Raw genomic sequence first — 457,664 nt, 5'->3', positions numbered from 1 at the left:
ACCGGATATTTCGACGAGCGGGAACCCTACTCGGTGATCCAGGCGCAGGTGGATGCCACTGAGCCCCTGATCGGCCAAGACGTGGATCTGCTGGTGTGGCCAGAGGGCGGACTGGATTACGATCCGTTTCAGGATGCGTCGCTCGCGCGCAGGATGACGATGCTCACCACGCGTATCGACGCGCCTCTGCTGGCGAATGCGGCGACAGCGCGCGGGGATGAGTACTTCAACACCTCGATGCTGTGGACGCAGGACGGCACTGCCGAGCAGACGCACGACAAGCGATACCCGGTGCCGTTCGGTGAGTATGTGCCGGACCGCGCGTTCTACAACGCGATTGTGCCCGACCTGATCGGCCTGATCGGGCGGGAGTACACCCACGGTACGAACCCGCCGTTGATCGATGTCGATGGGGTGCTGGTGGGGCTGGCGATCTGCTTCGACGTCATCTATGACGACGTCATCGCGGAAGGCGTGCACGGGGGCGCTCAAGTGCTGGTGTTCCAGACGAACAACGCCGACTTCCGCGGAACCGACGAGAATCTTCAACAACTTGCGTTCGCTCGCATGCGGGCGATCGAAACGGGCCGGAGCGTCGTCAACATCTCCACCGTCGGCACGAGTCAGATCATCCAACCGGATGGGACGACGGTTTCGTCCCTGAACGCCGATGAGGCCGGAGCCATGCTCGAGGATGTCGAGCTTCGCTCCGGCCTCACGGCGGGGGTTGTCCTTGGTCCCTGGCTGCAGCAGCTGCTGCTGTGGGGAGGACTGGGCGCGCTCCTTTTCGGGTGGTGGCGCGCCCGTCGTCGACGCTAGACGCCGACCTTCGCGCCACCGGCTCCGCGACGCGCGCGGATAAACGCCAGGCGCTCTTCGAGGAGCTCCTCCAGTTCATCGCGGCTGCGACGCTCGAGGAGCATGTCCCAGTGGGTGCGTGGAATCTTCACGTCAGTGGCATCCGGAGTGATGGTCTTGCCATCGACAACGAGTACTGCCTCAGCGTTGCAAGTGCGGCATTCCCATTTCTGCGGCGGCTCAGCGTCGGCTGCGAACATCAGCGTGGTCACTTGACCACACTCGTCGCACTTATATGTGGTCTCGCGGCGTTCCATGAAAACGACGCCCTCTTCGCTCTGTAGGCTTTGGGCGCCGAGTCGGATGCCGCGCAGGCTGCGATCTGCCATTTTGTGGTCCTCTCGTCGCTGTCAGGTATACCGGTCTCGTCTGTGCGCCCGCTCAACGTGCGCGGATTCCCGGCGGTATTCACAGGCGAATCCCAGTCCTGCATGCTTTCGCGTCATAACAGTGCTTTCACGGCGATGTCCGCGCGGTCTGTGACGATGCCATCAACGCCCAACGCGATGAGTCTGCGCATGTCGTCGGTCTCGTTGACTGTCCAGACATGAACCTCGACTTTGTGGTGGTGCGCAGCCTGCAGCAAACGAGGTGTCAGAACCTTCAGCCGCCCATACTGCTCGGGAATCTGCAGCGCGTCAATGCCTCGCAGCGCCCGAGCGGGGGAGAGGCGCAGGGCGGTAAGCATGCGTACCCAGGCGGTGCTCGATTGCCCCGCCGAGGTCGCCGGTCGAAGTACGGCGCCGGCGGCCATCACGGCCTCGACAGTGCGCGCACGACGGGCATCCGAGAAGCTGGTCAGAAGCACCCGATGCGAATGCGGGGCGATGATCGCGCCCAGAGGAGATACCGCGTCATCCGTCTTGACGTCGATGTTGAAGCGCGTCTCCGGGAACATGTCGAGCATTTCGGCGACGGTCAGTAGGCCGCCATGAGGGGCGAGGAGTTCGGCAAGCTCGGCGGAGCGCACACTGGAGACTGCGCGGTCATCATCGAGCAGACGGCTCAAGGTCTCGTCGTGAAACAGCACGACGTCGCCATCGGCCGTTACCCGGCAATCCGTCTCGACGTACTCGACGCCGCACGCATGCGCGGCAGCGAAGGCGCCTGCGGTGTTCTCCCACACGGCGGAGTCCCCGCCCACAGCGGGTGTTAGACCGCGATGAGCGAGGACTCGGGGATGCCGTGATCTGGAGAAATACGGGTGCGTCACGCGCCCGGATTGCCTGTGGGCGGCTGGTCTGCGCCGGGGCGAGGCGTGAACGCGCTGCCGATGCCCTTGAGCGCCTCGGTGAGTTCGCTCGGGATAATCCACAGCTTGCTCGATTCGCTGTCCGCGATCTTCGGGAGCATCTGCAGGTACTGGTAGGCGAGGAGCTTGTCGTCCGGTGCACCCTGGTGAATGGCGCTGAAGACGTTCTGGATGGCCTCGGCCTCACCCTGTGCACGGAGCACAGCGGCCTGCTTGTCACCTTCAGCGCGGAGGATCTCGGCCTGGCGAGCACCTTCGGCTTCGAGAATCGCGGACTGCTTGGTTCCCTCGGCGGTCAGGATCGCGGCGCGGCGGTCACGCTCAGCGCGCATCTGCTTCTCCATGGAGTCCTGGATCGACAGGGGCGGGTCGATCGCCTTCAACTCGACGCGTCCGACACGGATGCCCCACTTGCCGGTTGCCTCATCGAGGACGACGCGGAGCTGCCCGTTGATGTTGTCGCGGCTGGTCAGCGCCTCTTCGAGGTTCAGCCCACCGACCACGTTACGAAGAGTGGTCGTGGTCAGCTGCTCGACAGCGCCCAGGTAGTTGGCGATCTCGTACGTTGCCGCGCGAGCGTCGGTCACCTGGAAATACACGACCGTGTCGATGGATACGACGAGGTTGTCCTCGGTGATCACCGGCTGTGGCGGGAACGACACAACCTGCTCGCGCATGTCGATGAGAGGACGGAGCCGGTCGATGAAGGGGACCAGGATGTTCAGACCAGGCATGAGGGTCTTGTGATAGCGGCCGAGTCGCTCAACGACTCCGGCTGAGGCCTGCGGAATGATCCGGATGGATCGCGCGACGGTCACCACCACGAAGATGATGACGGCGATCGCAAGGATCCATCCGATCGCGGTGGGGATGAACGAGGAGTCGTTCACTGATTCTCCTAGTCGTTAACGAGACGGACGATGGCGGTGGCGCCACTGATCGCGGAGATCGCGACCGGGGCGCCCTGAGGAATGGGGACTGGCGTCTCGGTTCGGGCGGTCCACGTGTCGCCGTTGCTGACCTTCACCTGACCCGAGACCTGAGTGATGTCAGCAAGAGCCGTGCCACGGAGTCCGATCAGCGCATCGACGTTTGATTTCGTCGGATCTTCACCGCGATGAAGACGTCGAAGCAGCGGCGGACGGATGACGAGGATGAACAGCGCCGCAGCCGCGGCGGCCACGATGAGCTGCCCCCAGACCGGCAAGCCGACAAGCCCGGTCAGGAGGCCGACTGCGCTGCCGAGGCCGAGCATGAGGAACGTGAAATCGAGCGTGAGCATCTCAATCACCAGGAAAACGGCGATGAGAACAAGCCAGCCGATCCACGCCCATTCGGTGACCAGTTCGAAGAAGACAGAAGCGTCGTCCATGGGCCCTCCTTTGCCGTCAACTTACCACGATGTGGTGGCGCAACCGGGGGAGTCAGAGGGCATTGCTAAAGTGATGGTGCCGCGCATTCCGTGGCGTTCCCCGCATCACAAGGAGTCACCGTGTCCGACGTTTTACCTGCAGGTTCTCTCGCCGGAAAGGTCGCTCTTGTGACCGGCTCCTCTCGCGGTATCGGTGCGGACACCGTCCGCTACCTCGCTGAGGCTGGTGCGGACGTCGTCATCAACTTCCGCAACAAGGCTCCGCGGGCACAAAAGCTGGCGACTCAGCTTCGCGAGCTCGGTGGTCGTGCTCTCGTCGTGGGCGCAGATCTGACCGATCCGGCCTCCGTTGCGGAGATGTTTGCACAGGTCAAGGCGGAGTACGGCCGGCTCGACGTACTCGTGCTCAATGCTTCCGGAGGCATGGAAGCCGGAATGGCAGAGGACTACGCCCTCACCCTCAATCGCGACGCGCAGCTCAGCGTTCTAGGCGCCGCAGTGCCACTGCTCGGCGAGGGCTCACGCGTCGTGTTCGTAACTAGCCACCAGGCGCACTTCATTCGCACCACACCGACGATGCCGGAGTACGAGCCCGTCGCGCTGTCGAAGCGTGCAGGTGAAGACGCACTGCGCGAGCTGATCCCTTCGCTCGCAGACAAGGGCATCGGATTCACTGTCGTCTCTGGCGACATGATCGAGGGCACGATCACCGCGACGCTGCTGGAGCGCGCGAACCCCGGTGCGATCGCCGGACGCCGCGAGTCCGCCGGCAAGCTCTACAACGTGTCGGAGTTTGCCGCAGAGATCGCGCACGCCGCGATCGATCCAGTGCCGGCCGACAACACCCGACTGGTCGGCGACACCAGCGACTTCATCGCTGAGTAGCGCGGACTCACAGAGGGCCCCACCGATCTATGAATTCAAGAGATCGGTGGGGCCCTCTGTCGAGTGCGGGACTACTCCGTAGGACTGACGTTCGCCGCGAGGAAGGTTTCGACCTGCTTCTCGTCGCGGCCGAGCGTGATGGCGCGGACGATTTGGATGAGACCGAGCACGATGAGGCTGATTCCGAGGACCCACCACAGTGCCACTGCCGCGAGGAGCGGCGAGAAGATCACGATGATGCCGGCAACGATGCCGATGATCGCGTAGATGATGGTCCAGGCTCGCGATCCGTCCTTGTTCAGGAGCGTGAGTGCAACGATGCCATCGATAATCCAACTGATTCCGATGAAGATGACCGTGATGAATGCCAGAGTGATCGTGGCAGATGTGAGATTCAAGAACGCGATGACGCCGGCCGCGATGTAAAGGAGGCCGAGAACGATGTGACCGATTCGCGCCCAGCCTGACTTCTTGCCGGAGAAGATTCCCAGTCCCACGTAGACGATGCCCGCGATGATCAGGTAGGAAGCGATGATGGCGGTCACAATCACCGCAGTCTTCAGTGGCCATACCAACAGGACGATTCCTGCGATTAACGCAAGGACGCCTGCGAGGGCGAGAGCCAGTCGGATGGATTTGAAGACAGACTTTACCTCTGTGAGCGATTCAGACATGAGAACAGCCTCTCTGTGAAGGTCCTATGGCGGACGTGCTCAGCGTAGCGTCCGGGGGTTCGCGTTGTCGGAGGCTCGTGGCAGGATCGAAATGTGGCGAAACGAGCGGTCGATGAAGAACGCCTGCGCGAGCTGGTGGTGATGCGTCGCGTGCGCGATCGCATCGATCGCGATTATGCCAGGCCCCTCGACGTCGAAGCCCTCGGGCGAGGAGTGCATATGTCCGCAGGGCATTTGAGCCGCAAGTTCAAGGCAACCTACGGTGAATCGCCGTACTCCTACTTGATGACGCGCCGGGTAGAAAGAGCTATGGCACTGTTACGGCGTGGCGATCGGAGTGTGACTGAGATCTGCTTCGAAGTCGGCTCATCTTCGCTCGGTACATTCAGCACGCGGTTTACTGAGCTCGTCGGCGTGCCGCCGAGTGTCTACCGCGAACGGGCGGCTGATGTTTCTGGCATCCCGAATTTTCAGATCAAGCAGGTCACCAGACCGATCAGGAATCAAGAAGCGCCCCGTACCGCTGCGAACCTAACCTGGGCATCATGAACATCACCATTCATTACGCGTTCCTCCCGCACACCGACGCTGAGGCAGCACTCGGCTTCTATCGCGACACTCTCGGTTTCGAGGTGCGCAAAGACGTCGGCTACGACGGTCTGCGCTGGCTGACGGTCGGACCTTCCGGCCAGCCGGGTACCTCGATCGTGCTGCATCCGCCGGCAACGGACCCCGGACTCAGTGACGACGAGCGACAGACGATTCTCGAGCTGATCGCGAAGGGGAGCTACGGCGCGCTCACGCTCGCGAGCGACGATCTCGATGCGCTGTTCGATCAGCTCGTCGCACGCGGCGCCGATGTTGTGCAAGAACCGATGGACCAGCCCTATGGAGAACGGGACTGCGCCGTGCGTGACCCGGCCGGCAATCTGCTTCGTATCAACCAAGCCGCTTAACAGATCAACACGAAGGACGACGATGGCTAACGCTTCGCATCTCGCAGACAATCACGACCTGATCCGTGTGCAAGGCGCACGGGAGAACAACCTCAAAGATGTCAGCGTAGAGATTCCGAAACGTCGACTGACAGTGTTCACCGGTGTGTCCGGCTCTGGCAAGAGCTCACTGGTCTTCGACACGATCGCTGCGGAGTCGCGGCGCATGATCGATGAAACGTACAGCGCCTTCGTGCAGGGGTTCATGCCGTCGGTTCCGCGACCAGACGTCGACGTGCTGGAAGGGCTAACGACCGCCATCATCGTGGACCAGGAGCGCCTCGGGGCGAATCCGCGTTCGACCGTCGGCACGGTGACGGATGCCAATGCGATGCTGCGGATACTCTTCAGCAAGTTGGGTGAGCCCTACATCGGAGGACCGACGGCGTTTTCCTTCAACATCCCGACGCAGAAGGCCAGCGGCGTGATGACAGGCCCCAGCGGCGAGAAGAAGATCGTGAAAGATGCGATCTATCTGGGCGGCATGTGTCCGCGCTGCGAGGGCAGGGGAGCGGTGTCCGATCTTGACCTGTCGCAAATCGTCGATGAGTCGAAGTCGCTCGATGAGGGCGCCATCATGGTGCCGGGGTACACGGCTGATGGCTGGATGGTGAAGGGGTTCTCACAGTCGGGGTTCTACCCGGCCGACAAACCGATCGAGGATTTCACTGAGAAGCAGCGACACCTCTTCCTCTATGGGGAGGTCACCAAGGTCAAGATCAGCGGGATCAACATGACCTATGAGGGGTTGATTCCGAAGATCACGAAGTCGATGCTTTCGAAGGATCTTGACGCCTTGCAGCCTCATATCCGGTCGTTCGTGGAACGCGCGGCGACGTTCGCAACGTGCCCCGAGTGTGATGGCAGTCGTCTCACGGAGGGAGCGCGTTCCTCGAAGATCAACGGCGTGAGTATCGCGGATGCGTGCCGTATGCAGGTCACTGATCTCGCCGCGTGGGTGCGCGCTCTGGAGCTACCGGGTGCGGCTCCGCTGCTTGATGCCCTCAGCTCGAATCTCAATGCTTTCGTCACCCTGGGACTCGGCTACCTCAGTCTGGAACGGCCGTCAGGGACGCTTTCCGGGGGAGAGGCCCAGCGCATCAAGATGCTGCGTCACCTCGGATCCTCGCTCACCGATGTGACCTATGTCTTTGACGAGCCGACGATCGGGCTGCACCCCCACGATATCCAGCGGATGAACGAGCTGTTGCTGCAGTTGCGAGACAAGGGCAACACTGTGCTCGTCGTCGAGCACAAGCCGGAGACGATCGTGATCGGTGACCACGTCGTGGATCTCGGTCCCGGCGCTGGCAGCGCGGGCGGAGAAATCTGCTTCGAGGGATCCGTGGAAGGTCTGAAAGCCAGCGGCACGCTGACTGGTGAACATCTGGACGACCGGGCAACGCTCAAATCTGAGGTGAGGCTGCGCAAGGGCGCGATCGAGGTCCGCGGCGCCAACGAGAACAATCTCCAGGACGTCGATGTTGACATTCCGACGGGTGTACTGACGGTCATCACGGGCGTGGCTGGCTCCGGCAAGAGCTCTCTTGTGCACGGATCGGTGACACGGCGCGAGGGTGTGGTAACAATCGATCAGGGCGCGATCAAAGGGTCTCGCCGCAGCAACCCGGCAACCTACACCGGGATGCTCGAGCCGATCCGTAAGGCGTTCGCGAAGGCGAATGGCGTCAAGCCGGCGTTGTTCAGCGCAAACTCTGAGGGCGCCTGCCCTTCGTGCAAGGGTTCCGGCGTGATCGTGACGCAGCTTGGATTCATGGACACGATCGAGACACCCTGCGAGGACTGCGGCGGCAAGCGGTTCCAAGCGAGCGTGCTCGAATACAAGCTCGCGGGCAAAGACATCACCGAGGTTCTGGATCTTTCAGTCAGTGCCGCTCGCGAATTCTTCGCCTCCGCTGAGTCGAAGATCCCGGCCGTCGTCGCGATTCTCGGGCGCCTGGACGATGTGGGTCTCGGTTATCTGTCACTCGGCCAGCCTCTCTCGACGCTGTCCGGCGGCGAACGTCAGCGCGTAAAGCTCGCGATCCAGATGGGGGAGAAAGGTGATGTCTACGTGCTGGACGAACCCACCACCGGTCTACACCTCGCGGACGTCGACAAGATCCTGGGGCTGCTCGATCGCCTGGTGGATGCAGGAAAGACCGTCATCGTGATCGAGCACCACCAGGCGGTCATGGCGCATGCAGATTGGATCATCGACATCGGTCCTGGCGCCGGCCACGATGGCGGCCGTGTGGTGTTCGAGGGTGCGCCGGCAGACTTGGTCGCGGCGAAGTCGACGGTGACGGGGGAGTACCTCGCGCGGTACGTCGGCGCGTGATGTGAGCGAACCAACAGTGGTGCTTGTGTCGAGCCAGACGGTTGAATGGCTGCAGCGCTACGAATCGATGAAGCGCCGTCTGCAGGAGCTGTTGGCTGCTGCACGCATTGAACACATCGGGTCGACCGCCGTCGACGACATCGCGGCGAAAGCGGACGTCGTGCGCGAGATCCTCTCGAGATGGGGCTGAGCCTGCGATCTTTGCTTGCGTGATTTCCCTAATATGGCTATTATTTATGGAAAATTATCGCCACAAATGGGGGAGTAGTCATGAACGTGGGAGTGCGGGAACTGCGTGACGGGCTGAGTCGGCACCTTGCTGCGGTGCGCGATGGCCAGGAGATTACAGTCACCGACCACGGCAAGCCCATCGCCAGGATCGTGCCTATCAACCAGGAAAGCCCACTGGAGCGACTGATCGCCGAAGGCTTGGTGACGCCAGCGGCGAGGCCGAGCGGCGGTGTCCTTCCGGATCCGATCAAACTACGGCCAGGTGTGACGGTGAGCGATCTGATCGCCGAACAGCGTCGATGATCCTCTACGTGGATACGTCCGCTCTTGTTCCACTCCTGTTCGACGAGCCCACGAGTGCTCGTTGCCAACGACTGTGGGCTACGGCGAGCACACGGGTCACGGCGCGCGCGACATTCGTTGAGGCTTCGGCGGCCGTCGCCGCCGCGGAACGCGGTGATCGAATCGTTGCCGCCGAAGCAGAGAGCGCTCGCGCGGTGCTTGAGCAAGCATGGCGGGACATTGTTGTCGTCGAATTCGAAGAAGGGCTGATGCGCGCCGCCGCTGCGTGCGCGCGCGAGTATCGGCTGCGCGGGTACGACACGATTCATTGCGCCAGCGCCATGCGGGTGGCTGGTATCGATGTGCTCGCTGCGAGCGGTGATCAAGCGTTACTGTCGGCGTGGCAGCAGGTCGGGCTCGCTGTCGCAGATACCGCTTCTGCTTGAATTCCACGTTAGCCGATAATGCACATTATGTCAGTATGCACCGACTCCGGCACTCTCCTGCCGCACGCACGTTGTCCGGTCTCACTAGACATGTCAGTTGTCTCATTCGACATGTCAGCCTCCGGAAAAGCGATCTAAATCTCATTCAACGTGTCAGTAATGGTCGCTTCGCTGGGCGGAGACCAATCTGCTCTTGCGCGTCGCTCTCCAGAGGCACATGATTCTCCCATCGACCTCGCAGCCGATCCGGACGGTGATAACGATGAGTTCAGTGGTGAACCTGATGACACAACCGCGCGTGGTGTGCCAATCACGAACGCATCGAGCCCGCGCAAATCTGTCCACATCGGATTCAGATCACTCGTGGAACGCGATGTGCTCATGATGATCGAATTTGGCGGGGCGCGGCAGCGATTGTGCGCGATCCTTGCGTCGTGCTGCCGGTGCGCAATGCACCGGCACTCCCCCGCCCCTGGCTGTTGGTAGAACAGCAGGATCATTCACACCTTCTGCTCGTGAAAAAGGCTGAGCTCGCGCGCTGATACGGCGTCAACAGAGCGACCATCGAGCCATGGTTGCGCGATGCGGAGGCATTTGATCGCCCCTTCGAAAATGGTGCGCACATGCCTGGCAACGCCTCACCATGCCGACCAAGTCAATTCATTCATCTTGTGAAGAGAAGAATCACCAGGCCCATAATCATCGCGAAGATGGGGAAGAGCCAGTTGGTTACCATCACGAATGCCCGCATGCCGCGTGCACGACCCGATGGCACTTCGGCCATGGGGTCCGTGATGTCATCAATAGTGCCGCGTCGAAGTGTTCGGATCGTGTTCCAGATCGACAAGAGGATCATCGCCACCCCGCTACCCAGAAGCCAGGGAAGAGGGTCGAGAGCGAGCCAAGCTTCGGCTGGCGTTGCCGGTGCTACGGCAGCCCCAAGGTACCAGAGTGCTCCGCCGACAAATACCAGGAGGACGAGCAGCCATAGCCGCCGGATCGCGGCCCGAAAGTAGAGCGGTAAGAAGGCGATGAAGAGCACGGGAGTGGCCATGAGGGCTAGCTGGGCGGGAGAGGTCAGAATGGCTTCACCTTGCGCCCAAGCAGTTCCTGCTTGAATGAACAGCAAGAAGGCAATGAGCCCGAGTAGCGATGGCCCCAGCCCCCTAGATGCCCAGCTTTTTCCTGACTCTCGAGGTAACTCGAGTGCGGCGGCGTAGAGGCGCGCGGGGCCGAACGCTTCCGTTGCGCTTTGGCCTGAGTCCGCGAGAAGTTCACGGGCACTCGCTACCGCGTCGCCAATCGAGCTTCCGAGCACATCGCGCAAACGAAGCTCCACGATGAACTCATCGAACCATTTCTTGTCTGAAGTGGTGGTAGTCATGCGATGTTCTCCTTGCGGGGACGTGTGGCTCCCAGGTAGTTGTTGCTTATCTCGGTGAAGCGCGCCCAATCGTGGCGCAGCCGCTCAAGTTCAGTGCCACCGAGCTCGGTGAGCGCAAAGTACTTTCGACCCGGTCCCGCTTCGCCCGGACGCCATTCCGTGACGACCATCCCTGCGGCTTCGTATCGGGTGAGCAACGGGTAAAGAGTGCCGCCTTTGATCGTGCCAAGGCCGTGTTGCTCAAGCTGCCCAATGATTGCGTAGCCATATGAAGGGCCCGCTTCCAGCGCGCGCAACACGAAAAGCCCGAGTGTTGCGCGCAGCCAATCGCTCGGCCATTCACCGCCTGCCGGTTCAGAGGTATCGTGCGTTGTTGCGCTCATGACTATATTGTCTCCCTAAGTAGTTAGAGTGTCAATTTCAGCGGAGGAGAGCCTCCAGGCGGCGAACCAACACAAGTTGCCAGGGGCCGCGTTGCTTCAGTCGAGGGACGATCAGCGGGCACTCCGCTGCCATTTCGGCACTCGCCCCATCATCCAGCGCCGGTGTCGCAGCTGCCCCGCCCGGAATTAAGCCCGATGACCGGGTGCCAAACGCACGAGGTGAGGTACCAAAATGTGCTCACTCACCGTCAGATGTTCCGCCAGAGCGCCAAGGCGCGAGGTCTCTGCTCGGTACAAATGACAGATATAATTAGAGACTTTTCCGAGATTCTGTCTCATCGGACCTGTCACACCCGCGAATTGGCGCGGGTAGCGATGACAAATCGGATGAGAACGGACACACTCGAGTTCTAAGCTGGTTGGTCTCCCGGCTCGGTGGACGTCTGGTCTACACCGCACAGCTGCACGAGTTGTTCGAGCAGAGCGAAGAATACGTCGACGCGATCTCCATCGCGGTCGACCTGCACTTGACTCGTCCGTGCATCCGACGCATGGACGCACCGATTGGACGAGGTCTACGAGGTCCATATCGTGCCAGCCGTAGCGATGGCAGTGCTCCGTCAGAAGAGGTTGACAGAATTGCGCTGGAGCGGGCCGTCGGTGCCATCGGGCATCATTGACGCATGGGTGCTGACTACCTCCGCGTGCAAGCGCGCTATCGCGGTCGACTCGGCGTAGAAGTGGGAATCTTCGTCGCGGTCGACCACCTCCGGCGAGCCGGAGTGCTGTCGGCAGAACAGGAGGCCCAGTACTTCGACATCGACGACTGGTTCCAGGCGCACCTGCCGAATCCCCCGTTCTATGCCGACGGAAACACCGTTGGGGCCGTAACGTGGTTCAAGATTCCGGTGCCGACGGAGATGTCGACGAGGATCGACACGCTACGAAGCATCCTCGTCGCACACGGTGTCGAGCATGATCTTGTCACCACCGTGGATCCAGGCGAGCAGATCTACGAAGACGAGTTCCAGATCGGCGTCGTTCCAGGCGTTCGGCACGAGCCGTCGGCCATGCCGGAAGGGCTCGTGCTGGGAGCGACGAATGCCGGCTCGAAGAGGCAGTTCGCACAGCACGGATGAGCACTCTCCTCCCCCGCGTGTCTGGCCCTTGCGTGTCTGGCCCTTGCGCCTGACACGCGGGGTGTGATCGTCTGTGGGCATGAACTTCTTTCCCCCTGATCCTGAGATGCCGGATGCCGAGGACGAGGCATCCGAATCGACTCAGCCGCCGTGGTGGGCGCCACCCGAGGACGAGTTGCCAGCGCTGCTCGCCGCGACCGAGATCATCGCAACGACTGCGCACATCGCCGTCGCACTCATTGGAGTCGGCGTCTACCAGGAGGGCGTCGAGTTCCGGCTCGAACGTCGTCTTCGGCGGAACGGTCTCACGAATAAAGAGTGGAACGAGTGGACTTCCACGTTCATGGAGAACTGGAGCCCGGCATCGAGCCCCGCGGACCGGATGCGCTTCGGGCTTGTCCTCGGCGACGGCGAACGGGTCTTCGCCGACTACACCTTCGCAGGCGGCACGGATCCACATGTGGAACCGGCCGGGCACACGCTGGCCCGGCGCGGTGGTGCGGGCGGCGGCGGTAGCGGCGTCTTCGCTGCTCAGGACAGCCTCTGGCTGTGGCCCGCACCACCAGAGGGTCCCATCGAGCTCGTGATGCAGTGGCCAGAGTTCGGCATCGACGAGCGCCGGATCTTCCTCGACGGTTCAGCAATCCGCGCGCTCGCGTCGCAGGCCCGGCCGCTCTGGGACTGAGAACGCGACCACTTGTGTCAGCGGCTCGCTATTATCAACGTTTATGAGCGACCTACTCGACGCGTCAGCGCAGTGCGTGTTCTGCGGGATTGTCGCAGGGACGATCCCCTGCGCGAAGGTGACGGAGGATGCGACGACGTTCGCCTTCATGGACATCGATCCGGGCTCGGACGGCCACCTGCTGGTCGTCCCGAAGCGGCACAGTGCCGACCTTGTCGAGATATTGCCTGAGGATCTAACGGCCACCACTCTGGCTGCCCAACGCATCGCAAAGGCGGCGCTATCCGAACTGGGTGCTGACGGGATCAACCTGCTCAACTGCTGCGGGACCGAAGCGTGGCAGACCATCTTCCACTTCCACCTGCACGTGATTCCGCGCTATCGCGATAGAGGTAAGGATCGGATGGAACTGCCGTTCGAGCCCGGCATGCCGGGCGATGCTGAAGCAATTGCTGAGAGCGCGCGGATGTTGGCCGCCGTGCTCTAGACCAGTTGCGCTCTCAGAGCACGTGAAGACGGAGCCAATCGGATCACCCGTCGCAACGATGGAGAACCGTGCCCCGGTCTAGAATCATCGCGATGAAACTACCCGCGGATAGTCATGTCCACAGCGAATGGTCCTGGGACACCGGCGGCCCCACTTCGGTGGCCGCCGGACGGATGCGCGCGACCTGTGTACAGGCCATCCGAATCGGCCTGCCTGCTTTGACTTTCACGGAACATCTCGACTTTCCCGGCACTTGGCGATCGCGCTCCGAGGATCTGATGTCCCACCAACGCGGCTTTCTCTCCTCCGCAGGGGGTGTCGAGCACCCGCTGTTCGATGCCGACGGCTACTTCGAGGCCATCGACCGTTTGCGGCCCGAGTTCCCGGAGCTCGACATCCGAACGGGCGTCGAGTTCGGTCAGCCCCACCTCTTCGCGGACGATGCTGCTGCCCTCACTGATCTGGCGGCGCTCGATCTCGTGCTTGGCTCGCTTCATACTCTCGACATGGGTAGCGGCCTCCGCGCCGAGCCGGTGACCCTGTACGCGGAGCATCCAGCATCGGATGTCATGTGGGCCTATCTCGAGGAAGTGCCGCGCATGGTCGACGGGTCCGACAGCTTCGCCGTGTTCACACACATCGACTACGCGGCCCGCACATGGCCGTCGTGGGAGGTCGGCCCGTTCGAGCCCAGAGTGTTCGAGGAAGGATTTCGCGGAGCGATGCGGTCGATCGCTGCCAGCGGTCGCGCACTCGAGATGAACACCGGCCGTCTGTGGTCATGGATACCCCAGTGGTGGGCAGAGGAAGGGGGTCGTGCCGTCACCTTTGGTAGCGACGCCCACACTCCGGATGCGGTAGCCCGAAACTTCCCCGAAGCCACCGCAATGCTCGAGCACTACGGGTTCCGGGCCGGTGCGAATTCCTGGGATCTCTGGACTCGTTGACGGGCCCCGGGTTCCTCCCGAATGGCTAGCAGTGATCCATGGCGCTCGCGACTGCCCGAGGATCCTTGCTATGTTGTGCGGATGTCTCGACGCGCCGTACTGCCGCGCTCGACGCCGAGAGCTTCGGGAATCTCGTCTCAGGCCATCACTTTGTTGTTGGACCGGCTCGAAGAGAAGTCCATCGAGTGCCACTCGCTCATGATCGTGCGTCACGGCCACATTGTTGCCGAAGGATGGTGGGCGCCGTACACGGCTGAACGTCCGCACCTTCTCTACTCGTTGACGAAGTCGTTCACCTCGATCGCTGTGGGGTTGGCGATTGATGACGGGCTGCTCTCACTCGACGATCGAGTAGCGGATGTGCTGCCCGAGCATGTCCCGATTGATGTGTCAGAGCAAGCGCGGCTGATCAACGTCCACCATCTACTGTCCATGACGGCTGGACATCGCGCCGACACTCTTGCAGAAGCATGGCAGCTCGAGCCGAGTGATCTAGTGAAGGGTTTTCTGAGCCTGCCGTTGGCCGAGATTGCGGGAACAAGGCACACTTACGACAACTCGACGACCTTCATTCTCGCCCGGATGGTGGAACGCGTAAGCGGAGTCGGCCTTCCAGAGTTCCTCGGTAAGCGCATCTTCGAACCGATGGGGATCAACCATGCCGAATGGGATCGAGTAGGAAGCGGAGCAGCATTCGGATTCCACGGGCTTCATCTCCAAACTGAAGCGGTGGCCGCTTTTGGTGAATTGCTGTTGCGCGGCGGCGTATGGAACGACCAGCAGCTGGTGTCCCGCGAGTGGGTAGAGCTCGCTGCTCGCAAACAGGTCGACAGCAGTCACTATGCGGCGGGCGCGGATGGAGCCGACTTCCTGTGCGGTTACGGGTATCAGTTCTGGATGTCACGCCACGGGTTCCACGGTAACGGCGCATTCGGCCAGCACTGCGTCATCATCCCGGAACACAATCTCGTGGTGGTTGTGACGTCGGCGCAACGAGAGGTTCAACAAGCTCAAGACGTGCTCGACGCCATTTGGGATCTCCTGCTTCCCGGGATGGATCGCGCGGAAAGTGCAGTTGAGGACCAGGCGCTGTCCGACCGTCTGCAAAGCCTCTCGCTCCCTCTGCTGCCGGAGACAGTGGGATCGGACCATTCGGTTGTCGCCGTGCTCGATGCATCACCCGAAGGCTCGGCTTTGCCCCATGCCACTGTGGTGAGCATCGTTTCCGTCGATGGTGGATGGCGCGTGCATTTCGGATCGCTACTCGACGTCGAAGTTGGCTGCGGTCGATGGGCTGAAAGTGCCTGGCTCGGCCGCCCGGTATGCGCGATCGGCGCGTGGCGCAGCGGATTCTTCGTCGCCGATATCTATGTCATTACCGGCCCGCACCATTTAAGGCTGAATGTCGATGTAGAAGCGGGAACCGCCACTCTGACGTGGAACACGGTACCTCTCACCAGCTCTGACTTGCAGTTGCATCTGCGAGCACCGCTGATTACCCGACCAGACGGCGCGTAATCACCCCGGTTGGTCGAGTGGGTCCCGTCTGAAAAGCGTGCACGGAGCGGCGATAGAAATGATGAAAATTCTGGTGAGACCGGAATCCCACCTCGCTGGCCAGCCTGCTCCTGGAGCAGTGAGAGACTGAACTGTGCTTGAGCGACCTGAGATTGTCTGCATCTGCGGGTCAGCCCGGTTCGTTGAAGAGATGCGTAGGGCGAACCGTGATCTGACCTTCGCGGGTGTCATCGTCGTCGCACCGGGCGAGGCCGACGTGACGGGAGAATTGATCTCCAACGAGCAGAAGGCCGTCCTGGACGCGCTCCACTTGCGCAAGATCGACTTGGCTGATCGGGTTCTGATCGTCAACCCCGGCGGGTATATCGGCGAGTCCACGAGTAAGGAGATTGCGTATGCCCACGCCACTGGCAAACCAGTCTCGTTCACCGATCCCGTCTGATCGATCAGCGCTTCATCGCCACGATTAGCGGAAGATCGGATGCCCCATTTACTGGTACTTCCGCTCCGCGGTGAGCAGACGCCTCTCCCCTATCGGGTTACCCTCGGTGGCGCCAGCGGTTGATGCTGACCCCGATGAGCGTGGCCGTCACGCCGATGAGTAGAACGGGAGCCTGGAACACGAATGCCGCTGATGTACCGGCCAACGCTGAGAGTAACAGCGCGTCCAGAGCCCACGCCATTCGGATCGCCGCGCCGACATCGCCCATCGGCGTCGGAATCGGGGCAAGCAGGACAGGCGGGAGCGGGCCCTTCAGTGCGTTGCACACGCGGGCGACGAGCGCGAGCATCCCAAGTATAAGAGAGCTGAGGATCGGCGCGGCGGCTCCGATACCAGCGATGACCGCGCATACGACAACGGCAACGACCAACACGATGACGACGACAGACAATGGAAAGAGCAGGTGATTGGCAAGGAGGTGTTCGTCACTGATCCCGTAGAGGGGGAAGTCACTCGCCACGCTCGCAGCGTACCGGAGCCCGTCGGTGACGGGACCCAAACCGGCGAAGACGACCAAGCCAGCGGCGGCTGCGAGCAGCCAGCCAGGATTGCCCGGCGCGAACGCGAACGCGATCAACACCGCACCCGCGGTGAGAGCGAGAACACCGACGATGAGTCTGCCCGGCGTCCGAACCGCACCGATCGCGTCTCGGATAAAGAATGTCCCCGACAACCGTCTCATCGGTCGGACAGCGCGGATGCCGCGACCGCGGTGCGGCCTTCCCTGGTAGAGGGCGGCTGCTGTACTGAAATCCATGCCCGCGGCGTAGACAGTCGCTGAGTCCCAGCGCGCTGCCTGCGTGGCGAGCTCTGCATGGCCGAGTCGGTTCATTAACACTGGCGCCGCGGCGACGAGCGCGACGGTCACAGCGAGCAACTCGGCAAGGATATGCGGCGAACCGTTGCCAGGGTAGGCGATTCCGACCCAACCCCAGGGTGTGAACGGTTGTATGACCGGGACGAGCGCCGTGATCGTCCCGAGCACGATCACGCCGAGCGCGCCCGGAGCTGCAGCGCGAGGAAACACTTGACCGGCGAGCCAGGCCACGGTCGTGATGACGCCGACCATCGCACCGACCAGTGTGAAGGTCACGACGCTGAACAGGTCAGCGAGGCCTTGGCTCATCAGACTGCCGGCGACCAGTCCAGCGACGATCGTGATCAACACGGTCACAAGTGCGCCGGCACGCAGCACAGGCCCGCGGAATGTGTCAGAGCGGGGCAGGTCGCTTGCAGCGAGGGCGTGGGTCAGGAACGGTGGGAGCAGCGCAGGGCCACGGTCACGGCCCAACACCAGAGCACCAGACCAGAGCCCCGCGACGACGAGGACCGTTACCCCCGGCGCAGCAGGAGACATAAATAGTGCGAGACCTTCCACGCTGGTTGCGCTGAGCCACACTGCACGAGCGACTGGTGCCACCGCCACCAGTGTAACCATAAGCACCATGTAGGCCAGGTACCCGCGGTCACCGACCGTGCGGGGGTTGCGTGCGCGCCAGACCCCGGACGCAGCTCTGGATCGGATGCTCATGCCACTGCATCCAAATGGAGGGTGCGATCAGCCAACCCGTCCGCGAGCACTGGACTGTGAGTAGCGACCACCAGCGTCGCCCCATCATCGCGCCGAGAGCGTAGGACGCGGATCACTGACTCGACATGCTCCGGGTCGAGCCGCTGCTCCGGCTCATCGAGGATCAGAACCTCGAACGGGCGTGCAAGCACCAGCGCGAGACCAAACAACTGTGTCTGCCCGGACGACAGCTCATGCGGGAACCGCTCCCCCAACGCGTCCAGGTCTAACTCAGCGAGCACACTGCGCGCGAGCTCCGCTGCCGCGGCCGGGTCATTCATCCACGTCGTCGCGACCAGCAGGACATGATCGAAAACCGTGAGGTCAGGCGCCATCGGTGGCAGGCCGATCATCGCGGCGACCCGTCGCCGGAAATCACGGTTACGCTCGATCACGCCAACGCCACCGATCCGTACCGTCCCGCTCGACGGCTTCTGGGCACCGGCCAGTACTCGCAGAAAGGTGGACTTGCCCGTCCCGTTTCGACCGCGCACGATCAGCACCTCGCCCCGTTGCGCAGTCACCGAGACGGCGGCAAGGAGCGTCACGTCACCCGCAGTCACGCCAACCTCATCCACCTCGATCATGCGACCATCCTCCCAGATCGCGGAAGTCTCGAAATTTTCGAGGAAAGTCCCGGACCCGCAGGATGACGGACCGTATCCGCGGGGGGACGATGCTGTCGAGCTAGTCAGATCTGGAGATGTTGAACTGCGTGCTCGCGGCTTTGGCGACGCGTAGATCAGGCACTACTTGAACACTTACCCATATGAGTATATGTTTGCTCGCATGGCACGAGCGGCGACCACCTCAGACGTCTTCAACGCCATCGCCGAGCCGCAGCGCCGCGACATCTTGGTACTGCTTCGGGCAGGTGAGCGGCCGGTCACAGAGGTTGCTGAAGCGCTGGGAATCACGCAGCCCGGGGCATCCAAACACCTGAGGGTGCTCCGCGAAGTCGGCCTCGTGCAGGACCATCGGGCAGGTAAGCAGCGCCTCTACGCTCTCGATGCCCGTGGGCTGCGGACGATTCACGCGTGGACAGGTGGATTCGAACAATTCTGGAACGAGAGTTTCGACCGGCTGGATGCGTACGTGCAGGACCTCAAGCAGGAAGACAGGAGCAATAGCTGATGAGCGAGATGAAACGACACACAGTCGAGCGATCCTCGGCCGACCGCGAGATCGTGATCTCCCGGGTGATCGACGCCCGACGGGAGTTAGTGTTTGCGGCGTTCACCGAGGTACGGCACCTTTCGCAGTGGTGGGGACCGGAGGGGTTCACCACGACCACGCGGGCGTTCGAGTTCCGCGTCGGTGGCGCGTGGGAATTCGTGATGCACGGGCCTGACGGCACCGATTACAGCGATTGGATCACCTGGACTGAGATTATCCCACCGGCGCGGATCACCATGCTCCATGGCGAGTACCGTGATGATCCAAATGCGTTCGAGTCTGTCCTCACCTTCGCGCCTGATGGGGAAACGACGCGGATCGAGATGCTCACGGTGTTTCCCACCAAGGAACTACGCGACGAAGCGATCGAGAAGTTTGGCGCGATCGAGGGCGGTCAGCAGACCCTGGCAAGCCTCGCTGGCTACGTTACAGAGATGGCTTCGAAAGGCTCGGACAGCTGATGCCTCAGAAAGTGTTCTTCAGCGTGTCGATGTCGCTCGACGGATTCATCGCACCCGAGTCCCCCGATGAGCTGATGGGACAGCAATGGATGGAGCTGCAGCGGTGGGTTTTCCGACAGCGGTTCTTCCGAGAGAACTTGAAACTCGGCGAGGGCGGCGAGGAAGGGCGCGACAACGAGATCGTGCGGCAGACGTTCGAGCGCACCGGCGCGAGCGTGCTGGGAAAACGTATGTTCGACGCCGGTGAAGGTGCGTGGCCAGAGGATCCGCCGTTCCACACCCCAGTATTCGTCGTGACACACGAGGAGCGCGCCCCGTGGGAGCGGCAGGGTGGAACCACATTTCACTTCGTGAACGACGGGATCGAGTCCGCGCTCGAGCGCGCCCGTGAGGCGGCAGGTGCGCGAGATGTCCGTATTTCGGGTGGCGGAGAGACGATCGTGCAGTATCTCAATGCCGGTTTGATCGACGAGTTCCATGTGGCGCTATCCCCTGTGCTGTTCGGATCGGGAGTCCGTTTATTCGAGGGCGTGGATGCGAGCAGAGTGGCTCTGGCCCTTGTCCGTGCAGAGCCTTCTCCGGAGACGACGCACCTCAGTTACACCGTGCATCCGCGGTAAGCACGCTCGCGAATCAGTCGTATCGTGAGTTCATGACGAGTCATATCGATATCGAGATCCGTCGCGGGCGTCGTGAAGAGTTCGAGCAGGTGGTTCGACTTCGTTGGGTCTGGACCATCGAACGAGGCGAAGCCCCAGAGATCGATGAAGAGACATTCGTCGTCGGCGCGGCGGGATGGGCGCGCGCGCACGCTGACACCCACATTCCGCATGTCGCAGTGACCGAGGACGGCAGCATCATTGGAATGGCGTGGCTCGCGCTGACACCGCGCGTCGCGACCACCCGCAGCCTCGACCGCTGGTCAGGCGATCTCCAGTCCTGTTATGTACTGCCCGAGTACCGGAGTCACGGGATCGGTGGACGTCTGGTGCGTGCGGTGCTCGACACCGCGGCCGAGCGAGGAGCCGAACATGTCACGGTCCACACGTCGGTGGATTCTCGCGGCATGTACACACGCAACGGGTTCCGCTCCAACCCACGGCTGCTGTTCGCCGACTCAGCGATCGCGGAGGGCTGAGCGCAAAACGTCGCGAGCGGCTTCCGGGACTCCCCCAGTTCTACACTCGGTCGGAGACGGCTCGTGAGGGCCTATCGGCTGTCTTCCCGCACGGTCAGCAGGCTCCGACCGTGGACGGTTTCAGGATTCTCTTTGCCTGAGTCGCGGAACCCGAGCTTTTCTAGCACCCTCCGAGACGCGATATTCCAGTCCCACACGGACGCCCACAGCCGTCGATACCCTGCCTCGCTAGCCCAGGTGATCACGGCCTGTGCCGCCTCGGTCGCGTAGCCGCGGTTGTGAACTGCGCGTAGCAACTCAAAAGCCAGCTCGGGCTCGTCAGGCGCCCCGTTGCCGTGGAAGACCAATCCGCAGTACCCGATGACATCAGCCGTCCCTTTCCGTTCCACCGCCAGGAGCCTCGGCCAGTCACTTCCCTGACCTTGACGGATATTGGTGACGATGTCTTCGACAGTCGGGTGTCCCTCGAGATCGATCCGACGGTGTGGAGGCACGCGTTCATCGCGTTCCGTCCACAACTGACGATAGATCGCTGCGTCATGTGCCCTCTGGCGCCGGAGGGTGAGGCGAACGGTCTCGAGCGTCTTCACTTCTGGCTCCGATGACATGCTGGCATTCTCTCAGCCGGTGCGTCCGCAAGGATTCGCTCAGATGGACAGATCGAAGATCCACTCATTCATGGAGAGCTCAGCCCTTCGAAACGTCTCGAATCTGTTCCCCACGAGAGCGAATCCGGCCTTGCGGCACACGGCGTTTGACGGCCCGTTTCGTTTGTCGGGGAGTGCGGTGAGCAGTCGGCGCCCCTCCGCACGGGCGCGGGCATCGTCGATCAGAAGTACAAGGGCAATGGATGCCACTCCTCTCCCCTGTGCCTCGGGAACCACGAACCAGCCGGCTTCGAAGGCGTCTTCCTTGTGCCACGTGGTCTTCCAGTAGCAGATCGCGCCCACGGAGTCCGCGCCGTCGACCATGGTGAAGCTCCGTGCTTCGTCATTCTCCCAGAACCGCAGATACCGCTCATGACGTGCAATGACCTGCGTTTCCGTTTCGGGGCCACCCAGATGCGTGGTCATATCCGCCGTATTGCCGCGCCGCAGCAAATCAAGATCTCCACCGGACCATGGCCGCAAAAGAATCTCACTCATGCGCACAGCATCGCATGCACCACAGACCCCGATTACCCGGCCACCGCCACGCGCGGCACACCCGCGTAGGCAGGGCGCGTGAACCACGACGGCAGCGCCTGTCGGAGATGGCGCGGCCCGATCGTCGTGGCATCCCCGGTCAGTAAAAGCGTCGCCCATTCGATGTCACCCCGCCAGAATCGAGTCATCGCCCGCAGGGAACATTGCACCTCTACGGACACCTCGTATCCGGGATCCGCATCGCAGACATCCGCATCGCCATCCTGGATGACGAGCCACCACCGCCGTTGCGCCGGGTGTGCATCGGGGAAAAGCAACGCAATGACGGTGCGCGCAGCGGGCACCGTCAGATGGTCAATGTTGCGGTGCATGTCCCAGAGCAGCAGCTTGGGATCGAGATCGGCGTCGCCGAGTTCACCGATCCACCGGATGCCCCACATGGAGAGCTGTTCGACGACCGGACGCAGCTCGAATCCTGCTTGCGTCAGCACATAACGAACGTCGGTTCCCTGGCGAACCCTGTCGATGAGACCGGCCCGCTGCAACTGGTCCAGCCGGTGTGAAAGTAACGTCGGCGACATTCGTGGTAGTCCTCGACGCAGATCGTTGAAGTGCTCGGTGCCGGCCAGCATCTCGCGCAACAGGAGCATCGTCCAGCGCTCGTCCAACAGCTCCATCGCCTTGGCGACGGGGCAAAACTGGTAATACGGGGCGCCCACGAAACAAACGATAGACCTGGTACAGATCGGATACTAGAGCTCGTTCAACGTCACTCGTAGCGTGAGGAGAGTCACAACAAGGAGGACATCATGGACATCACAACCACAAACCCTCAGGCCGAAGCAGATCGCGCGCTGAAGGCAAAGCACAGGGCAGTCTGGGCTCTCGGAGACTATGCCGCCGTGGCCCGAGAAGTGATCCCCGAGCTCGGGCGGCTGCTCGTGGCTGCGGCTCAGATCAAGCCCGGAGACCGCGTGCTCGACGTTGCCGCCGGAACGGGCAACGCAGCCATCCAGGCCGCGCGCACGGGCGCATCCGTCGTCGCCAGTGACCTGACACCCGAGCTACTCGAGATCGCCCGTCGCGACGCTGCGGCCGACGGCATCAATCTCGAGTTCGACGAGGCGGATGCCGAAGCCCTCCCCTATGCCGACGACTCTTTCGACGTCGTGCTCTCCTGCGTGGGAGTCATGTTCGCTCCGCACCATGATCAGGCGGCACATGAGCTGACACGCGTGCTTCGGCCGTCTGGACGGCTGGCTCTGATCAATTGGACGCCTGAGGGTTTCGTCGGCGAGCTCTTCGCGACCATGCGGCCGTTCATGCCCGCTCCCCCTGCAGGAGTCCAGCCTCCCCCTCTGTGGGGCGACGAAGCACACGTACGAGATCTGTTGAACGACACAGTGACAGACCTCGCGATGGAGCGGCGGCAGCTGGAAGTCGATCGATTCGCCACGGGCGAGGAATTCCGTGACTTCTTCCGAGACTTCTATGGTCCGACCGCCGCGGCCTACCGGTCACTTGCAGAAGACATGGCACGGCTGGCAGCCCTTGATGCCGCGATCGTCGCCCTCGCCGAGCGCCATCTCAACGACGGAGTGATGAACTGGGAGTACCTGCTGATCACCGCGCATGCAGTCTGACCGCACTCGAGTCATCCATTACGCGATGATGGGGCGATGCCGTCTTTTCACAACCCGGTCCTCATTGTGACGCCCGGTGTGCGTCTCACCTCCCTCGCCTCATCCGACGCGGATGCACTGGTCGAGTGCTTCCGCGACTCGGAGGTCAGACGGTGGCTACCGCTCCCCGATCCCTATACGAAGGAGATCGCAGAGGACTGGTGCACCCACACGTCGGAGGAGCTGCGCGCATCCGGTCGCGGACTTGTGGTCGCCATTCGCAGCGATACTGATCTGCTCGGGAGCCTCGACGCAAAACGGGTCGACTGGCGCGCGCAAACGCTGGAGCTCAGCTATTGGACGGCGCCGGCACATCGAGGCCAAGGGATCATGACCGCCGCCGTTCGGACCCTTGCGACGTGGTTGCTCAGCACCCTGGAGTTTCAGCGCATCGAGTTGCGAATCTCCCCCGAAAACACTGCATCGCAGAGGGTTGCGGAACGCGCAGGCTTCACCCGCGAAGGAACCGCACGCAACGCCGGTTTCACAGACGCGGGCCGCACCGACCTCGTGATTCATTCACTAGTTCCCCAGGACCTCTGGTGACCGGCCACCGCGTCGCCGCATGGGACGGAAGCAACGCGCAACTTGAGTCTGCTGCGCAGCTTTACGCCCGGACGTTCACGGAGCCTCCATACAATGACGACGTCGAAGCGAGCCGAACCAGCTTCATCGAACGTGTGCACCGTCACCGCGCGACCAAGCCGCAATTCCGTCTCATCCTTACGTGGGAAGGCGTCGACCTCACCGGCCTTGTAATGGGGACGGGCATTGACGCTGGCGACTGGTGGCGTGACCACATCGTCGATCTCCTCACTCCCGACGCGCAGGTCACTTGGCTGCGAGACGAGTGCTTCGCCGTCGTCGAACTTGCCGTTTCTCCCGCCCAGCGACGCACTGGGCTGGCCCGCATGCTCATGGATGCTGTGCTGAAAGATCTGCCCTACGAGACCGCAGTGCTCGGATGCTACTCTGCAGCTCTTCCCGCGCGGAGATTCTATGCATCTCAGGGATGGGTAGAGGTCGTCGCCGATGCGCACATCGACAACTCCCCCATTTTCTGCGTCCTCGGTCGACGCCTGCGCGGACCGACACCCGCCGGGCAGCCCAGAGGGGCCGCCGGCCAGGAGTAGCGTAGAGACGTGACCACCGTTTCCCACCCTCCCCTCTCTACGCCGGGATGGCGGGCATGGCTGATCTGGTCAGTCGGCGTCGCTGCATACGTACTTGCAATCACCAACCGCACCTCGCTCGGCGCCGTCGGTGTGGATGCTGCGGAGCGCTTTCACGCAGATGCTTCAACGCTGTCGTTGTTCGCCGTCGTCCAGCTCGCCGTCTACGGCGGAATGCAGATCCCGATCGGCGTATTCCTGGACAAATACGGTGCACGCCCGATCATCACGATCGGTATGGTTCTGATGGCCGCAGGACAGCTCGTCATGGCGATCTCCCCCAGCATCGGCGTCGCAATTCTCGCCCGCATTCTTCTCGGTGCAGGTGACGCCGCCGTCTTCCCTGCTGTGTTGCGTCTCGTGGCGACCTGGTTCCCCGCCCAACGAGGGCCCGTCATGGTGCAGTTCACCGGGATCATCGGGCAGACCGGCCAGCTGATCGCGCTGATTCCGCTCGCCGCGCTCTTGCACGCGACAAGCTGGACGATCACATTCGGGAGCATCGCCGGGCTCGGGATCCTTTTTGCGATTCTCGTATTCCTGATCATCCGAAACCACCCACCAGAGCGCACCGCGGATGTCTCTGTGAACACAGACACTGGTGTCGTACGTGTCGTCACTTCCGCAATCGACACCGGCGTCGGCATCCGCGCAGCCTGGGCGCACCCCGGTACCCGGCTGGCGTTCTGGTCGCACTTCACCACCCCGTTCGCGGGAACCGCTTTCGTGCTGCTCTGGGGGATGCCGTTCCTCACCGCAGGCCAGGGACTCTCAACCGCGCATGCTGCGGCGCTCGTATCTGTATATGTCGTTGCAGGCATGATTCTCGGCCCGATCACCGGAACACTGTCGCAGCGCAATCCGAATCAGCGAACTACCGCGCTCGTTCTCCCCGCAATCGCCATCCAGTTCGTCGCCTGGCTGGTCATCATCGCCCTGCCCGGTCCCGCGCCGACATGGCTTCTGTATGTGCTCGCAATCGCTCTCGCCACAGGGGGCCCGGCTTCCATGATCGCGTTCGACCATGCCCGCACCCACAACCCATCGCACCGTCTGAGCACCGCGACCGGCGTGACGAATGCCGGCGGGTTCATCGCCGCCCTTATCGCCATCTTCCTCATCGGTCTCATGCTTGACCTTCAGGGAGCAGGGACACCCGACACCTACTCGCTGGATGCCTTCCGCATGGCCTTCCTCACGCAGGTTCCACTGTGGCTGATCGGAGCGACGTTCATCATCATCGAACGGAAGCGCACGCGCATCCGTATTGGCATGGATCCGGAGCGGCGGAAGCGATGACCGACATAATCCTCGTGCATGGGCTCTGGCATCAGGGTACGCACATGGGCCGACTTGCGGGCGTGCTTCGCGAGCGCGGACATCGTGTTCATACGCCAGATCTGCATCGAGGCTCGCTGGCGGCCGACACCGCGTACGTGCAGCTGATCGTTGATCAATGCGCCACACCCCCGCTCGTCCTCGGACACAGCTACGGCGGTGCGGTGATCATCGGTCTCAGCGGCGTCGGCACACTCATCTATCTCGCGGCGTACGTTCCCGATGAGGGCGAGAGCTGTGCGTCCCTCGGCGGAGCACTGATTAACGAGATGCTTCAGCGTCACCTGGACGGCGGTACATTCATGTCGCCTGAAGCCGCGCGCGACGCGCTCTATTCCGACAGTGATGCAGACACTGCGGCGTGGGCCACCGCACTTCTCGTGCGTCAGGCGTCCGGACACGGCCGCGGCATACCGCAGAAGGTCGCGTGGCACCATGTCCCCAGTATGTATGTCGTCTGCGGCATGGATCGAGCAGTGGATCCTGAAGTTCAGCGGTCGATGTCACGCCGCTGCACGCGAAGCGTCGAGATCGCCACAGATCACTCGCCCTATGTGTCGGATTCGGCGATGATCGCGAACATCGTCGAGGGATCTCTGAAAGAACTCAGAAGCTCGCTGCCCTGACTCTGCCTGGTCAGAGCCCGGCGGCGTCGTCCGTCGACGACGTCGTGCCCCGCGTCGTCTGCTGTCCGGAGTTCGGGTCGATCGACGTATGTGTGACGGTATTCGTCTTCCGACGGCGCGCTAGCAAGATCAGCCCGATCACGAAGACGAGCGCCCCTGCCCCCATGAAGATGTAGCCGACGAGATCAAGATTCACCCAGTCGATTTCCACATTCACGGCGAAGGCGAGGATGGCGCCGATGACAAACAGGGCTATTCCGGTACCGATGCTCATAGGAATTCCTCCCGGTGCCGACAGTCGACACCCTCCAGCGGTTATTGTCCGATGATTCTCCGATCATGACAGTCCGAGCGCATCTGGACAACGGGTTGACATTCACCGTCCGCGAGGTGTCCATCCTGATGGCAACGATCCATCCACGAATGCCCGATCGAGATCCGCCGCAGCCGACCACCCCTGTGCCGCATCCACGGAGTCGAACCCACCGCGGGCGAGCCGTAGCCCCACGTCCTCATGGTGCATGCGCGGCGCTCCCCCGCGCCTGACCGATGCGCGCACACTCCACGCATCATCCGCGTACCCGCCGCCGCGGAACACGCGATACTCGTCATACCGCGCGGGATCCAGCAAATCCCAGCACCACTCCCAGACGTTGCCGAGTGTGTCGAACATCCCGTTCAGATTCGGAAGTTTACCGCCGACATTCTGCGGTGACCGTACGCCGTCCGCGGCAGTCCAGGCGATATCGGCGAGCAGCCCATAGTGTGGCGTGGTCGAGCCGGCACGGCACGCGTACTCCCACTCGGCCTCGGTAGGCAGGCGGTAGCCGTCGCTGTCGACGTGCCAGGTGACGACTTCGCCGTCGAATGTGTAGGCCGGGTCCAGTCCTTCCCATTCGGATGCCGCATTGCAGAGCCGCACTGCACGCAGCCAGCTCAGGTGAATCGCCGGACGGCGCGGATGCCGAGAAGCGATGCCCAGCACTTCTGCCATCTGCTCCTCCGTAACGGCGAACGAACCGATCTCGAAGGATTCCAGCGCTACCGTCCGATGTGTCTTCCGCCGTGCATCGTGCAGCGTGACCGAACCGGCAGGGATACGCGACATCTCAAAGTCGTTCACGCTGCGACATCCTCCTGCGGACGCTCCTCGATGCGTACAGCGAAGATTCGCATGAAGTATTGACAGAGCGGACCGACGAGCACCGCAAACGCCAGCGTGCCGATGCCGACATTGCCACCGAGTGACCAGCCGATGACCACGACGATGATCTCAAGCCCGGTGCGCACGATCCAGATCGGCAAGCCGGTGCGATTGTGTAGACCGGTCATCAGCCCGTCGCGAGGCCCCGGACCAAAGTGCGCGCCGATGTAGAGACCTGTTGCGGCGGCAAGCACCAGCAGCCCGATCACAAAAAAGCCGACACGCAACCACAGCGCCTGCCCAGCCGGAATGAGAAAGAGCCCGATGTCTGCGGATGGCCCTACGAGCAAAGCGTTCAGCAGCGTGCCGATGCCGTATCGCTGACGCAGCGGCAACCAGAACAGGAGCACGACGATACTCGTCAGAATAGTGATCACGCCGAAGCTCAGCGGTACGTGGCGTGCGATTCCCTGTGACAGCACATCCCATGGCGCCGCCCCGATCTCGCCGCGCACCATGAACGCGATACCCATTCCGTAGAGGAACAGCCCGACCATTAGCTGAGCGGAACGCCGTGGAATGCGCCGCGCCCGCCACCGGCTCACTGTGGCACTCGCTCTGCCCACGTCGGATACTTTGCCATGCGGCCGTCACCGGATGAAGTGCGCGTCAGACGGCGCTTGACCCATGGTCCGACGTGCTGCCGGTAATAGGCCATTCCGGACGGTCCGCCGAGCGCGCTCTCCTGGGGCGCCCACCACTCCGCTGGCGGTTCAAAGCCCAAACCGTGCAGCACACGAGCGGCGACACGGTGGTGTCCTGCAGTGTTCATGTGCAACCGATCCTCTGACCAATACGCACTCGACGACAGCTCGCGATCGGGCCAATTGAGCGCGCGGATGACGTCGGGACGGTTCGCGACTCGTCGCAGCACTGCGGCCGACAGCTCATCGCCGCGCCGCTGGATGAGGGAGCCCAACGGCAGTTGGCTGGCAGGATTCGCCCCCGACAGCATGATGAGTGTGACGCCCTGCTCATCGCACCGTCTCAGTACACGCGAAAACGTATCCGCAATGTGCTCCATATCGGTCCGCGGGCGCAGCATGTCGTTGCCACCCCCGTTGAACGAAAGGTGCGTGGGGTTCAGGGCGAGCGCAGGCTCGAGCTGTTCTTGGATGATGGGCCATGCCAACTTTCCACGAATTGCAAAGTTCGCATACTGAATCGGATGCCCGGCAGCATTCGCCCACCCCTGGGCGGCGATGTCGGCCCACCCACGCACTCGACCGTCTGGCAGCTCATCGCCGACGCCCTCAGTGAACGAGTCGCCAATAGCTACGAATCTCACACCTGTCACTGCCCCAGCCTATGCCCGTCCCAGCTCGAGAAGCTCATCGGTCGTCGAGTGCCTGACCACGTCTATCCACGAGTCCCCAGGCGGCAGCAGCAGCGACAACGAAGAAGACCGCAAATATGACGAACAGCAGGGGCGCTCCCCCTGCTGCGAGCAGCACCGGAACCAGTAACGGAGCGATGATTGACGCGATTCGGCCGACACCAGCCGCCCACCCAGACCCGGTACCGCGCAGCGAGGTGGGGTAGATCTCGGGCGTCACCGCATACAGCGCGCCCCACGCTCCGAGATTGAAGAATGACAGCGCCATACCGGAACCGATGATCGCGGCGTCGCCGCTGGCAGTGCCGAACAGGACCGCGGATACTGCCGACCCCACCAGGAAGACCGAGAGGGTCAACCGTCTGCCCCACACTTCGATGAGCCAGGCGGCAACGGCATACCCGGGAAGCTGGGCGAGCGTGATCACCAGTGTGAAGCCGAAAGAGCGCACCAGGTCGTAGCCGGCATCGACCAGAATGCTCGGAATCCAGATGAATGCGCCGTAGTAGGCGAAGTTCACGCAGAACCAGACCACCCAGATACACAGCGTGCGCACTCGAAACTCAGGCGACCAGAGCGCTTTCATTCGTGCGGCCGTTGTGACTGCGATCGCGCGAGATGCCGGCTCCTTTCGGATCGCTCGACCGCTGACGATCCCTGCGTCCGCTTCGAACTTGCCGACGATCCGCTCGGCTTCCGCGATGCGACCGCGAGAAGCGAGCCAACGCGGTGACTCCGGCAATCCCCAGCGCACGATGAGTGCGTAAACCGCGGGCACGGCGCCGAGAGCGAATGCCCACCGCCAGCCGTCATCGGATGCGGGGATCACGAAGTATCCGATGAGCGCCGCGGCCGTCCATCCGACAGCCCAGAAGGCTTCGAGAATGACGATGAGGCGACCGCGAATGCGTGCCGGCGCGAACTCGCTCACATAGGTCGATGCGACCGGAAGCTCTGCACCCAGCCCGAGGCCGACGAAGAATCGCAGCACCAACAGGATCGCGACACCGCCAGCCAGGGCGCTCGCACCCGTGGCGAGCCCGTAAATCAAAAGGGTCAACGCGAAAACCTGACGCCTGCCGAAACGGTCGGCGAGCAATCCACCGAGACTTGCTCCGAGCGCCATCCCGATGAACCCTACCGAGGCAATCCACCCACTCTCCGTCTTCGTCAGATCCCACTGCTGTGCCAGCGCCGCGAGGATGAACGAGATGAGCCCGACATCCATCGCATCCAGAGCCCAGCCGAGCCCCGATCCGGTGAGCAAACGTGCGTGCCTGCGTGTGAACGGCAGATCATCGAGGCGTGCAGCCAACGAAGATCGGCTCGGGATGGCATCGGTCATGCGAGCAGCGCCCTCACTCTCGGAATGACCTCGGTGCCGTACAGCTCAATGCTGCGCATCATTTGTTCATGCCCCAGCGTTCCGGTTGCGTACTTCAGATCGAATCGGCCGATACCCAGCACGCGCACGGTGTCAGCGATCTTCTGTGCTACGCGCTCTGGAGACCCGGAGTAGATTGCGCCGGCGGGACCGACATCGTTTTGGAATCGCGCGCGACTGTATACAGGCCAGCCACGCTCTTTCCCGATTGTGTTGTTCATCGCTTCGAATCCGGAGTATGCGGCGTCCCAGGCTTCCTCATCGGTGGAGGCGATATGACCCGGTGAGTGCACGGCGATCGGATGCTCCGCAGTCCCGAACGTCGCGATCGAGCGGTGATAGAGCTCCACGAAAGGCTTGAATCGTGCAGCCGGACCACCGATGATCGCCAGCATGAGCCCGAGCCCGTGCCGAGCCACGCGCACGACAGACTCGGGGCTGCCGCCGACGCCGACCCAGGTACGCAGCCCGTTCTCCGTCTTCGGGAACACGTCAGCGTCCGCCAGTGCGGGCCGCATCGTGCCCGACCAGGTCACGGGCTTCTCCTTGAGCAGCTCGACGAACAGCTCCAGCTTCTCCTCGAAAAGCGCTTCGTAGTCGCGCAGGTCGTAGCCGAACAGCGGGAATGATTCGGTGAAGGATCCGCGGCCGAGTACGACCTCGGCGCGACCGCGGGACACGGCATCCAAGGTTGCGAAGCGCTCGTATACGCGCACCGGGTCATCCGACGAAAGCACCGTGACCGCGGTGCCGAGCCGGATGCGATTGGTGCGTGACGCGATCGCTGCCAGCACCATCTCGGGCGCGGACACAGCGAACTCGACGCGGTGATGTTCCCCGACTCCAAAGAAGTCGATCCCCACACTGTCGGCTAGCTCTGCTTGCTCGACGATGTTGCGAATCGTCTGGGACGCCGTGATCAAATCGCCGGCGGCATCCCTGGTGATGTCTCCGAAGGTGTCGAGTCCGAACTCGATATTCATGTGTCCTACTTCGTCAGGAGGGCTGTGCGCAGGGTGTCGAGTCCGACCCCGCCGAGGTCGAGTGCGCGCTTGTGGAACTGCTTGATGTCGAAGGTGTCGCCCTGCTGCGCCTGATACGAGTCACGCACTTGCTCCCAGATGCGCTGTCCTACTTTGTAGGAGGGCGCCTGCCCAGGCCAGCCGAGATAGCGATTGACCTCGAACTGCACGAACTCATCCGACATGTTGACGTTCTGACGCATGAATTCGAGCGCATAGTCGGCATCCCAGACGCCGGTGCCGTCGAGGCGTGGCTTTCCGAGGTGCACCCCGATGTCGAGTACGACTCGAGCGGCTCGCATGCGCTGGCCATCAAGCATGCCGAGGCGGTCGGCCGGATCATCGAGGTAGCCAAGCTGCTGCATGAGACGCTCGGCATAGAGGGCCCAGCCCTCGGCGTGACCGGAAGTACCGGCGAGCAGACGGCGCCAGGAGTTCAGCTCGGCACGGTTGTACACCGCCTGACCAATCTGCAGGTGATGACCGGGAATGCCCTCGTGGTAGACGGTGGTGAGCTCGCGCCAGGTGTCGAACTCCGTGACGCCCTCTGGCACCGACCACCACATGCGTCCAGGACGCGAGAAGTCATCGGTCGGGCCGGTGTAGTAGATCCCACCCTCCTGCGTGGGTGCGATCATGCATTCCAGCGTGCGAATCTGCTCGGGAATGTCGAAGTGCGTGGCGCCGAGTTCAGCGACCGCACGGTCACTGGTCTCCTGCATCCAGCGTTGAAGTTCTGCGGTGCCGTGCAACTTGCGTGAAGGGTCAGCCTCGAGGTGTGCGACCGCCTCTTCGACGGTGGAGCCGGGAAGGATCTCATTCGCGATCGAGGTTTGCTCAGCGACCATGCGCGCGAGCTCTTCGCGACCCCACTCGTACGTCTCATCGAGGTCGATCTCAGCGCCGAGGAATCGTCGGGAGTTCAGGGCGTAAAGTTCACGGCCGACAGCGTCGACATCGGATGCTGCCGGTGCGAGCGTTCCGGTGAGGAAGTTGCGCAACTCGTCATAGGCGACCCTGGCAGCGTTCGAGTTGTCGGCCAGATCACGTGCGAGGGATGCCGGAAGCTCACCCTCCTCGAGCGCCGCTCCCGCGACGAAAGAGGCAAAAAACCCGTCGTCTGCGGTGTACCGGACGATCTGGTCGGCGACCTCAGCGACCTGGCGCCGCGCAGGCACAACGCCCCGGTTGATGCCCTCCCTCAACGTCGCGGTGTAGCCACGCAGCGCATCGGGGACGGCGGAGAGTCGCTTCGCGATCACTGACCAGTCGTCAACCGTCGAGGTCGGCATGAGGTCGTACACCTGCCGGATGTCTTGCACGGCAGATTCAATGACGTTGATGTCACGCAGATGCCACCGCGCCTCATGGAACTCAAGATCCAGCTTCAGCTCACTGCCCAGATCTGCCTTGGTGACTTCGTCTGTAGCGTCGACCGGGGCCGCTGCCTGCAGAGACGTGAGAGTCTTCTGCACCTCGTCGGCATAGTGCTGCTGTCCGTCCGGGCTGAGATCGCCGTAGCGATCATTGACCTCGTTGCGGCCGATGTATGTACCAAGCGTCGGAGCGAGAACCGAGAGCGTGTCGACCCACTCTTCTGCGATCTTGTCGATCGCGGTGGGCGTGCGAGGGGTAGTCGTCATGCCCTTCAGCGTAGCGTCGCTCGCGCCCCGCGTGCCCTTAGTGCGCTGCCTCGTTCCAGTCGCGTCCGCGGCCGACCTGCACGTCAAGCGGCACCGACAGCTCGGCGGCATCCGCCATGCGAGTGCGAACGATCTGTTCGGTCTGATCCCACTCCCCTGGTGCGACTTCGACGACGAGCTCGTCGTGGATCTGAAGCAGCACACGGGAGCGTAGCTCGGCATCGCGCAGATCGCGGTGGATGCGGAACAGCGCGATCTTCATAATGTCGGCGGCGCTGCCTTGAATCGGCGCGTTCAGCGCCGCGCGCTCGGCATTTTCACGCAGAACACGGTTCGGGCTGCTGAGGTCGGGGAACGGGCGTCGGCGTCCGAAGATCGTTTCGGTGTAGCCGTCCTCCTTCGCCTTCACGACAGAAGCGCGCAGATAGTCGCGCACGGCACCGAACCGCGCGAAGTACTCCAGCATCAGCCGCTTGGCTTCGGACTGTTCGATACGCAGTTGCTTCGACAAGCCGAATGCGCTGAGGCCGTAGACGAGACCGTACGACATCGCCTTGACCTTGGTACGCATCGCGGAGGTGACCTCGGCTGGCTCAACGCCGAACACCTTGGCGCCGACGAACCGGTGGAGGTCTTCTCCGGAGTTGAAGGCCTCGATCAAGCCTTCGTCGCCGGAGAGGTGCGCCATGATCCGCATCTCGATCTGCGAGTAGTCCGCGGTGAGTAGCGTCTCGTAGCCTTCGCCCATTTGGAAAGCGCTACGGATACGACGCGATTCTTCAGTGCGAACCGGAATATTCTGCAGGTTCGGGTCGGTGCTGGAAAGACGCCCGGTCTGGCTGCCCGTCTGCACGTAGGTCGTGTGGACGCGGTCATCATCGCGGATCGCACTATCGAGCGACTCGATGATCTGTCGCAGCTTTGTCGCTTCGCGGTGTTGCAGCAGCAGGTCGAGGAAGGGATGCGGGTTCGTTTCCTGCAGATCAGCGAGCACTGCGGCATCCGTTGAGTAGCCGGTCTTGGTCTTGCGCGTCTTGGGCAGCTGCAAATCTTCGAACAGCACCTCTTGCAGTTGTTTCGGCGAGCCAAGGTTGAACTCGCGGCCGACGAGCGTGAACGCCTCGGTCGCGACACTCTCGGTGCGGCTGGCGAGCTCACCAGAGAAGGACGAGAGCACTTCGTGCGAAACGGCGACGCCCGACTCTTCCATGTCGGCGAGGGCGAGGAGCGTCGGCAACTCGATGTCAGTAAGCACAGTCGCCACGGGATCCGGTAGATCGTCGCGCAATGCCGCCGCCGTGCGCAGCGTGAACCACGCCTCCTGTGATGGTGTTGCGCCGTCTGTCTCGGGCACTAGCTGAGAAGGATCAGCCTCGGGAAGCTTCTCACCGAGGTAGCGATCGACGAGATGAGCGAGGGTCTTGTCGGGGAAACTCGGGCGCAGCAACCACCCAGCAAGAAGCGTGTCGTAGGTCAGACCACCGAGTCGGATGCCAGTGCGAAGCAGCGCCTTCACCTGGGGCTTCGCCTCGTTGAGGACCTTTGATTTATCGGATTCGAACCATGTACGCAACGCGTCGGCTGTGCCGTCATTCCAGTCGCTCTCACGCAGTTCCGTCAGACTCGCTACACCGATTCGAGAAATCACACCCGCGCTCGTGACGAGTGTGATGCCCAGCTCCTCGTTCTGCGTGTCGAGCCATTGAGCCAAGCCTGTCGCGTCTGTTTCGATCGGCGCAGGCATCTCAACTGAGGGCTCGTCGTGTACTGCCTCATCGCCGGTGCCGACTGCGTCGAACACACGCGGTAGCAGGGTGCGAAACTCCAGGCGCGCAAAGATGTCGCGGACGGCCTGCGCATCGATGGGGGCGACCGCGAGGTCAGCCGGTGCGAGTGGGAGTTCGACGTCGGTGAGCAGGCGGTTCAGTCTGCGGTTTCGGCGCACATCGTCCATGTGCTCGCGCAGGTTGCCGCCGACCACGCCCTTGATCTCTTCGGCGCGCTCCAGCAACTCATCGAGACTGCCGAACTGGTTGAGCCACTTTACGGCAGTCTTTTCCCCCACCTTCGGCACTCCGGGAAGGTTATCGCTGGTCTCGCCAACGAGGGCTGCGATGTCGGGGTACTGCTCGGGGCGCACGCCGTAACGTTCCTGCACGGTTAGCGGGTCGTAGCGCTTAAGCTGCGAGACGCCCTGTACCGACGGGTAGAGGAGGGTGACCTTGTCATTGACGAGCTGGATCGTGTCACGGTCGCCAGAGACGACGAGAACGTCGTAGCCTTGCTCAGCGCCCTGCACGGAGAGCGTGGCGAGGATGTCATCGGCTTCGATGCCCTCTTTGGTCAGCACCGGGATCGACATCGCTGCAAGGACGTCCTGCAGGATCGGAACCTGCCCACGGAACTCCTGCGGTGACTCGGAGCGAGTCGCCTTGTACTCGGGATACTCATCGGTGCGGAACGAGTGCCGTGACGTGTCGAACGCGATCGCCATGTGGGTGGGCTGCTCGGCCTTGATCAGGTTCACGAGCATCGACAGGAAGCCATAGATGGCGTTGGTGTGTTGGTTGTCCTTCGTGGTGAAGTTCTCGACCGGCAGTGCGAAGAAGGCACGGTAGGCGAGCGAGTGGCCGTCAACGACCATGAGGGTAGGCTTTGCGGAGTCCGTCACACTGCCAGCCTAACGAGGACGACGGACACCCGCTGAGGAGGATGCGTGAACGAGACGGTCGAGACCCCTGGGATGCAGTGGGCAATGCAGCGCGGGATCGGCGCACTGGCCGAGAAGATGGGGATGGTCTTCACGGAGTTCACCATTGATCGGTCGGTCGCAACGATGCCAGTCGAGGGCAACACGCAACCAGTGGGGCTTCTGCACGGCGGCGCCTATGTGGTGCTCGGTGAGTCGTTGGGATCGATGGCGGCAAACCTGCATGCCGGTCCTGGTCGACTCGCTGTGGGCGTCGACATCAATGCCACGCACACGCGTTCCGCGACGTCAGGACTCGTCACCGGTGTCTGTACGCCGATTCATTTAGGTCGCAGCGTTGCAGTGCACGAGATCGTCGTCTCAGATGATCAGGGGCGTCGCTGCTCGACGATCCGCATCACAAACATGATCAAGGATCTGCCCGCCTGATCAGTGCTTCGTGTAGTCCTCGCTATCGGCGATCAACGCTCCGTCAGGATGTCAATGACGGTGTCTAGCTTGACCACGATGCCATCGAGACGCTCGTCTACGCCGTCGAAGCGTTTGTCAACGCCGTCGAAGCGTTTGTCAACGCCATCGAGGCGTTTGTCGATGCCGTCGAGGCGTTTGTCGATGCCGTCGAAACGCTTGTCGACGGCGTCGAAGCGCAACGTATGTGCCTTGAGAATGCCGTAGATCTCCACCGTGTCGTTCGTGTTCTGCTCGACACGACGCTGAAGTTCCGCGTTGCTCATCACCATGTATTCGAGATTACGCCGCCAGCTACACCGGCGTCACCGCGGAAACAGGAACTGTGGACAACCACCGTCGCGGCGCGATCGGTGCAGAAGAAGTGGCTAATCAGAGAATCCGCTGGAACAGCAGATGGTCCTGCCACTCCCCCGCAATCCGCAGGTATTTGGGCGCCATCCCGATCGGTTCGAACCCGTGGCGTTCGAGCACGCGCTGCGACGCCGCATTGTCGAGCAATGTGCTGGCTTGCAAGCGGTGAAGACCGAGCTCGGTCTGGGCATAAGAAATCAGTGCCGCGACCGTCTTGCTCATGAGTCCCCGACCGGCGAGTGAGGCATCGATCCAGTAGCCGAGATCGGCGCTCTCGAACGCGCCATGCACGATGTTGGAGATATTCGCAATGCCCATCACGCGGCTGTCCTCGTGGCACAACACGAAACGCGCTGCACGGCCGTCCGTACGATCGCGAAGGGCGTGTGCGACGACGCCCTCTTGCCACTCGGCGGTGTAAAAAGCCGCATCCCGCAACGGATCCCAACGCGAAAGGTGCGCGCGGTTCGCGTCATACGCTGCCGCTAGCGCGGCGCCGTCGCCTGATTCCAGGGCTCGGAGATGTATGCCGTCTCCGAGGCCGATCACGCCTTCTTGGGCGCGAGCTGCTCGATGATCGCCTTGGCGACATCCTGCATCGTCAGACGACGATCCATTGATGCCTTCTGGATCCAGCGGAACGCCTCCGGCTCGCTGAGGCCCATCTTCTCGTTGAGCAGGCCCTTGGCCCGATCGACGAGCTTGCGGGTCTCGAAGCGCTCGACCATATCGGCGACCTCAGCCTCAAGCGTGATGATCTGCTCGTGGCGTGCCAGAGCAATCTCGATCGCGGGAAGAAGGTCGTTCGGCGTGAACGGCTTCACGACGTACGCCAACGCGCCAGCCTCGCTCGCGCGTTCGACGAGTTCCTTCTGGCTGAATGCCGTAAGAAGCACGACCGGGGCGATGTTGGCCTTGTGCAGACGCTCTGCGGCGCTAATGCCATCGAGTAGCGGCATCTTGACGTCCATGATGACCAGGTCGGGGCGCAGTTCAGTGGCCAGGGCCACTGCAGTTTCACCGTCACCAGCTTCACCGACGACATCGAAGCCGTTGTCGCGGAGGATTTCGACGATGTCGAGTCGGATCAGCGATTCGTCCTCGGCAACGACGACGCGTCGCGGGGCGGATACGGTGGGCTGCTCAGACAATTCTTGCTCGGTCACGGTTCTATTCTAGTGGGCAGTGGGTGTGCGCCTGCCCCAGGAACCCGCCGAACGCGCAAGACCTACCTTCAGTCTGCGCTAAAGTCGTAGACGCAACACGCTCGCCGGCGTGGCGGAATGGTAGACGCGGAGCACTCAAAATGCTTTGTTCGAAAGGACGTGTGGGTTCGAGTCCCACCGCCGGCACACTGAAACGTATCCAACTGCACTGAATCGTAACCGTTCAGAGCAGTTGAATACGGCTTGATACATCGCTTCTGTGTTTTCGTGTACCCGGGTGTGGGGTCCGAACACGGTTCAATTGACCACGCCCTGTCCACGGCGCGCATAGGGCTCCTGTGGAGTGTCGGGCCTGGTGCATGGCGTTCCGTTCGCGTGCTGATGCGCACGCGCGGGAGATGGCACCCAGTGCCATCTCCCGCGTACCGGCGGCAACGGGGCAATCAACGCCCACTGCGCGTCCGTCAACCGACGAGTGCGAGTCGAGAACAGAAGTCACCCATCCAGAATCGCGCGCCAATCACCAGCCATATGGGAACACCCTAGACGCGACGAGTTCGTCTTGCAGCGACCAAGAGTCCAAGCCCGAGCAAGAGCACCGCGCCGCCGCCAGCGAGAAGGCCGGCGACGCTGGAAGCACCGGTCGTGGCGAGCTTGTCATCGGCCGGAATATCCGTTTCACTCGGTGTGACGACCTTCGTGACAGGAACATCGGCAGCTGGCGCCTCCGGAGCAGTTGGCGCCTCCGGAGCAGTTGGCGCCTCCGGAGCAACGGGGGCTTCCGGAGCAACGGGGGCTTCCGGAGCAACCGGGGTCTCGGGAACAATCGGGGTCTCGGGAACAATCGGGGTCTCGGGAACTACAGGTACCTCAGGTGCCACCGGATCCTCAGGGACTTCGGGAACTTCGGGGACCTCAGGAACCTCGGGGACCTCAGGAACTTCAGGGACCTCAGGAACTTCCGGGACCTCGGGAACCTCAGGGACCTCAGGAATTTCGGGAACCTCAGGAACAACCGCACAGGAGGTGCCCGCTACGGTGATCTGCACTTCAGCGCTGTTTCCCGTGTCGCCGTCCACCAGGGCGAGTGAGATCGTACCAGCGGCGGTGTCCGCGGGAATAGTCGCCGTGTACAACACCATGCCGGTTGCGCTTGCTGTAACTCGATCGAGGAGTAGGTCGCCAAGCGTGACGGCGATCGCACCCGACGGTGTGAACTTCGTACCAATGATTGTCACCTGACCACAGGTGGCGACGGTGGTCACTGACACTACGGCGGTCGGCATTTCCGGAACAATCACACAAGACGAACCAGCAACAGTGACTTCAACATTGGCAGTGTTGCCCGTTGATCCAAGTTCCATGAGGGTCAACGTATAGGTGCCCTCTGCCGTTCCAGCGGGGATCGTTGCAGTGAACGTCAACACACCGGCCGCGGACGCTGTGGACGACCCCAAAGGCATGGCCGGGCTCAACGAGACGTTCACCTGTGCGCCCGGGGTGAAGTTCACACCGGTCACCGTGAACGCATCACAGGTGGCGGTCGTTGTCGCCGACACCGTCACCGACGGCGGATCTGGAATAACCGCACAGGATGAACCAGCAACAGTGACCGAAACATCGATACTGTTTCCTGTGGCCTGGTCCCTGATGGTGAGCGTGTGGGCACCTTCAGTCGTTCCGGTGGGAATTGATGTCGTGAACGTGACTACGCCGAGCTCATTTGCCGTTGCCCGTGCGGTTGCCGGGTCCAACGAGGTCGCCCCGCTCAAAGAGAGGGTCACGGTGCCATTCGCGGTGAAGTTCGCACCGGTCACCGTGAACTCACCGCAGGTAGCAACTGTTGAGGCTGACAGCGTCGCCGACAGAGCAGGGGGTGTCACAAAGTGGATGGTTTTGGCATTCGTTGTAACCCGGCCAACTTGGGATGCAGATATTGCCGGGGTGGAGACGTTGTAGCTCCAGAGATGCGTGCTGGATCCGTCCTCATACGTGTTTATCCACAGCTCACCATTGCTGTCGAAGTCTGCAGTCAATACGACATTGTCGCGAGTCGTGAAGAGGTCGCCGACCTTGTCCGCGCGCATTCCCCCCGCAGAGGCCGTGAGCGTGTAGATGCTGTAAGAATCCGTCACGAACAGTGCACCAGTGGGGCTAGATGCCAATGCGGCGAGACTGCCATCAAAGCCGCTGTCGACAGGAGCCGAGATCACGCCGAGCGGGATGACCTCACCGGTTGTCAGGTTGACCGTCGCAATGGATTCGACGCCCGAATCGCGGTCACGGATGAGCACCCGGGCGACGCCAGAAGCGTCTATGTCTAGGTCAGAGTAGATGGGTTCAGAAGTCCAGCCCGCTGGCCATTCCAGCGGTGTGGTCGATTGAATCGCTTCGCTCAGCGCATCCAATACCACGATCTCAGACGACTCTTGGTTGTCCTCATTGGTGGTGATGAGGTGCTCAAGCCGCAACGTTGAATCAAAGTCGCTTCCCGTGACGTCTCGTAAACTGAGTGCGGGAAGAGTGACGGGATTGATCGCTTGCCCGGTGGACGGGTTGATGTCCATCCGAGATTCCGTCGGACCGCCATATTGGTTAGTCGTCATGCGAAGCACCTCCCCCGCCGCCGGTGCTGCCGTGGCGGGTGTCGCCGCGACAATAGGAACGGTCAACGCAAGGGCAAGTATGCCCACCAGTGTTGCTGATCTCTTTTTGAGGGTCAAGATTCTTCTCCAGAACAGGCAGCGGCAGTCGACGAGACGACAAAACTGAGAGAGGCAACGAGCACGAAAAATGCCGCCAAATATGAGCGGCATCAACACATTAAGGTGAGTGCGTCCGCGCACACAGTGGACTTAGGTCCCCAGTTCGGACTTTCTCAGCGTGGAACGAAGGTTGCCCGTCAACTCAAAAGGAAGCGCGTGCTCCATCGGGTGGAAGTAGCGCGCCACGTCGCCAATTCCGCCAGGATGGGTGACATGGCAGACGGTTACAACCCTGAGTTCCTGGCAACGCCGCTCCCTCTCCCCCGCCCCGCACGCGATGTTCAGACACTTCCCTACCCGCGGTTCTCCGTGCTGCTGGATTCGGAGCGCAAGCTCGCGGCAGTCACGGCCGTGAACATCGACGGCGCGACCCTGCGCGAAGTCCCCCGCACGGGCCAGTGGCGCCTCGATCCCCGAGTCGACAATGACGCACAAGCCGGCCCTGATGTCTACGCACGAAATGATCTTGACCGTGGCCATCTCGTGCGCAGACGCGACCCCGGCTGGGGTACCGCCAACGAAGCACGCGAGGCGACAGAGGCAACCTTCTTCTACCCGAATGCTGCGCCCCAAGCGGCCGGGTTCAATCAATCAAAGAAACTGTGGCTCGGCCTCGAAGACCATGTCCTCGCCTACGCAGAGGCAACCGACCAACGCCTCTCTGTCTTCACCGCCCCGGTACTCCAGGACGAGGATCCGGCCTATCGCGGCATCCGGATACCCCGTCTCTTTTGGAAGATCGCGGCTTGGCAGGGGCCAAGTGGTCTCGAAGCGGCGGGATTCCTTCTCGATCAATCCGAGCTCATTGACATCCGCGACGAAGTACGCACAATCCCACCATTAGCGGCGTTCCGCACCTTCCAGGTATCGGTCGCGGTCATTGCGGACATCACCGGCATCGAGTTCGGTCCCTTGCCAGATGCAGACGTGTTCCCCGAGCAAAAAGTGGGCGCGCGAACCTGGAGCGCACTGCAGACAACTCGGGACATCGTCCTCTGAAAGTGTGGAATCTGACGCACCGTGCCGGTGAAGTCATCGAGATCCGCGGCTCCGAGGAACACCCGCTGCTGGTGATTCGCTACGACGACGGACAGGAAACGATCCTCTCCCCTGGCAGCGACACAGAGATCCGGCATTCCGCCTGAGCGGACGGAAGGCGCTGCCCAACGGGATGTCAAAGGTGGACCCCGACTCGTCCAGCGTGCCCCGGGTACAACGATGGGGCGGAGCCGAAGCCCCGCCCCATCGAATGACGGCTGTCAGGCGCCAGCCTTGTAGATCGGCGCTGCACCGTTCACGGCGTCCCCGACCTTGTGGACGCGGATGTCGTTCGTGGAGCCGACAATTCCGGGAGGGGAACCGGAGATCACGACGACCTTGTCCCCTTCCTTAGCCAGGCCGTTCTTGAGCAGGTGGTCATCCACCTGCAGGAACATCAGGTCGGTGTGCGCAACGACATCCACCAGGTACGGGCGGATGCCCCAGGTGAGCGCCATACGGCGACGGATGCCGGGCTCCGGCGTGAACGCGATCATCGGGATGCGCGAGCGAAGCCGCGACAGGCGACGAGCGGAGTCACCGGACTGAGTGAAGACGCAGAGGAACTTCGCGTCGACGAACTCGGCGACCTCGAGAGCAGCAAGAGTGATTGCTCCACCCTGGGTGCGCGGCTTGTTCGTGAGCGGCGCGATGCGCTCCAGACCGTGCTCTTCCGTCGACTCGATGATGCGTGCCATCGTCTCGACGACGACGACCGGGTACTCGCCCACGCTCGTCTCGCCCGAGAGCATGACTGCATCCGCACCGTCGAGCACCGCGTTCGCGACGTCCGACGTCTCGGCGCGCGTCGGAACCGGGCTGGAGATCATCGATTCGAGCATTTGCGTCGCCACGATCACCGGCTTGGCGTTCTGGCGCGCAAGCTCCACAGCACGCTTCTGGACGATCGGAACCGCCTCCAGAGGCAGCTCGACGCCGAGGTCGCCGCGGGCGACCATGATGGCGTCGAAAGCGGCGACGATGCCTTCCAGCGCTTCGACAGCCTGGGGCTTCTCGATCTTGGCGATGACGGGAACTTTAACGCCCTCTTCCGCCATGATCTCGTGCACGCGAGTGATGTCCGACGCGTCACGCACGAACGACAGCGCGATGAGGTCAGCACCAATGCGCAGCCCCCAACGGAGGTCGTCTTCGTCCTTCTGGCTCAGCGCCGGGACGTTGACTGCGACGCCGGGCAGGTTGATGCCCTTGTTGTTCGAGACGGCGCCGGCGACGATCACACGGGTGGTGACGACAGTGCCGTCGGTCTCGACGACCTCGACGCGAACCTTGCCGTCATCGATGAGGAGGAAATCACCCGGGTTCACGTCCTGGGGCAGGCCCTTGAAGGTCGTGCCGCAGATCTCGCGGTTTCCGATGATGTCTTCCGTGGTGATCTTGAAGATGTCACCTTCGGCGAGCTCGTAGGGGCCGTCCTCGAACTTGCCGAGACGGATCTTCGGTCCCTGCAAGTCGACGAGCACGGCGACGGCCTTGCCCGCGTCATCCGCGGCACGGCGTACGTTGGCGTAGTTCGCGTCGTGAACCGTGTAGTCACCGTGGCTGAGGTTCAGCCGGGCGACATCGACGCCCGCTTCGATGATGGCTCGAACGTTCTCGTAACTCGAAGTGGCCGGGCCCAGCGTGGCGACAATTTTCGCGCGTCTCAACTAATTCTCCAGGGTAAGAGTGGGGGAAACAGAACTGGCGACATTGCCGCTTCCAGCCTACGCGGGCAACAGGCCGATCGCGACATCGTTGGGGCGAACTGGTGCAGGAAGCACCGATTCGCCCATCAGGAAGCGGTCGACGCTCGCTGCAGCCGCACGGCCTTCCGCGATTGCCCACACAATCAGCGACTGTCCACGACCCGCGTCACCCGCCACGAAAACGCCAGAGATCGTCGACTCGTATGCGTCATCGCGCTGGAAAGCACCACGGTCGGTCACCTGCGGAAGCGTGTCAGCCGTGAAACCGTCTTGCTCAGGCCCGGTGAAGCCCATCGCGATAAGAATCAGATCGGCCGGGATCTCGCGTTCTGTACCGCTCTTTGGCACACGGCGTCCATCGACGTACTCGGTCTCGGCGACACGCAATGCACGCACCTCGCCCGCGTCGTTGGAGAGGAACTCGACAGTGGATGCCAGGTAGTGACGCTCCCCGCCCTCTTCATGAGCAGATGACACCTCAAACAGCGTCGGCATCATCGGCCACGGCTGGTGCTCTGGCCGGTCGGTACCCGGCTGCGTGCCGATCGCGAGGTTCGTCACACTCAGAGCACCCTGACGGTGTGCGGTGCCGATGCAGTCGGCACCGGTGTCGCCACCACCGATGACGATCACATGCTTGCCCTCAGCGGTGATTTGGTTGTGCACGGCGTCGCCGGCAACAGCATGGTTCGATTCGACGAGGTACTCCATGGCGAAGTGCACGCCGTCCAGGTCACGCCCGGGGATCGCCAGGTCACGAGGCACCGTGGAACCAGTAGCGATCACGACGGCGTCATATCGCGCGCGCAAGTCCGCCCAACTGATGTCCTTGCCGATCTCGACTCCGGCACGGAAACGCGTGCCTTCCTCCTGCATCTGGCGCAACCGCGACTCCACGTGCGTCTTTTCCATCTTGAAGTCCGGGATGCCGTAGCGAAGCAGTCCACCGATGCGGTCGTCGCGCTCGAAGACAGCGACGGTGTGCCCTGCCCGGGTGAGCTGCTGAGCGGCGGCGAGCCCGGCGGGGCCGGAGCCGACGACGGCAACGGTCTTGCCGGTGAGCCGCTCGGGCGGTTGCGGTTCGACCCAGCCCTTCGAGAATGCCTCGTCGATGATCGAGACCTCGACCTGCTTGATTGTCACAGCCGGCTGGTTGATGCCCAGCACACAGGCACTCTCACACGGTGCCGGGCACAGCCGTCCGGTGAACTCCGGGAAGTTGTTCGTCGCATGCAGACGCTCGATCGCAGAGCGATCCTCGCCGCGCCAGGTCAGATCATTCCATTCCGGAATCAGGTTTCCGAGCGGGCAGCCAGAGTGGCAGAACGGCACGCCACAGTCCATGCACCGGCCGGCCTGACGGCGCAGCACTGCCTTGTCGCCCGGCTCGTAGACCTCTTTCCAGTCCATGATGCGAACCGGCACCGGACGGCGAGCGGGGAGCTCACGCTCCGTCACCTTCAGAAAGCCCTTGGGATCAGCCACCGGTAACCTCCAGGATTCGGTTCCAGACGACATCGCCATCCGGGTCGATGCCGGCTGCCTCTGCCTCCTGACGCATTGCCTGCACTGCCGCGAAATCACGCGGCAGTATCTTCACGAATTCGGATGCCACGGTGTCGAAGTCCGCCAGCATCCGGGTGGCCAACGGAGAATCGGTGCGCTCCGCATGCTCGATGAGCAGGCTGCGCAGCACCTCGAGATCCGCGCGATCCAAAGTCTCCAGTCGCAGCTCACCGCTCTCGCGGGACTGCAGGTTGACCTTCTCGGTTGACAGAGCGTGCACGTAGGCGACGCCCCCGGACATCCCGGCGCCGACGTTGCGGCCGGTCGCTCCGAGAATGACCGCCATGCCGCCCGTCATGTACTCCAGGGCGTGGTCTCCCACGCCTTCCACAACTGCCGTGGCCCCGGAGTTGCGGACCAGGAATCGTTCGCCGACGACACCGGAGATGAACATCGAGCCCGATGTCGCACCGTACCCGATGACGTTGCCTGCGATGACGTTCTCGTGGGGAGCGATGTGTGCGCCGCGTGATGGGCGCACAACTATGTCGCCACCGGACAACCCCTTGCCGACATAGTCGTTGGCGTCGCCCTCGAGCCGCAGCGAGATCCCCGACGGCATAAACGCACCGAGGGATTGCCCCGCCGTGCCGTGAAGGCTCACATCGATCGTCCCGCGAGCGAGTCCCTCCGCGCCGAAGCGCACGGTGACCTCGTGGCCGAGCATGGTGCCCACCGCACGCTCCGTATTGCGGATCGGCAGTTCGATGACAGTGGGGGCTCCGTCGGTCAGCGACTCCTGGGCCATCTCGATGAGCTGCACATCGAAATGCTTGTCGAGTTCGTGTTCCTGGGCGCGGCCGCTCCGACGAGGCTCAGATGCGGGAAACACCGGCCCTTCGAGCACGGGTGACAGGTCCAGCCCGTCAGCCTTCCAATGTTCGATCGCGGCGTTCGCCTCGATGAGGTCGGTACGACCGATGATCTCATCGAGCGTCCGGAACCCGAGCTCCGCGAGGATCTCACGTACCTCCTCCGCGATGAACTCCATGAAGTTGACGACGAACTCAGGCTTCCCGGTGAAACGCTCGCGCAGCGCCGGATTCTGCGTGGCTACGCCGACTGGACAGGTGTCCAGATGACACACGCGCATCATGATGCAACCGCTGACAACGAGCGGAGCGGTGGCGAAACCGAACTCCTCCGCACCGAGCAGGGCGCCGATGATCACGTCACGGCCGGTCTTGAGCTGCCCGTCGACCTGCACTACGACGCGATCGCGCATGCCATTGAGCATGAGCGTCTGCTGCGTCTCAGCAAGTCCGAGCTCCCACGGCGTTCCCGCGTGCTTGAGCGAGTTCAGCGGGCTGGCGCCGGTGCCACCATCGTGGCCGGAAACCAGGATGACGTCGCTGAGCGCCTTCGCGACTCCTGCGGACACTGCACCGATACCGGACTGGCTCACCAGCTTCGTGTGAATGCGAGCCTGCGGGTTGGCCCGCTTCAGATCGAAGATGAGCTGCTTGAGGTCTTCGATCGAGTAGATGTCGTGGTGTGGGGGCGGCGAGATGAGCCCCACGCCGGCAGTCGCGTGGCGCGTGCGCGCCACCCATGGATACACCTTGGTCGGCGGCAGCTGGCCGCCCTCGCCGGGTTTGGCTCCCTGGGCGAGCTTGATCTGGATGTCATCAGACTGGGTGAGATAAAGGCTCGTGACGCCGAAACGACCGGATGCCACCTGCTTGATCGAGCTGCGACGCTCGGGATCCAGCAGACGATCGACATCCTCGCCGCCCTCCCCCGTATTCGACTTGCCGCCGATCCGGTTCATCGCGATCGCCAGAGTCTCGTGCGCCTCACGGGAGATCGAGCCATAGCTCATTGCCCCGGTCGAGAAGCGCTTCACGATCGAGCTCACCGATTCGACCTCGCCCAATGGCACCGGCGGTCGATCCTGCGTACGGAATTTGAACAGCCCGCGCAGCGTCTTCAACTCGGATGCCTGATCATCGACGAGCTTGGTGTACTCGCGGAAGATGTCATAGCGACGGTTGCGCGTCGAATGCTGCAGCTTGAACACCGTCTCGGGGTTGAACAGGTGCGGCGCACTGTCACGTCGCCACTGGTACTCGCCACCGGTCCACAGCCGCTCGTGTGCGCGCGCCGCAGAATCTTCTGGGTAGGCGTAGTCGTGACGCGCCTGGTTCTCGGCGAACACGTGTTCAATGCCAATGCCGCCGAGCTTGGTCTCGGTGCCAGTGAAATAGGTGTCGATAAGTTCTTGGCTGAGACCGACAGCCTCGAACACCTGGGCTCCCGCATACGAGGACACCGTCGAGATCCCCATCTTCGACATGATCTTCAGCACGCCCTTACCCAGCGCGTAGATCAGATTGCGCACGGCCGTCTCCGGTGAGATCTCGGTGATGAATCCGGTGCGCACCAGATGCTCCACCGTTTCCATCGCGAGATAGGGGTTCACCGCGGACGCACCGTAACCGATCAGCGTGGCCACGTGGTGGACCTCGCGCACGTCGCCGGCCTCGATGATCAGTCCGACCTTCAACCGGTTCTCACGACGGATCAGGTGGTGATGGATCGCAGAGACCATGAGCAGCGACGGAATCGGCACCAGGTCTTTGTTGGAGTCGCGATCCGACAGGATGATGAACTCGGCGCCGTTCTCGATCGCCTCGTCCACCTCAATGCACATCTCGTCCAGGCGTTCCTGCATCGTATGCGCACCGGCATCGAAGTGATACAGGCCGCCGATCGTCACCGCAGAGCGTCCAGCCAACGCGCGGTCGATGTAGCGGATCTTTGCCAGCTCATCGTTGTCGATCACCGGGAAGTCGAGAGTGACGGTGCGCGTGTGCTCCGGTCCCCAGCTGAGCAGGTTCCGCTCTGGTCCGAGGCCCAGCCTCATGCTCGTGACGACCTCTTCGCGGATCGAATCCAGCGGAGGGTTCGTCACCTGGGCGAACTGCTGCGTGAAGTAGTCGAAAAGCAGGCGCGGACGTTTGCTGAGCACCGCGATCGGTGTGTCAGAGCCCATGGCGCCCAGCGGTTCGACGCCGTTCTGTCCCATCGGCGTCAGAAGAATGCGCACCTCTTCTTCGGTGTAGCCGAAGGTGCGCTGACGGCGCGTGATGGATGCCGGCGGATGCACAATGTGCTCGCGCTCTGGTAGATCGGCCAGACGCACTGCGCCCTCGTCGAGCCACTGCTGCCACGGGTGCATAGTGGCGAGGTCCTGCTTGATCTCATCGTCTTCGACGATGCGGCCAGCCGCTGTGTCGACCAGGAACATCTTGCCAGGCTGCAGCCGTCCACGACGCTTGATACGTTCAGCGTCAAACTCCAACACGCCGGTCTCAGACCCGATGACAACCAGACCGTCGGTGGTCTCCGTCCAACGTCCGGGGCGCAGACCATTGCGGTCGAGAGTGGCGCCGACGAGAGTTCCGTCGGTGAAGATGAGAGCGGCAGGGCCGTCCCACGGCTCCATGTGGTTCGAGTGGTACTCGTAGAACGCGCGAAGCTCCGTCGAAATGTCGGTCTGCTTCTCGTATGCCTCAGGAACCATCATCATGATGGCGTGCGGCAGGCTGCGACCGGTGAGCGTCAACAACTCGAGCACCTCATCGAACGATGCGGAGTCACTCGCGCCCGGCGTGCAGATCGGCAGCAGCGGGCGCACATCGCCCAGCAGTTCTGACTCGAGCTGCGACTGACGTGCCCGCATCCAGTTGCGGTTGCCGCCGACGGTGTTGATCTCGCCGTTATGCGCCAGCATGCGCAGCGGCTGCGCCAGCGGCCACGACGGGAAGGTGTTGGTGGAGTAACGCGAGTGCACGACCGCGAGTTCAGATGTGAAGCGCTCATCCTGCAGATCAGGGTAGAACGGCTCCAGCTGAAGAGTCGTGACCATGCCCTTGTACCCGAGCGTGCGGCTGGAGAGCGAAACGAAGTAGGCACCGAGCTCGTGACCTGCGCGCTTGCGCAGGCGGTACGCCACGCGATCCAAGGCGATGCCGGACACACGCGCATTGTCGCCCGGAACAGGAGCTGGAGCGGATGCCACGAAGATCTGCTCGAACGCGGGTCGTGCTTCATCGGCGAGCTTGCCGAGATTCTGGTTAGCGGTGGGGACCACTCGCCAACCGAGGACTGTCAGGCCCTCTTCGCGTGCGATCTTCTCAACGCCTGCCTTCTGGGCGCGCCGTTCACCGGCCTGCAACGGCAGGAAGGCGAGTCCGGCGGCGTATTCGCCAGCAGCGGGAAGATCGAAGTCAGTGACTTCGCGGAGGAATTCGTCTGGCATCTGAGTGAGGATGCCTGCACCGTCGCCCGTTCCGGAGTCGGAACCGATAGCGCCTCGGTGCTCGAGGTTGCGCAGCGCTTGCAGGGCAAGCTGGATGATGTCGTGCCCCGCGGTGCCGCGGAGCGTTGCGACCATCGCGAGGCCGCAGGCATCCTTTTCGAATGCCGGGTTATACATTCCCTGCTTCGGGGGGTAAGCGCCGGATGCGCCGTAGGGAGGTTGGAAGTACACGAGTACCGTCCTCAGATAATCAAGTGACACCGGGGACGACGTCGGCCCGCTCGTTCAGTGCAATGGTTTCCTTACTCGGCGAGTGAGGCTTTTACCGGGGGCTGTCTTCGCCCGTGGGAGCGGTGCTTTTGGCGGTAGCTCCAGCGATGACGTCGACCGGAGGCTCGCTCACGTCGACGAAATCATCGAGATTGTCCTGCGATTCTACAACAGCGTCGGTATCTTTCCGCGCGCGCCCGGGAGCGTACGGTGTCGCTTCGCGGCCAGTGTGACGGCGTGTCTGCACGACGAGGATCACGATGCCGACAACAACGCCGATGATCGCGGCCCACACGTTGCTGCGCAGGCCAAGAATGATCTCGCTGGGATCGATGCGGATCGACTCCCAGACGATGCGGCCCGCGCTGTACCAGATCAGGTAGATCGCGAAGACCTTGCCCCACTGCAGGCTCAGGCGATGCCCGATCCAGAGCAGGAAGAAAACGCCGAGCACGTTCCAGACGACCTCATAGAGGAAGGTGGGGTGAAAGAGGGTGCCTTCGGCAAGCCCTGGGGGGAACGCGACGTTGTCGGATTCGATCTCCAGGCCCCACGGCAGGTCTGTCGGCAGGCCGAAGAGTTCGTGGTTGAACCAGTTGCCGAACCGGCCCATCGCCTGTGCGAGCAGGAGACCGGGGGCGAGAGCGTCAGCGAAGGTCCAGAATCGGATGCCGGTCCACTTGCATCCAAGATATGCACCGACTGCACCACCGAGAAGTGCGCCGAAGATCGCAATGCCACCCTCCCAGATTGCCCAGACGGATCCGGGTTCAAAGGGGTTCCAGGTGTTCTTGCCCTCGCCGAAATAGAAGTTCGGGTGCGTCAGAACGTGGAAGATGCGTGCGCCGATGATGGCGAGCGGCACCGCGAGAATGGCGATGTCGATGACAACCCACGGCTCGGCTCCGCGCTTCGTGAGACGACTGTTCGTCATCAGCGTGGCGACGATGATCCCCGCGATGATGCAGAGCGCGTAGAAGTGGATACGCAGCGGTCCGAGGTCGATGTAGCTGACCTCGGGACTCGGGATGCTGGTGAGCACGCCAGTGAGGGCAGTGTGGAACGCGAGTGACATGAGTGCGATTCTAGTTCTCGTGTGAGGTGACTGCGGACGGTGTGCCCGCAGCAAGGGATTTGGTGACGTCCGCGAGAGCCTCAAGGCCGCCATCGCGGAGGGCTCGTACCAGTGCGGTGCCGACGATGGCGCCGTCAGCGTATTCGACGACACCGGCGATCTGTTCGGCAGTTGAGATGCCGATACCGACGCAGGCGCGGGTGGCGCCGTGTGCGCGAAGGCGTGCAACCAGCGTGCGCGCTGCCTGGTCGAGTTCGGCGCGCTCGCCCGTAATGCCCATGGTCGACACCGTGTAGATGAAACCGGTGGACGATTTCACGACGAGATCGAGACGCTCATCGGTCGAGGTCGGTGCGGCGAGGAAGATGCGATCGAGGCCGGTGCGCTCGCTTGCGGCGATCCACTCCCCTGCGGCTTCCGGTGTGATGTCAGGGGTGATGAGACCTGCTCCGCCGGCGGCAAGCAGATCGTCGGCGTAACGATCGACGCCATACTGCAGCACCGGGTTCCAGTAGCTCATCACGACAACGGGAACGTCGGTCTCTGCGCTGATCGCAGCGATCGCGGTGAAGAGATCCCGTGTCTTGAAGCCGGCTGCGAGAGCGGTCTGTGTGGCTTCCTGGATGACCAGACCGTCCATCACCGGGTCACTGTATGGCGGCCCGAGTTCGATGACGTCAACACCATTGCGCGCAAGCGTGAGTGCAGCCTGGATGCTGGTGTCCAAATCAGGAAATCCGACCGGAAGGTATCCGATGAAGGCACCCCGCCCGGCATCGTGAGCCTTCTGAATGGCTGCTTCGACGCGGCTCATCGCGAAGTCTCCTCATCCGCGGCTGCCGCGTCGGCAGCGTCCTTGTCGTACAGCTCGAAGTAGCGTGCCGCGGTGTCCATATCCTTGTCACCACGGCCGGACAGGCAGACAGCGATGATGGCATCTGAACCCAGTTCCTGGCCGATGCGCAATGCGCCAGCCAGGGCGTGCGCGGACTCGATCGCGGGGATGATGCCTTCGGTGCGACTCAGCAGGCGCAGTGCCTGCATCGCCTCGTCATCGGTGGCGGGGATGTATTCTGCACGACCGATGTCAGCGAGCCAGGAGTGCTCCGGACCCACGCCCGGGTAGTCGAGGCCGGCAGAGATCGAGTGCGACTCGACAGTCTGGCCGTCTTCGTCCTGCAGCACATACGTGCGTGCGCCGTGCAGCACACCGGGGCGTCCTCGTTCGATGGATGCCGCGTGCTTGTCCGTGTCGACGCCGTCGCCGGCCGCCTCCACACCGTAGAGCTTGACGCCTGGGTCATCGAGGAAGGCATCGAACATGCCGATCGCGTTGGAGCCGCCACCGACACATGCCACGACGGAATCCGGCAGGCGCCCGGTTTCGTCGAGCAGCTGCTGGCGTGCCTCTTCGCCGATGATCTTCTGGAAGTCGCGGACCATCGCCGGGAACGGATGCGGGCCTGCCGCGGTTCCGAAGATGTAGTTGGTCGTCTCTACCGTGGCGACCCAGTCGCGATACGCCTCGTTGATCGCATCCTTCAGGGTGCGGGAGCCAGTGGTGACCGGAATCACCTCGGCACCCAGCAGACGCATGCGAGCGACGTTGAGTGCCTGCCGCTCGGTGTCGACCTCGCCCATGTAGATGGTGCAGTCCAAGCCGAACAGCGCGGCCGCCGTCGCCGTGGCGACGCCATGCTGACCGGCGCCGGTCTCCGCGATCACGCGGGTCTTTCCGAGTCGCTGTGTGAGCAGCGCCTGGCCGAGGACGTTGTTGATCTTGTGGCTGCCGGTGTGGTTGAGGTCCTCGCGCTTGAGGAATATGCGGGCTCCCCCCGCGTGCGCCGCGAATCGCTTCACTTCGGTGAGCGCAGACGGACGCCCGGCGTAGGAACTGAGCAGGCGTGCGAGTTCAGCGCGGAATGCGGGATCAACGATGGCCTGTTCGTAGGCCTCGGTAAGCTCGTCGATCGCCGCGATCAACGACTCCGGCATGAATCTTCCGCCGAATTCGCCGAAGAACGGCCCCGGTTGGTCGCGCAGGCTCATCCCACCTCCAAGAAGCTCTTCAGCGTGGCGACCGGATCACCGGTGACCAGCGCTTCGCCGATCAACACGACATCTGCACCCGCCGAGCGGTAGCGCGCGACGTCGGCTGATGTGAGCACAGCGGACTCCGCGATCTTCACGGCATCCGCGGGAATCCGATCAACCAGTGTGCTGAACAGATCGCGATCAAGCTCAAGGGTCTTCAGGTTGCGCGCGTTGACACCGATGAGAGACGCTCCGAGATCGATTGCGGCTTCCAGCTCGTCGGCCGAGTGTGTCTCGACCAACGGCGTCATACCCAGATCGGTGATCAGCGCGAAGAGATCGTGCAGAACCTTCGGCTCAAGCCCCGCGACGATCAGCAGTGCGAGGTCGGCGCCAGCGGCGCGCGCCTCTAACACCTGATACGGCGTGGCGATGAAGTCCTTGCGCAGCACGGGCAGAGACACACGTGCAGTAACCGCCTCGAGATCGGCCAGGCTGCCGCCGAATCGCCGCTCCTCGGTCAGCACGCTGATCGCGGATGCGCCGCCGGTCTCATAAAGCGACGCCTGGTACGCGGGATCGGGAATATCAGCGAGCGCGCCGCGAGATGGACTGGCACGCTTCACTTCGGCGATGATCTTCACCTGTGCGGCAGGCGCCAGTGCTGCGCGTGCGTCTTTGGCTGCCGGGCGCGCGAGGGCTGCCTGTTCGACCGCTGCGAGCGGACGAGTGAGCGCGCGACGCTCGGCATCCGCGACTGCGCCGGCCGTCAGGTCGGCGAGGACCACTAGTGCCCCTTAGGGGAATACTTGTGGCCGTTCACTCCCCAACCAGCTTTGGCCAGGATCACGCCCAGAAGCATGCCGACGACAACGATGCCGACGGAGATCCAGACGAAAAGAGGCTGGTCAAGGCAGTAGGCGACCGTGCCGGCCGCTACGCCAATGAGCATGACCACCACAGCGGTCCATGCCGCCGGCGAGTGTCCGTGGCCGGGGTCAGCGATCGGGTTGGTCATGTTCTCCTCCGAGGCGGTCGTGCGGGTATTACGTTCAGTCTATCCGGGTCACCGAGTGGGGTCAGTGCCACGCGACAGGTCATCCCAAGAATCGATCGCGTCGACGGTGCTGTCGGCATCTTCATGGGAGTGAGTATCGGTGCGGAAACGCTTGCCACCGGTCTTCCATCGACTCGCAGTGACGAGCACGAACACCGACGTCACAATCAGCAGGACCCAGCCGATCAGGGCGAGCAATGGCCAGGACGAGGGCGTGATCGACGCGATCAGGTCAGAGACGGCTGTCCCTCCGGCAAGCCCCGTCGTCTCGGTCACAGTCGGCGCCACCGCTGTCTCCGGGGCGCTGAAGAGGATCTCGGCCGTCCACCAGGAAAGCAAGACCCCGGCGAGAAGCGCAAGGGTCGCAAAGACGTAGCGCAACGCCGGGCCGACGATCGCGATCGCGGCGCCGAGTGCGAGCACCGCGAGGCTCAGCGGGGCCAGCAGTGCGACAGCATCTGCACCGGGGACGAGGATCGACTCACCGGCATCCGCTCGATCTACCGTCAACCAGGTCTGCGTGGACGAGATGATGCCGATCCCGCCGGCGAGCAGAAGCCCGATGACGGAGGTGCTGCGGCCGCGGCGGACGAAACTCATTCGGCGTCGCCTGATTCCGTCCGCTCGGCAGACAATCCGTCGACGGCTTCGAGATCGGCCGCGTCAAAGCACGTACGCGTGCCGGTGTGACATGCAGGACCACTCTGATCGACGAGCAGCAGGATGGCGTCACCGTCGCAGTCGAGTCGCGCCTCGTGAATGTGCTGCACGTTGCCCGAGGTGTCGCCCTTCCGCCAGTACTCCTGGCGCGAGCGCGACCAGTAGGTGACGCGGCCGCTGGTCAGTGTGCGGCGCAGCGCCTCCGCATCCACCCAGGCGAGCATCAGCACCTCACGGGTGTCCCACTGCTGCACGATCGCCGGAACAAGCCCATCGGCGTTCCAATCGACCTGAGCGATCCGAGCTTCGAGGTCGCTCATCGAACCAGTATCCCTTCGGCGCGCATGGCGTCCTTCACGTCTCCCACCGTCAACGCACCGGAGTGGAACACGCTCGCGGCGAGCACGGCATCCGCTCCGGCCTTGATCGCGGGTGCGAAGTCGGTGGCTGCGCCCGCGCCGCCGGAGGCGATCACTGGCACAGATGACACCTCACGCATGAGGCGAACCAGTTCCAGATCGAAACCGTCACGAGTGCCATCCGCGTCAATCGAGTTGACCAGGAGCTCTCCAGCGCCGCGCTCGATTGCTTCGCGTGCCCACGACAGCGCGTCCAGAGTGGTCGCCGTGCGGCCGCCGTGCGTGGTCACCATGAAGCCGGATGGCGTCGTGGATGCGCGCTTGATATCCAGAGAGAGGACGAGGACCTGTGCACCGAAGCGGTCGGCGATTTCGCCGATCAGATCAGGACGAGCGATTGCGGCCGAGTTCACTCCGACCTTGTCCGCGCCAACGCCCTGCAATCGTGCGACGTCTTCGACACTGCGCACGCCTCCGCCGACGGTGAGCGGCACGAATACCTGTTCGGCGGTGCGCTGCACGACGTCGTAGGTGGTGGCACGTTCGTCGACCGTGGCGGTGACGTCGAGGAAAGTGATCTCGTCGGCACCCTGCGCGGCGTAGTGTGCGGCCAGCTCGACGGGGTCGCCCATATCGCGCAGATTCTCAAAGTTCACGCCCTTGACGACGCGACCAGCGGCCACATCAAGGCACGGGATGACGCGACTGGTGAGCGTCATCAGAGTCTCGCAGCGTGGATGGCCGTAACCAGCAGCGCCCGAGCGCCGAGCGCGTAGAGGTCATCCATCACCTGGTTGATTCCCTTGCGCGGCAGCATCACGCGCACGGCGATCCACTTCGGGTCCTGCAACGGTGAAACAGTCGGCGACTCACGACCGGAGGCGATTGCCGCAGCCTGGTCGAGCAGCTCGGCTGGCAGATCGTAGTCGAGCAACACATAGCGACGCGCAACGATCACTCCGCGCAGGCGCCGCAGCAGCCTCTCGGTGCCCTCAGCATCGCCGGGACGGCTGATGAGCACGGCCTCTGACTCGATGATGACGGGGCCGAAGATCTCCAAGCCCGCCTGACGGAGCGTGGTTCCGGTTTCGACGACATCTGCGATCGCATCGGCGACGCCGAGCTGCACAGCCGATTCGACCGCGCCGTCGAGCGGCACGAGGGTTGCCTCGACGCCGTGCTCACGCAGGAATGTGTCGACGAGGCCGGGGTAAGCGGATGCGATGCGCACGCCAGCCAGATCCTCAATCGAGGAGAACTTTCCGGCCGGGGCGGCAAAGCGGAACGTGGAGTGCGCGAAACCGAGCGCCTGAATCTCACGGGCCTGCTGAGGAACATCACGCAGCAGGTCACGCCCCGTGATGCCGACGTCAAGCGCGCCGGATTCCACGTAAGTGGCGATGTCGCGTGGCCGAAGGAAGAAGAACTCGACGTCGTTCGGCGCGTCGACGACGTGCAGGGTCTTGGAGTCTCGACGACCGGAGTAACCGGCTTCGGCGAGCATCTCGGCGGCGGTCTCGGCGAGCGAGCCCTTGTTAGGAACAGCAATACGCAGCATGGGGAGAACTTTCAGATCAGAGGAAGGGGGCGGCACACATCAGAGATGTCGGTAGACATCTTCGAGGCTCAGCCCCTTCGCGATCATCATCACCTGCACGTGATACAGCAGCTGAGAGATCTCTTCAGCAGCCTCGGCGTCAGATTCGTACTCGGATGCCATCCATACCTCGGCGGCTTCCTCGACGATCTTCTTGCCGATCGTGTGCACTCCGCCGTCGAGTTCGGCGACGGTGCCGGAACCGGCAGGGCGGGTCTCGGCCTTGACGCTGAGCTCAGCGAACAGCTCGTCGAAAGTCTTCACGCTTCAAGGCTAGCGGCTCGCGCGCGCTCTCGGAGCCCGCTGATGGCCGCTTCGATGTTCACAGCACCGTATACGGCAGATCCGGCGACAAATGTGTCGGCGCCCGCCTCGGCGGCCTGAGCGATCGTGTCGTCGGAGATACCACCATCCACCTGGAACCAGACACTGGATCCACGCCGTCGTGCCTCGGCGACCAGCGCGCTCAACTTCGGCATCGCCTGGGTCATGAATCCCTGGCCCCCGAAGCCGGGTTCCACCGTCATCACGAGGATCTGGTCGAACTCGTCGAGGATCTCGTACAGGCTGTCGCCGGACGTGCCTGGCTTGATCGCGATACCGGCACGGGAACCGATATCGCGGAGTCGCCGTGCGAGCGTGACGGGTTCGGCTGCGGCTTCGAGGTGGAATGTGACGCTGGCCGCGCCCAGCTCCGCGTAACCGGGCGCCCAGCGATCTGGATCAGAGATCATCAGATGCACATCGAGAGGTACGGGACTTGTGGCCTGGATGCGTTCCACCATCTGCGGGCCAAACGTCAGGTTCGGCACGAAGTGGTTGTCCATCACGTCGACATGCACAAAGTCGGCGGTGGCGATGCGGGCGAGATCTGCCTGCATGTTGACGAAGTCAGCGGAGAGGATGCTGGGATTGATACGCGGAGCGCTGGGAAGGCTCATCTGGTCATTCTCCGTTCTCGGTGTTCTTTGACTGATCTGTTCTCGGCTGTTCAGTGCGTTGCAGCAGCGCGAGGAACATCGCGTCGGTGTTGTGTCGGTGCGGCCACAGCTGTACCTGACCGGATTCGTTCGTGCCCAGATCGATGGGGCTCTGTGCGAGCTGGGTCAGTACCGCCCTGGCATCCAACTCAACGATGTCGTTGCGGGTGCGCAGCACTTCAGCGACGACGCCTGAAGTCTCAGCGAGGTGGGGCGAGCACGTCACATAGGCGACGATGCCACCCGGAGCGAGGGCGTCGAGGGCGCCAGCCAGCAGCTGTTCCTGCAGCGGCACAAGCGCTGCGACATCGGCCGGGGTCTTGCGCCATCGCGCCTCGGGTCGCCGACGGAGGGCGCCGAGGCCAGTGCACGGCGCGTCCACGAGGATACGGTCGTATCGACCAGGGTTCGCCGCGGTGAGCTCACGCCCATCCTGTTCATGGACGACGACATCGCCCGGCACAGCCTTCAACGCTCTGCGCACGAGTCCGGCGCGGGCATGGATGACCTCATTGGCCTCGAGCGTCACTTCGTGCTGGCGCGCGATCGCGGCCAGCAGTGCGGTCTTGCCGCCGGGGCCCGCGCAGAGATCCAGCCACTGCTCCCCCGCCGCGATCGGCTTGGCCGAAGTGAGCGCCAGCGCGACCAGTTGGGATCCCTCATCCTGAACGCGTACCGTGCCACCCGCAGCGGCCATAATCTTCTGCGGATCCCCACCTGGCGAGCCGAAGGCGGTCACCGCGTAGGGCTTGGCCGGTTCGCCACGCTCGGCGAGGCCGGGAAGCGCGACCAGCGTGACCTCTGGCGAGACGTTGTCGGCGTCCAGCAGAGACTCCAGCTCATCGGCGCGACCCTGCGCGGCGAGGGCACGGCGCAGTGCACGGATGATCCATACCGGATGCGCAGTGCGCAGCCCTAGTCGCTCATCGTCCGAGCGGGCCTCTTGTTCGATGCGCTCTTCCCACTGCTCTGGTGTGTCGCGGGAGATCTTCCTCAGTACCGCATTCGTAAAGCTGGACGGACCACGACCGAGGTTCGACGCGACAAGATTCACCGATTCGTTCACGGCTGCGTGGGTGGCAACGCGCGTGGCCAGCAGCTGGTGCGTCGCAAGACGCAATGCGTCGAGCACGGCGCCATCGATCTCCTCGGTGGGACGGCCGGCGGCAGAAGCGATGATCGCGTCATAGGTGCCGCGACGCCGCAGAGTGCCGTAGGTCAGCTCGGTGGCGAGGGCGGCATCCTGCGTGTTCAGACCTGCGTCTGTGATCGCTGACGGCAGGAGCAGGTTCGCATAGGCGTCAGATTCGCTGACTGCTCTCAGCACGTCGTAGGCGACGCGTCGGGCGGGTTGCACGTGGCGATTCTGTGCGGGGCGGTCCGGGCGATTCTGTGCCGGGCGCCGCTGCTCACCGCTCATGCGCCGGCTCGCAGAGTGTCGTCGCTGCGAAAGCCGCGCCACCAGTCTGTGGCGTTCATGGCTCCTTTTCCTGCGGGCTGTACTCGAGTGACCTCGAGCGGCGTTGTCGCCGTGCCGATCAACAGCGAGTGTTTCGTCGCCGCGATAACGCCGGGCGCAAGCGCACCTGCCTCAGACACATCCACACCGTCGGCAGGAGACGCCCCGAGAATCTTGACGCGAAGATCACCCACGGTCGTGTGTGCTCCTGGTTCAGGCGTGACGCCGCGGAATCGCGCGTAGATCTCGTCCACCGGAAGAGTCCAGTCCAACTGCCCGTCGTTGAGCGTGAGCTTCGGCGCCACCGTGACTTCACCCTCCTGCGGGAGAGCTGTCGCGGTGCCGTCCGCGATACCTGCCACGACCTCGGCGGTGAGATCCGCGCCATCATGGGCGAGCACGTCGAGCGCAGAATCGGCGTTGGCATCAGATGGCAGCGGCACAGTGCGCGCGGCGAAGACGTCGCCAGCATCCAGCGCAGCGACGAGCTGGAAAACGCTCACCCCTACCTCGGCATCTCCGGCAATCAGCGCACGCTGCAGCGGTGCCGCACCACGCCACTGCGGCAGCAATGAAAAGTGCAGGTTTATCCAACCGTGGGTCGGCGTCGAAAGCAGCGGCTCACGAACCAGCCCTCCGTACGCGACGATCACACCGAGCTCTGGACGCAGCGCACTGATCCGCCCGGTCGCATCATCATCGAGACGGGCCGCCTTGATGATCGGCAGTCCCATTTCCGCGGCAGCCTGCGCGACCGCGGAGGGAGTCAGCACGCGCTTGCGCCCGAGCGGCGCATCAGGGCGTGTGACAACCGCGACGATCTCGTGTGAGAGCGCAAGCGTGCGCAGAGTGGGGACGGCAGCGGCGGGTGTGCCGGCGAAGACGAGTCGCATAAAGGTTCTCCGGAAGGAATGGGTTAGAGCTCTGGATCGAGGATATCGAGCCGCAATGAAAGCGGGATGCGCGTATTGTTCTGCCCTCGCCGGCGGCGTCGCTTAACAGCCTCTGCCACCACTACAGCGCGAAGAGCCGTGGAAACGACACTGCCGGCGCCGTATTCGAAACGGACCAGCGCGCGCACGCGCCCTTCGTCCGTCTCGATCGGCACCGGCCCGAGGACCGCATCCGATGGCAATGGCAACTCTCGCAGCGCGTCGAGGGCGCGCTCAACGGAGTCGGGTACCCCTTCGACAAGGGCAACTCGAGTCGTGGGTGGCATGTGCAGCGGGGCGCGCTCTTCCAGTTCGGAGCGCGCATAGCCGGCTTGATTCCAGGTGGCCAGTGCTCGTCCGACTGCACCGTCCACGCCAACCAGATGAACCGGAGCGCCTGGCGCGGCAAGGGCTGCGGCATTGGACCACCAGCGCAGGCAGGACTCACCGATACGGAGGTCAGGCGCCTGCAGCATCCGCGAGCCGTCCAACAGCACGACCGCGCGGTAGCCCCCATCTGCCAGTGGTTCTGCGCCACGCGTTGCGACCACCAGTGCCGGCGCGGCAGAGACCAATTCGACGGGGTGTGCACCGTCGGCGACGATCACGCGCACCCCGGGAAACGCACGGCCGAGCTCGTCGGCGGTGCGTTCGCTCCCCGATGACGCCAGTCGCAGCTGTGTAGACGAACATGACGGGCAGCTCCACGCCCGCGCCGATATACCGCACCAGGCGCACACCGGCACAGCGCCTCTGTGGCGTGCCCCGAGAGGGCCTCCACAGGGCGCGCAGCGGGCGGGGGCACGGCACTCGGCGCACACCAGGCTTGGCGAGAAGCCAGGCCGCGACACCTGCACCAGTACTGGGCCGTGCTCTGTGGCCTTTCGTGCCGCGGCGAACGCGCTGGAGTGCACGCGCTGGGAGGGTGCTTCCATCTCATGAGTCGTGCTCAGCACGACCTTCGGCAGTACTCGCCGCACCGCGCGGACATCCTTCAGCCAGCCTCTGAGTACGAGGCGTTCGGCATCAGACGTGCGGGTATGCCCGGCGAGCATCAGCGCAGAACCCTCCTGCTCCTGACGCAGAAGTGCGGCATCTCTCGCGTGCACGTAGGGCGCGAGCTGTTCACCGAGCAAGGGGTCGCCGTCATCCCAGATCATGACCAGGTCAGCGCGGACCGGCGAGTAAACGGCCGAGCGGTTGCCGACGACGACGCAGGGCGCATCTTCCAGCGTGCGCAGGAACCCGCGATAGCGGTCGGGGTTCGTCTGTCGCGAGTCATGTCGCACGATGGCTTCGGGCGGCAAAAACTCCCCCAGCGTGGCGAGCAACCGGTCGAGGTCACGATGATCGGGTACCACCAGAATCGAGGAGGACCCGGATGCGAGCATCCGGGACGCTGCAGCCGCGAACAGCTCGGTCCAGCGCAGCACGCCGTCTCGGACTCCCGGAATAGCCTCGACGGCGCCGCGCTGTCGTTCCTCCAGCAGCGTGGCGAGTCCGTCGTACTCCTCGAGCACAGCGTCCGCGCGTTCGACCGATTCCGCCGTGAGCACGGGTGGCGCGGCATCCGCCTTCCACGCCTTCTCGACACGCACCTGTCGCTTGGGAATGACCAGGCGAAGGATGTCGGAAGCGGAGCCCGCAGCGCGGTCTGCTGTACGGCGGGCAAGGCGGTAAAGGCGTTCAGGCAGCACTGGCACTGCCGAGACGATCGCCTCCACCGCGGACAGCGGACGCTCAGCGTCGTCTTCTGCAGCAACCTCGATGACGTAGGCGTCGACGAGCCGCCCGGCGGTGCGCAGCGGCACACGCACGCGCACGCCGACCTGGACATCACCGAGTTCGTCCGGAAGTGCGTAATCGAACAGTCGGTCCAGCTGGGGCAGCGGAGACTCCAGCTGCACCCGCGCGATGCGCCGGCTCATCGCCGGGCTCCGCGCGTGCGCATCACAGCCCCGCGGCGCGGCGCAGCTCGTCGGCGCGGTCTGTGCGCTCCCAGGTGAACTCTTCCAGCTCGCGGCCGAAGTGGCCGTACGCGGCCGTCTGACGATAGATCGGGCGCAGCAGATCAAGTTCTTCGATGATCGCCTGCGGTCGAAGGTCGAAGACCTTGCGGATCGCTTCCGTGATCACCTCGTCGGAGACCTTCCCGGTACCGAAGCTCTCGACGTACAGACCGACGGGGCGTGCCACGCCGATCGCGTAGGCGACCTGAACTTCGAGGCGTTCTGCGAGGCCGGCGGCGACGGCGTTCTTCGCTACCCAGCGCATGGCGTAGGCGCCCGAACGGTCGACCTTCGACGGATCCTTGCCGCTGAAGGCACCGCCACCGTGGCGGGCTGCGCCACCGTAGGTGTCGATGATGATCTTGCGCCCGGTGAGCCCGGCGTCGCCCTTGGGTCCTCCAGTGACGAAGGGCCCTGCAGGATTGATGAAGTAGCGATCGTTCGCCGGCATCGCAAGACCGGTGCTCTCCAGAACCGGATCGATGACGAGGCGGCGCACCTGCTCCTTGAGATCATCCTGAGAGATATCAGGGTGATGCTGCGTGGACAGGACGACGGCGTCGATCGTCTTGGGTGTGAAGCCCTCGTAGCCGAGGGTGACCTGCGTCTTGCCGTCTGGTCGTAGGAACGCAAGTTCGCCGGAGCGGCGCACTGCGGCCAGGCGCTCTGCGATGCGATGTGCGGTGTGCCCTGCCATCGGCATGAACTCGGGAGTTTCGACCGTGGCGAAACCGAACATGATGCCTTGGTCGCCTGCGCCCAGACCGTCGAGCGCGTCAACGGAGCTGCCGTCGCGCTGTTCCTGCGCCTGATCGACGCCGTGGGCGATGTCGCTGGACTGCTCCCCCACGGAAATGCTCACGCCGCAGGAATCGCCGTCGAAGCCGGTCTCGCTGGAGGTGTAGCCGATGCTGTTGACAACCTCGCGGACGATCGTCGGAATGTCGACGTATGCCTCGGTGCGGATCTCTCCTGCGACGTGCACGAGTCCCGTGGTGACAAGAGTCTCCACAGCAACTCGTGAGCCGGGATCTTTGGCGATCAGAGCGTCGAGGATGCTGTCAGAGATCTGGTCGCAGATCTTGTCAGGGTGTCCCTCGGTGACGGACTCAGATGTGAAAAGGCGCAGTGCGCTCATCGAGGACGCAGCCCTCACTCAGCGTGGCGAATGCGGAGCTTGTCCTCGTTGATCTCGTGGAGCGCGATGGTGAGCGGCTTGTCCTCGACGGACGAGTCGACCAGGGGCCCTACGTTGTCGAACAGGTTGCCCTCGTGGAGATCTGCGTAGTAGTCGTTGATCTGGCGTGCGCGCTTGGACGCGTAGATGACCAGTTCATACTTCGAGTCGACGCGGGAGAGCAGGTTGTCGATGGGGGGATCGATAATGCCCTTGGTGTGATGACCGGCCATGGTGGACCTCCAGATCAGGCGACGGGTTCGTCGCAAAGTCGAATCGGCGGGCGCGCGAAATCGCTCAGCGCGCAGTCGCCTCAGACAATCCTACGACCTCGCGCGCTGCTGCGGCGACGTCTTCGTTCACAATCCGGTAATCGAACTCATTCTGCGCGGCCAATTCGACCTTCGCAGAGCGCAGTCGACGAGTACGTTCTTCCTCGTTTTCGGTGCCGCGGCCGACCAGCCTGTGCACCAGCTCGTCCCAGGACGGAGGCAGCAGGAAAATGAGCGTTGCCGATGGCTCCGCCGCACGCACTTGGCGGGCGCCCTGCAGATCGATCTCCAGCAGAACCGTCTTGCCCTCTGCGAGAGCAGCATCGATCGGTTGCCGCGGCGTGCCGTATCGGGAACGATTGTGGACGACCGCGTGCTCGAGCAGCGCACCCTCGTCGATCAGCCGATCGAACTCGGTGTCGTCGACGAAGAAGTAGTGCACACCGTCGATCTCGCCAGGGCGCGCCGTACGCGTCGTCGCCGAGACGGAGAGGTGGATCTCGGGATTGTGCTCACGGATGTGAGCGGCGACCGTGCCCTTACCCACTGCTGTGGGGCCGGCCAGCACCAGCAACCGGCTGCGACCGGAGCGGGGGCCCTGCTCCGGGAATCGCGAGTCGAGCCACTGCGTCAGGCTGACGCGCTGACGCACTCCGAGTCCGCCCAGACGCTTGACGGGAGAGATGTCCAGGTCGAGCAGGATCCGGTCGCGCTTGCCGATGCCGATGGCGGGCAGCGCCAGGAGGAAGTCCGTGATGCGCATCGAGCCCGCGACTGAGTCTGCATCCTCGAAGGCCTCCCGCGCGATGGACTGTGGGGCAACGACGCGCATGGTCAGCGAGCGCTTCACCGCGGCCCGCGCACGACGGCGCTCCACAGCTCGGCGTGCCGCGGCAGCCCGATCGACTTCGGGAACGGTGCGCTCAGCCATTCAGAGCCTCCTGGTACGCCACAACACGAGAATTGATTGCGTCGACGAGACCATCAGGTCCCGCCGACAGGATGCTGCGGCTCTCGGCCGCGATAACCATCGGTGCCGCTGCCCCGAAACGACCGATGAGGTCGGCAGGACCCGCTCCCTGAGCCCCGAAACCAGGACCGAGGATGGGCGCGGCCGGAGAGAACGCCGAAATACCGGCATCCGTCCAGTCGACCGTCGCACCGATGACGAAGCCGAGGCTCCCCCACTCACCATCGGCCGTCACCCGCGCGTTGCGGATGCTGACCTGCTCGATGATCGATGCAGCGACCGTCTGCGTTCCCGTCGCAACAGAACGCGCCCGCTGCACCGTTGCGGCCTCAGGGTTGCTCGTCGCCGCAAGCACGAAAACGCCCTTGCTGTTCGACTCTGCGAGTTCGAATGTGCTCTCCAGCGCGCCGATTCCGAGATACGGATTCACCGTGAGCGCATCCGCTTCAAGTGGGGACCCCGGCGTCAGCCAGGCGGCGGCATAGGCATCCATCGTGGTGCCGATGTCACCGCGCTTGGCGTCAGCGATCACGAGAAGCTCCGCCTCACGCGCTGCACGCAGCACATCCTCCAGCGCGGCGAATCCGGCGGAGCCGAAGCGCTCGAAAAACGACACCTGCGGCTTGACCAGGCCGACTCGGCCCGCGGCCGCGGCCGCGTCCACCGTACGCAGCCCGAAGTCCCTGACACCCGCAGCGGAGTCTGGGAGCCCCCAGGAGGCGAGCAGCGACTGATGCGGGTCAATTCCTACGCACAGCGGTCCGCGCGCGGTGAGAACCGCACGGACCCGCTCTCCGAACCGTTCGGTCACAGGGCAGCCTGCCGGTCGATCGCATACTCCTGGAGGCTCTTGACGCTGAAGCCCTGATCCGCAGCATCCATCGCGCTGACAGCTGCGCCAAGGACGGCGATCGTGGTGAACAATGCCTTGTCGGCAGCCACGGCAGCGGCGCGGATCTCATAGCCGTCTGCGCGCGCAGCACCACCGGAAGGAGTGTTCACAATGATGTCGATCTCGCCGTTGTTGATCAGATCAACGATGTTCTGCTCACCGGCATCAATGCTCTCGCTGTACTTGGCGACAACGGTGACGGCGATGCCGTTACGGGACAGGATCTCAGCCGTGCCCTCAGTGGCAACCAGGTTAAAGCCCAGTTGCTGCAGGCGGTGGGCAGGCAGGATCACGGCACGCTTGTCGGCGTCGGCCACGGAGATGAACACCGTGCCGGAGGTCGGCATGCCGCCGTACGCTGCGGCCTGGCTCTTCGCGAACGCGGTCGGGAAGTCCTTGTCGATGCCCATGACCTCACCGGTGGAGCGCATCTCCGGGCCGAGTACGGAATCGACGATCTTGCCAGTCTTGGTGCGGAACCGTTTGAAGGGCAGCACCGCCTCTTTGACGGACACCGGTGCATCCATCGGCACCCTGGAGCCATCTGACAGCGGGAGCATTCCCTCGGTCTTGAGCTCGGCGATCGTCGCGCCAACCATAATGCGGCTGGCCGCCTTCGCCAGCGGAATGCCCAGCGACTTCGCCACGAACGGCACCGTGCGGCTGGCACGGGGGTTCGCCTCGATGACGTAGAGCACTCCGGCGCTGATCGCGAACTGCACGTTCAGCAGGCCACGCACGCCTACGCCCTCGGCAATCGCAAGCGTGGCAATGCGCACGCGGTCGATGTCACTCCGGCCGAGCGAGATCGGTGGCAGCGTACAGCTGGAATCTCCGGAGTGGATACCGGCCTCTTCGAGGTGCTCCATGACGCCGCCGATGTACAGCTCGGCACCGTCGTAGAGCGCGTCCACGTCGATCTCGATGGCGTCATCCAGGAAGCGGTCCACGAGCAGCGGCGTGCCAGGACCGACAATGACCTCGCCCGCCGTACGGACGAAGTAGTCGCGCAGGCTGGGGGTGTCGTAGACGATCTCCATGCCGCGGCCACCGAGCACGAAGCTCGGACGAACCAGCACGGGGTAGCCGATGTCTTCGGCGATCACGACAGCGCCGTCTGCGTCAATCGCCGTGCCGTGACGCGGCGCGATGAGGCCCGCAGTGTCGAGCAACTGTGAGAACAACTCACGTTCCTCGGCAATATCGATGGCCTCGGGGCTGGTGCCCAAAACGGTGTAGCCGGCGGCCTGGATGCCCTTAGCAAGACCGAGCGGAGTCTGCCCGCCGAGCTGGCAGACGACACCGAGGATGGTGCCGCTGGCCGCTTCCGCGTCCAGGACTTCCAGTACATCCTCCAGCGTCAACGGCTCGAAGTAGAGCCGGTCGGAGGTGTCGTAGTCGGTCGAGACAGTCTCAGGGTTGCAGTTGACCATGATGGTCTCGAAGCCGGCATCCGACAGCGCGAAGGAGGCGTGCACGCAGGAATAGTCGAACTCGATGCCCTGGCCGATACGGTTCGGGCCAGAGCCGATGATGACGACCTTCGTACGCTCCGACGGCACAATTTCCGTCTCAAAGTCGTAGCTCGAGTAGTGGTATGGCGTGAGAGCCGGGAACTCGCCGGCGCAGGTGTCCACCGTCTTGAAGACCGGGCGGACACCGAACCCCTGACGCAGGCCACGAACTGCCGCCTCATCGAGGCCGCGAATCTCGGCCAGTTGGGCGTCGGAGAAGCCGTGCTCCTTCGCGTAGCGAATGGTTTCCGCGTCGAGTTCAGTGGCAGTGCGCACGGTGTCGGCGACCTCGTTGATCAGCACGATCTGGTCGATGAACCAGGGATCGATTGCAGTGGCCGCGAACGCCTGCTCAACGGTCGCGCCCTTGCGCAGCGCCTGCTGCAGCACGACAATGCGACCGTCGGTCGGCGTCTGGGAGATCTCTAGGAGTTCCTCGAGGCTGCGCGGCTCATCGCCCCAGTGGAAGCTCGATCCACGCTTCTCCAGCGAGCGAAGCGCCTTCTGCAGCGCTGTTGCGTAGTTGCGACCGAACGCCATCGCCTCGCCCACCGACTTCATGGTGGTCGTCAACGTGGCATCCGCCGCCGGGAACTTCTCGAACGCGAAGCGCGGCACCTTGACTACGACGTAGTCAAGGGTCGGCTCAAAACTCGCCGGAGTCACACCGGTGATGTCGTTCGGGATCTCATCGAGTCGGTAGCCGAGCGCGAGCTTCGCCGCGAGTTTCGCGATCGGGAAGCCGGTCGCCTTCGACGCCAATGCGCTCGAGCGAGAGACACGTGGGTTCATCTCGATCACGATGATGCGACCGTTCGAGGGGTCGACCGCGAACTGGATGTTGCATCCACCGGTATCGACGCCAACGGCACGAATGATATCGATGCCGATGTCGCGCATGTGCTGATACTCACGGTCGGTGAGGGTCAGCGCGGGCGCCACGGTGATCGAGTCGCCGGTGTGCACACCGACCGGGTCGACGTTCTCGATCGAGCAGACTACGACCGTGTTATCGGCCGTGTCGCGCATGAGCTCAAGCTCGTACTCCTTCCAGCCGAGGATCGACTCCTCTAGGAGCACCTCGTTGGTCGGTGAGTCGTGCAGACCTGCGCCGGCGATGCGGCGAAGATCGGTCTCGTCATACGCAAAGCCAGAGCCCAGACCGCCCATGGTGAAACTCGGGCGCACGACCAGCGGGTAGCCGAGTTCCGCCGCACCGGCGAGCACCTCGTCCATGGTGTGGGCGATACGAGAGTCGGCGACCTCAGCACCGGCGTCGAGGACTAGCTGCTTGAAGATCTGACGATCTTCGCCCTTGTTGATGGCCTCGAAGCTCGCGCCGATGAGCTCGACATCGTACTTCTCGAGGATGCCGTGGTTGTGCAACTCGATCGCTGCGTTGAGCGCTGTCTGCCCGCCAAGGGTCGGCAGAATTGCATCTGGACGCTCCTTCGCGATGATCGTTTCGAGGACCTGCCATGTGATCGGCTCGATGTACGTGGCATCGGCGAAGTCCGGATCGGTCATGATCGTGGCGGGGTTGGAGTTCACGAGGATGACGCGCACGCCTTCCTCGCGCAACACACGGCACGCCTGTGTTCCGGAGTAGTCGAACTCAGCGGCCTGACCGATCACGATCGGGCCGGAGCCGATGACGAGGACGGAGTTGATGTCGTCGCGCTTTGGCATTACTTGGCGTCCTTCTGGGCAATGTCGGCCACAACCAGATCACGGAAGCGGTCGAAGAGGTAGTTTGCGTCGTGCGGGCCGGCAGCGGCTTCGGGATGGTACTGCACCGAGAACGCGGGAATGTCGAGGGCGCGCAGGCCCTCCACGACGTTGTCGTTCAGGCCGATGTGGCTGACCTCGACCTGGCCGTAGCCATTCGGGCTCTCGAAGGTGCCTTCAAGAGGGGCCTCGACCGCGAACCCGTGGTTGTGGGCCGTGATCTCGATCTTGCCGGTGGACTTGTCGAGCACCGGCTGGTTGATGCCGCGGTGACCGAACGGCAGCTTGTAGGTGCCGAGGCCGAGTGCACGGCCGAGCAGCTGATTCCCGAAGCAGATACCGAAGAAGGGAAGCCCATCGTCGAGCACGCTGCGCAGGAGAGCGACGTGATCGCCCGATGCGGCCGGGTCACCGGGTCCGTTCGAGTAGAACACGGCGACCGGGTTCACCGCACGGATCTCCTCGATCGTCGCGCTCTGCGGCAGAACGTGCACCTCGAAGCCGCGAGCGGCGAGATTGTCGATCGTGGCCTGCTTCACACCGAGGTCGAGCACAGCGAGGTTTCCGAGTCGCTCCCCCAGTGCAGTCGTCACGGTGACGACATCCACCGAGACCTGGGCCGACAGATTCTGTCCGCTCATCTCTGGTGCCTGCCGCACGATCCGTACCTGCTCCTCTGGGTCAAGCGCAGCATCCGCACCGGAGAAGATGCCTCCACGCATGGAGCCGGCCGACCGGATATGACGCGTGATGGAGCGCGTATCGATTCCGCTGATCCCGATGATGTCGTCGCGAACGAGGATCTCATCGAGAGAGGCGTTGGCGCGCCAGTTGGACACCACGCGTGAGGGATCGCGCACGATGTAGCCGGCGACCCAGATGCGTCGAGACTCCGAGTCTTCGTCGTTCATCCCGGTGTTGCCGATGTGCGGCGCTGTCTGCAGGACGATCTGTCCGGCGTAGGACGGGTCGGTGAGTGTCTCCTGGTAACCGCTCATACCCGTAGCGAAGACGACTTCGCCGAGAGTGGTTCCTTGGGCGCCATAGGCGCGACCCGTGTGACGTGTGCCGTCTTCCAAGACGAGGACGGCGGGATCAGGCAGTGTCATGACGTGGCTCCTGAGTTATCGGCGGGGATGAGCCGCTGCAGTTCTGAGATGAGGTTGTTGGGGTCGCCCGCGCTGGCACGCAGGTACGAGTCGACGATCGTTGCGTCATCGACCTTCCATGCCAGCCGCACAAGTCCCCCGGGTTCGACGACCCGGTCGATCGTGACGGTTGCGCGATCCACAGCGACGATCTTCGCCGAGGCGAGGAACACTGTGGGCGATCCGTCCAGGCAGAGCGCGGCGCCGCGATCGGTGATGGCGAGCTCTCCCCGCGCACGGTAGGCCAGCGGCGTGATTGCCAGTCGTTCCAGCGGCTCGCCGTGACGGGTGGTTGATACGTAGAGAACCTCGTGGCGCGTGAGGACCTCTGCGTGTTCGGGAACACCCAGCGGCGCGGAATACACCGCGTCACGTCGAAGACGTCGTCGCCACGAAAGGAACATCGTCAGCAGGATCAGCAGCGCGACCCCGATGGTGATGGCGATTGCAATATCACGCATGCTCACGCGTTAAGCTCCTCGACGACGGTGCCAGCCTCGACGGTGACAAGACCGTGGTGGATGGTGTACTCGACACGACCGGGCAGGTCCCGACCGAGATACGGAGAGTTCTCGCTCCGACCATGCAGGTCAGCACTGGTGAACGTGCCGGAGATGCTGGGGTCGTAGAGCGTGATCTGGGCGGGCTGTCCGGCCTGCAGCGGCGTGCCGTGGCCTTCCAGCTGTCCGATGCGAGCGGGGGTCGCACTCATGACGCGGGCGACGTCTTCCCAGCCGATGAGGCCGGTCTGCACCATCGACTGGTGCACGACGCGTAGGGCGCTCTCCAGGCCCACCATGCCGTTGGCCGCAGCCTGCCATTCGCACGCCTTCGCCTCGCTCGGGTGCGGAGCGTGGTCGGTGGCGACGATGTCGATCGTGCCGTCGGCGAGACCTTCGCGCACGGCGAGGACATCCTCCTCGCGGCGCAGCGGCGGATTGACCTTGTATCGTGCGTCGTAGCCGCGCACCAGCTCGTCTGTCAGCAGCAAGTGATGCGGGGTGACCTCAGCGGTGACGTTGATGCCGCGCTTCTTCGCCCAACGGATGATATCGACCGATCCTGCGGTCGACAGGTGGCAGACGTGCAGCCGCGATCCGACATGTTCGGCGAGCAGCACATCGCGGGCGATGATCGACTCTTCGGCGACGGCGGGCCAGCCGGTGAGTCCCAGCTCGGCCGAGACGACGCCCTCGTTCATCTGGGCGCCCTCGGTGAGACGCGGATCTTGCGCGTGCTGCGCGATGACGCCGCCGAACGATTTCACGTACTCCAGCGCACGGCGCATGATGAGCGGATCGAACACGCAGAAGCCATCGTCGCTGAAGACACGGACCTTCGCGCGTGAAGTCGCCATCGCACCGAGTTCAGCGAGTCGCTCGCCCTTCTGCCCGATGGTGACGGCGCCGATGGGCTGCACCGTGGCGTAGCGTGCGGCCTCCCCCAGCGCGAGCTCCTGCTCGACCACACCGGCGGAGTCTGCGACTGGCGAGGTGTTCGGCATCGCGAAGACCGCGGTGAATCCGCCTGCTGCAGCGGCCTTCGTGCCGGTCAGGATCGTTTCGGATGCTTCGTAGCCCGGCTCGCGAAGGTGCGTGTGCAGGTCGACGAGGCCAGGCAGTGCGATGAGGCCGGATGCATCGATGACGCGGGCGCCGGAGCGGCTGAGGCCGGATCCGATCTCGGCGATGATTCCGTTTTCCACCATGATGTCGGCGCGGTCGGCGCCGAGCAGCTGAGCTCCGGTGATCACGAGGGTCTCGGTCACTTGTCTTCCCCTCGTTCGTCGTTTCGTTCTCCTGCCAGCAGCAGGTAAAGCACAGCCATGCGTACGGACACCCCGTTGGTGACCTGTTCCAGCACAGTGGATCGTGGAGAGTCTGCGGCTGCGGAGGAGATCTCCAGGCCGCGATTCATGGGTCCGGGGTGCATGACAATGCTATCGCTCGGAAGCGATGCTGCGCGCACAGCATCCAATCCCCAGCGCCTGGAATACTCCCGCTCACTCGGGAAATATGCCGCGTTCATACGCTCGAGCTGGATGCGAAGCATCATGACCGCATCCGGTCCCTCAGCGAGGGCCTCGTCAAGGTCATAGAGAACGCGCACCGGCCAGTGCGACACGTTCTGGGGAAGGAGGGTCGGCGCCGACACCAGAGTGATCTTGGCACCGAGCGTGGCGAGCAACCAGACGTTGGAGCGAGCGACCCGCGAGTGCAGCACGTCACCGACGATGACGACCTTTACCCCGGCAAGATCGCGACCACGGCTGTCGAGGCCGAATCGCCGTTTGCGAATGGTGAAGGCATCCAACAGCGCCTGAGTGGGGTGCTCATGGGTGCCGTCGCCGGCGTTCACGATGCCAGCCGAGATCCAGCCGCTCGTGGCGAGCGTGCGCGGGGCGCCGGATGCCGGATGGCGGATGACGACGGCATCCGCGCCCATCGCCTGCAGAGTCTGTGCGGTGTCCTTGAGGCTTTCGCCCTTGGAAACGCTGGAGCCCTTCGCCGCGAAGTTGATGACGTCGGCGGAAAGACGTTTGGCTGCTGCTTCGAAGGAGATGCGAGTACGGGTGGAATCTTCGAAGAACAGGTTGACCACGGTCTTGCCGCGCAGCGTCGGAAGCTTCTTGACCTCGCGAGACTGCGTGTCTGACATGTCTTCGGCAACGTCAAGGATGCGCAGGGCCGTCTCGCGGTCGAGCGTCTGAGTGTCGAGGAGGTGCCTCATACTTCGATCGTCACCTCCTCGGCGCCGTCATACTCGCGCAGTCGCACGTTGACGCGCTCGGAGCGGGCGGACGGGATGTTCTTGCCGACGAAGTCGGGGCGGATCGGGAGTTCCCGGTGTCCGCGGTCGACGAGGATAGCGAGCCGGACGACGGATGGCCGTCCGATCGACTGGATCGCGTCGAGGGCGGCACGGATGCTTCGACCGGAGAAGAGCACATCGTCGACGAGGACGACGGTCTTGCCCTCGATGCCGCCGGCAGGGATATCGGTCGGGCGCGGTGACCGCGTCGGATGCTGGGCGAGATCATCACGGAACAGCGTGACATCCAGAGACCCGACCGGAATGTCGGTCTGCGCGATCTCGCTGATCAGTGCGCCGAGACGCTGTGCGAGGGCGACGCCTCGAGTGGGAATGCCCAGCAGCACCAGATCGGCTGCGCCCCGGTTGGATTCGAGGATTTCATGGGCGATACGGGTCAATGCCCGTGAGATATCGGCTTCTTGCAGCACGGTGCGCGCGCTCATTTGCCGCTCCCTTCTCCGCCTCTCTGGACGGTGTTAAAGGTTGCTTGTGCGTTCAGTCTAGCGCGTCGGCGCTCTCCCGAAATCAGGAACTCGTCCCGAGATCAGGAGGAATCTGCAGCATCCTCCTGATCTGGGGCTGTCGTCCTGTTTTGGGCAGGTGCCTCAGGATGCCGCGCCGGCGGACTGCGTCGCGCGGATGTCGTGGCCGGTGGTGCTGAGGCACTTGCCGGTCTTAAGATCCCACTTCCAGTCGTGCATGCTGCAGGTCAGCACGCCGTCCTCATCGACCTTGCCAGTCTTGGTGAGATCTGCACGCAGGTGCGGGCAGCGGCGCTGAACGACCCAGTCGCCGATCTCGGCATCCTCGGTCTGGTCGGTCTGTTCCGAGTACCAGTTCTCGACGTACTCGATGCGATCCACTGACAGGCATTTGAGGAACGTGGTCAGGAACTCGTTGAACTTGCCGCTGCGGCCAACCGAGAACTGCATGGAGAGGAAGATCGAGTTCGACCAGTCGATCTCGTGGTCGGCGATGTTCGTCGACACGAGATCGGCGGGGATCGTGTACCAGTAGATGCACTCCTCCCCCGCGTATTCGCGAACCTTCGCCTTGGGGAAGTCGACCACCATGTCGAGCTCTCCAATGCGGAACCGGACGTTGCCGCCGACACCGAGCCGGATGGTGCGGGACTTCTTCAGCAGTGGCTCCCACCACGCCTTGATCGCTGCGAGCATCTCATCGGGCGGCAGAACCTCGGCACGGGTGGCTTCCTCGTCGCGGATCTCCTGCTGACGGCTCACGCGCTGAGATTCGAGGTAGTCCCACTTCTCATCGAAGATGTGCGCGATCTCGGCATCTGTGTAGAGCGACTGCGACATCGTGAGGTCGCTGCCTTGCAGTTCGACGACGGTGCCCGGGACAAACAGCTGACCGTTGTACTGCGGTGCCAGCTCCTTCATGTGAGCGATGAACTGCTTCTGGTCGGTGAAGATCGAGTCGTTGTCTTTGCCAAACCCGTTGTACTTGAACAGTTCGTCGCGCAGGAACATCGGCGGACCAGCCATCGGGAAGACGTGCGGTGCGTCGACCTTCTCGATGTAGAACATGGCCCGCTTGTTCTGCGAGTCACGCTTGAGGCGTGCGAAGTTCTGCTTGGCTTCCTGAGGCAGGTCGTAGACCATGGGCCACCAGATAGCTCCGGACGTCTGTGTGAAGTAGGCGTCCGGTTTGCCGAAGCTCAGCAATGTGTCCAGGTCCAGCGGATGCGAGTCGTTCTGGTTCAGCACTGAAGCGGTGCCGTCGTCGACGCTGAGAGATGAGTCACCGATGGGTCCGTCGCTGGGCGCGCGCAGCGGCGTGATCATGATCTTCAGATCGCCGCGCTGGATGACCTCGCCCGCCGGCGCGTAGGTGATGTTGTTGTAGCCCAGCCCACGGAGGTCCTGCTCGAGATCATCGATGGGATAGTCCGGGAGGAGCACCTCGATGTCCTTGCGGATGTAGCGCTCCAGCAGCGCCTTATCGAAGTGATCACGGTGGCGGTGTGAGATGTACAGGAAGTCTGCTTCTCGGCCAAACTTCGCCCAATCGAGCCCGCGGTTGTCGGGGAATGGGAACCAGGATCCGTAGAACGACGGTCCGAGAACGGGGTCGCAGATGATGTTTCCGCCGACCGTCTCGATGAACATCCCGGCGTGGCCGAGTCCCGTAATCCGCATTGCACTCCTTCTGACATGAACCCCGCAATTCTACCCGGGGTGCTCTGCACGATCCCTGCGATAGGCCGGGGATAATTCGCGAATCAGGCTTCGAAGAGACCGCGGATGTCATCCGCAGTCAGCGACTGGGAGAACAACGCCTCGTCATCCATCACCGCGGTGAACAAACGAGCCTTGCGCTGCTGCAGCGCCAGCACCTTCTCCTCGATGGTGCCCGCAGAAATCATGCGATACACGAACACCTGCTTGTCCTGGCCGATACGGTGTGCCCGATCGACGGCCTGAGCTTCGGCCGCCGGGTTCCACCAGGGATCAAGCATGAAGACGTAGTCAGCTTCGGTGAGAGTGAGTCCGAAGCCGCCGGATTTGAGACTGATCAGGAAAACCGGCTGCTCCCCCGTGCGGAACTCCCGAATGACGTCCTGCCGCTTACGCGTCGACCCGTCCAGATACACGTACGGAATTCCCGCTCGCTCCAGACGCGCCGCCGCCATCTTCAGGAATGACGTGAACTGGCTGAAGACGAGCGCGCGGTGATGTTCGGCGTGCAGTTCGATGACCCGCTCGACCAGCGTGTCCAGCTTGCGCGATCCGATCTTCGCATCGGTCTCGTCCACCAACCCAGGTGCCAGGCTCAGCATCCGCAGCATCGTCAGCGAACGGAAGACGATGAACCGGTTGCGATCGAGATCCTTCAGAAGCCCGAGCACCTTCTGCCGTTCCCGCTGCAGCACCGTGTCGTAGAGCGCTCGGTGCGCGGGACTCAGCTCGACGTGCAGCAGCTGTTCCTGCTTCTCCGGAAGGTCGCTGGCCACGAGCTCTTTGGTACGGCGCAGCATCAGTGGTCGAATGCGTCGACGCAGACGCTCCAACCTCCGCTGACGGTACTCGCCGCCCTCCTCGTTTTCCGGCACCTTGCCCTTCTCGATCGGCTGGATGTAGTCCTGGCGAAACTTCCGCGCCGACGGGAAAAGCCCGGGTGCGGCGAGTTTCAGCAACGCCCAGATGTCGCTGAGGCTGTTCTCCATCGGTGTACCGGTCACCGCGAACGTCACGTCGGCGCGGATGGATGCCACTGCACGATGCTGCTTCGTCGAGGCGTTCTTCACGAACTGTGCCTCATCGAGAATGAGCCCTGCCCACTCGAGCGCTTCGTATTCGTCGGCGTCCAGCCTGGCCAGTGTGTACGAGGTGACGACGAGGTCGGTATCCTTCGCGATATCCGCAATCGAGGATGCCCGTCTGCTGCTGGTCCCGTCGATGATCTGAACGCGCAGGGCCGGGGCGAATCGTGCCGCTTCGTCCTGCCACGTCGACAGCACGGACGTCGGCGCGATGACGAGGAACGGCCGCGTTTCGCCCGATTCGCGTGCATGCAGGATGAGCGTCAGAAGCTGCAGGGTTTTTCCGAGTCCCATGTCATCTGCGAGGATCCCCCCGAGGCGATGCGACCAGAGGAATGCGAGCCAGTCGAATCCTGTCTTCTGATAGGGACGCAGCTCAGCTTGCAACCCCTTCGGCACCTCGGCCGGTGGTACTCCGGTCGCGGCCCGCAGGCCGTCAGCGGTGGCCCGCCAGCTCGTCGCGGGCAGCGCTTCATCAGCGAGATCCTCGAACTCTTCCCAGAGATCGGTCTGATACTTGCTGATGCGGGGCCCAGTCTCCCACTCCGACAACTCGGTGGCCTCGTCGATGAGTTCACGCAGTGTGTCCAATGCCGGATGCGCGAGAGAGAAGTAGCTGCCGTCGGCGAGAAGGAGCTTCGTTCGGCGCATACTCAGCGCGCGAAACAGCGGAGTGAAGGGGATCGTCCGCCCGTCGATCTTGACCAGGACACCGAGATCGAACCAGTCTGAGTCAGTGCTCTCGACCGTGGAGACGGTGATCTCCGGTATTCCGCTGAGCTCCTGATAGGACTTGCGCTTTCCGGATATGACGACCTTGATCCCGTGCCCTTCGAGCACGGGAACGACATGAGTGATGAACTCCGCCGCCTCGACATCTTGGAACGCACCGCTGTCTTCGAAGCGTATGCCGGTCGCGTCGCTCCATTGCACCTCGACGATTGATCGTTGCTGTGCCTCAGCGTCCTCATCGCGAACCGCGTCCGAAGTCGCAGTGAAAGGGAATCGCCCGAAGCCCCGATAGGTCCATCCGAATAGATATCGAACCGTGTCGCCGGGAAGGTGCGAGATCGTCAGCGTCGGCACAGGTACCGGAATGGTCGGCAGCTCGACCTTTCCCACCGCACGCACTTCCACCCGGCGCGCCAGTATCGGATACGCGTCACGCAGGAACACCGCTTCTTCTTCGGCAGGGACATCCAACGGCACACCTGCATCGAGCAGCGCACGCACGGGCGCGCTCAACGGCACTTCGGCCAGCGTTACGGAGACTCTGGCTCCGAGAGGCGTGACCGCGAAGATGCCGGAATGACCGATCGCATGAATACGACTTTCATTCATGCTCCGACCATCGAGAGCGACTTCGGCGCTCACCGACAAATCGCCGTTCTCGGCCCGGACGACCTGAGCCGTGACGGAGCCCTCCTCCGCCATCGAGAAGGTGAAGCTCTTCTGCGTCGACACGAGCGGTATGCCGAGGATTGCTCCGGCGCGCAGGTGGGCCCAGAGCAGGTTCGATTCGACATGATCCAGCACGAGCCAATCGCCCGCAGTGCCGGACAACAGCGAATCGCGCGAGATGCTGAGCAGGTCAGCGAACCACCGAACGCGGTCTTTTCCGAACTGCGTCCCTGAGCGCCGCACAGAGTCCCATGACACCGTGCCATGTATCCAGGAACCGGTCGTCGCGCTGCGCATGAGCGGGCGGATGCCGACGAGCAGTTCTCCGTCGCCGCGCGCGACATCACGTGCAGTAGCGGGCCGCATCGGCCGCGGTGCCCACTGATGAACACCGCGGGCGGACCGATGTCGAAGTTCGATACCCAACGCCAGCGCGGTCGGCGTCTTCGCGGATGCGGAACCGTCCAGCAGCGTGCGCCATCCTGGGCGTGCAGGCTCTGCTGCCGCGGCAGTGGCGTCTGCGGCAGCGCCCCTCTCAGCGTTACTCGCGAGCAGGGCCGCGACGACATGCTTGCAGGTGCGCGGAACCGGACATGAGCAGGTGGCCACCGTGATCTGCGCGGTTTCGGGCTTCATTCGCACGGCACACCGGTAGACGGCGGTCCCCGAACCACGAACACGGGCGGTCAGGGTGTCCGACGCTGCGTCCCAATGCAGTTCAGAAACCATCCCGTCGAGGAAGTACGCGCGGCCACGCTCGTAGCTTCCGCGATCGATCATCCGCGAAAGATCGGATTCATCAACATGCGGAGCAGACATGCCGGCATCCTCTCCCCGACGACGGACATCACGGTGACATCGACAAGATCGACATCACCGCGAAGTCGCCGTCATTCTGATTGACGGTGAGGGTTAGCGCGCGCGATCCACCCGAGCAAGAACTCCGTGCACGAATGCGCCGGAATCGTCAGTGGAGAACTCTTTGGCCAGTTCCACTGCCTCATCAATGGCCACCGCGGTGGGAACCTCGTCGTTGTAGACGATCTCCCACACGCCGATGCGCAGTAGTGCACGGTCAACGGCCGGCATGCGTTCGAGCTTCCAATCACGGCTGTGCGTGATGATGCTTTCATCGATCTCGTCGCGGTGATCAGCGATCCCGTCGACGATCTCACGGGCGTACAGCCACGAGGCCTCACGAGCGGGCTCACTGGCCGCGCGCTTTGCTTCCGCCGCAAGAGTTACGGCGAGGTCATCTCCACGGACGTCCGAGGAGAAGAGAATGTCGAGAGCGCGCTTGCGCGCCTTCGTCCGGGCACCCACGCCTTACTTCTCGCGACCGAGGTACTCACCCGTGCGGGTGTCGACCTTGATCTTCGTGCCGGTCTCCACGAACAGCGGAACCTGCATCTCGTAGCCGGTCTCGACTGTGGCGGGCTTGGTTCCTGCCGAGGAGCGGTCGCCCTGCAGGCCAGGCTCGGTGTAGGTCACCTCGAGTGTGACGGATGCCGGAAGGTCAAGGTACAGCGGGTTGCCGTTGTTCAGCGCGATGGTGACCTGCTGGTTCTCCAGGAGAAAGTTCTTCGCGTCGCCGACGGTTGCTGCGCCAACGGTGATCTGGTCGTAGTCGGCGATGTCCATGAACACGAAGCCGTCACCGTCTGCGTACAGGTAGGTGAAATCACGACGATCGACGTTCTCGATCTCGATCTTCGCGCCGGCGTTGTAGGTGCGGTCGACGGTCTTGCCTGAGACGACGTTCTTCAGCTTGGTGCGGACGAACGCGCCACCCTTACCGGGCTTGACGTGCTGGAACTCGATGACGTTCCAGAGCTGTCCGTCGATGCTGAGGACGACGCCGTTCTTGATGTCTGCGGTGGATGCCATGCGTTCTGAATTCCGTTTCCGTGAGAGAGAGGCCGTGCACTGCCCTTCGACTGGCGAAGTGGGCAGTTAGGTAGGGGCCGACAGTCGATTCTACGGGATCAGCGCTGTGAGCTGACGAACAGCGTTCGCGTAGCCGTCTGCTCCCTCGCCGATCACGCGTACAGCAGCGACGTCGTGGAGGTACGAGAAGCGCCTGAACTCTTCGCGGGCATTCACATCGGAGATGTGAACTTCAGCGAACGGCAGCAACACGCCGGTCAGCGCGTCGCGAAGGGCGACGGAGGTATGAGTGAGGCCGCCGGGGTTGATCACGATGCCCAGGCAGTCTTCGCGTGCCGCGTGAATCGCGTCGATCAGTACGCCCTCGTGATTGCTCTGGATGCTGCGCACCTCGAAGCCCGCCGCCGCCGCGGCATCCGTCGTGATCCGTTCGACATCAGCCAGGGTTGCGGTGCCGTAGATGGCCGGGTCTCGGGTTCCGAGCAGGTTCAGGTTCGGGCCGTTGACGAGAAGGATGCGGCGAGTCATGCGCCGACCTCCTGGTAGGCGGCGAACAGCAGCGATTCGTCCGGGGCACGAAGCACGGTGGGCTTGGCGATGTCGTCGAGGACGATGAAGCGCAGCATCCCGCCGCGGCTCTTCTTGTCGCGTTGCATGCTTGCCAGCAGAGTCGCCCAGGCGCCGGCGCGGTAGCTGGTGGGAAGCCCCAGCGACTCCAGTACCGTGCGGTGGCGATCCGCGCTCTCGTCCGAAAGTCGACCGGCAAGACGCGAGATCTCGGCGGCGAAGATCATGCCGACGGAGATCGCTGCGCCGTGACGCCAGCGGTAGCGCTCTGCGTGCTCGATCGCGTGGCCGAGCGTGTGTCCGTAGTTGAGAATCTCGCGCTGACCTGTCTCGCGGAAGTCCTCCGAGACGACACGCGCCTTCATATCAATCGCGAGCTCGATGGCGCGGCGGAACTCTGGCGTGGTGGTATCGACGGCGCGCGCAGGATCAGCCTCGATGATGTCGAGAATCTCCGGTGCCCAGATGAATCCCGCCTTGACGACCTCGGCGAAGCCGGCAGTCGCCTCATGCGCACTGAGGCTGGCGAGCTCATCCAGGTCGCCGATAACGGCACGCGGTGGCCAGAATGCGCCGACGAGGTTCTTCCCCTCGGCGGTGTTCACGCCTGTCTTGCCGCCGACGGAGGCGTCGACGAGGCTCAGCACGGTTGTCGGGACCTGGATCACCTGTACGCCGCGCAACCATGTGGCAGCGACGAATCCGGCAAGGTCGGTCACAGCTCCGCCGCCATACCCGACCACCGCGTCTGTGCGTGTGAAGTCGGACTGGCCCATGACCTGCCAGCAGAATGCCGCGACCTCGATGCGCTTGCCCTGCTCGGCATCGGGTATCTCGGCCAGCAGCACCTCGCGCGGACCGTTGGTGGTGTCGGCAAGCAGACGGTCACGCAACTCCGCTGCACGGGCACCGAGCGTCGGCGGATGCACGACCAGCACCTTGCGCACGGCGGGGTCCAGCGCGGCAGAGACCTGATCGAGGATGCCGCGTCCGATCGTGATTTCGTACTCTGCCTGCCCGGTCACACTGATCGTGGTCGTGCTCATGTCAGGTTCTTCCTCCAGGCGGCGATCTCGTCGGCAATGCGCTGCATTGGCCGTCGAGAAGTGTCGAATGTCACGGTCGCGACCTCGTCGTACCAGCCGCGACGCTGTTCGTAGATAGTCTTCCACCGTTCCAGTGGATCTTCGTCCCCCGCCAGCATCGGCCGGCCGCCAGTGCGGATGCGCCCGGCTACCGCTTCCGCCGTGACGGCAAGGAAGACGACCGGATGCTGACGCAGCAGTTCACGCGTCTGCGTTGAGGTGACGGCGCCGCCTCCGACGGAGATGACTCCGCCTTGACCAAGCGAATCCGCAACAGCCGCGCGTTCGAGGGCGCGGAAGTGCTCCTCACCGTGCTGCGCGAAGATCTCGGGTATTGGCCCGTGCGCTGCCACGATGCACTTGTCAGTGTCGATGAAGCCGACTCCGAGGCGCTTGGCGACCTGTCTGCCGACGCTCGTCTTGCCCGCGCCCATCGGGCCGACCAGTACGAGTGTCAGCTGTTCAGGACTGCTCATCGTGGGCGATCAAGGCGGCCTCGGAAGCGGGTGCGGTACGCAACTCTGCCGGGATCGCCGCGAGGTAGCTCTCGACATTGCGGCGTGTCTCGCGGATGCTGTCGCCACCGAACTTCTCCAGCACGGCGTTGGCGAGCTCAACAGCCACCATCGCCTCGGCGACGACGCCGGCGGCAGGAACAGCGCAGACGTCAGAGCGCTGGTGGTGCGCCGTTGCTGCCTCGCCTGTTGCCGTGTCGATCGTGCGCAGGGAGTGCGGAACCGTGGCGATCGGCTTCATGCCGGCGCGCACGCGCAGCACGGTGCCAGTGGACATACCGCCCTCGGTGCCACCGGCGCGGTCGGAGGATCGGGTGATCCCAGCCTCCGCAGCGAAGAGCTCGTCGTGCGCGGCGGAGCCACGACGGCGAGTCGTCTCGAAGCCGTCTCCGACCTCGACACCCTTGATCGCCTGGATGCTCATGAGCGCTTTTGCAAGGCGGGCGTCCAGTCTGCGGTCCCAGTGCACGTGCGAGCCGAGCCCCGGCGGAAGGCCGTAGGCCAGCACCTCGACGATGCCGCCGAGGGTGTCGCCCTCCTTGCGGGCGTCGTCGACTTCGGCGACCATCAGCGCAGAGGTGGCGGCGTCGAAGCACCGCAGCGGATCAGCATCCAGCGCATCGACGTCATCCGCAGTAGGCAATGCGGCGTTTTCCGGGACACGTACCGGGCCGATCGAGAGCGTGTGGCTGACGAGCCGGATGCCCAGCTCACCAAGGAACGAACGCGCAACGGCTCCGAGAGCCACGCGTGCAGCGGTCTCACGGGCGCTGGCGCGCTCGAGGATCGGGCGGGCTTCATCGAAGTCGTACTTCTGCATGCCGACGAGGTCAGCGTGACCTGGGCGTGGACGGGTGAGCGGTGCCGAGCGGCCCCGCGACTTGTCAGTGAGCTCGACCGGCTCGGGGTTCATGACCTCGATCCACTTCGGCCATTCGGTGTTGCCGATGCGCAGCGCGATCGGGCTGCCGAGGCTCTTGCCGTGGCGCACACCGCCGGAGATGGTGAGCTCGTCCTGTTCGAACTTCATCCGCGAGCCGCGACCATAGCCGAGCTTGCGCCTGGCAAGGTCAGCCTGGATCGCCTCGGAGGAGATCGGGACGCCAGAGGGCAGCCCTTCCATGACGGCAATGAGTTCTGGGCCGTGCGATTCGCCGGCCGTGAGCACGCGGAGCATTGCTCTAGTCTCCCACGAGAGCCAACCGCATTTCGTCACGCACGCGACCTTCGTTGCCAAGCTCGTGCAGCGGATCGCCGTGCACGAAGATGCGTACCTGGCGCACGGCCTGATGAAGCAGCATCTCGAGCCCACAGATCACGCGTTCGTCCTGCCACGCCGCAGCCAGAGCAGACGGCCACGGGGCGTATGCCGCGTCGAGCAGCATGCCGCCGCTGGCGGCAAGAGACGTCGAGACCGGTTCGTCGAGCACGGTGCCGCCCGGCAGCGTTGCGACGGTGACATCAACCGATTCTGACGGGGCGTCAAAACCCTGCACCGTCACTGCGATGCCGAGTCTGTCTCCCACCGTGCGCAGCCCCTCGGCGCGATCTGGACGGCGTGCACGCACGTCGATGCGCTGCACACCGATCTCCGCGGCCGCGACCATCGCTGATGAGGCCGTGGCTCCAGCACCGAGGATGCGCGCACTGTCAGCCGCACTCACACCGCCGCCAGCCAACGCGTCGATGATCCCCCCGACGTCTGTGTTGAAGCCGGCTGGTGCCTGCCCGAGAAGCAGGGTGTTCACCGCGCCGGTCAGTTCGGCATGGCGGTCATGGGTCGCCGCGGTCCGGAACGCCTGCTCCTTGAGGGGCATCGTCACCGAAAGCCCTCGCCACGAACTGTCCAATGAGCTCAACGCTGCGGCGAAGCCCACGGCATCCACCTGGCGTCGACCGTACTCCCAGTCCAGGCCCAGCACACGGTACGCTGCGGCGTGCAGCGCCGGTGACATGCTGTGGGCGATCGGATCGCCCCAGACGGCGAGGCGATGCCCCGTCATGCCTTCAGCATCCCTGATCGGGGTTGGCCCGGCACCACTCGTGCCAGACCTCGATCCCGGCCTGGTGCTCCGCATAGGTCGTCGAGAACACCGTCTCACCGCTCTGCGGGTTGATGGTCACGAAATAGAACCACGGGCCGTCAACCGGATGCATCGCGGCATCGATCGCCGCATGGCTCGGGTTGGCGATCGGGCCGATGGGGAGTCCCTCGATCACATAGGTGTTGTACGCGTTTTCGTCGAACTGGGCTTCCTCAGAGGTACTCACGACACCTGCATGCAGTTCGCCATAGCCGTACTGCGCGGTCGAGTCCATTTGCAGCATCATGCCGTCGTCGAGGCGGTTCTGGATGACGCGTGAAACTTTGGCGAAGTCGCCTGTGCGTCCCTCCCGCTCGATGATGGACGCGATCGTGAGAACCCGATTCTCGTCACCCGCAGGCACGCCCGCCTCTGCCAGTGACTGCCGAGTGCGATCCACCATCCGCTGGATGACCTGCGTCGCGGTGACCTCAGGGTCGAAAGTGTAGGTAGCAGGGAACAGCCACCCCTCGAGGGTGGCGGCGGTGACGCCGTACGCACTCGGGTCTTTGACGGCAGCCTGCAGGTCTTCGATCGGGATGCCGATGGCCTCGCTGATCAGCGGCAGCGAGGATTCGATCGTGCCACCCTCGACGGTGGCGACCGTATTCTCCAGCTTGTTGGCGGGATCGTTCAGCGCCTCCAGCGCGGCGGCGGCCGTCATCTTCTCCTGGAGCGTGTAGAGACCCGGGTACACCGTGAAGTCGACGTTCTCGTCTACGAGGTAGTCGTAGAACACGTCCTCGGTCTTGGTGACGCCGGCTTCGAACAGCGCGGTGGAGACCGGTCCGCCGGTGTCGCCCTCACGGATCGTGACGGTGACCTCGCCAGTGGCAAGCCCCGGCTCCCAATCCGTTGGTTCGCCCCAGCCCATGACCTCGTTGATCTTGTCGCCGTAGTTGCTCATGGCCCAGAACCCGCCGTAGACCGCTCCGCCGATCAGCACGAGAATGATGATGAGCGCGACGAGACAGCCGGTGCGGCGCTTCTTCTTTCGTGGAGCACGATGAGATTCGTCGTGCTCTGGCTGGAACAGATCATCCAGCGTCGAGGGCGCAGGCTTCGCCTGGCCGCGCTCGGTAGCCAGTGACGCGGACTCTGCACCACTGGTGGGCACGTCTGCGCCCGATGCCTCGTCTGGGACTCCGGATGTCGATGCTTCTCGCCGTGCGCGGCGGGATCCGGGCACTGGGCCTACCGAATCGGATACCGGGGCGCGGTGCGAAGGCGCGGGGAGATTTGCGAACAGATCATCGGAAACAGAGTTCGAGCCGGGGTCTGCAGTGTCACGTTCGGGCATGCTCAGGCGGCTCCTCATCAAGCGGGACAGCAACACCGGCCGGGGTACCGGTGCTCTTCTCCGTGTCGATCGCGTGCTGCAGCAGCACTACTGCCGCGACCTGATCGACAATGCTACGAGAGTTTCGCTGATTTCTCCCCGAAGAGCGCAGCGCAGCGTGTGCGGTGACCGTACTCAGCCGCTCATCCATCATGCGTACGGACACCCCGGTGAGCCGTTGCAGCGCTGCGGCGAACTCGCGCGCATCCGTGGTTGACGGGGTATCCGCACCCTGCATGTTGACCGGAAGGCCGACAACGAACTCGAGTGGCTCGTACTCGGTCGCAATCTCTGCGATCCGCACGAGCGAGGTATCCGAGCGTGGCACCGTCTCCACGGGAACGGCCAGCATGCCGTCGGGGTCGCAGCGTGCGACCCCGACCCGAGCTTTACCGACATCGATGCCGATTCGCACGCCGCGACGGAAGCCACTCACGCGCCGCGAAGCTCCTGAGTCACGGCTTCGAGCGCAGCGCCGAGTGCCGAGGCATCCGCACCGCCACCCTGAGCCACGTCATCGCGGCCGCCGCCGCCGCCACCGAGAACACCGGCGGCGCGCTTTGCGAGCACACCAGCCTTTGCTCCGGCAGAGCGTGCTGCTTCGTTCGTGGCGACCACGACGATCGGCCGGCCCGCGGCGACACCACCGAGAACGACAACCGCGGCGTCCGATCCGAGACGCTCGCGCACGCTCAAGGCGAGGCCACGAATGTCGTCAGCCGAAGCAACCTCGCCGAGCGAGAGCGCTGCCACGCGGTAGGCGCCGATGCGTTCTGCCGCTTCAGCGATCGCGGGAACCTGTCCCGCGCGCTCCTTCGCCTCGAACTGCGCGATGCGCTTCTCCGCCGTCTTCAGGTTTGCAGCGATCTCTGCGATGCGCTCTGGAAGATGCTCGCGTGGAGTCTTCAGAGCTGCGGTGAGCTGCGAGACGATCGCACGTTCGGCAGCCAGTTCGCGGAATGCGTCCTGACCCACGAGTGCTTCGATACGACGGTTGGAGGCGCCGACCGACGACTCCCCCACGATGCTGACGAGACCGATCTCAGCGCTGGAGTTCACATGTGTGCCCGCACAGAGCTCGCGCGACCACGGACCACCGATGTCGACCATGCGCACGACGTCGCCGTACTTCTCGCCGAACAACGCCATGGCGCCGGCTTCCTTGGCCTCATCGAGTGAGACGATGCGCGTCGTCACTTCGAGTGCATCCTGCACAGCACGGTTGGTGATGTCCTCGATCTCGGTGCGAGTGTCGGCAGACAGTGCCTGCGACCACGAGAAGTCGAATCGCATGTAGCCGGCACGGTTCAGCGACCCGGCCTGCGTCGCAGTCGATCCCAGCGTGTCGCGAAGCGCCGCGTGCACGAGGTGCGTCGCCGAGTGCGCCTGGCGTGCGGCACGGCGGTTCTTGGCATCCACGAGCGCAGTGGCGCGATCATCGACAGCGACCGTTCCGCTCGCGACCTGCACGGTGTGGCTGATGAGGCCGGCAACAGGCTTCTGCACATCGAGGACGTCGAGTTCGAATCCGGCGCCGACGATCGTGCCCTTGTCGGAGACCTGACCACCGGACTCCGCATACAGCGTCGTCTCGGCGAGAATGATCTCGGCGACCTGACCTTCACTCGCCGTTGTTGCCGGCTGGCCGTCAACAAGAATGCCGAGCACACGAGACTCGATGTCGAGATCGGTGTAACCGGCGAAACCGGTCTCGCCGAGCGCACGGAACTCGCGATAGACGGAAACATCAGCGAGCTGTCGACGACGACTCTTGGCATCGGCCTTCGCGCGTGTCCGCTGCGCGAGCATCAATTCATCGAACGCTGTGCGATCGACGTTGAGACCCGCTTCTTCAGCGATCTCGAGCGTGAGATCGATCGGGAAGCCGTACGTGTCGTGCAGCAGGAAGGCCTCGGGGCCTGCAAGCGTCTGCTTGCCTGCCTTCTTGGTGGTGTCAAGGGCGAGATCAAGAATCGTCGACCCCTGTGAGAGGGTGCGCAGGAACGTCTCTTCCTCCGCGTTGGCGAGGCCGGAGAGGCGGTCCCACTCGGTCGACAGCACCGGGTACGCCGACTTCATCGCATCGCGGGATGCGCTGAACAGCTCCGGGAAGACCGGTGCGTCGACGCCGAGCAGACGCATGGAGCGGACGGTACGGCGCATCAGGCGCCGCAGGATGTATCCGCGACCCTCGTTGGCAGGCTTCACACCATCAGAGAGCAGCATGAGAGAAGAACGCACGTGGTCCGCGATGACGCGGAAACGGACGTCATCCTCATGGTCCACGCCATACTTGCGGCCGGAAATCTCAATCGCACGGTCGAGCACCGGACGCACCTGATCGGTCTCGTACATGTTCTCGACGCCCTGCTTGAACATCGCGACGCGCTCGAGGCCCATGCCGGTGTCGATGTTCTTCTTCGGCAGCGGTCCAGAGATGTCGAAATCGACCTTTGTACGCACGTCCGAGAGAAGTTCCTGCATGAACACGAGGTTCCAGATCTCGGTGAAGCGGTTGTCGTCGACAATCGGTCCACCTTCACGGCCGTACGCGGGGCCACGGTCGATGTAGATCTCTGAGCAGGGGCCTGCGGGGCCGGGCTGGCCGGTGTGCCAGTAGTTGTCTTCTTTACCCATGCGCTGAATGCGTTCGGCGGGAAGTCCTGCGATCTTCTGCCAGAGCAGTGCAGCCTCGTCATCGGTCTCGTAGACAGTGACCCAGATGTCCTTCTCGGCAAACCCGAGACCGCCATCGGGCTCTGAGGTCGTCAGCAGCTCCCACGCATACGTGATTGCGCCTTCTTTGAAGTAGTCACCGAAGGACCAGTTGCCCAGCATCTGGAAGAACGTGCCGTGGCGCGCGGTCTTGCCGACCTCTTCGATGTCGTTGGTGCGAATGCACTTCTGCAGGTCAGCCGCGCGCGAGAACGGCGCGGGAATCAACCCCGTCAGATACGGCACGAACGGCACCATGCCCGCGATGGTGAACATCACCGTCGGGTCGTCGCTCACGAGCGACGCGGAAGGCACGATCGTGTGGTCGTTCTTCTCGAAGAAGTTGAGGTAACGCTGCGCGATGTCCGCAGTTTTCATAGGAGTACGGCTGTCCTTGTGTGAGACGAATGGGCACCACGCCGATCGTGGTGACCGGCGCTGATGATCAGCGGTCGAGCGGGTCGACCAGTCGCGCTTGCTGCTCGCGGTACGAGTCGCCGAGAATCGCGGTGAACTCTGTGATGCGAGCGTCGACATCGGACAAAAGATCGTGTCCGCGCGGATCCTTGTTCATGAAGTGTGCAGCGATAAACCCGCCGATCACACCGATCAGGAACCACAGCAGAGTCTTCATGTCGTCTTCCTCGCCCTTGGACCGCGAAGCGCGGTCTCTCCATCGTATGCGGAAACCACAAGAGGCGTCGGGAGAACCCCGACGCCTCTTGCTCAGAAACTCTCTGAGAGAGCTTTAGCGAGCTGCGTAGTACTCGACGACGAGCTGCACTTCACAGGTCACGGGGACCTCAGCGCGCTTCGGACGACGAACCAGGCGTGCCTGAAGCTTGTCGAGCTCAACCTCGAGGTAGCCCGGAACGGGAGGAAGCACCTCGGCGTGACCGCCGGCTGCTGCCACCTGGAAGGGCTCGGTGCCCTCGCTCTTGGGCTTGACGTGGATGACCTGACCCGGCTTCACGCGGAAGGACGGGCGGTCGACGAGCTGGCCGTCAACCATGATGTGACGGTGCACGACCATCTGGCGAGCCTGCGCGGTGGTGCGGGCGAAGCCCGAACGCACGACGAGGGCGTCGAGACGCATTTCGAGGAGCTCGACCAGGTTCTCACCGGTCAGGCCGTCAACGCGACGAGCCTCGTTGAACGCGATGCGAAGCTGCTTCTCGCGGATGCCGTACTGCTCACGCAGACGCTGCTTCTCACGCAGGCGGACGGCGTAGTCGCTGTCGGTCTTGCGCTTGGTGCGGCCGTGCTCACCCGGAGCGTAGGGACGCTTCTCGAGGTAGCGGGCAGCCTTCGGCGTCAGCGGGATGCCGAGCGCACGGGACAGGCGGACCTTGCGGCGGTCCTGGGACTTCGTAACCACGAAGTATTCCTTCCGATGACGTGGACGTGACTTTCACGTCTCACGGACGTATCTCCGGCGTTCTGCCTTCACGCGCACGCCGGGGCGCAGAGAAGGTGGGGATGAACGAAGGGATGCCCGAAAACTGTGTTTCGAACCGCTCAAGTCTAACAGACCGCGACTCGCGCCCGTTCAGCGGGCGTCGAGGATGCGCCGGATGCGTTCGAGCCGCGCGGAGATGTCACGCTCAGCCCCCAAACCCTTCGGCTGGTAGTACCGACGGCCATCAAGCTCATCGGGAAGATACTGCTGCGGCACGACGCCATGCTCACTGTCGTGCGGATACACGTAGCCTTTGCCATGTCCGAGGCGCTTAGCGCCGGGATAGTGCGCGTCGCGCAGGTGCGGCGGTACTCGGCCGAAACTGCCTGCGCGCACGTCAGCGATGGCCGCATTGATCCCGAGGTAGGCCGCGTTCGACTTCGCCGTCGTCGCAAGGTAGACCGTCGCCTCGGCGAGAGGGATTCGTCCTTCCGGCATCCCGATGAATGCGACTGCGTCAGAAGCGGCAACCGCGATGACGAGGCCCTGCGGGTCGGCCAAGCCGATGTCTTCGGATGCGGAGATCACCAGACGCCGCGCGATGAAGCGCGGGTCCTCCCCCGCTTCGATCATGCGTGCGAGGTAGTGCAGCGCGGCATCCGGGTCCGAGCCGCGGATCGACTTGATGAACGCACTGATGACGTCGTAGTGCTCGTCGCCCTGGCGGTCGTAGCGCAGCAGAGCCCGGTCGACGGCCTGCGCAACGTCCTCGTCCGTGATTGCTGGTATTCCAGAACCGGGGCCGGAGTCGTCGTCTGTTACAGAGACTGATGACTGCGCCACGGCCGCCGCGGCTTCCAAGCCGGTCAGCGCACGGCGCGCGTCACCCGACGCCAGTCGCACGAGCGCGCTGCGCGCAGCATCCTCAATCGACACGGTGCCGTTCAGGCCACGCGCATCGGAGATGGCCCGGTCGAGAAGCAGGGCGATGTCATCATCCGTGAGCGGCTGCAGCGTCAGCAGCAATGAGCGCGACATCAGGGGCGAGATCACCGAAAAAGAGGGATTCTCGGTCGTCGCAGCGATGAGGATCACCCAGCCGTTCTCGACTCCGGGAAGCAGTGCGTCCTGCTGGGCCTTCGTGAAGCGGTGGATCTCATCGAGGAACAAGATGGTGGTCTGTCCGTAAAGGTCGCGCTGTGTGATCGCTTCCTGCATCACCTCGCGCACATCTTTCACACCCGCGGTGATCGCGGAGAGTTCAACGAATCGGCGCCCGGAGGATCGCGCGATCGACTGTGCAAGCGTCGTCTTGCCTGTGCCCGGAGGCCCCCAGAGGATGATTGAGACCGCACCCGGTGAGGCGGCTTCAGGGTCAGCCAACGCAACGATGGGAGACCCAGGACGCAGCAGATGCTGTTGACCTGCGACCTCGGCGAGCGAAACAGGACGCATCCGCACAGCAAGGGGCGTCTGTCCCGAGAGCAATGGCGCGGAAGTCATGGATCCAGGCTAATGCGCACGGCAGACACCGGCGCACCTCCGCGGTGACGGTAGGCTCGCAGACGGCGCCCAGGCGAGGCGTCGCAGGAAGGAACTTGATGGCTGGCCGTGGACCGAAAAACATCCAGCGCTCACGCGCAGACACCGAGCGCGCCCGGCTGTACGCGGCGCGCACGGCCTGGCACGATGGCCAGATCAGCCGTCGCGTGCGTGACAACCTGATCGCGGGCATCGCGGGTGGACTGATCATCGCTGGCGCAATCGCCAGTCAGTCCGTACACGCGGCTGTTACCGCCCCCGAGCCGGAGCCGACCAAGACCTCGACGCCCACGCCGCTCGAGAATCCCTTCACCGATCTGCTCTCGACGGACATCCCCGCCGAATAGGCTCCTGCACTTCGCGCGCACGTCACTTCACACACGCGCACTTCACGATGTGAGAGTTTCGCTCCACAGCCGTAACGATCGACGCCTCTGCCGGAAACCGCGGTGAGTCACGCTGAGTTCAAGCTCAGCTCCTGTGCTCATCCGATACATCCGTGGAGGTCGCCCGTGTCCTATATCAAGCCCGCCGAACTCGTCACCCGTATGGTGGACGCCGGCGCCTACAAGATGCAACTGTCCGTTCGCGACACACTCATCCGCGCCTTCATGGGTGCCGCTCTTCTCACGATCGCCGCAGCTTTCGCGGTCACCGTCTCGACGAACACCGGGCAGCCCTTGTTGGGCGCGGTACTGTTCCCCGTCGGCTTCGTGATCCTCTATCTGTTCGGTTTCGACCTGCTCACCGGGGTCTTCACACTCGGGCCGCTCGCCGTGCTCGCCAAGCGGCCAGGCGCCACTGTCGGTGCTATGTTTCGCAACTGGGGCCTCGTTTTCCTCGGCAACTTCGGCGGCGCGTTCATGGTCGCGATCTTGATGGCGATCTACTTCACTTATGGCTTCTCCACGGAGCCGAGCGCGGTTGGGCTGGCAATCAGCGAGATCGGCCACGGTCGAACGGTCGGTTACGCCGATCATGGCGCCGCGGGGATGCTGACACTGTTCATCCGCGGAGTGCTCTGCAACTGGATGGTCTCCACCGGAGTCGTCCTGTCGATGGTCTCGGACAACGTGGTCGCCAAGATCCTGGCGATGTGGCTGCCGGTGATGCTGTTCTTCTACATGGGCTTCGAGCACTCGATCGTCAACATGTTCCTCTTCCCGTCGGGGCTGCTCCTCGGCGCAGATTTCACGATCATGGATTACCTGATCTGGAACGAGATCCCCACCGTGTTCGGCAACCTTGTCGGCGGGCTGCTCTTCGTGGGGCTCCCGCTGTACATCACCCACGGCCGTCCCACTGCGCGCCGCGTTCGCGCCCACAAGCGTGGTGACACGGCCGTCAGTACTTCAGACGCGGACCGCCTTGACCCGGTGGCGCAGCCGGCCGCCGCGACAACCCGTGAGGCTGAGCGCACACCAGAGCCCGTCAGCGTCGGCTGACAGAAGAACAGAATGTCCCGGTGAGTCCGAAGCTCACCGGGACATTCTCGTGTGCGTCAGGCCGTCGCAGAGCCGGCGAGGTACCGATCTACGATCACCTGTGCGATGCGTGCATCGGGAGCGAGCGGAAGACTGACGACATCCGCGCCGGCACCTCCGATAACCCCGGCGAAGAATCCGGGAGCCAGTAGGTGACTGGCGGCGATCACTCGTCTAGCGCCACTCGCGCGCGCCGCCGCCACCGCATCGCCGATGCGAGGAACCGATGCCGACGCATATCCGACCGTGACTGGTACAGGAATGTGGGCGCGCAGTCGGATTGCGACTTCCTCGACATCTGCCATTGCACCAGGATTACTGGATCCCGCGGCGGCGAGCACCACATGATCACCCGGCAACCAGCCTCCCGGCACCGCGGCCGCAAGCCGATCGACGAGAACCTCAGCGATCAACGGATGCGTCCCGAGCGGCTCAGCCTGGCGTGCGCCGGTATGCCGCGCCACCGCTTGGGAGATGTCGACAGCGGTGTGGTAACCGATCGAGAGCAACAGCGGAACCACGATCAAATCATCTACCGGCGCCAGGCTCGCGAGAACCTCTTCGAGCTGCGGCTGCTCGACATCGACGACGGCCGCGACGACTGTCACATCGGGCAGCAGCCCCTGAACCGACTCGATCAGTGTGCGAATCGCTCGCTGCCCGGCAGGATCGCCGGTCCCATGCGAGCAGGCGATGAGCGTCGTCATTCAGTCTCCTTCACGGCGAGGCGATAGCCCCGCTTCACCACGGTCTTGACGACGTCGACGTCGCCGAGCGCTTCCCGCACACGTGCCACCGCCATCTCCACTGCGTGAGAATTCTGCCCCGCGCGTGGCAGTGCCTGCGCGATCTGCTCGCGCGACAGTACGCGCCCTGCACTGTCGAAAAGGGCGCCGAGTATGCGCGCTCCTGCCGGCGACAGGGCGATGAACTCGCCGGCGATGACCGCTCCACCACTGCGCATCGACAGCACGCCTGCAGTAGTCGACAGTCTCGGTGCCGCGCCGCCCTCACCGAAGTATCCGATCACGCAGCGCGCGAGGGAGCCGAGGCGTCCACGGTCAGCGATAGTTGCGTGAAAACCGCCGTTATTCAGTGGCTTCGCGGTGACAGGGCCGACGGCCGCGAGCAGCAACCTCCCGGATGCTGCACGGCGCCGAACCGCGTCCGAAGCCTGCAGCCGATCGGCCGAGCGGATCCATTCCGCGGCCCCTGGAGCAGAGGTGAACAGCACCGCATCGACTTCCCCTGACGCGGCCTGCAAGACCGACCGTTCGACCAGCTGTGGCTCGGCCGGCGGCCCCCAGCGATAGACCGTGAGACTCACGACATCGGCGCCTGCAGCGGCAAGAAGCTCGTCGAGGCCGTCTGCGCCCGCACCGTGATGCTGAACCGCGACACGCTTACCCACGAGGTGTGTGGACAGCAGATACTCCCCCACTTCAGCAGCTGTCTCGGACTCCGCGACCCAGTCTGCGGTGAAGCCCGCCTGCTGAATAGCACCGTGTGCTTTCGGGCCTCTGGCGACAAACTGGGTGTGCTGCAGCGCGTCAGTGAGTCCTTCGGCCAGATCATGCTCGTGCGCCGCGTCGATCCAGCCGCGGAACCCGACACCGGTCGTCACGACGACGATGTCCGGCGGGCTCGCGACCAGTTCGCGAGTGCGTCTGATGAGTTCATCGTCGTCCGCATTGCGAACGACGCTCAACGCGGGAGCACGATGCACCTGCGCACCGCGCCGCTCCAGGGCGCTTGCGAGGTCGCCCGCACGTCGGTCAGCGGCGATGACGATCGTGCAGCCGACGAGGGCGGCATCCAAAAGCCTGCGAGAGGTCACGTATGGATTTTCCCCACCTGCGCAGGTTCAGGCATGAGCAACCCGGCCCGAGCCACCTCACCGAACACGATCACCGCTGGATTGGTGACCCCCACGGCCGCGGCATCGGCCACCACCGCGCCCAGCGTGCTGCGGGTCGTCCTCTGAGTGGGCGTATGTCCGTTCTCCACGATCGCCATCGGAAGGTCGTCTCTGATGCCGTAGGCGCGTGCGGCATGCACCGCCCTGGGCAGCGCGGCCACGCCCATCAGCATCACCGTCGTCACCTCGGCGTCTGCCAACGACCGCAACGTCGTTTCGGACACCTCGCCTTGGCCGTTCACCATATGGACAGCGGATGCCGTTCCTCGATGCGTGACGGGGATACCGGCGGCCTGCGGCACCGAGATGGCGCTGGACAGTCCAGGAGTCACCTCTACCGGGATGCCCGCCTGCTGGCAGGCAATGACTTCTTCTCCCCCGCGCCCGTAAACGAAAGGATCACCGCCCTTGAGTCGTACGACCCGCTTTCCGGCGGTCGCATGTTCGACCAGGAGGGCGTTGATCTGCTCCTGCGGCACAGGATGATGATGCGGTCGCTTGCCCACGTCGATCACGAGGACGTCCGGGTCGAGTTCTGCGAGCACCGCACTGGTCGGTCCCAGGCGGTCGGCGATCACCACATCCGCTTCGGCGAGCAGTCGCCGTGCGCGCACCGTCATGAGGTCGACGGGACCAGGACCACCGCCGATGAGATCCACTCGTCCGGCGCGGGCCGCACGGCGTCGTCGCAGCGGAAGTCGCCCCGATTCAAGCAGTCCATCGATCGCGTCACGCACACCGGCCGTCCGTCGTGGATCGGCACCCACTGCGCTGGCGACGCCGATGATGACATCGCCCGACGTCGTCTGAGCGGTCATCCGTGCGCTGCCATGAGCGCCATCTGACGCATTGATGCAGAACACCCGCCGCTGCTCACACAGCGCGGCGACCTCACGATCGATCGCAGTGTCGCCGGTCGCGGTGTGCACGAGCCACACATCTTCGACATCATTGGCGTCGAAGCCGCGCTCCACCCAATCGACGCCATGTTCGTCCACGAGAGCCTGTGTCTGCGGCGCGAGCTGCGGGGCGACCAGTCGCACTACGGCGCCGTCGGCGAGGAAACGACCGAGTCGGCGGGCCGCAACAGCTCCACCGCCGACCAGCAGCACCTGACGTCCGCTCAATGACACTCCGAGAATCGTGGTCATGTCAGCCTTCCTCGCTCGGCGGGGTGAGGGGAGCCTGAAGATAGAGGTCGTCGCCGACTCGCCGCACCGGCCAGACGGCGAGATGAACGGGCGTCTTACCCTGGCTCTCCAGACATTCGCCGGTTCGCAGATCGAACACCTGCTTGTGCATGGGCGAGGCGATTGTCGGCACATCACCTCTGGTTCCGACGATTCCTCGCGAAATCACATGCGCGCCGCTGTAGGGGTCGAAATTCGACACCGCATGAACGTTGCCATCACGCAGCAGGAACAGGGCGATCTGGTCCAGGCCGAGCAGCGCTGCGCGACCGCGTTCCACTTCGAGATCCTGGATCGCGCATACTCGGACCGCGATCGTCTGATCAATCAAAAGCGTCATCGACGCACCTCCAGGGTCGTTCCTGCGATCATCACGCCGCCGCGCTCGCGCTCTTGGGCAGTGGCGGGCCGCATCTGGCCGCGGGTCGCCACATAGGCAAGTGAGGGATCCGGCGTTTCCGCCGCGTTCACGAACGATTGGAACCGCTGCAGCTTCTGCGGATCCCGCAGCGTCGCCGCCCACTCGTCTTCGTAGTTGTCGACGTGCCGGGCCATAGCCGCATCCAGATCTGCGCAGATGCCGAGGGAGTCCTCGAGGATGACCTCCTTGAGCCCTGCGAGTCCTCCCTCGAGCTCCTGGCACCACGGCGCCGTGCGCTGCAGGCGATCGGCGGTACGGATGTAGTACATGAAGAACCGGTCGATGGCCTGGATCAGCTGCTCGTCGGAGAGGTCAGTGGCGAACAGTTCGGCGTGCCGTGGCGTGAAGCCGCCATTACCGCCGACGTACATGTTCCAGCCCGTCTCCGTTGCGATGACGCCGACATCTTTCCCTCGCGCCTCTGCGCACTCCCGCGCGCACCCCGAGACTCCGATCTTCAGCTTGTGTGGGGCCCTCAAGCCGCGGTACCGCAGTTCGAGACGCACAGCCATCCCCACTGAATCGAGCACGCCGTAACGGCACCACGTGGAGCCGACGCAGGACTTCACGGTGCGCAGTGACTTGCCGTACGCCTGCCCCGATTCGAAACCGGCGTCGACGAGGCGCTGCCAGATCTGCGGCAACTGCTCCAGGCGCGCACCGAACATGTCGATGCGCTGGCCTCCGGTGAGCTTCGTGTAGAGCCCGAAATCCTCGGCGACCTGTCCGATCACGACCAGGCCGGCGGGCGTCACCTCGCCGCCGGGCATCCGCGGCACCACAGAATAGGTGCCGTCCTTTTGCATGTTGGCCATGACGTGATCGTTGGTGTCCTGCAGCGTCGCGTTCTCGCCGTCGAGGACGTGCGCACCCACCAGCACGGAGAGGATGCTTGCGAGCGCCGGCTTGCAGATATCGCAGCCACGGCCGCGCCCGAAGCGTTCGATCACGGCGCTGAACGTGGTCAGCTCTGTCACGCGCACCGCGTCGAAAAGCTGCCGGCGCGACATGTCAAAGTGTTCGCAGAGCGCGTTGGACACCGTCTGGCCGAGTTTGGTCAGCTCCTGCGCGACCACCTTCTTGACCATGAGCACGCACGAGCCGCAGGTGGCTCCGGCCTTGGTGCAACTCTTGACCGCGGCTGCGTCCATGCAGCCTTCTTCATGCACCGCCTGACGGATCCGCCCGGCTGTGACGTTCGAGCAGGAGCATACGACCGCCGCATCCGGAAGCTCGCCGCTCGGCGCCTCCACCCCGCCTTCTGGCATGAGATACGCCACCGGGTCGGCCCCGAGACGTGCCCCGACCAGCGGCCGCAATGAACCATATGCCGAGGCGTCACCGACAAGGATGCCACCCAGCAGCGTCTGCGCGTCATCCGACAACACCAGCTTCTTGTACACGCCAGCCACCGGGTCGGCGTAGACCACGTCGAGCGCATCCGGAGTCTGAGCGAGTGCATCGCCGAAGCTGGCGACATCGACGCCGGAGAGTTTGAGCTTGGCAGACTCGTCGTAGCCGGGGAAGGTCGCATCATCGCCGAGCAGACGGGTCGCAGCTACCTCTGCCATCGCGTATCCAGGTGCAACGAGGCCGACACTGCGGCCGTCGAAGTTCGCGACTTCGCCAATCGCCAGAATCGCGGGATCGCTGGTTCGGCAACGATCGTCGATCAGCACACCGCCCCGAGCATGCACCTCGAGTTGCGCATTTCGAGCGAGTTCATCGCGCGGACGCACGCCGACGGTGAAGATCACGACATCGGCACGGTGGAAGCTGCCGTCTTGGAATTCCAGCGCGGTGACGGCGCCGGATTCGTCTGGATCGAGTCGGGTGGTGCGCGATTCGGTGCGCACCGAGATTCCCCGGGCCTCGATCAGACGTCGCAGCATGCTGCCGCCGGCGAGATCGAGCTGCGCAGACATGAGGCGGTCAGATGACTGCACCACGGTGCATTCGACGTCGAGGCCCTGCAACGCACCTGCGGCCTCGAGCCCCAGTAGTCCGCCTCCGATCACGGCGCCCCGCAGTGGACGTGCGAGCTCAGCGCTGCGCTGCTGCACGAATCGACGTAGCGATTGCACGTCGTCCAGCGTGCGATAGACGAAGCATCCTGGTAGGTCTGCTCCGTCGACCGCGACGCGCGCAGCGTACGAGCCGGTGGCGAGCACCAGTGTGTCGTAGCCGATCACTCTCTGGGCACGTGTGTGCACGGTCTGCGCGCGCCGATCGATCCGTGTCACTCGTTCGCCGGGGATGAGCGTGACGCGCTCGTCATCGAACACCGATCGATCCAGAGTCAGATCATCGGGGCTGGCACCGGAAAAGTAGCTGGTCAGTGCCACGCGATCGTAGGGATCACGAGACTCGTCGCCAACGACAGTGATGTGGATTCCGTCTTCGGCGCGGCTGAGCAGGCTCTCAACGAAGCGATGCGCGACCATCCCTGCGCCGACGACGAGAATCTGGATCTCGGTCTTCTCATTCATGGCGGCTCCTGAACGTCGGGGATGTCCAGACACTACGTTCACGGTGTTTCGCGAACCGAGCGGCTCCCGTTACGCGCATCGAACGTTCTCCTCACAAATCGGTAACGGCCGTGTGAGCGGGTGAGGCCTCATCGCGCATGGCTCTGCGCGTACTAGGCTGAACAACGTCCCTTCCCCCCTCACGCGGGTTGACCGCGCAAGGAGCACATTGTGTCTGCCACCGAACCTTCGACACCGACTCCACCGGTACCGTCCCCTCCGCGCATCCCGATGCCACAGCGTCCGACTGCGCCTGCAGCCGCCGCCGCACCGGTCGCGCCCGTCGCCTCGGCTGATTCCGCGAACTTTGGTCGCGTGGCTGAAGACGGCACTGTAGAGGTGCGAGAGGGCGACGACTGGCGTGTTGTCGGCCAGTATCCCGATGGCACCTCGGATGAGGCCTTGGCCTATTACATCCGCAAGTTCGACGATCTCGCATTCAAGGTGCACACGCTCGAGCAGCGCCACCAGAGTGGCGGGGCATCGGCCAGCGAGCTGACCACACAGGCGAAGCGTCTTGTCGACGAGGTAACCGGCGCCGCAGCAGTCGGAGATCTGGCGTCACTGCGTGCACGTCTGGATGCCCTCACCGCCACGTTGGCCGAAGCAAGTGAAGCTGAGGCACAGCAGGCCAAAGAGCTCGTAGACAAGGGCATCGCCGAGCGCACCGTTCTGGTCGATGGCATCGAGGCGATCGCTGCACGCGACCTTTCGAAGGTGCAGTGGAAGCAAGTCACCGAAGAAGTCACCACTCTCTTCGATGCATGGCAGGCCCAGCAGCAGAGCGGTCCGCGCCTCCCGAAGGGCATCTCTCAGCAGCTGTGGAAGCGATTCCGTGACGCGCGTTCGGTCATCGACAAGAGCCGCCGCACCTTCTATGCGGATCTGGATGAGACGCACAAGTCCGCACGCAACCAGAAGAGCCAGCTGATCGAGCGTGCCGAAGCGCTGGCATCCAAGGGCGTCGACGGCATCCCTGCCTACCGCAATCTGTTGGACGAGTGGAAGGCTTCGGGCCGTGCCGGACGCAAGGCCGATGACGCACTGTGGGCACGTTTCAAGGCCGCCGGAGATGCTCTCTACTCAGCACGTGCCGAGCAGTCCGCCGCAGAGGAAGCCGAGTCGGCTCCGAAGATCGAGGCCAAGAAGGCTCTTATCGAAGAGGCGAAGGCTGTCGCTGACGAGTCCAACATCAAGCAGGCGCGTGCCCTGCTGACGCGTATTCAGACTCAGTGGGATGAAATCGGACGTGTCCTCCCACGTGACACGGACCGCACACTCGATGACAAGCTCCGCGTCATCGAGCAGGCGCTGAAGTCGCGCGAAGAGGTCGACTGGAAGCGCAACAACCCCGAAACCAAGGCCCGTGCCAACGACATGAGCCAGAAGCTCCTCGACGCGATCGAGAAGCTCGAGACAGAGAAGGCCGCAGCAGAGAAGGCCGGCGACAAGCGGGCCGCAAAGGAAGCTGCCGACGCACTCGACGCACGCAAGGCATGGTTGAACGCCCTCGAGGGCTGAACGTTATCCACAGCCGCCCCGGGACCGGGTTCAGCACGGCACACTGAAAGTGTGTATCCGTCGCTGTTCTACCGTCCCGGGGCGTTGTTGTCCCCGTCAGAGCTGAGCGCGGCACGCCTGGACGGTCTCCTCTTCGAGGTCGGTGATGGTTATATACACGCGGACCTCCCTGAGGATGCGGCCGCCCGCGTCGCCTCGCTCGCGTCGGTGCTCGCCCCCGGATACGCGGCGAGCGGCGCTACCGCAGCCTGGGTGCACGGCTTCGGTGACGCAGCCCCGCTTTGTCACCATATTCAGCGCGCGACGCCACGGCGCCAGCGCGTGACGCCCCAGCGCAATGTCGTCGTGCATGAGATCCAGCTGGCGCCGACTGATGTGGTGACTATCGCCGGCGCACAAGTCACCACGCTCCCCCGTACGCTGACCGATCTCGCCCTCCGCGCAGATCGCGACGCTGAGGGCGAGAGATGGTTGCGAGCGCTCGGAGCCGCGCGGCCCGACCTTCTGCTGCCGGTACGGCAGCAGATAGCGTCACGCAAGCGCATGCCGGGCAAGAGAGCAGCAGTTACCGCGCTCAATCTACTGCGGGAAGCGTATTGTCAGGATGTCGTCACTCGGTAGACGTCGTAGACGGCATCGATCCGGCGCACGGCGTTTAGCACGCGATCCAGATGCACTGAGTCACCCATCTCGAACACGAACCGGCTGATGGCAAGGCGATCGTCGTTCGTGTTGACCGTGGCAGAGAGAATGTTCACGTGGTGCTCGCTGAGCACTCGAGTGACATCGGAGAGAAGCGCTGAGCGGTCCAACGCTTCGACCTGGATCTGCACACGGAAGACGCTCTTTGTGGTCGGCGCCCACTCTACGTCGACGAACCGCTCCTGTTCGGCGCTGAGCGCCTTCACATTGGTGCAGTCCGTGCGGTGCACCGAGACGCCGCTTCCCCTGGTGACGAATCCGACGATCGTGTCCCCCGGCACCGGTGTGCAGCACTTAGCGAGCTTGACGAGAATGTCGTCCGCTCCACGCACCAGAATGCCGGAGTCACCAGAACGAGGTTCACGCGAGGGTGGCTTGCCGGGGAGATCGATGGCGCCGGTGCTGGTGTCGTTCGCCGCGATGATCGCGGTGACCTTCTCCAGTACGGACTGCGTGGAGACGTGTCCTTCGCCTACGGCCGCGTACAGCGCGGAAACATCTTCGTAGTGCAATTGCTGGGCGACCTCGGCGAAAGAGCTCTGATTCATCAGTCGCTGCAGCGGCAGGTTCTGTTTGCGCATCGCCCTGGCGATGGATTCTTTGCCCTGCTCGATGGCCTCTTCGCGGCGTTCCTTCGTGAACCAGCCGCGGATCTTGTTGCGCGCGCGGGTGCTCTTGACGAAGTTAAGCCAGTCCTGGCTCGGACCTGAATCCGGGTTCTTCGAGGTGAACACCTCGATCACGTCGCCGCTCTTGACCTCGGTCTCCAAAGGCACCAAACGCCCGTTGACCTTCGCACCCATTGTGCGGTGCCCGATCTCGGTGTGCACGGCGTAGGCGAAGTCGACCGGAGTCGCTCCTGCTGGCAGACCGACAACGCGCCCCTTGGGCGTGAAGACGTAGACCTCCTTGGCGCCGATCTCGAAGCGTAGCGAGTCGAGGAACTCACTGGGGTCTGCGGTCTCTGCCTGCCAGTCGGAGATGTGCGCGAGCCACGTCATATCCGTGTCGCTCGGAAGGGACCCTGGCTTGCCGCCGTTCATCCGTTCCTTGTACATCCAGTGCGCGGCGACACCGAACTCCGCCTGCTGATGCATCTCGTGCGTGCGGATCTGAATCTCAACGGTGCGTCCGCTGGGACCGATCACGGTCGTGTGCAGAGACTGGTACAGGTTGAACTTCGGGGTTGCGATGTAGTCCTTGAAGCGGCCAGGCAACGGCGTCCACCTGGCGTGGATCGCGCCGAGGACGGCGTAGCAGTCGCGTACCGAACCCACGAGCACGCGGATGCCAAGGAGATCGTAGATGTCGTCGAACTCACGGCCCCGGATGACCATCTTCTGGTAAACCGAATAGAGCTGTTTGGGTCGCCCCGCCACCTTGCCGCGGATGCGAAGGTCGTGCAGATCTTCGTTGATCGACTCGATGACCTGCTTCAGGTACTTCTCGCGCTGCGGCGTGCGCTGAGCGATCAGGCTGTTGATCTCCACGTAAATCTTGGGATGAAGCACAGCGAACGATAGATCTTCAAGCTCAGACTTGATCGCCTGGATACCGAGGCGGTTCGCCAGCGGTGCGTAGATCTCGAGGGTCTCTCTGGCTTTCTTCTCCGCTTTCTCCGGCGGAACGAAGCCCCAGGTCCGCGCATTGTGCAGACGGTCCGCGAGTTTGATCAGCAGCACGCGGAGGTCCTTGGACATCGCGACGATCATCTTGCGGACGGTCTCTGCCTGAGCGCTTTCGCCGTACTTGACCTTGTCGAGCTTCGTGACCCCGTCGACGAGCATGGCGACTTCGTCGCCAAAGGTCTCCGTCAGTTCCGACAGCGCATAGCCGGTGTCCTCGACCGTGTCGTGCAACAGCGCTGCCGCGATTGCACGGGGGCCGAGACCCATCTCTGCGAGGATCTGCGCCACGGCGAGCGGATGCGTGATGTACGGCTCGCCACTCTGACGCTTCTGACCCTCGTGCTTCTCCTTCGCAACGCTGTAGGCGCGCGCGATGATCGCAAGATCACCCTTGGGATGGTTCACCCGCACCGAGCGAATCAGGTTGTCGAGGTCGTTTACCCGGGGCGCGCGCGAGAAGATGCGGGGCACAAGTCGTCTCAGACTCGATCCCTGCGACGGCGCATTCGCTTCCGCCATCACTTCACCTCCGGGTCAGAACATTCTACGCGGGCCTGGCGTTAGCCAGCCCCGCGCAGAGAACGAGATCAGGCGTCAGCAGTGGCGCGAGCACGGAGCTCAAGCACGCGCTTGTCTCGCTCGACGATGTCCGGCTCTTTCTCGCGGAACAGCGAGTACAGCGGCGCAGCTACGAACAGCGTGGAGTACGTCGCCACAATGATGCCGACAAAAATCGACAGCGAAATGTCGGTGAGCGTTTCCGCACCCAGCCAGAACGCACCGATGAACAGGATCGCGCCGACTGGCAGTGCCGCAACGATCGAGGTGTTGATCGAACGCACCAGAGTCTGGTTGACGGCAAGGTTCACTGACTCACCGAAGGTACGAGATGAGTTCTCGCCGTCCTCGGTGGTGTTCTCTCTGATCTTGTCGAAAACCACCGTGGTGTCGTACAACGAGTACGAAAGAATTGTCAGGAAGCCGATCACCGCCGCAGGTGAGATCTCGAAGCCGGCAAGCGCATACACACCGACCGTGATCACGAGCACGTCAAGCAGACCGATGATCGCTGCGGCAGACATCTTCCAGGTACGGAAGTAGATCGCGAGGATCAGGAACGTCAGCGCAAGGAAGATCGCGAGGCCCCAGAGCGACTGGCGGGTGACGTTTTCGCCCCAGGCCGGGCCGATGTAGGAGGATGTGACCTCTTGCGGATCGACCTCGAATACCTCAGCGAGGGCGTTTGCTACGGCAAGCGTCTCGCTCTGAGTCATCTGGTCGGTCTGCACACGCACATCAGTTTCGCCGACGATGGCGACCTTGGTGGCCGCATTTGGAACGATCGACTGCACCGCGTCGGTTGCCGTCTGCTGGTCAGTAGATGCCGGCGCGACCACCGTGAACTGCGAGCCGCCCGTGAACTCAATCGAGAACTGCACTGGGCGCAGGAGCGGCACCAGAGCGGATGCTGCCACCAGGACGACGGCGATGATGAACCACAGACGCCGCCTGCCGACGAACGGGAAAGAAGTCTTTCCCGTATACAGGTTGTTACCGAACTCATTCATAGAGGCCATCAGCGCTCTCCCTCGCTTCCGGCGTTGGTCGTTCTATCGCCGACGAGGGCTTCTGCGCGCTTGCGCTCAGCGATCGTCTGACGGCGTTCCGCTTCACCACGTGATCGGTTGGTCTTCGCACCACGGCTGTTCTTGCCGGGCTCGACCCGTCGATACTGCGTGCGGGTGTGATAGACCGCTCCGAGCGCGTCGGGGTCAAGGCCGGACAGTTTGTGGCCACCACCGAAGAATCTCGTACGGGCCAGGATCTGCATCACCGGGTGCGTGAAGATGACGAAGATGAAGATGTCGATGATCGTTGTGAGTCCGAGGGTGAAGGCAAAGCCCTTCACCGTGGAGTCAGCCAGAATGTACAGCACGACTGCGGCCAGGATGTTGATCGACTTGGAGATGTAAATCGTACGCTTGGCGCGTCCCCAGCCGTCCTCCACCGCATTCGTGATGGATTTGCCGTCGCGCAGCTCATCTCGTATTCGTTCGAAGTAGACGATGAACGAGTCGGCGACGAAACCGATCGACACGATCAGACCTGCCACGCCGGCGAGCGACAGGCGGAAGCCGAGTCGCCAGGCCAGGATGCAGACGATGATGTAGGTCAACACGCCCATGACCGCGATGGATGCGATGATCACTGCGCCCAGTGCCCGGTAACTGAGCAATGAGTACACGGCGACCAGCGCGAGACCGATGAGGCCGGCGATCAGGCCGATCATCAATTGCTGGGTGCCGAGTGTCGCCGAGATACTCGCAGCGCTCTCGGTCGTGAAGCTCAGCGGCAGCGCGCCGTACTTGAGCTGGTCTGCCAGCGTCTCAGCGGACTCCTGGGTGAAGGAACCGGAAATGCTGGGCTTGCCATTGAGGATGACGCCGTTCATCTGCGGAGCAGAGATCACCGCGCCGTCCAGCACGAACGCGAACTGGTCACGGGGAGTGAGCCCGGCGAGCTTGTTCTGGTAGAGGCGCTGGCTGATCTCGCCGAAGACCTCGGTGCCGTGATTGTCGAGCGTCAGCTGGACGGTCCAGGCGCCGTTGGTCGGATCGCGGCCGCTGGTCGCGTCATCAATCGAGTCGCCGGTCAGTTCCATCGGGCCGAGGATGTACTTGATCGAGTTGAACGGGTCACATGTGATCAAAGGCTCATCGGCGGGCGCGTTCGCCGCGTCGTTCGCAGGATTCAAGCAGTCATAGGCGAGGAACTCTGCCTGGAGCTTCTCCGTGACCCAGGCCAGATCGCTGCCGTCGGTCGGGTCCGGTGTCGGAATCGCGTTGGCAGTCGCATCAGGCGTCGGGTAGGGCGTCGCAAGGCCGTCTTCTCCAACAAACTCGGTAGCAGGGCTCCCGGTGAAGATCACCGCACGGAACTCAAGCTGCGCACTCGCCTCGATGCGTGCGCGAGTCTCTTCATCAGCGATTCCAGGGATCTGGACGACGATGTTGCGCCCACCCTCGGTGGTGATGTCGGACTCGGCCACACCTGCAGCATCCACACGCTGGCGAATGATCGCCGCCGCCTGAGCAAGCTGCTCCTGCGTGGGGTCGGCGCCGTCCTCGGTGACCGCGCTGAGCACGATCTGGGTGCCGCCTTGGAGGTCGAGCGCGAGTTCAGGCGACCAAGAGCTCTTCTCGAGCCCCACACCGACCGCATTGATGCCGAACAGCGCAGCCGTCACGATGACGAGGCTGAGAAGAACCTTCCAGGCATGACGAACTGGAGAAGAAGAAGCCACGTATGTTCAGCTTTCTAAGATGCCGGGTGAGCGGAGGGGTTACTTGCCGTCGGAGTCCCGATCCAGGCGGGCGCGGGTCTCCTCGGGGGTCTCGACATTGAGGTTGGCCTCGACGACGTCGTCAGCATCCGTGGCGTCGTCGTTCTCGGTGTTCTCGTCGTTCTCATCGATTTCGTCGATGGCGTCCTTCGGCTCCACGATGCGCAGAATCGCCTGGCTGTGCACCTCGATGATGGTGCCGGGGGCGATCTCGACGAGCGCGGGCGAATCGAGGTCCTCGGGGTCGTACGCGACGATGGTGCCGTACAGGCCGCCCTGCAGCAGCACCTTGACGCCGGGGACGGTCTTCGTCGCCTTCTCCTCCTGCTCAGCCTTCTGAGCCTTCTGTCGCTTGCGCGTGTTGAAGAACATGAAAACGAGGAGAACAGCCAGGAGGCCGAAGAGGACGATTTCCATCAGGCAGTGCCTTTCAAAGTGCGCACGCCAACGGTGGACGCGCAGAAGATTAGGGGGGAAGTCTTCAGTGATTATAGGTCATTGAGCAATGGCGCCGTCTCGGGATGCTGCAACCCGAGATGCTGATACGCCTCGGGCATGGCGACGCGGCCCCGCGGCGTGCGTCCCAGGAACCCAATACGCACCAGGAAGGGTTCAACCACGCTCTCGACGGTCTCTGCTTCCTCACCGACCGCCACAGCCAGGGTGCTGAGCCCCACTGGACCGCCACGGAAACGCCGAACCAACGTCTCCAACACAGCGCGGTCGAGCCGGTCGAGGCCGATTGGGTCGACGTCGTAGAGTTCGAGAGCGGCGTTGACGTCGGCGATCGTTGCGGCGCCGTGTTCGCCGTGCACGAGCGCGTAATCACGCACGCGCCGTAGTAGGCGGTTCGCGATACGCGGGGTTCCTCTGGAGCGTCGAGCGATCTCGTTCAACGCATCGGCGGGCATGCCGACGCCCAGCACATTTGAGGACCGCGCGATAACCTTTTCGAGGTCGCTGTCGTCATAGAACTCGAGATGGCCGGTGAACCCGAATCGGTCGCGCAGCGGGTTGGGCAGCAGCCCGGAACGGGTGGTCGCACCGACAAGGGTGAACGGTGCAAGATCCAGCGGGATACTGGTGGCGCCGGCCCCCTTGCCGACCATGATGTCGATGCGGAAGTCTTCCATCGCGAGATACAGCATCTCTTCTGCGGATCGCGCCATGCGGTGAATCTCATCGATGAAGAGGACTTCGCCCGGAACCAGGCTCGACAGCAGTGCCGCCAGGTCGCCCGCGTGCTGAATCGCGGGTCCGCTGGAGAGCCGCAGCGGACGCTCGCTCTCATAGGCCACGATCATCGCAAGAGTCGTTTTGCCGAGGCCAGGAGGGCCAGCGAGCAGGATGTGATCCGGTGGCCGATTCTGGATGCGCGCGGCGTCCAGCAACAATTGAAGCTGACCGCGCACCTTCGGCTGTCCGACGAACTCACCCAGACTGCCAGGGCGAAGCGCACCTTCGATTGCGAGTTCTACCTCGTCAATCGGTTCTGCGGCATCCCGGCCTTCCGACTCTCTGCCGTCAACCACGCGTTACTCCAGTCTTGGCCGGGCCGAGTGCTGCGAGTGCGTGACGCAGCAGTGCAGAAACCGAGTCCCGATCGGAGTCACTGGCGGCTTCTGCGGTCTCACTGGCGGCTTCGACGGCGACCTTCTCCGACCAGCCGAGACCAACCAATGCCGTCGCAACCTGCGCGACGATATCGCCGGCGCCGGAAGAGCGGGCGGCAGCATTGGCGGCCGGCCGCTGCAGCTTGCCGGCCAGTTGCACGACGATCAGCTTCGCCGTCTTCGGGCCGATTCCGGAAACACGGCGGAACGGAGCGTCATCGTCATCAGCGACAGCTGTGGCGATCTGATCGACGCTCAGGTGTCCGAGCACTCCCAACGCAGACTTCGGGCCGACGCCTGTCACGCTCAGCAGCAGTGAGAAGACCTCGAGCTGTGTGGAATCGGCAAAGCCGAACAGGGTGAGTGCATCTTCACGCACGATGAGGCTGGTGTGCAGTCGCATTTGCTCAGCCACTCGCGCGGTGTGCGCGACGTCTCCAGGGACGAATACGAAAAAGCCGACACCACCGACTTCGATCACGACATGATCGACGCCGACGGAGAGCACGGTCCCGTGCAGTGAGGAGATCATCCTCTCAGCCTACGAGCCGGATCGTATGTATGTTCGAGCGACACGCTCAGCATCGGCCCATGCTCGTTGCGCGGGCGTCAGCGTTTCCGCCGCGCCAGGGGCTGCGCCACCACGACGCCACGCATGACACAGCGCAATAGCCAGCGCATCCGCGGCGTCAGCAGGTTGCGGGGGTGCATCCAGGCGGAGGATGCGTGCAATCATCGCCTGCACCTGCTTCTTGTCGGCAGAGCCGTAGCCGGTGACGGCGGCTTTCACTTCACTGGGCGTGTGCGTCGCAGCCGGCAGGCCGGCTTCCGCGGCGATCAGCAACGCCACACCACTTGCCTGCGCGGTACCCATGACGGTGTGGCTGTTGTGCTGCGCAAAGACTCGCTCGACAGCGACGGCATCGGGTTGGTGTTCTTCGAGAACCGCGCGGATGCCAGCGGCCACTGCCGCCAGACGTTCGCCGATCGGCGCATCCGGTGGCGTGCGGATCACACCGACGTGCACGAGCGTCCCCTTCCGGGCACGATCGACATCGACGACACCGACACCGCACCGGGTCAGGCCGGGGTCGATGCCCAGCACACGCAAAGAAGAAGCCGCCACTCCCCCAGGTTATGTGCCAGGAGACCGGCGGCTTCGACGGCGCGCCTTAGTCGTCTGAGTCGTCGCTTTCGAGTTCGGCCTGCACCTCGGCGGTCAGGTCGAAGTTGCTGTAGATGTTCTGCACATCTTCGCTGTCTTCTAGCGCGTCGATGAGGCGGAAGACCTTGCGGGCCGTGTCTGCATCGATCTCGACCTTGAGGTTCGGCACGAACTCAATATCGGCAGACGCGTACTCGAGACCCGCATCAACCAGCGCAGTGCGAACCGCGACCAGATCGGCGGGCTCGGTGGTGACCTCGAAGCCCTCGGCGTGAGGTTCGATCTCCTCGGCGCCAGCTTCCAGAGCCGCCATCATGACATCATCCTCAGTCGCACCCTCGGCACTGACCACGATGATGCCCTTGCGTGTGAAGTTGTACGCAACGCTGCCTGGATCGGCGAGAGTGCCGCCGTTCCTGCTGAGCGTGGTGCGTACTTCAGCGGCCGCACGGTTCTTGTTGTCGGTCAGACACTCGATCATGATTGCGACACCGTTCGGGCCGTAGCCCTCATACATGATCGAGGTGTACTCGATGGCCTGGCCGCCGATACCGGCGCCGCGCTTCACTGCACGATCGATGTTGTCCTTAGGGACCGACATCTTCTTGGCCTTGAGCACAGCATCGAACAGCGTCGGGTTGCCCTGCATGTCTGCGCCGCCAAGCTTCGCAGCCACTTCGATGTTCTTGATGAGCTTCGCCCACGACTTCGCGCGCCTGGAGTCGGTGACGGCCTTCTTGTGCTTCGTCGTCGCCCACTTGGAATGCCCGGACATATGCCTCCGCTCGTAGTTCAGCCCCGGAGTTGCCTCCAAGGCATCGACCAGTCTAGCGAACGCAGCGGCACGCACCGAGAAATGGTCTTGTTCGCCGTGGAGCCTGGTGCGAGACTCAGGCACATGGATGAGCGAGAGCGTGCTCTCGACACCGCACACCGCCGTGCGACAGAGTTCCTGGGGACTTTGGATGACCGACCGGTGTGGCCGCGTGCGAGTCTGGACGAAATGCTGGAGGTATTTAGCAGGCCGCTGCCCGAACACGGCATGGACGCTGCTGCTGTCGTCGAGGAGATGGCTCTGTATGCGGGCCCAGGGCTCGTCGCCATCCCGGGCGGACGCTTCTTCGGATTCGTCATCGGCGGAACTCATCCGGCCGCCCTCGCTGCAGATTGGCTCGTCTCGGCGTGGGATCAGAACTCGGGATCGTCGATGCTGACTCCGGCGACGGTGGCGATGGAGCGTGTTGCAGGACAGTGGATGCTGGAGCTGTTCGGACTCCCCGAGTCGGCGAGCGTCGGGTTCGTCACCGGTGGGCAACTCGCGAACTACACATGCCTGGCAACCGCCCGCACCGCAGTCTTGGCGCGGGCAGGATGGGATCTGGCCGAGCAGGGGCTGCGTTCCGCGCCACAGGTCCGGTTCGTCGTCGGCGCTGACCGCCACGGCTCCGTCGATCGCGCTGCGCGCTTCCTCGGGATCGGCCGCACAGAATTCACCGTCATCGATTCCGATGACCAGGGCCGGATGCGCGCGGACGCGCTGGAACAGGCACTCGACGCAGAGGACGGCCCGCTGATCGTGTGTCTGCAGGCCGGTGAGGTGCACACTGGTGCGTTCGACGATTTCAACACCCTGATCCCGATCGCCCGGCGCCACGATGCCTGGGTGCACATCGACGGCGCGTTCGGGCTGTGGGCTGCGGCATCCGCATCGCTTCGCCACCTGACGGCAGGCATCGAAGGCGCCAATTCATGGGCGACGGATGCGCATAAGACGCTGAACGTGCCGTACGACTGTGGAATGGCGATCGTGCGTGACCCGGCGGACTCGATCGCAGCCTTCCGTACCGGCGGTGACTATCTGATCTATTCCGGCCTGGACCCGTGGGATGTCACTCCGGAGCTCTCCCGACGCGCACGCGGTGTTCCAGCCTGGGCGGCGATGCGTGCGCTCGGACGGGATGGGATCGCCGGGCTGATTGAAGGTCTGCATGCGAACGCGGTCGCGATGGCAGCGGGGTTGTCATTTATCGACGGCGTCGAGGTGCTCAATGATGTCGACTACACACAGGTCATGTTCTGCCTCGGCTCAGATGAGGCCACCCGCGCATTGGGCGAAGCGATCCTCGCCGACGGCACCGCCGCCGTGACCGGAGCGCAGTGGAGGGGTCGCACTGCGCTGCGTTGCTCGATGTCGTCCTGGGCGACCACCGGCGACGACATCGATCGCACGCTGGCGGCGTTCCGCCGCCTCATCGAGGCGTAGCGTCCGGTCTCAGGGCGTGGGACGCGTACCTGTCAGCCCTCGAGGCTGGTGCGCCCGGATCTCAGGCGCGCGGCGTCCATGTCCGCATTGACCGGCAGCGCCACCGGCACGTCCATCGCCGCGTCTGGTGCCCACACATCCCAGCCCTCGTCGAGTGGCCAGCCGCCCGAAGCGACGAGCTCCTGCCCGGCGTGATCGGCGAGCGAGCGCACGGCCTCCGCCTGCTCTGCGGAGAACCGCCCTTGCTCGACAGCGGCGACCAGTTCGTCGGCATCCTTCAACCAGATGTCCTCTGACCCTGGATGCTCGGCATCAATCCACAGATCCAGGACGAGGTCGCGGGAGACGATTCCGCCGGGGTCACCGGCCACGCGCCGGTGCGGCAGCTCCAGGTTTACATACGCACCAGCCGGAGTGCCATCTATTTGACGGAAGAACCAGACCGACCATGGCCTGCCAGTCGGGGCGACGCGCACCACACCGGGCCCTGTCCACGTGGACTCCCTGGTCACCCATGGGACGCTGAAGCGCTCCTCCAACGGCACGTCACGGGTTCGACGGCCATCAGCCGGCACTGATTCCAGTCGCGCCGAGCCGGACGGTATCCAGACGACCAGGCCCCGTGCGTCGTCACGAATCACGCGCGCTGTCTCGATGTAGCGTCCGTAGCGCCAGAGAATCCCCTCTCCTGGTGCGAATCGCGGAGAGTCAACGCTGGCGGACGGCACCGCATCCTGCCGCACGGAATCGACGTGCGCGCCGTCGTGATTACCGGTGTCGAGGAGCGCGATCGCCGCGGCCAGAGTCATTTCACTGTCGGATATGCGTTTCCAGCCCTCACCGCATCGACCGATGAGTTCGGCGTTTCCGCCACTGGCGCTGACATCCGTTGATCCGATCGGCAATCGCATTCCGCCACGCTACAGCGTGGTCGCGGCGCGTTCTGCGGCGAGAGCCAGCAGCCGCTCGTGGAAGCGGGTCTCCCCAGTAATCTCCGGATGAAAGCTCAGACCGATCAGGTTCCCCTGCGAGGCGGCAACGACCCTGCCGTCCTCCAGTGCCGCCATCACGGTCGCACCGGCTCCCACCGATTCCACGACCGGACCGCGGATGAAGGCGGCTCGCACTGGCACCGGGCCGAGCGCAGGCACATCCAGTTCTGCTTCGAACGATTCGACCTGGCGACCGAACGCGTTGCGCCTGACGACCACATCGAGCCCACCGAACGACTCCTGCCCGTCGATGGCATCCACCACGGTGTCGGCGAGCATGATGAGTCCGGCGCAGGTGCCGAGTACCGGCATCCCGTCGGCGATCGCATCGCGAATCGGCTGCTGCAGACCGAACAGCCGCGACAGCTTGTCGATCACGGATGACTCGCCACCGGGAATCACGAGAGCGTCCACCAGCGCGAGGTCCTCGGCGCGGCGCACACGCAGAACATCCGCGCCGAGGGACGACAGCACCTGCTCGTGCTCGCGCACATCGCCCTGCAGGGCGAGCACCCCGATGCGCGGTCGGTTACCAGCCACGCTCGGCAAGTCGGTGCGGTGCGGGCAGATCCGACACGTTGATGCCGACCATCGCTTCGCCCAGACCGCGAGAGACCTCGGCGACGACCTTGGCGTCATCGTAGAAGGTGGTGGCCTTCACGATCGCCGCGGCCCGTTCGGCCGGGTTTCCCGACTTGAAGATGCCGGATCCGACGAATACGCCGTCAGCGCCGAGCTGCATCATCATCGCCGCGTCTGCGGGGGTGGCCACGCCACCGGCGACGAACAGCACGACCGGCAGCTTGCCGGTGGCCGCAATCTCGGCGACGAGGTCATAAGGCGCCTGCAGTTCCTTTGCCGCAACGTAGAGCTCGTCCTTCGTCTTCGAGCGCAGAACGTTGATCTCGCTGGTGATCGTACGGATGTGCTTCGTCGCTTCAGAGACGTCGCCGGTGCCTGCCTCGCCCTTGGAGCGGATCATCGCCGCGCCCTCATTGATCCGGCGCAGCGCCTCACCGAGGTTGGTCGCACCGCAGACGAAGGGAACGGTGTAGCCCCACTTGTCGATGTGGTTCACATAGTCGGCGGGCGACAGGACCTCGGATTCGTCGATGTAGTCGACTCCGAGCTCTTGGAGGATCTGAGCTTCGACGAAGTGTCCGATGCGCGCCTTCGCCATCACCGGGATCGACACCGTGTTGATGATGCTGTCGATCATGTCGGGGTCGCTCATCCGCGAGACGCCACCCTGCGCGCGAATGTCTGCGGGCACCCGCTCCAGTGCCATGACGGCGACAGCGCCGGCATCCTCGGCAATCTTGGCCTGCTCCGCAGTGACGACGTCCATGATCACGCCGCCCTTGAGCATCTCGGCAAAACCGCGCTTGACGCGAGCCGATCCTGTGGTGGGATTCTGGTCTGCAGCCATGAGCTGATCCTTTCGGGTATCCAAACATCAACTTTGATCTATGCCAAAAGATAGCACTACGCGCAAGCGCTCTAGACTCAGATGTCGAGAGGTGACATGAACGACGAGATCACAGGCACGACAGCCGCCGATATTGCGATGAGCGTGCGAGCGCTACGCGAGCGCGGTGTCTTGCGCCCCGGTACCGTTCTGCCGCCGGTACGCGAACTCGCCACACGTCTGGGCGTCAACCGCAACACCACCGTCGCCGCGTACCGTCAACTCGCTCAAGCGGGGCTTGTGGTCAGCCGGGGACGCGCCGGCACCATGCTCGTCGAACACGACTCGGTCGCCCAGGAGGGCTACGCCGCCGACACCGTTCTGCGCGATGTCGGCACCGGTAACCCCGATCCGCGTCTCATCCCCGATCCATCCCCTGTGCTGGCGAGCGTCACGGGTCGCCCCGTGCTCTACGGTGAGCCCGTAATCGACAGGGCTTTGGATGCTTGGGCACGTGAGTGGGTCGCCCCAGATCTCCCCTCGGCGGATTTCCGCATCACGATTACCAGCGGGGCGGTGGATGCCGTCGAGCGTCTGCTGGCGCAGGCGCTGACCCGAGATGACGCCGTGGCGCTCGAGGATCCGTGCTTCCTCGCCAGCATCCACACCGTGCGTCTCGGTGGATATCGAGCGGTGCCGGTGCCGGTCGATGCGGAGGGGATGACGGTCGCTGGATTGCGCGCGGCATTGGCTGCCGGCGTACGCGCCGTCATCTGCACCCCGCGCGCGCAGAACCCGACAGGTGCGAGCCTCTCCCCCGAACGGGCCGTCGCATTGCGCGCCGTACTGGCCGAGCATCCGTACGTATTGATCATCGAAGACGATCATTTCTCGATGCTGTCCGCCCAGCCATACGAGAGCCTGATTGGCCCTGGGCACAAGAGATTCGCGCTGCTGCGTTCCGTGTCGAAGTTCTTGGGCCCTGACATGTGTCTCGCTATCGCGGCGACCGACCCCGAGACCGCAGAACGCCTCGCGATGCGGCTCAGCCCCGGGACGACCTGGGTGAGCCATCTGTTGCAGCGCCTGGCGCTGGGCTTGTTGAGCGACAGCGAGGTGCGCGCGTCGATTCGCACGGCTGGCGAGCATTACGCCGAGCGCAATTCCGCCTTCGCCGCGCGTCTCAGGGCACACGGGATCAGCACCCATTACGCCGACGGCATGAACCTCTGGGTCGAGTTGCCGATTCGCGCGCATACGGTGTCGGAGCGGCTCATGCGGCGCGGCTGGTTGGTGCGCACGGGCGACGGATTCTCGCTGTCGGCGCGGGACGCACCATCGCACCATCTCAGGCTCACCGTGCATGATCTATCTCCGGAGGATGCCGAGCAACTGATCTCTGATATTGCCTCCGCCGTACGGTGATGTGCACGAGCGCAGCCCTCAGCAGTGAGAAGATCGAGGGATGAAGATCCTCTCGATCCAGTCAGCTGTCGCCTACGGCCACGTGGGCAACTCCGCAGCGGTGTTCCCACTGCAGCGCATCGGTGTCGATGTGATCCCCGTGAACACGGTGAACTTCTCTAACCACACCGGTTACGGCTCGTGGCGCGGACCACTGATCGCACCCGCCGACGTCGCGGATGTCATCACCGGCATCGAAGAGCGCGGCATGTTCGGCGAGGTCGACGCGATTCTCTCCGGCTACCAGGGTGGCGAAGGCATCGGAGACGTGATCATTGACGCCGTTGCGCGTGTCAAAGCCGCGAACCCGAAGGCGCTATATGCGTGCGATCCGGTGATGGGCAATGCGAAGTCCGGATGCTTCGTCGCGCCCGCGATTCCACTGCTGTTGCGCGAGCGCGTCGTGCCGGTGGCCGACATCATCACTCCCAATCAGTTCGAACTGGGCTTCCTCACCGACACCGAACCCGACACTCTCGAGTCGACACTCGCTTCTGTCGATGTGGCACGCGCGATGGGGCCGAACACCGTGCTCGTCACGAGCGTGGAGCGCCCCGACCGCGAAGAGGGCACGATCGAGATGCTTGCAGCCGACAGTGCCGGCGCATGGATCGTGCAGACGCCGTACCTGCCGATGAAGGCCAACGGCTCCGGCGATGTCACTGCGGCGCTGTTCACGGCACATTACGTCGAAACCGGCAGCGCCAAGATCGCGCTGGAGCGCACGGCGTCGAGTGTTTTCGATCTGCTGAAGCTCACGCTGGACTCCGGCGACCGTGAACTGAAGCTGATCGAGGCGCAGGAATCCTACGCACACCCGAAGCTGCAGTTCACCGCGCGCCAGGTTCGCTAGGCCCGGCCTAGCCAGCGGAAGGCGTCGGCCAGGCGTTCGCGACGGCCTCACGCACCTCACCGAGCAGCTGCGGGAGCGCCTTCGTCTTGGCGATGATCGGGAAGAAGTTCGCATCGGACTGCCACCGCGGCACGATGTGCTGGTGCAGGTGCCCGTCGACGCCCGCTCCGGCAACCGCACCCTGGTTCATGCCCAAGTTGAAACCATCACAGTTCGAGACCTCGCGGAGCACACGCATCCCAATCTGGGTGAGCTCGCCGATCTCGGCGACCTCCTGCGGCGTCGCCTGGTCGTAGGTCGCGATGTGGCGATACGGGCACACCAGCAGGTGTCCGGAGTTGTATGGGAACAGGTTCAGCAGCACATAGGCAGTCTCGCCGCGCGCGACGATGAGCCGCTCGGCGTCAGGATGCTTCGGTGCCTCGCAGAACGGGCACTCTTCGCGCAGCGGCTCCGGCCCCGCCTGGATATACGCCATCCGGTGCGGAGTCCACAGTCTCTGAAAATCGTCAGGGACGCCAGCAAGGTGCGCGGCATCCTCGACAGCATCCCCGTCGGTCACGCCAGATCCTCCGCAGTGTGCACGAGAGCATGCGAGTCGATCGCCGCACGGATGCGCGCCACAGCATCCGCAATCGGCACACCGTTCTGCTGGGTGCCGTCACGGAAACGGAACGAGACGGTGCCAGCTTCCTTGTCCTGCTCGCCGGCGATGAGGATCAGCGGCACCTTCGAGGTGGTGTGGTTGCGGATCTTCTTCTGCATGCGGTCGTCGGAGTGGTCGACCTCCGCGCGTACGTCGCTTCCACGCAATTGCGCGATGACGCCGTCCAGGTACTCGCCGTACTGTTCTGCGACGGGCACACCGACGACCTGCATCGGGGCGAGCCAGACGGGGAAGTCACCCGCGTAGTGCTCGAGCAGGATCGCGAAGAACCGCTCCACAGAGCCCAGCAGCGCACGGTGGATCATGACGGGCCGGTGCTTCTGTCCGTCGGATCCGGTGTATTCCAGGTCGAAGCGCTCTGGCTGGTTGAAGTCCAGCTGGATCGTCGACATCTGCCAGGTACGGCCGATGGCGTCGCGCGCCTGCACAGAGATCTTCGGGCCGTAGAAGGCCGCGCCACCCGGATCGGAGACGAGCTCGAGTCCGGATGCCACAGCGACCTCACGCAGCGACTCGATGGCGCTGGTCCACTGCTCTGGCTCGCCAAGGAACTTCGGGTTGCCCACCTCATTGGTGGACAGCTCGAGGTAGAAGTCGTTCAGCCCGTAATCGCGCAGCAGATCGAGCACAAGATTGAGGTTCGTGGTGAGCTCTTCTTGCACCTGATCCTGGGCGACGTAGATGTGCGCGTCATCCTGGGTCAGGCCACGCACACGAGTCAGGCCCGACAGCGTTCCGCTCTTCTCGTAGCGGTAGACGGTTCCGAACTCGGCCAGACGCAGCGGCAGCTCACGGTACGAGCGTCCGCGGGAGCGGTAGATGAGGTTGTGGAACGGGCAGTTCATCGGCTTCAGGTAGTAGTCCTGGCCCTGGCGGGTGATGTTGCCATCCTCGTCGGTGACCTCATCGAGGTGCATCGGCGGGAACATGCCGTCCGCGTAGGTCTGCAGGTGACCGGAGGTCTCGAACAGATCCTTCTTGGTGATGTGTGGGCTGTTGACGACGTCGTAGCCGTTACGCAGCAGGTGACGGCGCAGATTCTCTTCGATCTCGTAGCGGATGATTCCACCCTTGGGGTGGAAGACCGCGAGGCCCGATCCGATCTCGTCGGGGAAGGAGAAGAGGTCCATCTCGACGCCGAGCTTGCGGTGATCGCGACGCTCGGCCTCGGCGATGCGCTCCTTATAGGCGCGCATCTCATCCTTCGTGGGCCAGGCAGTGCCGTAGATGCGCTGCAGCTGCGGGTTCTTCTCACTGCCGCGCCAGTAGGCCGCGGCAATGCGGGTGAGGTCCCAGCCGTTGCCGATCATGCGGGTGCTGGGTAGATGCGGGCCGCGGCAAAGATCCTTCCAGATGACCTCGCCGCCCTTGTTCACGTTGTCGTAGATCGTCAGCTCGCCGGCGCCGACCTCGACGGAGGCGCCTTCAGCGGCTTCGCTGCTGCCGCCCTTGAGTCCGATGAGTTCGAGTTTGAAGGGCTCGTCGGCAAGCTCTGCCCGTGCCTCGTCGTCGGTGACGACGCGACGAGTGAAGCGCTGACCCTCGCGGACGATGCGCTGCATCTCTTTCGAGATCGCCTTGACGTCTTCCGGCGTGAACGGAGTATCGACGCCGAAGTCATAGTAGAAGCCGTCGGTGATCGGCGGGCCGATGCCGAGGTTGGCCTGCGGGTTGATCCGCTGTACTGCCTGAGCGAGAACATGGGCCGTGGAGTGACGCAGGATCGCGAGTCCGTCTTCGCTCTCGATCGTGACAGGTTCGACCTGATCGGTCGCGGTCACGGTGGCCGCGAGATCCTTCAGTTCGCCGTTGACGCGCATGGCGACGACGGATCGGTCAGAGAACAAGGCGAAGCCGTCACTCGGCTGGGCATTTTCAGGCACAGATCACTCCATTAGGTCACCACCCAGATTACTCGCCTGAGCAGTGGGGACATGCATCCGCCGGGGATCTGCGCTTCACTGCGCCCATCAGCGAGGGGATCACCCTGTTAACGAAAGTGCTCCCGAAGGGTGGAAGCCCCCGGGAGCGGCGATCACGTTCGTCTAGAAGGGACGACGCGTGAACTCATCAATCATCTCACACATCCTGACGTTGCCTCGCGCCGTCAATGCCATCGGCCAACCAGCGTGCTGAGTGCTCGGCGTGCTGGTTGGCCGCGATCTCGTCGCCAGCTCAGCCGATATATGGCTTTTTTGAACGATTGTGCAGCCGTGCGGCACCGAACACTGCCAACCCGGTCATGAGCAGAAGTCCTGCCAGCCCCAATGGCAGCGCAGGGTCCGAACCAGTCGCGGCCAACGATGGATCAGCTGGCGTAGCCGCCGGCTTCACCGGGGCGGGTGCAACAGGTGTGGGAGTCGGTGTCGGCAGCGGGGGCGACGGCACTACCGGTGCGGGCACAACGGGAGCCGGTGTCGGTTCCGGTGTTGGCACCGGTGTGGGTTCCGGTGTGGGTTCCGGTGTCGGTACCACCGGGACAGGCACAACGGGAGCAGGCGTTGGTTCCGGTGTCGGCACTACCGGGATAGGCACTACCGGAGGTACCACCAGCGTCACGGGCTCGGATGCCGCAGAAGCCGCACCCGTGCCGGCGCTGTTCGTTGCAGTGACCGTGAACGTGTAACTGTCCCCGTTCGTCAGACCCATTACGGCCAGCGGGGAAGCAGCACCGGTCGCGGTCTGTCCACCATCATCCGGATTCGCCGTGTTCGTCGCGGTGACCGTGTACTCCGTGATGGCCGCTCCCCCGTCATCGCTCGGTGCGGTGAAAGCCACAGACGCCTGCCTGTCACCGGCGGTCGCCGACACCCCCGTCGGGGCACCGGGTACCGTCACCGGGGCGGAGGGAGTGACTGGATCGGATGCCGCGGAGGCAGCACCGGTGCCACTGCTGTTCGTTGCGGTGACCGTGAACGTGTAGCTGTCGCCGTTGGTCAGACCTGTCACAGTCAGTGGGGAGGCAGCACCGATCGCGGTTCGTCCGCCAGCGCCCGGATTCGTCGTGTTCGTTGCGGTGACCGTGTACTCGGTGATCGCGGACCCGCCGCCGGCGGTCGGTGCGGCGAAGATCACAGACGCCTGCCCGTCGCCAGCTGTCGCCACGACATCCGTCGGGGCGCCCGGCACGGTCATCGGGGTGATTACCGACACCGTGTCGCCGTAAAAGTTGGCCACATACGCGGCGTTCGTGTTCACATTCACCGCCACCCCGCCCGCACCGCTACCAGTAGGCACGGTGGCAGTCACCGTGTTGGTGGCCCCGTCGATCACCGATACCGTGTCGTCGCTCTGGCTGGTGACATAGACGGTGTTCGTGTTCGCATTCACCGCCACCTCGGGCGGCTGATCACCGACCGACACGGTGGTGATCACCGAGTTAGTGGCCCCGTTGATCACCGACACCGTGCCATCGATCGCGTTGACCACATACGCGGTGTTCGTATTCGCATTCACCGCGACACTTGACGGAAAGGCGCCGACGAGCACGGTAGCCGTCACGGCGTTAGTACCCCCGTCGAGCACCGATACCATGCCGCCAAAAAGGGTGGTCACGTACACAGTGTTCGTGGTCGCATTCACTGCTACCCCGAACGGAGCACCGTCGACGGCCACGGTAGTGGTCACCGCGTTAGTGGCCCCGTTGATCACCGATATCGTACTGTCGTCAACGTTGGTCACGTACACGGTGTTCGTGGTCGCATTCACCGCTACCCCGAACGGAGAACGGCCGACGGCCACAGTGGTGGTCACCGTATTGGTGGCCCCGTCGATCACCGACACCGTGCCCGCGTTGCCGTCGGTCACGTACACGGTGTTCGTGATCGCATTCACCGCCACTGCGCGCGGGTTGCCGTCGACGCGCACGATCGAGGTCACCGTGTTCGTGTCCCCATCAATCACCGACACCGTGCCGCTAGCGAGGTTGGGCACATAAACGGTGTTCGTACTCGCATTCACCGCCACCCCACTCGGGTTGACGCCGACTTGCACGGTGGCAGTCACCGGGTAACTGGTAGCAGCCGAAGCGGATGCGACTGGGCCGGCCACAATGCCGGCGAAGCCGAGCGTGACGGCAAGCCCGGCCGCGATAATGGGCGAGCGGGCTTTCCTGACGAGACGGCGTTCAGGCGCGCGAAAAGGGTACATATGCTCAATACTGGCAGACTGGCCGAGCCGCACTGTAGGGAGCTAGGTCCCCAAAAGCCATGGACCGTGTTCCAGTGAGGTGGTGCTGGGCGCGGACGAAACATGCTGTCGCCGGCTGATTACTGAATTCGCGCGCGTACTACGGTTGCAGGCCGGCAATCGCTGGTTTGAAGCCGAGCCGGGGATTCTCACAGCAGCCCGGACGACACACGTCGAACCACGGCCCGATGTTCGTGGCGTTGGCACGCTGCTGAGCGGGGCGCCCAGAGCATCTTTCCTGCACGAGGTCGACGAGCGCCTGCACAAAATCGGGGTTCGTGCCAGGGGTGGGGGTGCGCGTGACCCACAGTCCGAGGCGCCCCGCCGTTTCGCGAGCCTCGGTGTCGAGATCCCACATGACCTCCATGTGGTCGCTGATGAACCCCACGGGGACGATCAACACCGCGGTGCGTCCTTGGAGCGCTTCGAGCGCATCGTTGATGTCGGGCTCGAGCCAGGGCTGCGATGGCGGGCCGGATCGCGACTGGTAGACGAGTTGCCATGAGATTCCCGGCGCGGCTTTGGCGATGACGTCCTCAGCGACTGCGAGGTGTTGCGCGGCGTAGCCTCCCCCATCGACGTCGGCGAAAAGGCCGGCGCCGGATCGAGCTGCATCGTCTGTCGGAATGCTGTGCGTGGAGAACAGCACCTCGATTCGCGAGAATTCGTGACCCTCCTTCACTGCTTCTGCCACGCCTTCGCGCACCCCATCGATGAAGGGCTGGATGAAGCCCGGGTGTGAGAAGAACTGCCGAACCTTGTCGATCTGGAGCGTCCGTTGCAGCCCTGTGGCTTCCAAGGCATCAGCCCAGTCCTCACGGTATTGACGACACGACGAGTACGACGAGTACGCGCTTGTCGGAATCGCGATCATCGTCCGGACGCCGTCCCGCGCAGCTTGCGCGAGTGCCTCGTCGAGATACGGAGCCCAGTTTCGGTTGCCCCAGTACACAGGCAGGTCGAGGCCTGCCTGTGAAAGCGCATCCTGGAGCGCCCGCTTGAGTTGGCGGTTTTGCTCGTTGATGGGGCTGACCCCGCCGAACTGCCGATAGTGGTGCGCGACTTCTTCGAGCCGCTCATCGGGGATACCTCGCCCGCGAGTGACGTTCCGCAGGAACGGCAGAACGTCATCTTGCCCTTCGGGGCCACCGAACCCTGAGAGGAGGACCGCGTCGTAGTTTATCGGCCGGGTGGCGTGTTCTGGACCGCTTTGCGCCGCCTCCGTGGCGCCCGGAACGACAGAACCGTCTTCCAGATGCACGCCCGAAGCGGCGGGCGGTTTCATGTCGCGGCGGTCAGGTGTGCTGCTCATGGTGATGATTCCTCCAGATCGCTGGCGTTTCTCAGACTGAGAGACTCCCCCGTGGTGGGGCGCGCATCGACTTTCTCCCAGTCTGCGATTGGTCCGTCGACGACGATGAAACTCGGATGCGGGTCGGGGAACGCGATGCTGTCCCAGCGTTCCCATACGTTGGGGCTGCGTAGTTGCAGCTTGGTGAGAAGATGCGTCCACTCGTACGCGAGCTGCGCGTCGTTGACTGTCAGCCGTGCTTCAGCACCCACAGTTCGAATCTTTCCGCTGGCGAAGTGATAACCGCGCGCGTCTGCTTCGTCGACGATGGCGCCGAGGTAGTCGCCGATCGCCGCTCGCGGATTCTCCATCTGCTGAAAGCGCCGCAGTTGAGGATGGCGAGAGTAGCCTCGACCGGGTTCCGTGATCACCGCTTGGGCGAGGAGTCCCTCGCGCCAGCACGCTGTAAGCGCTTGGCGGTCGAAGTACCGAGGATGCATCGACCACAGCCTCATGTTGCATCCACCATCGCCTGCTCGGCGTCACGCAGGATGCTGGCGGCCATGCCGTTGAAGATGATGCCGTGGAACGGTAGAAGGACGGCCCAGTACAACCGGCCGGTGAGCCCCTTCGGGAAGTAGACGGCGCGCTGGCGGTAGCGACTTCCGTTCTCGGTCGGCTCCACTCCCAGCTCGAGCCATCCGCGACCAGGCATCCGCATCTCGGCCCGCAGACGCAGCATGCGTCCCCGATTGATCGACTCAACCCGCCACACATCGATTACGTCACCGCTGTTCACTCGCGATGGATGTCGTCTGCCACGTCGCATACCGACTCCACCGACGATCCGGTCGATCCACCCGCGTGCCGCCCATGCCAGCGGGAATGAATGCCATCCCTTCTCGCCGCCGATCGCCTCGATCACGTCCCACACAGCGCCTGTGGATGCAGTGCTCTCACGCTCGCGCAGGTCAGTGAAGACGGTGTGGCCCGCCCAATCCGGATCACTCGGCAATGGATCACTCGGTGCTCCAGGGACGGTAGCGCTCTGCCAGCTCGTTTCGACTTGCCCCTCAGCCTCACGAGTGAGTGCCAGCCGGACTGATGTCCGATATGGGATGAGTCCTTCCTCAGGCAACGCGATGTATCTGTCGATGTCGGTCTCTTCTACGACACAGTCGTTCTGAAGGGATGCGATGATCGGCACAGCGATCTGGCGAGGAACAGGGCTCACCAGGCTCACCCACTGAGATGCGAGCCACGGCGTGAGCACGGGTAGCGCTGCGATGTGTCGTTGAGGAAGCCCGGCTTCGACTGCATAGCCATTCATCATCTGCCCGTAGCGCAGGGTGTCTGGGCCGCCGATATCGAAGGTTCGGTTGAGCTCTTCTTCGATAGAGACGGCCTGCACCAGGTAGCGGAGCACGTCGCGGATGGCTATGGGCTGCACGTGGTTGCGCACCCAGCGCGGCGCGGGCATGTACGGAAGAACCTCGGTGAGATGGCGAATCATCTCAAACGACGCCGAACCAGATCCGATCACGATTCCCGCTTGGAACACGATTGCTGGCACAACGCATCCTAGAAAGACCTGCCCCACTGCCGCCCGTGACGAGAGATGCTTCGAGAGCTTGGCGTTGTCGGGGTGCAGACCGCCGAGGTAGACGATTCTCCCCACTTCCGCAGCGGAAGCAGCTTCGGCGAAGGTCTGCGCGGCCTCTTCCTCTGCGCTCACGAAGTCACGCCCGGCACTCATCGAGTGCACGAGGTAGAACGCCACGTCCACGCCGTTCAGTGCGCGACGGGTCGCAACTGGGTCTGAAAGGTCTCCTTTGAACACGCTTACCCGTTCTCGCCACGGGACATCTCGCAGCTTCCACGGGGCACGAACGTACACGCTCACCTCGTAGCCGGCGTCAAGCAGCTGGGGAACCAGACGTCCACCGATATACCCGGTCGCGCCGGTGACGAGCAAATGGGTCATGAGAAAAGTCCTTCCATCGTGCAGACGATGAGCAGCAAGGTGATTGCGAATCCCACTGCGTAGTTGATGCCGAGAAAGCGGCGCCAGGCGCGGTTCGCAGTGCCTGAGTTCGCATCCTCTACGCGCAAATATGGTGCGGCGCTGATGATGTAAGGCAGCGCGGCCAGCACGGCCAGGATCGCCGGCCATGGGGTGAAGAGCATGAGGATTCCGGCGGCCGCCCACAGCACCACCGCGATTCTGACGGTCGTCATGGCGCCGAGGGCTGTGGCGATGGAGCCGATGCCTGCCTCGCGGTCAGGCACGATGTCCTGCACAGCGCCGAACGCATGACTTGCCATGCCCCAACAGAAGAACGCGAGCATGGTCACGACAATCGCGGGGGTGATCGTCGTCCCCGCGAGGGCGAGCGCGTAAAGCGCCGGTGTGACGAAGTGGGTACTCGAGGTGATCGAGTCGAGCACCGGGATTTCCTTGAATCGCAGTCCGGGCACCGAGTACGCAAGGACAGCGAAGAGACTTACGGCCAAGATGAGCCAGGAGATCGGTCGATCAGAACCGAGGACCACGAGAGTGATGACAAATGGCACAACGAGCACCGAGGAAGCCAAGAGAGTCGCCCGGTGTAGTCGGGGTGGCAGCTTCGCGCCCTCAGCGCCGCCTTTTCGGGGATTCGCCAGGTCGGACTCATAGTCGAACACGTCATTCACGCCGTACATCGCCAGGTTGTACGGCACGAGGAAGAAGATGGTGCCGACCACCAACGACACGTCGATGCTCCCGGTCGTCAGAAAGTAGACGGCGGCGAATGGGTACGCCGTGTTGATCCAGCTCAGCGGCCGTGAGGCGGTGAGCAACGTGCGAATCGTGGACGAGCCTTCAGACATCGGTGCCAGCTCTCCTCTCTTGTGCTCCGCCGAACAGCTGCCACACTCCGGCAATCAGCAGAGCGCCGGCAATCGGATAGAGAAAGTCCTCTACAGGCATCAGACCGAACCGGATGCCGGAGATCTCATCGGCGCCGTAATCGAAGAATCCGGCCGCCATCATCACGTTGTCGAACACGGCAGTCAGCACCATGAGCGCGGCCGTCGTCACCGCCCAGGAGGAGAAGTAGCGCCCCACGGTTCCTCGCCGCCCCGCATGAGCGACACCGACAGTGAAGACGATGAATGCTGCGCCGACGAACGGCAGTGACATGACCAGGTATGTCATCGGTTGTCCTCCCTCTCTCGCCAGCGTTGCCAGCCGCTCAGCAGAATGAGCGTGAGGTAGCAGAGGAACCCCAGGAAAAGGAGTTCTTCGACCGGGAACTCCGGCGCCAGAAGAATGCCAGTCGCCCATCGTGAATCGAGATGCCGGAACACTCCGAGACCGATGCCCACCGCATCCCAAGCAATGAAGAAAACCACGCCGATGACGAGCACCGCTCCCCCGATCAGCGGGCTACGGCGGAACACGAGCGCGAATCGCAGGTCGAGCAGCACAAGACACGCTGCACTGACAAGCAGCGATGCCGCATAGACACCGCTCATGATTCCTCCAGCGGTCCTGGCGAGTGGTCGCCTCGCACGTGCTTGAGAACCAGTTCTGCGCTGATGAGACACATCGGCAACCCGACGCCCGGCACGGAGGTCGCACCGGTGTAGAAGAGACCACCAACCCGACGGGAGCGAGTCACGCCGCGGAAGAACGCACTCTGGCCCAATGTGTGGGCAGGTCCGAGAGCGCTTCCTCGGAACGTGTTGAACTGATCGGCGAAGTCCGCAGGACCCACGGTACGTCGCACTACGACACGCGACGCTAGATCGGGGATGTCCGCCCACGTGGCGATCTGGTCGATGGCACGGTCAGCGACTGCAGTCACCAGCTCATCGCCAGAGGAGCCAGTTCCGCCATGCCCGATGGTGGTGTCCGGTGGCAGCGGAATGAGCACGAACAGGTTCTCATGGCCATCCGGGGCCACATCGTCGTCGGTCGCGCTCGGCTTGCAGACATACAGTGACGGCGCCTTAGGAATACGCGTCGACGTTCCGAAGATCGCCTCAAAGTTGTCGTGCCAGTCGTTGGAGAAGAACAGCGTGTGATGCAGCAGTTCCGGCAGTGCCCCTTCGACACCCAGCATGATGAGCACGGCGCTCGGGCTAGAGACCTGCTTGTCCCACCGCTTCTGTGGGTAGGAACGGTCGGCTTCCTTGAGCAGTACCGTCTCGGTGTGGTGTTCGTCGATCGCCGAAACGACGATGTCGGCGTCAAACCGCCGCATCTGACCGTCTCTCTCGAAATCGACTGAGCGAACGGAGCCGTTCTCACTGGTGATGGCGAGGACATCGCTGTCGGTGAGAATTTCGACGTTATTCTCGCGTGCGATCTCGACGAGAGAGGTGACGAAGCTTCGGAATCCGCCGAGCGGGTATTTGACCCCATCCACCAGGTCCATGTGACTCATCAGTTGGTACAGCGCGGGTGCGTCAAACGGTGATGTGCCGAGGAACACCGCGGGGTAACCGAGGATCTGGCGCAGGCGCACATCACGGAAGCGGCGCGCGATGAAAGACCACAGCGAACGCGTGAGCAGCGGGAGAACGGCGGGCACGGAACTGAGCACCTTCGCCGACAGAAAGTCTCGCCATGAAGAAAACGGGTTGTAGAGGAACGAGCTCACCGCCGCGTGATAGGTCCTGGTCGCCGACACAAGATACCTGCGAATACGGTCGCCTCCCCCGCGTTCACGGCTCTCGAACAGTGCGGCGGTCGCATCCGCTCCCGAACTCACATCGATAGGGCCCTCTGCCTCTCGCCCTTCCGGCTCGCCATAAATGCGGTAGCCAGGTTGAAGTGGCACCAGGTCGAGCTGCTCCGTCGTTGTCGTGCCCATCATGCGATAGAAGTGTTCGAAGACCTCGGGCATGAGGTACCAGGAGGGACCGGTGTCAAAGGTGAATCCGTCCTGCTCCCACGACCCTGCCCTTCCACCGAGTTCGCTGTTCTTCTCGAGAACCGTCACCTGATGTCCGTCACGTGCAAGAAGACAGGCGGTGGCGAGCCCGCTGACCCCTCCGCCGATGACGATGACGCGCGACGCCTTCACCGGATTGCCTTCATCGCGAGCGCACGAGCCAGGATCCGTGCTTTCACGGAGTTCGGAACGCGCACCCGGGTGCTGATCAGCTCGGACACCGGTGTCGACTCAATGCGGTCGGTGAGCTCACCGAACATTGCCCGCGCCGCCCATACTGACGCCCGACAACCTGGAGCCAGAAGCGGAATCGAATCATCCGCGACATGCAAGTCGTCCCTGATGGATGCAACGATGTCGGCTTTGGCCGCCTCCGTCAGTTCGTTCTCCGTCCCGGGGAAATATGCGCGGCCGAGGTCGTCATGATCGCCGGCGAAGTCGCGGAGGAAGTTGACCTTCTGAAACGCTGCGCCGAGGCTGCGGGCACCGCAATCGAGCCGCCCGCGCTCGTCGTCTTCGCGATTCATGCCGGATTCGAAGACTGCCAGGCACATGAGTCCGACGACTTCGGCAGAGCCGTAGATATAGTCGTTGAGCTCAGTCTGGTTGAACACCGCGGGTTCGAGATCTCGTCTCATCGACGCGAAGAACGGTCGGCACAGGTCCATGCCGATCCCGTATTCGCGCCCGCTCAACGCGAACGCGTGCACCACAAGGTTTGTGCTGAAGCCCAGCCGCAGAGCTCGTTCGGTCTCTGCTTCGAGTTCATCGAGCAGCACTGCGCGCGTTCGCGTATCTACTCCGGCCATCTCTGCCGGACCATCGACAAGCTCATCGGCGATGCGCACCAGTGCGTAGATGCGCGCTATGTGATCCCGTGCGGGGGCATCAAGCAGACGGCTAGCCCACGCGAACGATGTCGAGTATTCACGGATGACGGTTGAGGCGGCGGCAGTTGCCGTCGCGTTGTAGAGATCGAGGTCTGTGATTTTCATGAGACACGCGAATTGCAGGCGGAGGTCAAGGTGAGCAGCTGGCTTTTCAGCGCTGCGGGCAGAGCCGCTTCCTGGACCAGCTGGTAGACCTCATCACAACGCTCAGTGATGAAGGATTCCACAAAAACGAGTGCTCCTGATTCTTCGATCACCCGCTTGAGCCGACGACTGTCGGCGACACTGAGTGCGCTGTCGCCGAAGAGGGATTCGACCTCCGCCCACGCCACGTCAGAGCGTGCGTATGCGATCAGGAGGGTTTCTTTCCCTTCACGCAGGTCACTGATGGTCGATTTCCCCGTTTCTCGTTCATCGCCGAATAAGCCGAGTACGTCATCGCGCAATTGGTAGATCACACCGATCCGCCGGGCGATGGCCGTCAGCTCGTCGATGACACTCGTAGTGGAGCCGGCAAGAATCGCGGCCAGTATAAGGGGGGCTTGAAAGGAATACGCGGCGGTCTTCTGATCAACCATCGCCAGAACATCCTGCGCAGTCGCCTGCTGGAGACGCATGCTGAGCCAAACGTCGTAGTGTTCTCCCGCTGCGCTCTCGAAGACGGTGTCGTCGAAAACATCGAGAACTGCTTGCCGTCGCTCGTCGTGGATGTCGAGCCGCGCGAGAAGTGAATGAGCGAGGGTGAGCATGAGGTCACCGGCAAGTAGCGATGATGCTTCGCCCCAGGCATTTGCGTCCCTTCGCGTGGTTCCACGGAGCATCGCTTCCGATGCGAACCGTCCAGAGATATTCATCTCGCCGCGACGCATCAAGTCTTTGTCGATGACGTCGTCGTGGATCACAAGTGCGATATGTAGAAGTTCCATCGCGCATGCGGCATCCACCGCAACACGCTCGTCGATACCTCCGAGCGCCTCATACGCGCCCATGAGCAAGCGTGGTCGAATCCTCTTCCCTCCCGCCGCCATCCGTTCCAAAGATTCCCAAAGCTTCGTGTACGGAGCGGAGAAATCTCGCGAACGTTCACGGCCCTTCGCAAGCACTTCCATCAGCCTCGATTCGAAGGCGAAAGCGATGTCGTCCACCCGAGTAGACGAGTCAGACATCTTCATCGACGTCCAAGGCCGCAGCGGCGAAATGTGAGGTAAGCGCAGGAAGATGCTCGATCAGCCAAGGGCTGAATGCCCAGGGAGCCGCTTGCGTTGCCGAGGTGAGCGCCGACACCGTCGTCCACTGCGTCTCTGCCACCTCAGCGGGGTTCGGATCCAAGACTGACGCCGCCTGGGCGATGAATACCGGACAGTGCTCGTTTTCCTGAATCCCAGAAGCATCGCGCGCGGAGTATCCGAAATCGGGAAGCGCGCATACGATCATGTCGACGGTGAGCCCGAGTTCGAAAGCGGCGCGACGCCGCACCGCACTCTCAAGCGTCTCACCGGGACCAGGGTGGCCGCAGAACGCGTTAGTCCAGACACCTGGCCACGTCTTCTTTTCCAGCGCGCGTCTGGTCACGAGAAGACGCCCATCGGCATCGACGACGTGGCAGGAAAAGGCGAGATGCCGAGGCGTAATGACCCCATGCACAGTCTCCTTGCTCTGGATGCCGACGGGGCATCCGTTGCTGTCGACCAGAACGACCATCTCCATCACATGACCTCCGTTTCGTTAGCTAAGCGAGAGTTAAACGTAGCATAAGAAATGTATGCTGTGAATGTGACCGAATCAGACAAGAAAGTTCCACAAAGCTCACACCTGAGCTACTTTTCGAGCGATTCGGACCTCATCGACCGTCAACAGCTCTCCGACCAGGAGCTCGACCAGAGCATTGGCGTGATGGAAGCTCTTCGCGAGTGGCAAGAGGCCGCCCGCACTCTGTCCGAGGCATCCAAGCGATTCATGAAGCTCAACGAAAGCGACATGCGGGCGATCCGGATGATCATGCGAGCTCAGAAGCAGAATCAGATCGTCACGCCGAAGGACATCGCCCGAGAAGTCGGGATATCCAGCGCATCGACGACGAAGCTGGTGGATCGACTCGTCGCCGGAGGACATCTCATTCGCGTACCGCATCCGAGCGACCGACGAACAATGTGTATCGAAGTCACGGAGCACACACGAGAGTCAGCTCACAACACAATCGGCCGCCAACATGCCCGCCGATTTGCCGTCGCTGCCGGAATGAGCACGGATGACCGCGAAATAGTGATTCGCTTTCTCATGGATCTCGCCGAATCCGATCTCCCACAGGGTGAGCTCCTCGGCCACGGCGACTGACAACGCGTTCCTTTGACGCGTGGCCTATTCAAATCTCGCAGGGTCACTGGCGGGTTCGTCTGGGCTCGCACGGTGCTCCAGCGCACGCCGATCGTCCTCAACGCGCCGACTTCGCACGAGGGAGATGAGCCCTTTCGTTGCTGCGCCCGCCAGAAAGTTGATGCAGACGGCCACGACGACGACAGACAGCACCAGGATCAGAAGACCTGCGAAGACGAACGGCATGCCGAAGAGCATGAAAGCGAAGGAACCGTTGTCCATGCGCTCACCTTACGCCTGAAACAACGAAAAACCCCCGGAAATCCGGGGGTTTAAGTGTGCGCGATACTGGGATCGAAGGTGTGTGAGCACCATGACATCCTGACCGTTCACGGTCACGATGTCCGACTTTGTCCCAGATTCACGACAGTTCCCGGTCGTGTAATTGTGCCATTTCGAGACCCCGGCGTCCAATCGTCGCCACCATCTAGTGTGCGTTGGTGTGCAGAATCTCGACGTTCATCTATACGGAGCGTTCTACTGTTTATTGGATGAGTTCGCGGTCCTGCAGGAAAACGATGCCGCGGAAGTGTCCGGTGCCTCCATATCGGTGCTCTGGTCCGACTCTGACCCGCAGTCGTGCCCCGCTCCCACCAGCGTTAGGACAGCACCCTCGGAGGTCACTTCTGCGGTCTGCGACGATATTTCCGGCGAGGAACGCATCGCTCGCCATGCACATCTACTCACCGGCATTGACTGGGCGCTCGACAGCGAGCAAAACGACGAAGACGACGCTGAGTCGCTGAGCCCCGAAAAGCGCGCTGCTCAACTGCGCGCGAACGACCTCATCAAAGGTTCTCTCTGGCATGCGAGCAACACCATCATTGACAGGCTACTCAGCGACATCTATGAACTCGATAATGCAGACGACGAGTTAAGCAACGAGGACACTGTCATGCTCTCCGACCTTCCTCCTCGATTCGCCAAGGCATACCGGCCGTTGGCGTGATGGTTCCTGCGCAGTGCAACTGGCGCATTCGACCCAACATTTTGGGGCGAATGCGCCACACACCTACGCCTGTTTGCGCCGCGAGGTGAGCACCAGGCCAACTCCAACTAGCGCAAGGAGAACTGCTGCCACGAGAGACGTGGCAGGATCACTGCCCGTGCGTGCTAGATCCGTTTCACCCACGATCCGTCGTCGTTATTCACGAGGTCGATCGCACTGATCCCACCAAACGAAACACCCGTTATTGACGTATGCGTAAGAACCAGCACCGGCACGTCACGGTCCACGCCTGTACCGTCCCCCAACTGCCCGCCGCCGTTGCCTCCCCAGGCATACGCGACAGCGTCTTCAGCAACCGCAACCACATGCGAATCGCCCGCACTCACCCGCGTAAAAGTCACCCCAGCAGGCAACTGCACCCGCACCGGCACGTCACGGTCCACGCCTGTACCGTCCCCCAACTGCCCGCCGCCGTTGCCTCCCCAGGCATACGCGACAGCGTCTTCAGCAACCGCAACCACATGCGAATCGCCCGCACTCACCCGCGTAAAAGTCACCCCAGCAGGCAACTGCACCCGCACCGGCACGTCACGGTCCACGCCTGTACCGTCCCCCAACTGCCCGCCGCCGTTGCCTCCCCAGGCATACGCGACAGCGTCTTCAGCAACCGCAACCACATGCGAATCGCCTGCACTCACCCGCGTAAAAGTCCCCCCAGCAGGTCGTTCAATCGTGACCTCGGTACCCCCTGTCACTGGGCCGCTCGTCGGGGCCAGCACCGCACTCGTCGGTGTCGATGCCGCGTTCGCTGTGGCCCCCACCCCGACAAGCCCCACCGCCAGACTGGCAGCGAGCACTCCCCGCAACACGTTACGCAACATCATCCAACAACTTTCCCCAGGTTCATCCGCTTGGCGGCTCGGCCTCGAGCCAGAAAATAATGTGTGGCAGCACGCAGCCTTCAGCGGGGCAGGCGGCAAGGCACGACCCCCCACGAAACCACGCCCACGCACGCTCACCCCTGCATCGCCTTTGGCACCAAAGTTTCAAGCACTGTTTCCAGGCCCGTAAGCCCGCTCGACGCATCGATTTCCGCGCCAATCTTCCGGGTGCGTTCGGCGTAGCCTGGGTCTGCGAGCACCCGCCTCACCGCTGAACCCACCTGCTCGGACGTCGGCCGGTTCGTGCGCAGACGCACCCCAGCACCCGTCCACTGCACACGCGCAGCGACCTCGGCCTTGTCTTCGGTCGCGCCCGCGACCAAAAGAGGCACCCCATGCTCGAGTGCGTAATGCACTCCGCCGTACCCGCCGTTACTCACATACACGTCAGTGACGGGCAGCAGCCTGTCGTGCGGCAGATACTCGGCAACACGCACGTTCGCCGGCAGTGGCGACGGCAGGGTCGAAAGTGGCCGCCCACCCGTGCTGACGACCACGAGAACATCATCGTCAGCCAGCGCAGTCATAGTGGGGGTGATGAGTTCGTCGTAATCAGTGTTCGCGATCGTGCCCTGGCTCACGTGCACCACGGGCCGTGATCCATCAAGCTCAGACCACCACTCAGGCAACGCGCCGTCACTCTTCGTGGCACGAGACAGTGGGCCCACGAAGTGCACTGTCTCTGGCAGGTCACGTCGTTCGTACTCAAAACCCGGAACAGTGAACTGCACAATCGCATCAGCCCGTGAAGCGCCCGACATAAAGAACCCGTCGAGTTTCTGCCCCGTCGCCTCCAACAAGATCTGCTCAGCCTGCTTCTGCACCCCACCAAAGATGACTCTCTTCGTGAGCACGTCAAGCACGGCATTACGCACCCGCCCCAGCACGCCAGGCCTCGGAAGAATCCCCAAACCAAACGGGGCCGTGTCTTTACTTTCCACACCCAGCGGAATGATTCCGAGATTCACAATCGCGGGCCGCTCTGCACGGCGCCTCGAGAGCAGCCCCACGGCCCCAATAAACATGCTCTCAACGAGGATCGCGTCGACCGGGTCCTGCGCGACCGCGTCATCGACCGCGCGAATCTGCATCGGCGCGGGTTTCAAGAAAATATTGCTCACGTCCCAGCGGATCCCCGCCACCCCGGTCTTGCCCACCCGGCCAGGGAACGCGACATTCATATCTGTGTCGTCGTAGTCCGCCCCTGTTGGGAGCGCCAGAAACTCAGCCCCCGTGCTCCGCACCCGGTCAGCGTAACGCTGCCCGGTCAAGAAACGCACCCGATGACCTTGCTGCACGAGATAACGCGAAACCGCAAGCAACGGTGTCACGTGGCCGTGAACAGGAGTACTGCAGATCAGGAACGAGCTCATGCATGTCTTTCGCTAGAGGGCAGACCAAGGTAACCTTTCCAATGGAATAGTATTCACTACACCCGGAGGCAAGTCAATATGTCTGGCCAGGAATCACGCCCCCGCAATCGCCGATATCAATCCGAGGTGCGCACAAACCAAGCCGCCGCAACACGGTCCCGAATCTTGGATGCCGCAGCCAACCTGTTCACAGTCGCGGGCTACACCGGCACCTCACTTGCCGACATCGCGCACGCAGCGGGCGTCTCCGTCGAAACAGTGAAGCTCGGCGGACCCAAACACCGCCTATTGCTTGACGCATTCACACACAGCTTTGCCGGGAGTGATGACATTGCATCGCTCGCCAGTCACGGCCCGGTCGCCGAAATTACCGCTGAAATCGACAACACCCGCTACCTCGCAGGCATCGTGCATTTTGTAGCGGAATCGAACCGACGCAGCAGCATTCTCTGGACGACACTCCTGTCAGCAGCCAGATCCGACGCGCCCCTCCGCAAAGAACTCGACGAGCTGCAACAACGCCGCCGCGCAGACATGCTCGTGCTCGTTGACGAACTCCGCCGCCGCGGACTCGCCCAGACTCCCCAGCCAAGCGCAACGGTCGCGGATACCATCTCATTCATATTGTCACCCGAGGGCTACAACCAGCTCGTACACGACTCAGGCTGGAGCCAACCCGACTACGAAACCTGGCTCGCACGCACCATACTCCACGTCTGCGCCCGAGACTGACACTCACAGCCACCGGCCGGAGCCGATACTCAGCAGATGTCCAGGCATCCGAGTGCGTCGCGCTACAGGCTCCAGCCTCGACACGGAAGGAATCTCCACAGCAACGGCTTACCCCGCGATACTGGGGCGGCGCAAGAAAGACGGTGACATCAATCACGAAGCTGCCTGAAACAACAAAAAACCCTGACCAACAGACAATAGCTGTTCATCAGGGTTCCTTGACGTTCACCGCCGTTAGTGTCGGTTACTTGTCGTTTGTGCGCGATACTGGGATCGAACCAGTGACCTCTTCCGTGTCAGGGAAGCGCGCTACCGCTGCGCCAATCGCGCCTATAAAGGCTATTAAATTTGTGACCTTGAGGTGGCGACGGGATTCGAACCCGTGTAAACGGCTTTGCAGGCCGGTGCCTAGCCGCTCGGCCACGCCACCGTGTGGATTGACCCCACGTGCCGTGAGCCTCAAAAAGAGACTCTCTGCACTCGAGCGGATGACGAGATTCGAACTCGCGACCCTCACCTTGGCAAGGTGATGCGCTACCACTGCGCTACATCCGCATTTTGTTTCCGGCGTCCCGGGCACTTATGAAACATTAGCCGATGATTCCCGAGGCGCAAAACTCAACACGGATCTCGCGCGTGTCTTCTCATTTGGTCTAAACGGTCCGAATCGTTCCGGTAGTATCGAATCTCGACCCCAAGGGTCATGGGCGATTGGCGCAGTTGGTAGCGCGCTTCCTTCACACGGAAGAGGTCATCGGTTCGAGTCCGGTATCGCCCACAGACTACAGCCCCGCAGACCTTTGGTTTTGCGGGGTTTTCTTCTGTCCGGCAAGGACTCCCACCGTTCAAGCTGCTTCCGCGTGTCCACAGGTGGGGTGACCGTGCAGCTGCTCCGAGCTCCGTCGCAGTCCTCATCCTCCGAGACCACTAGAGTGTTTGTCGTACTTACGCGATACCGAACCTGAATCGGTGCCCTTGCCTTCCCATCACCCCTCCGGAGACAACGATGCCCCGCTCTGACGGCGCTACTGCGCTGCGCTCGACCACCATTCTCATTCTTGCGCTCATACTCGGGCTCGCAGGAGGTGTCGGTGGCGCATTCGCAACATCCGCGATGACCGGCACGGTCGTGCAGGAATCCGCCGGAGCATCGGGCGCCAACGGCGCTCCCGGTCAGCCCGGCGAACACGGAGAGAATGGCGAGCCAGGCTCCCCCGGTGTACAGGGTCTGGAAGGCACACCCGGGACACTCGGCCCCGCTGGGCCAAACGGCCCTCATGGCGAAGCCGGACTGCCCGGTCGACAAGGCACACCCGGGCAGCCGGGAGCCGCGGGCGCCGTCGGGGAAGCCGGGACCGCAGGACCCATCGGACAGACCGGTCCCGTCGGTCAGCAAGGCCCCGCCGGCCCCGAGGGCGCGACCGCTCCCGTCGGCCCCGAAGGCGCGACCGGTCCCATCGGCCCGCAAGGCCCTGCCGGCTCCGAAGGCGCGACCGGTCCTGCCGGCCCCGAAGGCGCGACCGGTCCTGCCGGCCCCGAAGGCGCAACCGGTCCCGTCGGCTCGCAAGGCCCTGCCGGCCCTATCGGCCCTATCGGCCCCGAAGGCGCGACCGGCCCCATCGGCCCCGGAGGCGCGACCGGCCCCATCGGCCCGCAAGGCCCCGTCGGCCCCGAAGGCTCGACCGGTCCCGTCGGTCCGCAAGGTCCTGCCGGCCCCGCGGGCACTGACGGGCTCTCCACGGCGTTGAGCTACACAGTGCTCACGGCGCGACCGACGTTGAGTGCCGGAACGACAATCGTTGATTTCACCGGGGAGACGTCCAGCTCGAGCCCGGCGGCGAGCCATGTCAACGGAACTATCGCGATTCCAGCTTCTGGCACGTACCGGATCACCTATGTCGCAGCCCCGTCCACGACCGGCCCGGCGAGCGTCTCACTGCCGAGCAATGCGTCGTCCGGCTACCTTCTCAACCACAACAACGTTCCGCTCGCCGGCTCCGAGGTGACCAGACCGATCCTCGACGTCAATATGGCTCTAGTCCTCACCATGCGGACCATTGTGCAGGGCGGTTCCTACTCGGCGACAAGTTACCTTCATGCTGACGCAGGCGACACAGTGGAATTTGTGAGCTCGTCCAGCGTAGAAATTCCCGCGACGACCACAGCAATCACCCTCATTATCGAGCGGATCTCCTGACCTCCGCGTCCCAGCACTTGATGTCACGCTGCATCATGCAGCGCGCTTCCTTCACGCAGAAGAGGTCATCGGTTCGAGTCCGGTATCGCCCACCACAAAGGAAATCTCAGATCGTCTGAGATGATCATCCGCTCCCCGCCGCAGCGCTTCAGAGAAGATCTTCCGGGCTGACCTGCAGATTTGACTGCTACGGTGAGCAAAGTCGGCATATTGTCGACATCAGGGAAGACTTCTTGTCGACCAACGGGCCGCATCTGCCATTTCGTTCTCCGTCGCCTCCTCTGTCTGATCTGAGGAGACTTGATTTCTGCGTACCCGTATACCCATTTCGCTGACACGAGTTCAGACGATAAGCCGGGCTCGATCCCGGTACTCCCGGCCGGCTCATCCGCGATCGTGTACTGCGAAGGCCAGTTCGGCGAGCAGGACGGCAAGACGGCGAACGGCCTCGTCCGCCACTCCGAGAAGTACGACATTCTCAGCGTGCTCGACAGCCGCCATGCCGGGGCAGACGCAGGCACATTCCTCGATGACATTGCGAACGGCATCCCGATCCTCGCGAGCCTGCCTGAAGCCATCGCGCACGCGGGCCATGTTCCGGACTACCTCATCTGCGGCGTCGCGCCAGCGGACGGCCTCCTCTCCCCCGCACAACGCGTCGTGCTGCTGGATGGCATCGCCCGCGGCATGCACATCATCAACGGCCTCCACGAGTTCCTCAACGACGACGTGGAGTTCGTCGCGGCCGCACTCGTTGCGGGCGTCACAATCACCGACGTGCGCCGCCCGCGGGATAAGAAGGATCTGCACCTGTTCTCTGGGCGCATCTTCGACGTCACCTGCCCGAGGATCGCTGTCCTCGGCACCGACGGTGCCATCGGCAAGCGCACGACCGCGACGCTCCTCGTTCAGGCGCTCCAGGACCACGGCATCCGCGCGGTGATGGTCGGCACCGGACAGACCACGATCATCCAGGGCGGTCGCTACGGCGTCGCACTCGACGCCCTTGTCCCGCAGTTTTGCTCGGGCGAAGTCGAGCATCAGGTCGTCCGCGCCTTCGAAGGCGAAGATCCCGACATCATCATCGTGGAGGGCCAGAGCGCACTCAGCCACCCCGCCTATCTGACCTCAGCGCACATTCTGCGCGGCAGCCGCCCTGCGGGTGTGATTGTTCAGCATGCGCCGGGCAGGCGCGTGCTCGGAGATTTCCCGATGATGCCCATGCCCGACGTCGCCAGTGAGATCGCCCTCATCGAAGCGTTCGCTGACACCAGGGTGATCGGTGTGACCGTCAACCACGAGCACCTCACCGACGCCCAGGTCTCGGCGGCGATCGATGAGATCGAACTGGACCACGGAGTTCCCGCCACCGATCCACTGACCCGCCCACTGAGCAGACTCGTCGATATGGTGCTGCAGGCATTCCCTGAGCTGGAGAAGGCACTACCCGCCCAGCGTGTGTGAGACACGCCAGGCGCGTGAGGCCTGTTTAGCTGTTCCTGGCCCAGCCGTAACGCGTCGTCAGCGCTTTCGATACCCTGTCGTACCGTCCGCGGTCGAGAACAGCAGCTTCACGCCGCATCCCATCCTCGTGCACGCTGTACAACTGCTCTATGTCCACCCAGGACTCACGGCCCTGCGCGTCCCATTCCCCGCTGCCGATCGACAGGTAGTCACGGTCGCGGTCGTGTGCCTTGCTGGTCATCCGCACCGCGTACACGCGTGACGACGACTCCCGTCCGATCACGAGCACCGGGCGATCCTTGCCACGCCCATCGTTCTCCTCGTAGGGCACCCAGGTCCAGATCACCTCTCCGGCATCCGGTGCGCCGTCCTTCTTCGGCGCGTAGCGGACAACAAACCCCGGGATGCGATCAGGGTCCACACTCACCGTCTCGCTCCCTTGCTGACGTCCCAGATCCGAGCCGGTCGAAGAATCAGAGGACGACGCGCCAGATCGCCTCGGCTCCTGCTTGGCAGGCCGAGACGATCTGGGCAGAAGGGCTTTGAGGACGAGCTCAACAAGCTGGCCGAGGATGCTCTGGGAAGAACTCACCCTGTCACCTTATCGAGACAGCGGCACGCTACCGAGACAGAGGCACCCTACCGAGACAGGATGCGCTCACGCGTCGACGAGCGCGTAACCTTCCTCGCCGTGCACGACCGAGTCGACACCGGCGATCTCGTCTTCGTTCGTGATGCGGAAGCCGATCGTCTTCTGGATCACCGTTCCGATGATGAAGGCGATGACGAAGGAGTAGATCAGCACGCCGAGTGCGGCAATCACCTGGACGGCAAGCTGACTTGCGTTGCCGCCGACGAACAGACCGGTCTCCGTGGCGAAGAAGCCCAGGTAGATCGTGCCGAGCAGGCCACCGACGAGGTGGATGCCGACGACATCAAGCGAGTCGTCGAAGCCGAGGCGGAACTTGAGCTCGACGGCCAGCGCGCAGGCGATGCCGGCGAGAGCGCCGAGCAGGAGCGACCACCCAGGCGTGAGGTTTGCGCACGCGGGGGTGATGGCGACAAGACCGGCGACAGCACCGGAAGCAGCGCCGACCGAGGTGGCCTTGCCGTCTTTGATCCGCTCAACGAGAATCCAACCGAGAATCGCGGCCGCCGTCGCACCGAGTGTGTTTAGACCGATGAGGCCGACACCGCCCATGTCCTCCGACAACCATTCGGCACCGGCGTTGAAGCCGAACCATCCGAACCACAGGATCGCCGCTCCAATGAGCGTCAGCGGCACGTTGTGGGGCTTCAGGATGCCCTTCTGGAAGCCAATCCGCTTACCCAGCACGAGTGCCAGCGCCAGTGCTGCTGCGCCGGCGTTGATGTGCACCGCGGTACCACCGGCGTAGTCGATGACGGAAATGCCGCTGTTGGCGCCGAAGAGGGTGGTGCCGAGTTCCATGATCCAGCCACCGCCCCAGACCCACGCCGCGATCGGGAAGTAGCCGACGGTGGCAAACACACCGGCGAAGATCAACCAGCTGCCGAACTTCGCGCGATCTGCGATTGCACCGGAGATCAGGGCGATGGTGATGATCGCGAAAGTAGCGCCGTATGCGACACCCAGCAGCGCGACGTTCGAACCCTCACCAGATGCGAGCGAGCTCAGGCCGAAGTCTGCAAAAGGATTACCGGCGAACTGACCGGGGCCGTCGACAGCACTCATGGAGAAACCGAAAAGAATCCACAGCACCGCGACCAGACCGATGGAGCCGAAGCTCATCATCATCATGCTGACGACGCTCTTCGCCTTGACGAGCCCGCCGTAGAAGAACGCCACACCAGGCGTCATCAGCAGAACCAGCGCCGTGGCGGTAATACCCCACGAAATGTTGCCGGGAGCATCCATAGGAAAACCTCACATCCGAAGTAATTGAGAACTTCAGTGTGGCGATGCTCGATTTCCGGGATGCGCGTCGCGTGTTTCCCCGTTGTTACACGCTGGTCCGGCGTGTAACCATCGCGTTACGCGTTGCTCGGCGCTGTCGCAGAATGTGTCAGCGCGTTCAGGCGAGAGAGCGCACGGAGGTACTTCTTGCGGTAGCCACCGCCGAGCATCTCTTCGGAAAAGACCTGGTCCAGAGCGCCGCCGGTCGCGATGATCGGGAGCTGGGCGTCATAGACCCGGTCGACGAACGCCACGAAACGCAGCGCCTCGGACTGATCAGTCAGCACGCGCACGTCACGAAGTCCGACCAGCGTCAGGTCATCGATCAATCGGATGTACCGCGAAGGGTGCACCTTGGCGAGGTGACGGATGACATCATCGAACAGGTCATCGGATGCCGTGCCCACTGCTGCGGCAGACGCGATGCGCTCGTGGTATTCGGCATCCTCGAAGATGACCGCCTGGCCGTCCAGTGCACGCTGGCGGAAGTCGACGCCGTCGATGCGGATCGTCTCGAAGCTGTCCGACATCGCATGGATCTCTCGCAGGAAGTCCTGTGCAGCGAAACGTCCCTCACCGAGTGCGTTTGGCGGGGTGTTCGATGTCGCGGCCAGCCGTGTGCCGGTCGGAACCAACTCAGCCAGCAACCGGGTCATGACCATGGTGTCGCCTGGGTCATCCAACTCGAACTCATCGATGCAGATGAGATCAGCTCCACGCAGGAGGTCGACGGTGTTTTTGTATCCGAGTGCCCCGACCAGCGCGGTGTACTCGATGAACGAGCCGAAGTACTTCCGACGCGCGGGCATCGCGTGGTAGATCGATGCGAGGAGATGGGTCTTGCCCACGCCGAATCCGCCATCGAGGTAGACGCCGGGCTTCAGCGCCGGCTCTTTCTTGGCACGCCCGAAGAATCCGCTTCGTTTGGCCGGAGCACCCCGCCCGGCGAACCGCTCCAAACGGCCCTTGGCATCCGCCTGCGACGGGTACGCATCATCCGACCGGTAACTCTCAAACGTCGCGGAGTCGAACTGCGGCGGAGGCACCATGCTCGCGAGCATCTCGGCGCCGGTGACCACTGGCTGTCGGTCAGTGAGGTGCACGGCGTTCGGGCTGAGGATGTCGGGCATACGTTTCCTGTGTCGAAGTCTTACGGAACGGGTCCGGAGCAGACCAAACCGCTCTATCGTCGAAGGGACGGCTCAACACTACGCCGTCGCAGCCAGAGCCTTCGCTCGCTTACCCATCGAGGAGCGCCACGTGTCCATCGAGTTCGATTCTTCTTCTGCAAAGTTCGCCGAGTATTCCGAGCCTGGCCGGCTCGTCACCACCGAATGGCTGGCGGATCATCTCGGTGACCCAGGGCTCGTCGTCGTCGAATCCGATGAAGACGTGCTGCTGTATGAAACCGGGCATATTCCTGGCGCGGTCAAGGTCGACTGGCACACCGAGTTGAACGACCCGGTCGTTCGCGACTACGTCGATGGTGAAGGTTTTGCAAAGCTGCTCAGCCGCAAGGGCATCTCCCGCGATGACACCGTCGTCATCTACGGCGACAAGAACAACTGGTGGGCCGCCTACGCCCTCTGGGTGTTCTCCCTATTCGGCCACGAAGACGTGCGCCTCCTCGATGGTGGCCGCGACCGCTGGATCACCGAGGGCCGCGACATCACGACCGCAGCAACGACGCGTGCCGCGACCGAGTACCCGGTCATCGAGCGCGACGACTCGCTCCTGCGTGCGTACAAGGACGACGTGCTCGCCCACTTGGGCAACCCGCTGATCGACGTCCGCTCCCCCGAGGAATACAACGGTGATCGCACCTCTGCTCCGGCATATCCTGAGGAGGGCTCACTGCGCGCCGGCCACATTCCCACGGCGCAAAGCGTGCCGTGGGGCAAGGCTGTCGCAGAAGACGGCGGTTTCCGGCCGCGCGCTGAGTTGGATGCCATCTACCGTGACGGCGCCGGGCTGCGCGACGGCGATGATGTCGTCGCCTATTGCCGCATCGGTGAGCGCTCCAGCCACACCTGGTTCGTGCTGAAGCATCTGCTGGGCTTCGAGAAGGTACGCAACTACGACGGCTCCTGGACCGAATGGGGCAGCGCCGTCCGTGTGCCGATCGTCACCGGGTCTGAGCCCGGCACGCTCTGAGCGTGGGAGAATTGCAGGGATGAGCACCACGCACCTTCCTGACACCCTCGCGCAGATCCGCGACGACTTCCTCGAACTCCCCGAGTCCGAGCGTCTTCAGCTGCTGCTGGAGTTCTCCTACGAGCTCCCCGCTGTGTCCGAGGCGGTCGCGAGTCATCCAGAGATGTACGAGCGCGTGGCCGAGTGCCAGTCGCCCGTCTACATCTACGTCGAAGTCGCTGACGGCGTTGTCACCATGCATGCGACGGCGCCACCCGAGGCTCCGACGACGCGCGGATTCGCCAGCATCCTGGTGCAGGGCATCACCGGTCTCACTGCCGATGAAGTACTCGCGATCCCGGACGACTACTCACAGTCGATCGGGTTGACCCGCGCCGTGTCGCCGCTGCGAATCGGTGGAATGACCGGGATGCTGCTGCGCGTGAAGCGACAGGTCACTCAGAAGCGCTGATCAGTCAGAAGCGCTGAAGCCATTCGCGCTCGTCCAGTCGGTGATCGCCCCGGTCCAGCTCATCTGGTCGTAATTCCAGAGCTTGGTGTGCCGCGCCACGGTGAATCGTGGCATGGTCACGAGGTCCGGTCGCGCTTCGGCAAGCGCGTGCGAAGCATCCGCAGGCACAAATCCGTCATCGTCGCTGTGCAGCACGAGAATCGGCGCGGTGAGCTCATCGGCTCGCGCGACCATGTCGAGTTTGTCGAATGGGATCGTTTCGCCTGACCCGCTTAGACGCGCCGTCAATGGCGATGACAGCGCGTTCATCGCCAGGGCAGGGAACGGAGCGCGGATGCCGGATTCTCGTGCCTGGAATCGCAGCACCGTACGCCAGTCGACGACAGGAGACTCCAGTATGAGACCGGCGATCTTCTCTCGGTGCGCGGATGACACAGCGGTCTGCAGCGCGATCGCACCGCCCATCGACCAGCCCATCAGCAGCACTCGCGTGGCACCGTGGCGAAGCGCGTAGCCGATCGCCGCATCCACATCACGCCACTCCGATGCACCCAGCGCGTAGGAGCCACCACGCACGCGCGGTGCTTCGCCATCGTTGCGGTAGGAGACGACAAGGTTGGGCAGCCCCATCCCGTGAAACACCGGCACCGCACGCAGGCACTCAGATCGAGCCCCACCGCGGCCGTGGACCTGGATCACCCAGGTCGTCGATTCGGCAGGAAACAGCCAGGCAGGACAGGGCCCTGCCGGCGATCCGATCAACAAAGATTCCCACGGCAGGTGCAACTCGCTCGGTGTGGAGTAGTACCAGCCACTGAACGATGCCGCGCGATCGAGCTTCGCACCCGTCTCGACCTGTGTGAGCAGCTTGCGCCGTACTCGCTTTTTGTCCGCGCTCAGCACCGCACCGAGCTTCACATAGCCCGTCGTGCCGGTGGTGAACAGGCCATACCGGCCCGGCAACTCGGTATCGGGCGTGCGAGTGAGCTCGATCGTCTGTGCGCCGGTATCTACCGCGAGGATCTCGGTGTCAGTGACACGAACACCTGGTGTGACCACCTTTCGGGCGATCGCGAACACAAGAAACATCGCTGCGGCGCCCAGAGCGAGCAGTGCGGGTACCAACAGCGCAACGGCGTGCCTGAGACTCTTCATCGCTTCCTGACTCTAGCCTGTTCCCGTGACCGCACATCCCGATGCCGGAGCGCACTTCGAACGTGCCGCAGCAGAACTGCGCGACACGGTGTTCCGTGATGACATCGTGGTGCGTGAGATTGCGGCACCGCAGGGGCTCGCGCCCTTCGCGATCGCGCTCGCCGCTGACGTACGCCCCGATGACCATGGCGACTCGATCTACGGCACCGGGCGCTTCGTGCTTCTGCATGATCCGGAGGAGCCCAATGCGTGGGGCGGCGCATGGCGCGTCATCACGTTCGCTCAAGCGCCCCTGGAGCCTGAGATCGGCACCGACCCACTGTTGGCGGATGTGACCTGGTCGTGGCTCGTGGATGCACTGGCGTCACGAGATGCGGTCTACCACGCAGCATCCGGCACCTCAACGAAGACCCTGTCAAAGGGGTTCGGCGGTTTGAGCGATGAAGGCGACGGGGCGCAGATCGAACTACGCTCGTCTTGGACACCGGAAGAACCATTCCGGCCACACGTAGAAGCATGGGCCGAACTCGTCGGCATGCTCGCCGGGCTTCCGCCCGGGTCAGAAAACATCGCCGTGTTCGGCGCACGAAGGGCAGGTCGTGACTGAGTACACCGTCATCGACGATCCGATCGAGTTCAAGGCAGCCTGCGAGCTGCTCGCGGCGGGAACCGGACCGGTTGCTGTCGACGTCGAACGCGCTTCCGGTTTCAGATACTCGCAGCGCGCCTACCTTGTGCAGGTATTCCGTCGCGACGTCGGCGTTTTCCTCTTCGACCCCCCTGCGATAGGTGACTTCTCGCCTCTGCAGGACGCCATCGGGAACGTCGAATGGGTTTTCCACGCCGCCAGCCAGGACCTCCCGTCTCTGCGTGAACTCGATTTAGACCCGGCGAGCATCTTCGACACCGAGCTCGCCTCCCGCTTGCTCGGCCACGATCACGTCGGTCTCGCGGCCGTCGTCGAAGAGACCCTCGGCATCACGCTCAAGAAAGAGCACTCCGCAGCGGACTGGTCGACCAGACCGCTGCCCAAGACGTGGCTGGACTACGCGGCTCTCGATGTGCTCCACCTGATCGATGTGCGCGATGCGATCGCCGCTGAACTCGACGAGCAGGACAAGACCGAGTTCGCACGACAGGAGTTCGCTGCGACCCTGGCGCAGCCGCCGCGACCACCGCGTGAAGACCCCTGGCGTCGCCTGAGCGGTCTGCATCAGGTCAAGGGCGCGCGCGGCCTTGCCATCGCCCGATCGATGTGGGAAGCGCGCGAAGAGTACGCCCAGCAGGAGGACACCTCTCCGGGACGCCTCGTCCCCGATCGCTCGTTGGTCGCCGCTGTGCTTGCGAATCCTCAGAGCAAACAGGCACTCGCCAGCGTGCCGGCTTTCACCGGACGTGCCAGCCGTTCGCAGCTGGATCGATGGTGGCAGGCGATCGTGCGCGGTCGCGAGGTGGAGATCCTCCCCCGCGTGCGAGTGTCCAACGATGCGCTCCCGCCCGCGAGGGCGTGGGCCGAACGCAACCCGGAAGCTGACGCACGGCTCAAGCTCGCGCGGCCTGTTGTCGAGGCTCACGCCGAAGAACTGGCGATGCCCACGGAGAATCTGCTCAAGCCGGACACCCTGCGCCGCCTGGCCTGGACACCCCCGGAACTGACGACGGATGCCATGTCGACTGCGCTCGAAACGCTCGGCGCGCGCGCATGGCAGATTGAGCAGACTGCACAGAAGATTGTGGATGCCTTTGTAGAAGCAGCGCAATCGCCTGAACCGGCCGTCGTGTCGGAGTCGTAGGTTCAATCCAAGCAATTCCATTCGCATCGCTGCGACTCCTAGGCTGAGGTCATACCTAACCTTGGAGGCAGAGTGGCCGAGATCTCGGACGTCTTCTTCGTCGATGGCGTGCGCACCCCGTTTGGGCGCGCCGGCGAAAAAGGCATGTACTGGAACACCCGCGCAGACGATCTCGCCGTGAAGGCGACGATCGGTTTGATGGAGCGCAACACAAGCGTTCCCGCGGACCGCATCGATGACGTCGCAATCGCGGCGACATCCCAGACCGGTGACCAAGGACTGACCCTTGGTCGCTCTGTGGCCATCCTCGCAGGACTCCCCAACACCGTTCCCGGCCTCGCCGTCGAGCGTATGTGTGCGGGTGCGATGACCAGCGTCACCACGATGGGCGCTTCCATCGGCATCGGCATGTACGATTTCGCACTCGCCGGTGGCGTCGAACACATGGGGCATCACCCGATCGGCGCCAATGCCGATCCGAACCCGCGTTTCGTGTCGGAGAAGATGGTCGACCCCGGTGCACTGAACATGGGTGTCACCGCCGAGCGGATCTTTGACCGGTTCCCGCATCTCACGAAGGAGCGTTCCGACCGCTACGGCATGCTGAGCCAGCAGAAGGTGCAGGCAGCGTACGACGCGGGCAAGATCCAGCCCGACCTCGTGACTGTGGCCACCAAGGGCGCCGACGGCGCCTGGGGACTCGCCGCCGAAGACGAGGGGCGCCGCCCGCAGACCACGATGGCAGACCTGGCATCGCTCAAGACGCCGTTCCGTCCGCACGGTCGTGTGACCGCTGGCACTTCATCACCGCTGACCGACGGCGCAACCATGTCGTTGCTGGCCGGTGGTGGCGCGGTCAAGGAGTTCGGGCTCGCGCCCAAGATGAAGATGGTCTCGTTCGCCTTCGCCGGCGTGCAGCCGGAGATCATGGGCATCGGTCCGATTCCATCGACGGAGAAGGCACTGAAGAAGGCCGGTCTCTCGATCGCTGACATCGGGCTGTTCGAGCTCAACGAGGCGTTCGCGATTCAGGTCATCTCGCTGCTCGATCACTTCGGCATCGCGGACGACGACCCGCGAGTCAACCAGTGGGGCGGCGCGATCGCGATCGGGCATCCGCTCGCCGCTTCTGGGGTGCGGCTGATGATTCAGCTCGCGGCGCAGTTCGCCGAGCGTCCCGACGTGCGCTACGGCCTGACCGCCATGTGCGTGGGTCTGGGCCAGGGCGGCTCTGTCATCTGGGAGAACCCCCACTACGACGGCAAGAAGCGGAAGTGACGAACGTGACCGATTACGAATTGATCGATTTCTCCCCCATCGTCGCTCTGGCCGATGACGAAGTCATCACGCACTCCATCGTGCGCGATGTCCGCCTCGCATCCGGCAAGGTGCTGGCGCTGATCACGCTCGACAACGGCCGCGATCACAACCGACCGAACACGCTGGGTCCTGCCACGCTCACCGAGCTCGGCGAGACCCTGTCGACGCTCAAGGCGCGCGCAGCGGCTGGCGAAATTCAGGCGGTCGGCATCACCGGTAAGCAGTACATCCTCGCTGCCGGTGCCGATCTCTCCGACATCTCCAAGGTCGGGTCGACGGATCAGGCTCTGCTCATTGCGCAGCTCGGGCACAAGGTCATCGGCTCGCTCAGCGAACTCGGCGTTCCCTCGTTCGCGTTCGTGAACGGACTCGCACTCGGTGGTGGACTCGAGATCGCACTGAACTCGACCTACCGCACAGTGGATGCCTCAGCGGCCGCCATCGCGCTGCCAGAGGTGTTCCTGGGGCTTATCCCCGGCTGGGGTGGCGCGTACCTGCTGCCGAACCTCATCGGCATCGAGAATGCCCTCGAGGTCGTGATCTCGAACCCGCTGAAGCAGAACCGCGTCCTGAGGCCGCAGCAGGCCTTTGACCTGGGTATCTTCGATGCGATCTTCCCCGCGTCGACCTATCTGGAGAAGTCCCTCGCCTGGGCGGATGCAGTTCTCGGCGGCAAGAAGGTCGAGCGTAAGAACGAACCTGGCAAGATCGAGCGCCTCACCAAGTGGCCCATCGCCATCAAGATGGCGCGCGGAATGCTGGAGTCGAAGATCGGCACCGTTCCCAAGTCGCCATATGCTGCGCTCGAACTGCTCGACAAGGCGAAGAGTGGCACGAAGGCCGAGGGATTCGCGCGTGAAGACGCGGCGCTCGCCGAGCTCGTGACTGGCGATCAGTTCGCGGCATCCATGTATGCGTTCGATCTCGTGCAGAAGCGTGCCAAGCGTCCTGTCGGCGCGCCGGACAAGGCGTTGGCGAAGAAGGTCACCAAGGTCGGCATCATCGGCGCTGGCCTGATGGCCAGTCAGTTCGCGCTGCTCTTCGTCCGCAAGCTCCAGGTGCCGGTGCTCATCACCGATATCGATCAGGCGCGCGTCGACAAGGGCGTCTCCTACATCCATGAGGAGATCGGCAAGCTCGAAGCGAAGGGACGTCTCGACAGCGACAGCGCCAATAAGCTGCGCGGTCTCATCCACGGCACCGTCGACAAGAGCGAGTACGCAGACTGCGACTTCGTCATCGAGGCAGTGTTCGAAGAGATCGGCGTCAAGCAGACGGTGTTCGGCGAGATCGAGAAGTTCATCGCTGACGACGCCATCCTTGCCACGAACACCTCGTCGCTGTCGGTCGAGGAGATCGGCGAGAAGCTCGCTCACCCCGAGCGGCTCGTCGGATTCCACTTCTTCAACCCGGTTGCGGTCATGCCGCTGATCGAGATCGTGAAGACGCCGGCCACCAACGAGCAGACACTGGCCACCGCGTTCGTGGTGTCTCGCGGACTCGGTAAGAACGGTGTTCTCACGGCCGACGCACCGGGCTTCGTGGTCAACCGACTGCTGGCGAAGGTCATGGGCGAGGCAGCTCGCGCCGTCTACGAAGGCACGCCCATCGTCGACGTCGAGAAGGCGTTCGGCCCGCTGGGCCTGCCCATGGGGCCGTTCCAGCTCATCGACCTGGTCGGCTGGAAGGTCGCCGCACACGTGCAGGACACGATGGTGCGGCACTTCCCGGAGCGCTTCTACGCGAACGAGAACTTCCACGCGTTGGCGGAGCTGGACAAGGTCGTCGAGAAGGACAAGGGCGGCCGGATCACTGGTTGGACGAAGGCCGCTGAGAAGGCACTCAAGGGCGCTGTGGGCTCCTCTCCTGCATCCGCTGACACGATTCTGCGCCGCGTGCAGGACGGTCTGGCACAGGAGATCAAGCTCATGCTCGATGAGGGCGTCGTCCCCGAGGTCGAGGACATCGATCTCTGCCTGATCCTCGGTGCAGGTTGGCCGTTCATCGACGGCGGCGCCTCGCCGTACCTCGATCGTGAGGGCGCCGCGGAGCGGGTCTTCGGTGGCACGTTCCACACTCCGCCGATCCGCGGCATCGCGCACAGCTGATCAGTTCACGACGAGAGCGGGGTGGCCTTCGGGCCGCCCCGCTTTCGCGTTGTCGGCGCGTCGCTCAGCGTCGTTCGTGCAGCGGCAGGTCGATTGCGCCGGTCTCTCCCGCGTTGCGCGCGACCGGAATGCGGGTGCCGAGCACCTGCGCGACGACATCCTGAGCGATCTTGGAGGCCGTGAGTCCGGCATCCGCCAGGATCTGGTCACGGGATGCGTGATCGATGAACTCGTCGGGCAGACCGAGCTCATCCACAGCCGTGTCGATTCCGGCCTCGCGGAGCACCTGACGCACACGCGTGCCGATCCCACCGACGCGGATGCCGTCCTCCAGCGTGATGACGAGCCGATGGCGAGCGGCGAGCTCGACGACAGATTCCTGTACCGGAATCGCCCATCGGGGGTCGATCACGGTGGCACCGATGCCCTGCGCACGCAGGCGCTGGGCAACCTCCATCGCCATGGCGGCGAACGGACCAATCGCGACGATCAGCACGTCTTCGCTCTCGCCACGCGAGAGCACATCTACGCCGTCTTCCAGCCGTTCGATCGCAGGCAGATCTTCGGCTACCGAACCCTTCGGGAAGCGGATCACCGTCGGCGCATCGTCGACGGCGACAGCCTCGTCGAGTGCTTCCTGCAACCGCGCGCCATCACGAGGCGCAGCAATACGGATGTGCGGCACGATCTGCAGCATCGCCAGGTCCCACATGCCGTGGTGGCTCGGCCCGTCAGGACCGGTCACGCCTGCGCGATCCAAGACGAATGTCACACCAGCCTTGTGCAGAGCCACATCCATCAATACTTGATCGAATGCGCGCCCCATGAATGTGGCATACATCGCGACGACAGGATGCAGTCCGCCAAAGGCGAGCCCGGCCGCCGAAGCCACCGCATGCTGCTCTGCGATCCCGACGTCGTAGACACGGTCGGGGAAACGCTCGGCGAACGGTGCGAGACCGGTCGGGCGCAGCATGGCAGCGGTCATGGCGATGACCTTCGGGTCACGCTCGCCCACGCCGACGAGAGCGTCAGCGAACACGTCCGTCCACCCCGTGCCACTGCTATTGAGCGGCTCACCGGTCACCGGATCCATGCTGTTGACGGCATGGAACTGATCTGCCTCGTCATCCAGCGCCGGCTGGTACCCGCGGCCCTTCTCAGTGATCGCGTGAACGATCACCGGCGCGCCATAGGACTTCGCGAGCTCGAGCGTCTCGATGAGTGCAGGAAGATCATGACCGTCAACGGGGCCGAGGTACTTGATGTCGAGATTCGAGTACAGCGCGACGTTGTTCGTGAAGCGCGACAGGAAGCCGTGCGTGCCACCGCGGACGCCACGGAACACCGCGCGTCCCACCGGCCCGAACAGACGGAAAAAGCGATCGGAGCGGTGGTGCAGGTCTTTGTATGCGCCAGCGGTGCGCACACGGTTCAGGTACCGCGACATCCCGCCGATCGTCGGAGCGTAAGAGCGGCCGTTGTCGTTCACCACGATGATGAGATTTCGGTCGTTGTCGTCGGAGATGTTGTTCAGCGCTTCCCAGGTCATCCCCCCGGTGAGCGCGCCGTCTCCGACCACTGCAATGACGTGGCGATCGGCGCGTCCGGTCGCCGTCAGCGCACGAGAAACGCCATCAGCCCAGCTCAGTGAGCTGGACGCATGCGAGGACTCGACAACGTCGTGCGGGCTCTCACTGCGCTGCGGGTAGCCTGCCAGGCCGCCACGCACGCGTAAGGCAGAGAAGTCCTGGCGCCCCGTGAGCAATTTATGTACATACGACTGATGGCCGGTGTCGAAGATGATCGGATCATCAGGTGACTCGAAGACACGATGCAGAGCGAGCGTGAGCTCGACGACACCGAGGTTGGGGCCGAGATGACCGCCTGTGCGCGAGACGTTCTCAACGAGGAAGGAGCGAATCTCCTCCGTCAACGTGATGAGTTGAGCGGGGCTCAGCTCGTCGAGATCTCGTGGACTCGTGATGCCGGGAAGAATGGGCATCCGCACCTCCTGAACGTCTTCGCCGATCGCCTCCTCGGAAACGGACGACGACCATCCGATCCTACCGCCGCGGGCAGAGAATCCCCCGAGGATGAACCGTAAAGGGCTCGGATGCCGAAGCATCCGAGCCCTTTATGCGATCAGAGTGGATCAGACCAGCGAACGCAGCACGTACTGCAGAATGCCGCCGTTGCGGTAGTAGTCCGCCTCACCGGGGGTGTCGATGCGGACGACCGCGTCGAACTCCACGGTCTGCTTGCCCTCAGCCGAGTGCGCGCTCGGCACTGCCGTGACGCGGACCGTCTTGGGCGTGGTGCCGTTGTTGAGCTCCTCGAGCCCGGTGATCGAGACGATCTCGGTGCCGTCAAGACCCAGCGTCTCCCAGCTCTCGCCGGCCGGGAACTGCAGTGGGACAACACCCATGCCGATCAGGTTCGAGCGGTGAATACGCTCGAAGCTCTCGGTGATGACTGCCTTGACGCCCAGCAGACTCGTGCCCTTGGCCGCCCAGTCGCGCGACGAGCCGGAGCCGTACTCCTTACCACCGAAGACGACCAGCGGCGTGCCCGCATCCTGGTAGTTCTCGCTGGCATCGTAGATGAACGTCTGCGGGCCATCCGGCTGCGTGAAGTCACGGGTGAAACCGCCCTCGACCTCTGCACCGTCGTTGACGGCGCGGACCAGCTGGTTCCTCAGGCGGATGTTCGCGAACGTGCCACGAATCATGATCTCGTGGTTTCCACGACGCGAACCGAAGGAGTTGAAGTCCTTCTGACGCACCCCGTGCGCCTCGAGGTACTTCGCCGCGGGCGTGCCGGACTTGATGTTTCCGGCAGGGCTGATGTGGTCGGTCGTGACCGAGTCACCCAGCGTCGCCATGACACGTGCACCCTGGATATCCGCGACCGGGGTCAGATCCATCGACATGCCGTCGAAGTACGGTGCCTTGCGCACGTACGTCGAGTTCTCGTCCCACTCGAAGATCGGTCCGGTCGGCGTCGGCAGGCTCGTCCAGCGCTCGTCACCGTCGAAGACAGTGGCGTACTGCTTGATGAACTGTTCACGCGAGATCGAGGAATCGACGATCGCCTGCACCTCATCAGGAGCGGGCCAGATGTCCTTGAGGAACACCTCGTTGCCATCGGTGTCAGTGCCCAGCGCGTCGACGTCGAAGTCGAAGTGCATGGAACCTGCCAGCGCATAAGCAACGACCAGCGGGGGCGATGCGAGGTAGTTCATCTTGACGTCGGGGCTGATGCGGCCCTCGAAGTTACGGTTACCCGAGAGCACCGCGGTCACAGCGAGGTCGTGTTCGTTGATCGCAGCAGACACTTCTTCGATCAGCGGACCGGAGTTACCGATGCAGATCGTGCAGCCGTAGCCGACGGTGTAGAAGCCGAGGCCTTCGAGATCCTTGTCGAGACCCGACTTCTCGTAGTAGTCGGTGACGACCTTGGAGCCGGGGCCGAGCGTGGTCTTGACCCACGGCTTCTGCTTCAGGCCGCGCTCGCGCGCCTTGCGTGCGAGCAGACCTGCCGCGATCATCACCGAGGGGTTCGAGGTGTTCGTGCACGACGTGATGGCGGCAAGAGTCACCGCACCGTGGTCGAGGATGTACTTCTCGCCGGAAGGCGTCGTCACCGGAACCGGCTTCGAGGAACCGTTCACACCGCTGGAAATGTGCACCGGACGGGTGTCGTGATCTTCCTCACCGGGGACTGCACCCGGGTCAGAGGCCGGGAACGAGTGCTTCGATTCCAGGTCAACGATCGAATCCGAGGTGCACGGCTCGGCGTAGTTGACGATGTCCTTCTCGAACTGCGACTTGGCATCCGAGAGCAGGATGCGGTCCTGCGGGCGCTTGGGGCCTGCGATCGACGGCACAACCGTGCCGAGGTCGAGCTCCAAGTACTCGCTGAAGATAATTTCGCTGTCCGGGTCGTGCCAGAGCTTCTGCTGCTTGGCGTAAGCCTCCACCAGCGCGACAGCCTGCTCGTCACGACCGGTGAGACGCAGGTAGTCCAGCGTCACATCGTCGATGGGGAACATCGCCGCGGTGGAACCGAACTCCGGGCTCATGTTTCCGATGGTCGCGCGGTTCGCGAGCGGCACGGATGCAACACCAGCGCCGTAGAACTCGACGAACTTACCGACCACACCGTGCTTGCGCAGCAGTTCGGTGATCGTGAGCACGACGTCGGTGGCGGTGACGCCGGCCGGGATCTCACCGTTCAGCTTGAAGCCGACGACGCGCGGGATGAGCATCGACACGGGCTGGCCCAGCATGGCTGCCTCTGCCTCGATGCCACCGACGCCCCAGCCCAGCACGCCAAGGCCGTTGACCATGGTGGTGTGTGAGTCGGTGCCGACGCACGTGTCGGGGTATGCCTGGAGGACTCCGCCGTTGGTTCGGTCATAGATGACCTTGGCGAGGTGCTCGATGTTCACCTGGTGCACGATGCCGGTTCCCGGAGGAACGACCTTGAAGTCGTTGAACGCGGTCTGGCCCCAACGCAGGAACTGGTAACGCTCGCCGTTGCGCTCGTACTCGATCTCGACGTTGCGTTCGAGCGCGTTCTCCGAACCGAACAGGTCGGCGATCACAGAGTGGTCGATGACCATCTCAGCGGGCGAAAGCGGGTTGATCTTGTTCGGGTCGCCGCCCAGAGCAGTCACGGCCTCGCGCATGGTGGCGAGGTCGACGATGCAGGGCACACCGGTGAAGTCCTGCATGACCACACGGGCCGGCGAGAACTGGATCTCCGTTGTGGGCTCTGCCGCGGCATCCCACGAACCGAGCGCCTCGATCTGCGACTTCGTCACGTTGGCACCGTCTTCGGTGCGAAGAAGGTTCTCGAGGAGAACCTTCAGGCTGAACGGGAGCTTGTCGAAGCCCGGAACCGTGTCAACCCTGAAGATCTCGTAGTCGGTACTGCCGACTGTCAGGGTGCTCTTGGCACCGAAGCTATTCACCGTGGACACGAATCCGTCTCCTTCTTGTCTGATGGAAGCGATAGGCGAATCCATCTTGCTCGCCTGCGGCGCCCGCTGCCACCAAGGCACACCTAACAGTGTGCGCCGTTTGGTACGGAAGCGAAAGCCTACAATTTATCTTGATATCAAGATAAATCTATCACGAAGCGGATGCCTGATCCAGGCGCGACTCGCGTGGATAGAGCCGGCGAGACAGAATCCAGGTTCCCGCCAGAAGTGTGGCGAAGAACGGGATGCCCATGATGATCTTCACCGTGCCAAGGGTGGCCACGTCTCCGGCGAAATAGAACGGCAACTGCACAGTGAGGCGGGCGAAGAAGAGCACGGCCCAGGCGACGGTCAGCCAGAAGAACGTGCGACGCTTGCGCCGATCGCTTCGCCATTCGAGACCCTCACCCACGAGAAAGCCCACGAGAACGCCGATCAGCGGCCACCGCACGAATGCGGAGATCAGAAAGGCAGAGCCGTACGCGATGTTGGTGATGAAACCGATGACAAACTGATCCTCGGCGCGCCCGGTGAAAAGCGGCAGTCCAGCGGCGACGACGGCAGCGACTAGCCCGGACAAAGCGGCGACCGGTGGTGATTTGGTCAGCAGTCGGATCAGGGTAAACACCGCTGCCGCACCCACGGAGAGCGCAAGCGCGAGCAGCAGATTCTGCGTCGCGGTGAATGTGATGATGAAGGCGAGCACCGGCAGAACCGACTCGGCTACGCCTCGCCAGCCGCCAATGACCTGCCAGACGATCTGGCCAGCCGGCGCATCCTTCTCGGGATCGAGCCCTGCCCTGCGCGCAGCGGAGCCGATGGCAGCACCGACCAGATCAGATGCCGAGGGCTCCTGCTCTTCCGCGTCGTTCGGATCTTGCGAATCCGCGTCGTTCGGGTCCTGCGAATCAGGTGCAGCGGATGCGTCAGAGGTGTTCACGCGGATCCGGGAGTGGCCGGCATCTTCAGCGGGATGAGATCCCGCGGGGGCATCGGCGAATTACCGCGAACCACAACGATCGAGCGGAATAGATCCTCGACCTTCGCCGCAGCCTCTGGGTCGGATGCGGCGGACCCGCCGATGACGCCACGCAAGAACCATCGTGGTCCATCCACTCCCACGAAACGAGCCAGGCGAAGCGTCGACCCTTCCGATGCTGGGCCGGGTACCTCGGCGAGCAGCTCATGACCGAGTGGCCCCTCGCGCTCCTCGACACGTCCACCCTGCTGGCGCACCTGATCGACCAACTGCATGCGCGTCTCGTGCCAGAGCCCGAGCGTGCGCGGTGCAGCGAACGGCTGGACCTGCAGTGAGGAATTTTCGTAGTCGAGCCCGACAGCGACGATGCGTTTGGTCTGCTCTTCCACCTCGAGGCGCAGGTTCAGGCCCTCGCGCGGGAGGATCTTGATGCCGCCGAGGTCGATGTACGGGCGAATCGGGTTCGCTTCGCTTTCATCGAACGGACCCTCGGTGGCACGGTTCACTGGCGCCGATTTTGACGACGGCTGGGTGATCTCTTCAGTCATTTACAAGTTCCTGCCTACTCGGCTGCCTGTGTGGGCACCTGGGATCCGGTGGAGCCGAATCCGGCTGCACCACGCACACTGTCCGGAAGCTCCTCAACCGGAATGAAGTTCGCGCGGGTGACCGGCATGATGATCAGCTGGGCGATCCGGTCCCCAACCGCCACATCGTACGCGCTGGAACTGTCTGTGTTGAGCAGACTCACCTTGATCTCGCCGCGGTAACCGGCATCAACGGTTCCCGGCGAGTTCACGATCGTGATGCCGTGCTTGGCTGCGAGACCACTTCGTGGCACCACGAAGGCCGCATATCCGTCGGGCAGTGCGATTCTCACGCCCGTAGGGATGAGCGCACGCTGTCCCGGCTCGAGGCGCACGGCCTCGGCCGACACCAAGTCTGCGCCGGCATCACCCGGATGGGCGTAGTGCGGCATCACAGACGCGATAATGGGAAGATCAACGGAATCACTCACCCCAAGAGGATAATGCAGAAGCCCACACCTGACACACGTGTCCGCTATCGCGAGCGTCTTTCGCCAAGTCTGTGGCTACTCGTGACCGCGGCAGTCATTGCCCCGATGGTCACGCTCACGCTCACACCACTGGGATCACTTCCGGCACTGCTCATCGGCATCGCTGCGGGTGCACTGCTGATCACCGCGCTCATCGCCTGGTCACCGACGGTGCGTGTCGACGGCGCTGTGGTCCGCGCCGGCCGAGCGCACATCGATGCGCGCTGGCTTGGCCCGGTGACTGTCCTTACCGGTACTGACGCGCAAGCGGCGCGAGGCTCCGTGCTTCCCGCGCGCGGCTGGCACCTGATCCGTAGCGGCATCGACGGGATCATCGTGGCTCCGAACATCGACCCAGATGACCCGGCGACGCACTGGACGATCTCCACGCGAACGCCCGACCGTTTGGCGGCCGCGATACGCGACGCACAAGCCGCGGCATCCACACCGGCCTGAGTCAGCACCGGTCTGAGTCAGCACCGGGAGACGACAACGCGCCCCAAGCCAACTGGCCGGGGCGCGTAAACATGAGGTCGACTGCTGTCAGGCAGCGCACTCCTTGCAGATGAGACCGTCTGCTCCGTCGTGATCAAGCTGTGAGCGGTGCTGCACAAGGAAGCAGCTCATGCAGGTGAACTCGTCCTGCTGCGCTGGCAGCACGACGACATCAAGGTCGAGGTCGGAGAGGTCTGCACCCGGGAGGTCAAAATTCGACGGGTTGTCAGAGTCCTCGTCGCCGGTCGTGCCAGACAGTTTGTCCGGCACACGCTCCTTCAGAGCTTCGATCGACTCAGAGTCGTCTTCGCTCTTTCTGGGGGCGTCGTAGTCGGTTGCCATGCGGTAGATCTCCATTTATGGTGCTTGTGGGTGGTGTGCCAACGGGTAGTGGCGGGCATAGTTTGCCCGACGCGAGGGCAAATAGCAAATGCGGTCGCGCATACGAGATCAAACTGACGGCGCGCCCAGGCTATTCCCTGGTCTGCGGTCACTCCCGTGACACCATGAAACAACACCCATTCAGAGGGGCATTCGCATGGAAAACGTCACTATCATCGGCACCGAAGACGACCTGCTGATCCTCGCCACCGAATCCGGCGAGCGATTCACACTCGCCATCGACGATGTGCTTCAGCGTGAGATCCGTCGCGCCCGCCGGAGAGACACACAGGAGTCGCCGCGCCTTGCCGCGAGCCCCCGTGAAATCCAGGCACACATCCGATCTGGCCTCGCCGCGGCCGAGGTCGCTGAGCTTCTCGGCATCAGCCTCGACGATGTCGCGCGCTTCGAGGTCCCCGTACTCGCCGAGCGTGAGCACGTCATTGGTCAGGCACTCGCCGTCCCCGTGCTCATCGGCAGCGAAGTCGAGCCCGACGCGCAACCCACGTTCGGCGTGGCGATTCGGGCGAAGCTCGCCCAGCTCGGTGCGTCAGATGAACGATGGGCAAGTTGGAAAGACGACTCCGGCTGGATCGTGAAGCTGGAGTTCACCGCCAACGAGGTCGCACACGACGCTCGGTGGGGCTTCGACCCGCGCCGCAGTTCGCTGTCTCCCGTGAACGCCGATGCCACGCAGCTCTCTCGCCAAGGGTCATTACCGGAAGGTCTGATCCCTCGCCTTCGTGCAGTGGACAGCGAGCGGGTCGAATCGCCGTACAAGGACGAAAGCCGATTCGATTCCGGTGCGTTCGGTCCAAGGCTGCTGCCCATTCTCGACGCGGATGTCGAAGAATCAGCGGTACCGGAACGTTCAAACGCTGCTGCGCAGCAGGCTGCCATCAAACGCGCTCCCGACCAGTCGACGACCAGCGCTGACACAGCCGACCTACTGGAGGCGCTGCGCCGCCGCCGTGGTCAGCGAGAGAACGCGCCATTACTCGACGACGAGGACTCCGAGCCCACTGAGCGTCCGAGAAGCTCCAACCCGATCGCCCTGTTTGATGCCTTCGGACAAGACTCCGACGCTCACGACGAAGAGCCGCAACCCGAACCGGCCCCGCAGGAGACCACATCCGATGCCTCTGGTCGTCGACGGCGCCGCAATGCGATGCCGTCGTGGGATGAGATCGTCTTCGGCGCCCGCACTGACGACTGATTAACTCGCTCGACTGATCCGCACTGACGACTGATCAGCTCGCGAAGGCGCCGCGCCTGATGTACGGCACCTGGCGTTCCTCTGGCGTGCAGGCACCGTGCTGCCCGATCATTTCGCGTGCGCGCAGGTCACCTGCCGTACCGTCGTAGAACGCACGGTTGCCGCGTGCGATCACGAGCAGGTCTCCGATGCGTGACTTCGCATCGGGCGTGAGCACCGCGCCGAACAGGTTGGTTGTCTCCGCCTCGGCCCGGCTGAGCACGTCCGCCTGCCCTTCGCTCTCACGCCGCCAACAGGCCAGTACAGCATCGGGGTCTGCACCCTGCTCCAGATAGATATGGAGCATGCGCGGCTCTCCCCCGATATGACGGATGCCGGCGAAACGCGGATCGCCTTCTTCCAGAACCACCTGGCGGTGGGCAGGGACGTCGATCATGCCGTGATCCGCCGTGATGAGCACGCCGACCTGGCGCGGAACTGTCAGCGCCAGCGCCGCATCGATCTCCTCCAACGCAGCGATCCATTCGGCGGAGTCCACGCCGTGTTTATGTCCCGCCTTGTCAACCTCCGGCAGGTAGCAGTACACGAGCGATCCTGGCGTGTCTGCGGCCAGCTGATACGCGATGGAAACCCGCTCAGCCGGCGACTTCGCTGCCACGAACTGAGCGCCTCGCAGCGTCGCCTTCGTGAATCCGCTCTGTGCGTAAGCGGAGATCCCCACCGCATAGCTGGCATGGCCTGCCACCGCCGCTCGCTCGAATATGGTCGGCGTCGGCTGCCAGACGAGCGGGTCGATGCCGTCGCTCTCCCACCCGGAGAGCTGGTTCACCAGCACGTCGCGCGAGCGATCAAGTACGCGGTAACCGACGAGCCCGTGCACGCCGGGCTCTGCGCCGGTGAGCGTGCTCGTCAGCGCTGCGGCCGTGGTCGTCGGAAATACCGAGTAGGCGACGTCTTTCTTGCCGAGCCCAGACGTGAGATGCCTGGCGTGCCCAGCGTGCCCGCGTAGCTGAATGGCGCCCAGTCCGTCCACGATGACCAGCACGACTGATCTGGCAGCTGCCAGTGGTCCGTCTGGGCCCTCGAGCGCAGCGATCAGGTCGCCCGCCACCCCGCTCAGAATCCGAGCGGAGGGTGGCATGGTCGGTAGAATGAGAGACATCAGAGCCAGTCTTTCACAGGCCCAGCAACGTACCCAGGAAGTCCATGCCCCGCACCGAATCTGCCGAGCCCGTCGAGGAGCGCATCCAGGACATCGATCTGTCCAGCGAGATGCAGGGATCGTTCCTCGAGTACGCCTACTCGGTGATCTACTCCCGCGCGCTTCCCGATGCTCGCGACGGGCTCAAGCCCGTGCAGCGCCGCATCCTCTACCAGATGGCAGAAATGGGCCTGCGCCCCGAGCGCGGGCATGTGAAGAGCGCGCGTGTCGTCGGCGAAGTGATGGGAAAGCTCCACCCGCACGGTGACTCCGCGATCTACGACGCCCTTGTTCGGCTGTCTCAAGACTTCGCGCTGCGCGTGCCACTTGTGGACGGCCATGGAAACTTCGGCTCTCTGGATGACGGCCCAGCGGCCTCTCGCTACACCGAAGCTCGCCTTGCCCCGTCAGCCCTGGCGCTGACCGAGAACCTCGACGAGGACGTCGTCGATTTCGTGCCGAACTACGACGGCCAGTTCCAGCAGCCAGCGGTGCTTCCCGCGGCCTTCCCCAACTTGCTCGTCAACGGTGCCAGCGGCATTGCCGTGGGTATGGCGACGAACATGGCCCCGCACAATCTCATCGAGGTTGTCGGGGCAGCAATACATCTGCTCGAGAACCCGGATGCGACCCTCGACGAGCTCATGGAGTTCGTGCCTGGCCCTGATTTCCCCTCCGGCGGCATCATCATGGGCCTGAACGGCATCAAGGATGCCTACACGAACGGCCGCGGCGCATTCAAGGTGCGTGGCAAGATCTCGGTCGAGCCCATCGGGCCTCGGCGCACGGGAATTATCGTCACCGAGCTGCCGTACATGGTCGGACCAGAGCGACTGATCGAGAAGATCCGCGATGCGGTGCAGGCGAAGAAGCTGCAGGGCATCAGCGATGTTCATGACCTCACCGATCGCCAGCACGGACTTCGTGTGGCGATCGGTATCAAGACCGGTTTCGACCCGAATGCCGTGCTCGAGCAGCTTTACCGGCTCACCCCGTTGGAAGACTCGTTCAGCATCAACAACGTCGCACTCGTTGAGGGCCAGCCCCGCACGCTGGGCCTCCGCGAGATGCTCAGCGTCTACGTCGGCCACAGACTCGAGGTCATCACCAGGCGCAGCCGCTACCGGCTCAACCGTCGGGAGGAGCGCCTGCACCTCGTTGAGGGCCTCCTCATCGCGATCTTGGATATCGATGAGGTCATCCAGGTCATTCGTTCATCCGATGACTCAGAGCAAGCGCGCTCGCGACTCCGGTCGGTGTTCGATCTTTCTGAAGCTCAGGCTGAGTACATCCTTGAGCTGCGCCTGCGGCGTCTGACGAAGTTCTCCCGCGTCGAGCTCGAGACCGAGCGCGATGCACTGCAGGCCGAGATCGCGCAACTGCGTGAGCTGCTGGGCAGCCCCGTGCTGCTGCGAGCTCAGGTTGCGAAGGAATTGGATGCCGCAGCCGAGGCCTACGGCACACCTCGGCGCACTCTGCTGATGAACGCGAAGCCCGCGGCACCTCGTCGAGCGAAGCCAGGTGAGGCCGACCTGCAGATCGCGGATGCCCCGACCATGGTCGCTCTGTCGACGACCGGTCGCGCAGTGCGTGTGGATTCGACAGAGGGTCAGGAACTGAGCCGGCCGGTGCGCCGCAGCAAGCACGATGCGATCCTCTCGACGGTGTCGGCGACCGTGCGTGGTGAGGTCGGTGCGATCACGAGTACCGGTCGCCTCCTGCGCTTCTCCCCCGTCGATCTGCCGTCTGTTCCTGCGACGTCAGTACAACTGGGCGCCGGCGCACCCCTGCGGGATTATCTCGGCATCACGTCTCGTTCCGAGAAGGTGCTTGCGCTGGTTGATCTCGCCTCTGAAATTCCGATCGCGATCGGTACCGCACACGGAACCGTCAAGCGCATCGTGGCATCGGCTCTCCCCGTGCGCCAGGAGCAGGAGGTCATCGGCCTCAAATCCGGTGACAGCGTGGTGGGTGCAGCAGCCGCCCCCGATGACGCCAACGTCGTCTTCCTCACGACGGATGCGCAGTTGCTGCACTTCCCGGCCTCCGCAGTGCGCCCACAGGGCGCGCCGGCAGGCGGCATGGCCGGTGTCAAACTCGGAGCCGGTGCATCGGTGCTGTTCTTCGGCGTCGTGATTCCGTCCGAGGAGGTCACCGTCGCCACCGTCTCCGGCACCGACGGCATGATCGCCGGAACGGACGCTGGTCGGGCCAAGGTCTCCGCATTCGCCGAGTTCCCTGCCAAGGGCCGTGCGACCGGTGGTGTCCGTGCGCATGCCTTCCTGAAGGGCGAGGATCGCCTCACCGCTGCATGGGTAGGCACAGAGCCCGCCTATGCCGTCGGCAGCGACGGTGCCGTGCGCACGCTTCCGGAGACTCCGGCGAAGCGCGATGCATCAGGCCAGCTCATCGACGGCGTAATCGGTTCGATCGGCCGCCCGGTTATTTAGGGCGCGTCTCCCATGCGGGGAGACGCCCCCTAGTCACCCGCCATCGCCCGCAGTGCCGCGAGGTGCCCATCGAAGGCGCGGCGACCCTGCGCGGTGAGCTTGACTGTGGTCGTCTGGCGCGCGTCCGTTCGCTGAGGCGATGCCTGCTTGCTCGTGACGAGATAGCCAATTTCGACGAGGTTTCTCACGGTCTTTGACAGGTTTGCCTCACTGAGCTCCAGCGTCGCGGCAATCGCTGCGAAATCCGCGTCGGCGAGCGGGCGCAGCATCGCACACAGACGCAGCCGGGTTGGCGCGTGGATCGCCTCGTCAAAGCGGGGTTTAGCCCGCACGGCGCACCTCGGCAGCATACGCACGGTCATAGGCCACGACGATAAGCGCGGTGACGACGCCCACGGCCACAGCGACGGCAACCACCCATCCGGTCAGACCGAACAGCGCGAATCCCAGGCTGAGCACAAACGAGAAGAAGAAGATCAAGAAGAGCGCAACCAGCAACCACCACCCGCGAGGACCAGCCGGTCGGGTAATACCGAAGCCACTGCGCTTACGAAAGAGCACCTCGACGCCGACGAACACCCCCACGCTGAGCACAAAGGGTAGCCACGCCCATGCCAGTCCGGCCGCGGGGGCCACGACGATAAGCGCCGCACCCAAGCCCTGCGCAGGTGCAGCCCACCAGGTTTCGGCCGTGATCCGCTCGCCGAGTCGGCCACGATCACTGCTGAGCGCCTCGAGCACGGATGCCGAGTCACGCTGATTCTCGAAATTACTTTCCATGCGGTTGAGTCAATCACTTAACCAGTAGTTAAGCAACTTCGCACTCACATGAGCCGCCCAAAGGGCCACCCCACGCGTTACGCGTCGATCGCCTCACGCGACAGCTGATCTGACGAGTCGATAATGAACTCACGACGCGGCGCAACCTCATTGCCCATCAGCAGTTCGAACACGCGACCAGCTGCCTCGGCATCTTCCATGCGCACTCGACGCAGCAGACGGCCGGACTTCTCCATCGTGGTGTTCGCCAGCTGATCAGCATCCATCTCGCCGAGACCCTTGTAGCGCTGGATCGGCTCATGCCAACGCTTGTTGGTCTTGCGGAGCTTCGCGAGCAGCGTGTGCAGCTCCTGCTCGCTGTACGTGTAGAGGGTCTCGTTCGGCTTAGAGCCGGGGTTCATCACGATCACGCGGTGCAGCGGCGGCACAGCGGCGAAGACACGGCCCGCCTCGATCAGCGGCCGCATGTACCGGAAGAACAGTGTGAGCAACAGCGTGCGGATATGCGCACCGTCGACGTCGGCATCGCTCATCAGGATGATCTTGCCGTAGCGCGCGGTATCAATGTCGAACGTGCGACCAGAGCCGGCGCCGATGGTCTGGATGATCGCGGCACACTCGGCGTTTGAGAGCATGTCCGCGACCGAAGCGCGCTGCACGTTCAAGATCTTGCCGCGGATCGGCAGCAGCGCCTGGATCTCGCTGTCACGCGCACGCCGAGCGGTTCCCAGTGCCGAGTCACCCTCAACGATGAAAAGCTCACTGCGTGAGACGTCGTTCGAGCGGCAGTCGACGAGTTTCACGGGGAGCGAGGAAGATTCGAGAGCGTTCTTCCGACGCTGCGTCTCCTTGTGCGTGCGCGCAGAAACGCGAGCCTTCATCTCGGAGACAATCTTGTCGAGCAGTTGGCTCGCCTGGTTCTTGTCGTCTCGCTTGGTCGAGGTGAAGCGTGCCCCGAGTTCCTTACGAAGTATCTGCGCGACGACTTGGCGCACGGCCGGAGTGCCGAGCACTTCCTTGGTCTGACCCTCGAACTGCGGTTCTGGCACCTCGACGGTGAGCACCGCAGTCAGCCCCGCCATGACATCGTCTTTCTCGAGTTTGTCGTTGCCGACCTTCAGTCGACGCGAGTTCTGATCGACCTGTGCACGCAACACCTTGAGCAGTTCCTGCTCGAAACCCTGCTGGTGCGTACCGCCCTTAGGCGTCGCGATGATGTTCACGAACGAGCGGGTCGCCGTGTCATAGCCGGTACCCCAGCGCATCGCGATATCGACGCGGCACTCGCGTTCGACCTCCTGCGAGGCCATGTGCCCATTGGCCTGCAGCACCGGGACGGTCTCTTTGAAGGAACCCGTGCCCTGGATGCGCCAGGTGTCAGTCACCGGAGCATCCGTGGCGAGGTAGTCGACAAACTCAGCAATGCCACCCTCGTAGCGATACGAGGTCTCTACCTTCTCTTCGCCCCGTTCATCGCGGATGACGAGTTCGAGCCCCGGCACGAGGAAGGCGGTCTGACGCGCGCGGGTCTCGAGCTCGGCGAGCTGGAAGGCCGCATCCTTGGTGAAGATCTGTCGATCCGCCCAGTAGCGCACCCTGGTGCCAGTCACGCCACGCTTGGCCTTGCCGATGACCTGTAGCTCGCTGCTCTTCTCGAACGGGGTGAACGGAGCATCCGGCCGCTTCTCTCCGCTGTCGAGGAAGGAGCCGGGCTCGCCACGATGAAACGACATGCCGTAGGTCTTGCCGCCGCGATCGACCTCGACGTCGAGTCGCTCAGACAGCGCGTTCACGACCGAGGCGCCGACACCGTGCAGACCGCCGGATGCTGCGTACGATCCGCCGCCAAACTTTCCACCCGCGTGCAGCTTCGTGAAGACGACCTCGACACCGGTGAGACCGGTACGCGGTTCGATATCGACCGGGATACCGCGACCACGGTCGTGGACCTCGACGCTGCCGTCGGCGTGCAGGATGGTGTCGATGCGAGCGCCATTGCCGGCGACCGCCTCGTCTACCGAGTTGTCGATGACCTCCCAGAGGCAATGCATGAGCCCGGGGGAACCGTTCGACCCGATGTACATGCCGGGGCGCTTGCGGACCGCTTCGAGCCCTTCAAGCACCTGAAGATGGTGGGCGGAATACTCGGAGGTCACAATCATCAATTCTATTCTCGACAGTCCCCGCAGGTCCGCAGACACTCCCCACTGCGGGCATGCCTGGGCCCGCGCGCTACGCGGTGAGCGAAACACGCCGCCTTCCGGGCATGACTCACAGTGGTTCGTGGTTGTATTGAGCACATTCCAACCGGAAGCCGATACCCGAGGAGGCACCGAGATGAACGCTACAACCGAACGTGAGACCTCCACTGTCGAGTACCGTCTGAGCGCGGCCGACCGTTGCGACTCTTGCGGCGCACAGGCCTATATCGCCGCCGAGGTCAACGGTTCCGAACTGCTCTTCTGCGCCCACCACGGCCGCAAGTACGAAGAGAAGCTTCGGAGCGTCGCGACCTCTTGGCATGACGAGACTGCCCGTCTCGTCGACGCCGTCTGACAGTCGACTTCTCAGCCCTCTATCACCCGTCACCTATCACCCGTCGCACCCGTGAGGTGAGGCGGGTGATTATTTCTTCCCCGACGGTGTCGATGTGCTCGGCAAATGTCGTGGCCGTCTGCTCCCCGTACTCACCGGGTCCGAGTATCCACACCGCATCGCCGATCGATGCCCCCGGCCAGGTGGAGACCTCTGAGGTCGTCTGAGCGACACTTCGCAGTTCCCTGCTACCGGCAGGTGTGCCCACCTGGATGCCGCTGAGCGTGGACGGTAGCCCATCGAACGCGCCGATTCCCGCGACCACATGATCGTCGTGAACTTCCTGCACAGAAGCGCTGAGCGCACTGATCGGTCGGATCCCTTCGAGCTCGGGACCATCAGCGGAGCGGATGCCATAACAGAAGGCTCCGACCCGTGACAGTGATCCGCGCAGCTCCGGCCGCCACCAGGACGCGGCCGACGCAGTGAGGTGCAGGGCCTCCGGCGTCGAGCCGGTCGCACGCACCGCAGCCACTGCGTCAACAAAAATTGTCTGCGCCTCGTCGTCCTCATCGTCGCTGGCCTCTGCGAGGTGGCTCCACACGCCAACAACGGCCAGCGCACCGGTCAGCTCTGCCGCACGTGCCAGCGCCGCAGTGGCCGCCCAGGCTTCCGGGCGGATGCCACTGCGGTGAAGCCCGGTATCGATCTTGAGATGCACTCTGGCGAGAACGCCGATGCGCTCGGCCGTCGCAATCACGAGTCGCAGGTATTCCTCCGTGCCGACTCCGAGATCGATATCCGCCCGCACTGCTGCTTCGACTTCTTCGACTGTCGATGTCGCCCAAGCGAACACACGACCAGCCCGGTCGCCCAGTGCTTCCCGGATGCGGATGCCGGTGCGCACGTCGTAAGACCCGTACCACTGGACGTCAGCGGTGGCTGCGGCATCCACTGCCCAGTCGATGCCGTGGCCGTAGGCGTCGTCCTTCATGACGAGCATGAGCGCAGACGGAGCAATCCGCGCGCGCACGGCGTCAAGATTCGTGAGGAACTGCGCTCGTGAGATGTGAAGGATCGGTTGCATCAGTCCTCTTCCCCGCGCACGGCGTGCTTCGCTGCGACGGTGAGCAGCTCTGCGGATGTCATCCCGGTCACGCGGGCCCATTCTGCCAACTGCCATGCCGCGGGGCCCTGGCCGCCGAAGTACGTGACCTCATCGCCCGGCGCGGCGTCCACGCCATCCAGGTCGACAACGCACACATCCATCGCAACACGTCCGATGATGGGCCGCAGCACGCCGTTGATCTCCACGTGCGCGCGATTTCCCAGCGCGCGGACGATCCCCTGTGCATAGCCGCCTGTCACGAGGGCGACGTTGCCGTCGGAGGGCGCGCGATAGGTGTAGCCGTACGAGACGGCATCGCCGGCTCGCAGTGCCTTCGTAGAGAGGACGCGCCCGGTGAGGCGCAGCACTGGACGTGAGCCCGATCGGCCCGCCGCATCAGGAATGCCGTAGAGCAACCGCGCGTCGATGTCAGGGGCGCCTGACGACGTCGACGCAATGCCCTCCCGATTCAGGAGTCTCGCTTCTTCCAGAGAATCAACGACCACCGATTGTGCACCGGCCGCGATGACTGCACGCGCGACTATCAGCACGCCATGCCCGTAGGCATCACCACGCAGATCCGCGATTCGTCCTCCGGCTGCGACAGCAGCAACCGCGGCATCCGCCAACGCCGAGCGTGAAATCAGGGCCCGTATCGCCGAACTGGAAGTCATTTCACCCACGCCCTCCACACTAGCTTCGCCCACCAGCTTCTCCGGCGCACCCCACGTAGACTGGTGGAATCCCCAACCTCCGGAGCCTCATGTCACGTCTTTCCCTCGCGCCCCGCGTCCGCTACTTGATCGCTCGCGCCCGCCGCATCGACACCGGCTCAGTGTTCGAGCGTGCAAAGGAAGCCTCTGCGCAGCACCACAAGGCAGTACCGGGGATCGTCATCGACATGCTGTGGTCTGCTGCACGGCACAACGTCGGTTTCCAGGACTACATCGATTACGACTTCGCCATGCTCACGCGCGCCGAGCGCGCCACGTTCATGACGCACCCGGTGTCGAATGAGCTGTCACAGAAGTACGATCACCCTGATTTTCGCTGGATGTTCCAGGACAAGGTCGAGTTCGACAAGATATTCTCCACACACCTGCACCGCGACTGGATCATCGTGGAGCAGGGCAATGCCGAAGCCGTCCGTGAGTTCACCCAGCGCCTGGGCACGATTGTCACCAAGGAGCCGGTGGGTCAGGCCGGCACCGGCGTGCACCGCTATCACGCCGCAGACGTCGAGGATTGGGAAGAGTTCCACCGGGGCCTTCTCACTCGCGGTGAGCTGCTGATCGAAGAAGTGATCCGTCAGCACGAAGACCTCGCGGCTGTCTGCCCTGGCACGGTCAATACGACCCGCATCACCGCGTTCTTCGACGGCGAGAAAGCACACATCCTGGCGATGGCGCAGAAGTTCGGCCGCGGTGAGGTGAGCGATCAGATGACCTTCGGTGGCTTCTACACGATGCTCGACGAGAACGGTCACGCAGTGAGCGCCGGCTACGACTCGCACGGTCATGTATACGAGACGCACCCTGACTCCGGTTTTCCGATCGCGGAGTTCCAACTGCCACATATGGACAAAGTGCGTGCGTTCATCGACGAGGTCGCCCGCGTCGTGCCGCAGATCCAGTACGTCGGCTGGGACATCGTGGTCTCCCCCGATGGTCCCGTACTCGTCGAGGGCAACTGGGGTGCCGGCGTCTACGAGAACAAGCCCAGCGTGACCGGCATCCGCACCGGACACAAGCCGCGTTACCAGCAGGTCATCGGGTTCTGACGGTACCCAACGAAAAACCCCGGATGCTCAGCATCCGGGGTTTCTTTCGTGTGAAAGCGTGCGTCAGACTTCGCGAACGATACCGAGAGGTGTCGACTGGCGTCCCTGCCCCAGCGGATTGTCGCCGAGGACCTTCACGAGACGCTGCTCGCCAGCCTTGTCGAGGGTGGAACCGAGGATGTTGCCGCCGAGGTCATTAATATCGACCACTGCGACATCGGCGATTCCGCCGATGAGCTTCTTCACGTGCGCTGCGACGCCATCCGGATCATTCGGTCCCAGCACGACCGCCTCGTTGTAGGGCGGGATGGTGTGCTTGGTGGGACCGTCGATCGCACGTGCCTTGTCACCGGCGATGCGGTAGAAGTCGCCCTTGCGTCCGAAAGCCTTGGTCACCGCCGCGACGGCAGCCGCGAACAGGATGCGCGGCGTGCCGCACTCTCGAAGTGCCATCTCCATCGTCTCTGGCATGCCCAGGCCGATGCCGTAGGGCGTGCGCGTGACGTACTTCGACAGGAACAGTGCGAGCTTACGAGGCTCGATCTCGTCGAGTCGGAAGGACCGACCCTGCGTGATCGCGACGATCTTCTCGGTGACGAACAGCAGGTCACCGGGCTGAACGGCAGCGGCGGCATACTCCGTGATGATCTCGTCGAGATCGTCATCGGGCATGACGACGCGCGTACGCAGCGGGATGCGCGCGTACTTCTTGCCGTCGACGCTCGTTTCGAGCGCCTTACCGTCGTTCGCCTGACTCATTCGAGGTAGTCGCGCAGCGACTGCGAGCGGCTCGGGTGACGAAGCTTCGCCATCGTCTTCGACTCGATCTGGCGGATGCGCTCACGCGTCACGCCGAAGGTGTCACCGATCTGATCGAGCGTCTTGGGCTGACCGTCGCCGAGGCCGAAGCGCATGCGAATCACGCCGGCCTCACGCTCGGAGAGCGAGTCAAGAAGCTGCTCGAGCTGGCGCTGAAGCATCGTGAAGCCCACCGCGTCGGCAGGTACGACAGCCTCGGTGTCCTCGATGAGGTCACCGAACTCGCTGTCACCGTCTTCACCGAGCGGAGTGTGCAGCGAGATGGGCTCGCGGCCGTACTTCTGCACCTCGACGACCTTCTCCGGCGTCATGTCGAGCTCACGGCTGAGCTCTTCCGGAGTGGGCTCGCGACCGAGGTCCTGCAGCATCTGGCGCTGCACGCGGGCCAGCTTGTTGATGACCTCGACCATGTGCACCGGGATGCGGATCGTGCGAGCCTGGTCAGCCATCGCGCGAGTGATCGCCTGACGGATCCACCAGGTGGCGTACGTGGAGAACTTGAAGCCCTTGGTGTAGTCGAACTTCTCGACCGCACGGATCAGGCCCAGGTTGCCCTCCTGGATCAGGTCGAGGAACTGCATGCCACGGCCTGTGTAACGCTTGGCGAGCGAGACCACGAGGCGGAGGTTCGCGCCGAGCAGGTGGCTCTTCGCTCGCTGACCGTCACGTGCGACCCACTGCAGGTCGAGACCCAGCTGGTTGGTCTTCTCGGTGTCCGTCATGTCCGAGAGCTTCTCTTCGGCGAACAGGCCAGCTTCGATGCGCATCGCGAGCTCGACCTCTTCGGCCGCGTTCAGCAGTGCGACCTTACCGATCTGCTTCAGATAGTCCTTGACCGGGTCAGCGGTAGCACCGGTGATCTGCGACGAATAGACAGGGACATCGTCTTCGTCTTTCGACGTGAGAACGATAGCGCCGGTCGGCAGCGGCTCGGTGAAGACAGGCTTCTTGTCCTCGTCCTCGTCCTCTGCGACGGCATCCGCGTCAACGGCATCATCGTCGACGAGGTCGTCGGCCTTCTTGCGCTTGACAGGGGCCTTCTTCGCCGCCGGCTTCTTCGCGGCAGGAGCCTTCGCTGCGGCAGCAGCCTTCGTCGCAGCAGCCTTCGTCGTAGCTGGAGCCTTCTTCGCCGCCGGCTTCTTCGTGGCAGCGGTGGCTTCTTCGGTCTCGACAGCCTCACCCTCGGCTGCGGTCGTCGTCGTCCTGGAGTTTTTGGTCGCGGCAGGAGTCACGTTTCGCCTTTCACGGGGCATCGTTACCCGCCCCGGGACATTTCGGACACTAGTAAGACCCTTGTCAAGTCGCCAGCCTTACGGCAGACGATTGACAACGGGTCAGACAACCAGTATGTCACACGAACTGCCATCCGGTCACATTCGGCGGCCTGAGATCAGGAACGCGGACGCTTGTCGTCGTCGCCCGGCGGGCGCGTGGCGAGATAGCGCTCCAATTCGGCGGCCAGTTCATCTGCACTCGGCAGATCCCGCTCATCAAAACCGCCCTCGTCGAAGCGATCCATATCCCCTGGAGTGTGCCCTGCCATATAAGAGTCGTAACGATGCTCGAGCGTCTGCACCATCTGGCGCAGCTCGTCATTGTGCGCCACCTGATCATTCACCTTGGCGAGGTACTCCTCACGGCTCTCGCGCAAGTCGTCGAGCGCCAGCACGATGCCGGTAGCGCTCATGACACGGTCAGCGGCAGCGATCACCGCATCAGGGTTCTCGGTCTCAGCCAGGTAGTGCGACACGAGCAGTACGAAACCGACCACGCGGTCGCCACGCTCGGCGAAGCGGTACTCGAGAAGATGTCCTGCTGTCGCTGGCACCTGCGTGCGCGGGCGCCACACCGACAGACTCGCGGTGAGCTCCTTGCGGTTACCGCTGACCGTCGTGCTGATCGGTCGGGTGTGCGGCACCGGCATCGCGATCGAATGCACCCAGCTGACGCCGGAGACGCCGAACTCCGTGGCGAGATCAAGCATCGTCTGGGTAAACGCGTTCCACGCGAAATCCGGCTCGTAGCCGGAAAGCAACAGGAACTGCTGACCCAGCGTGTCGTGCGCCAGTGACAGCTCTAGCCGTGCCGGCCGAAACTCGGTCAGGTGGTCCTGCTCGAACACGATGATCGGGCGGCGCGCACGGTAATCAAGGAGCACATCATTGTCGAACATCACGATGGGCTGCAGGTCGCTCACGTCCCGGAGGTGGTCGATGAGCCCGGAGACAGCGTTGCCCGCATCCGTGAATCCAGTCAAGAGGATCACCAGTGGAAGCCCCTGCGGGACGGCGGGGGCATTCGAGACGCGTTCGTACAGCTCTCCGGAGACGGGCATGCATCCATGCTACGAGCCGGTGAAGTCGGAGGGGGCGCCATCGTGATGCTCACAGCGAACACATCTGGAGGCATGGGCCAGCCGGGCGCATAGGATGGATGCATGTCGCTTCCTGCGCTCTCGCACACCATTGATCCATTTCCCGGGGGCGCTGCCGACGCAGCAGTGCTCGTCGTTCCGGACACCACCGCGTTCCCCCAGGCCTTGGATGCGTATCCCGGCCTTGCAGATGTCCTGAGCGGGATCGGCTTCACTGGCGCCGCGGCGGCATTCGCCCGCGTGCATCTGCCGTCGCTCACGACGCTCCCCTTCGCCGTAGTCGGAACCGGCAGCACTGTGAACGCTGCATCGGTCCGCGACGCGGCTGGCGCCGCGCTGCGTACGCTGACCGGATTCGAGAACGTCGCGCTCGGCCTCGCCGGGCCGCTCGATGAGTTCGCGGCCGCAGCCGCTGAGGGCGCAGCGTTCGGCGGCTACCGGTTCGAGGGGTACCGCGCGAAGCCGGGCAAGTCACGCGCAACGACCGTTGCTGTGCACAGCTCGACGATCACCGACGACGACGTATCCCGTGCACGAATTCTCGGCGAGGCTCTCGCACTGGTGAAGGATCTCGTATCGGTGCCGGCGGAATGGCAGAGCCCGGCTGATCTCGCGCAGAGTGCCGTCGATGCTGTCGCCGGACTCGATGTCACTGTCGAGGTACTTGACGAGAAGGCACTTGCCGCACAGGGATTCGGCGGCGTTCTCGGCGTCGCTCAGGGTTCGGACCGCCCGGCGCGCGTTGTGCGCCTCGAGTACTCGCCGGCCGACTCAGTCCGCCACATCGCGCTGGTCGGCAAGGGCATCACCTTCGACACGGGTGGGCTCTCGCTGAAGCCCGCCGCCAGCATGGTCGGAATGAAGTTCGACATGGCAGGCTCCGCCACGGTGCTCGCCTCCATCCGCGCAATCGCCGAGCTCCGCGTACCAGTGCGCGTCACCGCCTGGATGCTGATCACCGACAACATGCCCTCCGGAAAGGCGACACGCCCAGGAGATGTGCTGCGGATGCTGGACGGCACGACCGTTGAGGTACTGAACACCGATGCCGAGGGCCGGCTCGTCCTCGCCGATGGACTGGTCGCCGCGAGCCGGGAGAAGCCCGATGTGATCTTCGACGTCGCCACCCTCACCGGCGCGATCCTTGTCGCGCTCGGCCACCGACACACCGGCGTCATGGGCGATGACGCGGCGGTCACCAAGTACCTCGCGGCTTCTGAAACGGCCGGCGAGCTCGCCTGGCCGCTGCCACTGCCGGAGTACATGGAAGACAGCCTCGACTCCCCCATCGCTGACATGATCAACGCCAACATGAGCGACCGTGCCGGTGGTTCGATGTTCGCTGGCCTCTTCCTGCAGCGTTTCATCGGCCGCACCAGCGATGCAGAGGATGCTCCGCGCATTCCGTGGGTCCACCTCGACGTCGCCGGATCCGCTGAGCACAACAGCGCACCGTTCGGCTTCACAGACAAGGGCGCAACGGGCGCAACAGTTCGATCACTGGTCGCATTCGCAGAGGCAACTGCCAAGGAGTCATGATGACCACTCACACCTTCGACATCGTCGTGCTCGGTGGCGGCAGCGGCGGATACGCCGCCGCCCTGCGGGCAGCTGAGCTCGGCAAAAGCGTCGCGCTCATCGAGAAGGACAAGGTCGGTGGCACCTGCCTGCATCGCGGCTGCATCCCGACGAAGGCGCTGCTGCATGCCGCCGAGGTGGCAGAACATGTCCGTGACGCGGCATCCGTCGGCGTCACGGCAACGTTCGAAGGCGTCGACGCCGCCGGGGTGCGCGCATACCGCGAGAACATCGTCGCCAAGAAGTTCAAGGGTCTCGAAGGCCTGATCAAGGCGCGTGGCATCACCACCATCGCCGGCACGGGCCGATTGAACAAGGACCGCAGTGTGAGCGTCGGCGACGATGTGTACGTGGGCGCCGATGTCGTGCTCGCCACGGGGTCGTACAGTCGGTCATTGCCTGGACTGGAGATCGGTGGCCGAGTCCTCACCAGCGAGCAGGCCCTCGCACTCGATGTCATCCCGGAGCGCGTTCTCGTACTCGGCGGAGGGGTGATCGGAGTCGAGTTCGCCAGCGTATGGCGCTCTTTCGGCGCCGAAGTCACCATCATCGAGGCACTTCCACATCTGGTTCCCAACGAAGACATCGCGCTCAGCAAGGGACTGGAGCGCGCGTTCCGGCGCAGGGGCATCAAATACTCCCTCGGCACGCGTTTTCAATCCGCAACACAGGATGATTCCGGTGTGACCATCACACTCGAAGACGGTCAGAGCTTCAGCGGTGAGTACCTGCTCGTCGCTGTCGGCCGCGGACCCGTCACCGAGGGTCTCGGTTTCGAGGATGCCGGCGTCACTATGGATCGCGGATTCGTCATCGTTGATCCAGAGCTTCGCACCGGTGTTCCCGGCATCTGGGCGGTCGGCGACATCGTCCCAGGACTCCAGCTGGCACACCGTGGATTCCTGCAGGGGATCGCCGTTGCAGAGCGCATCAGTGGGCTCTCGCCAGCGCCGATCCCCGAATCGCAGATTCCCAAGATCACCTACTGCAACCCGGAAGTGGCATCAGTGGGCGTCACCGAAGCGGCTGCCATCGCCGAGCACGGTGCGGACTCGGTCATATCTTACGAATACAACCTCGCCGGAAACGGCAAGAGCGAGATCATCGGTACAAGCGGCCTCGTCAAGGTCGTGCGACTGAAGGACGGGCCTATCGTAGGTATGCACCTTCTCGGCGATCGTGTGGGTGAGCTCATCACTGAAGGGCAGCTCGCCGTTGCCTGGGAAGCGCACCCCGAAGACCTCGCCCCGCTCATCCATGCGCACCCCACGCAGAGCGAGGCCCTGGGCGAGGCATTCCTCGCACTCGCCGGAAAACCATTGCACGCCCTCTGAACACCAAACGGTGTCAGGGTCACTAAGCTGAGTACGTCACAAACATTCTTGAAGGAGACTCCGTCATGAGCACATCCGTGGTCCTCCCCGCTCTCGGTGAGAGCGTCACAGAGGGTACGGTCACCCGCTGGCTGAAGCAGGTGGGAGACACCGTTGAGGCAGATGAAGGCCTCCTGGAGATCTCGACCGACAAGGTCGACACCGAGATCCCTTCGCCGGTCGCTGGCATCGTCGAAGAGATTCTGGTCGCCGAGGATGACACCGTTGAGATAGGCGCGCTTCTGGCCCGGATCGGCGATGGCAGCGGTACCGCACCCGCAGCGGATGCTCCGGCAGCCGCAGAGGCTGCGCCCGCACCGGCCGAGGTGGCTCCGGCCGCCGCGCCTGCCCCTGTCACCGCACCGGCAGCTGAGGTTGCACCGGCTCCTGCGTCCGCGCCTGCTGCTGAGGCTGCGCCGGCTGTCGCCGCACCCGCTGGCGACACGACCGATATCGTGCTCCCCGAGCTGGGCGAAAGCGTCACCGAGGGCACCGTCACTCGCTGGCTGAAGCAGATCGGCGACGAGATTGCCGTCGACGAAGCGCTGCTGGAGATCTCGACCGACAAGGTCGATACCGAGATCCCTTCGCCGGTCGCTGGCGTGCTCCAGGAAATCCTGGCCGCTGAAGACGAGACGGTCGCCGTCGGCAGCGTCCTCGCTCGTGTCGGCTCTGGCGCCCCTGCGGCTCCAGTCGCTGAAGCTGCTCCGGCTGCGCCTGTCGCTGAAGCTGCTCCGGCTGCCCCGGCTCCAGCGCCCGCACCGGCTGCACCCGCACCGGCTGCTCCGGCTCCTGCTGCTCCTGCTCCGGCTGCTGCCGCACCGGCTGCTCCGGCGGCACCTGCTGTTGCCGCACCGGCTGCTCCTGCACCCGCCGCAGCTGCAGACAGCAACGACGGCATCTACGTCACTCCACTCGTGCGTCGTCTCGCGTCCCAGCAGGGTGTCGATCTGGCGGCTGTCACCGGATCCGGCGTCGGTGGACGCATCCGCAAGGAAGACGTTCTGAAGGCCGCTGAAGCCAAAAGCGCTGCTCCGGCCGCGGCGGCTGCCGTTGCTGCCCCCGCACAGCTCGAGGCCTCGCCGCTGCGCGGCACGACCCAGCCGATGTCGCGTCTTCGCAAGGTCCTCGCAAAGCGCGCGGTCGAGTCGATGCAGCAGACTGCTCAGCTGACCACCGTGGTTGAGGTAGACGTCACGGGCGTGGCGAACTACCGCGACAGCGTCAAGGCAGAATTCCTGCAGAAGACGGGCGACAAGCTCTCCTTCCTGCCGTTCTTCGCCCTGGCCACGGCGGAGGCTCTGCGGGCATTCCCGATCGTCAACTCCACCGTCGATGGCGAGAATATCGTTTACCCGGCGACGGAGAACGTCTCGATCGCAGTCGACACCGAGCGCGGTTTGCTCACTCCGGTGCTGCGTGATGCTGCATCGAAGACCATTGCTCAGATTGCGCACGAGATCGCTGATCTCGCTGCACGCACGCGCGACAACAAGCTGAAGCCCGATGAGCTTGCCGGCGGCACGTTCACGTTGACCAACACCGGTTCACGTGGCGCGCTGTTCGACACGCCTGTCGTGTTCCTGCCGCAGTCCGCAATCCTTGGCACCGGCACGGTCGTCAAGCGACCCGGCCTGGTCAAGGTTGATGGCGTCGACGCGATCGCTGTCCGTTCGTACGTCTACCTTGCACTGTCGTACGACCACCGCATCATCGACGGCGCAGACGCTGCACGCTTCCTCGGAGCGATGAAGGCGCGCCTTGAGGCTGCGAACTTCGCAGGCAACCTCGGCGCCTGAGCACAGGCACGCATTCACTCTGGCTGGTGCGCGACGTCATACACGTCGCGCACCAGCCAGATGTCGTTCCGGCGCTCCAACACCAGCATCTGCTCCCCTGCCGAAGCAGGATCGGCGCCCACCGGTGTGAGCCTGATGACAGCCACATCACCGTAGTCGTCGACCAGCGCTGCTGTGCTCGCATCCGAACCCTCACCCGCGGCACCTTCCGTCGGCATTCGCGCGCCTTCCGCAACCGCATCGAGGCACACTTGTGCCGCTGCGTCCACGCAGGCCCGGATCGTATCCAGCAACGCGGGGACGGCACCCAACGCATCGTCTTCGCTGACAGCGGCATCACTAGGCTCGTCGGGAGCCGACGATTCTTCCGCGGGTGGCGCTTCTGCCTCCTCCACCGATTCCTCGATCTCGGTCGTTCCCGGCGCCGTCGGCACCACCGTCTCCGCCGTCTCCGCATTCGCACCGTCTGAGCTATCTCCGCTTGGCCACATCAGCCCCACCACCAGCACTGCTGCGGCGAGGGATCCGGCCAGGATCAGCGGTCTTCGACGAGAGGCCTTCGGCGAGTCGACTGCTGTGCGGGCTTCATCCCGCCGGAAGTGTCCGAGCAGCACCCGCCCCCGTTCGCTGGCGTCGAGGACACGCTCTCTCACACGGTTACGGAGATCGCGCCTCGGTCGCAACGCTCTACTTCTCGCTCGACGGGTGCCAGGTGCGTCAAGAGGAACAACCGTTCTCGGCATCCGGTGCGCGACGATATCCGCGGCGCGCTCCGGCGCGAAGACGTCGAGCCTGAGTGCACGCGGTGCCGCAAGCGCGAACAGCTGTTCCTCCCACCGCTGGTCATCCGCGACGTGGTGACGCGGTTGACGCAATGCCGCCGCGATCTCTTCAAGGATGCGCACCGTGGCACGGTCCGTGTTGTGCTGGATGACCCGATCGACGAGGGCTGCGGTGCCTGCTCGAGCGGCTCCGCCCTCGCCATGCACGAACAGCGGCCGCCCGTCATTGGTCAGCCACCAACAGCCGATCACACTGTCTGCCTCGTTTCCCAGCTCACGCATCCCACGAAGCAGACTCACGACGAGCGTTCCCAACTCGCCCGCCGTGAGCCGTGCCTCGGCGACCTGCCTGCGCCCCAAGAACGTCTCCACACGCTGCGTGCACCATGGCAGGAGCACATCATGACCGTCGGTGCGACGACGAACATCCATCACCCCACAGATGTGTTCGGCATCTGAGAACGCCCAGCCATCCCAACTGGCGAGCGACTCAGCATCCACGCACACTGCCATACCGTCATCCCCCGTGACGAGCGCGCCGGCAAATGGGCCTTCTCGCCCATCCACGGCGCGGATCAGTCGATGGGCCCCAGGCACCAACGACGAACGATCTGCGACAGTATTCGTCTCGGTCATCGCTTCATCACATCGGATCCTGAAGGTCGGCAGGGTGAGAAAGCGAAAATGTGGACAGATATCTCACCGACCGAAATGTGCAGAACCAGTGCGCCTCCCGCGAACGCGCACATTCAGGCGCCGCCGAGTCGGTAGTCTTGTATGCATGGCTAAGAGTGCTCCAGAACCCGAGAAGCGTCCTGGGTTCTTCTCCCAGATCAAGTCCCTGTTCCGGTTCACCCGTGAGGTGTACGGCTGGTTGCCCTGGGCCCAGATCGCGATCCTCGTCGGCGGCGTTCTGCTCGGACTCGTCATCGGATACATCATTCCGCCATTCCAGGTATGGACTCTCGTCCTCTGGGCCGTCACCGGTCTGATGCTCGGTGTCCTCGGAGCACTGTTCCTGATGACACGCCTGTCGACGAAGGCCATGTACGCCAAGATCGATGGCATGCCCGGGGCTTCCGGCCACGTCCTGAGCTCCAGCCTCGGCCGCAACTGGCAGGCTTCGGATACCCCGGTCGGCATCAACCCGAAGACGCAGGAAGCGGTCTATCGCGCCATCGGCCGCGGCGGGATCGTTGTCGTCGGTGAAGGCACACGCGGGCGGCTCACACGGCTCGTCAACGAAGAACGCACCAAGGCGCAGCGCGTCGCACACGGCGTCCCCGTGCACGTCTTCTACGTCGGTCACGGCGAAGAGGACGTCGCGATCGCCGACCTCGCGAAGACCATCAAGAAGCTTCCGAAGGCGATCAACAAGACCACCCTGGCCGCCGTCATCCGCCGTATTGACTCGGTCTCACAGTCGGTCTCATCGCTGCCGATTCCGAAGGGCATCGACCCGACTAAGGTTCGGGCACAGCGCCCGCGTTGAGCAGGTACCGGCCCTGAACCGGGTCGCTGTCAGCTCAACGGCTCTTTGGGAAGTCGTCGCACCTTCGCGCGGCGTCGCCGACGCTCAGGAATCATTCCGCGCATCTCGTCGAGCTTTCCGAAGCAGAGCAGGCGGTCGTCCGCTTCAAGGACAACGTGCTTTCGCGGGTTCGGAATCACGCCGACCCCGCGGTGCAGCGTCAGCACGGTGATGTCCCGCTCCCACAGGCCCGATTCTCCCAGCGTTCTTCCGACCAGTTCTGCGGCGTTGTGCACGAGCAGTTCTGCAACGCCGTATCCGGTCGACACGGTGAGTCGCTGGCGCACGTCGATCTCGGGGAACGCCACCTGCGCCGAGATGTAGTCGATGATGGCGCCGGCGACATCGAGGTTCGTGGCCTGCTCGATTCCCTGCAGCCCCGGGGAGGAGTTGACCTCCATCACCAACGGACCGTCGTCGCCCTCGAGCATGTCGACACCGGCGACGCGCAGCCCCATGATCTGCGCGGAGCGGACGGCGACCTGCTCATAGATCGGGTCAAGCTCGACGGGCTCCACACTGCCGCCGCGGTGCACGTTGGAGCGGAACTCGTCGCCGGCGGCCACGCGCCGCATGGCAGCGACCACACGGTCTCCCACGACCAGCGCCCTGATGTCTCGTCCCCGACTCTCGGCGATGAATTTCTGGATCAGCACGTTCTGCTTGGTGGAATGCAGGGTCTCGATGATCGCTTCGGCAACTTTGACCTGGGGTGCCAGGATCACGCCGATCCCCTGCGTACCCTCGAGGAGCTTGATGACGACGGGCGCACCGCCTACGCGCTCGATCGCTGGTCGCACATCGGCGCGGTTGCGTACGAATGCGGTCGGTGGCATCGCGATGTTGTGGCGCGAGAGGATCTGGTTCGCACGGAGCTTGTCTCGCGCGTTAGAGATACCGTTCGCCGTATTGGGCGTGTAGACATCCATCTGCTCGAACTGGCGCACGACGGCGGTACCGAAGTACGTGATCGAGTTGCCGATGCGAGGCAGGATCGCGTCATAGTCGCTCAGCTGCTTGCCCCGAAAATGCAGGTCAGGTTCGTCTGCGGTCAGATCGATCGCGAACCGCAGTGTGTTCAGTACCTTGACGTTGTGACCACGCTGAAGTGCGGCCGCGCGTAGTCGCTGCGTCGAGTAGGCGTGCGGGGCACGAGAGAGAACTGCAAGCTTCACGAACTTTTCCTGCCAAGATGTATCGAGTGGATAGGACTTCTCATTCAAACACTCTTACGGGGTGGCGTGAATGGGTGAGCCTGCCGGATGCGGGTGTCGACTGGATCAAAGCCAAGATTGACACCGGCGCACGCACGTCGTCTCTGCATGCGTTCGATATCGAAGAGTTCGAACGCGAGGGCGAGGAATGGGTGCGCTTCCGCGTGAATCCCTGGCAGGACACCGATGCGGATGCCACGTTCGTGGAGTGTCCTGTCCATGATCGCCGGGAGATCCGAAGCTCCTCCGGCCATGCGCAGCAACGTTTGGTCGTACTGCTCGCGATCCGTCTCGTTGAGCGATTGATCGTCTCCGAGGTGACGCTCAGCAACCGCGACGAGATGGGCTTTCGAATGCTGATTGGCCGCGAGGCCTTGCGACGCGGGTTCATCATCGATCCTGCACGTTCGTTCCTCGGCGGACGTGCCCCGAAGGAAGCGCGGCATCGCAACCGCGGTCGCCTCTGATTCACGTCACGCCCGGATCAATACCGCGCCCACGGCCTTGTCGTGCAGGCCTCGTTGATCTGGATCCCAGATGACGGCCGGGATGACCAACACCAGCAGGAACGTGCGTACCAGCGGACGCCACAGTCCCACCCAGGCTCCGTTCAACATCACCAGTCGCATGCCGAGGATGCGGTGCCCAGGGCTACCGCCGAGCGTCGGAATGAACACGATCTGTACGATCGCGAAGATCAGCAGCGTGGCGATCGAGTCGTATTGGAAGAACGCCACCGAGATGATCACCGCAGCGGCCCAGTCAATAGCGAGAGCGCCGATCCTGCGGCCGACCCTGCCGATGCTTCCGGTGCCGGTTTTGGGAAAGCCAAGACGCTCTCCGGGGTACATGTTCTGAGCATCCGTCACGGTTCAAGTCTACCGAGGGTCTGTAACATGGCCGAAACAAGGAAGACACGGCGGAGTAATCCCTCCCGCCTAATCTTCGTTTAGGTCTGAAGACAAAAATCCGCATTACCCAGGAGTGATACATGTTCACTGATTCGTCCGAGGTGCTGAGCTACATCAAGGAACACGACGTCAAGTTCCTTGACATCCGTTTCACTGATCTGCCCGGCGTGCAGCAGCACTTCAACATCCCCGCAGCGACCGTCGATGAGGCGTTCTTCACCGAAGGCCAGCTGTTCGATGGTTCCTCGATCCGTGGTTTCGCGAGCATCCACGAATCTGACATGCAGCTCATCCCGGATGTCACGACCGCATACGTCGACCAGTTCCGCGAGGCGAGCACCCTCGTGATGCTCTTCGACATCTATAACCCGCGCACCGGCGAAATCTACTCGAAGGACCCCCGTCAGGTCGCCAAGAAGGCCGAGAAGTACCTGGCCTCCACAGGCATCGCCGACACCGCGTTCTTCGCGCCAGAGGCCGAGTTCTACATTTTCGACGACGTCCGCTACTCGGTGAACTCGAACTCGAGCTTCTACAGCGTCGACTCCGAAGAGGGCGCGTGGAACACCGGCCGCGAAGAAGAAGGCGGCAACCTCGGCAACAAGACGCCCTACAAGGGCGGCTACTTCCCGGTCGCACCAGTCGACAAGACTGCGGACTTGCGCGATGAGATGACGCTCAACCTCATCGAGGCGGGCTTCGCCCTCGAGCGCTCGCACCATGAGGTCGGCACCGGTGGCCAGCAGGAGATCAACTACCGCTTTGACACGATGGTGCACGCGGCGGATGACATCCTGAAGTTCAAGTACATCGTCAAGAACACTGCCGAGCAGTGGGGCAAGACGGTCACCTTCATGCCGAAGCCGCTGTACGGCGACAACGGCTCTGGCATGCACACCCACCAGTCGCTGTGGAGCGACGGCAAGCCGCTGTTCTACGACGAGGCAGGTTACGGCCAGCTCAGTGACCTCGCCCGCTGGTACATCGGTGGTCTGCTCAAGCACGCGAACGCGGTCCTGGCGTTCACGAACCCCTCGCTGAACAGCTACCACCGTCTGGTCAAGGGCTTCGAGGCACCGGTGAACCTGGCGTACTCCGCCGGAAACCGATCGGCTGCGATTCGGATCCCGCTGACCGGCTCGAACCCGAAGGCCAAGCGCATCGAGTTCCGCGTTCCTGATGCCTCCAGCAACCCGTACCTCGCGTTCGCCGCCCAGCTGATGGCAGGCCTTGACGGCATCAAGAACCGCATCGAGCCGCTCGCGCCGATCGATAAGGACCTGTACGAGCTTCCGCCCGAGGAAGCCAAGAACATCCCGCAGGTTCCGAACTCGCTGCTCGACTCGTTGGAGGCACTGCGTGAGGATCACCAGTTCCTGCTCGAGGGTGGCGTGTTCACGGAAGAGCTGATCGAGACCTGGATCTCCTACAAGATCGACAACGAGATCATTCCGACTGCACAGCGCCCGCACCCGTTCGAGTTCGAGCTCTACTACGGCGTGTAACACTCGCTGACGAGACATCCAGTGCCCCGGTTCTTCACGGGCCTCTCCATGGAGGGGCCGGTGCGGACCGGGGCTCTGTCGTGAACGCTACGCCGAGGAGGCGATCGCCGAGGCCAGGAACTCGCGGGCCAGCCGGTTGAACTCGTCGGGCTGGTCGTATGTGACGATATGACCGGCATCCGTCATCGTGATCAGGCGAGAGGCGGGCGCGGCGTCGGCAGCGGCCACCAGCTCGGCGTGACCGACGAGCTGGTCCTTGTCACCACGGATCCAGAGCGTCGGCACGGACAGCTTGTGCAACAAAGGGAGCAGATCGAGGCGCATCGAGAAGGGTCCGTAGGATCGGATCTGCCAATCGTCCAGCGCCCGCTCTCGATGCTGCTGCTTGGCTTGCGCTTCTTCGGTGACGAGATCGACGATCGTCTCGAAACCCCGGGTGTCCGCGCCAGCCGTGAGGAACCCGAGCATCGATTTCCTGATCGCCTGCGGAAACCGTGCCAGATACCAGGTGGTCATCCGCATCACACCGGGCGTGCGGATGCTCAGCCAGGTGATGAACTGCGCCTGACGTTTCGCGCCGATGCCTCCAGGGCCGATGGCGATCAGCGCACTCACTCGTTCCGGATGATCGATTGCATACCCGGCCGCGATACCCCCGCCCATCGACAGTCCGATCAGCGCCACCCGCTCCAGCTGGAGCGCATCGAGCAGCTCATGGATGAATCGCCGGTAGAACACATCGTCCAGCGTTCCGCGCCAGGGCCGGCTTCCGCCGTGCCTGGGCATGTCGATGAGATGCACATGGTAATCAGCGGCAAGCGCCGGGGCGACTTCTCGCCACACTCCCCGTGCGGTGTCGAACATCGCGCCGTGCAGGAGAAGCAGAGGCGGACCCTTGATGTTGCCTCCCCGATACAACCGCACCGGGCCTCCTGCCACGGTCAGATCAGTGTGCGTCTCGAATATTGCACTCACGTGGTGCCTTCCCGCTGTCGCAGTGCGCGTGCTCAGTGCACCTGCAGCGCGCCGGCCTGCACCCGCACCTCGAATGCGGAGACCTCACCGACCTCTTCACCGTCGATTTCAAAGGCGAGCGGCGTCTCGAGCTCGATCTTCACGCGCTCTGCTGTCAGGTGCCGGGTCGACTCCGTGCTCACTGCACTTTCCTCGCCCTTGAAGAGGCGGCGGATGCCGTTATCCCAGATCACCGAACGCGCGGTGTCCAGCCACTGCAGTGCGCCGTCCGCACTCACGAGCAGAAGGTCGAGCACCCCGTCGTCAACCTTGGCATCCGGCAGAAGACGAATGCCTCCCTGCACCATTCCGCAGTTGCCGATCAACAGTGTGTGTCCCCGGAGTTCCTGCGGTTCTCCCCCGTCGATCGTCATGGTGATGCTGGTCATCTCGGTGCCAGCCATCGCACGCCCCATCGCCTCGATGTAGGCGAGCCAGCCCGCACGATCCTTCAAGTCGTCGTCGGTTTCGACCAGCATCTGCGCGTCGACGCCGAACCCGACCATGACCGCGAAAGCCCGCTCCTCGCCGTTGAATTCAACCCAGCCGAGATCGATCGTCCGCGGATCACCTGTGCTGATCCGCGCAAGCGCTGCAGGGATATCATCGAGCGGCACCTCGAGGTTGCGAGCCAGCAGGTTCCCGGTCCCCTGCGGCACGATGCCGAGCGTGACCTCGGTTCCAGCGAGAGCCTCCGCGACGGCACGCACGGTACCGTCGCCGCCGACGGCGATCACCGTCGTGCACCCTGCTTTCACCGCATCCTTCGCCATACCGAGACCAGGATCATCCTTGCTCGTCTCCCACCACTGAACGGTGACTTCGTCGCCGGCGGTTCCGGTGAGGTGCGCGTCTACGGCGGAGCGCAGCTCGCCCTCATCGATCTTCGACGGATTCCAGATGATGCCGATTTTCGTCCCTGTCATATGCTCAGCCTGAGCCTGCAGCTGCGAATCTGCAACTCATCCGTAGAAAAGGTGCTCGAAGACTCGCCGTGCGCGCCTGGTGACGCCGGAGAAGTCCTCTTCGACCGCCGTCGCCGAGCGGTCAGGGTAACCGAGCAGCCGCCCGATAGCGTCAAGTTCTCGGCGGTCTTCGGGCAGGATGTCGCTGGTCTTTCCGGTCAGGAGAGTCATGGCCGAACGCAGCCGACTCGACAACAGCCAGGCTTCGCGAAGCAGCTCGGCGTCTTCGGCCGGGATGAGCTCGGCATCCACCGATGCCTGCAACGCGCCAAGAGTCGAGGTGGTGCGCAACGCCGGTACCTGGTGGGCGTGCTGCAGCTGGATGAGCTGTACCAACCATTCCACGTCGCTGAGCGTGCCCGGACCGAGCTTGAGATGACGATGCGGATCGGCGCCCTGTGGGAGCCTCTCGCCCTCGACTCTCGCCTTGATCCGCTTGATCTCGCGCAGGCCTTGCTGATCAGTCTCCTCGGGATACCTGATCGTGTCGGCCAGCGCGGTGAACTTCTCGATCAGCGGTTCGCTGCCCGCCACTCCTCTGGCACGTAGCAGCGCCTGTGCCTCCCACGACACCGACCAGCGTCGGTAATACTCGGCGTACGCGCCGATCGAGCGCACAAGCGGGCCCTGACGACCCTCGGGTCGAAGATCTGCATCCAGGTCAAGCGGGACCCTGTGGTCGGTGAGGTGATCCCGTAACCCAGAGACAAGTTTCGTTGCCAGTGCCTGCGCTCGTTCCGGATCGATTCCGTTCGCGTCATACACGTAAAGAATGTCGGCGTCCGATCCGAACCCGAGCTCGGCGCCACCGAAACGCCCCATGCCGATCACAGCGAATTCCAGCGCGTCATCTTCGGCCGACACCACCTCGCGGCGCACGGCACGCAGCCCAGCCTGAATCGTCGCGTCAGTGATGGCCGTGAGCGCGGTTGCCAGCTCTTCGATCGTCAGCACGCCCAGCACAGCGCCCATCGCGGTACGCAGCAGTTCACGACGCCTCAGCGCCCGCACAGCCTTGAGCGCAGACGCCACCGAACTGTGCCGTGTCTGGATCGCCCGTGCCTCCTCGTACAGTTTCGCTTCGCCACGCGGGCGAAGAAGATCGGCACTGTCGAGCCAGGCGACTGATTCGGGAATCCACTCCATCAACTCGCCGATGTATCGCGAGGACGACAAGAGCCGAGTCAAGCTCTCCGCTGCTCCTGACGAATCCCGCAGCATGCGCAGGAACCATGAGCTGTCGCCCAGACGCTCGCTGATGCGGCGGAAAGCGAGCAGCGCATAGTCGGGATCACTGCCGTCGGCGAACCAGCTGACCATGACCGGGATGAGGTGGCGCTGGATCGTGACCTTACGGCTGATACCCGTGGTGAGTGCGCCGATATGCCGCAGCGCGCCCGCAGGGTCGCGGAACCCGATGGCCGCCAGGCGATCTCGTGCGTGCTCTGTGGTCATCGTGCGCTGATCTTCCGGCAGCTCCGCGACGGCGCTCAGCAGCGGCCGGTAGAACAGCCTCGTGTGGATCTCCCGCACTTCCCGCCGTACCCGGTCCCACAGCGACCAGATGCCGGAACCGTCTTCCGCGAGACCGGTCGCTCGTGCGAGCACCCGCAGCCCATCGGGAGTGCGCGGCATCAGATGCGTGCGGGACAGCTCGCGCAGCTGCAGGCGGTGCTCCAGCAGACGCAGCATGCGGTAGTCAGCGGCGAACGTCGCCGCATCATCGCGGCCGATGTAGCCCCCTGCAACCAGCGCATCCAGACTTTCCAGCGTTCCCCGTGTACGGATGCTGGGATCGGTGAGTCCGTGTACCAACTGCAGCAGTTGCACGGTGAATTCGATGTCGCGCAGACCTCCGGCGCCAAGCTTGATCTGGTAGCCGGCGTCTTCCGGGTCGATGTGCTCGGTGACTCGCTCCCGCATTCGCTGCACGCTGTCGACGAAATTCTCACGTGCTGCGCTCGACCAGATCTTCGGTTGCACTGCTTCGATATACGCCTGCCCGAGCTCCGGGTCCCCGGCAAGTGGCCGCGCCTTCAGAAGTGCTTGGAACTCCCAACTCTTCGCCCACCGGTCGTAATACGCCAGGTGCGACCCGAGCGAACGGACCAGCGCTCCCTGCTTTCCTTCCGGTCGCAGGTTCGCGTCGACCTCCCACAGGGGCGGTTCGATCTCGGCGGCCGACAGCGCCCGCATCATCTCTCTTGCGAGCTTCGTCGCGATGTCGATGGCGCGCGATTCCTCGAGCCTCGCTTCGTCTGCGGTGCCGCCGACAAAGATGACATCGACATCGCTCACATAGTTGAGTTCCCTGGCGCCCGCTTTACCCATGCCGATGACGGCCAGTTGGGTGAGCGCGACTTCTTCACGTGAAATCACGCCTGAGACACGTGTGCGCGCGATCGTCAGTGCGGCTTCCAACGCGGCCCCGGCCGCATCCGCAAGCGCCGCAGAGACAGCCGCGATCCTGGAGGCCGGATCCGTCGTTGTCAGGTCGATCGCCGCGATCTCGGCAATGGAGCGTCGATAGGCGACGCGCAACGCAACCCAGGCGGATTCGTCACCGGCAGCGGCGAACCCCTGTTCCGCTCCCACGGCGTGCAGTATCCGTTCGGTGAGAGTTGTTGCATTCGGCACGAGCGCGCCGACCTCGCCCAGAACTTCAAGCTCCGAAGGGTGGCGGAGAAAGAAATCCGCCAGCCCGAGGGAGGCACCGAACACACGCCAGACGATCGCGCGCGACTCGTCGTCACGCATGATCCGTCCCAGCGCGACCGCATCGCGGCGAGCCACGTGCAGCATTCCCGCGACAGCAGCATCCGGATCCGCCGCCGAGGCGCCGCTGACCAACACTTCACGTTCGAGTCCGATCAGACTCGACAACTCATCGAGCGCCGCAGAACCGGCACTGAGCCTGGTGAAGCCCAAACGCGCAAGCGCCGACAGTGTGAAGGCAGAGCCTGACCGAGCCATCGGCTCAGAGAAGCTCGAGGTTGCTCTTCAGCTCGAACGGAGTGACCTGGCCACGGTAGGCCTCCCACTCCTTGCGCTTGTTGAGCAGCACGTAGTTGAAGACCTGCTCGCCCAATGTCTCCGCAACGAGCTCAGAGCTCTCCATGAACTCCAACGCGTGGTCGAGGCTGGCAGGCAGAGACGAGTAGCCGAGAGCACGGCGCTCGGCATCGCTCAACGACCACACGTTGTTCTCTGCCTCGGGCGGAAGCTCGTACTCGTTCTCGATGCCCTTGAGCCCGGCTGCGAGCAGCAGCGCGTAAGCGAGGTACGGATTCGCCGCGGAATCCAGGCCGCGGTACTCGACACGAGAGGACTGGCTCTTGTTCGGCTTGTACATCGGCACACGCACCAGCGCGGAGCGGTTGGTGTGGCCCCAGGTGACGAAGCTCGGTGCCTCGTCGCCACCCCAGAGGCGCTTGTACGAGTTCACGAACTGATTGGTGACAGCCGCGATCTCGTTCGCGTGCTTCAGCAGGCCGGCGATGAAGTGACGGCCGGTTTTGGAGAGCTGATACTTGGCGCCCTCTTCCCAGAAGGCGTTCTGGTCGCCCTCAAACAGCGACATGTGCGTGTGCATGCCGCTGCCGGGCTGATTGCTGATCGGCTTCGGCATGAACGTCGCGTACACGCCCTGCTCGATCGCGACCTCTTTGATCACGGTGCGGAAGGTCATCACGTTGTCTGCGGTCGCCAGAGCATCGGCGTAACGCAGATCGATCTCGTTCTGACCAGGGCCGCCCTCATGATGGCTGTATTCGACCGAAATGCCCAGATCTTCCAGCATCCGCACAGAGCGTCGGCGGAAGTCGTGCGCTGTGCCACCCGGAACGTTATCGAAGTACCCAGCGGAGTCGACGGGAACCGGCCCGTCCGGGCCGAGTTCCGAAGACTTGAGGAGGTAGAACTCGATCTCAGGATGCGTGTAGAACGTGAACCCGGCATCGGCGGCCTTGGCCAGCGCGCGCTTGAGAACATGCCGCGGGTCAGCGACGGCAGGCTGACCATCGGGGGTGGTGAGGTCGCAGAACATGCGTGCTGTCGGGTCGATCTCACCGCGCCACGGCAATGTCTGGAAGGTTGTCGGGTCCGGCTGCGCGAGCAGGTCGGACTCGAAAGTCCTCGTCAGACCCTCGATGGCCGACCCGTCGAAGCCGATGCCCTCTGCGAACGCACCCTCCACCTCGGCGGGCGCGATCGCCACCGACTTGAGAGTTCCGATCACATCGGTGAACCAGAGACGAACGAACTTCACGCCGCGCTCTTCAATCGTGCGCAGCACGAAGTCTCGCTGCTTATCCATGCCCATGTGGTGCGCTACTTCCCATCAACTTCGGTCGCCTTGCGCCAGTCTTCATCAATTGCTTCTTCAACGGCCCAGGCTTCGGAGCGCTCACGCAATGTCTGCAGGGCGTTCGCAGCCTGCTCTTTCGTATCGAAGGGACCGATCCGATCGACGGCGGGTGAGATGTACCCGTACTCAACCTCGGTGGTGTGAGTGTTGTACCAGTACTTGCGTTCACCGCTGGACATGTACACATCTTTGTCCTCAGACATGGCGCCATCCCTTCGTAAGCATCTGTCACGATCCTACTGTCGCATTGCAGTCTCGGTAGGCTATTGCTCATGGCAAAAGCGATCGGCGTCGACATCGGCGGCACAGGTATCAAAGCAGGCATCGTCGACCTCGAGCACGGAACGATGGCATCCGACCGTGTGCGCGTCCCGACGCCGGAGGGCGCGTCCCCGCAGGATGTCCTCACGGCAGTGCAGACGGTTCTGGAAGAGCTTGATGTACACGACGCGACGGTGCCGCTTGGCGTGGCTTTTCCCGCCATCGTCAAGCGCGGAAAGACGCTGTCTGCAGCGAACGTTTCTCAGGAATGGGTGAACTTCGAGGCAGAACAGTTCTTCCGCGACGGACTCGGACGCAACATCGTCTTCGTGAACGACGCTGACGCAGCAGGCGTCGCCGAAGCGCGCCACGGTGCGGCCAGGGACGTCAGAGGCCTCACGCTGCTGACCACCCTCGGAACCGGAATCGGGTCGGCGTTCCTCTACGACGGTGTGTTGATCCCCAACACCGAACTCGGACACCTGAACTTCCGCGAGTACGAGTCCGTCGAGCGCTGGGCCGCCACTTCGGCACGCGAACGCGAGGGACTCTCGTGGGAGGCGTGGGCCGAGCGTCTGCAGGCGTTCTACTCGCACATCGAGTTCCTGTTCAGCCCTGACCTGTTCGTGGTCGGCGGCGGCGTGTCCAAGAATGCCGCCGATTTCCTCCCGCTGCTCGAACTCAAGACGCCGATCGTCCCGGCGATCCACCGCAACAACTCAGGCATCATCGGCGCGGCGTCGCTCTCCGGAGACTGATCCCGCGAAACCACAAAACCACGCCGAGACAGCACGGAATCGTGCATGTTTCGGCGTGGTTTTGTCGTTTCGGGAGCTGTAAGGCGAATGGGCCAGCCTGTACGCCGGGTTCTGTTCCGGGGCCCCTCTCGGGGATTCCCTTCGACGGCCATCTCTCTACGCGACACGTTGCCATGCCGCTCTAGCGGTCTACCCGAGGACTCAGCGAGCCGCGTCAACATCCTCTGTCTGACCTTGCTCCGGACGAGGTTTACCTGGCAGGTCATGTCACCATGACCCCCGGTGGTCTCTTACTCCACCCTTTCACCCTTACCTCGACGCCACTGAGACAAGCTCGGTGTCGGCGAGGCGGTCTACTCTCTGTGGCACTATCTCGCGGATTGCTCCGGGTGGGTGTTACCCACCGTCCTGCCCTGTGGAGCCCGGACGTTCCTCGGTACGGTTGCCCGCAACGCGGCCGTCCGGCTGACCCATTCGCGTGCCCAGTCTACTTCTCTGCGGTCTGAACGATCTGCAGGTCCAGTGGCACGTCGATGGGGAACGAACCGAAAAGACGCCTGGTCGCGATGGCCGCGGCCTCTCTGACGACGTTTGCCGCAGCCGCCGCCTGTTCTTGCGGCACGTGCAGGATCACCTCATCGTGAAGGAAGAAGGCCAGGTGCGCGTGGCGTGCAAAAGGACCGGATGCCGCGGCCTCTGTCTGCGCATCTCCCAGCTGGCGCAGTCGATGCCGAATCTCCGCCAACCAAATCAGCGCCCACTCGGCTGCCGTGCCCTGCACGACAAAGTTGCGAGTGAAGCGACCGCGCTCTCTGGCGCGCTGCCGGGCCTGCTTCACTGCGGCGGGATCGACATCGGCGCCAGTGGCCTCTGCCTGCTGAGCCGTCCAGTCGCTATCCGGGCGTGGCGAGGAGCGTCCGAGACTGGTCGAGACTGTGCCGCCGTCCTCGCCTTTACGGGCCGCGTCATCTACGAGGTGCATCGCTCTGGGATATACCTTGCGCAACCGAGGAACAAGGCGCCCGCTGTCTCCAGTTGTCGCTCCGTACATCGCACCGAGCACGGCGTACTTCGCCTCCTCGCGTGTCTTCACCGCACCGGAGGCGACCACACCCTCGTAGAGATCACGCCCGCGGGCTGCTTCCGCCATCACTTTGTCCTGCGCCATCGCGGCCAGCATCCGGGGCTCGAGTTGCGCGACGTCCGCGACGATCAGAGTCCACCCCGGATCGGCGCGTACCGCGGGGCGCAGGATGCGCGGAAGCTGCAACGCTCCCCCGCCTGCGGATGCCCATCTGCCGGTGACGACACCACCAGGGATGTAAACCGGGCGAAAACGTCCGTCATGCACCCACTCAGCGAGCCACGCCCAGCCGTTCGCACTGAGCAGCCGGGACAGCTTCTTGTAGGCGAGCAACGGCGGGATCACCGGGTGGGAGATCTCGCTGAGCTCCCACTGGCTCGTCGACTCGACGTTCACACCAACTCGGTGCAGCGCGCGCAACATCTTCACGTGACTTTCGAGGTGTAGTTGCGGGTCTCCCAGGTGGAAGCGCACCGCGTCTGCGTGTTCGGCCATATGAGCCGGCAGTCCGCCGCCAGCGGGCCTCGCACCGAGCACCTCGGTGAGGATCCTGTCGTGCTCGTCCGGATCCCAGGGAAGCCCTGCCGCGCGCATCTCTTCCGCGATGAGACCGCCGGCCGATTCTGCCGCGCACAGCAGGTTGAGACGCCCGCTGCGATCCGCTGCGATGACGCGACGCTGCTCCGAGTACTGCTCGAGGAGTGCTTCGACCGAGTCGGTCGCCTTCTCATCGATCACGTCGAACAGGGCTGGTGCGGGCGTGTCGAGGTCTGGTTCCCGCGGAAGCCAGGCCGACGATGGCGCCAGCGGACGCGCCACGCGGTCGGTGTCTCGAAGAATCGCATGGCACAGCAGCAGGTCATGCGTTCGCGCGAGCTGCACGCCCTCGGCCAGAAGTCGCGGGTAAATCTCACGCGCGCTGCGGATCACCCAGCGCGGCGCGCGAGCCGATTCGGTGTCGCGCACCCAACCAACGAGATCAGCGCGGAGCAGACTCGTTCGATTGATCTCTGTTCCTTCGCCGTCGAATTCAACGGTGAGGAAGTCGCCAGAACCGGTTGTTGCCAACAGGATCATGACAGGTGAGTCACAAGCCCGATTCGTCGGTGCGAACCAGGATGGCGCCACATTCGGGGCAGGAAAGCACGTCGTCAGGCGCGGCACGGCGGACATCGTTGAGATGGACGCCGGAGAGCATCATGCGGCAGCCTTCGCAGGTGCCACGGCGCAACAGGCCGACACCGATGCCGCGCGACGCGCGCCGGGCGTAGTCCGCGAGCAATTCGGCCGGGATGACTGCGCTGATCGCCTCACGATCGCGCGTGAGGTGCTCAACCTCGGTCGTTGCAGCTGCCACGCCCGCCTTTGCCTGCGCGGTGAGCTCAGAACCTTCCGCGGTGATCACATCGATCAGCGCCTGCTGGGTGGCAACGGCAGCGTCTGCCTCTTCGACCTTGGACATCACCTCGAGCTCGATGTCTTCCAGGTTGCTGACACGCTTGGCGAGGCTGGCAAGTTCGCTCTCGAACGCCTGCGCGTCTTTCGCATTCGTGGCGGATGCCAGCCGCTCCGAGTCGCGCGTTCGGCGCTGCTCAACCACCTTGACGTCAGACTCGATACGCGTCAGCTCGGTGCGCGCATCATCACGAACGCCGGCCAGAGTGGTCAGCTCGCGCAGCTGCTCTTGACGCTCTTTCACGAGCTCGTTGATTCGCGGCCCTTGCGGTGGCGTCGTACGCGCGCGCTCGGCCTGCTGGATGCGCAGATCCAGGTCGGCGACGTCGAGAAGGATGCGCTGGTGCTCAGGGCTGGCTTTCACATGTCCAATCTACCTGTGGCTGGGGACATCCGCCGATCGGATCGGTCAGCCGGGCGCGCCATCCAGGTACGTCCAGGTGCGGTTCTCCCGTGTGAACCGGCTTCGCTCAGTCATAGATTCCTGTCGTCCATCCTCCCGATAGAACGCCTCAAACTCGACAACACCTGTCATGTCGAACGGTCCGCCGGATTCAGTGCCGAGGATATCCAGCCGCGTCCAGCGAATCGCCGGGTCTAGTTCGAGCTCTGCAGGCCTGGTCGATGGATGCCACGAGCGCAGGAGGTATCCGGCATCACCAACGGCGAAAGCACTGAAGCGCGAGCGCATGAGTCGCTCGGCGGTGGGCGCCATCGCATCACCCGCGTGGATAGGACCGCAGCACGACTCGTATGTGTCGCCGGATAAGCAGGGACAGCGCATGAGTCCATTGTGCCGCGTACGCTGATCGCAGACGTCGAAGGAGATTACAGATGACCACGATTCCCACCCGCACCGCCCACAACGGATTCGAACTTCCCGCGATCGGCTTCGGCACGTATCGCCTGAACGGAGATGCGGGGGCAGCCGCGATCGCGGCTGCAATCGACGCTGGCTATCGACTGATCGACTCCGCATTCAACTACGAGAACGAGGGCGCGGTGGGCCGCGGTGTAGCGGATGCCGTCACGGATCGCGCTGACGTCATCGTCACGACGAAACTCCCCGGTCGCCACCACCCATCCCAGAAGGCCCGCACCAGCATCGAGGAGAGTCGCTTCCGCCTCGGTCTGGATGTTACTGACCTGCACCTGATCCACTGGCCGAACCCGATCCAGGACGAGTATGTGCAGGCGTGGGCCGCACTGGTTGATGCGCAGCAGCGTGGCGTCGTCCGTCAGATCGGCGTGTCGAACTTCCTCCCCGAACATCTCGAACGCATCGAGCGCGAGACGGGCGTGCGTCCGGTGGTGAATCAGATCGAACTGCACCCGTACTTCCCGCAGTCCGAGCAACTCGCCTACCACCGCGAGCACGGCATCATCACTGAGGCTTGGAGCCCGATCGGTCGTGCCAGAGAGCTGATCGAAGAGCCGGTGATCACCGAGATCGCCGCGGCCCGCAGCATCTCCCCCGTGCAAACGATTCTCGCCTGGCACGTGGCGCGCGAGACGGTCGCGATTCCCAAGGCGTCTTCGCTTGAACATCAGCAGGCCAACCTCGCTGCCGCATCCGTCGTTCTCGATGACGCGGAGGTGGATGCGATCACCGCGTTGGGACGGGCCGACGGCCGTTTGTTCGACGCCGATCCCCGTACGCACGAGGAGTCCTAAGCCCGCAAGCCTGACATAGCGGTCGGCGGTCTCCGCGAGGGCCATCTGTACGATGTCGAACGGCACCAATGGGCGCTTCGCGGATTCACCGCTGGTGAGATCTGTTCAGAATGTAGGGCGCGGGCAAGGGCGCCGCCGAACCAAGCGGGTGACACGCTCAGCTACCGTCCCGGGTCTGGTGCACTGCCGGGTTCAGCAGATGGCTCACACTCACCCAAATCGGCCAGCCGACCAGCCAGATCGCGGTGACTAACCAGACCCTGAGGAACCAGCTTGACAATTCCTCAGTGCGAGACGGGTCGTTCACCAGCACAATGATGGCCCCGAGCACCGCACTCGCGAGCACCGCACACCACAGCATGCGGAACCACTGATTCCACTCGTACCTCACGTGCGGGAGTCCAGATTTCGGAGGCTTGACCGGTTGCGGGCCGTCTGCAAAACGGTGCGCTGACCATGCGTCGACGCGGACGATGATCTGGTGGCCGAACGCGACCGTGAAACCGAGATAGACCGCCCCCAGCCCGTGCGCAAAGTCGGCAGTCGTTCCATTCGCCAGCAGATCCCAGGCAATCAGCGAGAGCAGGAACACATCAAGCAGGGGTACGCAAAGAAGCAAGATGGTCGAGAGCCTCTGCAGCTTTAACACGTATCGAGCAAAGAGCCCGAGAGCAAGCACGAGCCAAAAGCCGATCTCGCACGCCACGATTCCGATCACGATGATGTTCATTCCGCCAGTCTGTCGGCGGTCAGCATCCGTTGGATCCTGCGGGTGGCCGGTCGGCCTCCTCCGAACGGATGAGACGAAAAAGTAGCCTTCCGGCAGACTATGAGGCATGGTGGCGCGCTGGTGGGAACGATTGAACGCGCACCCCGCGAGCCGAGACGCGGTCGTCGCTGCGGTGTGGCTATTGCTCGGCCTTGCGCTCTTGCAAGCGGGCGGCTACCACTTGTGGCGCGACGTCGTGATCTTCGACACCAACGGAAGCGCATTTATCGTCATCCTTGGATGTATGGTCGCCGTCGCAACGCTGCGATCACGACGACCGTTCGTCGCTCTCGCCATCGGGATCGTCGGGGCCGGAGCGGACCTCCTCTTTGGCGGCAGCGTCGGCGTGGTGCTGATCCTCACCGACCTCATCTACGCGGCCATGAAGTACGGGAGTGATCGCGGCGTGCGGTACCTGCTCTGGGCCGCGGTCGCCGGCGCAATCCTGCTGGGAACGGGACTGATCGTCTTCCGCCCCGAGGGGAATATGGTTCCGGTCATCGTCGTCCAGTGGGTGCTCATTGTCACGGTCTCTGGCGCATGGGGATGGAACGTGCGCAGCGAACGGCTGCGCACCCACGCCGCGATGGCCGAGCAACACAGCCGGGGCACACGGCAACTGCGCCAGAGTATCGCCCACGACCTGCACGACCTCGTCGCGAACCAAATCGCGGTGGCGGGCCTGCACATCGAAGCCGCGAAACTCCTGGCCAGGCCGGCGGCGAGCGATGTCACCTCGCTGGTCCAAAGCTTGGAGCAGTCCAAGCGCGGAACCGACCAGGCGTACCGTGAACTTCGAAACCTCATCACGGTGCTCACCGCGGTCGACGATCTCGAAGAGCCTGTCCCGGTCCAGTTCGAGAACGAACTCGACCAGTTGACGCAGTTGCTCCCGGCAGGCCGCTCACTGGTCTGGATCGAAGGCGGCGCAGGGGCCATGAAGGCTGCCCTGCACCCGCAACCGGATTCGTGCCAGCGCATCGTGCTGCGAGTGCTCCAGGAACTCGTGTCGAATGCCGCCAAGCATGGGGTCGGCGACGTTACCGTGTGCGTCACCGGCGAGCAGCCCGAACCGCGGCACTCGGATGCTTGGAGGGAGCCCACGGAAGCAGTCGTCACACTCTCGAATGCCCGTGCCGCTCACGGTTCCACTGTTCCTGGCACAGGGCTCGGCATCGGTGGCGCGAGACTACTGCTCGCCGGCATCGGCGCGAATCTCATGACAGAATCCGGCGCACGCGGCGAGCCTTGGCGGGCAATTCTTACGATCCCGACGACCCCGAGCGAAGAACAGAGGAAGTGGAAGTGACCAACAAGGTGAGGGTCATCATTGCGGACGACCACGAGGCGGTGCGCAGCGGAGTCGCTGCGATCCTCGGCACCGATCCTGGTTTCGAGATCGTGGCAGAAGCCGAGAATGGTTTCGACGCTCTCGCCGTCTGCATCCGGCACGCTCCCGACGTCGCTCTGGTCGATCTGCGGATGCCCGGCACCGACGGCATCTGGGCGACTGAGCGGATCACCGCTGAGACGACCACCAGGGTCATCGTGCTCACTACCTACGATTCCGATGACCTCATCGCGCGGGCGCTGACCTCCGGTGCGCGCGGCTACTTGCTGAAAAGTACGAGCGGGGCCGAGTTGATCCAGGCTGTCCATCACGTAGCCGCGGACCGACACGTCATCGACCCGGCGATTGCGGGCGGCGTTATTGCGCGTCTCACCGCCGCACGACACGCGGGACACGGTGCGGAGGATGCTCCGATGCTGGATCCTTCCCAGCTCACGTCACGTGAACGCCAAGTGTTCGACCTTCTCACAACGGGCATGACCAACCAGGCGATCGCCGAGCGGCTGGGTGTCGGGATCACAACGGTGAAAACCCATGTGGGCGCACTCTATGCAAAGACGGGCGCGGACTCACGCGTGCAGCTCGCGCGGCTCGGCGCGGTGTGATCTCCCGCCACGACTAAGAACTAGCACCAGGATCACAGACTGTCCCGGCAGCGATGAAGGATCGCCTACCAGTCCGCTTGAGTGGTGCACTGCCGTGCTCTTAGACGCGCCGGCTCGACCACTTGCGTGCCGGTCTCACCCAGCTCAACTGACAGTGCGAGACGGGAATACCCGAGTGCGCTGCCTGCTTGCATTCGGCATGAGAGCAATCGTGTACACAGGCAAGGGCGACTCAGAGACGCTCACGTTGATCGAGCGCGAGGCGGGACAACCGGGCACCGGTGAGGTGCGCATCCGCATCCACGCCTCGGGAGTGAATCCCACCGACTGGAAGGCTCGAGCGTCCTCGGGAACGCCGATGCCGTTCGATCAGATCGTGCCGAATCAGGACGGTGCCGGCGTCGTAGATGCGGTCGGTGACGATGTCGGTGACCTGCAGGTCGGAGATCGTGTGTGGGTATATCTCGCGGCACACGAACGTCCGACCGGGACCGCTCAGGACGTCACGGTCGTTCCCGCTGCTCGCGCCGTCCGACTTCCGGATGGGGTCGGTTTCGACGTCGCTGCGAGTCTCGGCGTACCAGCGATGACTGCGCATCGCGCGCTAACCGTGCATGAGTACGGCCCATCGCGGCTCTCCCCTGGCGCTCTTGCCGATCGGACGGTCCTCGTTCAGGGTGGAGCCGGCGCCGTGGGTCATGCTGCTATCCAGCTCGCCGTCTGGGCAGGCGCAAGAGTTCTCACGACCGTCAGCAGCGACGAGAAAGAGGAGCTCGCCCGCGCAGCCGGCGCGCACCACGTGTTCCGCTATCCCGATGACCGGCTGGCCGAACGAATTCTCGAAGTCGCGCCGTCGGGCATCGACCACGTCGTCGAGGTCTCGCCCGCCATGAACGCCGCTTTAGATGTCGCTGTGCTGGCGAACCACGGTTCGATTGCGTTCTACGCGAACGACAAGGGTGACACGATCACGGTCCCCATCATCACCAGCTTCGCGAAGAACGCCCGCTGGCAGGGATTGCTCCTGTACACGGTCGGCGAGGAGGCTCTCGCCACGGCGGTCGAAGACATCACGGCTGCACTGGAGGACGACGCGCTTCCCGTCGGTGCGGCAGCAGGGCTTCCCCTCACCTGGTTTCCACTAGAGGAGACCGCCGCCGCTCACGACGCGGTACAACAGGGCACGATCGGCAAGGTCCTCATTCGCGTCACGGAAGACGACGCCTGAGCGGGAACTGATGTGGTGGGCCTTCGTAGGTGCTTCTCACACCCGTTTGAGTGCCTCTAATCAAAAGGAGGGGCTCGATGGTTATGCGGTTGCCGTGCCGGTTCAGGATCTAGCAGCGGGGCTCCGCATTCCGGCCAAGTTCGCGTGTCTATTCAGGCCATGCTGAGCCTCGAATGACTTCCACGAAGTCACCACGTTTGAACCCGGGCACGAAGTGCGCCAGCACATCCGCCTTCACGTTCCCGAATGTTGTGTCTGGCCGATCCTTGAGCCCATTGGTGAAGGCTGCGAGAATCTGATTCTTGAAATTAGGGCGTGGGTGCGCCTCGACAACGGCCTGGCGCTGCTCGTCATTGATTGCGTTGTAGCCGAGCCCGAGCACATCCAGCTCTACCCCACGCGTGACAAGTGCGATCTCCGGTGCCATATGCAGGGGGATTTCCGGGGTTGTGTGCAGAGCGATCGCTGCCCACACGGTGTCAGCGTCGTTGGCATCAATTCCGTGTTCGTGGAGGAATCGACGCGCTTCATCGGCAGCGTCGATCTCGAATCGCTGGTCCGTGCGTCGGTACTTATCGGTCAGTCCGAGGTCGTGGAACATCGCGCCGACATACAGCAGCTCGGGGTCGTATTGCAGCCCCTGCTCCTGGCCGCGAAGCGAGCCAAAGAGGAACACGCGTCTGGAGTGGTGATACACAAGCTCGGATGCGACATCCTGCACAAGTGCAGTGGCGTCCTTAACCATGGGGCTATCCGGAATTGCGATCCCGGCAATCGTCTCTGTCATCTTTTGGTCCTTTCGACGAGATACCTCGTTCTGTCGGTTCTCGTTCAAGGATCGCAAGATCAGGTAGTGTGTGCGTATGTCATTTTTGACCAGTTCCCCTCAGATTCAGACATGACGCATCGAATCGGCCTTATTGTCTTTGACGGGATGACGCTTCTTGATGTCGGCGGTCCGGCCGAAGTGTTCCGACTCTCAGACCGCGCCAATGATACGTACAAGCTTGAATTCATCTCGCCGAGCGGCGGGCGGATTCGTACGTCGTCTGGCATTCAGATCGACAGCACTGCTAGTACGCAGATAGCTGCGCTCGACACTCTCCTCGTCGCGGGTGGGGAGAATCTCGTCGATCAGCCTTTGGAGTCTGATCTACTCGCTACGGTCGAGCGGCTCGCAGCAGGTGCAGAGCGTGTGGCATCTGTGTGCACTGGAGCGTTCGTGCTGGCGCAGTTGGGGCTTCTCGATGGTCGGCACGCTACCACTCACTGGCGATACGCCACTGAGTTGGCCCGCCGCTATCCGAATGTCAAGGTTCAACCAGATGTGATTCACATTCGAGACGGCCGGTATATGTCGTCAGCGGGGATCACGGCTGGGATTGACCTCGCACTCGCGATGGTCGAAGACGATCTGGGCGCAGAAGACGCGCGAGCAGTGGCGCGCGAACTGGTGATGTTCATGCAACGGCCTGGTGGACAGAGCCAGTACTCGACCGCCCTGCGTCGACCCGCAGTGAACAGTGAGCCATTGCGCAGACTCATGGATGAGGTAGTCGCTGCTCCCGGCAAGGAGCACACACTACCTTCAATGGCCAGAACGATTGGAGTCAGCACCCGCCACTTGAATCGGTTATTCCAGGCCGAAGTTGGGATGACGCCCTCACGCTGGCTTGAAGAAGCCAGGGTGGATGCGGCTCAGGCACTGATTCTCGACGGGTACCTAATTAACCAGGTGGCACATCTGAGCGGTTTCGGCTCTGACGAGACACTACGGCGTGCTTTTGCGCGTCACTTCGGCACTACACCCAGCGCGTTCCGTGATCGATTCGCAACGACTCGAACAGCCAGCAGGCTGTAGCGACGACAATTCCGAAGCTCATTCCTCAAGCCGGGGTGCCGATGCGAGTTCCAGGACTGAATACTGAAAACCAAACTCGCACAAGGGATGGGTCCCCTCGCCCTGTGCGGGTAGCACCGTCGCTGCCAAGATCGATCTAGACCCACCTTGGCAGCTGTGACGGCGCGAGGACAGCCCCAACATACGAGATTATTGCGTACGAGCCGGGTACTTGCGGCCCAAACACCCGCTCACCAAGCACCCGCTGATCAGGCTCCGGTTCCCTACGCCTGACGTGTGCGCCGCGCTCGCTGCCTAGCGACCAGCAGTATCGCGCCCGCCGCAATCGTCAGCCCTCCGCTGAGGAGCCCAAGCTGCCCAAGCGGCAACTCTGCCCCAGTAGCCGCAAGTTGCTTGGCAGAGGTGTCATTCTTCGCAGGCTCCGGCTTGACGACCGGGGTCACCGGCACAGGCGCGGGTGTCGGCTCGGGTGTTGGTGTCGGATCGGGGGTTGGTGCCGGCACAGGCGCAGGCGCCGGCTCAGGTGTTGGTGCCGGCACAGGCGCAGGCGCCGGATCGGGTGTTGGTGTCGGATCGGGGGTTGGTGCCGGCACAGGCGCAGGCGCCGGCTCAGGTGTTGGTGCCGGAACGGGGGTTGGTGCCGGAACGGGGGTTGGTGCCGGAACGGGGGTTGGTGCCGGAACGGGGGTTGGTGCCGGCTCAGAATCCGGCACCGCGGTCACCGTCACTGTCAGTGCAACGAGCGACGTCGATGCCGCGTTGTTGAGATCTCCGCCGTAGGTTGCGGTGATCGAGTGAGTACCGACCGCGAGCGAGGCGGTGGCGAGGATCGCGCTCGCCGTTGTCGCCGACGCGCCGGCAGTTGTGCTTGCGCTACCCAGCGAGGTGCCATCGGCGAAGAACTCGACGGTGCCGGTGGGCATCGCCCCCGTTACCTCGGCGTTGAAGGAAACCTCAGTGCCGGCTTCCACAGACGCGTTGGCTGCAGTCACGACCGTCGTGGTCGCCGCTACTGGTGGTTCTACTTCGACAGTCACCGGCGCTGATATCGATGGTAAAACCCAAGTGTTGCCCGCATAGTGGGCGGTGATCTGGTGGGATCCGCTGGTCAAAGCCACGTTAGGGAGGGCAGCCTGGCCCGTCGCGGACACCGGAACCTCCCCGAGGCTGGTAGCACCATCGAAGAATTCGACACTGCCCTCGAAGTTCGCCGTAAACCCCGGGCGTGCAACCGTTGCAGTCAGGTCAACAGGGTCTCCCGCAGCGACCGTGCCACTGCTGGCGGTGAGCGCGGTGGTGGCACCTAAGAGGGTGGTGGCGGTACCAAAAATTCCGGGGCCCGAGGCGCGGTAGCTCACAGTGCCCGATTGGCCCCCGAACCCAGCGAGCACCATCGTGTACTCCACGTCAGCTTCGAGATTCACCAGCCCGAAGTCGTCAACCTCCGCAACACAGTTACTGACGTCATTCCGGTCGAAGGCTCCTTCAAATATTATGAATCGCCCATCCACCGGACTCTTTAAGTCACGGAAGGTGTACAGACCGGTCGCACTCACGACGGCCACCGAAGTGATCGCACGACGTCCATTGCCATCCCAAGCCGCCTCCGTTGAGCAGTCGGCGCCACTGGGCCAGGCGACGGTGCTCGGGTCTTCGTTAGTGACGGTGTATTTGAATTGGTAAGAGATGGCATCCGCGTAGGCGGGAGTGCTGATGAACAGGGCACCAGCGGCGAGTGCAACGACGGCGCTCGCGCTCAAAAATGATCGACGCATAATGCTCGATTTTAATGTGCATTGGGGGTGCATATTTCAACAACGCGAAGAACAAGACCGCATCACCAGGCGGCTCGCGTTCCTCGACCAAGCGTTCTTTGAACGCATCAATGTCTACGAAATCGAGAACATCGACACTGTGGAAGGCGAACCCGGTGAATCGTTCGATTCGCTTCTCGATCCGAAGCTCCACGCGGCAGCGCTGGCCTACGAGGCCAGCGTGCGCGCGGGGGGAGGATGTTAAACCTGCGGACCTCGCAAGTTTGAACATCGACTATTGTGTGGGCCCGGCCGGGATCGAACCGACGACATCCACGGTGTAAACGTGGCGCTCTACCAGCTGAGCTACAGGCCCTGGTGCATCCATTCTATCCATGCCGAAGATGTGCGCCGACACCGATGAACAGGACTAGGCTAAATGCGGCGCGCGTTGTGCCGAGCCGACAAGGCTCCCCGCGTCGCTTCCCGTTTCCTTGGCAAGACCTGCCAGCTTGACGAAAGGCTCCACGTGACCGTTCACGACCAGGATCCGTACTCCCAGAGCCCCCTCGACAGTGATCCGGAGGAGACCGGCGAATGGCAGCAGTCACTCGACGAGCTCGTCGATGTGAAGGGCCCGGGGCGTGGTCGCGAGATCATGCTCAGCATGCTCAAGCGTTCCAAGGAACTGCACCTCAACGTTCCGATGGTTCCGACCACGGACTACATCAACACGATCGCGTCCGAAAACGAGCCGGACTTCCCCGGTGATGAAGAACTCGAGCGTCGTTACCGTCACTGGATTCGCTGGAACGCCGCGATCACGGTGCACCGCGCGCAGCGCCCCGGTATTGGAGTCGGCGGTCACATCTCGACCTACGCCTCAGCGGCGTCACTGTATGAGGTCGGCCACAACCACTTCTTCCGCGGTCAGGGCGACTCGGCCGGCGGTGACCAGATCTTCTACCAGGGTCACGCTTCCCCCGGCATGTACGCCAGGAGCTTCCTCGAAGGTCGTCTGAGCGAGGACCAGCTCGACGGCTTCCGCCAGGAGAAGTCCGCGTCGCCGAACGGCATCCCCTCCTACCCGCACCCGCGCATGATGCCGGAGTTCTGGCAGTTCCCGACTGTGTCGATGGGTCTGGGACCGATCAACGCCATCTACCAGGCGATGACGAACAAGTACCTCGCCAACCGCGGCATCAAGGACGTCGCAGACTCCCACGTGTGGGCGTTCCTCGGCGATGGCGAGATGGACGAGGTCGAGTCCCGCGGTCAGCTGCAGGTCGCAGCAAACGAGGGCCTCGACAACCTGACCTTCGTGATCAACTGCAACCTCCAGCGCCTCGACGGCCCGGTACGAGGCAACGGCAAGATCATCCAGGAGCTGGAGTCGTACTTCCGCGGCGCCGGCTGGAACGTGATCAAGGTCGTCTGGGGACGCGAGTGGGATGACCTGCTCGCCCGCGACACCGACGGTGCGCTGCTGAACCTCATGAATGTCACCCCCGATGGTGACTACCAGACCTACAAGGCTGAGAGCGGCGCCTTCGTGCGCGAAAACTTCTTCGGTCGTGACGAGCGCACTGCCGCCATGGTCAAGGACTACACCGACGACCAGATCTGGCACCTGCGCCGTGGTGGCCACGACTACCGCAAGGTCTACGCCGCCTACAAGGCAGCCACCGAGCACAAGGGCCAGCCGACCGTCATCCTCGCGAAGACGGTCAAGGGCTATGGCCTCGGCCCGCACTTCGAGGGGCGCAACGCGACGCACCAGATGAAGAAGATGACGCTGGACGACCTCAAGTTGTTCCGCGACACCATGCAGATTCCGATCACGGATGCTCAGCTCGAAGCCGACCCGTACCGCCCGCCGTTCTACCACCCCGGCGCGAAGGACGAAACGATCCAGTACATGCTGGATCGTCGTCACGAGCTCGGCGGCTTCCTTCCGGAGCGGCGCACCACGCACGTGGGCCTCACACTCCCCGAGGACAAGGACTACGCCTTCCCGAAGAAGGGCTCTGGCAACCAGGAAGTCGCCACGACGATGGCGTTCGTCCGCATGCTCAAGGACCTCATGAGGGTCAAGGGCTTCGGCGAGCGAATCGTGCCGATCATCCCGGACGAGGCTCGCACGTTCGGCATGGACGCCTACTTCCCGACCGCCAAGATCTACAACCCGAACGGTCAGAACTACACGGCCGTCGACCGCGAGCTTCTCCTTGCTTACAAGGAGAGCCCGCAGGGTCAGATCATGCACGTCGGCATCAACGAGGCCGGTGGCACCGCGGCCTTCACCGCGACCGGCACCTCGTACTCAACGCATGGCGAACCTCTGATCCCGATCTACATCTTTTACTCGATGTTCGGATACCAGCGCACCGGCGATGCCTTCTGGGCTGCGGGTGACCAGATGGCACGTGGCTTCGTCATCGGAGCCACCGCGGGTCGCACGACTCTGACCGGCGAGGGTACGCAGCACGCCGACGGTCACTCTCCGTTGCTCTCATCGACTAACCCGGTCACGGTCACGTACGACCCGGCCTACGGCTACGAGGTCGCGCACATCGTGCAGGCCGGTATCGAGCGCATGTACGGCGGGAACCACCCGGACCCCGACGTCATGTACTACATCACGGTCTACAACGAGCCGTTCAAGCAGCCCGCTGAGCCGGAGAACGTTGATGTCGAGGGCATCCTCAAGGGCATCCACCGCGTCGCGCAGGGCGAGGGCGATGGCCCCCGCGTGCAGCTTCTCGCATCCGGTGTCGGTGTGCCGTGGGCGCTAGAAGCGAAAGAGCTGCTGGCCAAGGACTGGGGCGTCACCAGTGACGTCTGGTCGGTCACCAGCTGGAACGAGCTGCGCCGCGACGGACTCGCTGCCGACGAGCACAATTTCCTGCACCCTGAGGAAGAACCCAAGGTGGCCTACCTCACGCAGAAGCTGCAGGGCGCTGCGGGTCCGTTCATCGCGACGAGCGACTTCATGCACGCCGTGCAGGACCAGATCCGCCAGTGGGTACCAGGCGACTACTACACGCTCGGCGCCGACGGCTTCGGCTTCGCTGACACGCGTGCAGCAGCCCGCCGCTTCTTCAAGATCGATGGTCCGTCGATGGTGGTCCGCGCCCTTCAAGGCCTCGCTGACAAGGGACAGGTTGACCGCTCCGTGATCGCGCAGGCGATCGCGAAGTACGACCTGCACAATGTCAACGCAGGAGCGAGCGGAAACGCCGGCGGCGATAGCTGAGCCGCGCGTGACTGGATCGTCTCCCGCGTCGATGGATAAGCCGACGACGCTCGCCTGGCTTCGCCGGATCTCCGGCGATCTCGCTACGGCGACCATTCAGCGGCTAGAAGACACGCTGCCCTGGTACGCCGATATGCCACCAGCCCGCCGCTCCGCGGTCGGGCTGGTGGCCCAGGCGGGCATCACGTCGTTCATCCAGTGGTTCGACGATCCAACTTCGACGCCGTGGATCGCTGCCGATATCTTCGCCGCCGCTCCCCGCGAGTTGCTCCGCAGCGTCAGCCTGACCCAGACGCTGCAGCTGATCCGTGTCACGGTCGAGATCACCGAGGAACGCATCGCCGGCAAGGGCGAGAACCTCCGCGAGGGAATCTTGCTGTACTCCCGTGATGTCGCTTTCGCGGCCGCCGATGTCTATGCGCGCGCTGCCGAGGCACGGGGGCTGTGGGATGCGCGTCTGGAAGCCCTCGTCGTTGACTCGATCCTCACCGGTGAAGCCGATGAGGAGCTTCCCAGCCGCATCGCAGCCCTCGGCTGGCACGGTCATGGTGAGGTCTGCGTCCTCGTCGGCACCACGCCCCCGCAGTTCGATGTCGATCACGTGCGTCGCACTGCACGCAAGCTGTCTGTCGACGTACTCATCGGAGTACAGGGGTCACGTCTCGTGCTCGTACTCGGACGCGCCCGCATCGCCGGGCGCGAAGAGGAAGATGACGATCTCTCCTTCGATGAGATCGCCACGCGACTCGAGCCGTCATTCGGGCCCGGGTACGTCGTGCTCGGCCCTCCCGTTGCGGCGCTGGTGGATGCAGGGCAAAGCGCCCGCGCGGCACTGGCCGGATTCGCTGTTGCACGCGCGTGGCGCACCGCACCACGGCCGGTCGAAGCAGACGACCTGCTGCCCGAGCGGGCCCTCGCCGGCGATCCGCTCGCGAAGCAGACTCTGATTGACCGCATCTACCGCCCACTTCAGGCACATTCCACAGACCTCGTCACGACTCTGTGGAGCTATCTCGACAACGGCCGGTCTCTCGAAGCAACCGCCCGTGAGTTGTTCGTGCATCCCAACACTGTCCGCTACCGGCTCAAGCGCGTCAGCGAGGTCATCGGCTGGGATGCCACCGGACCACGCGAAGCATTGATTCTGCAGACCGCTTTAATTCTGGGCTCCATCGGCACCACAGAATCGGTGCGCCGTCGGTCCACTGGACGCCGCGCACGCTGAAGCCGCCAAACCCGCTGTACGCCACACACAAACGATTTGCACAATCTTGTGATGGATCATCCACCGAATCCGGCGGATCGTTGGCAGACTGGGTAGGTGATTGTCGTCGCTTGCCCTGGACAGGGCTCACAGACCCCCGGCTTCCTTGCCCCTTGGCTCGAGCTGGATGGTGTCGCAGACACCCTTGCCATTTATTCCGAGGCCGCTGAGGTCGATCTCATCCTCCACGGCACGAAGTCGGATGCCGACACGATCCGTGACACCCATATCGCGCAGCCACTCATCGTCGCCGCTTCCCTCATCGCCGCGCAGGAACTGGAGCGGCGCGCTGTGCGCCGCCCGGACGGTTACGCCGGACACTCGGTCGGGGAACTCGCCGCCCTCGTGGGAGCTGGCATCCTCACGGCCGAAGACGCGATGCGCCTGGTTGGTGTGCGCGGCCGCGCGATGGCCGATGCCGCAGCAATGACGCCGACCGGAATGAGCGCTGTGCTGGGCGGTGATGAGCAGGCTCTGCTCGCCCGCCTCGCCGAAATCGACCTCTCCCCCGCGAACTTCAACGGAGGCGGCCAGATCGTCGTCGCCGGATCGCTTCCCGCACTCGCCGAACTGGCAGAGCAGCCACTGAAGGGCACCCGAGTCATCCCGCTCCAGGTCGCGGGCGCGTTCCACACCTCATACATGGCGCCGGCAGTTGCCACCCTCCAAGCTACGGTCGCCGCACTCGCACCGGCAGATCCGACCATCACGCTGTGGACCAACAAGGACGGCTCGATTGTGACGTCCGGCGCGAAGGCACTCGAACTCATCGTCAATCAGGTCTCATCTCCCGTGCGCTGGGATCTGTGCATGTCGTCGTTCGCCGACGGCGGCATCACCGGCCTGGTCGAGCTGGCTCCGGCCGGGGCACTGACCGGCCTCGCAAAACGAGGACTGCGCGGCACGCCGACCGTCGCCGTCAAAACACCCGAAGATCTCGATGCAGCGGCTGAGCTGCTGATTGGAGCAGCCGCATGACCGCTACGTTGAAGCAGGCCACAGGCCCGCAGTACACCCGCATCCTCGCCTACGGCGCAGCTCGCGGTGAGAACTTCGTGCCGAACGAAGACCTGATCGGTCCGATCGACTCCAGCGATGAGTGGATCCGTCAGCGTACGGGCATCATCACGCGAACGAGGGCCAACAAGGGCACCAGTGCGATCGACCTCGCATCCCTCGCCGGCGCTGAGGCGATTGAGAAGTCAGGGGTTGCGGCATCCGATGTCGACCTTGTCATTGTCGCCACCATCAGCAACCCGAAGCAGACGCCCTCGGTGTCAGCGATCGTCGCAGACCGCGTCGGCGCTAACCCAGCCGCGGCGTACGACGTCAACGCAGCGTGTGCTGGCTACGCCTACGCGATCGCGCAGGCCGATGCCCTCATCCGCGCCGGCGCTGCCCGCTACGCGCTCGTGATCGGCACGGAGAAGCTTTCCGATGTCGTCGATCCCACTGACCGCAGTATCTCCTTCCTTCTCGGTGACGGCGCAGGCGCCGCGCTGATCGGCCCGAGCGACACGCCCGGCATCGCACCTGCCGTATGGGGTTCGGATGGCTCAAAGTCAGACGCCGTCGGTATGAACGGCACCCTGACCCAGTTCCGTGATGGCGAAGTTGAGTGGCCGACCCTGCGTCAGGAAGGTCCTACGGTGTTCCGTTGGGCTGTCTGGGACATGGCAAAGGTCGCCCGTCGAGCGCTCGAGGCTGCCGGCATTGAGGCATCCGACCTCGCCGCCTTCATCCCACACCAGGCGAACATGCGCATCATCGACGAGTTCGCAAAGCAGCTGAAGCTTCCTGAGACCACGGTGATCGCTCGCGACATCGAGACCACAGGCAACACGTCAGCGGCATCAATCCCCCTGGCAAGTCACCGTTTGATGGCTGAGCACCCCGAGCTTTCGGGCGGTCTCGCGCTTCAGATCGGCTTCGGTGCCGGACTCGTTTTCGCGGCACAGGTCGTCGTCCTTCCCTGATCTACCTCTACCGTTGCCTAAACTATTCAACGGTTCCGATTACAACCCGCAAGAAAGAGGAAAACCACATGGCTTTCACCAACGATGAGGTCCTCGCAGGCCTCGCCGAGCTCGTCACCGATGAGACCGGCATCGAAGCATCCGAGGTCGCACTCGCGAAGTCCTTCACCGATGACCTCGACATCGACTCGATCTCGATGATGACGATCGTCGTCAACGCAGAAGAGAAGTTCGGCGTCACGATCCCCGACGACGAGGTCAAGAACCTCAAGACCGTCGGCGACGCCGTCAACTTCATCGTCGCTGGCCAGGCGTAACACCTGATGGATGCCACCCCCCGTCGTGTGCGGGGTGTGGCATCCTCTGCTTTCCCTTCACTCGAGAACTACCCGTTCGACAAGGAACCCCACGCAATGACCAAGCGCATCGTCGTCACCGGTATCGGCGCCAGCTCAGCCATCGGCGGAACGGCCCCAGACAACTGGACCAATCTGCTCGCTGGTATGTCCGGCGGAAAATCCTTGGAACACGAGTGGGTTGCCGAGTTGGAGCTGCCTGTCACCTTCGCAGCTGAGGCGATGGTTCGCCCCGAAGAAGTGCTGGCGCGGCCTGTGGCCAAGCGCCTTGACCCTTCCTCGCAGTTCGCATTGATCGCGGCGATGGAAGCCTGGGCAGACGCAGGCTCCCCCGACGTCGATCCCGAGCGGCTCGGCGTCGACTTCGCCACTGGTATCGGCGGCGTGTGGACTCTGCTGGATGCATGGGACACCCTTCGTGAGAAGGGCCCGCGTCGCGTCATGCCCATGACGGTGCCGATGCTCATGCCGAACTCTGCAGCCGGCAACCTTTCACTTCACTTCACCGCTCGCGCCTTCGCCCGCACCGTCGCCTCGGCGTGCGCGTCGAGCACCGAATCTCTCGTCAACGCCTACGAGCACCTGCAGTCAGGGCTCGCCGACGTCGTGATCGCCGGAGGCACGGAGTCTGCCATCCACCCGATCACGATCGCATCCTTCGCCTCGATGCAGGCGCTCTCGCGTCGCAACGATGATCCGGCGACCGCATCGCGTCCCTATTCCGAGGACCGCGACGGCTTTGTCATGGGTGAGGGCGCTGCTGTGCTCATCCTCGAAACAGAAGAGCATGCTAAGGCACGCGGCGCGAAGATCTACGCGGAACTCGTCGGTGGTGGTGTCACGGCCGACGCGTACCACATCACCGCGAACGCTCCCGAGGGCGCTGCGCGTGCGGTCAAACTCGCGCTGGATGCCGCTGGCCGCACTCCTGACGACATCACGCACATCAACGCGCACGCCACCTCGACTCCGGTCGGAGATCCGAACGAGTACGCGGCGCTGAAGAGCGTCATCGGTGATCGCGTTCATGAGATTCCTGTGTCGGCGACCAAATCGTCCACCGGCCACCTGCTCGGCGGCACCGGGGCGCTCGAGGCGATCTTCACGATCCTGGCCATCAAGAACCGCGTCGCTCCCCCGACAATCAACCTCACCACCCAGGATCCTGAGATCCCTCTGCTCGTCTCCGGTGACCCGCAGCCTCTCGGCGACGGCCCGCAGCTAGCTATCAGCAACTCCTTCGGCTTCGGCGGCCACAACGCCGTCGTCGCGTTTGCCGACTACGAGGGCTGATCTCATGTCGAAGGCCTCGTCCCCGATTCTCTCGGGGCGAGGCCTTCGTCGTACGGGGCGGGATTCGCGTTCTCAGAGTCCGGGATCACTCACCGGCATCCGATACTGACGCCTCCCGACGCCCGGGTCCATGCGCGGCCGAGACGATCAGCCGACCTTGTGCAGCCAGACGACGCTGGCGTCATCACTGGCGTGACGGAAGGGCTCGAGTTCCACGTCCCATGCCGAGCCGAGTGCGACATCGAGTTCGCGCTGAAGCTCCACTGCGCTGCCTGCGGCGATCTCCATCGCGTAGCGGATGCGATCCTCACCGATGACGATGTTGCCGGCAGCGTCCGTCTGCGCGTAATGGATGCCGAGATCTGGCGTGTGCAGCCAACGGCCACCGTCACTGCGCGGCGTGGGGTCTTCAGAAACCTCGAACCGCAGGTGCTCCCAACCGCGGATCGCGGTCGCGAGAGTGGCGCCTGTACCGACCGGGCCATCCCAGTAGAACTCGGCACGACGAGACCCTTCGAGCACGGGCTGATCAGCCCAATCGAAGTTCACCGCGCGACCAATAGCGCGACCTACCGCCCATTCAAGGTGCGGGCAGAGCGCGCGAGGTGCAGAGTGGATGTACACCACTCCGCGAGCGTATGCCGTCGCCATGATCTCTCCGTTTCTTCAGGTGCGTCTTCCCCAACGACCTGAGCCAACGAAGTGTGGCGAGAATATGCGGTTATATGGCGATTATCGCCCAGTCCAACGGAAATCACAAGCGTGTGATTATGACGGAAGCCCCGGTCATCCGACCGGGGCTTCCAAATCATGCGTCGTGAGGCGCAGCGAGCGGAGGCTTACGCCTCGCTCATCGCCAGCTTGGCCTGCTGGCCTTTAGCCGCGTAGTACGCGTCACGGGCGGCATCCTTACGAGCCTGCTCTGCATAGCCAGCCTCAAGAACCTCCTGCGGGACGTGGTAGTTCTCAACATCGTCAGTACCGTGGTACTTCTCGATGTAGGCGTCGAGCTCCGGACCCGACGTCCACGACGTGATGAGGTTGTAGCGCGGCTTGGAGCCCGTGTGGGTCGCGGCGTGCCAGAGACGCTGCGTGTCGACGATGAGCTGCGCGCCGGCCGGAAGCGCAAGGCGCACCTCACCAGCGGGGTCTGTGCGGTTCTCACGCAGGACGAAGAAGCTGTCCTTGTCATCGCTGAGGTTGAAGAATCCTCGCACCACCCAGCCAGTACCATCCGGGTTCAGGCGGTTGTTGTCGTCCTGGTGGAGGTTGTAGAGGCAGTCACCATAAGGAGTGGGCTGCAGTTCGATCACGCGGCAACGGCCGACGTTGGCACCAGGTTCCTGTGCGCGGCGGGTGAGGTTCGGTGCCTTGGCGACCTGTGAGTCGATCCAAACGCCGTCCTTGTCAGTGCGCGGCGGCTTGTGGTTCCAGAAGCCGTTGCACTCGATCTCGCCCTTGGCGCTCGCCAACGGAGCAAAGCGAGTGTCGCCCGAGGACTTCCAGTCGTTGTACTCGATGTCCAACCACTCTTTAGGGTCGAGCTCCTGGCTGTAGCCGTCGAGGACGACGAAGCCTTTCTCCTCAAGGGCTGCTGATTTGATATATCCCATGATTAGGTCATGTCCTTTCATCGGGGGCCAGCACGTTTTAACAGGCCCTGATAAGGCAAGCCTAACAGCGGAGGCTGAGCACTCCACGGAACGCAACCGGAGAAAATCAGCGACGGCTAGACTCGATGGCGGTGGATCGCAGGTACCCGCCGCTGTGAGGAGCAAGAGCGAAGAACATGGCAACTGCCACAAATGTCGAAGCGACCGCCGTCAATACGATCGAGTGGCTTTCCGCCCCAGCGACGACAATCGTCGTTCCGGTCTATCAGCGCCAGTATCGCTGGGATATCGGCGGATGCGAGCGTCTGCTTGCTGATATCCGCGCTGTCGCTCATGAGGACGACACGCACCGCCACTTCATCGGTTCGATCCTCTCGGCTCAGGATGCCTCCGAGACAGATCTGATCCTCATCGACGGCCAACAGCGCATCACGACGTTGATGCTCCTGGTCGCGGCCTTGCATCATGCTGTCCGCGATGCCGACCCGACGATGGCAGCTGAACTTGAGCGTGTGCTGGTTCGCGCCGACGACACCTCGCGCACCAAGCTGCGTCCGCACCATGCCTGGGCCGAGTACTACGAATCGGTCATCCTCGATCGTCGCGGCGACGAGGAACGCGAGTCTCGCTTCGATGACAACTACGCGTTCTTTCGCAGTCAAGTGCATGCCGACGAGGCACCGAGAATCTGGCGCGGACTGCAGAAGATCGAGCATGTCTCGATCACTCTGAGCGCCGATGCCAATGCGCAGCAGATATTCGAGAGCCTGAACTCCACTGGCGAGCCTCTGCGTGATCACGAGCTGATCCACAACTACATCCTGATGGGGCTCAGCCATGCCGAGCAACTCGATGTGGAGGAGCGCTTCTGGTTGCCGATCGAACGCCACACGGGCGAGGCGATTGGCGCGTTCTGGCGACACTATCTGGTGATGACGACCGGTCGCGAGGTCGCCGCGAATGGCGAGCACGGCGTGTACAGCGCGTTCCGTCACTCGTTCCCTCGCGTGAACGTCGAGCGTCTTCAGGCGGATGCCGAGACCTGGCGGCACTACGCCGAGATCTACGGCATCCTGTTGGATCCGACTCTGGAGAAGGACGCGGAGCTGCGCCGTCAGCTCGAACACATCAACACCTTCGGCAAAGCAGCCTATCCCCTGGCGATGACCGCTTACAGCGAGCATGCCCGCGGCCTCATCAGCCGAAACGAACTGCTGGAGACGTTGGAGTGGACCCAGGCGCTGTACTTGCGGCGTGCACTGGTGAACCTGCCGACAGAGCGACTTATCGCCCGACTCTGTCGCGCACGCACAGCGGGTCGCGATGCGCTCATGCGCGCCTTTGCACGGATCACGCCGTCAGATGAACGGGTCAGTGCTGTCCTGAAGTATGTCGAGCTCCCCCACGCCGCGTACGTACTGGGGCGACTCGAAGGCGTCGATGACACCTCAGCATTCGATGTGGAGCACATCGTTCCCGTGGCCCCCGGCGAAGCCTGGTCTGGCGATGGTTCGCGAACGTGGAGCGAATACTCCGAAGATGAGCAGAACAGCCACCGCACATTGGCCCCGACGCTCGGAAATCTGACGCTGCTGGAGCAGTCACTCGCGGAGCGAGTTTTCGGAGCTTCGTACCCGGACAAGCTCACCGATGCGTACGCACGCAGTGCCGTTGCGGCAACGAAGCAACTTGCTGAAACGCCCGCCTGGGGCACGGCCGCGATCTCGCAGCGCACAGTACGACTCAGCGCAGAACTGCTGCGTATCTGGGCGCGCCCCACCCTTCCCGAGATCGACGACGATGGCTTGACACCGGTGCTGGATGCCGTGCGTCGACGCGGTTGGCCGGCCGGATGGGATCGCGAGTTCGACTATGTCGAGTACCGCGGCGAGCATTGGGAAACCAAGGACGTTCGCGCGCTGTTCAACCGTGTGTTCCGCCGTGCATGGACCGATAACCGCCCAGCTGCCATCGCTTACTGCACGAAACACGGCGGACCGATTTACAATGAGATGGCGTGGAAGGGCCAGTGGGACGCACTGGATGACGAGAACTTCCTCTACATGGGCTGGGACTCGAACTATATGATGAGCGCCGCGCAAGGAATGTTGGAAGAGTCGGGCATCGCCGCCGAGGTGTTCGTGAAGTACTCGTATATCGGCAACGTGATGTGATGCGACAAGAAGCTCCGACCCAGGTTCCGGTTCTACCGGATCTCAGTGCTGACCCTTTCGACCAGGCTTTCGCCGACCTGTCACTCGGCTGGGACGATGACGCACCTCAGGAATGCGAGTGCGATCACGGCGATGAAGCGGCGTACGCACCATGCGGCCGTCGCGCCAAGTGGCGAGTGACGATCGACTGCACCTGTGGCGAAGACCACCCGCGCACGGTCGAGCTGCTGTGCACCAAGTGCCTGCGCACCGCGCGCAAGGATCTCGGCAAAGAGTCGGTCACCGCGCGTCCGCTGTAACCGACCCGTTGCTACTCGATCGCTGAGGTCAGTACTCGATCTGCCCCAAGCGGTCGAAGAACGCTCCTGTAGGCCCCTCGAGGCCGAGTTGGGCGAGTATCACCGTTGCATCTGTGCCCTCTGTCACGCTCTGGTGACCGGAGTGATTATTGAAGTCCGTACTCGTGTAACCGGGGTCGCTCGCATTGACGCGGAACGCAGGGAGAGATTTTGCGTACTGCACCGTCAGCGCAATCACCGCAGCCTTGGAACTGGCGTAAGGAACCGCCTTCACCGGGTACTCATCCGCGTCCGGAGTCATAAGCTTCCGGGGAGAACCGACGCCGGAAGCGACGTTCACGATGACAGGGTTCTGCGATCGCTGTAGCGCCGGGAGGAATGCCTGCGTCACGCGCACCAAGCCGATGACATTCGTCTCCATCACCTCTCGCATGGTTTCGGCGCTCAGATCCTCGAGCGCGAGGCTGCGCCCCAGGATGCCGGCATTGTTGACGAGCACATCCAGTGCGGGCAGTGCTGCGGCCGCCGCATCGACACTGTGCTGGTCGGTCACATCCAGTGCGATCGGGGTCGCGCCGATCCGTTCGGCCTCCGCAGCGGCGGTCAGGTCTCGCATCCCGGCGTAGACGGTGTGGCCCGCCTCGACGAGCCGTCGAGCGGTCTCCAGACCCAGGCTTCGATTGGCTCCTGTGATGAGTGTTGTTGTCATGTGTCCAGGTTCACAGCGATGTGAGTGATGACCCAGGCCCCGCTTGACAGTGGGTCTGGCAGTGCCACCCACAGTGAACGAAACGGCCCCATGATGGAAGGGTGGAAGAATTTGCGACCGTACTGCGCGCATGGCGTGACCGGGTGAGCCCAGAGCAGCTCGGTTTTCCTCATGGCTCGAATCGCCGGACGAAGGGACTGCGTCGGGAAGAACTCGCGCTCACAGCCGGCGTGAGCGTCGACTACTTGGTGCGGTTGGAGCAGGGACGCGCGACCAATCCCTCCCCTCAGCTGCTCGGGGCGCTGGCCAGGGCGTTGCAGCTCACAGTCGACGAACGCGATCATCTGTATCGCCTCGCCGGTGCCGCCGTCCCGAATCTCGCTTCCGTCCCCATGCACATCGGACCCAGCGTGCAGCGAATCGTCGAGCGACTCGGCTCCCTGCCAGTGGCCATTTACAGCGCCGCTCAGGATCTGTTGTGGTCGAGTCCGCTGTGGGCAGCATTATTCGGAGACCCGACATTGCACACCGGCGACGAGGCGAATCTCGTCTGGCGCGTGTTCGTCAGCCACGATGTCTTGGTCACCCACGATGGAGGTGAAGAGAAGTTCCTTGCCGCGATCGTGGCAGATCTACGTGCCGTGACAGGCCGCTATCCTGACGACCTCCGGCTGCGCGGACTCATCGAGCGGTTGCGAGCAGCTTCCGACTCCTTCGCTGAGCTCTGGGCTCGAGCGGACGTCGCCAAGCAGCACTCCAGCCACAAGGTCGTCCATTCGGCTCTCGTCGGCGACATCACCGTCGACTGCGACATCCTCAGCATTCCCGACAGCGGAGATCTGCGGATCGTCGTCTACACGACTGAACCTGGATCGGAAGATGAGCAGAAGCTCAACCTCCTGCGCGTGATCGGCTTACAACAGTCGCCAAGCTGGCACGCATCTTTGTAGGGCGGGTGAGACTTGAACTCACGAATCGTCGGGTTATGAGCCCGCTGCCTTAACCAACTTGGCCACCGCCCCTAGCGGAACGATTCTATCCGAGCGGAACCGCGTCCTGATGCACCCTCAGATGCGAGTGATAGGTCTCCGCGTTCTGGATGAGGCTCGCGCGCTCCTCGTCGCTGAGCTCGCGCCGCACCTTCGCGGGCACACCAGCGACCATGGAACCGTCGGGGACTTCCGTGCCTCCGAGGATCACTGCTCCCCCGGCGATCAGGCATCCCTTGCCGATTACCGCGCCGCTCAGAATGACCGCACCCATGCCGACGAGTGACCCATCGCCGATCGTGCAGCCGTGCACGACCGCATTGTGACCGATGGAGACGTTCTCGCCGATCACGACGGGATGCCCGCTATCGACGTGGACCGACACGTTGTCCTGCACATTGCTGCCTCGTCCGAGAGTGATTCCGGCGGAATCCCCCCGCAACACCGCGTTGTACCAGACGCTCGAACCCGCCTCGAGAGTGACGTCGCCGACGATACGGGCACCGTCTGCGACGAAAGTATCGTCTGCGATTCTCGGGGTCTTGTTCTGGAGGGCGAGTACGGATGCTGATGACGAGATGCTCATGAGGTGAGACTACCCTCACTTCCGCATGATTCCGCGGCATTTAGAGCCGATAAGCCGAGCCTCAGCTTGCTTGCGGAATGTCTGAGGCTGAGTAACGTTGTATCTATCAGGCACGAAACAGCCGTTCTGGAGGAGCAAAAATGAGCAAGGCACAGACAATTTCCACCACAGCCAGCGACCCGACGGTCGCCGCAGCCGCGGCCCAGTTCCTGTCCCCTGTCGTTCTTGGACTGCAGGCTCTCACCATCAACACGAAGCAGGCCCACTGGCACGTCCGTGGCGCCAACTTCGTCGGCGTACACGAACTGTTCGACACGATCGTCGCTCACGCAGGCGCCTTCGCTGACACCGCAGCAGAGCGCATCGTCGCTCTGGGCCTGCCGATCGATGCACGCGTGAGCGCTGTCGCTTCGAAGGGCTCCGCATCCGAGGTGCCGGCTGGCTTTGCACAGTCGAGCGCGCTGATCCGTAACGTGATCGCCGACATCGACGCGATTCTGGTCGACACCAAGGCGGCCATCGAGGGCCTCGATGAAATCGACCTCACCAGCCAGGATGTCGCGATCGAGGTCATGCGCGGCCTCGAGAAGGACCGTTGGTTCCTCGTCGCACACATCGCCGAGTAAGCATTCCTCCAGAAATGGGGCACCGGGATTCGTCCTGGTGCCCCATTTTCGTTGAAGAGGAAGAGCCAGATCAGAACGGCGCCGGATCCGGATCCGGCATCCGATCTTGGATGTCCTCGAACGTGACGTGGGTAGCGACGCCGGGCGGCCGGTCGACGTAGGTCCTGCCGGTGGGACTGGTCCATTCGAGTAGCCCCCCGCCGAGTTGTCGCACCTTCCACGGAGTGCAGTGCTTGGTCACATGATGTCGTCGACAGAAATCCGCCAGATTCGACAGTGCTGTCGGCCCGCCCAGAGCATGATCGATCGTGTGATCGCCGTCGCACAGCCGGGCGAGCATGCGGCATCCGGGAAAACGGCACCGTCGGTCCCTCGCCCGCAAATACCGTCGCATTTCAGCGGAGGGTCGGTAGCGATCCACCGCGACCACCGTCCCCGAAACTGGATCGGTGAACACCCGATCGAATCCCGGTGTCTGCCCGACCAGAATCCGCGCCGTTTCCGGATCGATCGGCCCGATGCCTTCGAGATGACCGGGCGCCGCCAACCCATCCGGGTCGGTCAGGCTCAGCGCTGGCACCGTGATGTCGATGTGCGCCTGGATCTCTCCCAGCAGGCCGTCGGTGGTGGTGTGCCCCTTCGGTACACCGGTGAGGATCAGGTCGCTGAGAATGTCGCAGCGTAACTGCGCCATCATCCGTTCATCGGCGAAGTCATCATTCTTGGACTCCTTCGCGATCCGCTTGTTCTCGGTCTTCTGCGCGAACGCCATCTGCGTCAATCGGTCATGCTCGGCATGAATCAACGCACTCGGTCCGAACTGCACGAGTTCGGCCATGCCGTCGTCAGCCTCGCGCACCCACACGCCACGCCGCTCACGCGCCTCACGGTGGCGCTCGGTGAAAGAGACCTCCCGCAGCCGCTCGGCCGCCTGCTTCGCGAAGGGGCGCAACCTGTTGGGAGACTCAGACTCAGCACGCGGCAGAACGATCTTCTCGAAACGCGCACGCCCCTCCGCAGTCTCGATCGGCTGGCCCGCTGCGAGAATGATCCGCATGTGCGCGTATGAGATGCGACCTGCGCCGAATGCCGCTGCCGTCACCGGGAAGGCGTTCACCAGCAGCGCGGCGTCGCCCATCTGCGCCTCCACCGCACGGTCGCTGATCCGAAGCACCGCGGCGAGTTCTGTCGCCACGGCGCGGTGCGACATCTCGCGGGAGTCGACCGAGCCGAAGGGCTCGTCATCCGCGATCCGCGCGGCTGTCGCCAGCAGAGCAGTCTTGACCGCCATCATCTGATTGATCGTCTGATCCACCGACCCCAATGTCGTCGCGACGTCGTCCAGCAGCACGTTCAGTACTGGGGACGTCATCGCCGAAGTGGTCATATCACCATTCAACACAGGGCCACAGACATTCGAATATCTCTACGACCGAAACCTTCAACGTCAGGTTGAAGTCGAATCAAGCGAGGTGCGTCAGACGACCATCCCGCAGCGTCGCCATCACCGGCATGCGACGCAGCGTCGATGCGGAAGCCAACCGCGGATCCGCACCGCAGAGCACCAGATCGGCGATCTCCCCCGGTCTCACCGTGCTGCGCACACTCGCTGCCAGCGCCTCATCAATCGTGAGCTGCTCCTCCGGATGCCACGGCTCGCGCTCATCATCAGTGCGTTGCACTGCTGCGGCAATCGCCTGCCATGGATCCAGCGGCGCGACCGGAGCATCCGATCCCAAGCGCACATCGACGCCTGCACGCAGCAGCGATGCCATCGGGTATCCGATGGACGTCTGCGCGGCCCAGTACCCGTCCACGAGATCCCGGTCATCCACAGCGTGCTGCGGTTGCACGCTCGCTGCGAGTCCCAGCCGCACGATCCGTGCGATATCGACGTGCCGCACCAGTTGTGCATGCTCAATCGTGCCGGTGGCGCCGGTCACGGTGACAGCATCCAACGCGGATGACACCGCACGATCTCCGATGGCGTGAATCGCTGCGGCGAAGCCGGCTCCGCTCGCCGCGGTCAGCAGCTCGATCAGATCATCGGGCGAGACGTTGAGCACGCCGAAGTCTGCGTCGTCTCCCGGATAAGAATGCGTGCACGCCGCCGTCCGCGTACCGAGTGACCCATCGGTGATGACCTTCAACGAACCGACATGCACCAGGCCGCCCGTTCCTGGCAGCGGCTCACCGGTGCGAAGACCAGCCGTGATCGCGCGGCCAAGCCCCGCCGGATAGACCGCGAACTCGACCCGCTGGGATGCGAAGCCACTCGCCACACGCCGCGCCCACGCATCAGCGTTCCAGGCCATGTCAAAGTCGACGAACCCGGTGACTCCACGCGCAGCGGCCGCGTCGCCGGCGAGCTTGACCGCACGGTCGCCATGGAGGGGCTCCACCGCGTTCAGGCGCCGGGAGATCTCGAACGCATCGTCTTCGCGCAGCATCCCGTCCGTCGCGATGAAGCCCTCGCGACGCAACGCCGCGGAGTTCAGCCAGACGCTGTGCACATCGGCATTGATCAGATACGTCGGCACATCTCCGGTGCTGGCATCCAGTACCTCGAGCGAAGGATCATCCGGCCAGAGCGCATCGCGAAATCCGGTGCCGACACGACGGCCGTCCGTGAGCGCTGCAACAGAAGCCATCCGCGCCGCAGCCTCGGCAGCGGAGTCCGTCGCACCCAGTTGTTCACGCTCTGACCCCAGTGCCCACTGCAGCGCGTGTACGTGGTGGTCCCACAGGCCAGGAACGACCCAGGCGCCGTGCCCCTCGAGTACCTCGCCAGCCGCCTTCAGGGCGCCGGTGGGTGCGATGTCGATGATTCGACCACCGCTCACGTGCACGTCGACCGGCTCGTCATCCATCAGAAACTCTCGCCCTGGCCCCGCGATCCGCACCTCGCGGATCATCGCGACGGCGTCACCGACGGCCGTCATGCTCGTTTACTGAGCCTCGCGTCGTGGGCACGCTGCATCTCTGCCGCGAGAGCAGGATTCGCGTATTCGCCATCACGCGTCAGCTCGAGAATGACGTTTTCAATGACGTCGTCGGACTTGTTCTGACTGAGCTTGCGCTTGGCCACGATTCGCGTCGGCGTCAACCGGAAACCGACCGTTCCTGATTCAAGCCGCCGCACAAACGTCTCATCGTTGGGCAACTTCCACATCCCCCGAGGTGAGGGGAAGCGGCTCTCGAAATGATCGACCAAGTGCTCCAGCACCCGCAGGTTCTCTGCAGTCTCAAGAACCTCGGGCACCCCTGAAAGGTGTACCGAGACATAGTTCCAGGTCGGAACCGCTTGAACATCCCCGTACCAGTTCGGCGAGACGTAACCATGCGGCCCTTGGAACACGAGCAGGAGCTCCTGCTCCCCCAGTCCGAGGACGAGGTCATCAGGACGGCCGACATGGCCAACGACGGTGAGATCATCCCGATCGGGGTCGAGCAGGACCGCGTAGTGCGATGCCGTCATACCGTCGGCATCGCGCCCCACCACGGTCGTCCATGGATTGGCCGAGATGACACGACGCAACTCAGTGACATCGGTCATCGCGAAACTCGGATTCTGGCGCATACCCTCAGCCTAAGACCGAAAAGTCGTTCAGGCCTGGCACTTCGGACACCAATAGAGCTTGCGCGCACCGATCACTTCGAGCGCGATCTCCGTGCCGCAGGTACGACAAGGTAGACCCGCACGGTGGTACACCCAGTGTCTGTCGTCTCGGCTGGCCATCGCCGCACGGTAGCCCTCCGGCGACAGATCGTCCATCGTCATCATCTGCCCGGTCTCCACACCCACAGGCAACAGCCTCGCCCAATCGTGCCAGAGTTCGCGAACCAGCTCCTCCGGCACAATCTTGCCCGGTGTGTGCGGGTTCAGCCGCGCGCGGTACAGCATCTCCGCGCGGTACACGTTGCCGATCCCGCTGATGACAGACTGATCCATCAGCAGCAGTGCGATCGCCGTGCCCTTCTTGCGCACGGTGCGCACGAAACGCTCTTCGTTCTCGACAGGATCGCCGACAAGAGGGTCTGGCCCCAGCTTCGCCACCGACGCCAGCATCTCGTCGGGCGTCTGCAATGCGCAGGCGGTAGGCCCACGAAGATCGGCCGCGGTGATGTCGGTCATCAACCGGAGCCGCACCTGCCCAACGACCGGCGGTGGCCAGTGCATATCTGTGTCCGCCAGCCCCTTGGTCTGCTCAGACATACGAACATGCACGCGCGTGCGCCGAGGCGCCCCGATCGATGCAAGTGAGTTCTCGCCAGCACTGTCCAGAATCGGCGCGCTGTCCAGAATCGCGTCATCCAGAATCGGCGCGCCATCCAGCGCATCAAGCTCCGTGCCGCGCTGGTTCGTCTGCCCCATCCGGCCGTTCGCGGAGGCGATCGTCGGATCGAGCATGATCTCGCCGGCGAAGTCCCAGGCGCCGTACAGCCCGAGATGCACGCGCAGCCAGAGATCCCCCTCGACCTCGAAGAACATCTGCTTGCCGACCGCCTTCACGCTCACCGCTTCACGGCCGTCGAGCATGGCCGCCCCCTCAAGAAAGCGTCCCTGCGGACTCGACGCGTGCAGCGTCTTGCCGATGAAGTTGCGATCGAACTGTCGAGCGATCCGGTGAACGGAATGTCCCTCGGGCATCTCAGGCGCGCGGGTCCGGAAGCAGCGAGCCGTCGCGCTCGAAGTCTGCGATCTGACCGATGCGTCGCACGTGACGCTCTTCGTCAGAGAACGGAGTGCCGATGAAGCGCTCGATGAAGGAGACGACCTCTTCGAATGTGTGCTGACGCGCTCCGATGGAGATCACGTTGGCGTCGTTGTGTTCGCGCGCGAGTTCGGCAGTCGACAGGTTCCAGACGAGAGCCGCGCGGATGCCCTGAACCTTGTTCGCCGCAATCTGCTCACCGTTGCCAGAGCCGCCGAACACAACCCCGAGCGCCTCGACGCCGGCCGTCTGATCAGCGACGACGGCCTGCGCGGCGCGGATGCAGAACGCCGGGTAGTCATCGACCGCGTCGTACTCGATCGGGCCGTGGTCGATGACCACGTGCCCGAGAGTACGCAGGTGGTCCTGCAACTGTGTGGAGAATTCCAGTCCCGCGTGGTCTGTGGCGATGTGGATGCGCATGCTCACCATCCTAGAAGCGTCCTGAGCCTGCGCACGTCAGGGCGCGATACCTGCGGCTGCGGGCTTGAATCCGAGGCGCACGTTCTCGCAGTCGCCGGGGCGGGAGACGTCGTTCCAGGGCCCCAGAGCGGTGAGATGCGGACGCTCGGATGCTGGCGTTCCCTCAATCCGCTCGATCACGAGGTCGATGAGACCCGAGACGAATGCCGGGTGCACACCGGGGGTCTGAGTGCGCACAGAGGGAAGACCTGCTTCAGCGGCCGATTCCGTCGCCTCGGTGTCGAGATCCCACAGCACTTCCATGTGGTCACTGACGAAGCCCAGCGGCACGATGACGACCGCCTTCGCGCCGGCCGCAGGGAGCTCAGCGATCACATCGTTGATGTCCGGCTCAAGCCAGGGCTGCGTGGGCGGGCCGGAGCGCGACTGGAACACCAGCTGCCAAGGCACGGTGGTACCGCCGGTGACCGCCGCAAGCTGCTCGATGATGTGCTCAGCTACCGCCCGGTGCTGTGCCTCATATGCGCCGCCTGGTCCCCAGTCCACATCGCGGGGGCCTGAGCGCTCGGCATCCGCCGTGGGAATCGAGTGCGTGGAAAACAGCACGTGGATATCGGCTGCCGCGATGCCCTGTGCGAGGAAGTCCCTCACTGCGGCGTCCACGCCCTCCTGGAAGGGCGCAACGAAACCGGGGTGATCGAAGTAGAGGCGCACCTTGTCGGCGGTGACGCGTTCTTCAAGCCCTGCTTTGGTGATCGCCTGCGCGATGTCTTCGCGGTACTGGCGGTCGCTGGAATACGAGCTGTAGGCGCTGGTTGCCAGAACGAGAAGGGTGCAGTGGCCGTCAGCTGCAGCCTCGGTGAACGCCTCGTCGAGGAACGGACCCCAGTTGCGGTTGCCCCAGTACACCGGCAGATCAATGCCGCGGCGGGCGAGTTCGCCCTCAAGCGCAGCTTTCAGCTCACGGTTCTGCCCGTTGATCGGGCTCACTCCTCCGAAATGACGATAGTGATGGGCCACCTCTTCCAGTCGCTCATCCGGGATGCCGCGCCCCCGAGTCACATTACGGAGGAAAGGAATGACGTCATCCTGCCCCTCTGGGCCACCGAAGCTGGCGAGCACCAGGGCGTCATAGGCCACCGGGGTCTCGACGAACTCGGCACCGGTAGCGGCGGCAGCGGAAGCGAACGGAACGACAATCTGATCGGGCACAGTCACCCCTCCATCATTTCATCTCCTTGCAGTCGCGGTCGCCCGAGTGCGGTCCTGGCGTAGGCTGTCATGGTTGCCGTCGACGCCAGCCGCGTCGAGCCTGGGTAGCGCCCCCGAACCCCTGGGAGAAACAGCTGTGCCTGGAGAGAACCTCACCCGTATTGAAGCGCAGGAGCGCCGGACTCTCATCGACACACAGTCGTATGAGATCTCGCTCGATCTGACGAAGGGCGCCGAAATCTTCGGTTCTCGCAGCGTCGTCCGCTTCACCGCAAAGGCGGAAAGCTTCACATTCATCGATCTGATCGCACGCGACGTGCGTGAGATCTCCCTCAATGGGGAGCAGCTTGACCCGAACGAGGTGTTTGCTGACTCCCGCATCACGCTGACGAACCTTCAGGAAGAGAACGTCCTCGTCGTCGACGCTGACTGCGCCTACACGAACACCGGCGAAGGACTGCACCGCTTCGTTGACCCCGTGGACGGTGAGGTCTACCTCTACTCGCAGTTCGAGGTTCCTGATTCCCGCCGCGTGTTCGCGGTGTTCGAACAGCCCGACCTGAAGGCCACCTTCCAGTTCACTGTGACCGTCCCCGCGGCATGGCAGGTCATCTCCAACTCCCCTGCCCCCGAGCCCATCAAGCACGACGCGAATGACACCGCAACCTGGGGGTTCGAAGCGACGCCTCGCATCTCCTCGTACATCACAGCCATCGTCGCGGGCCCGTACGAATCGACGTTCTCCGAACTCACCAGCACTGACGGACGTGTTATTCCGCTCGGCGTGTACGGCCGCAAGAGCCTCTGGCAGCACGTCGATGCCGACTACCTCTTCGACAAGACGCGCGAGGGCTTCGCGTACTTCGAGTCGAAGTTCGGCGTGCCGTACCCCTTCGCCAAGTACGACCAGCTCTTCGTGCCGGAGTTCAACGCCGGCGCCATGGAGAACGCGGGCGCAGTCACGTTCACCGAAACCTATGTCTTCCGCAGCAAGGTGACGGACGCCGTCAAGGAACGTCGCGTCGTCACGATCCTGCACGAACTGGCACACATGTGGTTCGGCGATCTCGTCACCATGAGGTGGTGGAACGACCTCTGGTTGAACGAGTCGTTTGCCGAATGGGCATCGACGATCGCAACGGCCGAGGCCACCGAGTGGACCGAGGCGTGGACGACGTTCAACTCCTCGGGGAAGTCCTGGGCATACCGCCAGGATCAGCTTCCCTCCACACATCCGATCGTCGCCGAGATCAATGATCTGGAGGATGTGTACGTCAACTTCGACGGCATCACCTATGCCAAGGGTGGGTCGGTGCTCAAGCAGCTCGCCGCTTGGGTCGGGATCGACGCCTTCTTCGCCGGAGTCGGCCAGTACTTCCAGAAGCACGCGTGGGGCAACACCGAGGTCACCGACCTGCTCACCGAACTCGAGGCCACCAGCGGCCGCGACCTCAGCGCGTGGTCCAAGAAGTGGCTCGAAACTTCAGGAGTGAACACGCTCTCTCCCGTCATCGCCGAAGGAGCGGATGGTGTGATCTCCCGCTTCGCCATCACGCAGACCGCCCCCGCTGACTACCCGACGATTCGCCCGCACCGCCTCGGCGTCGGCTTCTACACGCTCGCTGATGGCTCGCTCACCCGCACGCACTACGTTGAGATCGACGTAGACGGCGACCGCACAGAGGTTCCGGAACTCCAGGGTCAGAAGCGCCCCGATCTGGTGCTGCTCAATGACAACGACCTCGCTTACACGAAGATCCGCCTCGACGAGCGTTCACTGGCCACCGCCATCGCGCACCTCGGCGACATCACGGACCCGCTCGCGCGTTCACTCATCTGGGGCGCGGCCTGGGATCAGACTCGCGACGCCGAAAGCCCTGCATCCGACTATCTGGATCTGGTTCTCGGCAACATCGGCCGCGAGACCGAGTCGACCACGGTACGCACCACGCTCGCACAGCTGCGCACTGCAGCGACGTTGTATGTGACGCCCGCAGACAGGGACGCAGCGCGCCGGAAGATCGCTGATGGTCTGTGGGACCTCGCTCACAGCGCGCAGGCCGGCAGCGACAATCAGCTGCAGTTCGTTACCGCGTTCTCCAGCACGTTGGTGGATACGGAGCATGCCGGCATCATCGGTCGGCTTCGCTCCGGCGAGGAGACTCTGCCCGGGCTCGAGATCGACACCGACCTCTCCTGGCAGCTACTCGTCGGACTCGCGTCGATTGGCGCGACGGATGCCGCTTCTATCGACGCCGCACTCGCCGGAGACAACACGTCCAAGGGCGCGGAGTTTGCCGCTCAGGCGCGCGCGGCGCTGCCATCGGTCGCTGACAAGCGGATCGCCTGGGAAACGCTTGTCGAGAAGGACGATGCCCCGAACACGATCGTGCGTTCTGCCGCTCTCGGCTTCGTACACCCGAACAGCGCAGGCGTGCTCGGCGACTTCGTGCAGAGCTACTTCGACATGCTGCTGCCGGTGTGGGAGTCCCGTACCTACCAGATCGCAAGTTACCTCATCGTCGGCCTCTACCCGACGTCGCTGGCCAATACAGAGCTCCGCGATGCGACGCGGGCATGGCTCTCCACCAATACGGATGCTGCACCGGCACTGCGCCGCCTGGTAAGCGAGGGGCTGGCCGATGTCGAGCGCGCGCTCGCGGCGCAGGCGCGCGATGCTGAGGAAGACGAGTCTGACGACTGAACAGCCCCACTACGGATCGGGCCACTCCCGAGCGGGCCTCTGCCGCTGCGCTTTCCAGCCAGCGCAGAGGCCCGCTCAGTAGGATCAGAGAGTGCTGAACCCTCCGTTTGATTCCTCCGATGCTCCGGTCGATCCGCTCCCTCCGGAAGTCGATACGGTTTTGACCGGGTTCCTCGCCGTTCTCCGTGATGTTGGACTGACCGCACTCCACGTCGCGATCGTCATCGCCGCCGCGCTCGTCATCGCGTTCGTACTGCGCATCGTCATCCGGCGAGTCGTCGGGCGGATCGTCAACGGCGCGAAGTCCAAGGCAAATGTCGAAGACACACAGGCGTTGGAGCGCTCACCCCTCGCGGACATGCGTCTGATCCAGCGCACGAGGACCCTCGGATCGATCCTGCAGAACATCATCAACGTCGTGATCGTCGTGATCGCGCTGCTATTGATCGTATTGATCCTCTCGCCTGGACTGCTCAGCTCACTCACACTGTTGACCGCCGCCGTCGGCGCTGGACTCGGCTTCGGCGCGCAGAACATTGTCAAGGACGTACTGAACGGCCTGTTCATCGTCGCCGAAGACCAGATCGGCATCGGCGATGTAGTGGATACCGGGCTCGCCAGCGGCGTCGTCGAGCACGTGAGTGTACGCGTCACCCAGGTGCGCGATGTCAACGGCACGCTTTGGTATGTGCGCAACGGCGAGATTCTCCGCATCGGCAACATGTCGCAGGGCTGGGCGCGCGCGATCATCGACCTCGGTGTGCCCGTCGACGCCGATGTGCCAGAGGTGGAGAAGTCGTTGCTCGCCGCCGCCGATGGCCTGTCCAAGGAACCAAGGTGGCGCACGCGCATCATTGAGCGGCCCGAAGTATGGGGCTTGGAATCAGTCTCGGGTGAAGCGATTGTCATCCGTGTCGTTCTGAAGACCCGCGCTAACGCGAAGGACGATGTCGCACGCGAACTGCGCATGCGCCTCAAGAACGCAGTCGAGGATATGGGACTCGCCCTGCCGAGCCTCGAATCCGTCGTCCCCACGGGCCCTGAGGGCGCGCGCCGCGTGCGTGGTGCGAATCCTCCGACGACTCGCCCGAACGCGGTGACCGGTGTTCCCCCGGTTTCACGCGGCATCTGGCGCAAGAAGGATCCGGACCCGCAATCGCCGAAGCCCGAATCACCGAAGGACACCGAATGACGTTCTATGACGAGGTCGGCGGCTACGCCACATTCGAGCGGATCGTGGACGGCTTCTACCGCGAGGTGGCCCTGGATCCCGTGCTGAAGCCGATGTATCCGGAAGAGGATCTCGGCCCCGCAGCTGAGCGGTTCACGCTGTTCTTGGTGCAGTACTGGGGAGGTCCGTCCACCTACAGCGAGCGTCGTGGGCACCCGAGACTGCGCATGCGCCATCAGCCTTTCCACGTCAACCCGGATGCGCGCGAGCGTTGGCTGCGCTGCATGCGCACGTCACTGGATGAAGTGCAGCTGTCTCCGCTGCACGATGCCACACTCTGGGACTACCTGGAGCGGGCAGCATATGCAATGGTGAACACCATGGAGTCGTCAGGCATCGGTCCCGCACCGGCGGGCCGGCCGACGCTCGAGACCCGCAGCAGCAGTCAGGATTCAACGGAGAACACATGACGACTACGCCCCTATCCACAGACGTCCTAGTGATCGGATGGGGGCTGGCCGGGCTTGTCGCCGCATCCGAAGCCGCCGCCTCAGGCAAGCGTGTGATCCTGATCGATCAGGAGCCGCGCTCGAACCTCGGAGGACAAGCCTGGTGGTCGTTCGGTGGCCTGTTCTTCATCGACTCCCCCGAGCAACGACGCCTTGGAATCAAAGATTCTCTGGAGCTTGCCACCCAGGATTGGTTCGGTAACGCGGCGTTTGACCGCGCGGAAGATCACTGGCCACGCAAATGGGCAGAGGCCTATCTGCAGTTCGCGGCTGGCGAGAAGCGCGCATGGCTGCGTGAACGCGGCGTCGGGTTCTTCCCCGTGGTCGGCTGGGCGGAGCGCGGCGGTTACGGTGCGATCGGGCCGGGTAACTCGGTGCCGCGATTCCACATCACCTGGGGTACCGGTCCTGGCATCGTCGCGCCTTTTGCGGATGCCGTACACAAGGCTGAGGACGCCGGAACACTGACCGTCCTCCCCCGGCATCGGGTGACGGAACTTGTGGTCAGCAATGGCGCGGTCGTTGGCGCACGCGGCGAACGACTCGCCAACAGTTCAGCGCAGCGCGCGGTGCCCACCTCCCGCGAGGTGGTAGGCGACTTCGAGATCTCGGCTGCTGCAACGATCGTCTCCTCGGGCGGCATCGGTGGAAACCATGACCTTGTGCGCGCGGCCTGGCCAAAACGGCTGGGCACCCCGCCCGCACATATGCTCACCGGCGTGCCTGCATACGTCGATGGCTCGATGCACGCCGTCTCGGAAGCTGCTGGCGCGCATCTGATCAACGGTGACCGCATGTGGCACTACGTCGAGGGCATCACCAATTGGGATCCGGTGTGGCCGGCTCACGGCATCCGTATTCTTCCTGGTCCTTCGTCTCTCTGGCTGGATGCGACGGGCAAGCGGCTGCCTGTCCCCCTGTTCCCCGGATTCGACACTTTGGGAACCCTTGAACACCTCCGTGCGACCGGGCACGATCACTCGTGGTTCGTCACTTCTCGACACATCGTCGAGAAGGAGTTCGCGCTGTCGGGTAGCGAGCAGAATCCCGACCTCACCGGCAAGGATGTACGCCTGCTACTCAAGTCACGGCTGGCGAAGGGTCCGACAGGACCGGTGCAGGCGTTTCTCGACGAGGGCGAGGACTTCATCGTCGAGAACGATCTGGAAAGCCTGCTCGCGCAGATGCAACAACATGACGGCGGCGAGGTACTTGACATCGACGCGGTCCGACGAGAGGTCGTCGCGCGAGATCGCGAGATCGAGAATGACTTTACGAAGGACGCTCAGATCGGGATGCTGCGTTCGATGCGCGGCTATCGCGGCGACAAGCTCATCCGTACCGCGGCTCCCCATCGTCTGCAGGATCCGTCGGCAGGTCCGATGATCGCGGTGAAGCTGCACGTATTGACCCGCAAATCTCTGGGTGGCATCAAGACAGACCTCGATGGGCGTGCACTCAACGTCGATGGCACTGTGATTCCGGGCCTTTACGCCGCCGGTGAGGCGAGCGGTTTCGGCGGTGGAGGTGTGCACGGATACCGCGCGTTGGAGGGCACTTTCCTCGGCGGATGCCTTTTCTCCGGCAGGCAAGCAGGGCGCGCTGCAGCGCGCTGAGACCTCTAGGCGAGTGTTCCGGTTCCGCGCACCGCGGTCAGACCGCTGACCATGGGCCCGCGGGCCAGCACATGTCCGCGGCTAAAGGCCAGGCGCGTCCACCGGCCAGATGTAGTCACGGCGACGTCCTCTTCGCCGGAGATAAAGCCGAAGGCGTGCGCGGCGAAAGCCACCCCACGCGGCAGGCCCGCAAGATCTTCATCCGGCTCCCCCCAGATCGCAGCTCTGAGTGCGCGTACCGCTTCTTCACCCGCGCCGGGAGTAGCTCCGCGCGCAACCGCAGAGATCCCCCACTGCGCGCGCTGTGCCACTGTCGCAGCCTCCAGTGTGCCCGTGCGCTCCCAGCCGCCGCGAGGCGGCGCCACGCCCGCCCAGGCGGGTGACAGCCCGGTGTCAGGAAGTCGGAGCATCCGCTCGTCATCGTCCGCAGTCAGCGCGTCGATCACGATGTCGCATTCGAGATCGGGGTCAGCACGAACGACGCGCATCGCGAGAATGGTCGGTGTCTGATCGAACAGTCCTTGCGGTGCCAGCGCAGCGGCTGTCAGCGCGAGGACGCCGCCAGCGCCCTGCAGCCGCACGCCCTCATCCGAAATCAGTGCCGTACGTCCGACGAAGGTGAGAACATCTCGAGCGGTATCGGAATCGGCGAGGACAAGGCGTTGGTGCACGCGTTCTAAACTATCAACGATGCGATCGATGGTCGCGGGAGGAGCGCCATGAACGTAGACGCACAGGCTCAGGCATCCGTTGACAATCTGATCGACGTGCTGGATCTCGATGAGAGCAGCGCACGCACGGAAGAAGACATCTTCACCGGAAAGTCGCAGAGCATGCCGACCGGGCGGATCTATGGCGGACAGGTGCTCGGTCAGTCGCTGATCGCGGCAGAACGGACCATGCCAGAGGACCGGGCGGTGCACTCGATGCACGGGTACTTTTTGCGACCAGGCGATGCCACACGTGGAGTGACGATTGCTGTCGACCGTATTCATGACGGAAGATCCTTCTCGACCCGTCGGTCACAGGCATACCAAAATGGTGTCCCGATCTTCTCGATGATCGCGTCGTTTCAAGACGAAGCGCCGGGAATCGAGCACGCAGCACCAATGCCAGAGGACATACCGGGCCCCGAGCAACTCGACTCTGACGAACGATTCGCCGCTGTACTGGGAGCCGGAATGGGTCAGATGCTGGCTGAGCGGCCCGTCGAGATCCGTCATTTGGACGAGCCGGTCTACCTCTCCGTGGACGGAAGCCGTTCCGCACAGCAGGCCGTCTGGATGCGCTTGCGCGCCCCGATGCCAGATGATCCGAGGCTCCACCGTGCCGTTCTCGCGTATCTCAGCGACATGACGATCCAGGAGTCGATCCTGCGCGCGCATGGTGTGTCGTGGGCGACGCAGGGGCTGAAGGTGGCAAGCCTCGACCACGCAATGTGGTGGCATCGCGCCGCCCGCGTGGACGAGTGGCTGCTCTACGTGCAGGAATCGCCGAACGCCCGAGGTGGTCGGGGACTCGCCACTGGACGCGTCTACACACGGGAGGGCGCACTCGCGGCCAGTGTCGCGCAGGAGATCATGATCCGGGTGCCGGACGCGGATTAGCGCGGGCTTCGCACACCAGGCTCAGCGGTGTGCGTAAGTGTTCGGCTTGTCGATGTACGGCGCCCACGCCTCGCGCATCTCTGCAGTCACGCGGGTCGGGCGTCCGGTCTCGGCATTGACGAGCACAAGCACGGCCGTTGAGCGCGCGTACAGCACTCGTGTCGCGTTCGCAGGGTCGTTGAACACCTCGTAGCAGACGTCGACACTGGAGCCGCCGATCTTGCCGAACCACAGCTGCACGTCGAGCGGGCGGCGCTGGTATGGCACCGGCGCCAGATACTCGATCTCCTGGCGCGCAATAAGCGACAGCGTGCCCGACGCGATCCCGGCCTGCAACACGGCGGTGGGTGGTGCGTCTTCGCCCTCATCCGGCGCCCAGAAGGCCCGCACGCGCGCTTCTTCCAGGAGCTTGAGCATCGAGGTGTTGTTGACGTGGTTGTAGGCATCAAGATCACCCCAGCGCAGCTGGATCGGAATGGAGATGCGCGAGGCGGGCGCCGACACTGTCGAAACGCCCGCCTCGTTGGGCGTATCAGTCACGCGTCAGCTTGCGGTGCGTCGAACGGTGCGGGTTCGCGGCGTCGGCACCAAGGCGATCGATCTTGTTCTTCTCGTACGATTCGAAGTTGCCCTCGAACCAGTGCCACTGTGCCGGATTCTCGTCCGTGCCCTCGTACGCGAGGATGTGCGTGGCGATGCGATCGAGGAACCACCGGTCGTGAGTGATGACCACGGCGCAGCCGGGGAACTCAAGCAGGGCGTTCTCGAGCGAGCTCAGGGTTTCAACGTCAAGGTCGTTGGTGGGCTCGTCGAGCAGTAGCAGGTTGCCACCCTCCTTCAGCGTCAGCGCCAGGTTCAAGCGGTTGCGCTCACCACCGGAGAGCACGCCGGCCTTCTTCTGCTGGTCAGGGCCCTTGAACCCGAACTTGGAGACATATGCGCGGGAAGGAATTTCGACCTTTCCGACCATCATGATGTCGAGACCGTCTGACACGACCTCCCACAGCGTCTTGTCCGGGTCGATGTTTGAGCGTGACTGGTCGACGTAGCTGATCTTGACCGTCTCACCGATCTTGAGTTCGCCGCTGTCGATCGACTCGAGACCAACGATCGATTTGAACAGCGTGGTCTTACCGACGCCGTTGGCGCCGATGATTCCAATGATGCCGTTCGGAGGCAGGTTGAAACTCAGGCCTTCGATGAGCGTGCGATCGCCGAAGCCCTTCTTGAGGTTCTTCGCTTCGATAACGAGGCTGCCGAGGCGGGGACCGGCGGGGATCTGAATCTCCTCGAAGTCAAGCTTCCGAGTCCGCTCCGCCTCCGTGGCCATCTCTTCGTAGCGAGCCAAACGCGCCTTCGACTTCGTCTGACGTCCCTTGGCGCTCGAGCGTACCCACTCGAGTTCGTCCTTGAGTCGCTTCGCGAGCTTCTGGTCCTTCTTGCCCTGGATGTTGAGGCGCTCCGCCTTCTTCTCCAGGTAAGTCGAGTAGTTGCCCTCGTAGCCGATCAGACGGCCACGGTCGACCTCGGCGATCCACTCTGCGACATTGTCGAGGAAGTACCGATCGTGAGTGACCGCGATGACGGCACCCTTGTAGTCCTTCAGGTGCTGCTCCAGCCAGAGCACACTCTCGGCGTCAAGGTGGTTGGTGGGCTCGTCAAGCAGCAGCAGGTCAGGCTTCTGCAGCAGCAGCTTGGCGAGAGCGACCCGGCGACGCTCACCACCAGAGAGAGGAGCGATCTCAGCATCTCCAGGAGGAGTGCGAAGAGCATCCATGGCCTGTTCAAGCTGGGAGTCGAGGTCCCAGCCATCAGCGGCGTCGATCTCTTCCTGCAGCACACCCATCTCAGCGAGGAGCGTGTCAAAGTCCGCATCCGGATCGGCCATCGCTGCAGAAATCTCGTTGAAGCGGTCGAGCTTGGCCTTGATCGCGACGCCCTCCTGGATGTTCTCCAGGACAGTCTTCGATTCGTCGAGCTCGGGCTCCTGCAACAGAATGCCGACAGTGAACCCCGGGGAGAGCTTGGCTTCACCGTTTGACGGGATGTCGAGGCCTGCCATGATCTTGAGGATCGTCGACTTACCGGCACCGTTCGGGCCGACCATACCGATCTTCGCTCCGGGGAGGAAGGACATCGTCACGTCGTCAAGGATGAGCTTCTCGCCCACGGCCTTACGTGCACGAACCATCGAGTAGATGTACTCTGCCATGCCGTTGAACACCTTTACTGGTCAGAATTGGATCGGATGCTGTGCCACAAATACGGCACGAAAGTCTCCCTCCAGCCTACCCGGGAACGGCGCAGCACTCACCCGACAGTCAGAGCGTGACGCACCGACGATCCCAGCCGCCAACGATCCCGATCGAGCGGCTGTGACTCACCAGTCGATCGAGCGCGTGTTGCCGATGAGGCAACGCCCTTCGGCAAGCTGATCCATGATCGCGGTGACCGGTGCACCGGTCGACGGACCGACCTGCCCGATGAGGCAGAGGTCGTCGCCCCAGCGCACCGAGAACTGCAGACTCTCGGCAGGGTTCCCCACCGTCGTTGCATCCTGAGTGACCTGCATACCGGCCCGGTCAAACCCTGCTGCGACGAGGGCGTCGATGTATGCCCGGCCAGCGGCGTTTTCCGGCGACGCCGAGACCTGTTCAACAACCGCAGTGAAGATCGGAAGGTTGTCTTCAGCGGTGCCGTCGATATGAAAGGTAGGGCCCTCGGGCGTCGACGACGCGGTTGGCGCAGGAGCGCTGGTCGTGGTGTCCTCGGGCTCTGGCGTGGCCTCGGATGTACATGCGGCCAGCGCGAGTCCGGCCAACAGCATCGATGTGGCGATGACGGAGCGACGGCGGGCGGTGAGGATTCGACGGGGCACGCTCCGATCTTAGGGGCGCACCCCGTCATCCCTTCCCAGGCGCCGCTCGCCGGCGCCAGGACCGGCCGGAACTTCACCACGAATTCACTGGCGTGACGTCCATGAATCGCCTGAGAATGCCATCTCCGACTCTTCATGGTCTGCGCCTTCTTCAGCCTCGACTCCCTCTGCCCCCTCTACGCCCTCTGCCCCCTCAAAGGCTGCTGTGGCCGACTCGTCAGGATCGGCTGGCTCGTCGGACGAGGAATCGTCAGCGGGCGGGAGGGCGTTCTCGTTCGGCACGGGCCGTGACGCGGGCGTCGCACTGTTCGCCTTGATATAGGCACTCGCACCCCAGCGCAGGTCATGCCCGATGGCCTCGGCGTCGATATCCGCGCTCATCCCCTTACGTCCGCCGCTCTCCCACTCGCGAAGCTTGAGCCGGCCGGTCACGATCACGCCATCGCCTTGGCGCAGGGAGGCCTTCGCGTGGTCGGCGAGCTGGCGGAACGCGGAGACGTTGTACCAGTTGGTGCCGGTCTCGATCCATGATTGCGACTTCGCGTCGTACCTGCTCTGCGGGCTGGCAACACGGAAATTCACGATCGAATCTCCGACGCTCGTCGCACTCCGGTTCGGATCTGCGCCCACACGGCCAAGGATCGTCACTGTGTCGTTCATTTCGGTCTCCTCTGTTTGCCCGGGACGCGCCCGGATCACAACAGCGTGCTCTCTGCGACGGCCTGTCCGGGGCCCGAAAACCACGTTCAGTGGAGAAGTCACCCAATCTGCTGGTCAGTGCAGGAAAGGACGCGGCCCCGGAGCCCGGACAATGTCGGAGGTCGGTCATATGTTCGAGACGAAAGGAGAACCCGATGTCCGACACACTGACTCAACACTTGCCCGAGGTGCCGTACGCAACGCCCCAGATCTCTTCGAAGCGCGAACAGCTTGTCCGTGCATCGGATCATCTCTGGCGCGTGCAAGACGCGGCGGGCAGCATCAAGGGCCACCTGCGGCTGGTCGCAGATCCCCACGGGCTGCGCTACCGCGCCGAGCGCTTGCACCTTGCGACCGGTGTCTTCCGCCTCATCGGCGAGTTCTGGCGAGCTGACGACGCCGTGCAGGCACTACGCAACGGGTGATCCCCCGCTGCGCAATGGATGATCTTTGTGGTGTCCTGGCTGGATGACGTTCGAAGCTCGTCACGCGCATTGAAATCGTTGATTTCACTCGCGAGTTCGGGGATACCGATGGTACGTAAGGTAGGTGCACGGACGCCTATTTCAGACTCTCGAGGGCGAGTCATTGAGTCGGTTGGGAGGGTTCAAACCTCTGTCACCCTAGAAATCGTCGTTCAAATGGTCGAGTTGCATGAGGCCGGAATGAGTGCCCGCCAGGTCGGTCTTGAGGTGGGGTTGCATCGCGAGTCAGTGATGCGCCACCTTCGTAGTACAGGTCCATGGGTCCGGCGGCAAGGGTTGGACGCGGACGCTTTTGAACAGGCGCGGGCGCTCTACTTGGGAGTGCTTTTCCTGGTTGATTCACGCACGAGGACTACGTGCGCCGCACATCATGTGGCCGCCCTACAGTGCGGCTCGGCACCGCGGCTCTGCCTCAGGCTGTGCTGGGGCAGAGCCGCGGTGTGCCCGTGAGGTTACGTGTTGCGTCGTCGCGTGCCGAGAATCATGATTGCAGCGCCCACGAGCAACGCGGCGACTCCTGCGAGCAACCCCCAGCCTAAGTCGCTACCTGTCATGGCTAGCCCTCCAGGAGTTGGCGCTGTTGCAGGGGCTTTCGGCGGCGTGGCCCCGGAGGGGTCTTTGACTGGGATGAGGGCCCAGGTCGCGGTATACGTCCGGTCACCCATAGATTCCGTAGCGATGGTCACCGACGAAGTCGGCTCAGTGAGACCGGTCCCCTCCCAACCAGTGAACCTGTACCCCTCGCGGGTGGGATTCGTGAGGGTCACCGGGTCGGACGTGATCGAGTACGTTGCAGGGTTTGCCGGAGTGCCGGCAACACCACCATCGAGGTCATAGGTGATCGTGTAGTCGCTGACCACCCAGATCGCGGTATAGGCGCGGTCACCTGTAGACCCCGTAGCGATGGTCACCGACGAAGTCGGCTCAGTGAGACCGGTCCCCTCCCAACCAGTGAACCTGTATCCGTCGCGGGTGGGATTCGTGAGGGCCACCGGGTCGGACGTGATCGAGTACGTTGCAGGGTTTGCCGGAGTGCCGGCAACACCACCATCGAGGTCATAGGTGATCGTGTAGTCGCTGACCACCCAGATCGCGGTATAGGCGCGGTCACCCGTGGACCCCGTAGCGATGGTCACCGACGAAGTCGGCTCAGTGAGACCGGTCCCCTCCCAACCAGTGAACCTGTACCCGTCGCGGGTGGGATTCGTGAGGGCCACCGCGTCCGACGTGATCGAGTATGTTGCAGGGTTTGCCGGAGTACCCGCAACACCACCATCGAGGTCATAGGTGATCGTGTAGTCATTGACCGCCCAGACCGCGGTGTAGGCGCGGTCACCTGTTGAACCCGTAGCGATCGTTACCGAGGGGGTTGGGTCAGCGAGGTCGGTGCCTTCCCAACCAGTGAAGGTGTATCCCTCGCGGGTGGGATTGGTGAGGCTTATCGGGTCCGACGTGACCGAATACGTTGCCGGGTTTGCCGGGGTCCCTACGACACCACCGTCAAAGTCATACGCGATCGCGTAGTCATTGACCGCCCAGACCGCAGTGTAGGAGCGGTCGCTAGTTGAACCCGTAGCGATCGTTACCGAGGAGGTTGGGCCAGCGAGGCCGGTGCCTTCCCAACCAGCGAAGGTGTATCCCTCGCGGGTGGGATTGGCGAGAGTCACCGCATCGGACGTGATCGAGTATGTTGCCGGGTTCGCTGGAGTGCCGGCAACACCGCCACCAAAGTCATAGGTGATCGTGTAGTCATTGACCGCCCAGGTCACGGTGTAGGAGCGGTCACCTGTTGATCCCGTTGCGATAGTCACCGGCGAAGTCGGTTCGGTGAGGTCGGTGCCTTCCCAACCAGTGAAGGTGTATCCCTCGCGGGTGGGGTTGGTGAGGGTCATCGGGTCGGACGTGATCGAGTACGTTGCCGGGTTTGCCGGAGTACCCGCAACACCACCATCGAGGTCATAGGTGATCGTGTAGTCGCTGACCACCCAGGTCGCGGTGTAGGAGCGGTCACCAGTAGAACCCGTTGCGATAGTCACCGGCGAAGTCGGTTCGGTGAGGTCGGTGCCTTCCCAACCAGTGAAGGTGTATCCCTCGCGGGTGGGGTTGGTGAGGGTCATCGGGTCGGACGTGATCGAGTACGTTGCCGGGTTTGCCGGAGTACCCGCAACACCACCATCGAGGTCATAGGTGATCGTGTAGTCGCTGACCACCCAGGTCGCGGTGTAGGAGCGGTCACCAGTAGATCCCGTTGCGATAGTCACCGGCGAAGTCGGTTCGGTGAGGTCGGTGCCTTCCCAACCAGTGAAGGTGTATCCCTCCCGGGTGGGGTCGGTGAGGGTCACCGCATCGGACGTGATCGAGTACGTTGTCGGGTTCGCTGGTGTACCGGCAACACCGCCGTCAAGGTCATACGTGATCGCGTAGTCACTGAGCGCCCATATTGCGTACAGGGTGAGGTCAGATTGGAGCACCGAGCCGTACACTCCACCGTCCTCGTATGAGGTGCCGGTGTTATTCGTGGTGGTGTTCCAACCGGCAAAGGTGTACCCGGCACGGGTGAAGCTATTTGGCGTAATCGCTATGGGGGCAGCGGCATTCTCCTGGGGCGGCATTGTGCCGTCGCCACCATTCGCGTCGAACGAAACCGTGAAATAGGGGTAGGTGTTGTAGCCGTACCACTTAGGGGTGGTGTATCCGGGACCACTCTCGACTGATTCGTGAGCCTTCGGGTAGTACACCTTGACCTCCGCCGGGTCCCCCAACCAGTCAGCAGCGCCCGCAATCAATGTGGGCGTCGGGCCAGTGAACCGCATCTCGGCGAGAGAAGGGTTACCGAAGAACGCCGCGCTGCCGATTGTGGTGACTGAATCGGGGATCGTCACCGACGTCAGCAGGTTGACGTAGAACGCCCCCACGCTGATTGTGGTGACTGAATCGGGGATCGTCACCGACGTCAGCAGGTTATTGGCGAACGCCTGGAGGCCGATTGTGGTGACTGAATCGGGGATCGTCACCGACGTCAGTCGGTTACTGAAGAACGCCTCGTGGCCGATTGTGGTGACTGAATCGGGGATCGTTACCGACGTCAGTAGGTTGTTGGAGAACGCCCAGGCCTTGACTCTGGTGACGTCATACGTGGTGCTGTCAATGGTGACCGTCTCGGGGATGTCGACAACTGCTCCGGCACCCGTGTCGTAGTCGGTGACGGTTGCCCCGGCTGAAACATTGGTGTTATCGGCGGAGTAGCTGATTCCGTTTTGGGTGTCGTCGACAGTGGCTGCGTGTGCTGGGGCCGCTGTGAATACGAGACCGACCGAGGCGATCAGTGCTACCAGCGCCACCATGACCGGTGCGCGAAACAACTTCGTGGTGAACGTGCGTGGTGTGGCGGTGTTCACTGAGTCTGCGTCCTTGATCTTTGTGACTGTTCAGTGGCGTAGGCGAAATGCGTAGCGGGGCCGGCAGCAGATCCAACGCTGGGTGGGTTGTGTGCCACCAAGCTCGGCTGCGCACCCCTGATCGCACTCATTCAGACACCAGTTTCGGCGTGAGTGTCTCGAGGACAGCTTCGAGCCCGGCGAGCCCGCTCGATGCGGCGATTTCTTTGCCGAGCGCTCGGCTGCGTTCGGCATAGCTGGGATCAGCGAGTACCCGCCGCACTGCAACACCGACCGCGTCAGGGGTGGGCTTGTTCGTGCGGAGGTTCACACCCACACCAGCCCACTGAACCCGGGCGCTGACTTCGGCTTTGTCCTCAGTCATGCCCGCAACAACGAGGGGCACCCCGTGTTCGAGGGCGTAGTGCACGCCGCCGTAGCCGCCGTTACTGACGTACACGTCGGTGAGCGGCAGCAGTCGGTCGTGTGGCAGGTATTCGGCTGCCCGCACGTTCGCGGGAAGCGGCGACGGCAGTGTCGAAAGCGGACGCCCGCCCGTGCTCACGACGACGAGTACGTCGTCATCAGCGAGCGCCGTAATGGTTGGGGTGATGAGCTCGTCGTAGTCAGTGTTCGCGATCGTGCCCTGACTCACGTGCACAACCGGGCGAGAGCCGTCGAGCTCTGACCACCATTCGGGCAACTCCCCGTCGCTCTTCGTGACACGCGACATGGGGCCTACAAAATGCACGGTGTCAGGGAGGTCGCTGCGATCGTACTCGAACCCGGGAACTGTGAACTGCACGATCGCGTCAGCCCGAGACGCCCCCGCCATGAAAAACCCGTCGAGCTTTTTCCCTGTGGCATCCAAGATGATCTTCTCGGCCTGCCGCTGCACGCCACCAAAGATGAGTTTTTCTGTGAGCATGCCAAGTGCCGCGTTCCGGATCCGCCCGAGCACGCCGGGCTTGGGGAGGATCCCGAGCCCAAACGGTGCCGTATCGACGCTCTCCACGCCGAGCGGGATGATCCCGAGGTTCACGATCGCAGGGCGCTCTTCGCGGGGTCGCGCCAGGAGCCCGACCGCGCCGATGAACATGTTCTCGATGAGGATCACATCAACCTGTTCCTGCTTGATCGCCTCATCGACCGCACGGATTTGAGCGGGCGCAGGCTTCAAGAAGATGTTGCTCACGTCCCAGCGGATCCCGGCGACCCCAGACTTTCCCGCCTTGCCAGGGAAGGCAGCATTCATGTCACTGTCGTCGAAGTCTGCTTCGTCTGGCAGTGCAACGAACTCTGCGCCGGTACTGCGCACGGCGTCTGCGTAGCGACGCCCGGTCATGAAGCGCACCCGGTGGCCTTGCTGCGCGAGGTATCGGGAGACGGCGAGCAATGGCGTAACGTGGCCGTGCACTGGGGTGCTGCAAATGAGGATCGAGTTCATGCGTGGCCCTTAAAAAGTATCGGGTCAGGGTAGTCTGGCCTCACGAAAGTATTCACTACCCTGAGAGGTTAGTCAATATGGTGGGCGAAAATCCACGACCTAATAATCGCCGTTATCACTCCGAGTTGCGCACGGGTCAGGCCGCCGAGACACGATTGCGGATACTTGACGCCGCAGCTCGACAGTTTGCAGTCGCGGGCTACGCTGGCACCTCACTTGCTGACATTGCGCAGGAAGCGGGAGTCTCACTCGAAACAGTGAAGCTTGGCGGGCCAAAGCGGCAGCTGCTGCTGGCCGCGTTCGAGCACAGCTTCGCCGGGAGTGAAGGCTTAGATTCACTCGCTGACCATGATCCGGTCGCGCAAATCACTGCCGACATCGACAACGATCGCTTCCTGGTAGGCATCGTGCATTTTGTTGCCGAGTCGAACAGACGTAGCAGCCTTCTCTGGTCTGCACTGCTGTCTGCCGCCGCCTCAGACACGATCCTCGGCACCGACCTCGCCGCGCTTCAGCGTCGCCGCCACACCGACATGTTGATCCTCGTCGATGAACTGTGCAGCCGCCGGCTCGCCTTCGTGGCGACATCGCGTGAGCAACTCGCAGACGCGGTTTCGTTCCTGCTGTCGCCCGAGGGGTATAACCAGCTTGTGCTCGGCGCGTGCTGGAGTCAGGTCGATTACGAGGCATGGCTCGTGCGCTCGGTAGTGCTCCTTGCCGACGACGCCAGCGCGACAATGCAGCCGGACAGGTCCCACGAGTCACGCTAGGTTGCACCCAACTCGGTAGAGTCCGACCCACAACACTCAAGGAATAGGGAGACTAAGCCGTTATTGTGTGCGCTCCCGTTTGCTTCGCAGCCGCAGGCCGCGACACCACGCGACTCCGACCAAGCCCTTCAACGTAATTCTCGAGCCCGAGGTACAACTCGAAGCGATCGCCTGGACTGAACGCCGAGGCAGTCTGGAAGACGAGAACGAAACTGCGCCACGGTACACCGTGTCGCAGTTTCGAACATCGCATATTAAGTGCCCCCGGCAGGAATCGAACCTGCGACCGACGGATTAGAAAGCCGTTGCTCTTCCTCTGAGCTACGAAGGCGTACATCTCTACGATATCAGGGCAATGTCCACGCCCTCAGTAGAATGGGGTCATGGTATCTGCGTCTGACAACGACCGACTTGTTTGGATCGACTGCGAGATGACCGGTCTTGATCTCGCGACAGATGAGCTTGTCGAGATCGCGGTCGTCATCACCGACTTCGAACTGCGCATACTCGACCCCGGCTTCCAGGTCGTGATCAAACCGAACGACGCCGCATTGGCGAACATGAATGACTTCGTCACCAAGATGCACGAGACATCCGGCCTGATCGAAGAGATTCCACAGGGCGTATCGCTGGCGGATGCCGAGGCGCAGACTCTCGAGTACATCAAAAAGTTTGTGCCCCTTGAGCGCAAGGCGCCCCTCGCCGGCAACACCATTGGCACGGATCGCATGTTCCTTGCGAAGTACATGCCGCAGATCGACAACTGGCTGCACTACCGCAACGTCGATGTCTCCAGCATCAAGGAACTCTCCCGGCGCTGGTACCCGCGCGTCTTCTTCCAGGCCCCGGAGAAGAACGGCGGGCACCGCGCCCTCGCAGACATCCTGGAGTCGATCCGCGAACTGCAGTACTACCGCGAAGCAGTCTTCGTTCCAGAGCCCGGGCCCACAAGTGACGAGGCACGCGCGATCTCCGAGCGCACCGTGTCGTCGTTCACCTCAGACGTGTAATAGACTTGTCTGGTTGCCTGTTTCGGCAGGCACATGGTGGCTATAGCTCAGCTGGTAGAGCACCGCGTTGTGGTCGCGGGGGTCGCGGGTTCAAGCCCCGTTAGCCACCCCAATACGAATGCCCGGGTAAAATCCCCCGGGCATTCTGTGTTTCTGCTGGCTCGATCGATCCTGCCGGTCTCCACGTCCCCGCAACCTAGGATCGATACGTGACTCTGACGGTCTGGCTCTCCCTGCTCACAGCATCCGTGATCATCAGCTTCACTCCAGGAGCCGGGGCCATCAATACGATGTCGAACTCACTTGCCGTGGGCTGGCGACGCTCCTTCTGGGGAGTCGTTGGACTGCAAGTCGCTCTCATCGTCCACGTCGTCATCGTCGCGGCCGGGGTCGGGCTGATCGTTGCCAGCTCTCCCCTCCTGTTCAACGTGATCCGTTACGCAGGATCCGCCTATCTCGCGTACCTCGGACTGCGTTTGATCTTCGCTCGCACGGCCCCAGACGTGGAAGGTGAAGAGAGTACGCCGCCGCTCAGGCAGAGCCGTTGGTCGATGATGCGACGCGGCTTCTGGGTGAACCTGCTCAATCCGAAGGCGATCGTGTTCTTCCTCGCCTTCATCCCGCAGTTCATTCGCGTGGATCAGCCCGCACTCCCGCAGTACCTCATCCTGGTGATCACAGTCATCCTCGTCGACGTCATCGTGATGTGGGGGTTCTACGCGACAGCGGCGAAGCCGTTCCGACGCGTCACTCACACCGCACGCGGGCAGCGTGCTCTCAACGTCGTTTTCGGTGCCCTCTTCCTCGCTGTAGCCGCCCTGCTGCTTTTCATCCACTGACCTCACGGGGCAATAGGCTGGGCAGTGATGGAGATGGATGCTACAGCTTTCGAGGAACTCGTCATAGACGAGCTCGATCAGCTGCCCGATGAGATGGTCGACGGACTCGACAACGTCGTCTTTGTCGTTGAAGACCGCCCGGAAGACGGCAGCCTCGGCATCCTGGGCCTCTACGACGGTCTCGCACTGACCGAACGCGGGCAGTACGGCATGGGAGAACTTCCCGACCGCATCGTGGTGTTCCGCGAACCGCACCTCGCCCAGTGCGAGAACGAAGAGGAGCTGCGCGATGAGGTGCACACGACCCTGGTGCATGAGATCGCGCACTTCTATGGCATCGACGACACGCAACTGCACGAGATGGGGTGGGCATGAGCACACCGGTAGCAACGCCTGACATCGAGGATGTTATCGATCTGCAGGCCGCACCTCTCGAGCCCTGGGAGGTTGTCGTCTGGAATGATCCAGTGAACTTGATGAACTACGTGGTTCGCATCTTCCGCACCTATTTCGGGTACTCAATGGATCGGGCCACTCAGCTCATGCTTGCCGTGCACCACGATGGACACGCGATCGTGGCCACCGGGCCTCGCGAGACCATGGAAGTTCATGCGCAGGCTATGCACGACTATGGCCTCTGGGCGACCGTTCGAAAGGTGCCGTCATGAGCGAAGAGGCGCTACTGGTACCCCTCTCATCCATCGAGGGAACACATCTGGTGAATCTTCTGGACGAGTTCCGAGAACTGCTCTCGACGGAGATCATGGGCGACGGGCCACATGACCCAGGGCTCGCAAGGCTCACGCCGAATCCGTACCCGGACGACGCTGAGGCCGCTCAGTCATTCACTGCGGTGACCCGCGAAGAACTCCTGGATCGCCGCTCGGCCGACGCCGCCGTGGTGCGCGCGTCACTCTTCTCATTCGCCGTCGACCCCTCCGACCTCGAAGATGACGAAGTGCTCGCCTCCCACCAGGTCATCATCCCGGAAAGCGAAATCGACGCGTGGATGCGCACGCTCACGGCGCTACGACTCGTGATCGCGGCCCGCCTCGGCATCGCCCACGAAGACACCATCGACGATGAAGACCCGCGGCGCGGTGTCTACGACTGGCTCGGCTACCGGTTGGATACGCTCATCGACGCCGCGGACGCGCTGATCTGATCTGAGTCCAGCTCAGCTCAGACTCCGAGCTTGTCCCGCCAGTACGCAAGCAGAGCGGCTCCGGCCTCGTCGTGGATGAGATCCCCCTCCGTGACGATCTCATACGGGCGGTCCAAGATCCCATCTGCCGGGCGCACGTCAACGTGCGCCACGTCGAAGCCATCCGCATGCAGTTGGTCCGCCATCTTGTAGTCGCTGCGAGAGTCTCCGACGGTGCGCCACGTGCGCGGCAGGTCGCCCGCGGCTGCGAAGTGCTCCAGCGCGCGCCGCGCACCGGTGTCCTTGTCCAGTCGCACCGATTCGATATCCGTGGAGATGATCGTCGGATCGATGCGGAACGGCACATCCCCCGCGGCATCCGCATGCTCCAGCGAACCGTAGCGCAGGCCGAGGCCCATGGCGGTGAGCAGTGCGAACGCGGCATCCTGAAACGGCCCCTGCGCAGAGCGATATGCCGCAGCGGTGACGTCTGTGCGCTGCTCTACCGAGATCATGGCGCGCTTGGTCTCGTCGAAGAACATGGTGTCGCTGAATCGCTCCGCCACAAGGGAGCGGATGCTGTCGATCGCCGCATCCGGAAATGCCACGTCGCGGTCGATCACGACCTCCCCCATGCCTGCGGAGTTGACCTCAGCCCACGTCCCGCCCTTCTCGAAGACCCCGAACATGCGTGACGTCGGCAGCTCGAGGGCGTCGGCGAGTCCAGCGGCGAACAGCGGCGTCATCACCTGCTCGCGAATGAACTCTGAGGATCGGCCGGTGATGAACGCGATCGGCACGCCGGCAGCGGTCAATGCGACGAGGTCCGTGATGATCTGAGGGATGCTGATCGCCCGGGTGACAGGGCTCGCGATCGGGCCGTCGACGTCCAGCAGCAATCCGAGGTCAGGGAGAGAGGTGTTCACCCATCCACCCTAAAGCGCGCAGCGATCGCTACGGGACAGTGATGGTGATATCGGCGAGAGCACGAGGATCGTCGCGTTCGATGTGGCGCTGCTCCTGCACTGCCCAGCGATCCCAATGCGGACGGAACCCGTCTCCGTCACGCTCGAACGCACGGCGCTTTCGAGGCGCCTCTGGTGATTCCACCCACACGCGCACGTCGGCAATACGCGCCGTAGCGGGATTAAGCGCACCGCAGCCTTCGAGGATCACCCCGAGAGCGGGTGTGACAGCGCTGGCTTCTGCCTCGGTCTCCTGTTCCCAGTCCCATCGGCGCCAGGTGCTCAGCAGTCCCCTGGCGTGCGGGCGAAGAATGTCATGCAGGGCACGTTCAACGCCGGCGTCGAGTCCGTCCCAGCCGGGGTACAGCGAGTCCAGGGCGATGAGCTGCGGACGACCAGCAAGGGGCCAGTTCGCTGCCACTATGCGTGCCAGGGTGGATTTTCCCGCGCCGGCTCTGCCATCGATCAGAACGACGGGGTTCGATGCGGCGACGGCGACCACGGCATCGAGAATGCCTGCCGCAGCACGCTGTAGAACCTGCGCGACGGGGTCGTTACTTCTTGAGGGCACGGATCACGCGTGCGAGCGCCCTGCCTGCGACACAGACGAACGGAATCCCGACCGCAAGCAGCGTCACCAGGTTCGGCTCGAAACGCAGGCCCTCTTCGCGACGCACATATACGCCAAGGGGAATAGAGATGCCTCCACCTGTGCCGCCTTCACCGTTGCCTGCGCCTTCACCATCGCCGGCACCACCGGCACCGCCAGCGAATCCCGACATCGTCAGCGCGACAGGAGTGATGCTGACGCCGTCGACATCCTGCGGCTCACCGTAAGCGCTCTTGACCCCGAACGAGGCGGCCTGTTTTCCGAGTTCCACTGCGATGTTGGGCATGGTTCCACGCTATCCCAGAGACCCAACAAAGTTGCAGTCAATCCAGGATGACTTGTGTCTACCTACACTCAGCGCCGCAGACCCTGGAACGTCTCGAGAATGAGCTCGACGCTGACCGGCGACGGCACCTCAGGCGCGCCATACTCGAATTCGGCGAGCTCCACTCCCCTGACGCGATCCACCGGGAGCGCCGCGAAGATGTCAGCAACCTGATGCGGCAGCAGCCCGTCCGGCACACGGTAGGCCGCGGGGATGTACCCCGGCTCGAGCACATCCCAGTCCACATGGATCCACACTTCACGGCCGGCTACAAGTTCCGCCACGCGTGCGGGTGTGCTTTCGATCGGGGACAGCACGCGAACGCCGGCTTCTGCCAGTAAGTCAGCTTCAGTCGGGTCGATGTCGCGTCCACCCACGACGATGACCTGCTCTGGGTTCAGACCTGCGCCGTGGCCGCTGTCCCACAGCCCGCATGCGGCCGCGAGGACCATTCCGCCGAGATAGCCGGATTCGGTGCTCGCAGGTGTGTTGAAGTCTCCGTGTGCGTCGATCCACAGCACGACCGCTCCGGGGTAACGGGCTGCGGCAGTCGGCAGTGTTCCCAGGCTCGCCGCGCACGTGTTGGTCAGAAGCAGAGGTACTTGACCGGCATCCAGTACAGCGGTGACGGCATCCCGCAGGCCCTCCAGCGTCTGCCGCGCGGCGGGAAGCGCGACAGTCCAGTCATCCACCGTGCCTGGAGACGGCGTCCCGACGACGACCGGGGGGCGATCGAGGTATGCGCTCAGCGCCTCGCCGGCCGCGCGCGCTCCTCTCAATGCGCCATCCGTGCGGTCCGCAACGCGGCCCTGCGAGATGATGATCCCGAAATCCTGCGTCATGTCTGTTCCTTCCGAAAACTGCCGCCGATCACCGGCCATGCTACGTCCAGTACGGGTCCATAAGGCGATCGTTACACTGCGTGAAGTGGCCGCGTCGTGAGCGTCAGTCGAGGCCGTGGGCTTTGGGATGCCGCGGCGCACCGCGCCCATCACCGCGGCCCACGTGACGGGCGCGCGTGATCGTGGCGTTGCCGAAGCGTGCTCGTGCGTCATCCAAAGCACCTTCGACCTTTCGCCAGTGCTCGTCTTCATCCCAGAGGGCGAACGCCGCGCCTCCTGCCGGCCGCAACTTCTCAGCGCGCACGCCAACGAGCCGCACGGGGTCGCGACGGTCGATCGATTCGAAGAGCGTCTGAGCCGCCTCGCCGATGCGCTGGCCGACCGAGGTCGGCTCCGCCAGAGTCTGGGAACGACTCAACGTCGTGAAGTCGTCGAAGCGGATCTTGATCGCAACCGTGGCGCACTCCCACCCCGCTCGCCGAAGCCTGGCCGCCACACGGTCGGCGAGGCGCAGGAGTTCGGCGCGCAGGAATTCTCGGTCTGTGACGTCCTCGTCGAAGGTCTCTTCATGCCCGATGCTTTTCTCGACACGTTCGGTGTCGACAGCGCGTGCATCCTGGCCACGAGACAGCAGAACAAGCCGGCCACCGAGGGCGCGGCCAACCGCACGGTCGAGCACGTCCGGTGGAGATTCACGGACGTCTCCGATGGTGCGGATGCCGCGCGCCTCAAGAGCTTCCGCTGCTTTCGGTCCGACACCCCACATCGTGCGTACCGAGCGTGGTGAGAGAAAGTCGAGAGTGTCGGCGGCAGCGATGATCAGCAGCCCGTCCGGCTTTGAGATCGTCGACGCCATCTTCGCCACATGCTTTGTGGCCGCAACCCCCACGCTGCAGACGATCCCGACCTCGGCCTGCACGCGCTCACGAACGAGCCGAGCGATCTCGCCTGGACTCCCCCACAGTCGTCGCACGCCCTGCACATCGAGGAATGCCTCATCCACCGACAGCGGCTCGACCAGCGGCGTGATCGACTCGAAAACCGCCATCACCTGACGAGAGATCTCCTGATACCGCTCGAAATGAGGCATGACGATCTTTGCGCTCGGGCACAAGCGCATCGCCTGGCTGACCGGCATCGCTGCACGTACGCCGTACTGACGCGCCTCGTAGGACGCGCTGGACACGACAGACCTGCCATCGGGCGCACCGATGATCAGCGGCAGCCCGCGCAGCGACGGATCATCGAGCACCTCGACGGCCGCGTAGAACGCATCCATATCGACATGCAGGATGCGCGTGCCGGTGTCGTCCGCTCCGTCGGGAGAGACAAGCCTGCCTCGTCCGTCTCCGCGCCCCATGATTCCATTCTCGCTGACGCCACCGACACCGGGGGCGTCAGCGAGAACAAGACGTTACTGCGCTGCGCGCTCCAGGACGAGCTCGCGCACGCGGGCGGCGTCGGCCTGACCCTTCATCGCCTTCATGACCGCGCCGATCACGGCGCCGGCGGCCTGGACCTTGCCGTCCTTGATCTTGGCGAGCACATCGGGCTGAGAAGCCAGGGCTTCGTCGATCGCGGCGATCAATGCCCCGTCATCCGAGACGACAGCGAGGCCACGAGCGTCGACGACCTGCTGCGGCGTGCCTTCGCCGGCGATGACGCCTTCGAGCACCTGGCGTGCCAGCTTGTCGGTGAGGGTCCCCTCATCGATGAGCTTCTGCAGGGCGGCGACGTTCTCCGGCGTGATGAGGCCGGCGGCATCCTTGTCCTGTGTGTTCGCGAGACGAGAGATTTCCCCCGTCCACCACTTGCGTGCGGCGGCGGGTGTCGCACCCGCGGCGATCGTTGCTTCGACCTCGTCGATCAGGGCGCCGTTGCGGACATCCTGGAACTCGAGATCGGTGAAGTTCCACTCCACCTTCAATCGGCGGCGACGCGCCACCGGCTGCTCGGGAAGCGCTGCACGCAGTTCCTCGATCAGCTCGACCGCGGGCTGCACTGGCAGCAGGTCAGGCTCTGGGAAGTACCGGTAGTCATCCGCGTCCGACTTCGGGCGACCGGGCGACGTGGTGCTGGTGTCTTCGTGCCAGTGGCGCGTCTCCTGGGTGATCGTACCGCCGTCGGCGAGAATCTGCGCCTGGCGCTGGATCTCGTGGCGAACAGCACGCTCCACCGATCGCATCGAGTTGACGTTCTTGGTCTCGGTGCGGGTGCCCAGCGGTGCGGGCTCCTCGCCCTCCGCTACGCGCGGGCGCAGCGAGACGTTCGCGTCACAGCGAAGGTTTCCCCGCTCCAGACGCGCCTCAGAGATGCCGAGGCTCCGCACGATGTCACGGATCGTGGAGACGTACGCCTTCGCGACCTCAGGAGCGCGGTGCTCCGTGCCATAAATGATGTTCGTGACGATCTCGACCAGCGGGACGCCGGCACGGTTGTAGTCGACGAGCGAGTATTCAGCGCCCTGGATGCGACCGGTCGCGCCCCCCATGTGGGTGAGCTTTCCGGCATCCTCCTCCATGTGCGCGCGCTCGATCGGAATCGTCACGAGCGTGCCGTCCTCGAGCTCGACCACGACGGATCCCTCATACGCGATCGGCTCGTCGTACTGCGAGATCTGGTAGTTCTTACCGAGGTCAGGGTAGAAGTAGTTCTTCCGCGCGAAACGGCTGGATGCTGCGATCGAGCAGCCGAGCGCCAGGCCCAGGCTGATCGATGAGCGGATCGCCGTCTCGTTCACGACCGGCAGCGAGCCGGGAAGACCGAGATCGACCGGGGCGATCAGCGTGTTCGGCTCTGCGGCGTGATACTTCTCGTTCGCCGGGTTCGGCGCATCCGAGAACATCTTCGTGTTTGTGTTGAGTTCGACGTGCACCTCGAAGCCGAGCACCGGCTCGAACAGTTCGAGGGCCTTGTCGTAGTCCATCAGCTTTGCCGCAGCCATCAGCGGTTCCCTCCTGCGAGCTGGGGAGCTCGGGTCAGCAACGGTGCGCCCCACGAATCTACGAGCGCGGTCTCCAGCGCGGCACCCACACGGTACAGACGAGCATCTTGGTGCGCGGGAGCGATGAACTGGATGCCGACGGGCAGGCCGTCGTCATCTGCAAGACCCGAAGGGATCGAAATCGCGGGAACACCGGCGAGGTTCGCCGGAATCGTGGTGACATCGTTCAGGTACATCTGCAGCGGATCGTCGATCTTCTCGCCGATCTTGAACGCTGTGGTCGGCGCGGAGGGTGTCGCGATGACATCGACCTGCGCGAAGGCATTGTCGAAGTCCTGCTGAATGAGCGTGCGAACCTTCTGCGCGCTGCCGTAGTAGGCGTCGTAGTACCCGGCTGAGAGTGCATACGTGCCGAGGATGATACGGCGCTTGACCTCATCGCCGAAGCCGGCTTCACGCGTCGCCGACATCACGTCTTCTACGGTGGCGGCACCGTCGGGTGTGACCCGCATGCCGAAGCGCACGGAGTCGAACTTCGCCAGGTTGCTGGATGCCTCGGCGGGCAGGATCAGGTAGTACGCCGCGACACCGTACTCGAAGTGCGGGGTGGAGATCTCGACGATCTCCGCACCGTTCGCCTCAAGGAGGTCGAGAGAGGCGCGGAAGGATGCCGCCACGCCGGATTGGAAACCCGAATCCGGCAGCTCCTTGATGACGCCGACCTTCAGTCCCTTGAGCACATCTCCGCGGGCGCCCTCACGCGCAGCATCCGCGAACGACGGCCAGGCGTCGGTCAGTGAGGTGGAGTCCTTGGGATCGTGACCGCCGATGATGTCGTGCAGGAGCCCCGAGTCGAGAACAGTTCGTGTGACGGGACCCACCTGGTCAAGGCTCGATGCCAGCGCAATCGCACCGTAGCGGCTGACGCCACCATAGGTCGGCTTCAGGCCGACCGTGCCGGTCACATGGGCGGGCTGGCGGATAGAGCCGCCCGTGTCTGAGCCGAGCGCGAGCGGCGCCTCGAATGCGGCGACGGCGGCAGCGGATCCACCGCCAGAGCCACCGGGAATCCGATCCAGATCCCATGGATTGCGGGTAGGACCATATGCGGAGTGCTCGGTGGAGGAGCCCATCGCGAACTCGTCCATGTTGGTCTTGCCCAGCGGCACGAGGCCGGCGGCACGCGAACGCGCGACGACGGTGGCGTCGTAGGGCGACATGTAGCCCTCGAGAATCTTCGAGCCGCTCGTCGTGGGCTGATCTGTGGTGACCAGGACGTCCTTGATGGCGAGCGGAACACCAGCGAGGGGGCCGAGCTTCTCGCCTGCGGCGCGTCGTGCATCAACGGCGTCGGCGGCAGCCAGCGCGCCCTCGTTCACGTGCAGGAAAGCATGGACATCGCCGTCAACGGCTGCGATGCGGTCCAGGTGCGCCTGGGTGGCTTCGCGGCTGGAGACCTCGCCTGCGGCGAGCTTGTCTCCGAGTTCGGCGGCCGTCCAACGGATGATGTCGCTCACTGCTCTTCTCCCAAGATCGCGCTCACGCGGAACCGGCCGTCCACGGCATCCGGCGCATTCTGCAGCACCTGTTCATGCGTGAGCGTCTCGCCGACCACGTCGGGACGGAAGACGTTCGCAAGCGGAATCGGGTGGCTCGTGGCCACCACATCGGAGGTCGCAACCTCCGACACCTTCGCGATGTTGTCGACGATGGCGTCGAGCTGGCCCGTGAGCCGCGTCACCTCGTCGTCTTTTAGCTGGATGCGCGCGAGCACGCCGAGATGGCGCACGAGCTCAGGGGTGATTTCAGACACCACCCCAGTCTAGTTCGCCGCGTCGGATCCCCCGCGCGCCCCGAGGCTCCCCATAGGCTGGTCGGCATGACGACGTTCGATCCCCCTCGCCCCTGGGTCGCCAGCTACGCCGATGGCGTTCCAGAAGACCTCGCCCCTGTCGATGGCTCACTCATCGATATCGTTGCGGCGTCAGCTCGCGACTATCCGGATGCTGTCGCCCTGCAGTTCTTTGGCCAGGAGACGACGTACGCCCAGATGCAGGATGCGATCGAGCGCGCGGCAGCGGGGCTGCGGGACCTCGGCATCCGAGCCGGAGATCCGGTCGCGATCGTGCTGCCGAACTGCCCGCAGCACATCATTGCCTTTTACGCGGTGCTGCGGTTGGGCGCTGTCGTCGTCGAGCACAACCCGCTCTACACGCCTCGCGAACTCCGCAAGCAGTTCGAAGACCACGGGGCAAAGCACGCGATCGTGTGGAACAAGGTCGTGGGAATGGTGCAGGAGTTCCCCGCCGACCTTACGATGAAGACCCTGATCGCCGTCGACATCACCAAGGCGATGCCGTTCTTCACGCAAATCGCACTGAAGCTGCCGATCGCGAAGGCCCGGGTGTCACGCGCCGCTCTCACCGAGAAGGTGCGCGGCGCGATCGACTGGGAGCAGGTCGTCCGCTCTGCTCCCCTGCCTTCCTCACATCCGAAGCCGGACACGGACGACCTCGCGATCATCCAGTACACCTCTGGCACGACGGGAAACCCCAAGGGCGCCTCCCTCAGCCACCGCAACCTGCTCTCGAATGCAGCACAGGCACAGGCCTGGGTCCCATCGATCCAGCGCGGACACGGTTGCGTCGTATACGCAGTGCTCCCCATGTTCCACGCCTACGGCCTCACCCTCTGCCTGACATTTGCGATGTCAATGGGTGCCCGCCTGGTGCTGTTCCCGAAATTCGACCCAGACATGGTGCTCGAGGTAGTCAAGAAGCATCCGGCGACCTTTCTTCCTCTCGTTCCCCCGATCGCGGAACGGTTGCTCGCGGCCGCCGAGGCGAAAGGCATCTCGCTACGGGGCATCGACGTGGCGATCTCCGGTGCGATGGCGCTCCCGCACGAACTCGTCGTTCCTTTCGAAGAAGCATCCGGAGGTTTCCTTGTCGAGGGTTATGGACTCAGCGAGTGCTCCCCCGTACTGATGGCAAACCCCGTGGCACAGAGCCGCGTGCCCGGAACGATTGGCCTGCCGTTGCCAGGCACCGAGTGCCGCGTTGTCGACCCAGACAACCCCACGCAGGATGTCGAGCCTGGAGCGCCTGGTGAGCTCGTCGTCCGCGGCCCGCAGGTGTTCTTGGGCTACTACGGCAAGCCGGAGGCCACCGAGGAGTCCTTCGTCGACGGCTGGTACCGCACCGGCGACATCGTCACGATCGATGAGGCCGGGTTTCTGCGGATTGTTGATCGCATCAAGGAACTCATCATCACCGGCGGCTTCAACGTCGCGCCCACTGAAGTCGAGAACGCTCTGCGCCAGCATCCGTCCGTGGCAGATGCCGCTGTGGTCGGATTGCACGATGATCACTCGGGCGAAGAGGTCGTCGCCGCGATCGTCCTCGACGCCGGCGCACAGCTGGATGAGGCGTCGATCAGGGAGTTTGCGCGCAGCATCCTGACTCCGTACAAGGTGCCACGTCGGATCTTCGTCGTCGACGAATTGCCCAAGTCGATCATCGGCAAGGTGCTGCGCCGACAGGTGAAGGAAAAGCTCATCGCGCTCACCACAAGTGCCTAAGAGTGCGTCTTCACAGACAAGCGTCATCTCGGGGCGCTACCCTTTGGAAGTGACCCCTGAAGATGCAGCGCTGAGCGAGCCCACCGACGAATCCCCAACGACCCCCGGATTCGAGGAACTAGGCATCACCGGCCCCGTCCTCGCGGCAATCCGCGGCCTCGGTTACGAGACCCCATCCCCCATCCAGGCAGCGACGATCCCGACTCTGCTCGGTGGACGCGACGTTGTCGGCATGGCGCAGACTGGAACGGGCAAGACTGCCGCTTTCGCGCTGCCGGTGCTGGAGCGTCTCGACATCTCACAGAAGATCCCCCAGGCCCTCGTTCTCGCTCCGACCCGTGAGCTCGCGCTGCAGGTGTGTGAGGCTTTCGAGTCGTACGCCTCGAAGATGAAGGGCGTGCACGTGCTGCCCGTCTACGGCGGACAGGGATACGGCGTCCAGCTGTCGGCGCTTCGCCGCGGCGTGCACGTCATCGTCGGTACTCCCGGCCGCATCATGGATCACCTCGCCAAGGGCACCCTTGACCTCTCTGAGCTGAAGTACCTCGTTCTCGACGAGGCCGACGAGATGCTGAAGATGGGCTTCGCCGAGGATGTCGAGCAGATCCTTGCTCAGACGCCGGCCGAGAAGCAGGTCGCACTGTTCTCCGCGACGATGCCGCCGCAGATCCGCCGCCTCGCTCAGAAGTATCTGCAGGATGCTGAAGAGATCACGATCAAGTCGAAGACCGCGTCGAGCACAAACATCACTCAGCGGTACCTCATCGTCTCGTACCAGCAGAAGGTCGATGCGCTCACGCGCATCCTCGAGGTCGAGAACTTCGATGGAATGATCGTCTTCGTCCGTACGAAGAACGAAACCGAGACTCTTGCCGAGAAGCTGCGTGCGCGCGGATACTCTGCCGCCGCCATCAACGGTGACGTCGCACAGGTGCAGCGTGAGCGCAGCATCAACCAGCTCAAGGAAGGCAAGCTCGACATCCTCGTCGCGACCGATGTCGCCGCGCGTGGTCTCGACGTTGAGCGCATCAGCCACGTCGTCAACTACGACATCCCCACCGACACTGAGTCGTACGTGCACCGCATCGGTCGCACCGGCCGCGCAGGTCGCACCGGCGACGCGATCAGCTTCATCACGCCGCGCGAGCGTTACCTGCTCAAGAGCATCGAGAAGGCCACCCGTCAGGCTCCGGCGCAGATGACGTTGCCGAGCACGGACGACGTCAACACCACTCGACTGGCGCGCTTCGACGATGGCATCACGGCAGCACTCGCGGAGACCGCCCGCATCGAGGCGTTCCGCGACATCGTCGCGCACTACGTACGCAACCACGATGTGCCTGAGGGAGATGTCGCCGCGGCTCTCGCGGTCGTCGCTCAGGGCAAGACCCCGCTGCTGCTGGATCCTGCGAACGACCCGCTGACCGCTGCCGTCGAGCGCGACAACCGCCCGCGTCGGGACTCGGGAGACCGTCCAGAGCGAGGAACAGGCCCACGCACAGAGCGCCGCAGTCGCGGTGACTACGCTGCTTACCGCATCGAGGTCGGGCGTCGTCACAAGGTGGAACCGCGTCAGATCGTCGGCGCGCTGGCGAACGAGGGCGGCCTGGGCCGCGACGATTTCGGCGCTATCGCCATCAAGCCTGACTTCACCATCGTCGAGCTGCCGTCAAACCTCGACCCGTCGGTTCTCACCAAGCTCAAGGACACCCGGATCTCGGGTCGCCTGATCGAGATCAAGGCGGACCGTGGGGTTCCCAGCCGTCGCGACACCGGTGGCAGCTACGAGCGTCGCGACCGTCCGTCGTATTCCGACCGCTCGGACCGCAAGCCGCGCCACAAGGACTGATCACACTGGGCCCGAGCACAGCTTCGGATGCCAGTCCCGAAACGCCGTGAGAACACCTCGTTCTCACGGCGTTTCGTGTTTCCGCTCCGAAGTTGTGCACGGGCCAATCCAGGGCGGACTAGTCCAGCGCGGCCGGGCCTTCGGTCACCAGGATGTGGAACTGGGCGGCGTCGAGGATGCGGAGACCGAGATCCTCAGCCTTCGCCAGCTTTGAACCGGCACCGGGGCCCGCAGCGACGAAGTCTGTCTTCTTTGAGACGCTGGATGCCGCCTTGCCACCGGCATTGATGATCGCTTCTTGCGCGCCATCGCGGGTGTAGCCATCGAGCGAACCGGTGGCGACGACGGTGAGCCCGTCGAGCACTCCCCCCTGCACGACCGCCGCTCCAGGGCCAGGGTGACCGGGCGTCGTCCACTGCACGCCGGCCGCCGACCATTGCTCGACGATCTCGACATGCCAGTCGATCTCGAACCAGTCCAGCAGCGAGTCAGCAATGATCCCGCCGACCCCTTCGACTGCGGCGAGTTCCTCGCGGGATGCCGCACGGATCGCGTCGAGCGATCCGAACCACTGCGCGAGCGCACGTGCGGCAACGGGCCCGACGTGACGGATGTTCAGCGAGACCAGCAGACGCCAGAGTTCCTTGGTCTTCGCCTTCTCCAACTCGGCGAGCAGAGTCACCGCCTGGGAGGAGGGCTGCATCGCGTTGATGCCGTTCTTCTTCTCGCTAGGCGTGGGGTTACGGCGGAACGGTGAGCGTGTCTTCACCACTCCGTCATCGTCTTCCTTAGGCAGCCCGGTCTCGGCATCCCTGACGAAGAGTTCGATCGGCACGATCTCGTCCAATGTCAGCGAGAACAGCCCCGCTTCGGTGACGAGCGGCGGGACAGCGGGGAACGTCGGCTGCGTCAAGGCCGCAGCCGTCACCTCGCCCAACGCCTCGATGTCGAGTGCACCGCGCGAGCCAATGTGTTCGACCCGCCCTCGCACCTGCGCCGGGCACGAGCGGGCATTCGGGCAACGGAGGTCGATGTCGCCCTCCTTCATCGCGCGCAACGGCGTGCCGCACTCGGGGCATCCGACCGGCATCACGAATTCGCGTTCGGTACCGTCGCGTTTGTCGACCACCGGGCCCAATACCTCGGGAATCACGTCTCCTGCCTTGCGCAGTACAACGGTGTCGCCGATGAGTACTCCCTTGGCCTTCACGACATCCTTGTTGTGCAGCGTCGCCTGCCGAACGACGGAGCCGGCGACATGCGCCGGTGCCATCACGGCGAATGGCGTCGCGCGACCGGTACGACCGACCGAGACGACGATGTCGAGGAGTTTGGTCTGCACCTCTTCCGGAGGGTACTTGTAGGCGATCGCCCAGCGCGGGGCGCGGCTCGTCATTCCCAGTTCATCATGCAGCGCCAGCTCGTCAACCTTGACGACGATGCCGTCGAGCTCGTGCTCGATGTCGTGCCGGTGCTCGCCGAAGTACTCGACGAACGCGGAGACCTCATCAATGCCTCGGCATACCTTCGAATGCGGGCTGGTGGGCAAGCCCCATGCTGCGAGCAGATCGTAGACCTCGCTCTGCGCCGCCACCGGCGGGTTCTGCCACGCACCGATACCGTGCACATACAGTGACAGCGAGTTCACCCGCAGAAGGCCCGCTTCGAGCTCCAGGCCGTCCTTCTTGTCAATCTGCTGGCGGAGTCCACCGCTGGCAGCATTGCGCGGGTTCGCGAACGAAGGGAAGCGCCGTGCAGCAGCCGTTCGCGCTTTCTCCTCTTCGAAGGGCTTCTTAGCGCCGCCGCGGGCTTCCCAGCGCGCCAAAGTGTCGGCATACGCACGCTCGCGGAACGATGCTTGAGCGGCGTTCAGCCGTTCAAAGGCCGCAACCGGGATGAATACCTCGCCACGCACTTCGACGATCGACGGATGCCCCTCGCCACTCAACCGTTCGGGGATGTCTGCCAGCCGCAGTGCGTTCTCCGTCACGATCTCACCGACGCGGCCATCACCACGCGTGGCCGCCGAAGTCAGCACACCGTTCTCGTAGCGCAAGTTGATCGCGAGGCCATCGATTTTCAGCTCGGTGAGCCAGGCAACTTCACGCCCCGAAGCCGCCGTCGTCTTCGCAGCCCATTCACGCAGTTCCTCGATGGAAAAGACGTTGTCGAGACTCAGCATCCGCTCGGCGTGCTCGATCGTCGCAAGACCCGTGGATTCGGCGGCCCCGACCATCTGCGTCGGCGAGTCCTGACCCTGCAGCTCGGGGTGCAGCCGCTCGAGCTCTTCGAGCCGGTGCATCCAGCCGTCGTAGGTCGCATCATCGACGACCGAGGTGTCGCGTCCGTAGTACGCGTCTTTCGCGCCCAGAATGCGCGTCGTCAGCTCTTCGGCTTCTACGCGGGCGTCTTCCAGCAGGTTGTTGTCCGGCACCCTCTCAGTCTACGAGCGAGTGCCGACATCCGACGAGCGGCTCACGCCCCGACGGGCACCGCCGACACGGTCCGATCGATCGTGAACTGGCCGAGCACGCGCGTGCCGAGATAGAGCACCGCGGTCTGCCCAGGGGCGACTCCATCGAGCGACACTTCGGGCACGACCGTCACTCCGGAATCCGAAACGGTGGCACGAGCAGGTACCGGCTCCGAATGCGCGCGAATCTGCACGTGGCACTCGAACTCAGCCGCCACCGGCGCAGCGCCCGCCCACGAATAGCGCTCCCCCGAGATCTCCGCGATCGCGAGCGCTTCCTTCGGCCCAACGACGACAGTGTTCGACACCGGTCGCACCTCAAGCACAAACCGAGGCTTGCCGTCATCCGCCGGGACGCCCAAGCGAAGGCCGCGACGTTGACCGACAGTGAACGCATGCGCGCCGTCGTGCGAACCGACAACGGAACCAGAGCGATCGAGAATTTCGCCCTGCTCGGCGCCGACCTTGTCTGCCAGCCAGCCACGGGTGTCGCCGTCAGGGATAAAGCAGATGTCGTGACTGTCCGGCTTCTGCGCGACGGTCAGCCCCCGCTCGGCTGCCTCCGCCCGCACAATCGCCTTCGACGGCGTCGTGCCCAGCGGGAAGTAGGTGTGCGCCAACTGCTCAGTGGTGAGCACGCCCAGCACATACGACTGGTCCTTGGCATTGTCCGAGGCGCGGTGCAGCTCCAGCCCGCCTTCGCCATCGATCAGCGTCGCGTAATGGCCGGTGCAGACCGCGTCAAAGCCGAGCTCGATCGCTCGTTCGAGGAGCGCTGCGAACTTGATCTTCTCGTTGCAGCGCATGCACGGATTCGGGGTGCGCCCCGCCTGATACTCGCTGATGAAGTCGTCAATGACCTCGTCACGGAAGCGCTCGGAGAAATCCCACACATAGAACGGGATGCCGAGCATATCGGACGCACGACGCGCATCCATGGCGTCTTCGATCGTGCAGCAGCCGCGGCTGCCGGTGCGCAGTGTTCCACCTGCCCGAGAAAGGGCCAGGTGCACGCCGGTGACGTCGTGCCCAGCATCGACAGCGCGCGCTGCCGCGACGGCAGAGTCCACTCCACCACTCATCGCCGCAAGAATTCGCATTGTTCCAGTTTACGAGCGTGTTCCTGTGCTGGCACCGGATGCCCGCAAAAAGGCATCGGCGATCGCTGCGAGTACCGCATCGACGTCGGCCTCGCTCGATGTACGTCCGAGCGTGAATCGCAGCACGCTGCGAGCGTCTTTCTCGCTGCGCCCCATCGCCATCACGACGTGCGAGGGCTCTGCGACGCCCGCCTGACACGCAGATCCCGTGGATGCCGCGACCCCCGCGACGTCCAGCAGAAAGAGCAGGCTCTCCCCCACCGCGCCGGGAAAAAGCACATGTGCGTTGTTCGGCAGTCGGCCGATCGGGTCGCCCAGCAGCTCGGCTGAGGGGACGGCCGAGCGGATGCCTTCGATCAGGCGGTCGCGCAACACGCGCAGCCGCATGCCCTCCGCTTCGCGTTCTGCCTCGCCGCTCTCCAGCGCGACGGCGAAAGCTACGGCCCCAGCGACATCCTGAGTACCGGCGCGCAGTCCACGCTGCTGTGCGCCTCCATGCAGAAGCGGTGCCATCCGAGCCGTGCGCGCCACGACCAGCGCACCGACTCCGACGGGGGCACCGACCTTGTGACCGGCGACACTCATCGCAACCAGGCCAGCACCCGCCGCGGCATCCGCACGCAGTTCGCGAAATGACAGCGGCAAATGACCGATCGCGGCCACAGCATCCAGATGCAGCGGCACATCCGCAGCGGCGGCTGCAGCCGCCAGCATCGCCGCGTCGTTCACCGTGCCGACTTCGTTGTTGGCGATGAGCGCAGTGGCCAGCGCCGCGCCGGGCAGCGCCGCGGCGAAGCCTGCCGGCTCGATACGTCCGACAGTCGAGATCGGCACCGCGCGCACCGTTGCGCCTTCACGCGCAAGCGCCGAGGCGGTGTCCATCGTCGCGTGATGCTCGCCGTCCGGAAGAACGATCGCGTCTGCACCCGCGCGACGAGATGCCCACATCCCACGCAGCGCGGTGTTGATCGACTCCGTCCCGCCCGAGGTCAGCACGACTTCGATCGGGTCACAGCCCAGCACTGCGGCGATCCGCTCACGTGATTCCTCGAGCAGTCGCCGCGCGTCTTGCCCTGCGCCGTGCGTCGACGAGGCGTTGCCGACGACATCAGTAGCCGCCAGCCACGCCTCACGTGCCTCGGGGCGAAGCGGCGTGGTGGCCGCATGATCGAGATAGAACCGCATCCCTTAACTCTCCCCCATTTTTCGCGGCTCGGTGCATGGAACTGAGTGCGACCTGACATGAGACTTCAATGCATCCCGCCTAATGTGTACTCATGCCCGCGTCCCGTCTGCCCGCCGTTCCCGGTGGCACCACCCTCGACCACCTCGGCGTGCGTCTGCACGACGGCACCGCGACCTTGCGGGTCTGGTCGCAGAACGCCTCGTCGATCGAGCTCGTCACCTTCGACGAGACCGACCTCGATTGGGTGACGGATCAGGTCGCGCTGGAGCGCCAACCAGGCGGTGTCTGGGAAGTGACGACGCAACTGCTGCAGCCCGGCACGCGATATGCAATCCGCGTCGGCGGCCCCCATGGCCCCGGCAACACCTTCAACCCCGAGACTCTTCTGCTCGACCCCTACGCGCGCGGTCTCGCGCAGGGCGATGGCTACGAAGAGTGGCGCTCCGTCGTCATCGTCGACGGCTTCGACTGGGGCGAGTCCAAGAAACCACAGGTTCCCCTCGATCAGACCGTGATCTACGAGGCTCATCTGAAGGGCATGACCAAGCGGCATCCGGATGTCCCGCCGGCCCTGCACGGCACCTACGCCGGTCTTGCCCACCCGGCGATGATCGAGTACTTCCAATCTCTCGGCGTCACGTCGATCGAACTGCTCCCCGTGCACGCTTTCGTGCCCGAGCCTCGTCTACTCGAGCGTGGACTCACCAACTACTGGGGATATAACACCCTCAACTTCTTCACTCCGCACGCCGCCTATGCCACCGACGAAGCCCGCAAGGAAGGTCCGGAGGCGATCCTCACCGAGTTCAAAGGCATGGTGCGGCTGCTGCATGAGGCCGGTCTCGAAGTCATCCTCGACGTCGTCTACAACCACACCTCCGAAGAGGGCATTGGCGGGCCGCGATCGAGCCTGCGCGGAATCGACAATGCCAGCTACTACCGGCAGCAGCCCGACGGCGTCTATATCGACACCACCGGGGTCGGAAATACGCTGAACACCGCAATGGATGCCGGCGCCAGGCTCGTCCTCGACTCCCTTCGTTATTGGGCCGACGAGATGCAGATCGACGGATTCCGGTTCGATCTGGCCGCAGCGCTCGGCCGCGACGCATCACACGAGTACACGCCGGAGCATCCGCTTCTCCTTGCGATCCGCGACGACCCGGCGTTGCAGGACGTCAAACTCATCGCTGAGCCATGGGATGTCGGTCTCGGCGGCTGGCAGACCGGCAACTTCACCGCCGGCTGGCACGAGTGGAACGACCGCTACCGCGACCGCGTGCGCAACTTCTGGTTGAGCGACATCGACTACGCACGCCGCGCCTCGGCCCCAGTCGGCATCGGCGGTTTTGCGACACGCCTCGCCGGATCCTCAAACACCTTCAGCGAAGATCGTGGCCCCCTCGCCAGTGTGAACTTCGTCACTGCACACGATGGATTCACGCTGCGTGACCTGGTCTCCTACGACGTCAAGCACAACGAAGCCAACGGCGAAGAGAACCGCGATGGTGCAGACATGAACCGTGCGTTCAACCACGGCATCGAGGGTCCGACGAACGATCCAGCGATCAAGGCCACCCGCCGTAAGGCGATGCGCAACCTGCTGGGTACTCTGCTGCTGTCCGCCGGCATCCCCATGCTCACAGCCGGTGATGAGACCGGCCGCACACAGCGCGGCAACAATAACGCTTACGCTCAGGATTCCGCTCTCACCTGGCTCAGCTGGGAGCACGAGGACTGGCAGGAGGATCTCCGTGCCCACGTCCAGACGCTGACCAGGCTGCGACGTGAGAACCCCGCGCTGCGGCCAAGTCGCTACGCGCGCGCCGGCGAGCACACTCCGAATGCCTCCGTCATGGACTGGTACAACCAGGACGGCGAGACGATGGAACAGTCCCATTGGACCGATCCGGGCAACCGCACGCTGCAGTATGTCGCAGCATCCACGCCGGTCGACGAGCAGTTCAACCGCATCCTGCTCATCGTCCACGGCATCGAAGCGCCCATCGATGTGACCCTGCCAGACAAGGTCGAAGGTGCCACGCGATTCGTGTCGCTGTGGTCGAGCGCGGACGAACGCCCCAGCGACAGGGCGGAGACGTTCGCGCCCGGGGATGTACTCCCGACCCCCGGCACATCCATGAGGTTGTTCCGCGTCGAGTGACGTTAAGCGGAATTGCTTTACCGGACGGGTGTCCAGGACATGCCAGGCGCGGTACATTCAGGGTGTGGCTGCACGTTCTGGCAATCGTCCCGCGGCGCTTAGAAGCCCCGCACAGATCCCGTTGCGGCCTTCTGCCGTCGAAGAGCGCGAAGGGACGGCAGTCCCCGAGCGCGAAGGCACGCTGACCGGGCGCATCCCGCTGGCCGATCCCCGCCCTAGTGCCCCAGGCGGGTTTGCGGCGAAGGCGTTCTCCGGGGAGGTCGTGCCGTTCTGCGTCGTCGCTTTCCGCGAGGGACATGATCTGATCGGCGTACACGTTCGACTCACTGCGCCCGACGGCGAGGAGAGCCTGCATCGCCTGAGCGCGTTGGAGGACGGCTCTGACCGCTGGCAGGCTGAGATCGCGCTGCAGGCACAGGGCGTCTGGCACTATCGCTTCGAAGCATTCGCCGATGACTACGCGACCTGGGCGCACGCTGCTGCGGTGAAGATCGCCGTGGATGTCGACGTCGAGGTGATGGCGGCCCTCGGTCAGGATCTGTTCACGCGCGCGGCGACCGACAAGACGCGCACCCCGGCAGAACGCAAGCGCCTCGCGTCGACCTCGTCTACGCTCAGCACAACGGATGCCGAAACCGCGCTGGCCGTGGCCACCGACCCCGACCTCGCTGGTCTCTTTGCCGCACGCCCGCTCTTCTCGATGTCCTCAGCAACTGCTGATCAGACCATCGTGGTCGAACGCACGCGCGCGGGCGTCGGCGGCTGGTACGAGTTCTTCCCCCGCTCCGAGGGCGCGAAGCGGCAGAAGGACGGCACGATCAAGAGCGGAACATTCCGCACCGCCGCGAAACGGCTTCCCGCCGTGGCCGACATGGGCTTTCAGGTGCTCTATCTGCCGCCGATCCACCCGATCGGACGAACGCACCGCAAGGGACCGAACAACACTCTGGATGCCGGACCCGCCGACCCCGGATCGCCCTGGGCGATCGGAGCGGCAGAGGGTGGTCATGACACCGTACATCCCGACCTCGGAACGCTTGCCGATTTCCGCTACTTCGTGCGCGAGGCGCGAAAGCTCGGTGTCGACGTGGCCCTTGATCTGGCCTTGCAGGCCTCCCCCGACCACCCGTGGGTGCGCTCGCACCCGGAGTGGTTCACCACCCTCCCCGACGGCACGATCGCCTATGCAGAGAACCCGCCGAAGAAGTACCAGGACATCTATCCGCTGAACTTCGACGGTGATCCAATGGGCTTGCGCGACGAAGTGCTGCGGATTGTGAAGCACTGGATCGCTCAGGGCGTGGAGATCTTCCGGGTCGACAATCCCCACACCAAACCGCTGTGGTTCTGGGAATGGCTGATCCTCCGGGTGACCACTGATCATCCGGATGTGGTCTTCCTCGCGGAGGCGTTCACGCGTCCGGCTCCCCTGCGCGGCCTCGCCGCTGTCGGGTTCCAGCAGAGCTATACCTACTTCACCTGGCGCAACACCAAGCGGGAGCTCGAGCAGTTCCTCACCGGACTCGCCGAGGAGACCGCCGACTATCTGCGTCCCAACCTGTTCGTGAACACGCCAGACATCCTCACCGAGTATCTGCAGTTCGGGGGCAGGGCCGCATACCGGATCCGCGCTGCCATCGCAGCGACAGCGGCGCCGACGTACGGCGTATATGCCGGGTACGAGCTATACGAGAACGTGGCGCGTCCTGGCTCCGAGGAGAACATCGACAACGAGAAGTACGAGTACAAGCTGCGTGACTTCGCCGCTGCCGAGGTCGCCGGCGATTCGCTTGCTCCGTACTTACGCCGCCTGAACGAGATCCGCCGTCAGCATCCGGCAGTTCTCCAACTGCGCAACCTTGCGGTGCATTGGAGCGACGACGACGGCATCCTCGTCTATTCGAAGCACCTCGACGGCGCGTTCACCGAAGACGGCAAGCCAGACACGATCATCGTCGTCGCCAACGTCGACCCGCACTCCGTGCGAGAGACCACGGTGCACCTCGACACCCGCATCTGGGGTATAGAACCCGGTGTGCAGTATGACGTCGAGGATCTCGTCACCGGTGCAGTGTGGACCTGGGCAGACCACAACTTCGTGCGTCTCGACTCTTTCGCCGAGCCGGTGCACATCCTCAGGGTGAAGGAGCGATCATGATCGACACCACCGGTATCGCCACCGCCGAATGGGCGGCGATCTCTACGGGTTCTCACCATGCCCCGCATGATGTGCTCGGCGCTCATCCAACGACAGACTCCGCGGGTCGAACCCGCACGACGATTCGAGTCCGACGGCCATTGGCGGACGAAGTGACTGCGGTATTCACGGATGGTGCTCGACTCATTCTGAAACATGTCGCTCACGGCATATGGGAGGGACAGCACGACGGCGCCCCACTCTCCTATCGCGTCGCAACGGTATACGACGGCAGGGAAGAGGTCGCAGGCGACCCCTACCGCCATCGCCCCACCACCGGTGAGCTCGACCTGCACCTGATCGCGGAGGGACGGCATGAGCGGCTCTGGGAGGTCCTCGGCGCGAACTCCCACCCGATCGACGGCGAGATCGGCGTCTCTTTCGCCGTCTGGGCACCGAATGCTCAGGCCGTGCGAGTGGTCGGTGAATTCAACGCCTGGAATGGCGAGGGTCACAGCATGCGTTCGATGGGTGGCAGTGGGATCTGGGAGTTGTTCATCCCCGACGTCACCCCCGGTGCGCAGTACAAGTATCAGATCCTCACGCCGGAGAGTCGCTGGATCCTCAAAGCAGATCCGATGGCTCGGCGCACGCAGATGCCTCCGGAGACAGCATCCATCGTGCCGTTCTCAGCATATTCGTGGCGGGACGGCGCGTGGATGACCAGGCGCGCGGCCACTCATGCCGTCGCCCAGCCAATGTCGATCTACGAGGTGCACCTCGGCTCCTGGCGCGAAGGGCTGGGGTACCGCGAGATCGCCGATCCCCTCATCGAGCACGTCATAGAAACCGGCTTCACTCACGTAGAGTTCATGCCGCTCCAGGAGCATCCATTCGGCGGGTCCTGGGGGTATCAGGTAAGCGGCTACTACGCGCCCACCGCGCGCTTCGGCGCCCCCGACGATCTGAGATATCTCATCGATCGGCTACATCAGGCTGGCATCGGCGTACTGCTGGACTGGGTACCAGGGCACTTCCCCAAGGACGAATTCGCGCTCGCCCGGTTCGACGGACGTCCGCTGTACGAGCATCCGGATCCCCGACGAGGCGAGCACCAGGACTGGGGCACGCTGATCTTCGATTACGGCCGTCCCGAGGTGCGAAACTTTCTCGTCGCGAATGCCCTCTACTGGCTGGATCAGTTCCACATCGACGGGCTGCGCGTGGACGCCGTGGCATCGATGCTGTACCTGGACTACTCCCGCAATGACGGCGAGTGGGAGCCCAACGTCCACGGCGGCCGGGAGAACCTCGAGGCGATCCGGTTCCTGCAGGAGGTCAACACCACCGCGTACCGCGCGCACCCCGGCATCGTCATGATCGCTGAGGAGTCCACCAGCTTCCCCGGTGTCACCGCCCGTACCGACAGCGCCGGTTTGGGCTTCGGGTTCAAGTGGAATATGGGCTGGATGAACGACTCGCTGCAGTACATCGCGCGCGATCCGATGTACCGCGCACATCACGAGGGCGAGATGACGTTCTCGTTCGTATACGCGTTCGGCGAGAACTACCTGCTACCGATCAGCCATGACGAGGTCGTGCACGGCAAGGGAAGCCTGCTGTCGAAGATGCCGGGCGACCACGCGCACAAACTGGCGAATGTCCGCGCATACCTGGCCTACATGTGGGGGCACCCCGGTAAAAAACTGCTCTTCATGGGGCAGGAGTTCGGTCAGCTGTCCGAGTGGTCAGAGGGCAGGGCTTTGGACTGGTGGCTCCTCGAACAGCCGGCGCACGCGCAGCTTCAACACTTCGTCGGCGCAATGAACACCGTGTACCGGAGCACTGCGCCGCTCTGGGAACGCGACAGCGACAGCACTCGTTTCCGCCGGTTGGGTGCCCCATCCTGGGACCCGAACGTGATCGCGTTCGAGCGACGGGACTCGCATGGCGGACGCGTGATCGTGATCAGCAATTTCGCCGGTGTGGAACGCACAGGTCTTGCACTTGATCTGCCAGTGGCAGGTCTCTGGGACGAGATCCTCAACACGGACGCCACCGAATACGGTGGACACGGCATCGGCAATTATGGGCGCGTGGCTGCCCACATCACCGGAGACCACGGCACACCGACGACGAAGATCACGCTGCCAGCGCTGTCGACGATCTGGCTGCGCCATCGCACCGAGCGGCTGAGCGTCTGAGGCGTCAGAACAAGAGCGATGACAGCCGGTTGCGCGCCGCGGCCACGCGGGGATCCGCGTCGCCGATGAGACCGAACAGTTCGACGAGGCGTTGCCGCACCGGGACCCGCTCGTCGGCGGGCAATTCTGCGAAGAGATCGAGCAGCCGACCGAAAGCATCGTCGACGTGCCCGCCGGAGATGTCGAGGTCGGCAACGGTGAATTGCGCCTCCAGGTCGTGCGGAGCGGCAGCGGCAGCGGCACGCGCTTGCTGCAGATCCACTCCCTGCACACGGTCGAGCAATCGAACCTGGCCGAGACCCGCTCGAGCATCCTCATCACGAGGGTTCTCTGCCAAAGCCTTCTCATAGGCTGTGATCGCCGTGGCGAAATCACCTGTTTCGATGGCGGCAAATGCTTCGGCATGCAACGGCGGTAACGGAGCCTCCTGGGGCTCCGCTTCTTCGTTCTGCTCGGTCGCTTCGCCGCTGACCGATCCGGTCACACCGTTCTGCGCAGCCATCTGCAGCAGCTGGTCGAAGACCTGACGGACCTGCTCCTCTGGCACCGCACCCGTGAACATGGGCACCGGTTGTCCCGCGATCAGCGCGACCACCATCGGGATCGACTGTGCCTTGAAGCTCTGTGCGAGCTGAGGGTTTGCGTCGACGTCGACCTTCGCGAGCACAACCCGGCCGCCGAGTTCGGTGACGACCTTCTCCAGCACAGGGCTGAGTTGCTTGCACGGACCGCACCACTCGGCCCACAGATCCACGACGATCGGTACCGTGCGCGAGAGTTCCAGGATCTGTCCGAACGTGGCGTCGGTGACGTCCACGATGAATCCGCCCGTGGCCACTGCTCCTGCCTCGGTAGACACCGTGGCAGGATTCTGAGGAGCCACTGGGCGATTGCGCAGGGTCGAGAGGTCTACGGCACCACGAAGGGCCGAAGCAGAGATATCGCTCACTTGATCACTTCCACATTGAGAATGTCTTGATGCACGGCAAGAAGGTGAACCTGCGCCGTCGAGCCCTGGCTGGGAACGGAGAAGAACAACTGCAGGCCGTAGGTGGTCACGACGCCCTTTGACGCTTCCTCGGCGCCGGTGAGGGTCTTGGCCTCTGGGTTATCGCCGAATCTGATCACCGCGTCGTCGGAGGTGGGCGAGATAGTTTCGCTGTCGACGAGAGATACCGCGACGATCGCTCCACTGTCGAGCGTGGCCAGTGCAACCGGCGATGCTGCGCTGGGGGCGATATCGAATGCAGTACTCGAAGTCTCGGCGGCACCATTGTCGACCAGCGACTGGACGACGGCATCGCGACTGGCCTTGATCGAGTCTGCGAGCGTGATCGCCACCGGGTCGAAGAGGGAGTAATACTCGCTTGCCTCGCCCTCATCGACCACGTCAGCGAATGCCGCGGAGAGCTCATCCGGAGATAGCGCGAGGAAGGCCGCTGCGCTTTCAGTAATGAGACTGGTTCCCAACCACGCCGGAGCCAGCTGCGGCACCTCGGCCGATGCCTGCATCTCAGCGATGTTGGTGACCTTGTAGTCCGACCAGGGGTCGCTCTGCGTCATCGTGAGGATGACGGGGGGCACGGTGTCGTCGCTCTTGCTCTTAGTCAGAGCGAGGACAGTTCGCGGCCAGTTGTCGGTCGCCTGCGGGAGCAGCACTTCGATCGCGTCGGTCGGGATGGCGGACGGCAGCACACGGTCGGTGAGGGCCGCGCGCAACGTGTAGTCCGTGCGTCGGGCGTCCAACGGAGCACCATCCAGGCGCGTGGCTGCAAGGTCGATATCGAGCGCGGCGTCCGCCTCGCTGAGCGTCGTCGCGATGTTCTGCAGAATGCGGGATGCCTGCGCTTCGGTGACCGCCGGCGGCTTCTGATTCTCCGGCGTGATCACAGTAGGAGACGGCGACGGCGACGGTGTCGCCCCACCGAACTGCGGCCATGAGTCGCTCGAGCAGCCGGCGAACAGCAGCGCTGCGACGCCGAGCGCAGGAAGCGCAAGCAATCTTCTGCGCATTGGGGAAGCCCGACGTTCGGTCGTGGACTCGTCCTTCTTCTGCGTCGGTTCTGCGTCGGCCACCGGTGCGTCATCCGCGGGGGCTTCGATCTGCGCACGGACGGGTGCGGGCTCCATCGCGAGATCAATCGGCTCCGTGGGCGGAAGCGGTCCAGGTCCCTTTCGGCGCGGACCGCGGCCCCGACGCTGATGACCGATCGCCAGAACATACATGACGAGGCCGAACAGCAGCACCGCAGCGCCTACGGCGATGAGCGGCCCCACCAATGGCGTAGAGGTGTCCAGCGGCCAGGAGACCACAATGTCCTCCGGAGCGTCTGCAGTGCCGTCTTTCGCGATCAGCACGCTCATGCCCTCGGGCAGCTGCATGTCGGTGATCAGCTGATCCGGTTCGCTGAATGAATCGAGCCAGAGGTCAGAGCCTGCCGGGTTTCGGCCGGTCTCCTCAGCCGGGACTTCCTCTGCAGGAACTTCCTCAGCCGGGACCTCTTCAGTGACGATCGGCTCGACCAGCGTGGTCACTGTCGTCCCGTCATCGCCAGGTGTGACCGAGTTGTATGTGGCATCCGACAGCCAGGCTTCAAGATCGGCCGTGCGTCCGTAGGCGGCAAAGATGTCGCCTTCTCCGCGAATGAGCAGCGTCTGCTGACCGGCGTGCTCGCGAAGCACTGCACCGTCAACAAGCAGATATGGAGCCGATTCCTCGACGCTGATCTCTACTTGCTGCGCCGAGGGTCCCATGAAAATGGTTCGCTGAGCGATGCCTGCTCCGATGAGAAGCGTGGCCAGGACGAAGGCCACGACGGCCCAAACAAAACGCACGAAAAGTCTCCTTACGTGACCCGGACGCCTCGTCCGTGTCTCCGCTCGACATTTCAGACTATCGAAACTGGCTGAGTGTTGACTACCAGGAGTTCCGGACGTATCTGATCGGCACGTCGCAGAAGCTGACCGCCCGATGGCTACTACCCTGAGATCAGTTGTTGTCGAGGAGAAGCATGAAGGTTCATAACCCGTTCCGCACCGCGCTGGTGGCAACGCTTGGCGTGGGGCTCGGCATACTGCTCATCGGCAGTGTCGAGTCGTTGTCGACAGTGCTGCTCTACGTCGGCACCGCCCTGTTCATCAGCCTGGGCCTTGATCCCGTCATTTCGTTCCTCGAACGCCGAAAGCTCCCCCGTTGGCTGGCCGTGCTGATCACGATCGTCGGAGTCCTGGGAATCTTCGCAGGGATCGTTCTGATCGTGTTGCCCATCATCATCGACCAGGTGTCACAGCTGGTCCGGCAAATCACACGGCTGGTGCAGAGCAGCAATAACATCTGGGAAGATCTTCGCGAATGGCTGGAGGGTGTCTTTCCCGCACTTGATGTCGATCGAGTGCTGGACGAGTCGCAGAGCTGGTTACTCGAGAACATGGGTGACATCACCGGTAGCTTGATCGCCGCGAGCGTGAACATCGTCACCGGATTGTTCGGGGCCTTCATCGTGCTGATCCTGACCATCTATCTGACGGCCTCGACTCCCTCACTCAAACGATCCGTGTACCAGCTGATACCGGCATCCAAGCGTCCTCGTTTCATCGATCTCGCGGAACAGATCACAGACTCGGTCGGCTACTACGTGATGGGCCAGGTGACGCTCGGCGTCATCAACGGGATGCTGAGCGCGATCTATCTGAACATCATCGGTGCGCCGTTCGCTGCGGTGCTGGCCGTCATCGCGTTCTTCTTCTCGCTCATCCCCCTGGTCGGCACGCTCACCGGCTCGACGATCATCGTGCTGGCCTGCCTGATCCCCGGACTCGGCTCGCCTGCCACCGCTCTGGCGGCCGCGATCTACTACCTCATCTACATGCAGATCGAGGCGTACCTGATCTCGCCGCGCATCATGAGCCGCGCGGTCTCGGTACCGGGTGCCGTCGTCGTCGTCGCGGCCCTCGCCGGCGGTTCACTGCTCGGGTTGCTCGGCGCCCTCATCGCGATTCCGGTGGCGGCGAGCATCCTGATCATCTACCGTCAGGTACTCATTCCACGGATGAACGAGCGCTGAGGCTCGGTCGACGTCAAATCGGCCATTCATTCGACAGCGGAAGTGCCTCTGGGCGCACCGCAGCGACGATTTCGGTGAGCACTCGGCGAGTCTGACTCTCACCCACCCACAGATGCTTGCCGCCTTCGACATCGATCAAGGTGATGTCGGGGATTGACGCGAAGCGTTCGCGAGCTTCAGCGGGGCGCAGGTAGTCATCGAACTCCGGAATGAGCGCGATCAGACGGCGCTCATTCCCCGCCCACGCAGCCACATCCTCGGCGGTCGCACGGTGCAGTGGCGGCGAAAGCAGGATCACGCCCTCGACCTCGTGGTGACGTCCGTACTTCAGCGCCAACTCGGTACCGAATGACCAGCCCACAAGCCACGGCCGCGGCAGCGACCGCTCGCGCACGAACTCCATTGCGGCAGCGACATCGAACTGCTCCGATGCGCCGCCGTCGAAATGTCCCTCACTCGTGCCGCGCGCCGATGTTGTGCCCCGCGTGTTGAAACGAAGCACGGCGAGATCCGCCAGTGCAGGCAGGCGTCCGGCCGCCTTGCGAATAATGTGCGAATCCATGAATCCGCCGGCTGTGGGCAGCGGATGCAGGGTGACCAGCGTCGCAACGGGCGCGGCGCTTTCTGGCGTGGCCAACTCCCCCACAAGTGTGAGACCGTCCGCGGTGGACAGTTCGATGTCCTCGCGCGTCGCAGGCAACTCCAGTGGTCCGCGGATTTCCATGCTCATGCCATTCTCCAGCAGTGCGTGTGCCAATGCCGGCGCGCCGCGAGATCGGCAGCGTCACCGAGCACGCCGTCTGCGCGCCAGACCACCAGGTGTGCGGTACCGGGCGTGATCGCACGGCCGCATCCAGGACAGGTGTATTCCTTCTGCGCCTGCTGCGCCGAGATCGGCTGCACCGTCCAGTCGCGGCCTTGGCGAATCTCACTCCGCTTCCAACCAGCAAGCAGACGCTCAAAAGAGTCGTCAGTGCTGGGGCGCTCCTGGCGCCGTCGGTGAGGACGTGGCATGTCGAAGCATTACCACCAGTGGTTGTTGATCCAGAAGTTGTAGGCGCCGGCCCAGCTGCCGTACCGACCCGTGGCGTAGCCGTTCGCCCAACGAAGATTGTCGACGGGGTTGTACCCGTTGCCTGGCACCTTGCTGCACGGCAGTGCCTGCACCAAGCCGCACGCGCCGGAGGAGCTGTTCGTCGCGTTCGGGTTCCAGCCACTTTCCCTGGACACGACGTAATCGACGTAGCCCCAATCGCCGGAGGCGATACCTGCAGCGGCCATCCACTCTGCGGGAGCGCCACCGCCCGTGTAGTAAAGCGGGCCACCGCCACCGCCACCGCCACCGCCGCCACCCGATGAGGCGGGCTCTGGCACCGGCTCAGGCGTGGGCGTCGGAGTCACGTAGACCTCGAATGCCCCGCGATCGATCGGTGCGAATGCCGCAGCTTCTACGGAGACCGTGAGGTTCTGGGCGTCCTGCGCCGCGAGAGAGAAAGATGTTTCGACGTCAGCCGCCGGCGGGTCGGCTAAGGCCATACCCGTCGGAGTGACAGTCACGGCGGTGAATCCGATGACCGCGAATGCCGCCAGAACTCCGACCACGCCTCGACGCTGGCTCCAGCGGCGTCGCGCGGGAATGGGCAATCTCGGGGCCGCGTGGGCCACCGTCGCGCTGTGCGCGCTGACGAGATCTATCTCATTACCGGAAGTCACAATAGCTCCAGTGTATCCAGGCGCGCCTGAGTCCACCATGCGAACGCTCAGCGAACAGCGAGAATCACGTCGATCGTCGCATCCAGAAGTGCGTCGACCTGCTCTTCGCGGTAGCCGCGCCGCTGCATCCGAAAGGCCGCTGACCGCAGCTGCTCAACCGAAAGCGCGTCACCATCGCGCAGATAGCGCACGATTCTCTGGGCGACATGGTCGACCTCGTCAACGCGATACCCGAAGGAGAGGATGCCAGTGCGAGCGAACTTGCGTCGGCGACTGCGAGCGAGGTGATCAAGAATGGTCTGTGCCCCGGAACGTGCCTGAACGACCCATGCGTCAACGCCGACTTCATGCACGACGCGTTGACGTTGCCTAGCCGCGAAGGCATCTTCGATGCGGCCCAGCGCCGCATCCACGTCACTGACGACATATCCACCCTTGACAAGGGGGAAAGACGCCACCCGAACATCGGTGGCTGTCAGCTCATCGAGACCACGCTCGAAACTGTCGCGTGCAGCAGCAAGGAAGGTATCCACCGCGGCGCGATGGTAGCCGCGTTCGCGTCCACTGGTCACGCGGAACGCAGGCTGAGCCTCGTCGTGTTCGATCTCAGTCACATCGTTCACCGTATCCGAAGTCATCAGAGAACCGCCCAGGGGGAAAGGAGGAAATAGAGGCTCAGGGCGGGGATCGTGGACGGCAGGATGCTGTCCAGCCGATCCAGCAGGCCACCGTGCCCCGGCAACCAGGAACTCATGTCCTTGATGCCGATATCGCGTTTGATCATCGATTCGCCGAGATCGCCGAGCGTGGCCGAGAGCAGAATTGCGACGCCGAAAATCACGCCACCCCACCAGGGCAGCTCCAGAAGGAAGATAGCAAGAAGCACACCGGCGGCCACCGCCGCCACGACCGCGCCGGCAAAGCCTTCCCAGGTCTTCTTCGGGCTGATTCTTGGCGCCATCGGATGCTTTCCGAACGCGACGCCGGCCGCGTAGGCACCCGTGTCGGCGGCGACAGCGATACCGATGAAGCTGAGCACCCACCACTGCCCGCCCTCTTGCACGAGCAGCATGACCGCCACGCTGGCCAGGAATGGCACGTACACCTGTACGAAGCCGCCGACCACGGCATCCGTCAACACGTCACCGTAGGTGCGACCGTCTTTCGCGATCATCTGAGCGACCAGCCGCCAGACGATCACGAACGCGACGGAGAACAGCAGCGTGACCCAGCTGAGCCACGCGGGTGCGAAGTAACCGGAGAGCACCAGAACGACACCCGCGATGACCTGCGGAATGATATCGATACGGCGACCTGCAGTATGCAGCGCGCGTGCGAGTTCGAAGATGCCGAGCACCGCGATCGCCAGGGCGATCGGAACGAACAGCTCCTTGATGAACATCAGCGAGCCGAGCATGACCGCGGCGAAACCCAGCCCGACGAGGATCGCGAGGATGAGGTCCCGCCCGGTGCGGGCCTTGATCCGCTCGTTTGCCTGATCGAGGTGCTCGCGCGCCTGACTGACGTGCGTCTCGAACTCGCCTCTGGCCTGACGAAGCTGCTCGCGCACCGCTGCTGCAGCATCAGTGGTGAGGTCGTTATGACCCGGCAGCGGCGGGCGCGGCGGAATCACGCGCTCGTCTGCGACGGGAAGACTCTTGGCAACAGGAACGCCTGCTTCCGGGGTCGCCGCATCGGGAGAATCGCGTCGCATCAGCGGGCGTTCCTCATCGGCGTCTCCAGTTGCATTGCTCATCCCGGTTAGACCTCGAGAAGCTCGGTCTCTTTGCGCTTGAGAGCGTCGTCGATCAAATCGACATGCTGACGAGTCAGCGCGTCGAGTTCCTTCTCACCGCGGGCGATCTCATCTTCGCCGACGTCGCTCTTGAGCGCGTCCAGCTCGTCCTTTGACTTGCGACGGATGCCGCGCAGATGCACCTTCGCATCCTCACCCTTGGTGCGGACGAGCTTCACATACTCTTTACGGCGCTCTTCGGTCAGCTCCGGCATCGTCACGCGGACGATGTTGCCGTCGTTCGTCGGGTTAGCGCCGAGGTTGGGCATGTCACGAATAGCCTGCTCAATGGCTTTGAGCGCAGTCTTGTCGTAGGGCGTGACGATGATCGAACGCGCCTCCGGACTCGCCAGCGAGGCAAGCTGAGCCAGTGGCGTAGGCGAGCCGTAGTAATCGACCATCACCTTCTGGAAAAGCTGCGGGTTCGCGCGTCCGGTGCGAACGGTGGCGAAGTCCTCCTTGGCAGCTTCGACCGCACGAGTCATGCGGGAGGTGGTTTCAGCGAGGACATCCGCGATCACGGTGACTCCTATCGTCGGTTTGTGCTTGCAATTCTATCCAGGTGCGCGCCGTGCACGTGGCACCGCGCTCAGGAGGTGACGAGGGTACCGATCTGCTCACCGAGCAGAGCGCGGGTTACGTTGCCGGCCGGCTCCATCCCAAAGACGCGCATATCCATGTTGTTGTCCATGCAGAGGCTGAACGCGGTGGAGTCGACGACCTTGAGTCCGCGCTGGAGAGCGTCCCGATACGTGACCCTCTCGATGCGTGTCGCCGAGGAATCCGTTTTGGGGTCGGCCGTGTAGATCGCGTCGACGCCGTTCTTCGCAACCAGCACCTCGTGCGCGCCGATCTCGAGTGCGCGCTGTGCGGCGACGGTGTCTGTCGAAAAATATGGCAGGCCTGCACCGGCGCCGAAGACGACAACGCGACCCTTCTCCATGTGGCGCTCAGCGCGCAGGGGAATGTATGGCTCAGCTACCTGCGTCATCGAGATGGCGGATTGCACGCGTGTCGGTGCTCCTGCCTGCTCGAGAAAGTCCTGCAGGGCGAGCGCGTTCATGACAGTGCCGAGCATGCCCATGTAGTCGGCACGACCACGGTCCATGCCTCGCTGGCTCAACTCCGCGCCGCGGAAGAAGTTACCCCCACCAACGACGATGGCAATCTCGACCCTGTCGACCGCGGCCGCGATCTCACGGGCGATTTGGCTCACGACATCCGGGTTAACTCCGACCTGTCCGCCTCCGAAGGCCTCACCGGAAAGCTTGAGAAGGACGCGGCGGCGTCCGGTGCGTTCAGTCATGGGTGTGATGTCCTCTCGTCCCGATTCAAGATACTGCCTTTTGGGCATAAAGAAGGGGTTCGGACCCTTGTGGATCCGAACCCCTGTACAACTGCTACGCGCCGACCTTGAAGCGCGCGAAGTCCGTCACGGTAATACCGGCGTCCTTCGCGACCTGGGCGACAGAGAGCTTGTTGTCCTTGGCGTAGTCCTGCTCGAGCAGGGCAACCTGCTTGATGAACGCAGAAACGCGGCCTTCGACGATCTTCGGAAGAGCAGCCTCAGGCTTGCCCTCGTTGCGCGAGATCTCAGTGACGATCTCTCGCTCCTTCTCGACTGCGTCGACGGGAACATCCGCGCGGGCGAGGTAGGACGGGTTCGCAAACGAGATGTGCTGCGCGATGCTACGAGCAGTCTCGGCGTCATCACCCGAGTAGGCGACGACAACACCGATCTGCGGGGGCAGGTCCTTGCTCGTGCGGTGCAGGTAGACCTCGACTGCATCGCCCGAAATGGTACGAACCTGACGCAGTTCGACCTTCTCGCCGATGATGGCCGCCTCGTCAGAGATCAGCTCACCGACGTTCTGGCTGCCTGCTGTAGCTGCGAGGCCTTCGTCGACCGTGTTCGCCTTTGTGGCGGAAACGGCATCTGCGACCTTGTCTGCCAGCGCGATGAAACGCTCGTTCTTCGCGACGAAATCGGTCTCGCATGCGAGCTCGATCAGCGTCACGCTGCCTGCCTGTTCGCGAGCGGCGATGAGGCCCTCGCTGGTGGAACGGTCAGCGCGCTTTGCGTTGCCCTTTGCACCCTTCAGGCGAAGCAGCTCAACTGCCTTTTCGCGGTCGCCGTCGGCCTCTTCGAGAGCCTTCTTGGTGTCGACCATTCCGGTGCCGAGCTGCTCACGCAGTGCCTTGATGTCAGCGATGGTGAAGTTGGCCATGTGTGGTGGCTCCTTGCTTCGTAAGGTGTGTGTAAGGAATTACTTGGCGTCGGTGGCGTCGACAGCTTCCGCTGCTTCGACGACCTCAGTTGCCTCGGCGGGAGCCTCGACGACCTCGGTTGCCTCGGCGGGAGCCTCGACGGCCTCAGTTGCCTCGGCCGGAGCCTCGACGACCTCGGTTGCCTCAACGGCAGCAGCCTCAACGGGAGCCTCAGCGCCCTCGGCCGGAGCCACGAGAAGTTCCTGCTCCCAGTCAGCCAGCGGCTCGACGTCGCCCGACTCGGGGTTGTGCTTCTGCTGCAGGCCCTCGGCCGCGGCGTCAGCGATGATGCGAGTCAGCAGCGAGACGGAGCGGATCGCGTCATCGTTGCCGGGGATCGGGTACTGGAAGTCATCCGGGTCGGCGTTCGTGTCGAGGATGCCGATCACGGGGATGCCAAGCTTCTTGGCCTCGTCGATGGCGAGGTGCTCGCGCTTCGCGTCGATGACCCAGAGAGCCGAAGGCGTCTTGGTCAGGTTGCGGATACCGCCGAGCGACTTGTGCAGCTTGTCGAGCTCGCGCTTCTTGAGCAGGAGCTCCTTCTTCGTGAAGCCGCTGTTCGCAGGCGTCTCGTAGTCAAGTTCCTCGAGCTCCTTCATGCGCGCAAGACGCTTGGAGATCGTCTGGAAGTTGGTGAGGAGGCCACCGAGCCAGCGCTGGTTCACGAAGGGCTGGCCGACACGAGTCGCCTGCTCTGCAAGAACTTCCTGCGCCTGCTTCTTGGTGCCGACGAAGAGGATGGTGCCACCGTGGGCAACCGTCTCCTTGACAAAGTCGTACGCGCTGTCGATGTAACCCAGCGACTGCTGAAGGTCGATGATGTGGATGCCGCTGCGCTCGGTGAGGATGAAGCGCTTGACCTTCGGGTTCCACCGACGAGTCTGGTGTCCGAAGTGCACGCCGCTGTCGAGCAGCTGGCGGATGGTGACCACAGCCATGGTCGTCTCCTGGTTCTGGCACTGTCGCGCCGTTGAGGTTATTTCGCCGATCGGGTGATCGGCACTCCTGGTGCCCGGCACACGCCCACCCGTTCTTGCGAACAGGACCTATGGGAGTGGATGCCACGACCGAAGTCGCTCTGGGCACGCGTAGTCACCCCGAGATCGAGGTGCGACCTCCAGTGTACAGGATCGACACCCGTCCACAGGTTCTGCACCGCTACCGCATCTGCGCGTGTTCTCCACGGAAAGGGTGTCCTCGACTCACACGCACAGACAGGAACCGCGACGATATTCGAATGCGAGTATCGAAGGTGAGCAAATGGTGCGGCGCGGTCCTGCTAATGGCCACGCTGCTCGTCATGCTCCCCGCCGCCGCACGGTCCCCTTCGCCCGAGAGCCCATGGCAGTGGCCGGTGGATGGCGTCCGCCAAGTGGTCACGCCCTTCCGCGCCCCCGCTCATGATTATGGGCCGGGCCATCGAGGCATCGATTTGTCGGCGCCGATCGGTACCGTCGTTTATGCGCCCGCCGCAGGAACTGTGGCCTTTCGGGGCACCGTGGTCGACCGGCCGCTGCTCACAATCGATCACGGCAACGGGCTCGTGACGACCTTCGAACCGATGGATTCGACGCTCATGCCAGGCGCGGTATTATCCACCGGAGATGAGATCGGCACCGTCGCAAGTGGCGGGCACTCCCCCGCAGACCAGCTGCATCTGGGCGTGCGATTGGACGGCGTCTACATCAATCCGATGCTGATGTTCGGTGATGTTCCGCGGGCCATTCTGCTGCCGTGCTGTGCAGCGAACGCGCTCATGCGCGCGGGTGTGCCAGTCGGTAGGTCGCTGTGAGGCGTTCGGACGAAACGTGCGTGTAGATCTGAGTGGTTCCCAGGCTCGCGTGACCGAGGATCTCCTGCACCGCGCGCAGGTCGGCGCCCCCATCAAGCAGGTGGGTGGCGGCAGAATGACGCAGTGCGTGGGGGCCGACGGTGTCAGCACCGATGATCGGTCCGAGCGCGTCGGCGACGAGCGTGTATACGGCTCGCGGTCCGAGGCGGCCACCTCGCGCACCAAGTAGCACCGCCGGCGTGGCCTTCGATGCGCGCGCAATCAGCACCGGACGTCCGCGGGTGAGATACGCCTGCACCGCGTCGCGGGCCGGAATACCAAACGGCACTACGCGTTCCTTGGATCCTTTTCCGAGTACGCGCACTGTTGCCCGGTCCAGATCGAGGTCGTCGACATCGATACCGCAGAGCTCTGAGACGCGCACACCAGAGCCATAGAGAAGTTCGAGAATCGCATGGTCCCTGAGCGGCATGGCATCGCCATCGGCCGCAGCGTCGCGTCGTGAGTCCAGCAATGAGCGCATCCCCTCTTTGGACGCGACTGCCGGTAACGTGCGTCCGCGCTTGGGGGCGATCAGCCGCAGGCTCGGGTCGATGCTGATCAGCTCTTCATCCTTCGCCCACGCGAAGAACGAACGCGCCGCGGCAGCTCTACGCGCGAGCGTCGATCTGGCATCTCCTCGCTGTGTCGCGCGCCATAGCCAGTCACGCAGGCTTTCCAGGTCGACCTCGCCCAGACTCGCTCCACCAACGGCATCCGCAAGGTCGCGGAGGTCAGAACGGTAGGCGCGAACCGTCGCGGGAGACAGCCGGCGCACCTGGGTGAGGTGCGTCGAGAATGCGTGTGTCGCGGCATTCAGCTCCATGTCCTCCAGCATGCCGTGCCCGGTCCGGGCGACGACAGTGCCTCGCCGCGGATACGCCGACGCCCCGAGTGCCGGGGAGGGGATTTGGTCTCGGGGCGTCGGCGGGTAGGGGGATCAGTCGGATGCCGCGGAGGCGACTGACGCTGCGCTCGGCGCCGAGGCGGGACTCGGTACTGAGACCGCGCTGGGGGCGGAGACCTGGGTGGGCGCGGAGGGAGGACTCGGTACGGAGACAGGGCTCGGAGCGGACTCCTGCGGGGCGGGGGCCGGGGCTGGAGCGGGCGCGGAAACCGCGCTGGCGACACTGGCAATGCTCGCCACGCTCGCCACCGAAGCGACGCTCGCGACGGAGGCAACGCTGACCGAGGACACGGTCGCAACGGAAGGAGCGCTGACGACGGTGACCGAAGAGTTCGTCTGTCGAAGCTGCACGATCTTGCTGTCGAGCACGCTGCTGCGGTCGGTGATCGCACCGCCCGGCTGCACTGTGCCGTCGGTGGTGCGCAGCTCCATCGCGTTGGCTGCTGCGGCCGCGCCGCCTGCGACCATGCTGAGGCCGGCGAGTCCGGTGACGCCGAAGACGATCCACTTCTTATTACTCATTACAACTCCTCGATCTGTTTCCGGCGCCATCGGCTCCGGAGGGGATGATTCCATTCTGCTCGCCAGAGCTAAGGCGAATCGAAAACGTCCGTGAGAGGGCTCTTAGACTCACTCGTCGATGGCGCGCGTGCGTCCAGTAGCGCCTCGGCTGCGGCCTCGATCTCTGCAGAGGCGCGCGCGTCACCGCGATCACCGGCTGCCATCGCGTGTCCGATCAGGTGCACGAGAGTCAACCCCAGCGTCAGCTGATCCCCCGCCCAGCGCGCTGCCGCCAGGTCTGCAAGTGCCCACACTCGTCCGCGATTGTGCGCCTCGGTGAGTCGGGCGCTGGCGATCGTGTGCGAAAGGAAGGCGGCAGCATCCTCGGCAGGATCTGCAAGCCCGAGCGTGTCAATGTCGATCACTGCACTGATTCCGTCTTCGAGGAAGAGCTGACCGAAATGCAGGTCGCCGTGCACGACGACCCGCGGTCGTTCGCCGACTTCTGCCGCGCGAGCGAGAATTGCACGGGTGCGCGGAACCAGCCGAGCCACCGCAGCGTCACCACGGCCCGCATACCAGTCCAGTCGATGTGCCGCGCTCCGAGCGGGGGCATCCCAATCCACGGCCGCAAACTGCTCACGCAGTGCATCCACCTGATCGAGCAGGGCACCAGGATCCCAGTCCACGTCTGCGGCTGGAGTGCCTGACGCACTCGCCATCACCAGGAGTCCCTCATCGGACCAACCGTGGATCTCGGGGACGCGAATCCCCGCACTCGCTGCCGCCTCGTGTGCGCGTACGATCCGCTGGACTCTCGACGGGCGAACCACCTTGATCCAAACCGCTCCGTCGATGATCGGCACCCGCAGCACGGCGCGACGACCGGGCCGGTAGCCGATGAACTCCGGTTTGCCGATCGCCGTGATGCCCAATCGATCGAGAAGTGTGCGCGCGGCGTCGTCGAATGCGACGGGCGCGAGCGCCGGCAGATGCGGGTCGGCGGGGTGCAGCCAGATCCGGGTGGACGGAGACTCCACAGCATCGGCGAGACCCGTCTCGGCAGCGACAGACAGCCCTGAGGTGTCGACGAAGTAGTGCAGCGATTCTTCCGCATCCACCTGCAGCCCGGTCACCGACCCCGTGCCCAGCGGCTCACGCGAGTGCACCGTCACGCTTTCGGCGGACACGCCGAGCGCCTCAGCCAGGACGCGCACTTCGTAAAGATTGGGCGTTATGGACATCTATCGATTCCAACACGTCGAACGCACCCGTGGGATGAGATATCTCTTATGTATGGATCGCGCCCGTGCCGCACACGGGATACTTGATCTGTGACCGAGTCGGAACCGATGCCAGGGCGCCGCCGCAGGAAGCTGGCAATATCGGTGCGTACTCGCATCGTCGCCGCGATCACCGCCGTCGCTGCAATCGGCCTTCTCGCCGTGGGGTTCTCGGTATACATCGTCGAGAGGCAGCGGATCCTCGAGCAGGTGGATGCACGCCTGCAGGACAACTTGGAGTCAGCGCGGTTCCTCGTCGCTGAGGGCGATGAGGGCGATGGTGCGTGGGCTTCGTCGTCCGATGCGCTAGCCGCCGTAGTGCAGCGCATGAGCCCGGATGACAACACCGGCGCCATGGGCATGGTCGACGGCGTCATCACCATTGTTCCTGGCGTCCAGCTGGATCTCGATCTGCAGTATCAGGCAATGTTTGCGCAGCATGTCGATCGGTCGCTCGATGAGAGCCGCCCCTTCATCGCGACCTACGCGGACAGCGATGACCGCTGGCGCTATCTGGCGGCGCCCATCATGGTGCAGGACTCACCGGCACCCACTGAAGTCGTGTTCGTGCTGGTGTACGACCTAAATGCGGAGCTCGCCGAGACCACTGACTCGGCGAAGATGTTTCTGCTTGCATCCGGCATCACGTTGATCGTGATCGCGGCGACCGGAACCATCGTGGCAACCAGGCTGTTGCGCCCGTTGCGCCGGATGCGAGAGACCGCCGCGCGCATCTCCGCGCAGTCACTCGATGAGCGTCTTCCCGTCATGGGAAACGACGACGTCGCTGAGTTGTCCGAGACGATGAACGACATGCTCGACCGCATTGACGACGCCCTAGACTCGCAGCGTCAGCTGCTGAGCGATGTGGGACATGAGTTGAAGACCCCGATCACCATCGTGCGCGGGTATCTCGAGGTCATGGATCCCGCCGACCCCGACGATGCCCGCGAGACGCAGGAGCTCGCTGTAGACGAACTGGAGCGTATGGGACAGCTCGTGCAGGATCTTGCTTCCGCGGCAGCGCTGCACGGCCCCAGCCCGGTGCAGCTGGGCCGGGTGGACACCGCCGATCTCGTGCGACAGATCGTGCGCAAGGCTCAGGGCATCGTCGGAGCGGATGTCTCGATCGGCCCCGTCGCCGATAGCGTCGCGTCGCTCGATCCGGCCAGGATGACGCAGGCGATGCTGCAGCTGTCTCAGAATGCGGTGACGCACGGCGGTGGTCGTGTGGAGATCGGCAGCCGAAGTGATGGCGAACGGATCGAGTTCTGGGTCCGTGATTTCGGCCCCGGTGTCCCCGATAACGCGAAGCAACAGGTGTTCGAGCGATTCCGTCGTGGCACCGACACGCTGGACCACACCGGCAGCGGGCTCGGCCTGCACATCGTGCAGGTCATCGCGCGCGCCCACGGCGGCTCGGCAGAGGTGCGCGATGCGCCAGGAGGCGGCGCATTGTTCGTCCTCAGCGTGCCGCAGATCGCGGCGACACCTGTCAGCGAAGATCCTGTCATCCCACCCCGCCCGCCGCTTCCGGCGCCCGCGCTGCCAGGCGAGACGCCGACGGATGTAGGAGGATAAACCGTGGCATCCATTCTCATTGCAGACGACGAACCGCGAATCTCCGGCTTCATCGAAAAGGGCCTGCGAGCGGCCGGATTCGCGACGTGCGTCGCCGCGACCGGACCTGAGGCATTGGACCTGGCTCAGACTGGCGAGTTCGACCTTTTGGTCCTCGATGTGAACATGCCCGGTTTCGATGGGTTCGAGGTGCTGGAGCGCTTGCGCGGATCAGGGTCGAAACTTCCGGTGATCATGCTCACGGCACGCGTCGAGTTGCACGACACAATCGCGGGTCTCGAGGGTGGTGCCGACGACTATCTTGGCAAGCCCTTCCGCTTCGACGAGTTACTCGCGCGGATCCGTCTGCGGATGCGCCGCGATGAAGCGGTCGCCACCGCCGATCTCGTCCACGGTGATCTGCACCTTGATATCCGCACACGGCGCGCACGCGTCGGCGATCACGCGGTGGAACTGTCCGCGCGCGAGTTCGCGCTGGCGGAAGAGCTCGTGCGCAACGCAGGGCAGGTGCTCAGCCGTGAGCAGTTGCTCAGCAGAGTGTGGGGCTACGACTTCGACCCTGGGTCGAACGTGGCCGATGTCTACGTCGGCTATCTGCGCCAGAAAATCGGCGCCGATCGTATCGAGACGGTGCGCGGCGCGGGATACCGGCTGACCTGATCAGCCCGCCCCGAGTCGCCATCCCGACGCCTGCTGTTGCACCTGTGCGTCCAGCGACAGCATGCCCAGCATCGAACGGACTCGCTCTTCGGACAGGCCAGAGATTCGCGCGAGTTCCGTGGACGATCGCGCCGTGCGCGCGCTCATGGCGTCGAGCAGTCGCAGTTGATCAGGATCTGTCCGGACCTCGCCACTGTCGGCACTTGCGCCGATCTCGATGCCCAGCAACTCCCGCACCTCGGCCGTGCTGGTGACGCAGCGCGCGTCGTACTCTCGCAGCAGCCGGTGGCATCCGGCCGACGCGGCGGAGGTCACTGGCCCCGGTACGGCACCCAATGGGCGTCCGAGCGCGGCGGCATGGCCCGCGGTGTTCAGCGAACCGCTGCGCCAGCCGGCCTCGACGACGACCGTCGCCATCCCCAGGGCTGCGATCAGGCGGTTGCGAGCGAGGAATCGCCATTTGGTCGGTGCGGCGCCGCATGGCAACTCGCTCACCATGGCCCCCGACGTCTGGATTCGCTCGAACAGCTGCTGATGTCCGGCAGGGTATGCACGATCGACGCCGCCCGCAAGGAACGCGACAGTTCCGCCACCGGCACCGAGAGCCGCTCGGTGCGCGGCTCCGTCGATTCCGTAGGCACCGCCAGAAACGATCAGCGTGCCGCTGGCGGCCAGATCGCCCGCGAGCTCAGATGCGATCGAGTCTCCATACGCGGTCGCTGCCCGTGCGCCCACCATCGACACGCGCTCCCGCCGCGTCAGCTGCGCCACGTCTCCCCGCACCCACAGCAGCGACGGTGCATGATCACCGAGATCGTCAAGGCCACTGGGCCACTCGTCATCGCCAGGCAGGAGCAGCCTTGCCCCGACCTCGCTCGCACCGCGCAGCGCGTCTGACACAGCACGCGGTTGCGCCCGTGGTCGCCACCGTCGCCGAGCCTCATCCACTGCACGCTCGGACAGCTCGAATCCGGAATCGGACAGACCGTAGCGCAGTGCCTCCACCGCCCCGAACTGGGCGATCATCGCCCCTGCCACACCATCGCCTGGTTCCGCGACGACTCCCCAGGCGACACGCGCCAGGGTCTCGCCAGGGTCATCCTGTGGTCGAGCAGATTCAGCTGCCTTCCGTGTCTCGACATCGCCGAGCAACACTTCCATCATGCGATCAGTCCTCTCTTCAGAAATAGCGCCCGCCCCAACTCGTCACGCCCCGGTACGTCCACCCCTGTGAGATCAGCCATGGTCCACGCCAGACGAAGCACCCGGTCATAACCCCGCAGGGTGAGCTGGCCTCGTTCAAGCGCGCGGTCAAGCGGCCCGCGCACTTCGAGTGGCAGCCGATGATCGCCCTGCCGTAGCCACGCGCCGGCAACGTCGGCGTTCACGCTCCACGGCGTATCCGCCCACCGCTCAGCCGCGCGTTCTCTGGCGGCCAGCACTCTCCCCCGAGCTGTCATCGTCGTCACTGACGAGCGTTCCGCCGACGTCGCCCGAGATGCCGCGACCCTCGCCACTTGGAGGTCGATATCGATCCGATCACGCAGGGGTCCCGATAATCGGGCGGAGTAGCGACGAATTGCCATCGGCGGGCAGATGCACTCTGCTCCTCGCACCCCGTAATTGCCGCAAGGGCAGGGGTTCATCGCCAACGCAAGCTGGAAGCGGGCGGGAAAGCGCACATGGAATCCGGCGCGATCGATCTCGATGTTCCCCGATTCCAGCGGCTGACGCAGAGCGTCCAGCGCGGCACGCGAGAACTCGGCTGCTTCATCGAGAAGCAAAACGCCTCGGTGTGCCCGAACGATCGCACCAGGTCGCGCGGCCCGCGAGCCACCGCCCACGAGTGCCGCCATCGATGCGCTGTGATGCGGCGCCTCCAACGGCGGTAGATCGTCCAGCACATTGACCGCAGCGCCAGACAGCGAGCGAATTGACGCAACTTCGAGCGCTGCTTCCTCTGTCAACGGCGGAAGAATGCCGGGCAGCCGCCGTGCCAGCATCGTCTTTCCGGCTCCGGGTGGACCGCTCATCAGAATGTGATGTCCACCCGCGGCCGCGACGATCAGCGCGTCCACCGCCTCTTCCTGGCCCACCACGTCGGCAAGATCCAGCTGTTCTGCCTCCGATACCTGCCGTGCCGCGCCGGCGACCGGTTCGACGTCAGCGACGGCAATATCCGCGCCATGCCACATCGCCACTTCGGCCAGCGTGGTGGCAGCCCGCACGTGCATCCCCGGTACCAGCCGCGCCTCGGCCTCGTTCGCATGCGGAACGATGACGTGCTCGAACCCCGCTCGCGCCGCAGCGAACACGGCCGGGAGCACCCCGGGAACCGGCCGCACACGACCATCAAGTCCGAGTTCGCCGATGTGCACGGTCCGCGCGATCGACGCAGGGTCGAGCACTCCCCCGGTTGCCACCGCCGAAATCGCGATACCAAGATCGAACCCGCTGCCGTGCTTGGGCAGACTCGCCGGCGACAGATTGACGGTGAGTCGCCTGCGTGTCAGTTCAAGATCTGCGTTCGTGACGGCGTTATGCACACGCTGTGCCGCCTCACCCAGTGCTTTGTCCGGCAGTCCAACGATCTTGAATCCCGGTGTCTGGTTCGACACGTCCGCTTCGATCTCGACCAGGTGTCCGTCCACGCCAGTCAGTGCAACAGCCCACGTGCGCGCGGTCCTCATCTCAGATCCACCAGGTGCTCGAGCGTGCCCTCGGCTGGATCAGCACCGATGACGCCGATCACGTCAACGCGGAGCATCCGATTTCTGGCCAGCTCGTGATGATCTCTGCACCACGCATACGCGAGCCGCCAGAGTCGTTCCCGCTTGCGGTCGTCGACCGCCTCAAAAGGATGACCGAAGTCGAGGCTGCGCCGCGTCTTGACCTCGACAACGCAGAGCACGCCTTCGCGTTCGGCGATGATGTCGATCTCGCCCTGCGCACACCGCCAATTGCGGTCAAGAATCTGATATCCGCGCTCTGTCAGATGCTGTGCGGCGCGGTCTTCACCTGCACGTCCAAGGTCGTCTTTCGCAGCCATGCAGACAGCCTGCTCGAATCGCGCAACACGCGCGCCCGAGAATCACACGACCGGTGCAGAGGACAGCTCAATTCCCTAATTGTTGATAACTAGTGAGCCCGTTGCCTCGTGGACAACTCGTCACTTACCGTCGAGAGAAAGTTCCTCCGGAAGCTCGAACTCGCGAGCCTGCAGTTCCTCGACGTTGACATCCTTGAACGTCAGCACTCGCACCGTCTTGACGAAGCGGTCCGCACGATAGATGTCCCAAACCCAGACATCACTCATCGAAATCTCGAAGTAGAAGTCATGCTCAGTGTCACGACGGACGACATTCACCTCGTTGGCGAGATAGAACCGACGCTCGGTCTCCACAACGTATTTGAACTGCCGCACGACATCGCGATACTCGCGGAACAGCGCAAGCTCAAGTTCGCGGTCGTAATCGTCGAAGGCCTCTTCATCCATGATGACTCCATCCTACGAGTTCAAAATGAATCGGAGCTCAGAACAGCGCTGGGGCGTCGGTGATTGCCCATGATGCACGGTGAAAACCAGACAATCCCTGCTCTCGGATCGCCGCCCGGTGTTCCACACTCGCGTATCCCTTGTTGCGATCCCACCGATAGGTCGGATGCTGCAGGTGAAGTTCCGCCATGTACGTGTCGCGGGCAACCTTGGCGATGACGGATGCCGCGGCCACCGAGGCGCAGTCCCGGTCGCCCTTGATGACCGAGCGCACCTCAAGCGGGACAGGATGCACGCGTGACACGTAATCGTGATTGCCGTCCAGGATCACAAGCGTCCGCTCAAGGGTCGCCCCCTGCGCCAGGACCGCATCGATTGCGCGGGATGCCGCGAGCCCCAGCGCGCGCATGATTCCGCCCTCATCGACCTCGGCAGCAGTTGCCCAGCCGACGCCAGATGCCTGCACCCATGCTGCGGCGCGGACTGCGACGTCAGGTCTGCGCTTCTCTGTGACGAGTTTCGAGTCACGCAATCCCTCCGGCACGCGGCGCCGAGACCCCGCGGCATCCATCACCGCGGCACCGACCGCCACCGGCCCTGCCAGCGCACCACGTCCGACCTCATCCAGCGAGATGATCAGGTCGTACTCAGTCAGAAGCTTGCGCTCCAGTGAGAGTGTGGGCGCGACAACCGTCATTCTGGATCCGGAACGCCGTTGAAGATGTCGTGATGGCCGTCGATCGTGCCGATGCGCGAGAGCGGCCAGGTGGTCAGGAAAGCTTTGCCGACGAGATTCTCGAGTGGCACAAAACCACCGCTCGGAAGGCCTTGATGGGCACGTGCGTCCTGCGAACGGTCACGGTTGTCTCCGAGTACCCAGAGTGCATCCGCCGGGACGGTGACATCGAAGGGTTCGTTGGATGCCGCGGTATCGCCCTCTGGCAGGTTCAGGTACGAAAGTTCATCGATCGGCGCACCGTTGATCTCAATCTGTCCGAGCGCGTTGCAGCACACGACATGATCACCGGCGGTGCCGATGATGCGCTTGACGAGATGATCCTCACTATCGGATGTGGACAGACCGATCGTTGTGAGCAGCGAATCGAACGCCTCCAACAGCGGGGGGCCCGCGGGCTTGTGTACCTGCACCGGTAGCCACCCGCCCGGATCTTCGAACACGACGACGTCGCCACGTTCGTAGCCGGTCCAGCGTGGAGTGAGCTCATCCACCAGAATGCGATCATCCACGATGAGCGTGCGCTCCATCGAGGCTGACGGAATGTAAAAAGACCGCACGATGAAGCTCTTCACCAAGAACGACACGAGCGCAGCGATCACGATGATCACCAGCACGTCTCGCAAAAAGATCCAGAAACCGCGACGCCTCTTCTGAGGGACATCGCGGGCGGAATCAGTCGTCATCGCATTCCTTCACGGGGTTCTTCGCACCGCGCACTGACGGCTCATTCTAGGTTCGCATACTCCGGATGAAACAAAGCACCCCGGGACGCTGTGTCCCGGGGTGCTTGAGAAATAGCAGCGATCAGTGGTCGCGCTTTTCCTTGATCTTGGCCTTCTTGCCACGCAGCTCGCGCAGGTAGTAGAGCTTCGCGCGGCGCACGTCACCGCGGGTGACGATCTCGATGTGATCGATCACCGGGCTGTGCACCGGGAAGGTACGCTCGACGCCCACCTGGAAGCTGATCTTGCGGACCGTGAAGGTCTCGCGAACGCTATCGCCCTGGCGGCCGATGACGATGCCCTGGAAGATCTGGACACGAGAGCGCGTGCCCTCGGTGATGTTGACGTGCACCTTGACGGTGTCGCCGGGGCGAAAATCGGGAATGTCGGAACGAAGCGAAGCCGCGTCGACGGCGTCCAGGATCTGCATGATCGTCTCTCTCTGCACTCGCCACAGGTCGGATGCATGGGATGGAAGGAATACGTAGGTGTGTGCTGAACGGCGCTTGAGGCGACCGCGGACTCCCCTGAGGCAGAGTCGGTCACGGCACAAAGATCTATTCTGCCATGGAACGGGCAGTGTACAAAACCAGGTCAGCTGCGGGAAGCAGGCTTCTCCCGGATGACGAACACTTCTTGGTCTGCCTGGGTGTGCCGCGGCGCTTCTTGCTCGGCATCCGTCGGCAGCGATGTGGTGATCCGGATGCCGGAACTCGCACCCTTTGCTTCACTCCAGAGCTGCCACAGCATGAGCCAGAACATCGCGAGGGCAGCAGCGATCGCGCCGGTCAGCAGCAACGGGAACCACGTCTGCGGGTAGCAGCCGACGGCGATGGTGAGCGCATGCCACACGCCGAAGCCCAGCACGTCCCACCACGAGACCATGCCGGTTTCACGCGCCGAGGGCCGCGCACGGACGAGCAATGTGAGCACCAACTGCCCCAGAAAGACCGACGGGATCGCGATGAAGAGCACCCAGAGGAACGCCCAGCCACCCGCGTTGAAGATGCCCCAACCGACCAACAGCCACAGCGGCAGCACAACGGACGCCGGGAACAGCCAGCGATAGAACGCTCTTCGCAACCACATGCTCCGATCGTATGACGCTCACCTATGCCCATGTCGGATGTTCGCTGTGAGCGACCTCAGCCGAGATCGGAGAGAATAGACAAGACGAAAGGAACACCCATGATCGAATTGCGCACCCCTGCTGAGATCGAGGAGATGCGAGCTGCGGGACGATTCGTTGCCGAGACTCTGGCGACATTGCGCGATGAGACCAAGGTGGGAACGAATCTGCTCACGATCGACCGCAAGGCTCATGATCTGATCCGTAAGGTCGGCGCGGAGTCCTGCTACATCGATTACGCCCCGTCGTTCGGCAACGGCCCCTTCGGGAAGGTCATCTGCACCTCGATCAACGATGCTGTGCTGCACGGTCTCCCCCACGACTACACGCTGCGCGACGGTGACCTCGTGTCGCTCGACTTCGCGGTGTCGGTCGATGGTTGGGTTTCCGACTCGGCGGTGTCCTTTGTGGTCGGTTCGCCTCGCGAGGAGGATCTGCGTCTGATCGACACGACCGAGCGCGCCCTCGATGCGGCGATCGCTGCCGCCACCATCGGCAATCGCATCGGTGACATCTCCGCTGCCGTCGCCGCGATCGCGCATGGTGAGGGCTACTCGATCAATACCGACTTCGGTGGACACGGTGTCGGCCGTACGATGCACGGTGACCCGCACGTGGCGAACGACGGACGCCCCGGCCGCGGTTTCCCGCTGCGCGACGGCCTCGTCCTGGCGTTGGAGCCGTGGTTCCTCGCGACGACCGACGAACTACGTACCGACGCAGACGGTTGGACGCTGCGCAGCGCAGACGGCTCGCGTGGCGCACACTCCGAGCACACCGTCGCGATCACCGCAGACGGCCCCATCGTGCTCACCGACCGTTCTTTCCTCGGGGTTCGCTGAGTTCTCCGCGTCTGCGCTCCGATGTGACATTCTGAGTGCATGATGCCGCAGGATCGTCACGTGCCAGAGCGACTGCTGCTCGCGCGTCACGCTCAGGCGGTCTGGAACGTTGAGGGTCGGCTGCACGGACAACGGGATTCCTCGCTGACCGCGGAGGGCATCGTACAGGCGTCGGCGATCGGCGATCGACTCGTCCCGTTCGGTGTTCAGACGGTCTTCTCCAGCCCCTTGGGCCGCGCTCTACGGACTGCCGTCATGATCGCCGATCGCCTCGGGGCCGAACTCATCGAGGTGCCGGAGCTCACCGAATTGGATCTCGGCGAGATGGCGGTTCTCACGCGCGCCGAGATCGAGGAGCGCTTCCCCGGTGCGCGTGAGGCTCGGGCTGAGAACCGGTACGGCTGGGCATTCCCCGGCGGGGAGAGCTACGCACAGGCACGCGGTAGAGCACGAGCAGCGCTGTCGTCATGCGGTTGGGAAGCACACGGGCTGGCTTTGATCGTGACCCACGAGATGATCGGGCGGATGCTGCGTGCCGAGTTACGCGGCTTGAATCCTGCCGAGGCTCTCGCGCTGCGGCATCCGCTCGGCGCCGTCTTTGAAATTGAGGGCCGCGCGGAGCGCCTGGTCTAGCTCGCCCCGCCGCCGAGACTCGCCCCGCCGCCGAGAATGGGTTTGCAGCATGAGAATGGATGCGCCAGCCCAGTCTCGTGCAGCAAACCGATTCTCGAGGTCAAGCGGCGCGGTAGACGAACACTTCAGTAATCTGCGGCAGCTCGAAGTCCTCTTTGCCCGCAGTCTCGGGGTCGCGGTCGAGCACCTGCTCGACCGCACGCAGCATCGTGGCGTGTGTCGGCCCGTCCGCGACCAGGAAGCTGCTGACCGTCAACCAGCGCGCGATGTAGTCACCGCGGGTGATGCGCTCCGACCACGCGATCTCGGCACGATGTGAGAATGCGAAGCCCGGCAGCGCGTCAGGTTCTGGCTCGGGCGGAATCTCATCATCGTCGCTGCGGTATGCGGGATGCACGATCCGCGAGCAGGCAAAATCCCAGGAGCAGGATCGATCCGCGCGATTCCAGAGCAGACCGAGGATGCCACCCGGCACCAGCACGCGCGCGATCTCAGCACACGCGGCGTCGCGTTCGAACCAGTGGAATGCCTGCGCCACGGTCACCGCGTCGACCGAGGCATCCGGCCGAGGAATATCTTCCGCTCCCCCAACGATCGCTTCGACCTCGGGCAGCTTCGCCCGCAGCACATCGAGCATCGCGACGGACGGTTCGACCGCGAACACTCGATCGGCGCGGCTCAGCAGCAGTTCAGTGAACTTTCCTGTCCCTGCGCCCAGGTCGAGCACGCTGGAGACTCGCGTCGGGATGATCTCCGCGGCCGCAGCATCCGGAAACCCCGGTCGGTACCGGTCGTACTCCTCGCCGATGTTCTCGAATGACTGCGCGAGCTGCTGATCCACCATGCCTCGACGCTAACAGTCGTTCAGACCAGCGCCAGCACCTCGCTCAACGACTCGATCGTCTCCAGCCCCGTCTCGCCGGACAGGTCCTGGTGTCCGAACGAGCAGTGCACGAAGCGTGTCCCGAGTGCATCCGCGATTTCCCGGTCGTGGTTGGTGTCCCCGACCAGGAGCACCTCTTGAGGTGCGGCGCCGATCCGGCCGATCCACTCTGCGATGACGTCGGCCTTTGATGCCGCGTGCGCGTCTGCGATGCTCAGCACCTCATCGAAGACATCGGTGATCGCGTGCGGATGCAACTGTCGGTGTAGTGCGTCGGTGACGGTGGCGGACGCGAGGATCTGCGGGACGCCGCGGCGGGCAAGCTCCGCGAGAGTGGAGCGAGCATCCGGCCTCAACTGAGCATCCGCCATCGCGAACTCGAGGAGGGACAGATAGCGATCAGCTGCTGGCACGAACTCGTCGTCGGCGATCCCCGCATCCGCATAAAACGCACGGATCGGGAATCGGAAGCTGCGACGATAGCTTTCCCGGTCGGAGAACGCCGGCTGCGCCCGCTCGAAGAGCACCTGGTTCATGACCGTGCGACAGATGTCGACGTCATCCAGCAGGGTCCCATTCCAGTCCCAGCACACAACGCTCGTTCGCATCCCTCGACGCTAACAGTGTTGAGCTACGCGAGCTCGATGAGGTCCTGGTACTCCTGGCTCCAGATGTCTTCGACACCGTCCGGAAGGATCAGCACGCGCTCGGGGTTCAGCGACTGCACGGCCCCCGGGTCGTGCGAAACGAGAACGACGGCACCCTCGTAGTGCGCCAGCGCGTCGAGGATCTCCTCGCGCGATGCCGGGTCGAGGTTGTTCGTGGGCTCATCGAGCAGCAGCAAGTTCGCGGATGACACGACCAGCGTCGCCAGCGACAGACGCGTCTTCTCGCCACCGGAGAGAACTCCGGCCGGCTTCAGCACATCGTCGCCGGTGAACAGGAACGATCCGAGAACTCGGCGCGCTTCCATCTCGGTGATGTGCGGGGCCGCAGAGACCATGTTCTGCAGCACAGAGCGCTTCACGTCTAGGTTCTCGTGCTCCTGGGCGTAGTACCCGATCTTCACGCCGAACCCGGGCTCGAGCACACCGGTATCCGGCTCGTCGACACCGGCGAGCATGCGCAGCAGCGTCGTCTTGCCCGCACCGTTGAACCCGAGCACGACGACCTTGGAACCGCGATCGATCGCGAGGTCGACGTCGGTAAAGATTTCCAGCGAGCCGTACGACTTCGACAGGCCGGTGGCCATCATCGGCGTCTTTCCGCACGGTGCCGGCTTCGGGAAGCGCAGCTTCGCAACGCGATCCTCCTGACGCACGCCGTCAAGACCCGCAAGCAACTTCTCCGCGCGGGCGACCATCTGGTGTGCAGCGGCGGCCTTGGATGCCTTCGCGCCGAAGCGGGCTGCCTGCAGCTGTAGCGAGGTGGCCTTCTTCTCGGCGTTCGCACGTTCTTTCTTACGACGCTCGGCGTCGGCTACCCGCTGATGCAGGTAGTTCTTCCAGTTCATGTTGTAGATGTCGATGCACTGACGGTTGCCGTCAAGGTAGAACACCCGGTTCACGGTCTCGCCGACGATATCTACATCGTGACTGATAACGATCAGTCCGCCCTTGTAGTTCTTCAGGAACTCACGCAGCCACACGACACTGTCGGCATCGAGGTGGTTGGTCGGCTCGTCGAGGATCATCGTCTCGGCATCAGAGAACAGGATGCGAGCGAGCTCAATGCGCCGACGCTGACCGCCGGAGAGAGTGGACAGCGGCTGATCGAGGATGCGGTCGGGCAGCGAGAGGTTGTTGGCGATGGACGCCGCCTCTGCCTCTGCCGCATAGCCTCCGAGGCCTTCGAACTGCTCGGTCAGGTTACTAAAGCGACGCATCGCCTTGTCGGCAACAGCCTGGTCAGTGGATGCCATATCTTCAGCGGCTTTGGTCAAGCCCAGCTGAATCGTGCCCAACCCTCGTGCATCCAGGATGCGCGTACGCGCGAGCATCTCCGGGTCACCGGTGCGCGGATCCTGCGGCAGATATCCGAGCTCACCTGATTTCGTGACCTTCCCACCGGAGGGCAGCAGTTCACCTGCGAGCACCTTGGTGAGGGTGGTCTTGCCGGCGCCATTGCGTCCGACCAGTCCGATCTTGTCGCCGTCGGAGACGCGGAACGACACGCCATCCATAAGGAGGCGGGCGCCAACGCGTATCTCGAGTTCGTGCACGGCAAGCACAGCAATGGTCCGATCGTCAGGGAGGGGATGGATTGGCCCGCGTGTCGTGGAGACACTGGTTTGATACAAACGCTGGGCCAGCCTCTCAGTATAGATCGCCCCGCCTGTCAGGACGCCGACAGCCAGCGAACTGATCACCCTGAAGTATGACGAGGTCGATACCTCAGAGTGATGTGCTGGCCGAGGCCCAATACGTAGGTTCTACAGGTGGACATCCTCAATGAACTCATCCTGCAGGCCGCTGCCTCCCCTTGGCTGTACTTAGTGATGTTCGCTACGGCCGTCATTGACGGCTTCTTCCCGCCAATTCCGAGCGAGACGGTGCTGGTCGCCGCGGCCGCCGTCGCTGCATCCACCGGCGAGGTCAATCTGCCGCTCCTCATCGCCGTTGCCGCGCTCGGAGCCGTGATCGGCGACAACATCGCCTACGCGATCGGCCGTTCTGTGGGCACCAGACGTTTCGCCTGGATGCGCCGTCCTCGAGTCGCCGCGGCGTTCGAACGCGCACAGCGCACGCTCAACGGCAATGGTGCTCTGCTGATTCTCGGCGCCAGATACATCCCGGTCGGCCGCGTCGTAGTGAACATGTCTGCAGGCGCACTCGGATACTCCTGGCGACGTTTTCTGCCAATCAGCGCCGTCGCCGGACTCACCTGGGCGATCTACAGCGCTCTGATCGGGATGCTCGCAGGCCACTGGCTGGAAGATCAGCCGTTTCTCAGCGTGGTCTTCGGCGTCGCCTTCGCTCTCGTGATCGGACTGATCATCGACCGCGTCGCTGCTGCTCGCCGCCGCCGCGTCGCGGCCGTGGTTGCGGACACCGCGGCGGTAACGACAGCGCCAGTTGCAACGACGGTGGCAAGATGACACTCATGGATCGACCACGCGGGCGTCTTGAGCGCCGCACCATCGCCGTGATCATTCTGGCGGCCGTCATGGTCGTGCTGTTCTCGATCATCGTTCCGATCCACACAGGTCTGTATGGGACGTACGTTCCGCTGGCATTCCTACTCGGAGCGGCGATCTGCGCTGCCCCGCTGGTTGCGCTCACCCACCCCCGAACCGGCATCGCCCTGTTCTGCGTCCCCATATTCCTGCTTCCGCTGTTCGTCGCGGCCGATCGGGATCCGTTCTGGCCATGGCCATGGTCGGTACCGGCGCTGCTCGCCTTCGTGGTCTTCGTCGCGGTTGTCACCTACCAACATGGCTGGCGACTTGGACTCATCCCACTGCTGATCAGCCTCGCAGGATCCCTCATCGCACCCCTGCAATTCCCCCAAGCTGCGACAGCCAACAGCGTCACCGCTGACCTCATCGTCACCGCATCCATCACCGGCGTCGCCTACCTCCTCGCTGTGCTGCTCGCCGGCCGCGTTCGCCTCGGCGAGGAGCTCGACCGGGAGCGTGAGGTCTCCGCCGGCGAACAGTCGCGCCGGCTGATGGTCGAGGAACGCACCCGCATCGCCAGAGAGCTGCACGACGTGGTTGCTCACAGCATGTCGGTCATCCAAGTACAGGCATCCACGGCGCGCTACCGGATGCCGAATCTCCCTGCAGATGCCATCGCAGAGTTCGATGACCTCGCCGCCACCGCACGTGGCTCCCTCACCGAAATGCGCCGACTGCTTGGCGTGCTGCGCACGGAGGATCAATCCGCTGAGCTCGCGCCACAGCAGGGAATCGAAGACATCCCGGCGCTTGTCGACAGCATCCGCCGCGCTGGAGTCGACGTCGGTTTAGAGCTCATTGCTGCCCACGTCGCCGCGGCGCCGGCCGGTGTGCAGATCGCCGCGTTCCGCATCGTTCAGGAATCGTTGAGTAATGCCGTCCGCCACTCGCCAGGCTCGAGCATCTCGGTACGCGTGCACATGGACGACGTCACCGTTCGCCTCCGCGTGCACAACACCACGTCAACGGGCGAGGCGTCCACCCAGTCGAGTGGACATGGACTTCGCGGGATGCAGGAACGCGTCGCCCTCGTCAACGGTAGCCTTGAGGCCGGTCCTGACGCGGATGGTGGATGGACCGTCAACGCTGTCCTCCCCTGGGCTGCGTAACCGGTACGGCACACCCGCCGAAGGAGACTGCGTGAGCATCGAAGTACTCATCGCCGATGATCAGGCGATGGTGCGTGCCGGATTCGCGGCGCTCCTCGACGCACACGACGGCATCACCGTGACGGGCCAGGCGGCCAACGGCACAGAGACCGTGTCGCTCTCGGCTCGGCTCGGCCCCGACGTGATCCTGATGGATGTGCGGATGCCGGAGCTCGACGGCATCGAGGCAACCAGACGCATCCTGGGCCCGTCCTATCCCGCGGCCAAGATCCCTCGCATCCTCATGCTGACGACGTTCGACATCGACGACTATGTCTACGACGCGCTCCAGGCCGGAGCCAGCGGGTTTCTTCTGAAGGACGCCCTGCCGGAGGAACTCGTGCACGCTGTCCGCGTGATCGCCGCGGGCGATGCGCTGCTCTCTCCGAGCGTCACCCGCCGGATGATTGCGCAGTTCGCGTCTCAGAAGCCGAGAGCCACAGCATCCACGAATCTGCTGGCTGACCTGACCGATCGTGAGCGAGAGGTGCTCGTACTCATCGGACAGGGCCATTCGAACAGCGAGATCGCCGCCGCCCTGTTCATTGCGGAGCAGACTGTGAAGACACACGTCGGCAAAGTGCTCGCGAAGGTCGGCGCACGCGACCGCGTGCAGGCCGTGATCTTTGCCTATGACACCGGGCTCGCCGAACCCGCCTGACGATACTTCAGTAGGGGCGTGACAACACCATGGGGTGATGTGACGGCCTGCGCCTGATCCATAACTTCCTCGGATAGCCACCGAGGAGGAGCCCATGTCCATCATGGATCTGCGACAAGTCAACGTCGCCCCCGTTCAACAGCACTCACACACCCCACGTGACACCGGCATCGACCTCGTGCGTGCCCTGTGCGTACTCGGCGTGGTCATGCTGCACGCACTGATGGTCGGAGTCACCGTCACCGACGCCGGTCCCCTGTTCGCGAATGCGAGCGACGGAGCCTGGTGGACCACGCCACTCAGCTGGGTGCTGCAGGTGATGCCGTTGTTCTTCGTGATCGGCGGCTTCGCCGGGTACACGTCCTATCTGCGTGCGGGGCAGCGTGGCGGCGCAGCGACGGAGTTCGTCGCCGCACGCATCCACCGACTGCTCCTGCCCGCTGTGTGCACGATCGCGACGGTCGGCATCGTCCTGACGGCGTTGCTGCTCAACGGCGTTCCCGCAGACCTGGTCTCGATTGCCGGCTACCGCTTCGGGCAGCCACTGTGGTTCCTCGGTGTCTTCCTGCTGTGCCAGGCGTTACTCCCTGCCCTGGCCACCGCACATCGCCGCGCGCCGTGGCTGACGATCGCGCTGCTCGCTGCCACCGCCGCTGCGGTAGATGTGGTGCGCAACACAACCGCAATCGACGGCATCGGCTTCGTGAACCTCGCGTTCGTCTGGCTTGCGCTGCAGCAGCTCGGCTTCTTCTTCGCCGATGGACGCATCGACGCCCTCACCCGTCGCACTCGGATGCTGATCGCCGGTGCTGCGGTCGCCGTGTTGCTGCTCAGCTTCGCACTCGGCGTGCATTCCCCCGACCTCATCGCGAACATCAACCCACCCACAACGGCGTTGCTGCTCGTTGGCGTCGCGCACACGATGGTGCTGTCGGTGATGCGTCTCCGCCTGGCCGAGTGGAGCCTGCGCCCACTCCCCACCGCGTTTCGGAAATTCGTGACACCACGTGCCATGACCATCTATCTCTGGCACATGCCGATATTGCTGGCGATGGCGGGAGCGAGCGCGGTTTTCGCAATCGTGACAGGTGTCGCCCTACCGGTGCCGAGCAGCGTGGAATGGTGGATGACCCGGCCACTGTGGCTCGCGGTCGTTCTCGTGCTGACGGCAGGCGTCGCCTATCTTCTCGCCGGGATTGAATCGCGGCGCGTCCCCGCATCGACGCGTTCGTCGCGGCGTCTGTTCACCGCCACGACGATGGGACTCGTCGCCATCGTCGAACTGCTGGTGTTCGGTGCGACACCGCTTACCACCGCCATCGCGGCCGGTCTCCTCGTCGTCGCCCTCCGCCTCGCACGGAAGAGATCACGCAGGACGGATCAGTTCCGACCGGCTCCAATCGGTCGTGATGATTCCGCTGCGTGCCCGAGCCGGAGCCCAGGAATCACCGCGACGATCGCCAGCACGATGCAAAACACGAACACGACGACGAATGCGTCGGGGCCTCCGCCGAGTGCCGCCACGCCGAGCCCCGCGAGTGCAACCGCGACGGCCGAGCCAGTGGCATCCGAAATCGAGAGCGCGGAAGAGTTGAATCCTTCGCTCCCCGGAGCCGAGTACGCCAGCGTCAACACGGTGAGCCGCGGGTAGAACAGACCCATGCCTCCCCCTGCGAGTGCCCACCCCACCACGATGATGATCGGCGACGCCTCGGTGACTGCCGTGACCAGGACCGCAAGTAATGCGGCGAGAACGAGCGCAAGGCTGATCATCGCGATGCGGCGATTCCCGAGCGATTCTCCGTATCGGCCCTGCAGCGCGGATCCTCCGGCCCAGGTGAACGCCGCCAACATCAGGGCGATGCCTGCCCACGTCGGCGAGAACTCGAACTGTGCCATGAGCAGATACGGGATGTATGCCTCGGTGGCGAAGAACGCACCGGCGACGAGTCCACGCACGAGCACGACGCTCGGTAACCCACGCGCCGAACGCAGCGTTCCCCTGGGCACGAGTGGAAGAATCGCTATGCCGATGATGAGAACGGCGACGGCGGCGGTCGGCCAGCCGATGAGCGGAGGCGCATCGGCGGCAAGTCCGACGCTCACGGCAGAGACCGCGACCACGACGGCGAGCATGAGCCGCACCCAGACGCCTCCGGCCTGGCTCGCTGCGCCGGCTCCGAGATCGAGCCCGCGCAGCCGCACCGCGATCACCATAAACGCACCGGCGGTGAGCACAGCCACCCCAAGGAAGGCCCAGCGCCAGTCCAGGAACTCAGCCACCGCACCCGCGAGGAACGGCCCGATCATCGATGGCACCACCCAGGCGGCCGCGAAGGCTGCGAAGACCCGTCCATGCAGGTGAGGCGGGTACAGCCTCGCGACGACGACGTAAAGCGCGACGGTCTGACCGCCCGCGCCCAGCCCCTGCACCAGCCGGCCGAGGAGGAACTGCTCCATCGTGATTGCGAAACCGGAGATGAGGAGCCCGATGATAAACAGGGACACCGCCGCGTACAGAGCACCACGTGGCCCGCGGGCATCTGACCACGCACCACAGGCGACCATGCCGATGACGCTGGTGGCGAGCGTGCCCGCGAATGCCACAGCGAAGAGCGCCTCGCCATCCAGCGCCTCGCTGACCACAGGCATGACTGTCGTCATCGCGAGAGCCTCGATCGCGCCGAGGAAGATCAGCGCGATGGCACCCACTGTGACCCAGAGACGTTCCCGGTCCCAGATCGAGGCCGGCTGTGTCTCATTCATGCGGCGCCGAGCGCAGCCATGCGGGTGATGGCCTCAGTGATGATCTCTGGGCTGGTGCCGAAGTTCAAACGCACGTGTCCGGCGCCCTCTACTCCGAACGCTGGTCCATAGTGCAGTGCCACCTTCGCTTCACGCAGGATGCGCTTGGAGGGGTTGTCGCCCCAGCCGAGGGCTGTGAGGTCGATCCAGGCGAGGTATCCGGCATCTGGAATCCGAAAACGCGCCGCGGGCAGATGTTCGGCGAGCAGCCTTGCAACCAGTCGCCGGTTCTCGTCGAGCGTGAGCAGAAGGTCGTCCAGCCACTCGTCGCTGGACTCGGAGAACGCCGCGATCGCAGCAAGCAGACCGAACTGTCCGGTGCGCCAGAACACTTCAACAGGCATCCCGCGCACCACCCGAGTGGTCTCATCGGATGCCGTGACCATCAGCGCGCATTTGAGACCCGCGAGGTTGAACGCCTTGCTGGCGCTCACGACGGCGTAGCCGACGGCACGTGCGGCATCAGACACATTCAGGAATGGCGTAAATCCTGCATCCGGCTGCGCGAGCGGTGCGTGGATCTCATCGGAGACGACAACCGCACCATGCGCTGCGGCGATCTCAGCGAGGGCAGCAAGAGATGCGGCAGAATGAACGGTGCCGGTCGGATTGTGTGGGTTGCACAGTAAAACTGCACGCGCACCAGAGTGAACCTGGTCACGGATCGCGTCGAGATCCAATTCCCATTCTGCGCCCGTGTCGCGTAGCGGCACACGCTCGACGATGCCACCAGCCTCCTCGACGACATCGAAGAACGGCGGGTACACCGGAGTGGTGACGATCACGCGATCGCCGGGAATGATCACACGCCGCAGAATCTCGACGATGCCCATGCTGACGTCTGCGGTCGAACGGACCCGCGCCGGATCCACCGTCCAGCCGAACCTCCGTTGCGCAAAGCCCGCATAGGACTCGGCGAGCGGCGTGCGCGAGGCCGTGTAGCCGGTGTCACCACTGGCGACGGCACGCTCGAGCGCCGCCGTGATCGCGGGCGCGAGCGCGAAGTCAGTCTCCGCGACGAACAGCGGCAGCACGTCGGCGGGGTACTCCCGCCACTTCGCGCTGGTGCGCTCACGCAGCTGCTCGAGCGGGAGCGCCCTGACCAACCCGGTCACGTCACTTCTCCGTTACGTCGCTACTCGGTCACGTCAAATAGCGAAGCCGAGGGCGCGCATCATGTCGCGTCCGTCGTCCGTGATCTTCTCAGGACCCCACGGCGGCATCCACACCCAGTTGATGCGGAACCGATCGACGACGGCGTCCAGCGCCTGCGCCGTCTGCTCTTCGAGCACGTCGGTGAGCGGGCACCCTGCGCTGGTCAGCGTCATGTGGATGACAAGAGCGTCATTCTCGTCATCCCAGCCGAGGTCATAGATGAGCCCGAGGTCGACGACATTGATCCCGAGCTCAGGATCCATAACGTCCTTGAGCGCTTCGGTGACCTCGTCGAACTTCTCTGGTGCAAGCGTCGCGGTCATGTCCTCAGCCTACGCTTCGATTGGGGCAGAGGGGTCAAGGAAGCGGTCGTAACCTTCGTCCTCGAGGCGGTCAGCCAACTCAGGTCCGCCTTCTTCCACGATCTTTCCCCCCACGATGACGTGTACGAAATCGGGGCGGATGTAGCGGAGAATGCGGGTGTAGTGCGTGATCAGCAACACACCGAGCCCGGTGTTCTCCTTCGCCCGGTTCACGCCTTCCGACACGATCTTCAGCGCATCAACGTCAAGGCCGGAGTCCGTCTCGTCCAGCACAGCGAACTTCGGCTTGAGAACCTCGAGCTGAAGAATCTCGTGACGCTTCTTCTCGCCACCGGAGAAGCCTTCGTTCACGTTGCGCTGCGCGAACTTGGGGTCCATGCGCAGGTTCGTCATCGCGGACTTGACGTCCTTGGTCCAGGTGCGGATCGCGGGCGCTTGGCCGTCGAGTGCCGTCTTGGCCGTACGCAGGAAGTTCGTGACCGTCACGCCAGGAATCTCGACCGGGTACTGCATCGCAAGGAAGAGTCCGGCGCGGGCGCGCTCGTCGACCGTCATCGCCAGCACATCGGTGCCGTCGAAGGTGATGGTGCCACTGGCAACGGTGTACTTCGGGTGCCCGGCGATCGTGTACGCGAGGGTCGATTTTCCTGAGCCGTTCGGGCCCATAATCGCGTGGGTCTCACCGGTCTTCATGGTGAGGTTGATTCCGTTGAGGATCGGGGTCGTACCCGCCTCGGTGTCGACCGTCACATACAGGTCGCGGATCTCAAGAACAGACATTCAAACTTCCTTCGTCACAGTGGGATCAATGAGCACATCGTCGCCGTCGATCACGACGACGTAGACCGGAACGGGCTCATAAGCGGGGAGATTCTGGGGGATGCCGGTGCGCAGCGAGAACGCCGAGCCGTGTGCCCAGCATTCCAACGTGTCGCCTTCGACGAAGCCCTCGGACAGCGAGATCTCTCCGTGGGTGCAGACATCGCCGATGGCGTGGACCTCACCGGCGGAGTCGAGAACGACCGCCATGGGCACGCCGTCGAGCTCTACCCGCATCGGGGCGTCCTGTTCGAGCTCGCTGAGTGCGCATGCGCGCTGAGCGCTCATACGTCGGCCTTTGCAAGCTCGGTGTCGATCGCCGCGAGCAATTCGCTCTCCAGCGTCGGGAGGCCGAGTCGCAGCACGACATCCACGAGGAAACCGAGCACGACCAGTCGACGGGCTTCTTCCTCGGAGATACCGCGAGACTGCAGGTAGAACAGCTGCTCATCGTCAAAGCGTCCGGTGGCGCTGGCGTGGCCCGCACCGAGGATGTCTCCGGTCTGGATCTCGAGATTTGGGATCGAGTCGGCGCGTCCACCCTCAGTGAGTACCAGGTTTCGGTTGGCCTCATAGGAATCGGTGCCGGTGGCATCCGCTCCGATCAGGACATCGCCGATCCAGACGCTGTGTGCGCCCTTGCCCTGGAGTGCGCCCTTGTAGAGCACGTCGCCGATGGTGTGCGCACCCTTGTGGTGCAGATACACCTGGCTCTCGAGATGCTGGCCGGCATCCGCGTAGGTCAGACCGTACATCTTTCCTTCGGATCCGGTGCCGGCGAGCTCGACGTTCGGGTTCACTCGCACGATGCCACCGCCGAAGCTGATGACGAAGTGCTTGAGCGTGGCGTCGTTGTCGACGCGCGCCTGGTGTGATGCCGCGTGCACGGCGTCATCTTCCCAGCGCTGGACGGAGATAACCGTCAGATGGGAACCGGCGCGGGCGATGATCTCGACGTTCTGCGCGTACTGGGCCGAGCCCAGGTGACGCAGAACAACGGTTGCGGCACTGTGCTCGAGAGCCTCGATCACGATGTGCGCGTCAGCACGCTTGTCAGCGCCCTGGCCGGTGATCGTGATGAAGATCGGCTCGGCGACCTCTTCATTACGTGGGATGCGCACGTGCATGCCCTCGGCGGCACCCTGCCATGCCACGGCCGCGACGATGTCTTCAGGAACGAAGAACTCGCCGCGCGGAGCGACACCAGCAGCCAGCGGCTCGCCGATGTACTGCGCACCCGTCGTGATCTCGTAGGTGACGCCGTCGTTCTGCTCAGCCGGTGCGAACAGGCTGGTGAGCTTTGCTACCGGCGTGTGCTTCCAGTTGACCTCGCGGCCGGTCGGCGCGCCGAAGTCTGCAGGTTCAAAGGAGCGCGGGCGCTCCGAGCGAGTCTGCACGGGGACGAATCCTGCGTCGGCCACCTGGGCGGCCGGGTCAATGTGCGCGTTCGTCTGCTGCGCCTCGCTGGGCGCTGTCGTAGAGGCGGTCATTCAGCCGACCGATCCTTCCATGCCCATTTCGATGAGCTTGTTCAATTCCATCGCGTACTCCATCGGCAGCTCGCGTGCGATCGGCTCGATGAAGCCGCGGACGATCATCGCCATGGCTTCAGTTTCTGCCAGGCCGCGCGACTGCAGGTAGAAAAGCTGCTCTGCGCTGACCTTCGAAACCGTGGCCTCGTGACCGAGCTGCACATCGTCGACACGAATATCGATCGACGGGTATGTGTCCGAGCGCGACTGAGTATCAATCAGCAGCGCGTCGCAGACAACCGAGTTCGCCGAGTGATGAGCGGCAGGATCGACCCGCACCTCGCCGCGGTAAGCGGAACGGCCGCCCCCGCGAGCGATCGACTTCGAGACGATCGATGACTGCGTGTACGGCGCCATGTGCACCATCTTTGCGCCGGCATCCTGGTGCTGGCCCGGTCCGGCGAACGCAACAGAAAGAGTCTCGCCCTTGGCGTGCTCCCCCATCAGGTAGATCGACGGGTACTTCATCGTCACCTTGGAGCCGATGTTGCCATCGACCCATTCCATCGTCGCGCCTTCGTGCGCAACTGCACGCTTGGTAACGAGGTTGTAGACGTTGTTCGACCAGTTCTGGATCGTCGTGTAGCGAACGCGTGCGTTCTTCTTCACGATGATCTCAACGACAGCCGAGTGCAGCGAGTCCGACTTGTAGATCGGGGCCGTGCAGCCCTCGATGTAGTGGATGTAGCTGTCTTCATCGGCAATGATCAGCGTCCGCTCGAACTGACCCATGTTCTCGGTGTTGATGCGGAAGTACGCCTGCAGCGGGATCTCGACGTGCACGCCCTTGGGGACGTAAACGAACGAGCCACCAGACCACACGGCCGTGTTAAGGGCGGCGAACTTGTTGTCGCCGGCGGGAATGACGGTGCCGAAGTACTCTTCGAAGAACTCGGGGTGCTCGCGCAGCGCCGTGTCAGTGTCCATGAAGATGACGCCCTGTGCTTCCAGATCCTCGCGGATCTGGTGGTAGACGACCTCGGATTCGTACTGAGCGGCGACACCGGCGACAAGGCGCTGGCGCTCAGCCTCGGGGATGCCGAGCTTCTCGTAGGTGTCGCGGATCTCCTTCGGGAGATCTTCCCAGGACTGTGCCTGCTTCTCCGTCGAGCGGACGAAATACTTAATGTTGTCGAAGTCGATACCGCTGAGGTCTGCACCCCAGGTCGGCATCGGTTTGCGGCCGAAGAGCTGATAGCCCTTCATGCGGTTCTTCAGCATCCATTCCGGCTCATTCTTGAGAGCCGAGATGCCGCGCACGACGTCCTCGGAGATTCCGCGCTTCGCGATGGCACCTGCGGCGTCTTCATCGTGCCAGCCGAATTCATACACCCCCAGACCATCGAGTTCTGGGCGGTCGATCAGCACATCCGACATCACACTCTCCTTGTTGGGCCTCAACGGTGTCATCCGCCCCGACACCTCGGCCTCGTCGAGTACGCGAGGTGGGTGCCGCTGGTGGGCCTCATCACGGACGCATTCTTCGCGCCTAAACTGTTGCTGATGCGTCTCGCGCTGAGCGCACGCATCGCAACAATCCGATTCTACAGGTTCCCCCTGACAAACGGGCCGCGCCCGTCTGCCTGCGCGTGGACCGGAGGACATATGCACGACACCACTGCACTGGTCGACTCTCCCGCACGGATCGGCGGGCCCATCAAGATTGGTCGGCCGCTGCGGGTGTTGGCGTGGCTCTCCTTCCTCGCCGAGGTCATCATCATCGGTACCGGCGGTGCGGTGCGGCTGACAGGATCGGGCCTCGGATGCTCCGAATGGCCGTTGTGCACGCCGGAATCCCTGGTGCCGACGCCCGAACAGGGCATCCACGGCATCATCGAGTTCGGAAACCGCACGATGACCGGGCTGGTGGGAATCATCGCCATCGCCGTGCTCCTGCTCGCGCTGCACGCGATCGGCGGACGGCGCTCTGTCGTGGCTGCATTGTGGTTCGCGCTGGGCGGCATCGCCGCAGGCATCGTGTGCTTCGTGATCGCCTATCTGCTCGGGCTGCCCGGGTTCCCGTTCTTCTCACTGGGGCTGCTGCTGGTGACTATCGCCGGTGGCATCCATTCACTGTGGATCACCCCCGCCAGGCGTGACCTGACCTCGCTCGCCTGGATCATCCTGATCGGTGTGGTCGCCCAGGCCTTCGTCGGCGGCATCACGGTACTTACCGGCCTCAACCCCTCCATCGTGGGCTTCCACTACGCGTCGTCGCTGCTTCTGGTGTGCGTCGCCGCGGCATTCCTGGTGCGGATGCGCGAGTCGGATGCGGTGCGCGAACGCGTCGTCCCGCTGTGGTTCGCGATGCTGTCGCACCTCACCGGCCTCGCCCTGGCCGTGACGATCTTCTTCGGTGTGCTCACCACCGGCTCGGGTCCGCACTCGGGCGATGTGAACGTGATTCGGGACGGCTTCGACGCCACGTTCCTGGCTCACGTGCACTCCTGGCCCGGCTACATCCTCGCCGGCCTCGTCGCTGTTCTGACTATTGCGGCATGGGTTCTTCGGCTTGAGCCTCGACGCTGGCTGCTGGTGCTTGTTCTGGCGATCCTGGTACAGGTCGGCGTCGGCGTGTGGCAGGCACGCGATGGGCTGCCCGAGATCCTGGTCGGCATCCACATGGTCCTCGCAGCGCTGTCGGCCGCCGCCTACACAGTGTGTGTCCTCCGCCAAAAGCGCCCCCTCCCCTAGCCCCTAACCCCTTGCGAGTGGGCAGGTGTGGCTCGAAAATCACGCGCAACAGAGCCACAACTACCCACTCGCAGAGGGCTTGCGCGTGCTGCGCGCACATGCTGCGCATAGGAATCGCAGGGGGTACGCATTGGCGAGACAGGGACGCTGGGAGCATGAACAAACTCACCCGCAACATCTCGTACTGGCTGCTTCTCGTCTTGTCTCTCGCATCTGCCGCGGTCGGTGGATGGATCATCACCAACCAGAGCACAACGATGAGCACCGCACTGCTGGATGGAACGGCGACTGGCGTCGAGGTCTACGTCGGGCAGTCTTTGATCGTCACCGGTGCCGTGATTCTCGGCGCAGGCATCATCGGCCTGCTCCTGGCTCTTGCGCTGGCCGCGGCGAAGGCTCTGCTTCCCGCCACCGCACCGGCCGTCGTCGCGCCGATCGATTGGACAGCCGAGGATGCGGATGCCTCGGACGCTGCGCCAGCAGAAGCGACGGCCGCCGCTACCGAGGACGAGCTCGCTACCCGCTGACTCAGCCTTCAGATCCCGGGAGAACGCAGCATCTCCCGGGATCTGCCGAGCTAGGGCTTGTCCAGGTCTTCTTGAATCACGTCCACCCAAAAATCGGCGAGCCTACCGAGAAGTTCCGCTTCTGTGGGCTTGATCCGATTGATGATAAATCCGCCGTAGTCGTTGACGTCAACCCGTTCGAGCAAGTCAGCGTCACCGGCAAACTGCTTCCGTAACTTCTCGTAGAAGAACTTCGGATTCTTCTCTTTGAACCAGCGAGGCTCGAGGGAAACGTGCACGAACTTTTGGCGCACATGCAGCATCCCAACACGCTTACGCGCAACCTCGATGACCCAGCCTTGGGTGTCGCTTTCCGGGACGCCGATATGCACCTGCTCTGAGGAGTCCTCCAATCGAGTGCAGAACTGTTCCGGTAGCGCCAGCGCCCCGGGACGAGCCGCCCATGGCGCCTTCTGCGCAATGCGCTGCTGACGCGCATCCGCACCGTATACCTTCGGTCCGCGCCGCGATGTGGATGGCGTGGAATCAGCACCAGAGCTCGTGGTGATGGCCTGCCTCAACACTGATTCGAACGCTCCAACGTCGAACCCGTCGCGGTTCTTGAACTGGCTCATGATTTCGCTGGCCAGCTGACCAAAACGCTTGCCGCCTGCTTCGATACCGGCCTCGACAAGAAGCTTTTCAGCGTCTGCGGAATTTTGCACTTCGTCCGCTTCAGTCGAGTTGCCTTCACTTGCCACGAAGAATCTTTGGAAAATAGATGACTCTTCGACGTCGCCCGACACGAGTTCCAGATATGCATCAGGATAGGCCGTCTGCAGGCACAGAATCGCGAAGAGTTGCAGGGCGGTGGATTGTCCGGTTGCACCCCGTTCATCGCTCTGCTGGCGTCCGATCGTGGAAATGCCGCGCAGGAGCATGAATGTATTGATCAGGCGCTTGATCGATCGCGGGTTGCTCCCGACCGAATACTGGATCAGGCCCAAGAAGCTCGATCGTTCGTCGTCCGAGAGCACCAACCTCGTTTCCTTGATCAACTCGTCGAGGAAGACCTCCAGTCGATACGCCCCGACGGGCATCTGGAACGGCACCTGGATGATCTTGTCGAAGAACGATCGGGCCTTCGCCCGGCCCATGCGCGAACCGTACTTATCGATGACGCCCTGCTGCACGACCGAGAAGTCGATGGCAAGCACAAACACACAGTGCGGCACATCGAGAAACAGCTTCAGCGACTCCATCAGTTCAACTGCTTTACGCGGCTCGAGCCGGTCGAGATCGTCGATGAATACGACCAATCGTCCCGTATCTGCGTCACCGTCCGCCGTGACGAGCTCTTTGACAGCCGCCGCGAACTTGGCCTTCACGTCCACGAGAACCGCCGCCACGTCTTCAACGGGCGCTCCACCGTTGCGTTTAGCGAGAGCCACGCGCGCCTCGGCTGACACTTCTTGCACGACGCCGCTGAGTGCGCCCAGCCCGACGAACCCTAGTCCGGTTTGTAGCACGCTCAACCCGGCCGTAGAGGCGATCGGCAGCAGTGCGTTCAGAAACTCTTTGCGCTTTTCCGCACCCTTCTTGCCTGGTTCCGCGAGCAGAAGATGCGCGCCAATGTTTTCGAGCAGGCTTCCCACCAGCCGACCCTGCATTTCGAACTGCGAGTACTGCCAAGTGTTGAATCGGATCGTGTACACCGGCGCTTCTTCGGTGGCCTCCGGTGCGTTCTTTGGCGGGTCGGAGAGGCGGAAGTGTCCGTGCGGCGCAAGCTGGCGCTCGGCAAGCAGCATCATGTTCGTCTTGCCGGTACCCCAGTCGCCCTGAACGGCGATCGTCATCGGAGTCTGGCATCCACCGATGAAGCCGCTCAGCCCTTCGACGTACGGCTGAATGCTCAGCCAATCCTCGCCGAGCGGAGTATCGATGACTCCCCGCGTGTCATCCGAACCGTTCTTGGCTTTCTTGTCCCCCGACGACACTGTGGCTCCTTCTGCTCGACGACGATTCCCGTCATCGTAGCGTCAGAAGGAGCTGCCTCGTGCGCCTAGAACGGAAGCAGCGGGTCGACCGCCACAGCGACGAACAGCAGAGTCAAGTAGCTGATCGAGGCATGGAACACCCGCATCGGACGCGGCTGGGTTCCACGCACTGCTTCGCTGTACAGGCGGTGCGACTCGTATACGAACCATCCGCCGAAAACGACTGCGGAGACGGTGTAGACCAGACCCATGCCTGCGATCGGGATCAGCAGCAGCGAGCAGACCAGAGTGGCCCAGGCGTACAGGATCACCTGAAGGCCGACCTGCGAGGCGTTACGCGTGACACCGAGCATCGGAACGTCCGCACCCTCATAGTCATCGCGGTACTTCATCGACAGCGGCCAGTAGTGCGCGGGCGTCCACAGGAAGATGAGCACAAACAGCACGATGGCCGGCCATGCGAGCTCTCCGGTGACGGCAGACCAGCCGATCACCACGGGGAAACATCCTGCGATGCCGCCCCAGATGATGTTCTGCTCGGTGCGACGCTTGAGGATCATCGTGTAGATCACGACGTAGAAGAAGATCGCCGCGACCGACAGCGTCGCTGTCAGCCAGTTGGTGGTGGCGAGCAGCCACACCGTGGATGCCACGGCGAGGACCCACGAGAAGATCAGTGCGGCGCGCGGTGAGATCTCACCTGTGACGAGCGGCCGGTTCTCGGTTCGGTGCATGTGCGCATCCATGTCCCGGTCCAGGTACATGTTGAACGAGGCGGCGGAGCCGGCACTGAGTGAACCGCCGATGACCGTGGCGAGGACGAGCCAGAGATTCGGCATCCCGCCTTCGGCGAGGAACATGACCGGCACGGTGGAAACGAGAAGCAACTCGAGCACACGGGGCTTGGTCAGCGACACGTACGCCTTGATCGTCTTAACAATCGGACGTTTCACCGCCGTCGTCTGCGACATGGTCGAGATAACGATCGCCTCCTCAGCACACACCAACGACAACCCTCTCAGTCTAGAGCAAGCAAACTGAACGACTCGCAACGTAAGAAGCATTTGATGGCTGACCTCACCCCGCTATGCTGAAAACCACTCGCGCGCCCGGCGCTGTGCACCTATCCGTGACGATGCGGAGGCGCCAGGGGAATTCGGGCGCCCTCGAAGTTGTTTGAAAGGGCATGACCGTGACGGAATTCCAGTGGGCTGAGATCGATCGACGTGCGGTTGACACCGCGCGACTTCTTGCGGCGGATGCCGTAGAGAAGGTCGGCAACGGCCACCCCGGCACAGCGATGAGTCTCGCTCCGGTCGCTTATTTGCTCTACCAGCAGGTGCTGCGCCACGACCCGACGGATACCGATTGGCTGGGTCGCGACCGTTTCATCCTTTCGGTCGGCCACTCCTCACTCACGCAGTACGTGCAGCTTTACCTGGGCGGCTTCGGCCTCGAGCTCGACGATCTCAAGGCGCTGCGCACCTGGGGGTCACTGACTCCTGGTCACCCGGAGTACGGCCACACCAAGGGTGTCGAGATCACCACCGGCCCTCTCGGCCAGGGCCTCGCCTCTGCCGTGGGCTTCGCCTACGCCGCCCGCTACGAGCGTGGCTTGTTCGACCCGGAGGCAGCGGCGGGTACGAGCCCGTTCGACCACTTCGTCTACGTCGTCGCCGGTGATGGAGACCTTCAGGAGGGTGTGACCAGCGAAGCAGGGTCCCTCGCCGGACACCAGCAGCTGGGTAACCTGATCGCGATCTACGACTCGAACCAGATCTCGATCGAAGACGACACGGACATCGCCTTCACCGAAGATGTGGCGGCTCGCTACGAGGCCTACGGCTGGCAGGTCATCACCGTCGATTGGAAGAAGACCGGCGAATACGTCGAAGACGTCGCCGAGCTGAACGCGGCAATCGAGGCTGCCAAGGGCGAGGCCTCCAAGCCGTCGCTGATCATCCTCAAGACCATCATCGGCTGGCCGTCGCCCGGCAAGCAGAACTCCGGCAAGATCCATGGATCTGCGCTCGGCGCCGATGAGCTTGCCGCGACGAAGAAGGTGTTGGGCTTCGACCCTGAGCAGCACTTCGCTGTCGCCGACGATGTCATCGAGCACACCCGCGCCCTCGCGGCCCGCTCGGCCGAAGAGCGCGCTGCCTGGCAGACGTCCTTCGACGCCTGGGCTGCTGCGAACCCGGAGCGCAAGACACTGCTCGACCGGCTTGAGGCTCACGAGTTGCCCGCCGACATCGAGGCGGCTCTGCCAGTATTCGAGGCCGGCAAGGATGTCTCCACACGAGCAGCATCGGGTCAGGTCATCAACGCGCTGGCCGCGGAAATGCCCGAACTCTGGGGTGGTTCCGCCGATCTCGCCGAATCGAACCTCACGACCATCAAGAACGCATCGTCGTTCGTCCCGACCCAGTGGTCTACGCACGAGTGGTCTGGCAACCCGTACGGACGCGTCCTGCACTTCGGCATCCGCGAGCACGCTATGGGCGCGATTATCAACGGCATCGTGCTGCACGGTCCGACCCGCGCTTTCGGCGGAACATTCCTGATCTTCAGCGACTACATGCGCCCCGCCGTACGTCTCGCGGCGCTCATGAACATTCCGAGCATCTACGTCTGGACGCACGACTCCGTTGCACTCGGCGAAGACGGTCCGACCCACCAGCCGATCGAGCAGCTCGCGACTCTGCGTGCGATCCCAAACTTCACGGTGGTGCGCCCGGCCGATGCCAACGAGACCTCTGCCGCGTGGCTCGAACTGCTGCGTCGCAACGGCGGTCCGGCCGGCATCGCACTGACGCGTCAGAACGTTCCGGTGTTCGAGCGCGGCGACGACGCAGCCTCCGGTGACGTCTTCGCGTCCGCGAGCAACACCTCCAAGGGCGCCTACGTGCTCGCTGAGGCTCCGAACGGCACCCCTGACGTCATCCTCATTGCGACCGGCTCCGAGGTGCAGCTCGCCGTCGCCGCACGCGAGACGCTGGCAGGCGAGGGCATCAACGCCCGCGTCGTCTCGGCCCCGTCACTGGAGTGGTTCGACGAGCAGGATGCCACCTACCGCGAGTCGGTACTTCCGGCAGCTGTCACTGCCCGGGTTTCGGTCGAGGCAGGATCATCCCTCACCTGGCACGGCATCGTCGGCACCCACGGCCGTTCCGTCGCGATCGACCACTTCGGTGCATCCGCCGACTACAAGACTCTTTTCCAGCAGTTCGGCATCACCGCCGAAGCCGTCGTCGAGGCGGCACGCGAGACAATCAAGGAGAACGCATGAGCACCCCCACTTCTCAGCTTCACGACGCCGGCGTCAGCATCTGGCTCGATGATCTCTCCCGCACCCGAATCAGCTCTGGCAACATCGCAGAGCTGATCGAGTCCCGTAACGTCACCGGCGTCACGACGAACCCGACGATCTTCGCGAACGCGATCACCAACGCGGATGACACGTCATATGACGCGCAGGTCGCAGAGCTCGCCGCGTCCGGTGCCACTGCTGTGGAAGCGGTATTCGCAGCCACCACGCAGGACGTCGGCGCAGCGCTCGATGTCTTCCGCCCCGTGTGGGAAGCATCCGGTCACGTCGACGGTCGCGTCTCCATCGAGGTCTCCCCTGACCTCGCGCACGACACCGACGGCACCGTGGCACAGGCCAAGGAGCTGTGGGCAAAGATCGACCGCCCGAACCTGCTCGTGAAGATCCCCGCTACCAAGGCTGGTCTGCCCGCGATCGCCGAGACGATCGGCGCTGGTATCAGCGTCAACGTCACACTGATCTTCAGCCTGGAGCGCTACGCCGGAGTCATCGACGCGTACCTCACTGGTTTGGAGACGGCCAAGGCCGCTGGCGTCGACCTGTCGACGATCCAGTCCGTCGCCTCGTTCTTCGTCTCGCGCGTCGACACCGAGACCGACAAGCGTCTCGAGGCCATCGGCACCGATCAGGCTCTCGCTCTCAAGAGCAAGGCCGGACTCGCAAACGCGCGCCTCGCCTACGAGCTGTTCGAGCAGACGTTCGCCGGTGACCGCGCCAAGGCGCTTCTGGATGCTGGCGCGAACCTGCAGCGTCCGCTGTGGGCTTCGACCGGCGTGAAGGACCCCGCGTTGCCCGACACCCTCTACGTGACGGAACTCGTTGCGCCGGGCGTCGTCAACACGATGCCGGAGAAGACCCTCGAGGCAACCTTCGACCACGGCGTCATCACCGGCGACACCATCACTGGTGGCTATGAGGCGGCACGTGCAGTCTTCGCTGGTCTTGCTGAGGTCGGCATCGACTTCGCCGATGTCACCCAGGTTCTCGAGGACGAAGGCGTCGCGAAGTTCATCGATTCCTGGCACGATCTGCTGGCACAGGTTGCCAAGGGGCTCGAGGCCCAGCGATGACCTTCTCGATCCACGCCTCAGGCGCGGCGAAGGTTGCGATCGATGAGGTCGTACCTCGCCTGGTCGGCGATCTCATCGCCTCACGCATCACGGGGTTCGACGCCACGCTCTGGGGCGAAGCCGCTGAAGAAGAAGCGTCGAAGCGACTCGGCTGGGTCGAGGCCGTCTCGGTCTCCCGCCCGCTGGTCGCCGAGATCATCGCGCTGCGGGACGAACTGCATGCCAAGGGCGTGACTCGTGTGGTCCTCGCCGGCATGGGCGGCTCTTCGCTCGCTCCGGAGGTCATCGCCCAGACCGCTGGCGTCCCGCTCACGATCCTTGACTCGACGGCTCCCGGACAAGTGCTGGCAGCGCTCGATGAGGGCGTTGCTGACACCGTTCTTGTCGTGTCCTCCAAGTCAGGTTCCACCGTCGAGACTGATTCGGCGAAGCGCACGTTCGAGGCGGCTTTCCGTGACCTCGGTATCGACCCGAACGAGCGCATCGTCGTGGTGACCGATCCCGGCTCGCCGCTCGATGTCGCCGCTCGTGAGGGCGGTTACCGCGTCTTCAACGCCGACCCGAACGTCGGCGGCCGGTACTCTGCGCTGACAGCGTTCGGTCTGGTGCCCTCCGGACTCGCCGGTGTCGACATCGCCGAGCTTCTCAATGAGGCTGAGGCGACCCTCCTGCAGGTGGCAGTGGATCGGGCAGACAACCCCGCATTGCGGCTCGGCGCTGCGATCGCAGCCACCACCCCGCGTCGGGACAAGCTCGGCCTGATCACGGATGGCACGCATATCAAGGGCCTGCCGGACTGGATCGAGCAGCTCATCGCAGAATCCACCGGCAAGGACGGCACCGGCATCCTTCCGGTCGTCTTGCTTCCGGTCTCCCCCGAGGTCGAGAACGTTCCTGCCGACCTGCAGATCGTGCGCCTGGTCGACGACGCGAACGAGTTCCACCTGCGCGAGCGTCACCAGGGTGAGATCCTCGTCAGCGGCTCGCTCGGCGCGAGCCTGCTGGTCTGGGAGTACGCCACCGTGATCGCGGGTCATCTACTCGGAATCAACCCCTTTGACCAGCCTGACGTCGAATCGGCCAAGATCGCCACTCGCGGTCTGCTGGATGCTCGTCCAGAGCCGACCGCGCCGGCATTCGTGGAAAACGGCATCGAGGTTCGGGTGTCCGATCCGGCACTGGCCGCATCGGGCAACATCGAGGCAGTGTTGGATGCCCTGTGGGCACAGCTGCCGGAAGACGGCTACGTCTCGATCCAGGCATATGTCAACCGCCTCGAACTGCCACAACTGCTGGGCCTTCGCGAGCTGGTCGCAGCCGACTCCGGTCGTCCCACCACGTTCGGGTGGGGCCCGCGTTTCCTGCACTCCACCGGTCAATACCACAAGGGTGGACCCGCGCAGGGTGTGTTCCTGCAGATCCTAGAGCGCACCGACGTGGATCTGGAGATCCCTGAGCGCCCCTTCACCTTCGGACAGCTCATCCAGGCACAGGCCGCCGGCGACACCGGCGTACTCGCCGAGCATGGTCGTCCGGTCGTGTCGCTCACGATCACGGATGACTCAGCCGACGTACTCGCTCTGTTCGAAGCCGCCCAGAAGTAAATTCGTAGGAGATTCCCCCGCCGATGACCGCTCCCGTATCACGCAGCCATAACCCGCTGCGCGACCCCGACGACCGTCGCCTCAATCGCATCGCAGGTCCCAGCGCGTTGGTGATCTTCGGTGTGACTGGAGACCTTTCTCGTAAGAAGCTCATGCCAGCGGTGTATGACCTCGCGAACCGGGGGCTGCTGCCTCCTGGGTTCGCGCTGGTCGGCTTCGCCCGTCGCGATTGGAAGGACCAGGACTTCGCCCAGGTCGTCTATGAAGCCGTGAAGGAGCACGCACGCACTGAGTTCCGCGAGGAGACCTGGCAACAGCTGCTGCAGGGCATCCGCTTCGTCTCCGGTGAGTTCGACAACCCCGAGTCATTCGCGAAGCTCCGCGAGACGGTCGAAAAGCTCGATATCGAACGTGGCACGATGGGCAACCACGCGTACTACCTGTCGATCCCGCCGAAGTCGTTTCCGCTTGTCACCAAGCAGCTGAAGGCTTCTGGACTCGTCGGCGAGGAGCGCGGTGAGGACCAGTGGCGTCGGGTGGTGATCGAGAAGCCGTTCGGTCACGACCTGGACTCTGCTCGGGCGCTGAACCAGGCGCTGGAAGTGGCATTCCCTGCGGACTCGATCTTCCGCATCGATCATTACCTCGGCAAAGAGACAGTGCAGAACATTCTTGCTCTGCGCTTCGCGAACGAGCTGTATGAGCCGCTCTGGAATCGCAACTACGTCGACCACGTGCAGATCACCATGGCTGAAGACATTGGCGTTGGTGGACGTGCTGGGTACTACGACGGCATCGGCGCGGCGCGTGATGTGATCCAGAATCATCTTCTTCAGCTCCTCGCGCTCACCGCAATGGAGGAGCCCATCAGCCTCTCCGCCGAGCACCTGCGCTCCGAGAAGGAGAAAGTGCTCGCAGCCGTGAAGCTGCCTGACGATCTCTCCCTGGCCACCGCCCGCGGGCAATATGCCGGCGGCTGGCAGGGCGGCCAGGAGGTCGACAGCTTCCTCGGCGAAGACGGTATGAACCCTGACTCCGTCACCGAGACATATGCAGCCATCAAGTTGGAGATCGCGAACCGTCGATGGGCGGGCGTGCCCTTCTACCTGCGCAGCGGCAAGCGCCTGGGGCGTCGGGTGACCGAGATCGCCGTGGTGTTCAACCGCGCGCCAGAACATCTGTTCGGCCGAAGCAACGCATCGGAGCTCGGGCAGAATGCGCTTGTCATCCGTGTGCAGCCGGATGAGGGCGTCACGATCCGCTTCGGCTCGAAGGTTCCTGGGGCGGGCACCAACGTGCGCGACGTGACCATGGACTTCGGTTATGGCCACGCATTCACCGAAGCGAGCCCCGAGGCCTATGAGCGACTCATTCTCGATGTGCTCCTCGGTGACCCGCCACTCTTCCCCCGCCATGAAGAGGTGGAGCTGAGTTGGAAGATTCTCGACCCTGTGGAGAAATACTGGGCTGCTCAGGGCGGCCCCCTGGAGCAGTACGCCCCAGGATCCTGGGGTCCGGCATCCGCTGACGCCCTTCTTGCCCGCGACGGACGAGTCTGGAGACGACCGTGATCATTGACCTTCCCGACACGACCGTCAGCCAGGTCGGCAAGCAGCTCGTCAAGGTGCGCGAAGAGGGCGGCGCTGTCGCCCTCGGCCGTGTGCTGACGCTCATCATCTCGGCGCGTAACGGTGTGGCCGAAGCCGCCATCGACGCGGCCAATGACGCTTCTCGCGAGCATCCGATGCGGGTCATCGTGCTGACCACAGGCGAGGGGCCCTCTCACCTCGACGCGCAGATCCGCGTCGGCGGGGATGCTGGCGCGAGCGAAGTCGTTGTCCTGCGTGCCTACGGCGCCGCCGCCAGCAACGAAGAAAGCCTCGTCACCGGATTGCTGTTGCCGGATGCGCCCGTCGTTGCATGGTGGCCGGAGGAAGCACCGATCGATCCGGCAGCCTCGCCGCTGGGTCGCATTGCGCAGCGCCGGATCACGGATGCCGCGACCACTCCCGATGTGCGCGATCGACTCGCACTGCTCGGCAAGACGCATGCCCCGGGCGACACTGATCTTGCCTGGACGCGTCTCACGCATTGGCGCGAGCAGCTCGCGGCAGTGCTCGATCAGCCTCCCTATGAGCCGGTTACCGCTGTCGAGGTGCACGGTGCCGCAGCATCGCCGTCAACCGCTCTGCTGGCCGCGTGGCTGCGCCTTTCACTCAAGGTGCCGGTGACGTGGACGTATGAGAACCCAGGACATTGGGAAGCCGGCATCAAGTCGGTGCGTCTGACACGCGCCAGCGGCGACATTCTGCTGGAGCGACCGGAGACCAGCGTGGCGGTGCTCACACAGCCGGGCCAGCCTGATCATGAGTTGCATCTTCCTCGTCGCACCCTGCGCGAGTGCCTGGCGGAGGAGCTCCGGCGCCTCGACCCCGACGTCCTGTACGGTCGAGTGATTACCGAGGGCTGGGAGAAGCTGGGTCCGCCCGAGACTGGAGAGTGAACGGCATGCAGTCATCATCCGCTGAGAAGCTGGTCGTCGTCGAGCCGACCCCCGCTGCTCTCGCAACACGAGTGGCAGACCGATTCCTCACCCGAGTGAAAGCGCGCACGAAGAACGGTCGAATCGCGCATATCGCTCTCACCGGCGGTTCGATGGGTGGCGCGGTTCTGCGTGCAGTGGCGGAGCACCCGAAGACGAGCAAGATCGACTGGTCGCTCGTGCATTTCTGGTGGGGTGACGAGCGGTTCGTCGCCGCTGACGATGCGGATCGCAATGCGCTGCAGTCGCGCGCGGCGCTGCTGGATCACATCGAGCTGCCGGCCGAGAATATTCACGAGGTCGCAGCCGCAGACAGCGGCCTGACCCTCGATGAGGCTTCCGACGCATATGCCGCTGAGCTGGCAAAGTTCGGTACGGATGAGCACGCATGGCCGTCATTCGCGGTGTGTTTCCTTGGCGTCGGACCCGACGGTCACATCGCGTCGCTGTTTCCTGATCGTTCGGAAGTCACCGAGACGGTTGCCGCGACGCTACCTGTGCGCGACTCGCCCAAGCCACCGGCAGAGCGTGTGACGCTCACTCGTCCGGTGATCAACTCGTCCAAGCGCGTCTGGCTGGTACTCACGGGTGCCGACAAGGCCTCTGCACTCGGTCTTGCTCTCGCGGGCGCGAGCTACACCAGCGTGCCCGCTGCGGGCGCCAAGGGGCGCAAGCGCACCATCTTCTTCGTGGATGAGGCTGCGACCTCTGAGGTCTCCGAGGACCTCATCGACCAGGCTTACTGATCGCTGCGTTCGACGCCGGGGCCGTAACTGTCAGTCGATGATTCTGGCGCCTGCGCAGAATCGCCGCTCCCCCGGGGAATTCCGAGATCCTGGCTCTCGCTGAGCACCTGCGGGTGGTAGCGAGCGAGGCTGACAACGCCCCAGATTGCGATCGCGCCGGCGATACCGAAGCAGATCAGTGCCCAGCCTGGCGCCGCTGCAGCTTCGCCGAGTACGAGCATCCCGATCAGGACGGCCACCATCGGATCGACGACGGTGAGCCCTGCGATGACGAGATCGGGCGGCCCGGAGCTGTACGCGGTCTGCACGAAGTAGGCGCCCACCGCGGATGCGGCGACGAGTGCGATCACGCACACCAGGGTGACCCAGTCGAACTCACCTGCCTGCACACGCTTGATGACGGCCTTCGCCAACGTCGCCACGAATCCGTACAGGATGCCGGCGCCGACGACGTAGAAGAGCGCCCGCATGCGGTGGCGGAGGATCAGCCAGCATCCGCCGAGCACGATGATCACGACAAGGAGGATCGCGAGAATCGTGAAGAGCTCGCGATCGGCGATTTCCTGCTCTGTGGCGAAGATCGCCGCGAAGAAGACGAAGATGAAGATGCCGCCCACGCAGGCGCCGATGGCGATGAGGGATTTCTTTGTGGGAGTGTGTCCCGAAATGTGGGCGTTCAGCAGAGTCGTGATCACCAGCGCGATGGCACCCAGCGGCTGCACGACCATCAATGGCGCGACGGACAGCGCAGCGAGTTGGCAGACGATCGCCAGCCCCAGCATCAGCGTGCCGATGAGCCAGGAGGGGCGAGTCAGCAGGTGCTTGAGCTGCCCGACGCTGAGACCGGTCGTACCGGCAGTGCCGCTGAGACGCTCGACCTTCGCGACGCCCCGGTACTGATATTGCGCGCCGAACGACATGAACACCGCACCCGCAAGAGCCAGCGGGATGCCAAGGAGCAGGCCCGGGTTCTCAAACGCACCGACGAGCTGGTCGCCGACATCAGCCGCTGTCATCCACACGCTCACGCTCACACCTAAAACCCTACCGGGCGCTGTGCTCACAGTAGGGTTATGGCGTGGCTGTTCTTCCGATTCGCATCATGGGCGATCCTGTCCTGCATTCCCCCGCATCCCTGGTCGAAGAGATCGACGATGAGATCCGCACTCTTGTCGCCGACATGTACGAGACCATGGATACCGCTCCCGGCGTGGGCCTCGCTGCCCCGCAGGTGGGCGTGCCGTTGCGCATCTACACGTACTCTTACCCCGACGATGATGACCAGCCGTGGCGTGGTGTGCTGATCAACCCCGTGCTGTGGATGTCGCCGCCCGAGCCTGGAGCGCCTGATCCCGACGAAGAATCCGAGGGATGTCTCTCCTTCCCCGGTGAGCGCTTCCCGCTGCGCCGCGCCGAGCGCGTGCTCGTGACAGGCCTCAATCTGGACGGCGAGCCGGTGCGCATCGAGGTCGACGGATGGCGCGCGCGCATCATGCAGCATGAATTCGATCACCTCGACGGCATCCTCTACGTGGACCGACTTTCCGACGGCGATTGGAAGACGGTGCAGAAGATCGCACGCAAGCAGAAATGGGGACGTCCTGGTTCAAGTTGGATGCCTGGCGTCGACGATCTGGAAAGCTAAGTGCGTACAGCTTTTCGATTGAAATTTCAAAGTTGCGGCATAGATTCGCACTGAAGTAGCGTTCCCTGGGCGAGGTATTCATCCTCGACCGACTAACCATCCTTGGAGGGGACACAGAATATGAGAATGCGCACACGTAGCGCGCTGGCCTTTGCCGGCACGGCTGTCGCGTTAAGCCTCGCACTGACCGGATGCAGCGCGCTGAGCGGCATCCTCGGCGGCGGAGACGCCCAGCGCGACGACGAGGGGAACGTCACCGAGGAGTCGACAATCGGCATCTTCGCGCTGAAGGTCGGCGACTGCATGCCCGCCAGCGACACAGACGGCGAGATCTCCGATGCCGATGTCGTGCCGTGCACTGAACCGCACGCGGATGAGGTGTTCTTCGAGTTCGCGCTTGCAGAAGGCGACCTGCCTAGCGAAGACGAGATCACCGCCGAGGTCGAAGCCCAGTGCGTCCCGGCATTCAACGACTTCGTCGGGTTCGACTACTACGAATCCGCCCTCGACTTCTGGTGGCTGACTCCCACTGAAGAAACCTGGACGCAGGCGGACGACCGCATGGTGCAGTGCGTGATCTACGAACCGGATCCCGCTGACGCAACAGGCCAGGCACAGCTCGATGTCACCGGCTCCCTTGCAGGTGCTGCGCGCTGATCCAGCCGCTCGTTGAAGAAGAGACTTCGCCATTCGGCGGGGTCTCTTCTTTGTTGCGCAGATCACAGGGCGGCGAGTACGCAGAAGGCCCCGTCGTGATGACGGGGCCTTCCACATTCTGCTCCCCGAATTGGACTCGAACCAATAACCTGCCGATTAACAGTCGGCTGCTCTGCCAATTGAGCTATCGGGGATCATGCGTCGTCGCCGAGGCAACTCTACGATCTTAGCAAACTCCACAGCGTGCTTGTGACATCGTCGAAGCCCTCGGGCGTGTCGTCACGCGCTTCACCGAACCCGCGAATCAGCCTCGGCATTCGGTACCCAGAGCAGGTCTTTGCCCACGCCGCGAGCGACGACGTGTCCGCCCTTCAACATGAGCGTTTCGGCGTTCAGTTCACGGATGAACGCGGCATCGTTCGTCACGAGCAGAGCGCCCATACCCTCTTCTTTGCGACGCCTGGTGATCGCATCGAACACAACCGGGCGCACCTCCAGATCGAGGTTAGCGAGCGGCTCATCTGCGATGAGTACGCGCGGCTCCAGCACGAACGCACGCGCGATCGCGACGCGCTGACGCATCCCGGCGCTGAGCTCGTACGGAAACTTCGCTGCAGTACCCAGCGGAAGGTGCATCTCGTCGAGCAGTGTCGCAACCCGGATCGCGAGAGCCTTGGTGTTAACTCGCTTCTCCCGGATCACGATCGGTTCGGAGATCACCTCGCTGACTGTCAGCGTCGGCGAAAGATCTGCGCCAGCACCTTGGGGAATGAATCCGGTGAGGTAGGTCAGTTCACGGTGCCTTCGACCAGGCTTGCGCACATTCACACCGCATACCTGTGCATGCCCGCCAACGATGCGCACTGACGGGTCAGTGGAACCTGCAAGGGCGGCGACCAGCGTCGATTTGCCAGAGCCGGTGGGCCCGGCGACGCAGATGAGTTCGCCGGGAGCGAGCTCGAAGGTCACCCCATCGACCGCGCGCGTCGCCAACCCGCGACCCATCCGATCAATGACGAGATCGGAACAGTCGATTGCGTGCGGAGAAGGAGACCGGCCAGACATAGGCTCCATCCTCTCCCGAATTCGGTATACCGGGCCGTTACGACTCGGTGAAGCGCTGACGCTCGATGTCGAGATCACGAAGTTTCATGCGCAGGGCACGTCCTCCATCGGAATCAGCAGACACTCGCTGCACAGCCCCGAGGAGCTCGTTCTTCTCGCGTTCCAGATTGCGCAGAATCATACGCCGCCCGAGATCTGCGGTCGATGCGACAGCACCGGCCTCATCGCGCGCGGGGAACGGCGTCATGAGCAACTCACCGGCGAGAGAGCGGTATGGCTCGCGCACCGCGTTCACCGCATCCATCGCCCAGCCGACGCGGGTGCGATCCGCGACCGCGATCACGACTTCGCGTACCGCTTCGAGAGCAGGATGCCGGAACGGCACCTCCAGCGCGCGCGAGAGCATCACCTGATCAACTTGGTGGCCGTACTGCAGCGCGCCCATGAGCGCGCCCCGTTCCATCGCGATATCCGCCGTGCGCGGCAGGCTCGACAATGTCACCGGAGCAATCTCTGACGAATCCGCCCCTGCCTGCGTCGGCGATACCGGCTCTCGTCGCGCCGGCGCATGGCTCTGCCCGCGCGCTGCACGCTCAACTTCAGCGCGCACCTCGGTGGGATCCATGCCGAGTCGGCGAGCGAGTACCCGCTCATAACCAGGCCGCAGCAGCCGGTCACGAATCTCCGCGACGATAGGGGCGGCAGCGCGTAACGCCCCTACCTGGCCTTCTACCGTGGCCAGGTCGAATCCCGCAAGCTTGCGGTCGATCGCGAACTCGAACATCGGCACCTTGGTATCCATGAGAGAGCGCACGGCGGCATCCCCACGCTGCAGGCGCAGGTCACAGGGATCGAGCCCATTGGGGGCGACGGCGACGAAAGTCTGCGCATTGAAGCGATCGTCCTCCGTGAAGGCGCGCAGCGCTGCCTTCTGCCCTGCCTCATCCCCGTCAAAAGTGAATACCACCTCGCCCGCGGCGGAATCGTCACCCATCACACGGCGCAGCACCTTGACGTGCTCAGAACCGAATGCCGTGCCACAGGTGGCGACTGCGGTCGTGATGCCCGCGAGGTGACATGCCATGACGTCGGTGTAGCCCTCGACGATCACCGCGCGCCTCGGGTCACCGCGTGAGATGTCGCGCTTGGCGAGGTCGAGCCCGTAGAGTACCTGCGCCTTCTTGTAAATCGGCGTCTCCGGGGTGTTCAGATATTTCGGGCCCTGATCGTCATCGAACAGCTTTCGCGCACCGAAGCCGATCGTCTGACCGGTGACATCTCTAATGGGCCACACCAGACGGCCTCGGAAGCGGTCGTATACGCCCCGCTGCCCCTGCGATACGAGTCCCGCCGCCAGCAGTTCGTCACGGGTGAACCCCTGCGTGGTGAGTGCCTTGAGCATCCCGTCCCAGCCGCGAGGAGCGAAGCCGACACCGAAGTGCGCTGCCGCACCGGCATCGAAGCCGCGCTCACCGAGGAACCGGCGGCCCGTCTCTGCCTCTGTGCTGAGCAGTTGGCCACGGAAGAACTCCGCCGCAGCCGTGTTCGCCGCGTAGAGACGGCTGCGGCCACTGTTCTCTGGTGCGGCACCGCCGTCTTCGTAGTGCAGCGTGTAGCCGATGCGGCCCGCGAGCTTCTCCACCGCTTCGGTGAAGCTGACATGGTCCATCTCACGCAGGAATGAGTACACATCCCCCGATTCGCTGCAGCCGAAGCAATGGTAGTAACCCACCTGCGGCCGCACGTGGAAGCTCGGGCTCTTCTCGTCATGGAAGGGGCACAGCCCCTTGAGGGATCCGACACCGGCCGACTTCAACGCAACGCGCTCACCGACGATATCGGCGATGTTCGTGCGAGATTTGACCTCATCGACGTCTGCCTGAAGGATCCGCGCCATCAGTTGGCCCCCTCGACCACACGGGTCGGTACGTGCACACCGACCCCAGCGCGGGCAGTGCGCGGCGTCCAGATACCTACCTCGGCCGGGTCGATGTCGCCGACGAGCCTGCTGTGCCAGTCCAGCGCCGTCTGATCGGTGAGGCTCGCGATCTGATCGACCACGACCCTGGCTCGCTGCGCGTCGGTGGACGCTGCCACGAAGTCAGCGGCGAAGGCCGGCTCGAGAACGTCAGCGCCGGCTGTCCACAGGGCATCGGTCGACCAGAGCGAATCGGCAAGCCGCTTCAACACTCGACGTTGCTCCTTGTAGACGCCCTTGCGTGCTTCGATGGTGACGATAGCCTGGCCCATGATTCCCTTGAGTACGGCAATCTCTGTCTCGACGACGCGCGGCACGACGACGTGCGCGTTGTACCGGGCAAGAGATGGCCCTCGATATGCCTCACGAGTCGCGCTGACCGAGGCACGCGCGAAGCGGCCGATCAAGTCACTTGTGAGGTTCTTGAGCCGGGCAAGGTCACGACGTGAGCGGTCAAACGACTTCAGCCACATCGGCTGACGTGTCAGCCGATACAGCGCATCAGCGAGCTCTTCTCGAGTGAAGTCGTACCCGACCCACTGCTGGATGCGACCGACCAGCGCATGATGTTCCGCGGGGTCGGAGAGCTGGGCGACATCGAGGTAACCGTTGACGATGGCATCCTCGAAGTCGTGCACCGAGTACCCGATGTCATCCGAGAGATCCATGATCTCCGCTTCGATGCAGCGCAGTCGGCCGGGGGTGCCTTCGCGCATCCATCGGAAGACCGGCTCGTCATCGGGATAGACGCCGAACTTCAGCCGACCCCCGGGGTCAGGAACAGGATTGTCAATCGTCCAGGGGTATTTGCAGGTGGCATCCAGGCTCGCCCGCGTGAGGTTGAGCCCGACCGAATGATCGTTCTCATCGAGCGCCTTCGCCTCGAGGCGGGTGAGGATGCGCAGCGACTGCGCATTGCCCTCGAAGCCGCCGATAGGCTCCGCCCAATCGTTGAGGGCGCGCTCGCCGTTGTGCCCGAACGGCGGATGTCCGAGGTCGTGACTGAGGCAGGCGGTGTCTACGACATCGGCCGAGACGCCGAGCTCGACAGCCAGCTCACGGCCGACCTGTGCGACCTCAAGCGAGTGCGTCAGACGGTTGCGGGCGAAATCTGCCGTGCTCGCAGGGCTCAGCACCTGGGTCTTGGCGGCCAGTCGCCTCAGAGCGGCGGAGTGCAGCACACGCGCCCTGTCTCGGGCGAATCCGTCGCGCTCAGAACGATGAGTCTCTGCGACGAAGCGCTCGGTGTCGCGCGGCTCGTATCCGTCCAGAACTTTAACCACCGCTGTTCTCGATCTCCGCACCGCGCAGCATCTCGCTGGCGTCTGCCGCGACCTCGCGCGATTCCAGCCATTTGTCCGGCAGTGCTGTCCGCTTCGGCCGACCGGAACGCCCGCGCTGACCCTCGGCATCCTCACCGGGGTATGGCGCGTCGTGGTCGAGCTGACCGAGCAGATCGTCGATGTGCGCAAGGCTCTGTGCGGTGGCAAGGCCGGTGCGCACGTCGCCACCGACCGGATAGCCTTTGAAGTACCAGGCGACGTGTTTGCGAATATCGCGGCATCCGTGAGATTCGTCGCCGAGGAACTCGACGAGAAGCTCGGCGTGACGACGGAACGCGTTCGCGACGAAGCCGAGAGTGGCATCGACCGGACGAGACTCCGCGCCGAATGCCTCAGCCAATTCTCCGAACAGCCAGGGGCGGCCCAGGCATCCGCGACCGACGACGACCCCGTCGCAGTCTGTCTGCGCCATCATCTGCACAGCGTCAGCGCCCGACCAGATATCGCCGTTGCCGAGCACCGGGATGCTGGTGACAGCCTGCTTCAACTCGCCGATCGCATTCCAGTCGGCGTGACCGGAGTAGAACTCGTTCGCCGTGCGCGCGTGCAGCGCGACAGCTGCGGCGCCGGCATCCTCTGCGGCACGCCCCGCGTCAATGAAGGTGAGGTGATCGGGGTCGATGCCCTTGCGCATCTTGACGGTGAGCGGGATGTCACCGGCTGCTTTCACCGCCTGTGTGACGATGTCGGCGAAGAGTGTGGTCTTCCAGGGCAGCGCTGCTCCCCCGCCCTTTCGGGTGACCTTGGGTACGGGGCATCCGAAATTCAGGTCGATGTGGTCAGCGTGATCTTCCGCGACGATGATGCGAACGGCATCGGCAATCGTCTTCGGGTCGACGCCGTACAGCTGGATCGACCGCGGCGTCTCACTCTCGTGATGCTGGATGAGACGCATGGTGGTCTCGTTGCGCTCGACCAGCGCACGCGAGGTGATCATCTCACTGACGTAGAGGCCGGCACCGTATTCACGGCACAGGCGTCGGAATGCCGTGTTCGTGATCCCCGCCATGGGGGCAAGGACGACGGGCACGTCGAGGTCGATCGGGCCGATGCGCAACGCGCGCGCGGGAGCAGGAGCCATAGTCATATCCCCTCTATTCTCCCACCCTCCCGGCCTCCGGCGCCTCAACGCGACATAGGCTGTGGATATGACCGATTCCGCGCTGCGCCAGATCCCCTTCACGGATGCCCGGGGAGTTGAGAAGACCCTCAACGACTTCGGTGCTGATGTACTGCTCGTCGTCAACGTCGCGTCGAAATGTGGCCTCACGCCGCAGTACGAGCAGCTCGAACAGCTGCAGCGCACCTATGGCGAACGCGGCTTCAGTGTGGTCGGCTTCCCGAGTAATCAGTTCATGGGGCAGGAACCTGGCTCGATCGAGCAGATTCTGGAGTTCTGCTCGACGACGTACGGCGTGAGCTTCCCGATCAACGACAAGGTCAAGGTCAACGGCAAGAAGGCCACTGACCTTTACAAGGCGTTGAAGCAGACATCGGATGCCGGTGGTAAGTCCGGCCGGGTGGAGTGGAACTTCGAGAAGTTCCTGGTGCTACCGGACGGCTCCGTGAAGCGCTTCCGCCCGAAGCAGAAGCCGGACGCCCCCGAGATCGTCGAAGCGATCGAGGGCGCCCTGACTCGCTAGAGCGCCCTCGCTAGACGGCCGTTTCTTCTACGACCGCGACATCGTCTGCTGACTCGCCGCGCTTGGCCCAGAGGTCGCGCAGCACGTTCTCAAACGTCTCCGGAGGCTGAGCGCCTGAGATGCCGTACTGTCCGTCGATGACGAAGAACGGCACGCCCTGGATGCCGTACGCCTGTGCCTGCGCCTGATCCTGGCGGACGGCGGGCACGTACTTGTCGTTGTTCAAGGCGTCGCGAGCGGCGTCAGCATCCAAGCCGACCTCAACGGCGAGTTCGACAAGGTCATCGACCCGGCCGACATGCTTGCCCTCGATGAAGTACGCCGACATCAGACGCTCTTCCATCTCGAGCTGGCGCCCCTCTGCCTTGGCATGGTGGAGAAGCTCGTGCGCCTTGATGGTGTTGGTGTGCTTGAGCAGGTCGAAGCGGTATTCGAGACCGGCGTTCTTGGCGACGTTCGTGACGTTGTCGAGCATCTGCACGACCTGCTCACGCGGCATGCCCTTATGTCCGGAAAGGAAGTCGATCTCGTCGCCTTCGAAATCGACGGGAGTGTCAGGTGCGAGTTCGAAGGAATGGAAGGTGACGGTGACCTCGGGGGCATCTGCATCGCCTGCGATGGCGTTGAGGCCTGTCTCAAGATTGCGCTTGCCGATGTAGCACCAGGGGCAGGCGATGTCGGACCAGATGTCAATTGAAATAGGTTTGCTCACATCAGGGGGAACCGACGCAAAGCCCCGAGTATTCCGTTGATAGCATCTTCGAGTGCTTACCGCCGATGACCCACTGCCCCTCGTGCCGCATCGTGTGCTGATCGCAGGGGTCACCGGAGCGGGCAAGACGACGCTCGCGAGCCGGATCGCCACACGCTGGGGCCTTGTGCATCACGAGCTGGATGCCCTGCACCATGGGCCAAAATGGACGCCGCGGCCGGAGTTCCTCGACGACGTCCGCGCGTTCGCCGCGACGGACCGTTGGGTCACCGAGTGGCAGTACACCGGCAAAGGTACCGACAAGATCCTGCCAGTGCGCGCGGATGTGCTCGTCTGGATGGACTATCCGTATCCGCTCGTTCGGCGCAGACTGATCCGCCGGACGATGAAGCGCCGAATCTTGCGTACAAAGCTGTGGAACGGGAACGTCGAACCGAACCTGTGGCAGGCACTGTGGGTTCGAGGCGACGAAAACATCCTGGACTGGCAGAAACGCACGCGCAATAAGTGGACCGATCGGATGCCGCACATCGAGGCAGAATTCCCGCACCTGACGATCGTGCGGCTGCAGCATCCCCGCGAGACGGAAAGTTGGCTGCACGCTCAGGCGTCCGGCACATCGACCGCACCACCGAAGCGGCGATCCCGCGATACGTAAACCTCGATCGCACGCCACAACTCCTCGCGCGAGAAGTCGGGCCAGAGCGTGTCGAGGAACACCATCTCGGCGTAGGCCGACTGCCACAGCAGGAAGTTCGAGGTGCGCTGCTCCCCCGAGCTGCGTAGGAACAGATCGACGTCGGGCATGTCCGGTACGTAAAGATTGCGACGGATCATCTTCTCGCTGATCGCATTCGGCTTGATCTTCCCCGCAGCAACATCCCCCGCGATGTGACGCATCGCGTCGACGAGCTCGACCCGTCCGCCGTAGTTGACGCACATCGTGAGCGTGAGCACATCGTTGCCCGCCGTCAGCTTCTCGGCATGCTGCAGCTCCTTGATCACCGAGCCCCACAGTCGCGGCTTGCGGCCAGCCCAGCGCACCCGCACACCCCACTCGTTGAGCTGGTCGCGGCGCCGATGCAGCACATCACGGTTATAGCCCATCAGGAAACGCACCTCTTCGGGCGATCGCGCCCAGTTCTCCGTCGAGAAGGCGTACACGCTCAGGTGTTTGACACCGGCCTGGATGGCGCCGGCCACGACATCGAGCAGCACCTCTTCCCCGGCCTTGTGACCCTCGATGCGGCTGAGCCCGCGGCGGTTCGCCCAGCGACCATTGCCATCCATGACGATTGCCACGTGCTCCGGCACCTTGGGAAATGCAGGAGGATGGATGCCCGTCCAGGCCAGCGGACGATACGCGACGGCATCCTTGTGCGTGTACGGCTTCGGAGTCAACGGCTTCCCTCTCGAGACGAGTCGGAGATGTGAGCGAGCGAGCGGATGCCGCGTTCCAGATGGAACTGCACATACGCGGAGATGAGCCCAGAGCTGGCTGCGGTGTCAGAGTGAGCTGCGGCATCCACGGCATCCCACTCGCCGCGCATCAGCGACCGCATCAGCTGCAGTGTCGACTCCGAAATCTTGGGGCTGCCGGCCGGCGCGCAGTTCACGCACACCATCCCGCCGAGCTGGCCGACGAAGTTGCGGTGTGGGCCAGCAGTGGCGCATCGGGCGCAGTCTTTCAGTGAAGGCGCCCACCCTGACAGCGCCATCACACGCAGCAGGTAGGAATCCAGGATGCTGCGCGGAGCGTGCTCACCACGAGAGAGTGCGCGCAGCCCCCCGACCAGCAGCAGATACTGCTCGGGCGTGGCCTCGGCATCGCTCAAGCGATCCGCCGTCTCGACCATGGCGTTCGCAGAAGTGTAGCGGTCGTAGTGTGCCGCAATCTCGCTCCCGTAGGCACCGAGAGACTCCGCCTGCTGCACGATGTCGAGCGAGCGTCCCTGATAGAGCTGCACGTCGGCGACCATGAAGGGCTCGAGCCGCGAGCCGAACTTCGACGAGGTGCGCCGCACGCCCTTTGCGACGGCGCGGATCTTGCCGTTGCGCCGAGAGAGCATGGTGACGATGCGATCTGCCTCACCGAGTTTGTGAGTGCGCAGGATCACCGCTTCATCTCGATAGGTGGGCACCCCTCGATTATCCTCTGCGCAGGTCAGAATAGACGTGTGACCGAACCGCTCTTCACCATTCCGCTCTGGGCGGACCTGCTCGGCGTTGGCCTCGGCGGCATCCAGGGTGCGATGTTCGCTTCCGGATTCCAGGGACAGCGGCGCCTCGATCTGCTCGGTGTCGCGATCATCGGCATCCTGATCGGCATGGGTGGTGGTCTCATCCGCGATCTGCTGCTCGGGCAACCACCGGCGACGTTGCAGAACAACTGGTATCTCATCACCGCCGCCGGTGCCGCTCTCTTCGGCATGTTGTTGGCCGGTCTTCTCAACCGTGCGAACGCGGTCATCGTGGGTCTCGATGCCGTGGTCATCGGTATGTTCGGCGCGTTTGGCACCAGCAAGGCACTCGGACTGGGTGTTCCGGAAGTGCCCGCAGTCTTCATCGGAGTGTGCGCCGCCGTGGGCGGCAGCATCCTGCGCGACGTGATCATGGGGCTGCCCGTCGCGATCATGCATGTCGGGTCGCTGTACGCCGTCGCCGCGGCTCTCGGCTGCACGGTGATCGTGACGATGCACTCGTTCGGTGTCGGCATCACGCTCGCCAGCGTGATCGGGCTGATCGTGACGGCCGTGATCCGTGTGCTGGCTGTGATCTTCGACCTGTCGCTGCCGGAACAGCGCCGCCTCTACCGCCGCAGAGTGGCGGCAGAGACGGGCGCGATCCCGATCGTGAAGCCCTGAGCCTGCTCGCTTAGACCGCAGCGAGCTCGCGCGTGCGGATCGAGCGGTTCACGCCGGACACGATCGCCTTCAGGCTTGCGGTCGAGATGTCGCTGTCGATGCCGACGCCCCACAGCCGCTGGTCGCCCACCTGCAGCTCGACGTATGCCGCGGCCTGCGCGTCGCCACCAGAGCTGAGCGCGTGCTCGACGTAGTCGTACACCGTGATGTCAAAGCCCTGCGCGCGCAGCACCTCGACGAACGCGGCGACCGGACCGTTGCCCGCTCCAGCAACGGCGAGCTGCACCTCTTCGTCACGGAGAGTGACATCGAGAACGACCTCGCCCGACATATCGCTGCGGGTCTGCGTGGCGAGAAGCTCGAACCGACCCCACTTGGCCTCGTCAACATCGGCTGGCAGATACTCGTCGTTGAAGATCGACCAGATCTGGTCGCTGGTGACCTCGCCGCCCTCGCTGTCGGTCTTGGACTGCACGACGCCGGAGAACTCGATCTGGAGCTTGCGCGGCAGATCGATCGCGTGGTCGGTCTTCAGCAGGTAGGCAACGCCGCCCTTGCCGGACTGCGAGTTCACGCGGATGACAGCCTCGTAGGAACGGCCAAGGTCCTTCGGGTCGATGGGCAGGTAAGGAACTGCCCATTCGATGTCATCGACGGTCTTGCCCTCAGCCTCAGCCGTGGCGGCCATCGCTTCGAAGCCCTTCTTGATCGCATCCTGGTGCGAGCCGCTGAACGCGGTGAATACGAGGTCACCGGCCCACGGGCTGCGCTCCGGAACGGGCAGCTGGTTGCAGTACTCGACAGTGCGCTTGACCTGGTCGATGTCGCTGAAGTCAATCTGCGGATCGATTCCCTGCGTGAACATGTTGATGCCCAGCGCGACGATGTCGACGTTGCCGGTGCGCTCACCGTTTCCGAACAGGCATCCCTCGATGCGGTCGGCACCGGCCATGTAGCCGAGCTCTGCGGCCGCGATCGCGGTACCGCGGTCGTTGTGCGGGTGCAGCGACAGGATGATGTTCTCGCGATGTGCAAGCCGGCGGCTCATCCACTCGATCGAGTCGGCATAGACGTTCGGCGATGCCATCTCCACCGTGGCCGGCAGGTTGATGATGACCTTTCGTTCCGGCGTCGGCTCGAAGATCTCGATCACCTGGTTGCAGATGTCGAGGGCGAACTCGAGCTCGGTGCCGGTGTAGCTCTCCGGCGAGTACTCGTAGAAAACCTGCGTCTCCGGGATGCGCTTCTCGTACTCGCGGCACAGGCGCGCGCCTTCGAGGGCGAGGTCGATGATGCCCTGCTTGTCGGTGCGGAAGACGACGTCGCGCTGCAGGATGCTGGTCGAGTTGTACAGGTGCACGATGGCCTGCTTGGCACCGGCGATCGACTCGTAGGTGCGCTCGATGAGGTGCTCGCGTGCCTGAGTCAGCACCTGGATGGTCACATCGTCCGGGATGAGGTTCTCTTCGATCAGCTGACGTACGAAGTCGAAGTCGGTCTGACTCGCGGACGGGAATCCGACCTCGATCTCCTTGTACCCCATGTCCACGAGCAACTGGAACATGACGCGCTTGCGCTCGGGCGACATCGGGTCGATGAGCGCCTGGTTTCCATCACGCAGGTCGACCGCGCACCAGCGCGGCGCTTCGGTGATGCGGTTGGACGGCCAGGTGCGATCGGGAAGATCGACCGAGAACTGCTCGTGGTACGGCCGATACTTGTGGATCGGCATCGTGGACGGGCGCTGGGAGTTCTGCATGATGGGCTTCTTCTCTTCGTCTAAATGGTCAGGCCAACACAAGCGCCGCGACGAGAGAGGCCCTAGCTGTTAGGACTCGTCGCGGCAACTAAGAAGAAGCAGACCGCCGAAATGCATGGCCCCAGCGTACACCCGCACATATGCCTCCCGCCAAATCACGGATGCCTCGGACTGCTCGTCCGAACGGTGGTTGAGACGATCGCGCCGCTGTCGACACCTGGAAGTATGGACATCGCATCCGTTCGTCACACCGTCGCGCGCGTCGTTGCGCTCGGCAGCGTCGGAATCCTCCTCGCCCTCGTCGGATGCACGGCAAGCGCGGGGTCCCCCGCACCGAGCACCTCGGAAGCGGAGTACACCTTGGGAACGCAGCGCCCGACGCCGCCCGCCCTCGATGTCATTGCGACCGGAACCATCATCGACGTCGACGGAGACGCGAAGCTCTGCCTCGGCATTGTGATGGAGTCGTATCCGCCGCAGTGCGTCGGTATCCCACTCGAGGGCTGGTCGTGGGCCGATGCCGCACCCGATGATGAGTCCGGCACCACTCGATGGGGAGCGTATGGGATGTCTGGAACGTATGACGGCACCACCTTCACTCCGACTCACCCACCGATACCGCTCGCCCTGTTCGACCCGATCGCTTACCCCGATCCGGTCACGGGTACTCCAGGGGCAGCGGCCGAGGAGGATCTCGCGACGATCCAGGACACGGTCGCCGAACTCCTCGGACCCGATACATATCTCGCGAGCAGCGCGGAGAACGGCTATCTCGTCGTCGACGTCGTCTGGGACGACGGGACGCTCCAGCAAGCAGCTGACGTCGATTTCGGCCCGGGCTTCGTGGTCATCCGTTCCGCGCTCTGGACCGTCGCGATCGAGTAGCCGCTACGAGGGGCGGCCCGCCATCAGTTCACGGGATGAGCGCGATCTTTCCGCCTGGATGGCCGTCTTTGAGGAACGCGAGCGCGTCCGGCGCCTCGGCCAGCGGGTATGTACGCGCGAGCGGAACCTCGAGAAGACCCTGCTGGGCAAGATCAACCAGTTGACCGCGGATGCTGTCACGGAAGCGCGTGCTCTCCGGCAGCGAGCCCACAATCCAGCGGATGCCGTCCTGCTGCGCGCGCTGTGCCGCAGCGATCGTGACTATCCGTGCGCGATCCGCGACCAGCTCGAGCGACACATCCACGGCCTCATCGGCGCCGACCGCATCCAGTGCCGCCGCGATCTTGCCACCGGCGGCCGCACGCGCTCGGTCGGCAAGGCCAGCGCCATACGTAACCGGGATACCGCCAAATCGACGCACCTCTTCGAATCGCGCCTCGCTCGCCGTACCGATGACCCGGATGCCGTGGTGCGCTGCCTGCTGCAGCACGCTGACGCCGACAGCACCGGATGCCCCGTGCAGCAGGATCGTCTCCCCCGCTGACGCTGCGGTGACAGCCAGCATCTCGGCCGCCGTCGTGCCCGCCAGCAGCAGGTTCGCGGCGGCGGCATGGGTCAGCGTGGTGGGTTTTGCGAAGGCTTTCTCTGCAGGCATCGTCAGCGCTGTGGCGTAACCGCCACCGACACGGAATGCGATGACCTCATCGCCGACCTGAGCCACGCCTGAGCCGATCTCGGTATCACGCCCGATCGCGGTGATCTCGCCAGACACCTCATAGCCGATCGATACAGGTAGCGTGGCACCGCTGCGTGCGACAGCGACGTGTTTGTAGTCTGCCGGGTTCATCCCCGCTGCGTGCACACGAATGGTGATCTCGCCCTGCTCGGGCGCAGGCACGTCGTACTCGACGAACGACCAGGTCTCCGGCGTCCCCCACTCAGTCGCGATCCAGTGCTTGGCCACGTCTGGTCCCGTCACCATGTCAGAACCCGAGGCGTCCCAGCTGCTTCGGGTCGCGCTGCCATTCCTTGGCAACCTTCACATGCAGGCCGAGGAAGACACGGGTGCCGACGAGCTCTTCGATGCCGACACGGGCGCGCTTTCCCACATCTGCCAGGCGCTGGCCCTTGTGGCCGATGATGATCGCCTTCTGGCTGTCGCGCTCGACGACGATCTGCGCATGCACGTCGGTGAGATCTGTTCCTTCGCGCGGCGCGATGTCGTCGATGACCACGGCGATCGAGTGGGGCAGCTCATCGCGTACGCCTTCGAGGGCGGCCTCGCGGATCATCTCCGCGATCCGGTCTTCCAGCGACTCGTCGGTGGTGATGCCCTCCGGGTAGAGCGCGGGTCCCTTCGGCATCAGCCGGAGCATCTCGTCAGTGAGCACGTCGAGCTGATCACGGGTGAGCGCCGACAGCGGGATCACCATGTCCCAGTCTTCACGCAGCGCGTCAACCTCCAGCAGTCGCTCGGCGATCTGCTTGCGGGTCGAGGCATCCGTCTTCGTGACGATAGCGATCTTCTTAGCGCGTGCGTAGCCGTCCAGCGAGGCAGCGATCCGTCGATCACCCGGGCCGACTTTCTCGGTGGCTGGCACGCAGAAGCCAATCACGTCGACGTCGCCCAGCACCTGCTCGACCAGGTCGTTGAGCCGCTCGCCCAGCAGGGTGCGCGGCTTGTGGATACCCGGGGTGTCGACGATCACCAGCTGCCCTGAGGGACGATTCAGGATGCCACGGATGGCGCGCCTGGTCGTCTGTGGCTTCTCGCTGGTGATGGCGATCTTCTCGCCGACCAGTGCATTCGTCAGCGTGGATTTTCCGACGTTGGGACGCCCGACGAAAGTCACAAATCCGCTGCGGTTGGTCTCAGTCATCGTCTGTCTCCTCTGTTGCGCCAGCGGCGCGCTCCACGAATACCGTGGCGATTCCCCGCCCGCGACCGCGCGAAGCGCCGCCGGTCAGGACCAGTCCTTCTATCGTCGCAGTGACCCCCGGTTGCGGGATTCTATCCACGGCCTTGCCGAGCAGTCCGCCGATCGAGTCGACGTCCTCGTCCTCAAGCTCGATGCCGAACAGGTCGCCGACATCGTCAAGGGAGAGGCGCGCGCTGACGCGATAACGGCCATCGCCAAGATTCACGACTTCCGCTGCTGCATGGTCGTACTCATCGGAGATCTCGCCGACGAGCTCTTCGATCAGGTCTTCCAAGGTGACAAGACCCGAGATCCCGCCGTGTTCATCGATCACGAGGCACACATGCACGGCGTCGCGCTTCATCTGCTGCAGCAGCGTCTCCGCCCGCATCGATTCCGGTACGAAGGTCGCTGGCCGAGCGATGGGACGAACGGATGCGGCGCGCCACGCGGAATCGTCACGATAGGCGAACTGCACGAGGTCCTTCAAATACAGCACACCGACGACGTCGTCCGCTTCATCATCAACCACCGGGATCCGGGAGACACCGCGATTCAAAAACAGCGACATCGCCTGGTCTGTCGTGGCGTCGGCATCCACCGTCACCATTTCGGTGCGCGGCACCATGACCGCGCGCACGAACTGATCGGTGAAATCGAAGACCGAGTGGATGAGGTCGCGATCGTCCTCTTCAATCAGGTCATTGGAGGCGGCCTCATCGACCATGCTCAACAGTTGGTCCTCAGAGGCGAAGGAGCTGCGACCGGTGCCGGGGGTGACCTTGTTGCTGATCACGACGAGTCCGTACGCGATGGGGCCGAGGATGAAACGCAGACCACGCACGATCGCTGCCGTCCCGCGGATCATGTCTTCAGCATGGTGCCTGCCGAACGTCCTTGGGCTCGCGCCGACGAGTACGAAGGTGATCCCGGTCATCAGGATCGCCGCGGCGAGCATTGCCCACCAGATGTTTTCGAACATGATTGTGAACGCCACGGTGACGAACACGGCCGCCGTCACTTCAACGAGCACCCGAATGAAGGAGATGGCGTTGACATGCGCGTCGAGGTCATTGCCAATATGGGTCAGAGCCTTGGCATTGCGGCCTTCGACAGCCATGTCGGCGAGGTCGGCACGCGAGGTGACACCGTAGGCGGCATCGGTCGCCGCGGCGAGGCCACCGAACGCCACAAGCAGGAGTGCGGCGAGAAGGAGGAGAATCTCGGTCATCGGCTGCGCTCAGCGTGCGCGAAAGCCTGGATCAGCTCCTTCTGCAGCCCGAACATCTCACGCTCCTCGTCGGGTTCGGCGTGATCGTAGCCGAGCAGGTGCAAGAGGCCGTGCGTGGTGAGCAGGATGAGCTCGTCCATCAGTGCGTGGCCCGCGCCCTGCGCCTGAGTCTCCGCGACCTGCGGGCACAGCACGATGTCACCGAGGAGCCCAGGAGGAGTCGGGCGATCTTCGGTACCAGGGCGCAGTTCGTCCATCGGGAAACTCAGCACGTCGGTCGGACCTGGCTCGTCCATCCATTGCACGTGCAGTGCCTCCATGGCACCCTCGTCGACGAGAACGATTGCAACCTCGGCATCCGGGCTGACGTGCAGCTGGGCGAGGTTGAAGTCCGTGAGTCGCTGCAGGACAGTCTCGTCGATGGTGATGGCCGACTCGTTGTTGATCTCGATCATGATGCGTGTCCTCGTTTGGGCGACCGATCCCGTGGTCCTGGGCGCTGGTTTGTGCGGCGCTCGGCGCGGTTCGCGAACTCGCTTGTCTGCTCACGCTCGTGACGGGCTGCCGTGCGCTGTTCGTCATACTCGCTGTACGCGTCGACGATGCGGCCGACCAGCGAATGACGCACGACATCGGCACTGGTGAGGCGAGAGAAGTGGATGTCTTCGATTTCATCGAGCACGCGGGTCACCAGGCGCAAACCTGACGCGCCCTGCGGCAGATCGACCTGGGTGATGTCACCGGTGACGACCATCCTCGTGCCGAATCCTAGGCGGGTGAGGAACATCTTCATCTGCTCTGGTGTGGTGTTCTGCGCCTCGTCCAACACGACGAACGAGTCGTTGAGTGTGCGGCCCCGCATGTACGCGAGCGGGGCAACCTCGATCGTTCCGCTCGCCATCAGGCGCGGCACAATCTCCGGATCCATCATTTCGTTCAGCGCATCGTAGAGCGGGCGCAGGTACGGATCGATCTTTTCGTTGAGGGTTCCGGGAAGAAACCCCAGCCGCTCCCCTGCTTCAACGGCCGGGCGGGTAAGGATGATGCGAGCGACCTCCTTGCGTTGAAGCGCCTGCACCGCCTTCGCCATCGCGAGGTAGGTCTTTCCGGTTCCGGCAGGGCCGATGCCGAAGACGATCGTGTTCTCGTCGATCGCGTCGACGTATTCCTTCTGGCCGAGCGTCTTCGGGCGGATCGCCTTGCCACGCGTGGTCAGGATGGCTTCGCCGAGCACCTCGCTCGGACGCGGGCCGTCTTCCTGGCGCAGCATCCGCGCGGAGGTCTCGACGTCGCTGGGCGCGAGGTCATGGCCGTCACGTGTCATTACGAGCAGTTCCTCCACCAGGGTCTTCGCCGCGGCTACGCTCGCTGCGTCACCGCTGAGAGTGATCTCGTTGCCGCGCACGAGAATCTGAACATCCGGATGCTCTTTTTCGAGCATCCTCAGCAGTCGATCCTGTGGACCGAGCACCCGCACCATGGCGACACCGTCGACATAGATGCGTTCGGTGACGCTGTTCTGTTCGGGCTCAGGCACCGACGCTCTTTTCTGTCAGGCCGCCAGCGAGAATATGAGCGTGAACGTGGAAGACCGTCTGCCCCGAATTCGCGCCGGTGTTGAACACCAGACGGAAGTCGCCATCGGAATGCTCCGCGGCGATCGTATTCGCGAACGCGATGAGTTCGGCCAGCAGCGTTGGGTCGCCAGCGGCAAGCTCAACAACGTCGCGGTACTGCTCAGTCTTGGGAATCACGAGCAGGTGCACGGGTGCCTGCGGCGCGATGTCGCGAATGGCGAAGAGTCGATCGGTCGACGCGATGATCTCACCAGGGATGTCGCCGGTGAGAATGCGGGTGAAGATCGAGGGTTCCGTCATGTCTCCAGTCTAGGCGAGCCGTGCATCTCCTGGTCTGAGACACCATCCCCCGCACACCACGTCACCACGAGCGAAAGACGACCATCACCACCGGCCGAGAGCGGCCGACAGCACGGCGATCGCCGCCGGGCCTGCCGTAGAGGTGCGCAGCACCGTGTCGCCGAGTCGTACACGCTCGGCTCCGGCCTCGTCGAACCGAGAAAGCTCTTCCGGTGAGATGCCACCCTCAGGTCCGACGACGAGGAGTATGTCTCGCTCATCCGCGCGGATCGACGACAGCTTCGTGGTCGCCGTCGGCTCGAGCACCAGCATCCGCTGTCCGGCGGAGCGCGCGATCAACTGCGCGCTGGTCAGCGGCGAGGATACCTCGGGCACCCATGAGCGATGCGCCTGCTTCGCAGCCTCGCGCACGATTGACGCCCAGCGATCGCGACCCTTGACGGCCTTGGGGCCTTCCCAGCGGGAGATGCTCCGCGATGCCTGCCACGGCACGATCTCGTCCACGCCGAGCTCGCACGATGCCTGCACCGCGAGTTCATCGCGGTCGCCCTTCGCCAACGCCTGCGCGAGCAGGAGCCGGATGGCAGGAGGATCCTGCTCGGTGCGTTCAGTGACCTTCACGTCGACACGGGACGCCGAGACATCGGTCACCGTGCCCTCGAGCCACACGCCCGAGCCGTCACCGATCGTGACGGACTCTCCCACGCGCAATCGGCGTACGACCGCTGCGTGCTTCGCCTCGGCACCGGTCAGCGAGACGACGTCGCCGACTGCGGTAGCCGAGGAACTCTCGACGAGGAAGTGCAGAGCCACGGGGCCTCCGATTCGATGACGCTGAGCAGTAACTTACTTTCAGTGACGGAACCTGTCGCGCAGCTTCGAGAATAGCCCCTGCTGGAACTGCGCGAGCTGGGGCCCGGGAGCCTTCTGCTTCTTGGCGAAGTCCTCGATCAGCGCGCGCTGCGCAGAATCGAGCTTCGTCGGCGTCACCACTTGCACGCCGACTCGCAGATCACCACGCTGGTTGCCGCGCAATGGAGTGATCCCCCGGCCCTTGATCGTGAGCACATCGCCGGACTGCACACCCGAGCGGATTTCCAGATCCACCTGGCCGTCCAGTCCGTCGATCGATGTCTCGGTACCGAGAATTGCATCGGACATCGAGACTTCGAGGGTTGCAAGCAGATCATCGCCGTCACGGCTAAACGCGACATGAGGGGAAACTGTCACTTCGACGTACAGGTCGCCCTTGGGCCCGCCGGCCTTGCCGACCTCTCCGGAGCCCGGCAGCTGCAGACGCAGTCCGGTCTCAACGCCCGCAGGAATATCCAACGAGACTGTGCGGCGTGAGCGCACGCGTCCCTGGCCGGCGCACGTGCCGCACGGGTGCGGAATGACCGTGCCGTAGCCTTCGCAGCTGCCGCACGGCTGCGACGTCACGACGTTGCCGAGCAGGCTACGCACCTGACGTTGCACGTGCCCTGAGCCACCGCAGATGTCGCAGGTCACGGGTGACGTACCCGGTTGCGTGCACGAACCATTGCAGGTTTCGCACAGCACGGCCGTATCGACCTCGATGTCGCGGTGTGCGCCGAAGACAACATCACCGAGATCGAGGGTGACGCGCACCAGCGCATCCTGACCGCGCTCCCTGCGCGACCTCGGGCGACCGCCTCGGCCACCGCCCTGCGCGCCGAAGAACGTTTCGAAGATGTCGCCGAAGCCCCCGAAACCACCAAAGTCGCCGCCTCCGTTGTTGGCACCGTCACCACCGCCCATGTCATAGCGTCGGCGTGAGTCGTCGCCACTGAGCACGTCGTAGGCGTGTGTAACGAGCTTGAACTTCTCAGCGGCGTCATCACCCGGGTTCACATCCGGGTGCAGCTGCCGAGCAAGCTTCCGATACGCCTTCTTGATCTCGTCCGTCGTCGCGTCACGTGACACTCCGAGAACCTCATAATGGTCCGCCACAATCACCTTTCTGCGTGTGCGTGCACGCGTGCAATCCGCTTCAGCGGCTCGCTTCGTCTTCATCGAGCATCCGCGACAGGTAACGGGCGACAGCCCGCGCCGCAGCAAGATTGCTCGGATAGTCCATACGTGTGGGACCCATGACGCCGACGCGCGCAGTGCCCCCCGGAGTGAGATAGTTGCTCGCGACGATCGACGCTTCGGGCAGCCCGAACGGTTCGTTCTCTGCCCCGATACTCGCTGCCAGACCGTGCTCGTCGGTCACCATCTCGCTCATGAGCCGCAGCAGCGTCACCTGCTCCTCGATCGCCTCGAGCAGCGGATGGATGCTGCCACGAAAGTCTTGCTCGCGCCTCGCCAGAGTCGCCGCGCCCGCCATCACCAGCCGTTCCTGTCGGAACTCTGCCAGCTCTTCGCCGATGATGCCCGCCAGCACACGAAGCACGATATCAGTGCGGCTCGCATCGGGTGTGCTGGCCATCGACTGCACTCGATCGGCGGCCTCGCGCACTGATTGGCTGGTCAACAGCGCAGACAGGCGGGCACGAAGCACAGCGACATCAGAATCATCGAGATCGATCGGCAGCCCCGCGATACGTTGCGACACACCGCCGGCATCCGTCACCAGCACCACCAGCAACCTGTTCGGTGCAAGTGATACCAGCTCGATGTGGGTGAGGTGCGCGCGAGCGAAAGACGGATACTGCGCGAGCGCGACCTGCCCGGTGACTTGCGTCAGCACGCGCACGGTGCGCGCCATCAGATCGTCAAGATCGGCAGGATCCGCAAGAAACGACTCGATCGCCGTGCGCTGGGCGCCAGAAAGCGGCCGCAACTGCGAGAGATGGTCCACGAAGACCCGGTAGCCCTTATCCGTCGGCACGCGCCCTGACGATGTGTGCGGTGCGACGATGAGCTCTTCGTCTTCGAGCTGCGCCATGTCGTTGCGAATCGTCGCGGCGGAGACTCCGAAGGAATGCCGATCAACGATTGATCTGCTGCCGACGGGCTCGTGGGTCTCGACGTAGTCCTGCACGATCGCTCGGAGGACTTCAAGTCCACGTTCAGTGACCAACTTTCGCCCTCCCGTCTGGCACTCACATACTCAGAGTGCCAATTCTACCTTCTCCCGATCGCAACGGCGGAGTTCACCGCTCCCCGGTGCCGCCACCGCACCGTTTAGGATGACGCCATGACGGATTCCCTGACGCGCACGCTCAGCACTGGCGCTGTTCGCGGCACATACGAAGACGGGATTCGTCGCTTCCTAGGCATCCCCTATGCGGCCTCACCATTCGGCGAAAATCGCTTCCGCACTCCACAACCGACAGCACACTGGGACGGCGTTCGGGATGCGACGAGTTTCGGGCCGACGGCCCCGCAGCGCCCTTATCCCGGAGCGATCGGCGAGCTGCTCGGAACGGTGAAGATCGACGGCGACGACATCCTCACGGCGAACGTCTGGGCGCCGGAAGACGCCAAGGATGCTCCGGTCGTGCTGTGGATCCACGGCGGAGCCTTCGAACGCGGCACCTCGGCGCTGGGTGCCTACGACGGAACGACATTCGCTCGGAACGGCATCATCTTCGTCTCGATCAACTATCGCCTCGGCTCCGAGGGATTCTCTGTACTGGACGGTGTCCCCCGCAATCTCGGCCTTCGCGACGCTGCCGCGGCGCTCGAATGGGTGCACCGCGAGATTGCGGTTTTCGGTGGCGATCCGGCACAGATCACCGTGATGGGCGAGTCCGCCGGTGGCAGTCTCGTTGCCGCACTGCTCGCCGTCGACGACTCGCGTGCGCGCATCCGCCGAGCGATCATCCAGTCCGGGCCGCTTGAGGCGCAGACTGCGGCCAAAGCAGGTCGAGTGAGCGTTCAAATGGCCAAGCGGATGTCGGTCAGCGCCGATCGTGCAGCCTTCGCCGCTCTCACTCCAGAACAATTGCTCGACGCCCGTCGTGAGCAGTCCGCCGGAGCATCGCCGCTGGGCGGGGCTCCTGGATTCCAACTCGTCATCGACCCCGAGAGCTTGCCGCGCTCACCTCACGAGGTTCTGCCAGAAGTCAACACACCGATCCTCATCGGAACGAACACGGATGAGTACCGATTGTGGTTCACCCCGGAGGCACTGACTGGCGTCACGCGCGCAAAGCTCCTCCTGGCGCGACTGGCTATGCGCATCTCGGCGCGCGCCGAACGCGCGTATCGAAAGGACTGGCCAAACGCCTCCGCCGGCGAGATCTTCGGCCAGCTCGCCACAGACATGATGCTGCGCGCCCCTACGACGCGCATCGCAACCGCACGCACCGCCTCCACCTACGTATACGAGTTCGCGTGGCAGAGCCCGGTCCGTGACCTTCGTGCCGCGCATGCACTGGAGCTCGCCTTCGTCTTCGACCATCTCGACGACGAGGATTCGAACCGGATGGCCGGACGCGACGCACCTCGGGGACTGGCCACGAGCATGCATGAGGCGTGGGTGAAGTTCATCACGACGGGAGATCCCGGGTGGCCAGCGTTCGACGCCGAGCGCGCCACGCGTGTGTTCGACACGGTCACCGCGACGCTTCCCCAGCGCCGCACCACAGGGCTGGATCTGTTGCCCTGATATACAGGGGCCACTTAGAAGGTGCGGATCGCACGCGGAAGAGCGAACTCGACTCTCGTAAGTCTCCGAGAGAGTCGCTAGCGTGGATGATCGCTGCCGGCCAGATGCGTGATCAGTCCGAGCTAGTCGGTCAGCTCGCGCACCACGGCGTCTGCAAGGAGCCGCCCCTTCAAGGTGAGACGAATCCGTCCCTTGAGCGCGGCCGCTGGATCCACCATGCCGTCAGCAATTAGCCCTGCGACTCGGGCGCGATTGTGCGACGGGATGTCCGTGACCGCGATTCCCTCTGCCAGTCGGCTTTCCAACAGCACCCGCTCGAGCAGGTGCGCCTGAGCATCGGGCCGCTCCGTTCCCGCTGCAGGCGATTCGGATGCCGCCAGGCGCTGCGCGTATGCCGCCGGATGCTTCACATTCCACCAGCGAAGCCCCGCGACATGGCTGTGCGCGCCGGGGCCGAAGCCCCACCAGTCGCTCCCCCGCCAGTACGCCAGGTTGTGACGGGAGCGCTGCTCGCTGCTGCGCGCCCAGTTGCTCAGCTCGTACCACTCGAAACCCGCCGCGGCGAGACGAGAATCGGCGAGCTCATACATGTCGGCCTGCAGGTCGTCATTGGGCGTCGGCACTTCGCCGCGCCGAATCTGGCGGGCGAGCTTCGTCCCGTCCTCGATGATCAGCGCGTAGGCGGAAATGTGATCGGGCTCCAACTCGAGCGCAGCATCCAGAGAAGCTTCCCAATCTCCAAGAGCCTCCCCCGGCGCGCCGTAGATCAAATCGACGCTGACCGCGAGACCCGCGTCCTTCGCCGCCTCAACTGCAGTGCGCACATTTTCCGGCTGATGCGTGCGGTCAAGTGCTGCGAGCACGTGCGGCACGGCGGACTGCATACCCACCGAGAGTCGCGTGACACCGGCATCCACCAGGGTGCGCACGACGTCAGGTGTGACCGTGTCGGGGTTCGCTTCAACCGTGATCTCGGCGCCGTCGCTCAGGCCGAACGCGTCCACAGCAGCATCCAGCATCCGTGCCAGATCCCCCGCCGGAAGCAGCGTCGGCGTGCCTCCGCCGAAGAACACGGTGTCCATCGGTCGCAGCGCGCCAGCATCCGCCAGCACACGTCGCGCCAACGCGATTTCGATCGCGAGCGTATCGGCGTACTCGTCTTGCCGTGCCCCGCGCAGTTCACCGGAGGTGTACGTGTTGAAGTCGCAATAGCCGCAGCGCACCCGGCAGAACGGCACGTGCAGATAGGCCGAGAACGGCACGCTGCGATCGACTGGCAGATCCGCGGGGAGCCGGCCATCTGACGGCGCCGGATCACCCAGCGGAAGAGGACCCGCCATCAGAGCGGCGTCGCGTACAGCGGCGAAATGGCGCGCAGGTAACGAGCGAAGAGTTCCTTGCGGCGGCGCTTCACAAGCCCGGGTACGAATCGGTAGAGCAGCGAGTTGGGCGCATCGAACGCGCGCACAGTGAACCAGACCTCATCGTTGTCTTCACGCCACTCGATCTCGAACAGTTCCTCACCGCTGACGACAGAACCGCCCACCGTGCCCAGGACGAAGCCGATCCGACGAGAGTCCTCCGTGACAGAGATCACGCGAAGCTCTGCGTCCGCGCGCATTCCTGAAACGCGTCCGCGCAGCTGCAGCGTCATACCGGCGCCCACGAACGGAGTACCCTCCGCGTCGAAACGCTGCTCGACCTCGCGTTTACTCGGCGCGACGGGGTTTCCCTCTGCGTCGAAGCTGACGCCCGCATAAGCCGGTCCTGCGGCCGGGCGCACATCCTCGAGATTCAGCCCTGCTGCCCGCTGGGCCGTCCACGACAAAAGCGCGTCTCCCGCGGTGCGGAAGCGCTCTTCACCGCTACCCAGCCGCCACGCATCTTCCGCCGGGAGGCTGCGCTCCGGTGGATACTGCATCAAGTCGGGGGCATGAGTAGCCCCGACGGCTGCATAGTCAACCGTGTCGTCTCGGAAAGTCCCGCGCCGCATGAGTTCCAGACTACTTCGAGTTACCTGAGCGATCACCCCCACGCGCCGCGGGAGGTTACATCGCTACTTCTTCTCTTTACCTTCGACGTCGCCGGAGAGCGCTGCGATGAACGCCTCCTGGGGGACCTCGACACGTCCAACCATCTTCATGCGCTTCTTGCCCTCCTTCTGCTTCTCCAGCAGTTTGCGCTTACGGCTGATGTCACCGCCGTAGCACTTGGCGAGCACGTCCTTGCGCAGAGCCCGGATCGTCTCGCGGGCGATAATGCGTGCACCGATGGCTGCCTGGATCGGGACTTCGAAGTTCTGGCGAGGGATGAGCTTGCGCAGTCGCTCCGTCATGAGCGTGCCGTAGGCGTATGCCTTGTCACGATGCACGATCGCGCTGAACGCATCGACTGCCTCGCCCTGCAGCAGCACGTCCACCTTCACGAGGTCGGCTTCCTGCTGGCCGGAGGGCTCATAGTCGAGACTCGCGTAGCCCTGGGTCTTTGACTTCAGGTGATCGAAGAAGTCGAACACGATCTCACCGAGCGGCATGTTGTAGCGCAACTCGACACGATCTTCGGAGAAGTACTCCATGCCCAGCAGCGTGCCGCGACGAGACTGGCACAGTTCCATGACGGTGCCGACGTAGTCCTTCGGCAGCAGAATCGCGGCCTTTACCATCGGCTCCGTCACCAGAGCGACACGCCCGTCTGGGTACTCACTCGGGTTCGTGACAATGACCTTTTCGCCGGTGTCCGTGGTGACCTCGTAGATCACACTGGGTGCAGTCGTGATCAGGTCGAGATCGAACTCCCGCGCCAGTCGCTCCGTGATGATCTCCAGGTGCAGCAGTCCCAGGAATCCGCAGCGGAAACCGAAGCCGAGCGCCACCGACGTCTCCGGCTCATACGCCAGCGACGCATCAGACAGCTTCAACTTGTCCAGTGCTTCACGAAGATCGCCGTAATCGCTGCCGTCGATCGGGTAGAGCCCCGAATACACCATCGGCTTCGGGTCGGTATAACCGGCCAGAGCCTCGGATGCTGGTTTCCGCGAAGTGGTCACGGTGTCGCCCACCTTGGACAGGCGCACATCCTTCACCCCGGTGATGAGGTAGCCCACTTCGCCGACGCCGAGCCCCAGGGAAGGCACTGGTTCCGGACTCGATACGCCGATCTCGAGGAGTTCATGGTTCGCATGCGTCGACATCATCTGAATGCGCTCTCGCGGCTCCAGACTGCCGTCGATCATGCGCACATAGGTGACGACGCCACGATAGGAGTCGTAGACGGAGTCGAAGATCATCGCGCGCGCCGGGGCATCCGGGTCACCCTGCGGCGCCGGAATTTCCTGCACGATCCGGTCGAGCAATTCCTCGACGCCGACACCGGTCTTGCCCGAGACGCGCAGCACATCCTCCGGCCGTCCGCCGATCAGGTTGGCCAGTTCCTTCGCGAACTTCTCCGGATCTGCCGCGGGAAGGTCGATCTTGTTCAACACCGGGATGATCTTGAGATCGTTCTCCAGCGCGAGGTAAAGGTTCGCAAGAGTCTGCGCCTCGATGCCCTGCGCCGCGTCGACAAGGAGGATGGCGCCCTCGCAGGCTGCCAGCGACCGAGAGACCTCATAGGTAAAGTCGACGTGCCCAGGGGTATCGATCATGTTCAGGGCGAACGTCTGCTCACTGTCTGCCCACGGCATCCGCACGGCTTGGCTCTTGATCGTGATGCCGCGCTCACGCTCGATGTCCATTCGATCGAGATACTGTGCGCGCATATCCCGATCCGAGACGACGCCCGTAATCTGGAGCATGCGGTCGGCAAGGGTCGACTTGCCGTGATCGATGTGGGCAATGATGCAGAAATTGCGGATCTGCGAAGCCGGGGTCGCGGCAGGCGCGAGCGGGGTGAGAGCGCGTGGTGACATGTCCTGTCGATTGTACGGTGAGCACCTCCTAATCATCGATTCGCGCGCACCGGTGATAGTCTCGCGAGGTTGCCCTGTACGAACTCGGCGAGACCGAGTGCCAGACAAAACCCGACTCCGTATCAGTCGTTTTGAGGGAGATCGGTCGCACAATCGGGTTGAAGATGTTTGAATACATCCCGACTCAGCGTTGCGTCGGCCGATCCCGAGCGCGCCTGTAATAGAGAAAGACAAAACCTTGATCAAGTATCTTCTGCGCCGTACCCTCGGCTGGCTGTTGATGATCGTGATCGCGACCAACATCACGTTCTTCCTGGCTTGGGGCTTCCTCAATCCACGGAATAACTACGTCGGTCGGCGTCCACCGCTCTCTGAAGAGCAGATCACCAATCTGCTCGAGCCTCGCAATCTCAGCGATTCCGTCCCGATCTGGGAGCGGTGGTGGAACTGGTTCAGCGGCATTCTCTTCCGATGGGACTGGGGCGTGAGCCCGACCGGTGGCTCCGTCAACGAACAGGTCGCCTACCGGATGTGGGTCAGCGCGGAACTCGTGCTTGGCGCGACGATCATCATGACCGTCCTCGGCATCGCCCTCGGCGTGTACACGGCATCACGGCAGTACAAGCTCGCCGACCGGATCGGTCAGGCGACCTCGATCATCACGATGAACATCAACATCATCGTCGCTGCTTTGGGCTTGGTGCTTCTCGCTATCGGGCTGAACAACCTCGTCGGTATCCGCATTTTCTTTGTGACCGGCGCCGCCAGCAAGGGGGTGGAGGGGTTCTTCCCGCTCCTCATAGACAAACTGCAGCACATAACTCTGCCCACGATCGCTCTGGTGATCGTCGGGTACGCCGGCACGCACTTCCTGCAGCGCTCGCTCCTGCTGGACAACATCAACGCCGATTACGTGCGCACGGCACGAGCCAAGGGCCTCACGAAGCCGCAGGCGATTCGCAAGCACGCCCTGCGCACCTCGCTCATCCCCGTCGCGACGCAGGTGGCGTTCAGCATCCCCGCGGTATTCACCGGCGCGATCCTGACCGAAACGATCTTCGCGTGGAACGGTATGGGCAAGTACTTCATTGAGACCATCACGAAGAGCGACATCAACGGCGTGGTCGCAGTCGCTGCCTTCGCCGGCCTGCTGACCGCGCTCGGAGCGATCCTCTCCGACATTGTGGTCGTCGTTCTTGACCCGCGAGTGAGGGTGAACTGATCATGACAATCTCAGCAACTGAGACCTCCGTGCTCGACACGAGCAAACCGATGTCGAAGTGGACGCTGTACTCGCGACGGTTCATGCGCAACAAGCCAGCGGTCGCCGGCATCGTCATTTTTGTGTTGCTCGTGCTGTTCGCGATCATCGCGCCACTCATCGCGAAGTACGACCACATCGAGCTCGACTTCCTGAACCTCAGCCGTCCCCCCTCGGCAGAACACTGGTTCGGAACCACCGCATCAGGTAACGATGCCTTCGCCCAGGTCGCCATCGGCCTGCAGCGCTCGCTCATGATCGCAGTGAGTGTTTCTGTGGGCACCACTGTGCTGTCTGCGATCATCGGCACGGCTGCGGCCTACTTTGGCGGCTGGACCGAGAAAATCACCCTCACCATCATCCATTTCATGATGGTGATCCCCAGTTTCCTCATCCTGTCGCTGCTGTCCAACAAGTCCGGCGGTGACTGGCGAGTCATTGCGTTGATCTTGATCTTCGTGGTCGGCTGGTACTTCCCCGCTCGTGTCGTCTGGACGACCGCACTGTCTTTGCGCGAACGCGAGTACGTGCACGCGGCTCGCTACATGGGCGTCTCCGGCATGAGGATCGTCATGCGCCACCTGCTGCCGAACATCGGCTCGTTGCTCGTGATCAACTTCACTCTCGGCATCGTCGGCGCGGTGATGGCCGAGACCGGCCTCTCCTTCATCGGCTTCGGCGTGAAGATCCCCGATGTCTCACTCGGCTCCCTGATCGGCTCAGGCGCGAACACGATCACCAGCGCCCCGTGGCTGTTCTACTTCCCGGCAGCGGCACTCACGCTGCTCACCGTCTCGATGGCACTCGTCGCTGACGGTCTGCGCGACGCCCTCGATCCCACCTCGGCTGCAGGAGGACAAGCATGAGCGCCATCATCTCGGTACGCGACCTCAAGGTCAGCTTCGCATCAGAGGCCGGCCGGGTCGACGCCGTGCGTGGCGTCTCCTTCGACCTCGAAGCAGGCAAGACTCTCGGCATCGTGGGTGAGTCCGGTTCCGGCAAGTCCGTCACCTCGCTCGCCATCATGGGCCTTCTCGACGAGAACGCCCGCGTCTCCGGCTCGATCATCTATGACGGTCAGGAACTGCTCGGCAAGTCCGACAAGCAGATGTCGGTCATCCGCGGCAATGGTCTGGCCATGATCTTCCAGGATCCACTCACCTCGCTCACTCCGGTGTTCACCGTCGGCGATCAGCTGATCGAAGCGCTCACGGTGCACCGCGGGCTGTCGAAGAAGGATGCCTGGGATCGCTCAGTCGAGCTTCTGCGACTTGTCGGCATCACCGAGCCGGAGAAGCGTATGAAGGGCTTCCCCCACGAGTTCTCCGGCGGTATGCGCCAACGTGTCGTCATCGCGATCGCCATGGCGAACAATCCGAAACTCATCATCGCCGACGAGCCGACCACGGCACTTGACGTGACGATCCAGGCGCAGATCCTCGACCTGATCGAGAAGGCGCAAGATGAGACCGGCGCCGCCACGATCATGATCACCCACGACATGGGCGTGGTTGCGCGCATGGCGGATGACGTCATGGTGATGTATGCGGGCCGCCCCATCGAACACGCTCCGGTGGGCGAATTGTTCCACCACACACGGATGCCGTACTCGATCGGGCTCCTGGCCGCCATTCCTCGCGTCGACAAGGCAGAGAAGGAGCCGCTGGTTCCGATCAAGGGAAACCCTCCCCTGCTGATCAACCTGCCTGATGCATGCCCGTTCGCGGACCGCTGCCCGATCGTCATAGACGCTTGCCGCACCCGCGAGCCTGATCTGGTGCCTGTGCACACGGGAACCGGCAATTCGCATCAGGCCGCCTGCATTCGTGCGAATGAAATCGACGATGGCGGTCTCCTCGGAGGCCTCCCGGTGTTCCCTATCCCGGAACTCCCGGAGAGCGACCTCACCCGCATGCCGCGCGAGGAGCGTGCCATCACGCTCGACGTGCGCAACATGAACAAGACGTTCCCGCTCATGAAGGGCGCGTTCTTCAAGCGCAAGGTCGGTGAGGTGCACGCCGTCAGGGCCGTCAGCTTCGACGTGCGCGAAGGCGAGACGATGGCCATCGTCGGCGAGTCGGGTTCCGGCAAGACGACGACGCTGCTGCAGATCATGGATCTCGTCAAGCAGCATGATGGCGACATCATCATCAATGGCACGAGTGTCAATGACATCACCAGCCGTTCCATCGAGCGTCAGGTACGTCGCGACATTCAGATCGTGTTCCAGGATCCGATGGGGGCACTCGACCCGCGAATGACTGTTGCTGACGTCATCGCTGAGCCGCTGCGTGCCATCGGCACGCCCAAGGCAGAGGTACACCCCCGCGTCAAGGAACTCATGGATCTGGTTGGGCTGAACCCCGCCCATATCGATCGTTTCCCTGGCGCCTTCTCAGGTGGGCAGCGTCAGCGCATCGGCATCGCCCGCGCGCTGTCGACGAATCCGAAGATCATCGTCCTCGATGAGCCGGTCTCGGCGCTCGATGTTTCGATTCAGGCCGGTGTCATCAACCTGCTCGATGAGCTGAAGGTGAAGCTCGGGTTGTCGTATTTGTTCGTCGCGCACGATCTCTCAGTGATCCGTCACATCGCTGACCGTGTTGCCGTGATGTACCTCGGCGACTTCGTCGAGCACGGTGAGGTCAACGACATTTTCGAGAACCCTCAGCACCCGTACACGAAGGCGCTGCTCTCGGCGATCCCGGTGCCAGATCCTGATATTGAACGCACCCGCGACCGCCTCGTGTTCAACCCGGAAACGATGCAGGCCGAGCCCGTCTCACGCTAAGCGTGTTACCGGTAGGTAACGCTCGGTCACCGTCCGATAACAGTTAGCCATGATTCACTGTGATCACTGCAATTTGGCCGGTGTGCGAACTATTCTCGCCTTATGACACGCCGAAAGGCGAAAGGAGCACCATGAAGCAGCACAAGCTGATGGGGGCGCTCGCATTCAGCGGAGCCCTCGCACTTGCCCTCTCGGGCTGTGCAGCCGACACCGGCGACAACGGTGACGGCGGCGACAACGGAACAGCGCCCGTTGAGACCAAGTCCGCGGACTACAACCCGCAGGAGCGCGAGAATCTCGCTCAGGGCGGCGAAGTCCGCTTCTCGCTCACCGAGATCCCCGAGCAGATGAACTCGTTCAACGGTGACGCCTCTGCAAACACCACGCGCGTCGCATCCTGGTACACCCCACAGATGATGCTGATGGAGGCCGACGGCACGCCGTACAAGAACGACGCGTACCTCGACGCCTGGGATCTCGACACGGTCGACGGCAACACCCAGATCACCTTCACCTTCACGGATGAGGCGCACTGGAACGACGGCACCGACATGGACTGGACTGCCATCGACGCCACGTGGAAGGCCAACCGCTCCACGGAAGAGGGCTTCACCCCCAACGCGACCGACGGTTACAAGCAGATCGCTTCGGTTGAACAGGGCGACACCCCGAAGACCGCGATCGTCACCTTCGACGGTGAATTCGCCTGGCCGGAGATGCCCTTCCTTACTGGCATCATCCACCCCGCACTCGCCGCCGACCCGGCCACGTTCAACGAGGCCATGATCGGCGACCCGCACCCCGAGTGGGGCGCTGGCCCGTACAAGATCGACGAGTTCGACGCGAACTCTCAGTACATCTCGTTCGTTCCGAACGAGCTGTGGTGGGGCAACGAGCCGCTTCTCGACAAGGTCTCCTTCCAGGCAATGGATGCCGCGGCCTCGATCAACGCCTTCAAGGCCGATGAGATCGACAGCGTCGAGGTCACCAGCAATGACCGCCTCGAGCAGGTCAAGGACATGGACGACATCAAGCTGTACCGCGCAACGCAGACCGCGAGCACGCTGATCCAGGTCGACGCTGACAAGCCACAGTTCGAGGATGTCAAGGTCCGTGAGGCCTTCTTCAAGGCGATCAACATCGATCAGCAGAAGGAGATCGCCTGGAACGGTCTGGACTACGAAGAGGAGCCGGCAGGCTCGCTCACGCTGTTCCCGTTCCAGCCTGGCTACAGCAACGCTCTTGCTGAGGCCGGCTGGGAGTACAACCCTGAGGCAGCCAACGCGCTTCTCGAAGAGGCCGGCTGGGAGCTGAATGACGACGGCATCCGCGAGAAGGATGGCGAGACGCTGACGGTCGTGTACCCGATCTGGAGCGACAGCCCCACCAACGAGGCGCTCGGAAAGGCGCTTCAGGCACAGCAGAAGGAAGTCGGCATCGACCTGCAGGTCGACATTCGCCCGTCGACTGACTTCGCTGAAGACTACAACTCCAAGAACTGGGACGTCTCTTCGCTGCGCTTCACCTCATCTGACCCGTTCGGTGCTGCGTGGTTCTGCCAGCTGTACTGCATGGACATGGGCTTGAACCTCTCTGGCGTTCAGTCGGCTGAGATGGACCAGCGCATCCACGATGAGGTCGAGTCGCTTGCGACCGCAGACGAGCAGACGGCTGCGGCCATGAAGCTCGAGGCAGAGATCTTCCAGGACTGGGGCCTCATTCCGCTCTACAACGGTCCGATCATCTCGGCCGTCAAGACGGGTCTTGCGAACCTCACCCCCGAGCCTTACGTGGGCATGGATGGCTTCGGCGTCCAGCCCGTGGAGAACGTGGGCTGGGAGAAGTAAGCACCTAGCAACACTCAGCGGGGCCGGTGGTTCATCCACCGGCCCCGCTTTTTCTATGCTGGAGTACATGAGCATCCAGGTCGTCCTCGTGCATGGCATCCGTACCTCCCGCACGATGTGGCGCGCCCAGCTCGCACATCTCGCCGAGCGCGGTGTCGCCGCCACCGCGGTGGATCTCCCCGGACACGGTTCGCGCATGAAGGAGACGTTCACGCTCGACGTCGCGCTCGCGACGATCGACGCGGCCGTTCAGGATGCCGCCGTTCGAGGCCCCGTGCTGCTCGTGGGCCATTCCATGGGCGGGCTGCTTTCGGTCGCGTATGCCAGTGCCGAAGGCGCACCGCCGATCGCCGGTTTCATCGGAGCCTCCTGCACCGGCCTCCCTCGGGGCACAGGGCTCAGCGCATATCGCTTCGTCGCGCGCACGTTCAATGCGCTGCCAGACCAGGGGCAATGGCTCACCTCCCAGGTGCTGGCCGCAACGCTGCCCGATGAGACCAGAGGCGACTTCGCCGCCGGCGGCTACGCCTTCGCTGCCCAGGACATCGCGCTGGCGAGCCTCGGCACGCTCGATCTCTTAGCGGGCCTGCACCGGATGAGCATGCCGCTGTGGTGGATCAACGGCCAGTTCGACCAGCTGCGCACGCATGAGAAGCTCTTCCAGAGCCTCACACCGCACTCCGAGCTGATCGTCGTGCCACGCACCTCGCACCTGGTCACCGCGATGCGTCCGCGAGTGTTCAATGCGCTGCTAGATGTGGCTGTGGCAACACTGCGGCAGGACGCACTCCCAAAGTCATGACCGCGCCGAGCACCGACAGAATACCGGCGGCGAGGAACAGCAGCCAGAAGCCGCCCACCAGTGCGACCAGACCGGCTCCCAGGAGTGGACCCAGCAGCTGCCCCAGGCTGGCAGACACGTTCACGATGCCGAGGTCGCGCGCATGGTGCGAGGCTTTCGGCAGCAGATCGGTTGCGAGCGCCAGGCTCACGGCCATGTACGCGCCATAGCCGACACCCATCACAGCGGCCGCGATCGCCGTGCCGATGAAGGTCGGCGAGATGAGGATCATCACGGCCGAGAGCGCCTGGATCAGCGCGGCGATGATGACGATCGGCTTTCGCTTTCCCGTTCGGTCTGAGAGGGATCCTGCGATGAGGGATGCCGCGACCACGAAGACCGTGTAGATCACGATAAGCAGCAGCAGGTCATCTTCTGCGGTCGCCGCAGGTGAGCCGACACCGTAGAGCAAGAAGAAGAGCAGCAGCGCAGTGCCCAGCGCATTGCCGATGTTCACCGTGAGACGGCTGGCGAGCACCCAGACAAAGCTCCGGTCCTGGAGCGCCCCCATCCGCTCTCGCCAATTCTCCTTCGCGATCTTCCGCATCGACGCCGGCTGCGGATCGGGTAGCAGTACCGCGGTGCCCACCCCGATGACGAGGATCAGCCCCGCGAGCATGATGTAGCTCGCGGCCACACTGAGCCCCAGCAGAACGACGGCACCGACACCGACGACGATTCCGACTGCCTGTGCGGAACTCACGAACGCAGACGCCGTGCCGCGCTGGGCGAAGACCTGGTCGGCGATCATCGCCGTGAGCGCGGCCGACACCACGGCGACACCGATCGAGACGCCCACCCACGCCGCGCCGACTGCAAGCGGCTCACTCACCGTTCCGGTGAGCACGAGCGATGCCGCAGACAGCACAGACCCGCCAATCGCCCAGGGGCGTCGCCTGCCCCACCGCGAACTCGTGCGGTCTGACAATATGCCGGCGAGAGGTCCAGCGATCACTCCTGCCATCCCACCAACAGACAGGATCATTCCTGACCAGATGACACCGGTGATCCAATCGTTCTCTCCGCCCGGTGTGTCTAACTGAAGCGGAAGCAACAATTGCACCGGTGTGAGCTGCACGGTCCAGACCGCAAGCCACGCCACAGCGAACAATGTCAGCCATCCTCCGCCCACGCGGCCATCGCGCGGCATCAAACCCTTCATCGGTGCGCCTTTGCGATCAGCGCGCGGTACCAGTCGTACGACGCTTTGGGCGTGCGATGAGACGTCTGCTGATTCACGTGGACCAGGCCGAAGCGCTGTGTGAATCCGTCAGCCCATTCGAAGTTGTCGAGCAGGCTCCAGACCGTGTACTCGTCGACGCGGACGCCCTGTGCCATAGCATCCGCTACCGCACCGATATGCCCCTCAAGGTAGGCAATGCGTCGGTCATCGTCAATGGGACCGGCGACCACGTCTGGCTCGGGGAAAGATGCACCGTTCTCACCGATGATGATCGGCGGCAGCCGGTCTCCGTATCGGCGGGCAGCATCAGCGAGAAACATCGTGAGCGTCGCCGGTTCGATGGACCACAGCTCGCCGAAGCCGGTGTGCTCCACGCCGGGCGTTGACACCTGGATGAACGGCACAGGTGCTCCGTCGGGTGCGGCCGCGATCGTGGTCGGGTTGTAGAAGTTCACTCCGTAGAAATCGGATGCCAGCGAGATGACATCCATGTCGCCGTCCTGAACCGGCAACTCGACGCCGAGCGAGCTCAGATCTGGATAGTTGCCAGTCAGTACCGGGTCGGCGAACAGCCGGTTGTGGATCACGTCGTACACGTGTGCCGCGGTCTGGTCGGCGTCAGAATCGGTAGCGGGGCGCACCCAGGTGTGATTGTTCGCGATGCCGACGGTATCGGCACCGCGCGCACGCAGCACGGCGACAGCGCGTCCGTGTGCCAGCAGTTGGTGATGCACCGTGGGGAGCGAGTCGAACAGCAGCTGCCTACCAGGGGCGAGCTCTCCGATCGCGTAGCCCTGAAGCGCTGTCGATACCGGCTCGTTTATCGTGTACCAGTTCTTGACCCGATCGCCCAGGGCATCCGCCACGATCTCGGTGTACTCCGCGAATCGCTCTGCCGTGTCTCTGGCGAGCCAGCCGCCTGCGGCTTCCAGCGCGGAAGGGAGATCCCAGTGATACAGCGTGGGGAAGGGCACTATTCCAGCGTCAAGAAGCCCGTCGACCAGGCGATCGTAGTAGGCCAAACCCGCGCGTTCCGCTGCGCCGCTGCCGGTCGGCTGCACGCGCACCCATGAGATCGAAAAGCGATACCGGTCAACTCCGAGTCCTCGAAGCAGTGCGATGTCATCCGCGTAGCGCTCGTAGCTCGCCGGCCCCGGCTCTGCTGTCGAGCCATCCTTCACGCGGCCAGGAGTATCGACGAAATCATCCCAGATCGAGCGTCCGCGGCCGTCTGCGTGACGCGCCCCTTCGACTTGGAACGCCGCAGTAGCCGCCGACCAGCGCATGCCTGCCGGTGGGACGAGGGTCCGCTCTCTTGCATCCGCCATGAAGAGCTCCTTCGCTCGGGTAGCGCCCAGCTTGCCGCATCCGAAAGGCTCAGCGCCAGTGGCGCGCGAATAACGCGCCGCAGACCTGGTAGAGTTGGTTCTTGGCTTGCGTGTGGGTTCGCCCCTCACGACCGTCGGACAGCGGCCCTCTTCCTGCTTACGACATACCCCATCCATCACTGAACGGAAGTTTCCACGCGTGGCAAACATCAAGTCGCAGATCAAGCGCAACAAGACCAACGAGAAGGCTCAGGCCCGTAACAAGGCCGTAAAGTCCGAACTCAAGACTGCCGTCCGCAGCACCCGCGAGGCTATCGCCAAGGGCGACAAGACCGCCGCCGAGGCAACGCTTAAGGTCGCTTCGAAGAAGCTCGACAAGGCCGTCAGCAAGGGCGTCATCCACGAGAACCAGGCTGCGAACCGCAAGTCGTCGATGGCTAAGCAGGTTTCGGCTCTGAGCTGAATAAAGCTGAGCTGAATTTTCTAAGAAGCCCGTCCCGTTCGCGGGGCGGGCTTTTTTGTTGTCTCGTCGGTCGCTCCCCCGCCCGCGGGCCGTACACCTGCAGGGCGATCATACGGATGTACGGCGACACGCCGAGGGATGCCCCTGCATCCGTGCTTCGGCCCTGCAAGTGTGCGGGGCCGGGAGGGCGAAGGCGAGGGCCGAGACGGCCGGGCGGCCTATTCCCCGAAAGGGGCCCGCGTGGCGATGACTGTGACCATGCGCTCGAGCGCGAAGATCGGGTCGCGCGCAGCGCCCTTGACCTCGGCATCCGCTCTCGCTGTGGCCTGAATTGCCAAGCCCAGCGACCGCTCATTCCAACCGCTCAGGTCGCGACGGGCTCGGTCGACCTGCCAATCCTTCATTCCCAGTCGCTGCGCCAGGCTGCGGCTGGGCTCGCGCTGACCGGCAACGCGGGCCATCGTGCGCAGTTTCATCGCAAAGGCCGCGACCATCGGCACCGGATCGGCACCGGAGTCCAGCGCATGGCGCAGTGCGACCAGCGCTTCGCCATAGCGACCAGCGATCGCCGTATCGGCAACCACGAAGGCTGAGACCTCGACGCGGCCACCGTAGTACTTGGTGACGGTCTCTTCGCTGATATCGCCCTCGATATCGCGGATCAGCTGCTGGCATGCCGAGGCCAACTCGGTGAGGTCATCGGCGAACGCTGAGACAAGCGCTCGAAGAGCCTGAGGAGCGATCCGGCGCCGCGCAGCGGTGAACTCCCCCGCCGCGAAATCGACACGGTCGCTGTCGCGCTTGATCGTCGGGCACGCGATCTCGATACCACCGCCGGTGCCGCTGCGCAGCCCGTCCAGCAGTTTCTTGCCCCGCACACTTGCACCGGTGTGCCGCAGCAGCACTGTCGCACCGTCCTGCGGGTTGTTGAGATAGGAGACAGCCTCCTGCAGAAAGGCATCCGAGCATTTCTCGACGCCTGACACTCGCACGAGCCGAGGCTCACCAAACAACGACGGAGAAGTGAGCGCCAATAGCGTGCCGGGCGCGTAGTCGTCGGCACGCACGTCGCTGATCTCCAGCGCGGGGTCTTCCGCACGCAAATAGTCGCGGATGCCGGCGATCGCCCGCTCAGCACACACTTCTTCGGGTCCGAAGACGAGCACGAGAGGTGCCGGCCGCGGGTCACGCCACGACACCTGCGCGATCTTCGTCGCTTTCGCGCCACCACGGGCTGAGGAACGAGGAGCGGCCATGATTCGAGCCTACCCGCGGTCACCGACGTTGGCGGTGCCGTCGGGGTGTCATCTCGTTCGCCCTGCGTCTGGGTAGCGCGTCCGCGCTCGGCGCGGTCTTACTCGACGACAGTACCCTCGGGGATTACTCAGGCGCGGCAGACGGCGACGGTTCAGGCGTGTTGGCCGGTGCCGTCGGCTCTTGTGTTGGCTCCGGTGCGGCCGGCTGCTCAGGCGAGGCGGGCGGCTCCGTCGGCTCAGGTGAGGCAGGCGGATCCGTGGGCTCAGGCGTGGTCGGCGGGTCCGTGGGCTCAGGCGAGACAGGCGGCTCCGTGGGCTCAGGCGAGACAGGCGGGTCCGTGGGCTCAGGCGAGACAGGCGGGTCCGTGGGCTCAGGCGTGGTCGGCGGGTCCGTGGGAGTCGGATCCGGTGTCGGTGTCGGTGTCGGTGTCGGCGTGCCCGGTGGGTCCGTCGGTGTCGGGGCTGGAGTCGGGGTACCCGTCGGGGACGGAGTCGGGGTACCCGTCGGGGACGGGGTCGGTGTGCCACTCGGCATGGGGACCGGCTTCGGCGCCGTCGCGGGCTCCGGAGCCACGGGAACCTGCGCCGGCGTGCCGCCCGGCTTCGGCGTCCACGGTGCGACCTTGACGGGATCGCCTGCGCCGTCGAGGTAACCGCGCGGATCGACGGCCACGCCCTTGACCCGCACTTCGAAGTGCAGGTGGTCTCCGAAACTGTGGCCGGTGCTTCCCACGAGACCGATCGGATCCCCAGCTTCTACCCAGTCGCCCTCTTCGACAACGCGGCTGCCGTAGGTCATGTGCCCGTAGAGCGTCTGCACGCCGTTGATGTGTTGGATGATGACGGCGACGCCATACCCGTAGTGCGACTCGCTCGAGAGTACGACGATGCCGGGCGAGGCGGCCGTGATCGGCGTACCTCCTGCGGCTGCGAGGTCCATGCCGGCGTGCTGCCCGCCTCGCGTGCCGAAGTTGTCCGAGATCCTGGCGTTCGCGACAGGCCAGATGAACTCGCCGACGGATGACAGTACGTCGTCGTCTTTAAATCGTGAGAGGTCGACTTCCAGACCCGACTCGATGGCCGACCGGATGAGCGCCTCACGGGCTGCTCGGCCCTTCTCGGCGAGCTCTTTCGTCGTCGTCGCCGAGTAGACACTGGCGGTGCGCGCAGTCGCCTGGACGAGCGCGCGTTCGGCGAATCGTGTCGCCACGTCGGAGAACCCCGCGGTATGCGACTCGGGCGCCTCGATGTGATCCAACTCGTCGTGCACCACTAGCGAGGCGGCAGCCTCCGGCAGGTTCTCGTCAGGCGCGTCGATGAGTGTGCCCGCTCCGGTTGCCGCGATGACGATCGCAGCCGCGGCCACGCACGCATAAGAGACGCGCATCAGCCGCTTCACGCGGGTGGATGCGACGCCCTTTTCCCGATCTGATTCGCCCGCCTGCATAATTCCCCCACGCCCATCCTGAGCGCTCCGGGCGGATCCCACAAGGCCCACCTCACCGTCATACCGAAGACGACGAGGTCCGAGCGCTCCCCCGGATCCGTCTTCTTCATTTGTCCGCATCAGCGGTGCCGTCAGATGTGCCATCTCGCTCGGTCCACACGGTCAGCTCGTCGTTCTTCAGCCCGATCAGGATGCGCCCCTGCAGGTCAGTACGCACCGTGAGAGCACCGGCAGCCTCTGCGAGGGCTATGGTCTCCGCGCGCGGATGACCGTAGTCATTGTCCTCGCCGGCGCTCAGGATCGCCACAGCGGGCCGCAGGAGCGCGTACAGGCCAGGGTCCTGGTCGGCGCTGCCGTGATGTGCGACCTTCACCACCGCGTATGTTCCCCGGATCTGCCCGCTCAGCATCCGCTGCGGCACGGCGGACAAATCGCCGAGGAAGAGCGAGCGCGGCACCTCTCCCCCGGCGAACTCCACCACGAGGCTGGTGTCGTTGCCCGCCGGGAACGCCACAGAGTCTTTCCTCGGCCACAGCACGTTCCATTTGGCCGCACCCAGCGTGCCGTGCATGCCAGCGGATGCCAGCATCAGATCCGCACCGCCCCGTGCCAGTCCCGCGAGTAGTTGTTCCTGCTGCCCGGAGTCGGTCGGCCCATGCAGCACGGTGTCCACGCGGCCTTCGACCACCGACACGGCACCGACATGATCGGCGTCGAAATGGGTCAGCACGAGCAAGTCGATCCGGTCGATGCTCAGCGCGTTCAGACATGTCGAAAGCAGGTCCGGTTCCATGCCGGTGTCGATCAGCGCCACTTGTTCCTCTGAACGCACCAAGAGTGCATCCCCTTGCCCAACATCGCAGGCTGCGATCGCCCAGTTCTCCGGCACCATTGTGTGCGCCAACGGCTCGTCGAGCAGCACCCGTGCGCCGACCAGCGCGACAGCAACCACCAGCACAGTGGTCGACGCTCCGCGTACCCACCGAACGGCCGCGAAGCCGCCGGTGCACAGCAGCACACCGATCGCCACGCTCAGCAGCGCGACGATCAGTGCCGCACCGATCCCGGGGACGACCGCCGCGGTACCGCCTGGCACCGCTGCCGATACGGTCGCGGTCACCGAGATCCACGCCGCAGGAAGCCAGGCGGATGCCGCGAACAGATCCGCCAGCGGAGGAATCGGAGCCGCAAGACACGCGAGCAGTCCGATCACAGTCGCGATGGGTGCGGCCGGGCCCGCCAGCATGTTGGCCGGGATGCCGATGATCGACTGCTGCTCAGCGAACAGCGCGATGATCGGGCCGCAGGACAACTGTGCTGCGAGCGGAATGCCGATGGCCAGGCCCAGCGGCTGCGGCATCCATCGGGATAGGCCACGAGAAATCGGCGGTGCGAGCACGATCAGCGCCGCGGTTGCCGCTGCCGAAAGCACGAATCCCGGGGTTGCGGCAAGCCATGGATCGGCGACGAGAATGCCGACCACCGCGAGGCAGAGCACACCCACTCCCGCACTCGGGCGCCCGCACAGCAGCGTCAGCATCGCCAGGCCAGCCATCACGGCAGCGCGGATCACGCTGGGCTCCGGTGTCACCAGCACGACGAATGCGGCCAGCGCTGTCAGCGCCAGCACCACACGCAGAGACCGACCGCCTCCGCACAGCGACACCAGCCAGAACACCGCTCCGACGACTATTGCGCAGTTTGCGCCGCTGACAGCCGTGAGGTGGCTGAGGCCTGAGCTGAGCATGGCCGCATTGAGCTCCTCTGAAACCGCCCTGGTGTCGCCGACGGCGAGCCCGGGCAACAGACCCGCGCCCGGTTCCGGCAGCCGAGTCGCACGGTCGACAAATTCTGACCGCACCTGGGCTGCGACACCGAAGACCCCGCGTGCGGGTTGCAGGATCTCCACGGTCGTGCCAAAGAGGACCAGCGCAGCGCGCTCTCCCGGATCCGTCGTCTTCGCCTGTCCGGTGACACGGATGACCGCGCCAAGATCGAGGCCGGGAATGCGTTCGACACCCACACGCATCGGCACAGAGAGCGGATCGGGTGAGCCGGGAGTGCCCGCGAACGAGGTTTGCACGTCGAACCAGAGCCGTCCGTCCCGGCCCACCGACGATGAGGACGATACCTCCGCGACGATGTGGATGACGCGACCATCGAGATCTGCCGCCCCTGCCCGCGCCGGTCCGGCGAATGCTGCGGTCATCGCGGCCGCCGCCATCGACAGCGCGAGCACGACGAGCAGTCCGTCCTTCGCTCGCACGCGCTGATCACCACCGCGAAGCATCAGGACCAGGATCGTGAAGCCAACGGCGATGCCGATCCCCACGCACCACCAGGCCAGCTCCGGCAAGAACACGCACAGCAGCGCCGCACCCCAGACCGCGAGTGCGAGCGGCACCAGCCGCAGGTCGCGCACCCGCGTGCTGCCGTTCACACCCGCACCAGGTCTCGGATGCCCGCCAGTAGCTTGTCCCCGATGCCGGGCACGGCGATCAGATCCTCCACGGACTGGAAGCGTCCATTGGTCTCACGCCAGTCGATGATCCGCTTCGCCAGCGCGGGCCCGATTCTCGGCAGCGTCTCCAGTGCCGCCTGATCCGCGTTGTTCAGGTCGATCAGCCCGTCACCGGCCGGCGTCGAGGATCCATCCTCCGGCGCGGCGGCAGCGCTCACCGGCACGATGAGTTGCTCGCCGTCACTCAGCGGCCTGGCGAGGTTCACCGCCTGCAGGTCGGCGTCGTCGAGCGTTCCGCCGGCTGCCGCCAGGGCATCCACAACGCGGGCATCGCCATCGAGAACGTAAAGCCCCGGATGCGTGACCTGTCCGAGCACGTGCACGTACAGCTCGCCGGAAACGGCAGCCTCGCCAGAGGCGTTGATGGGCACCGTCTGCACCGGCTGTGCCTGTCCGCGCATGATGCCGAGCCCGACGGCCGCTGACAGCACGACGAGGCCGAGCACGACGGCAGCGCCGATGCTCAGCCGCAGGCGTGATCGCCCCGTGATGGCGGACGCCGAATCAGTCGCTGGCACCCCGCCACGGTAGGCGCTTCGACGCACCGACGGACGCCGGGATCACGGCATCCGTGGACAACTCGCGCAGGCGCTCACCTGTGCAGACGCAGAAGCACGACCCACGCCCAAACCCGTAATCAGGGTGGGTTCCGGACGACTCAGCCCTTGACGGCGAAGCTCACGATCTTCGGAGCGCGAACGATCACCTTCACGATTTCCTTGTCGCCGATCGCCCGGATGACACGCTCGTCGGCACGGGCGAGTGCTTCCAGCTCCGCCTCGCTGATCTTGGCCGAAACGTCGAACTGTGCCCGCACCTTGCCGCCGACCTGCACGACGGCCGTGATCGTGTCTTCGACCAACAGTGCAGGATCTGCCTGACGCCACGTCACCAGTCCGACAGAAGGCTCGTGCCCGAGCGCCTCCCACATCTCCTCCGCGGTGTGCGGAGCGATGAGGTCGAGCATCACCGCGATGGTCTCCACCGCTTCACGAACAGCGGGGTCGGACGCGCCGGCACCGGAGTCGATCGTCTTGCGGGTGAGGTTCACCAACTCCATCAGGCGTGCGACGAGCACGTTGAACTTGGTCTGCTCGACCAGAGCCGGAGCCTCGGCGAGCAGGTGATGCGTACCTCGCCGCAGTGCAGCGTTGCCGTCTTTGAACAGCACGTCGACCGGGCTCGACACCTCGTGGCTCAGACGCATTGCACGCGCGAGGAACTTCTGGGCACCGGTCGTTGAGACGTCGGCCCAGTCCTTGTCGTCTTCGACAGGACCTGCGAAGGCCATGCCGACGCGCACCGCATCGGCACCGTGAGCGCCGAGTTCATCTTCGAAGAGAACCAGGTTGCCCTTGCTCTTTGACATCTTCGCGCCGTTGAGGATGACCATGCCCTGGTTGATCAGACTGCTGAACGGCTCGGTGAAGTCGATCAGCCCCATGTCGAACAGCACCTTGGTGATGAAGCGTGCATACAGCAGGTGCAGGATCGCGTGCTCGACACCGCCGACGTACGAGTCGACGGGCGCCCAGCGCGCGGCCTCAGCGGGGTCGAACGCGAACTGGTCGCTGTTCGGCGAGAGGAAGCGCAGGAAGTACCACGAGCTGTCCACGAAGGTGTCCATCGTGTCGGCATCGCGCAGCACGGGGTCGCCGCTGATGGGATCGACCGTGCGCACCCAGGATTCCGCCGCGCCCAGGGGCGAGGTGCCCTTCGGCGAGAGATCCAGGCCCTCTACGCTCGGCAGCTTCACTGGCAGTTGGGCCTCGGGAACCGGAGTGACGTGGCCATCCTCGTGGTGCAGCATCGGGATCGGCGTGCCCCAGAACCGCTGACGTGAGATCAACCAGTCACGCAGGCGGTAGTTCTTCGATGCACGGCCGGTGCCGGACGCAACCAGCTGCTCGATCGCGCGAGCGACGGCATTGCGCTTAGACAAACCGTTCAGATCGCCCGAGTTGATCATCCGGCCCTCGCCACTGAGCGCGACACCCGTGACGGAGGGATGCTGGTCGTCGACAGTCGCTGCGCCGGTGTCGATCGGCACGCCCTCTTCGTCGACTTGGATGATCGGCATCGCACCGGTGACCGGTGCGGTGGTGTCGACGACGACCTTGACGGGCAGGTCGAAGGCGCGAGCGAAATCGAGGTCACGCTGATCGTGCGCAGGCACCGCCATGACCGCGCCGGTGCCGTAGTCGGCCAGCACGTAGTCAGCTGCCCAGATCGGCATCTTCTCACCGTTGACCGGGTTGATCGCGTAGCGCCCCAGAAAGACACCCGTCTTCGGCCGGTCAGTGGCCTGGCGTTCGATATCGGTCGTCTTCTGCACCGTAGCCAGGTACTCCGCGAACGACGTCTGCACCTCGGCGGGCGCGTCAGCGACGAGCTCCGTGGCGAGTTCTGCATCCGGTGCCACCACGAAGAAGGTCGCGCCGTGCAGGGTGTCAGGGCGCGTCGAGAACACCGTCACCGGCTCCTCGCGCCCCTCGATGCGGAAGTCGACATCGGCGCCGATCGAGCGACCGATCCAGTTGCGCTGCATCTGCAGCACCTTGTGCGGCCAGCGACCCTCGAGCTGGTTCAGGTCATCCAGCAGGCGGTCGGCATAGTCAGTGATCTTGAAGTACCACTGCGTGAGCTTCTTCTTCACGACCTCGGTGCCACAGCGCTCACAGCGCCCGTCGACGACCTGCTCGTTCGCGAGGACCGTCTGGTCGTTCGGGCACCAGTTGACGGGGCTCTTCTTACGATAGGCCAGCCCACGCTCGTGCAGCTTCAGGAACAGCCACTGGTTCCAGTGGTAGTACTCCGGGTCGGAGGTGTGCAACTCGCGCGACCAGTCGAATGAGACGCCATAGGACTTGAACGCCTGCTTCTGCTGATCGATGTTCTGATAGGTCCACTCGCGGGGATCGGCGCCACGGCGGATCGCGGCGTTCTCAGCCGGCAGGCCGAACGAGTCCCACCCGATCGGGTTCAGCACGTTGTGCCCGCGGTGCCGCCAGAAGCGGGCCACGATGTCGGAGTAGAGGTAGTTCTCGGCATGCCCCATGTGCAGGTCACCGGAGGGGTACGGGAACATCGCCAGCACGAATTTGCGCGGCCGGGTGTCTTCCTCACCGCCCGCGAGGAAGGTGTCGTTGTCCGCCCAGTACTTCTGCCACTTGGCTTGGACAGCGTGCACCGACAGCGACTCGTCGGTGGGCTCAGTGAAGGAGGACAGATTTTCAGACAACGAACGGCCAATCTCAGGAAGCGGACTGCACAAAAGTCAGGAACTTCCAGGATATCCGATCAATACCGGCGCCAGGCGTCTGGCAGGTCAGCGCCGAGCGCTGCCAGAGGCGCGCGCGCCTTCGTGGCGACCTCATCGACCTCGGCGTCCGCGATAGAGCCCCAGGTGATTCCGCCACCCGCTCCGACGACGGCACGTTCTGCGTCAATCAGGATGCTACGGATCACCATCGCCAGATCCAGTGCGCCGTCGACGCCCACGTAGCCGAAGCATCCGCTGTACACCCCACGTGGCGCGTTCTCCTCGAGCTCATTCAGCACCGTCATCGCCGACAGCTTGGGCGCCCCGGTCATACTCCCGGCGGGAAATGCAGCGCTCCAGAGATCTCGAACGGTAAGCCCATCCGCAGCCTGGCCGCTGACCGTGCTGACCAGTTGATGCACTGCCGGATATGACTCCACCTCCCAGAGCCCGTCGACGCGGATCGTGCCAGGCACGCACACTTGCGAGAGATCGTTGCGCATCAGATCGACGATCATGACGTTCTCTGCGCGCTCCTTCGCACTGGCCAGGAGCTCTGCGGCGAGCGCAGCATCGGTTTCCGCATCCACCCCGCGAGGGCGGGTCCCCTTGATCGGTCGGGTCTGGATGCGCCCTTCAGAAGCGTGCAGGAACGTCTCCGGGCTGGCGCTGAGCAATGCTCGCCCACCGATTCGGACAAATCCGCCATGGTGGGCAGGAGTCGCTGCACGCAGGCGCGAATAGGTCTGCACCGGATCATGGGGGCCCGCCACGTCGAACCGCGTCGTGAGGCACAACTGGTAGGCGGTTCCGGCTCGGATCGCCTCGCGACACCGGTCGATGAGCATCGTGTACTGGTCAGGATCGTGTCGAGCGGTGGCCTGCCTCCGATCGGGGGCAGTCACCACCGTGGATAAACCGGATGCCTCGGCTACCGCTGCGGCCGCATGCACCCACGCCTCGATCTGGGTCGCAGAGCCCAGCAGCCAGGCGGAACCGGTGGCATGATCGACCGCGACAGCACCGTGCACCCGCATCCAGGCGGGACCGCCTTCGGAGCCGGCGGCAGGTGCACCGGCCGCCCCGGCACCGGATTCATAGTCCAGCCACCCCACCCAGCCGCCACGGAACGGCGGCGCACCATCGAGCGTCGGTGAAGGCTCGTCGAGTCTCATGCCGCCGGGGCCGTCAGTATCTGGCTCCCCTACCCCGACGACACTCCACCCCTCGACTGCGCGATCCCCCGCATCCAACCAGAAGACGTTCTCGAACCGTGCCTCGAGAACGCCGAACAGCGCGGCGACGTCAACCGACGCATCCGTACGTCGAAGCTCCAGGGGCGAAAGGTGCGGCACCCTCTCAGCGTAGGGTGCGACCGAGCACGTATTCTCATGTGCGTGGACGACTTTCTCCAATGGCTTCTCGATGCCGTGCAGGCTGTTGATCCGATCGCCCGCACACTGATCGCGGGTGTCGCCGTCATGCTGGAGACCAGCATCCTGATCGGACTGATCGTCCCCGGCGACACCATCGTGATCATTGCCTCCATGGGCGTCGATAGCTTTGCCGAGGCGATAGCGATGGTCATCGCCGTCGTGATCGGTGCCCTCATCGGCGAGAGCATCGGATTCTGGCTCGGACGCTGGCTCGGCCCGCGCATCCGACACTCCTGGGTTGGGCGGAAGATCGGCGAGAAGCACTGGCAGCAGGCAGAGCGATATCTGCAACGCCGTGGCGGTTTGGCGATATTCATCTCGCGATTCCTGCCTGTGCTGCACTCCCTCGTCCCCCTCACGGTCGGGATGAGCACCTACTCCTATCGCCGTTTCCTGGCATGGACAGCGCCCGCATGCCTGCTGTGGGCCACTGCCTACGTCAGCATCACCTCGTTGGCTGCCGGCACCTTCCGTGAACTCGTCGACCGGGTGCACTTCGCGGGCTACGTGTTCGTCGGCGTCATCGTGATCTTTCTGCTCCTGGTCTTCCTGAGTAAGAAACTGCTGACCCGCTGGGAAGCCAGGCACATGCACGTCGGCAAAGAGGGCGAGGATGCCGCGTCAGGCATGAAAGACTGAAGTGATGCCTGAAAACAGCGCTAACAACACCAGAATCCACTGGTTCGCGCGCCTGGAGCACCGCCTGCACGTGTGGCGAGAGAGCCGGGCGCGTCGTCGTGGACGCACCGCAACGATGCTGCCGTTCGCCGGCTATGGCGGCAGCGGCTGGGTGCGCGTCGTCGGCCGCGTACTGATCGTGCCGCCGCAGCGCCGCACAGAAAACGGTGACCAGCCCAGCGTGCGCGGATGGAGAAGCTTCGTCGGCATCCCCGTCAGCTTCGCCAAGGTGCAGGTCACGATCGCGGGGCGCACGCACGACGTGATCGCCGACCGCGGTGGCGTGATCGACACCGTGATCAAGGCAGAACTCCCGGCCGGCTGGCAGAAGTTCACCATGATCGTCGAGAGTCAGGAGCCCGTGGAGGCCACCGCATTCGTCGTCGGCGATGACGTGAAGTTCGGCGTCCTGTCGGATATCGATGACACTGTCATGGTCACGGCGCTACCGCGTCCGTTCATCGCCGCCTGGAACTCCTTCGTCGTCGACGAACACGCCCGCCTTCCGGTGCCCGGCATGGCCGTGCTGCTTGAGCAGCTGGTACGTCAGCATCCAGGAGCGCCCATGGTCTATCTCTCCACCGGTGCGTGGAATGTCGCCCCGACGCTCAGCCGCTTCATGAACCGCCATCTCTTCCCCAACGGTTCCATGCTGCTCACCGACTGGGGGCCGACACACGATCGCTGGTTCCGCAGCGGCCGAGAGCACAAGCTCAGCAATCTGCGCCGGCTCGCCGCCGAGTTCCCGCACGTACGGTGGCTGCTGATCGGCGACGATGGACAGCACGACGAGTCGATCTACAGCGAGTTCATGCAGGAGCACCCGGATTCCGTCGCAGGCGTCGCCATCCGACAGCTCTCCGCAACCGAGGCCATTCTGGCCGGTGGTCGCGCCACCGACGACGACCACCCCGAAGGCACCACCCCGTGGGTCGAGGCGTCCGATGGTGCAGGCCTTCGCGAGCGGCTGACCGAGGCAGGCATCCTGCACTGATGTCTGCGTCGTCCCCGCTTGATCGCACGGCCTGGCTGCTACGCGAGAGCGCTCATCAGGAGCGCGCGGATGCGTTGACCTTCGCGCATCGTGAACGCGCGACGCGCGGTGAAAAGCATCCGGTCTGGGACTTTCTGCACACGTACTATTCCTATTCGCCCGCGCACCTGCGGCGGTGGCATCCCGGCGCCGGAGTGCAGCTGAACGATGCATCGGAGCGGAGCGACTGGCGCTGGTACGCCCCCGGCCTGGTACCGAACTCAGTCATTCCCGACGCCGACGCTTTCGGACGAGAGAAAGCGCAGCTGGCAGAACTCGTGGAGCGGATACTGCGTCGCACAGCAGCACGCTCTGGACAGTTCGGCTGCTTCGGCCTGCACGAGTGGGCGATGGTCTACCGTGACGATGCGCACCGTCATCCTGCACCCCTGCGCCTCGGTCAGGACGGCACTGACGCTGTCGTCGAGTCGAATGATCTGCGCTGCACGCACTTCGACGCGTTCCGTTTCTTCACACCGGATGCCGTGCCGCGCAATCGCCAGCTGCTGAGCCGTGCTGACCAGCCGGAACTCGAGCAACCCGGTTGCCTTCATGCCGGCATGGACCTCTACAAATGGGCGATGAAACTCGGGCCGCTCATCCCCGGCGAGCTGCTACTTGACACCTTCGAACTCGCGCGAGACATCCGCCTGCTCGATATGGAGGCGGCCCCGTACGATCTCTCCGCCTGGAACGTGGTGCCTGTGCCGATCGAAACACCCGAAGGCAAGGCCGAGTATGTGCGCCAGCAGCGCGGTTTCGCCGAGCGCGGCAACGCACTGCGCACGCGAATGCTGGATGCCTGGCTTGGTCCGGTGTCAGTGCCGGTATCGGTGTCGACTCAGGATGCCGGCGTGCAGTCCGCACACGGCGCCCAGACGGCGCTGGATGCTGCGCGCTCCAGCCGCAGGGTCATGACGCGCTCCGCGGCGTCCTGAAGCCGCTCTGCCGGAAGTTCTCCGGTGTCGACGGCCAGGGCGATCCCCGCCGACAACTGCGCTGCGCTTTCGGGTGTGGAGTGCGCGATCGCCAACACAAGATCATTGCCCGCAGCGACCGCTGCCACGGCATTCGTAACGGGATCGGCGTACTCCGGGATGCCCGTGGACTGCAGCATGCCCAGGTCATCGGTCACGATGACCCCTTCGAAGCCCAAATCATCGCGGGCGATCTCATGCCAGCGCGCGGAGAGCGAGGCGGGTGCGGCATCGACCGCGGTATACGACAGGTGCCCGAACATCAGCAGCGACGCCCCCGCGTCGATGCCCGCGACGAACGGCAGCGCGTCCGATTGCTGCCACTGTTCGAACGATTTGTCGGTGTTGGGGATCAGCTCGTGCGAATCGCCTGGGGCGGCGCCATGTCCGGGAAAGTGCTTGAGCGTGGAGGCGACGAAGGGTTCTTCAGCCGTGACGGCAGCGGCCACACGATCCGCCGCGGCCGCAGGGTCTGCGCCGAGCGAACGCCCAAAGATGAACGATGACGTGTCTGCGGTGGTATCGGCGACGACACCGAAGTTCACGTTCGCACCGCCGCGTGCCACCAGCGAGGCTCGCGCGGCGAATGCCGTCGAGGCCTCGGCTGCGGGTCGGTCTTTTAGCGTCGATGATGCGGCGAAATCATCCCATGGCAGGCGCGAGACGTAACCGCCTTCCTGATCTATCGCGATCAGTGGCGGCAGAGCACGGTCGACAGCGAGTGAAGCAGTCACCGCCTGCAACTCTGCCTCGCTGCCCGGCACGTTCGCGCCCATGAGGATGAAACCGCCGATGCCGGTGCTCGACATGTATGCCGACAGCGCCGCCGGATCGGTCGATGAGATGTGACCCATCACAATGCTCGCGGCCCGCTGTGCGGTGGTCATCTCGGCGACGAGCACCGCTGCCTGTGTTGCTGGCCCGCCCGACGTGGCAGGCTGAACGGCTGCTGGCTGCACGACTGCGGGACGGGTCTGAGTGACGGGTTGTGTTCGCGCGCTGGCGGCGCCCGCTGATGAGAGCACGGCGACGATCGCGAGTGCACCTGCGATCCGGAGCGGGATGTGACGGCGCATACCTCCACCCTACGGCGTGCCCTCGTACAGCCACTCGCCCTGTCACTCGCGGGATGGGAAGCTCAGCGCGTGAGCGCCTTCGCGATCTCCTCGGCTGACTCGGAAGTGCCGTTTCCGAAGCGAACAGTGCGTCCGATGGTGAGCGGCTCGTGCAGAGTTGCGGCAATCACCGCTGCGACATCGGCGCGAGAGACGGCACCGGTATCCGGTGCATCCAACTCGATGCGGCCGGTCGGATCCTCGAATGTGAGGGTGCCGGGGCCGAGGATGGTGCCCTCGAGGTCAGTGCCGCGCAGATGCTCGTCGGCCGCCCACTTCGCATCGGCGTACGCGAAGAAGGAATCCTCAGGCGCAACACCGTGGTCAGCCGTGGAACCGAGCCACGAGACCATCACGTAGCGGTGAACTCCGGCGAGCGCCGCCGCATCCATTGTGCGGATGGCCGCGTCACGATCGACCGCGTACGTGCGCTCGGGGGACCCACCACCCGCACCCGCCGACCACACGACGGCGTCGTGACCGCGGATAACCTCGGCGAGCGCCGCCGCGTCCAGTGTTTCGACATCGGCGACGAGAGCAGTGGCGCCGCCTGCTTCCACGTCGGCGACGTGGTCTGGGTTGCGGATGACCGCGGTGACTTCGTCGCCACGAGCGACGAGCAGCGGAGCGAGCAGAAGTGCGATGCGGCCGTGGCCACCGAAGACGATGATGCGGGACATGGTGAACTCCTTGCTTATGACAGGACGCCTGTTACTGCGGCGATTGAGTGGTGTCGATGACGTAGGCCTGCTGGTGCGAGGGAAGGTAGCGGATGACCACCTGTTCGCCCGATCCTACGTATGAGCGTGTGTCCGGATGCACCGATGGTGTGAACGAGTCGTTGCGCAGGGTGTACTCGACACCGGCGTTGGAGGTGAAGCTGACCCATCCGCCGTCGACTTCGCCCGTGGTCGGAACTCCGTTGGCATGGATGTAGCCACGGGTGAGCGGTACACCGATGGTGGCGGGGATGCCGAGAACAAGAGATCCGAGCATCACAACCCCCAGCACTCCGAAGACGATGCGTCGGATTCGCAACAGCACCTCCAATCCGGCACGCCCCTGCGACGCGCTCGGGAGCCCTTCGCGTTCGCGGATGTCGGCCAATGCGACAGAGACCTTCTGAGAACGCGCGGCCAGCATGAAGCATCCGACCACCGAGAACGCGGCAATGAAGGTGATCGCGTAGCCGTGCGTGACCGGGAAGTTGACCAGCCAAACGAGCGAGTCGAGCAGGTTCATCGGCCGACCTCCTGCTCGATCGTGATGGCAATCGTGTGTGGATCCTCACGCCGATACATCGCCCACACGGGCGAGCCGACCTGCAACCGTGAGATCGCGTCCGGATAGACGAACACCGTGGTGTCGGTCTCCCAGCTCGACTGACCATCCGGGGTCACCAGCACACGCAGCGCGAGCTCGCTCTGCCCTTCCCGGCGCGTACCGGTAGGACGCACGCTGAGAACCGAAGCCGATACCTGGATGCCTGAGGTGCGTGCCCGGACCTGCCGAGGATCGATCAGACCGCGGCGGATGCGCCAGTCGAGCATCGCGTCCCGCACCACGAGGTCGGTCATGTCGGCGAGCGTGACCACGTCAGGATCGGTCACGCTGTAATGCACGGGCAGCGGCATACCCACCTGAAGCATCGCTTCTTCGGCGGGCTCGAGCGTGCGACGCATGTGACTGATGAACTCCGCCCCGTCGGCTGCGGTGACTCGGACGTAGATGTCGAACTGCGGCAGGTCATTCACGCGCATGCTGCCGCGGACGAGGTCCACGATCACCCCGACACCGATCTCCGTGTCGCCACGCAGCGTCGAACGGCGACCGAACGCAGACGCCGCCCCAGCGATCGTCAAGATGAGGCCCCAACTGATGCCGATGATGATCGGTGCGGTCAGCGGGTCACTGCTGTGGAAGGGAAGGATCGACTGCTGCTGGTCTATGCCGAACAGACTCTCACCCACCCAGATCAGCAACCAGGCCGACAACAGGAACCAGATGATCGTGAACAGCGCGCGGATCATGCGTCCAGGGTATACGGCTGACGCAGCGGTGCGCACCGTAGAATCGCCTCATGTTCGAGCGTGAGATCACCGAGCGCGTGTCACTCACCGATGCTGACGGCGGGCTGAACCCCGCCGCGCTCGGGTGGACACGCACCCCACTGCATGACACCTCCGCAATCCCGGGTCGCGGCCACTGGGGCCGGAACAAGCGATGGGAGTACTGGGGAGTCATGACGCCCTCCCACATCGTCTCGCTCACGGTCTCGTGCATCGACTATCTGTCACTGCATTCGGTGTGGGTGCTTGACCGGGCCACCGGAGAAGCGATCGACGCCACGGTCCTCTCCCCTGGCGGGCGCAGTGCGACATTGCCGGCATCGCTCGGCGATGGGCCTGCTCGAGCGCGCACCAAGAAGGTATCTCTCGACATCGACGAGGTCGAGGGCGCCACACGGCTGCGCGGTACGGCGCCACGAGTGTCCTTCGACATCATTGCGGATCGGCCTGCCGGTCATGAGTCGATGGGCGTTGTCGTGCCGTGGCGGCGAGGCGACCGCATCCGTCGGTTCCAATACACGGTCAAGGACGTCGCGCGGCCTGCGCACGGGACTCTCACGATCGATGGCGCAGCGCACCACCTGCCTGAAGGCAGCTGGGCAGTGCTCGACCACGGGCGCGGACGTTGGCCGTATCAGGTGTGGTGGAACTGGGCCGCCGGCAGCGGCATCGTCGATGGACGCGTGATCGGGCTGCAGCTCGGGTCGAAATGGACCGATGGATCAGGCGCGACCGAGAACGCCGTCGTCGTCGACGGGAAGCTATCGAAGATCAGTGAAGAGTTGGTCTGGGACTACGACTCGTCCGATTGGATGAAGCCCTGGCACATTCACGGTGAGCGGGCGGATCTGACGTTCACACCGTTCTACAACAAGCATTCACGAACCAATGTGCTGGTGATCTCCACGCGCACGGATCAGTTGTTCGGCACCTGGAGCGGATGGGTGCTGGATGCCGCGGACGAGCGCGTCACGGTCGATGGGATTGAAGGCTGGGCCGAGGACGTCCTCAACCGGTGGTGACGCTGGCCGTCACTGTCTCGAGCGCCCGCCGCACACCCTTCGCCGCTGTGCGACCCGCGCGGTTGGCGCCGATCGTGCTCGCAGAAGGTCCGTATCCGACGAGCTGAATGCGCGAGTCCTTGACTGCGGTTGTTCCGCGTCCATTCCGATCGAGTTGGATGCCCCCTGCGTCGCTGCGCAGGTGCAAAGGTGCGAGATGTCCGATCGCGGGGCGGAAGCCGGTCGCCCAGAGGATCACATCGACCTGCTCGAAGGAACCATCCGCCCAGCGCACGCCATCCGCCTCGATGCGCTGGAACATCGGGCGACGGTCAGCGTAGGCACCGAGTCGCTCGGCCTCCCGCTCCTGTGGACGCAGCATGAGTCCGGTGACGCTGACCACGCTCTGCGGCGGCAGCCCCTGCGCGACTCGCTGCTCGACGAGGGCGACGGCAGCGGCTCCGGCTTCGGGATCAAACTCGTCATCACGCCAGACCGGTTCGCGACGGGTGGCCCAGAGCGTGTCCGTGATCGGGGCGAGGACACCGAGAAACTGCACAGCGGATGCGCCTCCGCCCACGACGAGAACCCGCTTGCCTCGAAAATGCTCGGGACCCGGATAGTCGATCGTGTGCAACTGTTCGCCAACGAAGGTCTCCATGCCCGGGTAATGGGGCAGGAACGGCTGGGTCCAGGTGCCGGTGGCGTTGACGAGCGTGCGGGTGTGCCATTCGCGCTCTCCCGCATGCGCCACAAGGAGGTCTCCGTCGTCGGTGACGCGATCGACATGCACGGGTCTGATGATCGGGAGGGCATGTTCGTGCTCGTAGTCGGCGAAGGATGCCGGAACCGACTCGTTCGCCCGCTTGCCGTCACGGGCCGGTGGCTGCGCATCGGGGAGCTCGGCGACGCCGTGCACGTCGGCCATGGTGAGCGCGTCCCACCTGTGCTGCCACGCCCCGCCCGGAGCATCGTTGGCGTCGAGGACCAGGTGATCGATGCCCAGTCGCTTCAGGTGGTACGAGGTCGACAGCCCCGCCTGCCCTGCGCCGATGACGATGCTCTGCACGATCTCCATATCCATCACAACGCATACATCCACGACAATGTTCCTGCTCCGCTCCGATGAAACACCCGGGCGCGGTGCTCGATTGGCGGACGTCGCTTCGAATGTTGTATTCTTTTCAAGTTGCCTCGTTCATCCGGGGCATGAATATGGGTCTGTGGCGCAGCTGGTAGCGCACCTGCATGGCATGCAGGGGGTCAGGGGTTCGAGTCCCCTCAGATCCACCAAAAAGAAGCCTCCGGGAAACCGGGGGCTTCTTCTTTTTGGGTTTATAGCCCCCCGTCACTGCCACTTCGAGGACGGCTTCGACCGCAGGCCGATGCGCTGCTCCAGTTCACCGAGCTCATCCATGATGTCCACGGCCAGCCAGACGCGGTTACGGCTATGCCCGGTAATTTCTTCCAAGACACCTGCCTCGGTCAGTTGGTCAAGCGCGTCGTACGTGCGCGCCAACGTCGAACCAGTGGCAGCGGTGGCTATGCTCGCGTCAAGGACAGGTCTGATGGCGAGCTTGTTCAGAAGGGTGGCCGCGGAGGACCCCCGCCGAGGCCTGACCCGCTCTCGCCATTCATCGGGCAACGCCGCGAGACGGTCCGCGCTTGCGAGAGAAGCGATGGCTGCGGTGTGTGCCGACCTGGCGACGTACTCGACTAGCCCTTGCGCGTCGCCGTGACGGTAGCTGCGTAGGTGTTCGAAGTAAATGTCGACGTCGGCGAGCATCGCAGCAGCGATGGGTACGGTCGCGGAGCGGGAGATGCCGCGGCGACGGAGAACGGCACCGATGAGCGCTCGGCCGACTCGTCCGTTCCCATCTGTGAAGGGGTGGATGGCCTCGAACTGCCCGTGTGCGACGGCAGCCTGCCCGATGGCACTGATGTCATCACGCGCTACGAACCTCAGCACGTCATCCATGAGCGGCTGGACCATGAGCGGCGGCGGTGGGATGTGCACCGCGTCCAGGGGTGAGAAGTCGCTGCCGCCAATCCAGTTCTGCTGCATCCGATATCGCCCCGCGAAGCCGCTCTCAAGGAGGTCACCGGTCAGCAGCTGATCGTGAGCGGTCAGCAGCGCCTCCCCAGTGATGTGGCCTACTGCTGCACTATCGACAAGCGCGCGCATTGCGGCCGAGGCCGCCACCGTGCGCCGGGCCTGCTCCCCTGCCTCTCCACCGATGGAAGCACGAGCGATATCCTGGATGTCAGCGTAGATGTGCTCCACTTTCGAAGAAGCCACGGTCTCGGTTCGAGCCAGCAGGTCGCTCAGTCCGCCGAGGTCGCTCGCCCGGCCGTCGAGCGCGGCGATGGCTCGAACTGCTTCCTCACTGGCTAGAGCGGCATTCTGGCTGAGCGGCAGCGGTTCGTCGGCGATGAAGGCGGGCACCTCGACGTCAACCTGGGTCAGCTCGCGGTCGCGCTTAGAAGGTCGCCGTCCGGCCAGATTGCGCTGGTCCGGGTTCGTTGTCCAGCTGACCGCCTGCTTGTCACAGGCTGGCCACGGCATCGCCAACTGCGCCATCGCATCTCCAACCGATAGTTTGTCAAGCTATATTATCACTTATCGCCTCTAAGTGAAACTATAGGACTAGATACTATCGTTTGAAGGAATGGCCTCGCTTAGCATCGAGACATGTCCCGGACAGCGTTGATCATTGAGGCACCGATATCAGCCACGCTTGCCGCGCTGAGGGGAAAGTTCGCCGTCGATGCGCGCTTCGGCGTGCCTCCTCATCTGACGATCTTATTTCCCTTCGTCCCCGTTAAAATGCTCGACGAAGTCGTGACAGAGAACCTCGCCCGAACGTTTCGTGGCATGCGCCAGTTCGACTTCTCGCTGACGAGCACCGGATGGTTCGGCCAGGAAGTGCTTTGGCTCGCGCCAGAATCGCCCACCCCGTTTATTGAGCTCACTTCAGCAGTCACGCGCGCGTTCCCGGTTTATCCCCCTTACGGAGGGTTGCACGATGCATCCGTGCCTCATGCCACAGTTGGCGACTCCGCTGGCTATGAAGAGTTGCAAGACGCTGAGCGAGTTGTCGGCGCCGAGCTGCCACTGAGCGGCACAGCATCTGCCGTCGCCCTCCTCGTCGAGGGCCCACACGGCCGGTGGCGCGAAGCGTCGCGTTTCCCGCTCTCATGACGGGTTGCCTCCCCAACCTGCCCGGACTAGCGCAAGCCGCGCTGGACGGCGTGCATGATCCGGAACACACACCTTTCGGCGCCCCGTGGACCGATGCTACTCCCGCAGATCTTCTAATCGACGCACCGTAAACACGGGGTCGTGGCTTACGAAGTCGGTGCATGGTCGTGGTCTAGGGACTGGGATGCGTGCGGCGCTGCTGTTGTTCGCTTTCGATGTCCTCGGCGCGGAGTGGGCCGAGTCGGGTGCCGCGCGTCGCTCCGCGCGCAGGCGAAGCAGTTGACGAGCAACGCGTGCGCCTCGAGAAGACGTCGTTCGTGCGGCCTGATTGGTCAATCTCCGTCCGAGGCGCAGAACCGACCCTCGCCCAGTTGGGAGTTGATGGCCGCAAATCGGGTAACTCAGCGGACGTGGAGTCGACGACGGAGAAAGACCAGTTCTAGGCGCTCGTGGTAGGCCAAGCGTCGTAGGAGTTTCACTGGTGTCCATGTCACGTGCCGATGCGTCGTTTTGAACGAGCGTGGCATGTCGAGGATCACCTCATGGATGTGCTTGCGGAGCGGCCGAGTTCCTCGCGGAGATCGTCCACTGGTTCCAGCTGAGGCAGCCCGCACCAGCGCGGATACGTCCGCGCCTCTGTGTCGGCGATGTGGCGCAGAATCGTCCGCGGCGTGCGCCACGGCATCCACATCGGCTGCGCAATTGCTGAGTCCTCCGCGTCAAGTTCGGCGTCAGTCGCCGCATCCAGCAAGGCGAGCGTTTCTAGGCGCTGGGCTTATAGTATCCGAATCGTCCGAGCGAGCTGATTCTCGGTGGCCGGCAGTGCGTCCTTCGAGAAGATGCCATCAGGGCCGCTGATCCGCTCGGCCACCTCCAGTTCCTGCACCGACACCCCAGCGTGTCGCGCGAATCGGGATAGGGCCTCTGGCTCGGTAGAAGCTTGAGCGCATTCGCCCCCACGCCTCCAGAGCGAATGACCAGACCGCCACTTCCCCCGAGACGGGCCAAAGTGTCGCTCGCGTCGATAACGACATACATGATCCCACGCTATCTTCCGCTGCTACTGCGCTCGACCTGGAGCTCCCTCAGACGTCGCCATCCGCGATGCTGGCGAGAGCGGCAAGGTGGCCTTCCAGAGCGCGACTGCCGTCTGGCGTGATCGCTATCCACGTAAGTTTTCGGGCATCCGCACGGAGGGGCGAGCTTTCTTTTCTGACGGCGACGAGGCCCGCTTCACTGAGTATCTTGAGGTTTCTCGACAGATTGACGTCAGTGATCTCAAGGGCGTCACGAATCACCCCAAATTCCAACTCCGCCACGCGCCGCAGCAGTCCGCAGATACGGAGGCGCGTCGGAGAGTGAATCACCTCGTTGAACATAGGAATGGTCTTGGCGCTCATCGCGTCTGGTCTCTCGTGCCGGCAATCTCGTCCCGGAGGGCGTCGTCGTATCGACGACCCAAGATGAGAGTGACAGTGAATGCAACAACCGCGGGAATGGCAACCCACCACGGGTTGGCGCCGACGACCTTAATTGCAACCCCTGCTAGGAACGCCAGAAGGGCTGCCCCTAGCGTCACCAGGAGCAGACGCCTACTGCGCGGTCCTGCCGGCTGGGTGATCGTCACTCCATAGCGACTGCTGTAGGTCATGGTGAGAACTGGAATGGCCACAATGCTGAGGGCCACCACCATAATTGGCGCCGGGCCCGAGAATGCCTGCGATCCCACTAGCAGGGCCACGATCAATCCAAGCGCCGTGTGGTACCACCAGGGAGTGACCACCCGTTGAGACAAGCTCTTACCATCAGCGTCGAGGGCGCTTAGCGCCTCGCGCGCTTGCGCGGATGTTGGCTGCGACGGGGGAAGCGGAGAGTCCGGCGAAGAATCGTTTTCCATAATTGAAAGTCTATATCTGATTTACACTTTTAGAAAGTCACTTATCGCGTTTCATCGCGGCGGTGCCGTGCGCTGCTTACTATCGACGCGGCCGATCGGATCAGTGCTCTCGCTGAGGGCAGCTCGGACTGCGGGCCAGCTGTTTTCATCGACATGCAGAGCGGTCCGAAGATAGGCCGTGCTCATCCGCTGGATCACCGCGACCCGCTCCGGGTTCTCGTCGGTGGTCTCGGCGACTTCATGTCCAACGATCCCACCCAGCGCATGCTCGGCACCGTAGAAGGAGAGCAGGTCGGTAGCTCCAGGGCTGTACGTGAAGGCATCGGCAAACCAATCGGGTCCGCGACTCGACATCATTGACTGGTCATGGTCGCCCGCAACGACGAGTGTCGGCGTGGTCAACTCCTGAAATGAGGGTCGCATGAACGGGAAGTTCGCCTGCGCAAACGGGTGCAGGTCGTCACCACCGACACCGGTTGCCGAGAACAGGATGCCCGCGGTAACGCGGCTGTCGGACATATCTTCACCGACTTCGCCTACATCATTGAGGATCCGTGCGCCAAGGAGCGACTGAGCGGTCTGCCCACCCCAGGAATGACCGGTGGCGGCAACGCGACTGTGGTCGACGCGGCCCCCAAGGCTCGGGACGGCGGCCTCGATGGTGTCGAGCTGGTCTAAGACGCGCGTGAGATCCGCGATCCGCTCAGACCAGATAGACGGGAAAACCGGGTGATCGAGACCGAACCCATTGCGGCGCGAGTCCAGATGCGTCGGCTGAATCACGACGAATCCGCGGGAGGCCCAGAACGCCGTCAGCGGCGCGTAGCCGTCGAGGTTCCACCCGTTCCCGTGAGAGAACACCACGATGGGGAGGTTCGTGCCGGTTGCCGGGGCAGACACTCGCACTTCCAATGGGACGGGTCGACCCGAGGCGGACAACTCGATGGGAGCGACGGAGACGACCCGAGCACCTCCCCCAATGATGCCGTCCAGTGTGTCGACGATGGATGAAGCCATGACAAGTTCCTTCCTCAGGCGTACGCTGTGCGATAGTAGTTATCGGAGCATCGTTCCGCAACGATACGGAACAACGTTCCGGAACGCAAATGCACGCCGCAAGCTTCGAGGGGATGACACATGGCCATTACTCGTTCCAAGCAGGTTGGTCGCCCTAGAAGCAGCGCCGAAACACTGCTCAACGCGGCGGCAGCAGTGTTCGTGACGTCCGGAGTTGATGCCCCGGTACGGGAGATCGCGTCAAAGGCTGGCGTCGGCGTGGGGACGATCTATCGCCACTTTCCGACGCGTCCGGAGCTTGTGGTTGCGGTCTACCGCCACCAGGTCGAGGCATGCGCAAATGCGGGACCGCGACTGCTCGCGGAGAGCGCGACGCCAGAGGCCGCTCTGCGGGCATGGCTGGCCTTGTTCGTGGATTTCCTCGTCACTAAGCACGGGCTCGCCGGCGCAATGCAAGGAGACAGCGCCGGATCCGACGCTCTGCACACCTATTTCGTTGACCGTCTCGTCCCCGTGTGCGCCTCGCTCCTCGAGGCGGCGCGCGAGTCTGCACACGCGGCATCCTCGGTGGATGCCTACAACGTACTCAGAGGAGTCGGGAACCTCTGCATCGGTGCAGCGAGCGACGATCGGTATGAGGCAGACGCTCTCGTGCAGTTGTTCATTTCCGGCGTTCTTGCCCCAGTCGCTCGCTGACACACCGCGGTGTGCGACTAGTCGCTGCTTCGCGTGCGCACGATAGGCTCCCCCTGATGAAAAACCCCGATGTGCTAAAAGCTGCCGAAAAATGGACCTCCTCAGAGATCAAGAACTGGTCACCAACGTGGCGGGATAACTTGACACATTGGCTTGAGCCCAGCCTCGCTCTCGTGGGAGATGCTGAGTGGGGTGGCCAGATCCGGGATATGGTTCAGCTTCCCGTCCCGGATCCGCTGGCGTGGGCGAACAGACGGGTCGAGCTGGCGGATGGGCATTGGGCCATCGCTGGAATCCGGTTTCGGGGTCGTGACGTCGAGAAGCCCTTCGTGGACATAATCGCAACATCGCTCCCTCCAGAGCCCTCGGGTCTTGCCGCTCTCGGCGAGGTCTTGCCGCAGTTCAGCGCGTTCTCTCCGCTGTGCTTGCGAGTCAACCTGCCTGATCCGGAGCTGGGACTTCGAGCGCTTACTGCTTCGGATGTGGATGCCGGACGAGCTACGCCGGATCTGCTTATCGTGGGGCGCCCGGTGGCGGAAATGCTTGAGCAGCCGCTAGCCAGCCGGTACGACGATGTTTCGCTCGTACCTTGCGATGCTGAGGAAGCGGAAAAACGTGTCGCAGCGATCTATGACGAGCTGAGGCGAGCACGGCCGCAACTCGATCAGTGGGCCACGCCGGCCGACGCCGACGCTCTCGAGGACGCCGCTGAGGAGGGCCTTCTCTTCGAGATTCTCGTCAACGGCACCTCGGCAGGCGTCGTGGCGGCTGAGCGTAATGACGCCTACGGTCTCGCTGGCTTTTGCATGCAGGAGATTGTCCTTGATTCTGCACACAGAGGACACCGGTTGGGCGTCGCTACCTTGCAGCGGCTTTGCCGAGAAGTGCCTGCGAGTGCCGACGACGTGCTGTGGGGGCACATCCATCCCGACAACTTCGCGTCTCTACGCAACGCCCAGGAGAGCGGGCGAAAGGTAGTTACCGCCCACGTGTGGGTCACCCCCACCGGCTACGACGGCATGCCCGCATAGAGGACAGCATCGAAGTTACAGGGATAAAACATCGAAGCGCCCGGCCGACCGATTCAGCCCTGCCCGGGGCCGCCGTAGGAGTGCCCAGGCGGAAGTGACGGGCAAACGGTCGTCTCGGTGAACACACCGATCTCGGCACGGATCGCAACACCGTGATCGGTGCGCACTACCGAATAAGCAATACCTTCGAGCGAGTCGAAATCCGAAGCGTTCCCCAGCGTGACGGCGTCGGTCTGTGTGCCCTCGGCGATCAGCGTCGGGACCGTTACGATCAGGTCCGCGGTCGGGTGCTCCTTAAGCCAGTTCGCCGTCTCGACGAGGTCGGCGCCCTCGACAGTCCAGTAACCGGTGCGAATCTCCATCGGCGAGCACGGCCAGCCTTGATAGGAGTAAAAAGAAGGCAGTGTCGCCTGCCCGCTCTCTTCTACGCGCACAGCAGCGGCGGGCAGAACCGCGCCCTCAAGCCATGAGTCAGCCTTCGCGGCGGCCGCTGTGTCGAGAGCCGGGTCGAAGTCCGATGCCGATGGCACTGCCGATGGCTCGCCGGAACTTTCCGCTCCGGAAACGGCGGTCGCGCACCCCGCGAGCAGCACCGTGGTGACCGATAAGAGAACGAGACTCTGCAGATGCCGCATAACCCTCACCCTATGGGCAACGGAGTCCTACTCGGGAGCACAAGTTGAGCGCGTCAACATCATCCTTTTGCTACCCTCAATACTCAGTGACATCGAAGGACGACCTTCGGCAGGTGCATCATCAGGGGACGGCCCCACCAAGGAGCCCGTGATGTCCCCCACAGATCTGAAACACCTGGTCGGAGCATCCGACATCGTCCGTATCGCGCTCGGCTGGGGCGCGTTCGGTGCCCTGCTGCTCATCCGCCCGCTGCTCGGAGCACCGGTCCCGGCGCCGCTGTTGATCATCGTGCTCGTCGTGATCATCGCCGTGATCCTGGTCTGCGCATTCGGCGTCGTGAAGCAGGCAGAAGCACTCGCCCATCGCCTGGGTGACCCGTACGGTTCGCTGGTGCTCACCCTCTCGATCGTGCTCATCGAGGTGATCCTCATCTCGGCGGTCATGCTCGGCCCCGGCGAGCATGCCACGATCGCCCGCGACTCCGTCATGGCGGTGACGATGATCATCCTGAACCTCGTCGTCGGGCTCGCCCTGCTCGTCGGCGGCATCCGTCACCGAGGTTTGGCTCACAACCGAACCGGCACGTCGGCTTATCTCGCGATGCTCGTCGTGCTCGTGGCGCTCGCGTTCGCCCTACCAGCGCTCATCGGTGAGAACGGCTCGTACACACCGGCGCAGCAACTCCCGATCATCGTCCTCACACTCGCGCTCTACGCGTTCTTCCTGTTCCGACAGATGGGATCGCAGGCAGGCGACTTCGTTGAGGTCGACGAACGGATCACACCTCGACCGCAGCATCCTGCGACAACGGCACCAGAAGCGCACGGCATCCGGCAGGTGATCCGCGCGCACCGCACCGAGGTGATCGTCCGACTCACCCTGCTCGTGATCACCGTCATCCCGATCGTGCTGTTGTCGCACGATATGGCAGCCCTCCTGGATGACGGGCTCGGCCGCATCGGTGCGCCGGCTGCGCTCGCCGGCGTCCTCATCGCCGCCATCGTGTTCCTCCCAGAGTCCATCACCGCCGTGAGGGCAGCGCTGGGTGGCGAGGCCCAACGGGTGAACAACCTCTGCCACGGCGCCCTCGTCTCGACCGTCGGACTCACCATCCCGGCGGTTCTCATCATCGGCATGTTCACGGACCAGACCGTAATCTTGGCCGAGTCTCCCGCGAACCTCCTCATGCTCGGCGCGACGCTGCTGCTGTCCGTGACCACGTTCGCCGCGAAGAGAGTGACCGCGGTGCATGGCGCGACTCACCTCGCCCTCTTTGCCGTCTACGCAATCGTGCTGTTTAGCTGATTTTCACCGTTGGTCGGGTCTTCCCTGAGAGCTTGCTATGGTGGAAAGGATGCTCGTGTCCGCATGAGCAGGGAGCGCTTGCGCGCTCTCACGCGAAACGTGCGCCCGACTGCGCACGGACGCAACCGATCTACTTCCCTCGAGGATGCACCGTAGTTTGGCGCGCCCCGAAAACACTCGAACTGAAAGGAGTCGCACCCCGGGTCTCTCGTCTGTGTGCTGCCATGCACCTCAGTGATCCAGGTTCGTTCACCGTCATGCTGACAGCACCAATGCCTCAAATGTCCATCACTCTCACCGCTTACTTCTCTCCCACTTAGCGCGCACTTTCTCTTTTCGACCAGCGGCTTCTGCCGCATCAAAGACGAGAAAGTGAGAACACCCGGTGGGAGACCTCCAAATATTGTCAGGACCGATCGTTGTCCTGCTCATTCTGCTGTTCTTCGGCGGCAGCCTGTACATGTCCATCCGCATCTCCCGAAAGAAGGAGAACGCCGATGGATATATGACCGCCGGCGGAAAGCTCGGATTCGGCATCTCTGCCGCATCCATGACCGCAACGTGGATCTGGGCATCCTCGATGTACGCTTCAGCGACATCCGGATACACCTACGGCATCTCCGGCCCCATCCACTACGGGCTCTGGGGTGCGTTGATGATTCTGCTCATCTACCCCTTCGGCCGTCGCATTCGCAAGGTGGCGCCAAAGGCGCACACCATCGCCGAGGTCATGTTCGCCCGGCACGGACGCTCCAGCCAGCTCATGCTCGCGGGCTCCAACGTGCTCGGCAGCATCATCAGCCTCACCTCCAACCTGATCGCCGGTGGCGCGCTCATCTCGATGCTGTCGCCGTTCACCTTCACGCAGGGCATCGTCGCGATCGCGATCGGTGTACTGGCATACACGCTGTGGTCCGGGTTCCGCGCGTCGGTACTCACCGACTTCGGACAGGTGCTGGCAATCCTGGGCGCTGTGGCGATCATCGTCCCGGTGATCTTCTTCGCCGCCGGCGGCCCTGACCTGTTCGTCACTGGGGCAAAGAATCTGACTCCGCAGCAGGGAGACTTCTTCTCGTCCGACGCGTTCTTCAACCAGGGCGCGCCGTATATCGCTGCCGTGCTGGCCTACGCGATCGGCAACCAGACCATCGCACAGCGGCTGTTCGCCGTGCGAGAAGACCTGATCAAGAAGACGTTCATCACCGCGACGTTCGGCTACGGCGCATCCATCATCGGCATCGGCATGCTGGGCGTCCTCGCCCTGTACGCAGGTATTGAGCCCATGAATGGAGACGTGAACAACCTGATCCCGCAGATGGCGGCGACCTACCTCCCGCCCGTCCTGGTCTGTGTGTTCTTCGTGATGATCATCGGCTCGCTGTCGTCAACGGCGGATGCCGATATGACGGCGCTCTCGTCAATCGCGATGGCAGACATCTACGGTCAGAACATCGCCGGCAAGAAGAATGCCAACCCGAAGACGATGCTGCTCGTGGGACGCCTGACCATGGTCGGCGCCACCGTGGCTGCGCTCTGCTTCGCGACGATGCAGTTCAACATCCTCGATCTGCTGGTGTTCGTCGGGGCGATGTGGGGAGCCCTCGTGTTCCCGGTGATCGCGAGCTTCTACTGGAACCGCGTCACCAACGTCGCGTTCAGCGTGGCAGTGGTCGCGGCACTCGCGGTGTTCCTGCCTGTGCGCTTCGAGTGGATCGACCTTTCCGGAGGCTTGGGCATCGCCAGCGACGTCCTCGCTGTGATCGGTGTGGGCGTGGTACTGGCGCTGATGTCGTTCGGGTTCTTCGGACTCCGAGTGGCGATGGTGGTCGGCATCGTCTCCACCGTGGCGGTGGCTCCGTTCGGAATCGGATTCCTGCACACCTACCCAGTGCTGTCGGGCTCGCTGGTGGCTTACGCCGTCAGCACCTTGGTCTGTGTCGCGCTGACGATGATGAACAAGACGAAGAGATTCGACTTCGCACTCATCGCGAAGCGCACGGGCGACTTCGACACCGCGGAGACCGCGATCATCGCCGAAGCCGAGAATGTCGTGAACGACGCGGATGCCGCCGAAAGCGGCGCACTCGCAGGAAAGGACGCATGATGGAGACCATCCTTCTCACCGCCTACGTGCTCGTGTGGCCGGTGGTCGTCATCGGTGTACTTACCGTGATCATCCGGGCATTCACGAAGGACGCCCGCGAAGCGAAGCGTGAGGGTCGTCAGATTATCTGACTCCCCTCAGAGATCGGAGAGTGCGATGATGAACGACATGCCAGTCAATCTCCCTGCACTGCAGGAACAGCTGCTGTCGAAGGCGCGTGCCTCTCATGCGCGCCGCGCGGCGGAGACCGTATATGGCGGCCGTGAGGCGATTCTGCGGCAGACCGCCATGGCTCTCCTCGCCGATCAAGAACTACCCGAGCATGACAGTCCTCCCGAGGCGACGCTGCAGGTGCTGACTGGGCACCTGCAGCTTCGCGGTCAGGATCGGCACTGGGATCTCAGCGCCGGTGACATCATCCCGATTCCACCCGAACGGCACAGCGTCACCGCGCGGGACGACAGCGTCTTCCTGCTCACGGTGCGCCGCTCGACAGAATAAAGACGTCGCTCAGATTACTCAACGATCGCGCAGTTGATCGGTGATCTCCGCGTCCATCGTGCGGATCGTCGCGGTATCGACATCCGCCAGCGCAGCCTCGAATCGCGCCTGGCGACGCTTGAGCCAGATACCCAACACGATCAGCACCACCATTGCCGAGTAGATCACGATTGACACCGGACTCTGCACGAGATACACCGGATCGCCCTGGCTGATGGCCATGGCCTTGCGCAGCTGTTCCTCTGCCATCGGACCGAGAATCGCCCCGACCACCATCGGCGACACGGGGTACCCGTGCCGACGCATGAAGAAGCCGATCACCCCGAGCAACAGCAGCACGCCGATGTCGAACACTGTGAAGTTCGCCGCGTATGCGCCGAGACCAGCGAAAACGAGGATGCCCGCATAGAGGTATGGGCGCGGGATCTGCAGAACCTTGGCCCACATTCCCACCAGCGGCAGGTTGAGGATGAGCAGCACGACGTTTCCGATGTAGAGGCTCGCGATGAGTGCCCACACCAGCGCCGGCTGGCTGTCGAAAAGCAGTGGCCCGGGACGGATCCCGTACGTCTGAAAAGCCGAGAGGATGATCGCCGCGGTGGCCGTCGTGGGCAACCCGAGCGTCAGCAACGGCACCAGCACTCCCGCCGCTGCGGCGTTGTTCGCCGCTTCAGGCCCGGCCACGCCTTCGATCGCACCCTTGCCGAACTGCTGGCGGTAGGGATCCTTGGCGAGCCGCTTCTCGGCCGCATATGACAGGAAGGTCGCGACATCCGCACCGCCTGCAGGGATCGACCCGATCGGGAACCCGATCGCGGTGCCGCGCAACCATGGCTTCCAAGAGCGTTTCCAATCGCTCTTCTTCATCCAAGAGCGCCAGCTCCCGGAGATCGGGATCATGGGCAGGGCTCCGCTGCGCAAGCGCGAGCCCACGTACAGCGCCTCACCTACCGCGAAGAGCCCTACCGCAACGATCACGACGTCGATGCCGTCACCGAGGTTCGGAACTCCGAAGGTGAACCGTGCCTGGCCGGTGAGGGTGTCTGTACCGACCAGCCCCAGGAACAGTCCGATCGACAGCGAGACAATGCCGCGAATCGGGCTCGCGCCGAGCAACGCTCCCACGGTCAGGAACGCGACGATCATCAGCGCGAAGTAGTCTGCGGGGCCGAGAGTGACTGCGAAGTCGGCGATGATCGGGGCGAACAGCGTGAGCAGTACTGTGGCGATGGTGCCGGCGATGAACGAGCCGATCGCCGCAGTCGCCAGTGCTGCTGTGGCCCGCCCCATCCGCGCCATTTTGTTGCCCTCGAGCGCAGTGACGATCGACGCCGACTCCCCTGGCGTGTTCAGCAGGATCGAGGTGGTCGAGCCGCCGTACATCCCGCCGTAGTAGATGCCCGCAAACATGATGATCGCGCTGGTGACGTCGAGTGTGTAGGTCAGCGGCAGCAGCAGCGCCACCGTCATCGCAGGACCGATGCCGGGCAGAACGCCGACAGCAGTACCGAGAAGCACTCCGACGAAGGCGAACAGCAGGTACTGCGGTTGCAGCGCCGTCGCGAAACCGTCCATGAGCAGTTGCAGGCTATCCACCGAACACCTCCGGCAGGATCGTGCCGAACGGCGGCAGTGAGAGCCCGAGGAGCGTGCCGAACAGCAACTGTGTCAGAACGCCCAGCCCCGCGCCGAGCAGCAACGCTCGCCACCAGCTGCCCGCACCCAGCGCGAGCGAAGCACCAGTGAACAGCACGGCGACGGCGACAGGCCACCCCGCGAGCGGGATGACCACTATGAGTGAGATGAATGAAAGCGCCAGCAGGATCACGGTCTTCCATGACGTGCGCGCCTCGGTGTCGACATCTTCGCCCTCGTCCGGTGCACCGACGTCACCTCGCAGCACGGCGATGATTGCCCCCGCGGATGCCACCAACATCAGCGCGGTCACGGCATACGGCACGACGCGGGCGCCGAGGACATTCGACGACCCGATCGGCTCGCGGATGAAACCAGTCATCACCAGCGCTACAACTGCAAACGCCAGGATCACACCGACGAAGAAAAGTTCCCCGAGCTTCCGCGAGCGCGGGGCGCCGGCAACAGCCGACGCCCCCGTGGTGATCTGATCTGTCATTCGATGAGCCCGATCGTCTTCAGCGTCTCCTGGGTCGTGGAGATATCGCCTTCGAGAAAGCTGGAAAATTCGTCGCCGATGAGGAACGCGTCCGTCCATCCGTTCGTCTCCAGGATTCCCGTCCACACATCACTGTCGTGCGCCGAAGTCACCAGGGACTCAAGGGCAGCCTTCTCATCAGCCGAGATATCACCGGGGGCGAGGAGTCCACGCCAGTTGGTGACCACGATGTCAATGCCCTCGTCGGTCAGCGTCGGCACTTCGGGCAGCAGCAGTGCGGGCTCCCCCGACGACACTGCGAGTGCCTTGAGCTCGCCGGCCTCCACCTGCTGCGCGAACTCCCCCACACCGGAGATTCCGGCCTGTACCTGACCGCCGAGAAGCAGCGTCAGCGCCTCTCCACCGCCGGAGTTCGCGATGTAGTTCAGGGTGTTCGGGACGTCAGCGGCATCCACGCCGGCATCGGTGAGTATGAGCGCTGCGAGGATGTGGTCGATCCCGCCCGCCGAGCCACCGGTCACAGCCATGGCTGCGCCTTCTTCCACCCAGGCTTCCACGAAGTCCTCGACAGTGTCGTAGGGACTGTCCTTCGGTACGACGATCACGAGCGGTTCTTCCGTGAGTTTCGCAATCGGCGTCATCGCCTCAACGCGCACATCTGACGCGTTCGTCTCGACCGCGCCGAGCATGACACTGCCAGTGATCATGAGCGTGTTCGGATTGTTCTCGGTGGCGAGGGATGCGAGGCCCACGGTGCCGCCGGCGCCGCCAATGTTCGTCACGGGTGCCGAAGAGACGAGCGACTCCTCGTTGAGCGCCTGCGCGAATGCGCGTGCGGTCTGATCCCATCCACCACCCGGATCAGCCGGTGCGATGACCGCGACGCTGTCAATACTCGCCGCGCCACCGTCGTCCTTCTCGCCTCCGCCTGTCGATGGCGTGCCGGCGCAGGCCGCGAGGCTCAACGCCGCAATGCCGATGATTGCGCCGAGCACCGGTCGGGTGCGGATACGGGTGTGCTGTGTCATGAACTCCTCCTCGAGTCCTTTCACCCGGCGTCCATGCCGGGAGCAAGTGCAGCGAGCCTAGGACGGGCACCGAAGCGGATGCGTGTTGTGTTCAGCACGAGGAGTTCTGGTCATTTTGTACCCGGGGCCACACGGCTATCACCGCTTAGCATTGGAGAGTGATGAAGGCGATGACGCTGCGCACGCAGCTCGTACTGCTGCAGGTCGTCATCGTGCTCGTGCTCGTGCTCACCGTCGGCCTCGCGGCGATGCTGATGCAGGAACGCCAGATCCGCGAAGCGTCCCAGGAGCGCATGATCGCCGTGGCGCAGTCAGTCGCGCAGCTTCCGACGATCGTCGACTCGTACGACGATGACGATCCCGCTGCAGTCATCCAACCGATCGCAGAGCTCATCCGCGATTCGTCCAACGTGGCATACGTCGTGGTGACGGATGACGAAGGCATCCGCTTCTCGCATCCGAATGCGGATCGGATCGGCGAGCCGGTTTCCACTGACCCGAGTGTGGCGCTCTCCGGCGACATGTACGTCGGCACCCAGACCGGCACGCTCGGTGAGTCCTGGCGAGTGAAGGTGCCGGTATTCTCTGACGGCACCGTCATCGGACAGGTTTCGGTCGGCATTCTCGAGTCAGACCTGCGCGCGGACTTCATGGGTGATATCACCGGTTTCCTGCTCGCCTTGGGTGCCGCCACGGTGATCGGCGTGGTCGCGGCGACCGGCGTCGCACGAATAGTCCGTCGACGAATCTACGGGCTGGAGCCCGACGAAATCCGTGGACTGCTCGAGACACGTGAGGCCACGTTGCATGGCATTCGAGAAGGCATGCTCGCGCTCGATGAAGAAGGTCGAGTTTCGCTGTGCAATGACTCCGCCGCGCGGCTGCTCGGGCTGTCTTCTCCCGTCGAGGCGATTGGCCGATCTGCCGCCGAGCTTGTGGACGATCTGACGACTTTGATCGCCGAGGCCGACGGCGCAAATCAACGTCTCTTATTATCCGGGGAGCGGGTTCTCGTGGCCAGGGCCGCACCGGTGCGGGTACAGGATCGGCGCGTCGGCACTGTCGTGACCTTGATGGATCGCACTGAGCTCGATCACGCGCTGCGCGACCTCGCGGGTGCGCAGAGTCTCGCCGAAGGCCTGCGCGCCCAGCATCATGAGTTCTCCAACACTCTGCACACCATCGGCGGTCTGATCGAGCTCGGCGAGATCGACGCCGCGAGACGCGTGATCGACCGTGCGGGAGACGGTGGTGCGCTCAGCCGTCTGGATGCACCCGACGGCGTGCAGGACATCGAGCTGGCCGCTGTCCTGCTCGCCAAACGCGCACGCGCGCGCGAGCTCGGCGTGCTCCTCACCATCTCGGATGACTGTCGGCTTCCTGCCGGCCCAGGCGACGGTGACCTCGGCACCGTGGTGGGCAACCTTCTGGACAATGCAATGGATGCCGCAGGTCACGGCGGCAACGTCGCCATCTCGATCGCGCAGGACGACGAATCGAACCTTCAGATCAGCGTCGAAGACGACGGTCCCGGCGTGCCGATCGATCGTCGTGGGGACGTCTTCCGTCTCGGCTATTCGACGAAGAGCGATGATCGACAGCGCGGGTACGGATTGACACTCGTCGCTCGAATCGTCGAGCGACGACACGGCTCGGTGGAGCTGTCTCCCTCAGACAGCGGCGGCGCGCGATTCACCGTGCGCATACCCGCCATTCACCTCGTGGAGACGGCGACATGAGGAGGCTGCGCACCCTCATCGTGGAAGACGACTTCGCCGTGGCACACGTCACACGGGGTTTCGTGGAACGGCATCCGCACTACGAAGTAGTCGAAGTCGCCCCAACAGGTGCGGATGCGCTCCGTGCGCTCAAAGAGCTGGATCCCGACGTGATGCTCCTGGATGTGTATCTTCCGGACATGTCGGGCATCAACGTGCTCAGACGAGCCCGTGCGGCAGGCGCGCACGTGGAGGTGATCGCCGTCACCGCCGCAAGGGATCTGGAGACGGTACGACGCGCCCGCGCCCACGGTGTGCACCATTACGTGGTCAAGCCCTTCCCCATGCGGACCCTCCATGAGCGGCTGGACGACGTGTGGCGGGTGCTCGCACGCGATGCCGAATTCACCGACAATGGGGAGCTCGATCAGGCCACTGTAGACGCTCTGATGCGGCGCGACGCGATCGCAATGGCCGGCAGGCGCAAGGGTGTGTCCCCGGTCACCCTCCAGCGCGTCGCCGAGACGATGGAGCAGGTGCAGGAGCCGCTTTCAGCCAGCGGACTCGCCGACGCACTCGGGATGTCACGGGTCAGCGCCCGTCGATATCTGGAGCGACTCGTCGAATCAGGACTCGCCGCGCGGTCACCCACCTACGGTGGGGTCGGGCGACCAGAACTGCGCTATCAATTGCGCAGGTGATCTCGGATCGGCGATAAGTCGCTGTCAGACGCCCGGTCGCACCGAAAGGTCCGTGATCTGCGCATCACGCGGCAGATCAAGAGCGGTCAGAATCGTTGTCGCGACTGATTCCGGATCGATGAAACGCTCCGCGTGATATTCGTTGCCCTCTTGATGGTGCACACGCTCCTGCATCGGTGTCGCCGTGCGCCCGGGAAAGATCGAACTGACCCGCACCCCGTGTTCGGCTTCCTCGTCACGCAGCGCGTCGGCCAGAGCCTTGAGCCCGTGCTTGGATGCCGCGTACGCCGACCACTCCGCATGCGCGCGAAGGCCTGCGCCCGAGTTCACGAACACCACCTGCCCACGGGACACCCGCAGTACCGGCAGCAGCTGGCGGGTGAGTTCGGCCGGCCCGATCAGGTTGACTGCCAGCTGCTGTTCCCAGAGAGCCGGAGACAGATCTGCGACGCGACCGAGGTCGACAACGCCTGCGACATGCACAAGCGAGTCGATGCGGCCGGGAAGATGTTGCTTCGACAGCGCCCACGAGAGCCGCCCAGGCTGGCTCAGATCCCCGACGAGCGTTGATGCACCGGGGAACTGCGCCGCAATCTCTCGCGCCCGCCCAGCATCCCGTGCCATCAGCACCAGCTCATCGCCACGGTCATGCAGGCGGCGAGCAAGCGCTGCGCCGATGCCTGAGCCGGCACCGGTGATCAGGTGCACTGCCATGTCAGGGACGTTCTGCTGCGGATGCAGTTTCGGTGAGCTCGAACGGCACGACTGGGCAGTCCTTCCAGAGCCGTTCCAGGCCGTAGTACTCGCGTTCTTCCGAATGGAAGACGTGGACGATCAGGTCGCCGAAGTCGAGCAGCACCCAACGTGCTTCCGCTCGCCCCTCACGGCGCACACGCTTGTGGCCCGACTCGATGAGCTTGTCTTCAATTTCATCGGCGATCGCGGCGACGTTGCGCTCGCTGTTTCCGGTGACGAGGAGGAAGATATCGACGAGTGGAAGAGGCTCGGACACGTTAAGCGCGACAAGATCCTCTCCACCCTTGGATGCGGCGGCGTCTACTGCGAGCTGCAGCATTTCTTCGGCTGTTTCAGGTGACTGCATCAGAACACATTCATGGTGAAGGCGATGACCAGGGCCGCCGCCAGGACGAGTGCCAGACCACCGGCGGTAATCGCCAGGATCAGCATGAGCTTGTTGCCCTTATCGGGCGCCGGCGGGCGAATTACCTCACCGGCAGGTTTGATCGTACTGACCGCAGCGCTGGCTGCGATCGGGGTGGGCGAGGATGCCGGCGGCAACTCACCATCAATGAGGACGGCATCAGCTTCCTTACCGTCCGCAGTGCCGTGCGCGTGGCCTTGCGAGCCAATTCCCTGGGGCAGCTCGTAGCTGCCGGTGACCAGCACCTCACCAGTGGATGCGACGGGTCCGGACAGCGAGCCTTCGCCCGCCGTCGGAGTAAAGATCAGTGTGTTCGGTGCGAGGTTCTGCGAGCCACCCGAGCCCGAGGTGATCAGCTCGTCGAACGACGGCGTGAACGCAGGTACATCGGACTGCTCACTGAGCAGGTCCTGACCGAACTTCGGGCTGACGACGGGACGCTCTCCCGTGATCACCGGCTCATCGTCTAGAACCTCAGCAGCTGGAACCTCAGCGTCAGAAATTTCTTCGTCTGAAACCTCATCGACGGAAATTTCATCGACGGTGTCTTCTGCTTCGGCGTCGTCGGCTTCGGCGGCGTCTTCTACTTCCGGCTCCTCCGGAACAATCACCGACACGGATGCGGTACGGATCTGCTCCTGCTGACGCACCCGACGACGAGTCAACGGCGCGTCTCCGGAGTCGAGCACAACTTCGGCTTCAGCTTCAACCTGCGGCACGGGCGCAACATGGGCGGGCTCGGGCGGGCTCGGCAGCGCAGCTGCGGAGGCAGCCTGTGCCGCAGCCGCTTCATCTTCGGTGATCACCGGCGTGGTGCCGGTGAGACGTATCTCCCGCAGCTGCTTGCGGGTCAGCGGCAGATTCCCCTGCTGATCCGATGTAGTCATGCCTTGCTCCGATACAGATGATGCTTCGCTATGTACTGGACGACCCCGTCAGGGACGAGGTACCAGACGGGCTGGTCGTCGCCCACACGCTCACGGCATACTGTCGAGGAGATCGACAGCGCCGGAACCTCAAGTTGGCTGACCTTTTCGCTCGGGAGGCCATCTGTGCTCAGAACGTGTCCTGGACGCGAGACTGCGACGAAGTGTGCCAACTCCCACAACTCATCATGGTCCCTCCAACTGAGAATTTGCGCTACGGCATCGGCGCCGCTGATGAAGAAGAGCTCAGCATCGGGACGATCGCGCTTCAGATCGCGCAGTGTGTCGATCGTGTAGGTCGGCCCTTCGCGCGCGATATCCACGCGACTCACGGTGAACTGAGGGTTGGAAGCCGTCGCGATCACCGTCATCAGATAGCGATGCTCACTCGGCGTGACGTGAGATTTCTGCCACGGGTGACCCGTCGGAACGAAGACGACCTCGTCAAGGTCGAAGGAGTGCGCGACTTCGCTCGCCGCGACCAGGTGCCCGTGGTGGATCGGGTCGAACGTCCCGCCCATCACTCCGATGCGGGGGGCACGCGTGGTCGTTGTCTCCATGCGCCCTAGTGGCCGTGCCCTGCCCCGTGACCGTCCTTGCCGTGCTGCTCAGCCCAGGCGTCTGCCTTTGCCGAGTGACGGTTCGCCACGTTGCGATAAGAGAAGGCGACGAGGCCGAGTAGCGCGAAGATGCCTGCAGCGATAAGGCCGAACATGAAGGTTTCCGCCTGCACGTTGCCGTGGTGCTCAGTTTCGGCCGCGGCCATCGCAATCTGTGCGACGAGGTTCATCGTGACTCCATTCGTGACCGTGTGCGAGAAGACGCTCACCCATCCTATCGCTCAGCCGCGAGTCTGACCTGACCCACGCGCCAGCCACTTCGTGCTGGTCAGCTCGGAAAGGCCCATCGGTCCGCGAGCATGCAACTTCTGCGTCGAGATTCCGACTTCGGCGCCGAAGCCGAACTCGCTGCCATCGGTGAAGCGAGTCGATGCATTCACCATCACCACGGCGGAGTCCACCTCGGCGAGGAATCGATCCGCATTTCGCGAATCGGTCGTGACGATCGACTCCGTGTGCCCCGTGCTGTACTGCCGGATGTGGGCAAGAGCGTCATCCAATGAGTCGACAACCTTCATCGCGATCTCGAGGCCAAGGTACTCCGTCGCCCAGTCTTCATCGGTTGCCGCAATCACATCGCTCGTGAGCTGCGCGACGGTGTCATCGCCGTGAATCGTCACGCCCTCGCTCTGCAGCGCGCTGGCAACCAGCGGAACCAGGCGCGACGCGGCCTGACGAAGCACCAGCACCGTCTCGACAGCGTTGCAGACGCTCGGCCGCTGCACCTTGGCGTTCACCACGATGTCGCGCGACCAGTCGTCCGGTGCGGTCTCGTCGAGAACGATGTGTACGTTGCCTGCGCCGGTCTCGATCACGGGAACCGTTGACTCGGTGACAACCGTTTCGATCAGTGCTGCACTGCCACGTGGTACGAGCACATCGACGAAGCCGCGTCCCTGCATGAGCGCCTTCGCGCCGTCGCGGCCGAAGTCATCGACGGTCTGAATCGCTTCGGCTGTGATTCCGACTTCTTCGAGCGCATCGCGCATGACCTGAACGAGCACGGTGTTCGAGTCGCGAGCAGCGCTGCCACCGCGCAGCACACTGGCGTTGCCTGAGCGAAGTGCCAGAGCCGCGATGTCGACGGTCACGTTGGGACGCGCCTCGTAGATCGCGCCGACCACGCCAAATGGCACGCGCACCTGTTCCAGCGCGACGCCATTAGGCATGCGATGACCACCGACGACCTGTCCGACGGGGTCTGCCAGCGCTGCCACTTCACGCACGGCGGAGGAGAGCGCGGCAACGCGCTTCTCGTCTAGGCGAAGCCGGTCGATCAGAGACTCGGCAGTTCCGCTCTCCCGCGCGCGGGCAATGTCCCGGCCGTTGGCCTCGATGATGGACGCCGAGTGCGCGTCGATTGCCTGCGCGATCGCTTCCAGCGCACGTGCCTTCTCGTCGCTGGTCAGACGCGCGGTCGCACGTGAGGCTTCTTTGGCGCGCGCAAGGCGGGCCTGCGGGGTCTCAGCAGTCATTCGGTCAGTGTACCGAGGAGCGATGCTGCGAGAGCCCTCTGTGACGGTTCAGAATACGCCGACGGATGCCTCGACGGCGGGTTCGATGGCTGGTTCGAACCAGGTGCCGATATCCACGCCCTTCAAAGCGCTGTCGACCAGGTCTGCGCTGGTGACCAGCACACCGATTCCGGATGCCGCGGCAAGCCGAGCGGCAGACGCCTTTGTGGCTGCTCCCCCTGTGCCGACGCTGTTCACCACAGTGGCGCCGAACTCGAGACCGGAGAGGTCAGCATCAGCGGCGATCACATCGATCGGCTCAGCACCGGGTTCGGTCGGCGGCTTCGTGTAAAGCGCCTCGACGTCGCTCAGCAAAATAAGTGCGTCCGCCTGAATCAACTGCGCAACGAGGGCCGCGAGTCGATCATTGTCGCCGAAGCGGATCTCCTGCGTCGCCACCGTATCGTTCTCATTGACGATCGGGATGACGCGCAGTCCGAGAAGGCGATCCATCGCACGACGGGCGTTGCTGCGCGAGGTTGCGTTCTCCAGATCGCCCGTAGTCAGCAGCACCTGGCCGGCGACGATGTGGAAGGGTCGCAGCGCTTCCAGATACCGGTAGACGAGGACGTTCTGTCCCACTGCCGCCGCCGCCTGCTGAGTGGCGAGGTCGGTGGGTTGAGCATCCAGATCAAGGAATGGAATTCCGGTCGCGATCGCGCCGGACGACACCAGCACGATCTCGCAACCGCGCCCATGTGCGGCGGCCAGAGCATGCACGATCATCGGGATGCGCCACGAGGACTCACCACTGATCGACGAGGACCCGACCTTCACGACGATGCGCCCTGCGTGTGCAAGTTCCGCGCGCGTGCGTGCGGTCAAGCGTCTTCTCCGTCGATCTCCTCCGTGGGCGTAACGCGACGCTTGTTGTCTTCTTCGGCGCGGAACGCTGCCCTGGCATCCATCCGCTCGTAGTACTTCTCGCGGCGCTCGGTCGTCGTACGACGCGGCATCGGGGCGAGACGCGGATCAGTGCCTCGGGGTGCAGTCATCAGCTCCGCAGCCGAACGCATCGTCGGCTCCCAGTCGAAGATCCATCCATCGCCCTCGCCGATGACGACGGTTGCGCCGGGGGCCGCGCCGACTCGGAACAGCTCGTCCTCAATGCCAAGGCGTTCGAGACGGTCAGCGAGATAGCCGACAGCCTCTTCGTTCTGGAAGTCGGTCTGCTGCACCCAGCGCACCGGCTTGGCGCCGAGAATGCGGTAGTAGGTGCCGTAGGAGCCACCCTCGACACGGATCGTGAAGGCTTTCTCCGAGCCGCGCGGTCGGATGACGACGCGTTCGACAGGAGCTTCGACCGTTGCCTCAGCGCGGTGCTTTTCGACAATGTCGCCGAGCGCGAAAGTGAGCTGGCGAAGGCCCTCGTGCGAAACGGTTGAGATGTCGAAGACACGGAATCCACGCGCTTCGAGCTCCGGGCGAACGAGATCAGCAAGATCGCGAGCCTCTGGCACATCGATCTTGTTCAATGCGATGAGCTGCGGACGCTCCAGCAGCGGAATCTGTCCCTCAGGCACCTCGTAGGCGGCAAGCTCAGCCAGAATGATGTCGAGGTCAGAGATCGGGTCTCGACCGGGGTCGAGCGTCGCACAGTCCAGGACGTGTAGCAGCGCCGAGCAGCGCTCAACGTGGCGGAGGAACTCAAGACCAAGGCCTCGGCCCTCACTTGCGCCCTCGATGAGACCGGGCACGTCGGCGACCGTGTAGCGCGAGTCTCCGGCCTGAACGACGCCCAGGTTCGGGTGCAACGTGGTGAACGGGTAGTCGGCGATCTTCGGGCGTGCCGCAGACACTGCCGCGATCAGACTCGATTTACCCGCAGATGGGTAACCGACCAGCGCCACATCGGCCACGGTTTTGAGTTCGAGGGTGACCACGCCTTCAAAGCCGTCGGTGCCGAGAAGTGCGAATCCCGGGGCCTTGCGCTTGGTCGAGGCAAGAGCAGCATTGCCCAGGCCACCTCTGCCTCCTTCGGCAACGACAACGCGCTGCCCAGGTGTCACCATGTCGACGAGGGTTTCGCCCTCGTCGTTCTTCACGACTGTTCCGATCGGGACCAGAAGCTCGAGTTCTACCCCTGCGAAACCAGAACGCCAGTCCCCCATGCCGAACCCGCCGTTATCGGAGGAGCGGTGTGGCGAGTGGTGGTACGCCAGCAGCGTGCTGGTCTGAGGGTCGGCGACGAGAACGATATTCCCACCGTCACCGCCGTTGCCACCGTCAGGGCCGCCGAGCGGCTTGAATTTCTCACGGTGAACGGAGACACAACCGTTGCCGCCCTTACCGGCGCGCAGTTGCAGCGTCACCGTGTCGACAAACGTGACCATGTCTCCCTTTCAGTTCCTGTACGGGACAGGCGCTCAGCAACCGGCCAAGTGCGGATACGCGGACGGGGCGAGCCGAAGCCCGCCCCGAACCGGATGTTTATGTGCTGCGAGTGCTAAGCAGCAGCGACGACGATGTTGATGACCTTGCGGCCACCCTTCGCGCCGAACTCGACCGCGCCCGCTTCAAGAGCGAACAGCGTGTCGTCGCCACCACGGCCGACGTTGACGCCGGGGTGGAAGTGTGTGCCGCGCTGACGGACGATGATCTCGCCTGCGCTGACCTTCTGACCACCGAAACGCTTTACGCCAAGTCGCTGGGAGTTGGAGTCACGACCGTTACGGGTGGAGCTTGCGCCCTTTTTATGTGCCATGTCCTGGAGCCTCTCCTGTGGTTACTTGATGTCGGTGATCTTGACGCGTGTCAGGTCCTGACGGTGACCCTGACGCTTCTTGTAACCGGTCTTGTTCTTGTACTTCTGGATGATGATCTTCGGACCACGGAGGTTGCGGATAACCTCAGCCGTGACCTTGACCTTCGCCAGAGTGTCGGCGTCGGTGGTCACCGTAGCGCCGTCGACAAGGAGCACAGCGGGAAGTTCGATCTTCTCGCCCTCGGCTGCCTTAACACGATCGAGCTGAACGATCGTGCCGACCTCCACCTTCTCCTGCCGTCCACCGGCGCGCACTACTGCGTAAACCACTTCATACCTGTTTCGTTGGGGAGCTCAATGCTCCGTAAATCTCACGGGAAGACTGTGCTTGCGTTCGTCGCAAGTCCGACGGCGCAAGCTCGGTTACACCGCGCCGACCCGTGGGGACGACTCAGCTCGCGCACCAAAGGACTACTTTACCGGATCACGGGCCCACTCGCAAAGTGAACCCGCGCCGTGTCGCGCGGCCATAGGATCACGGAGTGACCCTACTGATCGATGATCCCATCTGGCCCGCGCACGGACGCTTCTGGGCTCATCTCGTCAGCGATTACAGCTTAGACGAACTTCACGCCTTCGCGCGCCATAATGGCCTGCCGGCACGGTCATTCGACCTAGATCACTACGACGTGCCGGAAGATGCGCTCCCCCGGCTCCTTGCCGCTGGCGCTGTTCACGTCGGCGGCAAGGAGCTCACACGGAGGTTGATCGCCTCAGGACTGCGAATCCCCGCTCGCGACCGAAGACGCTGACGAGTTCACAGATACCGGAGTGCCCGTCAGCGCCGCCGTGGTGACGCGACGACGGTTACGCCCCTGCCCCGGAGCCTTAGGCTCGGGCAGAGCGTCCAGCACCGAGTCCAGCATTTGCTCAGCTTCGGTCTTCGGCGCCTTGCTGCGATCCGAAGAACGCTTCTTGCGCGCCTTCTTCGGACGCTCGGCTGCTGCGGGCTGCTCGAGTTCAACAACGACAGCATCCACACTCGCTGCCACGCGTGCTTCTACGCTCACTTCTACGCTCGGAGTGAGCGTCGAGGCAGCGATCTGCGCGAGCGCGGACTTCGCACCTTCAGGGATGCTGTGAGTTACGGGGCTTGCGGCCTGAGGACTCTGGCCCTGCTGGCTGTTGCCACCGCGCTGGCGTCGATTGTTGGACTGCCCACCGTTGTTGGAGCTTGAGCGATGCTTCACGACCGGATCGTGGTGCACGACCACTCCGCGACCGGCACACACGTCGCACGCCTCGCTGAAGGTCTCTAGCAGTCCGAGACCAAGCTTCTTGCGCGTCATCTGCACCAGGCCCAGCGAGGTGACCTCAGCAACCTGATGCTTGGTACGGTCGCGGCTCAAGCACTCGATCAGTCGACGCAGCACGAGGTCACGGTTCGACTCGAGCACCATGTCGATGAAGTCGACGACGATGATGCCGCCGATGTCTCGCAGACGCAGCTGACGAACGATCTCCTCAGCGGCTTCGAGGTTGTTCTTGGTGACAGTCTCTTCGAGGTTTCCGCCAGTACCGACGAACTTGCCGGTGTTGACGTCGACCACGGTCATCGCCTCAGTGCGGTCGATGACGAGCGATCCACCCGAAGGCAGCCATACCTTGCGGTCGAGGGCTTTCTCGATCTGCTCCGTGATGCGGAAGGCTTCGAAGGGATCGGTGTCGTCCTGATAGGGTTCGACGCGCTCAAGCAGGTCGGGCGCAACGCTCTCGAGGTACGCACGGATCGTCTGCTGAGACTCTTCACCCTGAATGAGCATCTTGGTGAAGTCTTCGTTGAAGACGTCACGCACGATCTTCACGAGGAGGTCGGGCTCGGCATGCAGCAGCGCCGGGGCCTGCTGGCTCTCGACCTGCTTGCGAATGTGCTCCCACTGCAGAGTCAGACGCTGCACATCGCGGGTGAGCTGGTCCTCCGTGGCGCCTTCGGCTGCCGTGCGGACGATAACGCCGCTCGATTCCGGGAGTACTTCCTTGAGGATGCGCTTCAGTCGGGCGCGCTCGTTATCCGGCAGCTTGCGCGAGATGCCGTTCATCGAACCATTCGGCACGTACACGAGGTAGCGGCCGGGAAGCGAGATCTGACTGGTGAGTCGGGCACCCTTGTGTCCGACCGGGTCCTTCGTCACCTGCACGAGCACACGGTCACCGGGCTTCAGCGCCAGTTCGATGCGACGAGGCTGGTTGCCGGTCTCGACACCGTCCCAGTCGACCTCGCCGGAATAAAGTACGGCGTTGCGTCCGCGACCGATGTCGACGAAGGCTGCCTCCATGCTGGGCAGCACGTTCTGCACGCGACCGAGGTAGACGTTGCCGATCAGCGACGCGTCCAGGTTGCGGGCGACGTAGTGCTCCACGAGCACGGCATCCTCGAGGACGCCGATCTGGGTGCGACCGTTCTTCGAGCGGACGACCATCTTGCGATCGACAGACTCGCGACGAGCGAGGAACTCAGCCTCAGTGACGACCGGGCGCCGGCGACCTGCATCGCGGCCATCACGCCGACGCTGCTTCTTCGCCTCGAGACGCGTGGAGCCCTTGATTGCCTTGGGCTCAGTGATGTACTCGACGACGCGCTGGCGCTGACGCGGTTCTTCGCGCTGGTCGTCACCATCTCCGCTGCCGCCACGACGACGACGACCACGACGGGCCGAGGGCGAGTCATCCTGATCGGCGTCGCGGGTGTCATCCCGGTCACGGTCACGGTCATGATTGCGGTCGTGATTGCGATCACGGTCACGGTCACGGTCGAGGTCCTGGTCACGGCCGGAGTACGCAGGAAGCAGTGCGATCGCCGGTGCGTAGAAGTGCAGCTGGGTGGACACCTGCGAGACGAACACCTCGGGAATCAAGCCCAGCGACACAGCGGTCAGCGGTCCGGGATTCACCGGCTCCACTTCTTGAGTGGTGCTGATCGCTTCGACAGGCTCGGCGACCTCAGGCTCAGCCACCTCAGGCGCAGCGGCCTCAGGCTCAGCGACCGGCGTGTCAGCCTCGGAACTTACCGATGGGTCCGGCGCCGCCTCAGCAACGTCAGTCACCTCCGATACGGCCGGCTCCGAGACTGCGTGGGTTTCCTCCGGCGCTACCGGTGCCTCCACGTTCTCGTCGAGGGTAGGGGTGTTGTTGTCATTGTTCTCATCGGCCATCTCTGGCGTGCTCCCTGCGCGGAACAGCGGGTGCTCCGCGAAATCTCATGCGGCACCCGCGGGTGCCGCGAACTCATTCGGTGTGCGACCGGCTCGTAGCTCTGGTCGCGAGGGGCATTGGACCCCAAAGTCTGCGTCGATACCTCGTGCGACGGTGCCGCGCTATGTATCAAAGGTCATTATCGCACCATGTTGGCCAGTTCGCGGCATCCGCGGCCCCCGACACGTTTTCGACGGTCGTTCACGTCGCATCCATAGCGATCGCTGAGATAATCCCAATATGAGCGAGCAGCGCACCCGCCCCGTCTTCTACGCCGTCTGGCTGATCATCGCCGGAGTGATCGGATGGTGGGCAGCTTTCCAGCTCACCGTCGAGAAATTCGTGCTGCTCGCCAATCCGGACGCGGCGCTCAGTTGCGATCTGAGCAGTTTCATCCAGTGCGGAAAGAACCTCGATTCATGGCAGGGGTCCGTGTTCGGGTTCTCGAACCCGATCCTCGGACTCACTGGCTGGATGGCGCCGATCGTGGTCGGTGTCGCCGTGCTCGCCGGTGCACGTTTCCCCCGGTGGTTCTGGGCGACGTTCGGTGTGGGCATCACCTTTGCATTCGGATTCGTCTGCTGGCTGATCGCGCAGAGCATCTACGACCTCGTCGTACTGTGCCCGTGGTGCATGGTCACCTGGGCTGTGACGATCCCGACCTACTTCGCGACCATGGTGCATCTGTTCCGCAACGGCACGTTCAGTAGCTCTAAGAAGGTTCAGCAGCGCGCCGGCCGGCTCATGGTCTGGGTGCCGCTTGCCACGATCCTCGCTTACGCGATCATCGTCGTGATGGCACAGCTGAAGGGCATCGATTTCCTCGGCGAGATGGCGGGCATCCTCTTCTGAATTCCACCCGAAACGTCGAAGCCCGCCCACACCATGATGTGGACGGGCTTCGACGTATGCGGGTCAGCTGAACCAGATTCCGAGCTCGCGGCCTGCGGACTCTGGGCTATCCGAGCCGTGCACAAGGTTCTGCTGCACGGCGAGGCCCCAGTCACGGCCGAAATCGCCACGGATTGTGCCGGGAGCGGCACTGGTGGGGTCAGTGGTGCCAGCCAGAGAGCGGAAGCCCTCAATGACGCGGTTACCCGTGAGGCGAATCGCCACAGACGGGCCGGACATCATGAACTCGAGCAGCGGCTCGTAGAACGGCTTGCCCTCGTGCTCTGCGTAGTGCTCCGCGAGGCGGTCACGATCAGGCTCGACGAGGCGGATGTCTACGAGCGCGTAGCCCTTCGCCTCGATGCGGGCGAGGATCGATCCGGTCAGCCCACGGGCAACGCCGTCCGGCTTGACGAGGACAAGGGTTTCTTCGGTGGCCATGTCAGTCACTCTCTGTATGAGTATCGGTTTCGGAAATATTCGAATTCGCGTCGGCGGGACGTGGGGCATCCAACCGGGCCCCCATGATCGTCGCATATGCCAACATGCCGCCGAAAATCAGCGCGACGAGCAGGATGACCGGAACGAAGAAGCTGGCGAGCGCCACAACCACCTGCAACGACCAGCCAGCGTAGATCGCCCACGGCTTGGTGATCATTCCAGCGACCGCGATCATCGCGACGGCGACGATCACCGCGCCGATGATCGCCCACCACTGCGGAATGTTCGATGGCAGCGCCTTCAGTCCAAAGATTGTCAGTCCTGCCAGCAGCACGACGATTGCTTCGAAGCCGAGGATGATCGGAACAAGCTTCTGCACCAGCGTGCGAGGCGCACGGGCGCGGCGAGGTGCGGGTACGGATGCTGAGTCGCTCATGCGCGCCACCCTGACTTCCAGTCGTCCTCTTCCGCCAGCACGATGGCCTCGCCGGCGAGTACAACGGATCCCGCGATCACGACAGCACGACGGTCCGATGACGCCGCCCACTCTCGGGCAGCATCCGCTGCTTCCGCCAGTGAGGCGTGCACGGTCGCACGATGTCCGGTCTGCTCGACCAGATCGGCGATGGCGTCTGCGTCGTTCGCGCGTTCCGACGTCGGCGCCGTCGCGAACACATGGGCCGTAGCGGGCGCGAGGTGAGCGATGATACCGGCGGCATCCTTGTCAGCGAGCACGCCGAGCACGAGACCCCACTCATCGAAATCGAAGCTGTCGTCCAGCGCCTGCGCGAGAGCCTTCGCCCCGTGCGGATTGTGGGCAGCATCCACGATCACTGTCGGCGCGATGCCGAGCAGTTGCAGGCGGCCAGGCGAAGTCGCTCCCTGCAGACCATCGGCCATGATGTCGTCAGCAATGCGCTGCGAAGCCGCGCCGATCAGTGACTCGACCGCTGCGACCGCAAGAGCCGCGTTGTGGCCCTGATGCGCGCCGTATATCGGCAGATACTCCTCGATATACGTCCCGGCAAGACCGCGGACCGTCAGCAGTTGTCCTCCGACGGCAAGCTTCTGCTCGGCGAGACCGAACTCCTCACCGTCAAAGGCAATCGTGGCGTTCTTCTCGGCGGCGATGCGACGCAGCACCAGGGCAGCCTCGGCCGGCTGCTGCGCAGAGACGACGGCGGCGCCTTCCTTGATGATTCCGGCTTTCACCTGGGCGATCTCAGCGATTGTTTCTCCGAGGCGGTCGGCGTGATCGATATCGATCGGCGCGAATACGGCGACATCGCCGTCGGCGGTGTTCGTGGAATCCCACTCCCCGCCCATGCCGACTTCGAGCACGAGAACATCGACGGGAGCATCCGCTGCCGCAACGAACGCGAGGACGGTGAGCAGCTCGAAGAAGGTGAGCGGTGCGTCATCAGCGGCTTCGAGTTCGTCGTCCACCATCCCGACGAAGAGCTCGATCTCGTCCCACGCATCGGCGATCGCACCATCGTCGATCGGCTCGCCATCGATCATGATGCGCTCGGTGAAGCGGTCCAGGTGCGGACTCGTGAACAGTCCGGTGCGCAGTCCGTGCGCCCGCAGCAGACTCTCAATCATCCGAGCCGTCGACGTCTTGCCGTTCGTGCCAGTGATGTGCACGACACGATAGGTGCGCTGCGGGTTATCCAACAGGTCCAGGATGCGTGCGGTGCGCTCCTTACGCGGCTGTACCCAGCGCTCGCCGGCGCGAGCCAGTAGCGCGTCGTAAACAGCATCGGCGCGTTTGCGGTCAGACATTCTTCGCTCCTTCGATGTTCGTATCGATCGTCACGATGATGGATGCCTTCTCTGATCCGAGGGCCGTCGCGCCGCTGCGGAAGACACCGTCGCCGGGGCTCATGACGTTCTTCACCAGCTCATCGATGTCATCGGTTGCCTGCACGGCGAAGCCGATGGCGAGGGTCTCCCCCGCGATCAGCTCAGCGTGCGCCTGCAGCGCCTCCGCATTCGCCGGCGAGACGTTCAGTGCGAGCACGATGCGGTCACTGACGTCGAGACCAGCGTTCTTGCGGGCCTCCTGCACGACGCGGATCGCGTCGCGCGCCATACCTTCAGACTCCAGCTCCGGGGTCGTCTGCGTGTCGAGCAGCACGAAGCCGCCGGTGGGAACGATTGCCAGCGCTTCGCCCTCGGGGCGGCCGGTGGTCTCGAGCGCGAGGTCGTACTCCGCAGGCTCCAGTGCGATGCCTCCGGCAGTGACGACGCCTTCGACCTCGGACCAGTCGCCGCCGCGGGCAGCCTTGATCACGGTCTGCACTTCCTTGCCGAGGCGCGGGCCTGCCGCGCGAGCGTTGACGCTGAGGCGGTGACTGATGCCATACTCGCTCGCTGCCGTGTCGGTGAGCTGTACGAGCTCGACCGACTTGACGTTGAGCTCCTCCCGCAGGATTCCCTCGAACTGACGCAGCGAATCGGCCAGTGGAGACACGACGGTGAAGCGCGCAAGCGGCAGACGCACGCGCAGCTTCTCCTTCTTGCGCAGCGCATTACCGACGCTGGAGAGTTCGCGTACGGCATCCATCGCATCGCGGATGTCGTCAGCGGCGGGGAACGCGGCAGCATCCGGCCAATCGGTCAGATGTACACTGCGCCCGCCGGTGAGGCCCTGCCACACACGCTCGCTGATGAGCGGCACGAGGGGCGCGGCGACCCGGGTCAGCGTCTCGAGCACGGTGTACAGCGTGTCGAAGGCTTCGCGGCTCTTCGGGTCTTCGGTCACCCCCACCCAGAATCGGTCGCGTGAGCGACGGATGTACCAGTTCGTCAAAACCTCGGCGAAGTCGCGCAGCCGTGCGGATGCCGTGGTCGAGTCGAGTCCTTCGAGGTCGGATGCCATGTCACGGACAAGGTCTCCGAGCCGGGCCAGGATGTACCGATCGAGCACGTCCGTCGAGTCAGTGCGCCAGGTGGCCTGGTAGCCGCCCGAGGCGTTCGCGTAGGTCGCGAAGAAGTACCAGGAGCTCCACAGCGGCAGCAGGAACTCGCGAACGCCGGCACGGATGCCCTCCTCCGTCACCGAGAGGTTGCCGCCACGCAGCACCGAGCTCGACATGAGGAACCAGCGCATCGCGTCGGAGCCGTCACGGTCGAAGACCTCGCTGACCGCTGGATAGTTCTGCAGCGACTTCGACATCTTGTAACCGTCGTTGCCGAGCACGATGCCGTGGCAGCTGACGCCGGTGAACGCCGGGCGATCGAACAGTGCGGTCGACAGCACGTGCATGACGTAGAACCAGCCGCGCGTCTGCCCGATGTACTCGACGATGAAGTCCGCCGGCGAGTGCGAATCAAACCATTCCTGGTTCTCGAACGGGTAGTGCACCTGCGCGTAGGGCATGGAGCCCGAGTCGAACCAGACGTCGAACACATCCTCGATGCGGCGCATGGTGCTCTTGCCGGTGGGGTCGTCCGGGTTCGGGCGCGTCAGATCATCGATGTACGGCCGGTGCAGGTCGATCTCACCCTCGGGGTTGCGCGGGAGCGTGCCAAAGTCGCGCTCCATGTCCTCGAGCGAGCCGTAGGCGTCGATGCGCGGGTACTCGGGGTCGTCGCTCTTCCAGATCGGGATCGGTGAGCCCCAGTAGCGGTTGCGGCTGATCGACCAGTCGCGTGCGCCCTCGAGCCACTTGCCGAACTGCCCCTCCTTGACGTTTTCGGGCACCCAGGTGATCTGCTCGTTGTTCGCGAGCATGTCGTCCTTGATGTCCGTCACGCGGATGAACCAGCTGGACACTGCCTTGTAGATCAGGGGGTTACGGCAACGCCAGCAGTGCGGGTAGCTGTGGTCGTAGCTGGCCTCGCGGATCAGGCGCCCGCTGTCCTTGATGAGGCGGATCAGCGGACGGTTGGCATCCATCCACAGTTCACCGGCAACATCGGTCACGTTCGGTAGGAACTTTCCGCCGTCGTCGAGCGAAATGATCGTCGGGATGCCGGCGGCCGTAGCGATCCGCTGGTCGTCCTCACCGTAGGCAGGGGCCTGGTGCACGATGCCGGTGCCGTCGGTGGTGGTGACATAGTCGTCGACGAGGATGCGCCAGGCGTGCTCGGTGCCGTAGGTCTCGGTGTCGGCGAAGTAGTCGAACAAACGGTCGTAGGTGACATCCTGCAGGGCTGCACCCGTGTGCGTCGCCTCGACGGCGGCCAGGGCATCCTCCGCGTTCTCGTAGCCGAGATCCTTGGCGTAGCCGCCGAGCAGTTCGCGTGCCAGCAGGTAGCGGTGGGCGGATGCCTCGACGGGATCGTCGCCGGTGTGGATGTCGGCGGCGTCGTTAGGACCCGCGGGGACGACCACGTACTCGATTCCAGGGCCTACGGCGAGCGCAAGGTTCGTCGGCAGAGTCCAGGGCGTCGTCGTCCAGGCGAGGGCGCGTACGCCGGTCAGACCAAGCGACTCCGCCTTCGCACCAGTGAGCGGGAACGTCGCGGTGACGGACGGGTCCTGACGCATCTGGTAGACGTCGTCGTCCATGCGCAGCTCGTGGGCACTGAGCGGTGTCTCATCGCGCCAGCAGTAGGGCAGCACGCGGTAGCCCTCATACGCGAGACCCTTGTCGTAGAGGGTCTTAAAAGCCCAGAGCACGCTCTCCATGTAGCCAAGGTCGAGCGTCTTGTAGCCGCGGTCGAAGTCGACCCAGCGCGCCTGACGAGTGACGTATTCCTGCCACTGGTCGGTGTACGCGAGCACGGAGTCGCGCGCCTTGTCGTTGAACTTGTCGATGCCCATGGCCTCGATCTCGGCCTTCTCGGTGATGCCGAGCTGCTTCATGGCTTCGAGTTCAGCGGGGAGGCCATGCGTGTCCCAGCCGAAGACACGGTCGACCTTCTTGCCACGCATCGTCTGGAAGCGCGGGAAGAGGTCCTTCGCGTACCCGGTCAGCAGGTGACCGTAGTGGGGCAGGCCGTTGGCGAACGGAGGGCCGTCGTAGAAGACCCACTCTTCGGCGCCCTCACGCTGAGCGATGGACGCACGGAAGGTGTCATCACTCTTCCAGAAGTCGAGGACATCGCGCTCGATCTCCGGGAAGCGAGGGCTGGGGACGACAGTGGCGTCGGCAGCGGGGCCGAATGCGGAGTTGCGGGGGTAAGTCATATCTGCTCGCAGTGTTCGTCGTGGGCTTCTGCGAGGACGATCCACCCGGACCGCGGTACCACCTCACGTGCTGCGTCGTCGGGGACGATGCAACCACTCTCACTGCGGCGATGACGGGCCTGCCCCGCTCGGTTCTACTTACAGTTGCCTGCGTTCTTCCGAGAGCTCCCCGGTGATGGCCGGATCAAAGCGTGTGTGTCTATTGTACGCGGGTGCGCGCTTCGGCGCTGCGGCCGTGCGCCCCGCTCGGAGATGTACGCGTTCTTCGGACGATCCAGGTGATTTCGTCCGAGAATGCTGCACATCTCCGAGCGGGCGGAACGCGTTGCTCTCCACTACGCGTCACTTAGCGAGGTGCAGCTCCTGAGCGACCGAGCGCATGATGAGATCCTGCACGCTGGCCCACTCGAACATCATCTGCTGATAGCTGATCCTGATGACGTGATACCCCATGAGCCGTAGCTCGGCGTCGTGCCGAATGTCCTCACTGCGTTGCGGACCCACGTGATGCGCGCCATCGATCTGAAGCACGAGCCGCTCGCCGATCAGCGCGTCCACACGGTGCCCGGCAATCCAGGTCTGTATGACGATCGACAACCGCAGCCAATGCAACCGCGGGCGCAGATACGTCTCCAGTCCCGCGTCCGCAAACGGAGTGGCGGCAGCGAGGAGCCTGCGCGCCTGAGGTCTCCAGGGATAGCCTGCGAGCGCTGCCAATGTGACAAGCCCCTTGTTCAGCGCGGAGTCCCAGGTCGCCAGCGCCCGCTCGTACGGCTCGCATTCTGCGACCACAGCAAGAACGTTCTCGATGGGGTCCTCCAGCGCATCCGGATGCCGCGGGACGAGCGGCTTCGACCAGTGGATATGCGCCCGTTCCGTCTTCCCACCGGCCCCGTTCGGATCAGTTGCGACGTGAAACACTTCCGGTTCTTCGTGCACCCACAATTTCAGCCGTGCTGCTTGCGACAGACAGGTGACGACCACGCCGGCACGGGCAGCAGCGACGAGCACCGGATCGGCGTCTCGTGTCGCCACCCATCCTCGCTTCACGCGCACGAGCCTGCCGTCACGTAACGCGCCGTCGATCGCGCGGCGTCCGATCCCCTGCAGCCTCAGGCGTTCGACGCGCACCACACCGCCCTGCTCGGTGACGAGCTGGACCAGGTCGGGGGCCGTGCGCAACAGCATCCGGTCATTCTCTGATGATTGACGTTGACGGAGACCTCGAAATAACGCGTTCTGTGCACAACTTCATCGCGCTCTCCGAAGTGCAGGGAGAGTGAGCGCGTGCGCCATCCTCGGAGAAGTACGCGTTCTTCGGAGGTTCTGCGCGCATTCGTCCGAGGAATCTGCACATCTCCGAGCGGGGCGCCCGGCATCAGCGGCGCGAAATCACCCAGGCAACAGCCCGAACACGGCCATATCGTGCCGCACATCCCCGACGGGCAGCGCACTGCGCAGCGTTCCCTCGCGCTCGAACCCCAGACGCTCGGCGAGGCGGATGCTGCGGACGTTGTGCACGGCCGTGCGAATCTCCACGCGCGCGATGCCGTCGGCGAACATGTCCGTGATCAGCTCCTGGCACGCGCGCTGTGCGATGCCACGCCCTTCCATGTCCGCGTCGAGCCAATAGCCGAGCTCCCCGGTGCCCGAGTAACGGTCTAACTGCGCCGACACCGAGCCGATCGGGCGGCCGTGGTGCATCAGCACGGTCGGAATCGCTCGACCGTCGATATACCGTTGCAGCTGCTCGCGGTTCCAGTCGTCTTCTGCACCGTCCGGATCGAACCAATGCGCCCACGGCTCCCACTGCCGCAGCCGATCGAGGTTCGCTGCAGCCACCGGCCGCACCGCCCGCGCCATGTCGGGCGTGCGCAACGCGAGGCTGATGCCGTCTCCGAGGTCGCGCTCGAACCCCATCAGCGGTGGTACCCGTGCAGGTCTTCCTGCACTGCGTTGATCCAGACCTCGTCACCGCCGTCGGGGTCGGAGATCCGCACCGTCCGCGCGAAGGCCTCATCGACAACGGATGCTGCGAACCCGGCATCCCGCAATCGCACAGCCAGCGCGTCGAGGTCGCCACGCGCCTCGAACGACAGTCCGATCCTGGGCTCGCCCTCGTGCAGGCCGACCACACCACCGTCGCAGAGCATCTCGACCCAGCCGCCGCGATCCGCCACGATACCGGCCCGGAACCCGAGGGCTTCAAGGATCCCCCGCGGCTCGGTGAGGTCTTCCTGGAACCAGGTCGGCTGCACGGCGATGTCGCCGGCTCCGCGCTGGACCGCACCTTCGGACACGGAGATCGAGACGCCGGATGCCGCGCGGACGATGACCATTTCTCCCACGCCCTCCATCGTCACGGCCTCGACGTCGAAGCCCGACAGTGCGGATGCCGCGGCATCCAGATCTTCGACGATGAGGTGGATGTCAGTCGTACCGGGGCGATGCGCAGCAGTAACACCGTGCTCGTCTTCAACACCGTGGATACCGAGCACACCGTCGGCATGGAACTCGCCCCATGCCGCATCCGGCGGGAACGGCGCGACGAAGCCGAGAGTCTCGGCCAGCTTCCACCAGTCGGCGGGATGCTCCGTGTACAGGATCTGCTGCACGACCGTCATGACGTCTCCTCCAGATATCCGTGCAACGCGGCCTCGACGATCGCGGAGAGGCTGACGCCCTCATCAATCGCCCGGTGCTTGACCTCCCGGATCAGATCAGGCGGGAGGTACACGTTGAACTGCGCCTTCTTCGAGGCAGGTTCATTTGCTTGCATGCTAGCAATATAGCATCCCGTGCCGGATACCCTGGAACAATGGCCCGAGCTTCCGATTCTCCCGCAGCCCCTCGCATTTCCCAGCCGGACCTGCCGCCGCACCTGGAACCCGCCCAGCCCTCCCGCGGTGCGGACTTCCTGCAGGCGGCCCTCGATCTGGGCGGCGATGTCAACCTCGCCCACGCGACACTCGAGCAGTGCACCGTCACTGCGGATGCGGACAGCATCGACCTCACCGGAGCGACAATCCTCGATGTCGATGCGAAGGACCTGCGCGTCGCATCCATGACGCTGCGCAACGCCGGCATCCGCCGACTACGCATCACCGGTGGCCGCATCGGCACCCTCGACCTCAGCGGCACCCGCATCGACGAGCTCGAGATCCGCGATGTGCGCATCGACTATCTGACGCTGGGCGGTGCGAAGGGCTCCGACATCCTCTTCGCGGACTCCACAATCCGCACTCTGGACATGCCTCAGGCGCAGCTCACCCGGATGCGCTTCGACAGATGCCATACGCAGGAGGTCGATCCGCGCGGCCTGCGGGCGAAGGATGTCGATCTGCGCGGGCTCGACGCCGATACCTTCGTCGATGCGAACAGCCTGCGCGGTACGACGTTGACGACGCATCAGATCCAGCAACTCGCACCCGTGATCGCCGCGGGGCTCGGAATCCAGATCAAGGACTGAGGAGAGAAGCGAAGCTCTCCAGCGCAGCGGAACCCGTGAGTTCGCCCGCCACCAGCGGCAGTTCCACAAGCGGCACCCCCGGCACCTTCGCCCGAATCGTCTCCAGATGGCGATCTTCCAAGGCGCGGCGCCGGAGCAACAGCTCACCGGCATCAGCGGGAGAGCGGCGATTGGCCACGAGGGCGGTGATATGCACGTGCATTCCGGTCAGCACATTGACGACCTCGAGAGTCTCTGCCACCGGTAGGGCCTCGGCGGTGAATACCACGACGAATCCGGCACGCGCAGGGTCGGTGATGGCTTGCTGCAGGTTCTCGAAACGCTCGCGACGGCGTAGCAACGTTCGTCGCAGTTCCGCCTCGGCATTGGGCGCGGAATCAGCCCTCCCGGTCAGCCCGCGCATCGCCGCAGAGAACCGTTCAGAGCGATCCCGGTTTCGCAGCAGCGTCTCGGTCCAGCCCGCGAGTTGCCCTGGCAGCGCAAGCAGGCGCAGAGTATGCCCGGAGGGTGCCGTATCGAACACGACCAGGTCGTACTCGCGCTCCCCCAACTCGGTCGCCTCCGCGATGCGCTCCAGCACCGCGGCTTCGTGGCTGCCGGGAGCGTGACGAGCCCGCTCGAGATGCTCGCGCGCCTGAGCGTGCTGTCGTTCCGGCAGCAGCCTGATCATCGTCTGCTCCACGGCGGCCAGATGTCTCTCGATCGTCGCCTCAGGGTTAATTTCCACCCCGTCGAGCACTCCGCCCAGCGCTCCGGGCTCGGCCAGGCGAACCGGTGTGTCCCCGACCTCACGTTCCCAAAGATGACCGAGATTGTGCGCCGGATCGGTCGAGACGACCAGCACTCGCGCACCTTCCCGCGCTCTCGCCAACGAGATCGCCGACGCGAGAGATGTCTTGCCCACGCCACCCTTGCCACCGATGAACAGGATGCGCCGGCCAGCATCCGCTAACAGCATGAGACCTGATCCAAGGGTGAGCGAGGCATCCCCATCCGCCGGTGCCACGCGTGAAAATCTTCCGTCAGCATCGGCATCAATTCTGCACTGTAGTAGGCGGCAGGATCTGGCACCCCGAGCGCCTCGCCGAGCACGACCAGCGTGAACAGGTCATCCTCGTCACGGCGCTCACGAGCAAGCGTCTGCCGGTACGGGCCCGCGTAGTACTCGGTCAAACCATCCCGGAACGCGGCCCAGCGTCGAGACAGACGCTGGGCCGCCGTACCGTGCCTCACGAATCAGACTTCTTCGCGCACCGCCTGCAAACTGGCATCCTCACCCTCCAATTCGGGCGGTTCAATCGCAGCCTTGCGCATTGCGATGATCGCTTCGACCGCCACCCACACACTCGCGATGATGATGATGACATCGAGCACGAACAGCAGCCAGTCGGGCTGGGCAGGGTCTGCGAAGGATGCGAGCTGATCGATCGCCGCCCAGAACGACATAACGAACACGAACACCAGCGGAATAAGGGCCGGCAGCGGATTGCGCCGCTTCCTGATGAGCATCACCGCAATGATCGACAGCGTCAGCGACGCCATCAACTGGTTTGTAGTGCCGAACAGCGGCCAGATCCGCAGCCCCCCGTCACCACCGAGTCCCTGAGAGAACGTCAAACCAAGACCCACCACGACGACGACGATCGTCGCCGGAACTTTCGTGATTCGGATCCGCATCGAGTCACCGATCTCCTGCACGACGAAGCGCAGCAATCGCATGCCGGTGTCCATCGTCGTCGCGGCGAACAGCACTGCCATCGTCGCGAGCACCGTGGCGCTCAAGGATGCCGGCAAACCGATGCCGGTCTCCAACAGCCTCCCGCCGCCCTCTACGAACGCGCTGACACCGCCGGCCCCGAACGAGCTGTATACCGCTTCCCACTCGGCCACGGTACGGAAGCCGCCGATGACCGCGAGGATCGTACCCAGCGCGAGAAGCCCCTCACCAACCGCGCCGAAGTAGCCGACGAAACGCGCATCCGTTTCTTTGTCGAGCTGCTTCGAACTTGTGCCAGACGACACCATGCCGTGGAAACCGGAGATGGCGCCGCAGGCGATCGTGACGAACAGCAATGGCACGAGGCTCGGCGTACCTGCGGGAACGTCCATATTGATCATCGGCGCGACGATCTGAGGCTTGTCTGCAGCGAACAGCGTCGCGATGAGTACGGCGCCGTACAAAAGGCCGAGACCGACGAACAACTGCACGCCGTTGATGTAGTCGCGTGGCTGCAGTAGCACCCACACGGGCAGCAGCGAAGCAATCGCCCCATAGACGAACAGCGCGACGATCCAGAACGTCGCCGGGCTCATGCCCAGGGTGCTCTCCGGCAGCACGACCGGCACCTGGTCGCCGAGCACGATCAGCGCGTACAGTGCGACAACACCGACGATGGTGATCGGCACCAGCGGCCAGCGCAGCCGATACACTGCCACGCCCACGAGCAACGCCACCACGATCGCTCCCCAAGTGGGGATCACGGCGGACGGGGTGCTGATCAGCAGGTTCTTGATGACGACCGCGAAGGCCGCGATGACCATCAGCAGGAGGAGGAAGATGACGACCAGGAAAAGGTTTGCACCGCGCTTGCCGATGTAACGGGCAGACAGTGCACCGATAGAGCGGCCCTTGTTGCGCGTCGAGGCCCAGAGCGCACCCAGATCGTGCATCCCCGCGAAGAGCACGGTCCCGAGTGTGACCCAGAGGAAGGCAGGGAGCCAGCCCCAGATCACGGCAATCGCCGGGCCGACAATGGGTGCCGCACCCGCGACCGAAGTGAAGTGGTGCCCCCACAGGATGTACTTGTTGGTCGGCACGTAGTCGATGCCGTCTTTGAGTTCGTGCGCTGGCGTCTTGAATGAGGCGTCAAGCTTGTACACACGCTTCGACAGATACTTCGAGTAGATGAAATAGCCGAGCACGAACAGTGCCAAACCGATGAACATCAGCAGTACAGGAGTCATGAAAGCTGGTTCCTCTCCGGCAGCGACAACCCTGTCACTGCTCTTTATCAACCGTAGCAAACCTGTGAGAATGCTGATAGCAGCGCGCGGTCAAGTCATCGGAGAAGCTGCCGCGAGCAGCTCCCTGGTGAACGGATGCTGCGGTGCGGCGAACACCTCGCCCACAGGTCCCTGCTCGACGACCACGCCGTCCTGCATCACGAGAACATCGTCCGCGACCGCCGCGACCACATCGAGGTCGTGCGACACGAAGATTATCGTGAGCTCGCGTTCACGTTGCAGCCGCCGCAGCAGCTGCAACACTTTCTCCCGCACTGAGGGGTCCAGTGCCGATACCGGCTCGTCGAGTACGAGCACATCCGGATCCGCGGCGAGCGCCCGTGCGATCGCTGCCCGTTGACGCTGACCACCAGACACTTGGGCAGGCCTGCGCAGAGCAAGTTGCGCCGAGAGATCCACCTCAGCCAGCAGATCCGCGACACGTGCTGCACGTGCCGCGCGCGGGACGCCACCTGCTTCGAGCGCCTCCCGCAGTGATCTCCCGATCGTCCACCGCGGGTCGAACGCACCCAGCGGGTTCTGATGCACGAGTTGCACACGATGCTCCCCGTGCCAGCGCAGGCTTCCGCCATCCGGTGTCGCGACGCCCACGATCATGCGGGCGAGGGTTGTCTTTCCCGAACCGGACTCCCCCACGATTCCGAGTGTCTGGCCTTTCAGTAGCGTGAACGAGGCCTCGGCGACAGCTGGTACCCCAGAGAAAGTCTTGGAAACCTCGACAGCAACCAGTACCGGCTCGCCCAGGCCGAATCGATCGACACGAGGCTGATGGATGCTCGCGGCGATGAGTTCCCGCGTGTAGTCCTGTTGCGGAGCATCCAGCACATCTGCCACCGTGCCCTCTTCGATCACACGCCCCGATCGCATCACGAGCACGCGATCTGCCACTCGGCGCACGGCCGCGAAGTCGTGGCTGATGAAGACGACGGCGGTGCCGGCATCCGCAATCGAACGCAGCAGTGTCAGCACCCGCGCCTGCACCGTGGCATCCAGAGCGGTGGTCGGCTCATCCGCCACAAGGACAGCCGGGTCCCCTGCGAGCGCCGAGGCGATCAGTGCGCGCTGACGCAGTCCGCCCGAAAGCTCATGCGGATACTGCGCAGCGCGACGGGCGACATCCGGCATCGACACCGATTCCAGCAGATCCTCCGCACGCGTTCGGCGCTCGCCGCGTGACAACCGCGTGTGGATCGCCAGCGGCTCGGCAACCTCGGCCCCGATGCGGCGCAGCGGATCCAGCGACACCAGGGCATCCTGCGAGACCAGACCGATGCGGTTACCCCGCAGTCCCCGCCATTCGGAATCGGAGAACCCTCGCGCATCGACGCCATCCACGGTCAGCACGTCGGCCGTGACGCGCGCCGAGTCGGGAGTCAGCCCGAGCAGCGCGGACGCCGTGAGGGACTTGCCCGCACCCGACTCCCCCACGATCGCCAGGCATTCACCCGGTGCGACCTCAAACGACACGTTCTCGACAAGGAACGCCCCGCCGATCATGACCGACAGGCCCTCAACCTGCAACGCACTCATGAGGGCCTCCCTTCGGCCCGCGCCCGCAGCGTGCGGCCGACGATGGCCGCTGACACCACGGTCAGCGTGATCGCGATGCCGGGGAACACGGCGATCCACCATGCCGTCCCGAGAGCATTTCTCCCACCCGAGAGCATGAGGCCCCACTCTGGCGATGGCTCGATGGGCCCGAGACCGAGAAAACTGAGGCCGGCGGCCGCGAGGATGCTGGAGCCGATCCCGATCGTCGCCAGCACGCTGAGCGACCCGAGCACGCCAGGAATCACGTGTCGCGTGAACGCGCGCATCGGGCGCACCCCGAGGATGCGGGCGGCCTCAACATGCTCGGCAAGCGCGAGCGACTGCGTCTGCACTCTCGCGAGCCGCACGTACACCGGCACCGCGGCGATCGTCACAGCGATGGCGACATTCGTCGGCCCCGGCCCGAGGATCGCCACCACCACCAGGGCGACGAGAAACTCCGGGAAGGCGAGCAGCACGTCGGTGATGCGCATCGCCGTGGCATCCACGACTCTCGGCGCGATGCCGGAGAGCGAGCCGGCGACGAGTCCGATCACCAGCGCCAGGCTGGTGGCGAGCAATCCGATCCCCACCGAACGCCCCGCGCCGTACACGACGCGGGAGAACACGTCGCGCCCACTCTGATCGGTACCGAACAGGTGCGCCACGCTGGGCGCCTCCAGCGCTGCGCGCACATCGGTGCGAAGCGGGTCATGAGTGGCGAGCACCTGCGGCACCAACGCCATGACCGCCACCACGGCGAGTACGAGCAGGGCACTCCACAGCAGGAGGCGTCGAGCGGCGTTCATGTGGATGCCTCCCGCACACGGCGTTGCCGCGGGTCAAGCAGCGGATGCAACAGCTCGACGAGAAGGTTCACGACCACAAACACGACGGCGCTGAACAGGATGATTCCCGTGATCACCGGTAGGTCGCGATCAGTGATCGCCGCGAGCGTCACGCGCCCCAGCCCTGGCCTGGCGAACACCGTCTCGACCAGCACCGCGCCGCCCAGCAGCGAGCCGATGAGGTACGCCGTCAGAGTGAGCGCTCCTGCCGCACCGTGGCGCAGCGTGTGGTGGGCTGTGAGCCGAACCTGACCGGCGCCGCGCGCCCGCACGGTCATCGCCCACGGCTGACGTTCGGCCGCCTCGATGCCGTCGCGCAGTACCTGGCCGAGGAGAGCTGCGACCGGCAGCGCCAGGGTGATCGCCGGTAGAACGATTGTCGCGGGGTTGCGCGTGCCCGCCACCGGGAACCAGCCCAGCCCGAACGCGAAGATGCTGAGCAGTAGGAGCCCGATCCAGAACACCGGAGACGACAGCACGATCAGCTCGATGCCGGCGACGATTCCCCGCGACACCCTCCCGCGGACGAACAGTGCCACCGCGAGCGCGAGCACCACGGCGATCACGAATGCCAGCGCCGTCAGCTGCAGCGTGGATCCGAGCTGGCGACCGATCACCTCGGTCACCGGCATCCGCAGCTGGTACGACTCGCCAAGGTTTCCCTGCAGGAGCTGGCCGAGGTACGACAAGTACTGCTCCAGTGGAGGCCGATCCAGGCCCAACTCCGCCCGGATGCCATCCTTCACAGCCTCACTCACCTGGGCCTGCGGCCCCAGCATTACCGAAACAGGGTCACCCGGAATCACTCGGAATGCGAGGAATGCGAGCGTCGCCGCGCCCCACAGGACGATGATGACGGATGCCGCGAGCTCCGCGATCCGGATGAGGAGGCGTTTCACGCAGGCACTCAGCCGACCGTGACCTCGTAGAACAGCGGACGGCCGTACAGGTCGTACTCGAGACCCGAGATGGTGTCGTTCATGGCGGTGATGAGCGACGGGCTGTAGAGCGGCACGATCGCAGTGTATTGCGCATTCCACTGCTGCAGCGTCTGGTAGATCGCGGCGCGCTCCTCAACGTCGTTCGTGGCGATGCCTTCCTCGAGCAGAGCATCGATCTCGGGATCGCTCACCTGCGAAGCGTTCTGGAAGCCATCGGTGTGCAGGTGATTGCGCAGCAGGTCGCCGTCAACGCCGGAGAAGCCCCAGTCTGTGAGGTCGAACGTCTTCGGCCCATACTGCTCGTTGTAGGCACCGGGTTCGAGCACCTCGCGCACGACCTCGAAGCCGATGTCGGCAAGATCCGACTGAATCGCGTTCCCGAGTGCGGAGTTGTCGTCCGACACCGGCGTATAGGCGATCCAGCGCACCGAGAGTCGCTGACTGTCCTTCATGCGGATGCCGTCGCTGTCACGCTCGGTCCACCCCGCCTCGTCCAACAGGCGGTTCGCCTCGTCCTGATCGAACGGCAGGCTGCCTTCGAGTGACGCGTCGTATCCGGGAGTCGTCGAACCGAGGATGCTCCACGCACGCGGGAACTGGCCGAAGAAGATCTCTTCCACTGCCGCGTCGATGTCGATGCCGCGGGCGAACGCCTGACGCACCTTCTCGTCCGCGAAGACGCCGTAGGCCTCGTTCAGGTACAGCGAATACGGCAGGCCGGGGTACTCGTTCGCGTCGACCGTGAGTGTGTCCGGCAGTTCGACGGCGAGGTTCGGCGGCAGATTGCTGGCCAGGTCGGCCTCACCGCTTTCCACGACGCCGGCACGCACGGACGCCTCCGGCAGGATCTCGACCCGCAGCGTCTGGAACTGCGCAGCCTCGGCGCCATCCGGACCCCAGGCGTAATCAGGGTTGCGGGTGTAGACGATCTCTTGGTCCGGCGTGTACTCGGTGAGCTCGAACGGCCCGGTGCCGACGTTGATACCGGGCCCGCCGGCCTTGAGCTGATCGGCGGAGCTTTCCAGGACGGCGGGAGAATAGAACCCGAGCAGCGCCGTGCTTGCGGCCTGCAAGAACGGCGCATAGGGCTGCGAGAAACTCACTTCGACTTCGTATTCGCCCAGCACCTTGGTGCCGGCGTAGAACTCGCCGCCGAGCATACTCGCCGCCTGGGCGGATGCCGTCTCGGGGTCGGCGATGCGGTCGAAGTTCGCCTTGACGGCATCTGCGTTGAATGGCTCACCATCCGTGAAGGTGACATCGTCGCGCAATTCAAACGTGTACGTGGTGCTGTCAGGCGAGACAGTCCAGTCTTGCGCGAGCCATGCAGAGAACGAACCGTCAGCTTCCTGAAAAACCAGCGAATCGAGCACGACGCGCTGGACCATACTCGACACGTCGAGTTGGCTGGTCTGCGGGTCCATGTGACCGGCGGCAAGGTTCGCACCCTCGATCGCCCAGACGACCTCGCCGCCACCTTCTGCAGCGTTCTCATCACCCGGGCCGGCGCATGCGCTGAGCACAAGAGCAGCGGCCGCTGTGAGGGCGGTGGCGGACAAAATACGGCGCACGAACGGAGTGGGCATGCAAGTCCTCAGGAAGGTGAAAAGGGGTCGGTCAAGTCTAGCCGCGGTTTCTTGGACTGGGTCGAACTATGACCGCTCCTCCCCCTCGCACTCTTGGCTAGAATGGTCAGCACACCTCACACTCAGGCACGCTCACACAGTGCCGCATACATCGCGCAAGGAGACCTTCATGGCCGCGTCCGCACAGAATCAGATCCCTGACAAGCCCGTTCTCGAAGGTCTCGAAACGAAGTGGGATGCTGCCTGGGCAGAGCAGGGCACGTACCTGTTCGATCGCGTGCGTGCTGCTGAGCTCGGCCGCGAGGGTGTCTACTCGATCGACACGCCGCCGCCCACGGCATCCGGATCACTCCATATCGGTCACGTGTTCTCCTACACGCACACCGACGTCAAGGCTCGTTACGAGCGCATGCGCGGCAAGAGCGTCTTCTACCCGATCGGCTGGGATGACAACGGCCTGCCGACCGAGCGTCGTGTGCAGAACTACTACGGCGTGCGCTGCGACCCGACGCTCCCCTACGACGCAGATTTCGTCCCTCCCTTCCACGGCGATGCGAAGAGCCTCAAGGCCGCCGATCAGCTGCCGGTGAGCCGCCGCAATTTCATCGCGCTGTGCGAAGAACTCACCCTCGAAGACGAGAAGCAATTCGAAGACGTCTTCCGTCAGATGGGCCTCAGCGTCGACTGGACGCAGACCTACCGCACGATCTCTGATGAGACGATCCGCCAGAGCCAGCTCGGCTTCATCCGCAACCACGAACGCGGCGAGGCCTACCAGGCGCTCGCACCGACGCTCTGGGATGTCGACTTCCGCTCGGCGATCGCGCAGGCCGAACTCGAGGACCGCGAGCAGCCAGCCGCCTACCACCGCCTCGCCTTCCACAAGAGCGACGGCTCAGGCGACATTCACATCGAGACGACACGTCCTGAGCTGCTCGCCGCATGTGTCGCGCTCGTGGCACACCCCGACGATGAGCGTTACCAGCCGTACTTCGGCTCGACCGTTCGCACTCCCCTGTTCGACATCGAGGTACCAGTGCTCGCGCACCACCTCGCGCAGAAGGACAAGGGATCCGGCATCGCGATGGTCTGCACCTTCGGTGACGTCACCGACATGATCTGGTGGCGCGAACTCGACCTTCCGATTCGTGCGATCCTCGGCCTTGATGGTCGAGTGATCGCGGATGCGCCCGAGGCGATCATCTCGGATGCTGGACAGGCCGCGTACGCGGAGCTGGCAGGCAAGACGGTGTTCAGCGCCCGCAAGCGTATCGCCGAGCTTCTTGAGGAGTCCGGTGAGCTGCTGGAGGTTTCCAAGCCCTTCAACCACGCCGTGAAGTTCTTCGAGAAGGGCGACCGCCCGCTCGAGATCGTCTCGACGCGCCAGTGGTACATCCGCAACGGTGCGCGCGATGAGAAGCTGCGCGACCAGCTCATCGAGCACGGCCGCAAGCTCGCCTGGCACCCGGACTTCATGCGCGTGCGCTACGAGAACTGGGTCGGCGGCCTGACCGGCGACTGGCTCGTCTCGCGTCAGCGCTTCTTCGGCGTGCCACTACCCGTCTGGTACGGGCTGGATGAGAACGGTGACCGCGATTTCGACCGCGTGATCCTGGCCGATGCCGCATCTCTGCCGATCGATCCGACCGTGGACGTTCCTGCGGGATACACCGCCGAGCAGCGCGGCGCGGCCGGTGGCTTCGAGGCAGAGGTCGACATCCTCGATACCTGGGCTACATCGTCACTGACCCCGCAGCTGGCCGGCGGCTGGCAGCGGGACGAGAACCTGTGGAAGCTCGTCGCACCGTTCGACGTGCGCCCGCAGGGGCAGGACATCATCCGCACCTGGCTGTTCTCGACCATGCTGCGTTCCGCGCTCGAAGACGGCCGCACGCCGTGGAAGCACGCCTCGATTTCCGGTTTCATCGTCGACCCCGACCGCAAGAAGATGTCCAAGTCCAAGGGCAACGTGGTCACCCCGGCGGACATCCTTGAGAAGCACGGTTCGGATGCTGTGCGCTACTGGGCAGCCTCCAGCAGACTCGGCGTGGATGCCGCGTTCGACCCGCAGAACCCGACGCAGATGAAGATCGGCCGACGTCTGGCGATCAAGATCCTGAACGCCGCGAAGTTCGTGCTGTCGTTCCCCGTACCCGAGGGCGCACAGGTCACGCACGCGCTGGATGCCTCGATGCTCGCCACGCTCGACGAGGTCGTTGCGGATGCGACCAAGGCATTCGACGCGTTCGACCACGCGCGAGCCCTGGAAGTGACCGAGTCGTTCTTCTGGACGTTCTGCGATGACTACCTCGAGCTCGTGAAGGAGCGCGCCTACGACCAGACCGACGTCGGCCAGCCTTCTGCCGCGCTCGCACTGCGGATTGCCCTGTCGACGCTGCTTCGACTGCTCGCCCCTGTCGTGTCGTTCGCGACGGAAGAGTCGTGGAGCTGGTTCGAATCCGGTTCGATCCACACCGCAGCGTGGCCAACCGCCGGCGACCTGGCCGGAGGCGACCCGTCGATCCTCACTGCCGCCAGTGCTGCGCTCATCGGCATCCGCCGCGCGAAGACCGAAGCCAAGGCTTCGCAGAAGACGCAGGTCGCACGTGCGGTGATCGCAGCTCCCGCCTCGACGCTTGCGGCTGTGCGCGCTGCAGCCGACGATCTTCGGGCGGTGGGCCGAATCGCCGAGCTCTCGTTTGTCGAGGGCGCCGAGCTGGCCGTCACCGAGATCGAGCTGGCTCCCGTCGAGGAAAGCTGATGCAGCTGGGTACGCGTTGGGCGGCAGGTGCGGATGCTCCGGCATCCGTTCCCGCCGTCCTGCGGCCGGCGATCGCGGAGGTGGAGGCACGCGGCCTCGAAGGGCACTGGACTCTCACCTGGCTGGAAGGCCGACCGATCGCGGAGCTGGATGCCGGGTGGGAAGTCTTCCTCACTGCATCCGGCGATGTCGTCGCCCGCCCATTCGAGGACTAATCAGCTCAGCGCAGTCGCATGCCCATCTGCGCGAGCGCATGATCGGTCGCGCGCGGGTCTGGCTTGCTGGTCTGCTCGTCCTTGATCAACGCCAGCATCACTTCATGACGATCCTGTCGGCGCTCTGCGCGAGTGGTGGCCCATCGGGCCATCGCCGCAGCAAGTCGAATCGACGCGCGCTCGATACTGTTCGCGCCACGCGGCACGGCGTAAGTACGGGTGATGGCTACTGCGCTCATGATGCGGACTCCTTTTTCGTTGTGAGGTTCTTGAGCGGGAAGATGTCGGCACGCACACTGACGCGTCTGACACCCGCCCCCTTCTGATTGCCGTACTTCTCTGTGGCCTCGTCCATGAGCGCTTCGATCTTCTCGCTGAGCTCGACCGTCTGCGCTGCAGTCATACTGATGCCGGTCGTCATTGACTTACTCGTGTCAGCCCACTCCGCTGTCTCCTTGTCGATGCGGCTTGTGAAAAACTCCATGAGCTCTTCGTGGCGCCGGCGAAGTGCTTCGGCAACGGCCACTTGGAGTGCTGCTTCACCGGCCGGCGAACCCTGCACTGCACGCGAGTCGTAGACGACGCCGCCAACCGGGCGCTCCCACCACCGCTCACGGCCGCTACGGTCACCCTCAACCTCGCGAATGAGGTCGTGGCTTGCCAGGGAGCGCAGGTGATAGCTGGTCGCGCCAGATGACTCCCCCAGCATCTCGGCCAGAGTACTGGCAGTCTGCGGACCTTCCTGAGCGAGGATATCGAAGATCTGCACACGCAGCGGATGCGACAGCGCACGCAGTGCGCCGATATCCAGCACGCGTCGTTCAGCTGCGGTGGGGGTCTTCTCGTTCTCGGCCATAATGCAAAGATACCTTTGCAAAGAGATCTTTGCAAGTGTTTCTTTGCATTGGTGTGTCGATGCCGGGTCGTAGGCTCGATGTCATGACCGACGCTGTAAACCCGCTCCTGACGCCATCCGCTCTCCCCTACGCGCTGCCGGATTACGCGAACATCCGCCCGGAGCACTATCTCCCGGCATTCCAGGCGGCGTTCGAGGAGCACCTCGCCGAGATTCGGCGCATCACGATGGTGCGCTCGATGCCGACGTTCGAGAACACGATGGTGCCGCTCGAGCAGTCCGGCGACATGCTCGAGCGCGTTGCGCACGCGTTCTATACCGTGAGCTCGGCGGATGCCACGGATGAGATTCAGGCGATCGATGAGGAACTCGCGCCTCTCATGTCAGCGCACGACGACGCGATCCGCCTCGACGCGCAGCTTTACTGGCGCGTCAAGACGTTGCACGAACGGTTGGATCAGCTCGAGCTCGATGCGGAGAGCGCCTACCTCGTGCAGCGGCATTTCCGAGAAATGACCCACGCAGGTGCCGGGCTCGATGATGAGGCGAAGCAGACTCTGACGGCGCTGAACCAGAAGCTGTCGACGCTCACCAACACCTTCGAGAAGAATCTGCTCGCCGACACCAACGATCTTGCGGTGTACTTCGAAAGCGCCGAGGAGCTCGATGGTCTGGCGGACGGCGAGTTGTCCGCTGCCGCCCGCGCTGCGACGGATCACGGCCACAAAGGCGGCTTCCTGATCTCGCTGCCGCTGTTCACCGGGCATCCGTATCTGGCATCCCTCACCAATCGTGAGAGCCGCCGGCGCATCATGGAAGCATCCCGCGTCCGTGCTGCGCGCGGGAACGCCAACGACAACCGTTCCGTGCTGACCGAGATCGTCGCGCTGCGCGCGGAACGTGCGTCGGTGCTCGGATACTCGTCCCACGCGGCCTACGTCACGGCGGATGAGACGGCAAAAACGGCCGAAGCAGTATCTGACCTTCTGCACCGGCTCGCCCCGGCCGCGGCATCCAACGCAGGCGCCGAACAGGCCGCACTGCAGGCGATCATCGACGAGACCGAGCCGGCACCCTTCACCCTGGAAGCCCACGACTGGGCGTTCTACACGGAGAAGGTGCGTACGGCGAAGTACGACATCGACACGGCGGCACTTCGCCCCTGGTTCGAGGCCGAGCGGGTGCTGCAGGACGGCGTGTTCTACGCCGCGACCCAGCTGTACGGCGTGACGTTCGCCGAGCGTAACGACCTCGTCGCCTATCACCCCGGTGCTCGGGTGTTCGAAGTGCACAACCCAGAGGGCAGCGCGCTCGGACTCTACGTTCTCGACCTGTACACGCGTGATTCCAAGCGCGGCGGCGCATGGATGAACCCGATCGTCAGCCAGTCCACTCTGCGCGGAACTGCGCCCGTCGTCGTCAACAACCTCAACGTGTCGCAGCCGGGCGACGGGCAGCCGACGCTGCTCACGCTCGATGAGGTGACGACGCTGTTCCACGAGTTCGGCCATGCGCTGCACGGGCTGTTCGCGACGGTCACCTACCCGCATTTCGCCGGGACGAACGTGTTCCGCGACTTCGTGGAGTTCCCGAGTCAGGTCAACGAAATGTGGATCCTCTGGTCAGAGGTGCTCGACAACTACGCGCGCCACTTCGAGACCGGAGAATCGCTGGATGCTGCGATCGTGGCGCGCCTGCGTGCGACGGAGACGTTCAATCAGGGTCATGACACGAGCGAGTATCTCGCTGCGGCGTGGCTGGATCAGGCCTGGCATCGGGTCTCTGCGGATTCTGCTGTCGATGACGTCGTGGCATTCGAATCGGCGGCACTCGCGGAGATCGGGCTCGACAACCCGGCTGTTCCAACGCGCTACTCCTCGACGTACTTCGCGCACGTGTTCTCCGGCGGCTACAGCGCCGGGTACTACTCGTACATCTGGAGCGAGGTGCTTGATGCCGACACCGTGGAATGGTTCCGCGAGAACGGCGGTCTCACCCGCGAGAACGGTGACCGCTTCCGCGCTCGCCTGCTCGGCGTGGGCGGGTCGAAGGATCCCCTCGAGGCATACCGCGACTTCCGCGGCCGCGACGCCGACATCGCGCCGTTGCTGAAGCGCCGCGGGCTCGACGGCTGATGGACCCCGAGCGACTCAAGACCATCAGCCGCGCATTCGACGCACGGTCTGCGACCTATGACGACAGTACGATGCATCGTGAGCTCGCGTCCGCTGTCGCCGATTTCGCTGATGTGACTGCGGTCGAGGTGGCTCGCTGCGCAAGACGCACACGTACCCGACCGACCACCTACCGTTCGAGTCGCTGGAGCTACTGACAGCGACGGCCGCCGCTCACCAGTTCACGATCGCCCGATCCATGACCTGGTCGGATGACGTGGACAGGCTCCTCATCGCCGAGTGGGTAAGGCAGTGATATCATTAGCCTGTACTGATATCACTGTGAGGTGAGCAACTATGTCCGCGATCACGATCCGCAATCTGTCGGAGGAGACTCACCGCGCGTTGAAAGCTCGCGCAGTCAGCAACCAGCGCAGCACAGAAGCGGAAGTACGCGCGATCCTCGATTCCGCGGTTGCCCCGCGCGCAAAGCTCGGGACTCTCCTCACTGATATTGGCCTGAGCGTGGGCGGAGTCGATCTCGACTTCGATCGCGGCGCTGAAGATCGCGACCCGGTCGACCTGTCATGATCCTGGTCGATACGAACGTTATCGCCGAGCCGATGCGCAGCGCACCGAATCCTGCTGTCGCGGATTGGTGGGACAGACAGGATCCGACAACGCTTCATCTGAGCACGATCTCACTCGCTGAGATCCGCTATGGGATCGCCCTTCTTCCAGACGGGCATCGTCGCTCCCAACTCCACGAACGATTCGAAACCGAGTTACTGCCCCACTTCGCGGGTCGCATCATTGGCTTCGATGACGCGGCCAGTCTTCGCTATGCCAGGCTCAGAGCCGACGCGCGACGACAAGGAATCGTGATCGCGGCTCTTGACGGGCTCATCGCAGCCACCGCCTCCGCACACCAACTGTCGATCGCGACGCGCGATGTCACGCCGTTCTTTGCTGCGGGCCTGCATGTGATCAATCCGTTCGAGCTTTGATCACGTCCTATTCCAGACCTGGCACCCGATCACTCACCAAACGATCCCAGCACGTCGAGTGGACGCGGCACGATCAAAGCGCCGTTCATGATCTCCCGGTCCCCCAGCGGGGAATCCAACTCGACTGTGAACGGCGTCGGCGGGTTGCTCTGGCACGTCGCCGCACCGTCATCGTCCGGTCGCACGGCGATATGGACAATGACCGCGTCCTCGGTCTCCTCCAGGGCTATCAGTTCGACCCGGCCTGCCGCATCCATCCCGCTGTTGCAGGCGCGCTCGGTGACGAGCAGAGCCAGCTCGGTAGCGTCGGGAACCGGCAGCGCGGCCCGATCAAGGTTCACCTCGGCCGGCGTGAGCGGCGCGGGGTCGATTGCGAGCGCGCACGATGCACTGCTCGTGAGCATCCACCTAGCCTCTCCTGTCGCCGGCAGGTCACCCATCTTTTCGAACACGCGTACGTCGTGGTCCGCACCGCTGTCATCGATCGCGTCATACGGGCGGAGGACGGTGATGCTCGTGGGGCTCTCGGTCGTCACCACCCACTCGCTCAGATTTTCTGGTGCGACGCTGGTGCCCAAGTCATCGACGACGGAAGCGAGCGCGGCTGCGGCGTCGCCGGTGAGCTCGTCGGCGCGCACATCGGCGTCGTATCGCGCCGCGTCGATTGGGCGGCCATTGCACTCGTAGGCGACGGCGGACTCGTCCGGTGCGCTGGTCGGAGGGGGCGAGCCTGTGCTGATCGGAGGAGTCGAGCCTGCGTTGGTCGGAGGAGCAGAGCCGGCGCCTACCGCACACCCGGCGCAGGCCAGCAGCGAAAGCAGCACACTGGCTGAGACAAGCAACTGCGAACGAAAAGCTCTCATGCCAGAAAGTGTCCCACCGCAGGCATTCGTCTCACACGCGTGCGTTCGCACCCCACCGCGACGGTGGGCCCTACGTCCTGCTGAGCGCACAAAGTCGGCTACTCCGCACGCACCGAGCGACTGCCCAGTAGGACGTAGCTGACGCCAAGTAGCCCGCTGAGCACCAGCAGACCGGCGCCGACCAACGGCGCTGCTGTCCAGAACCAGCTGATTCCAGTCTCGGAGAAGTTGAAGCCCACGGACAGCAAGAGTGCGAGAATCGCAGCCACCAGGAGCATCGACCGGCCACGTGTCGTTTGACGGATCATTTCAACGTCCCCTCGCTATTGCGCCCGACTCTACTCCAGGCCTGGTCACATTCGAAGAGTCTGCGGTGGATGCGCAACCCACTGCGCCTACGCGGAGAGCAGTCCGAGCTCCCGCGCGAAGTCGCGCATCCGCGTCGCCATCTCCTGCGGCACCTCTGCGACGGTGAAATGCCCGCCCTCCGGCAGCCGATCAAAAGAGCGCAGGTCGCGGTAGAAGCTCCGAGCGACACTCTCCGGATAATCATGTTCGTGCCGCTGGATCGCGACCGCCGCCGGCACCTCGACGGGCAGTATGCGCTCATCTTCACCGGTGTCGAAGTATCGTCTGAACGAGGTGGCGATGCTTTGCGTGGCCCAATAGATCATCGCCTCGGTGATGATGCGGTCCCGCGAGATTCTGCGCTCAAGCGTCTCCGGCTGACTCGTCGGGGTATCACTCCATTCCACGAGCTTCTCCGCGATCCACGCGATGAGGCCCGCTGGCGAATCGTTCAGCCCCGCGGCCAAAGTGTCAGGGCGGGTGCCCTGCACATGACCGTAAGCGCCGTCCGGCCCACCGCTCGCCGCCAACCGATCGAAGAACGCTCGCGCTTCTGGATCTTCGATGGCCGCACGCTCATCGTCCGTGCCGAAATGCGAATGCGTCGCAAGAATCCCCTGCACCTGGCCGGGATACGACGACGCGATCAGGTCGCTCACATTGGCTGAGATGTCCTCGCCGTAGGTGAGATACCGCTCATAGCCGAGCGCGTCGGTCATCAGCGTGTGCATCAGTCGCGCCATCACGCCCTCTGTCATAGTTCCGGCGTACGGCGCGGAGAACGCAAATCCAGGCATGCTCGGAATGATCACGTGGAAATCCGGCAGCAGCCGGGCGAACTCCAGCTGGAGTGCGAAGGTGTGCGGCCATCCGTGCATCACCAGCAGCGCCGGAGCATCAGCTCGTTCAGATCGCAGATGGACGAAGTGGACGTCGGTGCCGTCGACCTCGGTGATGAATTGCGGATGCTGGTTCAGCCATTCCTCGCGTGCACGCCAGTCGAACTCGGCCCAGGATTCGACGAGCTCTCGCAGGTATACCGCCGACATCCCCGTCTCCGGGCGTCGCGGCGAGTCGGGCAGCAGGCGCGAATGCGAGAGCCGCTCGCGCACGTCCACGATGATGTCGTCAGGGATCGAGATCTGGAAGCTTCGCATAGCGGCACTGTAATCCCCGCCGCGGACATTCAGGAGCTTGCACCCGACGTCCGTCTCATTCGAACGAGCACAACTTCGGAGCCGAGGCCCAACACGCCGTTTCAGGCGGCCCGTTCCCCGGCGTGTCGCGGGTGACGTCCGCAGTTGTGCCCGGCCAGTCCGCAGGCGCACGCCCGCCGCACTTCGTCAGGACTGCAGTTGCTGCAAAGCCTTGTACCAGGTCAGCTGATGGAAGCTCTGCTCCAGTCGATCACCCAGACCTTCGGCCGGCAGCAGATGCACGGTGATGATCTCGCCTCCATCGAGGCTCTGCTCTGCCACCCGCGTGCAACCACGAGCGAGGAAGTGGTGGACACGATTCGTGTGGTTCCCGAAGTTCGCCCAGGTCGCACCGAGGTCCACGATCTCCTGAGCTTCGTACCCGGTCTCCTCGCGCAGCTCCCGCACGGCGGCGTCGCGCGGATCTTCTCCCGGCTCTACACCGCCACCGATCGTACCCAGAGCAACTATCCCGGCTCCGTGGCGGTACTCCTCAACGATGATCGCGTCGCCATCGAGGTTCACCGCCAGAACCGAGATCCATTCGCTCGGTTCGAGCACATAGTACGGAGAGATGGTACGACCGGCGACGTCGACGCACTCATCGGCGCGCAGCCGAATCCAGCGGTCGGCAACGATCATCTCGCTGCGTGCCACCACCCAGGGTGCTGGCGTCGAGCCGTCAGAGAATCCGGGCGCCTACGCGCTCTTACGCTTGCGCTCCAGCACGATAGTCGGTGCCGCGCCATCATCGACGGCCGCACGCGTGACGATGACCTTCTTCACGTCTTCGGCAGACGGAATCTCGAACATGATCGGACCGAGCACGTCTTCAAGGATCGCGCGCAGGCCACGTGCACCCGTCTTGCGATCCACGGCGAGGTCGGCGATCGATCGGAGCGCGTCTTCTTCGAACTCGAGCTCGACACCGTCGATCTCGAACATGCGCTGGTACTGCTTCACCAGAGCGTTGCGAGGAGCGGTGAGAATCTCCATCAGCGCATCCTGATCCAGCGGAGAAACCGACGCGACGATGGGCAGCCGCCCGATGAACTCCGGGATCAGACCGAACTTGTGCAGGTCTTCAGGCAGAACCTCGCTGAACAGGTCGAGATCCTTGGTCTTGTCGTGCAGCGGGGCACCGAAGCCGATACCGTGCTTTCCGACACGCGACGAGACGATATCTTCGAGACCGGCAAAGGCCCCCGCCACGATGAACAACACGTTCGTCGTATCGATCTGCAGGAACTCCTGGTGCGGGTGCTTGCGACCGCCCTGCGGCGGAACAGACGCAACCGTGCCTTCAATGATCTTCAGCAGCGCCTGCTGCACGCCCTCACCGGAGACGTCACGAGTGATCGAAGGATTCTCGGCCTTGCGGGCGATCTTGTCGATCTCGTCGATGTAGATAATGCCCTGCTCGGCGCGCTTCACATCGTAATCCGCGGCTTGGATGAGCTTGAGGAGGATGTTTTCCACATCCTCACCGACGTATCCGGCCTCAGTCAATGCCGTGGCATCTGCCACTGCGAACGGGACGTTCAGCCGCTTCGCCAATGTCTGAGCGAGGTAAGTCTTGCCACAACCGGTCGGACCGATGAGCAGAATGTTGCTCTTTGCGATCTCGACTTCTTCGGCCTTCTGCTCGGCGAGCTGAAGCGTGCCGTGCGCGCGGACGCGCTTGTAGTGGTTGTAGACCGCAACGGCAAGAGACCGTTTCGCAGGCTCTTGCCCGACCACGTATTCCTCGAGGAACGCGAAGATCTCGCGTGGCTTGGGCAGATCAAAGTCAGCGACGCCGTCGGCGGAGGACTCCGCCATCCGCTCTTCGATGATCTCGTTGCACAACTCGACGCATTCGTCGCAAATGTACACACCGGGGCCAGCGATGAGCTGCTGCACCTGTTTCTGGCTCTTTCCGCAGAACGAGCACTTAAATAGGTCAGCGCTTTCACCGATTCGGGCCATGCGCGTCCTCCTTGGGGAGTCTGAGAAACTCCTTCGAGCCTAACCGCTCCCTCAGACACTGAGCCGCATTGGCGCGGCTCAGGCCGGATCCCGTCAGCTCAGATCAGCTCGAGTCAGATCAAGCTCTTGGTGTGCCACACCGTCTTGGTCTCGGTGAAGGCTGCGATCCGCTCCGGCGACGCCGTCACTTCACCCGGCGTGAGCACGCGCTTGAGAGTGTCGGCCGCAGCGATCTGCATGTCCACCCATTCGAGAGCACCGGCCCCTGCCAGATCGAGCGCGTTGACGTCAGCGTGCGACGCGAGCCACGGTGCGATTTCGGCGGGCGATCCGGTGATCACATTCACCACTCCCCCCGGCACATCGCTCGTGGCGAGCACCTCGGCAAGACTGATCGCCGAAAGCGGATGCTGCTCGCTGGCCACCACAACCACAGTGTTGCCCGCCACAAGCGCGGGGGCAACAACGGAGACCAGACCGAGCAGCGCGGAGTCCTGCGGTGCGACGATCGCCACAACGCCGGTCGGCTCAGGCACGGAGATGTTGAAGTACGGACCCGATACCGGGTTAGCATTGCCGGCGACCTGGGCGTACTTGTCGCACCAGCCCGCGTACCAAACCCACAGATCGATGGCGTCATCGACCTGTGTGCCGGCCGCGGCAGCAGAAACACCCTCCTGCGCCACGATCTCGTCGATGAACTGCGCACGCCGCCCCTCGAGGACCTCGGCGACCCGGTACAACACCTGGCCACGGTTGTATGCCGTCGCTCCTGACCAGCCCTTCACAGCCGAGCGGGCTGCCACCACGGCATCCCGAGCATCCTTGCGAGAGCCCTTCGCCGCGTTCGCGAGGAACGCACCCTTGGCGGAGAGCACCTCGTAGGTGCGGCCGGACTCGCTGCGGGGAAACTTTCCGCCGATGGCGAGCTTGTACGTCTTCGGCACAACAAGTCGCTTGCTCATGCTGATGCCCCCTTCAGGTAGGCGGTGAGACCATGTCGGCCGCCCTCGCGGCCATATCCGGATTCCTTGTAGCCACCGAACGGGCTGGCCGGGTCGAAACGGTTGAACGTGTTCGCCCAAATGACACCGGCACGTAACTGGTCGGCGACGGCGAGTATGCGCGAGCCCTTGTCGCTCCAAATGCCCGCCGACAGCCCGTATGGCGTGTTGTTCGCCTTGGCAATGGCCTCGGCAGGTGTACGGAAGGTCAGCACGGAGAGCACCGGTCCGAAGACCTCATCACGGGCGATGCGATGGGATGCTTCGACACCGGTGAAGATCGTCGGCGCGAACCAGAACCCCTTCTCAGGGATGGCGCAGTCGGCCGTCCAGCGCTCTGCGCCTTCGGCCTCGCCGATGGCGCTGAGCTCGTGGATACGAGCCAACTGGGCGGCGGAGTTGATCGCACCGATATCCGTGTTCTTGTCGAGCGGGTCTCCCAGACGCAACGTGGAAAGACGCGACTTCAGGCGATCGATGACCTCGTCATGGATCGATTCCTGAACCAGCAGACGACTGCCGGCACAGCACACGTGCCCTTGGTTGAAGAAGATGCCGTTGACGATGCCTTCGACGGCCTGGTCGATCGGCGCGTCGTCGAAGACGATGTTCGCGGCCTTCCCGCCCAGCTCGAGAGTGACCTTCTTCTGGGTGCCGGCAACGGCACGCGCGATGTCGCGCCCAACGCCGGTCGAGCCGGTGAACGCGACTTTGTTGACGTCAGGATGCCGCACCAGAGTAGCGCCAGTGGAACCGGCACCGGTGACGATGTTCACCACACCGGCGGGCAGCTCTGCCTGTTGCAGGATCTCAGCGAAGATCAGCGCGGTCAGCGGCGTGGTCTCGGCGGGCTTGAGCACAACCGTGTTGCCCGCAGCGAGGGCCGGTGCGATCTTCCACGCCAGCATCAGCAACGGGAAGTTCCACGGGATGATCTGCCCCGCGACACCCAGCGCACGAGGGTTTGCACCCAGGCCCGCGTAGTCGAGCTTGTCTGCCCAACCGGCGTAGTAGAAGAACCAGGATGCGACCAGCGGAACGTCGACGTCGCGGCTCTCCTTGATCGGCTTGCCGTTGTCGAGGCTCTCTGCGACAGCGAGTTCGCGAGCGCGCTCCTGCACGAGGCGGGCGATGCGGAAGAGATACTTTCCGCGATCGCGGCCGCTCATCTTCGACCAGACCTTGTCGTACGCGCGGCGGGCGGCCGCGACGGCACGATCGATGTCTTCATCGTTGGCGCCGGCGATCTCAGCAATGTGCGACTCATCCGAAGGTGAGATCGTGTTGAAGCTGGGGCCAGAGCCGTCCACGAAGTCGCCGTCGATGAACAGACCGTAGCTGTCGCGCAGGTTCAGGATCGCCTTGGATTCAGGCGCTGGGGCATATTCCAGGAATGACATGTTTCTGTTCCCTTTAGTCGATCGTGACGTAGTCGGGGCCGGAGTAGTGGCCGGTGGTCAGCTTCTGACGCTGCAGCAGCACATCGTTGAGCAGACTCGAAGCGCCGAAGCGGAACAGATGCGGCTGCAGCCATTCCTCGCCGACGGTTTCTGCGACGGTGACGATGTACTTGATTGCGTCCTTGGACGTGCGGATGCCGCCGGCGGGCTTAACACCGATCTTCTCGCCGGTGTCACGGTGCCAGTCGCGCACAGTCTCGAGCATGAGCAGCGTCGTCGGCAGTGTGGCGGCCGGCTGCACCTTGCCGGTAGAGGTCTTGATGAAGTCACCGCCGGCGAGGATGCCCAGCCAGGAGGCGCGCTTGATGTTGTCGTACGTGTTCAGCTCACCGGTCTCGAGGATCACCTTGAGGGAGGCGGAGCTGCCGTCGGCGCGACGGCAGGCTTCCTTCACCGCGGCGATCTGATCGAAGACCATGCCATAGCGACCGGAGAGGAACGCACCTCGGTCGATGACCATATCGATCTCGTCGGCGCCAGCGGCGACCGCCTCCGCCGTGTCAGCGAGTTTGATGGCGAGCGAGGCGCGACCGCTGGGGAATGCAGTCGCAACGGCGGCGACCGAGATCTTGCCGTCGTCTGGGTCACCATGAACGCTACCCAGCGCCTCAACGGCGTAGCCGACCATGTCGCCGTACACGCAGACAGCCGCGACGAGCGGAGTGGACTGATCTGACGCATCCGGAGTCTTCGCCTTGGCAACGAGCGAGCGCACCTTGCCGGGAGTATCCGCACCCTCGAGCGTGGTGAGGTCGATCAGCGAGATGATCTTGTCGATCGCCCAGGCCTTCGATGTCGTCTTGATTGAGCGTGTGCCGAAGCTGGCAGCACGCTGCTCGAGGCCTGTGGCATCTACACCGGGAAGTCCGTGCAGGAAGCGACGCAGCGTGGCGTCATCGGGCTCTCCGCCCAGCACATCCACCGCAGAGCGGCGGGAGAGTTCTTGGGTTGTCATCGTTCCTCCAACAATGCTCGGGCTGTGGTCTCATCGGTCACCAGAACGCTGCACAGGCCGCTGTTGACGACTGTACGCGCGATGTCGTGTTTCGCGGCCCCCGCAGTGACGAAGATCGCCTGCGCAGCGCTGCGCAATCGTTCAAGGCTCACCCCGACCGTGCGCGCGTCGAGCTGCGGATCGACGATGTTGCCGTCGGCGTCGATGTAGCGTCCGAGTACGTCCCCGACGGCGCCTCGGCGCGCGAGTTCCTCGACGTCAGCAGGCTTCAAGTATCCGTTCTCGACGTGCGCCGAGGTCGCGTCGGCTGGGCCCGCCGAGTAAAGATAGGTCTGCGCATCCACGGCCTGTTCCAAGACGGCGGAGACGGTTCGATCCGCCTCGATCGCCTGTTTCGTTTCCGCACGTTCCAAAATGGCGGGGCTGGGAAGAAGCGTCGCCTGCCCGCCGGCGCGCTGAGCGATGGTCATGGCCAGGCTCGCCGCTCCCCCTGAGCGACGGTTCAGGCTCACGCCCCCGTTGAGCTGCACAACAGTCACGCCACTGGCCCAGCCGTCCGGCAGAGCCTCTGCGACGGCGGTGAGGGTACGTCCCCAGCTCACAGCGAGCGTGCGCGGCACTGGGCGAAGCGCTGCGAGATGATCGGCCGCTGCCTGTGCGACGCGGTCGAGGGTGTTGCTCTCATCGTCTGGAACCGGAACGACGATGACGTCGGCAAGGCCGAATCGCTGGGCGAGTTCACGCTCAAGACCCAGTCGGCGAGCACGAGGATGCACGATCTCGATACGGACGATGCCGACATCGCGTGCATAGGTGAGCAGTCGCCCGACCTTCCATCGCGAAATCTTCAGAAGTGCACCGATCTCGTCCTGCGTCTTGCTCTCGTCGTAATAGAGCTCGGCAACACGGACCGCAAGCAGATCATCGTCCACGGCATCCTCCTCTCGTGCCCAGAATACGCGTAAACACGCACTCGCGCACGTTGTTGCGCATATGAGCACCGGATGCGCGTCACCCTGCGCATCCGCGGCTCCGCGGGCGGCTCGACGCGTCGTTTAGGCGAGCGCTTCGTGCGGAGATGTGCAGCAAGTTCGGACGTTTTCGCGGGATTCCTCCGAGCCAAGCGCACTTCTCCGAGCCAAGCACACACCGCAACTAGGAACGACGAAGGGCGGCAGTCAGATGACTGCCGCCCTCGAGGAGTGGATGCTAGACGCGCTTGCGCGAGGTCAACACCTGGTCGACGATGCCGTACTCAAGAGCCTCGGCCGCAGAGAGGATGTTGTCGCGATCGATGTCGCGGTTGACCTTCTCAACGGGCTGACCGGTGTGCTTGGCCATGGTCTCTTCGAGCCAGGTGCGCATACGGAGGATCTCCGCAGCCTGGATCTCGATGTCGGACGCCTGCCCCTGGCCAGCCTCGCCCATTGCGGGCTGGTGGATCAGGACTCGGGCGTTCGGCAGTGCGAGACGCTTGCCAGGAGCGCCGGCGGCGAGCAGCACGGAGGCCGCGGATGCAGCCTGTCCCAGCACGACGGTCTGGATCTGCGGCGCGACGTACTGCATCGTGTCGTAGATCGCCGTCATCGCGGTGAATGAACCACCGGGCGAGTTGATGTACATCGTGATGTCACGCTCGGCGTCCTGGCTCTCCAGAACCAGGAGCTGGGCCATGACGTCGTCGGCGGATGCGTCGTCAACCTGTACGCCGAGGAAGATCACGCGGTCTTCGAAGAGCTTGTTGTACGGGTCCTGGCGCTTGAAACCGTATGCGGTGCGCTCCTCGAACTGCGGGAGAATGTACCGGCTGGAGGGCAGGTTGCCTGCGGATTGGAAAGTAGGCGTGTACATATGAGTCCTTTCGAATCCGTTACTTGTTGTCCTGATCGGTTCCGCCGCCACCAATGACGTCGGAAGCCGATTCGCGGATGTGGTCGACAAAGCCGTACTCAAGCGCCTCGTCAGCCGTGAACCAGCGGTCGCGGTCGCCATCCTCGTTGATCTGCTCAACCGACTTGCCGGTCTGGCCTGCCGTGATCTCCGCAAGACGCTTCTTCATCGAGAGGATGAGCTGTGCCTGCGTCTGGATGTCGCTCGACGTTCCGCCGAAGCCACCGTGCGGCTGGTGCAGCAGCACGCGCGCGTTCGGTGTGATGTAGCGCTTGCCCTTGGTGCCGGCGGTCAGCAGAAGCTGGCCCATGGATGCTGCCATGCCGATGCCGACGGTGACGATGTCGTTCGGCACGAACTGCATCGTGTCGTAAATCGCCATACCCGCGGTGATCGAGCCACCGGGTGAGTTGATGTAGAGGAAGATGTCCTTTTCCGAGTCTTCTGCGGCGAGAAGAAGAATCTTCGCGCAGATCTCGTTAGCGTTTGCGTCGCGCACCTCTGATCCCAGCCAGATGATGCGGTCCTTCAGCAACCTGTCGAAGACGCTCGTCGCGACGAGTGGTTCTGCAGCCATTTCAGCTCCTGTTTCCGTGTTCGGTGATTCGAATCTACCGGCGCAGACGCGGCGCTCAGGCCGTGTTCGCCGTCGGCATATCAGCGCGCCGTGCGCAGTTCACGGGCGTACGCCGCCACGGAACTCCGGTACTGCGGGAGGAACGGTGCCAGTGTCTCCAGCGCGACTGACGCAGCGGTCACGGCATCGCCCGCAGAGACGAGTGCCAACGCGTAGAACGCCGATGCCGCGTCAGCGAGCTCACCGCCGCGCTCGCGCTCCTCCTTCAGCATCTGCAGGCCCTCTTCGATACGCCCGAGATTGCGCAGCGTACTGGCGAGCTGGATAGTTGCCTGAGCGCGACGAGACTCGTCGAGACCGCCTGCCAACGCGCGCCTGTAGTAGGACACCGCCGCGTTCTCCAGCCCCGCCGAGTCGCGCGCTCCCGCGCGCTCGAACAGCGCTATTGGATCGTCGACAGCTCGTTCAGTAGCGAGTTCGTCGATGAGGCGGATCCGCGCATCATCGGCGACCGCATCATCCGCCCAGACGGCGTCGACTCGTTCCTGCCAGTCGCTCATTTTCCTCCTCATACGCGAAAAGGCGGATGCCGAAGCATCCGCCTTTTCGTCAGAATCGCGTCGCGATCACTCAGCCTTGTCGGCAGCCTTCTTGGCCGGAGCCTTCTTAGCGGCCGGCTTCTTGGCGGGAGCCTTCTTCTCAGCAGGTGCCTCAGCAGCAGCCTCAGCGTCGTCTGCCTTCTCAGCGTCGTCAGCCTTCTTGGCGGCGGGCTTCTTGGCCGGAGCCTTCTTCGCGGGAGCCTTCTTCGCAGGCTTCTCCTCAACGGCGGCCTCGGCTGCCTCATCCTCGTCATCGACAGAGACCAGGCTCGACAGGTCAACGGGCTTGCCGTTGGTGTCGACAACCTTGACCTTGCCAAGGGTGATCGCGAGTGCCTTGTTGCGGGCAACCTCGCCGGCGAGTGCCGGGAGCTGGTTCGACGACTGCAGAGCCTCGACGAACTCCTGCGGTGCCATGCCGTACTGCGCAGCAGACTGGATCAGGTACTGGCTGAGCTCTTCCTGCGAGACCTGCACGTTGGCCTGCTCGGCGATCGTGTCAAGCAGCACCTGCGTGCGGAACTGCTTCTCGCTGGCAGTGGTGACCTCGGCGCGGTGCTCGTCGTCCTCCAGGCGGTTCTCGCCTTCGAGGTGGGTGTGCACCTCGTCTTCGATGAGCTGCGGCGGGACGGGAATGTCGATCATCTCGAGCAGCGCCTCGATGAGCTTGTCGCGAGCCGCAGAGCCCTGCGAGAAGACGGCCTGCTCGTTCACGCTCTCGGCGAGGCTGTCGCGCAGCTCTGCGATCGTGTCGAACTCGCTGGCGACCTGAGCGAAGTCATCATCGGCCTCGGGAAGCTCGCGCTCCTTGACTGCCTTGACGGTGACCGCAACTTCAGCCTCGGAACCGGCGTTGTCGCCGCCGACCAGCTTCGAGCGGAAAGTGGTGTCTTCACCGGCGGTGAGTGACTCAATAGCGTCATCGATGCCCTCGAGCAGCTCGCCGGAGCCGACCTCGTAGGAGACGCCATCGGCGCGGTCGATCTCGGCGCCATCGATCGTGGCAACCAGGTCGAGTTCAACGAAGTCGCCCTTGGCTGCCGGACGGTCAACCAGGATCAGCGTGCCGAAACGAGCGCGCAGCTTGTCCAGCTCAGCGTCAAGTGCTGCCTCATCGGCTTCGACTGCGTCAACTGTCAGCGTGACCTCGTCGAACGAGGGAATCTCGATCTCGGGACGAACGTCAACCTCGACCTCGACGACCAGGTCGCCGGAGAAGTCCTTCTCGTTGGGCCACACCTTGATGTCAGCCGAGGGACGACCGACGATACGCAGGTTGTTCTCACGAGCTGCCTCGCGGAAGAAAGTGTCGAGGCCCTCGTTGACGGCGTGCTCGATGACGGCGCCGCGACCGATGCGCTGATCGATGATCGGAGCAGGAACCTTGCCCTTACGGAAGCCGGGGATCTGGACGTCCTGTGCAATGTGCTCATACGCGTGAGCAATGCTGGGCTTGAGGTCGTCCGGGGTGACCGTGATGCTGAGCTTGACCCGGGTCGGGGTCAACTTCTCGACGGTGCTATTCGCCATGCTTGGTGTTCTCCTTTGGATTTCCGCGCGACGGCGCGGCCGTGAGGTTTTAGGGGGCCGTTGTCGGGGCGACAGGATTTGAACCTGCGACTTCCCGCTCCCAAAGCGGGCGCTCTACCAAGCTGAGCTACGCCCCGGTCGGTCCCGCGTACGGGAACGGCCTCGACGAGTCTAACGGACGGGAGCCGCCTCAACGTCCGCTATGCTTGTGAAGTCCGTTATCGAACCTTTGGTTTCGTTTCGGGGCTGTAGCTTAGTGGTAAAGCCTCTGTCTTCCAAACAGATGATGCGAGTTCGATTCTCGTCAGCCCCTCCACCTCTTCTTCGGGAGGATGCGCCGTGACACAGTCACCAGCAATCCCGAGTTCCACCCGCCGTCGCGTGTTTTACGCGGCCATTGGCATCGTTGCGCTCGGCATCGCATGCACCGCCATTCAGCTGACAGCGAATCTCAGCTACGACGACGCGCTCCTCAATTTCGAATCTCTCACAGAGGATGCCGAACACAGCCACTCAGCACTGGTGAACGAGATCAGCACTTTTGATGCCGCCATCGATTCCGCTGACAGCATCACAGTGAGCGCCAGCACACATCTGATGGATGCCTCGCTGAAAGAGGAACTCGTCGTGGTACTCCGTGACGCGGAGTCGACCACGGCGCAGCTCACCGCGGTCACAGAGCAGCAAATTCCCCAGGCTGTAGCCAAACAAGAGTGGGCATGGGAATTGTTCGACGCCACGGCGCAGCTCAACGCCGATCGCGAGACAGCCACCCGACTCATCGCGAGTTTCGATTCGGCAAGCAACGATGCCGCCAGCGCCGTGAGCGCACTGGAAGATGCAGGATCCGCTGCACTGACGTCGGCGGCCACGGCGGCAGAAGCGTTCGAGTCTGAGCACGTCTCCGCCCGGAATCCTGACATCGTTGCGCTTCGAGTCGCGGCGCAGCAGGTCCTGGATGCCGCAGACACGCTGGACAGCACCGCATCCGCGGCGTACTCCGATCTGGAGAACGCCGCCGTCCAGATGCTGGCATCAGAGCATGCGGAACTCTTCGAGAAGGCAGGACCGCTCAACGACTCGCGCATCGAAGTCGAGGCGTTTGCCCGCAGCCTCGCCCCTGGCCTACTTCTCGATTTCGATTGGTCACCGCTGGTGAATGACTTCGGCTATGGCGACAGCATGGGCGGCTATGCGACCTGGTGGTTCGACGGCCCCGGCTACGCGAACATCGAACTGTCGAACTCCGTGGCCGAGTACTGGCCGAGCGATCGCAGCGAGGCCCTTGTCGCGCACGAAGTGGGTCACGCGATCAGCGTGAGGTGCGACGGCATGCACGACGACTCATCCCAGGACAACATCGAGGACTGGGCAACCGCCTGGGCGATCAGCATGGGTTATCTCAGCGCTTCCAACGGGACATCCACCTACGGCGCTCCCCCGCAGGAGCTCATTGATGCAGCGGCGGGTTGTCGTTGAGATTTATGCACATGAATAGATATAGTACCTCTTAAGCTATCCTGATCAAAGGGGCCGCAGCTTACCGCGAGCGTGTCTGCAAAGGGCGTATGACCCACACGTCCGCAACGGAGGGGGATTCGACTATGGAAAGTTCACGCAGAAACAAGATTTACGCGGTTCTCGCAGGTGGCCTCGTTCTCGGAGTCGGCGCAGCTGTGACGCTTGCTGCTTGGAACGATTCGGAATTCGCGACCGTCGACTTCGCGGCCGGCTCCTTCGTGTTCCAGGGATCGACAGACGGTACGACCTTCACCGATCATGCGTCCGAAGCAGGGGCGGCAGATCTGACGTTCTCAGCCGACTTCACCAACCTGAGTCCGAATGACGTCGTCTACACGCCGTATGCTTTGAGCCTCGTCGCCTCAACCTCTGCAACCTTAACCGAGGTGGCGCCCGTCGTGACCGGTACGCTCGACGGAGACTTGACGTTCGCTTCGGTTTCGACCACCGCCTTCGGATGCGATGAAGCGGCATTCGCCGGCGGAACCGCCGTGCCGACGACCATCGCTGAGACCGACGTCATCTACCTCTGTCTCCAGGTCACCGCCGCCGACACAATCGGACAGGGCGAAACGGGCACTGCCCTCTGGCAGTGGGACGCCGTCTCCGAGTAGTTCCGATGGCTGTGAGCAGACGCACCGCACGGCGCGTCCGACACCACCGTGTGCGCTCTCTTCGAGTGCGCGCGGTGCTGGCCGGCGCGCTCGTGCTCGGCGTCGGCGGCTCAGCGACGCTGGCCGCGTGGACCGATCAGGAGTATGCGTCGACACAGATCACCGCCGGCACATTCTCCATCGTGTCGCGAACGGCGGATGCGACGACGTTCGCGCCCCATGACACCGCCGCGAGCGCGGTGACACTGCCGCTCAACGCGACGAACCTGTACCCGGGGCAAACTCGGGCGGCTTGGATTCAGATCACGACTGTAGGGACCGTTCCCGGCACCGTGCAGTTGACCGGCGTGAGTGCGCCGGTGAATGATTCGCGCGGGACGGCGCTCAGCAATGCACTGAGCGTGCGCATCGTTGCGACGACCACGACGAGCGGCGCAGTTCCGGTGTGCACGACCGGAACGACGGGTGGTGTCGTCTACACAGGCATCAGCAATGTGCCGGCTTTGACCGCGCAAGCGCTCCTGCCCAATGGGACCAACTTCGTGAATTATTGCGTGATCGTCACATTGCCAACGGCAGCCGCTACCGGAGCACAGGGCGGAGTCGTGACACCGACATGGACGTTCACCGGGACGACCGGGTGATGCAACGATGAATGCGACATCAACAGCGGCGAGAGTGGGGAAGATCCTCCGCGAGGTTCTTCTCACCCTCGCCGCCGTCGGGGGTGTGATCTGCATCCTGCTGACAGTCCTCGCGTTCACTGGTGGCTTCTCGTTGATCATGTTCAAAACTGGTTCCATGTCGCCGACGATCCCGGCGGGTTCCGTTGCGCTGGTTCAGAAGGTTCCGGCATCCGACATCGCAGTGGACGACATCGTCACCGTCGACCGACCAGCAGCCTTGCCCGTGACCCACCGGGTCACCTCCGTCAAAGCCGGCAGCACGCCCGATGCGCGCATCATCACGATGCGTGGCGATGCCAATGATGCCGAGGATCCCGCGCCGTACATCGTCAAGGATGTCCGCATGGTGCGCGGATCTGTCCCACATCTTGCCCACGTGATCGTCTGGTTCGGGAACCCGATCGTACTCGGGTCGTTGACTATCGGCGCCGCTGTGCTGGTCACCTGGGCGTTCTGGCCGAAGGATTCGAAGCGCCGTGTCGAGCCAGACGACGTCGAAGACGACGACCAGCCGCAGGATGAACCGCTCGACCGCCCCAGGACACGCAGAGAACTGCGCGGTGCGCGTGTTCTCAGTGCCGTGATTTTGTTGGCGTCCGGCGTGGGCTATGGCACGCTTGACGCTCCCCCAGCGCATGCCGTAGACGTACTGTCGATGAGTTCGGACCTCTCCGGCACGCAATACCTCAGCCCGGCGGATCCCCTGTATTGGCATATTGACGTCGACGCGGGTGCGGCGCCGGAAAACGGCACACTCATGATCGCGCTTTCCGGCACGAGCACGGCACCGGACGTGGAAATCGTCGCTGAGGTCAGGTCGTGTGCCGTGCCGTGGGTCGCGAACGATTGCTCCAGCGGTGAGACGCTGCTGCGCGAGACCGCACAGGTCGATCTGAACCGATCGTGGGAACAATTGCTGGAATCCGCCACCCCTGCGATCGCTCACCTCCGTGTAGCGCTGACCTCGCCGACGATGGGAGCTGCGCAGGACTCCGCTTCGCTCACGGTCCGCGCCAACGCAGCGGGCGAAACGGCGGAAGAAGACCTCAACGGTGAACCTGACCTGCCGCCGACCGGCGGAACCTCCTGGGCGATCTTCGCCGCTCCTGCTGCGATCGTCGTTGGCCTGGGCATCGCCCTGATGGTGCGCGCGGGAAGGAAGAAGTCATGAGGCAACGGCGCAGCGTGCGCATGGGCGTCGCAGCAATCGGCGTGCTGGCGCTGATCACCGTCGGTTCCGTACGCTCCGCGCCGACGGAAGCGGCGTGGACCGAGCCGGAGTACGCGAAGAACAACTCCATAACCGCCGCGACGTTGCCCGCACCGAACATCACTTTTTGCCAAGCAGGAAGTGTGCTCGGCCTTCTAATTACAAGCATCTCGTTTCGCTGGACATCAACCGAACCGCTCGCAGCGCAACGGCACTTTCTCAACGATATTCCCGGAACTTTGACGCCGACCGTGTCCGGTCCTGTGAACGGTGTTTATACGTATTCGGTCACATACTCGCAGGCGCTTCTGGAAACCGTGCTGTCGCTGCTGGCTTCACAAGTCCGGATCAGCGTCGCGACAGTAGCCGGCACGAACTGGTCATCCTCACGGACGAACTGGGTTGCCCGCAAGATTCTTCTGGGCACGGAATGCGTCTCTTCCTAGCCCGGCCAAACGACGAAACCGCCACGACCAGTAGGTCGCGACGGTTTCGTCAGAATTCAGAAAGCGTGATTCAGGCCTGTCCGCGACGCTCGCGAACCTGAGTGAGAGCATCCTCAAGAAGCTGAACAGCTTCGCCGTCCGTACGACGTTCCTTCACATATGCGAGGTGCGTCTTGTACGGCTCGTTCTTCGAGAGCGCCGGCGGGTTCGCCTTGTCCCGACCGGCCGGGAGTCCCGACTGCGGGTGATCGATCGTCTCCGGGATCTCCTCTTCGGGAAGGCCGGCGGCGAAATAGCGAACCGTCTCGTTGCCGAGTCCATCCCAGTAGGAAACCGCGATGCGGTCGGCGTGGTAGCCGTGGTCCTGCTCGCCCATCGGACCGGAACCAACACGGGTTCCGCGAATGGCGCTGCCTCCAGAAGCCATGGTCAGATCACCTCAAGTTTCGTGATGAGCCCCAGCGCAACGATGGAGATGAACCATACGAGCGCCAGGACGATGGTGAAACGGTTGAGGTTTCGCTCCGCGAGACCGGATGAACCGGCCGAAGTAGTCATGCCTCCCCCGAACATGTCGGAAAGACCGCCGCCGCGGCCCTTGTGGAGAAGGATGAGGAGAGTCAGCAGAATGCTGGTGATGCCCAGCACGACCTGCAGGACGAACTCAAGAATTGCCACGAGGGAGAGCCTTTCGATTGGGCAGATTGCCCGTAAACGTCAAGTATACGACGGTGGCGGGGTCGCAACCCCGCCACCACTCATACGCCGACGTGCTTTTCGAACCGGATGATCGCGGCGAAGTCGTTAACGACGAGGCTCGCGCCACCGACCAACGCGCCATCCACATCAGGCTCACGCATGAAGCTGGCGATGTTCGCCGCCTTCACCGATCCACCGTAGAGGATGCGGGTGCGTGCTGCGGCATCGTCATCCAGAGTCTTCGCCAGCACACCGCGCAGCGCCGCACAGACATCCTGTGCCTGCTGAGGAGTAGCTGCCTGTCCAGAGCCGATCGCCCAGACCGGCTCGTAGGCGACGACGATGTCAGCGGATGCCGGAACATCCTTCAGCGCTGCCGCCAGCTGACCGGCGGGAACGGCGCTCGCGCCGAACTTCTCCAGGTCTTCTGCGGTCTCGCCGACACAGATCACGGGAACGAGCCCGTGCTTCAGCGCGGCCTGCACCTTGGCAGCCACGACATCGTCACCCTCGGCGTGGTATTCACGACGCTCTGAGTGACCGATGATGACGTACTTGGCATCCATCTTCGCCAGGAACGCACCGGAGACCTCGCCGGTGTACGCGCCGGAGTCGTGGGCCGAGACATCCTGCGCACCGAGTGCGAACGGGATCTTGTCCGCATCGATCAACGTCTGCACGCTGCGAATGTCGGTGAAGGGCGGGAAGACCGCAACCTCGACCGAGCCATCTTCGTGCTTCGCGTCCTTGAGCGCCCAGTGCAACTTCTGCACGAACGCAACCGCCTGCAGGTGGTCAAGGTTCATCTTCCAGTTGCCCGCAATCAGCGGGGTACGCCTGTTCTGCGGAGCAGACGAATCTGCCGTATTTACGCCCATCCGAGCACCTCCAGGCCGGGTAGTTTCTTGCCCTCGAGGAACTCGAGGCTTGCGCCTCCGCCCGTCGAGATGTGACCGAACTGGTCATCCGAGAAGCCGAGCTGACGCACAGCTGCTGCGGAGTCACCGCCGCCGACGACTCCGAGGCCATCGACCTCGGTGAGCGCCTGAGCGACGGCCTTGGTTCCGGCAGCGAAGGCCGGGAACTCGAACACGCCCATCGGGCCGTTCCAGAACACCGTCTTCGAGCCGCGGATCGCCTCAGCGAACGCCGCTGCCGTTACCGGCCCGATGTCGAGTCCGATGCCGGAGGCACCGAACGACGTCTGCTCGATGGCATCCGCCGCAACGGTCTCGTGCGCAGCATCCGCCGCGAACGACGCCGCCACAACAACATCCGTCGGCACCACGATCTCGACGCCGCGCTCAGCGGCCTCAGCAATGTAGCCACGAACGGTGTCGAGCTGATCTTCCTCGAGGAGGCTCGCGCCGACGGCGTGCCCCTGCGCCTTCAAGAAGGTGAACAGCATGCCGCCGCCGACGAGAATACGGTCGACGCGCGGAAGCAGGTGGGAGATCACACCGAGCTTGTCGCTGACCTTCGAACCACCGAGAACGACCGTGTAGGGACGCTCCGGGTTCTCCGTCAGACGGTCGAGCACGTCGAGCTCGGTCGCGATCAGGAAACCTGCCGACGAGGGCAGCAGCTCCGCAAGCTCGTAAACGCTCGCCTGCTTACGGTGCACAACACCGAATCCATCCGAGACGAGCGCGTCGCCGAGCTCAGCAAGCTCTGCAGCGAAGGCCTTGCGGGTCGCGTCGTCCTTCGAGGTCTCCCCTGCGTTGAAACGCAGGTTCTCGATGACGACGACGCCGCCATTCTCAACGGATGCCACGGCCTCACGAGCTGACTCGCCCACCGTGTCGCGCGCGAACGCGACCGGCGTACCGAGCAGTTCGGCCAGGCGCTGAGCAACAGGCTCAAGGCTGTACTGCGGGTCTGGAGCGCCGTCGGGGCGTCCCAGGTGCGAGCACACGATCACGCGTGCGCCCGCATTGATGAGGGCATTCAAGGTCGGCAACGAGGCACGAACACGGCCATCGTCCGTTATGACGCCGTCCCGCAGAGGAACGTTGAGGTCACAACGGACGATGACGCGCTTGCCCTCGAGCGAACCCAGTGAATCCAGGGTGCGCAGGGTCATGATCTTTTTAGAGACGCTCTGCGACGTACTCGGTCAGGTCGACGAGACGGTTGGAGTAGCCCCACTCGTTGTCGTACCAGCTGGAGACCTTCACGAGGTTGCCACTGACGTTGGTCAGCGTCGAGTCGAAGACCGACGAGTGTGCGTTGTGCACGATGTCGCTCGAGACGATCTCGTCCTCGTTGTACTGCAGGTAGCCCACCAGGCGACCGTCAGCAGCTGCCTTCTTGTAGGCCGCGTTGACCTCGTCAACCGTGAGGTCCTCACGCTCGGTGATGATCGTCAGGTCGACGATCGAGCCGGTGGGAACCGGCACACGGTACGAGGAACCGCTGAGCTTGCCGTTGAGCTCGGGGAGCACAACGCCGATCGCCTTTGCGGCGCCGGTGGATGCCGGGGTGATGTTGATCGCAGCACCACGTGCGCGGCGCAGGTCACTGTGCGGGCCGTCCTGCAGGTTCTGGTCAGCCGTGTAGGCGTGCGCAGTCATCATGAAGCCGCGGACGATGCCGAACTCATCATTGAAGACCTGGGCAAGCGGAGCCAAGCAGTTGGTGGTGCAGGACGCGTTGGAGATGATGTTGTGCGCGGCCGCGTCGTAGGTGTCCTCGTTCACGCCCATGACGAACGTGGCGTCGACGTCGGTGCCGGGAGCGGAGATCAGAACCTTCTTGGCACCTGCATCGATGTGCTTCTGTGCGAGCGCACCCTTGGTGAAGAAGCCGGTCGACTCGATGACGATGTCGACACCCAGCTCGCCCCAGGGGAGGCTTGCGGGGTCGCGCTCTGCGAACGCCTTGATCTTCTTGCCGTTGACAGTGATGCTGTCGTCGTCGTAGCTGACCTCGGCATCCAGAACACCGCTGACAGAGTCGTACTTGAGCAGGTGCGCAAGGGTCTTGTTGTCGGTGAGGTCATTCACCGCGACGATTTCGAGGTCTGCTCCCTGCGCAAGTGCTGCGCGGAAGAAGTTACGTCCGATACGACCGAAGCCGTTGATGCCGATCTTGACAGACACTAATGTCTCTCCCTGTTTCTTGAGCGCTCTCGCGCATTTTCAATAGAGAATTCGTGGACAACGGCGTCCTGACGGGCTAGCTGCCCATCAGGACGCCCGTCTTTGTTACGACAGTACCAGCAGGCCGTTCGTCTGCTTACGGGCGACGTCAAAACGCTTTGCGACGTTTTCCCAGTTGGCGATGTTCCACGCGGCCTTGACATAGTCGGCCTTCACGTTGAGGTAGTCGAGGTAGAAGGCGTGCTCCCACATGTCGAGCTGGAACAACGGAATCGTGCCCTGCGCCGCGTTGGACTGCTGGTCAAACAGCTGCTGGATGATCAACCGCTGGCCAATCGAGTCCCAGCTGAGCACCGACCAACCGGAGCCCTGGATTCCCATGGCCGTGGCGGTGAAGTGCGCCTGGAACTTCTCGAAGGAGCCGAAGTACTCGTCGATGGCAGCCTTCAACTCGCCCTCAGGCTGACCGCCACCGTTCGGGGAGAGGTTGGTCCAGAAGATCGAGTGGTTGACGTGACCGCCGAGGTTGAACGCAAGGTCCTTCTCGAGCTTGTTCACGTTCGCCAGGTTGCCGCTGTCGCGAGCCTCTGCGAGGCCGTCGAGCGCAGCGTTCGCACCGCCGACGTATGCCGCGTGATGCTTGCCATGGTGCAATTCCATGATCTTGCCGCTGATGTGCGGTTCCAGTGCCGCGAAGTCGTAGGGGAGGTCAGGGAGCGTGTAGATCGCCATGTCGCTTTCATCCAATCCGCGCCGCGCCGCGGCACTTGTCGGTCCTCCGCGCCACCCAAATGCGGCGAGGAGCAGACTTTTTCATCCTACTGACGACAACGCCCCCACGGTGGGGATCCTTCCGTCGATGACAAGAAATGTCAGCGAGCGTGGGGATCAGACGTCGAGGCCGGCCGGAACCGCCGCTTCGGTTCCCGAGATGCCTTCCTGTTGCGCACGCTTGTCTGCCATTGCCAAGAGGCGACGGATGCGTCCTGCGACGGCGTCCTTCGTCAGCGGCGGCTCGGCGTGATGACCGAGCTCATCGAGGCTGGCATCCCGATGTGCGAGGCGCAGTTCACCAGCGAGGCGCAAATGGTCGGGAATATCCTCAGCGAGAATCTCCAGCGCACGCTCGACGCGAGCGCACGCGGCCACAGCCGCCTGCGCCGAGCGTCGCAGATTCGCATCGTCGAAGTTCACGAGCCTGTTGACACCGGCGCGCACCTCGCGACGCTGACGCATTTCTTCCCAGGCGGCCGCAGTCTTCTGTGCGCCCATCTGGCTCAGAATCGAACGAATCGCCTCGCCCTCGCGCACGACCACACGCGGCGTACCACGCACCTCGCGAGCCTTCGCGGCCACACCGAGTCGGTGAGCGGCGCCGACGAGCGCCATGGCCGCTTCAGACGTCGGGCACGTGACTTCCAACATCGCCGAGCGACCAGGCTCGGAGAGGGATCCCGCAGCGAGGAACGCACCGCGCCAGAGACCGGCGATCTCTTCGCGAGACCCAGTGGTCAGCCGGTTAGGCAGCCCCCGCACCGGGCGTCGGCGCTGATCGAGCAGACCGGTCTGACGAGCGAGGGTCTCCCCTGCGGCGATGACACGGACGGCGTACCGCGGGCCATCGTGTGAGCTGGAGGATTGCACCTGTGCGATTTCGGGGCGCACTCCATAAATCTCGGCAAGATCGCGAGCGACGCGGCGTGCCAGCAGATCGGCATCAACCTCCGCCTCAACAGCGACCCGACCGGCGATCGAGTGGAGTCCACCGGCGAACCGGAGGATTGCGGTGACTTCCGCGACTCGCACCGTCGGGGGTGCATTGCGGATGCTGACGAGTTCAGCCTTGACGTCGGTGGTTAGTGCCACGGGACTCCTTGTAAAACTTGATGCGTCGGATCGCGACGCAAAGAACTAGTTTACCCGGCGCGGCGCCGTTCTATTCTCGGCCGAGGTCGCGATGACGCACGTTGATTGCAATCCCTGGAATCGAGGAGAGCCGTTTGGCAAGCGCTTCCGACATCGCGACCGAGCGGTGCTTGCCACCAGTGCATCCGATCGCGACCGTTGAATGACCCTTGTTCTCGCGTTGATAACCCGCAAGTACCGGCTCAAGTGCCTTGGCGTAGGCCTCGAGGAATTCAGCGGCTCCCTCGCGGGAAAGCACGTAGTCCCGCACCGACTCGTCCTGACCGGTCAGTCCACGCATCTCCTCTTGCCAGTAAGGATTCGGCAGGAATCGCATATCGGCGACCAGATCGACGTCGGTCGGTAGCCCATATTTGAATCCGAAACTCAGAATCGTCAGTCGGTGCCGCGCGGCACCCTCCTCGGAGAAAGTCTCGGAGACCTGCGTCGCGAGTTGGTGAATGTTCAACGAAGAGGTGTCGATGACGATGTCGGCAGCTTCGCGAACCAGCGTCAGTCGAGAACGCTCCAGACGGATGCCGTCGAGCAGCGTGCCGTCTTCTTGCAGCGGATGCGGCCTGCGCACCGATTCGAACCGGCGAACGAGCACATCATCAGAGGCATCGAGGAAGACCACCTTGACGCTGCCACGCGAGCGAAGAGCACGCGCAACCTCGGGGAAGTCGTTGAATAGATTGCGTCCACGCACATCGACGACCGCGGCAACCTTGGGAAGTGCTCCCCCACCGATGTCGGTGAGATCGAGTAGCGGGCGCAGCATCTGCGGCGGGAGGTTGTCGACGACGTACCAGTCGAGATCCTCCAGCGCATTTGCCACCGTTGAACGTCCTGCACCGGACATGCCGGTGACGATGAGGAACTCGTTCTTCTCCTCGTCGACCATCGGTTCTCCTTCTCCTGTGAAGGCCAGCCTATCGAGTCGCGAGGTGAGTGTGGATGCTCTGCGCAAGGGCCGGGCCAATCCCCGGAACTTCCTGGATCTCGGGCGAGGTCGCGGCGCGCAGCGCAGTGACCGATCCGAAGTGTTTCAGCAGCACCTTGATGCGTGATGCGCCCAGGCCAGGCACCTCCTCGAGCACCGTGGAAATGTCACGTTTGCGGCGCTTGCGCTGATGGATGATGGCGAACCGGTGCGCCTCATCGCGCAGCCGCTGCAGCAGGTAAAGCGCTTCGCTGGTGCGGGGCAAGATCACGGGGAAGTCCTCCCCCGGCAGCCATACTTCCTCCAGTCGTTTCGCGATGCCGCACAACCCGATCTCCGTATGCCCGGAGTCGCGCAATGCCCGGGCCGCTGCCTCGACCTGCGGCTTTCCGCCATCGACGAGCAGCAGCTGCGGAGGATACGAGAAGCGTGGCTTCTTGCGCGTAGTGACGACGTCATCGCCTTCGGCGAGCGGGTCAATATCCACCGGGAGCACCTCGGCGTCCTCCGGCCGGTCCAGATATGCCAGGCGCCGCATGAGTACCTGATACATCGAGTCGGTGTCGTCTGTGGTCTCCGCAATGTTGAACGACCGGTACTGATCTTTGCGCGACAGCCCGTCTTCGAACACGACCATGGATGCAACGACATTCGTGCCGCCGAGATGCGAGATGTCGTAGCACTCGATCCGCAATGGTGCGGTGCCAAGGCCGAGCGCTTCCTGCAGGTCGGTGAGCGCTTGGGTGCGTGCCACGTAATCGGTGGTGCGACGCGTCTTGTGACGGATGAGTGCCTGCTGCGCGTTCAGCGTCGCGGTGCGCATCAGCTCGGCGCGCTGCCCGCGCTGCGCCACGGCGACCTCGACCTTGCGGCCACGGCGCTCGCGCAGCCAGATCTCCAGCTCGGGCGCGTCGTCTGGAAGGGAAGGAACGAGGACACGCCGCGGCACGTCAACACCCTCGCCGTAGGCGCGCTGCAGCACCTGGTCGACGAGCTCGGAGCCGGAGATGTCGATCTCCTTCTCGATGGTCGTTGCGCGCACGCCTCGCACGCGCCCGCCACGGATCACGAAGTGCTGCACGGTGGCGGCGAGTTCGTCCTCTGCGATGCCGAACAGGTCGGCATCTTCGTCCGCGGGCAGCACCAGCGAGCTCTTACCGAGCACCGCTTCGATCGAGGACAGCTGGTCGCGATACTTCGCGGCCGCCTCATAGTCCATGGCTGCGGAGGCTGCCAGCATCCGCTTGGTGAGGTCCTTGGCGAAGCGCTCGTCTCCACCGGCCATGAACGCGACGAAATCGTCGACCATCGCCCGGTGTTCCTCGATCGACACCTTCATCGAGCAGGGGCCACCGCACTTGCCGATCTGCCCGGGAAAGCACGGGCGGCCTGTCGCCATGGCGCGCTTGTAACTCGAATCGCTACAGGTGCGAATCGGAAACGCCTTGACCATCAGGTCAATCGTCTCGTGCACCGCCCACACTTTCGGGTACGGACCGAAGTACCGCGCTCGAGGGATCTTCCGGTTACGGGTGACCAGCACGCGCGGTGCTTCGTCACCGAGGGTCACCGCCATGAACGGATAAGACTTGTCGTCCTTGTAGCGCACGTTGAACGGCGGATCAAACTCTTTGATCCACATGTACTCGAGCTGCAGCGAATCCACGTCGGTTGGGACGACTGTCCACTCCACAGAGGTCGCGGTCGTGACCATCCGTCTGGTGCGCTCATGCAGGGTGCGCAGGGGCGCGAAGTAGTTCGAGAGCCGCTGCCGCAAGTTCTTCGCCTTGCCGACGTAGAGCACGCGCCCCTCAGCATCCCGGAATCGATACACACCCGGGTCTGTCGGGATCTCGCCCTGTGCGGGCTTGTACGGCAGCACGTCGGCCATCAGCTGGCCTTCCGCGCCCCGCGTCCCGCGTTGAGGATCTCACCGAGGAACATGCCGGTGTGGCTCTCCTCGACGCGCGCGATCTGCTCTGGGGTGCCGGTGGCGAGAATCTGGCCGCCGCCGGAACCACCTTCAGGTCCGAGATCGATCACCCAGTCCGCGGATTTGATCACGTCGAGGTTGTGCTCGATGACGATCACGGTGTTGCCCTTGTCGACGAGAGAGTTCAGCACCTCAAGGAGCTTGCGAACGTCTTCGAAGTGCAGGCCGGTGGTCGGCTCGTCGAGAACGTAGATGCTGCGGCCGTTGCTGCGGCGCTGAAGCTCTGTGGCGAGCTTGACGCGCTGCGCTTCACCGCCCGACAGAGTCGTCGCGGACTGACCGAGGCGCACATACCCGAGCCCCACATCCACCAGCGTCTTCATGAAGCGATGGATCGCCTGGATGGGCTCGAAGAACTCGGCTGCCTCTGCGATCGGCATCTCCAGAACCTCGGCGATGTTCTTGCCCTTGTAATGCACAGTGAGCGTGTCACGGTTGTACCGCTTGCCGTGGCAGACCTCGCAGTCAACGTACACGTCGGGCAGGAAGTTCATCTCGATCTTGATCGTGCCGTCGCCGGAGCACGCATCGCATCGGCCGCCCTTGACGTTGAAGCTGAACCGGCCAGGCAGGTAGCCACGCACCTTTGCCTCTGGCGTCTCGCTGAACAGTGTGCGGATGCGGTCGAAGACACCGGTGTAGGTCGCCGGGTTCGAGCGCGGAGTGCGACCGATGGGCGCCTGATCGACGTGCACCACCTTGTCGAGGTTGTCGAGCCCGGTCACGCGAGTGTGCTTACCTGCGAGCGTGCGTGCGCCGTTGAGCTTGGAGGCGAGCACCCGATAGAGGATGTCGTTGACCAGCGAGGACTTACCTGAGCCGCTCACACCGGTGACGGCGGTGAGTACGCCGAGCGGGAAGTCAGCAGTGACGTTCTGCAAATTGTTCGCGCGAGCGCCGACGACGCTCAGTAGCCGCTTCTTATCGATCTTGCGGCGTTTCTTGGGCATCGGAATCTCGCGCCGTCCGGCCAGATAGTCGGCGGTCATCGATTCTGTTTCACCGAGCAGCGCCGAGTACGGCCCGGAGTGCACGACGGAGCCGCCGTTGACCCCGGCACCAGGTCCGATATCGACGACCCAATCCGCGGCCTCGATCGTCTCTTCATCGTGTTCGACGACGATCAGCGTATTTCCCAGGTCGCGCAGCTTCTGCAGGGTGTCGATCAGACGCCGGTTGTCGCGCTGGTGCAGACCGATCGATGGCTCGTCGAGAACGTAGAGCACACCAGTGAGCCCAGAACCGATCTGGGTGGCCAGACGGATGCGCTGCGCTTCACCGCCGGAGAGCGAGCCGGCCGCGCGACTGAGATTCAGGTACGCGAGGCCCACTTGCAACAGGAAGTCGAGACGGACACGGATCTCACGCAGCACCTGAGCCGCGATCTTCGCCTCACGATCGGTAAGAGTCAGCGTCGCCATGAAATCGTGCGCGTTGGCCAGGCTCAGGTGCGAGACCTCGGCGATCGAGTGCCCGTGCACCTTGACCGCAAGCACCTCGGGCCGGAGGCGATTGCCATCACATGCGGGGCACGGCACCTCGCGGAGGTACTCGCCCCAGCGCGCGCGCTGATTGTCGCTCTCGGCCTGCGCATACTGACGCTCGATGTAGGGCACGACGCCCTCGAAGCCGGAGGCGTAACGCATCTCACGGCCGTAGCGGTTCTTCCATTTGACCGTGACCTTGTAGTTCTCGCCACGGAGAATGGCATCCTGCACGTCGACACGCAGGTCTTTCCACGGCGTGTCGAGATCGAAGTTCAGGTCACGAGCAAGACCATCGAGGAGTCGCTCGTAGTACTGGAACAGCCCCTTGCCCTGCGTCGTCCACGGGATGATGGCGCCCTCGCGGATGGAGAGCTCTTCATCGCCCAGCATCAGGTCGACGTCGACGGACATGCGCGTGCCCAGACCGGAGCAAGTGGGGCAGGCACCGAACGGAGCGTTGAATGAGAAGGTGCGCGGCTCGATCTCGGTCAGCGTGATCGCATGCCCGTTGGGGCAGGCCAGATTCTCGGAATACGACTGCCAAGCGTCATCGCCCTCCGCCTCGACGAAGTTGACCTGCACGACACCGTCGGCGAGTCGCAGCGCGGTCTCAACGGAGTCGGTGACGCGACTCAGAATGTCATCGGATGCGACAAGCCGGTCAACGACCACGGCGATGTCGTGCTTGTAGCTCTTCTTCAGCGTCGGCGGCTCAGCCAGCTGGATGAGATCGCCGTCGACGATGGCACGCGAGTATCCCTTCGCGCCGAGCTCGCGGAACAGGTCAACGAACTCGCCCTTCTTCTGCGAGACGATCGGTGCCACGATCTGGTAGCGAGTGCGCTCCGGCAGCTCCATGAGCTGATCGGCGATCTGCTGCACCGTCTGGCGCTGAATCTTCTCCCCGCACTCCGGGCAGTGTGGGATACCGATGCGCGCCCAGAGCAGACGCATGTAGTCATAGATCTCGGTGATCGTGCCGACCGTCGAGCGCGGGTTACGGTTCGTCGACTTCTGATCGATCGAGACCGCAGGGCTGAGTCCCTCGATGAAGTCGACATCGGGGCGATCAACCTGACCAAGGAACTGCCGAGCATAGGCGCTCAGCGATTCGACGTAGCGTCGCTGACCTTCAGCAAAGATCGTGTCGAACGCGAGGCTGGACTTCCCAGATCCGGACAGGCCGGTGAACACGACGAGAGAGTCGCGTGGGATGTCGATGTCGACGTTCTTGAGGTTGTGGACGCGTGCACCGCGAACACTAAGTTTTCCGGCGCTGACTACAGGGACAATAGGCACCGCACAAGTCTACGAGGGGCCACAGACATTGGCTCCGTGAGCGCGCTCAGGAACGCTTCTCAGCGCGTTTCGTCCTCAGCAGGAACAGGATCACAAATGTTGCCAACGCTCCGGCCCCGATGATCGCCGCGCTCGCAACTGTCACTGTCTCGGAGAAGAAGGCGAGCATCACCAGGAGCGTCAGCGGTTGAGCGATGAGTTGTATGAGCAGCAGACGGCGCAGGCTCGGCCACAGGGCGGCAAGCACCACGCGGGAACGCCAAGGGATCACTAACAACAGCGACGCCACGACATGGATGACGTGCACAGCCAGCACAGCGACCATTGCCCGCCACATGCTGGGATCGTTCATCAGCATCCCCACGACGACGCCTGCGATCGAGATCCATCCGCCGAAGCTCTGCGGCACGATCACACCCAGCACTGCTGCCGCCACGACGACAACCTGCCAACCAGTGATCGGCACCAGCAGGAGTGCCACGACGGCGACGAACACGATGAAGGCAACGCGTAACACGATGGCAGGCATCGAGGCAGCAGTGCGAAGCCGGTCATTCCGACGACGGAGGTCAATCATCGTCTGGTCCTCGCCATCGCGCGTAATGTCGCTGGGACGTCGTCGCCCCACGCCGCCATGTCGACACCGGCATTACCCAGGTCATGCAGCACTTCTTCACGCTCGGTCAGAACAGTGCGCAAGGCCAAGTGCTGTTCTCTGCTCAGCCTGGTGCGATCAAGCACCGGCAAGACGTCGACCGCGACCACGCGATGACCGGCCGCCCGCCACATCAGCGCGATATCGGATGCCGCACCGTCGAAGAACGTCGACAGCACGAAGATCACCGAGCCGTGTGGCACGGGTGGCGTACGGCGAAATCGGGTGTCTTCGCCTGCCTGCCCTGTCGCAGAAATCGCAGCTTCGACGCGGGCGAGATGCCGCGCGCCAGCCCCGCTGCGCACCGAGCGCCCACCATGCATGAGCACATGCAGCGTCACCCTGTCGCCCGCAGCGATCGCCGCAGCGGCAATTGACCGCGCCGCCTGCCGCGAAAGATCCAGCGATGTCACCCCGCTGCGTTCCAGGTCGCCGCTCCCCCACGTCGCGACCGCAGTGCCCAGATCGTCGGCCGTGTCCATCGCGATGACGACAGTCGCATCGCTCAGAGTGTTCGTGCGCCGCACCATCATGTCCCCCGGCCGGCGCGACATACGAGCGGTAGCTCGCCAGTCCACCCGGCGCAGTTCGTCGCCGGGGACGAACTGATGGATATCGCGGAAGTCGCCTCCCTGCCCCTGCCGACGCCCTTCATGGCTACCATGCATGCCCGTCAGGCGGGGCGAGAGCGGCAGCAACGGCAGTAACGTCTCGGCGGGAGCGACGTTGCGCACAAGCTGTGTGACCGGCGTTGCAACACCGAGCACAGCCCCGTCCACGGAGAATCCTCGAGCGGATGCCTTCACGGCTGTGACCGGCCCCGAATGCAGAGACTTGCTGAGCGAGAATACTGAGGCTCCGCCGACGGGAACAAGCAGATGGCGTCGACGCCGCTCCGATTGCACCACAACGAGTTCGGCGAGCTCCGCATCACCGGTGACCGTGATCTCGGTACTAAGAGTGCCGTCATCGTTCGCGCCGGGCAGCGCGCGAAGCACGACCGCGGTCGATTCTGCGCCGCTGCGGCGGGCCAGCGCGGCTCCGCTCAATAATGCCAACGGCAAGCCCATCGCGACGACGTCGGGCCGCGAGAAGATCAGCCCCAGGGCCGCGATTGCAGCAGCGCCGGCGAACCCGATCACCAGGCCCGGACCCCAGCGGCTCCGCACAGAATCGACACTCACGCCGGCGCGCCGACTGTCGGCGGCACTGGCACTTGACTCACGATGCCCTGGATCACCTGCTCCGCGCTGACGCCCTGCGCCCATGCCTGCGGGGTCAACGTCAGGCGATGCGCGAGCACCGGCACAGCGATGCGCTTGATGTCATCGGGACGCACAAACTCGCGGCCGTCCAGCGCAGCGAGAGCGCGCCCGAGAAGGAGGAGACCCAGCGAACCGCGTGGCGACGCTCCCACTGCGACGTTCTGCGCGTGACGGGTGGCACGGGCGATGTCCACGCAATACCGCGCGATATCCGGGTGCACATGGATTGCTTCGACGGCCTGCTGCACTTCGACGAGTCTGGCCGCATCGATCACCGGCGCCACGCTGGTTGCTTCTTGCTGTCGAGCGATGCGGTTCATCAGAATCTGAGCCTCGCCTGTTACGTCTGGGTACCCCACAGCCAGTCGCACCATGAAGCGATCAAGCTGTGCCTCCGGCAGGGCATACGTGCCCTCGTACTCGATCGGGTTCGACGTCGCGATCACGTGGAAGGGCGCCGCGAGCGGAAAGCTGTTGCCTTCAACGGTCACCTGGCGCTCCGCCATCGCCTCCAACATGGCCGACTGTGTCTTCGGTGTGGTGCGGTTGATCTCGTCGGCGAGCAGTAGACCGGTGAAGATCGGCCCAGGGCGAAATACGAATTCCCCGGTATCCGGCGCATAGACGTACGATCCGGTCACATCTCCAGGGAGCATGTCCGGCGTGCACTGCAGACGGCGGAAGTCGAGACCGAGAGCGGATGCCAGAGTTCTCGCTGCGAGCGTCTTACCGAGCCCGGGCACATCTTCAAACAACACGTGGCCGCCGGCGAGAATCGTCGCCAGTGCAATCTCGACAGGGTTGTCCATGCCGACCACGACAGTGCGGACGGCCGCGAGGATCTGAGCACCGGTCTCTGCGATCGAAAGGCTCTGGGCGATCGAAAGGCTCTGGGTCATCGAGCTGGTCTGGGTCATCGAGCTGTCCTGGGTCATTTCTTCTCCTTGGTCGGTGAAAGCCTGTCGATGCTGTCCAGTGCACGTTCGAGATCCTGGCGCTTCGTGCCAGGGGCGACGAGCCGATCCCAGACGGTGATCCCCACCAGCGCGTCGATCTGATCGCGGTGCTCGGGATTCTCCGTGTCGAGCCCGTGGCGCAGCAAACGGCGCCTGAGAGTGTGCCGCACCCGGCGCGTGATGAGCTCACCGGCTGCGCCACTGCTCGGATTCAGCGACCACGCCATCTGTGCAATCGCGGTGCCGCGGCGTTCCGGCCCGGCGGGGATCTCAGGCGCATCGGCTCTGGGATCGTCGGGAAGCACAAGCTGTGACAGCAGCGTCAGAATCCCGGCGAGCACGGCCCAGGCGATCGCGAACGCAAGTTCCACGCCCACGCCGAGGAACAGAATGAGTGCCACGCCGACGGTGACCGCGAGCGCAGCAATAATTCGAGGACGCGTCATCGCCACCCCTCCTCAATGATCCGAAGCGCCGCGCGCGCTCTGTCCCGGTCACCCTCGTCGGCTGCGAGATCTCCGAAGCGCACGTTCTCGTACAGTCGCAGCAGCTCTCGCGCAGCATCCGAGATGCCCTCACGGCGGGTGATGATGCGCAATGCGAATTCTGATGGCGTTTCGCTCATACCGCGTGCCGTGCCGGCATCTGCTGCGCTCTCTTCGAGGCCCACCCACGCGGCGATGATGGCGTCCGTCGGAACAGCACGTTCGTCGATGAGCCGCAGTGCACCCTGGATTCCGCGACGGATCACAGGGGCCGCAACGTCTGGTTCGTCGGGCAGGGCCTGCTCCTGGAGGTCGATCCCGACATCGCTGCCGTCACGGATGCGCATCGGACGATCGCGCCACGCGCGCATCAGTGCACGCACCACCAGCACGATGATGGCGAGTGCCGCTGCGCTCGCGAGCACGAAGAAGATGACCCCGATGATCGCGCCGATAACGTCTGAGTTCGACTCCGGAAGCGGAGTAGGGATGCCGGTCGGCATCGGCTCGGTGCTCGCTTCGACAGGCGGAATCTCGCGCGGCTCAAGCACCGGTGGGTTGATGTCGGGAATCCCCTGCACAGATGCCGCGATCATGACGATCAGAAACAGGCCGACAACAGCGCCGAACATCGCGAGCCGCTTCACGCCACGCACTGACCTTGGATCGAGGTGTTGCCGCGCATGTCTTCACCCTATGGGGTGGGTACGAGTCACTTCCCCATACGGCCGGTAAATGGGGATAACCCATCACGGAGGGTCGCGATCTCTTCGACGTTCATGTGCACTGCGGCCATGACAAGGTGCGGCACATCCACGGCGCGGGCGCGAAGTTCTCTGCCAGCCTCAGTGAGTGTGATGTCGAGGCGACGCTCATCTTCGCTGCTGCGTTCGCGCGCAATGAGGCCTTCTTTCTCCAGCCGCTTGACCAGCGGAGATGCCGTCGCAGAGTCGAGGGCGAGGTCGGCAGCGAGATCGTTCAGTGCGCGAGGCGATCGCTCCCATAGCGCCAGCATCACCAGATACTGCGGATGAGTGAGCCCCAGCGGCTCGAGGATCGGCCGATAAATCGACACGACATTGCGGGCCGCGGTCACGAGCGCAAAGCAGAGCTGATTTTCCAGCTTGAGTAGCTCATCGGAATTCGTCACAGCCCGATTATACCTATTGCACTAACAGTTAGTACACTAAGCGTCATGGAGAACAGTTCAGAACATGTGCCGCTTCGCACACGCATCCGCGAAGCGGGCGGGCTGTACAGGTGGTTTAACTCGCACCTGATCCGCCTCGCAGGCCCGGCCGCCGTCGGTCCGTATGAGTCGACGCCACCGCCCAGTGCTGCGGAGCGCGCCGAACGCGCCTGCCCGCTGTGCGGCCGCCCGATGACTGAGCATGACATCGACCGCTCCGGATCGAAGCCGTTGATGCACTGCCCCTGAGAGGAGCCTTCCGCGCGCTAGGCGTGGCCGGCGCGCTCCATCGCGCGCAGCTCTTTCTTCAGGTCTTGCACTTCGTCTCGCAATCGTCCGGCGAGTTCGAACTTCAACTCGCCGGCCGCCGCAAGCATCTGGTCGGAGAGATCCTGGATCATCGCTTCCAGTTGCTCAGCACCCTCGGCCGCTATGCCCACTCGCCGCAACTGCGGTGTCGGGCTCTTGCCCTTGCCAGACTTCATACCTTTGCCGCGCAGCAGCTCCTGAGTGTCGGATGCTTCGCGGTTCAGCACGTCCGTGATGTCTGCGATCCGCTTGCGCAGCGGCTGCGGGTCGATCCCGTGCTCCAGGTTGTACGCGACTTGCTTCTCACGACGACGATCGGTCTCCTCAATGGCCTTCGCCATCGAATCGGTGATCCTGTCGGCGTACATGTGCACCTGGCCGGAGACGTTTCGAGCGGCACGGCCGATCGTCTGAATCAAAGACGTACCGGAGCGGAGGAACCCCTCCTTGTCGGCATCCAGGATCGCCACCAGAGACACCTCAGGAAGGTCGAGGCCCTCGCGCAGCAGGTTGATTCCGACCAATACGTCGTAGACGCCAGCGCGCAGTTCGCTGAGCAGTTCGACGCGGCGAAGGGTGTCGACATCGGAGTGCAGGTAGCGCACTCGGACACCATGTTCGCTGAGGAAGTCGGTGAGCTCTTCAGACATCTTCTTCGTCAGCGTCGTCACGAGCACACGCTCATTGCGCTCGGCTCGCAGCCGAATTTCTTCCAGCAGATCGTCGATCTGGCCCTTGGACGGCTTCACGATGATCTCGGGATCGATCAGCCCCGTGGGTCGGATGATCTGCTCAACGATGCCGTCGGCGATGCCCATTTCGTATTTGCCGGGGGTCGCCGAGAGGTACACCGTCTGGCCGATACGGTTCTTGAACTCGTCCCACCGCAGGGGTCGGTTGTCCATCGCACTCGGCAAACGGAAACCGTGATCCACGAGTGTGCGCTTGCGCGAGGCATCACCTTCGTACATCGCGCCGATCTGCGGCACCGCCACGTGAGACTCGTCGATCACCATCAGGAAGTCGTCGGGGAAGAAGTCGAGCAGTGTGTGCGGCGGCTCCCCCGGTTCTCTGCCGTCCATATGGCGCGAGTAGTTCTCGATCCCGGAGCAGAAGCCGAGCTGCTGCAACATCTCGAGGTCGAACGTCGTGCGCATGCGCAGACGTTGCGCTTCGAGCAGCTTTCCCTGACGTTCGAACTCGGCCAGGCGCTCTTCAAGTTCAGCTTCGATCGTTCGGATCGAGCGATGGATCACATCGGTTCCGGCAACGTAGTGCGAAGCGGGGAAGATCGGCACCGCATCAAGTTTCGCGATGATCTCGCCGGTGAGCGGATGCAGTGAATACAGGGCTTCGATCTCGTCGCCGAACAGCTCGATGCGGATCGCTGTCTCTTCATAGACCGGGATGATCTCGATCGTGTCGCCGCGTACGCGGAAGTTGCCGCGCGAGAAATCGACATCGTTGCGGTTGTACTGCATCGCGATGAATTGACGGATAAGGGCGTCGCGGTCGTAACGCTCCCCCATCTGAAGAGCAACCATCGCCCGCAGGTACTCTTCCGGGGCACCGAGTCCGTAGATGCACGACACCGTGGAGACGACGATGACATCGCGGCGGCTGAGCAGCGAATTCGTCGTGGAGTGACGTAGTCTCTCGACCTCCGCGTTGATGGAGGAGTCTTTCTCAATGAAGGTATCCGTCTGTGGAACGTATGCCTCGGGCTGGTAATAGTCGTAGTACGAGACGAAGTACTCCACCGCGTTGTTCGGCATGAGCTCACGGAACTCATTCGCCAGCTGCGCCGCGAGCGTCTTGTTGTGTGCGAGCACCAGGGTGGGCCGCTGAACCTGTTCGATCAGCCAGGCCGTCGTCGCCGACTTGCCAGTTCCTGTTGCGCCGAGCAACACGACATCAGTCTCACCGGCGTTGATACGCGCCGTGAGTTCAGCGATCGCCTGCGGCTGGTCACCGGCTGGCGTGTAATCGCTGATCACCTCGAACGGACGGACACTGCGCGTAGGTTGCATCCTTCCAGCGTAAGCGGAGCCTCAGACATCGGGGTCGCGCATCTAGATATCCCAGGGGTGCAAGTTGTCAAGCCGCGAGGGCGTGTTGGTGCGCCCAGGCAAGTTCCTCGTCGTATGGGGTGTGGTGTCGGAGGCAGCCGTCGAGGATGCCAA

General features: G+C 63.7%; 439 protein-coding genes, 13 tRNA genes, 1 other RNA gene and 2 pseudogenes (1 of these 455 running past the window's edge). 152 read left to right on the top strand and 303 right to left on the bottom strand.

What is annotated here, in order from left to right; all coding sequences use genetic code 11:
• On the top strand, positions 1-819 hold the 3' portion of the coding sequence (gene lnt / locus ACSU1G_RS02275; protein WP_439278269.1) for an apolipoprotein N-acyltransferase. 741 nt of this gene lie to the left of the window's left edge; 819 of the gene's 1,560 nt are visible here — the last part of the coding sequence; the start codon falls outside the window, past its left edge; its stop codon occupies positions 817-819.
• On the opposite strand, the gene ACSU1G_RS02270 is transcribed toward lnt, so the two are convergent.
• The 4 genes from ACSU1G_RS02270 to ACSU1G_RS02255 form a co-directional block, all read right to left on the bottom strand.
• The gene (locus tag ACSU1G_RS02270; RefSeq protein WP_439278268.1) at positions 816-1,187 is read right to left on the bottom strand and encodes an RNA polymerase-binding protein RbpA; all 372 of its coding nucleotides are present in this window, start codon (positions 1,185-1,187) and stop codon (positions 816-818) included. The genes lnt and ACSU1G_RS02270 overlap by 4 nt on opposite strands.
• A 113-nt stretch (positions 1,188-1,300) precedes the next feature.
• The gene (locus ACSU1G_RS02265) at positions 1,301-2,071 is read right to left on the bottom strand and encodes a glycerophosphodiester phosphodiesterase family protein (RefSeq protein ID WP_439278267.1); all 771 of its coding nucleotides are present in this window, start codon (positions 2,069-2,071) and stop codon (positions 1,301-1,303) included.
• Complete coding sequence (locus ACSU1G_RS02260) at positions 2,068-3,000, bottom strand: SPFH domain-containing protein (RefSeq protein WP_439278266.1); 933 nt, start codon at positions 2,998-3,000, stop codon at positions 2,068-2,070. Before ACSU1G_RS02260 ends, ACSU1G_RS02265 begins: the two co-directional genes overlap by 4 nt.
• Positions 3,001-3,008: 8 nt before the next feature.
• The gene (locus ACSU1G_RS02255) at positions 3,009-3,482 is read right to left on the bottom strand and encodes an NfeD family protein (protein WP_439278265.1); all 474 of its coding nucleotides are present in this window, start codon (positions 3,480-3,482) and stop codon (positions 3,009-3,011) included.
• Positions 3,483-3,602: 120 nt separating this feature from the next.
• Between ACSU1G_RS02255 and ACSU1G_RS02250 the strand changes: the two genes are divergently transcribed.
• Positions 3,603-4,367: an SDR family oxidoreductase gene (locus ACSU1G_RS02250; protein ID WP_439278264.1), complete on the top strand. Its 765-nt coding sequence runs from the start codon at positions 3,603-3,605 to the stop codon at positions 4,365-4,367.
• A gap of 71 nt (positions 4,368-4,438) precedes the next feature.
• On the opposite strand, the gene ACSU1G_RS02245 is transcribed toward ACSU1G_RS02250, so the two are convergent.
• A complete protein-coding gene (locus ACSU1G_RS02245) occupies positions 4,439-5,041 on the bottom strand; it encodes an HdeD family acid-resistance protein (RefSeq protein ID WP_439278263.1) in 603 nt (200 codons plus the stop codon).
• A 141-nt stretch (positions 5,042-5,182) separates the two neighbouring features.
• Here ACSU1G_RS02245 and ACSU1G_RS02240 point away from each other — a divergent pair, with 141 nt between their 5' ends.
• The 6 genes from ACSU1G_RS02240 to ACSU1G_RS02215 all read left to right on the top strand — a co-directional run bounded on the left by ACSU1G_RS02240 (position 5,183) and on the right by ACSU1G_RS02215 (position 9,336).
• Positions 5,183-5,590: a helix-turn-helix transcriptional regulator gene (locus tag ACSU1G_RS02240; protein WP_439278678.1), complete on the top strand. Its 408-nt coding sequence runs from the start codon at positions 5,183-5,185 to the stop codon at positions 5,588-5,590.
• The gene (locus ACSU1G_RS02235; RefSeq protein WP_439278262.1) at positions 5,587-5,997 is read left to right on the top strand and encodes a VOC family protein; all 411 of its coding nucleotides are present in this window, start codon (positions 5,587-5,589) and stop codon (positions 5,995-5,997) included. Before ACSU1G_RS02240 ends, ACSU1G_RS02235 begins: the two co-directional genes overlap by 4 nt.
• A gap of 22 nt (positions 5,998-6,019) precedes the next feature.
• Entirely contained in the window at positions 6,020-8,377 is a 2,358-nt protein-coding gene (locus tag ACSU1G_RS02230) for an ATP-binding cassette domain-containing protein (RefSeq protein ID WP_439278261.1), read from the top strand.
• Between the two features lies 1 nt (position 8,378).
• The gene (locus ACSU1G_RS02225) at positions 8,379-8,567 is read left to right on the top strand and encodes a GrpB family protein (RefSeq protein WP_439278260.1); all 189 of its coding nucleotides are present in this window, start codon (positions 8,379-8,381) and stop codon (positions 8,565-8,567) included.
• A gap of 80 nt (positions 8,568-8,647) precedes the next feature.
• On the top strand, positions 8,648-8,911 hold the full coding sequence (locus tag ACSU1G_RS02220) for a type II toxin-antitoxin system Phd/YefM family antitoxin (protein ID WP_439278259.1): 264 nt from the start codon (positions 8,648-8,650) through the stop codon (positions 8,909-8,911).
• Positions 8,912-8,919: 8 nt separating this feature from the next.
• Complete coding sequence (locus ACSU1G_RS02215) at positions 8,920-9,336, top strand: type II toxin-antitoxin system VapC family toxin (RefSeq protein ID WP_439278258.1); 417 nt, start codon at positions 8,920-8,922, stop codon at positions 9,334-9,336.
• A gap of 664 nt (positions 9,337-10,000) precedes the next feature.
• Here ACSU1G_RS02215 and ACSU1G_RS02210 read toward each other — a convergent pair.
• Both ACSU1G_RS02210 and ACSU1G_RS02205 read right to left on the bottom strand, forming a co-directional pair.
• On the bottom strand, positions 10,001-10,720 hold the full coding sequence (locus ACSU1G_RS02210; protein WP_439278257.1) for a hypothetical protein: 720 nt from the start codon (positions 10,718-10,720) through the stop codon (positions 10,001-10,003).
• The gene (locus tag ACSU1G_RS02205; protein WP_439278256.1) at positions 10,717-11,103 is read right to left on the bottom strand and encodes a PadR family transcriptional regulator; all 387 of its coding nucleotides are present in this window, start codon (positions 11,101-11,103) and stop codon (positions 10,717-10,719) included. The genes ACSU1G_RS02210 and ACSU1G_RS02205 overlap by 4 nt, the downstream gene beginning before the upstream one ends.
• Positions 11,104-11,786: 683 nt before the next feature.
• Here ACSU1G_RS02205 and ACSU1G_RS02200 point away from each other — a divergent pair.
• The 6 genes from ACSU1G_RS02200 (at position 11,787) to ACSU1G_RS02175 (ending at position 16,321) form a co-directional block, all read left to right on the top strand.
• On the top strand, positions 11,787-12,242 hold the full coding sequence (locus ACSU1G_RS02200; RefSeq protein ID WP_439278255.1) for a hypothetical protein: 456 nt from the start codon (positions 11,787-11,789) through the stop codon (positions 12,240-12,242).
• Positions 12,243-12,321: 79 nt separating this feature from the next.
• Positions 12,322-12,927 carry a hypothetical protein gene (locus tag ACSU1G_RS02195; RefSeq protein WP_439278254.1) on the top strand — a complete coding sequence of 202 codons (606 nt, stop codon included), beginning with the start codon at positions 12,322-12,324 and terminating at the stop codon, positions 12,925-12,927.
• Between the two features lie 43 nt (positions 12,928-12,970).
• Positions 12,971-13,414, top strand: a complete 444-nt coding sequence (locus ACSU1G_RS02190) for an HIT family protein (RefSeq protein ID WP_439278253.1) — start codon at positions 12,971-12,973, stop codon at positions 13,412-13,414.
• Between the two features lie 92 nt (positions 13,415-13,506).
• Positions 13,507-14,361, top strand: a complete 855-nt coding sequence (locus ACSU1G_RS02185; RefSeq protein WP_439278252.1) for a PHP domain-containing protein — start codon at positions 13,507-13,509, stop codon at positions 14,359-14,361.
• 81 nt (positions 14,362-14,442) lie between these two features.
• On the top strand, positions 14,443-15,879 hold the full coding sequence (locus ACSU1G_RS02180) for a serine hydrolase domain-containing protein (RefSeq protein WP_439278251.1): 1,437 nt from the start codon (positions 14,443-14,445) through the stop codon (positions 15,877-15,879).
• A 190-nt stretch (positions 15,880-16,069) separates the two neighbouring features.
• Entirely contained in the window at positions 16,070-16,321 is a 252-nt protein-coding gene (locus ACSU1G_RS02175; RefSeq protein WP_439278250.1) for a hypothetical protein, read from the top strand.
• A 97-nt stretch (positions 16,322-16,418) separates the two neighbouring features.
• On the opposite strand, the gene ACSU1G_RS02170 is transcribed toward ACSU1G_RS02175, so the two are convergent.
• Both ACSU1G_RS02170 and ACSU1G_RS02165 read right to left on the bottom strand, forming a co-directional pair.
• The gene (locus ACSU1G_RS02170; protein WP_439278249.1) at positions 16,419-17,912 is read right to left on the bottom strand and encodes a hypothetical protein; all 1,494 of its coding nucleotides are present in this window, start codon (positions 17,910-17,912) and stop codon (positions 16,419-16,421) included.
• The gene (locus ACSU1G_RS02165; protein ID WP_439278248.1) at positions 17,909-18,538 is read right to left on the bottom strand and encodes an ABC transporter ATP-binding protein; all 630 of its coding nucleotides are present in this window, start codon (positions 18,536-18,538) and stop codon (positions 17,909-17,911) included. The genes ACSU1G_RS02170 and ACSU1G_RS02165 overlap by 4 nt, the downstream gene beginning before the upstream one ends.
• A gap of 202 nt (positions 18,539-18,740) precedes the next feature.
• Here ACSU1G_RS02165 and ACSU1G_RS02160 point away from each other — a divergent pair, with 202 nt between their 5' ends.
• The 4 genes from ACSU1G_RS02160 to ACSU1G_RS02145 are packed head-to-tail and all read left to right on the top strand — an operon-like array spanning position 18,741 to position 20,726.
• Positions 18,741-19,085, top strand: a complete 345-nt coding sequence (locus ACSU1G_RS02160; RefSeq protein WP_439278247.1) for an ArsR/SmtB family transcription factor — start codon at positions 18,741-18,743, stop codon at positions 19,083-19,085.
• The gene (locus tag ACSU1G_RS02155; RefSeq protein ID WP_439278246.1) at positions 19,085-19,588 is read left to right on the top strand and encodes an SRPBCC family protein; all 504 of its coding nucleotides are present in this window, start codon (positions 19,085-19,087) and stop codon (positions 19,586-19,588) included. The genes ACSU1G_RS02160 and ACSU1G_RS02155 overlap by 1 nt, the downstream gene beginning before the upstream one ends.
• Complete coding sequence (locus tag ACSU1G_RS02150) at positions 19,588-20,208, top strand: dihydrofolate reductase family protein (RefSeq protein ID WP_439278245.1); 621 nt, start codon at positions 19,588-19,590, stop codon at positions 20,206-20,208. The genes ACSU1G_RS02155 and ACSU1G_RS02150 overlap by 1 nt, the downstream gene beginning before the upstream one ends.
• Before the next feature lie 32 nt (positions 20,209-20,240).
• Entirely contained in the window at positions 20,241-20,726 is a 486-nt protein-coding gene (locus ACSU1G_RS02145) for a GNAT family N-acetyltransferase (RefSeq protein ID WP_439278244.1), read from the top strand.
• Between the two features lie 71 nt (positions 20,727-20,797).
• On the opposite strand, the gene ACSU1G_RS02140 is transcribed toward ACSU1G_RS02145, so the two are convergent.
• Genes ACSU1G_RS02140 through ACSU1G_RS02130 form a run of 3 tightly spaced genes read right to left on the bottom strand, consistent with a single transcriptional unit; the run spans position 20,798 to position 22,590 of the window.
• Entirely contained in the window at positions 20,798-21,334 is a 537-nt protein-coding gene (locus tag ACSU1G_RS02140; RefSeq protein ID WP_439278243.1) for a GNAT family N-acetyltransferase, read from the bottom strand.
• 39 nt (positions 21,335-21,373) lie between these two features.
• Positions 21,374-21,871, bottom strand: coding sequence for a GNAT family N-acetyltransferase (locus tag ACSU1G_RS02135; protein WP_439278242.1), 498 nt, complete (start codon positions 21,869-21,871; stop codon positions 21,374-21,376).
• Positions 21,872-21,903: 32 nt separating this feature from the next.
• Positions 21,904-22,590, bottom strand: a complete 687-nt coding sequence (locus tag ACSU1G_RS02130) for a winged helix-turn-helix transcriptional regulator (protein WP_439278241.1) — start codon at positions 22,588-22,590, stop codon at positions 21,904-21,906.
• 90 nt (positions 22,591-22,680) lie between these two features.
• On the opposite strand from ACSU1G_RS02130, the gene ACSU1G_RS02125 reads away from it, so the two are divergent.
• The 5 genes from ACSU1G_RS02125 to ACSU1G_RS02105 are packed head-to-tail and all read left to right on the top strand — an operon-like array spanning position 22,681 to position 26,689.
• Positions 22,681-23,514 carry a class I SAM-dependent methyltransferase gene (locus ACSU1G_RS02125; protein WP_439278240.1) on the top strand — a complete coding sequence of 278 codons (834 nt, stop codon included), beginning with the start codon at positions 22,681-22,683 and terminating at the stop codon, positions 23,512-23,514.
• Between the two features lie 36 nt (positions 23,515-23,550).
• On the top strand, positions 23,551-24,099 hold the full coding sequence (locus ACSU1G_RS02120; RefSeq protein WP_439278239.1) for a GNAT family N-acetyltransferase: 549 nt from the start codon (positions 23,551-23,553) through the stop codon (positions 24,097-24,099).
• The gene (locus ACSU1G_RS02115) at positions 24,096-24,686 is read left to right on the top strand and encodes a GNAT family N-acetyltransferase (protein ID WP_439278238.1); all 591 of its coding nucleotides are present in this window, start codon (positions 24,096-24,098) and stop codon (positions 24,684-24,686) included. The genes ACSU1G_RS02120 and ACSU1G_RS02115 overlap by 4 nt, the downstream gene beginning before the upstream one ends.
• A 9-nt stretch (positions 24,687-24,695) precedes the next feature.
• A complete protein-coding gene (locus ACSU1G_RS02110; protein ID WP_439278237.1) occupies positions 24,696-26,024 on the top strand; it encodes an MFS transporter in 1,329 nt (442 codons plus the stop codon).
• The gene (locus tag ACSU1G_RS02105) at positions 26,021-26,689 is read left to right on the top strand and encodes an alpha/beta hydrolase (protein WP_439278677.1); all 669 of its coding nucleotides are present in this window, start codon (positions 26,021-26,023) and stop codon (positions 26,687-26,689) included. Before ACSU1G_RS02110 ends, ACSU1G_RS02105 begins: the two co-directional genes overlap by 4 nt.
• Positions 26,690-26,699: 10 nt before the next feature.
• Here the strand turns inward: ACSU1G_RS02105 and ACSU1G_RS02100 are convergent, their stop codons facing one another.
• The 8 genes from ACSU1G_RS02100 to polA form a co-directional block, all read right to left on the bottom strand.
• Positions 26,700-26,963 (bottom strand): DUF6458 family protein, encoded by a 264-nt coding sequence (locus tag ACSU1G_RS02100; protein ID WP_439278236.1) that lies wholly within the window; start codon positions 26,961-26,963, stop codon positions 26,700-26,702.
• Between the two features lie 102 nt (positions 26,964-27,065).
• Positions 27,066-27,797, bottom strand: coding sequence for a formylglycine-generating enzyme family protein (locus tag ACSU1G_RS02095; RefSeq protein WP_439278676.1), 732 nt, complete (start codon positions 27,795-27,797; stop codon positions 27,066-27,068).
• Positions 27,798-27,808: 11 nt separating this feature from the next.
• A complete protein-coding gene (locus ACSU1G_RS02090; RefSeq protein WP_439278235.1) occupies positions 27,809-28,390 on the bottom strand; it encodes a YczE/YyaS/YitT family protein in 582 nt (193 codons plus the stop codon).
• 44 nt (positions 28,391-28,434) lie between these two features.
• Positions 28,435-29,181 (bottom strand): SGNH/GDSL hydrolase family protein, encoded by a 747-nt coding sequence (locus ACSU1G_RS02085; protein ID WP_439278675.1) that lies wholly within the window; start codon positions 29,179-29,181, stop codon positions 28,435-28,437.
• Positions 29,182-29,224: 43 nt separating this feature from the next.
• Positions 29,225-30,574 carry an MFS transporter gene (locus ACSU1G_RS02080; RefSeq protein WP_439278234.1) on the bottom strand — a complete coding sequence of 450 codons (1,350 nt, stop codon included), beginning with the start codon at positions 30,572-30,574 and terminating at the stop codon, positions 29,225-29,227.
• Positions 30,571-31,596: an LLM class flavin-dependent oxidoreductase gene (locus ACSU1G_RS02075; RefSeq protein ID WP_439278233.1), complete on the bottom strand. Its 1,026-nt coding sequence runs from the start codon at positions 31,594-31,596 to the stop codon at positions 30,571-30,573. Before ACSU1G_RS02075 ends, ACSU1G_RS02080 begins: the two co-directional genes overlap by 4 nt.
• 5 nt (positions 31,597-31,601) lie before the next feature.
• The gene (locus tag ACSU1G_RS02070) at positions 31,602-33,278 is read right to left on the bottom strand and encodes a DUF885 domain-containing protein (RefSeq protein ID WP_439278232.1); all 1,677 of its coding nucleotides are present in this window, start codon (positions 33,276-33,278) and stop codon (positions 31,602-31,604) included.
• A gap of 37 nt (positions 33,279-33,315) precedes the next feature.
• Positions 33,316-35,949, bottom strand: a complete 2,634-nt coding sequence (gene polA, locus ACSU1G_RS02065; protein WP_439278231.1) for a DNA polymerase I — start codon at positions 35,947-35,949, stop codon at positions 33,316-33,318.
• A gap of 72 nt (positions 35,950-36,021) precedes the next feature.
• Here polA and ACSU1G_RS02060 point away from each other — a divergent pair, with 72 nt between their 5' ends.
• Positions 36,022-36,417, top strand: coding sequence for a hotdog fold thioesterase (locus tag ACSU1G_RS02060; RefSeq protein ID WP_439278674.1), 396 nt, complete (start codon positions 36,022-36,024; stop codon positions 36,415-36,417).
• Between the two features lie 32 nt (positions 36,418-36,449).
• On the opposite strand, the gene ACSU1G_RS02055 is transcribed toward ACSU1G_RS02060, so the two are convergent.
• The 3 genes from ACSU1G_RS02055 to ACSU1G_RS02045 form a co-directional block, all read right to left on the bottom strand.
• On the bottom strand, positions 36,450-36,728 hold the full coding sequence (locus ACSU1G_RS02055) for a hypothetical protein (protein ID WP_439278230.1): 279 nt from the start codon (positions 36,726-36,728) through the stop codon (positions 36,450-36,452).
• 100 nt (positions 36,729-36,828) lie between these two features.
• Positions 36,829-37,359 (bottom strand): GNAT family N-acetyltransferase, encoded by a 531-nt coding sequence (locus ACSU1G_RS02050; protein ID WP_439278229.1) that lies wholly within the window; start codon positions 37,357-37,359, stop codon positions 36,829-36,831.
• Complete coding sequence (locus ACSU1G_RS02045) at positions 37,356-37,976, bottom strand: ANTAR domain-containing response regulator (protein ID WP_439278228.1); 621 nt, start codon at positions 37,974-37,976, stop codon at positions 37,356-37,358. Before ACSU1G_RS02045 ends, ACSU1G_RS02050 begins: the two co-directional genes overlap by 4 nt.
• Before the next feature lie 103 nt (positions 37,977-38,079).
• Here ACSU1G_RS02045 and ACSU1G_RS02040 point away from each other — a divergent pair.
• Positions 38,080-38,162: transfer RNA gene (locus ACSU1G_RS02040), tRNA-Leu, on the top strand.
• A 356-nt stretch (positions 38,163-38,518) separates the two neighbouring features.
• Here the strand turns inward: ACSU1G_RS02040 and ACSU1G_RS02035 are convergent.
• Positions 38,519-40,699, bottom strand: coding sequence for a hypothetical protein (locus ACSU1G_RS02035; RefSeq protein ID WP_439278227.1), 2,181 nt, complete (start codon positions 40,697-40,699; stop codon positions 38,519-38,521).
• A 255-nt stretch (positions 40,700-40,954) separates the two neighbouring features.
• On the opposite strand from ACSU1G_RS02035, the gene ACSU1G_RS02030 reads away from it, so the two are divergent.
• Positions 40,955-41,740 (top strand): DNA/RNA non-specific endonuclease, encoded by a 786-nt coding sequence (locus ACSU1G_RS02030; protein ID WP_439278226.1) that lies wholly within the window; start codon positions 40,955-40,957, stop codon positions 41,738-41,740.
• Between the two features lie 2 nt (positions 41,741-41,742).
• The gene (locus tag ACSU1G_RS02025; RefSeq protein ID WP_439278225.1) at positions 41,743-41,886 is read left to right on the top strand and encodes a DUF1918 domain-containing protein; all 144 of its coding nucleotides are present in this window, start codon (positions 41,743-41,745) and stop codon (positions 41,884-41,886) included.
• Between the two features lie 114 nt (positions 41,887-42,000).
• On the opposite strand, the gene pyk is transcribed toward ACSU1G_RS02025, so the two are convergent.
• The 42 genes and pseudogenes from pyk to ACSU1G_RS01815 all read right to left on the bottom strand — a co-directional run bounded on the left by pyk (position 42,001) and on the right by ACSU1G_RS01815 (position 90,046).
• A complete protein-coding gene (gene pyk, locus ACSU1G_RS02020) occupies positions 42,001-43,449 on the bottom strand; it encodes a pyruvate kinase (RefSeq protein WP_439278224.1) in 1,449 nt (482 codons plus the stop codon).
• A 57-nt stretch (positions 43,450-43,506) separates the two neighbouring features.
• Positions 43,507-44,973: a glutamate synthase subunit beta gene (locus ACSU1G_RS02015; RefSeq protein WP_439278223.1), complete on the bottom strand. Its 1,467-nt coding sequence runs from the start codon at positions 44,971-44,973 to the stop codon at positions 43,507-43,509.
• Positions 44,966-49,495 (bottom strand): glutamate synthase large subunit, encoded by a 4,530-nt coding sequence (gene gltB, locus ACSU1G_RS02010; RefSeq protein ID WP_439278673.1) that lies wholly within the window; start codon positions 49,493-49,495, stop codon positions 44,966-44,968. The genes ACSU1G_RS02015 and gltB overlap by 8 nt, the downstream gene beginning before the upstream one ends.
• A 145-nt stretch (positions 49,496-49,640) precedes the next feature.
• Positions 49,641-50,663 carry a prolipoprotein diacylglyceryl transferase gene (lgt, locus tag ACSU1G_RS02005; protein ID WP_439278222.1) on the bottom strand — a complete coding sequence of 341 codons (1,023 nt, stop codon included), beginning with the start codon at positions 50,661-50,663 and terminating at the stop codon, positions 49,641-49,643.
• Positions 50,664-50,673: 10 nt separating this feature from the next.
• On the bottom strand, positions 50,674-51,477 hold the full coding sequence (trpA, locus tag ACSU1G_RS02000) for a tryptophan synthase subunit alpha (protein ID WP_439278221.1): 804 nt from the start codon (positions 51,475-51,477) through the stop codon (positions 50,674-50,676).
• Positions 51,474-52,712 carry a tryptophan synthase subunit beta gene (gene trpB, locus ACSU1G_RS01995; protein ID WP_439278220.1) on the bottom strand — a complete coding sequence of 413 codons (1,239 nt, stop codon included), beginning with the start codon at positions 52,710-52,712 and terminating at the stop codon, positions 51,474-51,476. The genes trpA and trpB overlap by 4 nt, the downstream gene beginning before the upstream one ends.
• Positions 52,709-53,485: an indole-3-glycerol phosphate synthase TrpC gene (gene trpC, locus ACSU1G_RS01990; protein WP_439278219.1), complete on the bottom strand. Its 777-nt coding sequence runs from the start codon at positions 53,483-53,485 to the stop codon at positions 52,709-52,711. The genes trpB and trpC overlap by 4 nt, the downstream gene beginning before the upstream one ends.
• Positions 53,485-53,715 (bottom strand): HGxxPAAW family protein, encoded by a 231-nt coding sequence (locus ACSU1G_RS01985; protein ID WP_439278218.1) that lies wholly within the window; start codon positions 53,713-53,715, stop codon positions 53,485-53,487. The genes trpC and ACSU1G_RS01985 overlap by 1 nt, the downstream gene beginning before the upstream one ends.
• Before the next feature lie 48 nt (positions 53,716-53,763).
• Positions 53,764-54,354, bottom strand: coding sequence for a Trp biosynthesis-associated membrane protein (locus ACSU1G_RS01980; RefSeq protein ID WP_439278217.1), 591 nt, complete (start codon positions 54,352-54,354; stop codon positions 53,764-53,766).
• Positions 54,351-54,734: a phosphoribosyl-AMP cyclohydrolase gene (gene hisI, locus ACSU1G_RS01975; RefSeq protein ID WP_439278216.1), complete on the bottom strand. Its 384-nt coding sequence runs from the start codon at positions 54,732-54,734 to the stop codon at positions 54,351-54,353. Before hisI ends, ACSU1G_RS01980 begins: the two co-directional genes overlap by 4 nt.
• Entirely contained in the window at positions 54,731-55,492 is a 762-nt protein-coding gene (hisF, locus tag ACSU1G_RS01970) for an imidazole glycerol phosphate synthase subunit HisF (RefSeq protein WP_439278215.1), read from the bottom strand. The genes hisI and hisF overlap by 4 nt, the downstream gene beginning before the upstream one ends.
• Positions 55,492-56,331, bottom strand: coding sequence for an ATP phosphoribosyltransferase (gene hisG, locus ACSU1G_RS01965; RefSeq protein ID WP_439278214.1), 840 nt, complete (start codon positions 56,329-56,331; stop codon positions 55,492-55,494). Before hisG ends, hisF begins: the two co-directional genes overlap by 1 nt.
• Positions 56,332-56,370: 39 nt before the next feature.
• Positions 56,371-56,634 (bottom strand): phosphoribosyl-ATP diphosphatase, encoded by a 264-nt coding sequence (locus ACSU1G_RS01960; RefSeq protein WP_439278213.1) that lies wholly within the window; start codon positions 56,632-56,634, stop codon positions 56,371-56,373.
• Entirely contained in the window at positions 56,631-57,311 is a 681-nt protein-coding gene (gene rpe / locus ACSU1G_RS01955) for a ribulose-phosphate 3-epimerase (RefSeq protein ID WP_439278212.1), read from the bottom strand. Before rpe ends, ACSU1G_RS01960 begins: the two co-directional genes overlap by 4 nt.
• A 4-nt stretch (positions 57,312-57,315) precedes the next feature.
• On the bottom strand, positions 57,316-58,707 hold the full coding sequence (locus ACSU1G_RS01950) for an RsmB/NOP family class I SAM-dependent RNA methyltransferase (protein ID WP_439278211.1): 1,392 nt from the start codon (positions 58,705-58,707) through the stop codon (positions 57,316-57,318).
• Positions 58,708-58,766: 59 nt separating this feature from the next.
• On the bottom strand, positions 58,767-59,702 hold the full coding sequence (fmt, locus tag ACSU1G_RS01945; protein ID WP_439278210.1) for a methionyl-tRNA formyltransferase: 936 nt from the start codon (positions 59,700-59,702) through the stop codon (positions 58,767-58,769).
• A 23-nt stretch (positions 59,703-59,725) separates the two neighbouring features.
• Entirely contained in the window at positions 59,726-61,669 is a 1,944-nt protein-coding gene (locus ACSU1G_RS01940) for a primosomal protein N' (protein ID WP_439278209.1), read from the bottom strand.
• Between the two features lie 22 nt (positions 61,670-61,691).
• Positions 61,692-62,888 (bottom strand): methionine adenosyltransferase, encoded by a 1,197-nt coding sequence (gene metK / locus ACSU1G_RS01935; protein WP_439278208.1) that lies wholly within the window; start codon positions 62,886-62,888, stop codon positions 61,692-61,694.
• Positions 62,889-62,902: 14 nt separating this feature from the next.
• The gene (rpoZ, locus tag ACSU1G_RS01930) at positions 62,903-63,160 is read right to left on the bottom strand and encodes a DNA-directed RNA polymerase subunit omega (protein WP_439278207.1); all 258 of its coding nucleotides are present in this window, start codon (positions 63,158-63,160) and stop codon (positions 62,903-62,905) included.
• 64 nt (positions 63,161-63,224) lie between these two features.
• Positions 63,225-64,130 carry a guanylate kinase gene (gene gmk / locus ACSU1G_RS01925; protein WP_439278206.1) on the bottom strand — a complete coding sequence of 302 codons (906 nt, stop codon included), beginning with the start codon at positions 64,128-64,130 and terminating at the stop codon, positions 63,225-63,227.
• The gene (gene pyrF, locus ACSU1G_RS01920) at positions 64,123-64,980 is read right to left on the bottom strand and encodes an orotidine-5'-phosphate decarboxylase (RefSeq protein WP_439278205.1); all 858 of its coding nucleotides are present in this window, start codon (positions 64,978-64,980) and stop codon (positions 64,123-64,125) included. Before pyrF ends, gmk begins: the two co-directional genes overlap by 8 nt.
• Positions 64,977-68,264, bottom strand: coding sequence for a carbamoyl-phosphate synthase large subunit (gene carB, locus ACSU1G_RS01915; RefSeq protein ID WP_439278204.1), 3,288 nt, complete (start codon positions 68,262-68,264; stop codon positions 64,977-64,979). Before carB ends, pyrF begins: the two co-directional genes overlap by 4 nt.
• Positions 68,264-69,412: a glutamine-hydrolyzing carbamoyl-phosphate synthase small subunit gene (carA, locus tag ACSU1G_RS01910; RefSeq protein WP_439278203.1), complete on the bottom strand. Its 1,149-nt coding sequence runs from the start codon at positions 69,410-69,412 to the stop codon at positions 68,264-68,266. The genes carB and carA overlap by 1 nt, the downstream gene beginning before the upstream one ends.
• Entirely contained in the window at positions 69,409-69,912 is a 504-nt protein-coding gene (locus ACSU1G_RS01905; protein WP_439278672.1) for a PH-like domain-containing protein, read from the bottom strand. Before ACSU1G_RS01905 ends, carA begins: the two co-directional genes overlap by 4 nt.
• Positions 69,913-69,914: 2 nt before the next feature.
• Positions 69,915-71,159 carry a dihydroorotase gene (locus ACSU1G_RS01900; RefSeq protein ID WP_439278671.1) on the bottom strand — a complete coding sequence of 415 codons (1,245 nt, stop codon included), beginning with the start codon at positions 71,157-71,159 and terminating at the stop codon, positions 69,915-69,917.
• A gap of 56 nt (positions 71,160-71,215) precedes the next feature.
• The gene (locus ACSU1G_RS01895) at positions 71,216-72,181 is read right to left on the bottom strand and encodes an aspartate carbamoyltransferase catalytic subunit (RefSeq protein WP_439278202.1); all 966 of its coding nucleotides are present in this window, start codon (positions 72,179-72,181) and stop codon (positions 71,216-71,218) included.
• Positions 72,178-72,711, bottom strand: a pseudogene (pyrR, locus tag ACSU1G_RS01890) (bifunctional pyr operon transcriptional regulator/uracil phosphoribosyltransferase PyrR); the annotation flags it as partial. The gene ACSU1G_RS01895 and the pseudogene pyrR, both read right to left, overlap by 4 nt.
• A 159-nt stretch (positions 72,712-72,870) precedes the next feature.
• Positions 72,871-74,427 (bottom strand): Rieske 2Fe-2S domain-containing protein, encoded by a 1,557-nt coding sequence (locus ACSU1G_RS01885; RefSeq protein ID WP_439278201.1) that lies wholly within the window; start codon positions 74,425-74,427, stop codon positions 72,871-72,873.
• 83 nt (positions 74,428-74,510) lie between these two features.
• The gene (locus ACSU1G_RS01880; RefSeq protein ID WP_439278200.1) at positions 74,511-77,771 is read right to left on the bottom strand and encodes a DEAD/DEAH box helicase; all 3,261 of its coding nucleotides are present in this window, start codon (positions 77,769-77,771) and stop codon (positions 74,511-74,513) included.
• A 93-nt stretch (positions 77,772-77,864) separates the two neighbouring features.
• The gene (gene nusB / locus ACSU1G_RS01875; protein ID WP_439278199.1) at positions 77,865-78,275 is read right to left on the bottom strand and encodes a transcription antitermination factor NusB; all 411 of its coding nucleotides are present in this window, start codon (positions 78,273-78,275) and stop codon (positions 77,865-77,867) included.
• Positions 78,276-78,278: 3 nt separating this feature from the next.
• Entirely contained in the window at positions 78,279-78,839 is a 561-nt protein-coding gene (gene efp, locus ACSU1G_RS01870; protein ID WP_439278198.1) for an elongation factor P, read from the bottom strand.
• A gap of 90 nt (positions 78,840-78,929) precedes the next feature.
• A complete protein-coding gene (locus tag ACSU1G_RS01865; RefSeq protein WP_439278197.1) occupies positions 78,930-79,367 on the bottom strand; it encodes a type II 3-dehydroquinate dehydratase in 438 nt (145 codons plus the stop codon).
• Positions 79,364-80,452, bottom strand: coding sequence for a 3-dehydroquinate synthase (gene aroB / locus ACSU1G_RS01860; RefSeq protein ID WP_439278196.1), 1,089 nt, complete (start codon positions 80,450-80,452; stop codon positions 79,364-79,366). Before aroB ends, ACSU1G_RS01865 begins: the two co-directional genes overlap by 4 nt.
• Positions 80,449-80,967, bottom strand: coding sequence for a shikimate kinase (locus tag ACSU1G_RS01855; RefSeq protein WP_439278195.1), 519 nt, complete (start codon positions 80,965-80,967; stop codon positions 80,449-80,451). The genes aroB and ACSU1G_RS01855 overlap by 4 nt, the downstream gene beginning before the upstream one ends.
• Positions 80,954-82,183, bottom strand: a complete 1,230-nt coding sequence (aroC, locus tag ACSU1G_RS01850; RefSeq protein ID WP_439278194.1) for a chorismate synthase — start codon at positions 82,181-82,183, stop codon at positions 80,954-80,956. The genes ACSU1G_RS01855 and aroC overlap by 14 nt, the downstream gene beginning before the upstream one ends.
• Positions 82,184-82,187: 4 nt before the next feature.
• A complete protein-coding gene (locus ACSU1G_RS01845) occupies positions 82,188-83,009 on the bottom strand; it encodes a shikimate dehydrogenase family protein (protein WP_439278193.1) in 822 nt (273 codons plus the stop codon).
• A gap of 4 nt (positions 83,010-83,013) precedes the next feature.
• Positions 83,014-84,207: an endolytic transglycosylase MltG gene (gene mltG / locus ACSU1G_RS01840; RefSeq protein ID WP_439278192.1), complete on the bottom strand. Its 1,194-nt coding sequence runs from the start codon at positions 84,205-84,207 to the stop codon at positions 83,014-83,016.
• A gap of 169 nt (positions 84,208-84,376) precedes the next feature.
• Complete coding sequence (gene ruvX, locus ACSU1G_RS01835; RefSeq protein WP_439278191.1) at positions 84,377-84,865, bottom strand: Holliday junction resolvase RuvX; 489 nt, start codon at positions 84,863-84,865, stop codon at positions 84,377-84,379.
• Positions 84,862-87,522 carry an alanine--tRNA ligase gene (gene alaS, locus ACSU1G_RS01830; RefSeq protein ID WP_439278190.1) on the bottom strand — a complete coding sequence of 887 codons (2,661 nt, stop codon included), beginning with the start codon at positions 87,520-87,522 and terminating at the stop codon, positions 84,862-84,864. The genes ruvX and alaS overlap by 4 nt, the downstream gene beginning before the upstream one ends.
• A gap of 67 nt (positions 87,523-87,589) precedes the next feature.
• Complete coding sequence (locus ACSU1G_RS01825) at positions 87,590-87,778, bottom strand: hypothetical protein (protein WP_439278189.1); 189 nt, start codon at positions 87,776-87,778, stop codon at positions 87,590-87,592.
• A gap of 114 nt (positions 87,779-87,892) precedes the next feature.
• Positions 87,893-88,522, bottom strand: a complete 630-nt coding sequence (rpsD, locus tag ACSU1G_RS01820; protein WP_439278188.1) for a 30S ribosomal protein S4 — start codon at positions 88,520-88,522, stop codon at positions 87,893-87,895.
• 171 nt (positions 88,523-88,693) lie between these two features.
• Positions 88,694-90,046 carry a replication-associated recombination protein A gene (locus ACSU1G_RS01815; protein ID WP_439278187.1) on the bottom strand — a complete coding sequence of 451 codons (1,353 nt, stop codon included), beginning with the start codon at positions 90,044-90,046 and terminating at the stop codon, positions 88,694-88,696.
• Between the two features lie 98 nt (positions 90,047-90,144).
• Between ACSU1G_RS01815 and ACSU1G_RS01810 the strand changes: the two genes are divergently transcribed.
• Positions 90,145-90,432, top strand: a complete 288-nt coding sequence (locus ACSU1G_RS01810) for a hypothetical protein (RefSeq protein ID WP_439278186.1) — start codon at positions 90,145-90,147, stop codon at positions 90,430-90,432.
• 165 nt (positions 90,433-90,597) lie between these two features.
• Complete coding sequence (locus ACSU1G_RS01805) at positions 90,598-91,530, top strand: formate/nitrite transporter family protein (RefSeq protein WP_439278185.1); 933 nt, start codon at positions 90,598-90,600, stop codon at positions 91,528-91,530.
• Positions 91,531-91,586: 56 nt separating this feature from the next.
• On the opposite strand, the gene ACSU1G_RS01800 is transcribed toward ACSU1G_RS01805, so the two are convergent.
• The 5 genes from ACSU1G_RS01800 to nirB are packed head-to-tail and all read right to left on the bottom strand — an operon-like array spanning position 91,587 to position 97,587.
• Complete coding sequence (locus ACSU1G_RS01800) at positions 91,587-92,276, bottom strand: sirohydrochlorin chelatase (RefSeq protein ID WP_439278184.1); 690 nt, start codon at positions 92,274-92,276, stop codon at positions 91,587-91,589.
• The gene (locus tag ACSU1G_RS01795; protein ID WP_439278183.1) at positions 92,273-93,406 is read right to left on the bottom strand and encodes a uroporphyrinogen-III synthase; all 1,134 of its coding nucleotides are present in this window, start codon (positions 93,404-93,406) and stop codon (positions 92,273-92,275) included. Before ACSU1G_RS01795 ends, ACSU1G_RS01800 begins: the two co-directional genes overlap by 4 nt.
• The gene (gene cobA, locus ACSU1G_RS01790) at positions 93,403-94,638 is read right to left on the bottom strand and encodes a uroporphyrinogen-III C-methyltransferase (RefSeq protein WP_439278182.1); all 1,236 of its coding nucleotides are present in this window, start codon (positions 94,636-94,638) and stop codon (positions 93,403-93,405) included. Before cobA ends, ACSU1G_RS01795 begins: the two co-directional genes overlap by 4 nt.
• A gap of 1 nt (position 94,639) precedes the next feature.
• Positions 94,640-95,017 carry a nitrite reductase small subunit NirD gene (nirD, locus tag ACSU1G_RS01785; protein WP_439278181.1) on the bottom strand — a complete coding sequence of 126 codons (378 nt, stop codon included), beginning with the start codon at positions 95,015-95,017 and terminating at the stop codon, positions 94,640-94,642.
• Positions 95,014-97,587, bottom strand: coding sequence for a nitrite reductase large subunit NirB (gene nirB / locus ACSU1G_RS01780; RefSeq protein ID WP_439278180.1), 2,574 nt, complete (start codon positions 97,585-97,587; stop codon positions 95,014-95,016). Before nirB ends, nirD begins: the two co-directional genes overlap by 4 nt.
• Before the next feature lie 210 nt (positions 97,588-97,797).
• Here nirB and ACSU1G_RS01775 point away from each other — a divergent pair, with 210 nt between their 5' ends.
• Positions 97,798-99,147 (top strand): DUF349 domain-containing protein, encoded by a 1,350-nt coding sequence (locus ACSU1G_RS01775; RefSeq protein WP_439278179.1) that lies wholly within the window; start codon positions 97,798-97,800, stop codon positions 99,145-99,147.
• A 51-nt stretch (positions 99,148-99,198) separates the two neighbouring features.
• On the top strand, positions 99,199-99,768 hold the full coding sequence (locus tag ACSU1G_RS01770) for a hypothetical protein (protein ID WP_439278178.1): 570 nt from the start codon (positions 99,199-99,201) through the stop codon (positions 99,766-99,768).
• Here ACSU1G_RS01770 and ACSU1G_RS01765 read toward each other — a convergent pair.
• From ACSU1G_RS01765 to ACSU1G_RS01730, 8 genes are all read right to left on the bottom strand, one after another.
• Entirely contained in the window at positions 99,747-101,996 is a 2,250-nt protein-coding gene (locus tag ACSU1G_RS01765) for a RelA/SpoT family protein (RefSeq protein ID WP_439278177.1), read from the bottom strand. The genes ACSU1G_RS01770 and ACSU1G_RS01765 overlap by 22 nt on opposite strands.
• Positions 101,997-102,064: 68 nt before the next feature.
• Positions 102,065-103,054 carry a protein translocase subunit SecF gene (secF, locus tag ACSU1G_RS01760; protein WP_439278176.1) on the bottom strand — a complete coding sequence of 330 codons (990 nt, stop codon included), beginning with the start codon at positions 103,052-103,054 and terminating at the stop codon, positions 102,065-102,067.
• Positions 103,054-104,781, bottom strand: coding sequence for a protein translocase subunit SecD (secD, locus tag ACSU1G_RS01755; RefSeq protein WP_439278175.1), 1,728 nt, complete (start codon positions 104,779-104,781; stop codon positions 103,054-103,056). Before secD ends, secF begins: the two co-directional genes overlap by 1 nt.
• Before the next feature lie 39 nt (positions 104,782-104,820).
• The gene (locus ACSU1G_RS01750) at positions 104,821-105,237 is read right to left on the bottom strand and encodes a preprotein translocase subunit YajC (RefSeq protein ID WP_439278174.1); all 417 of its coding nucleotides are present in this window, start codon (positions 105,235-105,237) and stop codon (positions 104,821-104,823) included.
• Positions 105,238-105,308: 71 nt separating this feature from the next.
• Entirely contained in the window at positions 105,309-106,352 is a 1,044-nt protein-coding gene (gene ruvB / locus ACSU1G_RS01745; RefSeq protein ID WP_439278173.1) for a Holliday junction branch migration DNA helicase RuvB, read from the bottom strand.
• Positions 106,345-106,965 carry a Holliday junction branch migration protein RuvA gene (ruvA, locus tag ACSU1G_RS01740; RefSeq protein WP_439278172.1) on the bottom strand — a complete coding sequence of 207 codons (621 nt, stop codon included), beginning with the start codon at positions 106,963-106,965 and terminating at the stop codon, positions 106,345-106,347. The genes ruvB and ruvA overlap by 8 nt, the downstream gene beginning before the upstream one ends.
• Positions 106,966-106,974: 9 nt before the next feature.
• Complete coding sequence (ruvC, locus tag ACSU1G_RS01735) at positions 106,975-107,559, bottom strand: crossover junction endodeoxyribonuclease RuvC (protein WP_439278171.1); 585 nt, start codon at positions 107,557-107,559, stop codon at positions 106,975-106,977.
• 46 nt (positions 107,560-107,605) lie between these two features.
• Positions 107,606-108,373 (bottom strand): YebC/PmpR family DNA-binding transcriptional regulator, encoded by a 768-nt coding sequence (locus tag ACSU1G_RS01730; protein WP_439278670.1) that lies wholly within the window; start codon positions 108,371-108,373, stop codon positions 107,606-107,608.
• A gap of 123 nt (positions 108,374-108,496) precedes the next feature.
• Between ACSU1G_RS01730 and ACSU1G_RS01725 the strand changes: the two genes are divergently transcribed.
• The gene (locus tag ACSU1G_RS01725; protein ID WP_439278170.1) at positions 108,497-109,861 is read left to right on the top strand and encodes a pyridoxal phosphate-dependent decarboxylase family protein; all 1,365 of its coding nucleotides are present in this window, start codon (positions 108,497-108,499) and stop codon (positions 109,859-109,861) included.
• 32 nt (positions 109,862-109,893) lie between these two features.
• Here the strand turns inward: ACSU1G_RS01725 and ACSU1G_RS01720 are convergent, their stop codons facing one another.
• Genes ACSU1G_RS01720 through pdxS form a run of 3 tightly spaced genes read right to left on the bottom strand, consistent with a single transcriptional unit; the run spans position 109,894 to position 112,282 of the window.
• Entirely contained in the window at positions 109,894-110,772 is an 879-nt protein-coding gene (locus tag ACSU1G_RS01720; RefSeq protein WP_439278169.1) for a DUF402 domain-containing protein, read from the bottom strand.
• Between the two features lie 9 nt (positions 110,773-110,781).
• On the bottom strand, positions 110,782-111,393 hold the full coding sequence (gene pdxT / locus ACSU1G_RS01715; protein WP_439278168.1) for a pyridoxal 5'-phosphate synthase glutaminase subunit PdxT: 612 nt from the start codon (positions 111,391-111,393) through the stop codon (positions 110,782-110,784).
• Complete coding sequence (gene pdxS / locus ACSU1G_RS01710; protein WP_439278167.1) at positions 111,383-112,282, bottom strand: pyridoxal 5'-phosphate synthase lyase subunit PdxS; 900 nt, start codon at positions 112,280-112,282, stop codon at positions 111,383-111,385. Before pdxS ends, pdxT begins: the two co-directional genes overlap by 11 nt.
• A 96-nt stretch (positions 112,283-112,378) precedes the next feature.
• Between pdxS and ACSU1G_RS01705 the strand changes: the two genes are divergently transcribed.
• The gene (locus ACSU1G_RS01705) at positions 112,379-113,686 is read left to right on the top strand and encodes an aminotransferase class I/II-fold pyridoxal phosphate-dependent enzyme (protein WP_439278166.1); all 1,308 of its coding nucleotides are present in this window, start codon (positions 112,379-112,381) and stop codon (positions 113,684-113,686) included.
• Positions 113,687-113,726: 40 nt separating this feature from the next.
• Positions 113,727-114,578, top strand: coding sequence for a pyridoxal kinase PdxY (pdxY, locus tag ACSU1G_RS01700; RefSeq protein WP_439278165.1), 852 nt, complete (start codon positions 113,727-113,729; stop codon positions 114,576-114,578).
• 7 nt (positions 114,579-114,585) lie between these two features.
• On the opposite strand, the gene ACSU1G_RS01695 is transcribed toward pdxY, so the two are convergent.
• From ACSU1G_RS01695 to idi, 13 genes are all read right to left on the bottom strand, one after another.
• Complete coding sequence (locus ACSU1G_RS01695; RefSeq protein WP_439278164.1) at positions 114,586-115,140, bottom strand: HIT family protein; 555 nt, start codon at positions 115,138-115,140, stop codon at positions 114,586-114,588.
• Complete coding sequence (gene thrS / locus ACSU1G_RS01690; protein WP_439278669.1) at positions 115,137-117,065, bottom strand: threonine--tRNA ligase; 1,929 nt, start codon at positions 117,063-117,065, stop codon at positions 115,137-115,139. Before thrS ends, ACSU1G_RS01695 begins: the two co-directional genes overlap by 4 nt.
• A gap of 355 nt (positions 117,066-117,420) precedes the next feature.
• The gene (locus ACSU1G_RS01685) at positions 117,421-119,394 is read right to left on the bottom strand and encodes a fibronectin type III domain-containing protein (protein WP_439278163.1); all 1,974 of its coding nucleotides are present in this window, start codon (positions 119,392-119,394) and stop codon (positions 117,421-117,423) included.
• Between the two features lie 139 nt (positions 119,395-119,533).
• Positions 119,534-120,718: a ferrochelatase gene (locus ACSU1G_RS01680; RefSeq protein ID WP_439278668.1), complete on the bottom strand. Its 1,185-nt coding sequence runs from the start codon at positions 120,716-120,718 to the stop codon at positions 119,534-119,536.
• Positions 120,719-120,741: 23 nt separating this feature from the next.
• Positions 120,742-121,239, bottom strand: a complete 498-nt coding sequence (locus ACSU1G_RS01675) for a pyrimidine dimer DNA glycosylase/endonuclease V (protein ID WP_439278162.1) — start codon at positions 121,237-121,239, stop codon at positions 120,742-120,744.
• Positions 121,236-122,708, bottom strand: coding sequence for an SDR family oxidoreductase (locus ACSU1G_RS01670; RefSeq protein ID WP_439278161.1), 1,473 nt, complete (start codon positions 122,706-122,708; stop codon positions 121,236-121,238). Before ACSU1G_RS01670 ends, ACSU1G_RS01675 begins: the two co-directional genes overlap by 4 nt.
• Positions 122,705-123,595 (bottom strand): prenyltransferase, encoded by an 891-nt coding sequence (locus ACSU1G_RS01665; protein ID WP_439278160.1) that lies wholly within the window; start codon positions 123,593-123,595, stop codon positions 122,705-122,707. The genes ACSU1G_RS01670 and ACSU1G_RS01665 overlap by 4 nt, the downstream gene beginning before the upstream one ends.
• The gene (locus ACSU1G_RS01660; RefSeq protein ID WP_439278159.1) at positions 123,588-123,923 is read right to left on the bottom strand and encodes a lycopene cyclase domain-containing protein; all 336 of its coding nucleotides are present in this window, start codon (positions 123,921-123,923) and stop codon (positions 123,588-123,590) included. The genes ACSU1G_RS01665 and ACSU1G_RS01660 overlap by 8 nt, the downstream gene beginning before the upstream one ends.
• Entirely contained in the window at positions 123,920-124,243 is a 324-nt protein-coding gene (locus ACSU1G_RS01655) for a lycopene cyclase domain-containing protein (RefSeq protein WP_439278158.1), read from the bottom strand. The genes ACSU1G_RS01660 and ACSU1G_RS01655 overlap by 4 nt, the downstream gene beginning before the upstream one ends.
• The gene (gene crtI, locus ACSU1G_RS01650) at positions 124,240-125,799 is read right to left on the bottom strand and encodes a phytoene desaturase family protein (RefSeq protein ID WP_439278157.1); all 1,560 of its coding nucleotides are present in this window, start codon (positions 125,797-125,799) and stop codon (positions 124,240-124,242) included. The genes ACSU1G_RS01655 and crtI overlap by 4 nt, the downstream gene beginning before the upstream one ends.
• Positions 125,796-126,662, bottom strand: a complete 867-nt coding sequence (locus ACSU1G_RS01645; protein ID WP_439278156.1) for a phytoene/squalene synthase family protein — start codon at positions 126,660-126,662, stop codon at positions 125,796-125,798. The genes crtI and ACSU1G_RS01645 overlap by 4 nt, the downstream gene beginning before the upstream one ends.
• Positions 126,659-127,702 (bottom strand): polyprenyl synthetase family protein, encoded by a 1,044-nt coding sequence (locus tag ACSU1G_RS01640; RefSeq protein WP_439278155.1) that lies wholly within the window; start codon positions 127,700-127,702, stop codon positions 126,659-126,661. The genes ACSU1G_RS01645 and ACSU1G_RS01640 overlap by 4 nt, the downstream gene beginning before the upstream one ends.
• 13 nt (positions 127,703-127,715) lie before the next feature.
• Positions 127,716-128,264 carry an isopentenyl-diphosphate Delta-isomerase gene (gene idi / locus ACSU1G_RS01635; RefSeq protein ID WP_439278154.1) on the bottom strand — a complete coding sequence of 183 codons (549 nt, stop codon included), beginning with the start codon at positions 128,262-128,264 and terminating at the stop codon, positions 127,716-127,718.
• A 66-nt stretch (positions 128,265-128,330) separates the two neighbouring features.
• Between idi and ACSU1G_RS01630 the strand changes: the two genes are divergently transcribed.
• Entirely contained in the window at positions 128,331-128,891 is a 561-nt protein-coding gene (locus ACSU1G_RS01630) for a MarR family winged helix-turn-helix transcriptional regulator (RefSeq protein ID WP_439278153.1), read from the top strand.
• 24 nt (positions 128,892-128,915) lie between these two features.
• On the opposite strand, the gene ACSU1G_RS01625 is transcribed toward ACSU1G_RS01630, so the two are convergent.
• Complete coding sequence (locus ACSU1G_RS01625; protein ID WP_439278152.1) at positions 128,916-129,152, bottom strand: hypothetical protein; 237 nt, start codon at positions 129,150-129,152, stop codon at positions 128,916-128,918.
• A gap of 220 nt (positions 129,153-129,372) precedes the next feature.
• On the opposite strand from ACSU1G_RS01625, the gene ACSU1G_RS01620 reads away from it, so the two are divergent.
• Positions 129,373-129,879: a hypothetical protein gene (locus tag ACSU1G_RS01620; protein ID WP_439278151.1), complete on the top strand. Its 507-nt coding sequence runs from the start codon at positions 129,373-129,375 to the stop codon at positions 129,877-129,879.
• A 63-nt stretch (positions 129,880-129,942) separates the two neighbouring features.
• Here ACSU1G_RS01620 and ACSU1G_RS01615 read toward each other — a convergent pair whose 3' ends face one another.
• The 3 genes from ACSU1G_RS01615 to ACSU1G_RS01605 all read right to left on the bottom strand — a co-directional run bounded on the left by ACSU1G_RS01615 (position 129,943) and on the right by ACSU1G_RS01605 (position 132,193).
• The gene (locus tag ACSU1G_RS01615; RefSeq protein WP_439278667.1) at positions 129,943-130,011 is read right to left on the bottom strand and encodes a hypothetical protein; all 69 of its coding nucleotides are present in this window, start codon (positions 130,009-130,011) and stop codon (positions 129,943-129,945) included.
• Between the two features lie 32 nt (positions 130,012-130,043).
• On the bottom strand, positions 130,044-130,763 hold the full coding sequence (locus ACSU1G_RS01610) for a hypothetical protein (protein ID WP_439278150.1): 720 nt from the start codon (positions 130,761-130,763) through the stop codon (positions 130,044-130,046).
• Positions 130,764-130,894: 131 nt separating this feature from the next.
• On the bottom strand, positions 130,895-132,193 hold the full coding sequence (locus ACSU1G_RS01605; RefSeq protein WP_439278149.1) for a glycosyltransferase: 1,299 nt from the start codon (positions 132,191-132,193) through the stop codon (positions 130,895-130,897).
• Positions 132,194-132,358: 165 nt separating this feature from the next.
• Here ACSU1G_RS01605 and ACSU1G_RS01600 point away from each other — a divergent pair, with 165 nt between their 5' ends.
• The gene (locus ACSU1G_RS01600; protein WP_439278148.1) at positions 132,359-132,925 is read left to right on the top strand and encodes a TetR/AcrR family transcriptional regulator; all 567 of its coding nucleotides are present in this window, start codon (positions 132,359-132,361) and stop codon (positions 132,923-132,925) included.
• 258 nt (positions 132,926-133,183) lie between these two features.
• On the opposite strand, the gene ACSU1G_RS01595 is transcribed toward ACSU1G_RS01600, so the two are convergent.
• From ACSU1G_RS01595 to ACSU1G_RS01585, 3 genes are all read right to left on the bottom strand, one after another.
• A tRNA-Val gene (locus ACSU1G_RS01595) sits at positions 133,184-133,255 on the bottom strand.
• Between the two features lie 29 nt (positions 133,256-133,284).
• Positions 133,285-133,355: transfer RNA gene (locus ACSU1G_RS01590), tRNA-Cys, on the bottom strand.
• Between the two features lie 53 nt (positions 133,356-133,408).
• Positions 133,409-133,480, bottom strand: a tRNA-Gly gene (locus ACSU1G_RS01585).
• Between the two features lie 150 nt (positions 133,481-133,630).
• Between ACSU1G_RS01585 and ACSU1G_RS01580 the strand changes: the two genes are divergently transcribed.
• The 3 genes from ACSU1G_RS01580 to ACSU1G_RS01570 all read left to right on the top strand — a co-directional run bounded on the left by ACSU1G_RS01580 (position 133,631) and on the right by ACSU1G_RS01570 (position 136,586).
• Positions 133,631-133,703: transfer RNA gene (locus tag ACSU1G_RS01580), tRNA-Val, on the top strand.
• A gap of 228 nt (positions 133,704-133,931) precedes the next feature.
• A complete protein-coding gene (locus tag ACSU1G_RS01575) occupies positions 133,932-135,122 on the top strand; it encodes a hypothetical protein (RefSeq protein ID WP_439278147.1) in 1,191 nt (396 codons plus the stop codon).
• A gap of 300 nt (positions 135,123-135,422) precedes the next feature.
• Complete coding sequence (locus tag ACSU1G_RS01570; RefSeq protein WP_439278146.1) at positions 135,423-136,586, top strand: DUF1611 domain-containing protein; 1,164 nt, start codon at positions 135,423-135,425, stop codon at positions 136,584-136,586.
• A gap of 25 nt (positions 136,587-136,611) precedes the next feature.
• Here ACSU1G_RS01570 and ACSU1G_RS01565 read toward each other — a convergent pair whose 3' ends face one another.
• The 3 genes from ACSU1G_RS01565 to zapE all read right to left on the bottom strand — a co-directional run bounded on the left by ACSU1G_RS01565 (position 136,612) and on the right by zapE (position 139,652).
• Positions 136,612-137,013 carry a type II toxin-antitoxin system PemK/MazF family toxin gene (locus ACSU1G_RS01565; protein WP_439278145.1) on the bottom strand — a complete coding sequence of 134 codons (402 nt, stop codon included), beginning with the start codon at positions 137,011-137,013 and terminating at the stop codon, positions 136,612-136,614.
• A 231-nt stretch (positions 137,014-137,244) separates the two neighbouring features.
• Positions 137,245-138,483, bottom strand: coding sequence for an ammonium transporter (locus ACSU1G_RS01560; protein WP_439278144.1), 1,239 nt, complete (start codon positions 138,481-138,483; stop codon positions 137,245-137,247).
• A gap of 116 nt (positions 138,484-138,599) precedes the next feature.
• Positions 138,600-139,652: a cell division protein ZapE gene (zapE, locus tag ACSU1G_RS01555; RefSeq protein WP_439278143.1), complete on the bottom strand. Its 1,053-nt coding sequence runs from the start codon at positions 139,650-139,652 to the stop codon at positions 138,600-138,602.
• A gap of 130 nt (positions 139,653-139,782) precedes the next feature.
• Between zapE and ACSU1G_RS01550 the strand changes: the two genes are divergently transcribed.
• Positions 139,783-140,676: a sulfurtransferase gene (locus ACSU1G_RS01550; protein ID WP_439278142.1), complete on the top strand. Its 894-nt coding sequence runs from the start codon at positions 139,783-139,785 to the stop codon at positions 140,674-140,676.
• 19 nt (positions 140,677-140,695) lie between these two features.
• Positions 140,696-141,127: a SufE family protein gene (locus tag ACSU1G_RS01545; protein ID WP_439278141.1), complete on the top strand. Its 432-nt coding sequence runs from the start codon at positions 140,696-140,698 to the stop codon at positions 141,125-141,127.
• Here ACSU1G_RS01545 and ACSU1G_RS01540 read toward each other — a convergent pair whose 3' ends face one another.
• Positions 141,128-142,282, bottom strand: coding sequence for an alpha/beta hydrolase family protein (locus ACSU1G_RS01540; RefSeq protein WP_439278140.1), 1,155 nt, complete (start codon positions 142,280-142,282; stop codon positions 141,128-141,130).
• Positions 142,283-142,307: 25 nt separating this feature from the next.
• Between ACSU1G_RS01540 and ACSU1G_RS01535 the strand changes: the two genes are divergently transcribed.
• From ACSU1G_RS01535 to ACSU1G_RS01520, 4 genes are all read left to right on the top strand, one after another.
• Complete coding sequence (locus tag ACSU1G_RS01535) at positions 142,308-142,889, top strand: DUF3000 domain-containing protein (RefSeq protein ID WP_439278139.1); 582 nt, start codon at positions 142,308-142,310, stop codon at positions 142,887-142,889.
• Positions 142,882-144,075 (top strand): ribonuclease D, encoded by a 1,194-nt coding sequence (locus ACSU1G_RS01530; RefSeq protein WP_439278138.1) that lies wholly within the window; start codon positions 142,882-142,884, stop codon positions 144,073-144,075. The genes ACSU1G_RS01535 and ACSU1G_RS01530 overlap by 8 nt, the downstream gene beginning before the upstream one ends.
• A gap of 72 nt (positions 144,076-144,147) precedes the next feature.
• Positions 144,148-145,353, top strand: coding sequence for a thiolase family protein (locus ACSU1G_RS01525; RefSeq protein ID WP_439278137.1), 1,206 nt, complete (start codon positions 144,148-144,150; stop codon positions 145,351-145,353).
• Positions 145,354-145,358: 5 nt separating this feature from the next.
• Positions 145,359-147,503, top strand: coding sequence for a 3-hydroxyacyl-CoA dehydrogenase NAD-binding domain-containing protein (locus ACSU1G_RS01520; protein ID WP_439278666.1), 2,145 nt, complete (start codon positions 145,359-145,361; stop codon positions 147,501-147,503).
• Between the two features lie 64 nt (positions 147,504-147,567).
• Here the strand turns inward: ACSU1G_RS01520 and dxs are convergent, their stop codons facing one another.
• From dxs to dut, 5 genes are all read right to left on the bottom strand, one after another.
• Positions 147,568-149,508 (bottom strand): 1-deoxy-D-xylulose-5-phosphate synthase, encoded by a 1,941-nt coding sequence (gene dxs / locus ACSU1G_RS01515; RefSeq protein WP_439278136.1) that lies wholly within the window; start codon positions 149,506-149,508, stop codon positions 147,568-147,570.
• Between the two features lie 150 nt (positions 149,509-149,658).
• On the bottom strand, positions 149,659-152,490 hold the full coding sequence (locus tag ACSU1G_RS01510; protein WP_439278135.1) for an aconitate hydratase: 2,832 nt from the start codon (positions 152,488-152,490) through the stop codon (positions 149,659-149,661).
• 151 nt (positions 152,491-152,641) lie between these two features.
• The gene (locus ACSU1G_RS01505; protein ID WP_439278134.1) at positions 152,642-153,430 is read right to left on the bottom strand and encodes a DUF3159 domain-containing protein; all 789 of its coding nucleotides are present in this window, start codon (positions 153,428-153,430) and stop codon (positions 152,642-152,644) included.
• Positions 153,427-154,017 carry a DUF3710 domain-containing protein gene (locus ACSU1G_RS01500; protein ID WP_439278133.1) on the bottom strand — a complete coding sequence of 197 codons (591 nt, stop codon included), beginning with the start codon at positions 154,015-154,017 and terminating at the stop codon, positions 153,427-153,429. The genes ACSU1G_RS01505 and ACSU1G_RS01500 overlap by 4 nt, the downstream gene beginning before the upstream one ends.
• Positions 154,018-154,031: 14 nt before the next feature.
• Positions 154,032-154,487, bottom strand: coding sequence for a dUTP diphosphatase (gene dut, locus ACSU1G_RS01495; protein WP_439278132.1), 456 nt, complete (start codon positions 154,485-154,487; stop codon positions 154,032-154,034).
• 12 nt (positions 154,488-154,499) lie between these two features.
• Between dut and ACSU1G_RS01490 the strand changes: the two genes are divergently transcribed.
• Complete coding sequence (locus ACSU1G_RS01490; RefSeq protein ID WP_439278131.1) at positions 154,500-154,982, top strand: DUF3093 family protein; 483 nt, start codon at positions 154,500-154,502, stop codon at positions 154,980-154,982.
• A gap of 87 nt (positions 154,983-155,069) precedes the next feature.
• On the opposite strand, the gene ACSU1G_RS01485 is transcribed toward ACSU1G_RS01490, so the two are convergent.
• Positions 155,070-155,363, bottom strand: coding sequence for a DUF4193 domain-containing protein (locus tag ACSU1G_RS01485; RefSeq protein ID WP_439278130.1), 294 nt, complete (start codon positions 155,361-155,363; stop codon positions 155,070-155,072).
• A 196-nt stretch (positions 155,364-155,559) separates the two neighbouring features.
• Between ACSU1G_RS01485 and sepH the strand changes: the two genes are divergently transcribed.
• Complete coding sequence (gene sepH, locus ACSU1G_RS01480; RefSeq protein WP_439278129.1) at positions 155,560-156,618, top strand: septation protein SepH; 1,059 nt, start codon at positions 155,560-155,562, stop codon at positions 156,616-156,618.
• A gap of 34 nt (positions 156,619-156,652) precedes the next feature.
• Here the strand turns inward: sepH and ACSU1G_RS01475 are convergent, their stop codons facing one another.
• Positions 156,653-157,759: an alkaline phosphatase family protein gene (locus ACSU1G_RS01475; RefSeq protein ID WP_439278128.1), complete on the bottom strand. Its 1,107-nt coding sequence runs from the start codon at positions 157,757-157,759 to the stop codon at positions 156,653-156,655.
• 65 nt (positions 157,760-157,824) lie between these two features.
• Between ACSU1G_RS01475 and ACSU1G_RS01470 the strand changes: the two genes are divergently transcribed.
• The gene (locus tag ACSU1G_RS01470; RefSeq protein WP_439278127.1) at positions 157,825-160,269 is read left to right on the top strand and encodes a DNA gyrase/topoisomerase IV subunit A; all 2,445 of its coding nucleotides are present in this window, start codon (positions 157,825-157,827) and stop codon (positions 160,267-160,269) included.
• A 29-nt stretch (positions 160,270-160,298) separates the two neighbouring features.
• Here ACSU1G_RS01470 and ACSU1G_RS01465 read toward each other — a convergent pair whose 3' ends face one another.
• From ACSU1G_RS01465 to ACSU1G_RS01455, 3 genes are all read right to left on the bottom strand, one after another.
• Complete coding sequence (locus ACSU1G_RS01465; protein ID WP_439278126.1) at positions 160,299-160,601, bottom strand: transcriptional regulator; 303 nt, start codon at positions 160,599-160,601, stop codon at positions 160,299-160,301.
• Positions 160,591-161,049, bottom strand: coding sequence for a hypothetical protein (locus ACSU1G_RS01460; protein ID WP_439278125.1), 459 nt, complete (start codon positions 161,047-161,049; stop codon positions 160,591-160,593). The genes ACSU1G_RS01465 and ACSU1G_RS01460 overlap by 11 nt, the downstream gene beginning before the upstream one ends.
• A 77-nt stretch (positions 161,050-161,126) precedes the next feature.
• Entirely contained in the window at positions 161,127-163,211 is a 2,085-nt protein-coding gene (locus ACSU1G_RS01455; RefSeq protein ID WP_439278124.1) for a DNA gyrase/topoisomerase IV subunit B, read from the bottom strand.
• A 175-nt stretch (positions 163,212-163,386) separates the two neighbouring features.
• On the opposite strand from ACSU1G_RS01455, the gene ACSU1G_RS01450 reads away from it, so the two are divergent.
• On the top strand, positions 163,387-163,605 hold the full coding sequence (locus ACSU1G_RS01450; RefSeq protein ID WP_439278123.1) for a DUF7455 domain-containing protein: 219 nt from the start codon (positions 163,387-163,389) through the stop codon (positions 163,603-163,605).
• A gap of 22 nt (positions 163,606-163,627) precedes the next feature.
• On the opposite strand, the gene ACSU1G_RS01445 is transcribed toward ACSU1G_RS01450, so the two are convergent.
• Together ACSU1G_RS01445 and ACSU1G_RS01440 are read right to left on the bottom strand one after the other, a co-directional pair.
• Positions 163,628-164,671: an alanine racemase gene (locus ACSU1G_RS01445; protein ID WP_439278122.1), complete on the bottom strand. Its 1,044-nt coding sequence runs from the start codon at positions 164,669-164,671 to the stop codon at positions 163,628-163,630.
• A complete protein-coding gene (locus ACSU1G_RS01440) occupies positions 164,671-165,366 on the bottom strand; it encodes an alanine racemase C-terminal domain-containing protein (RefSeq protein WP_439278665.1) in 696 nt (231 codons plus the stop codon). Before ACSU1G_RS01440 ends, ACSU1G_RS01445 begins: the two co-directional genes overlap by 1 nt.
• Before the next feature lie 89 nt (positions 165,367-165,455).
• On the opposite strand from ACSU1G_RS01440, the gene ACSU1G_RS01435 reads away from it, so the two are divergent.
• The gene (locus tag ACSU1G_RS01435; protein ID WP_439278121.1) at positions 165,456-166,472 is read left to right on the top strand and encodes a sugar-transfer associated ATP-grasp domain-containing protein; all 1,017 of its coding nucleotides are present in this window, start codon (positions 165,456-165,458) and stop codon (positions 166,470-166,472) included.
• Between the two features lie 63 nt (positions 166,473-166,535).
• Here the strand turns inward: ACSU1G_RS01435 and ACSU1G_RS01430 are convergent, their stop codons facing one another.
• The 3 genes from ACSU1G_RS01430 to ACSU1G_RS01420 all read right to left on the bottom strand — a co-directional run bounded on the left by ACSU1G_RS01430 (position 166,536) and on the right by ACSU1G_RS01420 (position 169,626).
• Positions 166,536-167,231 carry a coenzyme F420-0:L-glutamate ligase gene (locus tag ACSU1G_RS01430; protein WP_439278120.1) on the bottom strand — a complete coding sequence of 232 codons (696 nt, stop codon included), beginning with the start codon at positions 167,229-167,231 and terminating at the stop codon, positions 166,536-166,538.
• Entirely contained in the window at positions 167,228-168,523 is a 1,296-nt protein-coding gene (locus tag ACSU1G_RS01425) for an RNA polymerase sigma factor (RefSeq protein WP_439278119.1), read from the bottom strand. Before ACSU1G_RS01425 ends, ACSU1G_RS01430 begins: the two co-directional genes overlap by 4 nt.
• A gap of 158 nt (positions 168,524-168,681) precedes the next feature.
• Positions 168,682-169,626 carry a proteasome assembly chaperone family protein gene (locus tag ACSU1G_RS01420; RefSeq protein ID WP_439278118.1) on the bottom strand — a complete coding sequence of 315 codons (945 nt, stop codon included), beginning with the start codon at positions 169,624-169,626 and terminating at the stop codon, positions 168,682-168,684.
• Positions 169,627-169,728: 102 nt separating this feature from the next.
• Between ACSU1G_RS01420 and ACSU1G_RS01415 the strand changes: the two genes are divergently transcribed.
• From ACSU1G_RS01415 to sucB, 3 genes are all read left to right on the top strand, one after another.
• On the top strand, positions 169,729-171,204 hold the full coding sequence (locus ACSU1G_RS01415; protein ID WP_439278117.1) for a leucyl aminopeptidase: 1,476 nt from the start codon (positions 169,729-169,731) through the stop codon (positions 171,202-171,204).
• Positions 171,204-172,577 carry a dihydrolipoyl dehydrogenase gene (lpdA, locus tag ACSU1G_RS01410; RefSeq protein ID WP_439278116.1) on the top strand — a complete coding sequence of 458 codons (1,374 nt, stop codon included), beginning with the start codon at positions 171,204-171,206 and terminating at the stop codon, positions 172,575-172,577. The genes ACSU1G_RS01415 and lpdA overlap by 1 nt, the downstream gene beginning before the upstream one ends.
• 65 nt (positions 172,578-172,642) lie before the next feature.
• The gene (gene sucB, locus ACSU1G_RS01405) at positions 172,643-174,415 is read left to right on the top strand and encodes a 2-oxoglutarate dehydrogenase, E2 component, dihydrolipoamide succinyltransferase (RefSeq protein ID WP_439278115.1); all 1,773 of its coding nucleotides are present in this window, start codon (positions 172,643-172,645) and stop codon (positions 174,413-174,415) included.
• Between the two features lie 14 nt (positions 174,416-174,429).
• On the opposite strand, the gene ACSU1G_RS01400 is transcribed toward sucB, so the two are convergent.
• Complete coding sequence (locus ACSU1G_RS01400) at positions 174,430-175,833, bottom strand: hypothetical protein (RefSeq protein ID WP_439278114.1); 1,404 nt, start codon at positions 175,831-175,833, stop codon at positions 174,430-174,432.
• Positions 175,834-175,978: 145 nt separating this feature from the next.
• Here ACSU1G_RS01400 and ACSU1G_RS01395 point away from each other — a divergent pair, with 145 nt between their 5' ends.
• Complete coding sequence (locus tag ACSU1G_RS01395; RefSeq protein WP_439278113.1) at positions 175,979-176,689, top strand: DUF4191 family protein; 711 nt, start codon at positions 175,979-175,981, stop codon at positions 176,687-176,689.
• 29 nt (positions 176,690-176,718) lie between these two features.
• On the opposite strand, the gene ACSU1G_RS01390 is transcribed toward ACSU1G_RS01395, so the two are convergent.
• Positions 176,719-177,903: a RimK family alpha-L-glutamate ligase gene (locus ACSU1G_RS01390; RefSeq protein WP_439278112.1), complete on the bottom strand. Its 1,185-nt coding sequence runs from the start codon at positions 177,901-177,903 to the stop codon at positions 176,719-176,721.
• A 17-nt stretch (positions 177,904-177,920) separates the two neighbouring features.
• Between ACSU1G_RS01390 and ACSU1G_RS01385 the strand changes: the two genes are divergently transcribed.
• On the top strand, positions 177,921-178,409 hold the full coding sequence (locus ACSU1G_RS01385) for an ATP-dependent zinc protease family protein (protein ID WP_439278111.1): 489 nt from the start codon (positions 177,921-177,923) through the stop codon (positions 178,407-178,409).
• Positions 178,410-178,415: 6 nt separating this feature from the next.
• On the opposite strand, the gene ACSU1G_RS01380 is transcribed toward ACSU1G_RS01385, so the two are convergent.
• Positions 178,416-178,793, bottom strand: a complete 378-nt coding sequence (locus tag ACSU1G_RS01380; protein ID WP_439278664.1) for an RDD family protein — start codon at positions 178,791-178,793, stop codon at positions 178,416-178,418.
• Positions 178,794-178,933: 140 nt separating this feature from the next.
• Between ACSU1G_RS01380 and glnA (ACSU1G_RS01375) the strand changes: the two genes are divergently transcribed.
• On the top strand, positions 178,934-180,358 hold the full coding sequence (gene glnA, locus ACSU1G_RS01375; protein ID WP_439278110.1) for a type I glutamate--ammonia ligase: 1,425 nt from the start codon (positions 178,934-178,936) through the stop codon (positions 180,356-180,358).
• An 87-nt stretch (positions 180,359-180,445) separates the two neighbouring features.
• On the opposite strand, the gene ACSU1G_RS01370 is transcribed toward glnA (ACSU1G_RS01375), so the two are convergent.
• Genes ACSU1G_RS01370 through ACSU1G_RS01350 form a run of 5 tightly spaced genes read right to left on the bottom strand, consistent with a single transcriptional unit; the run spans position 180,446 to position 186,906 of the window.
• Complete coding sequence (locus tag ACSU1G_RS01370) at positions 180,446-181,333, bottom strand: alpha/beta fold hydrolase (RefSeq protein ID WP_439278109.1); 888 nt, start codon at positions 181,331-181,333, stop codon at positions 180,446-180,448.
• 32 nt (positions 181,334-181,365) lie between these two features.
• A complete protein-coding gene (locus ACSU1G_RS01365) occupies positions 181,366-182,298 on the bottom strand; it encodes a diacylglycerol/lipid kinase family protein (RefSeq protein WP_439278108.1) in 933 nt (310 codons plus the stop codon).
• A gap of 36 nt (positions 182,299-182,334) precedes the next feature.
• Positions 182,335-185,310, bottom strand: coding sequence for a bifunctional [glutamine synthetase] adenylyltransferase/[glutamine synthetase]-adenylyl-L-tyrosine phosphorylase (locus tag ACSU1G_RS01360; protein ID WP_439278107.1), 2,976 nt, complete (start codon positions 185,308-185,310; stop codon positions 182,335-182,337).
• A 4-nt stretch (positions 185,311-185,314) separates the two neighbouring features.
• The gene (glnA, locus tag ACSU1G_RS01355) at positions 185,315-186,652 is read right to left on the bottom strand and encodes a type I glutamate--ammonia ligase (protein ID WP_439278106.1); all 1,338 of its coding nucleotides are present in this window, start codon (positions 186,650-186,652) and stop codon (positions 185,315-185,317) included.
• A gap of 14 nt (positions 186,653-186,666) precedes the next feature.
• Entirely contained in the window at positions 186,667-186,906 is a 240-nt protein-coding gene (locus ACSU1G_RS01350) for an SPOR domain-containing protein (protein WP_439278105.1), read from the bottom strand.
• A 69-nt stretch (positions 186,907-186,975) separates the two neighbouring features.
• Here ACSU1G_RS01350 and ppgK point away from each other — a divergent pair, with 69 nt between their 5' ends.
• The gene (gene ppgK, locus ACSU1G_RS01345; RefSeq protein ID WP_439278104.1) at positions 186,976-187,722 is read left to right on the top strand and encodes a polyphosphate--glucose phosphotransferase; all 747 of its coding nucleotides are present in this window, start codon (positions 186,976-186,978) and stop codon (positions 187,720-187,722) included.
• Between the two features lie 84 nt (positions 187,723-187,806).
• Here ppgK and rnpB read toward each other — a convergent pair.
• The 4 genes from rnpB to ACSU1G_RS01325 form a co-directional block, all read right to left on the bottom strand.
• Positions 187,807-188,195, bottom strand: an RNA gene (gene rnpB / locus ACSU1G_RS01340) — RNase P RNA component class A.
• Between the two features lie 14 nt (positions 188,196-188,209).
• Positions 188,210-189,883, bottom strand: coding sequence for a bifunctional 3'-5' exonuclease/DNA polymerase (locus tag ACSU1G_RS01335; protein ID WP_439278103.1), 1,674 nt, complete (start codon positions 189,881-189,883; stop codon positions 188,210-188,212).
• 10 nt (positions 189,884-189,893) lie between these two features.
• Positions 189,894-190,625 carry a zinc ribbon domain-containing protein gene (locus tag ACSU1G_RS01330; protein ID WP_439278102.1) on the bottom strand — a complete coding sequence of 244 codons (732 nt, stop codon included), beginning with the start codon at positions 190,623-190,625 and terminating at the stop codon, positions 189,894-189,896.
• Between the two features lie 45 nt (positions 190,626-190,670).
• Entirely contained in the window at positions 190,671-191,045 is a 375-nt protein-coding gene (locus tag ACSU1G_RS01325; RefSeq protein ID WP_439278101.1) for a YchJ family protein, read from the bottom strand.
• Positions 191,046-191,095: 50 nt separating this feature from the next.
• Between ACSU1G_RS01325 and ACSU1G_RS01320 the strand changes: the two genes are divergently transcribed.
• Complete coding sequence (locus ACSU1G_RS01320; RefSeq protein ID WP_439278100.1) at positions 191,096-191,935, top strand: aldo/keto reductase; 840 nt, start codon at positions 191,096-191,098, stop codon at positions 191,933-191,935.
• 157 nt (positions 191,936-192,092) lie between these two features.
• Here ACSU1G_RS01320 and ACSU1G_RS01315 read toward each other — a convergent pair whose 3' ends face one another.
• Positions 192,093-192,665, bottom strand: a complete 573-nt coding sequence (locus ACSU1G_RS01315; protein WP_439278099.1) for a hypothetical protein — start codon at positions 192,663-192,665, stop codon at positions 192,093-192,095.
• A 106-nt stretch (positions 192,666-192,771) separates the two neighbouring features.
• Here ACSU1G_RS01315 and ACSU1G_RS01310 point away from each other — a divergent pair, with 106 nt between their 5' ends.
• The 3 genes from ACSU1G_RS01310 to ACSU1G_RS01300 all read left to right on the top strand — a co-directional run bounded on the left by ACSU1G_RS01310 (position 192,772) and on the right by ACSU1G_RS01300 (position 195,888).
• Positions 192,772-194,013, top strand: a complete 1,242-nt coding sequence (locus tag ACSU1G_RS01310; protein WP_439278098.1) for a sensor histidine kinase — start codon at positions 192,772-192,774, stop codon at positions 194,011-194,013.
• A complete protein-coding gene (locus tag ACSU1G_RS01305; protein WP_439278097.1) occupies positions 194,010-194,660 on the top strand; it encodes a response regulator in 651 nt (216 codons plus the stop codon). Before ACSU1G_RS01310 ends, ACSU1G_RS01305 begins: the two co-directional genes overlap by 4 nt.
• A 199-nt stretch (positions 194,661-194,859) precedes the next feature.
• The gene (locus tag ACSU1G_RS01300; protein WP_439278096.1) at positions 194,860-195,888 is read left to right on the top strand and encodes an NADPH:quinone reductase; all 1,029 of its coding nucleotides are present in this window, start codon (positions 194,860-194,862) and stop codon (positions 195,886-195,888) included.
• Positions 195,889-196,036: 148 nt separating this feature from the next.
• Here the strand turns inward: ACSU1G_RS01300 and ACSU1G_RS01295 are convergent, their stop codons facing one another.
• A complete protein-coding gene (locus ACSU1G_RS01295) occupies positions 196,037-196,675 on the bottom strand; it encodes an HD domain-containing protein (RefSeq protein ID WP_439278095.1) in 639 nt (212 codons plus the stop codon).
• A 111-nt stretch (positions 196,676-196,786) separates the two neighbouring features.
• Between ACSU1G_RS01295 and ACSU1G_RS01290 the strand changes: the two genes are divergently transcribed.
• A complete protein-coding gene (locus ACSU1G_RS01290; RefSeq protein WP_439278094.1) occupies positions 196,787-197,749 on the top strand; it encodes a GlxA family transcriptional regulator in 963 nt (320 codons plus the stop codon).
• A 263-nt stretch (positions 197,750-198,012) separates the two neighbouring features.
• Here the strand turns inward: ACSU1G_RS01290 and ACSU1G_RS01285 are convergent, their stop codons facing one another.
• Positions 198,013-199,524: an Ig-like domain-containing protein gene (locus tag ACSU1G_RS01285; protein ID WP_439278093.1), complete on the bottom strand. Its 1,512-nt coding sequence runs from the start codon at positions 199,522-199,524 to the stop codon at positions 198,013-198,015.
• Position 199,525: 1 nt separating this feature from the next.
• Here ACSU1G_RS01285 and ACSU1G_RS01280 point away from each other — a divergent pair, with 1 nt between their 5' ends.
• Positions 199,526-199,768 carry a hypothetical protein gene (locus ACSU1G_RS01280; protein WP_439278092.1) on the top strand — a complete coding sequence of 81 codons (243 nt, stop codon included), beginning with the start codon at positions 199,526-199,528 and terminating at the stop codon, positions 199,766-199,768.
• Positions 199,769-199,806: 38 nt separating this feature from the next.
• On the opposite strand, the gene ACSU1G_RS01275 is transcribed toward ACSU1G_RS01280, so the two are convergent.
• Positions 199,807-199,879, bottom strand: a tRNA-Val gene (locus ACSU1G_RS01275).
• 153 nt (positions 199,880-200,032) lie between these two features.
• On the opposite strand from ACSU1G_RS01275, the gene aceE reads away from it, so the two are divergent.
• From aceE to ACSU1G_RS01245, 6 genes are all read left to right on the top strand, one after another.
• Positions 200,033-202,759, top strand: coding sequence for a pyruvate dehydrogenase (acetyl-transferring), homodimeric type (aceE, locus tag ACSU1G_RS01270; protein WP_439278091.1), 2,727 nt, complete (start codon positions 200,033-200,035; stop codon positions 202,757-202,759).
• A 31-nt stretch (positions 202,760-202,790) separates the two neighbouring features.
• Complete coding sequence (locus ACSU1G_RS01265) at positions 202,791-203,984, top strand: PucR family transcriptional regulator (RefSeq protein WP_439278663.1); 1,194 nt, start codon at positions 202,791-202,793, stop codon at positions 203,982-203,984.
• A gap of 96 nt (positions 203,985-204,080) precedes the next feature.
• Positions 204,081-205,001, top strand: a complete 921-nt coding sequence (locus ACSU1G_RS01260) for an ACP S-malonyltransferase (protein ID WP_439278090.1) — start codon at positions 204,081-204,083, stop codon at positions 204,999-205,001.
• Entirely contained in the window at positions 204,998-205,999 is a 1,002-nt protein-coding gene (locus ACSU1G_RS01255) for a beta-ketoacyl-ACP synthase III (RefSeq protein ID WP_439278089.1), read from the top strand. Before ACSU1G_RS01260 ends, ACSU1G_RS01255 begins: the two co-directional genes overlap by 4 nt.
• Positions 206,000-206,067: 68 nt before the next feature.
• Positions 206,068-206,316 (top strand): acyl carrier protein, encoded by a 249-nt coding sequence (locus ACSU1G_RS01250; protein WP_439278088.1) that lies wholly within the window; start codon positions 206,068-206,070, stop codon positions 206,314-206,316.
• A gap of 96 nt (positions 206,317-206,412) precedes the next feature.
• Positions 206,413-207,648: a beta-ketoacyl-[acyl-carrier-protein] synthase family protein gene (locus ACSU1G_RS01245; protein WP_439278087.1), complete on the top strand. Its 1,236-nt coding sequence runs from the start codon at positions 206,413-206,415 to the stop codon at positions 207,646-207,648.
• A gap of 147 nt (positions 207,649-207,795) precedes the next feature.
• Here the strand turns inward: ACSU1G_RS01245 and ACSU1G_RS01240 are convergent, their stop codons facing one another.
• Both ACSU1G_RS01240 and ACSU1G_RS01235 read right to left on the bottom strand, forming a co-directional pair.
• Positions 207,796-208,299, bottom strand: coding sequence for a DUF3145 domain-containing protein (locus ACSU1G_RS01240; protein WP_439278086.1), 504 nt, complete (start codon positions 208,297-208,299; stop codon positions 207,796-207,798).
• A 188-nt stretch (positions 208,300-208,487) separates the two neighbouring features.
• Positions 208,488-209,261, bottom strand: a complete 774-nt coding sequence (locus ACSU1G_RS01235) for a hypothetical protein (protein WP_439278085.1) — start codon at positions 209,259-209,261, stop codon at positions 208,488-208,490.
• Between the two features lie 176 nt (positions 209,262-209,437).
• Between ACSU1G_RS01235 and ACSU1G_RS01230 the strand changes: the two genes are divergently transcribed.
• Entirely contained in the window at positions 209,438-211,435 is a 1,998-nt protein-coding gene (locus tag ACSU1G_RS01230; RefSeq protein WP_439278084.1) for a DUF262 domain-containing protein, read from the top strand.
• Positions 211,435-211,734, top strand: a complete 300-nt coding sequence (locus ACSU1G_RS01225; RefSeq protein WP_439278083.1) for a hypothetical protein — start codon at positions 211,435-211,437, stop codon at positions 211,732-211,734. Before ACSU1G_RS01230 ends, ACSU1G_RS01225 begins: the two co-directional genes overlap by 1 nt.
• Positions 211,735-211,762: 28 nt before the next feature.
• On the opposite strand, the gene ACSU1G_RS01220 is transcribed toward ACSU1G_RS01225, so the two are convergent.
• Positions 211,763-212,443 carry an SDR family NAD(P)-dependent oxidoreductase gene (locus ACSU1G_RS01220; RefSeq protein ID WP_439278082.1) on the bottom strand — a complete coding sequence of 227 codons (681 nt, stop codon included), beginning with the start codon at positions 212,441-212,443 and terminating at the stop codon, positions 211,763-211,765.
• Positions 212,444-212,544: 101 nt separating this feature from the next.
• Between ACSU1G_RS01220 and ACSU1G_RS01215 the strand changes: the two genes are divergently transcribed.
• Positions 212,545-213,393, top strand: a complete 849-nt coding sequence (locus ACSU1G_RS01215; protein ID WP_439278081.1) for a helix-turn-helix domain-containing protein — start codon at positions 212,545-212,547, stop codon at positions 213,391-213,393.
• On the opposite strand, the gene ACSU1G_RS01210 is transcribed toward ACSU1G_RS01215, so the two are convergent.
• Positions 213,391-213,465, bottom strand: a tRNA-Ile gene (locus ACSU1G_RS01210). The genes ACSU1G_RS01215 and ACSU1G_RS01210 overlap by 3 nt on opposite strands.
• 13 nt (positions 213,466-213,478) lie before the next feature.
• Positions 213,479-214,018: a gamma carbonic anhydrase family protein gene (locus tag ACSU1G_RS01205; protein ID WP_439278080.1), complete on the bottom strand. Its 540-nt coding sequence runs from the start codon at positions 214,016-214,018 to the stop codon at positions 213,479-213,481.
• Positions 214,019-214,158: 140 nt separating this feature from the next.
• Here ACSU1G_RS01205 and ACSU1G_RS01200 point away from each other — a divergent pair, with 140 nt between their 5' ends.
• Positions 214,159-214,644 carry a Dps family protein gene (locus ACSU1G_RS01200; RefSeq protein ID WP_439278079.1) on the top strand — a complete coding sequence of 162 codons (486 nt, stop codon included), beginning with the start codon at positions 214,159-214,161 and terminating at the stop codon, positions 214,642-214,644.
• Between the two features lie 70 nt (positions 214,645-214,714).
• On the opposite strand, the gene ACSU1G_RS01195 is transcribed toward ACSU1G_RS01200, so the two are convergent.
• The 6 genes from ACSU1G_RS01195 to ACSU1G_RS01170 all read right to left on the bottom strand — a co-directional run bounded on the left by ACSU1G_RS01195 (position 214,715) and on the right by ACSU1G_RS01170 (position 221,000).
• Entirely contained in the window at positions 214,715-216,031 is a 1,317-nt protein-coding gene (locus ACSU1G_RS01195) for a DUF222 domain-containing protein (RefSeq protein WP_439278078.1), read from the bottom strand.
• 76 nt (positions 216,032-216,107) lie between these two features.
• Positions 216,108-217,586 (bottom strand): amidohydrolase, encoded by a 1,479-nt coding sequence (locus ACSU1G_RS01190; protein WP_439278077.1) that lies wholly within the window; start codon positions 217,584-217,586, stop codon positions 216,108-216,110.
• Positions 217,583-218,224 carry an FMN-binding negative transcriptional regulator gene (locus tag ACSU1G_RS01185; protein ID WP_439278076.1) on the bottom strand — a complete coding sequence of 214 codons (642 nt, stop codon included), beginning with the start codon at positions 218,222-218,224 and terminating at the stop codon, positions 217,583-217,585. The genes ACSU1G_RS01190 and ACSU1G_RS01185 overlap by 4 nt, the downstream gene beginning before the upstream one ends.
• A 27-nt stretch (positions 218,225-218,251) precedes the next feature.
• Positions 218,252-219,295 (bottom strand): Fpg/Nei family DNA glycosylase, encoded by a 1,044-nt coding sequence (locus tag ACSU1G_RS01180; RefSeq protein WP_439278075.1) that lies wholly within the window; start codon positions 219,293-219,295, stop codon positions 218,252-218,254.
• Between the two features lies 1 nt (position 219,296).
• The gene (locus ACSU1G_RS01175; protein WP_439278074.1) at positions 219,297-219,782 is read right to left on the bottom strand and encodes a ribose-5-phosphate isomerase; all 486 of its coding nucleotides are present in this window, start codon (positions 219,780-219,782) and stop codon (positions 219,297-219,299) included.
• Positions 219,783-219,818: 36 nt separating this feature from the next.
• On the bottom strand, positions 219,819-221,000 hold the full coding sequence (locus ACSU1G_RS01170; protein ID WP_439278073.1) for a ferrochelatase: 1,182 nt from the start codon (positions 220,998-221,000) through the stop codon (positions 219,819-219,821).
• A 130-nt stretch (positions 221,001-221,130) separates the two neighbouring features.
• On the opposite strand from ACSU1G_RS01170, the gene pepN reads away from it, so the two are divergent.
• From pepN to ACSU1G_RS01150, 4 genes are all read left to right on the top strand, one after another.
• A complete protein-coding gene (pepN, locus tag ACSU1G_RS01165; protein WP_439278072.1) occupies positions 221,131-223,698 on the top strand; it encodes an aminopeptidase N in 2,568 nt (855 codons plus the stop codon).
• A gap of 91 nt (positions 223,699-223,789) precedes the next feature.
• On the top strand, positions 223,790-224,890 hold the full coding sequence (locus ACSU1G_RS01160; RefSeq protein ID WP_439278071.1) for a mechanosensitive ion channel family protein: 1,101 nt from the start codon (positions 223,790-223,792) through the stop codon (positions 224,888-224,890).
• Entirely contained in the window at positions 224,887-225,339 is a 453-nt protein-coding gene (locus tag ACSU1G_RS01155; protein WP_439278070.1) for a globin, read from the top strand. The genes ACSU1G_RS01160 and ACSU1G_RS01155 overlap by 4 nt, the downstream gene beginning before the upstream one ends.
• Positions 225,336-226,994, top strand: a complete 1,659-nt coding sequence (locus ACSU1G_RS01150; RefSeq protein WP_439278069.1) for an FAD-binding dehydrogenase — start codon at positions 225,336-225,338, stop codon at positions 226,992-226,994. Before ACSU1G_RS01155 ends, ACSU1G_RS01150 begins: the two co-directional genes overlap by 4 nt.
• A 5-nt stretch (positions 226,995-226,999) precedes the next feature.
• On the opposite strand, the gene ACSU1G_RS01145 is transcribed toward ACSU1G_RS01150, so the two are convergent.
• Positions 227,000-227,665, bottom strand: coding sequence for a hypothetical protein (locus ACSU1G_RS01145; RefSeq protein ID WP_439278068.1), 666 nt, complete (start codon positions 227,663-227,665; stop codon positions 227,000-227,002).
• Between the two features lie 48 nt (positions 227,666-227,713).
• Here ACSU1G_RS01145 and ACSU1G_RS01140 point away from each other — a divergent pair, with 48 nt between their 5' ends.
• Positions 227,714-228,601 carry an acyl-CoA thioesterase gene (locus tag ACSU1G_RS01140; RefSeq protein ID WP_439278067.1) on the top strand — a complete coding sequence of 296 codons (888 nt, stop codon included), beginning with the start codon at positions 227,714-227,716 and terminating at the stop codon, positions 228,599-228,601.
• 21 nt (positions 228,602-228,622) lie between these two features.
• Here the strand turns inward: ACSU1G_RS01140 and ACSU1G_RS01135 are convergent, their stop codons facing one another.
• The 4 genes from ACSU1G_RS01135 to ACSU1G_RS01120 all read right to left on the bottom strand — a co-directional run bounded on the left by ACSU1G_RS01135 (position 228,623) and on the right by ACSU1G_RS01120 (position 232,139).
• Positions 228,623-229,141 (bottom strand): acyl-CoA thioesterase, encoded by a 519-nt coding sequence (locus ACSU1G_RS01135; RefSeq protein WP_439278066.1) that lies wholly within the window; start codon positions 229,139-229,141, stop codon positions 228,623-228,625.
• On the bottom strand, positions 229,134-230,813 hold the full coding sequence (gene ettA / locus ACSU1G_RS01130) for an energy-dependent translational throttle protein EttA (protein WP_439278065.1): 1,680 nt from the start codon (positions 230,811-230,813) through the stop codon (positions 229,134-229,136). The genes ACSU1G_RS01135 and ettA overlap by 8 nt, the downstream gene beginning before the upstream one ends.
• Positions 230,814-230,981: 168 nt before the next feature.
• The gene (locus tag ACSU1G_RS01125; protein WP_439278064.1) at positions 230,982-231,479 is read right to left on the bottom strand and encodes a DUF6993 domain-containing protein; all 498 of its coding nucleotides are present in this window, start codon (positions 231,477-231,479) and stop codon (positions 230,982-230,984) included.
• An 84-nt stretch (positions 231,480-231,563) separates the two neighbouring features.
• Positions 231,564-232,139, bottom strand: coding sequence for a single-stranded DNA-binding protein (locus tag ACSU1G_RS01120; RefSeq protein WP_439278063.1), 576 nt, complete (start codon positions 232,137-232,139; stop codon positions 231,564-231,566).
• Between the two features lie 194 nt (positions 232,140-232,333).
• Between ACSU1G_RS01120 and ACSU1G_RS01115 the strand changes: the two genes are divergently transcribed.
• Positions 232,334-232,603, top strand: coding sequence for a hypothetical protein (locus ACSU1G_RS01115; protein ID WP_439278062.1), 270 nt, complete (start codon positions 232,334-232,336; stop codon positions 232,601-232,603).
• A 512-nt stretch (positions 232,604-233,115) separates the two neighbouring features.
• Here the strand turns inward: ACSU1G_RS01115 and ACSU1G_RS01110 are convergent.
• Together ACSU1G_RS01110 and ACSU1G_RS01105 are read right to left on the bottom strand one after the other, a co-directional pair.
• Positions 233,116-236,061: an InlB B-repeat-containing protein gene (locus tag ACSU1G_RS01110; RefSeq protein ID WP_439278061.1), complete on the bottom strand. Its 2,946-nt coding sequence runs from the start codon at positions 236,059-236,061 to the stop codon at positions 233,116-233,118.
• A gap of 127 nt (positions 236,062-236,188) precedes the next feature.
• Complete coding sequence (locus ACSU1G_RS01105) at positions 236,189-237,487, bottom strand: glycosyltransferase (RefSeq protein WP_439278060.1); 1,299 nt, start codon at positions 237,485-237,487, stop codon at positions 236,189-236,191.
• Between the two features lie 77 nt (positions 237,488-237,564).
• On the opposite strand from ACSU1G_RS01105, the gene ACSU1G_RS01100 reads away from it, so the two are divergent.
• A complete protein-coding gene (locus ACSU1G_RS01100; RefSeq protein ID WP_439278059.1) occupies positions 237,565-238,257 on the top strand; it encodes a TetR family transcriptional regulator in 693 nt (230 codons plus the stop codon).
• Between the two features lie 259 nt (positions 238,258-238,516).
• On the opposite strand, the gene ACSU1G_RS01095 is transcribed toward ACSU1G_RS01100, so the two are convergent.
• Positions 238,517-238,588: transfer RNA gene (locus tag ACSU1G_RS01095), tRNA-Arg, on the bottom strand.
• 52 nt (positions 238,589-238,640) lie between these two features.
• On the opposite strand from ACSU1G_RS01095, the gene orn reads away from it, so the two are divergent.
• The 6 genes from orn (at position 238,641) to ACSU1G_RS01065 (ending at position 241,271) form a co-directional block, all read left to right on the top strand.
• On the top strand, positions 238,641-239,267 hold the full coding sequence (orn, locus tag ACSU1G_RS01090) for an oligoribonuclease (protein ID WP_439278058.1): 627 nt from the start codon (positions 238,641-238,643) through the stop codon (positions 239,265-239,267).
• 36 nt (positions 239,268-239,303) lie between these two features.
• Positions 239,304-239,379 (top strand) — tRNA-His (locus ACSU1G_RS01085).
• 97 nt (positions 239,380-239,476) lie between these two features.
• Positions 239,477-240,106 (top strand): LysE family transporter, encoded by a 630-nt coding sequence (locus ACSU1G_RS01080; RefSeq protein ID WP_439278057.1) that lies wholly within the window; start codon positions 239,477-239,479, stop codon positions 240,104-240,106.
• A 27-nt stretch (positions 240,107-240,133) separates the two neighbouring features.
• Entirely contained in the window at positions 240,134-240,481 is a 348-nt protein-coding gene (locus tag ACSU1G_RS01075; protein WP_439278056.1) for a metallopeptidase family protein, read from the top strand.
• A complete protein-coding gene (clpS, locus tag ACSU1G_RS01070; protein WP_439278055.1) occupies positions 240,478-240,774 on the top strand; it encodes an ATP-dependent Clp protease adapter ClpS in 297 nt (98 codons plus the stop codon). Before ACSU1G_RS01075 ends, clpS begins: the two co-directional genes overlap by 4 nt.
• On the top strand, positions 240,771-241,271 hold the full coding sequence (locus ACSU1G_RS01065) for a DUF2017 family protein (RefSeq protein WP_439278054.1): 501 nt from the start codon (positions 240,771-240,773) through the stop codon (positions 241,269-241,271). Before clpS ends, ACSU1G_RS01065 begins: the two co-directional genes overlap by 4 nt.
• Before the next feature lie 17 nt (positions 241,272-241,288).
• Here the strand turns inward: ACSU1G_RS01065 and ACSU1G_RS01060 are convergent, their stop codons facing one another.
• From ACSU1G_RS01060 to gatC, 8 genes are all read right to left on the bottom strand, one after another.
• Complete coding sequence (locus tag ACSU1G_RS01060; protein ID WP_439278053.1) at positions 241,289-242,176, bottom strand: hypothetical protein; 888 nt, start codon at positions 242,174-242,176, stop codon at positions 241,289-241,291.
• 28 nt (positions 242,177-242,204) lie between these two features.
• On the bottom strand, positions 242,205-242,786 hold the full coding sequence (locus ACSU1G_RS01055; protein ID WP_439278052.1) for a hypothetical protein: 582 nt from the start codon (positions 242,784-242,786) through the stop codon (positions 242,205-242,207).
• Positions 242,770-243,111 (bottom strand): hypothetical protein, encoded by a 342-nt coding sequence (locus ACSU1G_RS01050; RefSeq protein ID WP_439278051.1) that lies wholly within the window; start codon positions 243,109-243,111, stop codon positions 242,770-242,772. The genes ACSU1G_RS01055 and ACSU1G_RS01050 overlap by 17 nt, the downstream gene beginning before the upstream one ends.
• Positions 243,112-243,179: 68 nt before the next feature.
• Positions 243,180-243,992: an arginase family protein gene (locus ACSU1G_RS01045; protein WP_439278050.1), complete on the bottom strand. Its 813-nt coding sequence runs from the start codon at positions 243,990-243,992 to the stop codon at positions 243,180-243,182.
• Positions 243,993-244,095: 103 nt separating this feature from the next.
• Complete coding sequence (dinB, locus tag ACSU1G_RS01040) at positions 244,096-245,352, bottom strand: DNA polymerase IV (RefSeq protein WP_439278049.1); 1,257 nt, start codon at positions 245,350-245,352, stop codon at positions 244,096-244,098.
• A gap of 54 nt (positions 245,353-245,406) precedes the next feature.
• A complete protein-coding gene (gene gatB / locus ACSU1G_RS01035) occupies positions 245,407-246,936 on the bottom strand; it encodes an Asp-tRNA(Asn)/Glu-tRNA(Gln) amidotransferase subunit GatB (protein ID WP_439278048.1) in 1,530 nt (509 codons plus the stop codon).
• Entirely contained in the window at positions 246,936-248,453 is a 1,518-nt protein-coding gene (gatA, locus tag ACSU1G_RS01030; RefSeq protein ID WP_439278047.1) for an Asp-tRNA(Asn)/Glu-tRNA(Gln) amidotransferase subunit GatA, read from the bottom strand. The genes gatB and gatA overlap by 1 nt, the downstream gene beginning before the upstream one ends.
• Positions 248,450-248,749: an Asp-tRNA(Asn)/Glu-tRNA(Gln) amidotransferase subunit GatC gene (gatC, locus tag ACSU1G_RS01025; RefSeq protein WP_439278046.1), complete on the bottom strand. Its 300-nt coding sequence runs from the start codon at positions 248,747-248,749 to the stop codon at positions 248,450-248,452. The genes gatA and gatC overlap by 4 nt, the downstream gene beginning before the upstream one ends.
• 66 nt (positions 248,750-248,815) lie before the next feature.
• On the opposite strand from gatC, the gene ACSU1G_RS01020 reads away from it, so the two are divergent.
• Positions 248,816-250,516, top strand: coding sequence for a long-chain-fatty-acid--CoA ligase (locus ACSU1G_RS01020; protein WP_439278045.1), 1,701 nt, complete (start codon positions 248,816-248,818; stop codon positions 250,514-250,516).
• A gap of 49 nt (positions 250,517-250,565) precedes the next feature.
• Positions 250,566-252,365 (top strand): DEAD/DEAH box helicase, encoded by a 1,800-nt coding sequence (locus ACSU1G_RS01015; RefSeq protein ID WP_439278044.1) that lies wholly within the window; start codon positions 250,566-250,568, stop codon positions 252,363-252,365.
• 118 nt (positions 252,366-252,483) lie between these two features.
• Here the strand turns inward: ACSU1G_RS01015 and ligA are convergent, their stop codons facing one another.
• Genes ligA through ACSU1G_RS01000 form a run of 3 tightly spaced genes read right to left on the bottom strand, consistent with a single transcriptional unit; the run spans position 252,484 to position 257,123 of the window.
• Positions 252,484-254,799 carry an NAD-dependent DNA ligase LigA gene (ligA, locus tag ACSU1G_RS01010; RefSeq protein ID WP_439278043.1) on the bottom strand — a complete coding sequence of 772 codons (2,316 nt, stop codon included), beginning with the start codon at positions 254,797-254,799 and terminating at the stop codon, positions 252,484-252,486.
• Positions 254,800-254,840: 41 nt separating this feature from the next.
• Positions 254,841-255,938: a tRNA 2-thiouridine(34) synthase MnmA gene (gene mnmA / locus ACSU1G_RS01005; protein WP_439278042.1), complete on the bottom strand. Its 1,098-nt coding sequence runs from the start codon at positions 255,936-255,938 to the stop codon at positions 254,841-254,843.
• A gap of 9 nt (positions 255,939-255,947) precedes the next feature.
• Positions 255,948-257,123, bottom strand: coding sequence for a cysteine desulfurase family protein (locus tag ACSU1G_RS01000; protein ID WP_439278041.1), 1,176 nt, complete (start codon positions 257,121-257,123; stop codon positions 255,948-255,950).
• Between the two features lie 92 nt (positions 257,124-257,215).
• On the opposite strand from ACSU1G_RS01000, the gene glgX reads away from it, so the two are divergent.
• The 3 genes from glgX to glgB all read left to right on the top strand — a co-directional run bounded on the left by glgX (position 257,216) and on the right by glgB (position 263,629).
• Entirely contained in the window at positions 257,216-259,288 is a 2,073-nt protein-coding gene (gene glgX, locus ACSU1G_RS00995; protein ID WP_439278040.1) for a glycogen debranching protein GlgX, read from the top strand.
• Between the two features lie 64 nt (positions 259,289-259,352).
• Complete coding sequence (locus ACSU1G_RS00990) at positions 259,353-261,446, top strand: maltotransferase domain-containing protein (protein ID WP_439278039.1); 2,094 nt, start codon at positions 259,353-259,355, stop codon at positions 261,444-261,446.
• Positions 261,443-263,629 (top strand): 1,4-alpha-glucan branching protein GlgB, encoded by a 2,187-nt coding sequence (glgB, locus tag ACSU1G_RS00985; RefSeq protein WP_439278038.1) that lies wholly within the window; start codon positions 261,443-261,445, stop codon positions 263,627-263,629. Before ACSU1G_RS00990 ends, glgB begins: the two co-directional genes overlap by 4 nt.
• Before the next feature lie 4 nt (positions 263,630-263,633).
• Here glgB and ACSU1G_RS00980 read toward each other — a convergent pair whose 3' ends face one another.
• Positions 263,634-264,578: a tetratricopeptide repeat protein gene (locus ACSU1G_RS00980; RefSeq protein WP_439278037.1), complete on the bottom strand. Its 945-nt coding sequence runs from the start codon at positions 264,576-264,578 to the stop codon at positions 263,634-263,636.
• Positions 264,575-266,464, bottom strand: a complete 1,890-nt coding sequence (locus tag ACSU1G_RS00975) for a glycosyl transferase (RefSeq protein WP_439278036.1) — start codon at positions 266,462-266,464, stop codon at positions 264,575-264,577. Before ACSU1G_RS00975 ends, ACSU1G_RS00980 begins: the two co-directional genes overlap by 4 nt.
• Positions 266,465-266,640: 176 nt before the next feature.
• Here ACSU1G_RS00975 and ACSU1G_RS00970 point away from each other — a divergent pair, with 176 nt between their 5' ends.
• The gene (locus ACSU1G_RS00970; RefSeq protein WP_439278035.1) at positions 266,641-267,693 is read left to right on the top strand and encodes an AI-2E family transporter; all 1,053 of its coding nucleotides are present in this window, start codon (positions 266,641-266,643) and stop codon (positions 267,691-267,693) included.
• Positions 267,694-267,706: 13 nt separating this feature from the next.
• Here ACSU1G_RS00970 and ACSU1G_RS00965 read toward each other — a convergent pair whose 3' ends face one another.
• The 9 genes from ACSU1G_RS00965 to rpsB form a co-directional block, all read right to left on the bottom strand.
• Positions 267,707-268,417, bottom strand: a complete 711-nt coding sequence (locus ACSU1G_RS00965) for an alpha/beta hydrolase (protein ID WP_439278662.1) — start codon at positions 268,415-268,417, stop codon at positions 267,707-267,709.
• A gap of 2 nt (positions 268,418-268,419) precedes the next feature.
• Positions 268,420-268,707 carry a hypothetical protein gene (locus ACSU1G_RS00960; protein WP_439278034.1) on the bottom strand — a complete coding sequence of 96 codons (288 nt, stop codon included), beginning with the start codon at positions 268,705-268,707 and terminating at the stop codon, positions 268,420-268,422.
• Positions 268,708-268,716: 9 nt separating this feature from the next.
• Positions 268,717-269,406 (bottom strand): transglycosylase SLT domain-containing protein, encoded by a 690-nt coding sequence (locus tag ACSU1G_RS00955; RefSeq protein WP_439278033.1) that lies wholly within the window; start codon positions 269,404-269,406, stop codon positions 268,717-268,719.
• Between the two features lie 47 nt (positions 269,407-269,453).
• The gene (locus tag ACSU1G_RS00950; RefSeq protein WP_439278032.1) at positions 269,454-270,044 is read right to left on the bottom strand and encodes a DivIVA domain-containing protein; all 591 of its coding nucleotides are present in this window, start codon (positions 270,042-270,044) and stop codon (positions 269,454-269,456) included.
• Positions 270,044-271,162 (bottom strand): phosphatidate cytidylyltransferase, encoded by a 1,119-nt coding sequence (locus tag ACSU1G_RS00945; protein ID WP_439278031.1) that lies wholly within the window; start codon positions 271,160-271,162, stop codon positions 270,044-270,046. The genes ACSU1G_RS00950 and ACSU1G_RS00945 overlap by 1 nt, the downstream gene beginning before the upstream one ends.
• A 5-nt stretch (positions 271,163-271,167) precedes the next feature.
• Positions 271,168-271,722, bottom strand: a complete 555-nt coding sequence (gene frr / locus ACSU1G_RS00940) for a ribosome recycling factor (RefSeq protein WP_439278030.1) — start codon at positions 271,720-271,722, stop codon at positions 271,168-271,170.
• Positions 271,723-271,790: 68 nt separating this feature from the next.
• Entirely contained in the window at positions 271,791-272,507 is a 717-nt protein-coding gene (pyrH, locus tag ACSU1G_RS00935) for a UMP kinase (RefSeq protein ID WP_439278029.1), read from the bottom strand.
• A gap of 94 nt (positions 272,508-272,601) precedes the next feature.
• Positions 272,602-273,429 carry a translation elongation factor Ts gene (gene tsf / locus ACSU1G_RS00930; protein ID WP_439278028.1) on the bottom strand — a complete coding sequence of 276 codons (828 nt, stop codon included), beginning with the start codon at positions 273,427-273,429 and terminating at the stop codon, positions 272,602-272,604.
• Positions 273,430-273,468: 39 nt separating this feature from the next.
• A complete protein-coding gene (gene rpsB / locus ACSU1G_RS00925; protein ID WP_439278027.1) occupies positions 273,469-274,407 on the bottom strand; it encodes a 30S ribosomal protein S2 in 939 nt (312 codons plus the stop codon).
• Positions 274,408-274,706: 299 nt separating this feature from the next.
• Between rpsB and ACSU1G_RS00920 the strand changes: the two genes are divergently transcribed.
• Positions 274,707-275,261: a M23 family metallopeptidase gene (locus ACSU1G_RS00920; protein WP_439278026.1), complete on the top strand. Its 555-nt coding sequence runs from the start codon at positions 274,707-274,709 to the stop codon at positions 275,259-275,261.
• Here ACSU1G_RS00920 and ACSU1G_RS00915 read toward each other — a convergent pair.
• The 3 genes from ACSU1G_RS00915 to ACSU1G_RS00905 all read right to left on the bottom strand — a co-directional run bounded on the left by ACSU1G_RS00915 (position 275,224) and on the right by ACSU1G_RS00905 (position 277,952).
• Positions 275,224-276,126 carry a tyrosine-type recombinase/integrase gene (locus tag ACSU1G_RS00915; protein WP_439278025.1) on the bottom strand — a complete coding sequence of 301 codons (903 nt, stop codon included), beginning with the start codon at positions 276,124-276,126 and terminating at the stop codon, positions 275,224-275,226. The genes ACSU1G_RS00920 and ACSU1G_RS00915 overlap by 38 nt on opposite strands.
• A gap of 114 nt (positions 276,127-276,240) precedes the next feature.
• The gene (locus ACSU1G_RS00910; RefSeq protein WP_439278024.1) at positions 276,241-276,729 is read right to left on the bottom strand and encodes a hypothetical protein; all 489 of its coding nucleotides are present in this window, start codon (positions 276,727-276,729) and stop codon (positions 276,241-276,243) included.
• A gap of 68 nt (positions 276,730-276,797) precedes the next feature.
• On the bottom strand, positions 276,798-277,952 hold the full coding sequence (locus tag ACSU1G_RS00905) for a phosphotransferase (RefSeq protein WP_439278023.1): 1,155 nt from the start codon (positions 277,950-277,952) through the stop codon (positions 276,798-276,800).
• 90 nt (positions 277,953-278,042) lie between these two features.
• On the opposite strand from ACSU1G_RS00905, the gene ACSU1G_RS00900 reads away from it, so the two are divergent.
• Both ACSU1G_RS00900 and ACSU1G_RS00895 read left to right on the top strand, forming a co-directional pair.
• Complete coding sequence (locus ACSU1G_RS00900; protein ID WP_439278022.1) at positions 278,043-279,572, top strand: HAMP domain-containing sensor histidine kinase; 1,530 nt, start codon at positions 278,043-278,045, stop codon at positions 279,570-279,572.
• Between the two features lie 3 nt (positions 279,573-279,575).
• A complete protein-coding gene (locus tag ACSU1G_RS00895) occupies positions 279,576-280,232 on the top strand; it encodes a response regulator transcription factor (RefSeq protein ID WP_439278021.1) in 657 nt (218 codons plus the stop codon).
• On the opposite strand, the gene dprA is transcribed toward ACSU1G_RS00895, so the two are convergent.
• The 8 genes from dprA to ACSU1G_RS00855 all read right to left on the bottom strand — a co-directional run bounded on the left by dprA (position 280,233) and on the right by ACSU1G_RS00855 (position 286,278).
• Complete coding sequence (dprA, locus tag ACSU1G_RS00890; protein ID WP_439278020.1) at positions 280,233-281,396, bottom strand: DNA-processing protein DprA; 1,164 nt, start codon at positions 281,394-281,396, stop codon at positions 280,233-280,235.
• The gene (locus ACSU1G_RS00885) at positions 281,393-282,922 is read right to left on the bottom strand and encodes a YifB family Mg chelatase-like AAA ATPase (RefSeq protein WP_439278019.1); all 1,530 of its coding nucleotides are present in this window, start codon (positions 282,920-282,922) and stop codon (positions 281,393-281,395) included. The genes dprA and ACSU1G_RS00885 overlap by 4 nt, the downstream gene beginning before the upstream one ends.
• Positions 282,919-283,281, bottom strand: a complete 363-nt coding sequence (locus ACSU1G_RS00880; protein ID WP_439278018.1) for a YraN family protein — start codon at positions 283,279-283,281, stop codon at positions 282,919-282,921. Before ACSU1G_RS00880 ends, ACSU1G_RS00885 begins: the two co-directional genes overlap by 4 nt.
• Positions 283,282-283,401: 120 nt before the next feature.
• A complete protein-coding gene (locus ACSU1G_RS00875) occupies positions 283,402-283,728 on the bottom strand; it encodes a DUF2469 family protein (protein WP_439278017.1) in 327 nt (108 codons plus the stop codon).
• A gap of 37 nt (positions 283,729-283,765) precedes the next feature.
• Positions 283,766-284,425, bottom strand: coding sequence for a ribonuclease HII (locus ACSU1G_RS00870; RefSeq protein ID WP_439278016.1), 660 nt, complete (start codon positions 284,423-284,425; stop codon positions 283,766-283,768).
• Positions 284,422-285,150 (bottom strand): signal peptidase I, encoded by a 729-nt coding sequence (gene lepB, locus ACSU1G_RS00865; protein WP_439278015.1) that lies wholly within the window; start codon positions 285,148-285,150, stop codon positions 284,422-284,424. Before lepB ends, ACSU1G_RS00870 begins: the two co-directional genes overlap by 4 nt.
• Positions 285,151-285,271: 121 nt before the next feature.
• The gene (gene rplS / locus ACSU1G_RS00860) at positions 285,272-285,619 is read right to left on the bottom strand and encodes a 50S ribosomal protein L19 (RefSeq protein WP_439278014.1); all 348 of its coding nucleotides are present in this window, start codon (positions 285,617-285,619) and stop codon (positions 285,272-285,274) included.
• 164 nt (positions 285,620-285,783) lie between these two features.
• Entirely contained in the window at positions 285,784-286,278 is a 495-nt protein-coding gene (locus tag ACSU1G_RS00855; RefSeq protein WP_439278013.1) for an MFS transporter permease, read from the bottom strand.
• A gap of 99 nt (positions 286,279-286,377) precedes the next feature.
• Between ACSU1G_RS00855 and map the strand changes: the two genes are divergently transcribed.
• Positions 286,378-287,160 (top strand): type I methionyl aminopeptidase, encoded by a 783-nt coding sequence (map, locus tag ACSU1G_RS00850; protein WP_439278012.1) that lies wholly within the window; start codon positions 286,378-286,380, stop codon positions 287,158-287,160.
• 60 nt (positions 287,161-287,220) lie between these two features.
• Positions 287,221-287,793 carry a histidine phosphatase family protein gene (locus ACSU1G_RS00845; RefSeq protein ID WP_439278011.1) on the top strand — a complete coding sequence of 191 codons (573 nt, stop codon included), beginning with the start codon at positions 287,221-287,223 and terminating at the stop codon, positions 287,791-287,793.
• Positions 287,794-287,893: 100 nt separating this feature from the next.
• Here ACSU1G_RS00845 and ACSU1G_RS00840 read toward each other — a convergent pair whose 3' ends face one another.
• The 3 genes from ACSU1G_RS00840 to ACSU1G_RS00830 are packed head-to-tail and all read right to left on the bottom strand — an operon-like array spanning position 287,894 to position 290,906.
• Complete coding sequence (locus ACSU1G_RS00840; RefSeq protein ID WP_439278010.1) at positions 287,894-288,637, bottom strand: class I SAM-dependent methyltransferase; 744 nt, start codon at positions 288,635-288,637, stop codon at positions 287,894-287,896.
• A gap of 20 nt (positions 288,638-288,657) precedes the next feature.
• Complete coding sequence (locus ACSU1G_RS00835; protein WP_439278009.1) at positions 288,658-289,284, bottom strand: HAD family hydrolase; 627 nt, start codon at positions 289,282-289,284, stop codon at positions 288,658-288,660.
• A gap of 23 nt (positions 289,285-289,307) precedes the next feature.
• A complete protein-coding gene (locus ACSU1G_RS00830) occupies positions 289,308-290,906 on the bottom strand; it encodes an ABC-F family ATP-binding cassette domain-containing protein (protein WP_439278008.1) in 1,599 nt (532 codons plus the stop codon).
• 207 nt (positions 290,907-291,113) lie between these two features.
• Between ACSU1G_RS00830 and ACSU1G_RS00825 the strand changes: the two genes are divergently transcribed.
• The 4 genes and pseudogenes from ACSU1G_RS00825 to ACSU1G_RS00810 all read left to right on the top strand — a co-directional run.
• A complete protein-coding gene (locus ACSU1G_RS00825) occupies positions 291,114-291,773 on the top strand; it encodes a DedA family protein (RefSeq protein ID WP_439278007.1) in 660 nt (219 codons plus the stop codon).
• 5 nt (positions 291,774-291,778) lie between these two features.
• Entirely contained in the window at positions 291,779-292,963 is a 1,185-nt protein-coding gene (locus ACSU1G_RS00820) for a sensor histidine kinase (protein WP_439278006.1), read from the top strand.
• 31 nt (positions 292,964-292,994) lie between these two features.
• Complete coding sequence (locus ACSU1G_RS00815; RefSeq protein ID WP_439278005.1) at positions 292,995-293,663, top strand: response regulator; 669 nt, start codon at positions 292,995-292,997, stop codon at positions 293,661-293,663.
• Between the two features lie 94 nt (positions 293,664-293,757).
• Positions 293,758-294,843, top strand: a pseudogene (locus ACSU1G_RS00810) (acyltransferase family protein); the annotation flags it as partial.
• Between the two features lie 200 nt (positions 294,844-295,043).
• Here the strand turns inward: ACSU1G_RS00810 and ACSU1G_RS00805 are convergent.
• From ACSU1G_RS00805 to sufB, 7 genes are read right to left on the bottom strand one after another with little or no spacing between them, the layout of a single operon-like run.
• Entirely contained in the window at positions 295,044-296,429 is a 1,386-nt protein-coding gene (locus ACSU1G_RS00805; protein WP_439278004.1) for an MFS transporter, read from the bottom strand.
• Complete coding sequence (locus tag ACSU1G_RS00800; protein ID WP_439278003.1) at positions 296,426-297,583, bottom strand: MalY/PatB family protein; 1,158 nt, start codon at positions 297,581-297,583, stop codon at positions 296,426-296,428. The genes ACSU1G_RS00805 and ACSU1G_RS00800 overlap by 4 nt, the downstream gene beginning before the upstream one ends.
• Positions 297,584-297,616: 33 nt before the next feature.
• Positions 297,617-297,946: a metal-sulfur cluster assembly factor gene (locus ACSU1G_RS00795; protein WP_439278002.1), complete on the bottom strand. Its 330-nt coding sequence runs from the start codon at positions 297,944-297,946 to the stop codon at positions 297,617-297,619.
• Between the two features lie 9 nt (positions 297,947-297,955).
• Positions 297,956-298,726 carry a Fe-S cluster assembly ATPase SufC gene (gene sufC, locus ACSU1G_RS00790; protein ID WP_439278001.1) on the bottom strand — a complete coding sequence of 257 codons (771 nt, stop codon included), beginning with the start codon at positions 298,724-298,726 and terminating at the stop codon, positions 297,956-297,958.
• Positions 298,727-299,053: a non-heme iron oxygenase ferredoxin subunit gene (locus tag ACSU1G_RS00785; RefSeq protein ID WP_439278000.1), complete on the bottom strand. Its 327-nt coding sequence runs from the start codon at positions 299,051-299,053 to the stop codon at positions 298,727-298,729.
• Positions 299,050-300,255 carry a Fe-S cluster assembly protein SufD gene (gene sufD / locus ACSU1G_RS00780; protein ID WP_439277999.1) on the bottom strand — a complete coding sequence of 402 codons (1,206 nt, stop codon included), beginning with the start codon at positions 300,253-300,255 and terminating at the stop codon, positions 299,050-299,052. Before sufD ends, ACSU1G_RS00785 begins: the two co-directional genes overlap by 4 nt.
• Positions 300,256-301,674 (bottom strand): Fe-S cluster assembly protein SufB, encoded by a 1,419-nt coding sequence (sufB, locus tag ACSU1G_RS00775; RefSeq protein ID WP_439277998.1) that lies wholly within the window; start codon positions 301,672-301,674, stop codon positions 300,256-300,258. It lies immediately after the preceding gene.
• A gap of 228 nt (positions 301,675-301,902) precedes the next feature.
• Between sufB and ACSU1G_RS00770 the strand changes: the two genes are divergently transcribed.
• Both ACSU1G_RS00770 and ACSU1G_RS00765 read left to right on the top strand, forming a co-directional pair.
• The gene (locus ACSU1G_RS00770) at positions 301,903-302,991 is read left to right on the top strand and encodes a COX15/CtaA family protein (RefSeq protein WP_439277997.1); all 1,089 of its coding nucleotides are present in this window, start codon (positions 301,903-301,905) and stop codon (positions 302,989-302,991) included.
• Between the two features lie 155 nt (positions 302,992-303,146).
• On the top strand, positions 303,147-303,518 hold the full coding sequence (locus ACSU1G_RS00765; RefSeq protein ID WP_439277996.1) for a hypothetical protein: 372 nt from the start codon (positions 303,147-303,149) through the stop codon (positions 303,516-303,518).
• A 50-nt stretch (positions 303,519-303,568) separates the two neighbouring features.
• Here the strand turns inward: ACSU1G_RS00765 and ACSU1G_RS00760 are convergent, their stop codons facing one another.
• Both ACSU1G_RS00760 and ACSU1G_RS00755 read right to left on the bottom strand, forming a co-directional pair.
• Positions 303,569-305,494: a KAP family P-loop NTPase fold protein gene (locus tag ACSU1G_RS00760; protein WP_439277995.1), complete on the bottom strand. Its 1,926-nt coding sequence runs from the start codon at positions 305,492-305,494 to the stop codon at positions 303,569-303,571.
• 65 nt (positions 305,495-305,559) lie between these two features.
• Positions 305,560-306,465, bottom strand: a complete 906-nt coding sequence (locus ACSU1G_RS00755) for a heme o synthase (RefSeq protein WP_439277994.1) — start codon at positions 306,463-306,465, stop codon at positions 305,560-305,562.
• Between the two features lie 215 nt (positions 306,466-306,680).
• Between ACSU1G_RS00755 and tkt the strand changes: the two genes are divergently transcribed.
• Genes tkt through pgl form a run of 6 tightly spaced genes read left to right on the top strand, consistent with a single transcriptional unit; the run spans position 306,681 to position 314,784 of the window.
• Complete coding sequence (tkt, locus tag ACSU1G_RS00750) at positions 306,681-308,783, top strand: transketolase (protein ID WP_439277993.1); 2,103 nt, start codon at positions 306,681-306,683, stop codon at positions 308,781-308,783.
• Positions 308,780-309,892 carry a transaldolase gene (gene tal / locus ACSU1G_RS00745; RefSeq protein WP_439277992.1) on the top strand — a complete coding sequence of 371 codons (1,113 nt, stop codon included), beginning with the start codon at positions 308,780-308,782 and terminating at the stop codon, positions 309,890-309,892. Before tkt ends, tal begins: the two co-directional genes overlap by 4 nt.
• A complete protein-coding gene (locus tag ACSU1G_RS00740) occupies positions 309,889-311,496 on the top strand; it encodes a glucose-6-phosphate isomerase (protein WP_439277991.1) in 1,608 nt (535 codons plus the stop codon). The genes tal and ACSU1G_RS00740 overlap by 4 nt, the downstream gene beginning before the upstream one ends.
• Positions 311,497-311,519: 23 nt before the next feature.
• Entirely contained in the window at positions 311,520-313,067 is a 1,548-nt protein-coding gene (gene zwf, locus ACSU1G_RS00735) for a glucose-6-phosphate dehydrogenase (RefSeq protein WP_439277990.1), read from the top strand.
• Positions 313,064-313,999 (top strand): glucose-6-phosphate dehydrogenase assembly protein OpcA, encoded by a 936-nt coding sequence (locus ACSU1G_RS00730; RefSeq protein ID WP_439277989.1) that lies wholly within the window; start codon positions 313,064-313,066, stop codon positions 313,997-313,999. Before zwf ends, ACSU1G_RS00730 begins: the two co-directional genes overlap by 4 nt.
• A 5-nt stretch (positions 314,000-314,004) precedes the next feature.
• The gene (pgl, locus tag ACSU1G_RS00725) at positions 314,005-314,784 is read left to right on the top strand and encodes a 6-phosphogluconolactonase (protein WP_439277988.1); all 780 of its coding nucleotides are present in this window, start codon (positions 314,005-314,007) and stop codon (positions 314,782-314,784) included.
• On the opposite strand, the gene ACSU1G_RS00720 is transcribed toward pgl, so the two are convergent.
• Entirely contained in the window at positions 314,778-315,800 is a 1,023-nt protein-coding gene (locus tag ACSU1G_RS00720) for a DMT family transporter (protein ID WP_439278661.1), read from the bottom strand. The two genes, pgl and ACSU1G_RS00720, sit on opposite strands and share 7 nt — an antisense overlap.
• A 62-nt stretch (positions 315,801-315,862) precedes the next feature.
• Between ACSU1G_RS00720 and def the strand changes: the two genes are divergently transcribed.
• Entirely contained in the window at positions 315,863-316,429 is a 567-nt protein-coding gene (def, locus tag ACSU1G_RS00715; RefSeq protein WP_439277987.1) for a peptide deformylase, read from the top strand.
• Between the two features lie 126 nt (positions 316,430-316,555).
• The gene (locus tag ACSU1G_RS00710) at positions 316,556-317,086 is read left to right on the top strand and encodes a septum formation family protein (protein WP_439277986.1); all 531 of its coding nucleotides are present in this window, start codon (positions 316,556-316,558) and stop codon (positions 317,084-317,086) included.
• Between the two features lie 121 nt (positions 317,087-317,207).
• On the opposite strand, the gene ACSU1G_RS00705 is transcribed toward ACSU1G_RS00710, so the two are convergent.
• The 5 genes from ACSU1G_RS00705 to dusB form a co-directional block, all read right to left on the bottom strand.
• Positions 317,208-317,280: transfer RNA gene (locus tag ACSU1G_RS00705), tRNA-Asn, on the bottom strand.
• 94 nt (positions 317,281-317,374) lie between these two features.
• Complete coding sequence (locus ACSU1G_RS00700) at positions 317,375-318,151, bottom strand: ATP-binding cassette domain-containing protein (protein WP_439277985.1); 777 nt, start codon at positions 318,149-318,151, stop codon at positions 317,375-317,377.
• 37 nt (positions 318,152-318,188) lie between these two features.
• Positions 318,189-320,048 (bottom strand): DNA primase, encoded by a 1,860-nt coding sequence (gene dnaG, locus ACSU1G_RS00695; RefSeq protein ID WP_439277984.1) that lies wholly within the window; start codon positions 320,046-320,048, stop codon positions 318,189-318,191.
• A complete protein-coding gene (locus ACSU1G_RS00690; RefSeq protein ID WP_439277983.1) occupies positions 320,048-321,412 on the bottom strand; it encodes a deoxyguanosinetriphosphate triphosphohydrolase in 1,365 nt (454 codons plus the stop codon). The genes dnaG and ACSU1G_RS00690 overlap by 1 nt, the downstream gene beginning before the upstream one ends.
• Positions 321,405-322,559: a tRNA dihydrouridine synthase DusB gene (gene dusB, locus ACSU1G_RS00685; protein WP_439277982.1), complete on the bottom strand. Its 1,155-nt coding sequence runs from the start codon at positions 322,557-322,559 to the stop codon at positions 321,405-321,407. Before dusB ends, ACSU1G_RS00690 begins: the two co-directional genes overlap by 8 nt.
• Positions 322,560-322,620: 61 nt before the next feature.
• Here dusB and ACSU1G_RS00680 point away from each other — a divergent pair, with 61 nt between their 5' ends.
• Positions 322,621-323,115 carry a glutathione peroxidase gene (locus tag ACSU1G_RS00680; protein ID WP_439277981.1) on the top strand — a complete coding sequence of 165 codons (495 nt, stop codon included), beginning with the start codon at positions 322,621-322,623 and terminating at the stop codon, positions 323,113-323,115.
• 10 nt (positions 323,116-323,125) lie between these two features.
• Here the strand turns inward: ACSU1G_RS00680 and ACSU1G_RS00675 are convergent, their stop codons facing one another.
• Entirely contained in the window at positions 323,126-323,827 is a 702-nt protein-coding gene (locus tag ACSU1G_RS00675; protein WP_439277980.1) for a DsbA family oxidoreductase, read from the bottom strand.
• Positions 323,828-323,879: 52 nt separating this feature from the next.
• Here ACSU1G_RS00675 and ACSU1G_RS00670 point away from each other — a divergent pair, with 52 nt between their 5' ends.
• Positions 323,880-324,485 (top strand): AAA family ATPase, encoded by a 606-nt coding sequence (locus tag ACSU1G_RS00670; RefSeq protein WP_439277979.1) that lies wholly within the window; start codon positions 323,880-323,882, stop codon positions 324,483-324,485.
• Here the strand turns inward: ACSU1G_RS00670 and ACSU1G_RS00665 are convergent.
• Both ACSU1G_RS00665 and recO read right to left on the bottom strand, forming a co-directional pair.
• A complete protein-coding gene (locus ACSU1G_RS00665; protein ID WP_439277978.1) occupies positions 324,431-325,228 on the bottom strand; it encodes an isoprenyl transferase in 798 nt (265 codons plus the stop codon). The genes ACSU1G_RS00670 and ACSU1G_RS00665 overlap by 55 nt on opposite strands.
• Positions 325,225-325,968: a DNA repair protein RecO gene (gene recO / locus ACSU1G_RS00660; RefSeq protein WP_439277977.1), complete on the bottom strand. Its 744-nt coding sequence runs from the start codon at positions 325,966-325,968 to the stop codon at positions 325,225-325,227. Before recO ends, ACSU1G_RS00665 begins: the two co-directional genes overlap by 4 nt.
• A 36-nt stretch (positions 325,969-326,004) precedes the next feature.
• Between recO and ACSU1G_RS00655 the strand changes: the two genes are divergently transcribed.
• On the top strand, positions 326,005-326,691 hold the full coding sequence (locus ACSU1G_RS00655; RefSeq protein ID WP_439277976.1) for a trimeric intracellular cation channel family protein: 687 nt from the start codon (positions 326,005-326,007) through the stop codon (positions 326,689-326,691).
• Positions 326,692-326,701: 10 nt separating this feature from the next.
• Here ACSU1G_RS00655 and leuA read toward each other — a convergent pair whose 3' ends face one another.
• Entirely contained in the window at positions 326,702-328,450 is a 1,749-nt protein-coding gene (leuA, locus tag ACSU1G_RS00650) for a 2-isopropylmalate synthase (protein WP_439277975.1), read from the bottom strand.
• Positions 328,451-328,675: 225 nt separating this feature from the next.
• On the opposite strand from leuA, the gene ACSU1G_RS00645 reads away from it, so the two are divergent.
• Positions 328,676-329,335 carry a hypothetical protein gene (locus ACSU1G_RS00645; RefSeq protein WP_439277974.1) on the top strand — a complete coding sequence of 220 codons (660 nt, stop codon included), beginning with the start codon at positions 328,676-328,678 and terminating at the stop codon, positions 329,333-329,335.
• A 28-nt stretch (positions 329,336-329,363) separates the two neighbouring features.
• Here ACSU1G_RS00645 and ACSU1G_RS00640 read toward each other — a convergent pair whose 3' ends face one another.
• The 9 genes from ACSU1G_RS00640 to hrcA form a co-directional block, all read right to left on the bottom strand.
• On the bottom strand, positions 329,364-330,317 hold the full coding sequence (locus tag ACSU1G_RS00640) for an NADP-dependent oxidoreductase (RefSeq protein WP_439277973.1): 954 nt from the start codon (positions 330,315-330,317) through the stop codon (positions 329,364-329,366).
• Between the two features lies 1 nt (position 330,318).
• On the bottom strand, positions 330,319-331,215 hold the full coding sequence (gene era / locus ACSU1G_RS00635) for a GTPase Era (RefSeq protein ID WP_439277972.1): 897 nt from the start codon (positions 331,213-331,215) through the stop codon (positions 330,319-330,321).
• Positions 331,208-332,485, bottom strand: a complete 1,278-nt coding sequence (locus ACSU1G_RS00630) for a hemolysin family protein (protein WP_439277971.1) — start codon at positions 332,483-332,485, stop codon at positions 331,208-331,210. The genes era and ACSU1G_RS00630 overlap by 8 nt, the downstream gene beginning before the upstream one ends.
• Positions 332,482-332,943, bottom strand: coding sequence for an rRNA maturation RNase YbeY (gene ybeY, locus ACSU1G_RS00625; RefSeq protein ID WP_439278660.1), 462 nt, complete (start codon positions 332,941-332,943; stop codon positions 332,482-332,484). Before ybeY ends, ACSU1G_RS00630 begins: the two co-directional genes overlap by 4 nt.
• On the bottom strand, positions 332,937-333,965 hold the full coding sequence (locus ACSU1G_RS00620) for a PhoH family protein (protein WP_439278659.1): 1,029 nt from the start codon (positions 333,963-333,965) through the stop codon (positions 332,937-332,939). Before ACSU1G_RS00620 ends, ybeY begins: the two co-directional genes overlap by 7 nt.
• A gap of 49 nt (positions 333,966-334,014) precedes the next feature.
• Positions 334,015-334,362 (bottom strand): HIT domain-containing protein, encoded by a 348-nt coding sequence (locus tag ACSU1G_RS00615; protein ID WP_439277970.1) that lies wholly within the window; start codon positions 334,360-334,362, stop codon positions 334,015-334,017.
• 84 nt (positions 334,363-334,446) lie between these two features.
• On the bottom strand, positions 334,447-335,175 hold the full coding sequence (locus tag ACSU1G_RS00610) for a 16S rRNA (uracil(1498)-N(3))-methyltransferase (RefSeq protein WP_439277969.1): 729 nt from the start codon (positions 335,173-335,175) through the stop codon (positions 334,447-334,449).
• A 39-nt stretch (positions 335,176-335,214) separates the two neighbouring features.
• Positions 335,215-336,333: a molecular chaperone DnaJ gene (dnaJ, locus tag ACSU1G_RS00605; protein ID WP_439278658.1), complete on the bottom strand. Its 1,119-nt coding sequence runs from the start codon at positions 336,331-336,333 to the stop codon at positions 335,215-335,217.
• 40 nt (positions 336,334-336,373) lie between these two features.
• Positions 336,374-337,408, bottom strand: coding sequence for a heat-inducible transcriptional repressor HrcA (gene hrcA / locus ACSU1G_RS00600; protein ID WP_439277968.1), 1,035 nt, complete (start codon positions 337,406-337,408; stop codon positions 336,374-336,376).
• Between the two features lie 117 nt (positions 337,409-337,525).
• Between hrcA and ACSU1G_RS00595 the strand changes: the two genes are divergently transcribed.
• Positions 337,526-338,941 (top strand): carboxylesterase/lipase family protein, encoded by a 1,416-nt coding sequence (locus ACSU1G_RS00595; protein ID WP_439277967.1) that lies wholly within the window; start codon positions 337,526-337,528, stop codon positions 338,939-338,941.
• A gap of 122 nt (positions 338,942-339,063) precedes the next feature.
• On the opposite strand, the gene hemW is transcribed toward ACSU1G_RS00595, so the two are convergent.
• The 3 genes from hemW to lepA all read right to left on the bottom strand — a co-directional run bounded on the left by hemW (position 339,064) and on the right by lepA (position 342,848).
• Positions 339,064-340,281 (bottom strand): radical SAM family heme chaperone HemW, encoded by a 1,218-nt coding sequence (hemW, locus tag ACSU1G_RS00590; RefSeq protein WP_439277966.1) that lies wholly within the window; start codon positions 340,279-340,281, stop codon positions 339,064-339,066.
• The gene (locus ACSU1G_RS00585) at positions 340,281-340,934 is read right to left on the bottom strand and encodes a DUF1990 family protein (protein WP_439277965.1); all 654 of its coding nucleotides are present in this window, start codon (positions 340,932-340,934) and stop codon (positions 340,281-340,283) included. The genes hemW and ACSU1G_RS00585 overlap by 1 nt, the downstream gene beginning before the upstream one ends.
• Before the next feature lie 63 nt (positions 340,935-340,997).
• Entirely contained in the window at positions 340,998-342,848 is a 1,851-nt protein-coding gene (gene lepA, locus ACSU1G_RS00580; protein WP_439277964.1) for a translation elongation factor 4, read from the bottom strand.
• 238 nt (positions 342,849-343,086) lie between these two features.
• Here lepA and ACSU1G_RS00575 point away from each other — a divergent pair, with 238 nt between their 5' ends.
• The 5 genes from ACSU1G_RS00575 (at position 343,087) to ACSU1G_RS00555 (ending at position 349,549) form a co-directional block, all read left to right on the top strand.
• Complete coding sequence (locus ACSU1G_RS00575) at positions 343,087-344,070, top strand: ABC transporter permease (protein ID WP_439277963.1); 984 nt, start codon at positions 343,087-343,089, stop codon at positions 344,068-344,070.
• Positions 344,071-344,072: 2 nt separating this feature from the next.
• Complete coding sequence (locus tag ACSU1G_RS00570) at positions 344,073-344,975, top strand: ABC transporter permease (RefSeq protein WP_439277962.1); 903 nt, start codon at positions 344,073-344,075, stop codon at positions 344,973-344,975.
• Positions 344,972-346,900 (top strand): ABC transporter ATP-binding protein, encoded by a 1,929-nt coding sequence (locus ACSU1G_RS00565; protein WP_439277961.1) that lies wholly within the window; start codon positions 344,972-344,974, stop codon positions 346,898-346,900. The genes ACSU1G_RS00570 and ACSU1G_RS00565 overlap by 4 nt, the downstream gene beginning before the upstream one ends.
• A gap of 131 nt (positions 346,901-347,031) precedes the next feature.
• A complete protein-coding gene (locus tag ACSU1G_RS00560; protein ID WP_439277960.1) occupies positions 347,032-348,747 on the top strand; it encodes an ABC transporter family substrate-binding protein in 1,716 nt (571 codons plus the stop codon).
• 67 nt (positions 348,748-348,814) lie between these two features.
• Positions 348,815-349,549, top strand: a complete 735-nt coding sequence (locus ACSU1G_RS00555; RefSeq protein WP_439277959.1) for an alpha/beta fold hydrolase — start codon at positions 348,815-348,817, stop codon at positions 349,547-349,549.
• Here ACSU1G_RS00555 and ACSU1G_RS00550 read toward each other — a convergent pair.
• Together ACSU1G_RS00550 and ACSU1G_RS00545 are read right to left on the bottom strand one after the other, a co-directional pair.
• Positions 349,488-350,750, bottom strand: a complete 1,263-nt coding sequence (locus ACSU1G_RS00550; RefSeq protein ID WP_439277958.1) for an MFS transporter — start codon at positions 350,748-350,750, stop codon at positions 349,488-349,490. The two genes, ACSU1G_RS00555 and ACSU1G_RS00550, sit on opposite strands and share 62 nt — an antisense overlap.
• A complete protein-coding gene (locus tag ACSU1G_RS00545) occupies positions 350,747-352,099 on the bottom strand; it encodes a GH1 family beta-glucosidase (protein WP_439277957.1) in 1,353 nt (450 codons plus the stop codon). Before ACSU1G_RS00545 ends, ACSU1G_RS00550 begins: the two co-directional genes overlap by 4 nt.
• A gap of 199 nt (positions 352,100-352,298) precedes the next feature.
• Here ACSU1G_RS00545 and rpsT point away from each other — a divergent pair, with 199 nt between their 5' ends.
• The gene (gene rpsT / locus ACSU1G_RS00540) at positions 352,299-352,562 is read left to right on the top strand and encodes a 30S ribosomal protein S20 (RefSeq protein ID WP_439277956.1); all 264 of its coding nucleotides are present in this window, start codon (positions 352,299-352,301) and stop codon (positions 352,560-352,562) included.
• A 218-nt stretch (positions 352,563-352,780) separates the two neighbouring features.
• On the opposite strand, the gene holA is transcribed toward rpsT, so the two are convergent.
• From holA to ACSU1G_RS00510, 6 genes are all read right to left on the bottom strand, one after another.
• Positions 352,781-353,818 (bottom strand): DNA polymerase III subunit delta, encoded by a 1,038-nt coding sequence (gene holA, locus ACSU1G_RS00535; protein WP_439277955.1) that lies wholly within the window; start codon positions 353,816-353,818, stop codon positions 352,781-352,783.
• Between the two features lie 124 nt (positions 353,819-353,942).
• Positions 353,943-355,205: a peptidoglycan DD-metalloendopeptidase family protein gene (locus tag ACSU1G_RS00530; protein WP_439277954.1), complete on the bottom strand. Its 1,263-nt coding sequence runs from the start codon at positions 355,203-355,205 to the stop codon at positions 353,943-353,945.
• Between the two features lie 166 nt (positions 355,206-355,371).
• The gene (locus ACSU1G_RS00525) at positions 355,372-357,705 is read right to left on the bottom strand and encodes a ComEC/Rec2 family competence protein (RefSeq protein ID WP_439277953.1); all 2,334 of its coding nucleotides are present in this window, start codon (positions 357,703-357,705) and stop codon (positions 355,372-355,374) included.
• Positions 357,702-358,304: a helix-hairpin-helix domain-containing protein gene (locus ACSU1G_RS00520; RefSeq protein ID WP_439277952.1), complete on the bottom strand. Its 603-nt coding sequence runs from the start codon at positions 358,302-358,304 to the stop codon at positions 357,702-357,704. The genes ACSU1G_RS00525 and ACSU1G_RS00520 overlap by 4 nt, the downstream gene beginning before the upstream one ends.
• Before the next feature lie 140 nt (positions 358,305-358,444).
• On the bottom strand, positions 358,445-361,027 hold the full coding sequence (gene leuS, locus ACSU1G_RS00515; protein ID WP_439277951.1) for a leucine--tRNA ligase: 2,583 nt from the start codon (positions 361,025-361,027) through the stop codon (positions 358,445-358,447).
• A 59-nt stretch (positions 361,028-361,086) separates the two neighbouring features.
• The gene (locus tag ACSU1G_RS00510) at positions 361,087-362,403 is read right to left on the bottom strand and encodes an anthranilate synthase component I family protein (protein ID WP_439277950.1); all 1,317 of its coding nucleotides are present in this window, start codon (positions 362,401-362,403) and stop codon (positions 361,087-361,089) included.
• Positions 362,404-362,445: 42 nt separating this feature from the next.
• Here ACSU1G_RS00510 and ACSU1G_RS00505 point away from each other — a divergent pair, with 42 nt between their 5' ends.
• From ACSU1G_RS00505 to ACSU1G_RS00495, 3 genes are read left to right on the top strand one after another with little or no spacing between them, the layout of a single operon-like run.
• A complete protein-coding gene (locus tag ACSU1G_RS00505; RefSeq protein WP_439277949.1) occupies positions 362,446-363,123 on the top strand; it encodes a DedA family protein in 678 nt (225 codons plus the stop codon).
• 4 nt (positions 363,124-363,127) lie between these two features.
• Entirely contained in the window at positions 363,128-364,156 is a 1,029-nt protein-coding gene (locus tag ACSU1G_RS00500; protein WP_439277948.1) for an App1 family protein, read from the top strand.
• On the top strand, positions 364,156-365,133 hold the full coding sequence (locus tag ACSU1G_RS00495; RefSeq protein ID WP_439277947.1) for a 3-methyladenine DNA glycosylase: 978 nt from the start codon (positions 364,156-364,158) through the stop codon (positions 365,131-365,133). The genes ACSU1G_RS00500 and ACSU1G_RS00495 overlap by 1 nt, the downstream gene beginning before the upstream one ends.
• On the opposite strand, the gene ACSU1G_RS00490 is transcribed toward ACSU1G_RS00495, so the two are convergent.
• From ACSU1G_RS00490 to ACSU1G_RS00475, 4 genes are all read right to left on the bottom strand, one after another.
• Positions 365,037-366,248: a glycoside hydrolase family 3 N-terminal domain-containing protein gene (locus ACSU1G_RS00490; protein WP_439277946.1), complete on the bottom strand. Its 1,212-nt coding sequence runs from the start codon at positions 366,246-366,248 to the stop codon at positions 365,037-365,039. The genes ACSU1G_RS00495 and ACSU1G_RS00490 overlap by 97 nt on opposite strands.
• Positions 366,249-366,310: 62 nt before the next feature.
• The gene (locus ACSU1G_RS00485; RefSeq protein WP_439277945.1) at positions 366,311-366,967 is read right to left on the bottom strand and encodes an SDR family oxidoreductase; all 657 of its coding nucleotides are present in this window, start codon (positions 366,965-366,967) and stop codon (positions 366,311-366,313) included.
• A gap of 31 nt (positions 366,968-366,998) precedes the next feature.
• A complete protein-coding gene (locus tag ACSU1G_RS00480; RefSeq protein ID WP_439277944.1) occupies positions 366,999-367,529 on the bottom strand; it encodes a hypothetical protein in 531 nt (176 codons plus the stop codon).
• On the bottom strand, positions 367,526-368,317 hold the full coding sequence (locus ACSU1G_RS00475; protein ID WP_439277943.1) for a hypothetical protein: 792 nt from the start codon (positions 368,315-368,317) through the stop codon (positions 367,526-367,528). The genes ACSU1G_RS00480 and ACSU1G_RS00475 overlap by 4 nt, the downstream gene beginning before the upstream one ends.
• Positions 368,318-368,367: 50 nt before the next feature.
• Here ACSU1G_RS00475 and ACSU1G_RS00470 point away from each other — a divergent pair, with 50 nt between their 5' ends.
• Positions 368,368-369,378, top strand: a complete 1,011-nt coding sequence (locus ACSU1G_RS00470; protein WP_439277942.1) for a DUF2804 domain-containing protein — start codon at positions 368,368-368,370, stop codon at positions 369,376-369,378.
• Here ACSU1G_RS00470 and ACSU1G_RS00465 read toward each other — a convergent pair.
• Entirely contained in the window at positions 369,365-370,435 is a 1,071-nt protein-coding gene (locus tag ACSU1G_RS00465) for an NAD(P)-binding domain-containing protein (protein ID WP_439278657.1), read from the bottom strand. The two genes, ACSU1G_RS00470 and ACSU1G_RS00465, sit on opposite strands and share 14 nt — an antisense overlap.
• Before the next feature lie 139 nt (positions 370,436-370,574).
• Between ACSU1G_RS00465 and ACSU1G_RS00460 the strand changes: the two genes are divergently transcribed.
• Positions 370,575-370,650, top strand: a tRNA-Ala gene (locus tag ACSU1G_RS00460).
• A gap of 55 nt (positions 370,651-370,705) precedes the next feature.
• Here the strand turns inward: ACSU1G_RS00460 and ACSU1G_RS00455 are convergent.
• Positions 370,706-371,938 carry a Fic family protein gene (locus tag ACSU1G_RS00455; RefSeq protein ID WP_439277941.1) on the bottom strand — a complete coding sequence of 411 codons (1,233 nt, stop codon included), beginning with the start codon at positions 371,936-371,938 and terminating at the stop codon, positions 370,706-370,708.
• 111 nt (positions 371,939-372,049) lie between these two features.
• On the opposite strand from ACSU1G_RS00455, the gene ACSU1G_RS00450 reads away from it, so the two are divergent.
• Positions 372,050-372,559, top strand: a complete 510-nt coding sequence (locus tag ACSU1G_RS00450; RefSeq protein ID WP_439277940.1) for a 2'-5' RNA ligase family protein — start codon at positions 372,050-372,052, stop codon at positions 372,557-372,559.
• A 1,085-nt stretch (positions 372,560-373,644) separates the two neighbouring features.
• Here ACSU1G_RS00450 and ACSU1G_RS00445 read toward each other — a convergent pair.
• The 3 genes from ACSU1G_RS00445 to ACSU1G_RS00435 are packed head-to-tail and all read right to left on the bottom strand — an operon-like array spanning position 373,645 to position 375,473.
• Entirely contained in the window at positions 373,645-373,959 is a 315-nt protein-coding gene (locus tag ACSU1G_RS00445; RefSeq protein ID WP_439277939.1) for a transcriptional regulator, read from the bottom strand.
• Positions 373,956-374,456: a hypothetical protein gene (locus ACSU1G_RS00440; protein ID WP_439277938.1), complete on the bottom strand. Its 501-nt coding sequence runs from the start codon at positions 374,454-374,456 to the stop codon at positions 373,956-373,958. Before ACSU1G_RS00440 ends, ACSU1G_RS00445 begins: the two co-directional genes overlap by 4 nt.
• A gap of 51 nt (positions 374,457-374,507) precedes the next feature.
• Positions 374,508-375,473 carry an alpha/beta hydrolase family protein gene (locus tag ACSU1G_RS00435; protein WP_439277937.1) on the bottom strand — a complete coding sequence of 322 codons (966 nt, stop codon included), beginning with the start codon at positions 375,471-375,473 and terminating at the stop codon, positions 374,508-374,510.
• 120 nt (positions 375,474-375,593) lie between these two features.
• Between ACSU1G_RS00435 and ACSU1G_RS00430 the strand changes: the two genes are divergently transcribed.
• Complete coding sequence (locus ACSU1G_RS00430; protein WP_439277936.1) at positions 375,594-376,169, top strand: TetR/AcrR family transcriptional regulator; 576 nt, start codon at positions 375,594-375,596, stop codon at positions 376,167-376,169.
• A gap of 56 nt (positions 376,170-376,225) precedes the next feature.
• Positions 376,226-377,200, top strand: a complete 975-nt coding sequence (locus ACSU1G_RS00425; RefSeq protein WP_439277935.1) for a hypothetical protein — start codon at positions 376,226-376,228, stop codon at positions 377,198-377,200.
• A gap of 53 nt (positions 377,201-377,253) precedes the next feature.
• Here the strand turns inward: ACSU1G_RS00425 and ACSU1G_RS00420 are convergent, their stop codons facing one another.
• The gene (locus ACSU1G_RS00420; protein WP_439277934.1) at positions 377,254-377,835 is read right to left on the bottom strand and encodes a hypothetical protein; all 582 of its coding nucleotides are present in this window, start codon (positions 377,833-377,835) and stop codon (positions 377,254-377,256) included.
• Between the two features lie 151 nt (positions 377,836-377,986).
• Here ACSU1G_RS00420 and ACSU1G_RS00415 point away from each other — a divergent pair, with 151 nt between their 5' ends.
• The 4 genes from ACSU1G_RS00415 to ACSU1G_RS00400 all read left to right on the top strand — a co-directional run bounded on the left by ACSU1G_RS00415 (position 377,987) and on the right by ACSU1G_RS00400 (position 381,746).
• Complete coding sequence (locus ACSU1G_RS00415; RefSeq protein WP_439277933.1) at positions 377,987-379,141, top strand: calcium:proton antiporter; 1,155 nt, start codon at positions 377,987-377,989, stop codon at positions 379,139-379,141.
• A 460-nt stretch (positions 379,142-379,601) separates the two neighbouring features.
• The gene (locus ACSU1G_RS00410) at positions 379,602-381,245 is read left to right on the top strand and encodes a sodium:solute symporter family transporter (protein WP_439278656.1); all 1,644 of its coding nucleotides are present in this window, start codon (positions 379,602-379,604) and stop codon (positions 381,243-381,245) included.
• Complete coding sequence (locus tag ACSU1G_RS00405) at positions 381,242-381,376, top strand: putative transporter small subunit (RefSeq protein WP_439277932.1); 135 nt, start codon at positions 381,242-381,244, stop codon at positions 381,374-381,376. The genes ACSU1G_RS00410 and ACSU1G_RS00405 overlap by 4 nt, the downstream gene beginning before the upstream one ends.
• 37 nt (positions 381,377-381,413) lie before the next feature.
• A complete protein-coding gene (locus ACSU1G_RS00400; RefSeq protein ID WP_439277931.1) occupies positions 381,414-381,746 on the top strand; it encodes a cupin domain-containing protein in 333 nt (110 codons plus the stop codon).
• 18 nt (positions 381,747-381,764) lie between these two features.
• Here the strand turns inward: ACSU1G_RS00400 and ACSU1G_RS00395 are convergent, their stop codons facing one another.
• Genes ACSU1G_RS00395 through ACSU1G_RS00385 form a run of 3 tightly spaced genes read right to left on the bottom strand, consistent with a single transcriptional unit; the run spans position 381,765 to position 384,908 of the window.
• Positions 381,765-383,342 carry a tripartite tricarboxylate transporter permease gene (locus tag ACSU1G_RS00395; protein WP_439277930.1) on the bottom strand — a complete coding sequence of 526 codons (1,578 nt, stop codon included), beginning with the start codon at positions 383,340-383,342 and terminating at the stop codon, positions 381,765-381,767.
• Positions 383,335-383,880 carry a tripartite tricarboxylate transporter TctB family protein gene (locus ACSU1G_RS00390; RefSeq protein WP_439277929.1) on the bottom strand — a complete coding sequence of 182 codons (546 nt, stop codon included), beginning with the start codon at positions 383,878-383,880 and terminating at the stop codon, positions 383,335-383,337. Before ACSU1G_RS00390 ends, ACSU1G_RS00395 begins: the two co-directional genes overlap by 8 nt.
• Positions 383,877-384,908 carry a Bug family tripartite tricarboxylate transporter substrate binding protein gene (locus tag ACSU1G_RS00385; protein ID WP_439277928.1) on the bottom strand — a complete coding sequence of 344 codons (1,032 nt, stop codon included), beginning with the start codon at positions 384,906-384,908 and terminating at the stop codon, positions 383,877-383,879. The genes ACSU1G_RS00390 and ACSU1G_RS00385 overlap by 4 nt, the downstream gene beginning before the upstream one ends.
• Before the next feature lie 161 nt (positions 384,909-385,069).
• Here ACSU1G_RS00385 and ACSU1G_RS00380 point away from each other — a divergent pair, with 161 nt between their 5' ends.
• Both ACSU1G_RS00380 and ACSU1G_RS00375 read left to right on the top strand, forming a co-directional pair.
• Positions 385,070-386,647, top strand: coding sequence for an ATP-binding protein (locus ACSU1G_RS00380; RefSeq protein ID WP_439278655.1), 1,578 nt, complete (start codon positions 385,070-385,072; stop codon positions 386,645-386,647).
• The gene (locus ACSU1G_RS00375) at positions 386,644-387,327 is read left to right on the top strand and encodes a response regulator (RefSeq protein ID WP_439277927.1); all 684 of its coding nucleotides are present in this window, start codon (positions 386,644-386,646) and stop codon (positions 387,325-387,327) included. Before ACSU1G_RS00380 ends, ACSU1G_RS00375 begins: the two co-directional genes overlap by 4 nt.
• Positions 387,328-387,351: 24 nt before the next feature.
• Here ACSU1G_RS00375 and ACSU1G_RS00370 read toward each other — a convergent pair whose 3' ends face one another.
• The 10 genes from ACSU1G_RS00370 to rplU all read right to left on the bottom strand — a co-directional run bounded on the left by ACSU1G_RS00370 (position 387,352) and on the right by rplU (position 394,583).
• Positions 387,352-388,041 (bottom strand): SDR family oxidoreductase, encoded by a 690-nt coding sequence (locus ACSU1G_RS00370; RefSeq protein ID WP_439277926.1) that lies wholly within the window; start codon positions 388,039-388,041, stop codon positions 387,352-387,354.
• 1 nt (position 388,042) lies between these two features.
• On the bottom strand, positions 388,043-388,429 hold the full coding sequence (gene rsfS / locus ACSU1G_RS00365; RefSeq protein WP_439277925.1) for a ribosome silencing factor: 387 nt from the start codon (positions 388,427-388,429) through the stop codon (positions 388,043-388,045).
• Positions 388,429-389,376 (bottom strand): hypothetical protein, encoded by a 948-nt coding sequence (locus tag ACSU1G_RS00360; RefSeq protein ID WP_439277924.1) that lies wholly within the window; start codon positions 389,374-389,376, stop codon positions 388,429-388,431. Before ACSU1G_RS00360 ends, rsfS begins: the two co-directional genes overlap by 1 nt.
• Positions 389,373-389,975 carry a nicotinate-nucleotide adenylyltransferase gene (nadD, locus tag ACSU1G_RS00355; RefSeq protein WP_439277923.1) on the bottom strand — a complete coding sequence of 201 codons (603 nt, stop codon included), beginning with the start codon at positions 389,973-389,975 and terminating at the stop codon, positions 389,373-389,375. The genes ACSU1G_RS00360 and nadD overlap by 4 nt, the downstream gene beginning before the upstream one ends.
• A gap of 5 nt (positions 389,976-389,980) precedes the next feature.
• Positions 389,981-390,205, bottom strand: a complete 225-nt coding sequence (locus tag ACSU1G_RS00350; protein ID WP_439277922.1) for a hypothetical protein — start codon at positions 390,203-390,205, stop codon at positions 389,981-389,983.
• A 51-nt stretch (positions 390,206-390,256) separates the two neighbouring features.
• On the bottom strand, positions 390,257-391,510 hold the full coding sequence (locus ACSU1G_RS00345) for a glutamate-5-semialdehyde dehydrogenase (protein WP_439277921.1): 1,254 nt from the start codon (positions 391,508-391,510) through the stop codon (positions 390,257-390,259).
• Positions 391,511-391,558: 48 nt separating this feature from the next.
• Positions 391,559-392,374 (bottom strand): glutamate 5-kinase, encoded by an 816-nt coding sequence (proB, locus tag ACSU1G_RS00340; RefSeq protein ID WP_439277920.1) that lies wholly within the window; start codon positions 392,372-392,374, stop codon positions 391,559-391,561.
• Entirely contained in the window at positions 392,371-393,882 is a 1,512-nt protein-coding gene (obgE, locus tag ACSU1G_RS00335; RefSeq protein ID WP_439277919.1) for a GTPase ObgE, read from the bottom strand. Before obgE ends, proB begins: the two co-directional genes overlap by 4 nt.
• A gap of 113 nt (positions 393,883-393,995) precedes the next feature.
• Complete coding sequence (rpmA, locus tag ACSU1G_RS00330) at positions 393,996-394,253, bottom strand: 50S ribosomal protein L27 (RefSeq protein ID WP_439277918.1); 258 nt, start codon at positions 394,251-394,253, stop codon at positions 393,996-393,998.
• A gap of 21 nt (positions 394,254-394,274) precedes the next feature.
• Entirely contained in the window at positions 394,275-394,583 is a 309-nt protein-coding gene (gene rplU, locus ACSU1G_RS00325) for a 50S ribosomal protein L21 (RefSeq protein WP_439277917.1), read from the bottom strand.
• A 212-nt stretch (positions 394,584-394,795) separates the two neighbouring features.
• On the opposite strand from rplU, the gene ACSU1G_RS00320 reads away from it, so the two are divergent.
• The gene (locus ACSU1G_RS00320; protein WP_439277916.1) at positions 394,796-395,065 is read left to right on the top strand and encodes a DUF4031 domain-containing protein; all 270 of its coding nucleotides are present in this window, start codon (positions 394,796-394,798) and stop codon (positions 395,063-395,065) included.
• Here ACSU1G_RS00320 and ACSU1G_RS00315 read toward each other — a convergent pair.
• On the bottom strand, positions 395,027-397,465 hold the full coding sequence (locus tag ACSU1G_RS00315) for an Rne/Rng family ribonuclease (RefSeq protein WP_439277915.1): 2,439 nt from the start codon (positions 397,463-397,465) through the stop codon (positions 395,027-395,029). The two genes, ACSU1G_RS00320 and ACSU1G_RS00315, sit on opposite strands and share 39 nt — an antisense overlap.
• Before the next feature lie 280 nt (positions 397,466-397,745).
• Between ACSU1G_RS00315 and ACSU1G_RS00310 the strand changes: the two genes are divergently transcribed.
• The gene (locus tag ACSU1G_RS00310; protein WP_439277914.1) at positions 397,746-398,357 is read left to right on the top strand and encodes a vitamin K epoxide reductase family protein; all 612 of its coding nucleotides are present in this window, start codon (positions 397,746-397,748) and stop codon (positions 398,355-398,357) included.
• Positions 398,358-398,420: 63 nt separating this feature from the next.
• On the opposite strand, the gene ndk is transcribed toward ACSU1G_RS00310, so the two are convergent.
• The 8 genes from ndk to ACSU1G_RS00270 all read right to left on the bottom strand — a co-directional run bounded on the left by ndk (position 398,421) and on the right by ACSU1G_RS00270 (position 406,756).
• On the bottom strand, positions 398,421-398,837 hold the full coding sequence (ndk, locus tag ACSU1G_RS00305) for a nucleoside-diphosphate kinase (protein ID WP_439277913.1): 417 nt from the start codon (positions 398,835-398,837) through the stop codon (positions 398,421-398,423).
• A 1-nt stretch (position 398,838) separates the two neighbouring features.
• Positions 398,839-399,273: a DUF4233 domain-containing protein gene (locus ACSU1G_RS00300; protein WP_439278654.1), complete on the bottom strand. Its 435-nt coding sequence runs from the start codon at positions 399,271-399,273 to the stop codon at positions 398,839-398,841.
• Complete coding sequence (locus tag ACSU1G_RS00295) at positions 399,270-400,622, bottom strand: bifunctional folylpolyglutamate synthase/dihydrofolate synthase (RefSeq protein ID WP_439277912.1); 1,353 nt, start codon at positions 400,620-400,622, stop codon at positions 399,270-399,272. The genes ACSU1G_RS00300 and ACSU1G_RS00295 overlap by 4 nt, the downstream gene beginning before the upstream one ends.
• Positions 400,615-403,977, bottom strand: coding sequence for an isoleucine--tRNA ligase (gene ileS, locus ACSU1G_RS00290; protein ID WP_439277911.1), 3,363 nt, complete (start codon positions 403,975-403,977; stop codon positions 400,615-400,617). The genes ACSU1G_RS00295 and ileS overlap by 8 nt, the downstream gene beginning before the upstream one ends.
• Positions 403,978-404,319: 342 nt before the next feature.
• Entirely contained in the window at positions 404,320-405,165 is an 846-nt protein-coding gene (locus ACSU1G_RS00285; protein WP_439277910.1) for a DUF559 domain-containing protein, read from the bottom strand.
• A 204-nt stretch (positions 405,166-405,369) separates the two neighbouring features.
• A complete protein-coding gene (locus ACSU1G_RS00280; protein WP_439277909.1) occupies positions 405,370-405,897 on the bottom strand; it encodes a GNAT family N-acetyltransferase in 528 nt (175 codons plus the stop codon).
• The gene (locus tag ACSU1G_RS00275; protein ID WP_439277908.1) at positions 405,897-406,601 is read right to left on the bottom strand and encodes a hypothetical protein; all 705 of its coding nucleotides are present in this window, start codon (positions 406,599-406,601) and stop codon (positions 405,897-405,899) included. Before ACSU1G_RS00275 ends, ACSU1G_RS00280 begins: the two co-directional genes overlap by 1 nt.
• On the bottom strand, positions 406,598-406,756 hold the full coding sequence (locus tag ACSU1G_RS00270; RefSeq protein WP_439277907.1) for a CopG family transcriptional regulator: 159 nt from the start codon (positions 406,754-406,756) through the stop codon (positions 406,598-406,600). Before ACSU1G_RS00270 ends, ACSU1G_RS00275 begins: the two co-directional genes overlap by 4 nt.
• Before the next feature lie 39 nt (positions 406,757-406,795).
• Between ACSU1G_RS00270 and ACSU1G_RS00265 the strand changes: the two genes are divergently transcribed.
• Positions 406,796-407,446: a pentapeptide repeat-containing protein gene (locus ACSU1G_RS00265; RefSeq protein ID WP_439277906.1), complete on the top strand. Its 651-nt coding sequence runs from the start codon at positions 406,796-406,798 to the stop codon at positions 407,444-407,446.
• Here the strand turns inward: ACSU1G_RS00265 and ACSU1G_RS00260 are convergent.
• The 7 genes from ACSU1G_RS00260 to ACSU1G_RS00230 all read right to left on the bottom strand — a co-directional run bounded on the left by ACSU1G_RS00260 (position 407,436) and on the right by ACSU1G_RS00230 (position 415,375).
• Entirely contained in the window at positions 407,436-408,404 is a 969-nt protein-coding gene (locus ACSU1G_RS00260; RefSeq protein WP_439277905.1) for an ArsA family ATPase, read from the bottom strand. The genes ACSU1G_RS00265 and ACSU1G_RS00260 overlap by 11 nt on opposite strands.
• Entirely contained in the window at positions 408,395-408,679 is a 285-nt protein-coding gene (locus ACSU1G_RS00255) for a cory-CC-star protein (protein WP_439277904.1), read from the bottom strand. Before ACSU1G_RS00255 ends, ACSU1G_RS00260 begins: the two co-directional genes overlap by 10 nt.
• Before the next feature lie 3 nt (positions 408,680-408,682).
• Positions 408,683-410,410, bottom strand: coding sequence for a carbon starvation CstA family protein (locus ACSU1G_RS00250; RefSeq protein WP_439277903.1), 1,728 nt, complete (start codon positions 410,408-410,410; stop codon positions 408,683-408,685).
• Positions 410,411-410,500: 90 nt separating this feature from the next.
• Entirely contained in the window at positions 410,501-412,000 is a 1,500-nt protein-coding gene (locus tag ACSU1G_RS00245) for an ATP-binding cassette domain-containing protein (protein ID WP_439277902.1), read from the bottom strand.
• On the bottom strand, positions 411,997-412,809 hold the full coding sequence (locus ACSU1G_RS00240) for an ABC transporter permease (protein ID WP_439277901.1): 813 nt from the start codon (positions 412,807-412,809) through the stop codon (positions 411,997-411,999). Before ACSU1G_RS00240 ends, ACSU1G_RS00245 begins: the two co-directional genes overlap by 4 nt.
• A complete protein-coding gene (locus ACSU1G_RS00235) occupies positions 412,806-413,747 on the bottom strand; it encodes an ABC transporter permease (RefSeq protein ID WP_439277900.1) in 942 nt (313 codons plus the stop codon). Before ACSU1G_RS00235 ends, ACSU1G_RS00240 begins: the two co-directional genes overlap by 4 nt.
• A gap of 8 nt (positions 413,748-413,755) precedes the next feature.
• A complete protein-coding gene (locus ACSU1G_RS00230; RefSeq protein WP_439277899.1) occupies positions 413,756-415,375 on the bottom strand; it encodes an ABC transporter substrate-binding protein in 1,620 nt (539 codons plus the stop codon).
• Between the two features lie 169 nt (positions 415,376-415,544).
• Here ACSU1G_RS00230 and valS point away from each other — a divergent pair, with 169 nt between their 5' ends.
• Both valS and ACSU1G_RS00220 read left to right on the top strand, forming a co-directional pair.
• Complete coding sequence (gene valS, locus ACSU1G_RS00225) at positions 415,545-418,136, top strand: valine--tRNA ligase (RefSeq protein WP_439277898.1); 2,592 nt, start codon at positions 415,545-415,547, stop codon at positions 418,134-418,136.
• Positions 418,136-418,351 carry a hypothetical protein gene (locus ACSU1G_RS00220; protein ID WP_439277897.1) on the top strand — a complete coding sequence of 72 codons (216 nt, stop codon included), beginning with the start codon at positions 418,136-418,138 and terminating at the stop codon, positions 418,349-418,351. The genes valS and ACSU1G_RS00220 overlap by 1 nt, the downstream gene beginning before the upstream one ends.
• A gap of 5 nt (positions 418,352-418,356) precedes the next feature.
• On the opposite strand, the gene ACSU1G_RS00215 is transcribed toward ACSU1G_RS00220, so the two are convergent.
• Positions 418,357-418,590 (bottom strand): hypothetical protein, encoded by a 234-nt coding sequence (locus tag ACSU1G_RS00215; RefSeq protein ID WP_439277896.1) that lies wholly within the window; start codon positions 418,588-418,590, stop codon positions 418,357-418,359.
• A complete protein-coding gene (locus ACSU1G_RS00210) occupies positions 418,587-419,207 on the bottom strand; it encodes an ArsR/SmtB family transcription factor (protein ID WP_439277895.1) in 621 nt (206 codons plus the stop codon). The genes ACSU1G_RS00215 and ACSU1G_RS00210 overlap by 4 nt, the downstream gene beginning before the upstream one ends.
• Before the next feature lie 83 nt (positions 419,208-419,290).
• On the opposite strand from ACSU1G_RS00210, the gene ACSU1G_RS00205 reads away from it, so the two are divergent.
• The 3 genes from ACSU1G_RS00205 (at position 419,291) to ACSU1G_RS00195 (ending at position 422,328) form a co-directional block, all read left to right on the top strand.
• Positions 419,291-421,342 carry a M3 family metallopeptidase gene (locus ACSU1G_RS00205; RefSeq protein ID WP_439277894.1) on the top strand — a complete coding sequence of 684 codons (2,052 nt, stop codon included), beginning with the start codon at positions 419,291-419,293 and terminating at the stop codon, positions 421,340-421,342.
• Between the two features lie 336 nt (positions 421,343-421,678).
• Positions 421,679-421,912, top strand: coding sequence for a FitA-like ribbon-helix-helix domain-containing protein (locus ACSU1G_RS00200; protein ID WP_439277893.1), 234 nt, complete (start codon positions 421,679-421,681; stop codon positions 421,910-421,912).
• Positions 421,909-422,328 (top strand): type II toxin-antitoxin system VapC family toxin, encoded by a 420-nt coding sequence (locus tag ACSU1G_RS00195; protein WP_439277892.1) that lies wholly within the window; start codon positions 421,909-421,911, stop codon positions 422,326-422,328. Before ACSU1G_RS00200 ends, ACSU1G_RS00195 begins: the two co-directional genes overlap by 4 nt.
• A gap of 29 nt (positions 422,329-422,357) precedes the next feature.
• Here ACSU1G_RS00195 and ACSU1G_RS00190 read toward each other — a convergent pair whose 3' ends face one another.
• The 14 genes from ACSU1G_RS00190 to ACSU1G_RS00125 form a co-directional block, all read right to left on the bottom strand.
• Complete coding sequence (locus ACSU1G_RS00190) at positions 422,358-423,191, bottom strand: hypothetical protein (protein WP_439277891.1); 834 nt, start codon at positions 423,189-423,191, stop codon at positions 422,358-422,360.
• A gap of 98 nt (positions 423,192-423,289) precedes the next feature.
• Positions 423,290-423,499 carry a hypothetical protein gene (locus ACSU1G_RS00185; protein WP_439277890.1) on the bottom strand — a complete coding sequence of 70 codons (210 nt, stop codon included), beginning with the start codon at positions 423,497-423,499 and terminating at the stop codon, positions 423,290-423,292.
• Positions 423,500-423,586: 87 nt separating this feature from the next.
• Positions 423,587-424,696, bottom strand: a complete 1,110-nt coding sequence (locus tag ACSU1G_RS00180) for an epoxide hydrolase family protein (protein ID WP_439277889.1) — start codon at positions 424,694-424,696, stop codon at positions 423,587-423,589.
• Between the two features lie 186 nt (positions 424,697-424,882).
• A complete protein-coding gene (locus ACSU1G_RS00175) occupies positions 424,883-425,392 on the bottom strand; it encodes an NUDIX hydrolase (RefSeq protein WP_439277888.1) in 510 nt (169 codons plus the stop codon).
• A 42-nt stretch (positions 425,393-425,434) separates the two neighbouring features.
• Positions 425,435-426,703: an ATP-dependent Clp protease ATP-binding subunit ClpX gene (gene clpX / locus ACSU1G_RS00170; RefSeq protein ID WP_439277887.1), complete on the bottom strand. Its 1,269-nt coding sequence runs from the start codon at positions 426,701-426,703 to the stop codon at positions 425,435-425,437.
• A 113-nt stretch (positions 426,704-426,816) separates the two neighbouring features.
• Entirely contained in the window at positions 426,817-427,668 is an 852-nt protein-coding gene (locus tag ACSU1G_RS00165) for an aldehyde dehydrogenase family protein (RefSeq protein WP_439277886.1), read from the bottom strand.
• Positions 427,665-429,107, bottom strand: a complete 1,443-nt coding sequence (locus ACSU1G_RS00160) for an aldehyde dehydrogenase family protein (RefSeq protein ID WP_439277885.1) — start codon at positions 429,105-429,107, stop codon at positions 427,665-427,667. The genes ACSU1G_RS00165 and ACSU1G_RS00160 overlap by 4 nt, the downstream gene beginning before the upstream one ends.
• 13 nt (positions 429,108-429,120) lie before the next feature.
• A complete protein-coding gene (gene deoC, locus ACSU1G_RS00155; RefSeq protein WP_439277884.1) occupies positions 429,121-430,122 on the bottom strand; it encodes a deoxyribose-phosphate aldolase in 1,002 nt (333 codons plus the stop codon).
• Positions 430,119-431,054 (bottom strand): sugar-binding transcriptional regulator, encoded by a 936-nt coding sequence (locus ACSU1G_RS00150; protein ID WP_439277883.1) that lies wholly within the window; start codon positions 431,052-431,054, stop codon positions 430,119-430,121. The genes deoC and ACSU1G_RS00150 overlap by 4 nt, the downstream gene beginning before the upstream one ends.
• 277 nt (positions 431,055-431,331) lie before the next feature.
• Positions 431,332-431,973, bottom strand: coding sequence for an ATP-dependent Clp protease proteolytic subunit (locus ACSU1G_RS00145; RefSeq protein ID WP_439277882.1), 642 nt, complete (start codon positions 431,971-431,973; stop codon positions 431,332-431,334).
• Between the two features lie 19 nt (positions 431,974-431,992).
• Entirely contained in the window at positions 431,993-432,589 is a 597-nt protein-coding gene (locus ACSU1G_RS00140) for an ATP-dependent Clp protease proteolytic subunit (RefSeq protein WP_439277881.1), read from the bottom strand.
• A gap of 80 nt (positions 432,590-432,669) precedes the next feature.
• Positions 432,670-433,149 (bottom strand): tetratricopeptide repeat protein, encoded by a 480-nt coding sequence (locus ACSU1G_RS00135; protein WP_439277880.1) that lies wholly within the window; start codon positions 433,147-433,149, stop codon positions 432,670-432,672.
• Between the two features lie 66 nt (positions 433,150-433,215).
• A complete protein-coding gene (gene tig, locus ACSU1G_RS00130) occupies positions 433,216-434,718 on the bottom strand; it encodes a trigger factor (RefSeq protein WP_439277879.1) in 1,503 nt (500 codons plus the stop codon).
• A 63-nt stretch (positions 434,719-434,781) separates the two neighbouring features.
• Positions 434,782-434,855, bottom strand: a tRNA-Pro gene (locus ACSU1G_RS00125).
• Positions 434,856-434,960: 105 nt separating this feature from the next.
• Between ACSU1G_RS00125 and ACSU1G_RS00120 the strand changes: the two genes are divergently transcribed.
• The 6 genes from ACSU1G_RS00120 (at position 434,961) to ACSU1G_RS00095 (ending at position 439,195) form a co-directional block, all read left to right on the top strand.
• Positions 434,961-435,034: transfer RNA gene (locus ACSU1G_RS00120), tRNA-Gly, on the top strand.
• 23 nt (positions 435,035-435,057) lie between these two features.
• Complete coding sequence (locus ACSU1G_RS00115) at positions 435,058-436,197, top strand: hypothetical protein (protein WP_439277878.1); 1,140 nt, start codon at positions 435,058-435,060, stop codon at positions 436,195-436,197.
• Between the two features lie 125 nt (positions 436,198-436,322).
• On the top strand, positions 436,323-436,853 hold the full coding sequence (locus ACSU1G_RS00110; protein WP_439277877.1) for a SipW-dependent-type signal peptide-containing protein: 531 nt from the start codon (positions 436,323-436,325) through the stop codon (positions 436,851-436,853).
• A 74-nt stretch (positions 436,854-436,927) separates the two neighbouring features.
• A complete protein-coding gene (locus tag ACSU1G_RS00105) occupies positions 436,928-437,497 on the top strand; it encodes a SipW-dependent-type signal peptide-containing protein (protein WP_439277876.1) in 570 nt (189 codons plus the stop codon).
• A gap of 7 nt (positions 437,498-437,504) precedes the next feature.
• Positions 437,505-438,710, top strand: a complete 1,206-nt coding sequence (locus ACSU1G_RS00100; RefSeq protein ID WP_439277875.1) for a hypothetical protein — start codon at positions 437,505-437,507, stop codon at positions 438,708-438,710.
• The gene (locus tag ACSU1G_RS00095; protein WP_439277874.1) at positions 438,707-439,195 is read left to right on the top strand and encodes a hypothetical protein; all 489 of its coding nucleotides are present in this window, start codon (positions 438,707-438,709) and stop codon (positions 439,193-439,195) included. The genes ACSU1G_RS00100 and ACSU1G_RS00095 overlap by 4 nt, the downstream gene beginning before the upstream one ends.
• Before the next feature lie 70 nt (positions 439,196-439,265).
• On the opposite strand, the gene ACSU1G_RS00090 is transcribed toward ACSU1G_RS00095, so the two are convergent.
• From ACSU1G_RS00090 to ACSU1G_RS00015, 16 genes are all read right to left on the bottom strand, one after another.
• Positions 439,266-439,622, bottom strand: coding sequence for an RNA polymerase-binding protein RbpA (locus tag ACSU1G_RS00090; RefSeq protein ID WP_439277873.1), 357 nt, complete (start codon positions 439,620-439,622; stop codon positions 439,266-439,268).
• Positions 439,623-439,624: 2 nt separating this feature from the next.
• Positions 439,625-439,873: a preprotein translocase subunit SecG gene (secG, locus tag ACSU1G_RS00085; RefSeq protein WP_439277872.1), complete on the bottom strand. Its 249-nt coding sequence runs from the start codon at positions 439,871-439,873 to the stop codon at positions 439,625-439,627.
• Between the two features lie 80 nt (positions 439,874-439,953).
• Entirely contained in the window at positions 439,954-440,772 is an 819-nt protein-coding gene (tpiA, locus tag ACSU1G_RS00080; RefSeq protein ID WP_439277871.1) for a triose-phosphate isomerase, read from the bottom strand.
• The gene (locus tag ACSU1G_RS00075; protein WP_439277870.1) at positions 440,763-441,977 is read right to left on the bottom strand and encodes a phosphoglycerate kinase; all 1,215 of its coding nucleotides are present in this window, start codon (positions 441,975-441,977) and stop codon (positions 440,763-440,765) included. The genes tpiA and ACSU1G_RS00075 overlap by 10 nt, the downstream gene beginning before the upstream one ends.
• 7 nt (positions 441,978-441,984) lie before the next feature.
• A complete protein-coding gene (gap, locus tag ACSU1G_RS00070; RefSeq protein WP_439277869.1) occupies positions 441,985-442,995 on the bottom strand; it encodes a type I glyceraldehyde-3-phosphate dehydrogenase in 1,011 nt (336 codons plus the stop codon).
• Positions 442,996-443,100: 105 nt separating this feature from the next.
• Positions 443,101-443,727, bottom strand: coding sequence for a superoxide dismutase (locus tag ACSU1G_RS00065; protein WP_439277868.1), 627 nt, complete (start codon positions 443,725-443,727; stop codon positions 443,101-443,103).
• A gap of 156 nt (positions 443,728-443,883) precedes the next feature.
• Positions 443,884-444,861, bottom strand: coding sequence for a DNA-binding protein WhiA (whiA, locus tag ACSU1G_RS00060; RefSeq protein ID WP_439277867.1), 978 nt, complete (start codon positions 444,859-444,861; stop codon positions 443,884-443,886).
• A 70-nt stretch (positions 444,862-444,931) separates the two neighbouring features.
• Positions 444,932-445,804, bottom strand: a complete 873-nt coding sequence (gene rapZ, locus ACSU1G_RS00055) for an RNase adapter RapZ (RefSeq protein ID WP_439277866.1) — start codon at positions 445,802-445,804, stop codon at positions 444,932-444,934.
• A gap of 28 nt (positions 445,805-445,832) precedes the next feature.
• Positions 445,833-447,734 (bottom strand): excinuclease ABC subunit UvrC, encoded by a 1,902-nt coding sequence (uvrC, locus tag ACSU1G_RS00050; protein ID WP_439277865.1) that lies wholly within the window; start codon positions 447,732-447,734, stop codon positions 445,833-445,835.
• Positions 447,734-450,622: an excinuclease ABC subunit UvrA gene (gene uvrA / locus ACSU1G_RS00045; protein ID WP_439277864.1), complete on the bottom strand. Its 2,889-nt coding sequence runs from the start codon at positions 450,620-450,622 to the stop codon at positions 447,734-447,736. Before uvrA ends, uvrC begins: the two co-directional genes overlap by 1 nt.
• Before the next feature lie 46 nt (positions 450,623-450,668).
• Positions 450,669-451,199 carry a hypothetical protein gene (locus ACSU1G_RS00040; protein WP_439277863.1) on the bottom strand — a complete coding sequence of 177 codons (531 nt, stop codon included), beginning with the start codon at positions 451,197-451,199 and terminating at the stop codon, positions 450,669-450,671.
• On the bottom strand, positions 451,196-452,461 hold the full coding sequence (locus ACSU1G_RS00035) for a DUF58 domain-containing protein (RefSeq protein WP_439277862.1): 1,266 nt from the start codon (positions 452,459-452,461) through the stop codon (positions 451,196-451,198). Before ACSU1G_RS00035 ends, ACSU1G_RS00040 begins: the two co-directional genes overlap by 4 nt.
• On the bottom strand, positions 452,458-453,441 hold the full coding sequence (locus ACSU1G_RS00030; protein ID WP_439278653.1) for an AAA family ATPase: 984 nt from the start codon (positions 453,439-453,441) through the stop codon (positions 452,458-452,460). The genes ACSU1G_RS00035 and ACSU1G_RS00030 overlap by 4 nt, the downstream gene beginning before the upstream one ends.
• A 32-nt stretch (positions 453,442-453,473) precedes the next feature.
• Positions 453,474-453,944 (bottom strand): hypothetical protein, encoded by a 471-nt coding sequence (locus ACSU1G_RS00025; RefSeq protein WP_439277861.1) that lies wholly within the window; start codon positions 453,942-453,944, stop codon positions 453,474-453,476.
• On the bottom strand, positions 453,941-454,630 hold the full coding sequence (locus tag ACSU1G_RS00020) for a DUF4129 domain-containing protein (protein WP_439277860.1): 690 nt from the start codon (positions 454,628-454,630) through the stop codon (positions 453,941-453,943). Before ACSU1G_RS00020 ends, ACSU1G_RS00025 begins: the two co-directional genes overlap by 4 nt.
• 65 nt (positions 454,631-454,695) lie before the next feature.
• Positions 454,696-455,133 (bottom strand): MarR family winged helix-turn-helix transcriptional regulator, encoded by a 438-nt coding sequence (locus ACSU1G_RS00015; RefSeq protein WP_439277859.1) that lies wholly within the window; start codon positions 455,131-455,133, stop codon positions 454,696-454,698.
• Between the two features lie 45 nt (positions 455,134-455,178).
• Here ACSU1G_RS00015 and ACSU1G_RS00010 point away from each other — a divergent pair, with 45 nt between their 5' ends.
• Complete coding sequence (locus ACSU1G_RS00010; protein WP_439277858.1) at positions 455,179-455,421, top strand: hypothetical protein; 243 nt, start codon at positions 455,179-455,181, stop codon at positions 455,419-455,421.
• Between the two features lie 17 nt (positions 455,422-455,438).
• Here the strand turns inward: ACSU1G_RS00010 and uvrB are convergent, their stop codons facing one another.
• Positions 455,439-457,511, bottom strand: coding sequence for an excinuclease ABC subunit UvrB (uvrB, locus tag ACSU1G_RS00005; RefSeq protein ID WP_439277857.1), 2,073 nt, complete (start codon positions 457,509-457,511; stop codon positions 455,439-455,441).
• Between the last annotated feature and the right edge of the window lie 153 nt (positions 457,512-457,664).

It is taken from the genome of Microbacterium sp. A93 (genome assembly GCF_051842835.1).
Note: the sequence above shows the minus strand (reverse complement) of the source record. Positions and strands in the feature narration are given on the sequence as shown.

Excerpts from the sequence above, each read along its gene's own strand:
- ACSU1G_RS02270 (WP_439278268.1), bottom strand. The coding sequence starts at position 1,187 with ATGGCAGATCGCAGCCTGCGCGGCATCCGACTCGGCGCCCAAAGCCTA.
- ACSU1G_RS02255 (WP_439278265.1), bottom strand. The coding sequence starts at position 3,482 with ATGGACGACGCTTCTGTCTTCTTCGAACTGGTCACCGAATGGGCGTGG.
- ACSU1G_RS02245 (WP_439278263.1), bottom strand. The coding sequence starts at position 5,041 with ATGTCTGAATCGCTCACAGAGGTAAAGTCTGTCTTCAAATCCATCCGA.
- ACSU1G_RS02240 (WP_439278678.1), top strand. The coding sequence starts at position 5,183 with ATGCGTCGCGTGCGCGATCGCATCGATCGCGATTATGCCAGGCCCCTC.
- ACSU1G_RS02235 (WP_439278262.1), top strand. The coding sequence starts at position 5,587 with ATGAACATCACCATTCATTACGCGTTCCTCCCGCACACCGACGCTGAG.
- ACSU1G_RS02230 (WP_439278261.1), top strand. The coding sequence starts at position 6,020 with ATGGCTAACGCTTCGCATCTCGCAGACAATCACGACCTGATCCGTGTG.
- ACSU1G_RS02220 (WP_439278259.1), top strand. The coding sequence starts at position 8,648 with ATGAACGTGGGAGTGCGGGAACTGCGTGACGGGCTGAGTCGGCACCTT.
- ACSU1G_RS02210 (WP_439278257.1), bottom strand. The coding sequence starts at position 10,720 with ATGACTACCACCACTTCAGACAAGAAATGGTTCGATGAGTTCATCGTG.
- ACSU1G_RS02205 (WP_439278256.1), bottom strand. The coding sequence starts at position 11,103 with ATGAGCGCAACAACGCACGATACCTCTGAACCGGCAGGCGGTGAATGG.
- ACSU1G_RS02200 (WP_439278255.1), top strand. The coding sequence starts at position 11,787 with ATGGGTGCTGACTACCTCCGCGTGCAAGCGCGCTATCGCGGTCGACTC.
- ACSU1G_RS02195 (WP_439278254.1), top strand. The coding sequence starts at position 12,322 with ATGAACTTCTTTCCCCCTGATCCTGAGATGCCGGATGCCGAGGACGAG.
- ACSU1G_RS02190 (WP_439278253.1), top strand. The coding sequence starts at position 12,971 with ATGAGCGACCTACTCGACGCGTCAGCGCAGTGCGTGTTCTGCGGGATT.
- ACSU1G_RS02185 (WP_439278252.1), top strand. The coding sequence starts at position 13,507 with ATGAAACTACCCGCGGATAGTCATGTCCACAGCGAATGGTCCTGGGAC.
- ACSU1G_RS02180 (WP_439278251.1), top strand. The coding sequence starts at position 14,443 with ATGTCTCGACGCGCCGTACTGCCGCGCTCGACGCCGAGAGCTTCGGGA.
- ACSU1G_RS02175 (WP_439278250.1), top strand. The coding sequence starts at position 16,070 with ATGCGTAGGGCGAACCGTGATCTGACCTTCGCGGGTGTCATCGTCGTC.
- ACSU1G_RS02170 (WP_439278249.1), bottom strand. The coding sequence starts at position 17,912 with ATGAGCATCCGATCCAGAGCTGCGTCCGGGGTCTGGCGCGCACGCAAC.
- ACSU1G_RS02165 (WP_439278248.1), bottom strand. The coding sequence starts at position 18,538 with ATGATCGAGGTGGATGAGGTTGGCGTGACTGCGGGTGACGTGACGCTC.
- ACSU1G_RS02160 (WP_439278247.1), top strand. The coding sequence starts at position 18,741 with ATGGCACGAGCGGCGACCACCTCAGACGTCTTCAACGCCATCGCCGAG.
- ACSU1G_RS02155 (WP_439278246.1), top strand. The coding sequence starts at position 19,085 with ATGAGCGAGATGAAACGACACACAGTCGAGCGATCCTCGGCCGACCGC.
- ACSU1G_RS02150 (WP_439278245.1), top strand. The coding sequence starts at position 19,588 with ATGCCTCAGAAAGTGTTCTTCAGCGTGTCGATGTCGCTCGACGGATTC.
- ACSU1G_RS02145 (WP_439278244.1), top strand. The coding sequence starts at position 20,241 with ATGACGAGTCATATCGATATCGAGATCCGTCGCGGGCGTCGTGAAGAG.
- ACSU1G_RS02140 (WP_439278243.1), bottom strand. The coding sequence starts at position 21,334 with ATGTCATCGGAGCCAGAAGTGAAGACGCTCGAGACCGTTCGCCTCACC.
- ACSU1G_RS02135 (WP_439278242.1), bottom strand. The coding sequence starts at position 21,871 with ATGAGTGAGATTCTTTTGCGGCCATGGTCCGGTGGAGATCTTGATTTG.
- ACSU1G_RS02125 (WP_439278240.1), top strand. The coding sequence starts at position 22,681 with ATGGACATCACAACCACAAACCCTCAGGCCGAAGCAGATCGCGCGCTG.
- ACSU1G_RS02120 (WP_439278239.1), top strand. The coding sequence starts at position 23,551 with ATGCCGTCTTTTCACAACCCGGTCCTCATTGTGACGCCCGGTGTGCGT.
- ACSU1G_RS02105 (WP_439278677.1), top strand. The coding sequence starts at position 26,021 with ATGACCGACATAATCCTCGTGCATGGGCTCTGGCATCAGGGTACGCAC.
- ACSU1G_RS02100 (WP_439278236.1), bottom strand. The coding sequence starts at position 26,963 with ATGAGCATCGGTACCGGAATAGCCCTGTTTGTCATCGGCGCCATCCTC.
- ACSU1G_RS02095 (WP_439278676.1), bottom strand. The coding sequence starts at position 27,797 with ATGTCGCGTATCCCTGCCGGTTCGGTCACGCTGCACGATGCACGGCGG.
- ACSU1G_RS02090 (WP_439278235.1), bottom strand. The coding sequence starts at position 28,390 with ATGGTCGGGCTGTTCCTCTACGGAATGGGTATCGCGTTCATGGTGCGC.
- ACSU1G_RS02080 (WP_439278234.1), bottom strand. The coding sequence starts at position 30,574 with ATGACCGATGCCATCCCGAGCCGATCTTCGTTGGCTGCACGCCTCGAT.
- ACSU1G_RS02075 (WP_439278233.1), bottom strand. The coding sequence starts at position 31,596 with ATGAATATCGAGTTCGGACTCGACACCTTCGGAGACATCACCAGGGAT.
- ACSU1G_RS02070 (WP_439278232.1), bottom strand. The coding sequence starts at position 33,278 with ATGACGACTACCCCTCGCACGCCCACCGCGATCGACAAGATCGCAGAA.
- ACSU1G_RS02060 (WP_439278674.1), top strand. The coding sequence starts at position 36,022 with ATGCAGTGGGCAATGCAGCGCGGGATCGGCGCACTGGCCGAGAAGATG.
- ACSU1G_RS02055 (WP_439278230.1), bottom strand. The coding sequence starts at position 36,728 with ATGGTGATGAGCAACGCGGAACTTCAGCGTCGTGTCGAGCAGAACACG.
- ACSU1G_RS02030 (WP_439278226.1), top strand. The coding sequence starts at position 40,955 with ATGGCAGACGGTTACAACCCTGAGTTCCTGGCAACGCCGCTCCCTCTC.
- gltB (WP_439278673.1), bottom strand. The coding sequence starts at position 49,495 with ATGTATAACCCGGCATTCGAAAAGGATGCCTGCGGCCTCGCGATGGTC.
- lgt (WP_439278222.1), bottom strand. The coding sequence starts at position 50,663 with ATGTCACTCGCGTTCCACACTGCCCTCACTGGCGTGCTCACCAGCATC.
- trpA (WP_439278221.1), bottom strand. The coding sequence starts at position 51,477 with ATGAGCCGCGTCGAAGCAGCCATTCAGAAGGCTCACGATGCCGGGCGG.
- trpB (WP_439278220.1), bottom strand. The coding sequence starts at position 52,712 with ATGAGCCTGCGCGACCAACCGGGGCCGTTCTTCGGCGAATTCGGCGGA.
- ACSU1G_RS01985 (WP_439278218.1), bottom strand. The coding sequence starts at position 53,715 with ATGACCAACCCGATCGCTGACCCCGGCCACGGACACTCGCCGGCGGCA.
- ACSU1G_RS01980 (WP_439278217.1), bottom strand. The coding sequence starts at position 54,354 with ATGAGTTTCGTCCGCCGCGGCCGCAGCACCTCCGTCATCGGGCTTCTG.
- hisI (WP_439278216.1), bottom strand. The coding sequence starts at position 54,734 with ATGAGCGACCTCGAAGCTCGGATCGCTCAGGTCGATTGGAACGCCGAT.
- hisF (WP_439278215.1), bottom strand. The coding sequence starts at position 55,492 with ATGACGCTCACCAGTCGCGTCATCCCGTGCCTTGATGTGGCCGCTGGT.
- hisG (WP_439278214.1), bottom strand. The coding sequence starts at position 56,331 with ATGCTGCGTATTGCTGTTCCTAACAAGGGCTCGCTCGCCGAGACCGCC.
- rpe (WP_439278212.1), bottom strand. The coding sequence starts at position 57,311 with ATGAGCCTTCCCAGCGCTCCGCGTATCAATCCCAGCATCCTCTCCGCT.
- fmt (WP_439278210.1), bottom strand. The coding sequence starts at position 59,702 with ATGCGACTCGTCTTCGCCGGCACACCCGCCGCTGCCGTCCCCACTCTG.
- ACSU1G_RS01940 (WP_439278209.1), bottom strand. The coding sequence starts at position 61,669 with ATGAGCCGGCGCATCGCGCGGGTGCAGCTGGAGTCTCCGCTGCCCCAG.
- metK (WP_439278208.1), bottom strand. The coding sequence starts at position 62,888 with ATGAGCGCACTGCGCCTTTTCACATCTGAGTCCGTCACCGAGGGACAC.
- rpoZ (WP_439278207.1), bottom strand. The coding sequence starts at position 63,160 with ATGGCCGGTCATCACACCAAGGGCATTATCGATCCCCCCATCGACAAC.
- gmk (WP_439278206.1), bottom strand. The coding sequence starts at position 64,130 with ATGGCTGAGCGCACCGTTCCCGAAGTCGATCGGGCTGCCGCGGCACGC.
- carB (WP_439278204.1), bottom strand. The coding sequence starts at position 68,264 with ATGCCAAAGCGCGACGACATCAACTCCGTCCTCGTCATCGGCTCCGGC.
- carA (WP_439278203.1), bottom strand. The coding sequence starts at position 69,412 with ATGACACTGCCTGATCCCGCCGTCCTCGTCTTGGAAGACGGCACACGT.
- ACSU1G_RS01905 (WP_439278672.1), bottom strand. The coding sequence starts at position 69,912 with ATGCGTGATATTGCAATCGCCATCACCATCGGGGTCGCGCTGCTGATC.
- ACSU1G_RS01900 (WP_439278671.1), bottom strand. The coding sequence starts at position 71,159 with ATGGTGGAAAACGGAATCATCGCCGAGATCGGATCCGGCCTCAGCCGC.
- ACSU1G_RS01895 (WP_439278202.1), bottom strand. The coding sequence starts at position 72,181 with ATGAGGCACCTCCTCGACACTCAGACGCTCGACCGCGAGACGGCCCTG.
- ACSU1G_RS01885 (WP_439278201.1), bottom strand. The coding sequence starts at position 74,427 with ATGCGGATTACGGGACTCGGCCACGCCGGGATGTTCATCGAGACGGTC.
- ACSU1G_RS01880 (WP_439278200.1), bottom strand. The coding sequence starts at position 77,771 with ATGTCTGCTCCGCATGTTGATGAATCCGATCTTTCGCGGATGATCGAT.
- efp (WP_439278198.1), bottom strand. The coding sequence starts at position 78,839 with ATGGCATCCACCGCAGACATCAAGAACGGCGTCGTCCTCAGCATCGAC.
- ACSU1G_RS01865 (WP_439278197.1), bottom strand. The coding sequence starts at position 79,367 with ATGACTCGCCGCATCCTTCTCGTCAACGGCCCGAACCTGAACCTGCTC.
- aroB (WP_439278196.1), bottom strand. The coding sequence starts at position 80,452 with ATGAGCACGACCACGATCAGTGTGACCGGGCAGGCAGAGTACGAAATC.
- ACSU1G_RS01855 (WP_439278195.1), bottom strand. The coding sequence starts at position 80,967 with ATGAGCAGTCCTGAACAGCTGACACTCGTACTGGTCGGCCCGATGGGC.
- aroC (WP_439278194.1), bottom strand. The coding sequence starts at position 82,183 with ATGCTCCGCGTGCTCACGGCCGGCGAATCGCACGGCCCAGAACTCATT.
- ACSU1G_RS01845 (WP_439278193.1), bottom strand. The coding sequence starts at position 83,009 with ATGACGGGGCATCGCCTCGCCGTCTGGGGCGATCCGATCGCCCACAGC.
- alaS (WP_439278190.1), bottom strand. The coding sequence starts at position 87,522 with ATGAAAACTGCGGACATCGCGCAGCGTTACCTCAACTTCTTCGAGAAG.
- ACSU1G_RS01825 (WP_439278189.1), bottom strand. The coding sequence starts at position 87,778 with ATGAAGACTCTGCTGTGGTTCCTGATCGGTGTGATCGGCGGGTTTATC.
- ACSU1G_RS01815 (WP_439278187.1), bottom strand. The coding sequence starts at position 90,046 with ATGACTTCCGCGCCATTGCTCTCGGGACAGACGCCCCTTGCTGTGCGG.
- ACSU1G_RS01810 (WP_439278186.1), top strand. The coding sequence starts at position 90,145 with ATGGCTGGCCGTGGACCGAAAAACATCCAGCGCTCACGCGCAGACACC.
- ACSU1G_RS01800 (WP_439278184.1), bottom strand. The coding sequence starts at position 92,276 with ATGACGACGCTCATCGCCTGCTCGCATGGGACCGGCGATCCTGCCGGG.
- cobA (WP_439278182.1), bottom strand. The coding sequence starts at position 94,638 with ATGACCACGATTCTCGGAGTGTCATTGAGCGGACGTCAGGTGCTGCTG.
- nirD (WP_439278181.1), bottom strand. The coding sequence starts at position 95,017 with ATGACGCTTTTGATTGATCAGACGATCGCGGTCCGAGTATGCGCGATC.
- nirB (WP_439278180.1), bottom strand. The coding sequence starts at position 97,587 with ATGAATGAGAAGACCGAGATCCAGATTCTCGTCGTCGGCGCAGGGATG.
- ACSU1G_RS01765 (WP_439278177.1), bottom strand. The coding sequence starts at position 101,996 with ATGGCGGAAGCGAATGCGCCGTCGCAGGGATCGAGTCTGAGACGACTT.
- secF (WP_439278176.1), bottom strand. The coding sequence starts at position 103,054 with ATGGCCTCTATGAATGAGTTCGGTAACAACCTGTATACGGGAAAGACT.
- ACSU1G_RS01750 (WP_439278174.1), bottom strand. The coding sequence starts at position 105,237 with ATGGAAATCGTCCTCTTCGGCCTCCTGGCTGTTCTCCTCGTTTTCATG.
- ruvA (WP_439278172.1), bottom strand. The coding sequence starts at position 106,965 with ATGATCTCCTCACTGCACGGGACCGTGCTCTCCGTCGGCGTCGATCAT.
- ACSU1G_RS01730 (WP_439278670.1), bottom strand. The coding sequence starts at position 108,373 with ATGTCCGGGCATTCCAAGTGGGCGACGACGAAGCACAAGAAGGCCGTC.
- ACSU1G_RS01725 (WP_439278170.1), top strand. The coding sequence starts at position 108,497 with ATGGATGAGCGAGAGCGTGCTCTCGACACCGCACACCGCCGTGCGACA.
- ACSU1G_RS01720 (WP_439278169.1), bottom strand. The coding sequence starts at position 110,772 with ATGCGATTGCCGATCGGATCAACGGATGTCAGCGCCAGTGGCGGAAAC.
- pdxS (WP_439278167.1), bottom strand. The coding sequence starts at position 112,282 with ATGGCTGCAGACCAGAATCCCACCACAGGATCGGCTCGCGTCAAGCGC.
- ACSU1G_RS01705 (WP_439278166.1), top strand. The coding sequence starts at position 112,379 with ATGAACGACGAGATCACAGGCACGACAGCCGCCGATATTGCGATGAGC.
- pdxY (WP_439278165.1), top strand. The coding sequence starts at position 113,727 with ATGAAGATCCTCTCGATCCAGTCAGCTGTCGCCTACGGCCACGTGGGC.
- thrS (WP_439278669.1), bottom strand. The coding sequence starts at position 117,065 with ATGCGCGTCAACGGCGAACTGAAGGATCTCGCGGCCACCGTGACCGCG.
- ACSU1G_RS01685 (WP_439278163.1), bottom strand. The coding sequence starts at position 119,394 with ATGTACCCTTTTCGCGCGCCTGAACGCCGTCTCGTCAGGAAAGCCCGC.
- ACSU1G_RS01680 (WP_439278668.1), bottom strand. The coding sequence starts at position 120,718 with ATGAAACCGCCCGCCGCTTCGGGCGTGCATCTGGAAGACGGTTCTGTC.
- ACSU1G_RS01675 (WP_439278162.1), bottom strand. The coding sequence starts at position 121,239 with ATGAGGCTGTGGTCGATGCATCCTCGGTACTTCGACCGCCAAGCGCTT.
- ACSU1G_RS01670 (WP_439278161.1), bottom strand. The coding sequence starts at position 122,708 with ATGACCCATTTGCTCGTCACCGGCGCGACCGGGTATATCGGTGGACGT.
- ACSU1G_RS01665 (WP_439278160.1), bottom strand. The coding sequence starts at position 123,595 with ATGTCTGAAGGCTCGTCCACGATTCGCACGTTGCTCACCGCCTCACGG.
- ACSU1G_RS01660 (WP_439278159.1), bottom strand. The coding sequence starts at position 123,923 with ATGACATACCTGGTCATGTCACTGCCGTTCGTCGGCGCAGCATTCATC.
- ACSU1G_RS01655 (WP_439278158.1), bottom strand. The coding sequence starts at position 124,243 with ATGAGCGGTGTCTATGCGGCATCGCTGCTTGTCAGTGCAGCGTGTCTT.
- ACSU1G_RS01645 (WP_439278156.1), bottom strand. The coding sequence starts at position 126,662 with ATGAAAATCACAGACCTCGATCTCTACAACGCGACGGCAACTGCCGCC.
- idi (WP_439278154.1), bottom strand. The coding sequence starts at position 128,264 with ATGGAGATGGTCGTTCTGGTCGACAGCAACGGATGCCCCGTCGGCATC.
- ACSU1G_RS01625 (WP_439278152.1), bottom strand. The coding sequence starts at position 129,152 with ATGGACAACGGTTCCTTCGCTTTCATGCTCTTCGGCATGCCGTTCGTC.
- ACSU1G_RS01610 (WP_439278150.1), bottom strand. The coding sequence starts at position 130,763 with ATGATGTTGCGTAACGTGTTGCGGGGAGTGCTCGCTGCCAGTCTGGCG.
- ACSU1G_RS01605 (WP_439278149.1), bottom strand. The coding sequence starts at position 132,193 with ATGAGCTCGTTCCTGATCTGCAGTACTCCTGTTCACGGCCACGTGACA.
- ACSU1G_RS01575 (WP_439278147.1), top strand. The coding sequence starts at position 133,932 with ATGCCCCGCTCTGACGGCGCTACTGCGCTGCGCTCGACCACCATTCTC.
- ACSU1G_RS01560 (WP_439278144.1), bottom strand. The coding sequence starts at position 138,483 with ATGGATGCTCCCGGCAACATTTCGTGGGGTATTACCGCCACGGCGCTG.
- zapE (WP_439278143.1), bottom strand. The coding sequence starts at position 139,652 with ATGCCCGACATCCTCAGCCCGAACGCCGTGCACCTCACTGACCGACAG.
- ACSU1G_RS01545 (WP_439278141.1), top strand. The coding sequence starts at position 140,696 with ATGAGCACCACGCACCTTCCTGACACCCTCGCGCAGATCCGCGACGAC.
- ACSU1G_RS01540 (WP_439278140.1), bottom strand. The coding sequence starts at position 142,282 with ATGAAGAGTCTCAGGCACGCCGTTGCGCTGTTGGTACCCGCACTGCTC.
- dxs (WP_439278136.1), bottom strand. The coding sequence starts at position 149,508 with ATGCCCATTCTTCCCGGCATCACGAGTCCACGAGATCTCGACGAGCTG.
- ACSU1G_RS01500 (WP_439278133.1), bottom strand. The coding sequence starts at position 154,017 with ATGACTGAAGAGATCACCCAGCCGTCGTCAAAATCGGCGCCAGTGAAC.
- ACSU1G_RS01490 (WP_439278131.1), top strand. The coding sequence starts at position 154,500 with ATGCAGAAGCCCACACCTGACACACGTGTCCGCTATCGCGAGCGTCTT.
- ACSU1G_RS01485 (WP_439278130.1), bottom strand. The coding sequence starts at position 155,363 with ATGGCAACCGACTACGACGCCCCCAGAAAGAGCGAAGACGACTCTGAG.
- sepH (WP_439278129.1), top strand. The coding sequence starts at position 155,560 with ATGGAAAACGTCACTATCATCGGCACCGAAGACGACCTGCTGATCCTC.
- ACSU1G_RS01475 (WP_439278128.1), bottom strand. The coding sequence starts at position 157,759 with ATGCCACCCTCCGCTCGGATTCTGAGCGGGGTGGCGGGCGACCTGATC.
- ACSU1G_RS01470 (WP_439278127.1), top strand. The coding sequence starts at position 157,825 with ATGCCCCGCACCGAATCTGCCGAGCCCGTCGAGGAGCGCATCCAGGAC.
- ACSU1G_RS01460 (WP_439278125.1), bottom strand. The coding sequence starts at position 161,049 with ATGGAAAGTAATTTCGAGAATCAGCGTGACTCGGCATCCGTGCTCGAG.
- ACSU1G_RS01455 (WP_439278124.1), bottom strand. The coding sequence starts at position 163,211 with ATGATTGTGACCTCCGAGTATTCCGCCCACCATCTTCAGGTGCTTGAA.
- ACSU1G_RS01450 (WP_439278123.1), top strand. The coding sequence starts at position 163,387 with ATGAACGCTACAACCGAACGTGAGACCTCCACTGTCGAGTACCGTCTG.
- ACSU1G_RS01445 (WP_439278122.1), bottom strand. The coding sequence starts at position 164,671 with ATGCAACCGATCCTTCACATCTCACGAGCGCAGTTCCTCACGAATCTT.
- ACSU1G_RS01440 (WP_439278665.1), bottom strand. The coding sequence starts at position 165,366 with ATGACTTCCAGTTCGGCGATACGGGCCCTGATTTCACGCTCGGCGTTG.
- ACSU1G_RS01435 (WP_439278121.1), top strand. The coding sequence starts at position 165,456 with ATGTCACGTCTTTCCCTCGCGCCCCGCGTCCGCTACTTGATCGCTCGC.
- ACSU1G_RS01430 (WP_439278120.1), bottom strand. The coding sequence starts at position 167,231 with ATGAGTCAGGCGAACGACGGTAAGGCGCTCGAAACGAGCGTCGACGGC.
- ACSU1G_RS01420 (WP_439278118.1), bottom strand. The coding sequence starts at position 169,626 with ATGCCCGTCTCCGGAGAGCTGTACGAACGCGTCTCGAATGCCCCCGCC.
- ACSU1G_RS01415 (WP_439278117.1), top strand. The coding sequence starts at position 169,729 with ATGTCGCTTCCTGCGCTCTCGCACACCATTGATCCATTTCCCGGGGGC.
- lpdA (WP_439278116.1), top strand. The coding sequence starts at position 171,204 with ATGACCACTCACACCTTCGACATCGTCGTGCTCGGTGGCGGCAGCGGC.
- sucB (WP_439278115.1), top strand. The coding sequence starts at position 172,643 with ATGAGCACATCCGTGGTCCTCCCCGCTCTCGGTGAGAGCGTCACAGAG.
- ACSU1G_RS01400 (WP_439278114.1), bottom strand. The coding sequence starts at position 175,833 with ATGACCGAGACGAATACTGTCGCAGATCGTTCGTCGTTGGTGCCTGGG.
- ACSU1G_RS01395 (WP_439278113.1), top strand. The coding sequence starts at position 175,979 with ATGGCTAAGAGTGCTCCAGAACCCGAGAAGCGTCCTGGGTTCTTCTCC.
- ACSU1G_RS01385 (WP_439278111.1), top strand. The coding sequence starts at position 177,921 with ATGTATCGAGTGGATAGGACTTCTCATTCAAACACTCTTACGGGGTGG.
- ACSU1G_RS01380 (WP_439278664.1), bottom strand. The coding sequence starts at position 178,793 with ATGTACCCCGGAGAGCGTCTTGGCTTTCCCAAAACCGGCACCGGAAGC.
- glnA (WP_439278110.1), top strand. The coding sequence starts at position 178,934 with ATGTTCACTGATTCGTCCGAGGTGCTGAGCTACATCAAGGAACACGAC.
- ACSU1G_RS01365 (WP_439278108.1), bottom strand. The coding sequence starts at position 182,298 with ATGACAGGGACGAAAATCGGCATCATCTGGAATCCGTCGAAGATCGAT.
- ACSU1G_RS01360 (WP_439278107.1), bottom strand. The coding sequence starts at position 185,310 with ATGGCTCGGTCAGGCTCTGCCTTCACACTGTCGGCGCTTGCGCGTTTG.
- glnA (WP_439278106.1), bottom strand. The coding sequence starts at position 186,652 with ATGGATAAGCAGCGAGACTTCGTGCTGCGCACGATTGAAGAGCGCGGC.
- ACSU1G_RS01350 (WP_439278105.1), bottom strand. The coding sequence starts at position 186,906 with ATGTCTGAGGACAAAGATGTGTACATGTCCAGCGGTGAACGCAAGTAC.
- ppgK (WP_439278104.1), top strand. The coding sequence starts at position 186,976 with ATGGCAAAAGCGATCGGCGTCGACATCGGCGGCACAGGTATCAAAGCA.
- ACSU1G_RS01335 (WP_439278103.1), bottom strand. The coding sequence starts at position 189,883 with ATGATCCTGTTGGCAACAACCGGTTCTGGCGACTTCCTCACCGTTGAA.
- ACSU1G_RS01325 (WP_439278101.1), bottom strand. The coding sequence starts at position 191,045 with ATGCGCTGTCCCTGCTTATCCGGCGACACATACGAGTCGTGCTGCGGT.
- ACSU1G_RS01320 (WP_439278100.1), top strand. The coding sequence starts at position 191,096 with ATGACCACGATTCCCACCCGCACCGCCCACAACGGATTCGAACTTCCC.
- ACSU1G_RS01315 (WP_439278099.1), bottom strand. The coding sequence starts at position 192,665 with ATGAACATCATCGTGATCGGAATCGTGGCGTGCGAGATCGGCTTTTGG.
- ACSU1G_RS01310 (WP_439278098.1), top strand. The coding sequence starts at position 192,772 with ATGGTGGCGCGCTGGTGGGAACGATTGAACGCGCACCCCGCGAGCCGA.
- ACSU1G_RS01300 (WP_439278096.1), top strand. The coding sequence starts at position 194,860 with ATGAGAGCAATCGTGTACACAGGCAAGGGCGACTCAGAGACGCTCACG.
- ACSU1G_RS01295 (WP_439278095.1), bottom strand. The coding sequence starts at position 196,675 with ATGACAGAGACGATTGCCGGGATCGCAATTCCGGATAGCCCCATGGTT.
- ACSU1G_RS01290 (WP_439278094.1), top strand. The coding sequence starts at position 196,787 with ATGACGCATCGAATCGGCCTTATTGTCTTTGACGGGATGACGCTTCTT.
- ACSU1G_RS01285 (WP_439278093.1), bottom strand. The coding sequence starts at position 199,524 with ATGCGTCGATCATTTTTGAGCGCGAGCGCCGTCGTTGCACTCGCCGCT.
- ACSU1G_RS01280 (WP_439278092.1), top strand. The coding sequence starts at position 199,526 with ATGCTCGATTTTAATGTGCATTGGGGGTGCATATTTCAACAACGCGAA.
- ACSU1G_RS01265 (WP_439278663.1), top strand. The coding sequence starts at position 202,791 with ATGGATAAGCCGACGACGCTCGCCTGGCTTCGCCGGATCTCCGGCGAT.
- ACSU1G_RS01255 (WP_439278089.1), top strand. The coding sequence starts at position 204,998 with ATGACCGCTACGTTGAAGCAGGCCACAGGCCCGCAGTACACCCGCATC.
- ACSU1G_RS01250 (WP_439278088.1), top strand. The coding sequence starts at position 206,068 with ATGGCTTTCACCAACGATGAGGTCCTCGCAGGCCTCGCCGAGCTCGTC.
- ACSU1G_RS01245 (WP_439278087.1), top strand. The coding sequence starts at position 206,413 with ATGACCAAGCGCATCGTCGTCACCGGTATCGGCGCCAGCTCAGCCATC.
- ACSU1G_RS01240 (WP_439278086.1), bottom strand. The coding sequence starts at position 208,299 with ATGGCGACGGCATACGCTCGCGGAGTGGTGTACATCCACTCTGCACCT.
- ACSU1G_RS01235 (WP_439278085.1), bottom strand. The coding sequence starts at position 209,261 with ATGGGATATATCAAATCAGCAGCCCTTGAGGAGAAAGGCTTCGTCGTC.
- ACSU1G_RS01230 (WP_439278084.1), top strand. The coding sequence starts at position 209,438 with ATGGCAACTGCCACAAATGTCGAAGCGACCGCCGTCAATACGATCGAG.
- ACSU1G_RS01225 (WP_439278083.1), top strand. The coding sequence starts at position 211,435 with ATGCGACAAGAAGCTCCGACCCAGGTTCCGGTTCTACCGGATCTCAGT.
- ACSU1G_RS01220 (WP_439278082.1), bottom strand. The coding sequence starts at position 212,443 with ATGACAACAACACTCATCACAGGAGCCAATCGAAGCCTGGGTCTGGAG.
- ACSU1G_RS01205 (WP_439278080.1), bottom strand. The coding sequence starts at position 214,018 with ATGAGCATCTCGTCATCAGCATCCGTACTCGCCCTCCAGAACAAGACC.
- ACSU1G_RS01200 (WP_439278079.1), top strand. The coding sequence starts at position 214,159 with ATGAGCAAGGCACAGACAATTTCCACCACAGCCAGCGACCCGACGGTC.
- ACSU1G_RS01195 (WP_439278078.1), bottom strand. The coding sequence starts at position 216,031 with ATGACCACTTCGGCGATGACGTCCCCAGTACTGAACGTGCTGCTGGAC.
- ACSU1G_RS01190 (WP_439278077.1), bottom strand. The coding sequence starts at position 217,586 with ATGACGGCCGTCGGTGACGCCGTCGCGATGATCCGCGAGGTGCGGATC.
- ACSU1G_RS01185 (WP_439278076.1), bottom strand. The coding sequence starts at position 218,224 with ATGCGCCAGAATCCGAGTTTCGCGATGACCGATGTCACTGAGTTGCGT.
- ACSU1G_RS01180 (WP_439278075.1), bottom strand. The coding sequence starts at position 219,295 with ATGCCCGAGGGACATTCCGTTCACCGGATCGCTCGACAGTTCGATCGC.
- ACSU1G_RS01175 (WP_439278074.1), bottom strand. The coding sequence starts at position 219,782 with ATGCGCATCCACATCGCCACAGACCACGCGGGACTGGAATTCTCCACA.
- ACSU1G_RS01155 (WP_439278070.1), top strand. The coding sequence starts at position 224,887 with ATGACGTTCTATGACGAGGTCGGCGGCTACGCCACATTCGAGCGGATC.
- ACSU1G_RS01150 (WP_439278069.1), top strand. The coding sequence starts at position 225,336 with ATGACGACTACGCCCCTATCCACAGACGTCCTAGTGATCGGATGGGGG.
- ACSU1G_RS01140 (WP_439278067.1), top strand. The coding sequence starts at position 227,714 with ATGAACGTAGACGCACAGGCTCAGGCATCCGTTGACAATCTGATCGAC.
- ettA (WP_439278065.1), bottom strand. The coding sequence starts at position 230,813 with ATGGCAGAGTACATCTACTCGATGGTTCGTGCACGTAAGGCCGTGGGC.
- ACSU1G_RS01120 (WP_439278063.1), bottom strand. The coding sequence starts at position 232,139 with ATGAACGACACAGTGACGATCCTTGGCCGTGTGGGCGCAGATCCGAAC.
- ACSU1G_RS01115 (WP_439278062.1), top strand. The coding sequence starts at position 232,334 with ATGTCCGACACACTGACTCAACACTTGCCCGAGGTGCCGTACGCAACG.
- ACSU1G_RS01105 (WP_439278060.1), bottom strand. The coding sequence starts at position 237,487 with ATGAACTCGATCCTCATTTGCAGCACCCCAGTGCACGGCCACGTTACG.
- ACSU1G_RS01100 (WP_439278059.1), top strand. The coding sequence starts at position 237,565 with ATGGTGGGCGAAAATCCACGACCTAATAATCGCCGTTATCACTCCGAG.
- orn (WP_439278058.1), top strand. The coding sequence starts at position 238,641 with ATGGTATCTGCGTCTGACAACGACCGACTTGTTTGGATCGACTGCGAG.
- ACSU1G_RS01075 (WP_439278056.1), top strand. The coding sequence starts at position 240,134 with ATGGAGATGGATGCTACAGCTTTCGAGGAACTCGTCATAGACGAGCTC.
- clpS (WP_439278055.1), top strand. The coding sequence starts at position 240,478 with ATGAGCACACCGGTAGCAACGCCTGACATCGAGGATGTTATCGATCTG.
- ACSU1G_RS01065 (WP_439278054.1), top strand. The coding sequence starts at position 240,771 with ATGAGCGAAGAGGCGCTACTGGTACCCCTCTCATCCATCGAGGGAACA.
- ACSU1G_RS01050 (WP_439278051.1), bottom strand. The coding sequence starts at position 243,111 with ATGCCCAACATCGCAGTGGAACTCGGAAAACAGGCCGCCTCGTTCGGG.
- ACSU1G_RS01045 (WP_439278050.1), bottom strand. The coding sequence starts at position 243,992 with ATGACGCAGGATTTCGGGATCATCATCTCGCAGGGCCGCGTTGCGGAC.
- dinB (WP_439278049.1), bottom strand. The coding sequence starts at position 245,352 with ATGGGGCGCGGAGACGGACGAGGCAGGCTTGTCTCTCCCGACGGAGCG.
- gatB (WP_439278048.1), bottom strand. The coding sequence starts at position 246,936 with ATGGCTGCGGCAAAGCTGATGGACTACGACAAGGCCCTCGAACTGTTC.
- ACSU1G_RS01020 (WP_439278045.1), top strand. The coding sequence starts at position 248,816 with ATGACGACGTTCGATCCCCCTCGCCCCTGGGTCGCCAGCTACGCCGAT.
- mnmA (WP_439278042.1), bottom strand. The coding sequence starts at position 255,938 with ATGCGAATTCTTGCGGCGATGAGTGGTGGAGTGGACTCTGCCGTCGCG.
- ACSU1G_RS01000 (WP_439278041.1), bottom strand. The coding sequence starts at position 257,123 with ATGCGGTTCTATCTCGATCATGCGGCCACCACGCCGCTTCGCCCCGAG.
- glgX (WP_439278040.1), top strand. The coding sequence starts at position 257,216 with ATGCCCGCGTCCCGTCTGCCCGCCGTTCCCGGTGGCACCACCCTCGAC.
- glgB (WP_439278038.1), top strand. The coding sequence starts at position 261,443 with ATGATCGACACCACCGGTATCGCCACCGCCGAATGGGCGGCGATCTCT.
- ACSU1G_RS00970 (WP_439278035.1), top strand. The coding sequence starts at position 266,641 with ATGAAGGTTCATAACCCGTTCCGCACCGCGCTGGTGGCAACGCTTGGC.
- ACSU1G_RS00965 (WP_439278662.1), bottom strand. The coding sequence starts at position 268,417 with ATGGAAATCCGCGGACCACTGGAGTTGCCTGCGACGCGCGAGGACATC.
- ACSU1G_RS00960 (WP_439278034.1), bottom strand. The coding sequence starts at position 268,707 with ATGCCACGTCCTCACCGACGGCGCCAGGAGCGCCCCAGCACTGACGAC.
- ACSU1G_RS00950 (WP_439278032.1), bottom strand. The coding sequence starts at position 270,044 with ATGACTTCGGATACGGTGAACGATGTGACTGAGATCGAACACGACGAG.
- ACSU1G_RS00945 (WP_439278031.1), bottom strand. The coding sequence starts at position 271,162 with ATGAGCAATGCAACTGGAGACGCCGATGAGGAACGCCCGCTGATGCGA.
- pyrH (WP_439278029.1), bottom strand. The coding sequence starts at position 272,507 with ATGACTGAACGCACCGGACGCCGCCGCGTCCTTCTCAAGCTTTCCGGT.
- tsf (WP_439278028.1), bottom strand. The coding sequence starts at position 273,429 with ATGGCCAACTTCACCATCGCTGACATCAAGGCACTGCGTGAGCAGCTC.
- rpsB (WP_439278027.1), bottom strand. The coding sequence starts at position 274,407 with ATGGCTGTGGTCACCATCCGCCAGCTGCTCGACAGCGGCGTGCACTTC.
- ACSU1G_RS00920 (WP_439278026.1), top strand. The coding sequence starts at position 274,707 with ATGCGAGTATCGAAGGTGAGCAAATGGTGCGGCGCGGTCCTGCTAATG.
- ACSU1G_RS00915 (WP_439278025.1), bottom strand. The coding sequence starts at position 276,126 with ATGGAGCTGAATGCCGCGACACACGCATTCTCGACGCACCTCACCCAG.
- ACSU1G_RS00910 (WP_439278024.1), bottom strand. The coding sequence starts at position 276,729 with ATGAGTAATAAGAAGTGGATCGTCTTCGGCGTCACCGGACTCGCCGGC.
- ACSU1G_RS00905 (WP_439278023.1), bottom strand. The coding sequence starts at position 277,952 with ATGTCCATAACGCCCAATCTTTACGAAGTGCGCGTCCTGGCTGAGGCG.
- dprA (WP_439278020.1), bottom strand. The coding sequence starts at position 281,396 with ATGATGGAAGTGTTGCTCGGCGATGTCGAGACACGGAAGGCAGCTGAA.
- ACSU1G_RS00885 (WP_439278019.1), bottom strand. The coding sequence starts at position 282,922 with ATGAGGACCGCGCGCACGTGGGCTGTTGCACTGACTGGCGTGGACGGA.
- ACSU1G_RS00880 (WP_439278018.1), bottom strand. The coding sequence starts at position 283,281 with ATGGCTGCGAAAGACGACCTTGGACGTGCAGGTGAAGACCGCGCCGCA.
- ACSU1G_RS00875 (WP_439278017.1), bottom strand. The coding sequence starts at position 283,728 with ATGGATGAAGAGGCCTTCGACGATTACGACCGCGAACTTGAGCTTGCG.
- ACSU1G_RS00870 (WP_439278016.1), bottom strand. The coding sequence starts at position 284,425 with ATGACGGTTGTCGCGCCCACACTCTCACTGGAGCGCAAGCTTCTGACT.
- lepB (WP_439278015.1), bottom strand. The coding sequence starts at position 285,150 with ATGACGACTGATTCCGCCCGCGATGTCCCTCAGAAGAGGCGTCGCGGT.
- rplS (WP_439278014.1), bottom strand. The coding sequence starts at position 285,619 with ATGCAGATCCTGGACGCCGTCGACGCGGCTTCGCTTCGTTCCGACATT.
- ACSU1G_RS00855 (WP_439278013.1), bottom strand. The coding sequence starts at position 286,278 with ATGTGGTTGCGAAGAGCGTTCTATCGCTGGCTGTTCCCGGCGTCCGTT.
- map (WP_439278012.1), top strand. The coding sequence starts at position 286,378 with ATGATCGAATTGCGCACCCCTGCTGAGATCGAGGAGATGCGAGCTGCG.
- ACSU1G_RS00840 (WP_439278010.1), bottom strand. The coding sequence starts at position 288,637 with ATGGTGGATCAGCAGCTCGCGCAGTCATTCGAGAACATCGGCGAGGAG.
- ACSU1G_RS00835 (WP_439278009.1), bottom strand. The coding sequence starts at position 289,284 with ATGCGAACGAGCGTTGTGTGCTGGGACTGGAATGGGACCCTGCTGGAT.
- ACSU1G_RS00820 (WP_439278006.1), top strand. The coding sequence starts at position 291,779 with ATGGATCGACCACGCGGGCGTCTTGAGCGCCGCACCATCGCCGTGATC.
- ACSU1G_RS00805 (WP_439278004.1), bottom strand. The coding sequence starts at position 296,429 with ATGAATGAGACACAGCCGGCCTCGATCTGGGACCGGGAACGTCTCTGG.
- ACSU1G_RS00795 (WP_439278002.1), bottom strand. The coding sequence starts at position 297,946 with ATGACCGCGACGCTTGCACCAGAGAAGTTCGACGAGGTCACCGAAGCG.
- sufC (WP_439278001.1), bottom strand. The coding sequence starts at position 298,726 with ATGTCTGTTCTTGAGATCCGCGACCTGTATGTGACGGTCGACACCGAG.
- ACSU1G_RS00785 (WP_439278000.1), bottom strand. The coding sequence starts at position 299,053 with ATGAGCGCTCAGCGCGCATGCGCACTCAGCGAGCTCGAACAGGACGCC.
- sufD (WP_439277999.1), bottom strand. The coding sequence starts at position 300,255 with ATGACCGCCTCTACGACAGCGCCCAGCGAGGCGCAGCAGACGAACGCG.
- sufB (WP_439277998.1), bottom strand. The coding sequence starts at position 301,674 with ATGTCGGATGTGCTGATCGACCGCCCAGAACTCGATGGTCTGGGGGTG.
- ACSU1G_RS00770 (WP_439277997.1), top strand. The coding sequence starts at position 301,903 with ATGCACGACACCACTGCACTGGTCGACTCTCCCGCACGGATCGGCGGG.
- ACSU1G_RS00765 (WP_439277996.1), top strand. The coding sequence starts at position 303,147 with ATGAACAAACTCACCCGCAACATCTCGTACTGGCTGCTTCTCGTCTTG.
- ACSU1G_RS00755 (WP_439277994.1), bottom strand. The coding sequence starts at position 306,465 with ATGTCGCAGACGACGGCGGTGAAACGTCCGATTGTTAAGACGATCAAG.
- tkt (WP_439277993.1), top strand. The coding sequence starts at position 306,681 with ATGACCGTGACGGAATTCCAGTGGGCTGAGATCGATCGACGTGCGGTT.
- tal (WP_439277992.1), top strand. The coding sequence starts at position 308,780 with ATGAGCACCCCCACTTCTCAGCTTCACGACGCCGGCGTCAGCATCTGG.
- ACSU1G_RS00740 (WP_439277991.1), top strand. The coding sequence starts at position 309,889 with ATGACCTTCTCGATCCACGCCTCAGGCGCGGCGAAGGTTGCGATCGAT.
- zwf (WP_439277990.1), top strand. The coding sequence starts at position 311,520 with ATGACCGCTCCCGTATCACGCAGCCATAACCCGCTGCGCGACCCCGAC.
- pgl (WP_439277988.1), top strand. The coding sequence starts at position 314,005 with ATGCAGTCATCATCCGCTGAGAAGCTGGTCGTCGTCGAGCCGACCCCC.
- ACSU1G_RS00720 (WP_439278661.1), bottom strand. The coding sequence starts at position 315,800 with ATGACAGCGGCTGATGTCGGCGACCAGCTCGTCGGTGCGTTTGAGAAC.
- ACSU1G_RS00710 (WP_439277986.1), top strand. The coding sequence starts at position 316,556 with ATGCGCACACGTAGCGCGCTGGCCTTTGCCGGCACGGCTGTCGCGTTA.
- ACSU1G_RS00700 (WP_439277985.1), bottom strand. The coding sequence starts at position 318,151 with ATGTCTGGCCGGTCTCCTTCTCCGCACGCAATCGACTGTTCCGATCTC.
- dnaG (WP_439277984.1), bottom strand. The coding sequence starts at position 320,048 with ATGGCGCGGATCCTTCAGGCAGACGTCGATGAGGTCAAATCTCGCACG.
- dusB (WP_439277982.1), bottom strand. The coding sequence starts at position 322,559 with ATGACTATGGCTCCTGCTCCCGCGCGCGCGTTGCGCATCGGCCCGATC.
- ACSU1G_RS00680 (WP_439277981.1), top strand. The coding sequence starts at position 322,621 with ATGACCGATTCCGCGCTGCGCCAGATCCCCTTCACGGATGCCCGGGGA.
- leuA (WP_439277975.1), bottom strand. The coding sequence starts at position 328,450 with ATGCAGAACTCCCAGCGCCCGTCCACGATGCCGATCCACAAGTATCGG.
- ACSU1G_RS00645 (WP_439277974.1), top strand. The coding sequence starts at position 328,676 with ATGGACATCGCATCCGTTCGTCACACCGTCGCGCGCGTCGTTGCGCTC.
- ACSU1G_RS00640 (WP_439277973.1), bottom strand. The coding sequence starts at position 330,317 with ATGGTGACGGGACCAGACGTGGCCAAGCACTGGATCGCGACTGAGTGG.
- era (WP_439277972.1), bottom strand. The coding sequence starts at position 331,215 with ATGACTGAGACCAACCGCAGCGGATTTGTGACTTTCGTCGGGCGTCCC.
- ACSU1G_RS00630 (WP_439277971.1), bottom strand. The coding sequence starts at position 332,485 with ATGACCGAGATTCTCCTCCTTCTCGCCGCACTCCTGCTTGTGGCGTTC.
- ACSU1G_RS00620 (WP_439278659.1), bottom strand. The coding sequence starts at position 333,965 with ATGGTGCGGGTGCTCGGTCCACAGGATCGACTGCTGAGGATGCTCGAA.
- ACSU1G_RS00615 (WP_439277970.1), bottom strand. The coding sequence starts at position 334,362 with ATGACGGAACCCTCGATCTTCACCCGCATTCTCACCGGCGACATCCCT.
- ACSU1G_RS00595 (WP_439277967.1), top strand. The coding sequence starts at position 337,526 with ATGACGGATTCCCTGACGCGCACGCTCAGCACTGGCGCTGTTCGCGGC.
- hemW (WP_439277966.1), bottom strand. The coding sequence starts at position 340,281 with ATGGCGGGTCCTCTTCCGCTGGGTGATCCGGCGCCGTCAGATGGCCGG.
- ACSU1G_RS00585 (WP_439277965.1), bottom strand. The coding sequence starts at position 340,934 with ATGCGGCGCGGGACTTTCCGAGACGACACGGTTGACTATGCAGCCGTC.
- lepA (WP_439277964.1), bottom strand. The coding sequence starts at position 342,848 with ATGTCACCACGCGCTCTCACCCCGCTCGCGCCTGCCGCGACCCCGGCT.
- ACSU1G_RS00570 (WP_439277962.1), top strand. The coding sequence starts at position 344,073 with ATGACAATCTCAGCAACTGAGACCTCCGTGCTCGACACGAGCAAACCG.
- ACSU1G_RS00565 (WP_439277961.1), top strand. The coding sequence starts at position 344,972 with ATGAGCGCCATCATCTCGGTACGCGACCTCAAGGTCAGCTTCGCATCA.
- ACSU1G_RS00560 (WP_439277960.1), top strand. The coding sequence starts at position 347,032 with ATGAAGCAGCACAAGCTGATGGGGGCGCTCGCATTCAGCGGAGCCCTC.
- ACSU1G_RS00555 (WP_439277959.1), top strand. The coding sequence starts at position 348,815 with ATGAGCATCCAGGTCGTCCTCGTGCATGGCATCCGTACCTCCCGCACG.
- ACSU1G_RS00550 (WP_439277958.1), bottom strand. The coding sequence starts at position 350,750 with ATGAAGGGTTTGATGCCGCGCGATGGCCGCGTGGGCGGAGGATGGCTG.
- ACSU1G_RS00545 (WP_439277957.1), bottom strand. The coding sequence starts at position 352,099 with ATGGCGGATGCAAGAGAGCGGACCCTCGTCCCACCGGCAGGCATGCGC.
- holA (WP_439277955.1), bottom strand. The coding sequence starts at position 353,818 with ATGGCCGCTCCTCGTTCCTCAGCCCGTGGTGGCGCGAAAGCGACGAAG.
- ACSU1G_RS00530 (WP_439277954.1), bottom strand. The coding sequence starts at position 355,205 with ATGCGCGTCTCTTATGCGTGCGTGGCCGCGGCTGCGATCGTCATCGCG.
- ACSU1G_RS00500 (WP_439277948.1), top strand. The coding sequence starts at position 363,128 with ATGCCTGAAAACAGCGCTAACAACACCAGAATCCACTGGTTCGCGCGC.
- ACSU1G_RS00495 (WP_439277947.1), top strand. The coding sequence starts at position 364,156 with ATGTCTGCGTCGTCCCCGCTTGATCGCACGGCCTGGCTGCTACGCGAG.
- ACSU1G_RS00490 (WP_439277946.1), bottom strand. The coding sequence starts at position 366,248 with ATGCGCCGTCACATCCCGCTCCGGATCGCAGGTGCACTCGCGATCGTC.
- ACSU1G_RS00485 (WP_439277945.1), bottom strand. The coding sequence starts at position 366,967 with ATGTCCCGCATCATCGTCTTCGGTGGCCACGGCCGCATCGCACTTCTG.
- ACSU1G_RS00480 (WP_439277944.1), bottom strand. The coding sequence starts at position 367,529 with ATGAACCTGCTCGACTCGCTCGTTTGGCTGGTCAACTTCCCGGTCACG.
- ACSU1G_RS00475 (WP_439277943.1), bottom strand. The coding sequence starts at position 368,317 with ATGATCCGCGCGCTGTTCACGATCATCTGGTTCCTGTTGTCGGCCTGG.
- ACSU1G_RS00470 (WP_439277942.1), top strand. The coding sequence starts at position 368,368 with ATGTTCGAGCGTGAGATCACCGAGCGCGTGTCACTCACCGATGCTGAC.
- ACSU1G_RS00465 (WP_439278657.1), bottom strand. The coding sequence starts at position 370,435 with ATGGAGATCGTGCAGAGCATCGTCATCGGCGCAGGGCAGGCGGGGCTG.
- ACSU1G_RS00455 (WP_439277941.1), bottom strand. The coding sequence starts at position 371,938 with ATGGCGCAGTTGGCGATGCCGTGGCCAGCCTGTGACAAGCAGGCGGTC.
- ACSU1G_RS00450 (WP_439277940.1), top strand. The coding sequence starts at position 372,050 with ATGTCCCGGACAGCGTTGATCATTGAGGCACCGATATCAGCCACGCTT.
- ACSU1G_RS00445 (WP_439277939.1), bottom strand. The coding sequence starts at position 373,959 with ATGAGCGCCAAGACCATTCCTATGTTCAACGAGGTGATTCACTCTCCG.
- ACSU1G_RS00440 (WP_439277938.1), bottom strand. The coding sequence starts at position 374,456 with ATGGAAAACGATTCTTCGCCGGACTCTCCGCTTCCCCCGTCGCAGCCA.
- ACSU1G_RS00435 (WP_439277937.1), bottom strand. The coding sequence starts at position 375,473 with ATGGCTTCATCCATCGTCGACACACTGGACGGCATCATTGGGGGAGGT.
- ACSU1G_RS00430 (WP_439277936.1), top strand. The coding sequence starts at position 375,594 with ATGGCCATTACTCGTTCCAAGCAGGTTGGTCGCCCTAGAAGCAGCGCC.
- ACSU1G_RS00425 (WP_439277935.1), top strand. The coding sequence starts at position 376,226 with ATGAAAAACCCCGATGTGCTAAAAGCTGCCGAAAAATGGACCTCCTCA.
- ACSU1G_RS00420 (WP_439277934.1), bottom strand. The coding sequence starts at position 377,835 with ATGCGGCATCTGCAGAGTCTCGTTCTCTTATCGGTCACCACGGTGCTG.
- ACSU1G_RS00415 (WP_439277933.1), top strand. The coding sequence starts at position 377,987 with ATGTCCCCCACAGATCTGAAACACCTGGTCGGAGCATCCGACATCGTC.
- ACSU1G_RS00410 (WP_439278656.1), top strand. The coding sequence starts at position 379,602 with ATGTCCATCCGCATCTCCCGAAAGAAGGAGAACGCCGATGGATATATG.
- ACSU1G_RS00405 (WP_439277932.1), top strand. The coding sequence starts at position 381,242 with ATGATGGAGACCATCCTTCTCACCGCCTACGTGCTCGTGTGGCCGGTG.
- ACSU1G_RS00400 (WP_439277931.1), top strand. The coding sequence starts at position 381,414 with ATGCCAGTCAATCTCCCTGCACTGCAGGAACAGCTGCTGTCGAAGGCG.
- ACSU1G_RS00390 (WP_439277929.1), bottom strand. The coding sequence starts at position 383,880 with ATGACAGATCAGATCACCACGGGGGCGTCGGCTGTTGCCGGCGCCCCG.
- ACSU1G_RS00385 (WP_439277928.1), bottom strand. The coding sequence starts at position 384,908 with ATGACACAGCACACCCGTATCCGCACCCGACCGGTGCTCGGCGCAATC.
- ACSU1G_RS00380 (WP_439278655.1), top strand. The coding sequence starts at position 385,070 with ATGAAGGCGATGACGCTGCGCACGCAGCTCGTACTGCTGCAGGTCGTC.
- ACSU1G_RS00375 (WP_439277927.1), top strand. The coding sequence starts at position 386,644 with ATGAGGAGGCTGCGCACCCTCATCGTGGAAGACGACTTCGCCGTGGCA.
- ACSU1G_RS00370 (WP_439277926.1), bottom strand. The coding sequence starts at position 388,041 with ATGGCAGTGCACCTGATCACCGGTGCCGGCTCAGGCATCGGCGCAGCG.
- rsfS (WP_439277925.1), bottom strand. The coding sequence starts at position 388,429 with ATGCAGTCACCTGAAACAGCCGAAGAAATGCTGCAGCTCGCAGTAGAC.
- ACSU1G_RS00360 (WP_439277924.1), bottom strand. The coding sequence starts at position 389,376 with ATGACTACATCGGATCAGCAGGGGAATCTGCCGCTGACCCGCAAGCAG.
- nadD (WP_439277923.1), bottom strand. The coding sequence starts at position 389,975 with ATGGAGACAACGACCACGCGTGCCCCCCGCATCGGAGTGATGGGCGGG.
- ACSU1G_RS00350 (WP_439277922.1), bottom strand. The coding sequence starts at position 390,205 with ATGAACCTCGTCGCACAGATTGCGATGGCCGCGGCCGAAACTGAGCAC.
- ACSU1G_RS00345 (WP_439277921.1), bottom strand. The coding sequence starts at position 391,510 with ATGACTGCTGAGACCCCGCAGGCCCGCCTTGCGCGCGCCAAAGAAGCC.
- obgE (WP_439277919.1), bottom strand. The coding sequence starts at position 393,882 with ATGGTCACGTTTGTCGACACGGTGACGCTGCAACTGCGCGCCGGTAAG.
- rpmA (WP_439277918.1), bottom strand. The coding sequence starts at position 394,253 with ATGGCACATAAAAAGGGCGCAAGCTCCACCCGTAACGGTCGTGACTCC.
- ACSU1G_RS00315 (WP_439277915.1), bottom strand. The coding sequence starts at position 397,465 with ATGGCCGATGAGAACAATGACAACAACACCCCTACCCTCGACGAGAAC.
- ACSU1G_RS00310 (WP_439277914.1), top strand. The coding sequence starts at position 397,746 with ATGAGCGAGCAGCGCACCCGCCCCGTCTTCTACGCCGTCTGGCTGATC.
- ndk (WP_439277913.1), bottom strand. The coding sequence starts at position 398,837 with ATGGCCACCGAAGAAACCCTTGTCCTCGTCAAGCCGGACGGCGTTGCC.
- ACSU1G_RS00300 (WP_439278654.1), bottom strand. The coding sequence starts at position 399,273 with ATGAGCGACTCAGCATCCGTACCCGCACCTCGCCGCGCCCGTGCGCCT.
- ACSU1G_RS00295 (WP_439277912.1), bottom strand. The coding sequence starts at position 400,622 with ATGTCTGACCGCAAACGCGCCGATGCTGTTTACGACGCGCTACTGGCT.
- ileS (WP_439277911.1), bottom strand. The coding sequence starts at position 403,977 with ATGACTTACCCCCGCAACTCCGCATTCGGCCCCGCTGCCGACGCCACT.
- ACSU1G_RS00285 (WP_439277910.1), bottom strand. The coding sequence starts at position 405,165 with ATGCTGTTGCGCACGGCCCCCGACCTGGTCCAGCTCGTCACCGAGCAG.
- ACSU1G_RS00280 (WP_439277909.1), bottom strand. The coding sequence starts at position 405,897 with ATGGGGTTCGAGCGCGACCTCGGAGACGGCATCAGCCTCGCGTTGCGC.
- ACSU1G_RS00275 (WP_439277908.1), bottom strand. The coding sequence starts at position 406,601 with ATGACGGTCGTGCAGCAGATCCTGTACACGGAGCATCCCGCCGACTGG.
- ACSU1G_RS00270 (WP_439277907.1), bottom strand. The coding sequence starts at position 406,756 with ATGCAAGCAAATGAACCTGCCTCGAAGAAGGCGCAGTTCAACGTGTAC.
- ACSU1G_RS00265 (WP_439277906.1), top strand. The coding sequence starts at position 406,796 with ATGGCCCGAGCTTCCGATTCTCCCGCAGCCCCTCGCATTTCCCAGCCG.
- ACSU1G_RS00260 (WP_439277905.1), bottom strand. The coding sequence starts at position 408,404 with ATGCTGTTAGCGGATGCTGGCCGGCGCATCCTGTTCATCGGTGGCAAG.
- ACSU1G_RS00250 (WP_439277903.1), bottom strand. The coding sequence starts at position 410,410 with ATGACTCCTGTACTGCTGATGTTCATCGGTTTGGCACTGTTCGTGCTC.
- ACSU1G_RS00245 (WP_439277902.1), bottom strand. The coding sequence starts at position 412,000 with ATGAGTGCGTTGCAGGTTGAGGGCCTGTCGGTCATGATCGGCGGGGCG.
- ACSU1G_RS00240 (WP_439277901.1), bottom strand. The coding sequence starts at position 412,809 with ATGAACGCCGCTCGACGCCTCCTGCTGTGGAGTGCCCTGCTCGTACTC.
- ACSU1G_RS00230 (WP_439277899.1), bottom strand. The coding sequence starts at position 415,375 with ATGCCCACTCCGTTCGTGCGCCGTATTTTGTCCGCCACCGCCCTCACA.
- valS (WP_439277898.1), top strand. The coding sequence starts at position 415,545 with ATGGCCGCGTCCGCACAGAATCAGATCCCTGACAAGCCCGTTCTCGAA.
- ACSU1G_RS00220 (WP_439277897.1), top strand. The coding sequence starts at position 418,136 with ATGCAGCTGGGTACGCGTTGGGCGGCAGGTGCGGATGCTCCGGCATCC.
- ACSU1G_RS00215 (WP_439277896.1), bottom strand. The coding sequence starts at position 418,590 with ATGAGCGCAGTAGCCATCACCCGTACTTACGCCGTGCCGCGTGGCGCG.
- ACSU1G_RS00210 (WP_439277895.1), bottom strand. The coding sequence starts at position 419,207 with ATGGCCGAGAACGAGAAGACCCCCACCGCAGCTGAACGACGCGTGCTG.
- ACSU1G_RS00205 (WP_439277894.1), top strand. The coding sequence starts at position 419,291 with ATGACCGACGCTGTAAACCCGCTCCTGACGCCATCCGCTCTCCCCTAC.
- ACSU1G_RS00200 (WP_439277893.1), top strand. The coding sequence starts at position 421,679 with ATGTCCGCGATCACGATCCGCAATCTGTCGGAGGAGACTCACCGCGCG.
- ACSU1G_RS00195 (WP_439277892.1), top strand. The coding sequence starts at position 421,909 with ATGATCCTGGTCGATACGAACGTTATCGCCGAGCCGATGCGCAGCGCA.
- ACSU1G_RS00190 (WP_439277891.1), bottom strand. The coding sequence starts at position 423,191 with ATGAGAGCTTTTCGTTCGCAGTTGCTTGTCTCAGCCAGTGTGCTGCTT.
- ACSU1G_RS00185 (WP_439277890.1), bottom strand. The coding sequence starts at position 423,499 with ATGATCCGTCAAACGACACGTGGCCGGTCGATGCTCCTGGTGGCTGCG.
- ACSU1G_RS00180 (WP_439277889.1), bottom strand. The coding sequence starts at position 424,696 with ATGCGAAGCTTCCAGATCTCGATCCCTGACGACATCATCGTGGACGTG.
- clpX (WP_439277887.1), bottom strand. The coding sequence starts at position 426,703 with ATGGCCCGAATCGGTGAAAGCGCTGACCTATTTAAGTGCTCGTTCTGC.
- ACSU1G_RS00165 (WP_439277886.1), bottom strand. The coding sequence starts at position 427,668 with ATGAGCAAGCGACTTGTTGTGCCGAAGACGTACAAGCTCGCCATCGGC.
- ACSU1G_RS00160 (WP_439277885.1), bottom strand. The coding sequence starts at position 429,107 with ATGTCATTCCTGGAATATGCCCCAGCGCCTGAATCCAAGGCGATCCTG.
- deoC (WP_439277884.1), bottom strand. The coding sequence starts at position 430,122 with ATGACAACCCAAGAACTCTCCCGCCGCTCTGCGGTGGATGTGCTGGGC.
- ACSU1G_RS00145 (WP_439277882.1), bottom strand. The coding sequence starts at position 431,973 with ATGTACACGCCTACTTTCCAATCCGCAGGCAACCTGCCCTCCAGCCGG.
- ACSU1G_RS00140 (WP_439277881.1), bottom strand. The coding sequence starts at position 432,589 with ATGGCTGCAGAACCACTCGTCGCGACGAGCGTCTTCGACAGGTTGCTG.
- ACSU1G_RS00135 (WP_439277880.1), bottom strand. The coding sequence starts at position 433,149 with ATGAGCGACTGGCAGGAACGAGTCGACGCCGTCTGGGCGGATGATGCG.
- tig (WP_439277879.1), bottom strand. The coding sequence starts at position 434,718 with ATGGCGAATAGCACCGTCGAGAAGTTGACCCCGACCCGGGTCAAGCTC.
- ACSU1G_RS00110 (WP_439277877.1), top strand. The coding sequence starts at position 436,323 with ATGGAAAGTTCACGCAGAAACAAGATTTACGCGGTTCTCGCAGGTGGC.
- ACSU1G_RS00100 (WP_439277875.1), top strand. The coding sequence starts at position 437,505 with ATGAATGCGACATCAACAGCGGCGAGAGTGGGGAAGATCCTCCGCGAG.
- ACSU1G_RS00095 (WP_439277874.1), top strand. The coding sequence starts at position 438,707 with ATGAGGCAACGGCGCAGCGTGCGCATGGGCGTCGCAGCAATCGGCGTG.
- ACSU1G_RS00090 (WP_439277873.1), bottom strand. The coding sequence starts at position 439,622 with ATGGCTTCTGGAGGCAGCGCCATTCGCGGAACCCGTGTTGGTTCCGGT.
- tpiA (WP_439277871.1), bottom strand. The coding sequence starts at position 440,772 with ATGGGCGTAAATACGGCAGATTCGTCTGCTCCGCAGAACAGGCGTACC.
- ACSU1G_RS00075 (WP_439277870.1), bottom strand. The coding sequence starts at position 441,977 with ATGACCCTGCGCACCCTGGATTCACTGGGTTCGCTCGAGGGCAAGCGC.
- ACSU1G_RS00065 (WP_439277868.1), bottom strand. The coding sequence starts at position 443,727 with ATGGCGATCTACACGCTCCCTGACCTCCCCTACGACTTCGCGGCACTG.
- rapZ (WP_439277866.1), bottom strand. The coding sequence starts at position 445,804 with ATGGTCGACGAGGAGAAGAACGAGTTCCTCATCGTCACCGGCATGTCC.
- uvrC (WP_439277865.1), bottom strand. The coding sequence starts at position 447,734 with ATGGCCGACGTGCTGCCGTACAAGCCCGCACAGGGCGAGATCCCGACA.
- ACSU1G_RS00040 (WP_439277863.1), bottom strand. The coding sequence starts at position 451,199 with ATGATTGACCTCCGTCGTCGGAATGACCGGCTTCGCACTGCTGCCTCG.
- ACSU1G_RS00030 (WP_439278653.1), bottom strand. The coding sequence starts at position 453,441 with ATGACCCAGAGCCTTTCGATCGCCCAGAGCCTTTCGATCGCAGAGACC.
- ACSU1G_RS00025 (WP_439277861.1), bottom strand. The coding sequence starts at position 453,944 with ATGACGCGTCCTCGAATTATTGCTGCGCTCGCGGTCACCGTCGGCGTG.
- ACSU1G_RS00010 (WP_439277858.1), top strand. The coding sequence starts at position 455,179 with ATGGAGAACAGTTCAGAACATGTGCCGCTTCGCACACGCATCCGCGAA.
- uvrB (WP_439277857.1), bottom strand. The coding sequence starts at position 457,511 with ATGCAACCTACGCGCAGTGTCCGTCCGTTCGAGGTGATCAGCGATTAC.